Source organism: Persephonella marina EX-H1 (assembly GCF_000021565.1).
GTDB classification, from domain to species: domain Bacteria; phylum Aquificota; class Aquificia; order Aquificales; family Hydrogenothermaceae; genus Persephonella; species Persephonella marina.
Genome location: NC_012440.1, coordinates 686,261 through 1,147,633 on the forward strand (window position 1 = coordinate 686,261; position 461,373 = coordinate 1,147,633).

At 37.5% G+C, this 461,373-nt stretch carries 459 protein-coding genes, 12 tRNA genes, 3 rRNA genes and 1 other RNA gene (2 of these 475 only partly in view); 260 read left to right on the forward strand and 215 right to left on the reverse strand.

Annotated elements, in window-relative coordinates; translation table 11 throughout:
* The 14 genes in view from PERMA_RS03645 to PERMA_RS03710 are tightly spaced (at most 53 nt apart) and all read right to left on the reverse strand, a layout consistent with a single transcriptional unit that may run on beyond the window.
* Window positions 1-557 carry the 5' portion of a flagellar hook-basal body protein gene (locus PERMA_RS03645; RefSeq protein WP_012675693.1) on the reverse strand. It extends 160 nt beyond the left edge of the window, so only the first 557 of its 717 coding nucleotides appear in the window; the start codon lies at window positions 555-557; the stop codon falls past the left edge of the window.
* 53 nt (window positions 558-610) lie between these two features.
* The gene (gene fliN, locus PERMA_RS03650; protein ID WP_012676509.1) at window positions 611-1,183 is read right to left on the reverse strand and encodes a flagellar motor switch protein FliN; all 573 of its coding nucleotides are present in this window, start codon (window positions 1,181-1,183) and stop codon (window positions 611-613) included.
* Complete coding sequence (gene fliM / locus PERMA_RS03655) at window positions 1,176-2,147, reverse strand: flagellar motor switch protein FliM (RefSeq protein WP_012676557.1); 972 nt, start codon at window positions 2,145-2,147, stop codon at window positions 1,176-1,178. The genes fliN and fliM overlap by 8 nt, the downstream gene beginning before the upstream one ends.
* Before the next feature lie 11 nt (window positions 2,148-2,158).
* Entirely contained in the window at window positions 2,159-3,184 is a 1,026-nt protein-coding gene (gene fliG / locus PERMA_RS03660) for a flagellar motor switch protein FliG (protein WP_012676879.1), read from the reverse strand.
* Window position 3,185: 1 nt separating this feature from the next.
* Window positions 3,186-3,836, reverse strand: a complete 651-nt coding sequence (locus tag PERMA_RS03665; RefSeq protein WP_012675791.1) for a hypothetical protein — start codon at window positions 3,834-3,836, stop codon at window positions 3,186-3,188.
* Window positions 3,829-5,625 carry a methyl-accepting chemotaxis protein gene (locus PERMA_RS03670; RefSeq protein ID WP_015898953.1) on the reverse strand — a complete coding sequence of 599 codons (1,797 nt, stop codon included), beginning with the start codon at window positions 5,623-5,625 and terminating at the stop codon, window positions 3,829-3,831. The genes PERMA_RS03665 and PERMA_RS03670 overlap by 8 nt, the downstream gene beginning before the upstream one ends.
* A gap of 2 nt (window positions 5,626-5,627) precedes the next feature.
* Window positions 5,628-7,532, reverse strand: a complete 1,905-nt coding sequence (locus PERMA_RS10480) for a methyl-accepting chemotaxis protein (protein WP_012676720.1) — start codon at window positions 7,530-7,532, stop codon at window positions 5,628-5,630.
* 31 nt (window positions 7,533-7,563) lie between these two features.
* Window positions 7,564-7,959: a chemotaxis response regulator CheY gene (locus PERMA_RS03680; RefSeq protein ID WP_012676174.1), complete on the reverse strand. Its 396-nt coding sequence runs from the start codon at window positions 7,957-7,959 to the stop codon at window positions 7,564-7,566.
* Window positions 7,960-7,969: 10 nt separating this feature from the next.
* Window positions 7,970-8,932 carry a chemotaxis protein gene (locus PERMA_RS03685; protein WP_012676046.1) on the reverse strand — a complete coding sequence of 321 codons (963 nt, stop codon included), beginning with the start codon at window positions 8,930-8,932 and terminating at the stop codon, window positions 7,970-7,972.
* A 21-nt stretch (window positions 8,933-8,953) separates the two neighbouring features.
* Window positions 8,954-9,448 (reverse strand): chemotaxis protein CheW, encoded by a 495-nt coding sequence (locus tag PERMA_RS03690; protein ID WP_012676227.1) that lies wholly within the window; start codon window positions 9,446-9,448, stop codon window positions 8,954-8,956.
* Window positions 9,448-11,427, reverse strand: coding sequence for a chemotaxis protein CheA (locus tag PERMA_RS03695; RefSeq protein WP_012676027.1), 1,980 nt, complete (start codon window positions 11,425-11,427; stop codon window positions 9,448-9,450). Before PERMA_RS03695 ends, PERMA_RS03690 begins: the two co-directional genes overlap by 1 nt.
* A 21-nt stretch (window positions 11,428-11,448) precedes the next feature.
* A complete protein-coding gene (locus PERMA_RS03700) occupies window positions 11,449-11,973 on the reverse strand; it encodes a protein phosphatase CheZ (RefSeq protein WP_012676476.1) in 525 nt (174 codons plus the stop codon).
* Complete coding sequence (gene cheB, locus PERMA_RS03705; RefSeq protein WP_012675282.1) at window positions 11,954-12,985, reverse strand: chemotaxis-specific protein-glutamate methyltransferase CheB; 1,032 nt, start codon at window positions 12,983-12,985, stop codon at window positions 11,954-11,956. The genes PERMA_RS03700 and cheB overlap by 20 nt, the downstream gene beginning before the upstream one ends.
* Window positions 12,982-13,749 carry a CheR family methyltransferase gene (locus tag PERMA_RS03710; protein WP_012675811.1) on the reverse strand — a complete coding sequence of 256 codons (768 nt, stop codon included), beginning with the start codon at window positions 13,747-13,749 and terminating at the stop codon, window positions 12,982-12,984. The genes cheB and PERMA_RS03710 overlap by 4 nt, the downstream gene beginning before the upstream one ends.
* A 63-nt stretch (window positions 13,750-13,812) precedes the next feature.
* Between PERMA_RS03710 and PERMA_RS03715 the strand changes: the two genes are divergently transcribed.
* Window positions 13,813-14,166 (forward strand): hypothetical protein, encoded by a 354-nt coding sequence (locus PERMA_RS03715; RefSeq protein WP_012676864.1) that lies wholly within the window; start codon window positions 13,813-13,815, stop codon window positions 14,164-14,166.
* 16 nt (window positions 14,167-14,182) lie between these two features.
* On the opposite strand, the gene PERMA_RS03720 is transcribed toward PERMA_RS03715, so the two are convergent.
* From PERMA_RS03720 to htpX, 3 genes are all read right to left on the reverse strand, one after another.
* Window positions 14,183-15,517 (reverse strand): ArsB/NhaD family transporter, encoded by a 1,335-nt coding sequence (locus tag PERMA_RS03720; RefSeq protein WP_148206440.1) that lies wholly within the window; start codon window positions 15,515-15,517, stop codon window positions 14,183-14,185.
* Between the two features lie 13 nt (window positions 15,518-15,530).
* The gene (locus tag PERMA_RS03725) at window positions 15,531-16,265 is read right to left on the reverse strand and encodes a hypothetical protein (protein ID WP_015899006.1); all 735 of its coding nucleotides are present in this window, start codon (window positions 16,263-16,265) and stop codon (window positions 15,531-15,533) included.
* A gap of 145 nt (window positions 16,266-16,410) precedes the next feature.
* Complete coding sequence (gene htpX, locus PERMA_RS03730) at window positions 16,411-17,277, reverse strand: zinc metalloprotease HtpX (RefSeq protein ID WP_012675976.1); 867 nt, start codon at window positions 17,275-17,277, stop codon at window positions 16,411-16,413.
* A gap of 114 nt (window positions 17,278-17,391) precedes the next feature.
* On the opposite strand from htpX, the gene PERMA_RS03735 reads away from it, so the two are divergent.
* Window positions 17,392-19,077: a sensor domain-containing diguanylate cyclase gene (locus PERMA_RS03735; RefSeq protein ID WP_012675655.1), complete on the forward strand. Its 1,686-nt coding sequence runs from the start codon at window positions 17,392-17,394 to the stop codon at window positions 19,075-19,077.
* Between the two features lie 20 nt (window positions 19,078-19,097).
* Here the strand turns inward: PERMA_RS03735 and dnaK are convergent, their stop codons facing one another.
* Entirely contained in the window at window positions 19,098-20,966 is a 1,869-nt protein-coding gene (gene dnaK, locus PERMA_RS03740) for a molecular chaperone DnaK (RefSeq protein WP_012676519.1), read from the reverse strand.
* A gap of 142 nt (window positions 20,967-21,108) precedes the next feature.
* On the opposite strand from dnaK, the gene PERMA_RS03745 reads away from it, so the two are divergent.
* The 6 genes from PERMA_RS03745 to PERMA_RS03770 all read left to right on the forward strand — a co-directional run bounded on the left by PERMA_RS03745 (window position 21,109) and on the right by PERMA_RS03770 (window position 29,088).
* The gene (locus tag PERMA_RS03745; RefSeq protein ID WP_012675439.1) at window positions 21,109-21,618 is read left to right on the forward strand and encodes a hypothetical protein; all 510 of its coding nucleotides are present in this window, start codon (window positions 21,109-21,111) and stop codon (window positions 21,616-21,618) included.
* Window positions 21,618-23,306 carry a DEAD/DEAH box helicase gene (locus tag PERMA_RS03750; RefSeq protein ID WP_012676659.1) on the forward strand — a complete coding sequence of 563 codons (1,689 nt, stop codon included), beginning with the start codon at window positions 21,618-21,620 and terminating at the stop codon, window positions 23,304-23,306. Before PERMA_RS03745 ends, PERMA_RS03750 begins: the two co-directional genes overlap by 1 nt.
* Before the next feature lie 10 nt (window positions 23,307-23,316).
* Complete coding sequence (locus tag PERMA_RS10630) at window positions 23,317-24,705, forward strand: PAS domain-containing protein (RefSeq protein ID WP_012675327.1); 1,389 nt, start codon at window positions 23,317-23,319, stop codon at window positions 24,703-24,705.
* A 10-nt stretch (window positions 24,706-24,715) separates the two neighbouring features.
* On the forward strand, window positions 24,716-25,039 hold the full coding sequence (gene cutA / locus PERMA_RS03760) for a divalent-cation tolerance protein CutA (protein WP_012676405.1): 324 nt from the start codon (window positions 24,716-24,718) through the stop codon (window positions 25,037-25,039).
* A 156-nt stretch (window positions 25,040-25,195) separates the two neighbouring features.
* Window positions 25,196-25,948 carry a slipin family protein gene (locus tag PERMA_RS03765; RefSeq protein WP_238527229.1) on the forward strand — a complete coding sequence of 251 codons (753 nt, stop codon included), beginning with the start codon at window positions 25,196-25,198 and terminating at the stop codon, window positions 25,946-25,948.
* A 152-nt stretch (window positions 25,949-26,100) separates the two neighbouring features.
* The gene (locus PERMA_RS03770) at window positions 26,101-29,088 is read left to right on the forward strand and encodes an AAA family ATPase (protein WP_012676151.1); all 2,988 of its coding nucleotides are present in this window, start codon (window positions 26,101-26,103) and stop codon (window positions 29,086-29,088) included.
* A gap of 21 nt (window positions 29,089-29,109) precedes the next feature.
* On the opposite strand, the gene mutS is transcribed toward PERMA_RS03770, so the two are convergent.
* Together mutS and PERMA_RS03780 are read right to left on the reverse strand one after the other, a co-directional pair.
* Window positions 29,110-31,722 carry a DNA mismatch repair protein MutS gene (gene mutS, locus PERMA_RS03775; protein ID WP_012676827.1) on the reverse strand — a complete coding sequence of 871 codons (2,613 nt, stop codon included), beginning with the start codon at window positions 31,720-31,722 and terminating at the stop codon, window positions 29,110-29,112.
* 31 nt (window positions 31,723-31,753) lie between these two features.
* Window positions 31,754-32,581, reverse strand: a complete 828-nt coding sequence (locus PERMA_RS03780; RefSeq protein ID WP_012675490.1) for a M23 family metallopeptidase — start codon at window positions 32,579-32,581, stop codon at window positions 31,754-31,756.
* Between the two features lie 82 nt (window positions 32,582-32,663).
* On the opposite strand from PERMA_RS03780, the gene miaB reads away from it, so the two are divergent.
* Window positions 32,664-33,980, forward strand: a complete 1,317-nt coding sequence (gene miaB, locus PERMA_RS03785; RefSeq protein ID WP_015898927.1) for a tRNA (N6-isopentenyl adenosine(37)-C2)-methylthiotransferase MiaB — start codon at window positions 32,664-32,666, stop codon at window positions 33,978-33,980.
* A gap of 16 nt (window positions 33,981-33,996) precedes the next feature.
* Window positions 33,997-34,476, forward strand: a complete 480-nt coding sequence (locus PERMA_RS03790; protein ID WP_012676971.1) for a bifunctional nuclease family protein — start codon at window positions 33,997-33,999, stop codon at window positions 34,474-34,476.
* Here the strand turns inward: PERMA_RS03790 and PERMA_RS03795 are convergent.
* The 3 genes from PERMA_RS03795 to rpmF are packed head-to-tail and all read right to left on the reverse strand — an operon-like array spanning window position 34,473 to window position 36,619.
* Window positions 34,473-35,414 (reverse strand): beta-ketoacyl-ACP synthase III, encoded by a 942-nt coding sequence (locus PERMA_RS03795; protein WP_012675934.1) that lies wholly within the window; start codon window positions 35,412-35,414, stop codon window positions 34,473-34,475. The genes PERMA_RS03790 and PERMA_RS03795 overlap by 4 nt on opposite strands.
* Before the next feature lie 5 nt (window positions 35,415-35,419).
* Window positions 35,420-36,436, reverse strand: a complete 1,017-nt coding sequence (gene plsX / locus PERMA_RS03800; RefSeq protein ID WP_012676062.1) for a phosphate acyltransferase PlsX — start codon at window positions 36,434-36,436, stop codon at window positions 35,420-35,422.
* Window positions 36,437-36,619 carry a 50S ribosomal protein L32 gene (rpmF, locus tag PERMA_RS03805; RefSeq protein ID WP_012676188.1) on the reverse strand — a complete coding sequence of 61 codons (183 nt, stop codon included), beginning with the start codon at window positions 36,617-36,619 and terminating at the stop codon, window positions 36,437-36,439.
* Between the two features lie 161 nt (window positions 36,620-36,780).
* Between rpmF and PERMA_RS03810 the strand changes: the two genes are divergently transcribed.
* Window positions 36,781-36,856 (forward strand) — tRNA-Ile (locus PERMA_RS03810).
* 2 nt (window positions 36,857-36,858) lie between these two features.
* Here the strand turns inward: PERMA_RS03810 and dapC are convergent.
* Window positions 36,859-38,034, reverse strand: a complete 1,176-nt coding sequence (dapC, locus tag PERMA_RS03815; protein WP_012675382.1) for a succinyldiaminopimelate transaminase — start codon at window positions 38,032-38,034, stop codon at window positions 36,859-36,861.
* Between the two features lie 74 nt (window positions 38,035-38,108).
* Between dapC and PERMA_RS03820 the strand changes: the two genes are divergently transcribed.
* On the forward strand, window positions 38,109-38,675 hold the full coding sequence (locus PERMA_RS03820) for an AAA family ATPase (protein WP_012676671.1): 567 nt from the start codon (window positions 38,109-38,111) through the stop codon (window positions 38,673-38,675).
* A complete protein-coding gene (locus tag PERMA_RS03825) occupies window positions 38,641-39,369 on the forward strand; it encodes an SDR family NAD(P)-dependent oxidoreductase (protein WP_049756063.1) in 729 nt (242 codons plus the stop codon). The genes PERMA_RS03820 and PERMA_RS03825 overlap by 35 nt, the downstream gene beginning before the upstream one ends.
* On the opposite strand, the gene PERMA_RS10485 is transcribed toward PERMA_RS03825, so the two are convergent.
* From PERMA_RS10485 to PERMA_RS03855, 6 genes are read right to left on the reverse strand one after another with little or no spacing between them, the layout of a single operon-like run.
* A complete protein-coding gene (locus PERMA_RS10485) occupies window positions 39,366-40,277 on the reverse strand; it encodes a YihY/virulence factor BrkB family protein (RefSeq protein WP_012676719.1) in 912 nt (303 codons plus the stop codon). The two genes, PERMA_RS03825 and PERMA_RS10485, sit on opposite strands and share 4 nt — an antisense overlap.
* Window positions 40,274-40,567 (reverse strand): hypothetical protein, encoded by a 294-nt coding sequence (locus PERMA_RS03835; protein ID WP_012676722.1) that lies wholly within the window; start codon window positions 40,565-40,567, stop codon window positions 40,274-40,276. Before PERMA_RS03835 ends, PERMA_RS10485 begins: the two co-directional genes overlap by 4 nt.
* Window positions 40,568-40,576: 9 nt before the next feature.
* Complete coding sequence (locus PERMA_RS03840) at window positions 40,577-40,861, reverse strand: hypothetical protein (RefSeq protein ID WP_012676521.1); 285 nt, start codon at window positions 40,859-40,861, stop codon at window positions 40,577-40,579.
* Window positions 40,862-40,871: 10 nt separating this feature from the next.
* Window positions 40,872-41,111 carry a hypothetical protein gene (locus tag PERMA_RS03845; RefSeq protein ID WP_012675952.1) on the reverse strand — a complete coding sequence of 80 codons (240 nt, stop codon included), beginning with the start codon at window positions 41,109-41,111 and terminating at the stop codon, window positions 40,872-40,874.
* Between the two features lie 13 nt (window positions 41,112-41,124).
* Entirely contained in the window at window positions 41,125-41,511 is a 387-nt protein-coding gene (locus PERMA_RS03850) for an OsmC family protein (RefSeq protein WP_012676322.1), read from the reverse strand.
* A 9-nt stretch (window positions 41,512-41,520) separates the two neighbouring features.
* On the reverse strand, window positions 41,521-42,378 hold the full coding sequence (locus PERMA_RS03855) for a prohibitin family protein (protein WP_012675765.1): 858 nt from the start codon (window positions 42,376-42,378) through the stop codon (window positions 41,521-41,523).
* A 107-nt stretch (window positions 42,379-42,485) separates the two neighbouring features.
* Between PERMA_RS03855 and PERMA_RS03860 the strand changes: the two genes are divergently transcribed.
* Window positions 42,486-42,665 (forward strand): hypothetical protein, encoded by a 180-nt coding sequence (locus PERMA_RS03860; RefSeq protein WP_012676587.1) that lies wholly within the window; start codon window positions 42,486-42,488, stop codon window positions 42,663-42,665.
* Here the strand turns inward: PERMA_RS03860 and PERMA_RS10755 are convergent.
* Together PERMA_RS10755 and uvrB are read right to left on the reverse strand one after the other, a co-directional pair.
* Window positions 42,662-42,817: a hypothetical protein gene (locus tag PERMA_RS10755; protein WP_015899016.1), complete on the reverse strand. Its 156-nt coding sequence runs from the start codon at window positions 42,815-42,817 to the stop codon at window positions 42,662-42,664. The two genes, PERMA_RS03860 and PERMA_RS10755, sit on opposite strands and share 4 nt — an antisense overlap.
* A 57-nt stretch (window positions 42,818-42,874) precedes the next feature.
* A complete protein-coding gene (uvrB, locus tag PERMA_RS03865) occupies window positions 42,875-44,863 on the reverse strand; it encodes an excinuclease ABC subunit UvrB (RefSeq protein ID WP_012676913.1) in 1,989 nt (662 codons plus the stop codon).
* Window positions 44,864-44,936: 73 nt separating this feature from the next.
* Here uvrB and PERMA_RS03870 point away from each other — a divergent pair, with 73 nt between their 5' ends.
* Entirely contained in the window at window positions 44,937-45,548 is a 612-nt protein-coding gene (locus PERMA_RS03870) for an O-methyltransferase (RefSeq protein ID WP_012676529.1), read from the forward strand.
* A gap of 160 nt (window positions 45,549-45,708) precedes the next feature.
* On the opposite strand, the gene PERMA_RS03875 is transcribed toward PERMA_RS03870, so the two are convergent.
* The 5 genes from PERMA_RS03875 to PERMA_RS03895 form a co-directional block, all read right to left on the reverse strand.
* A complete protein-coding gene (locus PERMA_RS03875) occupies window positions 45,709-46,599 on the reverse strand; it encodes a glycosyltransferase family 2 protein (RefSeq protein ID WP_012675255.1) in 891 nt (296 codons plus the stop codon).
* A gap of 1 nt (window position 46,600) precedes the next feature.
* Window positions 46,601-47,359, reverse strand: a complete 759-nt coding sequence (locus PERMA_RS03880; RefSeq protein WP_012676717.1) for a glycosyltransferase family 2 protein — start codon at window positions 47,357-47,359, stop codon at window positions 46,601-46,603.
* A 65-nt stretch (window positions 47,360-47,424) separates the two neighbouring features.
* A complete protein-coding gene (gene moaA, locus PERMA_RS03885) occupies window positions 47,425-48,390 on the reverse strand; it encodes a GTP 3',8-cyclase MoaA (protein WP_012676019.1) in 966 nt (321 codons plus the stop codon).
* A gap of 141 nt (window positions 48,391-48,531) precedes the next feature.
* A complete protein-coding gene (gene rsmI / locus PERMA_RS03890) occupies window positions 48,532-49,365 on the reverse strand; it encodes a 16S rRNA (cytidine(1402)-2'-O)-methyltransferase (RefSeq protein ID WP_012676209.1) in 834 nt (277 codons plus the stop codon).
* Window positions 49,365-50,174 carry a hypothetical protein gene (locus PERMA_RS03895; RefSeq protein WP_015898986.1) on the reverse strand — a complete coding sequence of 270 codons (810 nt, stop codon included), beginning with the start codon at window positions 50,172-50,174 and terminating at the stop codon, window positions 49,365-49,367. The genes rsmI and PERMA_RS03895 overlap by 1 nt, the downstream gene beginning before the upstream one ends.
* A gap of 106 nt (window positions 50,175-50,280) precedes the next feature.
* Between PERMA_RS03895 and leuS the strand changes: the two genes are divergently transcribed.
* Both leuS and PERMA_RS03905 read left to right on the forward strand, forming a co-directional pair.
* On the forward strand, window positions 50,281-52,107 hold the full coding sequence (leuS, locus tag PERMA_RS03900) for a leucine--tRNA ligase (protein ID WP_012676450.1): 1,827 nt from the start codon (window positions 50,281-50,283) through the stop codon (window positions 52,105-52,107).
* A gap of 69 nt (window positions 52,108-52,176) precedes the next feature.
* Window positions 52,177-53,301 (forward strand): AAA family ATPase, encoded by a 1,125-nt coding sequence (locus tag PERMA_RS03905; protein ID WP_012675378.1) that lies wholly within the window; start codon window positions 52,177-52,179, stop codon window positions 53,299-53,301.
* Between the two features lie 12 nt (window positions 53,302-53,313).
* Here the strand turns inward: PERMA_RS03905 and PERMA_RS10955 are convergent, their stop codons facing one another.
* Window positions 53,314-53,526 (reverse strand): HigA family addiction module antitoxin, encoded by a 213-nt coding sequence (locus tag PERMA_RS10955; protein ID WP_202944149.1) that lies wholly within the window; start codon window positions 53,524-53,526, stop codon window positions 53,314-53,316.
* Window positions 53,527-53,702: 176 nt separating this feature from the next.
* Here PERMA_RS10955 and PERMA_RS03910 point away from each other — a divergent pair, with 176 nt between their 5' ends.
* Together PERMA_RS03910 and PERMA_RS03915 are read left to right on the forward strand one after the other, a co-directional pair.
* Window positions 53,703-54,566 (forward strand): class I tRNA ligase family protein, encoded by an 864-nt coding sequence (locus PERMA_RS03910; RefSeq protein WP_012676078.1) that lies wholly within the window; start codon window positions 53,703-53,705, stop codon window positions 54,564-54,566.
* A 10-nt stretch (window positions 54,567-54,576) separates the two neighbouring features.
* Complete coding sequence (locus PERMA_RS03915) at window positions 54,577-55,011, forward strand: universal stress protein (protein ID WP_012675571.1); 435 nt, start codon at window positions 54,577-54,579, stop codon at window positions 55,009-55,011.
* Here the strand turns inward: PERMA_RS03915 and PERMA_RS03920 are convergent.
* The 3 genes from PERMA_RS03920 to mnmG are packed head-to-tail and all read right to left on the reverse strand — an operon-like array spanning window position 54,997 to window position 57,974.
* Complete coding sequence (locus PERMA_RS03920) at window positions 54,997-55,566, reverse strand: DedA family protein (protein WP_012676966.1); 570 nt, start codon at window positions 55,564-55,566, stop codon at window positions 54,997-54,999. The two genes, PERMA_RS03915 and PERMA_RS03920, sit on opposite strands and share 15 nt — an antisense overlap.
* A 30-nt stretch (window positions 55,567-55,596) precedes the next feature.
* A complete protein-coding gene (locus tag PERMA_RS10975) occupies window positions 55,597-56,103 on the reverse strand; it encodes a JDVT-CTERM system glutamic-type intramembrane protease (protein WP_012676930.1) in 507 nt (168 codons plus the stop codon).
* On the reverse strand, window positions 56,103-57,974 hold the full coding sequence (gene mnmG, locus PERMA_RS03930) for a tRNA uridine-5-carboxymethylaminomethyl(34) synthesis enzyme MnmG (RefSeq protein ID WP_012675243.1): 1,872 nt from the start codon (window positions 57,972-57,974) through the stop codon (window positions 56,103-56,105). Before mnmG ends, PERMA_RS10975 begins: the two co-directional genes overlap by 1 nt.
* A gap of 133 nt (window positions 57,975-58,107) precedes the next feature.
* On the opposite strand from mnmG, the gene PERMA_RS03935 reads away from it, so the two are divergent.
* Window positions 58,108-59,379: an outer membrane beta-barrel protein gene (locus PERMA_RS03935; protein WP_012676967.1), complete on the forward strand. Its 1,272-nt coding sequence runs from the start codon at window positions 58,108-58,110 to the stop codon at window positions 59,377-59,379.
* Here the strand turns inward: PERMA_RS03935 and PERMA_RS03940 are convergent.
* Together PERMA_RS03940 and PERMA_RS10845 are read right to left on the reverse strand one after the other, a co-directional pair.
* Window positions 59,376-59,840: a DUF501 domain-containing protein gene (locus PERMA_RS03940; protein WP_238527230.1), complete on the reverse strand. Its 465-nt coding sequence runs from the start codon at window positions 59,838-59,840 to the stop codon at window positions 59,376-59,378. The two genes, PERMA_RS03935 and PERMA_RS03940, sit on opposite strands and share 4 nt — an antisense overlap.
* Entirely contained in the window at window positions 59,797-61,644 is a 1,848-nt protein-coding gene (locus PERMA_RS10845) for a sensor domain-containing diguanylate cyclase (RefSeq protein WP_012676104.1), read from the reverse strand. Before PERMA_RS10845 ends, PERMA_RS03940 begins: the two co-directional genes overlap by 44 nt.
* 63 nt (window positions 61,645-61,707) lie before the next feature.
* Here PERMA_RS10845 and thpR point away from each other — a divergent pair, with 63 nt between their 5' ends.
* The 7 genes from thpR to PERMA_RS03980 all read left to right on the forward strand — a co-directional run bounded on the left by thpR (window position 61,708) and on the right by PERMA_RS03980 (window position 69,292).
* On the forward strand, window positions 61,708-62,256 hold the full coding sequence (thpR, locus tag PERMA_RS03950) for an RNA 2',3'-cyclic phosphodiesterase (protein WP_012676017.1): 549 nt from the start codon (window positions 61,708-61,710) through the stop codon (window positions 62,254-62,256).
* 104 nt (window positions 62,257-62,360) lie between these two features.
* On the forward strand, window positions 62,361-63,728 hold the full coding sequence (gene thiC, locus PERMA_RS03955; protein WP_015898989.1) for a phosphomethylpyrimidine synthase ThiC: 1,368 nt from the start codon (window positions 62,361-62,363) through the stop codon (window positions 63,726-63,728).
* 39 nt (window positions 63,729-63,767) lie between these two features.
* Window positions 63,768-64,739: a two-component system sensor histidine kinase NtrB gene (locus PERMA_RS03960; protein ID WP_012675328.1), complete on the forward strand. Its 972-nt coding sequence runs from the start codon at window positions 63,768-63,770 to the stop codon at window positions 64,737-64,739.
* A gap of 2 nt (window positions 64,740-64,741) precedes the next feature.
* Window positions 64,742-66,121, forward strand: a complete 1,380-nt coding sequence (locus tag PERMA_RS03965) for a sigma-54-dependent transcriptional regulator (protein WP_012676371.1) — start codon at window positions 64,742-64,744, stop codon at window positions 66,119-66,121.
* Window positions 66,122-66,158: 37 nt separating this feature from the next.
* A complete protein-coding gene (locus PERMA_RS03970) occupies window positions 66,159-67,457 on the forward strand; it encodes a tetratricopeptide repeat protein (protein ID WP_012676673.1) in 1,299 nt (432 codons plus the stop codon).
* 7 nt (window positions 67,458-67,464) lie between these two features.
* On the forward strand, window positions 67,465-68,427 hold the full coding sequence (locus PERMA_RS03975) for a glycosyltransferase family 2 protein (protein WP_012675289.1): 963 nt from the start codon (window positions 67,465-67,467) through the stop codon (window positions 68,425-68,427).
* 1 nt (window position 68,428) lies between these two features.
* Window positions 68,429-69,292 (forward strand): lysylphosphatidylglycerol synthase transmembrane domain-containing protein, encoded by an 864-nt coding sequence (locus PERMA_RS03980; RefSeq protein ID WP_012675735.1) that lies wholly within the window; start codon window positions 68,429-68,431, stop codon window positions 69,290-69,292.
* Here PERMA_RS03980 and PERMA_RS03985 read toward each other — a convergent pair whose 3' ends face one another.
* The gene (locus tag PERMA_RS03985) at window positions 69,293-70,258 is read right to left on the reverse strand and encodes a ring-infected erythrocyte surface antigen domain-containing protein (protein ID WP_012676292.1); all 966 of its coding nucleotides are present in this window, start codon (window positions 70,256-70,258) and stop codon (window positions 69,293-69,295) included.
* A 110-nt stretch (window positions 70,259-70,368) separates the two neighbouring features.
* On the opposite strand from PERMA_RS03985, the gene PERMA_RS10490 reads away from it, so the two are divergent.
* The 24 genes from PERMA_RS10490 to PERMA_RS04105 all read left to right on the forward strand — a co-directional run bounded on the left by PERMA_RS10490 (window position 70,369) and on the right by PERMA_RS04105 (window position 94,947).
* Window positions 70,369-70,923 carry a TetR/AcrR family transcriptional regulator gene (locus PERMA_RS10490; protein WP_012676222.1) on the forward strand — a complete coding sequence of 185 codons (555 nt, stop codon included), beginning with the start codon at window positions 70,369-70,371 and terminating at the stop codon, window positions 70,921-70,923.
* Complete coding sequence (locus tag PERMA_RS03995; protein WP_012676112.1) at window positions 70,920-72,203, forward strand: TolC family protein; 1,284 nt, start codon at window positions 70,920-70,922, stop codon at window positions 72,201-72,203. Before PERMA_RS10490 ends, PERMA_RS03995 begins: the two co-directional genes overlap by 4 nt.
* On the forward strand, window positions 72,193-73,320 hold the full coding sequence (locus tag PERMA_RS04000) for an HlyD family secretion protein (protein ID WP_012676803.1): 1,128 nt from the start codon (window positions 72,193-72,195) through the stop codon (window positions 73,318-73,320). The genes PERMA_RS03995 and PERMA_RS04000 overlap by 11 nt, the downstream gene beginning before the upstream one ends.
* 7 nt (window positions 73,321-73,327) lie before the next feature.
* Window positions 73,328-74,896 carry a DHA2 family efflux MFS transporter permease subunit gene (locus PERMA_RS04005; RefSeq protein WP_012675931.1) on the forward strand — a complete coding sequence of 523 codons (1,569 nt, stop codon included), beginning with the start codon at window positions 73,328-73,330 and terminating at the stop codon, window positions 74,894-74,896.
* On the forward strand, window positions 74,883-76,040 hold the full coding sequence (locus PERMA_RS04010; protein WP_012675879.1) for an HlyD family secretion protein: 1,158 nt from the start codon (window positions 74,883-74,885) through the stop codon (window positions 76,038-76,040). The genes PERMA_RS04005 and PERMA_RS04010 overlap by 14 nt, the downstream gene beginning before the upstream one ends.
* Window position 76,041: 1 nt before the next feature.
* Complete coding sequence (locus PERMA_RS04015; protein ID WP_012675537.1) at window positions 76,042-77,130, forward strand: mechanosensitive ion channel family protein; 1,089 nt, start codon at window positions 76,042-76,044, stop codon at window positions 77,128-77,130.
* 2 nt (window positions 77,131-77,132) lie between these two features.
* Window positions 77,133-78,746: an ATP-binding cassette domain-containing protein gene (locus PERMA_RS04020; RefSeq protein WP_012676648.1), complete on the forward strand. Its 1,614-nt coding sequence runs from the start codon at window positions 77,133-77,135 to the stop codon at window positions 78,744-78,746.
* A gap of 8 nt (window positions 78,747-78,754) precedes the next feature.
* A complete protein-coding gene (locus PERMA_RS04025) occupies window positions 78,755-79,177 on the forward strand; it encodes an arsenate reductase ArsC (RefSeq protein WP_012675380.1) in 423 nt (140 codons plus the stop codon).
* Window positions 79,178-79,186: 9 nt separating this feature from the next.
* Complete coding sequence (locus tag PERMA_RS04030) at window positions 79,187-80,296, forward strand: ABC transporter permease (RefSeq protein ID WP_012675387.1); 1,110 nt, start codon at window positions 79,187-79,189, stop codon at window positions 80,294-80,296.
* Window positions 80,293-81,369, forward strand: coding sequence for an ABC transporter permease (locus PERMA_RS04035; RefSeq protein WP_015898876.1), 1,077 nt, complete (start codon window positions 80,293-80,295; stop codon window positions 81,367-81,369). The genes PERMA_RS04030 and PERMA_RS04035 overlap by 4 nt, the downstream gene beginning before the upstream one ends.
* Before the next feature lie 81 nt (window positions 81,370-81,450).
* Entirely contained in the window at window positions 81,451-82,308 is an 858-nt protein-coding gene (locus PERMA_RS04040) for a ParA family protein (protein ID WP_012676143.1), read from the forward strand.
* A gap of 3 nt (window positions 82,309-82,311) precedes the next feature.
* On the forward strand, window positions 82,312-83,265 hold the full coding sequence (locus PERMA_RS04045; protein WP_012676067.1) for a ParB/RepB/Spo0J family partition protein: 954 nt from the start codon (window positions 82,312-82,314) through the stop codon (window positions 83,263-83,265).
* Between the two features lie 34 nt (window positions 83,266-83,299).
* Window positions 83,300-83,707, forward strand: coding sequence for a type II secretion system major pseudopilin GspG (gene gspG, locus PERMA_RS04050; RefSeq protein WP_012676705.1), 408 nt, complete (start codon window positions 83,300-83,302; stop codon window positions 83,705-83,707).
* A complete protein-coding gene (locus tag PERMA_RS04055) occupies window positions 83,682-84,014 on the forward strand; it encodes a type II secretion system protein (RefSeq protein ID WP_012675820.1) in 333 nt (110 codons plus the stop codon). The genes gspG and PERMA_RS04055 overlap by 26 nt, the downstream gene beginning before the upstream one ends.
* Entirely contained in the window at window positions 84,004-84,531 is a 528-nt protein-coding gene (locus tag PERMA_RS04060; protein WP_012675471.1) for a prepilin-type N-terminal cleavage/methylation domain-containing protein, read from the forward strand. Before PERMA_RS04055 ends, PERMA_RS04060 begins: the two co-directional genes overlap by 11 nt.
* Window position 84,532: 1 nt before the next feature.
* Complete coding sequence (locus tag PERMA_RS04065) at window positions 84,533-85,423, forward strand: type II secretion system minor pseudopilin (protein ID WP_012675547.1); 891 nt, start codon at window positions 84,533-84,535, stop codon at window positions 85,421-85,423.
* A gap of 9 nt (window positions 85,424-85,432) precedes the next feature.
* Window positions 85,433-86,557 carry a hypothetical protein gene (locus tag PERMA_RS04070; RefSeq protein WP_012676655.1) on the forward strand — a complete coding sequence of 375 codons (1,125 nt, stop codon included), beginning with the start codon at window positions 85,433-85,435 and terminating at the stop codon, window positions 86,555-86,557.
* Window positions 86,554-87,036, forward strand: a complete 483-nt coding sequence (gene gspM / locus PERMA_RS04075) for a type II secretion system protein GspM (protein WP_012675264.1) — start codon at window positions 86,554-86,556, stop codon at window positions 87,034-87,036. The genes PERMA_RS04070 and gspM overlap by 4 nt, the downstream gene beginning before the upstream one ends.
* The gene (locus PERMA_RS04080) at window positions 87,033-87,686 is read left to right on the forward strand and encodes a hypothetical protein (protein ID WP_041530878.1); all 654 of its coding nucleotides are present in this window, start codon (window positions 87,033-87,035) and stop codon (window positions 87,684-87,686) included. Before gspM ends, PERMA_RS04080 begins: the two co-directional genes overlap by 4 nt.
* Window positions 87,687-87,696: 10 nt before the next feature.
* Window positions 87,697-89,460, forward strand: a complete 1,764-nt coding sequence (locus PERMA_RS04085; RefSeq protein ID WP_012676406.1) for a S8 family serine peptidase — start codon at window positions 87,697-87,699, stop codon at window positions 89,458-89,460.
* Window positions 89,453-90,313 (forward strand): PDZ domain-containing protein, encoded by an 861-nt coding sequence (locus tag PERMA_RS04090; RefSeq protein WP_012675320.1) that lies wholly within the window; start codon window positions 89,453-89,455, stop codon window positions 90,311-90,313. The genes PERMA_RS04085 and PERMA_RS04090 overlap by 8 nt, the downstream gene beginning before the upstream one ends.
* A complete protein-coding gene (gene gspD, locus PERMA_RS10495; protein ID WP_012675755.1) occupies window positions 90,300-92,309 on the forward strand; it encodes a type II secretion system secretin GspD in 2,010 nt (669 codons plus the stop codon). Before PERMA_RS04090 ends, gspD begins: the two co-directional genes overlap by 14 nt.
* A gap of 2 nt (window positions 92,310-92,311) precedes the next feature.
* Complete coding sequence (gene gspE, locus PERMA_RS04100; protein WP_012675633.1) at window positions 92,312-93,742, forward strand: type II secretion system ATPase GspE; 1,431 nt, start codon at window positions 92,312-92,314, stop codon at window positions 93,740-93,742.
* Between the two features lie 2 nt (window positions 93,743-93,744).
* Entirely contained in the window at window positions 93,745-94,947 is a 1,203-nt protein-coding gene (locus PERMA_RS04105) for a type II secretion system F family protein (RefSeq protein WP_012676904.1), read from the forward strand.
* Here the strand turns inward: PERMA_RS04105 and PERMA_RS04110 are convergent.
* Together PERMA_RS04110 and PERMA_RS04115 are read right to left on the reverse strand one after the other, a co-directional pair.
* The gene (locus PERMA_RS04110) at window positions 94,940-95,566 is read right to left on the reverse strand and encodes a class I SAM-dependent methyltransferase (protein WP_012676047.1); all 627 of its coding nucleotides are present in this window, start codon (window positions 95,564-95,566) and stop codon (window positions 94,940-94,942) included. The two genes, PERMA_RS04105 and PERMA_RS04110, sit on opposite strands and share 8 nt — an antisense overlap.
* Window positions 95,566-95,757: a rubredoxin gene (locus tag PERMA_RS04115; protein WP_012675254.1), complete on the reverse strand. Its 192-nt coding sequence runs from the start codon at window positions 95,755-95,757 to the stop codon at window positions 95,566-95,568. The genes PERMA_RS04110 and PERMA_RS04115 overlap by 1 nt, the downstream gene beginning before the upstream one ends.
* A gap of 89 nt (window positions 95,758-95,846) precedes the next feature.
* On the opposite strand from PERMA_RS04115, the gene mtnC reads away from it, so the two are divergent.
* Window positions 95,847-96,530 (forward strand): acireductone synthase, encoded by a 684-nt coding sequence (mtnC, locus tag PERMA_RS04120; RefSeq protein ID WP_012675704.1) that lies wholly within the window; start codon window positions 95,847-95,849, stop codon window positions 96,528-96,530.
* Here mtnC and PERMA_RS04125 read toward each other — a convergent pair.
* Genes PERMA_RS04125 through PERMA_RS04145 form a run of 5 tightly spaced genes read right to left on the reverse strand, consistent with a single transcriptional unit; the run spans window position 96,517 to window position 99,798 of the window.
* Window positions 96,517-97,071 carry a hypothetical protein gene (locus tag PERMA_RS04125; RefSeq protein WP_015898974.1) on the reverse strand — a complete coding sequence of 185 codons (555 nt, stop codon included), beginning with the start codon at window positions 97,069-97,071 and terminating at the stop codon, window positions 96,517-96,519. The genes mtnC and PERMA_RS04125 overlap by 14 nt on opposite strands.
* Window positions 97,061-97,702, reverse strand: coding sequence for an energy-coupling factor ABC transporter permease (locus tag PERMA_RS04130; RefSeq protein WP_012675787.1), 642 nt, complete (start codon window positions 97,700-97,702; stop codon window positions 97,061-97,063). The genes PERMA_RS04125 and PERMA_RS04130 overlap by 11 nt, the downstream gene beginning before the upstream one ends.
* Window positions 97,703-97,711: 9 nt before the next feature.
* A complete protein-coding gene (locus tag PERMA_RS04135; protein ID WP_012676881.1) occupies window positions 97,712-98,698 on the reverse strand; it encodes a transporter in 987 nt (328 codons plus the stop codon).
* Window positions 98,682-99,110, reverse strand: coding sequence for a hypothetical protein (locus PERMA_RS04140; protein ID WP_012676119.1), 429 nt, complete (start codon window positions 99,108-99,110; stop codon window positions 98,682-98,684). The genes PERMA_RS04135 and PERMA_RS04140 overlap by 17 nt, the downstream gene beginning before the upstream one ends.
* A 1-nt stretch (window position 99,111) precedes the next feature.
* Window positions 99,112-99,798, reverse strand: coding sequence for a DUF4198 domain-containing protein (locus tag PERMA_RS04145; protein ID WP_015899032.1), 687 nt, complete (start codon window positions 99,796-99,798; stop codon window positions 99,112-99,114).
* A 151-nt stretch (window positions 99,799-99,949) separates the two neighbouring features.
* Here PERMA_RS04145 and PERMA_RS04150 point away from each other — a divergent pair, with 151 nt between their 5' ends.
* The 13 genes from PERMA_RS04150 (at window position 99,950) to PERMA_RS04210 (ending at window position 114,108) form a co-directional block, all read left to right on the forward strand.
* Window positions 99,950-100,609, forward strand: a complete 660-nt coding sequence (locus tag PERMA_RS04150; RefSeq protein WP_041530879.1) for an IclR family transcriptional regulator — start codon at window positions 99,950-99,952, stop codon at window positions 100,607-100,609.
* Between the two features lie 255 nt (window positions 100,610-100,864).
* Window positions 100,865-102,043: a phosphate porin gene (locus tag PERMA_RS04155; protein WP_012676210.1), complete on the forward strand. Its 1,179-nt coding sequence runs from the start codon at window positions 100,865-100,867 to the stop codon at window positions 102,041-102,043.
* Window positions 102,044-102,054: 11 nt separating this feature from the next.
* Complete coding sequence (gene acs, locus PERMA_RS04160) at window positions 102,055-103,956, forward strand: acetate--CoA ligase (protein ID WP_012675616.1); 1,902 nt, start codon at window positions 102,055-102,057, stop codon at window positions 103,954-103,956.
* An 11-nt stretch (window positions 103,957-103,967) separates the two neighbouring features.
* Complete coding sequence (locus PERMA_RS04165) at window positions 103,968-104,279, forward strand: DUF485 domain-containing protein (protein WP_012676545.1); 312 nt, start codon at window positions 103,968-103,970, stop codon at window positions 104,277-104,279.
* A gap of 4 nt (window positions 104,280-104,283) precedes the next feature.
* Entirely contained in the window at window positions 104,284-105,882 is a 1,599-nt protein-coding gene (actP, locus tag PERMA_RS04170; RefSeq protein ID WP_012675674.1) for a cation/acetate symporter ActP, read from the forward strand.
* A gap of 31 nt (window positions 105,883-105,913) precedes the next feature.
* Entirely contained in the window at window positions 105,914-107,719 is a 1,806-nt protein-coding gene (locus PERMA_RS04175; protein WP_012675797.1) for a putative nucleotidyltransferase substrate binding domain-containing protein, read from the forward strand.
* Between the two features lies 1 nt (window position 107,720).
* Entirely contained in the window at window positions 107,721-108,341 is a 621-nt protein-coding gene (locus PERMA_RS04180; RefSeq protein ID WP_012676908.1) for an exonuclease domain-containing protein, read from the forward strand.
* Between the two features lie 72 nt (window positions 108,342-108,413).
* Entirely contained in the window at window positions 108,414-109,529 is a 1,116-nt protein-coding gene (locus PERMA_RS04185; protein ID WP_015899014.1) for an AAA family ATPase, read from the forward strand.
* A gap of 87 nt (window positions 109,530-109,616) precedes the next feature.
* Window positions 109,617-110,168: a DUF6036 family nucleotidyltransferase gene (locus PERMA_RS04190; protein ID WP_012676732.1), complete on the forward strand. Its 552-nt coding sequence runs from the start codon at window positions 109,617-109,619 to the stop codon at window positions 110,166-110,168.
* Window positions 110,158-110,373, forward strand: coding sequence for a hypothetical protein (locus PERMA_RS04195; protein WP_012676588.1), 216 nt, complete (start codon window positions 110,158-110,160; stop codon window positions 110,371-110,373). The genes PERMA_RS04190 and PERMA_RS04195 overlap by 11 nt, the downstream gene beginning before the upstream one ends.
* A gap of 33 nt (window positions 110,374-110,406) precedes the next feature.
* Complete coding sequence (locus tag PERMA_RS04200) at window positions 110,407-110,628, forward strand: type II toxin-antitoxin system Phd/YefM family antitoxin (RefSeq protein ID WP_012675470.1); 222 nt, start codon at window positions 110,407-110,409, stop codon at window positions 110,626-110,628.
* 253 nt (window positions 110,629-110,881) lie between these two features.
* Complete coding sequence (locus PERMA_RS04205; protein WP_012676379.1) at window positions 110,882-113,011, forward strand: Kae1-like domain-containing protein; 2,130 nt, start codon at window positions 110,882-110,884, stop codon at window positions 113,009-113,011.
* The gene (locus PERMA_RS04210; RefSeq protein WP_012676149.1) at window positions 113,008-114,108 is read left to right on the forward strand and encodes an RtcB family protein; all 1,101 of its coding nucleotides are present in this window, start codon (window positions 113,008-113,010) and stop codon (window positions 114,106-114,108) included. Before PERMA_RS04205 ends, PERMA_RS04210 begins: the two co-directional genes overlap by 4 nt.
* Here the strand turns inward: PERMA_RS04210 and PERMA_RS04215 are convergent.
* Window positions 114,105-115,223, reverse strand: a complete 1,119-nt coding sequence (locus PERMA_RS04215) for a mechanosensitive ion channel family protein (RefSeq protein WP_012676339.1) — start codon at window positions 115,221-115,223, stop codon at window positions 114,105-114,107. The two genes, PERMA_RS04210 and PERMA_RS04215, sit on opposite strands and share 4 nt — an antisense overlap.
* A 38-nt stretch (window positions 115,224-115,261) precedes the next feature.
* Entirely contained in the window at window positions 115,262-116,203 is a 942-nt protein-coding gene (locus PERMA_RS04220) for a hypothetical protein (RefSeq protein ID WP_015898893.1), read from the reverse strand.
* Between the two features lie 159 nt (window positions 116,204-116,362).
* Between PERMA_RS04220 and PERMA_RS04225 the strand changes: the two genes are divergently transcribed.
* Genes PERMA_RS04225 through PERMA_RS04255 form a run of 7 tightly spaced genes read left to right on the forward strand, consistent with a single transcriptional unit; the run spans window position 116,363 to window position 123,815 of the window.
* On the forward strand, window positions 116,363-116,758 hold the full coding sequence (locus PERMA_RS04225; RefSeq protein WP_012675948.1) for a FixH family protein: 396 nt from the start codon (window positions 116,363-116,365) through the stop codon (window positions 116,756-116,758).
* 16 nt (window positions 116,759-116,774) lie between these two features.
* Complete coding sequence (locus PERMA_RS04230) at window positions 116,775-117,206, forward strand: BlaI/MecI/CopY family transcriptional regulator (RefSeq protein ID WP_083761594.1); 432 nt, start codon at window positions 116,775-116,777, stop codon at window positions 117,204-117,206.
* Window positions 117,193-117,999: a M48 family metalloprotease gene (locus tag PERMA_RS04235; RefSeq protein WP_012676813.1), complete on the forward strand. Its 807-nt coding sequence runs from the start codon at window positions 117,193-117,195 to the stop codon at window positions 117,997-117,999. Before PERMA_RS04230 ends, PERMA_RS04235 begins: the two co-directional genes overlap by 14 nt.
* 30 nt (window positions 118,000-118,029) lie before the next feature.
* Complete coding sequence (locus PERMA_RS04240; protein ID WP_187146672.1) at window positions 118,030-119,244, forward strand: TolC family protein; 1,215 nt, start codon at window positions 118,030-118,032, stop codon at window positions 119,242-119,244.
* The gene (locus PERMA_RS04245) at window positions 119,241-120,431 is read left to right on the forward strand and encodes an efflux RND transporter periplasmic adaptor subunit (RefSeq protein WP_012675756.1); all 1,191 of its coding nucleotides are present in this window, start codon (window positions 119,241-119,243) and stop codon (window positions 120,429-120,431) included. The genes PERMA_RS04240 and PERMA_RS04245 overlap by 4 nt, the downstream gene beginning before the upstream one ends.
* 12 nt (window positions 120,432-120,443) lie before the next feature.
* On the forward strand, window positions 120,444-123,581 hold the full coding sequence (locus PERMA_RS04250) for an efflux RND transporter permease subunit (RefSeq protein WP_012676416.1): 3,138 nt from the start codon (window positions 120,444-120,446) through the stop codon (window positions 123,579-123,581).
* Window positions 123,582-123,605: 24 nt separating this feature from the next.
* A complete protein-coding gene (locus tag PERMA_RS04255) occupies window positions 123,606-123,815 on the forward strand; it encodes a hypothetical protein (protein ID WP_012676005.1) in 210 nt (69 codons plus the stop codon).
* 129 nt (window positions 123,816-123,944) lie between these two features.
* On the opposite strand, the gene amrS is transcribed toward PERMA_RS04255, so the two are convergent.
* On the reverse strand, window positions 123,945-124,967 hold the full coding sequence (gene amrS, locus PERMA_RS04260; protein WP_012675438.1) for an AmmeMemoRadiSam system radical SAM enzyme: 1,023 nt from the start codon (window positions 124,965-124,967) through the stop codon (window positions 123,945-123,947).
* Window positions 124,968-125,033: 66 nt separating this feature from the next.
* On the reverse strand, window positions 125,034-128,165 hold the full coding sequence (locus tag PERMA_RS04265; RefSeq protein ID WP_012676312.1) for an Ig-like domain-containing protein: 3,132 nt from the start codon (window positions 128,163-128,165) through the stop codon (window positions 125,034-125,036).
* A 220-nt stretch (window positions 128,166-128,385) separates the two neighbouring features.
* On the opposite strand from PERMA_RS04265, the gene carB (PERMA_RS04270) reads away from it, so the two are divergent.
* The 3 genes from carB (PERMA_RS04270) to PERMA_RS04280 all read left to right on the forward strand — a co-directional run bounded on the left by carB (PERMA_RS04270) (window position 128,386) and on the right by PERMA_RS04280 (window position 133,220).
* On the forward strand, window positions 128,386-130,071 hold the full coding sequence (gene carB, locus PERMA_RS04270; protein WP_012675529.1) for a carbamoyl-phosphate synthase large subunit: 1,686 nt from the start codon (window positions 128,386-128,388) through the stop codon (window positions 130,069-130,071).
* Window positions 130,072-130,134: 63 nt separating this feature from the next.
* Entirely contained in the window at window positions 130,135-132,678 is a 2,544-nt protein-coding gene (locus PERMA_RS04275) for an adenosylcobalamin-dependent ribonucleoside-diphosphate reductase (RefSeq protein ID WP_012676631.1), read from the forward strand.
* The gene (locus tag PERMA_RS04280; protein WP_012676111.1) at window positions 132,675-133,220 is read left to right on the forward strand and encodes a cob(I)yrinic acid a,c-diamide adenosyltransferase; all 546 of its coding nucleotides are present in this window, start codon (window positions 132,675-132,677) and stop codon (window positions 133,218-133,220) included. Before PERMA_RS04275 ends, PERMA_RS04280 begins: the two co-directional genes overlap by 4 nt.
* Here the strand turns inward: PERMA_RS04280 and PERMA_RS04285 are convergent.
* Window positions 133,217-133,807: a TetR/AcrR family transcriptional regulator gene (locus PERMA_RS04285; protein WP_012675962.1), complete on the reverse strand. Its 591-nt coding sequence runs from the start codon at window positions 133,805-133,807 to the stop codon at window positions 133,217-133,219. The two genes, PERMA_RS04280 and PERMA_RS04285, sit on opposite strands and share 4 nt — an antisense overlap.
* A gap of 99 nt (window positions 133,808-133,906) precedes the next feature.
* Window positions 133,907-134,623: a cytochrome c3 family protein gene (locus tag PERMA_RS04290; protein ID WP_015898955.1), complete on the reverse strand. Its 717-nt coding sequence runs from the start codon at window positions 134,621-134,623 to the stop codon at window positions 133,907-133,909.
* 132 nt (window positions 134,624-134,755) lie between these two features.
* Here PERMA_RS04290 and PERMA_RS04295 point away from each other — a divergent pair, with 132 nt between their 5' ends.
* On the forward strand, window positions 134,756-135,337 hold the full coding sequence (locus PERMA_RS04295; protein ID WP_012675764.1) for a UbiX family flavin prenyltransferase: 582 nt from the start codon (window positions 134,756-134,758) through the stop codon (window positions 135,335-135,337).
* Complete coding sequence (locus tag PERMA_RS04300; protein ID WP_012676054.1) at window positions 135,324-136,202, forward strand: tyrosine-type recombinase/integrase; 879 nt, start codon at window positions 135,324-135,326, stop codon at window positions 136,200-136,202. Before PERMA_RS04295 ends, PERMA_RS04300 begins: the two co-directional genes overlap by 14 nt.
* On the opposite strand, the gene hisF is transcribed toward PERMA_RS04300, so the two are convergent.
* The 6 genes from hisF to PERMA_RS04330 are packed head-to-tail and all read right to left on the reverse strand — an operon-like array spanning window position 136,197 to window position 140,292.
* The gene (gene hisF, locus PERMA_RS04305) at window positions 136,197-136,955 is read right to left on the reverse strand and encodes an imidazole glycerol phosphate synthase subunit HisF (RefSeq protein WP_012676316.1); all 759 of its coding nucleotides are present in this window, start codon (window positions 136,953-136,955) and stop codon (window positions 136,197-136,199) included. The genes PERMA_RS04300 and hisF overlap by 6 nt on opposite strands.
* Entirely contained in the window at window positions 136,945-137,331 is a 387-nt protein-coding gene (locus PERMA_RS04310; protein ID WP_012676596.1) for a toprim domain-containing protein, read from the reverse strand. Before PERMA_RS04310 ends, hisF begins: the two co-directional genes overlap by 11 nt.
* On the reverse strand, window positions 137,331-137,813 hold the full coding sequence (locus PERMA_RS04315) for a response regulator (RefSeq protein ID WP_012675620.1): 483 nt from the start codon (window positions 137,811-137,813) through the stop codon (window positions 137,331-137,333). Before PERMA_RS04315 ends, PERMA_RS04310 begins: the two co-directional genes overlap by 1 nt.
* Before the next feature lie 11 nt (window positions 137,814-137,824).
* Entirely contained in the window at window positions 137,825-138,658 is an 834-nt protein-coding gene (locus PERMA_RS04320; protein WP_041531038.1) for a menaquinone biosynthesis family protein, read from the reverse strand.
* A gap of 51 nt (window positions 138,659-138,709) precedes the next feature.
* Entirely contained in the window at window positions 138,710-139,528 is an 819-nt protein-coding gene (locus tag PERMA_RS04325; RefSeq protein ID WP_012676857.1) for an RluA family pseudouridine synthase, read from the reverse strand.
* Entirely contained in the window at window positions 139,525-140,292 is a 768-nt protein-coding gene (locus tag PERMA_RS04330; protein ID WP_012675713.1) for an alpha/beta hydrolase family protein, read from the reverse strand. The genes PERMA_RS04325 and PERMA_RS04330 overlap by 4 nt, the downstream gene beginning before the upstream one ends.
* A 65-nt stretch (window positions 140,293-140,357) precedes the next feature.
* Here PERMA_RS04330 and mqnE point away from each other — a divergent pair, with 65 nt between their 5' ends.
* Both mqnE and PERMA_RS04340 read left to right on the forward strand, forming a co-directional pair.
* The gene (mqnE, locus tag PERMA_RS04335) at window positions 140,358-141,482 is read left to right on the forward strand and encodes an aminofutalosine synthase MqnE (protein WP_041530881.1); all 1,125 of its coding nucleotides are present in this window, start codon (window positions 140,358-140,360) and stop codon (window positions 141,480-141,482) included.
* A gap of 1 nt (window position 141,483) precedes the next feature.
* The gene (locus PERMA_RS04340) at window positions 141,484-141,708 is read left to right on the forward strand and encodes a hypothetical protein (RefSeq protein WP_012676956.1); all 225 of its coding nucleotides are present in this window, start codon (window positions 141,484-141,486) and stop codon (window positions 141,706-141,708) included.
* Here PERMA_RS04340 and PERMA_RS04345 read toward each other — a convergent pair.
* A complete protein-coding gene (locus PERMA_RS04345; RefSeq protein ID WP_012676065.1) occupies window positions 141,695-142,585 on the reverse strand; it encodes a cation diffusion facilitator family transporter in 891 nt (296 codons plus the stop codon). The two genes, PERMA_RS04340 and PERMA_RS04345, sit on opposite strands and share 14 nt — an antisense overlap.
* Before the next feature lie 74 nt (window positions 142,586-142,659).
* On the opposite strand from PERMA_RS04345, the gene PERMA_RS04350 reads away from it, so the two are divergent.
* Complete coding sequence (locus PERMA_RS04350) at window positions 142,660-143,619, forward strand: RluA family pseudouridine synthase (protein ID WP_012676238.1); 960 nt, start codon at window positions 142,660-142,662, stop codon at window positions 143,617-143,619.
* On the opposite strand, the gene recN is transcribed toward PERMA_RS04350, so the two are convergent.
* A complete protein-coding gene (gene recN, locus PERMA_RS04355; RefSeq protein ID WP_012675575.1) occupies window positions 143,612-145,243 on the reverse strand; it encodes a DNA repair protein RecN in 1,632 nt (543 codons plus the stop codon). The genes PERMA_RS04350 and recN overlap by 8 nt on opposite strands.
* Window positions 145,244-145,295: 52 nt before the next feature.
* Between recN and PERMA_RS04360 the strand changes: the two genes are divergently transcribed.
* The 13 genes from PERMA_RS04360 to PERMA_RS04420 all read left to right on the forward strand — a co-directional run bounded on the left by PERMA_RS04360 (window position 145,296) and on the right by PERMA_RS04420 (window position 158,654).
* Window positions 145,296-145,586 carry a hypothetical protein gene (locus tag PERMA_RS04360; RefSeq protein ID WP_041530882.1) on the forward strand — a complete coding sequence of 97 codons (291 nt, stop codon included), beginning with the start codon at window positions 145,296-145,298 and terminating at the stop codon, window positions 145,584-145,586.
* 60 nt (window positions 145,587-145,646) lie between these two features.
* Window positions 145,647-146,831, forward strand: coding sequence for a TolC family protein (locus tag PERMA_RS04365; protein WP_012676029.1), 1,185 nt, complete (start codon window positions 145,647-145,649; stop codon window positions 146,829-146,831).
* Window positions 146,828-147,919, forward strand: a complete 1,092-nt coding sequence (locus PERMA_RS04370; RefSeq protein WP_012676771.1) for an efflux RND transporter periplasmic adaptor subunit — start codon at window positions 146,828-146,830, stop codon at window positions 147,917-147,919. The genes PERMA_RS04365 and PERMA_RS04370 overlap by 4 nt, the downstream gene beginning before the upstream one ends.
* An 11-nt stretch (window positions 147,920-147,930) precedes the next feature.
* Entirely contained in the window at window positions 147,931-151,002 is a 3,072-nt protein-coding gene (locus PERMA_RS04375) for an efflux RND transporter permease subunit (RefSeq protein ID WP_012675763.1), read from the forward strand.
* A 67-nt stretch (window positions 151,003-151,069) separates the two neighbouring features.
* A complete protein-coding gene (locus PERMA_RS04380; protein ID WP_015898845.1) occupies window positions 151,070-151,558 on the forward strand; it encodes a DUF2231 domain-containing protein in 489 nt (162 codons plus the stop codon).
* Window positions 151,558-152,031: a membrane protein gene (locus PERMA_RS04385; protein WP_012675568.1), complete on the forward strand. Its 474-nt coding sequence runs from the start codon at window positions 151,558-151,560 to the stop codon at window positions 152,029-152,031. Before PERMA_RS04380 ends, PERMA_RS04385 begins: the two co-directional genes overlap by 1 nt.
* 64 nt (window positions 152,032-152,095) lie before the next feature.
* Complete coding sequence (locus PERMA_RS04390) at window positions 152,096-152,332, forward strand: HPr-rel-A system PqqD family peptide chaperone (protein WP_012676323.1); 237 nt, start codon at window positions 152,096-152,098, stop codon at window positions 152,330-152,332.
* A gap of 8 nt (window positions 152,333-152,340) precedes the next feature.
* Window positions 152,341-153,381: an ATP-grasp domain-containing protein gene (locus PERMA_RS04395; RefSeq protein WP_012675252.1), complete on the forward strand. Its 1,041-nt coding sequence runs from the start codon at window positions 152,341-152,343 to the stop codon at window positions 153,379-153,381.
* A complete protein-coding gene (locus tag PERMA_RS04400) occupies window positions 153,381-154,736 on the forward strand; it encodes an alanine racemase (protein ID WP_012676517.1) in 1,356 nt (451 codons plus the stop codon). The genes PERMA_RS04395 and PERMA_RS04400 overlap by 1 nt, the downstream gene beginning before the upstream one ends.
* 7 nt (window positions 154,737-154,743) lie before the next feature.
* Entirely contained in the window at window positions 154,744-156,828 is a 2,085-nt protein-coding gene (locus PERMA_RS04405) for an urea transporter (protein WP_012675477.1), read from the forward strand.
* A gap of 9 nt (window positions 156,829-156,837) precedes the next feature.
* A complete protein-coding gene (locus PERMA_RS04410) occupies window positions 156,838-157,692 on the forward strand; it encodes a hypothetical protein (protein ID WP_015898847.1) in 855 nt (284 codons plus the stop codon).
* A 9-nt stretch (window positions 157,693-157,701) separates the two neighbouring features.
* Window positions 157,702-158,313 carry a tetratricopeptide repeat protein gene (locus PERMA_RS04415; protein WP_012675881.1) on the forward strand — a complete coding sequence of 204 codons (612 nt, stop codon included), beginning with the start codon at window positions 157,702-157,704 and terminating at the stop codon, window positions 158,311-158,313.
* Window positions 158,310-158,654 carry a gamma-glutamylcyclotransferase family protein gene (locus tag PERMA_RS04420; protein ID WP_012676140.1) on the forward strand — a complete coding sequence of 115 codons (345 nt, stop codon included), beginning with the start codon at window positions 158,310-158,312 and terminating at the stop codon, window positions 158,652-158,654. The genes PERMA_RS04415 and PERMA_RS04420 overlap by 4 nt, the downstream gene beginning before the upstream one ends.
* On the opposite strand, the gene PERMA_RS04425 is transcribed toward PERMA_RS04420, so the two are convergent.
* From PERMA_RS04425 to PERMA_RS04435, 3 genes are read right to left on the reverse strand one after another with little or no spacing between them, the layout of a single operon-like run.
* Window positions 158,651-161,122, reverse strand: coding sequence for a nitrate reductase (locus PERMA_RS04425; RefSeq protein WP_012675233.1), 2,472 nt, complete (start codon window positions 161,120-161,122; stop codon window positions 158,651-158,653). The genes PERMA_RS04420 and PERMA_RS04425 overlap by 4 nt on opposite strands.
* 1 nt (window position 161,123) lies before the next feature.
* The gene (locus PERMA_RS04430; protein ID WP_012675460.1) at window positions 161,124-162,443 is read right to left on the reverse strand and encodes an MFS transporter; all 1,320 of its coding nucleotides are present in this window, start codon (window positions 162,441-162,443) and stop codon (window positions 161,124-161,126) included.
* Window positions 162,433-164,349: a nitrite/sulfite reductase gene (locus tag PERMA_RS04435; RefSeq protein WP_012675845.1), complete on the reverse strand. Its 1,917-nt coding sequence runs from the start codon at window positions 164,347-164,349 to the stop codon at window positions 162,433-162,435. Before PERMA_RS04435 ends, PERMA_RS04430 begins: the two co-directional genes overlap by 11 nt.
* A 180-nt stretch (window positions 164,350-164,529) precedes the next feature.
* Here PERMA_RS04435 and PERMA_RS04440 point away from each other — a divergent pair, with 180 nt between their 5' ends.
* Complete coding sequence (locus PERMA_RS04440) at window positions 164,530-165,222, forward strand: type 1 glutamine amidotransferase (protein WP_012675658.1); 693 nt, start codon at window positions 164,530-164,532, stop codon at window positions 165,220-165,222.
* Between the two features lie 2 nt (window positions 165,223-165,224).
* Window positions 165,225-165,779, forward strand: coding sequence for a precorrin-2 dehydrogenase/sirohydrochlorin ferrochelatase family protein (locus PERMA_RS04445; RefSeq protein ID WP_012676308.1), 555 nt, complete (start codon window positions 165,225-165,227; stop codon window positions 165,777-165,779).
* Here PERMA_RS04445 and PERMA_RS04450 read toward each other — a convergent pair whose 3' ends face one another.
* From PERMA_RS04450 to PERMA_RS04460, 3 genes are read right to left on the reverse strand one after another with little or no spacing between them, the layout of a single operon-like run.
* Entirely contained in the window at window positions 165,780-166,325 is a 546-nt protein-coding gene (locus PERMA_RS04450; RefSeq protein WP_012676727.1) for a YbhB/YbcL family Raf kinase inhibitor-like protein, read from the reverse strand.
* Window positions 166,326-166,328: 3 nt separating this feature from the next.
* Entirely contained in the window at window positions 166,329-166,793 is a 465-nt protein-coding gene (locus PERMA_RS04455; protein ID WP_012676520.1) for a YbhB/YbcL family Raf kinase inhibitor-like protein, read from the reverse strand.
* A gap of 56 nt (window positions 166,794-166,849) precedes the next feature.
* Window positions 166,850-167,416 (reverse strand): class II aldolase/adducin family protein, encoded by a 567-nt coding sequence (locus PERMA_RS04460; RefSeq protein ID WP_012676158.1) that lies wholly within the window; start codon window positions 167,414-167,416, stop codon window positions 166,850-166,852.
* Window positions 167,417-167,554: 138 nt separating this feature from the next.
* On the opposite strand from PERMA_RS04460, the gene tpx reads away from it, so the two are divergent.
* Complete coding sequence (gene tpx, locus PERMA_RS04465) at window positions 167,555-168,058, forward strand: thiol peroxidase (protein ID WP_012675428.1); 504 nt, start codon at window positions 167,555-167,557, stop codon at window positions 168,056-168,058.
* Here the strand turns inward: tpx and PERMA_RS04470 are convergent.
* Both PERMA_RS04470 and PERMA_RS04475 read right to left on the reverse strand, forming a co-directional pair.
* On the reverse strand, window positions 168,022-169,293 hold the full coding sequence (locus tag PERMA_RS04470) for a hypothetical protein (RefSeq protein WP_012676709.1): 1,272 nt from the start codon (window positions 169,291-169,293) through the stop codon (window positions 168,022-168,024). The two genes, tpx and PERMA_RS04470, sit on opposite strands and share 37 nt — an antisense overlap.
* Before the next feature lie 77 nt (window positions 169,294-169,370).
* Window positions 169,371-170,012: a hypothetical protein gene (locus PERMA_RS04475; protein WP_012676944.1), complete on the reverse strand. Its 642-nt coding sequence runs from the start codon at window positions 170,010-170,012 to the stop codon at window positions 169,371-169,373.
* A gap of 61 nt (window positions 170,013-170,073) precedes the next feature.
* Between PERMA_RS04475 and PERMA_RS04480 the strand changes: the two genes are divergently transcribed.
* Window positions 170,074-170,895: a CheR family methyltransferase gene (locus PERMA_RS04480; RefSeq protein WP_012676690.1), complete on the forward strand. Its 822-nt coding sequence runs from the start codon at window positions 170,074-170,076 to the stop codon at window positions 170,893-170,895.
* A complete protein-coding gene (bioA, locus tag PERMA_RS04485; protein ID WP_041530883.1) occupies window positions 170,885-172,249 on the forward strand; it encodes an adenosylmethionine--8-amino-7-oxononanoate transaminase in 1,365 nt (454 codons plus the stop codon). Before PERMA_RS04480 ends, bioA begins: the two co-directional genes overlap by 11 nt.
* On the opposite strand, the gene PERMA_RS04490 is transcribed toward bioA, so the two are convergent.
* The gene (locus tag PERMA_RS04490; protein WP_012676828.1) at window positions 172,250-172,687 is read right to left on the reverse strand and encodes a DUF2267 domain-containing protein; all 438 of its coding nucleotides are present in this window, start codon (window positions 172,685-172,687) and stop codon (window positions 172,250-172,252) included.
* A gap of 182 nt (window positions 172,688-172,869) precedes the next feature.
* Here PERMA_RS04490 and dnaE point away from each other — a divergent pair, with 182 nt between their 5' ends.
* Window positions 172,870-177,594 (forward strand): DNA polymerase III subunit alpha, encoded by a 4,725-nt coding sequence (gene dnaE, locus PERMA_RS10760; protein WP_012675738.1) that lies wholly within the window; start codon window positions 172,870-172,872, stop codon window positions 177,592-177,594.
* A gap of 4 nt (window positions 177,595-177,598) precedes the next feature.
* On the opposite strand, the gene folE is transcribed toward dnaE, so the two are convergent.
* Window positions 177,599-178,156 (reverse strand): GTP cyclohydrolase I FolE, encoded by a 558-nt coding sequence (gene folE, locus PERMA_RS04500; RefSeq protein WP_012676837.1) that lies wholly within the window; start codon window positions 178,154-178,156, stop codon window positions 177,599-177,601.
* Window positions 178,157-178,160: 4 nt separating this feature from the next.
* The gene (locus PERMA_RS04505) at window positions 178,161-178,583 is read right to left on the reverse strand and encodes a CoA-binding protein (RefSeq protein WP_012676147.1); all 423 of its coding nucleotides are present in this window, start codon (window positions 178,581-178,583) and stop codon (window positions 178,161-178,163) included.
* A 93-nt stretch (window positions 178,584-178,676) separates the two neighbouring features.
* On the opposite strand from PERMA_RS04505, the gene lipA reads away from it, so the two are divergent.
* Window positions 178,677-179,519, forward strand: a complete 843-nt coding sequence (lipA, locus tag PERMA_RS04510; protein ID WP_012676246.1) for a lipoyl synthase — start codon at window positions 178,677-178,679, stop codon at window positions 179,517-179,519.
* Here lipA and PERMA_RS04515 read toward each other — a convergent pair.
* On the reverse strand, window positions 179,512-179,874 hold the full coding sequence (locus PERMA_RS04515; protein ID WP_012676164.1) for a hypothetical protein: 363 nt from the start codon (window positions 179,872-179,874) through the stop codon (window positions 179,512-179,514). The genes lipA and PERMA_RS04515 overlap by 8 nt on opposite strands.
* A 144-nt stretch (window positions 179,875-180,018) precedes the next feature.
* Between PERMA_RS04515 and PERMA_RS04520 the strand changes: the two genes are divergently transcribed.
* Window positions 180,019-181,230, forward strand: a complete 1,212-nt coding sequence (locus PERMA_RS04520; RefSeq protein ID WP_012675385.1) for a DEAD/DEAH box helicase — start codon at window positions 180,019-180,021, stop codon at window positions 181,228-181,230.
* A gap of 20 nt (window positions 181,231-181,250) precedes the next feature.
* Here the strand turns inward: PERMA_RS04520 and dnaA are convergent, their stop codons facing one another.
* The 13 genes from dnaA to PERMA_RS04585 form a co-directional block, all read right to left on the reverse strand.
* Window positions 181,251-182,564, reverse strand: coding sequence for a chromosomal replication initiator protein DnaA (gene dnaA / locus PERMA_RS04525; RefSeq protein ID WP_012676457.1), 1,314 nt, complete (start codon window positions 182,562-182,564; stop codon window positions 181,251-181,253).
* A 180-nt stretch (window positions 182,565-182,744) separates the two neighbouring features.
* Complete coding sequence (locus PERMA_RS04530; RefSeq protein ID WP_012676468.1) at window positions 182,745-183,032, reverse strand: DUF2103 domain-containing protein; 288 nt, start codon at window positions 183,030-183,032, stop codon at window positions 182,745-182,747.
* A 27-nt stretch (window positions 183,033-183,059) separates the two neighbouring features.
* On the reverse strand, window positions 183,060-183,716 hold the full coding sequence (gene fsa / locus PERMA_RS04535; protein WP_012675488.1) for a fructose-6-phosphate aldolase: 657 nt from the start codon (window positions 183,714-183,716) through the stop codon (window positions 183,060-183,062).
* On the reverse strand, window positions 183,717-185,048 hold the full coding sequence (locus PERMA_RS04540; RefSeq protein ID WP_015898903.1) for a M23 family metallopeptidase: 1,332 nt from the start codon (window positions 185,046-185,048) through the stop codon (window positions 183,717-183,719).
* A gap of 11 nt (window positions 185,049-185,059) precedes the next feature.
* On the reverse strand, window positions 185,060-186,604 hold the full coding sequence (locus PERMA_RS04545) for a 2-isopropylmalate synthase (protein ID WP_012675437.1): 1,545 nt from the start codon (window positions 186,602-186,604) through the stop codon (window positions 185,060-185,062).
* A gap of 101 nt (window positions 186,605-186,705) precedes the next feature.
* Window positions 186,706-188,079 carry a nickel-dependent hydrogenase large subunit gene (locus PERMA_RS04550; protein ID WP_012676217.1) on the reverse strand — a complete coding sequence of 458 codons (1,374 nt, stop codon included), beginning with the start codon at window positions 188,077-188,079 and terminating at the stop codon, window positions 186,706-186,708.
* The gene (locus tag PERMA_RS04555; RefSeq protein WP_012675681.1) at window positions 188,080-189,000 is read right to left on the reverse strand and encodes an NADH-quinone oxidoreductase subunit B family protein; all 921 of its coding nucleotides are present in this window, start codon (window positions 188,998-189,000) and stop codon (window positions 188,080-188,082) included. It abuts the gene before it with no gap.
* Window position 189,001: 1 nt separating this feature from the next.
* Complete coding sequence (locus PERMA_RS04560) at window positions 189,002-189,601, reverse strand: TetR/AcrR family transcriptional regulator (protein ID WP_012675661.1); 600 nt, start codon at window positions 189,599-189,601, stop codon at window positions 189,002-189,004.
* A gap of 45 nt (window positions 189,602-189,646) precedes the next feature.
* Window positions 189,647-190,096, reverse strand: coding sequence for a VOC family protein (locus PERMA_RS04565; protein ID WP_012676491.1), 450 nt, complete (start codon window positions 190,094-190,096; stop codon window positions 189,647-189,649).
* Complete coding sequence (hypB, locus tag PERMA_RS04570; protein ID WP_015898870.1) at window positions 190,051-190,773, reverse strand: hydrogenase nickel incorporation protein HypB; 723 nt, start codon at window positions 190,771-190,773, stop codon at window positions 190,051-190,053. The genes PERMA_RS04565 and hypB overlap by 46 nt, the downstream gene beginning before the upstream one ends.
* Before the next feature lie 50 nt (window positions 190,774-190,823).
* Window positions 190,824-191,240 carry a nickel-responsive transcriptional regulator NikR gene (gene nikR / locus PERMA_RS04575; RefSeq protein WP_012676126.1) on the reverse strand — a complete coding sequence of 139 codons (417 nt, stop codon included), beginning with the start codon at window positions 191,238-191,240 and terminating at the stop codon, window positions 190,824-190,826.
* 8 nt (window positions 191,241-191,248) lie between these two features.
* Entirely contained in the window at window positions 191,249-192,019 is a 771-nt protein-coding gene (locus PERMA_RS04580; RefSeq protein WP_012676108.1) for an energy-coupling factor ABC transporter ATP-binding protein, read from the reverse strand.
* Entirely contained in the window at window positions 192,006-193,244 is a 1,239-nt protein-coding gene (locus PERMA_RS04585) for a (Fe-S)-binding protein (RefSeq protein WP_015898937.1), read from the reverse strand. The genes PERMA_RS04580 and PERMA_RS04585 overlap by 14 nt, the downstream gene beginning before the upstream one ends.
* Before the next feature lie 251 nt (window positions 193,245-193,495).
* Here PERMA_RS04585 and PERMA_RS04590 point away from each other — a divergent pair, with 251 nt between their 5' ends.
* Complete coding sequence (locus PERMA_RS04590; RefSeq protein ID WP_041530884.1) at window positions 193,496-193,714, forward strand: hypothetical protein; 219 nt, start codon at window positions 193,496-193,498, stop codon at window positions 193,712-193,714.
* Here PERMA_RS04590 and PERMA_RS04595 read toward each other — a convergent pair whose 3' ends face one another.
* The 3 genes from PERMA_RS04595 to typA form a co-directional block, all read right to left on the reverse strand.
* The gene (locus PERMA_RS04595) at window positions 193,715-195,046 is read right to left on the reverse strand and encodes a sigma-54 interaction domain-containing protein (RefSeq protein WP_012676829.1); all 1,332 of its coding nucleotides are present in this window, start codon (window positions 195,044-195,046) and stop codon (window positions 193,715-193,717) included.
* A 187-nt stretch (window positions 195,047-195,233) separates the two neighbouring features.
* Complete coding sequence (locus tag PERMA_RS04600) at window positions 195,234-195,917, reverse strand: DUF445 domain-containing protein (protein WP_012675746.1); 684 nt, start codon at window positions 195,915-195,917, stop codon at window positions 195,234-195,236.
* A gap of 1 nt (window position 195,918) precedes the next feature.
* Window positions 195,919-197,727 carry a translational GTPase TypA gene (gene typA, locus PERMA_RS04605; RefSeq protein ID WP_015898904.1) on the reverse strand — a complete coding sequence of 603 codons (1,809 nt, stop codon included), beginning with the start codon at window positions 197,725-197,727 and terminating at the stop codon, window positions 195,919-195,921.
* Window positions 197,728-197,841: 114 nt separating this feature from the next.
* On the opposite strand from typA, the gene PERMA_RS04610 reads away from it, so the two are divergent.
* Genes PERMA_RS04610 through PERMA_RS04630 form a run of 5 tightly spaced genes read left to right on the forward strand, consistent with a single transcriptional unit; the run spans window position 197,842 to window position 202,337 of the window.
* On the forward strand, window positions 197,842-198,195 hold the full coding sequence (locus PERMA_RS04610; RefSeq protein ID WP_012676937.1) for a hypothetical protein: 354 nt from the start codon (window positions 197,842-197,844) through the stop codon (window positions 198,193-198,195).
* Window positions 198,173-199,915, forward strand: a complete 1,743-nt coding sequence (gene uvrC / locus PERMA_RS04615) for an excinuclease ABC subunit UvrC (RefSeq protein WP_012675360.1) — start codon at window positions 198,173-198,175, stop codon at window positions 199,913-199,915. The genes PERMA_RS04610 and uvrC overlap by 23 nt, the downstream gene beginning before the upstream one ends.
* A gap of 55 nt (window positions 199,916-199,970) precedes the next feature.
* Window positions 199,971-201,359: a methyl-accepting chemotaxis protein gene (locus PERMA_RS10645; RefSeq protein WP_012676309.1), complete on the forward strand. Its 1,389-nt coding sequence runs from the start codon at window positions 199,971-199,973 to the stop codon at window positions 201,357-201,359.
* Between the two features lie 9 nt (window positions 201,360-201,368).
* A complete protein-coding gene (locus tag PERMA_RS04625; RefSeq protein ID WP_012675632.1) occupies window positions 201,369-202,124 on the forward strand; it encodes a TIGR01458 family HAD-type hydrolase in 756 nt (251 codons plus the stop codon).
* A 3-nt stretch (window positions 202,125-202,127) separates the two neighbouring features.
* The gene (locus tag PERMA_RS04630) at window positions 202,128-202,337 is read left to right on the forward strand and encodes a hypothetical protein (protein WP_012676014.1); all 210 of its coding nucleotides are present in this window, start codon (window positions 202,128-202,130) and stop codon (window positions 202,335-202,337) included.
* Here PERMA_RS04630 and PERMA_RS04635 read toward each other — a convergent pair.
* Entirely contained in the window at window positions 202,334-202,681 is a 348-nt protein-coding gene (locus tag PERMA_RS04635; RefSeq protein ID WP_012676814.1) for a hypothetical protein, read from the reverse strand. The two genes, PERMA_RS04630 and PERMA_RS04635, sit on opposite strands and share 4 nt — an antisense overlap.
* Before the next feature lie 97 nt (window positions 202,682-202,778).
* Between PERMA_RS04635 and mtnP the strand changes: the two genes are divergently transcribed.
* Window positions 202,779-203,621 (forward strand): S-methyl-5'-thioadenosine phosphorylase, encoded by an 843-nt coding sequence (gene mtnP, locus PERMA_RS04640; protein ID WP_012676161.1) that lies wholly within the window; start codon window positions 202,779-202,781, stop codon window positions 203,619-203,621.
* Here mtnP and PERMA_RS04645 read toward each other — a convergent pair.
* Together PERMA_RS04645 and PERMA_RS04650 are read right to left on the reverse strand one after the other, a co-directional pair.
* Window positions 203,618-204,691, reverse strand: coding sequence for a GGDEF domain-containing protein (locus PERMA_RS04645; protein ID WP_041530885.1), 1,074 nt, complete (start codon window positions 204,689-204,691; stop codon window positions 203,618-203,620). The genes mtnP and PERMA_RS04645 overlap by 4 nt on opposite strands.
* Window positions 204,691-205,950 carry a peptidase U32 family protein gene (locus tag PERMA_RS04650; protein ID WP_012676593.1) on the reverse strand — a complete coding sequence of 420 codons (1,260 nt, stop codon included), beginning with the start codon at window positions 205,948-205,950 and terminating at the stop codon, window positions 204,691-204,693. The genes PERMA_RS04645 and PERMA_RS04650 overlap by 1 nt, the downstream gene beginning before the upstream one ends.
* Window positions 205,951-206,065: 115 nt before the next feature.
* Here PERMA_RS04650 and trpC point away from each other — a divergent pair, with 115 nt between their 5' ends.
* Window positions 206,066-206,857: an indole-3-glycerol phosphate synthase TrpC gene (trpC, locus tag PERMA_RS04655; protein ID WP_012676943.1), complete on the forward strand. Its 792-nt coding sequence runs from the start codon at window positions 206,066-206,068 to the stop codon at window positions 206,855-206,857.
* On the opposite strand, the gene PERMA_RS04660 is transcribed toward trpC, so the two are convergent.
* Both PERMA_RS04660 and PERMA_RS04665 read right to left on the reverse strand, forming a co-directional pair.
* Window positions 206,850-207,587, reverse strand: coding sequence for a metallophosphoesterase (locus PERMA_RS04660; RefSeq protein WP_012675482.1), 738 nt, complete (start codon window positions 207,585-207,587; stop codon window positions 206,850-206,852). The genes trpC and PERMA_RS04660 overlap by 8 nt on opposite strands.
* Entirely contained in the window at window positions 207,572-210,319 is a 2,748-nt protein-coding gene (locus tag PERMA_RS04665) for a PKD domain-containing protein (RefSeq protein ID WP_012676066.1), read from the reverse strand. The genes PERMA_RS04660 and PERMA_RS04665 overlap by 16 nt, the downstream gene beginning before the upstream one ends.
* A gap of 58 nt (window positions 210,320-210,377) precedes the next feature.
* On the opposite strand from PERMA_RS04665, the gene rsgA reads away from it, so the two are divergent.
* Window positions 210,378-211,241, forward strand: coding sequence for a ribosome small subunit-dependent GTPase A (gene rsgA / locus PERMA_RS04670; RefSeq protein WP_012676277.1), 864 nt, complete (start codon window positions 210,378-210,380; stop codon window positions 211,239-211,241).
* On the opposite strand, the gene PERMA_RS04675 is transcribed toward rsgA, so the two are convergent.
* The 3 genes from PERMA_RS04675 to murC are packed head-to-tail and all read right to left on the reverse strand — an operon-like array spanning window position 211,230 to window position 214,815.
* Window positions 211,230-212,090, reverse strand: a complete 861-nt coding sequence (locus tag PERMA_RS04675) for a metal ABC transporter substrate-binding protein (protein ID WP_012675259.1) — start codon at window positions 212,088-212,090, stop codon at window positions 211,230-211,232. The two genes, rsgA and PERMA_RS04675, sit on opposite strands and share 12 nt — an antisense overlap.
* Window positions 212,087-213,439, reverse strand: coding sequence for a nicotinate phosphoribosyltransferase (locus PERMA_RS04680; protein WP_012675966.1), 1,353 nt, complete (start codon window positions 213,437-213,439; stop codon window positions 212,087-212,089). Before PERMA_RS04680 ends, PERMA_RS04675 begins: the two co-directional genes overlap by 4 nt.
* The gene (gene murC, locus PERMA_RS04685; protein WP_012675727.1) at window positions 213,436-214,815 is read right to left on the reverse strand and encodes a UDP-N-acetylmuramate--L-alanine ligase; all 1,380 of its coding nucleotides are present in this window, start codon (window positions 214,813-214,815) and stop codon (window positions 213,436-213,438) included. The genes PERMA_RS04680 and murC overlap by 4 nt, the downstream gene beginning before the upstream one ends.
* A gap of 71 nt (window positions 214,816-214,886) precedes the next feature.
* Between murC and PERMA_RS04690 the strand changes: the two genes are divergently transcribed.
* A complete protein-coding gene (locus PERMA_RS04690) occupies window positions 214,887-215,792 on the forward strand; it encodes a glucosaminidase domain-containing protein (protein ID WP_012675481.1) in 906 nt (301 codons plus the stop codon).
* Window positions 215,692-216,759 carry a polysaccharide deacetylase family protein gene (locus PERMA_RS04695; RefSeq protein WP_148206406.1) on the forward strand — a complete coding sequence of 356 codons (1,068 nt, stop codon included), beginning with the start codon at window positions 215,692-215,694 and terminating at the stop codon, window positions 216,757-216,759. The genes PERMA_RS04690 and PERMA_RS04695 overlap by 101 nt, the downstream gene beginning before the upstream one ends.
* Here PERMA_RS04695 and PERMA_RS04700 read toward each other — a convergent pair.
* Genes PERMA_RS04700 through hemE form a run of 3 tightly spaced genes read right to left on the reverse strand, consistent with a single transcriptional unit; the run spans window position 216,752 to window position 219,103 of the window.
* Entirely contained in the window at window positions 216,752-217,381 is a 630-nt protein-coding gene (locus PERMA_RS04700) for a trimeric intracellular cation channel family protein (protein WP_202944142.1), read from the reverse strand. The genes PERMA_RS04695 and PERMA_RS04700 overlap by 8 nt on opposite strands.
* Window positions 217,369-218,073: a DNA/RNA nuclease SfsA gene (gene sfsA / locus PERMA_RS04705; protein ID WP_238527231.1), complete on the reverse strand. Its 705-nt coding sequence runs from the start codon at window positions 218,071-218,073 to the stop codon at window positions 217,369-217,371. The genes PERMA_RS04700 and sfsA overlap by 13 nt, the downstream gene beginning before the upstream one ends.
* A complete protein-coding gene (hemE, locus tag PERMA_RS04710) occupies window positions 218,063-219,103 on the reverse strand; it encodes a uroporphyrinogen decarboxylase (protein ID WP_012676528.1) in 1,041 nt (346 codons plus the stop codon). The genes sfsA and hemE overlap by 11 nt, the downstream gene beginning before the upstream one ends.
* Before the next feature lie 140 nt (window positions 219,104-219,243).
* On the opposite strand from hemE, the gene PERMA_RS04715 reads away from it, so the two are divergent.
* Together PERMA_RS04715 and PERMA_RS04720 are read left to right on the forward strand one after the other, a co-directional pair.
* Window positions 219,244-219,567 (forward strand): c-type cytochrome, encoded by a 324-nt coding sequence (locus PERMA_RS04715; protein ID WP_012675600.1) that lies wholly within the window; start codon window positions 219,244-219,246, stop codon window positions 219,565-219,567.
* A gap of 30 nt (window positions 219,568-219,597) precedes the next feature.
* Window positions 219,598-219,984 carry a c-type cytochrome gene (locus PERMA_RS04720; protein WP_012675381.1) on the forward strand — a complete coding sequence of 129 codons (387 nt, stop codon included), beginning with the start codon at window positions 219,598-219,600 and terminating at the stop codon, window positions 219,982-219,984.
* Here PERMA_RS04720 and PERMA_RS04725 read toward each other — a convergent pair.
* Window positions 219,978-220,214 (reverse strand): hypothetical protein, encoded by a 237-nt coding sequence (locus tag PERMA_RS04725; protein WP_012676252.1) that lies wholly within the window; start codon window positions 220,212-220,214, stop codon window positions 219,978-219,980. The genes PERMA_RS04720 and PERMA_RS04725 overlap by 7 nt on opposite strands.
* Before the next feature lie 57 nt (window positions 220,215-220,271).
* Between PERMA_RS04725 and PERMA_RS04730 the strand changes: the two genes are divergently transcribed.
* Complete coding sequence (locus PERMA_RS04730) at window positions 220,272-220,694, forward strand: hypothetical protein (protein ID WP_012675969.1); 423 nt, start codon at window positions 220,272-220,274, stop codon at window positions 220,692-220,694.
* 3 nt (window positions 220,695-220,697) lie between these two features.
* Here PERMA_RS04730 and PERMA_RS10500 read toward each other — a convergent pair whose 3' ends face one another.
* Genes PERMA_RS10500 through PERMA_RS10650 form a run of 4 tightly spaced genes read right to left on the reverse strand, consistent with a single transcriptional unit; the run spans window position 220,698 to window position 225,463 of the window.
* Complete coding sequence (locus PERMA_RS10500) at window positions 220,698-221,858, reverse strand: sensor histidine kinase (RefSeq protein ID WP_012676483.1); 1,161 nt, start codon at window positions 221,856-221,858, stop codon at window positions 220,698-220,700.
* Window positions 221,855-222,511, reverse strand: a complete 657-nt coding sequence (locus PERMA_RS04740; RefSeq protein ID WP_012675848.1) for a response regulator transcription factor — start codon at window positions 222,509-222,511, stop codon at window positions 221,855-221,857. The genes PERMA_RS10500 and PERMA_RS04740 overlap by 4 nt, the downstream gene beginning before the upstream one ends.
* 40 nt (window positions 222,512-222,551) lie before the next feature.
* Window positions 222,552-222,869 carry a hypothetical protein gene (locus PERMA_RS04745; protein WP_041530887.1) on the reverse strand — a complete coding sequence of 106 codons (318 nt, stop codon included), beginning with the start codon at window positions 222,867-222,869 and terminating at the stop codon, window positions 222,552-222,554.
* Window positions 222,866-225,463: a CBS domain-containing protein gene (locus PERMA_RS10650; RefSeq protein ID WP_012676141.1), complete on the reverse strand. Its 2,598-nt coding sequence runs from the start codon at window positions 225,461-225,463 to the stop codon at window positions 222,866-222,868. The genes PERMA_RS04745 and PERMA_RS10650 overlap by 4 nt, the downstream gene beginning before the upstream one ends.
* Before the next feature lie 43 nt (window positions 225,464-225,506).
* Here PERMA_RS10650 and PERMA_RS04755 point away from each other — a divergent pair.
* Window positions 225,507-225,593 (forward strand) — tRNA-Leu (locus tag PERMA_RS04755).
* On the opposite strand, the gene PERMA_RS04760 is transcribed toward PERMA_RS04755, so the two are convergent.
* From PERMA_RS04760 to PERMA_RS04770, 3 genes are read right to left on the reverse strand one after another with little or no spacing between them, the layout of a single operon-like run.
* A complete protein-coding gene (locus PERMA_RS04760) occupies window positions 225,594-225,986 on the reverse strand; it encodes an acyl-CoA thioesterase (protein ID WP_015898916.1) in 393 nt (130 codons plus the stop codon).
* A 2-nt stretch (window positions 225,987-225,988) separates the two neighbouring features.
* Window positions 225,989-226,411, reverse strand: a complete 423-nt coding sequence (locus tag PERMA_RS04765) for a hypothetical protein (RefSeq protein ID WP_012676343.1) — start codon at window positions 226,409-226,411, stop codon at window positions 225,989-225,991.
* Between the two features lie 2 nt (window positions 226,412-226,413).
* On the reverse strand, window positions 226,414-227,793 hold the full coding sequence (locus tag PERMA_RS04770) for a phosphoglucomutase/phosphomannomutase family protein (RefSeq protein ID WP_012675249.1): 1,380 nt from the start codon (window positions 227,791-227,793) through the stop codon (window positions 226,414-226,416).
* Between the two features lie 139 nt (window positions 227,794-227,932).
* Between PERMA_RS04770 and metG the strand changes: the two genes are divergently transcribed.
* The 3 genes from metG to PERMA_RS04785 are packed head-to-tail and all read left to right on the forward strand — an operon-like array spanning window position 227,933 to window position 231,603.
* On the forward strand, window positions 227,933-229,807 hold the full coding sequence (metG, locus tag PERMA_RS04775; protein ID WP_012676819.1) for a methionine--tRNA ligase: 1,875 nt from the start codon (window positions 227,933-227,935) through the stop codon (window positions 229,805-229,807).
* 9 nt (window positions 229,808-229,816) lie between these two features.
* Window positions 229,817-230,305 carry an NADH-quinone oxidoreductase subunit NuoE family protein gene (locus tag PERMA_RS04780; protein ID WP_012675696.1) on the forward strand — a complete coding sequence of 163 codons (489 nt, stop codon included), beginning with the start codon at window positions 229,817-229,819 and terminating at the stop codon, window positions 230,303-230,305.
* On the forward strand, window positions 230,305-231,603 hold the full coding sequence (locus PERMA_RS04785) for a complex I 51 kDa subunit family protein (protein ID WP_015898982.1): 1,299 nt from the start codon (window positions 230,305-230,307) through the stop codon (window positions 231,601-231,603). Before PERMA_RS04780 ends, PERMA_RS04785 begins: the two co-directional genes overlap by 1 nt.
* Here the strand turns inward: PERMA_RS04785 and katG are convergent, their stop codons facing one another.
* The 5 genes from katG to PERMA_RS04810 form a co-directional block, all read right to left on the reverse strand.
* Window positions 231,604-233,787 (reverse strand): catalase/peroxidase HPI, encoded by a 2,184-nt coding sequence (gene katG, locus PERMA_RS04790; RefSeq protein WP_012675369.1) that lies wholly within the window; start codon window positions 233,785-233,787, stop codon window positions 231,604-231,606. It lies immediately after the preceding gene.
* Between the two features lie 76 nt (window positions 233,788-233,863).
* The gene (locus tag PERMA_RS04795) at window positions 233,864-234,979 is read right to left on the reverse strand and encodes a pyridoxal phosphate-dependent aminotransferase (protein WP_012676071.1); all 1,116 of its coding nucleotides are present in this window, start codon (window positions 234,977-234,979) and stop codon (window positions 233,864-233,866) included.
* Window positions 234,980-234,982: 3 nt separating this feature from the next.
* On the reverse strand, window positions 234,983-236,071 hold the full coding sequence (gene thiO, locus PERMA_RS04800; RefSeq protein ID WP_012675242.1) for a glycine oxidase ThiO: 1,089 nt from the start codon (window positions 236,069-236,071) through the stop codon (window positions 234,983-234,985).
* Between the two features lie 8 nt (window positions 236,072-236,079).
* A complete protein-coding gene (locus PERMA_RS04805) occupies window positions 236,080-236,847 on the reverse strand; it encodes an MBL fold metallo-hydrolase (RefSeq protein ID WP_012676011.1) in 768 nt (255 codons plus the stop codon).
* A complete protein-coding gene (locus PERMA_RS04810) occupies window positions 236,841-237,566 on the reverse strand; it encodes an SDR family NAD(P)-dependent oxidoreductase (protein ID WP_012676847.1) in 726 nt (241 codons plus the stop codon). Before PERMA_RS04810 ends, PERMA_RS04805 begins: the two co-directional genes overlap by 7 nt.
* 62 nt (window positions 237,567-237,628) lie before the next feature.
* Here PERMA_RS04810 and PERMA_RS04815 point away from each other — a divergent pair, with 62 nt between their 5' ends.
* The 3 genes from PERMA_RS04815 (at window position 237,629) to PERMA_RS10505 (ending at window position 241,116) form a co-directional block, all read left to right on the forward strand.
* A complete protein-coding gene (locus PERMA_RS04815) occupies window positions 237,629-238,633 on the forward strand; it encodes an SPOR domain-containing protein (protein ID WP_012676685.1) in 1,005 nt (334 codons plus the stop codon).
* Window positions 238,630-239,805 (forward strand): AAA family ATPase, encoded by a 1,176-nt coding sequence (locus PERMA_RS04820; protein ID WP_012675838.1) that lies wholly within the window; start codon window positions 238,630-238,632, stop codon window positions 239,803-239,805. The genes PERMA_RS04815 and PERMA_RS04820 overlap by 4 nt, the downstream gene beginning before the upstream one ends.
* A gap of 63 nt (window positions 239,806-239,868) precedes the next feature.
* Window positions 239,869-241,116, forward strand: coding sequence for a GGDEF domain-containing protein (locus PERMA_RS10505; RefSeq protein ID WP_012676948.1), 1,248 nt, complete (start codon window positions 239,869-239,871; stop codon window positions 241,114-241,116).
* 3 nt (window positions 241,117-241,119) lie between these two features.
* Here the strand turns inward: PERMA_RS10505 and PERMA_RS04830 are convergent, their stop codons facing one another.
* Genes PERMA_RS04830 through PERMA_RS04855 form a run of 6 tightly spaced genes read right to left on the reverse strand, consistent with a single transcriptional unit; the run spans window position 241,120 to window position 248,062 of the window.
* Entirely contained in the window at window positions 241,120-243,207 is a 2,088-nt protein-coding gene (locus tag PERMA_RS04830) for a putative Ig domain-containing protein (protein ID WP_012676106.1), read from the reverse strand.
* Window positions 243,207-244,217: a tetratricopeptide repeat protein gene (locus PERMA_RS04835; RefSeq protein ID WP_012675258.1), complete on the reverse strand. Its 1,011-nt coding sequence runs from the start codon at window positions 244,215-244,217 to the stop codon at window positions 243,207-243,209. The genes PERMA_RS04830 and PERMA_RS04835 overlap by 1 nt, the downstream gene beginning before the upstream one ends.
* Entirely contained in the window at window positions 244,214-245,788 is a 1,575-nt protein-coding gene (locus PERMA_RS04840) for a pilus (protein WP_012675778.1), read from the reverse strand. Before PERMA_RS04840 ends, PERMA_RS04835 begins: the two co-directional genes overlap by 4 nt.
* On the reverse strand, window positions 245,767-246,231 hold the full coding sequence (locus PERMA_RS04845) for a hypothetical protein (protein ID WP_012676922.1): 465 nt from the start codon (window positions 246,229-246,231) through the stop codon (window positions 245,767-245,769). Before PERMA_RS04845 ends, PERMA_RS04840 begins: the two co-directional genes overlap by 22 nt.
* Before the next feature lies 1 nt (window position 246,232).
* Window positions 246,233-246,730 carry a hypothetical protein gene (locus PERMA_RS04850; RefSeq protein ID WP_012675951.1) on the reverse strand — a complete coding sequence of 166 codons (498 nt, stop codon included), beginning with the start codon at window positions 246,728-246,730 and terminating at the stop codon, window positions 246,233-246,235.
* Complete coding sequence (locus PERMA_RS04855; RefSeq protein ID WP_015898988.1) at window positions 246,731-248,062, reverse strand: type IV pilus biogenesis protein PilM; 1,332 nt, start codon at window positions 248,060-248,062, stop codon at window positions 246,731-246,733.
* Between the two features lie 123 nt (window positions 248,063-248,185).
* Here PERMA_RS04855 and PERMA_RS04860 point away from each other — a divergent pair, with 123 nt between their 5' ends.
* From PERMA_RS04860 to PERMA_RS04875, 4 genes are all read left to right on the forward strand, one after another.
* The gene (locus PERMA_RS04860) at window positions 248,186-248,770 is read left to right on the forward strand and encodes a type II secretion system protein (protein ID WP_012675248.1); all 585 of its coding nucleotides are present in this window, start codon (window positions 248,186-248,188) and stop codon (window positions 248,768-248,770) included.
* Between the two features lie 78 nt (window positions 248,771-248,848).
* Window positions 248,849-250,525 (forward strand): GspE/PulE family protein, encoded by a 1,677-nt coding sequence (locus PERMA_RS04865; RefSeq protein WP_012676513.1) that lies wholly within the window; start codon window positions 248,849-248,851, stop codon window positions 250,523-250,525.
* Between the two features lies 1 nt (window position 250,526).
* The gene (locus tag PERMA_RS04870; RefSeq protein ID WP_012675701.1) at window positions 250,527-251,747 is read left to right on the forward strand and encodes a type II secretion system F family protein; all 1,221 of its coding nucleotides are present in this window, start codon (window positions 250,527-250,529) and stop codon (window positions 251,745-251,747) included.
* The gene (locus PERMA_RS04875; RefSeq protein ID WP_012675796.1) at window positions 251,747-252,502 is read left to right on the forward strand and encodes a patatin-like phospholipase family protein; all 756 of its coding nucleotides are present in this window, start codon (window positions 251,747-251,749) and stop codon (window positions 252,500-252,502) included. The genes PERMA_RS04870 and PERMA_RS04875 overlap by 1 nt, the downstream gene beginning before the upstream one ends.
* On the opposite strand, the gene PERMA_RS04880 is transcribed toward PERMA_RS04875, so the two are convergent.
* The 3 genes from PERMA_RS04880 to PERMA_RS04890 all read right to left on the reverse strand — a co-directional run bounded on the left by PERMA_RS04880 (window position 252,476) and on the right by PERMA_RS04890 (window position 254,558).
* On the reverse strand, window positions 252,476-253,387 hold the full coding sequence (locus PERMA_RS04880) for a DnaJ C-terminal domain-containing protein (RefSeq protein ID WP_012676444.1): 912 nt from the start codon (window positions 253,385-253,387) through the stop codon (window positions 252,476-252,478). The two genes, PERMA_RS04875 and PERMA_RS04880, sit on opposite strands and share 27 nt — an antisense overlap.
* Window positions 253,388-253,954, reverse strand: a complete 567-nt coding sequence (locus PERMA_RS04885) for a nucleotide exchange factor GrpE (protein WP_015899004.1) — start codon at window positions 253,952-253,954, stop codon at window positions 253,388-253,390.
* 64 nt (window positions 253,955-254,018) lie between these two features.
* Complete coding sequence (locus tag PERMA_RS04890; protein WP_012676235.1) at window positions 254,019-254,558, reverse strand: LabA-like NYN domain-containing protein; 540 nt, start codon at window positions 254,556-254,558, stop codon at window positions 254,019-254,021.
* A gap of 97 nt (window positions 254,559-254,655) precedes the next feature.
* On the opposite strand from PERMA_RS04890, the gene PERMA_RS04895 reads away from it, so the two are divergent.
* The 7 genes from PERMA_RS04895 to PERMA_RS04925 are packed head-to-tail and all read left to right on the forward strand — an operon-like array spanning window position 254,656 to window position 261,635.
* On the forward strand, window positions 254,656-254,859 hold the full coding sequence (locus tag PERMA_RS04895) for a YgaP-like transmembrane domain (RefSeq protein WP_148206407.1): 204 nt from the start codon (window positions 254,656-254,658) through the stop codon (window positions 254,857-254,859).
* Window positions 254,859-256,010: a metallophosphoesterase family protein gene (locus tag PERMA_RS04900; protein WP_012675593.1), complete on the forward strand. Its 1,152-nt coding sequence runs from the start codon at window positions 254,859-254,861 to the stop codon at window positions 256,008-256,010. Before PERMA_RS04895 ends, PERMA_RS04900 begins: the two co-directional genes overlap by 1 nt.
* Before the next feature lies 1 nt (window position 256,011).
* Window positions 256,012-257,019, forward strand: coding sequence for an aldo/keto reductase (locus tag PERMA_RS04905; protein WP_015898997.1), 1,008 nt, complete (start codon window positions 256,012-256,014; stop codon window positions 257,017-257,019).
* Between the two features lie 34 nt (window positions 257,020-257,053).
* Window positions 257,054-258,145: an HD-GYP domain-containing protein gene (locus tag PERMA_RS04910; protein ID WP_012675790.1), complete on the forward strand. Its 1,092-nt coding sequence runs from the start codon at window positions 257,054-257,056 to the stop codon at window positions 258,143-258,145.
* The gene (locus PERMA_RS04915; RefSeq protein WP_012676109.1) at window positions 258,135-258,824 is read left to right on the forward strand and encodes a FecR domain-containing protein; all 690 of its coding nucleotides are present in this window, start codon (window positions 258,135-258,137) and stop codon (window positions 258,822-258,824) included. The genes PERMA_RS04910 and PERMA_RS04915 overlap by 11 nt, the downstream gene beginning before the upstream one ends.
* Window positions 258,825-258,826: 2 nt before the next feature.
* Window positions 258,827-260,890 (forward strand): CHASE2 domain-containing protein, encoded by a 2,064-nt coding sequence (locus PERMA_RS04920; RefSeq protein ID WP_015898934.1) that lies wholly within the window; start codon window positions 258,827-258,829, stop codon window positions 260,888-260,890.
* Window positions 260,871-261,635, forward strand: a complete 765-nt coding sequence (locus PERMA_RS04925) for an MBL fold metallo-hydrolase (RefSeq protein WP_012675411.1) — start codon at window positions 260,871-260,873, stop codon at window positions 261,633-261,635. Before PERMA_RS04920 ends, PERMA_RS04925 begins: the two co-directional genes overlap by 20 nt.
* Here PERMA_RS04925 and PERMA_RS04930 read toward each other — a convergent pair.
* Entirely contained in the window at window positions 261,623-264,166 is a 2,544-nt protein-coding gene (locus PERMA_RS04930) for a putative bifunctional diguanylate cyclase/phosphodiesterase (RefSeq protein ID WP_012676255.1), read from the reverse strand. The genes PERMA_RS04925 and PERMA_RS04930 overlap by 13 nt on opposite strands.
* Window positions 264,167-264,370: 204 nt before the next feature.
* Here PERMA_RS04930 and PERMA_RS04935 point away from each other — a divergent pair, with 204 nt between their 5' ends.
* Both PERMA_RS04935 and PERMA_RS04940 read left to right on the forward strand, forming a co-directional pair.
* Complete coding sequence (locus tag PERMA_RS04935) at window positions 264,371-266,143, forward strand: ABC transporter ATP-binding protein (RefSeq protein ID WP_012675414.1); 1,773 nt, start codon at window positions 264,371-264,373, stop codon at window positions 266,141-266,143.
* Window positions 266,144-266,145: 2 nt separating this feature from the next.
* Window positions 266,146-268,236 (forward strand): ATP-dependent helicase, encoded by a 2,091-nt coding sequence (locus PERMA_RS04940; RefSeq protein WP_012675809.1) that lies wholly within the window; start codon window positions 266,146-266,148, stop codon window positions 268,234-268,236.
* 10 nt (window positions 268,237-268,246) lie between these two features.
* On the opposite strand, the gene traF is transcribed toward PERMA_RS04940, so the two are convergent.
* The 7 genes from traF to PERMA_RS04975 form a co-directional block, all read right to left on the reverse strand.
* Window positions 268,247-269,410, reverse strand: coding sequence for a conjugal transfer protein TraF (gene traF, locus PERMA_RS04945; protein ID WP_012675241.1), 1,164 nt, complete (start codon window positions 269,408-269,410; stop codon window positions 268,247-268,249).
* Window positions 269,411-269,427: 17 nt separating this feature from the next.
* Window positions 269,428-270,528, reverse strand: a complete 1,101-nt coding sequence (locus PERMA_RS04950) for a hypothetical protein (protein ID WP_012676345.1) — start codon at window positions 270,526-270,528, stop codon at window positions 269,428-269,430.
* Between the two features lie 10 nt (window positions 270,529-270,538).
* Window positions 270,539-271,318 (reverse strand): glutamate racemase, encoded by a 780-nt coding sequence (gene murI, locus PERMA_RS04955; protein WP_012676972.1) that lies wholly within the window; start codon window positions 271,316-271,318, stop codon window positions 270,539-270,541.
* 1 nt (window position 271,319) lies between these two features.
* On the reverse strand, window positions 271,320-271,670 hold the full coding sequence (gene rsfS / locus PERMA_RS04960; protein WP_041530888.1) for a ribosome silencing factor: 351 nt from the start codon (window positions 271,668-271,670) through the stop codon (window positions 271,320-271,322).
* Window positions 271,666-272,568 (reverse strand): outer membrane protein assembly factor BamD, encoded by a 903-nt coding sequence (locus PERMA_RS04965; RefSeq protein ID WP_012676799.1) that lies wholly within the window; start codon window positions 272,566-272,568, stop codon window positions 271,666-271,668. Before PERMA_RS04965 ends, rsfS begins: the two co-directional genes overlap by 5 nt.
* Entirely contained in the window at window positions 272,565-273,968 is a 1,404-nt protein-coding gene (locus PERMA_RS04970; RefSeq protein ID WP_012676006.1) for an Rne/Rng family ribonuclease, read from the reverse strand. The genes PERMA_RS04965 and PERMA_RS04970 overlap by 4 nt, the downstream gene beginning before the upstream one ends.
* Before the next feature lie 87 nt (window positions 273,969-274,055).
* Window positions 274,056-274,934, reverse strand: a complete 879-nt coding sequence (locus PERMA_RS04975) for a 4Fe-4S binding protein (RefSeq protein ID WP_012675261.1) — start codon at window positions 274,932-274,934, stop codon at window positions 274,056-274,058.
* A 102-nt stretch (window positions 274,935-275,036) separates the two neighbouring features.
* Between PERMA_RS04975 and PERMA_RS04980 the strand changes: the two genes are divergently transcribed.
* The 3 genes from PERMA_RS04980 (at window position 275,037) to PERMA_RS04990 (ending at window position 279,182) form a co-directional block, all read left to right on the forward strand.
* The gene (locus tag PERMA_RS04980; protein WP_015898851.1) at window positions 275,037-276,635 is read left to right on the forward strand and encodes a PEGA domain-containing protein; all 1,599 of its coding nucleotides are present in this window, start codon (window positions 275,037-275,039) and stop codon (window positions 276,633-276,635) included.
* 80 nt (window positions 276,636-276,715) lie between these two features.
* The gene (purF, locus tag PERMA_RS04985) at window positions 276,716-278,095 is read left to right on the forward strand and encodes an amidophosphoribosyltransferase (RefSeq protein ID WP_012675506.1); all 1,380 of its coding nucleotides are present in this window, start codon (window positions 276,716-276,718) and stop codon (window positions 278,093-278,095) included.
* Between the two features lie 7 nt (window positions 278,096-278,102).
* On the forward strand, window positions 278,103-279,182 hold the full coding sequence (locus PERMA_RS04990) for a M24 family metallopeptidase (RefSeq protein ID WP_012676870.1): 1,080 nt from the start codon (window positions 278,103-278,105) through the stop codon (window positions 279,180-279,182).
* Here PERMA_RS04990 and PERMA_RS04995 read toward each other — a convergent pair.
* Window positions 279,168-279,401 (reverse strand): hypothetical protein, encoded by a 234-nt coding sequence (locus tag PERMA_RS04995; RefSeq protein WP_012676032.1) that lies wholly within the window; start codon window positions 279,399-279,401, stop codon window positions 279,168-279,170. The genes PERMA_RS04990 and PERMA_RS04995 overlap by 15 nt on opposite strands.
* A gap of 112 nt (window positions 279,402-279,513) precedes the next feature.
* On the opposite strand from PERMA_RS04995, the gene PERMA_RS05000 reads away from it, so the two are divergent.
* The 3 genes from PERMA_RS05000 to PERMA_RS05010 all read left to right on the forward strand — a co-directional run bounded on the left by PERMA_RS05000 (window position 279,514) and on the right by PERMA_RS05010 (window position 283,944).
* Entirely contained in the window at window positions 279,514-281,508 is a 1,995-nt protein-coding gene (locus PERMA_RS05000; protein WP_012676624.1) for an EAL domain-containing protein, read from the forward strand.
* Window positions 281,508-282,596 carry a PilZ domain-containing protein gene (locus PERMA_RS05005; RefSeq protein WP_012675458.1) on the forward strand — a complete coding sequence of 363 codons (1,089 nt, stop codon included), beginning with the start codon at window positions 281,508-281,510 and terminating at the stop codon, window positions 282,594-282,596. Before PERMA_RS05000 ends, PERMA_RS05005 begins: the two co-directional genes overlap by 1 nt.
* Before the next feature lie 61 nt (window positions 282,597-282,657).
* On the forward strand, window positions 282,658-283,944 hold the full coding sequence (locus tag PERMA_RS05010; protein ID WP_012676573.1) for a hypothetical protein: 1,287 nt from the start codon (window positions 282,658-282,660) through the stop codon (window positions 283,942-283,944).
* Here PERMA_RS05010 and PERMA_RS05015 read toward each other — a convergent pair.
* A complete protein-coding gene (locus PERMA_RS05015; protein WP_012675487.1) occupies window positions 283,941-284,540 on the reverse strand; it encodes a SagB/ThcOx family dehydrogenase in 600 nt (199 codons plus the stop codon). The two genes, PERMA_RS05010 and PERMA_RS05015, sit on opposite strands and share 4 nt — an antisense overlap.
* On the reverse strand, window positions 284,527-285,222 hold the full coding sequence (locus tag PERMA_RS05020) for a ubiquinone/menaquinone biosynthesis methyltransferase (protein ID WP_012676150.1): 696 nt from the start codon (window positions 285,220-285,222) through the stop codon (window positions 284,527-284,529). Before PERMA_RS05020 ends, PERMA_RS05015 begins: the two co-directional genes overlap by 14 nt.
* A gap of 85 nt (window positions 285,223-285,307) precedes the next feature.
* Here PERMA_RS05020 and PERMA_RS05025 point away from each other — a divergent pair, with 85 nt between their 5' ends.
* From PERMA_RS05025 to PERMA_RS05070, 10 genes are all read left to right on the forward strand, one after another.
* Window positions 285,308-286,138, forward strand: a complete 831-nt coding sequence (locus PERMA_RS05025; RefSeq protein WP_015898958.1) for a 3'-5' exonuclease family protein — start codon at window positions 285,308-285,310, stop codon at window positions 286,136-286,138.
* 62 nt (window positions 286,139-286,200) lie between these two features.
* Window positions 286,201-286,446: a HypC/HybG/HupF family hydrogenase formation chaperone gene (locus tag PERMA_RS05030; RefSeq protein ID WP_012675640.1), complete on the forward strand. Its 246-nt coding sequence runs from the start codon at window positions 286,201-286,203 to the stop codon at window positions 286,444-286,446.
* Between the two features lie 27 nt (window positions 286,447-286,473).
* Window positions 286,474-286,683: a hypothetical protein gene (locus tag PERMA_RS05035; protein WP_012675732.1), complete on the forward strand. Its 210-nt coding sequence runs from the start codon at window positions 286,474-286,476 to the stop codon at window positions 286,681-286,683.
* Window positions 286,646-287,122 carry a PIN domain-containing protein gene (locus PERMA_RS05040; protein ID WP_083761602.1) on the forward strand — a complete coding sequence of 159 codons (477 nt, stop codon included), beginning with the start codon at window positions 286,646-286,648 and terminating at the stop codon, window positions 287,120-287,122. The genes PERMA_RS05035 and PERMA_RS05040 overlap by 38 nt, the downstream gene beginning before the upstream one ends.
* A gap of 1 nt (window position 287,123) precedes the next feature.
* Window positions 287,124-288,236 carry a hydrogenase formation protein HypD gene (gene hypD / locus PERMA_RS05045; RefSeq protein WP_015899026.1) on the forward strand — a complete coding sequence of 371 codons (1,113 nt, stop codon included), beginning with the start codon at window positions 287,124-287,126 and terminating at the stop codon, window positions 288,234-288,236.
* A gap of 57 nt (window positions 288,237-288,293) precedes the next feature.
* On the forward strand, window positions 288,294-290,810 hold the full coding sequence (locus PERMA_RS05050; protein ID WP_012676025.1) for a cation-translocating P-type ATPase: 2,517 nt from the start codon (window positions 288,294-288,296) through the stop codon (window positions 290,808-290,810).
* Window positions 290,810-291,802 (forward strand): sodium:calcium antiporter, encoded by a 993-nt coding sequence (locus PERMA_RS05055; protein WP_012675370.1) that lies wholly within the window; start codon window positions 290,810-290,812, stop codon window positions 291,800-291,802. The genes PERMA_RS05050 and PERMA_RS05055 overlap by 1 nt, the downstream gene beginning before the upstream one ends.
* 61 nt (window positions 291,803-291,863) lie before the next feature.
* Complete coding sequence (hypE, locus tag PERMA_RS05060; protein WP_012676377.1) at window positions 291,864-292,862, forward strand: hydrogenase expression/formation protein HypE; 999 nt, start codon at window positions 291,864-291,866, stop codon at window positions 292,860-292,862.
* Between the two features lie 11 nt (window positions 292,863-292,873).
* Window positions 292,874-293,446, forward strand: coding sequence for a HyaD/HybD family hydrogenase maturation endopeptidase (locus PERMA_RS05065; protein WP_041531060.1), 573 nt, complete (start codon window positions 292,874-292,876; stop codon window positions 293,444-293,446).
* 58 nt (window positions 293,447-293,504) lie between these two features.
* Window positions 293,505-294,212 (forward strand): zinc ribbon domain-containing protein, encoded by a 708-nt coding sequence (locus PERMA_RS05070; RefSeq protein WP_012676831.1) that lies wholly within the window; start codon window positions 293,505-293,507, stop codon window positions 294,210-294,212.
* On the opposite strand, the gene dapF is transcribed toward PERMA_RS05070, so the two are convergent.
* Complete coding sequence (dapF, locus tag PERMA_RS05075; RefSeq protein ID WP_012675716.1) at window positions 294,209-295,078, reverse strand: diaminopimelate epimerase; 870 nt, start codon at window positions 295,076-295,078, stop codon at window positions 294,209-294,211. The genes PERMA_RS05070 and dapF overlap by 4 nt on opposite strands.
* A 322-nt stretch (window positions 295,079-295,400) precedes the next feature.
* Here dapF and PERMA_RS05080 point away from each other — a divergent pair, with 322 nt between their 5' ends.
* Complete coding sequence (locus PERMA_RS05080; protein ID WP_012676349.1) at window positions 295,401-295,820, forward strand: Fur family transcriptional regulator; 420 nt, start codon at window positions 295,401-295,403, stop codon at window positions 295,818-295,820.
* On the opposite strand, the gene lipB is transcribed toward PERMA_RS05080, so the two are convergent.
* Complete coding sequence (lipB, locus tag PERMA_RS05085) at window positions 295,817-296,428, reverse strand: lipoyl(octanoyl) transferase LipB (RefSeq protein ID WP_012675516.1); 612 nt, start codon at window positions 296,426-296,428, stop codon at window positions 295,817-295,819. The genes PERMA_RS05080 and lipB overlap by 4 nt on opposite strands.
* Window positions 296,429-296,454: 26 nt before the next feature.
* Between lipB and PERMA_RS05090 the strand changes: the two genes are divergently transcribed.
* On the forward strand, window positions 296,455-296,877 hold the full coding sequence (locus PERMA_RS05090; RefSeq protein ID WP_012675860.1) for a M67 family metallopeptidase: 423 nt from the start codon (window positions 296,455-296,457) through the stop codon (window positions 296,875-296,877).
* Here the strand turns inward: PERMA_RS05090 and PERMA_RS05095 are convergent.
* Entirely contained in the window at window positions 296,861-297,373 is a 513-nt protein-coding gene (locus tag PERMA_RS05095) for a hypothetical protein (protein WP_012675474.1), read from the reverse strand. The genes PERMA_RS05090 and PERMA_RS05095 overlap by 17 nt on opposite strands.
* Before the next feature lie 60 nt (window positions 297,374-297,433).
* A complete protein-coding gene (locus PERMA_RS05100; RefSeq protein WP_012675212.1) occupies window positions 297,434-297,640 on the reverse strand; it encodes a cold-shock protein in 207 nt (68 codons plus the stop codon).
* Window positions 297,641-297,874: 234 nt separating this feature from the next.
* Here PERMA_RS05100 and PERMA_RS05105 point away from each other — a divergent pair, with 234 nt between their 5' ends.
* Complete coding sequence (locus tag PERMA_RS05105; RefSeq protein ID WP_012676293.1) at window positions 297,875-298,600, forward strand: pseudouridine synthase; 726 nt, start codon at window positions 297,875-297,877, stop codon at window positions 298,598-298,600.
* Between the two features lie 46 nt (window positions 298,601-298,646).
* Entirely contained in the window at window positions 298,647-298,952 is a 306-nt protein-coding gene (locus PERMA_RS05110; protein ID WP_012675579.1) for a hypothetical protein, read from the forward strand.
* A gap of 224 nt (window positions 298,953-299,176) precedes the next feature.
* Here PERMA_RS05110 and PERMA_RS05115 read toward each other — a convergent pair whose 3' ends face one another.
* The 12 genes from PERMA_RS05115 to PERMA_RS05170 all read right to left on the reverse strand — a co-directional run bounded on the left by PERMA_RS05115 (window position 299,177) and on the right by PERMA_RS05170 (window position 315,557).
* Entirely contained in the window at window positions 299,177-300,211 is a 1,035-nt protein-coding gene (locus tag PERMA_RS05115) for a transporter (protein ID WP_012676299.1), read from the reverse strand.
* Between the two features lie 59 nt (window positions 300,212-300,270).
* Window positions 300,271-301,014, reverse strand: coding sequence for a C39 family peptidase (locus PERMA_RS10510; protein ID WP_012675347.1), 744 nt, complete (start codon window positions 301,012-301,014; stop codon window positions 300,271-300,273).
* Window positions 301,015-301,016: 2 nt separating this feature from the next.
* On the reverse strand, window positions 301,017-301,427 hold the full coding sequence (locus tag PERMA_RS05125; RefSeq protein WP_012676960.1) for a hypothetical protein: 411 nt from the start codon (window positions 301,425-301,427) through the stop codon (window positions 301,017-301,019).
* 2 nt (window positions 301,428-301,429) lie between these two features.
* Window positions 301,430-301,774 (reverse strand): hypothetical protein, encoded by a 345-nt coding sequence (locus PERMA_RS05130; RefSeq protein WP_012676103.1) that lies wholly within the window; start codon window positions 301,772-301,774, stop codon window positions 301,430-301,432.
* A gap of 59 nt (window positions 301,775-301,833) precedes the next feature.
* Complete coding sequence (locus tag PERMA_RS05135; RefSeq protein WP_012676706.1) at window positions 301,834-305,109, reverse strand: hypothetical protein; 3,276 nt, start codon at window positions 305,107-305,109, stop codon at window positions 301,834-301,836.
* A gap of 295 nt (window positions 305,110-305,404) precedes the next feature.
* On the reverse strand, window positions 305,405-305,815 hold the full coding sequence (locus PERMA_RS05140) for a hypothetical protein (protein ID WP_012676838.1): 411 nt from the start codon (window positions 305,813-305,815) through the stop codon (window positions 305,405-305,407).
* A 57-nt stretch (window positions 305,816-305,872) separates the two neighbouring features.
* Window positions 305,873-309,124: a hypothetical protein gene (locus tag PERMA_RS05145; RefSeq protein WP_012675900.1), complete on the reverse strand. Its 3,252-nt coding sequence runs from the start codon at window positions 309,122-309,124 to the stop codon at window positions 305,873-305,875.
* Between the two features lie 267 nt (window positions 309,125-309,391).
* The gene (locus PERMA_RS05150; protein WP_012676541.1) at window positions 309,392-309,802 is read right to left on the reverse strand and encodes a hypothetical protein; all 411 of its coding nucleotides are present in this window, start codon (window positions 309,800-309,802) and stop codon (window positions 309,392-309,394) included.
* Between the two features lie 2 nt (window positions 309,803-309,804).
* Window positions 309,805-309,942: a hypothetical protein gene (locus tag PERMA_RS05155; RefSeq protein ID WP_012675567.1), complete on the reverse strand. Its 138-nt coding sequence runs from the start codon at window positions 309,940-309,942 to the stop codon at window positions 309,805-309,807.
* A gap of 90 nt (window positions 309,943-310,032) precedes the next feature.
* A complete protein-coding gene (locus PERMA_RS05160) occupies window positions 310,033-313,305 on the reverse strand; it encodes a hypothetical protein (protein WP_012676926.1) in 3,273 nt (1,090 codons plus the stop codon).
* Between the two features lie 202 nt (window positions 313,306-313,507).
* Complete coding sequence (locus PERMA_RS05165; RefSeq protein WP_012675230.1) at window positions 313,508-314,569, reverse strand: ABC transporter permease; 1,062 nt, start codon at window positions 314,567-314,569, stop codon at window positions 313,508-313,510.
* Window position 314,570: 1 nt separating this feature from the next.
* Window positions 314,571-315,557 carry an ABC transporter permease gene (locus PERMA_RS05170; protein ID WP_012676599.1) on the reverse strand — a complete coding sequence of 329 codons (987 nt, stop codon included), beginning with the start codon at window positions 315,555-315,557 and terminating at the stop codon, window positions 314,571-314,573.
* Between the two features lie 94 nt (window positions 315,558-315,651).
* Between PERMA_RS05170 and PERMA_RS05175 the strand changes: the two genes are divergently transcribed.
* Both PERMA_RS05175 and PERMA_RS05180 read left to right on the forward strand, forming a co-directional pair.
* Entirely contained in the window at window positions 315,652-316,428 is a 777-nt protein-coding gene (locus tag PERMA_RS05175) for a citryl-CoA lyase (protein WP_012676936.1), read from the forward strand.
* A 9-nt stretch (window positions 316,429-316,437) separates the two neighbouring features.
* Complete coding sequence (locus PERMA_RS05180; RefSeq protein ID WP_012676640.1) at window positions 316,438-318,453, forward strand: sensor histidine kinase; 2,016 nt, start codon at window positions 316,438-316,440, stop codon at window positions 318,451-318,453.
* On the opposite strand, the gene mraY is transcribed toward PERMA_RS05180, so the two are convergent.
* From mraY to atpC, 9 genes are read right to left on the reverse strand one after another with little or no spacing between them, the layout of a single operon-like run.
* Window positions 318,446-319,513, reverse strand: coding sequence for a phospho-N-acetylmuramoyl-pentapeptide-transferase (mraY, locus tag PERMA_RS05185; RefSeq protein ID WP_012676353.1), 1,068 nt, complete (start codon window positions 319,511-319,513; stop codon window positions 318,446-318,448). The genes PERMA_RS05180 and mraY overlap by 8 nt on opposite strands.
* The gene (locus PERMA_RS05190; RefSeq protein WP_012675608.1) at window positions 319,514-320,098 is read right to left on the reverse strand and encodes an RNA methyltransferase; all 585 of its coding nucleotides are present in this window, start codon (window positions 320,096-320,098) and stop codon (window positions 319,514-319,516) included.
* Window positions 320,099-320,106: 8 nt separating this feature from the next.
* A complete protein-coding gene (locus tag PERMA_RS05195; RefSeq protein ID WP_148206408.1) occupies window positions 320,107-320,664 on the reverse strand; it encodes a hypothetical protein in 558 nt (185 codons plus the stop codon).
* Window positions 320,665-320,672: 8 nt separating this feature from the next.
* On the reverse strand, window positions 320,673-320,984 hold the full coding sequence (secG, locus tag PERMA_RS05200; protein ID WP_012675528.1) for a preprotein translocase subunit SecG: 312 nt from the start codon (window positions 320,982-320,984) through the stop codon (window positions 320,673-320,675).
* Between the two features lie 33 nt (window positions 320,985-321,017).
* Window positions 321,018-321,788, reverse strand: coding sequence for a triose-phosphate isomerase (gene tpiA, locus PERMA_RS05205; RefSeq protein WP_012676854.1), 771 nt, complete (start codon window positions 321,786-321,788; stop codon window positions 321,018-321,020).
* Window positions 321,789-321,797: 9 nt separating this feature from the next.
* Window positions 321,798-322,412 carry a 2,3-bisphosphoglycerate-dependent phosphoglycerate mutase gene (locus PERMA_RS05210; protein WP_012676132.1) on the reverse strand — a complete coding sequence of 205 codons (615 nt, stop codon included), beginning with the start codon at window positions 322,410-322,412 and terminating at the stop codon, window positions 321,798-321,800.
* Between the two features lie 41 nt (window positions 322,413-322,453).
* Window positions 322,454-322,741, reverse strand: coding sequence for a DUF3817 domain-containing protein (locus PERMA_RS05215; RefSeq protein ID WP_012676754.1), 288 nt, complete (start codon window positions 322,739-322,741; stop codon window positions 322,454-322,456).
* Between the two features lie 11 nt (window positions 322,742-322,752).
* Window positions 322,753-323,493, reverse strand: coding sequence for a tRNA1(Val) (adenine(37)-N6)-methyltransferase (locus PERMA_RS05220; RefSeq protein ID WP_012676668.1), 741 nt, complete (start codon window positions 323,491-323,493; stop codon window positions 322,753-322,755).
* A gap of 1 nt (window position 323,494) precedes the next feature.
* Window positions 323,495-323,905 (reverse strand): ATP synthase F1 subunit epsilon, encoded by a 411-nt coding sequence (gene atpC / locus PERMA_RS05225; protein WP_012675554.1) that lies wholly within the window; start codon window positions 323,903-323,905, stop codon window positions 323,495-323,497.
* Window positions 323,906-323,986: 81 nt separating this feature from the next.
* Between atpC and elbB the strand changes: the two genes are divergently transcribed.
* The 9 genes from elbB (at window position 323,987) to nrdR (ending at window position 331,633) form a co-directional block, all read left to right on the forward strand.
* The gene (elbB, locus tag PERMA_RS05230; RefSeq protein WP_012676660.1) at window positions 323,987-324,643 is read left to right on the forward strand and encodes an isoprenoid biosynthesis glyoxalase ElbB; all 657 of its coding nucleotides are present in this window, start codon (window positions 323,987-323,989) and stop codon (window positions 324,641-324,643) included.
* Window positions 324,644-324,762: 119 nt separating this feature from the next.
* Window positions 324,763-325,236, forward strand: coding sequence for a dCTP deaminase (dcd, locus tag PERMA_RS05235; RefSeq protein WP_012676715.1), 474 nt, complete (start codon window positions 324,763-324,765; stop codon window positions 325,234-325,236).
* A 63-nt stretch (window positions 325,237-325,299) separates the two neighbouring features.
* Complete coding sequence (locus PERMA_RS05240) at window positions 325,300-326,625, forward strand: homoserine dehydrogenase (protein ID WP_012676079.1); 1,326 nt, start codon at window positions 325,300-325,302, stop codon at window positions 326,623-326,625.
* 3 nt (window positions 326,626-326,628) lie between these two features.
* Window positions 326,629-328,077, forward strand: coding sequence for an SLC13 family permease (locus PERMA_RS05245; protein ID WP_012676929.1), 1,449 nt, complete (start codon window positions 326,629-326,631; stop codon window positions 328,075-328,077).
* Between the two features lie 9 nt (window positions 328,078-328,086).
* Window positions 328,087-328,521: an NUDIX hydrolase gene (locus PERMA_RS05250; protein WP_012676628.1), complete on the forward strand. Its 435-nt coding sequence runs from the start codon at window positions 328,087-328,089 to the stop codon at window positions 328,519-328,521.
* The gene (locus PERMA_RS05255; RefSeq protein WP_012675607.1) at window positions 328,514-329,392 is read left to right on the forward strand and encodes a lysophospholipid acyltransferase family protein; all 879 of its coding nucleotides are present in this window, start codon (window positions 328,514-328,516) and stop codon (window positions 329,390-329,392) included. The genes PERMA_RS05250 and PERMA_RS05255 overlap by 8 nt, the downstream gene beginning before the upstream one ends.
* 83 nt (window positions 329,393-329,475) lie before the next feature.
* A complete protein-coding gene (gene hemL / locus PERMA_RS05260; protein ID WP_012676480.1) occupies window positions 329,476-330,762 on the forward strand; it encodes a glutamate-1-semialdehyde 2,1-aminomutase in 1,287 nt (428 codons plus the stop codon).
* An 11-nt stretch (window positions 330,763-330,773) separates the two neighbouring features.
* Window positions 330,774-331,175 (forward strand): nuclear transport factor 2 family protein, encoded by a 402-nt coding sequence (locus PERMA_RS05265; protein WP_012675859.1) that lies wholly within the window; start codon window positions 330,774-330,776, stop codon window positions 331,173-331,175.
* Window positions 331,175-331,633: a transcriptional regulator NrdR gene (gene nrdR / locus PERMA_RS05270; protein ID WP_012676928.1), complete on the forward strand. Its 459-nt coding sequence runs from the start codon at window positions 331,175-331,177 to the stop codon at window positions 331,631-331,633. The genes PERMA_RS05265 and nrdR overlap by 1 nt, the downstream gene beginning before the upstream one ends.
* Before the next feature lie 14 nt (window positions 331,634-331,647).
* Here nrdR and PERMA_RS05275 read toward each other — a convergent pair whose 3' ends face one another.
* Window positions 331,648-332,838, reverse strand: coding sequence for a hypothetical protein (locus tag PERMA_RS05275; protein WP_012675847.1), 1,191 nt, complete (start codon window positions 332,836-332,838; stop codon window positions 331,648-331,650).
* Between the two features lie 144 nt (window positions 332,839-332,982).
* Between PERMA_RS05275 and PERMA_RS05280 the strand changes: the two genes are divergently transcribed.
* Window positions 332,983-333,432: a DUF1931 family protein gene (locus tag PERMA_RS05280; RefSeq protein WP_012676300.1), complete on the forward strand. Its 450-nt coding sequence runs from the start codon at window positions 332,983-332,985 to the stop codon at window positions 333,430-333,432.
* A gap of 1 nt (window position 333,433) precedes the next feature.
* On the opposite strand, the gene PERMA_RS05285 is transcribed toward PERMA_RS05280, so the two are convergent.
* Window positions 333,434-333,682: a hypothetical protein gene (locus PERMA_RS05285; protein WP_012675596.1), complete on the reverse strand. Its 249-nt coding sequence runs from the start codon at window positions 333,680-333,682 to the stop codon at window positions 333,434-333,436.
* Between the two features lie 141 nt (window positions 333,683-333,823).
* Between PERMA_RS05285 and PERMA_RS05290 the strand changes: the two genes are divergently transcribed.
* Window positions 333,824-334,894 (forward strand): Mrp/NBP35 family ATP-binding protein, encoded by a 1,071-nt coding sequence (locus tag PERMA_RS05290; RefSeq protein WP_012676445.1) that lies wholly within the window; start codon window positions 333,824-333,826, stop codon window positions 334,892-334,894.
* 17 nt (window positions 334,895-334,911) lie between these two features.
* Window positions 334,912-336,147 (forward strand): cysteine desulfurase family protein, encoded by a 1,236-nt coding sequence (locus tag PERMA_RS05295; protein WP_012676842.1) that lies wholly within the window; start codon window positions 334,912-334,914, stop codon window positions 336,145-336,147.
* Between the two features lie 20 nt (window positions 336,148-336,167).
* Here PERMA_RS05295 and PERMA_RS05300 read toward each other — a convergent pair whose 3' ends face one another.
* Window positions 336,168-336,347 (reverse strand): winged helix-turn-helix transcriptional regulator, encoded by a 180-nt coding sequence (locus tag PERMA_RS05300; protein ID WP_012675708.1) that lies wholly within the window; start codon window positions 336,345-336,347, stop codon window positions 336,168-336,170.
* Window positions 336,348-336,476: 129 nt separating this feature from the next.
* On the opposite strand from PERMA_RS05300, the gene PERMA_RS05305 reads away from it, so the two are divergent.
* The 6 genes from PERMA_RS05305 to aroE are packed head-to-tail and all read left to right on the forward strand — an operon-like array spanning window position 336,477 to window position 339,616.
* Entirely contained in the window at window positions 336,477-336,935 is a 459-nt protein-coding gene (locus PERMA_RS05305) for an iron-sulfur cluster assembly scaffold protein (protein ID WP_015898971.1), read from the forward strand.
* A 1-nt stretch (window position 336,936) separates the two neighbouring features.
* Window positions 336,937-337,983: a hypothetical protein gene (locus PERMA_RS05310; RefSeq protein WP_041531068.1), complete on the forward strand. Its 1,047-nt coding sequence runs from the start codon at window positions 336,937-336,939 to the stop codon at window positions 337,981-337,983.
* A complete protein-coding gene (locus PERMA_RS05315; RefSeq protein WP_012676230.1) occupies window positions 337,983-338,234 on the forward strand; it encodes a sulfurtransferase TusA family protein in 252 nt (83 codons plus the stop codon). The genes PERMA_RS05310 and PERMA_RS05315 overlap by 1 nt, the downstream gene beginning before the upstream one ends.
* A gap of 8 nt (window positions 338,235-338,242) precedes the next feature.
* Window positions 338,243-338,488: a hypothetical protein gene (locus PERMA_RS05320; RefSeq protein WP_148206409.1), complete on the forward strand. Its 246-nt coding sequence runs from the start codon at window positions 338,243-338,245 to the stop codon at window positions 338,486-338,488.
* 11 nt (window positions 338,489-338,499) lie between these two features.
* On the forward strand, window positions 338,500-338,769 hold the full coding sequence (locus tag PERMA_RS05325; protein WP_012676611.1) for a NifU family protein: 270 nt from the start codon (window positions 338,500-338,502) through the stop codon (window positions 338,767-338,769).
* Between the two features lies 1 nt (window position 338,770).
* Window positions 338,771-339,616 (forward strand): shikimate dehydrogenase, encoded by an 846-nt coding sequence (aroE, locus tag PERMA_RS05330; RefSeq protein WP_012676742.1) that lies wholly within the window; start codon window positions 338,771-338,773, stop codon window positions 339,614-339,616.
* Between the two features lie 120 nt (window positions 339,617-339,736).
* Here the strand turns inward: aroE and PERMA_RS05335 are convergent, their stop codons facing one another.
* The 7 genes from PERMA_RS05335 to cimA are packed head-to-tail and all read right to left on the reverse strand — an operon-like array spanning window position 339,737 to window position 345,830.
* Complete coding sequence (locus PERMA_RS05335) at window positions 339,737-340,168, reverse strand: secondary thiamine-phosphate synthase enzyme YjbQ (protein ID WP_012675846.1); 432 nt, start codon at window positions 340,166-340,168, stop codon at window positions 339,737-339,739.
* Window positions 340,161-340,856, reverse strand: coding sequence for an endonuclease V (locus PERMA_RS05340; RefSeq protein ID WP_012676564.1), 696 nt, complete (start codon window positions 340,854-340,856; stop codon window positions 340,161-340,163). The genes PERMA_RS05335 and PERMA_RS05340 overlap by 8 nt, the downstream gene beginning before the upstream one ends.
* Window positions 340,853-341,959, reverse strand: coding sequence for a glutamate 5-kinase (gene proB / locus PERMA_RS05345; RefSeq protein WP_012675603.1), 1,107 nt, complete (start codon window positions 341,957-341,959; stop codon window positions 340,853-340,855). Before proB ends, PERMA_RS05340 begins: the two co-directional genes overlap by 4 nt.
* A gap of 1 nt (window position 341,960) precedes the next feature.
* Window positions 341,961-342,719, reverse strand: a complete 759-nt coding sequence (locus PERMA_RS05350; RefSeq protein WP_012676202.1) for a tRNA (adenine-N1)-methyltransferase — start codon at window positions 342,717-342,719, stop codon at window positions 341,961-341,963.
* Window positions 342,716-343,363, reverse strand: coding sequence for a hypothetical protein (locus tag PERMA_RS05355; protein ID WP_012675353.1), 648 nt, complete (start codon window positions 343,361-343,363; stop codon window positions 342,716-342,718). The genes PERMA_RS05350 and PERMA_RS05355 overlap by 4 nt, the downstream gene beginning before the upstream one ends.
* A gap of 10 nt (window positions 343,364-343,373) precedes the next feature.
* Window positions 343,374-344,246: an NAD(P)-dependent oxidoreductase gene (locus PERMA_RS05360; protein ID WP_012676675.1), complete on the reverse strand. Its 873-nt coding sequence runs from the start codon at window positions 344,244-344,246 to the stop codon at window positions 343,374-343,376.
* A 9-nt stretch (window positions 344,247-344,255) separates the two neighbouring features.
* Window positions 344,256-345,830 carry a citramalate synthase gene (cimA, locus tag PERMA_RS05365; protein ID WP_012675635.1) on the reverse strand — a complete coding sequence of 525 codons (1,575 nt, stop codon included), beginning with the start codon at window positions 345,828-345,830 and terminating at the stop codon, window positions 344,256-344,258.
* 104 nt (window positions 345,831-345,934) lie between these two features.
* Here cimA and PERMA_RS05370 point away from each other — a divergent pair, with 104 nt between their 5' ends.
* A complete protein-coding gene (locus PERMA_RS05370) occupies window positions 345,935-346,693 on the forward strand; it encodes an alpha/beta fold hydrolase (protein ID WP_012675413.1) in 759 nt (252 codons plus the stop codon).
* On the opposite strand, the gene thiL is transcribed toward PERMA_RS05370, so the two are convergent.
* On the reverse strand, window positions 346,688-347,641 hold the full coding sequence (gene thiL / locus PERMA_RS05375; protein ID WP_012676262.1) for a thiamine-phosphate kinase: 954 nt from the start codon (window positions 347,639-347,641) through the stop codon (window positions 346,688-346,690). The genes PERMA_RS05370 and thiL overlap by 6 nt on opposite strands.
* A gap of 73 nt (window positions 347,642-347,714) precedes the next feature.
* Here thiL and efp point away from each other — a divergent pair, with 73 nt between their 5' ends.
* The 5 genes from efp to PERMA_RS05400 all read left to right on the forward strand — a co-directional run bounded on the left by efp (window position 347,715) and on the right by PERMA_RS05400 (window position 351,247).
* Window positions 347,715-348,287 carry an elongation factor P gene (efp, locus tag PERMA_RS05380; RefSeq protein WP_012676426.1) on the forward strand — a complete coding sequence of 191 codons (573 nt, stop codon included), beginning with the start codon at window positions 347,715-347,717 and terminating at the stop codon, window positions 348,285-348,287.
* Window positions 348,288-348,298: 11 nt separating this feature from the next.
* On the forward strand, window positions 348,299-348,757 hold the full coding sequence (gene accB, locus PERMA_RS05385; protein WP_012675335.1) for an acetyl-CoA carboxylase biotin carboxyl carrier protein: 459 nt from the start codon (window positions 348,299-348,301) through the stop codon (window positions 348,755-348,757).
* Between the two features lie 12 nt (window positions 348,758-348,769).
* Complete coding sequence (gene rfaD, locus PERMA_RS05390; RefSeq protein ID WP_015898941.1) at window positions 348,770-349,711, forward strand: ADP-glyceromanno-heptose 6-epimerase; 942 nt, start codon at window positions 348,770-348,772, stop codon at window positions 349,709-349,711.
* Complete coding sequence (thrB, locus tag PERMA_RS05395; RefSeq protein ID WP_012676051.1) at window positions 349,712-350,614, forward strand: homoserine kinase; 903 nt, start codon at window positions 349,712-349,714, stop codon at window positions 350,612-350,614.
* 99 nt (window positions 350,615-350,713) lie between these two features.
* Window positions 350,714-351,247: a flavodoxin family protein gene (locus PERMA_RS05400; protein WP_012676610.1), complete on the forward strand. Its 534-nt coding sequence runs from the start codon at window positions 350,714-350,716 to the stop codon at window positions 351,245-351,247.
* On the opposite strand, the gene mfd is transcribed toward PERMA_RS05400, so the two are convergent.
* The 3 genes from mfd to PERMA_RS05415 are packed head-to-tail and all read right to left on the reverse strand — an operon-like array spanning window position 351,242 to window position 356,154.
* The gene (gene mfd, locus PERMA_RS05405) at window positions 351,242-354,085 is read right to left on the reverse strand and encodes a transcription-repair coupling factor (RefSeq protein ID WP_012675440.1); all 2,844 of its coding nucleotides are present in this window, start codon (window positions 354,083-354,085) and stop codon (window positions 351,242-351,244) included. The genes PERMA_RS05400 and mfd overlap by 6 nt on opposite strands.
* 4 nt (window positions 354,086-354,089) lie before the next feature.
* The gene (locus PERMA_RS05410; protein ID WP_012675257.1) at window positions 354,090-354,590 is read right to left on the reverse strand and encodes a phosphate-starvation-inducible PsiE family protein; all 501 of its coding nucleotides are present in this window, start codon (window positions 354,588-354,590) and stop codon (window positions 354,090-354,092) included.
* Window position 354,591: 1 nt separating this feature from the next.
* On the reverse strand, window positions 354,592-356,154 hold the full coding sequence (locus PERMA_RS05415; protein WP_012676364.1) for a lytic transglycosylase: 1,563 nt from the start codon (window positions 356,152-356,154) through the stop codon (window positions 354,592-354,594).
* 34 nt (window positions 356,155-356,188) lie between these two features.
* Here PERMA_RS05415 and PERMA_RS05420 point away from each other — a divergent pair, with 34 nt between their 5' ends.
* A complete protein-coding gene (locus PERMA_RS05420; RefSeq protein WP_012675240.1) occupies window positions 356,189-357,130 on the forward strand; it encodes a radical SAM protein in 942 nt (313 codons plus the stop codon).
* On the opposite strand, the gene cas6 is transcribed toward PERMA_RS05420, so the two are convergent.
* Window positions 357,127-357,930 (reverse strand): CRISPR-associated endoribonuclease Cas6, encoded by an 804-nt coding sequence (cas6, locus tag PERMA_RS05425; protein ID WP_012676582.1) that lies wholly within the window; start codon window positions 357,928-357,930, stop codon window positions 357,127-357,129. The two genes, PERMA_RS05420 and cas6, sit on opposite strands and share 4 nt — an antisense overlap.
* 285 nt (window positions 357,931-358,215) lie before the next feature.
* Between cas6 and coaBC the strand changes: the two genes are divergently transcribed.
* From coaBC to PERMA_RS05455, 6 genes are read left to right on the forward strand one after another with little or no spacing between them, the layout of a single operon-like run.
* Window positions 358,216-359,394 carry a bifunctional phosphopantothenoylcysteine decarboxylase/phosphopantothenate--cysteine ligase CoaBC gene (gene coaBC, locus PERMA_RS05430; RefSeq protein WP_012675644.1) on the forward strand — a complete coding sequence of 393 codons (1,179 nt, stop codon included), beginning with the start codon at window positions 358,216-358,218 and terminating at the stop codon, window positions 359,392-359,394.
* Between the two features lie 21 nt (window positions 359,395-359,415).
* Entirely contained in the window at window positions 359,416-359,913 is a 498-nt protein-coding gene (locus PERMA_RS05435) for a cation:proton antiporter regulatory subunit (RefSeq protein ID WP_012676667.1), read from the forward strand.
* Window positions 359,903-361,093 carry a cation:proton antiporter gene (locus tag PERMA_RS05440; RefSeq protein WP_012675372.1) on the forward strand — a complete coding sequence of 397 codons (1,191 nt, stop codon included), beginning with the start codon at window positions 359,903-359,905 and terminating at the stop codon, window positions 361,091-361,093. The genes PERMA_RS05435 and PERMA_RS05440 overlap by 11 nt, the downstream gene beginning before the upstream one ends.
* 1 nt (window position 361,094) lies before the next feature.
* On the forward strand, window positions 361,095-362,024 hold the full coding sequence (gene epmA / locus PERMA_RS05445) for an elongation factor P--(R)-beta-lysine ligase (RefSeq protein ID WP_015899002.1): 930 nt from the start codon (window positions 361,095-361,097) through the stop codon (window positions 362,022-362,024).
* 9 nt (window positions 362,025-362,033) lie between these two features.
* The gene (locus PERMA_RS05450; RefSeq protein WP_012675639.1) at window positions 362,034-363,587 is read left to right on the forward strand and encodes an ion transporter; all 1,554 of its coding nucleotides are present in this window, start codon (window positions 362,034-362,036) and stop codon (window positions 363,585-363,587) included.
* Entirely contained in the window at window positions 363,584-364,285 is a 702-nt protein-coding gene (locus PERMA_RS05455; RefSeq protein ID WP_012676688.1) for a uroporphyrinogen-III synthase, read from the forward strand. Before PERMA_RS05450 ends, PERMA_RS05455 begins: the two co-directional genes overlap by 4 nt.
* Here the strand turns inward: PERMA_RS05455 and lpxC are convergent.
* Window positions 364,277-365,170, reverse strand: a complete 894-nt coding sequence (gene lpxC, locus PERMA_RS05460) for a UDP-3-O-acyl-N-acetylglucosamine deacetylase (protein ID WP_012676679.1) — start codon at window positions 365,168-365,170, stop codon at window positions 364,277-364,279. The genes PERMA_RS05455 and lpxC overlap by 9 nt on opposite strands.
* A 154-nt stretch (window positions 365,171-365,324) precedes the next feature.
* Between lpxC and PERMA_RS05465 the strand changes: the two genes are divergently transcribed.
* The gene (locus PERMA_RS05465; protein WP_012676760.1) at window positions 365,325-366,557 is read left to right on the forward strand and encodes a hypothetical protein; all 1,233 of its coding nucleotides are present in this window, start codon (window positions 365,325-365,327) and stop codon (window positions 366,555-366,557) included.
* Window positions 366,558-367,436, forward strand: coding sequence for a DUF86 domain-containing protein (locus tag PERMA_RS05470; protein WP_015898969.1), 879 nt, complete (start codon window positions 366,558-366,560; stop codon window positions 367,434-367,436).
* Here the strand turns inward: PERMA_RS05470 and PERMA_RS05475 are convergent.
* Both PERMA_RS05475 and PERMA_RS05480 read right to left on the reverse strand, forming a co-directional pair.
* Window positions 367,410-368,228: an ABC transporter ATP-binding protein gene (locus PERMA_RS05475; RefSeq protein WP_012675909.1), complete on the reverse strand. Its 819-nt coding sequence runs from the start codon at window positions 368,226-368,228 to the stop codon at window positions 367,410-367,412. The genes PERMA_RS05470 and PERMA_RS05475 overlap by 27 nt on opposite strands.
* A gap of 20 nt (window positions 368,229-368,248) precedes the next feature.
* Window positions 368,249-369,145, reverse strand: coding sequence for a DsbC family protein (locus PERMA_RS05480; protein WP_012676385.1), 897 nt, complete (start codon window positions 369,143-369,145; stop codon window positions 368,249-368,251).
* A gap of 91 nt (window positions 369,146-369,236) precedes the next feature.
* Between PERMA_RS05480 and rpiB the strand changes: the two genes are divergently transcribed.
* The 6 genes from rpiB to recG are packed head-to-tail and all read left to right on the forward strand — an operon-like array spanning window position 369,237 to window position 374,922.
* On the forward strand, window positions 369,237-369,683 hold the full coding sequence (rpiB, locus tag PERMA_RS05485; RefSeq protein WP_015898864.1) for a ribose 5-phosphate isomerase B: 447 nt from the start codon (window positions 369,237-369,239) through the stop codon (window positions 369,681-369,683).
* A 13-nt stretch (window positions 369,684-369,696) separates the two neighbouring features.
* On the forward strand, window positions 369,697-370,959 hold the full coding sequence (glyA, locus tag PERMA_RS05490; RefSeq protein WP_012676094.1) for a serine hydroxymethyltransferase: 1,263 nt from the start codon (window positions 369,697-369,699) through the stop codon (window positions 370,957-370,959).
* A gap of 24 nt (window positions 370,960-370,983) precedes the next feature.
* Window positions 370,984-371,826, forward strand: coding sequence for an NAD(+)/NADH kinase (locus PERMA_RS05495; RefSeq protein ID WP_012676775.1), 843 nt, complete (start codon window positions 370,984-370,986; stop codon window positions 371,824-371,826).
* Window positions 371,813-372,334, forward strand: coding sequence for a 2-C-methyl-D-erythritol 2,4-cyclodiphosphate synthase (gene ispF / locus PERMA_RS05500; RefSeq protein ID WP_238527217.1), 522 nt, complete (start codon window positions 371,813-371,815; stop codon window positions 372,332-372,334). Before PERMA_RS05495 ends, ispF begins: the two co-directional genes overlap by 14 nt.
* Window positions 372,315-372,527, forward strand: a complete 213-nt coding sequence (locus PERMA_RS05505) for a DUF1858 domain-containing protein (protein ID WP_015899035.1) — start codon at window positions 372,315-372,317, stop codon at window positions 372,525-372,527. Before ispF ends, PERMA_RS05505 begins: the two co-directional genes overlap by 20 nt.
* Window positions 372,514-374,922, forward strand: a complete 2,409-nt coding sequence (gene recG / locus PERMA_RS05510) for an ATP-dependent DNA helicase RecG (RefSeq protein ID WP_012675376.1) — start codon at window positions 372,514-372,516, stop codon at window positions 374,920-374,922. Before PERMA_RS05505 ends, recG begins: the two co-directional genes overlap by 14 nt.
* On the opposite strand, the gene PERMA_RS05515 is transcribed toward recG, so the two are convergent.
* The gene (locus PERMA_RS05515; protein ID WP_012675955.1) at window positions 374,919-375,557 is read right to left on the reverse strand and encodes a ZIP family metal transporter; all 639 of its coding nucleotides are present in this window, start codon (window positions 375,555-375,557) and stop codon (window positions 374,919-374,921) included. The genes recG and PERMA_RS05515 overlap by 4 nt on opposite strands.
* A 1-nt stretch (window position 375,558) precedes the next feature.
* Between PERMA_RS05515 and PERMA_RS10850 the strand changes: the two genes are divergently transcribed.
* Window positions 375,559-375,717 carry a hypothetical protein gene (locus tag PERMA_RS10850; protein WP_238527218.1) on the forward strand — a complete coding sequence of 53 codons (159 nt, stop codon included), beginning with the start codon at window positions 375,559-375,561 and terminating at the stop codon, window positions 375,715-375,717.
* A 25-nt stretch (window positions 375,718-375,742) separates the two neighbouring features.
* Here the strand turns inward: PERMA_RS10850 and PERMA_RS05520 are convergent, their stop codons facing one another.
* Window positions 375,743-377,617 (reverse strand): sensor domain-containing protein, encoded by a 1,875-nt coding sequence (locus PERMA_RS05520; protein WP_012675938.1) that lies wholly within the window; start codon window positions 377,615-377,617, stop codon window positions 375,743-375,745.
* A 140-nt stretch (window positions 377,618-377,757) separates the two neighbouring features.
* On the opposite strand from PERMA_RS05520, the gene PERMA_RS10515 reads away from it, so the two are divergent.
* Window positions 377,758-380,100, forward strand: coding sequence for a PAS domain S-box protein (locus PERMA_RS10515; RefSeq protein ID WP_187146663.1), 2,343 nt, complete (start codon window positions 377,758-377,760; stop codon window positions 380,098-380,100).
* Here PERMA_RS10515 and PERMA_RS05530 read toward each other — a convergent pair.
* The 4 genes from PERMA_RS05530 to panC form a co-directional block, all read right to left on the reverse strand.
* Window positions 380,092-381,966, reverse strand: a complete 1,875-nt coding sequence (locus PERMA_RS05530) for a transglutaminase TgpA family protein (protein ID WP_012676791.1) — start codon at window positions 381,964-381,966, stop codon at window positions 380,092-380,094. The genes PERMA_RS10515 and PERMA_RS05530 overlap by 9 nt on opposite strands.
* Entirely contained in the window at window positions 381,953-382,729 is a 777-nt protein-coding gene (locus PERMA_RS05535) for a DUF58 domain-containing protein (RefSeq protein WP_012676701.1), read from the reverse strand. The genes PERMA_RS05530 and PERMA_RS05535 overlap by 14 nt, the downstream gene beginning before the upstream one ends.
* 89 nt (window positions 382,730-382,818) lie before the next feature.
* Window positions 382,819-383,748 carry an AAA family ATPase gene (locus PERMA_RS05540; protein WP_012676738.1) on the reverse strand — a complete coding sequence of 310 codons (930 nt, stop codon included), beginning with the start codon at window positions 383,746-383,748 and terminating at the stop codon, window positions 382,819-382,821.
* 8 nt (window positions 383,749-383,756) lie between these two features.
* Window positions 383,757-384,596, reverse strand: coding sequence for a pantoate--beta-alanine ligase (gene panC, locus PERMA_RS05545; protein ID WP_041530893.1), 840 nt, complete (start codon window positions 384,594-384,596; stop codon window positions 383,757-383,759).
* Window positions 384,597-384,678: 82 nt separating this feature from the next.
* On the opposite strand from panC, the gene PERMA_RS05550 reads away from it, so the two are divergent.
* From PERMA_RS05550 to PERMA_RS10520, 3 genes are read left to right on the forward strand one after another with little or no spacing between them, the layout of a single operon-like run.
* On the forward strand, window positions 384,679-384,909 hold the full coding sequence (locus PERMA_RS05550) for a hypothetical protein (RefSeq protein ID WP_012676359.1): 231 nt from the start codon (window positions 384,679-384,681) through the stop codon (window positions 384,907-384,909).
* The gene (locus tag PERMA_RS05555) at window positions 384,909-385,127 is read left to right on the forward strand and encodes a hypothetical protein (RefSeq protein ID WP_012675513.1); all 219 of its coding nucleotides are present in this window, start codon (window positions 384,909-384,911) and stop codon (window positions 385,125-385,127) included. Before PERMA_RS05550 ends, PERMA_RS05555 begins: the two co-directional genes overlap by 1 nt.
* Window positions 385,128-385,130: 3 nt before the next feature.
* Window positions 385,131-387,101: an EAL domain-containing protein gene (locus PERMA_RS10520; protein WP_012675705.1), complete on the forward strand. Its 1,971-nt coding sequence runs from the start codon at window positions 385,131-385,133 to the stop codon at window positions 387,099-387,101.
* Here PERMA_RS10520 and hisC read toward each other — a convergent pair.
* From hisC to carB (PERMA_RS05575), 3 genes are read right to left on the reverse strand one after another with little or no spacing between them, the layout of a single operon-like run.
* The gene (hisC, locus tag PERMA_RS05565) at window positions 387,085-388,188 is read right to left on the reverse strand and encodes a histidinol-phosphate transaminase (protein WP_015898863.1); all 1,104 of its coding nucleotides are present in this window, start codon (window positions 388,186-388,188) and stop codon (window positions 387,085-387,087) included. The two genes, PERMA_RS10520 and hisC, sit on opposite strands and share 17 nt — an antisense overlap.
* Entirely contained in the window at window positions 388,185-389,426 is a 1,242-nt protein-coding gene (locus tag PERMA_RS05570; RefSeq protein ID WP_015899010.1) for a molybdopterin molybdotransferase MoeA, read from the reverse strand. The genes hisC and PERMA_RS05570 overlap by 4 nt, the downstream gene beginning before the upstream one ends.
* Before the next feature lie 4 nt (window positions 389,427-389,430).
* Window positions 389,431-391,023, reverse strand: coding sequence for a carbamoyl-phosphate synthase large subunit (gene carB / locus PERMA_RS05575; RefSeq protein WP_012676003.1), 1,593 nt, complete (start codon window positions 391,021-391,023; stop codon window positions 389,431-389,433).
* An 83-nt stretch (window positions 391,024-391,106) separates the two neighbouring features.
* Here carB (PERMA_RS05575) and PERMA_RS05580 point away from each other — a divergent pair, with 83 nt between their 5' ends.
* The gene (locus tag PERMA_RS05580) at window positions 391,107-391,754 is read left to right on the forward strand and encodes a hypothetical protein (RefSeq protein ID WP_012675366.1); all 648 of its coding nucleotides are present in this window, start codon (window positions 391,107-391,109) and stop codon (window positions 391,752-391,754) included.
* On the opposite strand, the gene PERMA_RS05585 is transcribed toward PERMA_RS05580, so the two are convergent.
* The gene (locus tag PERMA_RS05585; RefSeq protein ID WP_012676484.1) at window positions 391,755-392,315 is read right to left on the reverse strand and encodes a thiamine phosphate synthase; all 561 of its coding nucleotides are present in this window, start codon (window positions 392,313-392,315) and stop codon (window positions 391,755-391,757) included.
* A gap of 159 nt (window positions 392,316-392,474) precedes the next feature.
* Here PERMA_RS05585 and PERMA_RS05590 point away from each other — a divergent pair, with 159 nt between their 5' ends.
* Entirely contained in the window at window positions 392,475-392,672 is a 198-nt protein-coding gene (locus PERMA_RS05590; RefSeq protein WP_012675531.1) for a Trm112 family protein, read from the forward strand.
* Window positions 392,669-394,414 carry an ABC transporter substrate-binding protein gene (locus tag PERMA_RS05595; RefSeq protein ID WP_012676389.1) on the forward strand — a complete coding sequence of 582 codons (1,746 nt, stop codon included), beginning with the start codon at window positions 392,669-392,671 and terminating at the stop codon, window positions 394,412-394,414. The genes PERMA_RS05590 and PERMA_RS05595 overlap by 4 nt, the downstream gene beginning before the upstream one ends.
* Here PERMA_RS05595 and PERMA_RS05600 read toward each other — a convergent pair whose 3' ends face one another.
* The 4 genes from PERMA_RS05600 to PERMA_RS05615 form a co-directional block, all read right to left on the reverse strand.
* Window positions 394,415-395,707 (reverse strand): sensor domain-containing diguanylate cyclase, encoded by a 1,293-nt coding sequence (locus tag PERMA_RS05600; RefSeq protein WP_012675987.1) that lies wholly within the window; start codon window positions 395,705-395,707, stop codon window positions 394,415-394,417.
* An 83-nt stretch (window positions 395,708-395,790) separates the two neighbouring features.
* On the reverse strand, window positions 395,791-396,255 hold the full coding sequence (locus PERMA_RS05605) for a MotE family protein (RefSeq protein WP_012676833.1): 465 nt from the start codon (window positions 396,253-396,255) through the stop codon (window positions 395,791-395,793).
* On the reverse strand, window positions 396,224-396,625 hold the full coding sequence (locus PERMA_RS05610) for a hypothetical protein (RefSeq protein ID WP_012675436.1): 402 nt from the start codon (window positions 396,623-396,625) through the stop codon (window positions 396,224-396,226). The genes PERMA_RS05605 and PERMA_RS05610 overlap by 32 nt, the downstream gene beginning before the upstream one ends.
* An 11-nt stretch (window positions 396,626-396,636) precedes the next feature.
* Window positions 396,637-397,167 carry a carboxymuconolactone decarboxylase family protein gene (locus tag PERMA_RS05615; protein ID WP_012676280.1) on the reverse strand — a complete coding sequence of 177 codons (531 nt, stop codon included), beginning with the start codon at window positions 397,165-397,167 and terminating at the stop codon, window positions 396,637-396,639.
* Between the two features lie 147 nt (window positions 397,168-397,314).
* Between PERMA_RS05615 and PERMA_RS05620 the strand changes: the two genes are divergently transcribed.
* The 12 genes from PERMA_RS05620 to rrf all read left to right on the forward strand — a co-directional run bounded on the left by PERMA_RS05620 (window position 397,315) and on the right by rrf (window position 409,911).
* Window positions 397,315-398,313 carry a malate dehydrogenase gene (locus tag PERMA_RS05620; protein ID WP_012675688.1) on the forward strand — a complete coding sequence of 333 codons (999 nt, stop codon included), beginning with the start codon at window positions 397,315-397,317 and terminating at the stop codon, window positions 398,311-398,313.
* Between the two features lie 10 nt (window positions 398,314-398,323).
* A complete protein-coding gene (locus PERMA_RS05625) occupies window positions 398,324-399,169 on the forward strand; it encodes a fumarate hydratase (RefSeq protein ID WP_012676447.1) in 846 nt (281 codons plus the stop codon).
* 10 nt (window positions 399,170-399,179) lie between these two features.
* A complete protein-coding gene (locus PERMA_RS05630) occupies window positions 399,180-399,743 on the forward strand; it encodes a Fe-S-containing hydro-lyase (RefSeq protein ID WP_012676891.1) in 564 nt (187 codons plus the stop codon).
* A gap of 32 nt (window positions 399,744-399,775) precedes the next feature.
* The gene (gene sucC, locus PERMA_RS05635; protein WP_012675856.1) at window positions 399,776-400,942 is read left to right on the forward strand and encodes an ADP-forming succinate--CoA ligase subunit beta; all 1,167 of its coding nucleotides are present in this window, start codon (window positions 399,776-399,778) and stop codon (window positions 400,940-400,942) included.
* Window positions 400,943-400,965: 23 nt separating this feature from the next.
* The gene (gene sucD / locus PERMA_RS05640) at window positions 400,966-401,844 is read left to right on the forward strand and encodes a succinate--CoA ligase subunit alpha (RefSeq protein ID WP_015898919.1); all 879 of its coding nucleotides are present in this window, start codon (window positions 400,966-400,968) and stop codon (window positions 401,842-401,844) included.
* A gap of 98 nt (window positions 401,845-401,942) precedes the next feature.
* The gene (locus PERMA_RS05645; RefSeq protein ID WP_012675448.1) at window positions 401,943-403,745 is read left to right on the forward strand and encodes a 2-oxoacid:acceptor oxidoreductase subunit alpha; all 1,803 of its coding nucleotides are present in this window, start codon (window positions 401,943-401,945) and stop codon (window positions 403,743-403,745) included.
* Window positions 403,746-403,777: 32 nt separating this feature from the next.
* Window positions 403,778-404,704 (forward strand): 2-oxoacid:ferredoxin oxidoreductase subunit beta, encoded by a 927-nt coding sequence (locus tag PERMA_RS05650; RefSeq protein ID WP_012676275.1) that lies wholly within the window; start codon window positions 403,778-403,780, stop codon window positions 404,702-404,704.
* A 208-nt stretch (window positions 404,705-404,912) separates the two neighbouring features.
* A 16S ribosomal RNA gene (locus PERMA_RS05655) occupies window positions 404,913-406,453 on the forward strand.
* A gap of 78 nt (window positions 406,454-406,531) precedes the next feature.
* A tRNA-Ile gene (locus tag PERMA_RS05660) sits at window positions 406,532-406,605 on the forward strand.
* Between the two features lie 14 nt (window positions 406,606-406,619).
* Window positions 406,620-406,692 (forward strand) — tRNA-Ala (locus PERMA_RS05665).
* 81 nt (window positions 406,693-406,773) lie between these two features.
* Window positions 406,774-409,749, forward strand: a 23S ribosomal RNA gene (locus PERMA_RS05670).
* Between the two features lie 45 nt (window positions 409,750-409,794).
* A 5S ribosomal RNA gene (rrf, locus tag PERMA_RS05675) occupies window positions 409,795-409,911 on the forward strand.
* Together the 16S, 23S and 5S rRNA genes with 2 tRNA genes alongside form the textbook arrangement of a ribosomal RNA operon.
* 1 nt (window position 409,912) lies before the next feature.
* Here the strand turns inward: rrf and PERMA_RS05680 are convergent.
* Window positions 409,913-411,217, reverse strand: coding sequence for an MATE family efflux transporter (locus tag PERMA_RS05680; RefSeq protein WP_012676129.1), 1,305 nt, complete (start codon window positions 411,215-411,217; stop codon window positions 409,913-409,915).
* A gap of 139 nt (window positions 411,218-411,356) precedes the next feature.
* Here PERMA_RS05680 and PERMA_RS05685 point away from each other — a divergent pair, with 139 nt between their 5' ends.
* The gene (locus PERMA_RS05685; protein WP_012676931.1) at window positions 411,357-413,483 is read left to right on the forward strand and encodes a heavy metal translocating P-type ATPase; all 2,127 of its coding nucleotides are present in this window, start codon (window positions 411,357-411,359) and stop codon (window positions 413,481-413,483) included.
* Here PERMA_RS05685 and PERMA_RS05690 read toward each other — a convergent pair whose 3' ends face one another.
* On the reverse strand, window positions 413,484-413,891 hold the full coding sequence (locus PERMA_RS05690; protein ID WP_012675435.1) for a rhodanese-like domain-containing protein: 408 nt from the start codon (window positions 413,889-413,891) through the stop codon (window positions 413,484-413,486).
* Window positions 413,892-413,965: 74 nt separating this feature from the next.
* Window positions 413,966-414,598 (reverse strand): pentapeptide repeat-containing protein, encoded by a 633-nt coding sequence (locus PERMA_RS05695; protein WP_012676590.1) that lies wholly within the window; start codon window positions 414,596-414,598, stop codon window positions 413,966-413,968.
* Window positions 414,599-414,863: 265 nt separating this feature from the next.
* Between PERMA_RS05695 and PERMA_RS10900 the strand changes: the two genes are divergently transcribed.
* Both PERMA_RS10900 and PERMA_RS05705 read left to right on the forward strand, forming a co-directional pair.
* Window positions 414,864-415,286 carry a prepilin-type N-terminal cleavage/methylation domain-containing protein gene (locus tag PERMA_RS10900; protein ID WP_012676698.1) on the forward strand — a complete coding sequence of 141 codons (423 nt, stop codon included), beginning with the start codon at window positions 414,864-414,866 and terminating at the stop codon, window positions 415,284-415,286.
* A 216-nt stretch (window positions 415,287-415,502) separates the two neighbouring features.
* Window positions 415,503-415,922: a pilin gene (locus tag PERMA_RS05705; RefSeq protein ID WP_012675834.1), complete on the forward strand. Its 420-nt coding sequence runs from the start codon at window positions 415,503-415,505 to the stop codon at window positions 415,920-415,922.
* 2 nt (window positions 415,923-415,924) lie between these two features.
* On the opposite strand, the gene PERMA_RS05710 is transcribed toward PERMA_RS05705, so the two are convergent.
* The 8 genes from PERMA_RS05710 to PERMA_RS05745 form a co-directional block, all read right to left on the reverse strand.
* Entirely contained in the window at window positions 415,925-416,434 is a 510-nt protein-coding gene (locus PERMA_RS05710; RefSeq protein WP_015898896.1) for a hypothetical protein, read from the reverse strand.
* A 9-nt stretch (window positions 416,435-416,443) separates the two neighbouring features.
* Window positions 416,444-417,394, reverse strand: a complete 951-nt coding sequence (locus tag PERMA_RS05715; RefSeq protein ID WP_012676178.1) for a pilus assembly FimT family protein — start codon at window positions 417,392-417,394, stop codon at window positions 416,444-416,446.
* Window positions 417,394-417,876: a type IV pilus modification PilV family protein gene (locus tag PERMA_RS05720; RefSeq protein ID WP_012676576.1), complete on the reverse strand. Its 483-nt coding sequence runs from the start codon at window positions 417,874-417,876 to the stop codon at window positions 417,394-417,396. The genes PERMA_RS05715 and PERMA_RS05720 overlap by 1 nt, the downstream gene beginning before the upstream one ends.
* Window positions 417,851-418,300 carry a pilus assembly FimT family protein gene (locus tag PERMA_RS05725; protein ID WP_012675235.1) on the reverse strand — a complete coding sequence of 150 codons (450 nt, stop codon included), beginning with the start codon at window positions 418,298-418,300 and terminating at the stop codon, window positions 417,851-417,853. The genes PERMA_RS05720 and PERMA_RS05725 overlap by 26 nt, the downstream gene beginning before the upstream one ends.
* The gene (locus tag PERMA_RS05730; RefSeq protein ID WP_041530894.1) at window positions 418,285-421,989 is read right to left on the reverse strand and encodes a pilus assembly protein; all 3,705 of its coding nucleotides are present in this window, start codon (window positions 421,987-421,989) and stop codon (window positions 418,285-418,287) included. The genes PERMA_RS05725 and PERMA_RS05730 overlap by 16 nt, the downstream gene beginning before the upstream one ends.
* A complete protein-coding gene (locus PERMA_RS05735) occupies window positions 421,955-422,293 on the reverse strand; it encodes a hypothetical protein (protein WP_012675375.1) in 339 nt (112 codons plus the stop codon). Before PERMA_RS05735 ends, PERMA_RS05730 begins: the two co-directional genes overlap by 35 nt.
* Window positions 422,294-422,365: 72 nt before the next feature.
* The gene (locus tag PERMA_RS05740) at window positions 422,366-423,328 is read right to left on the reverse strand and encodes a histidine kinase (RefSeq protein WP_012676724.1); all 963 of its coding nucleotides are present in this window, start codon (window positions 423,326-423,328) and stop codon (window positions 422,366-422,368) included.
* Entirely contained in the window at window positions 423,325-423,969 is a 645-nt protein-coding gene (locus tag PERMA_RS05745; RefSeq protein ID WP_012676024.1) for a response regulator transcription factor, read from the reverse strand. Before PERMA_RS05745 ends, PERMA_RS05740 begins: the two co-directional genes overlap by 4 nt.
* Before the next feature lie 73 nt (window positions 423,970-424,042).
* Here PERMA_RS05745 and ispD point away from each other — a divergent pair, with 73 nt between their 5' ends.
* A complete protein-coding gene (gene ispD / locus PERMA_RS05750; protein WP_012676251.1) occupies window positions 424,043-424,711 on the forward strand; it encodes a 2-C-methyl-D-erythritol 4-phosphate cytidylyltransferase in 669 nt (222 codons plus the stop codon).
* On the opposite strand, the gene PERMA_RS05755 is transcribed toward ispD, so the two are convergent.
* The 6 genes from PERMA_RS05755 to rnpB form a co-directional block, all read right to left on the reverse strand.
* Window positions 424,708-425,340: a histidine phosphatase family protein gene (locus PERMA_RS05755; protein WP_012675420.1), complete on the reverse strand. Its 633-nt coding sequence runs from the start codon at window positions 425,338-425,340 to the stop codon at window positions 424,708-424,710. The genes ispD and PERMA_RS05755 overlap by 4 nt on opposite strands.
* Window positions 425,337-425,804 carry an N-acetyltransferase gene (locus tag PERMA_RS05760; protein ID WP_012675637.1) on the reverse strand — a complete coding sequence of 156 codons (468 nt, stop codon included), beginning with the start codon at window positions 425,802-425,804 and terminating at the stop codon, window positions 425,337-425,339. Before PERMA_RS05760 ends, PERMA_RS05755 begins: the two co-directional genes overlap by 4 nt.
* Window positions 425,801-428,206, reverse strand: a complete 2,406-nt coding sequence (lon, locus tag PERMA_RS05765) for an endopeptidase La (protein ID WP_012676472.1) — start codon at window positions 428,204-428,206, stop codon at window positions 425,801-425,803. Before lon ends, PERMA_RS05760 begins: the two co-directional genes overlap by 4 nt.
* A gap of 2 nt (window positions 428,207-428,208) precedes the next feature.
* On the reverse strand, window positions 428,209-428,547 hold the full coding sequence (locus PERMA_RS05770; protein ID WP_012675858.1) for an Hsp20/alpha crystallin family protein: 339 nt from the start codon (window positions 428,545-428,547) through the stop codon (window positions 428,209-428,211).
* Between the two features lie 29 nt (window positions 428,548-428,576).
* Window positions 428,577-429,341 carry a tRNA (guanosine(37)-N1)-methyltransferase TrmD gene (gene trmD, locus PERMA_RS05775; protein WP_015898843.1) on the reverse strand — a complete coding sequence of 255 codons (765 nt, stop codon included), beginning with the start codon at window positions 429,339-429,341 and terminating at the stop codon, window positions 428,577-428,579.
* A 24-nt stretch (window positions 429,342-429,365) separates the two neighbouring features.
* Window positions 429,366-429,743, reverse strand: an RNA gene (rnpB, locus tag PERMA_RS10615) — RNase P RNA component class A.
* A 91-nt stretch (window positions 429,744-429,834) separates the two neighbouring features.
* On the opposite strand from rnpB, the gene PERMA_RS05780 reads away from it, so the two are divergent.
* Genes PERMA_RS05780 through PERMA_RS05790 form a run of 3 tightly spaced genes read left to right on the forward strand, consistent with a single transcriptional unit; the run spans window position 429,835 to window position 431,253 of the window.
* Window positions 429,835-430,275 (forward strand): OmpH/Skp family outer membrane protein, encoded by a 441-nt coding sequence (locus tag PERMA_RS05780; protein ID WP_012676281.1) that lies wholly within the window; start codon window positions 429,835-429,837, stop codon window positions 430,273-430,275.
* Window positions 430,275-431,042, forward strand: a complete 768-nt coding sequence (locus PERMA_RS05785; protein WP_015899040.1) for an SAM hydrolase/SAM-dependent halogenase family protein — start codon at window positions 430,275-430,277, stop codon at window positions 431,040-431,042. The genes PERMA_RS05780 and PERMA_RS05785 overlap by 1 nt, the downstream gene beginning before the upstream one ends.
* Before the next feature lie 4 nt (window positions 431,043-431,046).
* Window positions 431,047-431,253, forward strand: coding sequence for a hypothetical protein (locus PERMA_RS05790; protein ID WP_012676015.1), 207 nt, complete (start codon window positions 431,047-431,049; stop codon window positions 431,251-431,253).
* Here the strand turns inward: PERMA_RS05790 and PERMA_RS05795 are convergent.
* Complete coding sequence (locus tag PERMA_RS05795) at window positions 431,250-433,691, reverse strand: AMP-binding protein (protein ID WP_015899037.1); 2,442 nt, start codon at window positions 433,689-433,691, stop codon at window positions 431,250-431,252. The two genes, PERMA_RS05790 and PERMA_RS05795, sit on opposite strands and share 4 nt — an antisense overlap.
* Window positions 433,692-433,772: 81 nt before the next feature.
* Here PERMA_RS05795 and PERMA_RS05800 point away from each other — a divergent pair.
* The 4 genes from PERMA_RS05800 (at window position 433,773) to PERMA_RS05815 (ending at window position 434,520) form a co-directional block, all read left to right on the forward strand.
* A tRNA-Lys gene (locus PERMA_RS05800) sits at window positions 433,773-433,845 on the forward strand.
* Window positions 433,846-433,870: 25 nt separating this feature from the next.
* Window positions 433,871-433,945 (forward strand) — tRNA-Glu (locus tag PERMA_RS05805).
* A gap of 12 nt (window positions 433,946-433,957) precedes the next feature.
* Window positions 433,958-434,031: transfer RNA gene (locus PERMA_RS05810), tRNA-Val, on the forward strand.
* A gap of 102 nt (window positions 434,032-434,133) precedes the next feature.
* Entirely contained in the window at window positions 434,134-434,520 is a 387-nt protein-coding gene (locus PERMA_RS05815; protein WP_015899001.1) for a hypothetical protein, read from the forward strand.
* Between the two features lie 22 nt (window positions 434,521-434,542).
* On the opposite strand, the gene PERMA_RS05820 is transcribed toward PERMA_RS05815, so the two are convergent.
* From PERMA_RS05820 to PERMA_RS05830, 3 genes are read right to left on the reverse strand one after another with little or no spacing between them, the layout of a single operon-like run.
* On the reverse strand, window positions 434,543-434,788 hold the full coding sequence (locus PERMA_RS05820) for a Sec-independent protein translocase subunit TatA/TatB (RefSeq protein ID WP_012675977.1): 246 nt from the start codon (window positions 434,786-434,788) through the stop codon (window positions 434,543-434,545).
* A 10-nt stretch (window positions 434,789-434,798) separates the two neighbouring features.
* Window positions 434,799-435,290 carry a peroxiredoxin family protein gene (locus tag PERMA_RS05825; RefSeq protein ID WP_012675430.1) on the reverse strand — a complete coding sequence of 164 codons (492 nt, stop codon included), beginning with the start codon at window positions 435,288-435,290 and terminating at the stop codon, window positions 434,799-434,801.
* Window positions 435,283-435,864 (reverse strand): YqiA/YcfP family alpha/beta fold hydrolase, encoded by a 582-nt coding sequence (locus PERMA_RS05830; protein ID WP_012676241.1) that lies wholly within the window; start codon window positions 435,862-435,864, stop codon window positions 435,283-435,285. The genes PERMA_RS05825 and PERMA_RS05830 overlap by 8 nt, the downstream gene beginning before the upstream one ends.
* 121 nt (window positions 435,865-435,985) lie before the next feature.
* Here PERMA_RS05830 and PERMA_RS05835 point away from each other — a divergent pair.
* The 33 genes from PERMA_RS05835 to rplE all read left to right on the forward strand — a co-directional run.
* Window positions 435,986-436,058 (forward strand) — tRNA-Thr (locus tag PERMA_RS05835).
* 11 nt (window positions 436,059-436,069) lie between these two features.
* Window positions 436,070-436,157, forward strand: a tRNA-Tyr gene (locus tag PERMA_RS05840).
* A gap of 9 nt (window positions 436,158-436,166) precedes the next feature.
* Window positions 436,167-436,242 (forward strand) — tRNA-Gly (locus PERMA_RS05845).
* A 103-nt stretch (window positions 436,243-436,345) separates the two neighbouring features.
* A tRNA-Thr gene (locus PERMA_RS05850) sits at window positions 436,346-436,418 on the forward strand.
* Between the two features lie 40 nt (window positions 436,419-436,458).
* Window positions 436,459-437,649 carry an elongation factor Tu gene (gene tuf / locus PERMA_RS05855; RefSeq protein ID WP_012675691.1) on the forward strand — a complete coding sequence of 397 codons (1,191 nt, stop codon included), beginning with the start codon at window positions 436,459-436,461 and terminating at the stop codon, window positions 437,647-437,649.
* 20 nt (window positions 437,650-437,669) lie between these two features.
* Window positions 437,670-437,822, forward strand: a complete 153-nt coding sequence (rpmG, locus tag PERMA_RS05860) for a 50S ribosomal protein L33 (RefSeq protein WP_012676766.1) — start codon at window positions 437,670-437,672, stop codon at window positions 437,820-437,822.
* Between the two features lie 8 nt (window positions 437,823-437,830).
* Window positions 437,831-437,904 (forward strand) — tRNA-Trp (locus PERMA_RS05865).
* A gap of 26 nt (window positions 437,905-437,930) precedes the next feature.
* Window positions 437,931-438,119 carry a preprotein translocase subunit SecE gene (gene secE, locus PERMA_RS05870; protein ID WP_012675921.1) on the forward strand — a complete coding sequence of 63 codons (189 nt, stop codon included), beginning with the start codon at window positions 437,931-437,933 and terminating at the stop codon, window positions 438,117-438,119.
* 16 nt (window positions 438,120-438,135) lie between these two features.
* Entirely contained in the window at window positions 438,136-438,930 is a 795-nt protein-coding gene (gene nusG / locus PERMA_RS05875; RefSeq protein WP_015898867.1) for a transcription termination/antitermination protein NusG, read from the forward strand.
* 24 nt (window positions 438,931-438,954) lie between these two features.
* Complete coding sequence (rplK, locus tag PERMA_RS05880; protein ID WP_012676465.1) at window positions 438,955-439,392, forward strand: 50S ribosomal protein L11; 438 nt, start codon at window positions 438,955-438,957, stop codon at window positions 439,390-439,392.
* A gap of 2 nt (window positions 439,393-439,394) precedes the next feature.
* Window positions 439,395-440,123, forward strand: coding sequence for a 50S ribosomal protein L1 (gene rplA / locus PERMA_RS05885; RefSeq protein ID WP_012675317.1), 729 nt, complete (start codon window positions 439,395-439,397; stop codon window positions 440,121-440,123).
* Between the two features lie 16 nt (window positions 440,124-440,139).
* The gene (gene rplJ, locus PERMA_RS05890; RefSeq protein ID WP_012675829.1) at window positions 440,140-440,685 is read left to right on the forward strand and encodes a 50S ribosomal protein L10; all 546 of its coding nucleotides are present in this window, start codon (window positions 440,140-440,142) and stop codon (window positions 440,683-440,685) included.
* 38 nt (window positions 440,686-440,723) lie between these two features.
* Window positions 440,724-441,107, forward strand: coding sequence for a 50S ribosomal protein L7/L12 (rplL, locus tag PERMA_RS05895; protein WP_012676785.1), 384 nt, complete (start codon window positions 440,724-440,726; stop codon window positions 441,105-441,107).
* 124 nt (window positions 441,108-441,231) lie between these two features.
* Window positions 441,232-445,707: a DNA-directed RNA polymerase subunit beta gene (rpoB, locus tag PERMA_RS05900; RefSeq protein ID WP_012676100.1), complete on the forward strand. Its 4,476-nt coding sequence runs from the start codon at window positions 441,232-441,234 to the stop codon at window positions 445,705-445,707.
* 80 nt (window positions 445,708-445,787) lie between these two features.
* Window positions 445,788-450,518, forward strand: a complete 4,731-nt coding sequence (gene rpoC / locus PERMA_RS05905; RefSeq protein WP_041531084.1) for a DNA-directed RNA polymerase subunit beta' — start codon at window positions 445,788-445,790, stop codon at window positions 450,516-450,518.
* Window positions 450,519-450,725: 207 nt separating this feature from the next.
* Window positions 450,726-451,103 (forward strand): 30S ribosomal protein S12, encoded by a 378-nt coding sequence (gene rpsL / locus PERMA_RS05910; RefSeq protein WP_012675359.1) that lies wholly within the window; start codon window positions 450,726-450,728, stop codon window positions 451,101-451,103.
* A 19-nt stretch (window positions 451,104-451,122) separates the two neighbouring features.
* The gene (gene rpsG / locus PERMA_RS05915) at window positions 451,123-451,602 is read left to right on the forward strand and encodes a 30S ribosomal protein S7 (RefSeq protein ID WP_012676446.1); all 480 of its coding nucleotides are present in this window, start codon (window positions 451,123-451,125) and stop codon (window positions 451,600-451,602) included.
* Window positions 451,603-451,669: 67 nt separating this feature from the next.
* Window positions 451,670-453,754, forward strand: a complete 2,085-nt coding sequence (gene fusA / locus PERMA_RS05920; protein ID WP_015898979.1) for an elongation factor G — start codon at window positions 451,670-451,672, stop codon at window positions 453,752-453,754.
* Between the two features lie 32 nt (window positions 453,755-453,786).
* Window positions 453,787-454,977: an elongation factor Tu gene (gene tuf, locus PERMA_RS05925; RefSeq protein WP_012675691.1), complete on the forward strand. Its 1,191-nt coding sequence runs from the start codon at window positions 453,787-453,789 to the stop codon at window positions 454,975-454,977.
* Between the two features lie 15 nt (window positions 454,978-454,992).
* Entirely contained in the window at window positions 454,993-455,304 is a 312-nt protein-coding gene (gene rpsJ / locus PERMA_RS05930) for a 30S ribosomal protein S10 (protein ID WP_012676650.1), read from the forward strand.
* An 18-nt stretch (window positions 455,305-455,322) separates the two neighbouring features.
* A complete protein-coding gene (rplC, locus tag PERMA_RS05935) occupies window positions 455,323-456,006 on the forward strand; it encodes a 50S ribosomal protein L3 (protein ID WP_012675480.1) in 684 nt (227 codons plus the stop codon).
* A 26-nt stretch (window positions 456,007-456,032) separates the two neighbouring features.
* A complete protein-coding gene (gene rplD / locus PERMA_RS05940) occupies window positions 456,033-456,656 on the forward strand; it encodes a 50S ribosomal protein L4 (protein WP_012675473.1) in 624 nt (207 codons plus the stop codon).
* The gene (gene rplW, locus PERMA_RS05945) at window positions 456,656-456,955 is read left to right on the forward strand and encodes a 50S ribosomal protein L23 (RefSeq protein ID WP_012676306.1); all 300 of its coding nucleotides are present in this window, start codon (window positions 456,656-456,658) and stop codon (window positions 456,953-456,955) included. The genes rplD and rplW overlap by 1 nt, the downstream gene beginning before the upstream one ends.
* Window positions 456,956-456,968: 13 nt before the next feature.
* A complete protein-coding gene (gene rplB / locus PERMA_RS05950) occupies window positions 456,969-457,793 on the forward strand; it encodes a 50S ribosomal protein L2 (RefSeq protein ID WP_015898992.1) in 825 nt (274 codons plus the stop codon).
* 2 nt (window positions 457,794-457,795) lie between these two features.
* A complete protein-coding gene (gene rpsS / locus PERMA_RS05955) occupies window positions 457,796-458,095 on the forward strand; it encodes a 30S ribosomal protein S19 (RefSeq protein WP_012676261.1) in 300 nt (99 codons plus the stop codon).
* A 12-nt stretch (window positions 458,096-458,107) separates the two neighbouring features.
* A complete protein-coding gene (gene rplV, locus PERMA_RS05960; RefSeq protein WP_012675788.1) occupies window positions 458,108-458,458 on the forward strand; it encodes a 50S ribosomal protein L22 in 351 nt (116 codons plus the stop codon).
* Window positions 458,459-458,470: 12 nt separating this feature from the next.
* Window positions 458,471-459,154, forward strand: a complete 684-nt coding sequence (rpsC, locus tag PERMA_RS05965; RefSeq protein ID WP_012676873.1) for a 30S ribosomal protein S3 — start codon at window positions 458,471-458,473, stop codon at window positions 459,152-459,154.
* 22 nt (window positions 459,155-459,176) lie between these two features.
* Window positions 459,177-459,599, forward strand: a complete 423-nt coding sequence (gene rplP, locus PERMA_RS05970; protein WP_012675351.1) for a 50S ribosomal protein L16 — start codon at window positions 459,177-459,179, stop codon at window positions 459,597-459,599.
* Between the two features lie 4 nt (window positions 459,600-459,603).
* A complete protein-coding gene (gene rpmC / locus PERMA_RS05975; RefSeq protein ID WP_012676438.1) occupies window positions 459,604-459,810 on the forward strand; it encodes a 50S ribosomal protein L29 in 207 nt (68 codons plus the stop codon).
* Window positions 459,810-460,070 (forward strand): 30S ribosomal protein S17, encoded by a 261-nt coding sequence (gene rpsQ / locus PERMA_RS05980; RefSeq protein WP_012675982.1) that lies wholly within the window; start codon window positions 459,810-459,812, stop codon window positions 460,068-460,070. The genes rpmC and rpsQ overlap by 1 nt, the downstream gene beginning before the upstream one ends.
* 89 nt (window positions 460,071-460,159) lie before the next feature.
* On the forward strand, window positions 460,160-460,540 hold the full coding sequence (rplN, locus tag PERMA_RS05985; RefSeq protein WP_012676327.1) for a 50S ribosomal protein L14: 381 nt from the start codon (window positions 460,160-460,162) through the stop codon (window positions 460,538-460,540).
* 3 nt (window positions 460,541-460,543) lie between these two features.
* Complete coding sequence (rplX, locus tag PERMA_RS05990; RefSeq protein WP_012676362.1) at window positions 460,544-460,909, forward strand: 50S ribosomal protein L24; 366 nt, start codon at window positions 460,544-460,546, stop codon at window positions 460,907-460,909.
* 13 nt (window positions 460,910-460,922) lie between these two features.
* A protein-coding gene (gene rplE / locus PERMA_RS05995) for a 50S ribosomal protein L5 (RefSeq protein ID WP_012675271.1) crosses the window boundary here: on the forward strand, window positions 460,923-461,373 show its 5' portion. It continues 113 nt past the right edge of the window; 451 of the gene's 564 nt are visible here — the first part of the coding sequence; its start codon is at window positions 460,923-460,925; the stop codon falls past the right edge of the window.

The following is a 461,373-nucleotide window of genomic DNA, read 5'->3' on the forward strand; positions in this document are numbered from 1 at the left end:
TCGGCAGGTACCTCCTGACCTTCACCCTGATAGTAAGAATGTCCTATATGTCTTATATTCTCGTAATTAACGATATTTATCCGGGCTACCTTTTTACCTTTCTGGAATATCTCACCATTCTGGTTTACTGTTATACCTGAGCTTTCCTCCAGTTTTATCCTTTTCCCTTCTCTGTCTAAAAGGTAGTTCCCGTTAGGATCAACTATATACCCATCACTGTTTAAAAGAAAATGTCCGCTTCTCGTTAGAAAAACGCCCTGTCCTGTTTCAATGGTGAAAAATCCAGATCCAAATATGGCTATATCAAGTGGGTTGTCAGTCTTTTTTAAGGCACCCTGTGACAGTATAACAGGTGTGTCCTGAAATCTTGGAAATACAAAGAGATGCTTTTTGTTTCCTTTATTTTCAGGGATTGTCTGGCTCATCTCCCTCATTAAAAGTTTTTTAAATCCCGGGGTGTTAACATTCGCAAGATTGTTTGATGTTGTATCAAGCTGTTCTATAGCCCTTGCCCCGCCTGATGCTAAGATGTATATAGGTTGGAAGTTTATAGCCATTTTTACTACCGTTCAGAGATTTTAGATACTTTTCGGTCTGTGTTTTTTTTACTTTATTCCTGCTCTTCTGTGAGAAGTTTCATCCTTTCCTGAACTGTTATTATACTTGTTATTTTTATACCGAAATGATCCTCAACTGTGTAAAGCTCGCCTTTTGCTATAAGCTTTCCGTTAACCTTAAGATCAACAGGCTGGTTTATAAATTTGTCAAGCTCAACAATATTGTTCGGGTTTAGCTTAAGTATCTCCTCAAGTGGAAGGTGTGTACTTCCTATCTCAACAGATACCTCAAGGGGTATATCCATTAAGAGATCTAACTTTTCCTGCTCAAGTCCTGCAGGCTTTTCAAACCTTTCAACCGGTTTTTCTTCTGGCTTCTCCTCTTTTTTCTCTGCCATCTGTTCCCATTCTTTTGCAAGGGCCTCCTGGTCTACCTCTTCCTCTTTTTCCTCCTCAGACTCCTCAGCCATCTTGGCCCACTCTTCAGCAAGCTTTTCCTGATCTACCTCTTCTTCCTCTTCTTCCTTCTTCTCAGACTCTGCCATCTTAGCCCATTCTTCGGCGAGGGCTTCCTGATCTATCTCTTCCTCTTTTTCTTCCTGCTCTTTCTTTTCTTCTTCACTCATTTTCTGACTCCTTTTCCTCCTCGTAAACTGGTTCTACGATCATTGCAGCATATTTATTGTTTACCTTACCAAGTTTTACATTAAATTTGTGTCTGTCCTCAACATATAACCTGAATATATCATCCTTTGTTACACCAAGATCTAACTCCGATCCTTCCTTCCAGCTGAGTATATCCCTTATCTTAAACTGTAACTTTGCTATCTCCATAGTAAGCTTAAGGTTCAGCTTTCTTATCTTCTCATCCAGATTCTTTTTCCATATAGGATCTTCAGACACAGAAACCTGTGTGTAAATGATCTCTTTTATAGGCAGGAACATACTTTGAGGGAAACAGAAGTAAAATGGTGCCTCATAACCATCTATATCCATTCTACACTCAACAACAACAACCTTCTCATTTGGGGAGACTATCTTTGCAAGGTTTGGGTTTAACTCAATTGATCTCAGCTCAATAACAACAGGGTATATACTGTTCCAGACAGACTCAAAAGATTTAAGAGCTGAGTTTACAAGATCCTCAACGATCTTTGTCTCTAACTTTGTGAACTCCCTTCCCTCTACCTTGAATGGTTTTGCCGGTCCTCCAAAGAGGACACTTATTATTGTAAAAACAAGTCTTGAGTCTATTATTAAAAGGGCGTTTTCCTTTAGAGGTCTTATTGTGAATATGTTGTAACTTGATGGGAGAGGGATTTTCAGCATAAATGTGTTAAATCTTGTTATGTATATATTCTCCCTCCATACCATATTTATCCTTGGAGTTATCTTACGTACATCATCCCTGTATATCTTTATCCATCTTTCAAATATCATCTCAAGACCGGGAAGACCGCCTTTTTTAATATGTTCAACCTCAGAAAAATCAAAAGGGGCTATGTCAGACTTTACCTCTTCCTTTTTCTCCTCTTCACCACCACCTAATAAAGCATCTATCTCTTCCTGGGAGAGAAACTCGTCCGACAAGATAAAGCCTCCTAGATAAGTTCTTCACCGGCCCCGTACTCAATAACCCCTTTCTCTATAAGACCTTTTATGGTTGCTATTATCTTCTTCCTTGCCTTCTCAACTTCTGATTTCTTAATAGGTCCTAAAACTTCCATATCTTCCATAAACATCTGTGCAGCTCTTTTTGACATATTTGAAAGGAATTTGTCCATTATCTCCTGAGGTGCTCCTTTCAGTGCAACAAGCAGATCGTTCTTATCAACAACTTTAAGTATCTCTATTATCGCCCTGTTGTCCAGTTTAACAATGTCCTCAAACTTGAACATCTTCTCTTCTATAGTTTCGGCAAGTGTTGGATTTTCTTTTCTTATTTCGTCTAATATCTCCTGACCGAGCTCCTTAGGAAGAACGTTAACTATCTCAGCTGCAATATCAACACCACTCAGTGTCTCCTCCTTTCCTGCGCCTACCGTTAAAAGCTCTTCCTCTATTGTGTCTGCAACAACCTTTATCATATCGCTTGATATCTTCTCAATGGCAGCTATCCTTTTTATAACCTCTTCCTGTATGTTTGTTACACCAACCCTTTTTGGAAGGTACTGTATAATATCTGCAGCTTTTACAGGGTTTAACTGGGAGAGTATAAGGGCTATTACCTGTGGATGCTCATTCTGTATTATACTTGCAACAAATTTAGGGTCCATCTTCTCAAGTTCCCTGAATATAGCCTTCCCTTCCTCAACGGTAAGTGTTTCTGCGAGTAGTTTTTCAAGTTTATCAGGGGGTAAGGCCCTTTCAAGTATCTTCTTGAGGTTATCGGGTGCTATCTTTAGGGGAGTTGCCTCCCTTAAAAGCTCATAGGCTTCTTCAAGGATGGATTTTGCGACCTCTTTTGATGGTGTCTCTATGCTGAGTATCTGTTTGACTATCTTTTCTATCTCGTGTTCTTTCAGGTGTTTGAATATATTTACCGTTGCTTCTTCAGGTAGAAGAGAGAGAAGAATTGCTGCCTTTTCCGTACCTTTAAGATCTTTTTCCTTTTTATCCTGTGGCAATTTATTGTCCTTCTAAAATTAATTTTTCAGCAACCTTAATATAACCGTTCATAACAAAGTTTATAAGATTAATATTTGTTTTTGTTATCTCAGCTCTAATAATATGGTAACCGTATTCCTCTTTTATATCCACAACATTTATATCAAATTTAACATCTTCCTCCAAACTTTCAACTGTACATATCTCACATCTTTTTAATGTGCTGTGTAACTTGGTCAGAATTTTTAATCCAAGTCTGCTTATCTCTATGATACAGGCATCCTCGGTTATATGTTTTCCATCCTTTTTTATCAAATACTTACCCAGATCCTCGCAACAGAAGCTAAATCTGTGAAATCTTCTTTTTTCCTTATACAGGGATTCTCCATCCAGTTTTATCACATAACTGTCATCTTTGCTATCCACTATTGATCCTTTTATTACAAAAACAGAACTTACTTTCTTAATGTATATTTTAATTTCTTTAATGTAGGGTAAAATCCTGTTTATCTGGTAAGGATTCAGATTTTTTACTGTTATTGTATCATTCTCTATCCTTTCAACCTCAAAACTGAATAGGCTTTTGAAATCTATCTTTATCCTTCTTTTCTCACACTTCCTGACGATCTCAAACTCTCCAAGGTATCTTTTACCTTCAATAAAATCAAACATTTTTACCACCTTGAAGATTTTTTTCCAGTTCTGTTAGATCCTGCATAAATCTGTTTATGAGCTCTTTTGTTACTTTCAGGCTTTCATCGTTCTTATCACCTTCTACAAACTCTTTTACCGTTATTTCTATCTGATTTACCGTGTCAGTGATATTTTTATACAGAACCAGCAGCTGGGGATTTTTGTTTACTATCTTTTTAAGATCTTCATTTAGCCATTTATAGAATGTGCTTTCTTTTATAGGATAAAACTTTTTATCCTCAAACATAAAAGGTATCTTTGATATCCACTCAGAGATAAGGAATCTTCCCCTTTCAACTACAGCGATATCACCAATATTAAATCTTGATATCTCATTCTCCACATTATTGATAACATTTTTTGTGTTGTAAATACTTTTTTCAAGTTCTCTGAACACTGAGCTGAAGCTTTCAATACTTTTGTTCATCTCAAGTACGTGTTTCTTCACTATATTAACCGCCTCTTCCTGCTCTCCTATAAGTGTGGATATCTCTTCAGACAGGCCTGCTACAGTTCTTATCTGATTCTTTATTGTGTTTATACTTTCACTTGATTCTGACATGGATTTCCTCACCCTGAGAGCCTCATCTGACTTTTCTTCCAGGAAGTAGGCCAGAGAGACCATGGATTTAGATATACTTTTTATTATTCCCTCTATCTCCTCAGTTGACTGCATGGCTCTGATCGCTAAAGATCTCACCTCATCAGCAACAACGGCAAAACCTTTTCCATGTTCACCTGCTCTTGCTGCTTCTATAGCGGCGTTTAAAGCTAACAGGTCTATCTGGTCTGCTATATACTTTATTGTTTCAACAACATCCTGAATTTTTGATGACTGTTCTCTGAGTGTATCTATATTTTCACGTAGGGATATAACCTCATCGGCAAGTTTCTGAACTTCTTCAATAGAGGAAACTATCCTATCTGATCCTGTAACAGCTTTCTCCTCAACATCCTTAACCGTATTGTAAACATTTTTTATATGGTTGCTTACATTGTCAATTGAGACGGAAAGTATCTCTAACGACATCCCTAGATCAAGTGATCTTCTGTACATCTTGTTATTTTTATCTTTTGTTTCAGTAAGATCAGTTATAAGAAGTGATGTATCTTTTGATATGTTCCCTGAAAGTACGATAATGTCCTTGAATGTATCTCTTATCCAGGTTATAAATTTATCAAACTTCTCCCCTAACTTCCCAAGTTCGTCCTTACTGTGTAATGATAGTTTTTTATTCAGGTCACCTTTCTGTATCTGATCCATAATAGTGATCATCTTGTTTATGGGACGAACCACAGCTCTGTATGTTGTAAATGATCCTATACCGATCACAATTAGACTGAAAAGGGGAATCAGGACGACAACGGTTGAGGCTGTTGACAGCAGGTTATCCTTTTCGTCTTCAAGTCTTTTTATCTCAGTTTTCAGTGAGCCTTCAATCCTTTTCAGAATTTTTCTGATCTTTTCTGTACTGTAACTGCTGTCTATCCTGTTAAGTTCAGAGTCTACCAGTTTTCTGATCCTTCTGCTGTCAAGTGTTCTTAAGCTGTTTTTAAGGTCAGATAAAAACTTTTTTCTATCTATATCTATACGAAACTCTGTTATTCTCTCAAATGTATTTATACTGTTCAGGTAACTTTTTGCTATATCAAGCTCTGTCTGTATCTTTCTGTACTCATTAATCTTTTTATGTACATATTCTGTCAGAAAAAATATTATTAAAACTTCTAAAACAAGAGAAACGATAAGTTTTGATTTTATACTCATCTTCAGATCTCACCACTGTAGCTTTTCTCTTTTGTTTTTACTGAAATGATCTTGTAAATCTTGATAAGGTAGTCTACGAGTTCTTTAGAAAGTCTTATCATCTCACTGACCTTTCTGTCAGCTTCTTCTATTTTTCCTTCGTTGAACAGTTTTACTGCTTCATTTCCTGCTGCGTGGAACTCTATATGGGCTTTCTCCATGTTTTTGAAAAGGTTTATCGCTTCGTCCCCGTACGTACTTATATCTTTAATACCTTCAGAGTAATACCATCTGCCGAGATCGCACTGTGTATGATCTACAAATGTGTATCCAACCTTGCCTTCTATAGCTCTAAATACATTCTGCATAAACTTACCGTGGTCAATAACTTTTGTGAGAATATTTACAGCATCTCCTTCTTTCAGTTTTGAGAGAAGATTCCACGCTTCCTCTCCGTTGTGGAACGTTCTTTCTGCAATCTCATCGATCTCTTCAGATATTGATACTATCTCATTAACAACATCCAGGAATGCGTTTGCATGTTCTGAAACCGTTTTTATAACCTGAGACTGTTCTTCCGTTGCAGCTGTCTGTCTTGCTATCATATCTGTTATCTTTTCCCCTTCCTCTTTTATCTTCTGGAATATGGATGTTATCTCTGTTGAGAACTCAACACCTTCTTTTACTATGTTTGTTGCTTTACTTACCTCTCTTTCTGTTTTTTCCATCTCATTAACGATACCCGATATTACATTTCTTATCTCGTTTGCACTCTTTGATGTTTTTTCTGCTAACTTTCTAACCTCATCAGCAACAACTGCAAACCCTCTTCCTACCTCACCAGCTCTTGCAGCCTCTATAGCAGCATTCAGAGCTAAAAGGTTTGTCTGTTCTGTGATCTCAAGGATAACATCAAGTATATGTTCAATACCGCTTATTCTCTTCTTAAGCTCCATTGTTGAATCTGAGAGCTGGTTCATAACCTGAACGGACTGTTTTATATTTGAGACGGATTTCTCTATAGACTGTGAACCTTTTTCAACAAGGTGATTTATCGTTTCCTGTGTATTCTGGACTTCCATTATTGAGCTTGCAAGATCAGAGACAGCCATACTTATCTGCTCAACCGAATTTACCATATCCTCAAGCTCTTCTTTGAAGGCTTTTATCTTTGATCTGAGTTTGAATGAACCACCGTTTGTCAGTGATGTCTCAAATATAACAGATGCTACTTCCGGAGATGCTTCAAAGAAAACTTTATCTATGTATCTGTCCGCTGTAACATCTCTCCATGAAGATGCGTAACCGGTAATATTACCTTCAGAATCTGTTACAACAAATCTGTTAGATTCTATAACAAAGTTTCCTATGTTTATGTCGGCGTTTTTCTTTACCTCACCCGGTTTCAGATTCTTTAAAAGCTGTTTTATCCTTTCCGGATTTTTGTGAAACTTGTGTATGGATATGCCTAAAGGGTTGTTCCAGTCTATGTTATAACCGAATGTTCTGTTAATCTCATCACCAAGCCTCTTTAATATCTCTCTTCCTTTCCTGTTTATATAAATAAGCTCGTTACCTTCATTCCCTTCTTTAAAATCAGTTGATGCTATGAATATCCCTTCTTCCTGAAGGTTGTCAAGTATCTCCCATCCCTCATGTGCTTTATCTTTCAGCTGTTTAAGCTGCTGCTGTATGCTGCTGACTTCCTGCTGCATCTTTCTGGCTATTTCGTCCTTTTTATTCAACTCCTCCTTCAGTTTTTCTATAGCTGATGTTTTATTTCTTAATTCCTCATCAAGCTGATCGATCTCGCTGTTTTTCATCTGTAAAGCTTCCTCAAGCTGTGCTATGTACTCATTCTTCTTTTCCAGCTCCTCTTTCAACTGATCCACTATTTTATAGACCTCTTTACAGCCAAATAGACCCATCCTTATAACCTCCTGCACTGATAAGTAAAAGTTATTTTTTTAATGCTGAGAATATCTTTTCAATCTTCTCTTTTAACACTTCTGCTGTGAAAGGTTTTACTATGTAGTTGTTTACACCTGCTTTTATGGCTAATAGAACATTTTCTTTTTTTGCCTCGGCTGTGACCATCAGAACAGGTAGATGTTTCAGATTTTCGTCTTTTCTGATCTCCTGGACAAGTTCAAGTCCTGTCATATTGGGCATATTCCAGTCTGTTATAACAAAATCATAATTCCCTGATCTTAATTTTTGCAGTGCAACCTTTCCATCTTCAGCCTCGTCTATATTTTTAAATCCCAGCTGGTCTAAAAGACCTTTTATTATCTTTCTCATTGTTGCCATATCATCAACAACAAGTATCTTTATATTTCTGTCAGGTAAAGCCATCTGTTTCCTCCTACTTTTTTATTGCGTATTTATGGACAAGCTTTAAAAGATCCGGTGCATCAAACTTGACAAGATGAGCATCGGCATTTACATACTTGGCTTTATCAACTGTTGCTTTATCACTTAAAGATGTGTTTATTATTACAGGAATTTTACTGAATTCTGGATGTTCTTTTATCTTCCTTGTAAAGGTGAGACCGTCCATTCCGGGCATCTCTATGTCTGAAACTATTAACTGGATATAATCTGTTATATCTTTACCTTCAGCTGATGCCTGTTCCAGATATTTGTTCAGTATATCAAGACCTTCCAGACCACTTTTTGCCTCAATAACTGTATGTCCATCTTTTTCAAGAATACCCCTTATTATCTTTCTGGCTACAGGACTGTCATCAAGTATAAGTATGTTGAAATGGCCGGTTCTCTCCACTTCCTCTTCAGATATATGCTCATCTATTCCGAATATTTTTATCATCCCAAGTTCATCAAGTATTCCTTCAAAATCAAGCAGTAAGAGAAGATTTCCATCCTCTATCTCTATCACTCCAACAATCTTTCCACCAAGTCTCTCTTCTATACTTGGGGGAGGCTTTCTTATGTCTGCCCACCTTATTCTTCTTATCCTTTTTGCCTCGTGTACTATAACACCAACTATCTCTCTCAGGAATTCCATAACGATAACGTACTTTCCTGCATTCTCAGGTTCTTTAATCTTCATCCATTTGGCGAGGTTGACTATAGGAACAACCTCCCCTCTTATCTTTGCTATACCTTCAACCTCAGGCGGTGATCCCGGGGATTTTACGATAGGATTTGGTTTTCTTATAACCTCTCTAACTTTAGCCACGTTAACCCCAAGTATCCATTCGTATATCTCACCGTTGTCTAACTCTTCAAACATTCTGAAATCAATGATTTCCAGTTCATTTGCACCTGTTTCCAGTATTTTTGGTAAAAAATCCTTTTTACTCATAAAATTCCTCCAGGGTGCTTATCATAGATTTTCCTTTTTAAATATCTTTTTTATGTTTAAAAGTGTTAAAAGCTCTTTCTCTTTCTCACCTGAGATCATTATCACACCGTCTATAAATTCAGGGTCTATACCTATTGCGTTCATGGGAGCAGGTTGTATTTCATCCGGATTTATATTTATCGCCCCTTCTACCTTGTCAACAAGAATTCCTATATGTCCAAGTTCAGTTTCAACAACAACAATAGTTTTTTTGCTGTCTTCTTCACTTTTCTCAGGAAGATTGAACTTCTTTTTAAGTGTTACAACCGGGATTATATTTCCTCTAAGGTTCATCACACCTAAGATATAATCTTTTGTTTTTGGAACTGGCGTTATTTCTATATCCTTTGTTATCTTAATAACATCCTGAATGTTGACCCCTATAAGTTCCTGATTGAGTCTGAAGGTTATCAATCTTTCTTCATAAGATGCACTCTTCTCTATCTCTTTAACACCTAAAACTTCAAGGTCTTTCATCATAGTACTCCTACAAGCTGTGATTTTTTATCATTTATAAGGGAGTTTGTATCCACTATAAGTACAACCTTTCCATCCCCCGTTATTGTAGCACCTGCAATTCCCTGAACATTTTCAAGCAGTTTTCCAAGAGGTTTTATAACGATCTCTTCCTCACCGTAAAGCTCCTCAACAGATATAGCTATATTCTTTTCCCCAACCCTGACAATAACGATAAACTCTTTCTCCCCTTTATCTTCCATGTCAAAAAGCTCGTTCAGACTGAAAAGTAAAAATACCTCATCCCTGAGCATGAACGATTTAAACTGTCCTATATTTTTTACATTCTCAGGCTCATACTTGACTATCTCAACAACTGAGTAAAGGGGTATCGCAAAGATCCTGTTGTTTGCACCTACCATAAGTGTTCTTATAATTGCCACTGTTAGAGGTAGTTTCATTATGAATTTAGAGCCTTTCCCTCTTTCACTTTCTACCTCTATGCTTCCTCTAAGTGAGTGAATTGTAGATGCAACAACGTCCATTCCAACGCCTCTTCCTGAAACCTCACTCACCTGGTCTGCTGTGGAAAATCCAGGCATAAACAGAAGCTCAAAAGCCTCTTTATCAGACATATTCTGTGCCTGTTCAGGTGTTATAAGACCTTTTTCAACAGCTTTATTTTTGACTTTTTCAACATCTATTCCTCTTCCATCATCTTCTATAGAAATTATTATTCTGTCTCCTTCCTGGTAAGCTGAAAGTTTTATAATTCCTGTTTCAGGTTTTCCTGCCTTTAACCTTTCTTCAACAGGTTCTATACCATGATCTATAGCGTTTCTTACAAGATGTATTAATGGATCTTCAAGTTTATCAAGTATGGATCTGTCTATCTCTGTATCTTCTCCTTCCAGTATAAGATTTACCTTTCTGTTAAGTTTTTTCGCCAGATCCCTTACTATCCTTGGGAACTTGCTGAATATCTTTCTTACAGGCTGCATTCTCAGTTTCATTACAGCATCCTGAAGGTCACTTACAGTTCTGCTCATTCCCGTTATTGAATCCAGCAGTTCCTCAATCAGATCTGTACTCTCACAGGAAGTTTCAAGATTTGAGGCCAGCTTTACTATTCTGTTCCTGTCTAAAACAAGCTCCCCTACAAGGTTCATTAATGTCTCAACCCTTTCAACATCAACCCTTATAACCTCTTCCTTCTTTTCAGATTTTTTCTTTGTTTTTGTTACCTGTTTTGTTTCCTCTTTTGGTTGTGGTTTTTCATCTGTTTTTACAGGGGCATCCTCTTTTTCTTTAACCTCTTCCTGTTTTTCCCCCTCAGGTCTGGATTCCTCCCTGGGTTTTATCAGATCTTTTACATCCTTTCCCTCAGTAATAAGTTTTTCAAGTTTTTCAATAACCTCAAGTGAAGGTCTTTCGTCTGGTGGAAGTAGGATCAGTTCTTCCAGTATCTCCCCAAGATCCTTCCCTTTGTACTTTAATATCAGTTCCTTTATGTCAGGATCAACATCAGGTACAAACTCAAAATCTTCATCGTTATCAGATTTTTCATCTGCTACATGCTGTATCTCAGGTATTATCTCACCTTCTAATATAGTGTCAAGTTTATCGAGAAGTGGTTTTACTTCTTCTTCATCTGGTATCTCACTGTTTTCTTTAAGCATCTCAATGGATTCTTTAAGTTTATCGACACCTTCAAATATAACATCCATCATATCAGATGTAAGTTTTAACTCATCGTTCCTTAACTTGTTAAATATGTCTTCTATCTTATGTGCGATCTCTACGATAGAATTAAGGCCTAAAAATCCTGCACCACCTTTTAATGTATGCATACTGCGGAATATTCTGTTTAACAGATCCTTATCTTCTGGTGATGTCTCAAGCTCTATAAGATCCTGATCAAGATTTGACAGTATTTCATCTGCTTCTATAAGAAACTCTTCAAGGATCTCTTTCATATCATCAGTGAATTCGAGTTTCATTTTTATTACCTCAAAATTTTTTTAAAGTCCGAACTGTTTTAATATGTCGTCCACATCTTCCTGTGAAACGTCTCTCTTCCATTCAAGCTCTTCAAGTTTCTCTTTAAGTTCTTCCTTTTTCTTTTCGGAAGTTTCTCTCCCAATTCCAAACAGAATAAGTATTTTCAGTATCTCTTTTTCCACATCTGATATGAAGTTTGATATCTTTTGAAGTCTCTGTGATATGATGTCCTGAAACTCCAGTAATGTTAATGTTTCTGTCAGCTTACCTACTGCTTTTTTCAGGTTTTCTTCCAGAGATTCCTTGATCTCTGTATTGTCTATCTTTAGAACGGTCTGTAAACTGTTGTTAATCAAAGATGTTATCTCCATTATATTGTCCAGTATTTTCTGAGTAGCCTCTTCACTTTCCTGTATTGCAAGCTCTATATGTTCATTCACACTTCTAAATCCTTCTTTTTTACTTCCAAGGCTTTCTATATCCTTTTTGTATTGTTCTATTAAAGACAGTACCCTTTTCAGCTCATCAAATAGATTTTCGTTCATATCTTACCTCCTGAATATTATTTAGAAATTCGGTAATCTGTTCCGGATCTAGAATAAGATCGACCTTACCTGTTTTTATAGCGTTTTCGGGCATTGATGGAAGAACGCAGCTTTCCGGATTCTGGGCTATATTTAACCCACCGTATTTTTTTATTTCTTTTACACCTTCACTACCGTCATTTCCCATACCTGATAGGATAATCCCCACACTATTTTTTTTCGTAGTATGTGCTATGGAGCTTAAGAGTAGGTCTATGGATGGTACAAATCTGCTTTTTTTATTAATCGTTTTAAACATTCTCTTTCCGTTGAAATTTTCAATGATCATATTTTTTCCGCCTTTTACTATATACGCAACACTGTCTTTTAGTATCTCTCCATTTTCTGCTTCTTTAACCGTTATTCTGGAGCTCTGGTTTAATCTTTTTGCAAAAGTCTGGGTAAACCCTTCAGGCATATGGATAGCTACGACAACATGAGCTTTAAGATTTTCTTTGATACCAGAAAGTATTTCAGACACGACCTGAGGACCACCTGTTGAAGCCCCGATTCCGATAAGAGGAGTATCATCAAATTCTGGATTTATCTCAGTTTTCTGTCTGTGGAATGATGGCTTTACCTTTGATTGTGATAGAGATCTGATCTTATTTATAAGATCTTCTTTAAGTTTAAAAAGATCCATGAATGATGAAGGTTTTGTTATAAAATCGTCAGCCCCTTTTTTTAAAGCTTCAAATGTGATTTCTGCACCTTCCTCTGTTAAGGAGCTCAGTATGATTATCTTTGTTGAAGGTGAGACCTTTTTTATCTTCTCAAGGGCCTCAAGTCCATTCATAACGGGCATCTCAATATCAAGTGTGACCACATCGGGCCTTAGTTTTTCAACAAGTTCAACAGCTTCAAGACCGTTTGTGGCGATTCCTGAGATATTTATATCTTTTGCATCACCAAGTATCTTTTTTAAAGCTGCTCTTACTGTTGAGGAGTCATCAACTATAACTGTATTGATCAATTTACTCTCCTGTAAAATGTGTATTTACCTTTCTTTTCCGGAATGAAAAGATCAGAAAACTCCCTGTCTATCTTTTCAGTAGGTGCAAGGACCAATATACCTGATTTTGTCAAAGATGAATGAAAATTTTTTAACGCTTTTCTCAGCTTCTCTTTTGTGAAGTATATTATTACATTCCTGCAGAATATAGCTGAATAGTTTCTGAAGAAGAAGTAGTCTTCACTGACAATATTCCCCTGTTTGAATTCGGTTATATTTTTAACGTCCTCTTTTATATACAGCTTACCATCCTTCAAAGTGACAAACTTCCTGTAAGGAACCGGAATCTGATTGATCTTTTCAGCTTCGTATATACCTTCCCTTGCTACAGAGAGAACAGAACTGCTCAGATCAACGCCTGTTACCCTTTTGTTTTTTTCATCAGGTTTCAGATCAAGTATCATCATAGCGATAGAATAAACCTCTTTACCTGTTGAACATCCGGCGCTCATTATTTTGTAGAAAGGTTTATTTATTAGTTCTTTAAGATATAGATCTTTGAACTCAAACATCTGTTCTTTATGTCTAAAAAAAGATGTCTCATTTACAAGTATACTGTCTATAAAGAGATCAAAAAGCTCATTATTGCGGAATACCTCGTCAATTGAAACACCGTACTTTCTGATAAAGCTTCTTACTTTGACCTCAAGGAGTTTAAGTCTGTCTTCATCATAAAGGTTACCTGTAAATTGGTGAATCTTTTCCCTTAACTTCTCTAAATTCAAATTATTCCTCAACCGAAAATAGTATTATAATTAAATCCGCTTATAAATAAATATCGGTGAAAAATGGAAAATGTTAATAACCTGCTGGACAAACTAATAGGAAAACTAAAAGAAGAGAAGGATTTACTGATTAAAAGTATACAGGACGCCAGGTATGTTGAAGAGCTTGTTAAGGTGATTGAAGAAAAAAGGGATATACTTTCACAGTTATCAAAGTATAACAGGGAGGATTTTAAAGGTTTTGAGGATAAATTAAGAGAGATAGAAACACTCGGAAGATCAAATCTCACTCTTGCAGCAAATAACGCCCAGTTTATAGATGAGATATTTTCAGTACTTTTTGAGGAACCCCAGAAGTACGATCAGTCTGGTAATATATCACAGGAGCAGAAAGGTCTTTTCAACAAAAAGATATAAAGGGGATACCTCCCCTTTATACACCAAGGATATAGTATTTAAGCCACAGCAGTCCCAGTGCAACTATGACTGTGATTACGGTTACCGGTGTTCCTGCTTTAACAAAGTCGAAGAACTTTATGGGATAGCCTTCCCTTTCTGCAAGACCGGCAGCCACAACGTTAGCTGAAGCTCCGATTATAGTCAGGTTTCCTCCAAGGCATGCACCTAGTGCTAATGCCCACCATAATGGTTCAACATCAAATGCTGCTGTTTTCGCAAAATCTAAAAGAACATAAGACATAGCCATGGTGAAAGGTATGTTATCAACAATTCCTGATATGATAGCTGCAAAGGGTCCAAGGATGAGAATACCAAGTATGGGATCTTTTATAATACCTGCTATCATATGGGCTACATCCTCAAAAACACCAGAATGTTCAAGACCACCTATAACAATGAATAATCCCAGGAAAAACATAAGTGTTGTCCACTCAACCCTTTCAAGTATTCTTTCAGGATTCTCCTTTGCCCACAGCATCAGAACCGAGGCCATAAAGAGGGCTATAGTACCGGCTTCTAAATGAAGAATATGATGGAGGAAAAACAGGATTATCGTTATACCAAAAATGATAAGACCTTTTCTCATAAGAACAATATCAAATTCTACCCTCTGGGCTTCGACTATCTTTTTCAGCTCTTCCTCATCTTTTATCTTTGGTTCCAGATCTCCTTTTATTTTCATCATAAACGTGAATACAGCGGTACCTATTATCAGTGTAACAACTATTATTGGTGCAAGGTTAACGATGAAATCCATAAATGTAAATCCACCTATTGATCCTATAATAATGTTTGGAGGATCACCTATCAGGGTTGCCGTCCCGCCAATATTTGATGCTAATACGACAGCTATTATATATGGAACCGGTTTTAACTTTAGTCTTGCTGTCATCGTAATAAGTATTGGAACCATAAATAAAACTGTTGTAACGTTGTCCAGAAAAGCTGACAGGACAGCTGTCAGTGTTGTAAATGTCAACAGTATTTTAAGTGGGTCTCCTTTCGTAAGCTTTAAAGCTGTAGCTGAAAGTATCGAAAAGAAGCCTGATTCTATAAGGACAGATACGATTATCATCATCCCTATTAGAAGGAACATTGTATTGTGATCTATCGATTCCCACGCAGCCTCAGGGGTTACAACTCCTAAAAAAACCGCCAGAAGACCACCAAACAGAGCAGCGGGAACTCTGTGGAAAAACTTCTCAAGGATTATCATAGTGTAAGTTCCAACAAAAAGAACTATTGATACCCAGTAGATTATCTCTTTACTTCCAAGGCCCAGCATACTTAAAATTGAATGATGTTCCACCATCCTACTCCTTTCATTTTGTCTGATCTAAAAATATTCCTATTGATGTTTCAGAGTTTTCAATAAATGAGTTTATATCCTCAACACCTCTGTTGAATATCAGGAGATCATAGTTGTTTTTTCTTGCATAGTATGGGATTTCCTTTTTAGGATCTCCTTTTATAACGAGAAGTTCCGTTTTCTCTTCACCTACAGCTTTAGCTATCAGTGATCTGACAGTATCAACATGCTCCCTGAACATCTCAGCTATTATCTGCTTTGCTTCACCTTCAGTGTGGGTCTTTACAAGTCTTTTTTCATAGAAGTCCTCGTAAAATGAATATATGAATTTATAATTCTCTAATACTCTGTCTGCGAAATATTTTGAGCTCTTTATGAAATCAACGGTTGAATGGTCTTTACTTACATATATCAGACCATTTTTTAAAGTATCTGTATCTTCCTGTAAAGCCAGTATGTTTGTACTTTCAAACTCCTCCAGTATTTTTTCGCAGTATGTATGGTGGAATATATGTTCTAAAGGATCTATCTTTTCTTTTGTTAAAACAAGCAGGTCAGGTGAGTAGCTTTTTACAAACTCTATTCCTTCATCAAGACTTGATTTGACCTCTATCTTATAATTGATCCCTTCATTTATGAGATCCCTTTCTATACTGTCTTTTGGGATATTATCAAGGTCAGAAACCAGTATTACTACTTCTTCGTCAAGTTTCTTTGCCAGATCTTTTAAAATTGAAAAGTTATTCATATTGAACTTTTTATATTGAAAATAGACGATCCGCTTAAATAGCATAACTTGCTCCTTTTATTTTTATCTGTTATTTAATAGGGTTATCGGAGAATAAAAGAGGAAACTTTAAGGGAAAGATGCCGCTTATAAGCGGCACTGTATATTAGACACTCCCCATTCTTCTTGCCATCTCATAGAGTCTTCTAATTCTTTCCTCTGTAGGTGGATGTGTTGAGAATAGTGAGGCTATAGAACTTCCTTTTAAAGGATTAACTATCATCATATGTGCAGTTCCGGGATTAACCTCCCTTGCTGCTACAGGTGCAAGTTGATGAGCGGCCATCTCTAACTTTTCCAGAGCTTTTGCAAGTGATAGAGGACATCTGCATATCTCAGCACCTGTAGCGTCAGCAGCGTACTCCCTTGATCTTGATATTGCCATCTGTATTATCATCGCTGCTATAGGTGCAAGAATAAATAACAGCAGTGAGCCGATAAGTCCTCCTATACCGTTGTCCTCATCATTTCCTCCAAAAATATTTGACCAGAAGGCCATCTCAGCAAGCATTGAGATAGCGCCACCAATAGTTGCTGCAATTGATGAGATAAGTATATCCCTGTTTTTTATATGGGCTATCTCATGTGCAAGAACCCCTCTTAACTCTTCAGGAGAGAGGATATTCAGTATTCCTGATGTAACAGCCACAACAGCATTTTTAGGGTTTCTACCTGTTGCAAATGCATTTGGTATTTCCGTTGGGGCAAGGTATATTCTTGGTTTTGGAATACCTGCATTCCTTGCAAGTTCAGCCACCATATCGTGTAGCCATGGGGCTTCTTCATAAGGAATCTCCTGAGCCCTGTACATTTTTAATGCCATTTTATCTGAGAACCAGTATGCAAAGAAGTTCATAGCCATTGCAAAGAAGAAGGCTATTATCATACCGGTCTGACCACCTATTATCTTCCCTGCAAGTAAAAACAGTCCAGTTAAAACACCAAGTAGCAGGACTGTTTTGATAGTATGCATCTTTTAGCTACCTCCTTGGTTTTTCTTTTTTATAGTATTCTAAAAGTGTGAAATTTCAGTGAAGAATATCATATAATAAAAGTTATTCATAAATAATGATTTTTGGGAGGGATGATGGGCGACAAAACAGCAGAAGTAGAAAAGTTAAGGTCAGAAATAGAAAGATTAAAGAAGCAGATAGAGGAGAAAAATAGATATAAAACTATTGTTGAAAATGCAGGGGAGGCTATAGTTATACTTCAGGGCGGGTATATGAAATATCTGAACCCGAAAGCGGCCTCTCTTGTGGGAATACCTAGGGAAAAACTGCTGAACTCAACATTTGAACAGTTCATACATCCTGAAGACAAACAGATGGTCCTTAATAACTATATAAACAGACTTCAGGGGAAGCCAGCACCTGAAAGCTATACTTTCAGAATCAGGGATATAAACTTACAGACAAAATGGCTCCAGATAAGACCTGTTAAGATAACCTATGAGGGCAAACCTGCTATACTCAATTTCTTCATTGATATAACAAAGCAGAAAGAGTTAGAAAAGATACTTGAAAAAACTAACTCTATACTGAGATGGACTATAGAATCCCTTTCAGACGGTATTGTTGTTGTTGATCTTAATTTCAACATAATTCTTTACAACCAGAACTTCCTGAATATATGGGGAGTTAAGGATGAGGATCTGGAAGATACAACGAGATTTTTATACATCGCTTCAAAAAAAGTGGTATATGAGAAGATGTTTTTAAAAAGGATCGATGAGCTCAGAAAGGATATTTATGCATCCGGTAAAGGCAGATTAACACTTCTCAATGGAAGGATATACGAATGGTATTCAATCCCTTTTAAGGTTCAGAACAGGGTTTCTGGAAGGATATGGCATCTAAAGGATATAACAGAAAAGATACAGGCTGAAGCAGCTTTAAGGGAAAGGGAAAAGAACTACAGGGAGCTTGTTGAGAACGTGAACAGTATAGTTCTAAGATGGAAGCCTGATGGAACCATAACATTCATAAACAGGTTTGGTGAAAAGTTCTTCGGTTATAAAAGAAAGGAGCTTATAGGAAAGAATGTCTGCGATACTATTGTACCGCAGTGTGATTCTGAAGGTAACAACCTTCACCAGATGATAGAGGATATAACCAGAAATCCAAACAGGTATGTTAACAATGAGAACGAAAATATGACAAAAGATGGAAAAAGGGTTTGGATACTATGGAAGAACAGACCAGTATACGACTCAGATAATAATCTTATAGAGATATTTTCCATAGGACACGATATCACAGAGAAAAAGATACTGGAGAAAAAGCTTGAGAAACTCGCAACAACAGATGGTCTTACAGGTATTTATAACAGGGTAAAATTTGAGGAGATACTCGAGGAAAAACTGAGAGATTTCTCTTTAAACGGATCAAAATTCTGTCTTTTCCTTTTTGATATAGACAACTTTAAGAAGATAAACGACAGCTATGGCCATCATAGGGGAGACCATGTTTTAAAAGAGGTGGTAAACGTTGTTAGAAGAAGTTTGAGAAATGACAGTCTTTTTGCAAGGTGGGGTGGTGAGGAGTTTATAATTCTTTTCCCTAATACTGATCTGAAAAGCTGTTTTCACGTTGTTGATGGTATCAGGAAGATGATATCCAGACATGTGTTTGATGTTGTCGGAAGAATAACGATAAGCGGCGGTATTACAGAGGTTTTAGAAGGTGATGATTCAGTTTCTATAGTGAGAAGGGCTGATAATCTGCTTTATAAGGCAAAAGGTAGTGGAAAGAATATTGTTATGGCAGGGTAGCCACAGGGCTACCCTCATTTTTAGTTCACCTCAGGTTCAATAACGTCGTCGTCACCTTTCTTTCCTTCAGACTGCTGAGCTCCAGACTGGTAAAGTTTCTGAGCTATCTTGTTTGCAACGGATGTTACCTTATCTATAGCTGACTGTATCTTTCCTCTGTCATTTGAAGCTATGGCATCTTTTCCTTCCTTGATCACACTTTCAGCCTCTTTTACATCCTCATCTGACAGTTTACCCTTGTTCTCATTGATGGTTTTCTCAAGACTGTAGACGAGGGCATCAAGCTGGTTTCTCAGCTCAACGGTCTCCTGGAACTTTTTATCTTCCTCTTCATGTTTTTTAGCTTCCTCTATTATTCTGTTTATCTCATCTTCAGTTAATCCTGAAGACTGCTGAACAGTTATAGACTGTGATTTTCCTGTTGCTTTATCTGTTGCTGTAACATGCAGGATACCATCAGCATCTATATCAAAGCACACCTCAATCTGTGGAACTCCCCTTGGTGCAGGTGGTATGTCTGTCAGGAAGAACTTTCCAAGTGATTTATTCTCCTTGGCCATTTTTCTCTCACCCTGTAGAACATGTATCTCAACCTGTGTCTGGTTGTCAGCTGCTGTTGTGAATATCTCACATTTCTTTGTTGGTATAGGAGTGTTTCTTGGTATAAGAACAGTCATAACACCACCAAGTGTTTCTATACCGAGTGAGAGAGGTGTAACATCTATAAGAAGAACATCTTTAACCTCACCTGCCAGAACACCACCCTGTATAGCAGCACCTATAGCAACAACCTCATCAGGGTTAACACCTTTGTGAGGTTCTTTTCCGAAGAACTCTTTTATCTTCTGCTGTACAAGTGGTATTCTTGTTGATCCACCAACGAGAACAACATCATCTATATCGGCTGGTGTGAGTTTCGCTTCCTCAAGGGCTCTTTTGACAATATCCATAGTTCTGTCAACAAGATCTTTTATCATCTCTTCAAGTCTCGCCCTTGTCAGCTTTTTCTCAAGGTGTAAAGGCTGATTTGTGTTAGGATCTATTGTTATGAAAGGAAGGTTTATCTCCGTTTCCATCTTGAATGACAGCTCTTTCTTTGCCTGTTCTGCTGCTTCTTTTAATCTCTGGAATGCTGTCTTGTCCTGTTTAAGATCTATACCGTGATCCTTCTTAAACTCCTCTAAAAGCCAGTTTATTATTCTCGCATCTATATCAGAACCACCAAGATGTGTATCACCATCTGATACCTTAACTTCTATTACGCCATCTCCACCTTCAAGAATTGATACATCAAAAGTACCACCACCAAAGTCGTAAACAAGTATCTTAACGTCGGATTTTTTGTCTAATCCATAAGCTAGAGCTGCCGCTGTTGGTTCGTTGATTATTCTCTTAACTTCAAGTCCAGCTATCTTACCTGCATCTTTTGTAGCCTGTCTCTGTCTCTCATTAAAGTATGCTGGAACTGTAATAACAGCTTCTGTAACTTTCTCACCAAGGTAGTTCTCAGCTGCCTCTTTAAGTTTCTTTAATACCTGTGCTCCAACCTCTTCAGGTCTTACAATCTTTCCTGCATTTGGAACATCAAATGCAGCGTCTCCTTTATCGTCTGATACAACTTTATAAGGAACATGTTTTATCTCTTCCTGAACCTCGTCATACTTTCTTCCTATAAATCTTTTTGATTCGTATATAGTATTTTCAGGATCAAGGACAGCTCTTCTTTTTGCAGGATCACCTACAAGTATCTCCCCTTCCTTTGTCCATGAGACTATTGATGGTGTTGTTCTGAATCCTTCCTGGTTTGCTATTACAACAGGCTCTCCTCCCTGTATAACTGAAACAACTGAGTTAGTAGTTCCAAGGTCTATTCCTATTACCTTTCCCATTAATCGGTACCTCCTTTTTTATTCTCTCATAAAAAATATAATATTTTAGTTAATCATTGTCAAGATTTTTTATATTATTACACATATATTTTTCAGTTTGATCTAAATGCCGAAAAGTTAAAAAAATACTCAGGGAGCTAAGATGAGGATAGCTTACATAAATTTTTTAATAGAAGGTGATAATTACAGGGCAGGAGTTCTTCTTACAGATGAAACTACAAAACCTGTAGAGTTCAGAATTACTACAAATCTTAATATTGATCAGCTCCAGGAGATACTCTATGGGGAATCTCTTAAAGAGGTTCTATATAAAGAAAGATTTACAGTCCAGCTTTTAGATTCTCTTCAGGAAGATTACGATATAGTTCTTGTTAAGGAAAAATCTCTCCTTTCTATAAGGAAGGAGATCAAGAAACCTGTTGTACATATCCAGAAGTACGAGTACTTCATGCCTTTGAACAGACAGAGTCATAAGATAATAAATCTACAGGAGAAGTATGAACCTTTATACATAACTATATCCTCTCAGGATGAAAACAGACTCGTTTCTATATCACAACAGCTTAACGAGATATATAAAAACTTTAACATTATGGAACCTTTTGACCGAATAGAAAAAGCGATAAAATACCTTTCAGAGAAGGGTCAGTGATGATTGATATATCTGGAAATCTGGTTAAAGATATTGAGGTGAATACAGTATCTCTCTTTAACGATTCTATATGTGGGGTTTCTGAGAATCTTGTAAAGCCGATCCCAACAGTTAAAAATATAGGAAAGATATTTATTAAAAAAGATAAAGATATTAATAAAATATTAAATGGCGACTTTAAATCAGTTAAACTGACGAAGAGGGAGTATAAAAATCTATCCATCTTTGATCTTATAAAACCTGTTCTGATGCCATCCATAGATTTTGATATACCTCAGGATCTAACATTCCCACACAGACTTTTCAACTACCAGATACAGGGGATAAAGTTCCTTATAAGCAACAGATCAGCACTTCTTGCTGACCAGATGGGAACAGGAAAAACTGTTATGTCAACGACAGCTCTCAGAATCTTATTTATGAAGGGAGATGTAAAGAAAGCTATCATAATAGTTCCGTCAAACCTTATCTCAGTATGGGAAGAACATCTGAATCTATGGGCTCCGGAGATACAGTTTGTAACTATAAGGGATAGTAAAGAAGGCAGAAAAGTTCTGTGGAACATAGACTCCCATGTTTACCTTATAAGCTATGACAGCTTAAAAAACGATTACAAACATTATAAAGATTATCTTGGAAAGTTCAGAATCACTCTGGATCTTGTAATAATAGATGAAGCCCACAATATAAAAAATCCTTCTGCTTTAAAAACAAAGGCCGTTAAGTTTATATCAAGACTTTCCAGATATAAGTGGGCTTTAAGTGGAACACCTCTCCAGAACAACCTGAAAGAACTTCTCTCACTTTACGAGTTTCTCTTCCCTGATAAACAGAGAAAGGAGAGTATATCTGAGGAGGAGGCAAGGGAGCTTATCAGACCTGTTATGCTCAGAAGACTTAAAAAGGATGTTCTTAAAGAGCTTCCTGAAAAATTACCTCCAGAGATAGAGAAATTTGATCTATCACCTTCACAGCAATTAGAGTACGATTCGATTCTTGGAAGGGAGATAGAGAAAATAGAGGACATTATAGATAAATACAGAGATGAGAAGAACTTCAAATTTATACTTAAACAGAATATCATACACTCTATCCAGAAACTTAGACAGGTATGTAATTTCCCCTCTAAAGGTTTTGACAGTCCAAAGATGGCGAGACTGAGGGAGATAATAATAGAACTTATAAAAAATGATGAAAAGGTTATAGTTTTCACAAACTTTGTTAAATACGGGATAGAAAGGATAGTTAACAATCTTTCCTATTACATCAATCCAGATTATATAGTCCAGTACCACGGTGGGATGAGACCTGAGGAAAAGATAAAAGCTGTAAAGGATTTTAAGGAAAAGAAGAATAAGTATGTATTTATTGGTACTATTACTTCTGCGGGAGAAGGTCTGACATTAACAGAATCAAGTTATGCTATATTTTTTGATCTCCACTGGAATCCTGCAAAGATATGGCAGGCTGAGGACAGGATTCACAGAATAGGTCAGAAGAACAAGATTAATATATATAACTTTGTGATGAGAAATACAGTTGAGGAGAGGATACTCCAGAAGTTAGAGGAGAAAAGGGCTATGATACAGAATGTTATAGATGGAATAGAAAAACCTGTTGATGAGATGGTAACAGTTGATGATCTTATGGAGTTTATTGGAATAAATCTGAAATCCGTTCCAGCTTAAGGAGGGAGGTATGCACAGACCTAAGGTAGAACCTAAAAATATAGAATCTGTATTTTTACCTGATGAGATGTTCTTTTCCACTACGGATCTTAAAGGTATAATTCTGTCAGGTAATGATGTTTTTATCAGAGTAAGTAAGTTCTCTAAGGAAGAACTTATAGGAAAACCCCACAACATTATCAGACATCCAGATATGCCCAGAATAGTCTTTAAGCTTCTGTGGGATTATATACAGTCTGGAAAGCCGATAGTTGCCTATGTAAAAAATATAGCAAAAGACGGCAGTTACTACTGGGTTCTTGCCACGGTTGTTCCTATCTTTGATAATGAGGGAAATATAGAAAAGTATCTTTCTATAAGGATAAAACCGACAACACAGTTTTTTGATCATATACCAAAGGTTTACGCTGAACTTCTCAATGCTGAAAAGTCCGGAGGTATGGAAGCATCATTAAAAAAACTTGAAGAGATAGTAAGATCTTTAGGTTATAAAAGCTATGACAGCTTTATGACAGACATTTTAAGCAAAGAGATAGAGGATAAAAAAGATGTTCTTAAGGTAGAAGATATTCCACCAGATATGATCTTTGAAAACAGTTTTACAGAGAATGTGGCAACAATATTCAGGTATGCGAAAAAGATTGATGAGCTGTATGACAGCATATACAGGAAGATCACTCATTTTGAGAACCTCGGAAAGCTTCTTGATGAAAAATCAGACAGAATATTCAGTCTTACAGATGATATAAGACTTATATCACTGAACTCCTCAGTTGAGTCTTTCAAACTTGGAAGTCAGGGAGCATCCTTTTCTGTTCTCTCTGCTGAGATGAGGAAGAACTCAGAGGTAGGGAATAAAATAATAGACGAGATGAGAAAGATAACAGAGATAATTATGGAAGATATAGACAGGATAATCCTTCTGATAAACATATCAAAGCTTGAAGTTATAGCTATAACAAAATTTTTACACTCTATACTTGAGGAGGATGAAACCAGAGAAGATAATGATATAGAAGAGCTTGAGCAGAATATTATTGATCTTGTCAGATCATTAAAGATATCTTCAGAAAAAACATATTCTTACTCTGAAAAGATGGGACATCATCTATTGAACATCTCCGAGTATCTTAAAAAGCTGAAGATCCTTATAAAAAGGCTTGAGTTTCTTTACCTTAATGGTATGGTAGAATCAGCTCACCAGACAGAAACAAGCTTTTCTATAATATTTACAGAGGTAAACAAACTCGTTGAGAGTACAAAAGATATACTTAACGATATATCAGTTCCCCTATCTGAGGTCAAAGATGAAAACAGAAATCTAAAGTACGAGCTTGAAGAGGTTGAGTATAATATTAATAAGATTACAGATACCATATCAAATATATCAAATGTTTAGGGGAGATTGGATGAAAGTTGAGTATATAGTCGTTTTTATAACAGTTCCAGACAGTAAAACAGCAAATAATATAGCTAAAAAACTTGTTGAAGAAAAATTAGCAGCCTGTGTAAATATAGTCAAGGATATAAACTCCATTTACTACTGGAAAGGTAATATAGAAAATGATGATGAGCTTCTTCTTATTGTAAAAACAAGGCTGGAGATCTTTGAGAAGCTCACTGATTTTGTTAAAAAGATACATCCTTACACAGTTCCTGAGGTAATAGCACTTCCTATTATAGCCGGTTCAGATTCCTATCTTAAATGGATAGATGATACTCTTTACAGGTAAGTATTTGCTACACCTGATTTTATGCTGTAATATAATCCCATAATGAGACTTATAAAAGAGCTTTTAACAGTTTTAGTATACCTCGTAGTTTTTACAATCGCTGTCGGGGGATTTGATCTTTTACCAGAAATACTGAGTTTTTTAAAGGGGTTGGGCATGGCACCATCAATAATAGTTTTGGTAATACTGATAATCATATTTTTAGCGGCAGCAATAAGAATACTTCCTGAATACGAGAGAGGTGTTGTTTTCCGTCTTGGTAGGGTTATTGGTGCAAAAGGACCTGGACTTATAATCCTTATCCCTTTCATAGATAAGATGGTGAGGGTTTCTCTAAGGGTTGTAACACTTGATGTTCCAACTCAGGATATTATAACGAAGGATAACGTTTCTGTTAAGGTTGATGCTGTTGTTTACTTCAGGGTTATAGACCCTGTTAAGGCTATAGTTAATGTTGAGGACTATGTTTATGCGATATCCCAGCTTTCACAGACAACACTTAGAAGCGTTTGTGGTCAGGCTGAGCTTGATGAGCTTCTATCACAGAGGGACAAACTGAACCTGAAGCTTCAGGAAATAATAGACAGGGAGACGGATATATGGGGTGTGAAGGTTGTTTCCGTTGAACTTAAGAGAATAGATCTTCCTGAAGAGCTTGTTAAGGCTATGGCAAGACAGGCTGAAGCTGAAAGGGAGAGAAGGGCTAAGATAATAGGTGCAGAGGCTGAGTATCAGGCCGCTCAGAAACTTGTTGAGGCTGCAGAACTTCTATCAAAACAGCCTATAGCTATGCAGCTGAGATATCTTGAAACACTAACAACAATAGGACAGAAAAACGCAAAAACTATAGTCTTCCCATTCCCAACAGAGATGCTTGAGTTTTTAGATAAATTCAAGAAAACCGACTAAAAACTGGATTTTAAAGATCCTCTCGCTTTTTTTGATCTTATAATCTGATCAGTTCTTCAATTGGTATTGCATAATTTTCTATCAGGTATTATATTTATAACCAAACACTAAAGAAATTTTATAACACTAAGCTAATATTTAAGGAGGAAAGGATGTTCAGTGAGAATCTACTGGATAAGAAATCAAGGGAGCTTATAGATCTATCAAAAAGTATCGCACAGAAGCAGGGGGATAAGCTTGTTGATACAGACCATCTGCTCCTTGCACTCATATCTAAGAAAGACTCCCCTTTAATTAAGATACTTGAAAAAAGAGGTATAGATACAGAGGATCTTGTAAATAAGATTGACAGTTATCTGAAGGATCTTTATTCACAGATAAACAGATCTGTTACAGAGTATATAAACTACATAAAAGATCTTCAGAGACAGCTTACAAAGGTTAGAAACGATCTTATAAATATACAGGAAGAGTTAAAAAGGGTTTCAGCTGAGAAAAGGGAGCTTGAGAATGAGTTGAGATACGAGGAAAGCTCCTTCTGGGGTGGTTTTGGAAGCTCTGTAAGGATTGAGTACGAAAGGCTGAAAAGGTATGAAGATCAGCTGAGAAGCCAGATAGACCAGATTAAAAGATCACTGCTACAGGTAATGGATGAGAAAACTGCAGAGGCTTTTATTTCAGGCAATATAACGCTCTCAGCTGTTTTATACAGAGTTATAGAGAACTCAGATCTGGTAAAACAGATTGATGATCTGGGATTTTCGCCTGACAGGGTTGTTGTAAAAATATCTCAGGAAGCTCTCGGAACTGAGACAGGTAAGATCTACAGTAATAAATTTATAAAAGTACTTGAAACCGCAGAGAAAAAGGCTTTATCCTCAGGTGAGACTCAGGTAAAGCCTTACCATATAGCATCTGCACTTATAGAAGATGAGACAACTATCGCAGGAAAAATATTAAAACAAATACTGTCAGGAGGAAAAGAGAAGATGAATGGAGAAAATATCCAGAAAGAGATGGCTGAAGAAGAAAAATCACCACTGGAAAAATTTACAGTGGATCTTACAGCTTTAGCAAGGGAGGGAAAGCTTGATCCGGTTATAGGAAGAGAAAAAGAGATTCAGCAGGTTATAGAGGTTCTTCTAAGAAGAACAAAAAACAACCCTGTCCTCGTAGGTGAGGCTGGTGTTGGTAAGACAGCTATAGTTGAAGGTCTTGCCCAGAAGATAGTAAATAAAGAAGTTCCAGAGGAGCTTTATGACAAGAAGATACTTGCACTTGATATGGGAGCATTACTCGCTGGAACAAAGTATAGGGGTGAGTTTGAGGAAAGACTTAAAGGGATTATAGATGAGATAAAGAATGATGGAAATGTCATTCTCTTTATAGATGAGCTTCATACAATCGTTGGAGCCGGTGCTGCTGAAGGAGCTACAGATGCAGGTAATCTTCTGAAGCCTTCACTTGCAAGAGGTGAGATAAGGGTTATTGGTGCCACAACTATAGATGAGTACAGAAAACATATAGAAAAAGATCCTGCACTTGAGAGAAGATTCCAGCCTGTTTATGTGGAAGAGCCTGATGTTGAGACAACCATTGAGATACTGAACGCTCTCAAGCCAAGACTTGAGAAACACCATGGGGTAAAGATAGATCCTTCAGCTATAGAAGCTGCTGCAAAGCTCACACACAGGTATGTTACAGACAGAAAGCTTCCTGATAAAGCTATAGATGCACTGGATCAGGCATGTGCAAGGAAAAAGCTCAAGCTCGTTTACGCTCCACCTGAGGTGATAGAGATAGAGAGAAAGATAAAGATGCTTGATGAACAGATAGTTCAGGCTTCTCTGGAAGGTGATTATGAGAAGGAAGCCCAGCTTAAGATAGAAAAAGCAAAGCTTGAGAAAGAGCTTAAAGAGGTTATGTCAAAATCGGACAGTGAGCATCTGAAACTTGATCAGCTTAAGAAACAGCTTGAGGAGCTTGAGAGAAGAATAATAGAGACAGCTGAAAAAGGAGACTACGAGAAAGAGACAGAGCTTAAGATAGAGAAGGCAAAACTTGAGAAACAGATAAAAGAGCTTGAGCTTAAGATAGCTGAGAAAACTGTTGTTTCTGAGGATGATGTTGCTGAGGTCATATCAGACTGGACAGGTATTCCAATATCAAGACTGAAAGAAGAGGAGATGCAGAGACTTTTAAGACTTGAGGAAGAACTGCATAAGAGGGTTGTTGATCAGGAGCATGTTATAAAAACTGTTGCAGAGGCTATAAGAAGAGCAAGGGCTGGACTTTCTGACCCAAGAAAACCTTTAGCATCATTTATGTTCCTTGGTCCAACAGGTGTAGGTAAAACAGAGACGGCAAAAGCACTTGCGGAGGTTCTTTTTGGAGATGAGGATGCACTTATAAGACTTGATATGTCAGAGTTTAAAGAGGAACACTCTGTCGCCAAACTTATTGGAGCACCTCCAGGATATGTAGGTTATGAGGAAGGTGGTAAACTTACAGAGGCTGTAAGAAGAAAGCCTTACTCAGTCATACTCCTTGATGAGATAGAAAAGGCACATCCAAGGGTTTTTGATGTGTTCCTCCAGGTTCTTGATGATGGAAGACTTACAGACTCAAAAGGAAGAACTGTTAACTTCAGGAATACGATCATCATAATGACATCAAATATAGGAAGTCAGTACCTCACATTGATACCTTTTGATGCTCCAGATGATGTTGTGGAAAAGGAGTTTGAGTCAGCGAAACAGAAGGTTTTAGATGAGGTTAAAAATTACTTCAGACCTGAGTTCTTAAACAGGCTTGACGATATACTTGTATTCAAACCACTTCTGAAGAATGAGCTACTCCAGATCGTGGATATGATGCTAAAGCTCCTGAACGCAAGACTTAGAGACAGGGATATTCATCTTGAGGCTACAGATAAAGCGAGGGAGCTTATATCAAAACTTGGATACGATCCTGTTTACGGAGCAAGACCTCTCAGAAGGGCTATACAGAAGTATGTTGAAACACCACTTTCTGAAAAGATACTCTCAGGTGAGGTAAAACCTGGGGATACAGTTGTTCTTGATGAGGAGAACGGTCAGCTTGTTTTCAGAGTAAAACAGGAAGCAGAAGCCAGGTCATAAAAAGGGGGCTTTAAGCCCCTTTTAACTCTCTTTCAGTCTTTTTATCTTCTTCTTTAGATCATTCAGGAAAACAAGAGCTTCTACCGGTGTTATACTTCCTATGTCTATACTCTCTATCTCTTCCAGTATCTGTCTGTACTCATCTTTCTCAATATCTTCTATCTCTTTAAAAAGTGGAAGCTCATTTATCTCATTAAGGTAACTGTTTTCCTTCTGTTTAAGTGAGTATATATCTTCCTCAAGTTTTTTATCCCTCTGCTCCTCAAAGTAGTAAAGTATCTCGTATGCTCTTTTTATTATCTGTTCTTTAATCCCTGCAAGTTTTGCAACATGGACACCGTAACTTTTATTGCTGAAACCTTCCTTAACCCTGTATAAGAATTTTATATTTTCTCCATCCTCAAATATGTCCATATGGAAGTTCTTAACACCTTTTATCTCCCTCTCAAGCTGTGTAAGCTCGTGGTAATGCGTAGCAAATAATGTTTTCACCTTTACCTTTTCAGCGAGATACTCAGATATAGCCCATCCTATAGACAGTCCGTCATACGTACTTGTTCCCCTTCCTACCTCATCTAATACGATAAAACTTCTCTCAGTAGCATTGTTTACTATATTCGCCATCTCAAGCATCTCAACCATAAATGTTGATAGACCTTTGGCAAGGGCATCACCTGATCCTATCCTTGTGAAGATAGCATCAACAACACCTATCTTTCCTTTTTTCGCAGGTATGTAAGATCCTGTCTGTGCAAGGAGAATGATTATCGCTGACTGTCTTATAAATGTGCTTTTACCTGCCATATTTGGTCCTGTGATTATATGAAAGTATGAGTTTCTGTTCATCTTAAGGTTATTTGGAACGAAATCAGGCATAAACTCTTTTATAACAGGATGGTATCCCTCTTTTATCTCTATCTCGTAACCGTCGTGTATATCAGGTTTCGTCCATCCCTTCTCAACAGCTATCTGTGCAAGTGACTGGATAGCATCTATCATCCCAACCTGCTGGGCTGTTTTTCCTATTCTGTCTGACAGGAATGCAACCTCTTCCCTTATTCTCATGAATATCTCATACTCTAATGCTTTTATCTTCTCATCTGCAGAGAGTATCTTTTCTTCAAAACTTTGAAGTTCATCAGTTATAAATCTCTCAGCATTTGATAATGTCTGTCTTCTTCTGAAATGATCTGGAACAAGCTTGAGGTTTGGCTTCGTTACCTCTATGTAGTATCCCATAACTTTGTTAAATCCTATCTTTAGACTCTGTATCCCTGTCTCTTTTCTCAGTTTTTCCTGGTAGCTTTTTAGCCATTCATTACCTTTTTCTTTTATCTCCTTCAGCTCATCAAGATCTTTATCAACACCTTTCTTTATAAGACCTCCTTCCTTAAGATGTATAGGTGGATCATCCTCAAGGTATCTATCAAGTTTCTCAATAAGCCAGCTGTAATCCTCTATCCTTTCAAATGACTCTTTCAGCAGATCTGATTTTATCTCTTTTGATATCTCCTTCAGTTTTGATACCTTCTTTAATGACTCCCTCAGCCCAACAAGGTCCCTCGGTGTTGATGTGTTTGAGGATATCTTTGAGATAAGCCTTTCTATATCAAATATCTGATCAAGTATATCCCTTATCTTTTCCCTTAACTCAGTATTCTCAACAAGCTCTGTTACAGCGTTCTGTCTTTTTATTATCTCCTTACTGTTTTTAAGGGGATGTAGGAGGAAAAATCTTAACTTTCTCCTTCCCATTCCTGTTAATGTTCTGTCCATAACCCTCAGAAGAGGTATATTCCCCTCATTTGGGCTTACTATCTCAAGATGTTTCTGTGCAGAGTAGTCAAGTCTTACATAGCTGTCTTCCCTGTAGGGCTTTGGTGTTGATATAAATGGGAGAAATGATTTCTGTGTTACCTTCGCATACTTCCATACAGCTGATAGGGGATATATAACATTCTGTTCTTCTGTGTCAAAACCAAAAGCAGATATATGTCCTGTTTTGAAAAATCCCAGAAACTCAGAGTGTGTATCCTCACTGAAGTAATCTTCAGGGAGCTGAGAGAAAAATATACTTTTAAACTGTGATCTTAGATCTGAAAAATCATACCCTTCCTGAACAACGATCTCTTTTGGCTGGAATTTTCCTATAAAGGATATAAGCTCATCCCTGTTTAGACTGCCTCCAGTGAACTCTCCTGTAGAAAGATCAAGGTAGGCTATATAAAACCTTCCCCTCTCCTGATATATCCCAAGGAGAGCGCTTTTCAGCTTTTCGTTCTCAAAATATGTTCCAGGTGTGAGAACCCTGATAACATCCCTCTTTACAATACCTTTAGCCTTTGAAGCATCTTCAAGCTGTTCACAGATAGCAACCTTGTAGCCTTTTGATACAAGTCTTGTTATATAGCTGTCAGCGGAATGGAAGGGGATACCACACATAGGTATGTATCTGTCCTTTCCTACCTTTTTCTTTGTCAGAACTATGTTCAGTTCCCTTGCTCCCGTATGGGCGTCCTCATAGAACATCTCATAAAAATCACCAAGTCTATAAAGAACAAGGGCATCAGGATACTGATCTTTTATTTTGTGGTACTGGGCTAACATAGGTGTTATATTCTTTTCTTCCTTCAACCTGTACCTCTGATCTTTTTTTAATATTATCCTACTCTAAAAAGATAATATCCAGAGCAAGCTCAGGATCAACCCTCTGATCGTTTATATAAATACCAAAATGAAGGTGAGGTGCTGTTGATCTTCCTGTTGATCCTACCTTTCCTATTATCTGTCCAGCTTTTACAAAGCTTCCTTCCTTTACACTGATCTCAGAAAGATGGGCATAAAGTGTAAAAAGTCCAAGCCCGTGATTTATTATGACTGTGTTTCCTGTAAAAAACAGATCCCTTGCTATCTCAACCTTTCCTGAAAGGGAGGCGTAAACAGGCGTTCCTTCAGCTGCCCTAAAGTCTGTTCCCCAGTGTATTGATCTTTTCTTCCCGTTTATAATTCTTTTTGCTCCAAAAGGCGTGGTTACATAAAGTTTATCAAGAGGTGGATAAAATGAGCTTTCATCAAAAAGCTTCTGTGAGTACTTTCTGAATATCTTTCTAAGCAAAAAGTACTCTTTTTCTATTCTCTTTAATACTTCTTTTGTTCTCTTTCTCTCCTTTACCCTTATCTTTGAGACGGGGTAAGATTTTCTGCTCACAGATATAAACTTCCTGTATATGACTCTGCCGTCTTTCAGCAGATTTACCGTTATAACAGATGAGCTTTTATAAGGGACAGCGAAGAAAGCTATACTGTCCTTTACTGGAAATCTGTAAGTTTTACTGCCGGACTCAATCTCTATCGTATACTCTGAATTTCTTTCAAAGCTGTTTATCTTTATATAGTTTAATGATCCCGGATATACAGACTCAGAGTATATACTTATATCTGAAGCGTAGGATGTCAGGGATAAAATAAGGAGAAAAACAGCTACAGCTAACATAACCCACCTTTTAACGTTTGAATAAAAATAGTTTATAGTATAAATTGTTAGTTTGAAATAAAAAATAAAAGAGGTGTAGCAGTTGAAAAAGTATTATATAAGAACTTTTGGCTGTCAGATGAATATAAACGACTCACAGAAGATGGCAGGAATGCTTAAAACACTTGGTTATGAACCTGCAAGGGACTGGGAAGATGCTGATATAATCCTTGTAAATACATGTTCTGTAAGGGAAAAGCCTGATCAGAAGGTTCTTTCTGCTCTTGGTGAGTTTAAGAAGATAAAAAATAAAAAGCCTGATGCTGTTATAGGTGTCTGCGGATGTCTCGCACAGAGGGCAGGTTATGAGATACTCCAGAAAGCTCCTTTTGTTGATATGGTATTTGGGACAACAAATATACACCATCTTCCAAAACTTCTTGAAGAGGCACTTCAGGGTAATAAAGCTGTTGAGATATTAGAGGATATAGACCAGAATGAGACAGAGCTTGATAAATACCCTACTGTCAGAGAGAACAGATATACGGCTTACGTAACAGTTATGAGAGGATGTGACAAGAAATGTACATACTGTATAGTTCCCTACACACGTGGTAAAGAGAGAAGCAGACGTATAGGGGAGATACTTCAAGAAGTCCAGTGGCTTATTGATGATGGTGTAAAGGAGATACATCTGATAGGTCAGAATGTTACAGCTTACGGTAAGGATCTTGGAGATGTGAGATTTGTTGATCTTCTCTACGCTGTTGCAGATGTTGAAGGTGTTGAGAGGATAAGATTTACAACAGGACATCCAAGGGATCTTGATGAGGAAACAATAAAGGCTATGGCTGAGATACCACAGATATGTGAACATCTACATCTACCTATTCAGGCTGGATCAGACAGGATACTTAAAGCTATGGAAAGGGGATACACACAGAAGGAGTATCTTGAGAAGATAGAGCTTTTAAAGAAGTATATACCTGATATATCTCTCTCAACAGATATTATTGTAGGATTTCCAGGTGAGACATACGAGGATTATATGGAAACTATAAAAGTCTTAAAAGAGGTGGAATACGATCAGGTATTTGCCTTTAAGTACTCTCCACGTCCCGGAACACCTGCTGCACAGATGCCCATGACTGAAGATCCAAAAACCTTGAGTAAGTGGCTTAACGACCTTATATTAATGCAAAAGGAGATAACATTTAAGAAGAATCTACAGTACGAAGGTAAAACAGTTGAGGTTCTTGTTGAGGAAGAGAAGGAAGGAAGGTTTGTTGGAAGAACAAGGACAAATAAGCTTGTTCATATTGAAGGAAGGAATAATTTGTTAGGAGAGATAGTTGATGTGAAGGTTACAAAGGTAAACAGGTTCAGTCTTGAAGGGGAAGCGATAGAACAATTAGTATAAATTTAGGAGGCCTGTTATGATTGAGATGAGTGTTCAGGGGATTACGCTTGATCCTGTTACGAATATGCCGATAGTCGTGTTAAAAGGTAAGGAAAGTGAGGATATACTCCCGATCTGGATAGGGATATTTGAGGCTAACGCAATAGCGATGCAGCTTGAGGGGGTGGAGAGACCAAGACCTATGACACACGATCTTATAAAGAATCTGATAAACTCTCTCTCAGCATCTGTTGAGTACATTCATATACATGATCTTAAAGCCAACACCTATTACGCAGAGATATCACTTATACTTAACGGAGAGAGGATAGTTATAGACTCAAGACCAAGTGATGCTATCAATATTGCTCTGAGATGCAACGCACCTATCTATGTTTCAGAGGCTGTTTTAAAACAGTCAAGGATAGAAAATGAGATTGAAACGGAAGAGGAAGAGATACAGGACTGGCTTGAGTCAATAAAACCTGAGGATTTTGGTAAAAACCCTTCAGTCTAAAATTTTAGAACGATAGCACCCCAGGTTAGACCTCCTCCAAATGCTGTGAGGAGGATATGATCTCCTTTATCTATCTTTCCCTCTTTCCATGCCTCATAAAATGCTATGGGTATTGATGCTGCACTTGTGTTTCCGTATCTGTGAATATTGCTGTAAACCCTTTCCTCAGGAAGTTCCATCCTTTCAGCAAGGGCATTTATTATTCTTATATTAGCCTGATGGGGTATAACAAGCTTTATATCTTCCAGTGTAAGACCTGCCTTTTGAAGAGCTTTCTTTGATGCTGTTTCCATAGATTTTATCGCAAGCTTAAATGTCTCCCTTCCTCTCATTCTGAGTTTCTCACCTACAGGACAGTAAAGAGATCCCCAGTGTGACCCGTCAGATTTCATAACAGCTGAGAGGATATCACTCTCACCGTCAGATTTTGAGACAACAACAGCACCTGCACCATCACCGAAGATAACAGCTGTTGATCTGTCGTTCCAGTCTATTATCTGGGAGAAAACCTCTGCTCCTACAACTAAGATGTTTTCAAACTGACCTGATTTTATAAAGGAGTTAGCCAGGGTAAGACCGTAAATAAATCCACTACAGGCAGCTGATATATCAAAAGCCATAGGTTTTGAGGATCCAAGCTTGTCAGCAAGAAAACAGGCGGTTGATGGAAATGTCATATCAGGTGTTGATGTTGCAACGATAACAGCATCTATATCCTTTGGGGTGAGACCTGCATTTTCTATAGCTTCCTTAGCAGCTGGAAGGGCTATATCACTTGCCTTTTCCCACTCCTCAGCTATTCTTCTCTCTTTTATACCTGTTCTTGTTGTTATCCATTCATCAGATGTGTCTAAGAACTTCTCAAGATCAAAATTTGTAAGGATTCTTTCAGGTATGTTTATCCCTATACCTTTTATCTCAGCCTTGATATCACCCATCTATCCTAACCTTTCAGTTCTTCAGGTAGAAGGTTGTCTATATTTTCTTTTAATCTGTCGTTGAAATGTGTCTTTTCAAAGTCTGAAGCTGCTTTTAGTGCGTTTTTGATAGCTCTGCTGTCAGCCCTTCCGTGTGTTATTATACATGTTCCCTTTGTTCCAAGAAGTGGAGCTCCACCGTACTCGGCAAAGTCCGCCTTCCTTTTAAATCTTTTAAGTGCAGGTATCATAAGTGCAGCCCCTATTTTTGAGACGAGGCTTTTCTTTACCTCATTTTTTATCATCTCAACTATTATACTGCCGAGGCTCTCACTTGTTTTTAAAACGATATTACCAACAAATCCATCACACACAATAACATCAAAATCACCTGTAAATATATCCCTTCCTTCAGCGTTTCCTATAAAGTTCAGTTTTGTCATCTTTAATAGAGGATATGTATCCTTAACAAGATCGTTACCTTTACCTTCCTCTTCACCTATACTTAGAATTCCAACCTTGGGATTGTCACTTACTCTCAGTATCTCCTTGGCGTAGGTATGCCCCATTACAGCAAAATAGATAAGATGTCTTGGACGGCAGTCAACGTTAGCCCCAACATCTATGAGAACTGTTGGTTTTTCTTTTTTTGTTGGGAATGCAACAGCTATTCCCGGTCTTTCTATACCTTCAGCAGCTCCAACAACGAACTTTGATATTGCCATAGCTGCCCCGGTGTTACCTGCAGAGACAAAACCGCTTGCTTTCCCTTCTCTGACCAGTTTAGCAGCTATATGCATTGATGATTTTCTTTTTTTTCTGACTGCGATAGAAGGGGGTTCATCCATATCTATAACTTCTTCTGCGTGGACGATCTCTACAGGGAGATCCTTTGTGTCATACTTCTTAAGTTCCTTCTCTAAAAGATCCTTATTACCTACAAGGTAAACGCCTATATTGAACTCTCTGGCAAATAAAACAGCCCCTTCAACGTTACTCTGAGGGGCGTAATCACCCCCCATAGCATCTAAAGCTATATACAATTATACGACCTCTACTACCTCTTTATCTTTGTAGTATCCGCAGTGTGGACATACTCTGTGAGGAGTTTTTGGCTGTCCACATTCAGGGCATAAAGATAATCCAGGTACAGTTAATTTTCTCATCCATTGAGCTTTTCTCATTGCTGTTTTTGCTTTTGATTTTTTTCTTTTAGGTGCTGCCATATTTTAAATACCTCCTTCTTATCTTGCAAAAGTCAGAATTACGAAAAAAGAATTATACCAAAAATGAGTACTTTTTTAAAGTTTAAGTTCATCAGGTAGTTATACAGGATAAAAATATATTGACATTTTATCACCAACGTTATATATTATTAATCCGCTTTGGGCTCGTAGCTCAGTTGGCAGAGCAGACGGCTCATAACCGTCCGGTCGGAGGTTCGAGTCCTCCCGGGCCCACCATACTAAAGTTCTCTGTGGGCTTTCTCCCATACAGAAACAGCTTCCCTACATTCCTCAACAGTTGGAACAAGGGCTATCCTGAAATACTCTGAACTGCATCTGTTCTCAAGTATCTCTATGCCAGAGCAGAAGTTGACACCAGGTGATACAACTATCCCATACTTTAAAAGATGTTTTGCGTACTCCTCACCTGTCATCCCATCTGGAGCTTTTATCCAGAAATAAAATGTTGCCTCAGGGTATAGATACTTAAGCCCTATACGGTCAAAGAACTCAATGAATATCTTTCTCTTCTCATTAAATATCTTTCTTCTTTCCTCTACATGCTCTTCATCAGACCATGCAACTTCCGCTGCCTTCTGGATAAAATCAGGTGTTGCAACGCCAAATGAGGCTCTTCCTTTTCTGTACTCTTTTATAAGATTGGGATCTCCGGCTATAAATCCTGTTCTGTATCCTGTCAGACCGCTTCTCTTTGATAGTGAGTGAAAAACAACAACACCTTCAATACCTGTCTGAAGTGCAGAAAGGGGCTTTTCCCCGTAGTATATCTCCGTGTAACACTCATCAGAGCATAGAATTATCCCGTAATCCCTGCATATACCGTAAACTTCCTCAAAATAGCTTCTTGGAGCTGTAGCACCTGTCGGGTTGTGGGGATAGTTTATCCAGACTATCTTTGTTTCCTCAAGTAATGACTTATCAAGCTTATCAAGTCTGAGTAAAAAACCGTCCTCTTCCCTAAGAGGGACAGGGACTGGAACTCCACCTGCATAAAGTGTTCCCCTCTCATAAACAGGATATGCAGGAGTTCCAAAGATCACCTTATTTTTTTCAGGGATATCTGTATCAATAAAAACGAGTGGAAAGTGGAATATAGCCTCTTTTGATCCGTTTGAAGGTATTATCTGGCTGTCAGGATCAAGCTTAACACCAAATCTGTTTAAAAACCATCTTGAGACAGCCTCTCTCAACTCCTTTCTTCCTGCAACTGAAGGATACTGGCTGACTTCAGGAACTGCATCAATAAGAGCCTGCCTGATTTTAGGGTCTGTAGGCTCCTTAGGGTCTCCTGTACCAAAATCGTATATCTTTATCCCTTTATCTTTTAGTTCAGCTTTAATTCTGTTTAACTCTTCCATAGGATAGGGTTTCAGACTTCTTATCGTTCTGTTCATCCTTAACTCCTTAGATTGTTATGGGAAATCTATTATATTGAAAAATCTTTTTAAAATCATAAATTCTTCCCGGTATGAAAGTTCTGAAAGATATCTTAAAAGCAAATGAAGACAGGAAGATAATAATAATGCCTGTTGGCATATCTGGAAGTGGTAAGACCACTCTTTTTAAAGATCTGAAGGAAGATTTTGATATAGAGTATATTTCCTTTGATAAGATAAGGGTTGATATATACAGAAAGAATTTTCCTGAAAAAGAGGATATAAAATACTCTGAGGTTTTCAGATATATAACGGACAATAAGATAAAGATTCTTCCATTAGCCAAAAAACAGCTCTTAGATTCTGACAGGAGATTATTCTATATTGACAACACAAATCTGACTAAAAAGGCAAGGAGAAAGTTTCTTTTACTGTGTGACGACTGTCTGAAAATAGCTGTCTATTTCAAGCCTGATCTTAAGGAGTGTATCAAGAGACAGTTCAATAAAGACAGGGATAAAAGATTAAAACCTTCAGTGATCTTAAACCAGTACTCAGCGGTTGAAAAGCCTGACTTCTCTGAATTTGATATTATAATAACTAAAAAGATAAACGGAAAGATTGATGAAAAAGGTCGCTCTGATAACAGGTGTTTCTAAAGGTCTGGGAAAATCCCTCGCAGAGAAGTTCAGATCTGAAGGATTTTATATCTCAGGTGTCTCAAGATCACAGCCTGATACAGATATTGATCTTTTTATAAAGGCAGACATCACAGACCAGACTGAAAGGGATAAAGTTATCCGCCAGACAGCAGAAAGATTTGGGAGAATAGACATTCTTATAAATAACGCAGGTATAGGTCTTTACGAGAGATGGGAAGGCTCAGATATGGATGATATAAGAAAACTTTTTGATCTAAATCTTTTCTCTGTTATAGACCTTACAAAAAAGGCAGTTCCTTATCTAAAGGAGACTAAGGGGACTGTAATAAACGTTTCATCTGTGGCAGGAAAGCTTTATATGCCTTATATGGGAGCTTACTGCTCCTCAAAGTATGCGATAAATGCCTTTTCAGACAGCTTAAGGGCTGAATTGAAACCTTATGGTATACACGTTTTAAATCTGATAGTTGGAAGGATAAAAACAGGTTTCTCTAAAAGGGCTATGGGAAGTAAAAAACCACCTGAAACCCCTTACGGTGGATCTCCTGAAAGATTTGCAGAGGTTACGTATAAAGCATATCTGAAAAAGAAAAGAGAGATCTGGTATCCTCACTGGTACAGATATCTTATTATTTTGGCAAAGATCTTTCCTGATACATTTGACAGGATAAGTTTAAAGAAATGGGGTTAACTGTCTTCTATCTTCTCAAGGTAGTAAAGCATTCTTGCACCTATAAGAATCGCACCAAAGCTCATATAAAGCCATGCTAAAAATGCGAATATACCGCTTAATGTTCCGTATATAGGGTTTGTTTTTGAGGCTAATATTATATAGCTGTTAAAACCTGTCTTTAGAAGAAAAAGTATAAGCGATATAAAGATAGTTGACCAGAGAACATTTCTCATATTTACCTTTATAAGCGGTGTAAGATACCTGTATATAAGGAATATTATTATGAAAAATGTGATATAGTGGACCACATTTGTTATATTTGTTGCTGTATCAAGTAAAAACTTAAGGTGGACAACATCAAAGATCTCTTCAAGATACTTCCATAGGGCAAAACTTTTTACAGTCTCAAGAACTGATGATATCACAAGACCTATTATGTAAATTATTATGAGTGCAACTGTAAAAACAGGGATACCAAATATATAAACAAAGGCTGTTTTTTTTATACTTACCTCTCTTCCGTCAAAAACATATACGAGAGCTTCATGAAGTGATGTAAATATACCTGTCGCAAAATAGAAGGCTATAACAGTCCCGATTATACCGAAAAAGGCTCTTTTTGATGATAATGTAACAAGAAGATCAAGAAACTCCTGAGTTACAGAAGGAAAAAATCTCTGTAATACCTCAAGAATAATCTGTATGTTTATATCAGCGAGGAATGATATCAGAACTGTTAGAACAACAAGTAAAGGGAAGAACGACATCAGTGTAAAGTATGATATGGCAGCGCTGTGGTATCCAAAACCTACCTTAAAGTAATCAAGGAAAGCCCTGTAGAAACTGCTGAAAAAATTTTTTAAAAAGGGCTTTCCTTTTCTGATCTTAAAGAATCTGTAAGGATTTATCCTGTGAAGATATCTCAAGTTTCAGACTTAACTACCTCTTCTAATTTTTTTATCTTCTCCTCAACCTCACCTAACGCTTTTCTCTTCTCTTCCTCTGAAAGCTCTTCCTCCCTTTTTACAAGTGTTGTGAGTTTATCAACAACTTCTGAGAGGAGATTTTTAGCCTTATCTGTCAGCTCTGCCTCTTTCAGCATAGCCTGTATCTCGTCAAGTTTCTGGAGTATCTCTTCCTTTCTTTTTGCTGCAACATAAGCACCTACAGCTCCAAGTGCTGTTCCAAGAACCATAAGTATAGTCCCTTTTTTCATAACTCCCTCCTATTTTATGAGTTTTTCTAATCTTTTTATCTTCTCTTCAACCTTGTGTATTATAGCTTCCTTCTCGTCAATGGCAGCTTTCTCAGCTTTCTTTGTCAGGAACTTTATACTGTCAACGGTATCCTCTATCATATCCCTTACGTTATTTTTAATATCTAACCTTTCCACCTTTTTTTCAATATCATTCAGCTTCTTGTATATCTTTTTCTTGTTTCTTATTGTCAGGTATGTTGCTATTGAACCCATAACAGTTCCTATTAAAAATATTATGATGTTCTTCCTCATATCCTTTCCCCTAAGATTTTTTTCTTCTAAAAAATGATAACAGACCTAAGATTGATGTTGTATACTCAAGATTCTCAACAATCTTATGAACTTTAGGAGAAAGTGTTTTGTAGTCAACATTCAGCCTTACAAGGATCTGGGACAGTGTTTTAAGTATTGCAAATAGAACAACAGACACAACAAGCATCCCTACAGTGATAATAACCATACATAAGGCGATAATACCTAAGAAAAATGTGCTTGCTTCCATCACTCTTACCTCCCTAAGAATTTACGTTTTCCAGATATACGGTTTTTATATCTGGTGTTTTAAGCATTGTGTTGCTTACAGTACATCCTCTTTTTCCTATAGTTAAAACTCTTTCTATCTGTTCAGGTGTCAGGTCTGATCTGAAAGATACCTCAATCGTTATACTGTCGTACCTGTTTTCCTTTTCATGTTTCTTTCCTTTTACTGTGATCTGGAGATCCTCTATTTTGTAACCTTTGTGGTTCACATAAGCCTCAACTGTCAGTCCGAAACAGTAACCTATGGAGATTAGCATCAGATCAACAGCTCTCATTCCTGTCTCTGTGAGATTTATACTCTTTCCGTTTATCTCACCTGTAAAAGTGCTGTCCTGAAGTCTGACAACGGCCTTCTTTTCCATTTAAACCTCCTATTTTCTTGTATTTGGCAGATTAATTATAGGTGTCATCTCTGTGTCATAAGGTATAAGAATGACAGTGTTATTATCACCTTCAGCGTAAGATTTTATATTCTCTATGAACTTCCACTGGAGATACTCCTTGGTTAAAGATCCTGCTATTATCTTGTTCGCATCAGCTATACCTTTTGCCTCAACCCTCTTTCTTTCAGCCTCAAGCTTCTCCTTCTCAACGAGGAATTTCATCTTCTCAGCCTCTTCGTAGGCTCTTCTCTTCTGTTCAATAGCCTCAACAACCCTTTTTGGAAGTTTTATATCCCTTATCAGTATCTCATCTAACAGTATGTATCTTTTCTCAAGCTCCTTTGATACCTTTTCCATAAGCTTTTTCTGTATGACATCCCTCTCCTGATAAACCTGTGAACTGTCAAGTTTTGCTATAACATCCCTAACAGCAGATCTTATAACAGGTTTTATTATCTTGTCCTCATACTCAAGACCGTACTCAATGTATATCTCAGCAGCCTTATCAGACATGATCTTGTAAAGAACTGTAAGCTCCGTGTTTATCGTCAGACCGTCTTTGGAAAGTGAGTTTATGGAGTTTGCACCTCTAAGATCGTAAGAGTGTGTTCTTACAGACATCTTAACAACCTTCTGGACTATCGGTATAACGATATTAAGGCCGGGATGTAGTTCTTCCTTATCTGCTTTACCAAGTGTAAGTTTTACCCCAACATATCCACTGGGTATGATAACGAAAGGATTTGCTAAAAGGAAAAGGAGTATCAAAAACACAAAGATCACTGGAAATATCTTGAAAAAATTTGAGACTTTCTCTTTCTGGGGCATCTGTGGGATTTTATCCATGGCTATCTCCTATATAAAAATTTTAGCATATTTTATTCTTGTAATATTATTGATATACTATATTCATAGAAATATATTTATTATATAAATCATACCGGAGATCTGTTATGGCGTGGTACAGCCTGTCTGAGGTATTAAAAATAAAGCCTCCTACAGATGAGAAAAGTCTTAAAAGATTGTGGATGAGACCAAGGCCTTCAAAAAAGATAACAAAACCTAAATCTTCAGAAAAAAAGGCTGAGGTTTCTGTTGAGATAAAGAAGGGGAGAATAGATATATACGTTTAAGGAAGGTTTATCACTATACTCTCTGAAACTGATACAGCCTCAGCTGAACTGCTTAACTCCCCCATCAGAAACATACCAAATACAACAAGGAATATCAGGAAAAGGAAAACCATCTCTATCTTCTTTGATTCATCTGTAATTATGTTAAACATCTTACTGACCTTCCCTTATATTCTGTTAATATATTTATCGGCAGAAAAATAAAAACTTTAAAATGCTCCTATAAGGGATCGTAGTTTCTCAATTTTATCCCTTATCTCTGCAGCCTTCTCAAACTCCCATTTTTCAGCATATTCCCACATCTGTTTTTCAAGGCTTTCTATCTGTTTTAAAAGATCCTCTTCACTTTCTATATCTTCAGGCAGGTTTTCATACATCTCATATATTCCTATCTCCTCAAGTGATATAAGATCTTTTACCTCTTTTGATACAGTTTTAGGTTCAATACCGTACCTTTCATTGTACTCCTTCTGTAATTTCCTTCTTCTCTCCGTCTCATTTATAGCCTTTTCCATAGCAGGTGTTATTGTATCTGCATAAAGAATAGCCTTTCCGTTTACATTCCTTGCTGCTCTTCCTATGATCTGGATAAGAGCTGTTGCCGATCTTAAAAATCCCTGTTTATCTGCATCAAGAACTGCAACAAGTGAAACCTCAGGCATGTCAATACCTTCCCTGAGGAGATTAACGCCAACTATAACATCGTACTTTCCTTCTCTAAGCTCTTTTATTATCTTTACCCTTTCTATGGTATCTATCTCTGAATGGAGGTATATAGCCTTTATATCCCTTTCCTCAAGGTAGTCTGCAAGGTTCTCAGCCATCTTTTTTGTGAGTGTTATAACTATGGCTCTCTCATTTCTCTCTTTTATATTCCAGATCTCTGATATAAGATCATCAATCTGTCCTTCTGTTGGTTTTACGACCACCTCAGGATCTAAAAGTCCTGTAGGTCTTATTATCTGCTCCACAATAACACCTTTTGATCTCTCTATCTCCCATTCTGCCGGTGTTGCAGATACGTATATAGCTCTCTGTATCTTTTCAACAAACTCCTCAAATTTTAAAGGTCTGTTGTCATAGGCTGATTTTAACCTCCATCCGTATTTAACGAGGTTGTCCTTCCTTCTTCTATCTCCGTTGTACATGGCTCTAACCTGTGGGATTGTTACGTGAGACTCATCAACTATCAGTAAAAAGTCATCAGGAAAGTAGTCCATAAGTGTGTAAGGCGGCTCTCCTGGTTTTCTCCCATCAAAGTATCTTGAGTAGTTCTCAATACCTTTACATGTTCCAAGTTCAAGCATCATCTCTATATCGTAGTTAGTTCTCTGCCACAGCCTGTTTGCCTCAATCTCCTTCCCCTGCTTTCTGAACTCCTCAACCTCCCTCTCAAGATCAGCCTTTATCTGTTTTATAGCCTCTATCATATCAGGTCTCGGTATAACATAATGACTTGCAGGAAATACAACTGTAGTGTTCAGCTTTCTTTTTATATCCCTGTTGAATATATCAAGCTCTGTTATGCTCTCTATCTCATCACCGAAAAACTCAACCCTTAGAATAATATCCTCTGAGTGAGATGGGAGTATCTCTACAGTGTCTCCCTTTACCCTGAATGTTCCTCTTTTAAACGAAAAATCATCCCTTACGTACTGAAGTTCAACAAGTCTTTTTAGAAGATCCTGCCTTTCAATCTGCTGTCCAACAAAAAGATGGAGTCTTAATTTTTCGTAAAACTCTGGTGTTCCAAGACCGTATATACATGATACAGAGGCAACAACGATCGTATCAGGTCTCTCTATAAGACTTTTTGTTGCTGAGTGTCTCAGTCTGTCTATAGCATCATTTATTGAACTGTCCTTTTCAATATAAAGATCCTTTTCAGGAACATAAGCCTCAGGCTGGTAGTAATCGTAGTATGAGACAAAGTACTCAACAGCATTATCTGGGAAAAGCTCTTTAAGTTCTCTGTAAAGCTGTGCGGCGAGAGTTTTGTTATGGGTCAAAACTAAAGTAGGTTTTCCATATTTTTCAATAACATTGCCGATAGTGAAAGTCTTTCCTGTTCCAGTGGCTCCCAATAGAACCTGCTCTTTTACTCCCTGTTTTAGGTTTTCATAAAGCTGATTTATGGCTTTTGGCTGATCTCCTGCTGGAGGAAATGGCATATCTATCTTGAAAGGCGTTCTTCCCATCTTTCTCCCTTTTCAGTGAGTAGTAGATAAAATAATATATACTGAAGATTGTATATTACAAAGAGGAGGACTGATGTCAGCTATTTTTGGTAAGGAGATCCTGGATTATATTTACAATCTTTTCAGCCTTGAGGATGAAGTATTAAAGGAAATGGAAAGGTTTGGGAAGGAGAATGATTTTCCGATTATAGATAGATACTCCGGAAGTTTTCTCAATCTGATAACAAAAATAAAAAAGCCTGAACTTGTTGTTGAACTTGGATCAGGCTTTGGATATTCCGCATATTACTTTGCGAAGGCTTTAGAGAATGGAAAGGTAGTTCTTATAGATTACCAGGAGAGGAATATAGAAAGGGCAAGATACTTTTTTGAAAAAGGAGGTCTTACTGATAAGGCTGAGTTCAGAGTTGGAGATGCTGTTGAGATAGCAAAAGAGTATAAAGATATAGATATTCTTTTCCTTGATTTAGAGAAGTTGAGATATCTGGAAGCTGTTAAAACCCTTGAAGAAAACCTTTCTGAAGATGCGATAATTATAGCTGACAATGTTCTGTGGCACGGAAATATACTTTCTGAAACAGACAGAAAAGCTGAAAGATTAAGGGAGTTTAACAGTTATATGTCTGAAAGATACAGATCTATCATAATTCCTGTCGGTGATGGTCTCCTTTTATCTGTTAAATGAATGTTCCAAATAGAACAGTTTTCTGTCCTGAATGGAACAGCTTGAAATCTTGTTTATCTGTAATTTGTTCTTAATAAATAACTTTTCTTGATCTAAATCATTGGCATTTTAATTGCCTAGTAGGAATATAAAATGTAGATCCTGCTGCTGCTAACCCATCTTATTGGGAGGGGCTACCTCCCTTTTTTAAAATCCTATCAATCCTGAAACCTCTCTTTAAGACGGATAACAGTCTTCTTTTATCAGCCAAGAGTGAAGGCTCCTTCTTTAAAGATTCTATAATCAGCTTCCAGCCTGTTTTTAAATCGCCAAACCTGAGGCAGACCTCGCCGATGGAGAATAAAAAAAGATGATGATACTCATCAGGTATCTGGTTTATATAATCCTGATAAACCTTTAAAGTTGATCTCCAGAAAACAGGATTTCTGCTTGTTCTTCCTCCATGTTCTCTCATAAAAACCTTATCATTATCTAATATTTTTATCTTCAGACCCTCTTTGAAAGATCTTAGGAAGAACTCCCAGTCTTCTCTTGGGATATATTTATCTTTGTAACCTGAGAATTTTTCTTTCCTTAAAGCTGTAGCTGTAGGGTATCCTATCATTGATGAATAAAGGATCTCTTCTATAGTTTTCGGTATTTTTTTAGTTGATCTTCTTATCACCTTCCCTTTTTCATCAATAAACGTTCTTGGAAATGAATAGACGATATCGTACTCCTGAAGATACTTTACACTCTCACTTACATACCCTTTCTCCCAGATATCGTCGTAATCAAGGAAGAAGATAAAAGAGCCTTTAGCTTTTGATACTCCAAAATTTCTGCTGTAAGCTCTCTCCATATTTTTCTCGTTTCTGTAGTAATGTATCTTTTTGCCTATCAGATCATTAAAGCTGCCAAATATAATCTCTTCTGTTCTATCTTTAGATGCGTCATCAACAATAACTATCTCAATGTCTGAATAGGTCTGGTTTATAGCTGAATTTACGGCATCTTTTATAAATCTCTCACCGTTGTAAACGGGGATAACTACGCTAACAAGACCTTCCAATCTACCTCTCCCTGATATTTTTTTCCCAGAGAAATATATATTTCAAAAATGTATAAAATGTTGTACTTAATGCAACGATAAAACCTCTTATTCCATCTAAAAAACCTTTTCTTATAAAAAACTCTTTAATAAAAGCTGATACAGGATTGATTATAATATTACGGAGTCTGAACTTTTTACCTTTTGTGTACATATCCTCAGCTGAGATCTTTGAGTATCTCAAAACCTTTGAGAAATGATCATAAATATCCCTGTATGAGTAGTGTAAAAGATCTCCATTTATCTTTGATGTTTTACCGTCAATGACGAGATACTCGTGTACATTTCCACCTTCCCATCTTGGGTTAGATGATCTTTTTACAAGCCTAAGCTTCCAGTCAGGCTGAAAGGCGTAATTTAAGATCTTCCCAAGATAGACAGTTTTTCTGTTTATAAAGTATCCATCAGCTTTGGGATTTCTTACTGCCTGAATGATTGATCTTTTCAGCTCTTTGGATGGGATCTCATCACAATCAAGAAAAAGTATCCATTCCTGTGAACATTTTTTTATTAATGAGTTTTTCTGCTCCCTGTATCCTTTCCAGTTTTCTATATAAACCTTAGCTCCGTATTCTTTAGCTATCTCAACGGTTCTGTCTGTTGATCCTGAATCAAGGACGATAATCTCAGAGGCTATATCTTTGACCGCCTTTAATACACCTTCAATACGGTCTTCCTCATTGTAAGAAATTAGAGCTACAGTCAGGGGTAATCTTTCCATCAAACCTGTTTCGGCTTTTTATTAAAACTTTTCTATTATAACACCGAAACAGGACTCTTAAAAAACTACCCTCCTATGCTTGTCATTATTCTTCTGCAGTCTGAGAATGCATACCCCGATCTCATTATCTTCTGGTTTGATATATCTTTCTCAATGAGAACCTTCTTTATAAATCTGTCTAACTCCTCATCAGTTCCGTATCTGACAACCTCTTTTGCGTCCAGTTCGTCATCTGTTCTGAGACACAGCTTGATATGTCCTTCCGCTGTAAGTCTAAGTTTTGAACAGCCATCACAGAATGGGTTTGATATAGGTGTTATAAAACCTATCTTTGTTCCAAGTTTTGGTATTTTGTAAACCCTTGCTGCACCGCTTCCAACGGATATGGCAGGTATGAGTTTACCGTACTTTTTTTCTATCTTATCCTTTATCTCTTTAAGAGGCTGTACCTTATCCTCCGACCACTGGATCTGTTCACCACCTATAGGCATCATCTCAATAAATCTGACCTCAACACCGTACTCTTTACCAAACTCAACAAAATCAAGGGCTTCATCCTCATTTAAACCTTTTACTATAACAGCATTTACCTTTATAGGATCGTATCCAAGCTCCTTTGAAACCCTTATCCCTTCAAGAACATCCTCAAGTCTTCCCTTTGTTATCTGGTAGAAAAGTTCAGGCTTTAGGCTGTCAATTGATATATTAAGTCTGTCTAAACCTGCCTTTCTCAGTTTCTCAGCATGTTTTGACAGTGTTATAGCATTTGTTGTAAGTGATATATCATTTATCTGGGGGATATCTTTTAACATTTTTACAAGCTCTTCAAGCTGGGGTCTGACTAACGGCTCGCCGCCTGTTATCCTCACCTTCCTCAGTCCGTACTTCGTCATAGCCTTAACGAGTCTTGCTATCTCCTCATATCTCAGTATCTCGTCATGGGGAACAAACTCTGAGTTATCCGGACGGCAGTAAAAACATTTCAGGTTGCACTTGTCTGTAACGGAGACTCTTAAATATGAGATGTTCATTTTTATCCTCCAGATATTAGCATTTTCTAATAAATCTTATTAAACCTTATTCATAAGGTTATATCATTTTTGTCCATATGACAAGTTTGAAATATCGGTATTAAAGATATTAATTGATTTTCAGTATGACATTGATTTTGATCAAGTATTGAATTTTTTTAATAGAAGTTTGTAAATCCTGTTTTTTGGAAATCCTGTTTCCTCGGATATTATTTTTGATATCTCCTTTATCCTTTTACCTTTTTTGTAAAGCTCTTCCGCCATTTCAATTATATAATCCTCGTTAAATTCCTCACTTTGAACAGGATTACAGATGATCACAAACTCTCCCTTAATAATATCCTTATTCTGATCCAGATACCGGTAAACATCCTTTATATTTCCTCTTATAAATCTTTCATGGATTTTCGTTATCTCCTTCCCAACAACAACCTCACTGTCAGGAATGATCTCCTCAATTATTTTTAATGTTTTCAAAACTCTCAGAGGGCTTTCATAAAGGATAAATGTGTACCCTATCTGTTTTAATCTCTCTATCTCTTCCTTTTTTTTCTTTTCCTTCTGAGGAAGAAATCCTACAAAAATAAATCTGTCTGAGGGAAGTCCTGATGCTGATAATGCTGCTGCTCCAGCAAAAGGACCGGGGATGGGAACAACATTTATACTGTTTTCCCATGCTTTTTTAACAACCCTGTATCCAGGATCTGAGATACACGGTGTTCCGGCGTCTGAGACAAGTGCGATATCCATTCCTTCTTTTAAAAGGGATATAATCTTATCAGAAGCCTTTTCCTCTATATGCTCATGGTATGAAACAAGTTTTTTCCCTGTTATCCCGTAATGGCTGAGAAGTTTTCTTGTTACCCTCGTATCCTCACAGGCTATGATATCTACATTTTTTAATATCTCAACAGCTCTGTAAGTGATATCTTTCAGGTTACCTATCGGTGTTGCAACGATATAGAGTGTTCCCATTAATGTAATGTACCGTTTTTTATGTATCTGTAACCTATAAATATTCCATCTTTAAATACGGACACCTTTCCATCAGGGATATCAAGTATCTCTTTTTCTGTTATCTTTTTATAGAAAAATCTTAACTTTTTCTCGCCGAAACTGTTTATATGTATCTCTCCCATATCCTTTCTGTATCTTCCATCAATGAGTATCACATTGAGATTTTTAAACTCAACAGGTGTTGTATTTTTTATATTTATAAATCCTGTCAGATACTTACCGTTGCTCTTCTCAACAAGTATATACTCCGCATCCCAGTTTAGACCTTCTACAGGGTACTTTACCCTGAATATCTGGCTCTGGGCAAGCTCAGACTTTACTTTAACTGTTATCTGGGGAGAGAAAAGCTCATTCCATTTAAGTGGTGATTTTATTCTTGATGGAAAATCTGGAACAGTTGTTATTACAAAACCTTTTCTTGTGTTTATCTTTATATATTCATCATTGATATCTATAACTGTTCCTTTTATAACCCTTCCTTCACCTTCAACAGATACAAACTTCCCTATAAGATTTTTTTTCCAGTCTTTACTTACATTCTCAAGAAAGTAGCCTTCTATCTCTATACCATCAGCTTCTATAAGAATGCTGTCAGTTATTGCTATAGGTTTTAAAAAGATAGGTCCTATAACATTCTCACCGTCAGCAACCATAAACTCCTCTTCCTGAATGTATGTTGAATGTCCTGTTCTGCTTAAAAATAATGTGTCTGCAAATGAAAAACTGAGATCAAAAAATAGGATAAAGAGGATAACTTTTTTAAGCATTTTCCCTCCAGTTGTATGAGTTTAAAACTAATTATATCATCTCCCATTGAATACAGATTAATGTTTTATAATATTCTTAAACTGAAAATATTTGTGGAGGAAAGATTTGAACAGAGAGTACAACTTCAAAGAGATAGAGGAGAAGCTTTTAAAAGAGTGGGAAGAAAATGATCTTTTTAAAACAGAGGAAAAACCTGATAAGGATAAATTTTACGTTCTTGAGATGTTCCCTTACCCTTCAGGAAGAATACATATGGGGCATGTAAGGAATTACGCTATAGGTGATGTTGTTAACAGATACCTCAGGATGAAAGGTAAAAACACACTTCACCCTATGGGATGGGATGCATTTGGTATGCCTGCTGAAAATGCTGCAATAAAAAGTGGTGTTCACCCAGCAAAATGGACTTATGAGAATATTGATTATATGAAAAAAGAGCTTAAAAGGCTTGGATTTTCATACGACTGGAACAGAGAGGTAACAACCTGCTCGCCTGAGTATTACAGATGGAACCAGTGGATATTCCTTAAGATGTACGAGAAGGGAATCGCTTACAGAAAGTCTGCTGTAGTTAACTGGTGTCCACACGATATGACTGTTCTTGCAAATGAGCAGGTTATTGAAGGAAGATGCTGGAGATGTGATACACCTGTTGTTCAGAAAGAGATACCTTCATGGTTTTTAAGGATAACAGATTATGCTGAGGTTTTACTTGATGATCTTGAGACACTAAAAGGGAAATGGCCTGAAGCTGTCCTTACAATGCAGAAAAACTGGATAGGAAAGTCTGTTGGTGCAACGATAAGATTTCCTGTGGAGAACTCTTCACAGTATATTGAGGTTTTCACAACGAGACCTGATACAGTTTTTGGTGTTACTTTTATGGCTTTAGCTCCCGAACATCCTGTTGTTTTAGAGCTTTCAAAAGGAACAGATCAGGAAGAGGATGTTAAAGCTTTTGTTCAGAAATATCTAACAATGTCAACAAAGGAAAGAGGCATAGTTGAGGAGAAAGAAGGGGTTTTCACAGGAAGGTATGCGATAAACCCTCTAACAGGAGAGAAAATACCTGTATGGGTTGCTAACTACATTCTCTGGGGATATGGGACAGGTGCGATTATGGCTGTTCCAGCTCACGATGAGAGGGATCACGAGTTTGCAAAAAAATACGGAATTCCAATAAAGCCTGTTATAAAGCCTTTGGAAGGTGAGTGGGACTACCAGGAGAAAGCATTTGAAGAGGAAGGGATTCTTATAAATTCTGATGGCTTTGATGGGCTTAAATCATCTGAGGCAAAGGAAAAGATAACAGAGGAGATTGAAAAGAGAGGTATTGGAGAAAAAACAATAAACTTCAGACTCAGAGACTGGAATATATCAAGACAGAGATACTGGGGTACGCCTATACCTATAATTTACTGTAATGACTGTGGAACTGTTCCTGTTCCTGAAGAAGATCTGCCTGTTTTACTTCCTGAGAATGTTGAGTTTACAGGCATGGGAAATCCCCTTGAACAGGTTGAAGAGTTTGTTAAAACAACCTGTCCAAGATGTGGAAAGCCTGCGAGAAGAGAAACTGATACTATGGACACATTTATAGACAGCTCATGGTATTTCCTGAGATACTGTGATCCTCACAATGAAGAACTACCTTTTGATAAAGAAAAGGCTGACTACTGGATGCCTGTTGATCTGTATATCGGTGGGATAGAGCATGCTGTACTACATCTGCTTTACTCAAGGTTTTTCACGAAGTTTTTAATGGAAATAGGTCTTGTTGATGTTGAAGAGCCGTTCTCCCAGCTTCTCACACAGGGAATGGTTCTGAAAAAGTGGATAAAGATAGAAAAACTCCTTGAGATACTTGGGGTTGATGAAAACATAACGCTGGATGAACTGAAACTGAAGGTGGAAGAACTAAAGAGTAAGTAATACTTGTAACCGGAAAAATTAATTATACATTTATGTATTATACAACGATGTATAATACGGATTTGTATAATGGAACATAAAGAAAGAAATCCTTTTTATTTTGGTGGAACTGTTAGTAACGAAGATTTTTGCAACAGGGAAAGGGAGCTTGAAGAGCTGAAGAGGGATATTTTTTCTGGCATCAACATACTTCTGTATTCTCCACGGAGATTTGGAAAATCATCACTCCTTCTAAGGCTAAAAGAACAGCTGGAAAATGAAGGAATAAAAGTTATTTTACTTGATCTGTTTCCTGTTGTAGATGAGAAAGATTTTATAAACCGGTACTTTGATGAAACTATAAAAACACTGCTCTCCAGAAAAGAGAAGGTTATTCAGACTCTAAAGGAACTGACAAACCTTAACTTTAGTGTTAGCTCTACCCTTAAACCTGACGGCAGTGTAACCTTTTCTGTTTCTTTTTCTTCAAAAGAGAAAAAAACAGTTTTAAAAGAGATACTGGAAATTCCATTTTTATACGCTACCAAAAACAACGCAAATGTCGCAGTAATATTTGATGAATTTCAGGAAGTTGAGAATTTAGGATTAGAAAAAGAGATCAGAACAGTTATCCAGAACCACGGCAGGAATGTTTCTTATGTATTTTCAGGAAGTAAAAAGAGTGTCCTTACCCAGATTTTTTCTAATAAAAGCAGACCTTTTTATAAGTCGGTTAAAAAATTTCCATTAAAGGAAATTCCACTTGAAGAGTGGATACCGTTTATCCAGAATAAATTTGAAAAAACAGGAAAAAAGATAGATGAAGAAATAATAAAAGAGGTTTTTTGTATCTGCCGAGGATTTCCATATTATATCCAGCATATATGTTATGTTCTGTGGGAAGTTTCTAAAGAAAAAGTAAAAAAAGAAGATCTAGATTATGCAATAAATCTTGTTCTGGAAAGGGAAGAGGACTCTTTCTGGGAAGAGTGGTCAAATTTACCGCCAACTCAGAAGAAAGCTTTAAAAATAATAACCTACACAAATGGTAAAAATATTTATTCAAAAAACACTCTTTCTGAATTTGAGATCACTGCTTCACATCTTAAAAGAGCAATAGAACAACTTCAAAAAAAGGATATCATCACTAAGGAAAGAAATACTTATCAAATTATAGACCCTATTATGGAACTGTGGATTAAAAAGAATTTTTAAATCCTGCTTTAGCTATGAATCTTTGTTTACTATTTCATTAATAGCTCTCACACTAACTCCAAGTTCTCTGGCAAGTCTTGACTGCGAAAGTCCTAAAGGTTTTATAAATTCCTCTTCAAGAATCTCCCCCGGATGTGTAGGTTCTCTTTCAAGCTGTATAACAGAGAGAGCCTCTATTCTTTTATCTGTTTTTAAAGCTTTCTTAAACTCTTTTACTAAAATAATAACATCGTAGGCTTAGCCATTTTCAAATCTAAATATAATTCTATACTGGAAAACCTTTCTGATATCCCCATTTGTAAGATATCGCTGTTGAAAAACTCTTTTCCTGACCTCCCATGATATCTATACTCCTCCAGATGTTATAATAAGTTTTATAAAACTTTAATCAAGGAGCGGGAATGAAAACCCTGAAAGAGTTTCTTGAAGAGAACCATCTGACACTTAATGATAACGCGAAACTTCTTTTTGAAAAGTTAGATCTTGATATGGAAGTTTTGAAACAGCTTGAGGAAAAATACGGAAAATCTGACAAGATGTCAAAATCTAAACACAACACAGTTGATCCTGATGAGATGATAGAAAAGTACGGGGCGGATACTGTCAGGCTTTACATACTTTTTGCAGCTCCACCACAGAACAGCTTTGACTGGATAGACAGCGGTATTGAAGGGGCACACAGATTTTTAAAAAGGGTCTGGAACTTTGTTGTTGAAAGGGCAGACCAGCTAAAAGATGTCTCATACTCAAAGGAAGATTTTAAAAACCTTCCTAATGAAGACCAGAAACTGAGAAGAAAACTTCACCAGACAATAAAAAAGGTAAACGAAGACATAACAAGGGAGTACCAGTTTAATACAGCAATAGCTGCCATTATGGAGCTTATGAATGAGCTTACATCCTATAAGGGAAGTAATCTTAAAGTTTTAAAGGAAGCTGTTGAAAATCTTATACTTATGCTTTCCCCATTTACCCCTTTCATAGCAGACCAGCTGTGGAGAACTATAGGAAAAGAAGGATACACAATACAGCAGCCTTTCCCTGAACCTGATGAGGAGGCTCTTGTTGAAAAAACAAAAGAGATACCTGTCCAGATAAACGGAAAGGTGAGGGCAAGAATTACCGTCCCTGCAGATGCTGATGAGGAGACGGTCAAAAATATAGCTTTTGAGAATGAAAGTGTTAAAAAATGGACAGAAGGTAAGGAGATAGTTAAAGTTATATTTATAAAGGGTAAAATACTTAACATAGTAGTTAAAGGTTAAGAGGTAGGAGATGAGTTATAAAAATATCCTTGTAGGTTATGATGGATCTGATCCAAGTAAGAAGGCTTTAAAAAAGGCTGTAGAACTCTCAAAAATAATGAAAAGCGATCTACATATAGTAGGTGTTGTCAGACCTTTCCAGTTTGCTGCTGTTGATTTTATACTTCCTGAAGAGATAGAGGCTTATGAGAAAGAGGAGATATCAAAAGAGGAGAGATTTTTAAAAGAGGCTCTTGAGATAGCGAAAGAATCGGGCATTGAGGCAAAAACAAAGGTTCTTGAAGGTGAGCCCGCTGAAGAGCTTATGAGTTATGCTGATGCTAACGGATGTGATCTTATAGTTGTTGGTCATAGAGGAGCAGGTGGATTTAAAAGGCTGATACTTGGAACAACAGCTGGTAATCTTGTTAAGTATGCAAACCAGTCTGTATTAGTTGTTAAGTAGCTTTTCTTTAATTTTTGGGTATATAAGGAATAGAGTTATAAGGACAAAAAGTACACCTACAGCCATAAAGTAGTACTCTTTTACTTCGCCAAATATATGTTCTGCAGCTTTTCCAAAGAAAAAGCCTATGGAAAGGTATATAACAGCCCAGAAGAAAAGGGATATAAGATTAAAAAATATAAACTTAAACATACCAAATCCTGTTGCACCCATAAGAACCATAGGGACTACTCTCATCCCGTAAAGAAATCTGATAATGAATATTGACAGTATTCCGTATTTATCAACAAGCTGTTTTGCCTTCCTGTATTTTTTTCTTGTGTAAACATTTCCAAGTAAAAACTCCCTTCCCTTCCATCTACCGAGGAGAAAGTATATTATCTCGTGGAGAAATGCTCCTGACATTGCAGATACAAGGGATACAAAAGGGTTGAGCATCTTAAGTTTTATAAAAAAGCCAACTATAAGGAGAAATATCTCACCTTCAAGGAAAGTTCCTATAAAAACTGCTATATACCCGTAATGCTGAAGAAAATTCTCTAAACTCTCTATCAAAATTCTCCCTCTGTAAAATAAACAAAGATATTATAACTTATGAATAAGGTACTGTTGAAAGAAAATGTTTGAAAAAAGATGAAATATAAATGGAGCTATAACCGAACCAGATCTGATATAAAGATATCCAAATATCAGAGAGGGGAAGAAGGTGAGAACACTCAGTATATCTGGATTTATGATAACGTGAGGTAAGGAAAAAAGGACGGAGACTGTGATATTCCGGAGATGAATATTCTTTACCGGTACTGTGGATAAAAGATAACCTCTAAAAAATATCTCCTCTGCAAAAACCTGTCCTGACTGATAGAAATTTTGTATTGAGATACTATTCCATATAAAAGGGAGATATACAGAAGACAACAACGACCCATACAATATTCCGGATCTGTAGTTTTTTAAGCCTAACTCTTTTAGATCCTTAAAGATAAGAGGGGAGATAAGAACAAAGAAGGAGGCATAGAAAAATAGGCTGTTAAAATATGTAAGTGATAGCAGTAATACCAGCAGTATATAAAGCGTAAAAGCTGAATACATCAGGCTTTCAACCTTTTTAACTTCTGGAGATGTATCATTATAGCTGTTATAGCCGCTGGAGTTATCCCTTCAAGTCTTGCAGCATGACCGAGGGTTAGAGGTTTTGCAGCTGTCAATTTCTGGACTACCTCTTTTGTAAGTCCGGCTATCTGTGAGTAGTCTATATCTTCAGGTATCTTTATGTTCTCCAGATATCTCATCTTTTCATTCATCTTTCTTTCCCTTTCAAAGTATCCTGAGTACTTAACATTGATATCTATCTCTTCAGCCACATAATCACTCTCAGGTGTTTCAAAGCCGTACTCTTTAAGTTTATTAACATCTATATCAGGTCTTTTTAAAAGATCATAAGCTGAAACGGATCTTGTCTCGCCTTTTGATACTATCTTCCTTCTCTCATTTCTGTAAATATCAAGCCATCTGCCTATCTCTTTCTCTATCTCTTCTACAGCTTTAAACTGCTCGTAGCTCAGCATACCGAGATTGTAAGCCTTTCTGTAAAGTCTTAAAACAGGATTGTCCTGTCTGAGATGAAGTCTGTACTCTGATCTTGATGTAAAAAGTCTGTAAGGCTCTATAACACCTTTTGTTGTGAGATCATCAATCATAACACCTATATAAGCCTCGTCTCTTCTTATATAAAACGGTTCTTTACCAAGTGCCCTCAGTGCAGCATTTATACCTGCGACAAGACCCTGTCCCGCTGCTTCTTCATATCCTGTTGTTCCATTAAAGTTTCCTGCGTGGTACAGACCTTTTACTCTCTTTGTCTCAAGTGTTGGGTAAAGTTCAGTTGGTGGGACTATATCATACTCAATTGCGTATGCAGGCTTTAGTAATACAACATTCTCAAGTCCCGGGATTGATCTGTACATCTCCCACTGGACTTCTTCAGGTAGAGATGTTGAAAGGCCGTTTGGATATATACTTATGCCGTTCTTTGTTTCAGGCTCAAGCCATACTGTATGTCTCTCTTTGTTCTCAAACTTTACTATCTTGTCTTCTATTGAAGGACAGTAACGGGGACCTATACCTTTTATAGCTCCGCCATAAAGTGCTGTTCTGTGTAAATTCTCCCTTATTATTCTGTGTGTTTCTGGAGTTGTATATGTTATGTAGCAAGGTATCTGCTCTTTCTGGTTTTTTCTGAACCAGTATGAGTGCTCTGGATCGGTCCAGAATGAGAACTTTGGTGCAGGTTCATCTCCTGGAGCTTCCTCAAGACCTGAAAAATCAATCGTTCTTTTATCAAGTCTCGCAGGTGTTCCTGTTTTGAACCTCTGGAGGGGAAATCCAAGCTTTCTGTAAAAATCAGGGAGTTTTGTTGATGGTTTTTCGTCCATTCTTCCTGCAGGTATCCTTTTATCTCCTATATGAATAACACCATCGAGGAATGTTCCTGTTGTAACAACAACAGACTTGGCTCTGATCTTTAATCTTCTATCTACCTCAACACCTTCAACTTCGTAACTGCTCTCTTTCAGATAAATATCTGTAGCCTCACCTTCAATAACTGTGAGATTCTCTGTGTTTAGAACCTTATTAACCATATACTTTCTGTACTCTTCCTTGTCAGCCTGTGCCCTCGGTGATCTTACAGCTGGACCTTTTCTTGTGTTTAAGGTTTTAAACTGGATACCTGTAGCATCAATCGCCTTTCCCATCTCACCGCCGAAAGCATCAATCTCCCTTACAACAATACCTTTTGCAATACCACCTATAGCTGGATTACAAGGCATAAGACCTACTTTTTCTTTATCTAATGTGATAAGGGCAGTCTTCACCCCGAGCTTTGCAGAGGCAAGGGCAGCCTCAATACCAGCATGACCACCACCTATAACAACAACATCATACTCAAGGTCATATACCATAAGATCACCTCTTTTCTGTTATATGAAACTAAAATAATATATGAAAATCATACCTTTATACAACACAGCTTGAATATATTTTTTCAAAACAGTAAATATAAAAGTATATATTCCGTTACAGGGAGGAGGTGTTATGTTTCCCTTTATTATCATCTTTATTATGGGACTTTTTTTGATTTTGCCCCAGCAGGTTTTTGCTATACCTGCATTTGCGAGACAGTACAAGGTTAGCTGTAACACATGTCATGCAGCATTTCCAAGGCTGAATAGCTATGGTGAACAGTTTGCAGATGAAAACTACAGAATGCCTAACTGGAGGGACACTGTTCTAGATACAGGCGACAGTATGCTCGCTCTACCTAAGTATGTTCCACTTTCAATAAGGGCTATGGCTTACGCTCAGGTAAGGGAAGGAAAGTATATAGATCCGGTCAGTGGTGAGACTGAAAAAGCTGACACAGACTTTCAGGCTCCGTATATGATAAAGATTCTTTCAAGTGCTCCACTTTCAGACAGAATATCCTTTTACTTTTACGGTATCTTAGCTGAGAAAGGAGAGAACGGAACTGTTATCGTTGAGGATGCGTGGTTCAGCTACTCAAGCATTTTCAATACAGGGATAGACCTTATGATAGGTCAGTTCCAGATATCAGATCTGATGTTCCCAAGGGAGCTCAGACTTACATTCCAGGATTATATGATATACAGAATGGCTGGAATAACCTATGATAGAGGAGTTATATTCAGTAAAGGCTTTGATCCAGTTTCCATAGATTTAGGTCTTGTGAACGGAAATGGGATTGAGGAAAACCTTAAGATAAACAGCCCGGGTTATAAAAGACCTGATCATATGTTTGATAATGACAGGAAGAAGACAGCATTCGGCAGGATCGGTGTAGATATAGCAGGTGTCTCAGCAGGTCTGTTCGGACTTTACGGTAAGCAAAAAACAAAGCTCACAACAAGTGCAGGAACAAAAAGTGGAAGCAGGTATGCGGATAAAAAGATATACGGGCTTGATATATCTGGAAATGTAAATGATAAGGTCTACTATTTCTTCCAGTATCTTTACAATGACTGGGGAAAGTACTTTGATGATACACCAAACAAAAAATACCAGTGGTGGGGTGTCTTCGCAGGAGTTGATTATGTCTACAGTGATAAAGTTGTTCTGTCTGTTCTGTATAACTATGCTGATGCTGGAGACTTTGACGGAACATCAACAGTTTATGAAGGTATAAATATAAACACATTAACACTCACATACTCATACTACTTTATGAGAAATGTTAAAGGTATTATTGAGGCAACATACGACTTCCAGTCAAAGGATAATGATCCTGATTTTGTAGGACATGAGACAAAGGAAGGATATATTCTGATAGGATTTGATGCTGCATTCTAAATATTCTTCAGAACGAACTCACCAATAGGATTTTCAAACCTTTTGTCTCCACTGTGGTAAGCTGTCCACAGGTGGAGGCATTTTACTTTAAAAGGTTTTTCCTTGAAATCTCTTATACCACCGATACCGACATTTTTATCAAGTAAGACTGAAAATCTTGGATCGTCTAGAAACTGAGGATACTTTTCTTTAAAAATCTTTATCCTTTCCTCGATCTCCCTTTCATGTAAGGTTATAAAAAAGCTGAAAAGTGACTCATCAGTGCTTATCTTTTCAGAAAAGCAGGCTATATAGCCTTTCTCCTCAAGTCTTGATATTTTTGCCCTTATATCCCTATCAAGTATCCAGAATCTTGTAGGCTGGGGTACATAGATCTTCCTTTTTTTATCCCATACAACTATATCCTGTCTGAAAACATCAATACTCTTCACGCTCCCACATACTCTTTTCAAATCTAACAACCTTATTTCTTCCTGTTTCTTTGGCTCTGTAAAGTGCGATATCTGCAAATTTAATACACTGCCAGAATCTATCACTATCATGAGGAAACTCAGAAACACCTATACTCACCGTTTTCTTTAATGTAACCCCATCTGTGTGTATTACCATATTTTCAACCTTCTTTCTAATCTTCTCTGCTATCTCAACAGATTTTCCTTTTTCCACATCAACAAGTAAAACTATAAACTCTTCGCCACCGTACCTGACAACAATATCAGCTTCTCTTACACTTTTATTCAGAATATCAGCAACCCTTTTTAGTACCGTATCTCCAACATCATGTCCGTACTGGTCATTAACCTGTTTGAAGAAATCAACATCAACCATAAGTATGCCTATTGTTGATTTTCTTCTTATTGTCTGCTGTGAAAGTTTTGGTATGAGCTCCTCAAGGAATCTTCTATTGTACAGTCCTGTAAGCTGATCAACAAGTGACTGTTTTCTAAGTTTTTCCATATAAGATTTTGCCTCAATAACAGGTGCAACCTCTCTGAGGTAAGCCTCAATGAATGGAAGCTTGTTCTTTATATTAACCCTGCTTTCCTTATCGTAAATCAGCTGGAGTATAATTCCAACTCTACCACCAACATAGATAGGAATACATGTGAAAAACTCCTCAGCCTCTCCATTCTCACATTTAATAAAGTTAGGACATACACATGCATACTCCTCAGAAACAACCTCAGATCCTGTTCTTTTCACCCTACACTGATCAGCGTCAAGGAACACAACATCCTTACACCATTTTGTCTCTTCGTCTATATCTATCAGTTTATTGTTCTCTGTATCTACCTCATAGATAGAGTACTGCTGTATATTCATATCTTTCATTAACTTTCTAAGTCTCAGATAGATATCCTCTTTTGATGCGTCTTTTTCCACAATCTTTTTAAAGTTGTAAATCTTAACAAGCTCTTCAACTATCATATAGGTATCTTTCAGTGCATTACTGCTTTTGTTAATATTTCCACCGATAAGATATGAAACCCTGTTCTCTATGGCTGTGAGTGTGTTGCATAGTTTATCCATTGTTTCATTATATGTATCAGCAACTTCCTTAGCCTCGTCGTTTGTGTTTATAAACACTCTCTCTGAGAAATCTCCATCCTTAGCTTTGCTCAGTCCTCTTTTCAGTCTTGAGAAAAACTCTGTGTAAGGCTGGAAGAATCTAAGGATAACAAATGTTGTCATAAGGAATATAAACATTGACATGAATGTTGTCTGTATAAGATTTGCAAAGGTGAAGGATCTTACAGGGGTAAGATCTGTTTTTATGTATATAGCACCTAAGACGGCACCAGCTTCTACATTATGACATTTAAGACAGTTTATCCTGTTTATAGGCTCTGCCTTGTAAGGAAGTATGAGAACATAGCTGACTTTATCAAAGGTCTCTTCAAGTTTTTCGTAGGGTATTCCTGTCTGTAAAACCTTCAGTTCAGCTTCCGTTTTTGGCTTTTCATTTTCAGAACCTTCTCCATACTGCTGAACAACTTTATCTCCCCTTATAACCCTTATCTCCTCTATATTTCTATGTTCAAGCTTTATATTACTTAAAAATAGATCCCTTTTATCTATCTTCCCGATCTCCATAAGTGTTGTGAGGGAGTCTCTGACTATCTCTGCTATAACCGATGACTGATTCTTAACGTGGTTGATATTAACCTCTCTGAAGCTTTTGTACTCAAGTATCTGATTGACAAGGAACAGTATAAAAAGTAGTACAGCTACTCTTAACAGTAATTTAGATCGTATTGATTTCATCTAAAAACTCCAGATATTATATACAGGTATTTATTATTATTACTATTCGGAACGGAAAAGTAAATGTTTAAAAAAAGAATATTTATAGGTAGTTTTATCAAACTAAGTAATACTAAATTCTATACGAGAATAAAGAAGGATTTTGGCGGAATAACAACGGGAAGATGGGTTCCGGTACAGAACTTTCACATAACATACAGATTTATCGGAGATGTTACCAGTAAGGAGCTTGAAGATATATACTCTCTCCTGAAAAATGAGATAAACTATCCACGGACTGTCAGTCTTAATCTTAAAGGGGTTGGAGCTTTCCCAAATATTAGTAATCCAAGGGTCTTTTTTATAAAAGTTGAGGACAGTAATGGAGATCTTGTTGAGATAAACAACTTTATACAGGACAGACTTTCAGTTCTAGGTTACAAAAAAGAGATCAAACCGTTTGTTCCACATATTACACTCAAAAGGCTTAAGGGTGTAAAAAGGGAAGATTTTGTTGAAAAAGTGAAGAAGTATGAGGATATTCTTTTTGATACTCAGGAAAGTCTTGAGGTAAATATTATTGAAAGTATACTCACACCTCAGGGGGCTGTTTATAAGAAAATACTGCTGTGAAATGTTAATATATATTGCAAAATTTATGATTGATTTCATTTTTTATCTAATTAGATATATGTTATCAGATACCGTAGGAAATTATAAATGGAGGTAAATATATAATGGGTAAATATAAAGTCCCAAGGAGCACCACATACGGAAAAACCCAGATGGATTATGCCAGGGAAGGTATAATCACACCTGAGATGGAGTATGTTGCAAAAAGGGAAGATCTTCCTGTTGAGCTTGTCAGATCGGAGGTTGCCAGAGGGAGAATGATAATCCCGGCTAACATACATCACTACTCACTTGAACCTATGGCTATCGGTATTGAGGCAAAATGTAAAGTTAATGCTAATATAGGAAACTCTGCTGTTGTTTCCGATGTTGAAGGTGAGCTTGAGAAGTTAAGAGTAGCTCTTAAATATGGAGCAGATACAGTTATGGATCTTTCAACAGGTGGAAATGTAAACGAGATAAGGGAGGCTATAATAAGGGAATCTCCTGTTCCTGTAGGAACAGTTCCTATATATCAGGCTCTTCAGGAGGTCAGAACTATAGAACAGCTTACAGAACAGGATATCCTTGATATTATTGAGCTTCAGGCACAGCAGGGTGTTGATTATATGACAATTCACGCAGGTGTCTTAAAGGAGTTTTTACCGCTGGTTAATCACAGATTGATGGGTATCGTTTCACGTGGCGGATCAATAATGGCTGAATGGATGACAGTTCATGGAAAACAGAATCCTCTATACACACATTTTGATAAGATATGTGAGATATTCAAAAAGTACGATGTAACATTCTCACTTGGAGATGGTCTCAGACCTGGCTGTATAAATGATGCTTCAGATGAGGCTCAGTTCGCAGAGCTTAAGGTTTTAGGTGAACTTACAAAGAAAGCTTGGGAACACGGTGTTCAGGTTATGATAGAAGGTCCAGGTCACGTTCCAATGGATCAGATCGAGCTTAATATAAAGAAAGAGATGGAGTTATGTCATGAAGCTCCATTTTATGTTCTTGGACCTCTCGTTACAGATATAGCACCCGGTTATGACCATATAGCATCAGCTATAGGAGCTGCGATGGCAGGATGGTATGGGGCATCAATGCTCTGTTATGTAACACCTAAGGAACATTTAGGACTTCCAAATGCAGAGGATGTTAAGCAGGGGCTGATAGCTTATAAGATAGCAGCTCACGCAGCTGATCTTGCCAGACACAGGAAAGGTGCAAAAGAGTGGGATGATGCTATGTCAAAGGCAAGATACGAGTTTGACTGGGAGAAACAGTTTGAGCTTGCTATAGATCCTGAAACAGCAAGAAAGTACCATGATGAAACACTGCCACAGGAAGGATACAAATCAGCCAAATTCTGTTCAATGTGTGGACCTTCATTCTGTGCATACAGAATATCCCAGAATGTTCAGGAGGCTGTAAGCCAGAGTCCTGATTTTGCACAGATAGATACTAAAGAAGAAAATTAAATGCTGGGGGCTTTCAGCCCCTTTCTATCAAGGTAATAGATGGAGAAGATAGAAAACATACTTGAAAGTATTGAAGACCCAATCGTTGTAACTGATTTCAAAGGGGAGATAATTTATCTTAACCAGTCAGCTCAACAGCTAAAAGCCCAGATAGGAAAAAGACATTTTTATGAGCTTATAAATTATCCATTAACGCTTAAACATGTTAAAAACAGGATATCTGTTAAAAGTATATTCAAGGAGATAGAAAAGAGTAAGTTTTTGATAGATGCCTTTCCTTATGGAGACGATGGAGTAACCCTTCTTATAAGGGATATAACCAGATTTATTGAGCTTGAGGAGAAAAATAAGAAGGAGGGATGGATAGTAACGATCTCAAGGCTGATATCAAACATATTTCACGATATGAAAGGACCTATAGGTGGTATAAAAGGTTCTGCACAGCTTTTAAAAGAAGACCCATCAGATCAGGAGCTTATAGAGGATATACTCTACGAGGTTAAAAGACTTGAAAGTATGATAAATGATGTAACATTAATAACAAAAACTATTAAACTACAGAAGGAAAAAACTAATATTCATATGCTTATAGACAGAGCCATAAAATCTCTTAAGTCCCAGTATCCGGAGATTGAGTTTGAAAGGATATACGACCCGAGCTTACCTGATATTGAACTTGACAGGGAGTATATGCTGAGAGTTCTGATAAATATAATCAGAAATGGTATAGAGGCTGTTGAAGGAAAAGGAAAAATAACAGTTTACACAGGTATCTCTTGGGACAAGGTTTACTCACCAAAGGGAAACAAGATATTTATAAGAATAAAGGACAGCGGGAAGGGAGTTCCTGAAGAGATCATTGATAAGCTTTTTGTTCCTTTTACATCTACAAAAAAAGGAGGAATGGGTATAGGACTTTCCTCTTCATACAAGATAGTTAAAGAGCATGGAGGTGTTCTCAGATACATAGGGGATGCTACATTTGAAATACTACTTCCCTACAAGGAGTAAAGATGAAGGCACTTGTTTTTGATGATGAGAGAACGATAAGAAATGTTCTTAAAAAGGTTCTTATGAAAGAAGACCTTACAGTAAAAACATACGAAAGTGGGAAAGATGCTGTCCAGATCATTCAGGAAGAGCTACCTGATATAGTCTTCCTTGATATATCACTTGGAGATGCTGACGGGCTTGAGATACTTAAACAGGTTATAGGCTTTGAGAACAAACCTTATGTTGTTATGATATCAGGTCATAACGAGTACAACTATCTTATAGAAGCCATGAAGCTTGGTGCTTATGACTACATACCAAAGCCCTTTGATATAGAAAGAATAAGAAAGGTTGTGAATGATATAAAAAAGATAGCAGGAGCACAGACAGTCTCTGAAACCCTTGATATAGATATAGTAGGTAAAAGCCCATCTATGGGTGAGATATTCAAGATGGTAGGTAGAGCTGGAGCAAGTGATGAGCCTGTTCTTATAACAGGTGAAAGCGGAACAGGTAAAGAGGTGATAGCGAAGCTTATACACAGATACAGCAACAGATCAGACAGACCTTTTATCGCTATAAACTGTGCAGCTATTCCCTCAGGACTTATAGAGTCAGAGCTTTTCGGTTACGAGAAAGGTGCGTTTACAGGAGCTGACAAACCAAAGAAAGGAAAGTTTTTACTTGCAGACGGTGGAACGATATTCCTTGATGAGATAAGCGAGATGTCTCTTGAAGCCCAGAGTAAGCTTCTTAGAGTTCTTCAGGAAATGGAGGTAACACCTGTAGGTTCATCAAAAACATACAGCATTGATGTTAGAGTTATATCGGCAACAAACAGGGATCTTATAAAGCTTGTTGCAGAAGGTAAGTTCAGGGAGGATCTTTTCTACAGACTTTCAGTTATAGAGATACATATACCTCCTCTCAGGGAAAGGAAAGAGGACATACCTGATCTTATAGAGCTTTTCTCAAAACAGGCTATGAAAAAGTACGGTCTGAAAAGGGGTGGTTTTACGAAAGAAGCTGTGGAAGTTATGATGAACTATGACTATCCTGGAAATGTGAGGGAGCTTAAAAATATAGTAAACAAGCTTATAGCACTTCACAGGGAAAGGCCTATAACACCAGATCTTATACCTCCAAAGATAACAGGTTCAGAAGATTTTGGTGGAACAGACTGGAGGAGTGGTTTTGTAAAGGAGGCAAGAAGTCTGATACTTCAGAACAAGAAAAATATCTACGTAAAAATGATAGAAGAGGCAGAGAAACTGGTTATACAGGAAGTTTTAAAGCATACAAACGGGAATATATCGGAAGCAGCTAAATATCTTGGGATTCATAGAAATACTATCCACAGGAAAATAGAAGATTTAAATATATCTGTAAATAAGTTATGATTATATATATAAAGTCCTACAGGAAATAAAAACAGTTATGAAAAAAATTTTTAAATTTGCACTGCTGTTTGTCTTCTTATCATTTGTTTTTAGCTGTGCACCTAAACCTGCAGAGTATGAGGAGAAAAGAATCCAGAACAGCCAGTATTACTACAAGATAGGTCTTTCATATCTCAACAGCGGTAATATAGCACAGGCTATTTACTATCTTAATAAGGCATACGAGATTGATCCTGAAGATCCTGACATCCTTAATGCCCTGGGTATCGCATATACGAATGTTAAAGAGTATTCAAGGGCCAAAGAGTTTTTCCTTAAATCTATAGAGATCCTCCCTGATAAACCTGAGACATACACAAATCTCGGTGTTTTACTGGCACAGGAAGGAAATTACGAACAGGCACTGTGGTATTTAGAAAAGGCTATAGAAAACCCGAATTACAGAAATAAAGAAAAAGCCCTTTATAACATTGCTGTTGTTTACAGAAAGATGGGTAATCTTCCCAAATTTGAGGAGGCTTTAAAAAGGACAATATCATATAATCCTTACTTTATGAATGCATATATAACACTTGGAAATTACTACATACTCCAGAAGAGATATACAGATGCATACGATATATTTACGAGGGCTGTAAATGCAGGTCTTGTAAATCCATATATATATCTTGGTCTTGGAAAGGCTTACTACTATCTAGGTGAGTATGAAAAATCAAGATATTTCTTCCAGAAGGCTAAGAAGGTAGCTGGGGATGATATGTTCGTAAAGCAGGAAGCTGTAAAATTTATAGATATAGTTGATAGAAAGATAGTTGAGAAAAAAGAAAGGGAGATAAAAGAACAGAGTGTAAAAAAGAAGGTTAGTGTTAAGCGGGTTGTTAAAAAAGAGATAAGAAAAGAAGATAAAGTTGTAGAAACATTGGACACAGGTAAAGATCTATCTGAACCAGAAAAGAAGGAAGAATCCCCTGTTATGGAAGAAAAGAAACCGGAAAAAGAAAAGAGCGAAAATGAAAGGGTTAAGATTGGAGGAGAAAGGGATACAAAAGTAGCAAAGAGATCTGTTCCGGAGACGCCTAAGAAGGTTATTAAACCAAAAATAAGATTTTATGTTCAGGTAGGTGTTTTCTCGGATGAAAAATCTGCCATGGATATTTATGAAAAACTTAAAGAAAAGGGTTTTGAACCTCAGATCAAGAGAAGAAATATAGATGGTACAGAGTATTATTTTGTTATAATAGGATATTTCAAAAGTTACCTTGAGGCTTCAAGGTTTTATAGAAAAAATCTTAAGCCGGACGGCTTTAAAGGAATAGTAAAATTTGTTAGAAAGTAGGAGTGAGATGGAAGGAAAAAAGATAGATATCTCAGTGGTTATACCGATCTTTGATGAGGAAGAAAATCTACCCCTTCTTTACGAAAAACTTAAAAAAGTTCTTGATAGTCTTGGAAAGGAGTATGAGATCATCTTTGTTAATGACGGAAGTAGAGATAGATCATGGGAGATCATAAAGGAGTTTGCTGAGAAAGACAGCCATGTTGTTGGTGTTAATTTCAGAAAAAACTTTGGTCAGACAGCTGCGATGTCAGCCGGGTTTGAAACAGCCAGAGGTGAAGTGATAATAACTATGGATGGTGATCTCCAGAATGACCCTGAGGATATTCCTAAACTTCTTGAGCTTATAGATCAGGGTTACGATATAGTTAGTGGATGGAGAAAAGATAGAAAGGATGCCTTTTTAAGCAGAACTCTACCTTCAAGAATTGCAAACTGGCTTATATCTAAAGTTACAGGTGTTCATCTCCATGATTACGGCTGTTCCCTGAAAGCATACAGGGCTGATGTGGCAAAACAGCTTGATTTTTACGGTGAGATGCACAGATTCCTGCCAGCCTTATCAAAATCTATAGGGGCAAAAATCACTGAGATTCCTGTAAAACACCATCCGAGGATATATGGAAAATCAAAATACGGTATATCAAGAACATTCAAAGTACTACTTGACCTTATGCTTGTTAAATTTTTACTTGATTACAGAACAAAGCCTTTGAGGGTTTTTGGAGGAACAGGGGCTGTTTTATTTCTGTTTGGATCTATAACACTTTCTTATCTGGTTCTGATAAAGGTTCTGTTTGGTCAGGACATTGGGAACAGGCCTCTTTTGATATTTGGAACTCTTTTTGTTCTCTCAGGTATACAGCTTGTATCCACAGGGATTGTAGCTGAGCTTATAACAAGGACATACTATGAGTCCCAGGGCAAGAGACCGTATATTATCAAGGAAATAGTTAAGAAAGAAAGCTAAATTGAAAAAGTATATAAAGATATTTGAATTAATCGTCTCATTAGCTGTAACTGGAGGATTTATATACCTTTTTTATGTTGTAATAGGTTTTGAGAAGCTGATATACTTTTTGAAAAAAGTTTCCCCTACAGATCTTTTTATAGCTTTCATACTTTACCTTTTTTCATATATAACAAGAACATACAGATGGAAGATAACCCTTGAGATAAAAGATTTTAAAAAGCTCTTCAAGATCACATCATTCAACACTGTGTTTAATATATTTCTCCCTTTCAGAACAGGAGAGCTCTCCTTTTTCTATATGTTAAAAAAAGAGAATGTACCTTTCAAAGAAAGTGCAATAAGCTTTTTTACAGTGAGATTTTTTGATGCTGTATCACTTTTTACAGTTTTCCTCTCCTCATATCTGGTATATAAGGGTTTTACACTTTTTTCATTACTGCTTGTTTTAGTGATGCCTTTCAGTTTTTATATAATCAAGTTTATGGCAGGTTACATAAAGATAGAAAAGTTACAGAACTTTAACAGAAATGTCCTTACTGTAAAGAATATCCTTGTTCTGTATATACTCTCAGTACTTACTTTTGTTTTCAAATTCTCAGGTTTTTACTTTGTTATCCCCCACGGTATTGATCTAACATTTATTGAAAACTTTTTTGCAGCGGCAGCCGGGGATTTTACAACAATCCTTCCAATACACGGCGTTGCAGGGATAGGAACGTATGAGGGAGGTTATGCTGGAATACTTTACCTTTCAGGACTTGATAAGGATACAGCTCTCCTGTCCTCAGTTTTTGTCCACATTTTCATACTTATAGGGGCAGCTTTTATAGCAGGTTTCAGCTATATATTTTTAAGAAAATAATTATTTTTTACCAAAAAGCTGTTCTAACTTTTCTTTAACAATCTCAGATGTGATCTTTGTTACATCCTCCTTTATACTGTCTTTTATTGTTTCCTTGAGATCCTTCTCTATCTTGGAAACGAGATTCTCCTTAATCTCTTTTTTCAGAGACTCTTTAAGATCCTCAAGCTCCTTCTCTGTTCTATCAATAAAATCTTTCTGTAGGTCAGATATCAGCTTCTGTATCGCATCATCATTTTTAAGGTCATTTACAAGCTTCTCAACAGTCAGCTCTATTATCATCCTTTTAAGCTCTTCAGGAGAGATCTCAATCTCAAGCTTTATATTATTCGAGGGCTGGCTCTTAGGGATAACCTCATTTTTTTCAGGTATATTTACAGTTTCCTCAAATATTCCTGAATCCGGTATTACCTCTTCAATGCTTGCAGGTATGTTCTCATCAAGATTTATCTCCTCAATATTTTCCTCTACCTGAGGTATTTCCTGAATAATTGATTCTATATCGCTGCCCTTATCTTCAGATGAGACTTCGTTCCCACCAAAATCACCAAGTAATGCCTCTATATCCTCAGGGGGTTGATACACCTCTTCTGAAAAACTTTCCTCTTTTTTCAGTTCGGAGGAAGCCCGTTTTACAGACTCTATAAGTTTTTCATCCTCTTCATTTTTTATAAAGAACTGTATTGATACATTTTCAGGAAGTTCCTTTCTGTCAATAGGGTTTTCCTTTGATACAAGTATCTCAAACTTTTTGTCTTCAAGTTTATCCCTTGTTAAGAGAAATTTAAGATCATCCACAGCAAAGTCACCTGCTGATGCATCGTATATGATAATATCAGGATTAAAACTGCTTATATCTTTCAGCATACTTAAACTGTCTATATACAGCTGTACATTCAGATCTGAAAGTCTGGATTTGATTTTGTTTGATAGCTCCTGATCAAAAGAGATAACAGCGATATTCATTTTAAGATCCCTCCATTTTTATTAAGAATATTTCGTAATTTTATCAGTGAAAAATTAATTTTTAAAGTTTGTCTTGACATAAGGATCTTCACTTAATAAAATTATGACTGATGAGTCAGTCAGATACGAAAGAGAGGCTTATAAATTCTGCTGTAAAGATCTTTTCAGAGAAAGGGTATTTCAATACAAAGGTGTCTGATATCGTAAAAGATGCCGGTGTAGCTCAGGGAACTTTTTATCTTTACTTTAAAAGTAAGGAGGAGATATTTCTTTCTATTGTTGAGTATATAGTTGATCAGATAAACGGGACTATAGAAAAGTTTATATCTTCTGATCACAATGCTGAAACAAAGGTGATAAATTTTGGGAGAGAGATATTTACTGTTCTCTACAGTTACAGGGAGATCGCTTATATATACCTTTTTCAGCTTTTCAGCATAGATGAGAAGTTCAAAAGTATATACGTATCAACAAATAACAGGATAAGAGACTTTTATATGGAAACTCTGAAAGGTTATCCACAAAAGGAGGTAGCGGCAGATATTCTTATGGGTTTCGGTAAAAGGCTTTTAGAGTTTAATATCCTTATACAGAAACAGGATATAAATCAGGTGATTGGTGAGTTTGAGAAAGGGGTGAAAATAATCTTCAGGGGAATGAGATGAGAAAAGGTTTAATACTTGTTTTGCTGCCATTAACAGCTTTTGGTTTAACAATGGACGAAGCTGTAAATATAGCTCTTCAGAATAACCTGAGAATAAAACAGAAAGAGATGGATATCCATATCTCTAAACTCCAGCTAAAAGAGGATAAAAATCTATGGTATCCACAGTTTTTTATTAACTACTCATTTACATTTCTTAAGGACACACCTTATACAAACCTTCCCCCTTCAGCCTTGTTTCCCGTTCCCTTTTCATTCAAACAGATGAGCAGAGATTTTTATAACTTTGAGATAGGTTTTAACTACCCTATTTTTACGGGATTCTCAAGAACAGGAAAGATAAAGATATCAAAGGCTGAGATAAACTTCAATCAAAAGATCTATGATGAGGAGAGGATAAACACAGTAGCAGAGGTTAAGAAGGCGTATATAGACGTTTTAATGGCGGAGGCTGTTCTTGATATATACAGGAAACAGTACAGTGCAGTTAAATCTCATCTTGAGAGGGCTGAGGAGTTTTATAAGGAAGGTCTGATAGCAAAGGTTGAGGTGTTACAGTCAAAGGTCAGACTTTCACAGATAGAGATGAAAATAAAGAAAGCTGAAGGTGATCTGAATGTGGCGAAATCAAGACTTAATGTACTTCTGGATCAAAAGATGGATAAGGATTTTGATGTAGAGCCTGTTTATATAGAGATTCCCGATAGTCTGGATCTGAACGGGCTTATAAGATCAGCCCTTGAGAACAGAAATGTGATAAAAGCTATGAGAATAAAGGAAAGTGAGCTTGACTATCTTGAGAAGATAGAAAAATCAGATTTTTACCCAAAAGTTTTTGCACAGGGAAAGTACTTTTACTCGGATCAGTATCCCTACCTTGATCCTAAGGGAAATCTATCATTTACAGTTGCCCTTAATCTCCAGTTTCAGGGTATAAAGCCTTACTACGCCTCACTTAAGGTTAAAGAGGAGAAGAGAAAGCTAAAACTGAAGATAAGAGATCTACAGAACAGTATAAAGCTTCAGGTGAAAGCAGCATACGAGAACTTCTCTGTTGCACTGAAAAATCTTAAGGTAGCACAGAGCAGTCTTAAGGAGGCTAAAGAGTACTACAGAATGGTTAAGGAGCAGTACATAAATCAATTAGCCTCAACAACAGATGTTCTTGATGCGGAGAGTTATCTTACATCTGCCAGAAAAGGTGTAACTATATCCCGTTACCAGCTTTTAAAGGCTTACATAGATCTTGAAAAAGCGGTAGGAGGCAAAATTGAAGAATAAGATAGGTCTGACGGTTGTTTTACTTCTTATAATTGTTTTTTCAGTTATCTCTTTCAGATGGATAAAACACAGGATGGAGTATGCGATAACAGATGCTGTTTTTGTTGAGTCAGAAAAGCTTGCAAATCTTTCCTTTAAGAGGGTTTCAGGAAAGATAATAAAAATGCACAAAGATGAAGGTGATGATGTTAAAAAAGGAGATATTCTGGCAGAGATAGACCCATCTGACTATAAAGTTCAGCTGGAGAGGATAGTATCTGAGATAAAAAGCCTTTACTACAGGAAGAAAGCCCTTGAAGAAAAACTTAAAAGGATAGATGATCAGCTGAACAAGAAGTTAGAGATATCAAAACTCTCATTAAAACAGGTGGAAGAGGGTATAAAGGGTTTGTCCCTGAGATTAAAACAGATAGATCTCAGGATAGGCCAGCTGAAAAGGGATATAAATAGATTCAGAAATCTTGTTAAGAAGGATCTTGCACCTGCAAGGAAGCTTGAAAAGATGGAAACTGAGCTAAAGATACTTAAAGTTGAAAGGGAGTCTGTAGTATCAAAGCTTGAACAGATGAAGATAAGCAGGGATATAACAGAAAAAAAAGTAAAACAGGCAGAATCTGATATCCTGAAGGTAAGAGAGCTTAAAAAGGAGATTTCCTCAATTGAGGAAAAGATGAACGCTCTGAAAAAACAGAAGGAGGATATACAGAATCTGATTAAGGAAACAAAACTTTTAGCACCTTTTGATGGAAAGATAGCGAAAAAGTATAAGACTGAAGGTGAGGTTGTATCACCTGGAATTCCTGTTTATGCCCTTGTCTCTGATAAAGATATATATATAAACGTTCTTCTTGAGGAAACAAAGCTAAAAGGTATAAGGAAAGGGAGTAAGGCTTACATAAAGATAGATGCATACCCTGATGAGGTGTATGAAGGTGTTGTTGAGGAGATAAATCCTGCTTCTGCGGCAAAGTTTGCTTTAGTTCCAAGGGATGTAACAGCAGGTGAGTTTACAAAGGTAGCCCAGAGAATACCTGTAAAGATAAGGATAGTAAAGGGAGATAAAACCCTTTTAAGGGTCGGTATGAGCGGTGAGGTTGAGATAAAGAAGGAGAGATAAGGGAGTTATGGAACAGCCTCCTATTTATGAGAGGATATCTAACTTTGAGAGAGGGCTTATAACATTTATTGTTATGTCCGGTGCATTTATGGCTATTCTTGACACAACAATAGTTGATATTATAGTCCCAAAGATAACAGCACCTCTCCAGACGGATCTTTACGGTGTCCAGTGGGTTATCACTGCGTATATGATCGCTTCTGCAACAATGCTCATTCTCTCAGGATGGCTTGATAAGAATTTTGAACTGAGGAATGTTTATATAGCAGGTATCACTCTTTTCACTCTCTCATCATTTGCCTGTGGTATATCCACATCACTTGAGGAGATGATAATAGCAAGGGTTTTTCAGGGGGCAGGAGAGGCTTTCATAATGGCTACAGCACAGACAATACTTTTTGCTGTTTACCCACCTGAGAAAAAAGGTATCGCTATGGGTATATTTGGACTTGGTGTAAGCTTTGCACCATCAATAGGTCCAACACTTGGTGGTTACATAACGGAACATTTAGACTGGAGATGGGTTTTTTTCATAAATATACCTTTTGGTATAATTACAGTTCTGCTTGCTCTTTTTTATCTTCCTGAGACTTCTTACTTCAGGGAAAAGGCAAAGCTCAACTTTATCTCATTCTTTTTCCTCTCTTCATTTACCATATCTACGCTTATTGTCCTATCAAAAGGTCAACAGCTTGGATGGTTTATGTCTGACACTATAGTTTATCTGACTGTTATATCTGTATTTTCACTTCTTTTATATATCCTATCCGAGATTGTCTCAAAGGAACCTTTAATTGATTTTTCAATATTCAGGATAAAAGAGTACTTTGTTGGTATATCCGTTTTCTTCCTTGTTCTTGGATTTTCTATGTACCAGATCTTTTATCTTCTTCCACTGTATTTTGAGAGATTAAAAGGACTGTCAACACTTGATGCAGGTATCCATATACTCGGTTTTGCACTTTTTATAGCCCTTTTCTCACCTATAGCAGGTATTCTTTCTGACAAGATCGGTGAAAGGTATGTCCTTTATATGGCTGTTACACTTTACCTTTTCAGCGCACTTTTTATACTGCCATCACTTGAGTATTTCACACCTAATCTTCAGGCAGCTTTACTTCTGATCCCACTTGGGATATCTATGGGGATGTTTTTTGCCCCTGTTACAACACTTGCCCTCAGAAATCTTGGTGAGAAAACATCTTTGGGAACAGGACTTCTCCACTACTCAAGTTTTATAGGTGGTTCGTTTGGGACAGCTATAGCAACAAATGATCTTTACAGGTTTGGATATCAGCATTATGAAGGTATAAACAATATGCAGGATACATCTTATGTTTTTGTATTCTTTGAAAAGTTTAAAGCCCTTTTTTCACAGATATTTGATATTGAAAAGGCTGAGAAATTATCACAGGCAATAATTTACAAAACGCAGTATCTTTATAGTATGAACTGGTCATTTCAGGACACATTTTTTGTTGCTGGATTATGGGGACTTTTAGGTGCTTTACCTGTTCTGATATTGGTCTATACTGATATTTTTAGAAAAAAGAGGATGAGTTATGAAAATACTTAGGCAGTACTGGATTGGCTTTCTGGTTATTCTACTACTTCTAACGTCAATCTATCTTATATACAGAAAGCTTTCCCAGAAGGAGATACCGCCTCATCTTATTGTTGGTGTAGGAAGGATTGATGGTGATCTGATAAGTCTGAATACAAAGTATGCAGGAAGGGTAAAGGAGATATTCGTTGAGGAAGGTAAAGAGGTTAAGAAAGGAGAGATAATCGCCGTCCTATCGGGAAAGGAGTATGAAGCTGAGCTTGAGGCTGTGAGGTACAACATAAAAGCTAAGGAAAAAGAGATAGAAGCTAAAGAGATAGAGCTTGAGATACTTAAAAAAACATTACCCGAGAATGTTAAGAAGGCAAGATCATCATTGAAGATAAACCTTTCCCTTCTAAAAGAGCTTGAGAAACAGATAGAGACAGTTAAGAGTATCGTTGAAAAGGATGAGAAAGATTATGAAAGATTTAAAAATCTTTATGAGAAGAAACTTATCCCTGAGGACAGACTTGAAAAGATAAAACTGAAGCTTGAGTCAGACAGAAATAGATTAAAGGGTTTTCTTGAAAAGAAAAAACAGATAATACAGCAGATTGATGCAGCAAAGAGCAGTCTAAAACAGGCTGAGGCTACAGTTAAAAAGATAGAGATACTTGAGAAAGGTATATCTGCACTTAAAATCGGTATCAATGCTTTAAAATCAAGGGAAAAACAGCTGATGGTTATACTTGATGAGCTTAAGATAAGATCTCCCGTAGATGGTTATATCGTTGATAAAATTGCTGATAAAGGTGAGGTTCTGGGAGAAGGGATGGTTGTTGCAACAGTTATTGATCCAGAGACACTGTATCTCAAGATATTTGTTGATACGATTAACAACGGGAAGATAAAAATAGGGGACAGGGCTTTGATATTTTTAGATGCCTATCCTGACAGACCTATTGAGGCAAGGGTTGTGAGAATATCTCAGAGAGCTGAGTTTACCCCTAAAGAGGTTGCTGTAAAAGAGGACAGGATACAGAGAGTTTATGCTGTTCATATAAAGCCTTTAAAGGTAGAGCCTGTTCTTAAGCTCGGTCTTCCTGCTGTTGGTGTTATATCCATAACCGGAAAAGGACTTCCAAAAAGTTTGAAAGAACTGCCGGAGATATAAGGTGAGCTGGAAGGATTTTTTATTTCCTGTTACAGAGCTTGTATTTGTAGTTTTGATCTATTTCCTTCTCAGAAGATACACACCTGTTTTCACAGGTAAGATTAAAGAGATCTTTTCAGTTCATGAGGAGAGGATTATATCCTTAAGGGAGTCTATAATAAAACTTCTTGATATATCTGTTTTTGTTCTTTTATTTAATATTCTTCTTGATTTTCCTGTAATTGGAGAGTTTTTGAGGAATTATATACTTCCAATACTACACTCAAACATAATTGATACAGAGGCTATCAAACTAAGTTTTTACTCAATACTTAAAGGTTTTATAACATTTTACATACTTCTTCTTATAACAAGGATAATAAGAAAGATAATTGAGATATACATAACATACAGGGCAAAAGGTGAGGATGTTGCATCAACCGTTGATATACTTGTTTACCACTTTGCACTTGTCCTTATATTTCTTATAACACTTTCAACTATGGGTATAACATGGAAGCTTCTTATACCGATAGCAGGTGCACTTGGAATAGGGATAGGTTTTGGTATTCAGGATGTTGTGAACAACTTTATAAGCGGTTTTATCATACTTATAAGCAAAACTGTAAAAAGGGGTGACTGGATAACACTTGGTGATAACTTTGGTAAGGTTGTTGATATAGGAATAAGGACATCAACACTCAGAACACTTGATAATATTGATATAATCATACCAAACTCACAGCTTGTATCAAATCAGCTTATTAACTGGTCTTATGTTGATCCCGTTGTGAGGGTTCATATACCTGTTGGTGTTTCTTACAGGTCTGATGTTAACCTTGTTAAAGAGACACTCCTTGAGATCGCATTAGATACGCCATTTGTACTGGAGTCTCCCTCTCCGGAGGCGAGATTTATAGAGTTTGGAAGCAGCTCTCTAAACTTTGAACTTCTTGTCTGGATAAATGTTAAAAAGATACCTATACCCCTTGCAAAAAGCGAGCTGAACTACAGAATATGGTCTGCTTTTAAAGAAAAAGGCATAGAGATACCATTCCCACAGAGGGATGTATGGTTCAAAAATGAGCTTGTTATAAAAAAGAGTGAATAAAAATGGCAGACCTTGAAGTGATTAATGTTACAGTCAGATACAGAAAAAAGATAGGTATAAAGGATGCAACATTCTCAGCAAATGATGGGGAGATAATAGGACTTATAGGTGCTGATGGTTCTGGAAAAAGCTCTCTCTTACACTCAATTGCAGGTGTTATAAGGTTTGAAGGAAAGATAGTTTATAAGGGGATTGTATACACATCTCCTAAGGAAGCTGAACCTATTAAGAAATTTACAGGTCTTATGCCCCAGGGGATAGGTCTTGTGCTCTATCCTTTACTCACTGTAAAGGAGCATCTTGAGTTTTTTACAGCTATAAGGAATATAAAGAAGGATGAGGAGTACTACAGGTACAGGGAAAGACTCCTTAAGATGGCTGGTCTTTACCAGTTCCAGAACAGAGAAGCAGGAAAGCTTAGTGGCGGAATGCAGCAAAAGCTCTCTCTAATATGTACGCTCATACACAGACCCAAGCTCCTTATACTTGATGAGCCTACAACAGGTGTTGATCCTTTAAGCAGGAGGGAGCTGTGGGAGATTATAGACCAGATAAGAAAGAAGGAACATATCATAGCTGTGATAAGTACAGGGTATATGCAGGAAGCTGAAAAGATGGACAGGGTTCTTCTTTTTGAGGATGGAAAGATAATAGCTGAAGGAACCGCCGATCAGCTTAAGGAGTCTGTTAAGGAGTACACATATGTTGAGACTTCCTGTGAGGATGAGTGCTTCAGCTTTAACAGAAAGACATACTCACTCAAGCCTTTACCTGTTCCACATGAAAAACCTGATCTTGAGGCTGTTTTCTTTGTTAACACACTGAAGAAGGTAAAGAGAATACCTGAGATACATATAGAGGAAAGGGAAACAGAGCTTGATATACCGGATATCGTTATGGAGGCGAAAGGTCTGACAAAGAGGTTTGGAAAGTTTACAGCTGTTGATAAGGTCAGTATGATTCTTAAAAAAGGTGAGATACTTGGACTTCTTGGTCCAAATGGAGCTGGAAAGACAACATTTATAAAGATGCTTTTAGGTCTTTACCCCATTGATGAAGGGGAGCTTGAACTTCTTGGAAAGAAGATAAAAAGTCCACAGGACAGAATACAGCTTAAAAGTATGATAGGTTATGTCAGTCAGAGATTTTCACTTTATAAGGATATGACGGTCAGGGAGAATCTACTTTACTTTGCAAATCTCCACAAAATACCCCCATCAAAATCCTTAAACAGGATAAAAAGACTTTCCGAGAGTTTAGGTTTTTCACAGTATCTTGATTATCTACCTACAGAACTTCCCATAGGTATAAACCAGAGATTTTCCGTAGCAGCAGCTATACTTCATGAACCTGTTGTTCTTTTTTTAGACGAGCCTACAAGTGGGGTTGATGCTGTGGCAAGGGCACAGTTCTGGAAGCTTGTACACCAGCTCAGGGACAAATGGGGTATATCAATACTTGTTACAACACACTATATGAGTGAGGCTGAATACTGTGACAGGGTTGTTCTTTTAAGACAGGGTAAGAAGGTCGTTGATGATACCGTTGAAAATCTTCATAGAAAATTCCCTGAAGCAGAAAGTTTTGAGGATATATTTGTCAGATTTTACAGATAGGAGGTTTTATGGAGACAAAGATAGCGTTTATATGCACAGGAAACTCAGCAAGAAGCCAGATGGCTGAAGGTTTCTGCAAGTATTACGCAGAAATCTCAGGTAAAGATATAGCTGTTTACTCGGCAGGCTCCAGCCCATCAGGTTATATACATCCATTATCTGTAAAGGTGATGCTTGAGAAAGGTATAGATATATCCGGACAGAGATCAAAATCCCTTGATGATATACCTTTAAATAAGATTGATTATCTGATCACCTTATGCTCAGATGCTGAGAAAAACTGTCCTGTGGTCAGCTGTAAAAACGTTTTTCACTGGAATCTGCCCGATCCGGCAGAGGCTTCAGGAACGGAAGAGGAAAGACTGGTTATATTCAGGAATGTAAGGGATATTATAGAGAATAAGATACTGGATCTATTAAAAATTATTTAAGGGTGAAGATTGAACAGAGGTGTTATTAAAGCTTATATAATAAAGGAGCTTTCAGAGCTTTTTAGATCAAAGATAATAATAATGGTCTATCTTATGCCCTCAATGGTTATGTTCCTTTTTGGTAATGGGATAAAGATGGAGGTAAAAAATGCAGACACGGTTATATTAGACCACGACAGATCAAAACTGTCTTTACAGATGATCTCAAAATTTGAACACTCAAAATACTTCAATACAAAAGTTCTCAATATCACAGAGAAAGAAGCGATTGATAGAATGAAAAGAGGGGAGATAAGCATACTTATAATAATCCCTGAGGGTTTTGAGAGGAAGGTTCTTAAAAACCAGAAAACGGAGATAGGCGTTTTTGTTGATGCCGCTTTCCCTATGAGAGGGATGACTATGGAGAGTTATGTTGAGGGTGTTCTGTACCAGATAATGGAGGAAACGGCAAGGGAGAAGATCAGCCTTGTAAAGATAAACCAGAGAAATCTTTTCAATCAGGCTATGAGAGATGAGGATGCTATAGTTCCAGGATTGTTCGGGATAATACTTCTTGTTGCCCCTGCCATACTTTCAGCACTTCTAATTGTAAAAGAGAAGGAAACTGGAACAATTTTTAACTTTTATTCCTCACCTGTAAAAAAGATAGATTTTCTTGTAGCAAAACTTACCCCTGTTTTTTTCCTACACTCAATAAATATCTTTATACTCTTCCTCTGGGCTACTTATGTTTTTAATGTTCCATTTAGAGGAAACTTCTTAATATTCTGGCTTGTTTCTGAGATATATATAATAATAAGTCTTTCAATAGGTCTTCTGGTTTCTATTGTTACAAGGACACAGATAGTGGCACTTCTGGCTGTTATTATTATAACGATCATCCCCGGCTTTCTTTACTCTGGAATTATGATGCCTATATCTTCAATGAAAGGTGAGGCTTACATTGAGGCACATCTTTTCCCTGTTATGTACTACAACCATATTATCTATGACACATTTCTGATAGGACAGGGATTCTCCTCACCTAAGAATGTTCTTTATCTGATTATTCTTATATTTTACGGCCTGACACTTCTTATAGTAGGAAGTCTTCTGATGAAGAAGGAAATGAGATGAGAGTTTTTACAGCTATTTTTTTAAAGGAGATAGTTACATTCCTGAGGAACTGGGGTCTTGTAATTGTCCTGATATACTCCTTTACACTTGATGTTTATATAGCAGGTCAGGGTTTTGAGGTTAAACCGAGGAATGTTTCTGTAGGCTATGTTGATTACAGCTCAGGTGTGATATCAAAAAAGATACTGTCACATCTTCATTCACCGGAGTTTAAAGAGCCTGTAAGGTTTAACTCCCAGGAAGAGCTCAGCAGAGCTATATTTAACAGGGAGATAATTGTTGGTCTTGTATTTGAACCTGATTTTGAGAAAAATTTTTATGAGGGAAAGGCAACACTCAACATCCTTTTAGACTCAACAGCAGCAGCACAGGCGTATATAACACTGTCATATCTGAGAAATATTATTCTGAGATTTTACAAGTATGAGATTCATGTTGAGATAAAAACACATAAGCTTTTTAACCAGAATGCAGACACAAGGAAATTTATCTCATTCTCAGAGTTCCTCTCAATAGTGACACTTATAGGTGTTATTCTTTCAGCTGTTGTCTTTGTGAGGGAAAAGGAGAACGGGACATGGGATATAATGCTTTTAACACCTGTTGATCCAAAGCTTATAATACTTGCAAAAACATTCTCTCAGATGGTCATTGTTATGGCTGGAACTGTTGTATCTGTCGGGACGGTTCTGTTTGGTGTTTTTGATGTTCCTATAAATGGAAGCTTTACAGTTTTTATACTCTTCACATTTGCATTTCTTTTTGCGGTAACAGGTATAGGTCTTTTTATAGCATCTGTAGCAAGAAGTATGCTTCAGGTTGCCCAGCTTTCTGTTGTTATCATGATGCCTATGATCTTTTTAAGTGGTGCATGGACTCCTATACATTCAATGCATCCATTTATCCAGTACCTGTCTTATATATCCCCCCTCAGATACTATATAGAGGGTAGTTTAAGTATATTTTTTAGAGGAATCCACTCTTCAGATCTAATCCCTTACTTTGTTGCATTGACAGTTCTTAGTGTAGCCCTTTACATATTTGGGTTCAGAAAGATAGGAAAGCTTTTTTAAGACATCCTTCTGTCTTAGATTTAATATTTTTTTTAAAAAAGCCGAACTGTATTTAAGACAATCAATTTTAAGGAGAGTGATATGGGAAAGATTGTAGGTCTTGTAAACCAGAAGGGAGGTGCTGGAAAGAGCAGTATTACAAATGCTCTTTCAAATGAGTTTGCAAGAAGGGGTTACAGGGTTCTTGTTGTTGATTACGACCCACAGGGAACCCAGACAATGCTATTCGGTTACAACAGACTTTCACAGTTTATAGGCACAGAGCATGATATGACAAATATCTTTAACGGAAAGGATCTAAACCCCATATCTGTTAAGGAAAATCTTGATCTTTTACCTGCAAACCCAAATCTGAGAGAGGAAGCTGAAAGCGGAAAGATGGGAAAAGAGCTTGTTCTTTCAAACTTTCTGAGAGGTGGATTTGGTAAAAAAGGTATAGCGGAGGATTACGATATCGTTTTTATAGACTCACCTGCTGATTCTGGTGCTTTAACTGTAGGAACGATAGCTGCAAGCGATTATGTTCTTATACCTACAAGGCTGACTTTTGTTGACTCAACAGGACTTGTTGGGACTCTCCAGACAATCATACAGGCTGTTATCACATTCAGACTTGATCTCTCAATTCTTGGATTTATACCTGTAGCTTACAAATCAAGACTGAGAGAGCATAACGATGTTCTTGCCTCACTGAAAACGACGATACCCCAGATACTATCAAAGCATGATTTTATAAAAACAGCTTCTGAGGAGCTTTTCCTTGAGCCTTTAAAAGACCGTATAGCATGGGCTGAGGCAGCAGGGAAAAGGGTCTCAATCAGGGAGTATATAGAGAAGGAGAAAAAAGGTCAGAGGGATATACTTCTCTCACTTGAGAACATAACTGATGAGATTATAAGAAGGGTTATGATCCATTCAGAGATTGGTGTGGAGGTGTAAGTTATGGATTTAGGAATTTTTGATGATATTCTTGAAACACCAAAGGCAAAGAAGATAAAAGAGATAAAACAGACTATAGAAGAGGTCAAACCTGAAGAGATACCTATATCCAGGATAAAGAGTCCAAGATTCCACGACAGAAGTTATGTCTCACAGGAAAGGATAGCATCCCTTGCTGAGAATATTAAGGAGTTTGGACTTGCCCAGCCTATAGTTGTAAGGAAGCTTGAAGATGGAAGTTATGAGAGGGTGATAGGTTATATAAGACTGAAGGCATTTGAGTATCTTGGAAGGGATAAAATCCCGGCGATAGTTCTTGATATAGATGAGGAAACAGCACTTGCACTTATGATATCTGAGAACGCCCAGAGGGAAGACCTTAACGATTACGACAAGCTTATGTCACATCTTGAGTATCTCTCCTTCATACTTGGAACTGATAAAGATGAGGTTATAAGGGTTGCAAGAAAGATATTTAACTACATATCAGGAAATATTAAGGAGCTTCCAGATGAGGACAGGAGAAGGGGTCAGGTGATAGAAAAGACACTCCAGAAACTTAGCGGAACAAACCTCAGAACCTTTATAGAGAGACTTAAGATCTTAAATGTTGCTGAGGAGATAAAGGATGCTATAAAAAAATACGGCTGGTCTTACAGCCTCGCCATAGAGGTAAACAAACTGAGAAGCTACCCTGATAAGATGAGACAGCTTATTGATGAGATCATCATGAATGATCTTACAAAAAAGGAGGTTGAGATAAGGGTCAGAGAGATACTTGGTGAGGAAGCGGCAAAAAGGGTTAAAAATCCGTTTAAGGAGTCCTTCAGGGAGATAAACAAAAAGGTTTCCAGAATTTACAGTAAACTACCTGAGAAGGAGAGAAGTAAGGTTGAGAGAATTATACAGAAAAAGCTCTCAGAGATAGAACAGTTACTTGAAAGGTATGAGATTTAAGTATAATTTTATAAAAACTGTTTAAGGAGAGGATATGAAAAGGGAAAAGGGTTTTACTTTACTTGAGCTTCTTGTTGTTATCGTTATTCTTTCTCTTATAGCAGCCCTCGTTATCCCGAAGATAACAGGAAGGGTGGATGAGGCAAAGATAGATACTACAAAGATACAGTTAAAGGAGCTTAAAAGAACACTTGAGATGTACAAGCTTGATAACGGTATGTATCCTACAACAGAGCAAGGTCTTAAAGCTCTTGTTGAGAAACCAAAAATACCACCCGAACCAAGAAAATGGAAACAGTACCTTGACTCCCTTCCAAAAGATGCTTGGGGTAACGATTTTATCTATATATCACCTGCTGAAAAACACCCATTTGAACTGAAATCAAAAGGTCCTGATGGAGAGCTTGGAACGGAAGATGATATATCAGTCTGGGAAGATTGATCAGGAGGGTTTCACCCTCCTTGAGATTCTTGTTGCAATAACAATATTTGCTGTCGCCTTCACGATCCTCGTAAAGATACAGACTGATAACATCTCAAAGGTTGAGGAGAACTTCAAAAAGATTAATGCACTGAAATTTTTTAAGGAGGAGGTTTACACAATACCTGAGAGGGAAACCTCAAAGGAAGATTTCGGATACAGAGTTGAAAAGAAGAAGATACAGTTTGGGATAAATGAGATCATATACAGGATAACAGACAGAAAAACAGGAGAAAAAATCTTAGAAATAAAAACCTATGAGAGATAAAAGAGGATTTACACTTCTTGAGGTTCTATTAGTTTTAACACTGATACTCCTTGTTTTTGGTGTTGTCGGTTTTTCATACATCTCAAATGTTAGAGACAGTATGGATCTGACATCAAGGATAAGTAAGTACACACAGTATCTCTCAGTTACAAACCAGCTTTCAAAACAGATATTTGCCAGATTTGAAAAGAAAGAACAGAATTTCCTGCTTGACAGGGACAGAATCTCCTTTTACACACTTTATCCTCTTTTCTACTCAGGAGCTGTTAGAGCCGAATACAGGATTAAAAAAACGGAGGAAGGCAGGTATATCCTGGTATATGAGGAGTTTCCCTATATAGATGGAAAACTTGGCTGGGACGGGATAAAAAAGATAACGATAGGAAATTTTAAAAAGATCTCATTTTTTGCTGTGGATAAGGGGAAGATATATGAGAACTTTAGAGGAAAAAGCTTTCCAGATATTATAAAGATAATTATTGACGATCAGACATTCTATATAACAGCAGGTAGATGATATGATACTTATTGTTGTTTTTATGTTGATCTCCTCTCTTGGTGCTGTAGTTCTAAATCTCTCTCATGAGAGATACCTTTTTGAAAGTTATATACAGAACAGTGTTGAAACAGAGGAGATATTTTTAGTCTCAAAATCCGCATCTGAGGCTGTGATAAAGCTTCTTGATATGGATGATAAAAAGATTGATTATTTAGGAGAGTTCTGGTCCCAGAACATACCTTTAGTTCTGGATGAGGGAAAGATAAACATACAGATAGCAGATCAGGAAAGGTATCTAAATCCAAACTTATTAATAAAAAGAAAAAAGATTGATCAGAAGATGTTCAGCATTTTTGAGAGACTTTTTGAGATCTTAGATGTGAACCAGCAGATACTTTTCAATATTGTTGACTGGATAGACAGGGACAGCTTCAGCAGTGGAGGAGAGGAGGATTACGATCTTTATAAGGCAAAAAATGCCCCATTGGACACTGTTGAGGAGCTCAGACTTATAAAAGGTGTTGATGACAGGATATACAACGGGAGGATTGTGAACGGACAGTTTCATCCAGGTCTTAGATCTGTTATATCACCTTACTCTAATGGGAAGGTGAATATAAATACAGCATCTAAATGGGTTTTAATGGCTCTGGACAGGGATATTGATGAGACTGTTGCGAATGCGATAATCTCTTACAGAAAGGGGAAACCTTTTAAAAGGGTTGATGATCTGATCAATGTTGATGGTATGAACTCTGATATCTTATACAGGATAAAACCTTATATTGATGTGAAAAGTGAGAACTTTCTGGCTACTATAGATATACAGCTTGGAGACAGGAAATATAAACTTGTTATACTATTAAACAGAAAAGGAAAAACAAGAGAGATATGGAAAAAGCTTTACTGAGGTGTATCTGTGATCATTAAGGCTGTTGATTTAGGCTTAAAAAGGGAGCTTATAGGGGAGGTCAATCCTTTAAAAAAAAATATAAAGATCATCAAAAAGGAGCCTAAGATCTGTAAGAAGGTTTACGGTTTTCCTTCTTCAAAATCAACATTTAGAAAGTACTCATTCCCTTTTAAAGACAGATCAAAGATTGAAAAGGCTGTAAGAACACAGCTTCAGATGGATCTCCCATTTCCTGTAGACCAGATAGAGTACTCATACTTTGAAAGGTATGAGAAAAACAGAACTGAGATCTTCTGTGTGATTGTAAGAAAGGAAGACTTACAGAAGATAAAGGATGGGGATATTATAGATAGTGAGATATTTGCCCTTCTAAGGCTTGCAAAATATAACGGTTTAAACAACTGTGAGATCTTACACTTCTCAGAAGGATACTCTGTTTATCTGAAGATAAAAGATCAGTTTATAGATCAGGTCAGGGTTTTCTCCCAGAAACCTGAGATAGATGATAACTTTTACCTCTCAGGTAACATACCGGAAGATATAAGTAGTAACAGAATACTGAAAAATCCAACAGATGATCCTTCTCTTAATGTTGCGTTTGGACTTTTACTCAGAGGTGTTGATGATACAGGTATTGATCTTCTTCACAGATCAGAGGAGCTTTACACTGAGAAGATATTAAAAGGTGCGGTTTACCTTACCTTGGCTGTTGTTCTGTTTAATCTTGCTCTTATCTTTAGGCTTGAACTGCTTGAGAGACAGTTGAGATCAATAAAGGAGAAGGAAAAAGAGCTTTTTGTGAAAGGTTTTAACTACACAGGAGAGGTTTTTGATCCTTTAGAACAGGCGAAGGGTAAGATAGCTTCATTAAAAGCATCCTCTGTTAAAAAGGAAGATGCTGTTGATATACTTGATTTTATAGGGAGATCAAAAAGGTCTGCAGGTATAAGCAGGATATACAGGATAAGTATAACGTCTGAGAGATTTGTTATTCAGGGGATAGCCTACAGCATCAAGGATGTTGAAAGATTCAAAAACGGTCTGAACTCAAAGTATGAGGCTAATATTGATGAAACAGTATCAACACCTGAAGGGATGGTAAGGTTCAGCATATCTGGGGTGATCAGATGAAAAGATTGATACTTTTTATTAACTCACTTGAACAGAGGGAAAGGGTTGTTCTGTTTATAGGTATTTATGCCTTTATACTTATTGGTGGTGTTCTCCTTGCAGGTTCATACAATCTTGAAAGATTGGAGAAGGTTGAGAAAAAGATAAAAAAGGAGATAGAGAGTTATGTTGAGCTCCAGAAGATAATAAACCAGTACAGAAGTTACAGCCCTTCTGTAAAAGGGGATAGACTTTCACTATCAAAAGTGGAAGAGCTTGCAGAGAAGGCAGGTATAAAATCAAATATACTATCCTTAAAACCTTACCAGCAGAATTTTAACAGTATAGAGGTATCATTTGAGAAGATATCAGGTGAGCAGCTTGTTTCATTTTTAAAAAGTGTTAAGGAAAAAGGTTTTTACATTTTATCTCTAAGTATAAGCGATCCTAAAGGTAACGGAAGGCTAAATGTTAGAACGGTAATAGGGGAAAGGATGTGAGAAGGTTTCTATTATACACTTTACTGTTTCTGGTTTCGTTTATCCTGACTGCTCTGTACACATTTCCAGTGGACAGGTTTGCCGGTTACATTCTTTCAAAAAATGGTGTAAGTTACAGATCCATTGAGGGTGATATCTTCCATCTTAAGATAAAAGGTCTTTCAGCTGGGAAGTTTGAAGTTAAAAGTCTGGAGATTTTAAACGGATTTACAGAGCTGGATATAAAAATCAATGGTGAAAAAGCTGGGAGTATTGATATACCTGGGAAAAAGATACATCTTACTTTGAAGGATTTTGATATCTCTTCTGTTCAGAAGAAAAAAGATATTACTGGAAGGATAACAGCAGACCTGACCATAAAAACAGGGAAAAATATACTGATAGATGGTGAAGGTAAGATTTTTATCTCAAAAGTGACAGGTATCCCTATCTCTAATGTTACCGTTAACTACACTATAAAAGGTGACGATGATAAAAATAAAGTGTCTGCACAGATAACAGGGGATGTTGTAAAGGGATTTTTTGAAGGTGAACTTTACCTTCCGGCAGATATAAAAAAAGGTTATATAAAAGGAAGGTTTGATGGAGATATCTTCAACGGGAAGGTAAAAAGGGAGATCTTTTTAAATTTTTCACAGCTGAATATATAAGGAGAGAGAGATGAGACCTTTGATAATTGTGTTCTTATCCTTTTTTTATCTTACTTATGGTGGTGCTTTCAAGAATGAAGTTATAGTGATGTTTAAAAATGGTGATATATCTTCAGCGTCTTCAGAATTAAAGCTCTCAAAACTTTCAGTCCCTGAAGGAAAGGATATTCAGCAGTTTATCCAGGAACTGAAAAAAAGAGATGATATCCTCTATGCAGAACCTAACTACATACTCAGAGCTTTAGCTTTACCTGACGATCCAGATTTTTACAACACAGATGGCAGTCCAAAATGGTGGTGGTCGGTTATAAATGCACCTGATGCATGGGATGTATCTACAGGATCAGGGACAGTTTATATAGCTGTTGTGGATACAGGTGTTGATTACAACCATCCTGATCTGAAAGGAAATCTGTGGGTAAATGCTGGTGAGCTTCTTAATACTGATAATGACGGCAATGGTATAGATGACGGCTGTGAAAACGGAGATGATGGGGATGGAAACGGCTATATAGATGACTGTTACGGGATAAATGCCCTTTGCTACCAGTACCAGAATGGAAATCTTGTTTACAACAATACTTTACCTGGATGCAGCACACCCGACGCATACGATGATGACGGACATGGGACACATGTAGCCGGAATTATAGGAGCTGTTACAAATAACGGTATCGGTGTTGCTGGGGTTAACTGGAATGTGAAGATAGTTCCCTGCAAATTTTTGGATGCAAGTGGAAACGGATCCTTAGATGGTGAGATGATCTGTCTTGATTACATCAAAAAGTTAAAGACAGACAAGGGACTGAACATTATCGCTTTAAATGCAAGTTATGGTGGTGAGTATCCATCTTCAGATATTGAGAGAACAAAGATAAACTCACTGACTGATATACTTTTTGTTTCAGCAGCTGGAAATGAAGGTAAGGATAATGAGTCCATAAATTTCCATCCATGTAACTACGATCTTGATAACCAGATCTGTATAGGTGCGTCAGACCAGACAAATAATAAAGCGAGTTTTACAGCATCTTTATCCTCAAACTACGGCATATTTAAGGTAAAGTTGTTTGCACCTGGAAAGGAGATACTGAGCACATATAAAAACAATCAGTACGTTCTTATCTCAGGAACTTCACAGGCTGCACCTTTTGTTGCAGGAGCTGCAGGACTTCTATATTCCACAGATACAGCTCTCACAGTATCACAGATAAAGGATAAGCTTATGTTCTCAGGAAAAAATCATCCTGACAAGCTCTCAGGTTACTCATACACCTGTAATGTTCTAAATCTATACAACCTTTTTATAAATGATAATGAGGAAAAGATCTGTCTTGATAGGATAGCTCATAACTTTGGAGATACCGTTGTTAATACAACAAAAACGGAGAGTATTACAGTGAGGAATACAGGAGAGGTTGATCTTAATGTGAGCTCTGTTTATACAAACAGCGGTAATTTCACTGTATCTGAGACATGCTCAGGAACACCTGTTAAAAGTAACAGTATCTGCACGATAAATGTGAGTTTCACCCCAACATCCGTTAATTATTATATAGGGACACTTTTCATAAATTACGGTAACGGAAAAACCCTTACTGTCAAACTTGAAGGTAATGGTGTATCTCAGGCAGAGACAGGAGTTGTATTTCCTGAGGTCAAAGGTAGTGAAGGATGCAGATTGTCCTCAGGAAGTGATTTTGGGATGCTGACAGCATATATTTTACTGGTTATATCTATGATCTTAAGGAGAAAAATAAGAAGAGATGGTTAAGATCCTGACAAAGTTAGATATAGAGAAGATATTTTTTATATTACTTGTAGTATCTTTCGGTACTTCTTTAGCTCTTATAATAAACAGCTACATTGAGATGAGATTTTTTACACTTCCTGAGGTTTCTAAACATGAAAGCAGCAGTATAAAAAAGGTTGAAAAGGAGAACAGATCGTACACAGGTATGGTGTATGTTTTTGAAACTGAAGAGAAAGCTGAGCCTGAAGAGTTTGAAGTTAAAGGTCAGGAAAGGAAAGAATCAGAAAAGGTTGTTGAAACAGCAAAAGATATAAAGCTTATAGGAGTTATAAACTTTAATGGAAAAAAGGTTGCACTGCTGAAAACAAAAAAAGGAACAGCTCTTGTTAAAAAGGACGATCTTGTAGATGGCTACAGGATAATAAGTATAGAAGATTTCTCCCTTATGATGAAAAAGAATGGGAAGATTTATAGACTGACAGTAAATATTGGATCAGGATCAGTTAAAAGCTCAAGGATTTACAAAAAAACTGAAAAGGTCTCAAAAGCGGACAGCGAGGTTATAAAAATAGACAGAAGATTTGTTGAGGAAAAAACAGCAGATATTGGGACGCTTTTAAAGGATGTTCTCATTGTTCCTGAGATAAAAAACAATGAGACTATCGGATTCAGGTTCAGGTATGTAAAACCTCAGAGCCTTCTTTATAAATTCGGTCTGAGATCAGGAGACCTGATAATCAGTATAAACGATATGCCCGTTAGAACAGCAGAAGAGGCATTTAAAATATATAATATGTTAAGAAATGAGCAGTTTATTAAGCTTGTAATAGAAAGAAATGGAAAAAGGAAGGTTATAACCTATGAGATCAGGTAGATATTTAGTTTTACTGCTTTTATTAATATCCTTTTTTATAATGCCTGCAAGATCTGAAGATGACAGCTTACAGAGGATAATACAGCAGGCAAAGGAGTTTAAAGAGACAGGTCAGGTTTACTTCAATTTTGAGAAGATAGATCTTAAACTTCTCACATACTTCATCTCGGGACTTACAGGTAAAAATATAGTTTTAAGTGCGGATATAAAAGGTCAGATATCACTTATCTTTCCTGAGCCTGTATCAATTGATGATGCCTGGAATATATACACATCAATACTTAAATCAAGAAATTATATTCTTGTAGATAAAGGCTCTTTTTATGAGGTTATACCTTCAGGTTTCTCAAGGAATGTGACACCACCTGTAAAGCCCGAACTTGAAGAATCGGAAGATATGGTAACTTACGTTTACAAATTCAAAAATGCCGATGTAACACAGGCTGTAAACGTCCTTAGAGGTCTTAAATCACCAAAAGGTCTAATATTCTCATACAATCCAGCAAATATAATAATAATCACAGATTCACAATCAAATATTAAAAATCTAAAACAGGTAATCTCCCTTATAGATACACCATCAGAAGGTATGGAGATAAAAGTTTATAAACTTAAATACTCAAGCTCAGGGGAGATCGCAGCTGCTCTAACATCACTTTTCTCAGATCTTGCAAAGAAAGGTGTCCAGCTTAAGGCTTACAACTTAAAATCTCAGAATGCTGTTGTTGTCAAAGCACCTTCCTATGTATTTAAGGAGATACAGGACATAATATCAATACTTGATCAGCCTACCCCTCACCCAACTTACAGAAGATTCTGGACCATCTACCTGAAAAACTCAAAGGCTGAGGATATAGCAAATGTTCTGAACAAACTTCTTGAGAATATAAGGCTTGTTTCACTGAAGGAGGGAGCAAAAAAGGGGAAGACACAGATAAAAAATCTGAAAACATACACAAAACCTGTATCAACCCAGAAGACAGACAGACCAAAGGTTGTTGCTGATAAGGCTTCTAACTCGATAATAATCTATGCAAATAAAACGGAGTACGAGGCTATAAAGGAGCTTGTCCAGAATCTTGACAAACAGAAGAAACAGGTTCTTGTAACGGCACTTATAACTGAGGTGTCAGAGCAGGCTTTAAAAGAGATAGGTGTAAGATGGCAGGTATTCGGTTCACAGGGTGGAGCCGCTTTCAGAGGTGGTATATCAAAGGAAGGATTTTACAACATTATAGGTTCTACTAACTTTGTAGCAGGTGTTCTATCAACATCAGGAGAAAATGTTGAGATAGGTGGAAATGTTCTGTTCTTCCCTGATCTTTTATTCCTGTTCTCACTGCTTGAGAGGGGAACAGGTTTCAATATAGTATCATCACCAAAAATTCTTACAATGGACAATATTGAGGCATCAATAAATGTTTCACAGGTTACACCTTTTGCACAGAGTGTCAAGTTTGATATTAACGGAAATCCGATAATTAACTACGACTATAAAGAGGTTGGTCTTATTCTTAAAGTAACACCCCATATATCAGGTGATAACATAGTTATGGAGATACATCAGGAGGTGAATGAAGTTATAGGTTATGAAAAGCCTCAGATAGGAGAGATAAGTTATGTTGTCCCGATAACATCAAAAAGGGAGCTTAACACAACAATAACTGTAACAAACGGAAAAACCATCGTTTTAGGGGGTCTTGTTTCAAAGAAAACCATAAAAACTATGGAAGGAGTACCATTCTTCTCATCAATTCCTATAATAGGAAATCTCTTCAAGTACAGGTCTGAGGATCTGAATAAAACTAACCTTTTTGTTTTCCTCACACCTTTTATTATTGAAAAGCCTGAGGATCTTGCAAGGATAACTGAAGAGCACCAGAAGTTAAGTGAGGCTCTACTGAAAGGTAAGAAAAAAGAAGAAAAAGCTAAGGAAGTTGAAAAGAAGGAAAATAAAGATATCTTTGAAAATTACAGAGGTTACTTTGGGGGTTGATATTGGGTGTTGATAATCTCCCTGTTGAGTTTTTAAAGGAGAATCAGATCGTTCCTTCTGAAGACGGAAAGGTTTTTATAACTAAAAAAACACCTTTTTACGCAGTTGAGGATATAAGATTTCTTACAGGAAAAACACCTGAGACCGTTCTTATATCTGAAGAGGAGTTCAACGAAAAACTTGAGGAGTATATCTCAAATATACAGAACAGCCTTGAGGAAGAGACAGAGATAAAGGAGACATTCTTTGAGGATCTTCTTGTCGGTTCAGACGCACCTGTAATCCAGATGTTAAACTCCCTCTTCCTTAAAGCTGTAAGATCAGACGCAAGTGATATACATTTTGAGCCTTTCTCAGACAGGGTTGTTGTAAGGTTCAGACTTGATGGTGTTCTACATGAGGTTTCTACAATACCGTTAAATGCATATCCTCAGGTTGTATCAAGGATAAAGATAATATCAAAACTTAATGTGGCTGAAAAAAGGCTTCCTCAGGATGGAAGAATAAAGGTCAAGATCGGTGAAAAAAAGCTTGATATGAGGGTGTCCACACTTCCTACAGTTTTTGGTGAGAGGGTTGTTATAAGACTTTTAGACAGATCGGACACTCTTTTAACACTTGAGGAGCTTGGTTTTGAGCCTGACGATCTTGAGAAGTACGAAAGGATTATAAGAAAACCACACGGTCTTGTTCTTGTTACAGGACCAACAGGCTCTGGTAAATCAACAACACTTTACGCATCACTACTAAAACTTAAAACACCGAGAAAGAACATAATAACTATAGAAGATCCTGTTGAGTACCAGATAGATGGAATAAGCCAGATACAGGTCAATCCAAAGATAGATCTTACTTTTGCAAACGGACTTAGGAGCATACTTAGACAGGATCCTGACATTGTGATGGTAGGTGAGATAAGGGATCTTGAGACAGCAGAGATAGCGATACACGCATCAATGACAGGTCACCTTGTTCTTTCAACACTTCACACAAATGATGCTCCTTCAGCTGTTGCAAGACTTGTTGATATGGGTGTTGAGCCTTTCCTTGTAGCATCATCACTTGAGGGTGTTATAGCACAGAGACTTGTCAGAAAGATATGTGAAAGCTGTAAGAAAGAGTATATACCGAGGGATGACGAGGTTGAGGAGATAAACAGGTATATGGGAAGGGAGCTAAAGATCGGTAAGCTTTATAAGGGGGAAGGCTGTGATAACTGTCTCGGAACAGGATTTAAAGGAAGAATAGCTATATACGAAATTATGGAGATAGACGAGGAGATGAGAGCTGTTATATCTAAACAGCCTGAAAGTATGGCTGTTAAAGAAAAAGCGCTGGAAAAGGGTATGAGAACTCTGATACAGGACGGACTTTTAAAAGTGGTAAAAGGTGTAACAACAGTTGAGGAAGTTCTCCAGGTGGCACAGGTGTAAGGATGCCTTTTTACAGATACAGAGCATTCTCAAAGGATGGAAAAGAGGTTACAGCTGTTGAGGAGGCTGTCTCAGTTTCACATCTGAAAAGTATCCTGAGTTCAAAGGATCTTGTTCCCTACGAGATAGAGGAAGTTACAGCTGAACAGAAGAGAAGATCTGTATTCCAGCTTGAGATATTCAGAAGAAAAAAGATATCAAATGAGGATCTATCACTTTTACTTTACGAGATAGGGATACTACTTGAGAGAAATGTCCATATAACACAGATATTTGATATCCTGTCAAAGCAGATGGAAAATCAGGAGATAAAAAAGGCTGTTTTATCTGCAAAAACATACCTTCAGGAAGGGAGCTCCGTATCTGAGGCGCTTGGAAAAACAAAGATATTTCCCCGGTTTCTTGTTGAGATGATAAGAGCAGGTGAGACATCAGGTGCACTTGATAAGATATTTTTATCCGCCTCAGAGTTCATAGAGAAACAGGAGGAGTTCAAAAGGAAGATTATAAACTCCCTTATATACCCCTCAATAGTAATAGGCGTTGGGTTTTTGGCTATGATAGTTATAATGAATTTTGTCGTTCCAACGATAACAAACATATATCAGCAGTTTGGGAAGGAACTTCCAACATCAACAAAGATCGTAGTGGCATTCTCAAATATAAGCTCCACTTTTTTAAAGTTTCTCCCCGTTCTTGTGATCCCTCTATTTTTTATGAGAAAAAGATTTTTAAACAGAAAGGTTTTGGACAGGATCAGACTGAAGATACCTTTTTTTAATAAGGTTCACAGGTACTCAATATACTCAACATGGAGTAACACACTCGGTATTCTCCTTAAAGGGGGTCTAACACTTGACAGGGCTGTTGAGATATCAAATGAGACCATAAATAATATCTATATAAGAGAAGGATTTAATACTGTAGCTGAAGAGATAAAGAAGGGTAAATCCCTTTCTGATCTACTGAAAAGGGAAAAACTCTTACCTGAAAACAGCATACAGCTTTTAAAGATAGGGGAAGAGACAGGACAGCTTGATAAGATGCTTTTACTCGTTTCACAGATATATAAGAAGCAGACAGAAAGGCTTATATCACTGTTCTTAAGCTATCTTGAACCTGCTGTTCTGATAATACTTTCAGTTCTTATAGGATTTTTCGTTTTCGCAACACTTCTGCCGATATTCAACCTGAGTATTAAATAGATTTTCTCCCGTAAGCCATAAAAACAGGATATTTTCTTATCTTCCCTTCTCTTTCCTTATCTATCGTGAAGACAGTCTGGACATTTATATCCTGAAGACCTGCTGATCTGAACATACTTTCTATCTCTTCCCTATCAAATCCAAAATGTTTAACATCTGTATTGTCAGAATGGAAAGTTCCGTCTTCCTTTTCAAGATCCACAACCACAAGATAACCACCGACCTTTAAAAAGTCTGACAGCTTTTTAACAGCCTTATATGTATCCTCAATATGGTGTAATGTCATGGATGTAATAACAAGATCAAAATCAGTGTGATCCCCATCCTTATTCAGGATATCTTCTCTGAATATCTTTATATTTTTGATACCTTCCCTTCTGATCTTCTCACTGAAAACTGAAAGCATGCCTTCGGAAAGATCATAAGCGTGTATCTCTTTAACATAAGGAGATAAAAGAATGTCAACAGTTCCTGTTCCTGCTCCAACATCAAGGACTTTAAAATCATTTTTTACAGGTATCTGTGAGAGTATATTTTCAACAAATATCTTTGATCTTTCAAACTTGTCAGGTGTGTCGTATCTGTTTGCAACCTGATCAAACCTTTTTCCTATATCCATCATTCCATCCAGCTTTTAATTGTGAAAAAATGTGATTTTGTGTACTTACATACAGGACATCTGTAACTGTCAGGAAGATCCTCAAATCTAATACCAGGAGGTATATTTCTTAATGGATCTCCCTTCTGAGGGTCGTATACAAATCCGCATATTCTACATCTTCTTTTGCTGCCGCTGTCTTTTTTATGCATAGATAAAAATATAACATAAAGGGTATAAAGAAAAAAATCTCCCACCGTGTTAAAATGTTTCACAGCCAATCTGAAAAAGGAGGTAGATCTTGATAAAGGCTGTTCTTATTGATATTGAAGGGACTGTATCTCCTATATCATTTGTTAAGGAGGTTCTTTTTCCATACTCTAAGGAGAGAATTGAGGAGTTTATAAAGAAAAACCTTGATAATCCAGATATAAAAAGGATCATACAGGATATTAAAAATATAGAAGGAAGGGATCTGACCTTAGAAGAGGTGGTAAATACCCTTATAAGATGGATAGATCAGGATAAAAAGATAACCCCTCTAAAAGAGATACAGGGGTACATATGGGAGGAAGGTTTCAGATCAGGAAGATTGAAAGCACCTGTTTATGAAGATGCGTACAGGAAGTTAAAAGAATGGAAGGAGAAGAATATCCCCATGTACATATACTCTTCAGGATCTGTAAAGGCACAGAAGCTTTTTTTCTCCCATACAGAGTATGGAGATCTGACAGGATTTTTCTCAGGATTTTTTGACACAAAAACAGGAAACAAAAAAGATCCACAGTCCTACTTAAAGATAGCTGAAGCTGTAGGTCTTAAGCCTGAGAATATACTTTTCCTCTCTGACAATCCTGATGAGATAAGGGCAGCAGCGGAGGCAGGAATGAAGGTTATAAAAATATCAAGACCTGAAGACAGCCCTTATATTGATAACTTCCCATACAGGCAGGTTGACAGTTTTGACCAGATCACCGATCTATAAAGAATCCCCTTGATTTCATAGCCTGTGTTATCTCCTTTGAGCTGTTAACAGATCTGTTTGCAAAGAACATAAGAACTGAAGATATAAAGTTATACATATCCCTCTTTGAAGGTGAGACTATCATCCTGCTTTTAAATGCAAGTTTGAACTCGTAAAAGTATCTTCTGAATGTATTTATCTGGCTGTAGGAAAGAACAAGTAGGAATGTTAAAGATCTGGAAAAATCAAAGACCTTGAAGATATTAAACCTGCTGAAAAATAAAAATGTTAAAAATGTTATGCTAAAAACCCTGAGATTTATAAGAAGAAGATAATCGTAATGAAACTGGTCTTTTAATGTTGAGATAACAGCATAAGACAGGGAGACAACAAGGTTAAAGGGGAGAACAGATATAAATGTTTTTTTGATTAACCTGAATGGGTCTTTGAATGATAGAAGAATTAGTAAAGGTATTATAAACAGGAAAAATCTGTAATCATGTATGGAAGACAGAGTTACAACAGCCAGAAGGTAAAGTATAAGAGCGATTCTATATATCATTTCTTATCTTCCTCAGTATCCTGTAGCCTAAAACTGTTATAATCCCATCAGCTATACCTATAAAAAAGTGGGGGATCATTACTGCAGGAACTGTTATACCAATACCGAAAGGGAAAAAAAGAGGCTTTCCATCTGGTGTATGGGCTATCAAAGGCTGAACTCCAAGTATTAAAGCTATAAAAAAAGCTGATATATTGACAGATACCCATCCGGAGAGAAAGAGTGCAAGATTTTTATTAAGGTTTTTCAGAGATCTGTAAGTAAAATAGGCTGATAAACTGCCTAAGAATCCTATTATTACAGCATTAATCGGGAATGTTGTTATCCCGCCTTCACCAAGTATGACAGCCTGTATGAAAAAGACTATAGAAAGGGCGATAAAAGATATATGATACCCGAATATAACTGAGAGCAGAGCTATACCAGATGGATGGGCTGAGCTTCCCCCGGGGAGAGGTATCATTATAAGCATAAGTATAAAAGAGAAGGCTGTTAAAACAGAAAGTAAAGGTACTGTTTTCTCATCAAGATATGATTTTATCCTGTTAAAACTGTATACCCATAAACCTGATGCAATTATATAAGCCGGAATATAAACCTTTGGAGATATAAACCCATCAGGAATATGCATATTTACACCTTAAAATAAAGCTGAAAATGTGAATATAATTCTGTAGTTTTCCTTTCCTTCTGCTCCCTGCTGAATGCTCTGTTCGTTAAGATCCTTCCAGACAGGTTTTTTTATACCAAGTCCAACACTGATAGTCCTGTAGTAAAGGCGGAATCCTAAAACGGAGTAAACTATATCCCCGCCTGTCCCTTTAAGTTTTACACCGTTCTGGGAGTCTCTCCCCAGATACAGATAGTTAAGTTCAAAATTTCCATCAAGTCTGAATTTACTTTTCGGGTCTGTGATTAATCTGTAAGTAAATGCTGTGTTAAATCTGAACTCATCCCCAAATCTGTATTTATTTCCATCATTATACCTGTACTCAAAGAACTTCAGATAGTTACTGTCAAGTATAAATGTGAGATCTTCATTTATCTGCTTGGTTCCTGTAAAACCGACTGTAACAGTTGGTTTGCCGAAACCAAGTGACATTCCAGGATCAATATTTCCATCTCTGTCCCTTATATTTGGATCGCCTGTAGGAAGTGAAATACCTGTGTAAACTGTAAAATGCCAGTCCATAAGGTCATCAAGGCTTTCTTTTTCCGGAACAGGCATAAAACCTTCATCATACTTGAAGCCGTAAACAGCCATTACAGATATATCAGCAAATCCAGAGCTGTTAAAAGAGTTGTCCTCAAGTTTTTTTGTGTAGTATGGAACAAAAAGATAAAGGGAAAGGTATGACTTTAAACCGTATCCAATACCGTATATCCAGAATGTATAACTCTCAGTCTCATCATCAATTTCAGGTGTGTATTTATAAAATGAGGCATAATCAAGCTTCATATAGGCGAGAAACTTTCCCTCAGGGAGTGTGGCTGAGGATGATGTTTCAAGGGGAGCTCCTGGACCTTCAATACCTGCTGTTCCAAGTGAGGCTACGCCGTGATGGGCTAAAGCCGGAAGATAAAAAATAAAGAGAATAAAGATCAGAGATTTAATCTTCCTTACCAACCTTTCTCCTCCTTACAGTAAGATAGAAAACCGAGTATATAAGGAATATGAGTATGATCCCTGATAGAACCTTTATCAGAAATCCTGTTTTATCTTCATCTATCCCCTCTTTTTTTACTTTTTCAACATTTATCTCCTTAACAATACCGTGACCATCTTCAGAAAAGGCTTTTATCTTCCATTTACCTGGAGTATCAGGTATAAAGATGATCCTTCCTTCTCTATCTGTTCTTCCAACCTGATAAGGAATAACCTCATCTTCCGGAGAGTATATCTCGTATTTTTCATATGAAAATGGTGTTCCGTCAGAGTAGTTTATCTTAACAACAACAGCCTCTGAGTATTCAACAGCTGTTGTCAGTGAGTGACCGTATGATATAGAGAAGACGATTAAAAATAACAGTACTACCATCTTACCTTAACTCAAAATTAAGTATTAATGTGTGAAGGATCTCATCAACCTCTTCAGAATCAAGCTTAATCCTGTATGTTGCCTCTACAGACTGAAGTCCCTTATGTTTTATCCTGATATTTATTCTTCCGTTCCTGTCTGTCATTCCTCTGAATCTACCATCATAAGCAACAGCAACATTCTCAACAGGTTTCCCATTGAATGTAATAAGGAGTCTGAGTTTATCCCCCACATCAAGACTGAAAGGATCATTTACAGGGATTATATCTATACCATCTTTAAATGATCTCTGAAGATCCCTGTTCCATCTATCAATTCTCTTAACCCCTTCGTGGGATACCCAGCTGTTTATAGGCATTTTTACAACGCTTTTTTTCTTGTTAACAGTTCCGTAAGGTGTCTTCGTCCAGTACTGTGGCTTTAATATCACATACAGCAATGAACATTCAGATCTTATCTTTAAAGGGTAAACCCTGAGTATATTTAGCTTTTTTTTATCTCCTGAACTGTCAACACATACGACAGATTCAATATTTTCCGGGTTATACCTTATAATATTTTTTCCTTTATGTGATGAGTATCTGTGTCCATAGTAAAGTGTGTAGCTTTTACCCTCTTTTTCAATCCACAGATCATGTGCGTATACAGAAGATATAAGAAAAATAATTGCTAAAATAAATCTTCTCATCTCAATCCGTATTACTTTTTTTCAATTAGTAATACTATATTAATGAATATCCATTCATCAGTCAACAGTTTTTCTGTTGATGTATAATCTATTATTGCTTTTTGTGTTTAAAAAACTTAGATTAAAGCTAAATATTCTAACGGGAAGGAATATGGCTAATCAGGCATTAGAGGATGCACTTAACATTATAGAGATACTTGGTAAAGAGTATTCCATGGGTGTTTCTGAGCTCAGTAAGATCCTTAAACTTAACAAGAACAAAGTTTTCAGAATTATAGCAACTTTAGAGCTGAAGGGTCTTGTTGAGCTTGATCAGGAAACAGGAAAATACAAGCTTGGAACTAACTTTATCAAACTTGAGTACGCATACATAAAAAGTCTTCCATTTATAGAGATAGCAAAACCTGTACTGAGAGCTTTAAGACAGGAGCTGGATGAAACAGTTTATCTATCCATACCACACAAAAAAGATGTTATCTATATATACGAGGAGCAGACGAGAAAACCTGTTATTATAAAATCAAGACTGGCTAAAAGGTTTAAAGCCTCAAAAACCGCAGCGGGAAAGGTTCTGAAAAGGGCCAAAAAGGAAGTAGGTTTTATATACGAGTACGAGATACATCCTGAGGAGGAGATATCTGAGATTGCAACAATAGTAAGAGATGAGTTCTATCATCCTTTAGCTGCTGTATCTATTATCGCACCTATGTACAGAACCCCTCCTGAAAAGATGGAAGGGGAGATAAAAGATAAGATCATATCTGCTGCCGAGGAGATAACTGAACTGTTAGCTCCAACATTCTCAATTTAAGTAATATCAGCTAAATTTTAAAAAATTTTCTGTTCTTATTTAAATCAAACAGCGTTTGAAAATTTTTAAGTGAAAAAAATTGATAGTTAGTTTCAACTTCAGTGACTATTTAAATTAAAACGTCGTTTGATCCGTAAGTAATTGAAATTGCAGTGTATTTTCTTATAGGGAATTATGTAGATTTGCTTGACAATGGTATTTTAAACCTGTATGTTTTTTCAAACTTCGTTTGAAAAGAATAAAAGGAGGTTAAAAATGAGGAAAAAAGCGTGGAAAATCGTTGTCCCATCACTACTTACAGCTTCTCTACTTTTAAATTCTCCATCTGAGGCAGCAGCAAAGTTTAAGATCAATGATGAGAGCAACGTATGGATCAGCTTTCTATTACAGCTTAGAGGTGAGTGGCTTGAGGATGGACAGATTGATGGTTCAGGATGGAAGAGTGATTTTTACATCAGAAGGGCAAGGATACTTTTTGGTGGAAAGATAAACAGGTATGTTGATTTCTTTGTTGAGACTGATAACCCTAATATGGGGAAGGATACAGCTATTAAAGATAACGCTGGAAATACTATAGGTTACAAAAGCAGTACTGAATCAAGAACATTTATACAGGATGCATGGGTAAGACTTACATTTTCAAAAGCATTCAAGGTAGTTTTTGGACAGATACTCCTTCCTTTCTCACACAACAACGCTACAGGGGCTACATCACTCCTTGGTCTTGATTACAATCTCAGTGTAGTCAAGTTTCCTCAGACAGGTCATTTCGTTTGGAGGGATTACGGTGCTGAGGTTATGGGACTAGTATCACTTCCAGCAGGAAGCCTTGACTACAGAGTTGGAATATTTGATGGTGTAGAAACATTAAAGGGAACAGGTGTTACTATCAACGGTGATGATAACTACAGACTAACTGGAAGAATCCAGTACAACCTTTTTGACAGTGAAGGCTTTTACTACAAGGGAACGTACCTTGGTAAGAAGAAGATTGTATCAATAGGTGCAGGTTTTGATTACCAGAAGGATGCTGCAGCTGACAGTTATGACTCACCTACTAAGGTAGATGATTATAAAGCATGGACTGTAGATCTTTTTGTAGATTATCCACTTGAGAATAGTGATGTTGTTACATTTGAGGCAGGTTACATAAACTACGATTACGGAAATCTTAACTCAAGTGATGGAAAGGCTGTATATGCCCAGTTTGGTTATCTGTTTAACAAAAATATAGGTATAGGTAAAGTAGAACCAGTTTTAAGATACCAGAACTTTGATTCATCAATCTCTGGGAATGATACTACAGAGTACTACATAGGATTTGCTTACTGGATAGACGGATTCAGGGCAAATATAAAAGCTGAGTACAAGATAAATGAGAGTGATGCATCAAAACAGGACGCTGTGTATCTCCAGACCCAAATACTCTTTTAAGGAGGTAGGTTATGTCAGCAAATAAAGATGAGGTTCTCCTTAAGGTAAACAAGATATACAATCCACCTGAGAGGGTCCTTGAGAAGGTTTTAATCACTGCTGAAGAGTTTGACAGAATGTATGAGGAGTCCATTAAGGATCCTGAAGGCTTCTGGTCAAGGCTTGCTGAAAATGAGCTCCACTGGTTCAAAAAATGGGAAAAAATCAGGGAGTGGGAATTTCCAAATTACAGATGGTTTATAGGCGGTAAGCTGAATATCACCTACAACTGCCTGGACAGACATGTAAAAAATGGGAAAAGAAACAAAGTGGCTTACATATACACAAATGAGGACAATGAAGAGATAAAGATCACTTACGGTGAGCTTCTTGAGCTTGTTAATAAGATAGCAAATGGACTTAAATCCTTAGGTGTTGAAAAGGGGGACAGGGTTGTTATTTATATGCCCCTTGTTATTGAACAGCTCGCTACAATGCTTGCGTGTGCAAGGATAGGAGCTATACACTCTGTGGTTTATGCAGGGTTCAGTGCAAATGCTCTTAAAATGAGGATTGAGGATGCTAAAGCTAAAGTTGTTGTAACATCAACATGGACAAAAAGAAGGGGCAAAAAAATAGATCTTAAATCTGTTGTAGATGAGGCTGTAGATGGTGTTGAGACAGTTGAATCAATAGTTGTTCTCCAGAGAGATGGAGATCAGTTTGAGCTTGTTGAGAGGGAGATAGATTTTTACGAGCTGATAGAGAAACAGTCTCCTGAGTGTGAACCTGAAGTTATGGATGCTGAAGATCCTCTTTTCATACTTTACACCTCAGGTTCAACAGGAAAGCCAAAAGGTGTTTTACACACAGTTGCAGGTTACAACCTTTATACACACCTGACAACAAAGTATATATTTGACATTCATGAGGATGATATCTACTGGTGTACAGCAGATCCAGGCTGGATAACAGGACACAGCTATATGGTTTATGGGCCTTTATCAGTTGGTGCAACATCAGTTATAGCTGAAGGTGCTCCAGACTATCCTGATCCAGGAAGATGGTGGTCAATAGTTGAGAAATACAGGGTAAACATATTCTACACGGCCCCTACAGCTATTAGACTTTTTATGAAGTACGGAGACGAATGGCCCAAGAAATACGATCTTTCTTCACTGAGAATATTAGGCTCTGTTGGTGAGCCTATAAACCCTGAAGCATGGCTCTGGTATTACGAGGTTATAGGAAACAGCAGATGTTCAATCGTTGATACATGGTGGCAGACCGAAACAGGAGGTCATATGATCACAACAGTTCCAGCCTATCCGCAGAAACCTGGTAAGGCAGGTAAGCCTTTCTGGGGTGTTGAGGTTGATGTTGTTGACAGGGAAGGTTATCCGGAGGAGAACAACAAGGTTGGTTATCTTGTGATAAAACAACCCTGGCCTTCTGCACTCAGAGCATGCTGGGGAGAACCGGAAAGATTTGAAAAGTACTGGACGGAGATAGATCATTACTATTTCTCAGGTGATCTTGCTACAAAAGATGAAGACGGTTACATAATGATACTCGGTAGGGCTGATGATGTTATAAATGTCTCAGGTCACAGAATAGGAACAGCTGAGGTTGAAAGTGCCCTTGTGTCACATCCTGCAGTTGCTGAGGCGGCTGTGATTGGAAAGCCTCACGATGTGAAAGGGGAATCCATTAAGGCATTTGTGATTCTTAAGGAAGGTCATGAACCTTCAGAAACTCTTATCAAGGATCTGAAGCTCCACGTAAGAAGGGAGCTTGGTTCTCTTGCCGTTCCGGATGAGATAGAAATTATGGACAAGCTTCCAAAAACAAGATCAGGAAAGATTATGAGAAGGGTTCTTAAGGCAAGAGAACTTGGTATGCCACTTGGAGATATATCAACACTTGAGGATTAACGGAGGAAGAGATGACTAAAGAAGAGTTAAAAAAGATACTTAATGACCCAGAGTTTCAAAATCTTATGAAGAAGGTAAGCTTTGTCTCAACTGTGTTTTTTGTTCTGATTCTTATCGTTTACTACTCTTTTATATTCCTGCTTGCTTACGGTAAAGATTTTCTTGGGAAGCCTCTATCTGATTCGTCTGCAACAACCGTTGGGATTCCTGTAGGAATTGGTGTGATTATCGCTTCATGGATACTTACAGGTCTTTACGTTTACTGGGCAAATAAGAATTACGATCCGATGGTCAAGAAACTCAGGGATAGGTTCAGGAGGTAGTGTGATGATAAGAGTTTTAGGTATATATCTTACAGTTCTGGCTGTTTCTTTTTCCTCTTTCGCTTCTAACGAGGCTATAGTTGGTATGAACCCTGTCGCTATCGCATTTTTCCTGTTTTTTATATCAGCAACACTTGGTATAACCTACTGGGCGGCAAAAAGATCAAGAACAGCTACGGAGTTTTATGCTGCTGGTAGATCCGTATCAGGATTTCAGAACGGGCTAGCCCTCGCAGGTGATTATATGAGTGCTGCCTCTTTTTTAGGTATCGCCGGTATGGTTGCAACAAAAGGTTATGACGGTCTTATATACTCAATAGGCTTTCTTGTTGGATGGCCTGTTATAATGTTTCTTATAGCTGAACCTTTAAGAAATCTCGGTAAGTACACATTTGCAGATGTTGTTGCTTACAGGCTTCAGCTAAGACCTATAAAGATACTTGCAGCTTTGGGATCAATAGCTGTAGTTATCCTCTATCTTATAGCCCAGATGGTTGGATCAGGTAAACTTATCCAGCTCGTTTTTGGGATACCATATGAGCTTGCTGTTGTTATAATCGGTGGTCTTATGATCACTTACGTTCTCTTTGGTGGAATGCTTGCAACAACATGGGTTCAGATAATAAAGGCTGTTCTTCTTTTAGGTGGTGCAACAATAATGACAGTCTGGACACTTGCTAAGTTCGGTTTTTCTCCTGAAAATCTCTTCCAGAATGTTAAAGATGTGGCAGGAGAAAAATGGCTTCAGCCTGGTGGACTTGTTTCAGACCCGATAGATGCTGTTTCTCTGGGACTTGCTCTAATGTTTGGTACAGCAGGACTTCCACATATTCTTATGAGATTTTACACAGTTCCTGATGCTAAGGAGGCAAGGAAGTCTGTTTTCTACGCAACAGGGTTTATTGGATATTTCTACATACTAACATTTGTTATAGGTTTTGGTGCTGTTGTTCTTGTAGGTCTTGATAAAATACTCTCAGTTGGTAAAGGTGGAAATATGGCCGCTCCACTTCTTGCCCAGGCTTTAGGTGGTGATGCATTTTTAGGATTTATAGCTGCTGTTGCCTTTGCAACAATACTCGCTGTTGTTGCAGGACTGACTCTCGCTGGAGCAAGTGCGTTATCACACGATCTCTATGTAGGTGTTATAAGGAAAGGTGAATCATCTGAGGAGCAGGAGGTTAAGATAACAAGAATAGCTGTTTTTATACTGGGAATTATAGCCATAATCCTTGGAATTGCATTTGAAAATCAGAATATCGCCTTTATGGTTGGTCTTGCTTTTGCTATAGCAGCGTCAACAAACTTCCCGGCTCTATTCCTGTCTATAGTCTGGAAAAAGTTTACCACAGCAGGAGCTGTTGCAAGTATGGCAACAGGACTTGTTCTCTCAGTTGTTCTTATTATTCTAAGTAAAACTGTATGGGTTGCTATCCTCGGAAATCCAGAACCTGTATTCCCGTACAAAAATCCTGCTATTATCTCTATGACAGCGGCTTTCGCAGTTGGGATAATAGTCTCTCTGATGACAAAGGAAAGGGAAGCTGAAGAGAAGTTTGAAGAGATGAAGGTAAGGAAGTATCTTGGTATTGGTGCTGAATAAAACAGGGGCTTTTCGCCCCTGAGGTTAAAATATGTCCATTGATCTGCCAGAGCTACTTAAAAATACTGAGCCTTTTTCACTTCTTTCAGAGGAGGAGATAGACTACATAATATCAAACTCTCTCCTTGATTATATACCTAAAAACAGTATTATCCTTGATGAAAAAAAGAGATCAGATTATTTATATCTGGTAATAAAAGGTGTTCTTTCCCTACTTAAGGACAACACCGTTATAGAGCTGTTAGAATCTGGGGAGATCTTAAAGGATCCATCTGGTTTTAAAGTAAAAGCTGAAGATGACAGTATTCTTCTGTTAATACCATCTAAGGTTATTCAGGCTATTTTAAAGGAGCATCCTGAATTTAAGGATCATTTTGAGAAAAGTATAACGAAGAAGATCTCTGAAGGATCAAAAAAGTTAAGATCTGTATCATATGATGATATATCATTACTCACCTTAAAAAGTATTGATCTCAGACCTGCTGTTTTCTGTGATGAAGAAGATTCTGTAACACAGGTGGCTAAAAAGATGTCGTCAGCTGATACGTCATGCTGTCTTGTTGGAAGGGAGGATAGTATAAAGGGGATAATTACAGATAAGGATCTTAAAGATAGAGTTCTTGCAAAAGGACACGACCCTTCAAAGATAAAAGCTTCAGATATAAAAACCTATCCTGTTGAGTTTATAGAATCGGACAGGTTTCTTTTTGAAGCTGTATTGAAAATGATAAGGAAGAACATTAAAAGGTTACCTGTTTTAGAGGAAGGTAAAGTTATAGGTGTAGTTGAGGACAGAGATATACTGGTAAGACAGTCAAGGAATATTCTATATCTTATTGGTCAGATAGAAGATGAGTACGACATAAAAAATCTTTCACAGATATACAAAAGCTTAAAACTTTCAGTTGAGGAGATATTTAACACAGGAAAGGATATAGAGATCATACAGAAATACATCTCGGAGATAAACGACAGATTTGTCAGAAAAGCTGTTGAGATCTCCCTTGAAAAACTTGATATAAAAGGAAGATTTTCATTTGTTCTGTTTGGAAGTGAGGGAAGAAGGGAAGTAACCATATCCACTGATATTGATAACGGGATAATATTTTCAGACAGAGATGAGAGGGAAAAATTTTTGAGATTAGGCAGAGAGGTTGTTGGTATTCTTCTCAGGATAGGTTTTCCAAGATGTGAAGGTAACGTAATGGCATCAAATGAGAGATGGGTTAAAAGTCTTGATGACTGGAAAAATGTCGTTGAGGAATGGATCTCAAAACCTGATGCGGAAAATATACTTATGACAGGTATATTCTTTGATTTCAGAAATGCTTACGGAGATGAGACCCTCACAGATCAGCTTCAGGACTTTATATTCAGCCTTATAGAGAAAAATCAGAACTTTCTCTTATCAATGGCATTAAAAACACTTGAGCTTGAACCACCTGTGGGATTTTTTGGCAGGTTTACAGTTGAGAAATCAGGTGAACACAAAAATGAGCTTGATCTTAAAAAGGGAGGAATACTTCCTATAGTTTCTGGTGTAAGGGTTCTTTCTCTGGAAAATAAGATCCGTTCAACAAACACTATAGACAGGATCAGAAAGCTGAGAAAAAAATTAGGAGAGAACCTATCTGATGAGCTTATAGAGAGCTTTAAATTTTTACAGACATTAAGGCTAAAAAACCAGATTGAGAAGATAAAAGAAGGAAAAAGTCCTGATAACTATATAAATCCAGAAAAACTGACAAGATTTGAAAAGGACATTCTGAAAGAATCTTTCAGGATTATAAAAAAGTTTCAGGAGATGTTAGGTGTCCATTTCAGACTGAGAGTGTAGTATGGATATTATCAGGAAATTAAAAATACTGAGGTATAGAAATAACTCTTATTTTAAAAAGTTCTTTAGAGATGTAAATGAGAAGGATATTAATAAAATAACTTTCTGTTCTTTTGATCTTGAAACTACAGGTCTTGATGTGGAAAAAGATGAGATTATATCCATAGGTGCTGTTAAGATAAAAGAGATGAAGATAGATCTATCAACATCTTTTTACAGGATTGTAAAACCAGAGAGGATACCGGAAAAAGAAAATATACTTATTCACAGTATTACGGCATCAGAGATGAAGAAAGGAGAGGATATAAGAGATGTTCTCCCGAAGTTTCTTGAGTACATAAAAGGAACCGTTCTGATAGGATATTTTGTCAGTTTTGATATAAGTATGCTCTCAAAATACACACAGAAATTTTACGGCTTTCCCATTCTAAATCCATACATAGACGTTTCACAGCTTTATATAAAGAAAAAAGTAAAATCATACACACCATACGAGAAAATAAAAGAGAAGAGCCTTGATCAGATCGCTGAGGAACTGAATATCCCAGTAAGGAAGAGACACAACGCCCTTTATGACAGCATAACAACAGCACTTATTTTTTTATCTCTGATGAAGAGATAAAGGCAGGTTGCTGTATTATACTTCTGGTATTATACTAAAAGTATAAAATTTACTATACCAAAGGTATAATAAATGAGAAATCCTTTTTATTACGGTGGGATTGTTTCTGAAAAGTATTTCTGTAATAGGGAGAATGAAATAAAAGAGCTTAAGAAGGATATACTCAATGGTCTTAATATTCTTATCTATGCACCACGAAGATTTGGAAAAAGTTCACTTGTAATTCATACTTTAGAAAAGCTGAAAAAAGAAAAAAAACTAAAGTATATATTTGTTGACCTGATGGGGATTTCCTCAAAAGAGGAGTTTATAAATGAGTACTTCAATGCAGTAGCCCAGTCTCTTGAAGAACCTCTGGACAAGGTTATAAACTTTTTCAAAAATGTTATCAAGTTTAGACCTGTAATCAGAGTAACAGTTGATGAGTATGGAAGGACAAAGTTTCATCTTGAGTTTTCTCCTGAGAAAACCTTAGAAACCCTTGAAGAGGTACTGGATTTACCTCTTTTTTATGCTAAAAAAGGCAGAAATATCTGTATAGTTTTTGATGAGTTTCAGGAGATTGAAGTTTTAGGAATAGAGAACAGATTAAGATCAAAACTACAGCACCACTCAAACAGAATTTCTTATATTTTTATGGGTTCTAAAAAGAGTATTCTGCAGAAGATATTTCAGGACAAAAAGAGAGCATTTTATAGATCTGTAAAACATTTCCAGATAAAGGAAATATCAGAAAAAGACTGGATAAAGTTCATTCAGGATAGATTTAAGAAAACAGGAAAAGATATAGATAAGAGTTTTATAAAAGAGATAGTAACAATAACAAGAGGATTTCCCTACTACACACAGCAGTTTGCTTATGAACTGTGGGAAAATACGGAAAAAGAGGTAGATGAACAGGTATTTAAAGAAACACTTAAACTTATAATGGAGAGGGAAGAAGACCTTTTTGCAACAGAGTGGGACAATCTTACATCCAATCAAAAAAAGGTTCTAAAGCTGATAGTGGAAAAAAACGGCCAAAATCTTTATGATGAACACATACTCGCAAAATACGAGATAAAAGTAGGATCTCTGAGGAAGATCATCCAGATCTTAATGGAGAAGGACATAATAGACAGAAGGGAAAACAGGTATTATCTTCAAGATCCGTTATTTGAATACTGGTTAAAGCAGAAGATTTATTAAAAAATCACAGATTTATACAGTAATGCAATAATTTATGTTATGTCTTATTTTTAATTTAAAGTAACTGGAGAAATATGGAGTTATGTGATGAATTTACTGGAAAAAGTTAAAGCAGAAAAGGATATCTTAAAAAAACATCTTCTTTTTTCAGCATGGCTTTCTCAAAAACTTAAAGAAAAAAATATTCCCTTACCTGTTATTGTTGGTGGTTCAGCGTTAGAAATCTATACAGGAGGTTTTTATCTAACAGGAGATATTGATCTTGTATCACCGTATAGGGATGAAATAGAGAAAGTTATACTTGATACAGGTTATTTTAGAAAATCAGGAAAAAATTTAATATCTGAGAAGCTTGGACTGTTTGTGGAAATTGTAGATGAAAAACTCGCAGGGAGTATGGAAAAAACGAACATTATAAAGATAGATGAGAATCTGGATATAAGAGTGATAGGATTGGAAGATCTGATTATTGACAGACTTAATGCATGTGTCCACTGGAAATCTTACTCTGACTGTGAATGGGCTGAAGTTTTGATAGAGGAGTTCAAAGATAAAATAGATCTTAAATATTTAAAAGAAAGGGCAAAAGAAGAAAAAGTTGATGAAAAGCTGGAGGAATTAATCAAAGATGAAAATTGAGATAGATTTAGAAAATCTCCCTAAATACAGATTAGAGAAGGAGTTAAAAAGAAGAAAAGAGAACAAAAAGATAAGATACAAAAGAACCAGACCAAGAGATCCTGAGAAATGGAAAGAACTTAAAAAATTTATCCTGTCTCAGCTTCCACCACCGGAAGAGATATTATCAGGCAGATATTTTAGAGATCTGTTAAGGGGTAGTTGAATATACTTATGTATTAAATCTGGAGATATAATTATGAAGGTTTTAAATATCAGTCAGGCTCAAAAAGAATTTACGAAGATATTAAACGAAAGAGTGCTAATAGTTGATAACAAAAGGAAAGAAAAAAAGGCGGTTATCCTGCCTTACGAAGAATATCTAAAACTTATCTCAAAATGTAAAGATAAAGAATATTTACTTGGTCTGTTAACGACGGGAAGATTCTCAAAATTTAAAGGAGTTTTGAATAAAAGTTAAAACAGACTATGGGTAACATGTCAGAAAAATAAATAAAAGGCGTTTATATTTTAAAGAGAGATTTAATCTAAGGGGGAGGTAGTGAAATGGAGTATTTTATAATCTTTTTTATTGTATTTTTACTACACCTCTATGATTATTGGGCAGGAAGATAAGCTTATAATCTGTATCTAAGGTAGTATACTTAACCCCCACCTATACTTCCTCTTTATGGTATCATGTTATAAACCAAAAACTGAAAGGGTATTCACTAATGGAAAGGATAACATTAAAAACGGAAATAAAGTACTTATCTGAGAACGATACCGTTCTCAGATTTATTAAACAGGTAGCAGAAAGAAACGGTATAAAAGGTTATGTCAGCAGAGAGGATGACCGTATACTGATAATCTCTCAGGGAAGTGAGGAACAGCTTACCAGTTTTATGGAAGAGTTAGGCTCAAAAATGCCTTTCTCAATTTTTATGAGATCTTCATCAACAGAAGTTATAGATCATCCGGAAGAAAAAGGTTTCCATATTAAAAATGAGGATCTAAATATAATCCCATTAAATAGATCAGTATGTATAAACTGTCTTGAGGAAAGTCTAAACCCTACGGACAGAAGATTTTTTTACCCATTTATATCCTGTAACTACTGTGGGTCACAGTATGCATTTTTATTTGAGTATCCATTTGAGAGGGAGAAAACAGTATTTAAATTCTTCCATCCCTGTGAAAACTGTAAAAAAGAGTATGAAAACAGTAGTAGCTTCAGATACAGGTATGAGCTTATATCCTGTCCTGACTGTTTTGCACCTGTATTTTACAGATCAAAAAGTAAAGAAAGGATAGCCTTTACACCTGAAGAAAGAGAAAAGCTTTTTAACGCCATAGCAGGACTTGTATCTGAAGGAAAACCTGTAAAAGTTAAGACAGCTAACGGCTATAAAGTTATAGGAACCATACATGAGGAAAACATAAAGAAGATAAGAGAGATAGAAAAAACAGGAAGAAAACCTGTAACAGTTCTTATTACGGATATATCAAAACTTGATGATATAGCTTATGTAAATGATACACAGATAAAAGCCCTCTCATCTCAGGAAAGACCTGTTGTTAAACTTCAGGCAAAAGATGCTTTCTTGGAGAGAGATCTTGTTTCACAGACAGGTTTTGTAAACTTTAAGCTTGTAGATGATCCTGTTCTCAGCTTTATAGCATTTTTCCTGAAAGAGAGAGGAATTCCCTACATCTTTATTCACGATATCTCAGAAGACAATCTGGATAAGATAAATGACGGCTTAGATCATGATGTCCCAATTGTTAATATCCAGAAAGACACGGAAGTTTTTACAGTTGGAGACAGAATTTTAATAAAGGAAGGAGAAAAGGGGATACTGCCTGCTGTACTGAAAGGAAAACCTGTCTACAACATATCAGTTGCAGGAGATTACGTTGCTGTTCCTGTTGAGGATGGGGAGTACCTGATAGACAGAAAAGATAAAGTTCTGCCTATTATTGATGGATTTTTATCAAAAGCAGATGAGGTAAGACTTTTAGATGGAAGATATGAGGTTATAAACATACCATACAACAACATTAGAGATTTTAAAGACTATGAAGGAGCTTTATACTCAGTTGTTGCCGAGCATAATCTTCTGGATCAGCCTTTTGTAGGTATATATCTATCTACAAAGAGCGATAATAACTGCTTTGCGGTAAGATCCCATACAAAACCTTTAAAACAGCTTATTAAAATAAAACCAGTTCTGTTATTTGAAGATTTTCTAAAAACGGTTAAATGGGCTTTAGAAGAGATAAAGAGTATGTCACCTGAAGGCGAGAGGCTGATAAGTAATTATGCAAAAAAGTTTCCTGATATATTTAAAAAGATAGAGAAGATACAGCTGGATGATAATGGAAGAGAGTCAGAGAGTATAACAGCTGTTATAAATCTTATATCGGTAATATTGGGAGCGTTTGAGCAAAATGATTTAAGCTATTTTGAAGAACCTGCTGAAATTTTTGAAAATAAAGCGTTAGATTATCCAAAAAGAAAAGCCTTAAAAGTTGATTTCTTCCTTTATGAAGAGGAAGGAGTATTCTATCTCGACTGGAGAACAACACTGAGAAGCCTTATGTCTTATAAAATAGCAGGAACTGATATACCTATGCTTTCTTACTCATTCTTTGAAGGTCTTGGGGAATGGATAGTTAACCAGTCACAGACAGCCCTCACAAAACTAAAGATAAACAATCTTGTTTTAGCAGGAGATCTTTTCTCAAATCCTGTATTAACAGGTAGGATACTGAAACATCTTCCGGACAGGAATATATTGTTAAATGAAAGACTGCCTATTGATGTTCAGAATATTGCGTTCGGAGGGCTGTTTGTGGAATGAAGGACAAGATAAAAAGCCTTATAGATCTTTCACAGATAGAGCCTGAGGCTTTAAAACAGATATATGATGTTGCATCACTTGATATAGTAAAAAAGCTTGCCATTATGCCTGATGTCCATACAGGCTATGATCTGTGTATAGGTGGTGTGGCACTTGTTGAGGATCATATATCACCATCTTTTGTCGGATATGATATAGGCTGTGGGATGTGTTTTGTTAATACAGGTGTTAAAAAAGAGGAGATCTTCAGATCAAGAAAGGAGAGAGAAAAGATAGCCCAGCAGATATATAAAGCCATTCCTGTAGGGAATAATATAAGGAAAAAGCCTCTTGATTATAAACCTTTTAAGTCTGCATCAGGGGACAAAAATCTGACGAAAAAGGTTAATGATAAACTTTACCACTCACTTGGAACACTTGGAAGCGGAAATCATTTTATAGAGATAGGTGAAAATCTTGAAGGGTATGTATGCATAACGATACACTCAGGATCAAGGAATATAGGTCATTCTATTGCTTCGTACTACATGAAAAAGGGAAGATTTCTCCCTTTAAAATCAGATATTGGACAGGCTTATATTCAGGATATGAACTTTGCACTTGAGTATGCACTTGAAAACAGACTGACAATGATGAAAGAGATACTTAAGATCTTAGGATTTACTGAAAAGGAAGCTAAGAAGATAATTAAGAAAACATTGATAAATGAGAACCACAACCACGCAGTTATAACTGAAGAGGGAGTGCTACACAGGAAAGGGGCAACACCTGCAGATGAAGGACAGTTAGGTATAATTCCTGCAAATATGAGGGATGGTGTGTATGTTACTGTAGGTCTTGGAAATAAAGAGTTTCTATCATCTGCTTCACACGGAGCTGGTAGGGTTTTATCAAGGAGAAAGGCAAAAGAGCTTATAGATCTTGAAGAGTTTAAAAAGGTAATGGATAGTGCAGATATAGTTGCGAAAGTATCACCATCTACACTGGATGAGGCACCTTTCGCATACAAGGATATAAATCAGGTGATAGAAGCCCAGAGAGGTGTAGTGGTAGAGATCATAGATCAGGTAAAACCTGTTATAAATATAAAAGGTTAATCTTTTTTGTCTGGGTCGTAAAAAATAAGCTTCTCAGGAACTTTTTCTATATAGATAGACTGGCTTGGATAAGCAAATGATGAGCCATTCCTTTCAACAATCTCCATTATTTTTAGGTTAATATCTTCTTTTATAGCCATGTACTTTTCCCAGTTTGATGTGTCTGTAAATGTGTATATAAAAATATCAAGTGAGCTGTCTCCAAACTTATCAAAGAACACAAGTGTTATAAGATCTTTTGATATCCTTGGGTGTTCTTTCAGCATACTTCTTATATCATCCACTATCTTTTTAACAGTCTCACCGGGCGTATCATAAACGAGACCTATTGTCATCTTTATTCTTCTGTTATCCCTTCTTGAGTAGTTCTCAATGGGATTATTGGCTATATAGCTGTTTGGGACAGTTATAAGGGATTTCTCAAAAGTTCTTATCTTTGTTGTTCTGATACCAAGATCCTCAACGATACCTTCAACAGATCCAACCTTAACCCAATCACCTATCTTTAAGGATTTATCTGCAAGTATCGTAAGACCACCAAATAGGTTTGCAACAGTGTCCTTAGCAGCAAGGGCAAATGCAAGACCACCAAGACCGAGAGAGGCTATAAATGCTGTTACATCAATTCCCCACTCCTGAAGAACAGCGACAAATCCAAGAACAAATATAAATATCTTTGCAGATTTTATGAAGAAACTGCCAAGCTCCCTTGAAAGATCCTTCCCAAACCTTTCAGCAAACTTATAGAATCCTTCCTGAAATATGATCACAGCGTTGTATAAAATCCAGAAAACTGTGATTATAAAAAGACTCTTAATGAGATGATTTACTATCTCCTGTTCAACATTCAATATACTGAATGCAAACCAGACCCCAAAAACTATAAAGAGAAATTTAAAGGGACTTTCTATTACCTTCAGAAGCTTGTCATCAATTGTTGTTTTCGTTCTAGAGGTAAGTTTTCTGATGATACCTATGATTATATGTGTAAAAAGTTTTCTAAAAAATAGAAAAAGAAGAAAAACCAGAAGGGCTAACGCCCATTTATAAATGGGCGTCCCTAAAAAAAGCTGTTTCAAAAGATAGTCTATCTGCTGTACTATGCCGTTCTCCATACAGAAATTATAGCATTAATGTAAATCATCTTTTTACATTAAAAATTTATAGTCGGTAGTGTATTACCATTACAATCTGTTATTTCTAACGTTCCTGTCTTGCAACCTGTCAAGGTTACAGTCAATCTAAATGTTCCCCCAGTATCACATGTTCCGCTGTATGTTATACTTCCTCCGTCTGCACCGTCACAGGTATCTGAAATGTGTAAATCAGTGGCGGTAATATTTATAGATGCTGTGCTTGTTCCATCGGACCCTGTTGCTGTTATTGTTCCGTTCCACGTACCACTGTCCCAAGGGTCATTATCCCCATCAGCATCTGGAGTATAGCTCAGATCTGTGGATTCTAATATCCCGTAAATGGTAGACGCTGTCGGATCAGAAGGTTTGAAAGTCCATTTATGGTAGAAAGGTGTGAATACATATGTAGAGTCTACCTTGTCTATGTTTACATCCGTAATCTTCTCAACGGTTCCTAAAGATGATGTCATTGTTGTTGGCTCTCTTGAGCAGCCGTTGCTGAACACACCTGTACATATATCATAACCGCTTAGTCTGTCATTATCGTTGTCGTCCTTCGCACTTATCTTTCCTTTCCATGTGACATAGGTTCCGTATTTACATTCAAAAGTGTAAGTTCCGTTTACAGGAATACCATCATCATCTATGTCAGTTAGATCTCCTGATGCGCTTCCTGTACAGTTTGTAACCTGCTGAGCAGATATTGTTGCTGATACTGGACCAAAACCTTGAGGCATTGATGGTAAAACAATGGGAACACCTAAGTTTGGATTTGATACACTACTTGCCAGACTGTTGTACAGCACATCACCTATCTCAACACCACTACTGGATAATACGTCCTCAGTTGTTGCCTGATTTGTGGTCTGTGTTGTCTCACCTCCACCACCACCTCCACCACATGAGATAAGAGCAATACTTAAAGGAATAGTTACAGAAATGACTTTTAAAGCTTTCATTTCCGCTACCTCCCTTCAGTACTTCTCTCAGTACTACTATTAAATATAGTTTTTTAAATTTTAAAGAAAAAGTGAAAAATACCTGTATAATCCCCCTTGAAAAATTGAATATTTTTGTTTATATTATTACTACATTAAATAGTAAAAAGGAGATTCAGCATGAGGAGAATATCTTTTACAGCCATTCTACTACTCTTGGTAGGATTTACAGTTTTTTCCTGTACAAAAAAAGAGGCGTACAAGAAAGAACTAATCTCGGACAGTTATAAAGTGGTTATAGTTTCAGACCAGCCGCCCCATGTGGGAGTAAACAAATGGAAGGTGTATGTTTATACAAAGGATGGTTCAGCTGTTACTGATGCTTCCGTTAAAATTAATGGTTACATGCCTCCAATGCCGGGAATGCCTGAGATGAGTTTTGATTATCCTGTTAAAAATACTGGACAATTTTATGAAAGTGATGTAAATCTATCTATGAGTGGAACATGGCAGATAACCATAGTTGTTGAAAAAGGTGGCAAGAAGGAAAGTATAAAGTTTGGATTTAATTTATAACCGAAAGGAGCAGGAAATGGTATTGGAATTTTTCAAGAAAGGGTTTAAAAGCCTGAAATTTAAAAAAGACAGGCCCACCCCTCTTGGTGATCTTGAAGAGAAAGTTATGAACGTTCTTTGGAAAATAGGAAATGGGACGGTAAGAGAAGTTAGAGAGCAGTTAAATGAGAATTTGGCACATACTACAGTTATGACAATACTGGACAGACTTTACAAGAAGGGTCTTTTAAAAAGGATTAAAGAAGGTAAGAGCTACAGATATTTTCCTTTAATATCAAAAGAGGAATTTGAGAAGAAGGTTGCTGAAAAGGTTATTACAGATATTATCAGATCTCATCCGGAGACAGCTATAGCTGCATTTGAAGGTGCAATTGAAAAACTTTCCGAGGAAGAGATATACCATCTCAAAAAAATGATTGAAGAGAAAATGAGAGATGAAAAAAAGTGATCTAATATTTGTGATCTTTCTATCTGTGGTAGGTTTATACTTTTATTATTACTACTTCCTTATTACGACAGCACCTACCTGGATTATTGATCTGAAAAACTGTTTTATTGAGATGGACTTTTTACCGTTTCTGGAAAACCATCTGAACATATTTCTATACCTATCTCTGCTTGTGATCTCCAGTTTTCTTATAGTTAAAACTATCTTTTCTCTTTTCAGATCCATTTTTGGTTACTTTAAGCTTAACAGTTATATAAATAGAAATCTTTATAAAAGATTTAAGAATCTTTATATCATCAACTCAGATCAGATCGTCGCTTTTAATACGGGATTTTTTAAAAGGAAGATAGTTATATCAAAGCAGATACTTGACATCTTTTCAAAGGATGAGAAAAAAACCGTTTTCCTCCATGAAAAAGGACATCTGAAAAATGGCGACAGCTATAAACTTTTTATATTCTCTGTTCTTGTTAATCTTTTTCCAAAAAAGCTCGCAGATAAACTTCTTAAAGATTTTTCCCTCCTTAAAGAGATTGAAGCTGATATGTTCTGCGTATCCGACAGAAAAAAAGTTGAGCTTGCAAACACAGTATTGAGATTTTATACATACAGGACAGGTGTTTCCGTTCCTATGATGAACAGTTATTTAAGCCAGAGAATTCAGTTTTTACTCGGTCATCTTTCATATGAGGATTTCAAGGTAGAAAGGGTTTATCTCAGTTTTTCTCTCCTTCTTACTGTCTTTATACTGTTTTCTTACGTCTTTAATTACTGCCTGTGTAGTATGCATTAGGAGTTTTAGATGAATATGAGAGGATACTTATTGGTAATAATTACTACATTGTTTAGTATAGCAATGGTATCTTACGGAGTAGATCTGAAGAGTATTATTGATGAAGGGAGAAAATCCAATCCAGAACTGATAAAGATAAAAGAAAGACTGAAAGTTTATCAGTATAAAAAGGAGTTTGAAGGTAGTCTTGAAGATCCTGTTGTGTCCTTCAGTATTACGGATATTCAGCTTTTCTATAGACCTTTTTCAAGGCAGATAGAGCCAATGCAGGCTGTTGTTATAGGTATCTCCCAGAAGATACCTTACTTTGGAAAGCTTGATCTGAAAGAGCAGATCGTCCAAAAAAAGTACGACAGTGAGTATTACAGACTGAAAGCATCGGAGCAGAAGGTTTTAAAGAATATTTATATCTCTGCTTATAAACTGTGGAAGATTGATGAGAAACTGAAAATAATAAAGAAGTATCAGGATGTTGCGTCACAGATCATAAAGCTCTCAAACACCCTTTATGCTGTAGGTAAATCATCACAGAGTGATGTTATAAATGCACAGATATACTACACGCAGCTTAAGGAGATGGAGATAAACCTTAAGAACCTAAAAGAGAGGGTAAAGGCAAAACTTTCATCACTTGTAAACAGAGATATAGAAAGCGTGAGTCTTGATCTCCCTGAACCTGATGGAAAGCCTGATCTGTCACAGTTTATTGAAAGAATGAAAAATAACAGTCCTTATCTTGCCTACATAAAGGAGAAGATAAAGGAAAAGGACTACCAGATAAAGCTTTCTAAGAAGGATTACAGACCTGATTTCAGATTTTTTGCAAACTATGCCTACAGACAGGGATTTAATGATTATCTTACAGTTGGAGTAAGTTTTAATATCCCAGTATGGCAGAAAAGCCGTCAGGATATGAAGGTTTTAGAGAAAACCCAGGAAAAAACTGTAGTACAGAAGGAGTATCAGGAAAAGTTAACCGATCTTACATATCAGCTTGAGGATAGATACTACAAACTTAACGATGCTCTTCAGACTTATAGGCTTTTAAAGGATATATACATAAAACAGACTGAAAAGGGTTTTGAGAGCATAATAGCTGAGTATAAAGTGGGAAAGAAAAATATGATTGATCTTCTATACTCACTGAAACAGATACTCTCTGTAAAACTGAAAATCATAGATGAGATATACAGCTACAACGAGGCATTAATTGAAATAAAAGAACTTTCAGGAGATTTAAAATGAGCTGGAAAGGTTTGTTTATAGCTGTCACTCTTTTTGTTTTTGGGCTTGCTGTTGGCGTATTTACCCAGATAGGCTCTCAGATAATTCCTGTTATCCAGTCTTTTGTTGAAACTCAGCCGGCAGAGATACAGTCTGCAAAGCTTCCTGAAAGTAAGAACAAAAAGGGTATTCTGACGGTGGAACAGCTTTTTAATATAGATACTACTGTAGTTTCCCATGTAGATCTGACAAAGAGGATAGAGACTTACGGTGAGCTTGTTCACCCTGAAACAGATGTGAGGGATATAACATTTAAGATAAACGGTTATGTTGAAAAGCTTTACGCTGATTACACCGGTAAATACATAAAAAAAGGTCAGCCTCTCCTGACAGTTTACAGTCCTGAGCTTGTGTCAGCACAGGAGGAGTTTATAAGAGCTTACGAGTACCTGTCACAGATAGAAAATGCTGATAATGGGATACTGAAAAAGACAGCTCAGGATATGTATGAGGCGGCTTACAAAAGACTTTTATACTGGGATATAACACCCCAGCAGATAGAAAATCTGAAAAAAAGTAAAAAGGTTATGAAAACGCTCACTCTCTACTCCCCATATGACGGTTGGATAATGGAAAAGTTTGTTAATCTTGGATCAAAGGTTGAGGCAGGAAAGCCCGTTCTGAGAATAGCAAAACATGAAAATCTATGGCTTATAGCCAAGGTTTACGAACAGGATATCCCTTTTATAAAGAAAGGTCAGAAGGTTATGATACATTTTGAGTCCTACCCTGATCAGATCTATCACGGTGTTGTTGATTATATATATCCTATGATGGATATAAGGAACAGAACTGTTGATGTGAGGATTGTTATTCCAAACCCTGAGTATAAGCTCATTCCCGGAATGTACTCAAACATACATATAGATATCCCATTAGGAAAACTTATGGTTCTTCCTGAGACAGCTGTTATTAACACAGGTAAGAAACAGGTTGTTTTTGTCCAGAAGGAGAAAGGGGTTTTTGAGCCTGTTTTTGTTAAGCTCGGAAGGTATATAGACGGATACTACGAGATACTGTCCGGTGTTGGTCACGGAACTGTTGTTGCAAACTCTGCACTGTTCCTTTTAGATGCTGATGCACAGTTGAAAGGAAAGTATCAGAAAGAAGGTGAGCAAAAACCTATGAAAATGATGCATCACCACTGATGGAGTCTGGATATGATTGAGAAGATAATAGAATGGTCTGTTAGAAATAAACTTATCGTTGTTTCCCTTTCTCTTATAGTACTTGGAGCATCAATATGGGCTTTAAAGAACACACCCCTTGACGCGATACCTGATCTATCACCGCCTCAGGTTATCGTTTACACAAAATGGCAGGGTCAGTCCCCTTCCGTTGTTGAGGATCAGATAACCTATCCTGTAGTCTCTACACTGCTGTCAGCTCCTGAGATAGAAACAGTTAGAGGGATATCCTCATTTGAGACTTCTGCTGTTTATGTGATCTTCAAAGAGGGAACTGATATATACTGGGCGAGGAGCAGGGTTCTTGAGTATCTTTCCCAGATAAAAGATAAACTCCCAAAAACTGCAGAGGTTACACTTGGACCTGACGCTACAGGTGTTGGATGGGTTTACCAGTACGCCCTTTATTCAGACAAGAGAAATCTGTGGCAGCTAAGAACACTTCAGGACTGGTATCTAAAATATACACTTCTTGGTGTTGACGGAGTCTCAGAGGTTGCATCTATAGGTGGTTTTGTTAAAGGCTACCAGATAACTTTAAATCCGCAGAAACTGAGAGCTTACGATATCTCACTTAAACAGGTAATCAGTTCATTAAAAATGAATAACAATGACACAGGTGGGAGAATAATAGAGAGCAACGGATTTGAGTTTATAATTCAGGGTATCGGCTACATAAAAACACTGGATGATATAAAGGATATAACCGTTAAGATCACTCCAAACGGTATTCCTGTCAGGATAAAGGATATTGCAAGGGTTGAGCTTGTTCCTATGAACAGAAGGGGTATGGCTGATCTGAACGGTCTTGGTGAGGTTGTTGGCGGAATAGTTGTGATGCGTTTTGGAGAGAACGCATACCAGGTTATACAGAGAGTTAAAGAGAAGATAAAAGAGATAAAGGAAAACCTCCCTGAAGATATAAAGATAATCACTACCTACGACAGATCACAGCTTATAGAGAAGGCTGTTAACACACTTAAAAGAACATTGATTGAGGAGAGTATAATAGTTCTGATAGTTATAGGTATATTCCTTTTCCATTTCAGAAGTTCACTTGTGATCATTATCACTCTCCCACTTGCTGTGATAACAGGATTTCTGTTTATGAAGTTCTTCAACATAACATCAAATATTATGTCACTTGGTGGAATCGCGATAGCGATCGGAGCTATGGTGGATGCTGCCATTGTTATGGTTGAAAATGCCCATAAACATCTTGAAAAGCTGAGAAAAGAAAAAGGTGAATACACAGACAGAGAGAGAATAGAAGCTATAGTAAAGGCAGCAAAACAGGTTGGAAGACCTATATTCTTTGCACTTCTCCTAATTGTTGTCTCATTTCTTCCCGTCTTTGCCCTCTCAGGTCAGGAAGGTATGCTATTCAAACCCCTCGCCTTCACAAAGACATTTACAATGCTCGCAGCTTCAGTTTTTGCTGTAACACTTGTTCCTATACTTATGGTATGGCTTATTAAAGGAAGAATAGTATCTGAGGAAAAAAACCCGGTTAACTGGATACTTATAAAGATATACTCACCTATTATAAAACTGACATTGAAGGTGAGATATCTGGTCATAATACTTGCTGTTGTTGCTATAGGAATGGTCTACCCGATATACAAAAAGCTGAGCTGGGAATTTATGCCTATGTTAAACGAACAGACATTTATGTATATGCCTGTTACACCTTACGGCATATCTATAACACAGGCAAGGGAACTGACACAGCTTACGGATAAAATACTCGCATCTTTCCCTGAGGTTGATACAGTCTTCGGGAAAGCAGGAAGGGCTGAAACAGCTACAGATCCAGCACCCCTTTCTATGATTGAGACGATAATCACATTTAAACCGAAGGAGTACTGGAGAGAAGGTGTAACATTCCAGTCATTAATGCAGGAGATGGAAGAAAAACTCCAGGTTCCCGGGCTCACAAACAGCTGGACATATCCTATAAGGGGAAGGATAGATATGCTCCTTACAGGTATAAGAACCCCACTTGGTATAAAGCTTTACGGTGATGATCTTGATAAGCTTCAGGAGTATGCTGGAAAGATAGAGAAGGCTCTCCAGAAACTTCCCGAAAGTATGTCTGTGTTCGCTGACAGAGTTGCTCAGGGATATTTCCTTAACATAAAGATAGACAGGAAAAAGATAGCAAGATACGGTCTTTCCATTGAGGATGTTGAGAGTATTATTCAGATGGGAATAGGTGGAATGCCTGTTTCAACGATATACCACGGTCTTGAGAGGTATCCCTTACTTGTCAGGTATGAAAAGGATTACAGGGAGAATATTGAGGCATTAAAAAATCTTATAATTCCAACACCTGACGGCAGAGGTATACCGCTAAAGGCTGTTGCGGATGTATACTACGACGAAGCCCCATCTGTGATAAAGTCTGAAAAAGGTATGAAGGTGGTTTTTGTATACATAACACCTCACCAGAATGTAACACCTGAAGAGTATGTGGAAAAAGCAAAAAAAGTTCTATCACAGATAAAACTTCCTCAGGGGTTCTTTATTGAGTGGGCGGGGCAGAGCCAATATTTAGAGCATGCAAAGGAAAGACTTATGTATATCATACCTCTAACAGTGGCGATAATATTTTTACTCGTTTATTTCACATTCAGAAGTATAAAGAACACCCTTATTATTCTTCTGTCTATACCTTTTGCCCTTCTTGGTGGGCTGTGGTATATAGACTACCTGAACTTTAATATGAGTATAGCTGTTGTTGTTGGGTTTTTAGCCCTTTTAGGTGTTGCTGCTGAGACAGCTATAGTAATGATAATATATCTTGAAGAGGCTGTAAAAAGCAGACTTAAACAGTTTAAAACGATAACGGAAAAACAGTTCTACGATGCGATATATGAAGGAGCTGTTCTCAGAATACGTCCAAAGATGATGACAGTTTCAGCCATACTTGCTGGTCTATTACCGATAATGTACATAACAGGTGTAGGGTCAGAGGTTATGCAGAGGATCGCAGCACCTATGATAGGTGGTGTTGTAAGCTCTGCTATCCTTACACTTGTGATAATACCTGCTATATACACGGTCACAAAAAAGTATGAACTTAAAAGGAATAAACTGTTAAAATCTTAGTTAAAACTTCTGGAGGAAGTAAAAATGAAAAGGATATTCTCTTCTCTGTTAACATTATTAATATTAATAACTTTTTCTGTAGCATCTGATACTGACAGAGGTAAGGATATAAAACAGCTCAATATAGGTAAGCCATGCTGTTCAAATTGTGATGAAAAAAAGGTGGAGAAGCCTAATAAACCTTCATGTCCTAACTGTGCCGAATCTAAAAAGCCCTGCTGTAAAGATGGTTAATATCTTGACATAATAGTTAATAAGTCTTATATTGATTAATAACCTTTATCTGAAATTTTATCTGAGTTTATCTGACTGAAGAGAAGTGCTACTAACTTCTTCATCTGAAGGGGCATTTAGCCCCATTTTTTATTTCCAAACCCCTTTAATCTCAGTATTGCATTTAGGACATCTTCCATCTTTAAGATTGTTCTTTACGAACTGGCCTATATGTCCTGATCTTTCTATAACTTTAAAGTTACACTCTGGGCAGTATGTTGATTCTCTGTCTTTATCATCGAGATTTCCAACATAAACGTAGTTCAGCCCGGCTTCCTTACCTATCTCGTAAGCTTTTCTTAGAGTCTCAACAGGAGTTGGTGGAACATCTGTCATCTTGTATGCAGGGAAGAATCTTGATATATGCCATGGTATATCTTTATCTAAGGATGCTATCCATTTTGCAGCCTCTTTTAATTCCTTTTCATCATCGTTATAACCGGGGATTATCAGTGTTGTAAGCTCAACCCATATCCCAAGCTCCTTGGCATGTTCTATCGTTTTTAATACAGGTTTTAGTCTTGCACAGGATATATTTCTGTAAAAATCATCATTAAACGCTTTAAGATCAATATTCATAGCATCAAGATATGGAGAAAGAGTGTCTAAAGCTTCTTTTGTTTCGTATCCGCTTGATACAAAAACATTTCTTATCCCATTTTCCTTTGCTAACTTCATTGTGTCGTAGGCATACTCAAAGAAAACAACAGGTTCATTGTATGTGTATGCAATAGATGGGATGTTGTTTGTTTTACAGATATTTACTATCGTTTCAGGCATGAGCTGGATCCCGAAAACCTCTCCGTTATGCGTCTGTGGATGCTGTGATATCTCCCAGTTCTGACAGAACTTACAGCAGAAGTTACAGCCGACAGTTCCCAATGAAAATATCTGTGTTGCAGGCAGGAAATGGAATAGAGGTTTTTTCTCAACAGGATCTATATTGTATGAGGCGGCAAGTCCGTAAACTGTGAGATAAAGATTTCCATCCTCTCCAACCTTCCTTATCCCACATTTACCATACTCACCTTTAGATAAAACACATCTTTGGCTACATGCTGTACACAGAACCTTTCCGTCCTTCTTTTTTGACATCCACGCGAGAGCTTCCATACCGTCCCCTCCATTTTAATGATGGAACGGTCTTAAATATATCTTTTAGATAAAAATTATCAACCTTTAGATAAGGTTGCACCCCACCCTTTTCTTTAATAACACCGAATCTTCGCTGAAATTTCCTGCAGAGTCAAAAACTGAGGCTTTAAGATAGGCATCTACACAGGCTGGAACCCTTTCAAATATTACCTGTTTTAGTATGCCGTATCTGTTGCAGCCTAAAGGTGTAGGCTCTAAACATATCTCGTACTCGCTATATGTGCCAACTATTGTATAGTCAATATCTGGTATGTACAGCATCCAGGTTATATCAGAGCTGTTTATAACACCGTCTTCAGGGTCTGAAGCTGTGTAATCTACAGATATAGTTATATCCTCAGTTCCATCAGAATAACTGTTCGAAGGATCTGGTATATATGATCCATTTGCTGGAGAGTTTATTGTTATACTTGGGGGATAATCTGTGCAGTTTTCTATATTAACAGTTATCTGATCTTCTCCTATTTTTCCACCCTGATCAGCATATCTAACAGTTACAATATACGATCCCGGATTTAAGAATTTTCCTGTAACAGTTCTTCCGTACTTTTCACCTATATCTCCAAAAATCCACTGTATCCTTGAGTCTATGATATCTTCTCCATTACTGTCCGTCACGTCAGCTCTAAAGGTGATATCCTGTCCTGTGCAGAATGTAGAGCCGCCAGGGGGAGAAGTAATATTAACAGACGGTGGAAAATTAACAATTTTTATAAAGATATTACTGTAGGTATCATCAAATGTATCACACTGGTTTTCCTTAGTTAGACAGGCAATTATCTCAATATAGCCGTCTGTATAAGGAAGAGTTACATCAATAACAGAACCTTCACCTATTACGTCATATCCATTCCTTACAGTCCATAAAATCCTGTAATCAGACGATAGTCCATAGTACTTAGCATTTAAAACCTGAGCCTCAAATCTGATATTTCCTGAGTAAAGCTCACCATAAAAGCCGTATGTCAGATCTGGCTTATTAATAATAACCTTCAAAGGTGGAGGTTTTATCCTTTCAGCATAAAAAGGATACTTTATCCCGTCCTTTACGTAATATCCTGCCATTCTGTAGGGGTTATTTTTAAAAAGATACCCCTTGTATATTTCCACCGTTTCTTCATAACCTGCACCGGGATTTAATTTTCTGTAAGTATGGATTATCTCTACCTCTGAAGGATTGGAGCTGTTTACTTTTAGCTGATAATTATGAATTGTGTGATATCTGATTGTACCATCTGGTTCTAAATCATAATACTCATCTATTCCAGTGTAAGTCTTTAAATCACCATCAGTAGTAAAACTGTCAAAATTAACACCTTTAATTTCGTCAAAGCCGTCAATTATTGTCCACTGACCTTTGTAAGTTTCATCTGTTATTTCTGTTGGATGTTCTCTAAAGTCGTATTTAAAGCAGTAATTACCACCGTATGGACATTCAAGGAAGTCTTTAAACGCTAAAAAGCCGTATTTACTTCCGTCTATATCGTCTGTATAGTAGCCAGCCATCCATTTTTTGTTTTCACTGAAAAAGCTATTAAAAATTTTCCCCTGCTGATTTTCATCAGGTTTCATATCTGGATTGTTTCTGTTGAAATAGAATGTGAAGCTTCTGGTTTTATCAAGATATACATTACCGGTGTAGTTTCCGTTTACTCTAAACCCGTTGTTATTATTATCAAAGAATGTACCCACTCTATTATCTCTAAATTTAAAACTCATTGAACCGGGAATATGGTAAATATCTAATCTACCAGCAGGTTTTTTAGTGGGTTCTCCTGTTTCAGATCCAGATCCAAAGTGTATCTCCCACCTTCCTAAAATAGTAACCGTAGGTATATATCTTTGATTAAAGATTGAAGGATCTATTACACTGTTTATAACAACAGCAGAGTGAACAACCCCTTCCGTTGCCCATTTATAATCCATCAGTATGAATCCGTCGGAGTCTTCATCTGCCTCAACAGGTCTTCCCTTGAATATCTCATTCCCGTCAGAATCAAGAACAGGGTTTCCATCTTCATCCACAACTTTCTGTAAGCCCCATGAGTTTTTTACTATAAAGGCATTTTTACTGTCGTCATATCCAACGATCAACATCGCATGACCACCGCTTCTGTCCGAAGGATCATAAGGACTTTTTGGAACCCAGACTCCATTTTTGAACTCTGCCGGACTTAATGTTGTTCCAAAAACTATGACCCTTCCATCGGCCAGATTTCTTTTGTACCAGTTCAGGTCTGTAAGTTCTGAGCTGCGTGCTGTTCTTTTTTCAGCTATACCAAACATTGCATTAGCACTGTTTAAAAAAATAAAATGGTTTGAAATATCCTTTTCTACACACAGGAATCCGTATTTCTGGGGAAATTTAAACCTGTTTTTGTAATCAGATAGCTCCTTTACACCAAAAAGTTCAAAGCTGTTTGAAAAAACGCCTGACTGATAAAGATTAAAATCATTAAAGGCTTTCTGTGTATAGGAAGGATTTTTATTTCTGTAACCATTCCAGCTGTATTTTGGGTTGTCATTTTCTGATGAATCCTCTGTTGGTGATTCTGCTGTCCTTTCAAAACAGCTGTCAGAGATATAGTCATCTGTTACAGATCTGTAGTTTGGGACAACTATGTAGTATCTCAGGAGATTCGCCAAATAAGGAACCTGTGAACCTCCCCAGCTTCCCAGCATAGTCTCTGTTACTGGCAGGTCTGTATTTTTTCTGAGATGGAGCATCTTCTGAAGATGGTTTATATACTGTTCTGAGAGGTTCAGATTTAAACCGAACTGACTTTTATACATCGCCTCAACACCTGCAGCTACAGCAAAGCTCACGCAAGTTCCCCTACTACCCTGATTTTTTATACCTGTCTGTATATCTTTTAAAAAGACCTTCTCTGGAAGTTCACCTGCTATAAAGATCCCCTCTTTTTTTGAAAGTTCTTCTTCAAACTTTGATATCAGCTCGTTATATTCTATATCTTTTTTTATCTCTTCCTCTGTTAAAAGCTTAAACTCTTTACCATCAGAGGTTTTGTAAACAGGTCTTTCTGAGTCAGAAGTTTCTATATTACTATCAATTTGGGTCTGATTACCGCCACCGCCGCCACAGGAGTATATATAAACAGATATAAAAAGTATAAAAATTCTGATAACATTCTTCATGACATCCTCCGGAAGGAAGAAGAGAAAGAATCAGAGATTACAGGAGGTTATCTCTGGACTTTCTCATTAATAGCTTATTAATAATGAAATTTATATTAAGTATATTTATCTAATATTTCAATGTGATTAAAAATTTGATGAAAAAATCAATCTTTATATAAAGATTCAGCCTATCATGTTAAAATATTTAACCAAATCACTGAAAAACTGAGGTATATGTATGCCTAAAAGAACAGATATAAACAGAATACTTCTGATAGGATCAGGGCCTATCATAATAGGTCAGGCTGCTGAGTTTGATTATTCAGGAACTCAGGGAGCAAAAGCATTAAAAGAGGAAGGTTATGAGGTAATACTTGTTAACTCTAATCCTGCAACAATAATGACAGATCCCGAAGTTGCTGACAAAACATATATTGAGCCTCTTATAACACCTGTTATAGAAAAAATAATAGAAAGGGAGAGACCTGATGCACTTCTCCCAACACTTGGAGGACAGACAGCCTTAAATCTCGCTGTTGATCTTTACGAGAAAGGGATACTTGATAAATACAATGTGAAGATGATTGGAGCTAACTACGAGGCTATAAAGAAGGCTGAGGACAGGGAGCTTTTTAAAGAGGCTATGGAAAAGATCGGTCTTGAGATGCCTAAAAGTGCTGTTGTTAAATCACTTGCTGAAGCGGAAGAGATAATAGACTGGATAGGATTTCCTGTGATAATCAGGCCTTCATTTACACTTGGTGGAACCGGTGGATCTATAGCTTACAACAGGGATGAGTTTTACTACAAGGTGAAAGCAGGACTCGATGCATCCCCTGTTCACGAGGTTCTTCTTGAGGAGAGCGTTTTGGGCTGGAAAGAGTTTGAGATGGAGGTTATGAGGGATAAGAATGATAACTGTGTTATTATCTGTTCAATAGAGAATCTTGATCCAATGGGAATCCATACAGGGGACAGTATAACAATTGCTCCTGCTATGACACTTACAGATAAAGAGTACCAGATGCTGAGGGATTACTCTATAGCTGTTATAAGGGAGATAGGTGTTGAGACCGGAGGATCAAATGTTCAGTTCTCCCAAAACCCTGAAACGGGACAGTTTTATGTTATTGAGATGAATCCAAGGGTCTCAAGATCTTCAGCTTTAGCATCAAAGGCTACAGGTTTCCCGATAGCAAAGATAGCGGCGAAACTTGCTGTGGGGTATACACTTGACGAGCTTCCTAACGATATAACGAAGGAAACTCCTGCATCTTTTGAGCCTACGATAGATTATGTTGTTACAAAGATACCTAGATTTGATTTTGCAAAATTTCCTGAAGCTGATCCAACACTCACAACAATGATGAAATCTGTTGGAGAGGTTATGGCTATAGGCAGAACATTTAAAGAAAGTCTTCATAAAGCTATAAGAAGTCTTGAACTTGGAAGATACGGTTTTTATATAGGTCTTGAAAAAGAAGATGAAGAGGAGATAAGAAAGAAAGTTATAACGCCGAATGCTGACAGGCTCTGGTATATAGCTGAAGCTTTCAGAAGGGGGTACACAGTTGATGAGATCCACCAGCTCTCACATATAGACAGATGGTTCTTACACCAGATAAAAGAGATCATTGATTATGAGATATACCTGTCTGAGAAAAACCTCTCAACAGTTACGGATGAAGAACTTGAAAAGGCAAAACAGTGGGGTTTTTCAGATAAAGAACTTGCAAGACTCTTAAAGACAACAGAAGATAAGATAAGAGAGAGAAGAATGAATGTTTCTTACAAGGTTGTAGATACATGTGCAGCAGAGTTTAAAGCTTACACACCTTACTACTACTCATCCTATGAGAGACCGTTTGGTAGAGTTACAGAAGACGGGGATGTACAGATAGTCTTTGACAGTGAAAATCTTTAAAACACTTTCTCTGCCCTCCTCTTTTCCGTATATTTAAAAAATAAACCCCCAGTGGAGGGCGGTATGATCAAAAAAATCAGAAAAAGGGACGGGCGTATAGTTCCATTTAATCCTGAAAAGATAACAAATGCCATCTGGAAGGCCATGCAGGCTGTTGGTGAAAAAGATTTCTCAACAGCTGAAAAGATCTCAAAAGAGGTTGTCAGAGAACTTGAAAGAACATTGAAACCTGGTGAGATACCTGATGTTGAACAGATACAGGATATAGTTGAGAGAAAACTTATAGAAGCCGGTCTTGCAAGGGTTGCTAAAGCTTACATCCTTTACAGGCAGAAAAGGGCTGAGATAAGGAAAGAAAAACAGCAGATACTGAATAAAAAAGAGATAGATGAGGTTGATAAGAGGTTTGATATAAACGCTTTAAGGGTTCTTGCAGCAAGATATCTTAACAAAGATAGAGCAGGAAAGATAATTGAAAGTCCAAAACAGCTCTTCCAGAGGGTTGCTGTAAATACTGCGCTCCCTTCTTTACTTTATGATGAGAGGGTTTACTCAAAGAAAGAGCTTAAAAAACAGCCTGTGGAAGATTTTGATCCTGAAAGGTATGAGGGAAAATTAAAGATAGGGGATTACACGCTAAACAGATACCATCTTGAAGGTCTTAAAAGGGTTTACGACAGACTTAACAATGAGAGAAGAATGAAGATCCCTTTTTCTAAATTACTGAAGATGATTGAAAAGGGGGATTTTGAAAGCTACGGCAGAGAGATAGATCAGTACTACAGCATAATGGTTGAAAAAAAGTTTATGCCTAACACACCTGTTCTTGTAAACTTTGGAAACCCTCTCGGTATGGGGATGGCATGTTTTGTTCTTGATATGGAAGACTCTATTGAGTCTATTATGGAAACATTAAAGAGAGCAGCACTCATATTTAAAGCAGGTGGTGGTTGTGGATATAACTTCTCAAAGCTCAGACCAAAGGGAGATTTTATCAGCACAACACACGGTAAAAGCTCAGGACCTATAGCGTTTATGACACTTTATGACAAGATGACAGATGTTATAAAGCAGGGAGGGGTAAGAAGGGGAGCAAATATGGGGATTTTAAACTCAGATCATCCTGATATTGAGGAGTTTATAGTTGCAAAGAAAGGGAATGTTCAGCTTACAAACTTTAATATATCAGTTTTTTTAAAGGAAGATTTCTGGGATTACTACAGAGAAAACAAACCGTATCCCCTTATAAATCCAAGGGATGGTAAGGTATGGAAGTATGTAAACCCAAGAAACCTTTTTGATACTATAGTTTATGAAGGTTGGGAATCTGCAGAACCGGGACTCTTATTTGATGACAATATAAACAGGTACAACCCTTTCCTTGAAACCTTTGGAAGAATACAGGCAACAAACCCATGTGGAGAGGTTCTTCTTTATCCAAATGAGTCCTGTGATCTTGGGTCAATAAATCTATGGGCATTTATAAAGGAGTACTATGACGGAAATGGAAGAAAGGTTGAGGTTGACTGGGATGGTCTTGAAAAAACTGTGAGAATAGCAACAAGATTTTTAGATAACGTCCTTGATATTAACAAATACCCGTTTAAAGAGATAGAAAAGGAGACTTTGAAAAACAGGAAGATAGGACTCGGAATAATGGGGCTTGCAGACTTCCTATTTGAGCTTGAGATCCCTTATAACTCCGAAGATGGAAGAAGATGGATGGAAAGGGTGATGGAGTTTGTAAATTACTACTCAAAGGAGGAATCTATACAGCTTGCGAAGGAGAGAGGAAAGTTTCCAAGTTACAACAAAAGCTTTTACAGGAAAGGAAAACTTCCTATAAGAGGGTTTGAAGAGAAGGAAAGCTGGAATTTGGACTGGGATAAACTTATAGATAAGATAAAGAAACACGGTCTTAGAAATGCTTTCACAACAGTTATTGCTCCAACAGGCTCAATAAGTATGATAGCAGGAACTACATCAGGAATAGAGCCGATATTTGCACTTGTTTATGAGAAGAAGGTCACAGTTGGAACATTTTACTATGTTGATCCGGTTTTTGAGAAAACTATGGAAAGGGAAGGGATATTTGATGATACGCTTATAAAGGATGTATCAAAGAATGAAGGATCAATACAGGATATAAAGTATATACCTGAAAAATGGAAGAAGGTTTTTGTAACAGCTATGGATATATCAGCAGAGGATCACGTTAAGGCTCTTGCTTCTGTCCAGAAATGGACTGACTCCTCAGTATCAAAAACTATAAACTTCCCGGAGGATGCCACTGTTGAGGATATGAAAAGGGCTTACCTTCTTGCCCATTACCTTGGATGTAAGGGACTGACAGTTTACAGGTATAAATCTATAAAGGGTGTCTATGTTGCCGGAGAGGAGAAGAAGGAAGAGGCAAAGCTTACACCTATAAGGGATGTTAAGGCTAAAGGTGTTTCTATATACAAAGAGTCTGTAGTCCATGAGGAAGCAGAGATTGAGCGAGGAACAAAGGGGAAAGATATCTGTCCTGTATGTGAGACGCCACTGATAAATATAGAGGGATGTAAGAAATGTCCAGTATGTGGATGGAGTGTGTGTGAGATATGATAATCATTTTTACAGGAAATGGAAAGGGGAAAACAACAGCGGCTGTAGGAACAGGTATAAGAGCTTTGGGAGCAGGGAAAAAAGTTCTGATGGTTCAGTTTATGAAGGTTAAGGAAAGATCATCTGAGTACAATGTGATTAAGGATCTTAAAGGATTTGATATATACAGTTTCGGGAGGGAGGGTTTTTATCTCCCTGAAGAGGAGCTTAAAAAAAATCCAGATCTTTTGAAGGCAGGTGTAAAACCTTTTTCAGATATTGATTTTAAACTTGCTGAGGAAGGTATCAGTTTTGTCAGACAGAGGGCATCGGAATACGATCTGATTATACTGGATGAGATCTGTGTTGCTGTTTACTACAGATTACTGGATACCAGAAAGATTACTGATCTTTTAAAAGAGTTCAGGGATAAACATTTTATACTTACAGGAAGATACTGTCCTGGAGAGATTATTGATATGGCAGATCTTGTTACAGAGATGAAGGAAGTTAAACATTACTATAGAAAAGGAGTAAAGGCTGTTAAGGGAATTGATTTTTAGTTCAGGATTTTATTTAAAAAATCAGATAGTTTGTCCGACTCTTCTGATAATGAGTATTTCATACCGGAAAGCATCCAGTAAAGTGATGATGAGATTATAGATCCAAGAAAAAATCTTGTGGCTATCTCAGGATCAACACTTTTTTTAACCTCTCCCTTTTCAATCCCCTCTTTTATTATCTTCTGTATACTGTCCCTGTAAAAAAATATAGCATCCTTCAGTTTTTCCCTTTTATCTTCACCGAGGTGTATCTCATCTGCAAAAACTATCCTGGGAAGAACTTTAGTCCTTTCAATAAGATTCAGATGTTCTCTGTACAGTATTTTTAATTTTTCCTCTGTTGTCTTACCTTTCTCTGCAGATCTGACTATCTTTTTAAGATTTTCCTTAACCTGTTCTAAAAAGTATTTAATAAGTTCGTCCTTATTTTTGAAGTATTTGTATATTGCTGGCTGTGAAACACCAAGTCTTCTCGCAATCTCTGTTGTTGAAACCGCTGAAAAGCCACTCTCAGATATTATCTGGGATATTATGAAAAAGATCTCCTCTTTCCTTTTTTCAACAGGTTTTCTTTTGTTTTTCCCCATTTTGGCCTCTCAAATAAATAACTCTCAATTAAAAAATAAAACGATAACGGTGGAAAGGCAAGTTAAAAAGAAAAGACCCCTGAAAGGGGTCTGAAATGATTATTTATTTAGAAGTGATTTTAATTCAGGAGGTAGTTTCGCAGGGTCTGGACTGTAAATCCATGCCTCATTTGGAACAGTCATGTATGCAGGACCTATATCGTTTGGATAATCACCTAAAGGCTTTATATAGTTTGGTGTTGGATTGAATATAACAAGGTTAGGATCATCAAGACTGAACTGTCCAGGACCTGTTTCTTCGTTCATAGATGTGAATATCTTTATCTGGGTCACACCGTAAAATTTAGTATCAACTTTTGCAGGATGGCATGTCATACAGAAAACACCAACCTGACTTCCGTTTTTTGTATCAACTCTGAGGTACTTCCAGTTTGGGTTTGATGGATGAGGATCATGACAGCTTACACACTGGAGAACACCGTCCCTTAAAAGCTGTTCGGGGACCTTTGCTATCTTGGGATTTGGCTTTATACCTACAGGGTGTGTCATATGGAGGAATATTGGTCTTACGCCTGCTCCACCAAACTCAGTAAGGTTATGACATCCAAGACAGAGAGCATTTATACCCTGTGTTTTCTTTCCAGTTCTTGGATTTATGTATTTATCGTTTTTCACTTTAAATATCTTCTGGGCTTTTGCGTAGTGAGGATCATGACATCCAAGACAGTCTAGACCTTCGTGAGGTCCTGCCGAGAAAACCTTGGAAGAAGCTAAAAGAAAAAAGACAAACATCAATAATGCTGAAATTTTCCTCATAGAATCCCTCCTGTGTGATTATAATTATTATGATTATCGTAATTATTATTGTTTCTGTTTAATTATATCTGATCATATTATCACAGGCAATATTTTGTGATTTTGAGTTTTATTCTCTATAATTAGGTTACTATGGAGAGTTTTATCGTATGTATTACAGGTGCAAGTGGTTCATTATACGGTATAAGGACTGTTCAGGAACTGTCATTAAGGTATAAAGTATTTCTTGTTGTTTCCAATGGTGCCTACACTGTTATGGAAAAGGAGCTTGGTATCTCAAGAGATGCTTTCATCAAAAATTTACCTGAAAATGTTGAGATCTACTCTGAGGAACAGATAGATGCTCCTGTGGCAAGTGGATCAAGATTTTCCAGTGTGAAAGGGGTTATAGTAGCTCCATGTTCAATGGGAACACTTGGCGCTGTTGCCAATGGAATTTCCAGCAATCTGATACACAGGGTTGTTGATGTTGCTCTAAAGGAAAGGAAAAAGGTATGTCTTCTTGTAAGGGAGATGCCTTACTCCCTTGTTCATATAGAGAACATGAGGAAGTTTACCCTTGCAGGTGGTATAATAGCTCCTGCATCACCAGGTTTTTACCACAGACCTGAGAGTGTTGATGATATTGTAAATTTTGTTGTAGGTAAACTGCTGGATATATTCGGTGTTGAACACTCACTTTACAGAAGATGGAGGGAGGATGAGGATAAGTGAGTGTGTTGAGCTTTATCTTTCATATATATCGGACAGATCAGCTTATACTGTAAGAAATTACAGGACTGATCTCAAACAGTTTGTCCAGTCTGTTGGGGATAAAGATATAACAGAGATTACAAAAGCGGATATAGCAAAGTTCAGGATGTTCCTTCAGGCAAACAGGAGAAAGTCATCAACAATAGCGAGAAAGCTTGCATCTGTTAACTCGTTTTTTGAGTATCTTATTGATCTTGAACTGATAAGCTCATCTCCTGTTTCTAAATCTCACAGACCTAAGGTTTCTCAGAAAATTCCTTCATCTTTATCTAACGAGGAGATCCAGAAAGTTCTCAAGTCATGTGAAAATCTCCTTGAAAAAACTGTTATTGTTCTGATGTTAACGACGGGTATAAGGTCATCTGAACTATTAAGCATCAGAAGATCGGATATACTGATAGAAAAAGACGGGAGAACTTTTGCTCCGGATACTATCCTTGAAAATTATACAGATGGAAGCGAAGTGGCTTATATAAAGATAAAAGGAAAAGGTGGAAAGGAGAGGGTTGTTCCGGTTTCAGGAAAACCTCTTAATATTCTTCTTCAGTATCTTGATAAAAACAGGGATGAAAGACTCTTTCCTTTTTCATACCATACACTCAGAAGACTGATAAGCAACATAGGCAGTAGATCAGGAATACCTCTTCATCCACATAAACTTAGGCATACAGCTGCAACAATAGCTTTAAAGTCTGGGGCAGAGCTCAGAGTTATTCAGGAGTTGCTGGGTCACGCATCTCCACTGACAACAGCAAGATATGCAAAAGTAGGTCATGAACAGCTTGTTAAGGCAACAAGGACATTGTCTGAAAGTATAGATCTATAACCTTACCGGAATCCCTTTTTCCTTTAAAAACTCTTTAAGCTCCCCTATTGTAAGCTCTTTGAAATGGAAAAGTGAGGCAGCAAGTGCAGCATCAGCCTTCCCCTCTGTGAATGCATCATAAAAATCTTCCTTTTTTCCTGCTCCACCTGAAGCTATAACAGGTATTGAAACGGCCTCACTTATGGCTCTTGTTAGAGCTATATCGTAACCATTTTTGGTTCCATCCCTGTCCATTGATGTTAGAAGTATCTCCCCTGCACCTAAATCCTCAACAGCTTTAGCCCATTCAACAGCATCTATACCTGTAGCTGTTCTTCCTCCGTTTATATAAACCTCCCATCTATCCTTGCCTGTTCTTTTTGCATCTATCGCTACCACTATTGTTGACGAACCAAATCTTACAGCAGCTGATTCTACAAGGGATGGATTTTTTACTGCGGCTGTATTTATAGATACCTTGTCAGCACCACTCTCAAGGAGTTTCCTCACATCCTCAAGTGATCTGACACCTCCCCCAACCGTTAGAGGCATAAAGACTGTCTCAGCTGTCTGTTTAACAACATCAAGTATTATATCCCTTTCTTCTGCAGATGCTGTTATATCAAGGAAAACAAGTTCGTCAGCCCCTGCCTCGTCATAGGCTTTAGCAGCCTCTACAGGGTCTCCCGCATCAACAAGATTAACAAAGTTAACACCTTTTACAACCCTTCCTTTATTAACGTCAAGACATGGGATTATTCTTTTAGCAAGCATCTCTCACCTCGTTTTTTTTAAGTTCAGGTTCTCCTTCAAGAGGTATATTTTCTATCTCTTTTATATTGAATTTTTTTAAGAAATCTCTGAAATCTCTGTTAACAGGTATTCCTTCCCTCTGAAGTATCTGAAAGAACTTACAGAATATCTTTTCTCCGTGTTTATCCAGATCAAATAAAAGTATAACCTCACTGCAGTTTTCAACTTTTTCCAGAATATCATAAAATTTCTTTCCCTTGAGAGGTATTATATTTTTAATACCTAATTTTTTTAATCTATCCTCATCTTTTTTTCCTTCTACAAGAACAACAACATTTTCTCTGCTTCCTTCTTCTTTAAGCTTTTCTTTCCAGTCTTCAAAGGAGCTGAATTCCATTATTTCTTTTTGAAAATATTCTTTAAGGCGTTTATGATCTTTTGGATTATGGATTTCAGGAGAGATCTGTCCACCTCTTCCTCTTCTAATCTCTCCCTTATGTACTCCTCACCTTTTACTTTTTTAAGGTGCTCAAGTATCTCTGTAAAAACCTCCAGAGGGTTGAATGGTTTTTCAAGAATGGCTGTCACTTTCATATGTTCAAAAAACTCCTTTTCCTCATCGGAGAGGGGACTGCTGAGGACAATAAAAGGCAGTTCTTTTATATCCTCATTTTTTCTCATAAAGGAAAGTATCTCCCAGGTTGGCTGACCGTTAAGCCTTATCTCAGCTACTATTCCGTCAATATCCCTTTCAGATGAAAGTATCTCCTTTGCCTCCTGAATTGACCTTACCTGTATCACCTTTGAGTTACTGAACTGAGCTACATCCTGTAGTACTCTGTAGGTCTCAACATCATCATCAAGCAGGAGTATCTTCATCTATCCTTCCCTTATACAAATTTTATTTCTGGCAAGGTATCTATAAATCCTTTTTCGTAAGCTTCTTTTAAGAAAAGCTCAATGGCCTTTCTTCCCCTTTCTCCGTAATCGACTGTAAGCTCATTTACATACATACCTATAAATCTGTCAGCCTTTTCCTTTGTCATTCCTCTTGCGTACTTCAATGCATACTCAACGGCCTCATCCCTGTGTTCAAGTGAGTATTTTATACTTTCCCTCAGTATTTCAGATACCTCTTTCATAACCTCTTCACCTAAATCTTTCCTGATTACATTTCCACCAAGGGGAAGTGGAAGACCTCCTGTCTTTTCGTACCACCACTTTCCTAAATCAACAATACATACAAGACCTTCATCCTGGTATGTTAACTGTCCCTCATGTATTATAAGACCTGCATCAACCTTTCCTTCCTTCACTGCAGGAATGATCTCATCAAAATCTATAACTTCGTAATCAAAATCAGAGGTTTCAAGGAAGAGTTCAAGGGCGAGAAATGCTGATGTCAGTTTACCAGGAACAGCTATCTTTTTATTCTTCAGTTCAGAAACATCAAAACTTTCCCTTGCAACAATCATTGGACCGTAATTATCGCCCATACTTGCCCCACTTGATAGAAGGGCGTACTTGTCTGCAACATACGGAAATGCATGGATTGAGATCGCACTTACCTCATAAACACCTTTTAAAGCTTTCTGGTTTAATGTCTCTATATCAGATAAAACATCAATAAATCTGTAACCCTTTGTATCAATCTTGTTCTGATTGATAGCATAAAACATAAAAGCATCATCAGAGTCAGGGCTGTGAGCCACATGGATTACCATTTTTTCTTCTTTTATAGCCATCTTACTCTCCAACAGTTATTTTTATTAATTTTATAACAATTTTACTAACTTTCCAAAGTTATAAAAGTCGTGATAAACAGGTGCTTTTATATCAACAACCTTTCCTGTAAATGGGTGTAAAAATCTAAGTCTGTATCCGTGAAGCATCTGTCTTTTTACATTCTTTGTGAGGGGATCCTCGACCTTTTTTAATCCATAAATCTTATCTCCGACTATAGGGTGTCTTATCTTTGAGGAATGGATTCTTATCTGGTGTTTCCTTCCTGTTTTTATCTCAACTTCAAAAAGAGTGAAACCCTTTGAGATCTTTTTTGTAAAAAATATTGATTTTGCGTACTTTTTATCAACAGGCATATTAACAACCTTTTTTTTGAATTTTGCCTCCCCATATGATATGGAAAGGTAAACTTTTACTACCTCTTTCCTGTGCCACAGATCCTTAAACCTGTGAAAGATCTTTTCATTTTTTGCAAATAGAAGGACTCCTGAGGTTTCCCTGTCAAGTCTGTGAATTGCCTTTAATCTTCTGTCTAAAACCTTTCTCAACTGATATTCAACTGATCCTTTTCTGCCTTCGGATTCTAAAAAAGGTGGTTTTTGAACGGCTAATATAAACTGATCTTCGTATATTACGCTTTTTTCAGGTTTCCAGCTGAAAGAGTTATCTATGTCTGCTATCTCAACGATATCACCTTTTTTTAATGTATGTGAGGCTATCCAGACCCTTTTACTGTTAACAAAAACATTTTTGCTGTCTATAATCTCTTTTGCCTTATTCTTTGTCAGGCCTAACACTTCTGAGATGAAACTCTTAAGATCTGTCTCTTTATTTACAGGAAACTTCTTCATAACTCTCCATCACATTTTTTAAGGAACTGTAATATATACCCTTTTACCTTAGGTATCAATGGTTTCCCGTGGTATTTACCTGATATAAGGATCAGGGTCCCGTTATTCAGTCTTTCCATAAGATAAAGACTTACTTTTGAAGAACCTAAAGGATCGTTTAATGAGGATACGATCATTACAGGATTTTCGTAATAGCTGAGAGAAAGATCTATCCTTTCTTTACCTACAGATACAGGTGATCCTGGAGATATTGAAACTAAACATTTTATATCCTGCTGTAATACTACAGGGAATATTGAGATTCCTCCAAGTGATGACCCTACAAGTATAACTCTTTCAGGATCAATATTCTCACTTTCAATAAGATGGTCTATCCATAGGGATATGTCATCAGGGATTAGAGAGAAATTTACATTCTGATTACTCTTTTTAAAAAAGTTGATAATATCAGCAGGTGATCTGAAATTCTCCTTGAAGAATATTTTTGTTTCTTTTCCGTTTTTCAAAATTGATTTTCCGTGCCCTCTAAGGTCTATCAGTAAAACAGCGTAACCGGACTCAATTAACGATGGGTAAAAATCCTCCCACATTTTGAGAGAACTTCCAAACTGGTGGACGAGGACAGCAACTGGAGGTTTCTTTTTACCTTCAGGTTTATAGAGCTGTCCTTTTAAAACAAAGCCGTCATCTGAAAATATCTGAACATCTTTTCCCATTGATATTCCTGTAAGTAAAATCAGATAGATAATAAAAAAGTAAAACATAGTATGTTCACCTTTCTTAATTTTGTATATATTATTTTATCAGTGATTAATTAATGGAGGCTGTTATGTTTTCTATTGATATTGAAAGAGCTGTTTCACTCGCATCTGATAAGGATCTTTTCCCGGTTATAGATAAGGTTCTTTCAGGAAAGAGGCTCTCATCTGAAGATGGTCTTAAGCTTTTTGAAACAGGCGATCTTCTGACAGTTGGGATACTCGCTAACTATGTAACGGAGAAGAAAAACGGTAAGTATGCTTACTTTGTTATAAACAGGCAGATAAACCCTACAAATATATGTGCCCTTGACTGTAAGTTCTGTGCTTTTGCAACTATGGACAGGAATGATCCAAAGGCATACGAGATGAGTTATGAGGATATTATTTCTAAAGCTGATTATGCTGTTAAACAGGGTGCATCTGAGGTTCATATAGTTGGCGGTCTTCATCCAGACTGGGATTTTCAGGTTTATCTTAATATGATCTCTATTCTGAGGAAGAACTTTCCTGATCTTCATATAAAAGCATTTACAGCTGTTGAGATAGATTACTTCTCAAGGATATCAGGACTTTCATATGAGGAGGTTCTTGTAAGTCTTAAAGAGGCAGGACTTAACAGTCTCCCAGGTGGTGGTGCAGAGATATTCTCACCAAGGGTTAGAAGAATTATCGCTCCTACAAAGATAGGCTGGAAGAAGTATCTTGAGATACACAAAACGGCTCACAGACTTGGATTAAACTCTACTGTAACAATGCTTTACGGACATGTTGAGACATATGAGGAGAGGGTTGATCATATACTTAAGATCAGAGATGCTCAGGATGAGACAGGTGGTTTTACATGCTTTATACCCCTCGCATACCAGCCTGAGAACAATGATCTGAATATAACAGAGCATACATCTGGTGTTGATGACCTGAAAACTATAGCTGTAGCAAGGCTTCTTCTTGACAATCTTCCCCATATTAAAGCCTACTGGGTTATGATAGGGGAGAAGATAGCCCAGACAGCTTTAAACTTTGGTGCTGATGATATGGATGGGACTGTTATGGAGGAGAAGATAGCACATTTTGCAGGTGCTAAATCACCAACTCAACAGCAGAAGGAGAAACTTATCAGACTTATAAAGGAAGCAGGAAAGATACCTGTTGAGAGGGATACACTTTACAACCACATACATGTTTACCAGTGATATGGATAGAAGAGATATAAAGGATTATCTTTTAGCCTTTTCTGTTTTGGCTGTTGTTCTTATAGTTTTTGTTGTGATCCTGATATCTGTTCCTTATCTTTTTTACCTGTTTTTTAAGATATTCTTTCTTACACTACAGTTTGGGATACTGTTTATAATCGTTTTCTGGCTTGTTATCGTTCTTATTGCATGGACTGTGAAAATAATATCTATCAGTAGATATTAGGACATTTGAAATCTTCAGTCTCAGGCTGTATTGTTACATGGTTTATCCCCTTTTCCCCCATTATCTGGGATATCCTCTGAACCTTTCTGTCAAACTCCTCAACAGTTACAGACGGTTTAAGGACAACATGGGCGGTAAGGTATATATCCTTTGAGGATAAAGCCCAGACATGGAGATCATGTAGTTCAAGGATATCCTTACACTCTTTTAATATAATCTCCTGTATCTCCTTTGTATTGATATCCGGTGGGACAGACTCCATAAGTATCATGTATGTTTTTTTTAAGACAGGGTATGTTTCCTTAAATATGTAGAGACTGAAAAGTATTGATATTAATGGGTCTACCCAGTAAATCTTATAGAAGTATATAAGAATACCACCGATAACCACTCCTACAGATATACCAGCATCACTGAGGAGATGCAGATATGCAGCCTTTATATTAAGGTCCTCGTGTCCATGTTTGTCCTGGTCATGTTTGTGTAATCCAAGAAAATATGCAGATAGAGCGTTTACAACAAATGCTATAAATCCCACAATGATTACATATATACTGTCAACCTCCTGTGGAAAGAAGAGCCTTTCAATACTGCTTATTATAATGAGAACGATAGCACCAACCAGGAATGCAGAGTTTATAAACCCTGCCATCGCCTCGGATCTGAGATAACCAAAAGTCATCTTTTCAGTTGGTTTTTTAGTCATAAATACAGCAGCTATAAAGGCTATAACAAGTGATATAACATCCTGAAAGTTATGGACGGCATCTGTGATAAGAGCAAGAGAGTGGGCGTATATACCAAAGCCTATCTGTGATACAACAATAATAAGGTTTAAGATTATTACAGTTATGAGTATCTTCTTTTTCTTCTCCATCCTGCCACCTTGAAAGAATAAGACTTAATATTATAATGTGTTTCCTGCGGAAAATTTAAAGGAGGTTTTTTTATTTGAATCATAAAGATGAGATTCTCAGCTTTATGGTTGATGAAGAGTATGATAGGAAGAGACTGGATCAGTTTCTGTCTTCAGTTTACCCGGAGTACTCAAGATCTTACTTCCAGAAACTTATAAAGGATGGTTATGTTTTTGAGGATGGTAAAGATATTAAAAAACCTTCTTATAAAGTCAGAAAAGGACAGGAGATAACATTGGTTATTCCACCTCCAGAAACGCTGGAGATAAAACCTGAAAATATACCTGTTGATATCCTGTTTGAGGATGAAGATATAGCTGTTGTTTACAAGCCTGCAGGTATGGTTGTTCATCCTTCTCCAGGACATACATCAGGTACTCTTGTTAACGCACTTCTTTACCATTTCAGGAATATCTCAGAGTACGGTGGAAAGGAAAGGGCTGGTATAGTTCACAGGCTTGATAAGGATACAGCAGGACTTATGATAATAGCAAAGTCAGAGTTTGCACATAAAGAGCTACAGAAACAGTTTCAGGAGAGAACCGTTGATAAAAGGTATATTGCCGTTGTAACAGGTATCGTTCAGAATGATCACGGTTTTATAGACCTTCCTATAGGAAGATCAATATACAACAGGAAGAAGATGGGAACAGAGGCAACAAATCTCAGAGATGCCCTTACAGAGTACTGGGTGAAAAATAGATCAGAAAAGGAGAATCTAACAGTTGTAGATATAAAACTTCATACAGGAAGAACACACCAGATAAGGGTACATTTCTCAGCTATTGGTCATCCATTATTCAACGATAAGGTTTATGGTTTTAAAAAGAGCCAGCTTAGATCAGAAAAGATGAGAAGTATATCAGATCAGACTTTATACCATGCACTTTTAGCTTACAGGATAGCTTTTGATCATCCAAGAACTGGAGAAAAGATAGATATAACCCTTCAGAAGTTACCTGAGCATATAAGTAAGGTTATAGAGGCTATCTGACAACATCTGCCAGAAGTTCATCTGCAAGCTGAAGACTCTTACTGTTTATCACACCTGAGAGCATTCTGGCTATCTCCATTTTCCTCTCTTCTCCAGACACCTCTTTTACTACAGCACGGGTCTTTCCATTCTCTGAAAACTTGTCTATGTAGAAATGTTTATCAGCTCTGACAGCGACCTGTGGAAGATGTGTTACAAGAACTACCTGATAGTTCTCAGAAAGCTTCTTTAGTTTATCTGCCATCAGTATGGCAGTTTTTCCTCCAATACCTGTATCTATCTCATCAAATATCATACAGTCAGTATCGCTTCCTGCAACAACCTTTAATGCAAGGGATACCCTTGAGATCTCACCACCTGAGGCTGCCTCTCCAAGAGGAGATGGTGGAATATCCTTATTACCTGAGAAAAGAAAAGAGATATCATCCTTTCCAGTCCTGTCTAACTCCTTCTCCTTTATATCAACAATAAAAGTTGCATCTTTCAGGGCAAGATCAGTTAGATGCTTTCTTACCTTTTCCTCAAGCTCTCTCCCTTTTTTCTTTCTGATAGCTGATATCTCTTCAGCCAGTTCTTTTAACTCTTTGTATGCTTTTTCTTTTTCTTTAGTTACCTCTGGTATCTCAAACTCCAAATTTTCAAGATATTCTATCCTTTTTTTAAGTTTTTCTTTGAGGATGATAAGACCCTTCTCATCTGTGTTGTATTTCATCTCAAGTCTGTTAATTAGATCCAATCTTTCCTGTATCCTGACCATTTCAGATCTATCAATATCAAGATCAAAATCAAGAAGGCTGTATGAGCTTTCTTTCAGCAGTATTCTTGCCTCTTCCAGGTTTTCCAGAATGTTTTTCAGTTCTCTATGTGTATCCGATATCTTCCCAATATCCTTTATAACCTGATCTAACTTATCAAGTATTGAGTTTTCCTCTTCTGATATATTCATAAGAGATCTTGATATGTTCTGATGTATCTCCTGAATTCTGCTTATATAGGAGTACTTTTCCTCTAAATCCTTTTTCTCCCCTTCTTTAATATCTGCCTCTTCAAGTTCCTGAAGCTGATACCTGAGTATGTCTAACTCTTTAATCCTGTTTGACTGTTCCTCCAGGAGTTTCTCTTCTTTTTTTCTAAGCTCTGTATATCTTCTGTAAACCTTCTGGTATTTTTCTAACACATCCAGAATGCCAGCGTATCTGTCCAGTATGTATCTGTGGTATTCCTTATGTAGAAGTTTTTGCTGCTGGTGCTGACCGTGTATCTCAACAACGCCTTCTGAAGCCTCTTTAACTGTTGAGAGTGTAGATCTCCTTCCATTTATATAGTAAGCACTTCTGCCTCCTTTTATCTCCCTTGATATTATCAGTGTTCCATCTTCCGAGTATTGATTATCAACATTTTCAAAGACAAGCTCAACATAGCTTCCATCTGAGAAATTTCCTTTTTTCCCAAGAACGAACTCAACAGCATCAATAATTAGAGATTTTCCGACACCTGTTTCTCCTGTGAAAACATTAAGGCCTTCGTCAAGATCTATACTTATATCTTCCATATAAAGAAATTTTTTGATATTTATCTGGGTGAGCATCTTATAGAATTTATTACATTTTTTTATCTCAGGCAATATGATCTATATTATTTGTTTTCGTAAAATACAGATGTTATATTTAATAGTAATGAAAATCAGAAAGGTTATATTTAGCTTTTTATTAATAGGTTTGCTGTTTAACACATTTCATGATTACCTGTTTTACAATGTAGACCCCTGTATGGAGTATGCAAACACAGCCTTCCAGATTGATGACGGCTACTGTCAGATACATGAAAATCTACATATGCCTTATATAAAGCCTTTTTTTATCATTCCCATATCAGACAGGTTTGAGGAGAAATACAGCTTTTACTATAAAAAGCCTGAGTTAGACCCTCTCGCCTCAGAGATATTCAAACCACCTAAACATATCTGATCAATCTTTTCACACCCTTATTCTGTCTTTTTACCACACTTAAATTTTCAGGAGGAAAGTATGATTAGAAGGTATATGTTCCTGTTTGTGTTGTTCTTAGCAGGTCTTTCCTATGGTGAGACCGTTGAACAGCTTATTGATTATGCAGTAAAAAACAGTCCGCAGATAAAGGCTTACAGGTATGAGGTTGAGTCTGTTAAGGGGGATATAAAGTCTGCAGAGGCTCTGCCTAACCCTGAGGCTTACGTACAGTTTGGGAGGTTGTATTCCCAGTCTGAAAGCGGTTTTAACCTGACTGAGATCTCCATACACCAGCAGTTGAGACTGTGGGGAACAAGGAAAAATGCTGTAGAGGAAGCTTTACTTAAAAAATCTGCCTTTGAGTATATGTTTGATTTTTACAGAAATCAGATAGCTGGTGAGGTTTACAAAAAGTTTTATGAAGCCCTTTACTACAGGGAGCTTTTAAAAATAAAAGAGGAGAACCTGAATATAGTAAAGTCCTTTTACGATTTTGTTAGGAAGAATTATGAGCTTGGGGAGGAGACAAAGTTAAACCTTTTCAGGGCTGAGAAGGATCTTAAGATAGCCCAGCTTGAACTTGATCAGGTTAAAACAGAGTTCCAGATAAGACTAAAAGAGCTTTCAGGTACAGTTGGAAGAGAGGTCAGAAGTGTAGAAGGAGATCTAAAGGTTATAAAAGATATAAAGGATCTTCAGATAGATCAGCTTCCTGAGATAAAGTATCTGGAAAAACTTAAGGAATCTGTAGAAAAAGCTGTTTTAGTTCAGAAAGGTCTTGCAAAACCGCAGATAGGCGTTGAGCTGATAGCAGGTGAGGATGCAGCAGAACTTGGGAAGTATGAGTTTGGTATAGGTATATCAACAACCCTCCCTGTGTTTTACAGAAATGAAGGTGAGATTATAAAGCTTGTCGGTACAAAAAACAGTATCTTACAGAAGATAAAACAGAGGAAGCTCATATACAGATCAAAGATTGAAGGTCTGAAACAGAAGTATGCGATCCTCAGATCACAGCTTAAAGATATTGACAGTAAGATAATCCCTTCACTTTCAGATGCTCTAAACCTTGGGAAGAAAAGCTTTAAGCTCAAGGTAATAACACTTTTTGAGCTTTCTGATTTAAGAAAGCAGTATATAGAGGCTTTAGTTTACAGAGCTCAACTTCTAAATGAGATACACCAGGCTTACGGAGAATACATAAAAATAGGAGGAATAAGATGAGATCAATACTTTACTTTCTGATATCTTTCCTTGGTTTATCTTTTATCGCCTTTGCAGGTGGAGGACATGGACATGGAGACCTTGGAGAAGGGGAGTTTGAACTGAGTAAGGAGATAGTTGAAAAACTGAATATAAAATGGGATCTGGTTAAAGAGAGGGAGATTTCCTTAAAAAGGAAGTATCCTGCTGTTGTAAAGGATGATCTTACACTATCAGAAGCTGTTTACTCACCTGTTGAAGGTATCGTTAAAAAGCTATTTGTAAAGGAAGGAGATCCTGTTAAAAAAGGTCAGAAACTTGCACTTATATACTCACCTGAGATAAGGAAGCTCATAGCTGATATAAAACTTGCACAGGTAAAAGTCAGAAATCTTAAGGCTGTTTATGAGAGGGAGAAGAAGCTATATGAAGCTGAAGTGATACCATACGGTAGATTTTTTACAGCAAAGATAAATTATGAGAACGCTTTAGGTGAGCTTAACGCACTCAAGGAATCTCTCAGAGCTTACGGGGAGATAGAAGGAACATACCTTGTTCTCAAATCTCATATGGACGGGTATGTTGCCGTTCAGAATGTTGTTCTTGGAGATAGTGTTGATCTTTCAAAACAGCTTTTCAAGATACACTCCCATGAAAAACTGTGGGTTGTTGCACTGGTTCCCGTTGGGGAGACAGGAATTTTCAAGGAAGGAATGAATGTTGATATCCTTTCTCCACTTGGGAAAACAAAAGGTTTCGTAGATTTCATAAGTCATAAGGTAGACCCTGAAACCAAGAGAAATGAGGTGAGAATCATAGGTGATAACTCAAATGACACATTAAAACCAAATATGTTTGTTGATGTTCTGGTGAAAAAGAAGAAGGTAAAAGGGATTTTTATACCTGAAAAGGCTGTTGTCCTTAAGGATGGAAAGTTCTATGTTTTCCAGAAGGAAAACAGTCATGTCTCACCTGTGGAGGTTGTGTTAGGTGAAAAGATAGATGGCTTTTACAGACTTATAGATGGTTTACATGAAGGTGATCAGATAATAGTTGAAGGTGTCTCTTTTCTGAAAAGCAGATTTTTAGCTGAAGTTGAAGGACATTAAGGGAGGAAAAGATGATTAGATGGATACTTCAGTATAGATTACTTGTTATTTTTGCCCTTATAGGTGTTATCTCTTACGGTTATTACTCATTTAAAACTATCCCTGTTGATACATTTCCTGATCCAACACCATTACAGGTAAATATATACACGGAAGCACCCGGTTACTCTGCAGAGGAGGTTGAGGCTCTCATAACAAAAAAGATAGAAACTGTTATGTCCGGGATAAAGGATGTTGAGAAGGTAAGGAGTACATCTATACCTGGTCTTTCCTATGTTGCGATATTCTTCAAAGACGGAACGGATATCTACTTTGATAGAAGACTTGTTATGGAAAAACTCCCTGAGGCCCAGAGTCAGCTTCCCCCAGGTATCGTTCCTATTATGGGGCCTAACACTTCAGGACTTGGAAATGTTCTTATATACGCGCTTATCACTGAGAACAATAAGTACTCTCTAACAGATCTAAGGGCGATCCAGGAATGGCTTATAAAACCTATACTTAAATCTATAGACGGTGTTGAGGATATATCACAGTGGGGTCCTGAAAAGGCATACCTTATTAAGCCAGATCCTGAAAAACTTATACAGTACGATCTCACACTTGGAGATATATTTGAGGCTGTTGAGAGAAACGGCGGTCTTGCAGGTGGTGGATACACAAAGACACCTGAGGGAGATCTTGTTGTAAGAGCCGTTGCAAGTATAACAGAAATAGATCAGATAAAGGAGATCCCTGTAAAGGTAGATCACGGAACTGTTATAAGAGTAAAGGATCTGGCTGTTGTTGAGGAAGGTGAAGTTCCCCAGAGAAGAGGTGCATTCACACTCAATGGAGAGGAAGTTCAGGGTAATATCGTTCTTAAAAGGGTTCACACAAACACAAAAGAGCTTATAAAAAAACTTAAAGCTGAGATAGAAAAGATAAACAGTGAGGTTCTACCGGAGGATGTAAAGATAGTCATACTTTACGATCAGTCTTATCTCACAGACAAAGCACTTTCAACGATAGAAAAGGCATTACTTGAAGGTATAATTCTTGTTTCAATAGCTATGATGATATTCCTCTGGAATGTAAGGGCTGCTGTTTTAGTTATTCTATCAATCCCTTTTACACTTCTGATAGCATTTGCCGTTATGAAAAATCTCGGACTTACCGCTGATCTTATGTCACTTGGAGGTCTTGCTATAGGACTTGGTCTTTTTGCTGATGCTACAGTTGTTGTTATAGAGAATATATTCAGACATTTAAGTCATGCTAAAAACAGGGTGAATAATAAAGAGGTAAAACTTGAAATTATTAAGTTATCAGTTCAGGAGATAACAAGACCTGTATTCTTTGCGATAATCATAATAATGGTTGTTTTCCTTCCTATCTTCAGTTTTGAGTCTGTTGAAGGTAAATACTTCAAGCCCCTTGCCTTAACCATAATAGTTGCCCTTGCTGCATCTCTCCTTGTTGCATATGTCTCAATGCCTGTTCTCGCTTACTTTGGTCTGAAACCAGGATCAGAAAAGAATGTTGTTATGGATTTTATAGAGAAGATCTATATAACAGTCCTGAAAGGGGCGATGAAAATAGGTCTTCCACTGTTTGTTGCAACGGTTATTCTTTTTGGTTTTTCTGTATATCTTCTCACGAAAGTGGGAACAGAGTTCACACCTGAGCTTGATGAGGGAGCTGTATTACTTGAGGTTTTTCTGGATACTAACATATCGAGGGAGGAAGCTAAGAAGATAGCAAATGTTATTGAGGAAAGGGCAAAATCCTTTGATGTTGTTACAAATGCGTTCACAACGGTAGGAAGGGCTGAGAAAGGTGAGGTTACAGATGTTTCATACTTTGAGGTATGGATACTTCTAAAGCCGTACAGGGAATGGAAAAGTATGAAAACGAGAAAGGAGTTTGAGGAGGCTTTAAGGGAGAAGTTACATGATCTGCCTGTAGCAGGACTTGTTTTCACACAGCCGATTGCTATGAGGATAGAGGAGCTTCTATCCGGAGTCAGGGCTATGATAGCTGTTAAGGTTTTTGGTGAGGATCTTAATGAGATAAATAGGATAGCCATGAAGGTTGAGGAGGTAGCAACAAAGATACCAGGTGCTGTTGATGTTGAAACGGAGATACAGTCTGGAAGGCTCCAGCTCCAGATTATACCGAAGTACGATCAGCTTTACAAATACGGATATGATGTCCAGAGATTGTTAGACCTTGTAGGCGAGTATATGGCTGGTGTTGAGGTGAATGAGTTCAGAAAAGAGCTTATCAGCTTCCCCGTTATGATAAAACTTCCTGAGGACACGCTTGATAATATTGAAAAGATAAAAAATATTCCTCTTTTCAGGAAGGATGATGGAACACTGCTCAGGCTTCAGGATGTGGCAGATGTTAGAATAGTCCCTGGATTTTCAAAGATCAGACATGAGAACGGGCTCAGGTATGCTCTTGTTCAGATGAATCTTGAAGGAAGAGATCTTGGAGGTTTTATAAGGGAGCTTGAGGCAAAGATAAAGGAGGAGATAAAGCTTCCTGAAGGATATTTCATAAAGTTTGCAGGACAGTTTGAGAATCAGGAAAGGGCTATGAAGAGACTCTCTATAGTCGTTCCTATAGCTATCCTTCTGATATTTGTTCTCCTTTATATAAATTACAACTCTGTAAGGGATTCTCTCCTGATAATGTTAAATGTTCCGTTTGCGACAATTGGAGGTATATTAGCCCTATATATATCAGGTTTTCATCTTTCAGTTCCGGCAGCGATAGGTTTTATAGCCGTATTTGGTATAGCAACGCTTAACGGTGTTGTTCTAGTTTCATACATAAGGCAGATGCTTGATGAGGGCTTTGATATTGAGGAATCAATAAACAGAGCCACAAAGCTAAGATTAAGACCTATACTTATAACGGCAACAGCTGCATCCCTTGGTCTTCTCCCTATACTCTTTACACAGGATATAGGTTCAGAGATACAGAAACCTATAGCTGTTGTTGTGATAGGAGGTATATTCACATCAACATTCTTAACATTAATACTTCTGCCTATAGTTTATAAGATCGTTTACAGACTGACACAGAAGGCCTAAAAAGACTCCCTTCCTTCCGGAGGGAAGGGAGTCTAAATTTAAAAATATCAATAATAAGGAGGATACGATGGAGTTACTATCACAGTTACACCCACCGATGGTTCATTTTGCTATAGCACTTGTGATGATAGGTGTGTTTTTTGATATAGCAGGTTTTGTTCTAAAGAAGGATCATCTTAAACATGCAGGTTTCTGGACTATAGTTTTTGGTATGCTTGCAGTATGGGGAGCAGCATTTACAGGTCATCAGGCAGAGGAGCTCGTTGAGGAAGCCATAAAAGGAACAGCAGCTTACGAACTTCTTGAGAAACATGAGGAGATAGGGGAGATACTGCCCTGGGCTGTAACTGTATTGGGTCTTTTAAGGATATATCTGTTTTTCAAAAGTAAGGATCTATTATTTATCGTTTACCTGATCGCAGGTATTGTTGTAGCAGGTGTTATAGGTCTTCAGGGAAGAATAGGTGGAAAACTTGTTTATGAACATGGCGTTGGGGTGAAAGGAAAAGGTGTCCAGATACAGGAAAAGTACCACAACCATGAAGATGAAGAGTAATGATAAGTTATATTAAGAAAGGTATAGGATTTGGTCTGACTTCAGGTGTGATCACAACCTTAGGTATGCTGATCGGACTTTCTGCTATATCTGAATCAAAAGCTATCATCGTTGGTGGTATAATCTCCATCGCTATAGCTGATGCTGCTTCTGACGCACTTGGGATACATATAGCCGAGGAATCTCACGAGAAATCAGAGGCAAGACATATATGGACAGCTACTATCTCAACATTCATCTCAAAGTTTGTTATAGCCTCTTCATTTCTTGTCCCTCTTCTTTTTCTTGATATGAGGCTTGCCGTTCCTGTCTGTGTTCTGTGGGGGTTTTTCCTTCTTACAGTTTTCAGTTATAAGATAGCCAAGGATAGAGATGAGAATCCTTTAATTACTATACTTGAGCATATCAGTATAGCCTCTGTTGTTCTTATAATCATACATTTAACAGGTGAACTGATAAGAAGATTACAGTAGGGTAAAATTACCTTGATTTATAAGTTATAACCATATAATTTAATCTAAAAAAAGAGGTTTTAAGATGGACAGGATTTCACAGCTTGCTATAAATGAAGAAGGTTTTGTTTTTGATCCTTTAACAGGTGAGAGTTTTACCGTAAACCAGACAGGGCTTTTGATACTGAAAGGGTTAAAAGAGGGGAAAACAGAAGAGGAGATCGTTGAGGAAATCGTTGAGAACTTTGAGGTCTCAAAGGATGAGGCTGAAAGGGATCTGACAGATTTTATAGAGAAGCTGAGAAGCTATAGACTCATTTAGGAGGAGGTATGGATATTAAGATAGGTGTTTCAGGGGTAAATGCTGTTGACAATCCGGGTCCCGGCATCGGTGTTGCAAAAAGCCTGAAGGAAGCCGAAGATTTTAAAGCTGAGATCATCGGTCTTGCATATGATGCTATGGAACCTGGGATATACATGGACTGGATAGTTGATAGGTCTTTCATAATGCCTTACCCATCGGGAGGACATGATGCCTTCATAAACAGACTTTACTACATAAAGGAAAATAACGGTCTTGATTTTTTTATGTCAGTTTTAGACTCTGAGCTTCCTGTCCTTATAAAGTATGCCGATGAGCTTGAGAGAAATGGGATAAAAACATTTCTCCCAACACTTGAGCAGTTTAAACTGAGAGGGAAAGACAGACTTGAGGAGATAGCAGTTAGTATAGGTATAGATATTCCAGAATCTGAGGTTGTCTCATCTGTTGACGAGCTTTTAAAAGCTGTTGATAGGATAGGACTTCCTGTTATGGTAAAAGGGGCATTTTACAAGGCTTACAGAGCTTACACAAAACAGGAGGCTGTAAATTACTTTAATAAGATCGTTGCACAGTGGGGTTATCCTGTGATTGTTCAGCAGGTTGTTACAGGTGAGGAGATGAATGTTGTTGGTGCAGGTGATGGAGAGGGGGGATCACTTGGAATGGTAGGTATAAAAAAGATCTGGATTACAGAGCTTGGCAAGATATGGACAGGTGTGACCATAAAGAATGAAAAGATGCTCTCAGCAGCTGAAAGGTTTATAAAAAAGTTTGGGTGGAGGGGGGCCTTTGAGCTTGAGTGTATTGTTGATCTGAAAAATGATAAGGTTTACCTGATAGAGATAAACCCAAGATTTCCGGCATGGTCTTACTTCGCAACAGGTGTTGGTGTGAACATACCTGCAAATATCATAAGAAAAGCGTTTGGAATGCCTGTTGTTCAGTATAAGGATTATCCCGCCGGGAAGCTTTATGTAAGGTACACAGATGATCTTGTTACAGATATGGAAAGATTCCAGAGAATAATAACAAGAGGTGAGAGCTGATGAAAAAGGTTTATGAGAAGCCTGTTATAACAAAGCTTGAGACAGGTTTTATGAATAAATTTGGGGGTTCTCCCCTTTATGCAAGAAAGATAAGAAAGGATATAGACGGCGTTCCCGTTTCTGAACTTGTTGAAAGGTACGGCTCCCCTCTATTTGTGATATCTGAAAGAAAACTGAGGGAAAGATACAGAAAGATATACAACGCCTTCTCATCAAGATACCCTAACGTCCAGTTTGGCTGGTCTTACAAAACAAACTATCTAAAGGCTGTCTGCTCAGTACTCCATCAGGAGGGGGCTATAGCTGAGGTTGTCTCAGCCTTTGAGTATGAGAAAGCGAGAAATCTCGGTATAGATGGTAAGAATATAATATTCAACGGTCCTCACAAAACCCTGGATATTCTTGAAAAGGCTGCATCTGAAGGGGCAATGATACATATAGATCATTTTGATGAGATAATTGATCTTGAGAAGATTGCAGACAGACTGGGAAAAAAGATAAAGGTAGCCATAAGGGTGAATATGGACACCGGTATACACCCACAGTGGGACAGATTTGGGTTTAATCTTGAAACGGGACAGGCTTTAGATGCTGTAAAAAGGATAGCAACAGGTGGAAAGCTTGTTCTGAATGGGCTTCACTCACATATAGGAACATTCATACTTGAGCCAGAAGCTTACGGAAAGGAAGTTGAGAAGCTTGTTAAACTTGCATATGAGATAGAGGATAACTTCGGTTTCAAGATAGAGTATCTTGATATAGGTGGTGGATTCCCTTCTAAAAACAAACTGAAGGGAACTTATCTTCCACCGGATGTTCTCGTTCCTTCAGTTGAGGAGTATGCTGAAAAGATAACTGAGGCTCTGTACTCAAATTTGAGACCTGGAGACTTTCCAAAGCTTATACTTGAGACGGGAAGAGCAATTATAGATGAGGCTGAGTATCTTATAACCACCATATTCGCATCAAAAAGACTTCCAGACGGAAGGAAGGCTTACATAGCTGATGCTGGAGTGAACATCCTTTTTACAGCTTTCTGGTATAAGTTCAATATAGAGATTGACAGAGAAGTTCAGGGGACGAACGAGCCTTCCGTTATATACGGACCTTTATGTATGAATATAGATGTTATAGACGATGGAACGATGCTCCCACCTCTTGAGAGGGGAACAAGACTGATCATATCACCTGTAGGAGCATACAACAACACACAGTGGATGCAGTTCATTGAGTACAGACCTAATGTTGTTATGATCATGGAGGATGGATCTGTTGAGATAGTCAGAGAAAGGGAAGATATCTCCGATATTGAAAGAAGGGAGAGATTACCTGAAAAACTTAGAATAAATCAGTAATGGATCTATGAGAGTAAAGATAAAAGAGGATATAAAAGCTATCTTTAACAGTTACTCTGAGATATTTTTCTTTGAGAACTATTTAGCCGGATCAGTTCTGTTTTTTCTCACATTTTTGAACCCAAATATCGGTGTAGCAGGTATAATAGCACTTTTCTCAGCTTACATATTTGCAAGATTTCTTAAGATGGAAAAGGAGTTTTTATCATCAGGATTTTATACCTATAATCCTCTCCTTGTTGGACTGTCCATCGGGTATCTTTTCAAGATAACACCTCTTACAGTGTTCTTTATAGCTGCTTCAGGGATCTTGACTTTCGTTTTTTCTGTTATGCTTTTCAGCCTTTTCTCATACTATCTCAGGCTACCAATACTCAGTATACCTTTTGTTGTTATAAGCTCAACAATATACCTTGCTGTTTCAAACTACTCAAACCTATTTGTAAGCTCCCTTTATCCACACATAAATTTTTCCTTTCTTGAAAACTATATTCCTGTATGGGTGTCAGGTTATTTTAAATCCCTTGGGACGATACTTTTCTTACCTGACATACTTGCAGGTTTTATCTTCTCCCTTGTGATCTTCTATATCTCAAGGATACTCTTTTTCCTGTCAGTTATCGGTTACTACAGCGGAACTTTTGCCTCAGGTATCTTGACAGGCTCTCTCTACCAGGCGTTTTCAGATATAAGCCATTTTAATTTTATACTGATATCAATGGCACTTGGAGGTATATTTCTTATACCATCTATAAGGTCCTACTTTGTTGCTTTAACAGGTGTTATAACCTCAACCATTGTTCTTTCAGCTATAAAAACCTTCTGGGCATTGTACGGCATACCGGCATTTACACTTCCTTTTAATATTATCACCTTAACATTCATATATGTTTTAGGTATCGTTGGGTTCCCTTTTGTTGCAAGGATAATAAGGAAAACACCTGAAGAGACACTTGATTTTTACCTTACCAACCTTAAGAGATATAAAGGGTCTGAAAGAACTCTACACCTGCCTTTCTCAGGCAGATGGACTGTGTATCAGGGTTTTAATGGAAGATGGACGCATAAAGGTGGATGGAGGTATGCTTACGATTTTGTTATAACAGATGAGGAAGGGAAGACCTACAGGAATGAAGGTCTTGAACTTGAGGATTACTATGCATTCAGAAAACCTGTTTTATCCCCTGTTAGAGGAAGGGTTGTAAAGGTCATAAATGATCTTCCTGATAATCCTATAGGTCAGGTGGACAGGGAGAACAGCTGGGGAAATCTTGTTATTATCCACGATCCGAGAGGTTTTTATGTTGAGATATCCCATCTCTCATACAGATCAGTAAAGGTAAAGGAGGGGGACTGGGTTGAGGTTGGAAGTTATATAGGACTGTGTGGAAATTCAGGTTACTCCCCACAGCCACATATTCATATTCAGGTACAGCTGTCTGACAGTGTGGGAGGATATACAGTTCCCTTCAGTTTTGTTAATTTCATATCTGATGGAAGATTTTACTCAAACGATCTTCCTGATGAGGGAAGCGTTGTGGAGCCTGTATTCCCAGATAAAACTCTTGAACTTAAGTTCTCATTCGTCCTTGATAACTCCTTTGAGTATAAGGTTTTAAAAAAGGGAAAAGAGGAAGAAAGGCTTAAGATCACTGTAAAGATGTCCCCTGACGGAACTTTTTATTTTGATTCAGGTAAGGGAAAGCTTTACTTTGGAAAGTATGAGGGAACATTTTACTTTTTCAGGCTTGATGGTGATGATGAATACCTTAAACTGCTCTTTGAAGCTTTACCTAAGATACCTCTGTTCTACAGGCAGGGTATCAGATGGGAAGACCATATACCTTTAAAGATAGTAACAGGAAAGCTTAAAAATTCAGTCATACTTTTTATAAGCTCTTTTAAACATGATTTTGCAGATGTAAAATATACAGGGGAGTTTCTTGATATTAGAAAGATAAAAGGGTCTGTAAGATCAAGCATACTTAATATGAGGAAAGATTTTTATGTTGAGTTAGACGAATTTTTGGGTATAAAAAGTGTCAGAACGGATGATATAGAGTTAGAACTTGTAAAAACAGAGTACAAGTAGAGGTTCGTTATGGTAAGAAGGGTTATAGCTGTTTTTCTTTCATTATTTACACTTTCAACAGCAGGAACAGCTTACAGATTTGATACAGTTTTTTATACAGGTGCTATACAGTATGACAGCTCAATAAGAGATTCAGGTATGACAGCAGGTGTTTACTGGTATCTTGGAGTAGGGCTTGAACACTCCTTAGAAGGGGAGATAGATTACACATACATAAAGTATCTGACTCAGCCTGATCTGAACCAGTTTGATCTTACTCTTCTTTATACAAACTACTCCTTTATGAACAGAAAGATAAGATTTGGATACCACCGTATATTCTCAGATGATAAAAATACAGATATGGGAAGTATATTCACATTAGGCTATGAGTATTACATACCTTACAGGTACAGTGCAGGTTTTGATATTAACTACTCATTTTATCCTGATTACTCAACTGGTAAAAAGGGATTATCAGTTTTCCAGATAACACCTGGTATAAGCTACAGTTTTGGTGACTACTACAGTTATGGAAGTTTTACAGCGGGACTTAAAGCTTATCTGATACAGCTGTCTGATAATACAGGGTTCGGTAAGAGCTTTTACTCAACAGAGGGAAGTTTAGATTATTACTACGGCAGTCTTACAGCAGGTTTTTCTTTATGGGCTGGGGAGCAGTCATTCGCCGTTAAGAACCACGGCTTTATCGTTTACAATCTTTCAGAAAAATACACAGGAGGATACTCTTTATACCTTAGGTATATCTTAAGTAAAAATATGAGCTTTACAGGAAAGTACAGCAGAACAGAGTTTAAAGAAGCAGGGAGTCCTTTAAAGAGTAAGGCGAGTATATTTGTGATCACGGTGGGAACAACATTTTAGAGGAATGTGATGAGAGGAATCATATCTATCTTACTTATACTTTCTGTTTTTTCTTACGCTTTAGATTATGAAAAGATAAAAGATGCCTACTACAGATCCTACCAGTATGAAAAGGTTGGGGATTTTGAGAATGCTGTAAAATCAATCATGATCGTGTATAAAGAGTATCCTGAAGGTTACACTGTAAATCTCAGACTTGGATGGCTTTATTACCTTAATAAGAATTACGCAAACTCCATATACCATTATGAGAAGGCTTTAAAGGTCATCCCGTCATCTGTTGAAGCGAAACTGGGGTACACGCTCCCCCTTTTAGCCCAGGGGAAGTATACAGATGTTGAGAAGATATGCTACCAGATACTTAACACAGATTTTTATAACTATTATGGAAATCTAAGACTGTCCTTTGTCTTAAGGATGCAGAAAAAGTATGATATGGCTGTAAAGGTTATAAATAAGATGCTCTCTTTATATCCTACAGATATTAATTTTCTAACTGAGCTTGCTCTTGTAAGGTTTTATCAGGGGGATAAAAAACAGGCTGAGTATCTTTTTAAGGATATACTCATACTTGATCCTGAAAATGTAACAGCAAAGGAGTACCTGAAAAAATTAAGATGACAGACCACCTTTTCGTTTATGGAACGTTAAAAAGGGGCTACAGACTTCATCACTATCTAAAGAATTCCAGATTCGTATCTGAAGGTTTTGTAAAAGGATACAGGATGTATCTCGTTTCATGGTATCCGGCTGTTGTGAAAGGTGATGGTATCGTTTATGGTGAGGTTTATAAGATAGATGAAAGAACTCTTAAGATTATAGACAGGGTTGAGGATGAAGGGAGTCTATATGTAAGGGAGATTGAAAATGTTGAGACAGAAAAAGGGATAATACCGTGTTATATCTATATTTACAGGGGAAAAGTGGAAGGGCTAAAAGAGATAAAGTCAGGCAGATTTTAATCCTGCTTTCTTAGCTCCCTATCCTCGTAGTATCTCTTAACTATCTCAAATATACCGTGGAATAAAAACTCGTAGGTGTATTCCCATGCTATAAGCTCATCTTTATCAAGATCAAATATCCTTTCCATACTTTTTGAAAAGCTTTCAGTCAGGGATCTCTGGTATTCAGGCTGGAAGTTTAGTGAGATATAAATAGATGCTATCTCTTCATTTAAAACCATAGCTTTTTCCCAGTCTGTAGGATTGAGTATGAAAAGTCTTATTAGCTCTCCTGTTTTCATTGTTAAAAGTTTAACACTTTCGCTGTCCATACCAAGTTTATCTTTTATACTGTGAAATCCTGTTTCTAAAGCATCATCCAGGAATCTTTCAACGGCTTTAAAGCTGTTCTTTACCTTCTGGTATGTATCATCTGAAAGTCTGTATATCCTTTTCTTCCTTGCCTTCATATAAACGGAGCTGAACTTAAGTTCAGGTTCCTTTGAGATAGGGTCTACAGCATCTGAAACAAGGATGTTTGTAGGGAAATGGTAGATCTTTCCGTATCCAAAGGGTGCAAAAAGAACACCCCTTCTGATACTTCCAACCTTTGTTTTTATATAGATCTGTCCCCTCTTTGATCTTACATTTATGTAGTCATTGTCTACAATACCAAGTTCAAAAGCATCCTTCTCATTTATCAGTATGTAAGGCTCGGCCTCGTCTCTGAGCAGTTCAAGGGATTTTCCTGTTCTGGTCATTGTGTGCCACTGCTTTTTTGTTCTTCCTGTAGTCAGGATAAAAGAGTATGGATACTTTACCCTGTCTTCAGGTTCTTTAAAAACAGCTCTGTTGAACTTTGCCTTTCCGGATGGGGTTGGAAACTTTTTGTCCCTGTATAGCCATCTTTCACCCCATCTCTTTGGAAGGTCTTCATAACTGAAATCAGAGATATCACACAGCCTGCCTTTTGTTGTCTTTTTATACTCGTCAAATATTTCCTTTGAGCTTTTATAACTGAAATGTTCTTCCCAGCCTAATCTTTTTGCTACCTCACAGAATATCTCCCAGTCGTGCTTACACTGTGGTGGAGGATCTCTGAATATGCCGTTGTATGTTATGGTTCTGTCAGAACCTGTCATCACACCTTCTTTCTCACCCCACTGTGTTGCAGGAAGGACTAAATTTGCATAATCAACAGAGTCAGTCAGATAGGCATCCTGAACTATCACAAATGTATTTCTTAAAGCTTTCCAGAATTTATTAAGGTTAGGCATGGTAACGGCAGGATTTGTACAGACAATCCAGAAGAGCTTTATATCACCATCTATCATTCTTTCAACAGCTTCAACAGCGGTTACTCCAGGTTTTTCTTTTATAGATCCTTCATGAATCTTCCAGAATCTCTCCATAAAATCCCTGTCCTCTTTATTTCTCACATCCCTGTATCCTGGAAGTCCGTTAACAAGATAGCCAACCTCCCTTCCACCCATGGCGTTTGGCTGACCTGTAAGTGAGAACGGACAGCCTTTCTCATTAATTCTGCCTGTGGCAAGATGAAGGTTTATCAGGGAGATATTTTTCATCGTTCCATTTGAAGACTGGTTCAACCCCATAGTCCAGAAAGAGATCAGTTTCTTACTGAAAGCATAGATCTCTGCCAGTTTATATATATGACTCTCTTTTATACCACATATCTGAGCTGCTATATCAGGAGGGTATCTCTCTGCTTCATCTATAGCATCTTCAAAGTTTTCAGTATGTTCTTTTATAAATCCGTAATCAAGCCATCCTTTTTTGTTAAGTAAGTACAGAACACTGTTAAAAAGTACCGTATCTGTTCCAGGTTTTATATCAATCCATATATCAGCTTTATCTGCTGTTGCTGTTTTAACAGGGTCTATAACTATTATTCTGGTTTCAGGATACTCTTTCTTTCTCTTCAGAACCCTTTTAAAGAGTACAGGATGTGTCCATGCTGCGTTAGATCCTGCGAATACAAAGGCATCTGAATCATCAATATCCTCATAACTTCCAGGTACACCATCAGAGCCAAAAGAGAGTTTGTATCCCATAACAGCTGATGCCATACACAGCCTTGAGTTTGCATCTATATTGTTTGTTCTTATAAACCCTTTAACAAATTTGTTTATAACGTAGCTGTCCTCTGTTGTTAGCTGGCCTGATATATAGAAGTAGTTTTCATCTGGTTTATTATGGGTCAGTTTTTCAGAGATTATATCAAATGCCTCCTCCCAGCTTATCTCTCTGAACTGTTCTTTTTTATTCTCCCTGTAAAGTGGGGATGGAACACGTCCAATATCCATAACCTTGGGATATGGTACAGGCTTTAGACAGAGGTCACCTGATGTTGCAGGATGTTTTTTATCACCTCTTATCTTTGTTCTTCCTTTTCTGTCTTTAAAGATCTCCAGACCACATCCTACCCCACAGTAAGGGCACTGGGCTTTTGCGAGAATCTCACTCATCTTAAAGCTCCTCAATCGGCTTGTTTATCTCTTTTCCGTAGGCTTTCCATAGTAGTCCTGATATGATAATTGCCATAACAGATAGAAGAACGTAAACTATAAAACCTTTTGAGTAACCTGAGATACCAAAGTTCTGGACAAAAATGCCCAGTATAGGTGGAACAACAAATCCCCCAAATGCTCCCAGACCACCAACCCATCCTGCAGCACCACCTGTAGCATGTGGAACATACTTGGGGACAAGTTTGAAAACAGCACCGTTTGCAATACCCATACCTGCTCCCATTAAGATCTCACCTGCCAGAGAGACTGAGAAGTTTGTATTTCCACCTGATATAACGATAAGAGCGCCTATCAGTATCATTCCAAAAGCAACTATTGAGACGAGTTCACCACCGATCTTATCAGACATCCATCCGCCGAAAATCCTTATAACAGAGGCGAGTAAGGAAAAACCAAAGGCCATCAGAAGTCCTGCATGTCTCACTTCCATATCATAGCTCTCAACCCAGAAAACGATAAACCAGCCTGTCAGAGCGAGGAAACCACCAAAAGAGGTGAAATATAATGCTACTAAAGCCCATGTTTCAATATGTCTTGCTGAGTTTTTGAGGGATTCAATAAGACTGCCTGTTGGTATAAGTTCCTGTCCTTTTTCCTTTGCTCTGATTATAGCCTCATCCCTTGGGATACCAGATTTGATTAGCTGGAAGTAAGGGGCATCTTTTGCAAAAAGGATATAAATAACAGTTCCAACAAGTAAAAAACCAAACCAGAGTATATATGATGTTGTTAGTCCGATCTCTTTTAAAGCAAAGGGGAGAACAAGTCCAAAGAGACCAGGAGCAAGATTTCCCACACCTGCGTAAATCCCAAGTGCAAAACCCTGTTTATTTTCAGGAAACCAGTAAGCTGTCTGGGCGATTCCCACTGAAAAAGTGGCTATACCACATCCACTTAAAAAACCGAAAAATAGTATAAGCCAGTACATCCATGGTTCAAGGTTAGGGTAGTAGAAGTATAGGAGCGTAGATAAACCTCCCATACCTATAACAGACAGTACGAGCAGTGTTGTTAATGGTATCTTTCCACCAGCCTTATCCACCCATGCTGCAAAAGGTATTCTTAAAAGAGAACCTGTGAGATTAGGTGCTGCAACGAGAAGTCCAAGTAAAAAACCAGAAAGCCCTAAGATCTCTTTCAGATTTTTTGCAACAGGTCCGTACAGTGAGACAGCTGCAAACCCTATAAAAAATCCAAATGTTGCCATTATAAGTCCTGTCATAGGACTACCTTTGATCCTGAAACTGTTACTTTCCATAAAAAACCTCCTTCAGGTCTTCTTCTATCTCTGTAAAAACCCTGTATCTTTTTTTGTTGTCCTTTGTGATCATTCTCAGAATCACTGATTCTAATTTTTTTGGGATGTAAGGATTCAGTTTTGAGGGGCGTTCAGGTTCCGGCTGATCGTATATCTCAAGTATGTTATTCCTTGAATAAGGGTTTTTTCCTGTGGCTCTCCTGTAAAGCTGAAATCCCAATGTAAATATCTCTTCCTCTTCAGATGATCTGTTTAAAACTGAACTGTTGACCGTTAAAGATAGTTGTGGATAATCATTCTTTATCAGATTGTTAAATATGATTATAAATCTTAAAGCCTCTTTAGATATTCTTGATAAAACCCTTTTGTAGAACTTCTCAAAACTTTCCTTCTCTTTCTTCAGCTCTATATAGATCTTTACAATCTGCTCGATGTAGGAGCTTATCTGATCTAATGGGATGGATCTGAGAAGGAGCTTTCCTTCTGTGCTCTCACCTATAACCGTTCCACCGTAATAAATATCAACCCCTGTAACAACCTTTCCGTCCTTTTTGAACTTTACACCTACGAAACCCAGATCTCCCATTCCGTGAATACCGCATCCTTTCTGGCAGGCGGACCAGTACATTCTTATCTTTCCTTCACTGCTGTCCAGTGGGTATTTTTCAGAAAGGTAGTCTGCCAGTTTTATAGCATCTGGCTTGTTTGGGATGATGCCAAACGGGCAGTGCTCTGTTCCTGCACAGGCAGTAAGGTTTGTAAAGTAGGCTGTTGATCTGTTTCTGTATTTTTTAAACAGTGGGTAATCTTTTATGCTTTCAGGATCTTTTATCCCTGTAATGTAAAAGTTCTGTTCAACGGTAAATCTTATCTCTCCATTTCCGTTTTCCTCAATGATACGTACCGCTTCTAAAAGATCAGAACCGGAAAATATACCGGCAGGAACAACAACATGAACAGCAAAACTTCCATCTTTTAGCTGGATTTTTTCTGGGTGATCTCCTCCATCTAACTCTGTTAAGGTTCTTCCTGATTTTTGAAACTCAATACCGATCTCATTCTCAACAGCATTGATAAACTCTTTCATACCTACAGCATCTATCAGATACTTTATTCTGTTTCTGTTTCTGCTGTCCCTAAAACCGTATTTTCTATATATCTTCCCGACACCTTCAAAAAAAGTGGGGACAAGGTCCCCAGTTAAAAATAGATCTGCTGGTTTTGCTACTTCTCCCACCTTCCCCCCGAGGTACACGTTAAAACCAAAAATCCCATTCTTCTCAGCCAATACAAAACAGAGATCATGACCAAAAGCGTTACATCTGTTTGAGAAACTTCCATTTATTGAGATATTGAACTTCCTTGGTAGTTTACAAAGCCATTCTGGATTCTTTAAGAAGATAGACTGGATTTTCTGGAGAATATCCCATGTAGTTATAACATTATCAAATGAAAGTCCATCTAAAGGATCCTGAACAATATTTCTGAAGTTATCAACACCTGTCTGGTATGTTGTTATTCCTACAGATTCAAGTCTCTCTAATATAACCGGAATATCCTCTATCCTTATATACCTGAGTTCAACCTGCATACGTGTTGTTATATCTATATAATCTCTTCCAAACTCCCTGGCTATTCTGCCTATCTCTATTGCCTGTTCTTTTTTTAATCTTCCACCGGGAACTCTTACCCTTATCATGAATCTTTCAGGTGTTGAAGGTCTGTAAAAGATACCGAAATTTTTTAAAAAGAAGTTAAGATCATGCTCAGGTATTGATGAAAATCCTTTCTGTGCATAAATTTTAATTCTCTCAAAAGCTTCTTCTGCTGAATACCGCTCTTTAAGCTGTTCTATCTTATTTAATCTTTTATTCTTCTCCTCGCTTATTTTAATTAACCTTTCCATCCAACTTCAGTCCTCATATTTTTTTTCTTTAAAAGCTATTTAGCAATAAGCGTGCCAAAAGAAAAGAATCCTCTCTAAATATTGAAATTCCTGAAAAAAAAGGAAATAAGATGTATAATTGTGATTAACACTCTGGACTAATTAAGTGCAGATGCACTAATTTTGTGCAGTGAGGGAAGGATGAGGATACACTACATACAGCATGTCCATTTTGAGACGCCGGCAAATATTTACAGATGGGCAGATTATAAAAAGCACCAGATAGAGGGAACAAAACTTTTCTTAAATGATCCTTTTCCTGATATAGGCTCATTTGATCTTCTTGTTATTTTAGGAGGACCCATGGGTGTTTATGATGAGGATGAATACCCATGGTTAAAAGATGAGAAAAAATTTATAGAAAGATCTATAAAATCGGGAAAGAAGATACTTGGCATATGTCTTGGAGCTCAGCTTATCGCTGATGTTCTTGGAGGAAAGGTTTACAAAAACAGATACAAGGAGATAGGCTGGTTTGATGTTCAGCTTACATCTGAAGGGAAAAAATCAAAATTTTTCTCAGATCTTCCTGAAAGATTTACAGCTTTCCACTGGCATGGTGATACTTTTGAGATACCTGATGGAGCTGTCCATACGGCAAGATCTGAGGCCTGTGAAAATCAGGCTTTTGTTTATGAAGACCGTGTTGTAGGTTTACAGTTTCATTTGGAGACAGATTTACAGACTGCAAAGGGACTTATTGAAAACTCAGAAGAGGAGCTAAAGGAAAAGGGCATATATATACAGTCTCCTGAGTATATTCTTTCTAGAGAGGATAATTTCAACACAATAGAGAAATTACTTTACAGATTTATGGACAGATTTGAGGATTAGAGATGGCTTTATTTCCTATGTTTGTTGATCTTAAAGACAAGGAGGTTCTTGTAGTTGGTGCGGGGAATGTTGCACTGAGAAAGATAGAGAAACTGATACCATTTTCCCCAAATATCACTGTTGTGGCAGAAAAGGTATCGGAAGATGTTAGAAAAATATGTACAGAAAACGGTATAAAAGTAATAGAGAGATCATTTAAAAAAGAGGATCTGATAGATAAAGAAATGGTGATAGTAGCGGTTGATAATATTGATCTTCAGAAGGAGATATTTAAGTACTGCAGAGATCTTAAGATTCCCGTGAACTCTGTTGACAGTCCTGAGTACTGTGATTTTATTTTTCCAGCTTACGTAAAGATAGGTGATATAGTTATAGGGATAACAACCTCAGGAAAGGCTCCAGGTTTATCTGCAAAGATAAGGGAGATCATTGAAAACTGCCTTCCTGAGAACTTGGAAGATATACTTGAGGAGCTTTCCAATATAAGACAGACTAAAGAGAAAGGAAAGGAGAGACAGGAGCTTATAAAAAAGATAATACAGGAAAAGCTCGGCTGATTATCTTCCGTAAAGTCCCACTATATGTGTCTGTGCAAGAACGTGACCTTCCATTTTGTACATAACATCCTGTTTAACAGCTCCTGGAGGAAGACCCAATACAGGAATATCAAGGGCATAAATTCTTATGTAGTATCTGTGAGGCATACCTTTTGGAGGACACGGCCCAAAATAACCGATCCTTCCAAAATCGTTAATTCCCTGCTTCATGTAACCATTGACCACAGGTGTTTTTGGAATGTTCTCATTTAATGCAGTAACTGTATAAGGGATATCATAAATTATCCAGTGTGTGAAGACACCCATAGGAGCATCCGGATCTTCCATTATTATTACAAAGCTTTTCGTATCAGGAGGAAAATCTCCCCAGAAAAGATCAGGAGAAACATTCATACCATCACAGGTATACTTACGGGGTATAAATCCGTTTTCCATGAAAGCTGAAGTCCTTATAAAAAATGAAGGTTTACCAAAGTTGTTCTCGTCAGCTTTCACAGAGTATAGAGAAGTGATAAGTATAATAAATAAGCCTATGATCCTTAACATCTGCTACCTCCCGTATATTCCTGTTAATTTTCCTTTTGATAGTATTTTACCTTCCATCCTTTCTTCAACTATCTTTTTTGTTGCACCTGTAGGAAGTTCGAGGGAAACAACGGAAATGGCGTAAACGTTAAAAACATACCTGTGGGTACTTCCCCTGGGAGGACAGGGTCCACCATAACCTATTCTTCCAAAATCATTAATCCCCTGTTTTATTCCGTCTATCTGCGGAACTTTTGGAAAGTTTTCAGGGAGAAGTCTTAAAGAGGATGGGATGTCGTAAACTACCCAGTGTGTGAAGACACCCATAGGAGCATCCGGATCTTCCATAATGAGAACGAAGCTTTTTGTTTCTTCAGGAACATTGTCCCAGACTATCTCAGGGGAAATGTCCATACCATCACATGTATAATCAACAGGGATAGGCTCTCCCTCATCAAAGGACATGCTTTTTACAATTATAGGTTCCATTTTTATCTCCTGTGTTACGGATATAATACTAAATCTATAGTTTTTTTTGCAATTTTCTATCTTTTTTTCAGGAGATAAAATACTTTACTGCAGAACTCAAGGTCAGATGTGAGTTTTAGAGCCTGATTAAGATTATTTCCTATAACAAAACTCCCATGTTTCTTAACTATCACGATTTTTTTATTCTGATTTTTGAAGGTTTCTGAAAGTTTTTCAGCAAGTTCTTTAGAACCACTTGGTTTTTCAACGTCGAGAATAGGGACCTCCCCTACAAAAAGCTTTCCTTCATTGTCTACAGGTACAAAAATATTTTCTGTTAAAAAACTTATCACAACTGCATGAACAGGATGTGCATGGATTACAGCTTTAGCCTCTGTATTTTTGTATATCTCCCTGTGAACTATAAGCTCGCTTGATGCTATCCTGTCCTTTACAGTTTCGTAAAATATAGGAAGTTTTACTATATCATCTTCTTTAAGGTAGCCAAGCATACTCCCTGTCTTTGTTATATAAAGGTGGTCACCTTCTCTGACTGATATATTCCCTGCATGACTGTTTACCAGTCCCTCCCTGTAAAGAACTTCCCCTGTAAATATTATCTCTTTAATGATCTCTCCATTCATATCTATTTCCCTTCAATGTGCTGTGATATTTCTATTTTATGACATTTCTCATTTGATAAAAATCATAAAATAGAGCTGATTTTTCAGGTATCTTTTTCACAGATTTTAAAACAAAAATAAAAAACAGGAGGAAAATACATGGCTACAACAGTAACATTAAAAGGAAACGCAGTTGCACTGGCAGGTCCAGAAATTAATGTTGGAGACAGAGCTCCTGAAGCTGTGGTGGTAGCTTCAGACCTTTCAGAAAAAACAATAGGTGGAGCTACAGGAAAGACTCAGGTTATCATTACAGTCCCTTCACTTGACACACCTGTCTGTGAGGCTGAAACTAAAAAGTTCAACGACATTCTGGCAGGACTTGATGTTGATGTAACAGTTGTCTCAATGGATCTTCCATTTGCTGAGAAAAGATTCTGTGAGTCTTTTAACATAGGAAATATCACTGTAGCATCTGATTTCAGATACAGAGATATGGAAAAGTACGGTGTTCTTATAGCTGAAGGTGCTTTAAAGGGAATTTTAGCAAGAGCTGTATTTGTTGTTAACGGTGAAGGAAAGGTTGTTTACAAACAGATCGTTCCTGAGATAACAGAAGAACCAAACTACGATGATGTTTTAGCCTGCTTAAAATCTTTATAAAATCTGTAGGGGCTCTCAAGCCCCTTCTCACTTATAATCATAGACAGAATGTAAATAAAAAATAAAAACCCTGCTAGATAAACCACAGAGTAAAAAAGGAACTCTACTTTATTAATGTTTCCAGTAATCAGTATGAATAGATCCTTCTGGCTCAAAATCAGATATACAGATCTCAGATATATTAAAAGTTGAACAATAAAAATCAAAATCAGGTAATACCTGTTAAATATGAAACTGTCTGTTAGATAATATATTTTGTAAAGCCTGTCTTCTGAATCGGATAGTGATATTAAAATCTGCTTCAAGCTTATAATCTTCCTGAAATTCAGGTATACAATCAGTGTTATAAGACTTACTATAACCGGAAATGTTTTTATAAAATCTGTAAGATTTACCGGAAGTTTACCTATTGGTGAATCTATTGTACTTAACTTTCTTTTCAGACTCTCTTCATGTAGATTAACCTCATTGATCTTTTCTTTGAGTTTATCGGCTTTTATCCTTTCTCTATCGAGATATCCTCTGAACCGATCAAGGTAATCTTTAATTTCTTCCAGGAATATCCTGACGGTCTGTTTGAAACTGGATGAGATTTTCTCAGCTATCACACTCCTATCTTCAATTATGAGATCATAATCTTTCCAGAAATTTTCATCAAGGGATCTGTAGTAACTCTCAAAAGATCTGAATGTGGAGTTATAAATTTTTAAAAGATTTTTCGAGTCTATACCGATTTCCATAGAGGTTCTGTTTAGAGGTCTTATTATCTCCTCATCCGCCATCTTGAACATATTTCTGTACCATTTATCAACATACCATAGAACAGCCTCTTTAACCCCTGAAAGATGTTTGAAATACTCGTAGTCTTCTTCTGTGATACCGGGATCAGGTGGTTCCCTATTCTCCGATCCAAAGTATTCCTTGAAATCAATGATGGCACCTGCAAGTTCGTAAGGAAATATATCAATTCTGTTTTCAAGATCCTCGTAGGAAATAACAGATCTTGATATGGTTTTCTGAAGTTTTTTTATCTTTTTTTCAAGTTTCTCAACCTCAGTAAGCTGAATCTTAAGGGTTATTTCAAGTGATCTTTTCTGGGACTGGTATGAGAAGTAAGGTTCAAGTATGTATACATATCCAAAAACGGCAAAGAAAAGCCCTCCAATAAGAATTTTATTGTATCTTCTTCTTGATTCAATAAACTCTTTAAAAAAGAAGCTGAAGAGATCTGACATAACAATACCTTAAAATTTGACACGGGAGGCAGATAGAGTGCTGTATTTTTAATTAATATAAATCCTGGTGTATTTTTTTAAACCTTCTTTTTTATCTCACTTTCAAGATCCTCATTATTCTTTAATATCTGGATCAGCCTATCTTCATCAAAATTGTCTGATACTTTTTTCTTTGTTTTAAGATCGTAGATAAAAAAGATCTCATTTCCGTAACTTCCGATTACATAATCTGACTTTCCTATTACGGCTCCTGCAATAACTGATGACTTGAAATCATCTGTCAGTTTTTCACCAGTATTGATGTTGTAAAGGGCATAATAACCATCTCTTTTCCCCCAGAAATAACAGCTTTCTCCCGTTAAGGCTCCCCTGTCTCTTATCTTATCAAACCACTCAGTTTTCCTGCCTTCAAGGGTGAATAACGCCTCTTTCCCTTCTTCTGTTACCCTGAAAAATCCTGACTGTCCCTTAACAAGTCCAAGGGGAGAGATCCAGTCGTGGTATTCTGTAACCTGTTCACCTGTAATTCCATTGAAGATAGCCCATTTAACCCTGTTTAGATATCTTAATGGATCTTTTTTATCCTTTATTTTTTCTTTCGTTCCTATAAGGAACTCAGACTCTCCTTTCAGATACCCTGAATTAAGTATCCATCCAAGCTTTAAAGTTTTTGTTGCCGTTTCTATATATATGAAACAGTCCTTTTCTATTACTCTCATTTATATCTCCCTGTTGTATAATTTTTGAACTAAATTCAAACATCTAATTAAAGGAAGTTGTATGACAAATTTAATAGACAGAGTTTCATTTAATGATTGTTTTGATAGGATTCTTGATCTGTTTTATATGGAAACAGGTATTGTATTTAAAACTAAAAGGGATATAGCAAAGAGAAAGATTGATACTTTTCTTAGAAAACAGGGATTCAGAGACTGCAGTTCTTTTTTAAAAGCCCTTGAGGATAGCGATAATCTGATGCAGAAACTCATAGATTTTCTCACTGTTAATGAGACATACTTTTTTAGAGAGAAACATCATTTTGAGATCATCTATGATCTTTTGAAAGATAAAAAGAAACCTGTAAGAATACTTTCAATTCCTTCTTCATCTGGTGAGGAGGTTTACTCACTTTTAATATTCTTACTTGAGAAAGGGGTTGATCCATCAAATTTTGAGATAGTAGGGGCTGATATTAACAGAGAAGCTGTTGAGAAGGCGAAAAAGGGTGTTTTTTCATTTAGAAGCATGATGAATGTTGATGAAAGTGTGCTGGACAGGTATTTTGAGCGTGTTGACGGTAATGTATACAGGATAAAGGATATTTATAAGAGATATGTCAGTTTTTTAAATATAAATCTTTTTTCTGATAGAATCTTTACACTTGGTAAGTTTGATTTTATTCTTTGTAGAAATCTGTTTATATATTTCAGTGAGGAGTACAAACAGAAGGCTATGGATATTTTTTATAAACTTTTAAAGGATGATGGAGTCCTTATTCTGGGGCACGCTGATACGGTGAGAGAGTTTAAAAATTTTAAAAGGGAGTTTAATAAGGGAAGTTACATATACAAAAAACTAGAGAGGGAAGAAGATGTTGGATAAAAGTTACCTTGAAAAATGGGATAAGGAGTACTTCTGGCATCCTTTTACACAGATGAAGATTTATAGAGAAGAGGAAAATGTTATCGTTGAGCGTGGAGAGGGCGTTTATGTATATGATATACATGGAAATAGATATCTTGATGGCGTATCTTCCCTTTGGTGTAATGTTCACGGACATAACCACCCGAAACTAAATCAGGCATTGATAGATCAGGTTAACAGGATAGCCCACTTTACAACACTGGGAGCATCAAATGTTCCTGCTGTTGTCTTTGCCAAAAACCTTATTGATATAGCCCCACCAAAGTTGAGAAAGGTTTTTTACAGTGAGGATGGTGCTGAGGCTATGGAGATAGCGATAAAGATAGCATACCATTACTGGCATAATAAGGGAGAGTTTCAGAGAAATAAGTTTGTAACCCTTTCTGAGGCATACCATGGTGATACTATCGGGAGTGTAAGTGTTGGGGGTATAAATATATTTCATGAGAAGTACAGACCTCTTCTTTTTGATGTTTACAAGATGCCGTCACCTTACCTTGAGGCTGTTAAGAAAGCTGGAAGGGAAAAGGCCCTTGAGTATGACACAACAAAACTGCTTATTGAGGAGGTTGAGGAGTTTATATTCAAAAATCATCAGGAGATAGCAGGATTTGTTCTGGAAGGTGGTGTTCAGGGAGCTGCTGGAATACTGCCGTTTCCTAAAGGTTATCTTAAGGAGATAAGAAGGATATGTGATGAGTATAACATACTTATGATTGTGGATGAGGTTGCTACCGGATTTGGAAGATCAGGCTATATGTTTGCCTGTGAGAAGGAAGGTATTGAGCCTGATATTATGGCTTTAGGAAAAGGTATAACGGGTGGCTATCTCCCACTTGCTGCAACACTGGTCACAGATGAGATATTCAACGAGTTTTTAGGTGAGTTTGGAGAGGCTAAACATTTTTACCACGGACATACTTATACAGGAAATCCTCTTGCCTGCAGTGTTGCTATAGCAAATCTTGAGGTTTTTGAAGAGGAACAGACACTGAAAAAACTACAGCCAAAGATAAAACTTCTTGAAGAGAGATTAAAAGAGTTCTGGGACCTGAAACATGTTGGTGATGTAAGACAGTACGGATTTATGGCTGGTATAGAGCTTGTCAGGGATAGAAAAAGTATGGAGCCTTTCCCCTATGGAGAGAGAACAGGCTTCAAGGTGGCAGGAGAGATGTTAAAAAGGGGAATATGGGTAAGACCCCTTGGCGATGTAATGGTTATAATGCCACCCCTTGTTATAACGGAAGACCAGCTCAACTACTTTTTAGACAGTCTTAAAGAAAGTATTAAGGCTGTTACAGAGGTATAATTAAGCTTCTTCTATAAACTCCCTTAACTGTTTTGGGAGTTCAGCTTCCACATCTTTTATTTCACCATCTGAAACATGTCTTTTTATAACCCTTATAACAGCCTTTATAGCCTCTTTTGCATGCTGCTCATTTCCAAGATCTCTTGCTGCTGTTCTTCTATCCTCTTCCATTACTGCGTGGATAAGATCTTCCACATGCTTGATAGACTTATCAGGGCTTTCTGTAATTCTCCAGCCATCAACAGCTATAGCCTTTATACACATCGGTAGCTGTGCAAGAAGGTCCAGAAACTCCTCAGGAGTTAATCTTCTTCTTAAGGCGTGTAAGACAGCTCTTAGAATTCTTCCTGCTCTGTCTTTATCTCCGGGAACTCCAAGTTCCTCAGCAAGCTCTTTTAAAAACAGATTTCCGTTTGCAACGTATTTCTCAAAGTTCATCTCTGAACCCTCCTTGTTATATTATTTTTTCTAATTTTAAATATATGAATGGAATGTACTTAATTCAATAACGAAATATGTTTTATATCTCCGTTAATCTTATGTTAATTTTCCAGATTGATTTAAACGAAAAAATTTTATAGATTGTATATTCCCTTCCAAAAAATTTTTGAGGTAACGGAATGTCAGGAGATTTTGTCCATTTACATCTACACACCCATTACTCACTGTTAGACGGTGCAATCAAGATTCCCGAGCTTGCACAGAAAGCTGTTGAGTACGGATATAAAGCTGTTGGGATGACAGATCACGGAAATATATTCGGGGCTGTCCAGTTCTACCAGGAGATGAAGAAGGTAGGGATAAAGCCTATCATAGGTATGGAGGCATACTTCACATCTAACAGGTTTGAGAAAAAAGGGAAGGGATCAGAGGATATACTTTCTGATAAAAACTACCATCTTATACTACACGCAAAGGACAAAACAGGATTTAAAAACCTTATGAAGCTTTCATCACTGGCTTATACAGAAGGTTTCTATTACAAACCGAGAATAGACTGGGAACTGCTTGAAAGATACCATGAGGGACTTATATGCCAGACTGCATGTCTGAAAGGTTTTATCCCCCATCTACTATCACAGGGAAAGTTTGATGAGGCATACCAGCAGGCAAAAAGGTTAAAGGATATATTTGGTGATGATCTTTACTTTGAGATCCAGATAAACGGTCTTCCAGAACAGGAAGTTGCAAATAAAGGGATAATTGAGCTTGCCAGAAAGTTAGGTGTCAAGATAGTTGCGACAAATGATTCACACTACCTCAATCCTGAAGATCAGAAAGCCCATGATGTTATTAAAGCTCTCCAGATGAAAAAAACTGTAGCAGAGCTTAAAAAGGAAGGAAAGGTATTTCAGGTAACAGGTCTTCATTTCACAAAACCTGAAGAGATGTACAGAAAGTTCAAAGGGTATGAGGAAGCATTAAGAAATACAGTTGAGATAGCTGAGAAATGTAATGTTGAGATTGAAACAGCTGACACAAGAGGCTATCTTTTCCCAAAGTACCAGATACCTGGACTTGACAGGGAGGCAACTGAAGAAGAGAAGGTTGAGTACTTTGAGAAATTATCATGGGAAGGTCTTGAGAGAAGATTATCAGAAAAGAAAGATCTTCCAAAATCAAAAATTGAGGAGTACAGGGAGAGATTAAGGTATGAGATAGATGTTATAAAACAGATGGGTTTCCCTGAATACTTCCTTATTGTTCAGGATTTTATCAACTATGCTAAGAAAAATGGCATCCCTGTTGGCCCCGCAAGGGGAAGTGCGGCAGGTTCTTTGGTCGCATACACACTTGGGATAACAGATGTTGATCCATTACAGCACGGCCTTATCTTTGAAAGATTTCTCAATCCTGACAGGATATCAATGCCAGATATTGATGTTGATTTCTGTATGGAGAACAGAGGAAAGGTTATTGAGTATGTTAAAGAGAAGTACGGTGAGCAGTCTGTTGCACAGATTATCACTTACAACTTTATGAAATCCAAGATGGTTATAAGGGATGTTGCCCGTGCCCTTGGATTTTCATATTCAGAGGCTGACAGAATAGCAAAGATGATACTTCCAGGTCCCGTTCAGGGCTCAACACTGACTATAGATGAGAATCTTGAGGCTAATCCTGAGTTCAGAAAGCTTTATGAGACAGATGAGAAGGTTAGGGAGCTTATTGATCTTGCAAGGAAGTTAGAGGGCCTGGCAAGACATACAGGTATTCATGCTGCAGGTGTCGTTATTGCTCCAGGTCCACTTGATGAGTTTGTTCCTGTATATGTTGATAAGGATGGAACTAAAGCAACACAGTTTGATATGAACACACTTGAGACACTTGGTCTTGTCAAGATGGACTTTTTAGGTCTGAAAACGTTAACAGAACTGAACTATATGAAAAATCTTATCAAAGAAAGACATGGTATAGATATAAACTTCCATAAGCTTCCTATAGATGACCAGAATGTTTACAGACTACTACAGTCAGGAAAAACAACAGGTGTTTTCCAGCTTGAATCAAAGGGTATGCAGGATCTTTTAGTAAGACTTAAGCCTGATAAGTTTGATGAGATCATAGCTATACTTGCGTTATTCAGACCTGGACCTTTAATGTCAGGAATGGTTGATGATTTTATAGACAGAAAGCACGGTAGAAAGCCTGTTGAGTATCCTTTTGAAGAGGTTAAGGAGATACTTGAAGAGACCTACGGGCTTTGTCTGACTGGGGATACGCTGATAACGATGGCAGATGGAAGCAGAAAAACTATAAAAGAGATCGTTGAAAACGATCTTATTGATGAAGAGATCCTTACCCTAGACCTTTCAGACAACGGACTCAAAAAGGGAAAGATAACCCACTGCTTTGACAACGGTATAAAAGACGTTTATAAGATAACCCTCCAGAATGGCCTTGAAATAAAGGCAACAGCAGACCATAAATTTCTTACACCTTTTGGCTGGAAAACGGTGAGAGAGTTACAGGCGGAAAAGGACCTGCTTGCAGTTCCTGTTAATGTGGATGTAGAAGGAGAAGAATCTGATGAGGACAAGTTAAGAGTTTTAGCCTATTTACTTGCAGATGGCTATTTAGCAAAAAGCTCCATAAGTTTTGTAAACAAAGATAAAACACTGATAGAAGCTTTTAAAGTATCTGTAGAAAGGGCCTTTGATAATGTAAGTTTCAAAGAGTTTTTAAGGGCAAGGGATGTATGGAATATATATATTGTGAGTAAAGAAAGAAACAGATACCACAGCAATCCATTAATAAACTGGTTTAAAGAACTTGGTCTATTCCACAAAAAATCAGAGGAGAAGTTTATACCCGAGTTTGTATTTAAACTGAATAAAGAAAGTATAAGTAAGTTTTTAGCCTACTACTGGGACTGTGATGGCTATATAGGAGAAAAACTGGCCCACATCAAAACGATATCAAAGGACCTGGCTTATGGACTTTATTACCTTCTTTTAAGACTTGGTATCAAGGCTAATATTTATAAATCCTACTACGACGACAAAACCTCATACCAGGTAACGGTTTATGACCTTAAAAACTTTAAAAAGTATATCCTTCCACATATGATTTCACAAAAAGCCAGAAATTTAACCAGAGAGGTATCAGATAACTCTTTCTATCTAAAAGATATTGCATTAGAAAAAGTAAAAGCATTCTGCGAAGAAAATGGAATTTCCCAGAGAGAGTTTTCCAGACTTACAGGAATTCAAAGAAACAACTTCTTTAACGGAAAACAGCAGTTTATCAAGAGCAGTGTAATAGAGAAAATCGCACCTGTTATTGAAGATGAAGAGCTTTTAAAACTTATGGATGGGGATATAGGATTTGTTCCTATAAGAGAAATAGAGTATGCGGGAAAAGAGCATGTTTATGACATAGAAGTAGAAGGAACCCACAACTTTATAGCAAACAACATTATTTCCCACAACTGTATTTACCAGGAACAGATAATGTTCATGGCCAATATCCTCTCAGGATTTACAATGGCAGAAGCTGACACACTCAGAAAGGCTATAGGTAAGAAAAAAGCTGATGTTATGGCAAAGATGAAGGACAGATTTATATCAGGAGCTGTTGAAAGGGGATTTGATAAAGTTAAGATAGAGAAACTGTGGGATGATATAGAGAAGTTTGCATCTTACTCATTTAATAAATCGCACTCAACAGCATATGCGTATCTTACTTACTGGACTGCATACATAAAAACGTACTATCCTGAAGAGTTTTTCGCCGTTAAACTCTCCATAGAGAATAACGACAACAAGTTTTTAAACCTTCTACTTGATATGGAAGATTTTGGTATAAAGCTACTTCCACCGGATATTAACAGAAGCAGGTCAAACTTCAGTATAGAGGATAAAGGTAAGATAAGGTTTGGTCTTTCAAGGATAAAAAATGTTGGTGAACAGTCTGCAAAACTCATAGTTGAGGAAAGGGAAAGGAATGGGGATTACAAGGATATCTTTGATATTGCTGAGAGGATGGATTCAAAAGCTTTAAATAAAAGAGTTCTTGAGGCACTTATAAAGGCAGGTGCCTTTGATTTTTCAGGTGTTGACAGAGGTGTAATGCTTGCATCTGTTGACAGAGCCTTATCGGCAGGACAGAAAGCAAGAGAGAAAAAAGCATCAGGTCAGAACTCCCTTTTCGGACTTATGCCCCAGATTGAAGACGGTAACGGGTTTGCTTATGAGAATGCAGAACCGATATCAGAGAAGGAAAAACTTAACTTTGAAAAAGAGGTGTTAGGTTTCTATATCTCAGGGCATCCATTAAACGCATACAAAAAAGAGCTTCAGGGGTATGTTATCAAGATTAACTCCCTTGCTGAAAGGAAAACAGGAGATAAGGTGAGAATAGCAGGTGTTATATCCGATATAAAGAAGAAAAAGACAAGATCTGGAAGTACAATGGCTATTCTCACCGTTCAGGATGAGACAGGGATTTTAGATGTGAGGGTATTTACCGAAAAGATGGAAGACACATCATTCTTGGAAGAAGACAGGATTGTAATAATTGAAGGAACTGTAGAAATAAGTGAGGAACAGGAGAGGATATCAATGAACGCGTTATCTGTTGAACCTATAGAAAATATAAATAAACAGGTGAGAACTGTTAAGTTCAGACTCCCAAAAGAAAAAGCTCTGAATGGGGTTGCATTAAAGATAAGGGAGATATGTGAAAAGTACAGAGGCGACAAAGAAGTTATTATTGAGGTTTTTGAGGAAGGAAAGTTTTTCTGTGAGATAGCTGTTCACTCAGACTACTACGTTGATATAAATGACAGTTTTAAACAGGAGATATCAAATGTTCTGTCTCCTGATGAGTACTTTTTTGAGTGATCGGCTATCTTCCGTTATGTATGAGATTTAGGAACTCGTTTCTTGTTTTTTCATCTTCCATAAACGCACCTGTTAGCTTGCTCGTTATGGTGTATGAAGTTGGGTTTTTAACACCTCTCATTGACATACACAGGTGCTCGGCCTCAAGAACCACAGCAACACCTTTTGGACTTAACTCTTTCTCAAGAAATTCTGCTATCTGTGCCGTCAGTCTTTCCTGAACCTGAGGTCTGTACGCAAACTTGTTAACAACCCTTACGAGCTTTGAAAGTCCACACACCTTCTTTTCAGGTATGTAAGCTATGTGGGCTTTTCCGAAAAAAGGAAGGAGATGGTGTTCGCAGAATGAGTAGAACTGTATGTCTCTCACAACAACCATCTCATTATAATCACCTATATCTTCAAAAACTGTCATATTAAAGTTTTCGTAGGATTTAAACTCTTCCCACAGTCTCACTATTCTGTCAGGGGTTTCCTTTAAACCTTCCCTGTCCGGATCCTCTCCGATAGCTTCAAGAAAAAGTCTGATAGATCTTTTTAATTTTTCCCTGTCAATACTCAACTTATCACTCCTCTAAAAGTCTCATACATTCAACTTTCATACATCTGTCAACCACAACATTATATCCTTCACTGCTAAGCTCTTCCACAACCTGATTGTTAACAGTTCCTGGCTGAAACCAGAATGTTTTAAACCCTTTTTCTTTAGCCTCTCTGGCCACATCTGGAACATCAGCAGGTCTTCTGAAGATATCAACAATATCTATATCTTCCGGAATTTCCTTAATAGAACTGTAAACTTTCTCTCCAAGTATCTCCTGCCCTGCATACTTGGGATTAACAAGGAAAAGCTTAAAGCCGTACCTTTGTACAACTTCAGAGACAAAATAGCTTGGCTTTGAAGGGTTTGGGGATATTCCTACAACAGCAACATTTTTACTCTCTTTAAGTATTTCTTTAATCTCTTTATCACTATTTATCACAGGCATAACTTAAACCTCCTTCTTTGTAAGAGATGATTAATTTAATAGATACAGGTGTATTCATGTTATGATTTATTTCATAACAGAGCGGAGGTTTATATGAGACCGAAAGTTATATCTCCCCTTATACCTGAAGTTACAGAGATGAAAAAGATGCTGAGAAGGTTAAGTTTGAATACTGTATGTGAAGAGGCATCATGTCCAAATATAGGCGAGTGTTTCAAGAAAAAAACAGCTACATTTATGATTTTAGGTAATATATGTACAAGGGCCTGTCCTTACTGTGATGTTGATTATGGAAAGCCTGAGCCTCCTGATCCTGAGGAACCGCAGAATATAGCTACAGCTGTTAAAAGACTTAAACTGAGGCATGTTGTTATAACATCCGTAACAAGAGATGATCTTCCTGACGGTGGTGCATCCCATTTTGCTGAGGTAGTTAAAGCTGTTAGAAGAACAGCTCCTGAGTGTAGGATAGAAGTTCTTATTCCTGATTTTTCTGGGGATAGAAAATCCCTTGAAAAAGTTGTGGAAGTTAAGCCTGATATAATAAATCATAATATAGAGACTGTTCCACAGCTTTACAAAAAAATAAGACATAAGGGGGATTATAAGAGATCACTTGAGATACTCAGATGGGTTAAGGAGATGGACAGTTCTGTTATAACAAAATCAGGTATCATGGTTGGGCTTGGTGAGAGTGTTGAACAGGTTCTTTCTGTTATGAGAGATCTGGTATCGGTAGGTTGCGATATATTCACTGTGGGACAGTATCTTCAACCTTCTATCCATAACTACCCTGTGAAAAAGTATTATACGGAAGATGAGTTCAGGATGTTTGAGACTGAAGGATACAGGATAGGATTTAAAGAGGTTTACAGCGGTATCCTTGTCAGGAGTTCTTACAACGCATCTGAGGTTTTTGAGAGGCTTATCAGCTGATCCTTTCCTTTATCTCGTTTAGTATTTTCTCAAATCTTATCTCAAGGTTGTCTTTCTCCCTGGTATCTGAAACTATGACGACTGTCTTGAGTGGATCAATTCTCATAAAATAGGCAAGGACAAGCTTTTTACCTATATAAACAGGAACCTCATGCATCTTGTTCATCTCAAAGTTTATTATATTTTCCATTATCTCCCTTAAACCCTGTGAAACCTCAAAGAATAGGGTTTTTGTGTCAGCGTAGGGAGGGTGTACAAAAACAGATGGAAGCTCATTTTCATATATCAGGACAGCTGTTATATGCTTGAAATCGTTCTTTAAAACATCATTTACTACCGCTTTATAATCGGTCATTATTTTCTCCTTATGTTTGCTTTTAAGTTTTTTTGGTATATACTTATATGAGTATTAAAATAAAACAAAAAAGGCAAGAAAGGAAGAAGGATTTTCAAAAATCAGAGGTCAATCGTTCTTTCTTTTTAAATCCAAGGAGGAAATATGTCAGAAGTTATGTTGTCAAAAGAAAATCTCAGTTTCAATGATTTTCAGATCTCAAAGGAAACATTAAATTCCATCAGGAAGATGGGGTTTAAAAAACCTACAGAGGTTCAGGAAAAAACAATCCCTTTAATCTTAGAAGGGAAAGATATTATCGCTCAGGCGCAGACAGGAACAGGAAAAACAGCTGCTTTCGGAATTCCTATAGTTGAAACTGTTAACACAAAGAGCAGAAAAATTCAGGCTCTTGTACTTGTACCAACAAGAGAGCTGGCTATTCAGGTTACAAAGGAGATCAAGGATATAGGAAGAGAAAAAAGGATCTTTGCCCTTGCGGTCTATGGTGGAAAGTCTATAAGACACCAGATAGATTTCTTAAAAAAAGGAAAGGATGTTGTTATAGTTGGAACACCCGGTAGAATAAAGGATCTTATAGAAAGAAAGGTTTTAAATCTGAATGATGTGAAGATATTTGTTCTTGATGAAGCTGACAGAATGCTTGATATGGGTTTTATAGAGGATATAGAGTTCATATTTGAACAGACCCCGCCTGTTAAACAGACACTTCTATTTTCTGCAACAATGCCAAAAGCTATTATGAGGCTTGCTGAGAGATTTTTAAATGATGATTACGAGATTGTAAAGATAAAGCCTGAAGAGGTTACCGTTGATAGAATTAAACAGAAAGCTTACAGGGTTGATACAGGTAAGGAGTTTGAGACATTAACAAAGATACTCAATGAGAACGAAGGTAAAAAGAGTATTGTGTTTACAGAGACAAAAAGAGGAGCTGATGAGCTTTCAAAGAAGTTAAGAAGAGAAGGTTTTAATGCTGATGCTATCCATGGAGATTACTCACAGGCTAAAAGGGAAAGGGTATTAAGGGATTTCAGAAGAAACAGAATAGATATACTGGTTGCTACAGATGTTGCTGCTAGAGGCCTTGATATTAAAGGTGTTGATGTTGTGTATAACTACTCTCTACCAAGAGATGTTGAGAGCTATATTCACAGGATAGGAAGAACAGGCAGAGCAGGAAAAGATGGTCTTGCTATCTCCATAATTTCAACTCTTGAAGACAGACTTTTTGAGATAGTTAAGAAGAAAACAAGATCTGATATTCAGCTTATAAATCTTTCAGATAAACCTATAGAGAAGCTTGAAAGAAGAGATTTTACATCAAACAGAAGAAGAAGATTTTTAAGAAGATAAAAGGAGGGGATCTTCCCCTTCTATAGACTCATAATTTTTTCTTTAAGAAACTCAACAGTTAATCTGAACTTTCTGTCCTTTTCCATATTTTTCTCAACCTTTTCTACCGCGTTTATAACAGTTGAATGATCTTTCTTTTTGAAAGCCTTTGATATCTCACTTAATGATCTATCGGTAAGATATCTTGATAGATACATGGCGATCTGTCTTGCTGTAGCAACCTTTTTCTTCCTTGAGTTACCTAAAAGCTCGTTTATGTTCACGCCAAAGTAATTTGATACCTCCCTCTGTATCTTTTCTATGGAGAGTTCTTCTACCTCTTTTATCTCAAGGATATCCTTGAGAACTTCCCTCGCCATATCAAAGGTGACAGGTCTTCCAAGTATCTCACTGTAAGCTTTCAGCTTGCTGAGAGATCCTTCTAACTCCCTTATATTTGTATTGATCGTTTTTGCTATAAGAAGTATAACGTCATTAGGTAGTTTTATGTTCATATCCCTGGATTTCTTATTTATTATGGATATCTTTGTCTGGAGATCAGGAGCTTTTACCTCAACAACAAGCCCGCTTACAAATCTGCTTTTCAGTCTTTCCTGAAGACCTTTAAGATTTTTTGGAGGTGTATCAGAGGAGAGTATAACCTGTTTACCTATAAGGTGAAGTGCGTTAAATATATGGTAAAGCTCTATCTGCGTTCTCTCCTTTCCTTCAAGGAACTGAACATCATCAATCAGAAGAAGATCAACATCCCTGTATCTTCTTCTGAACTCAAGAACGGAGCCATTCTGCATATAGTAGATAAGCTCGGACATAAATGTGTCAGCTGTGGTGTAAATTATGTTTGCGTCAGGATTTTTTGATAAAACATAATGGGCTGTAGCGTGTAAAAGATGTGTTTTCCCTAATCCTATACCACCGTATATAAATAAAGGGTTATAAATCTTTCCAAGATTTTCTGCAACGGACATACACGCACTGTACGCGATCTTATTACAGTTTCCGACAATGAAGTTTGAGAATACAAACTTTGGATTGAGATTTGTCAGTCTGTACGGTTTTGATTCAACCTTCTGAACAGGCTCATCTATATAAATATCCTCTTCGTCTTCTGATAAAACGAATATCTTTAGATTTTCACCAAAAAGTGAAGATGCTGATATTTTTATTTCGTCAAGGAGGTTGTTTTCAAGCCAGTCTTTATAAACTGGATCTGGGGCTGATATATAAAGCTCTCCATTCCTGTACTCGGCCTTTTCCACACCTTTAAGAAGTTTTAGTGTGGAAGGGTCTAACTTTGATGACATTGAGGACAGGATATTACCCCAGACGTCCAATAATCAACCCCTCCGTATTTCTTTGGTGGATATCCATTATGCTACTGTTGGGGAAAAAAGAAAAGAAAAATTTTCTTTTGATTTGGGAATTTTTTATGGTAAAATTTCAAAGTTTATATTGAGGAATTAAGGCGTTGTATAAGACCCTATAACTACATTTCGTCAAAATCTCTCGGTACTTTAACTTTTAAATCTCTCCTCAATAAATTTCCTTAGAGACTCTCTATCATCAGTTATAACGAAGACCTCCTGAACAGTAGATCCTTTCTTAAGAAGAAGCTTTGCTCCAGATTTTGTATCGTACTGGTATGTAAGTCTCGGATTTCCCGGTTTTCCCTTTGGTGTTGTTTTTATTCTCCCGGGGATCACAGATTTAACAAGCCTGTTCTTTACGAGCTCATTTAAAAGCTGTTCACCCTCTTCAATAATATGATGCTCTTTTTTTATACCCTTCTTTCTGTACTTCATCTTTTAATGGAAAGGGGAGAACTCCCCTTAGAAAGGTTTTTCCGGTACAGATTCCCAGTCTTTTAAGAATCTTTCAATTCCTAAATCTGTTAAAGGATGTTTTACAAGCTGTGCTATCACCTTATAAGGTATAGTTGATATATGGGCTCCTATTAAAGCAGCCTCTAAAACATGCATAGGGTTTCTTATACTTGCAACAATTATCTGTGAGCTGAAACCGTAGTTATCAATGATAGTCTTAATCTGTGATATAAGCTCCATACCTGTATGGCTTATATCGTCAAGTCTTCCTACAAATGGTGATATATAGCTTGCCCCTGCTTTCATGGCAAGTAACGCCTGTGCAGGTGAGAATATTAATGTAACATTTGTTTTAATCCCGTTATACTCAAAGTACTTAACAGCTTTAAGGCCATCAATCGTCATAGGTATCTTTATAACAACATTCTTTCCAAGCTGTGCTAGCATCTCCCCTTCTCTTATCATTCCCTCGTAATCTGTTGATGCAACCTCTAATGAGACAGGTTTGTCAGGAACCTCAGCCAGTATCTCCTTAACAACATCCATAAAAGGTTTTCCTGTTTTTGCAATCAGTGTCGGGTTTGTAGTAACACCGTCAAGGATCTTAAGCTCATTCGCCGCTCTGATCTCTTCTATGTCTGCCGTATCAATGAAAAACTTCATCTACCTACCTCCGTAAAGTCTGTTTATTCTCTTTATCTCATTCAGAAATCTTGATCTTAACCATCTTTTATCAAGCCATTCAATCGGATGAACCTCAAGTCCCTGAACAAGAACTCCAAAATGTAGATGATCACCTACAGCAAGACCTGTAGTATCAGTTATCCCTATATCCATTCCTCTACTAACCTTGTCCCCTTCCTTTACCTTTATCTCAGCAAGGTGGGAGTAAAGTGTGAAAACACCCATTCCATGTTCTATTATTATACTGTTTCCGTATAAACCTAAAAATCCTGTAAACACAACTATTCCATCTTCAGCAGCCTGAACTGTTGCATTTTTTATTGATGCAAAATCCATCCCTTTGTGGTATGCATCTGCTCCTTTTATAAGTTTACCCTTGTACCTGTATTTTCTGTAATCTGCAAATCCACCGAGCATCTTTGAGTTTTTAAGCTGGAGGAAAGGTCTGTGGAATAAGGGTTTTACCTGTGTGACATTTCTTGTTATCTCGTGTATCTGGTCTTCATTCATCTTTCTCACTTCAACATTAACATATCTGAACAGTTCGACAGGATCGGATATCTCCCTGTCTGAAAGTGGTTTTACCTTTGTCTGTATAAACTCATCAGTTATATTTATAACGGATCTTCTGTATTTTACCCTTTTAAAGTAGTATGTAAGTGAGTTTGATGTTCTGTTTCCTGCCCTGTCTTCAGCAAAAACGATTATCGGTTTTTTAACATTCCAGTAATAAGGATAGGGGAATGCACACCCGTATATATTCTCATTTTTAAATATCCCTTTAAAACAGTTAAACTCAAGATCACCTACAGCAACACCTGTTTTGACAACATCAGACGATGCCCTGTAGAATACGAAACCTGTTCCACCGTTCATTATGGTTGCAGGGGAAGAAAGGATAGTAACTGTAGGCGGTGTAAGGTCAATCTGGACCTCAAATGATAGATTTTTTGTGTTTGAAAGGAGAGAACCATCAATCGCAACAACCGATAGCTTTGCCTTGCCCTGTCTTAGGCCGAGCTTTCTTGCGTTTATCTCTATTGAGTAATCTTTTTCTTTAAGCTTAGGTGGGAAATCTGTATCATGGAGTATTTTGATATTCTTATTCTGGATTATATAGACCTGGACCTCCTTTATGCCGGGATTGTTATCCTTGACTTTGAACTTTAGCTTTGATCTCGCACCAAGGTACTCTGGCTTTTTTTCAAAGATAATATCAGGTTCGGTAAAATCAATTATTCCCTGCCAGTAGCTGTAGCCTGCACCTGCTATTGCTACCAGCAGGAGAAAGATTATAAATTTACCCTTCAATTAAACCTCCTTTATACTCCTTCTGATATTCTTTTCTCAATAAAGGTCTTTCTTGCTATATACCTGTTGTAAGCATCAAGGTATGCTTTTACGCTTGCCTCTATAATATCCGTTGATGTTCCCTTTCCTGAGACTGTTGTTCCCTCAAAATCAACTACAGTTCTCACCTCACCCATAGCATCCTTACCTGCACTTAATGATCTTATGGAGTAGTCCTTAAGTCTTCCTGTCATACCAAGGGCTTTTTCTATAGCCTTAAGTGCACTGTCAATAGGTCCGTCTCCACAGGCTGTAGCTGTTATCTCCTTTCCGTCCTTCTCTATCTTTACTGTAGATGAAGGTATAGCACTGTTCCCGCTTAATACATGGAAGTATACAAGTTTTACCTCTTCATATGTTCTGAATAGTTCATCAAATATCAGAGCCTCTATATCCTCATCAAAAACTTCCTTTTTCTTGTCAGCTAGAGCTTTAAACTTTCTGAAAAGTTTATCAACCTCTTCCTCTGAGAGATTTCTGTATCCTAACTCCTCTAACCTTGTTTTAAATGCGTGTCTTCCAGAGTGTTTTCCAAGAACTATCTTGGAAGCTGGTACACCAACATCCTCAGCTCTCATGATCTCGTAGGTCTCCCTGTGGGCAAGGACACCATGCTGGTGTATTCCCGCTTCATGGGCAAAGGCGTTATCTCCAACAATAGCCTTATTTGGCTGGACAAAACTACCCGTTATTCTGCAGAGAAGTCTGCTTGTTTTGTATATCTCCTTTGTGTTTATCTCAGTGTATACATCCTTGAAGTAGTCATGTCTTACCTTTATTGACATCACCACCTCTTCAAGTGCAGCATTCCCTGCCCTTTCTCCAATACCGTTTATGGTTACATGTGCCTGTCTTGCACCTTTCTTAATGGCTGAAAGTGAGTTCGCAACAGCGAGACCCAGATCATTATGACAGTGAACTGAGATTACAGCTTTGTCTATGTTCGGGACGTTGTTTATTATATCTTCTATAAGCTGTCCAAACTCCTCAGGCATAGCATAACCAACGGTGTCAGGTACATTTATCGTTTTTGCTCCTGCATCAATAACAGCCTCAAAGACCTTAAAAAGAAAATCCCTTTCTGATCTGAAAGCATCTTCCGCGGAGAACTCAACATCATCTGTGAAATTCCTTGCAAACTTCACAGCATCAACGGCTCTTTCAAGTACCTGCTCTGGGGTCATCTTAAGTTTGTACTGCATATGTATTGGAGATGTTGCAATAAATGTGTGTATCCTTTTTCTCTCAGCAGGTGCAAGAGCTTCTCCTGCCTTCTCTATATCAGAATGTAGTGATCTTGCAAGTGAGCAAACTGTAGAATCTTTTATCGTTTCTGCGATTGCATTAACAGCCTGAAAATCACCTTCAGATGCCGCCGCAAACCCTGCCTCTATAACATCAACACCTAACTTCTCAAGCTGTTTTGCCATTGTAACCTTTTCTTCAACAGTCATAGAAAATCCTGGTGCCTGTTCACCATCCCTTAAAGTTGTATCAAATATGATCAATCTATTCATAATATCCTCCGTTATCAGTAATAATTCCTGATAAGATAAAGTTAAACATTTATAAAAATTAAGCAATACAAATATTTTAACCTATTTTGAACCTGTTATCTTCAGTGTGTTGTACATACAGAGCATACATCAAAGCTTCTGAGGATCATCTCTGCTTTTAGAGAGCTTTCCAGACCTATAATGGCTTTTTCAGCAGGTGAGTGGTATCTTTCACATCTAGGACCTAAATTCCATGTTGTAGGTGTGATGATCGTGTACTTTTTTATCTTTCCTTTCTCAAGTTCTAACCTGTGTAAGAGTGAACCCCTTGCAGCCTCTATAAGACCTGTTCCCTCACCTTCAAGATTTTCTATCTTTACAGGTGGCTTTATATAAGAGGGCTCTTTAGTATTTATACTCAGAAGATAGCTTTTTAATGTGAGTGCCATCCTTCCTATCTCATCAATCCTTGCCCATATCCTCACAAGATAGCTGTCACCAAATCTTGAGATAAGATCCTGAAAAAGACTGTTTTTTGAAACAGCCTTTCTTGCAAGAGGTCCTGTTTCCATAGGAAGTCCGTCATACCTTACAGCTTTTGCCCATGAGTATCTCTTCCTTGAGAAATCTGTACCATCCTTTGTAAGAAAAGAGTGGCTGTCTACCTCTTTTATTCTTGATGGATCAAACTTACAGCTTCTCTTCTTCTTAACACCTTCCCTGACACAGGGGAGTATAGCATCAACAGTTATAAATCTGTCATAGGCCCTTCCTGTCTTCTCCATACCATTTTTAAATGTAAGTTCAATAAACCTTCTCAGATCTCCTTTATTGATCTTATCCATAAACTGATCAAAACTTTCCACAGAAAGGTAGGTATTTATATCCGTTCCTATGATCTCTTCCTCAAAAAATCTTATAACACTGTCTGTGATTGATATAGCCTCAACAATATCTGTGTTTATAGGGTCTGACATAACACCTCCGGGAACTGCATAAGAGGTGTGGGGCCACTGTCCGGAAAGTATGGATATTATCTTTAAGATCTCATTGCTTATACCGAGGGCTTTTTTCCATTTATCTCCCTTTAAAGGTGTAAAATCTTCAAGAATGTCTTTGTCTTTCTCAAGCTTAAGAAAGTCAGGCATAACAAAAAGGTAAAACCATCTTATATGGTTCTGTATTATCTCAACTGTGTGTGTCACATTTCTTATAAGAGATGCTTTGTAGGAGATATCTATACTGTATCCATTTTTTCTGTAAATATCCTCAAGGGCCTTTACTGTTGCTATAAGATGGGAATGTCCGCATATACCACATATTCTTGGGGTTATAACGAGGGCGTCTAACGGTGGTCTGTTTTCAAGTATAAACTCAAACCCTCTGAAGTTCAGGTTCTGTATAAATGCATCTTTTATTCTTCTGTTTTCCCATATCAGTTTTAACTGGATCTCACCTTCAACCCTGTGAAGAACCTTTCTCTCAATCTTCGGCATCTAATCTGTCTCTTCAAGTTTTTTTGTCAGTCTCTCATTTTTAAATGTTTTTGCAACACCTGTTATCATTATGTACGCTCTTTTTGTTACTCCAAGGGGTATATCCTGTGGAATACCCATATACTTTTTCGTTTCAAGGTAGTTTTCCCTGTAAGGGAAATCAAACTCTGTACATCCAATACAGGGCATACCCGCCCTTGTTTTTGATGATCTTCCATTCCAGAGTATCCTGTTACATGGGGCATGAGTTACAGGACCTCTACAGCCAAGCTCATAGAATAGACAGCCCTCTTTTGTTCCAAACTCTTCAGCCTCAACCTTCCACTCAAAATACTCATTTCTTGTACATCCATCGTGGGAAAGGTACATGTACAGCTCCTTTGGTCTGTTCTGACTGTCAAGTTTAAGATCAAGTCCGTATGATAATGTCAGAACAGTCTTTGTTATCCATTCTGGATGGACAGGACATCCTGTTATATTTATCACAGGATAACCTGATTTAGTTCTGAATTTCTGTGGTAAGAGACCTTTTTTACCGTTCAGTCCAAACTGGATGCCAGTTATCTGGTCAGGATTGTATAAAGCCGGATAGTTACCGTGAACTGCACAGTTTCCAACAGCGATGATATAATCGGCTTTACTTTTAAGTTTATTTATTATGTACTTTATTGAGTACTTTCCTATTCTGTGAAATCTTTTGTTACTTGTTACAGCACCTTCAATAATTAAAAAATCAAGCTTTATCTCATCCCTGTATATACCGTTGAGTATATCCATTATATCTTCAGAATAGCTTATCTCAGGATGCCATAAAAGATTTATCTCACTGAAAAAGTCTGAGACCGTTGGATTTTCACCGCACAGAAAAGACTGGGAGTTTCCACTACATGTTAAACCCTGTATCCATAGGAGATTTTTCATCTTATGTCTTTAAAGCTCTCCATATATTTTCTGCAAGCTCGTCTGAGTACTCAATAGGTTTTTTAGGGAGTATATCCTCACCTTTAAGAAAAACCATACCTCCAAGTGGTCCCATAAGAGTTACAAATGCAGGGAAGAAGTCCTGCTGTCTCAGGTCTCCTTTTTTTGCTCCCTCTTCAAGGAATATCATAAGTTCAGTAACAACCTCACTTACACAGAGAAAACCTTCACACCCTTCCTGAAATACCTCCCTGTTTGCGAGAAAAACCCTCAAAAAGTACTCTATAAGCTCAGGTCTCTCCTCAGATATCTCAAAAAACTTCCTGACTATCCTGTAAACCTTTTCCTTTGTAGTTATATCCTGCTCATTTATCTTTTTTATCTCCTCACCAAGAAGTCTTGATGAGTACTGCATTATGAATTTTGCAAGCTCCTCTTTTGATTTAAAGTAGTTGTAAAGATTACCAACACTCATTCCCATAGCTTCTGCAATATCAGGAATTGTTGTGTTGTAGTATCCCTTTTCAGCAAAGAGCTTGCATGCTACCTTTATTATCTCTTCCTTTCTTTTTTCCCTGATATCCTTCTTTGCCTTAGGCAACTTAAACCCTCTCTGTTAATTTTTTAATATTTTATATTAAAATTTTTATATATTCCTATCGTCCTGAACTATCTCAACGAATATACCGTCAGGATCCCTTATAAAGAAGTATAGTATCCCTGTTCTCCCTTTATTTATTCTGGTATTCTCAGGTACTATCCCGATCTCTGAAAGGAACTTTTTAGCTTTTTGTATATCTTTTACTCTTAAGGCAAAATGCTTCACACCTATAATCTTAAGCTCTTCTTCCAAGCTTTCCCTCTGGTCTGATGAGCTTTCAGTCTCTTTAAATGAGAATATCTCAAGTATGAGATCGTTCAGTTTCATATGGATCACTGTTGTACTGCTATCTGACCATCTGAAAACCTCTTTGAAACCAAAAAGTTTGTAGAAATTTCTGCTTTTTTCAGGATCTTTGACCGTTATTGATACATGGTGTGGTCTGAAAATTACACCTTTCTCAATGCTGTTTTCATCTTCAGGTAGTTTATCCATCTTTCCATTCCTTCACCTGTTTTAGTTGAGATCTGTATAACATCCATCTTGGGATTCAATCTTCTCGCCTCTCCAATAGCCTTTTCAGTATCAAAATCAAAGTAAGGTAAGAGATCTATCTTTGTTATGAGAAGTAGATCTGCTGATCTGAACATCACAGGATACTTTGCAGGTTTGTCATCACCTTCTGGAACTGAAAGAAGAACAACATTTATATGTGTTCCTATATCGTAAGATGCTGGACATACAAGGTTCCCAACATTCTCAACAAAGATGATATCAAGATCTTTTAACGGAAGGTGGTGTATACCTTCATGAACCATAAATGCATCAAGATGGCATGCCTGACCTGTTGTTATCTGGTAAGCAGGTGCACCTTTCTCTTTTATCCTTTCCGCATCTCTATTTGTCTCAAGATCACCTTCTATAACGCCTATCTTTATCTGATCAGAAAGGGTCTCAATAGTCTTTTCAAGTAGTGTTGTTTTTCCCGCACCTGGTGAGCTCATAAGGTTAACAGCCAGAATACCATACCTGTCAAAATGTTCCCTGTTACTCTCAGCCTGTCTGTCGTTCTGATCAAGTATTTTAGTGAGAACCTCTACAGTCTTTTTATCGTGTGTATGATGGTTGTTTTCGTGAGAGTCTGTTATAGAGCATCCGCAGTCTTTACACATATTAATCCTCCGGTGAATGATTGTTCAGTTTAAATATAATACCAGATCTTTTAAAGTTCCACCTTTGAGCTTTTAGTCAGTTTTGAGAACTTAACCCCTTTAAGACCGCCTATCTCTATTGATAATTTTTCTATCTCAGAGGGCTTACCTTTTATTATTATCGTCTCAAGGCAGTTGTTGTGATCAAGATGTACATGTGTACTGCAAAGTATATTAACGTATTTACTGTGCTGTATATCTATCATCTTCCTTGTAAGATCCCTCTGGTGGTGGTCGTAAATGATAGTAAGAACGCCGAATACCTCTTCTGTCTCACTATCCCATTTCTCTTCAATTATGAGCTCCCTTATAAGATCCCTTATAAGCTCAGATCTTGATGAGTATCCTTTCTTTATCACCCTGCTGTCAAGCTCTTTAAGAAGATCCTCAGGAAGTGAAACTGAAAATCTTATAGTTTTCTCACCCATCTTCCCACCTAAAAATCATGAGTGTGGTAATGTTTATGTTTTAGTTTACCATGTCTGTGGTAATGGGTATGAACAAGGTTCGCCTTCTTTAGAAGATCAATATTATCAATGAAGCTGTTAATATCACCGTCGTATATTACCGTATGATCCTCAGAAAGTACTATCCCTCTCTCACCAAGTTCTGGTGCAAGACTGAGATTGTGTGTTGTTGTTATAACTGTTGTATCAAGCTCAGACAGAAAATCAATAAACCATCCTGTTGTTCTTGGATCAAGATTTGCTGTAGGCTCGTCAAGAAGAAGTAGCTCAGGTTCCAGTACAAGTATTGATGCGAGGCATACCTTCTGTTTTTCACCACCGCTAAGCTCAAATGGGGATCTATCAAGATATCTGTAAATACCGAGTTTATCAGCCCAGAATCTAACCTTCTCATCAATACCATCCTGTGAAAGCTGTCTCAGTCCAAATGCTATCTCGTCATAAACTGTAGGATTAAATATCATACTGTCCGGACTCTGGAAAAGTAAGACATTGCTCTTCCTGAATTTTCTGGCAAACTCTTTATCTTTAAGTCTTTTCTCTGTTATAAGCTCATCTTTAAAGTAGTAACTTCCCCTGTCCGGAAAAATTAAACCGTTAAGTATCTTTAAAAGTGTTGATTTTCCACTGCCGTTTATCCCGAGTAAAACAACCTTCTCCTTCTCTTTTATACTGAAGTTTATATCCTTAAGAACCTGTTTATCTTCGTAACTGAAAGATAAGTTCTCAATCCTTATCATCTTCTAACCTTTCATAAAGATAGTCGGCAAGATGTTTAACATTAATATTCTTATAATCTCCATGTTTGTACATCCCATCGGCTAAATTAAAAACACATCCTGGACAGTCAGAAAGAACAAACTGTGATCCTGTGTTCTGTATATCATTTATCTTTCTTTTCTGGAGCTCAGTTGCAACTTCATAGTTTGATACTGAGAAGTAACCTGCAAAACCACAGCACATCATCGCCTCATTTCCTTCTCTGTATTCTGCGTTCTTTATATTTTTCAACAGATCCCTGTAAATATCAGGGTTCATTTTCATCGCTGTGTACGAATGACATGGGAAATGGAATGTGACCCTCTCTCCATTTCCACGGAATGTTATATAACCTTCCTCTCTCAGTATCTCAGCAAAATCCTTAACAGGATACCCGTACTCTTCTTTCAGGGCACCTCCACATGTTGGACATGCAACAACTATATAATCAAAGTTGTACCTGTCTATCTCTTTCTTATTGTGTTCGTAAAGCTTCTCAAAAAGATCAACATATCCACCGTAAAGCTGAGGAGCTCCACAGCATCTTATATTTTCAGGAACTATTACCTCGTAACCTGCCTTTTCCATAAGTTTTATAACACTCTCACCTGTCTTTCCGTAAAAAGCATCTATCATACATCCTGTAAAGAAAAGTAGCGTTCCTTTTTTGTTTTCAGGCGTTACCTTTTTACCTCTCAGTCCAAATGGTTTTCCTGTCGGCTTTGGTATAAGTTTTGTGAACTTTGGGATTCCTGTGTTCAGGAAGACTGCGTTATACTCTGGAACTTCCTTTTTAAAAAGAGATCCGTAAGCTTTCATAAGAGATGGGGCAAACTTCATACTGATCTTTGAGATCGCTGTTCCAAACGATGCAAGACCTTTATAAACAGCTGTTTTTACAGGCTCCTTTATCTTTTTGTCCGCCTTATATCTTGCCCTGAACATTATCTCCTTGTACTCAACCTCATTTGGACAGATCCATTCGCATCTTCTGCACATGGCACACTCATTCCACTGTCTCGCTATATCATCAGTTAAGGGGAGAATCCCATCTATCACAGCTTCTGCAAGGGCAAGTCTTCCCCTCGGTGATGATCTCTCCTCTTTAACAACGCTGTAAGTTGGACATACTGATCTACATGCAGAACATTTTACACACTGGTGTGCAAGCTCAACGGAAAGCTGTACATCTATCTTATCTGTCATAAAAACCTCCTGTATAAATTGGAAAGGTATAAAATAATAAATCTTTAAGCCGGTAAAATACAATAAGATAAATCATATCTTAGTTCTTTCTGTAAAAAAAATTTACAGTGTAAAAAAGATTTACAGATTCTCTTAATAAATCTTCATAAGTTTTCTAAAGGATATGGAAAAATTTTTTACATTTTTTTCTGTTTTACAGTGAAAATTATGATGATTTTTAAAGGCATGATTTTTGCATGTAAAAGGGTATGATGCGAAAATTAATTCTTATTCTGGCTTTAAGTATAGGGTTGGTTTATATTCCTTCTGATAAAGGAGGGACAGGATACAGGGAAGTATCTGATCAGGAACTTGACAGTATATCCGGAAGAGGTTTTATTACAGGTGGAAAGATTATTATTGATTTTGGCAGTAAAAAGGTAATTCTGTGGGATGAGATTGAACTTGGTACTAAAGGTGGAAATAAATAATTACTCTGGTATTTCACCTATTCCGTGTTTTTCCATCAGTTTATAAACTTTTGGTCTGCTAATTCCAAGCATCTTTGCAACTTTTGATATATTCCCTTTTGCGAGTATGAATGCTTCTTTAAGCAGTCTTCTCTCCAGATCCTCAATGTTTCTCTTCAGGTTAAGTATGTCCTCTCCGTTGCCTGATCCTTGCGGATTGCATTTTACCTTCAGATCCAAATCCTCAACATCTATAAACTCTTTATCAGTTAAAACAACAGCCTTTCTTATTGTGTTAATAAGCTCCCTCACATTCCCCGGCCATGGATGATCTCTTATAACTTCCAACGCATCAGCTGTAAGGCCTTTTATATTTTTACCAAGTTCCTTAGAGTATCTCTCAACAAAGTATTTGGCCATAATGACAGGGTCTTCACCTCTGTCCCTTAAAGGTGGTAGTTTTATTGTCAGAACACTCAGTCTATAGTACAGATCCCTCCTGAACTTACCTTCCTTTACAGCCTGATCCAGATCAACATTTGTAGCTGCTATTATTCTCACATCAGCAGTTTTTGTCTCATTACTACCTATTCTTTCAAATGTGTATTCCTGTAGAAATCTTAAGATCTTAGACTGTAGATCGTAAGGCATATCACCTATCTCATCTAAAAATAGAGTTCCACCGTTAGCATACTCAATTTTCCCTATTCTTTTCTTGTCTGCCCCTGTGAATGCACCTTTCTCGTAACCGAAAAGTTCAGCCTCTAACAGATCGTGTGGTATGGCAGCACAGTTCACAACAACAAAAGGTTTGTCAGCTCTGTTGCTTCTTTCATGTATGGCTCTTGCTGTTAGTTCTTTACCTGTACCTGTCTCACCAATAATAAGAACAGGGTAGTCTGTAGGTGCAAACTTTCTGATGAGCTGGAAGACCTTTTTCATAGCCTCGCTTGTTCCTATCATCTCCTTGTTTTCTTCCAGCCCTCTCTCTATCTTTTCTTTCTCTGTTCCTGTAAGTCTCTCTATAACTTTTCCTATCTTAAAATCTTTCAGTATTTTGATGATATCAGGGGATGTAAAATCGAGGTACATATTGCATTTTGGACAGGATTTCTCCTCATCAAAAAGCCTTTCCTTACAGTAAGGGCATCTTTTCCCTTCGTATATCTTTTTTGTTATGTATCTCCCAATTGTTGAGGCAAGTGTTTCTGGTGACTCTTTGAATAGAACTACAGAATGTCCGGGACGATAATTTAACATCCGACCCCTTAAAGAGACAACACTGTCTGTCTCAAAGGTTATCTCAACATTATCATTGTCACATGTATCAAGAGGATGATTTTTTATTTTCATTCCATAGAGGGAGAGGTCTATTGACTGGGCTGGGATTATTTGATGGTCGCATTTAATTATGACGCTTTTGTTAAAATTGATTCTTGGAGATATTCTCATGCCAGATTCCTCACCCTCCATTAATATTATACTGGTATGTCATATAGTTGTAATAATAAATATAAAATATTGATGAAATTTTACAAGTTTAATTAATAATCAGTAAATAAGTTGTCTGGATAAGACCTATCAGAAATCCAAGAACCGCACCTGTATAGGTAATATGTTTGAGCTGTTTTTCTGAAAAACCCATAACAACTTTTTCCATCGTCTCAATATCAATTTCCATAAATGTCTCAACAACCATATCTTTTATCCTTAACTGGGATAGCATAATCGGAAGTTCTTCTTCTATATGCTTCTCTATTGTACCTGAGACCTTTTCTATAAGCTTTTCCTTCAGTTTCAGCCTTAGCTTTTCAATGGCTTTATCTAAAAGTTTATCTACAGCTGTAACAACAACAGCACCTTTTATTGTTATCTTCCCTAAGGAGATTCCCTCTTTTATATTCTTTCTTAGATCATCAAGTATGTTTGATATCAGTTCATCAATAACAAGTTCAACCCTCTGGTGAAGTCTTTCTTTGTAATTGCTGTCCTCAAAGAGCTTCTGGAGTTTTTCAAGGGGAAGTATATGTTCTTCAACAGTTTCTGCTATAGAGTTTGCTATTTCCTTTCTTCTTCTTGGTATCAGTCCTGGGGTAAATGGTACTTTGAAGCCAAAGATATACTTCTCCTCAAAAGGTCTGAAAAGCATCTTTATAGCTATATAGTTTGTTACGTAACCTATAAAAGCTCCAAGTAATGGAGGTATTAAGTATTCAATCCACATCTTAAGGTTTTTTCAGTATTTTTTTCCTGATTCTTATTGAATCAGGGGTTACTTCTATCAGTTCGTCATCTGATATCCATTCTAAAGCCTTCTCAAAATCCATCTTTTTTGGAGGTATCAGCTTTATATTCTCATCATTGGCTGCAGCTCTTACATTTGTAAGTTTCTTTTCCCGCGTTATATTTACCCACAGATCTTTATCCCTGTTGTGTTCGCCTAAAACCATACCTTCGTAAACCTCAGTTCCGGCCTCAATAAAGAACACTCCTCTGTCCTGAAGACCATTTATAGCGTAGGCTGTTGATACTCCCTTTCTGTCGGATACAATAGCCCCGTTTATTCTTGTTTTAATGTCTCCCTGCCATTCTGTCCATCCTTCAAATATTGTGTTCAAAACTCCTTCACCTTTAGTGTCCGTCTTAAATTCTGATCTGTAACCTATAAGTCCCCTTGATGGGATTAGAAACTCAAGTCTTACTCTCCCTGAACCAAGATTTGTCATTCCTACCATCTGTCCTTTTCTTGAGCCTAACTTCTGTGTAACACTGCCTACAAACTGTTCAGGAATGTCTATCACAACCCTTTCTAAAGGTTCGTACAGTTTACCATCTATACTTCTTTTTATAACCTCAGGTTTTGATACCTGAAACTCATATCCTTCTCTTCTCATCATCTCTGCCAGTATTGAAAGTTGCAGTTCTCCTCTTCCTTTTACAAGAAAAGCTTCAGGGTTTTCAGTGTCCTCAATTACTATTGCAACATTCGTTAACGTCTCCCTGTAAAGTCTTTCCCTTATATCCCTTGATGTTAGAAATCTTCCAGATCTTCCTGAAAATGGTGAATCGTTAACTGAAAATATCATTGATATTGTCGGCTCTTCTACCTTTAAGGATGGAAGGGCTTCAGGATTTTCAAAGTCTGAGATGGTATCTCCTATATTTATATCTTCAATACCAGCTATAGCGATAATATCTCCAGCTTTTGCTTCTTTTGTTTCAACCTTTTTCAGTCCTTCATATGTGTATAAAACTTTTACAACACCTTTTATGATTTCTCCATTATCTTTTATAATTGATACCTGCTGATTTACCTTTATACTACCGTTGAATATTCTTCCAACAGCAAGTCTTCCAACATAACTGTCATAATCAAGGGATGTGATGAGAAACTGGAAGGGTTTTTCCGGATCATAAGATGGAGGAGGAATATAGTTTACTATCTTCTCAAATAGAGGCTTCATATCTTTACTTTCTTCATCTGGATCCTCTTTTGCTATCCCATCCTTTCCTACTGTGTAAAGTATGGGAAAATCAAGCTGATCTTCAGTAGCATCAAGATCTATAAAAAGATCGTATACCTCATCTATAACCTGGCTTATTCTTGCGTCAGGTCTGTCAATCTTATTTATAACAACAAGAGGCGTTAAACCTTCCTGTAAGGCTTTATGTAAAACGAATCTTGTCTGTGGCATAGGTCCTTCTGCAGCATCAACTAACAGAACTACACCGTCAACCATCTTCAGTGTTCTCTCAACCTCACCACCAAAGTCAGCGTGTCCGGGAGTATCAATTATATTTATCTTTACATCCTTATATCTTATTGCTGTGTTCTTTGCTACGATAGTTATTCCCCTTTCCCTCTCAAGATCTATACTGTCAAGAACTCTTTCCTGAATATCCTCATTATCTCTGAAAGTTCCGCTCTGTTTAAGCAGTGCATCTATAAGTGTTGTTTTACCGTGATCAACATGTGCTATTATCGCTATATTTCTGATCTCTTTCCTTAATATCTTTTTTTCTGTTGCTTCCAAAAATTCTCTCCTTGTTTTTTTAAATCCTATAATTCTAACACAATTGTTTGATAATTGATTGAAAACAATATATATTTATATGGTTTTTATTCAAACGATTGAAGGGGGAATTTTATGACTGTAAGAATAGGTGAACAGGCACCTTACTTTGAGTTTCTTGATGGTATAAAGGGAAAAAGCCTTTATGATCTAAAACAAAAATACCATATCGTTATATATAAAGCAAAGGATGATCAGCTTGAGGATAAAGAGGAGGAGTTTGAGAGGGCAAATATAAAGCTTATTGATTATGTTCAGCTTCTGACTGAAGATTTCTGTGAGCAGTTTGGCTGTGATCCAGATGGGGATTTTATAGTGATTATTGATAAGTATGGAACTGTTCAGTATGTAAGCAGTTCTGTACCGTCCTTTCAGGATATAATGAGTATAATATCTTTCTCTGAAGATGAAGGATGCTGTTCACTCTGACGAGATGGAAGATCTAAAAAATTTAATAGATGAAGCTCCCCAGTCTCCAGGTGTTTATCTTTTCAAAGGAAAGAAAGGTGAGTATATCTATATAGGAAAGGCAAAAAATATAAAAAACAGGCTTAAAGGCCATCTGAACCAGTACAGGATAGACCCTAAAGAGAAAAAGATATTTGATGAGAGCTCAAAGATTGAATGGATAATAACAAAATCAGATTATGAGGCATTTGTTCTTGAGAATGAGCTTATAAAACAGTATAAACCGAAGTATAACGTCAGATTAAAGTCAGGCTCAGGTTATCCGATGCTCGTTATAACGGATGATGAATATCCCACGGTTGTTATAAGCAGAAAGTTTGGAGAGATTGAGGGTGAGTATTTCGGTCCTTTTTTACCAGCAAGAACTGCAAGAGCTATGAAAGACCTTATCCATAAACTGTTCAGGCTGAGAACATGTGATCCGTTGCCTAAAAGGGATATCGTATGTTTTGATTACCATCTTGGGCTTTGTTCCGCCCCGTGTGTAAACAAGATATCTAAAAAGGATTATAACTTTGATGTAAAGGCTGCAAAAGCTTTCCTCTCAGGTGATGTTAAAAAGTTTATATACAGGCTTTATGACAGATTAGAGGAGTACAAAAATAAACTCAACTTTGAGAAGGCATCTGTAGTCAGAGACCAGATACTTGCTATGGAAAATCTGATATCAAAACAGGAAGTCCTCGGTCTTCCTGTTAATGAGGCTGATATATTCTATTTTTCCGGAAAGGATGTTTATCTGATTGTAGTTAGAGGAAGCAGAATAGTGGGAAAGGAGTTTATACAGATAAAACAGGAAGGTATACAGGATTTTGAGATTTCTGTGATTTCAAACTATTACATCAGGGGAAACTTTATCCCTGAGGTTGTGATCTCAAACAGAAAGTTTTCAGACCATAAAAACCTAAAGAGATGGCTCTCTGAAAAAAAGGGAAGTGATGTTAGACTTCTGTTTGATATACCTGATGAGATAAAAGGATTTATAGACAGAAATATAGGGAGTGTTGATCTCTCCGATCTAAAGGAGATATTCAAGAGAACTTTTGGTTTTGATCTTCCGGAAAGAATAGAAGGTTTTGATATTTCAACACTTTTTGGTGATTTTACCGTTGGATCCGCTGTTGTATGGGAAAATGGAAAGATGAACAAAAGGGAGTACAGAAGATTTAAGATAAAAACTGTTGATGGGATTGATGATTACGCATCATTAAGGGAGTTGCTTTTCAGAAGGTTCAGAAAGTACAAAGAGATGGATAATCCCCCCAGACTTGTTCTGATAGACGGTGGCAAAGGTCATCTTAAACAGGGTGAGATAGTCAGGGATGCATTAGGAATAAAAAATCTCAGGATCTTCTCACTGGCTAAAAAGGAAGAGATCTTATACACAGATGATGGTAAATCTGTTTATCTTTATAATTACCAGCCTCTTTTGAAGCTTTTCACAACAATCAGAGATGAGGCACACAGGTTCGCATTATCGTATAATAGAAAGCTGAGGGAGAGGGATACCTTAAAAGAACTCCTTGATAAGATTGAGGGTGTTGGGAAAAAGAGAAAGGAGATCCTCTACAGAACGTACAAAACTGTTGATAGAATAGCACAGGCTTCTGTAGAGGAGTTGAAAAAGCTGGGTATTCCTGAGAAAGTCGCTCAGAATATTAAAAAGTATTTATCAGTATAAATATTTTGCTGTTAAAACCGAACTTGATATAAATCAATAAAATAGGGATATAAAGATGGGAAGAATCAGACCTAAACCTATTAATAAGGAATCTGAATTTAAACCTGATGAGATCTTTTTTTCAAGTACAGATCTGAAAGGCATTATCCTCTCCGGAAATGATGTTTTTCAGAGAATAAGCAAGTACTCAATGGATGAGCTTATAGGAAGTCCACATAACATTATAAGACATCCAGATATGCCAAAAATAGTTTTTAAACTTCTTTGGGACTATATACAGTCTGGAAAGCCTATTGTAGCCTATGTGAAAAATATGGCAAAGGATGGAAGTTATTACTGGGTTCTTGCTACTGTTATGCCTGTAAAGGATGAGTCTGGAAATATTAGAGAGTATATATCCATAAGAATAAAACCGACCACAGATTACTTTAAGATAATCCCTCAGGTATATCAGGAACTTCTTGAGATAGAAAGAGAAGGAGGAATGGATGCTTCATATAAAGCTCTCACAGATACATTGAAAAAACTGGGTTATGATAGTTATGATGATTTTATGAAGGATATACTGGTTGCAGAGCTGAAAGATAAATCCTCACTTCTTAAAATTGAGATACCATCAATCTCCAAACAGCTTTCAAAGGAGAATGTATCGTATTTCAATGATATTATCTCAAAATCAAAAAGTCTTGATAAACTTATAGAAGAGCTTTTTAACTCTATCTCAAACTTTGAGAAACTAAGAATGCTTTTTTCAGAAAAGTCAGAGAGTATTTACAAGGTAACAGATGAGATAAGGCTTACAGCTTTAAACTCCTCTGTTGAATCTTTAAGGCTGGGAAGTAAAGGTGCTGTTTTTTCCGTGATCTCAGCTGAGATGAGAAAGAACTCTGAAGAGGAAAGTAAGATAATAAAGCAGATGAAGGTTCTTATAGATAAAAACACAGAAGAGATAAAAGATATCGTTTTTACACTCAGCCTCTCAAAACTTGAGATTATTATGTTTGGAAAGTTTTTAAGTTCACTTGTTAAAACAGGATCCGAGGATGAGATATTCAGTGCATTAAAAAGAGATGTGGCTAACTTCTTTTATCTTATATCATCGTCTCATGAGTACTTCCACAAACTTTCAGATCTGGTCTCTAAAAGTATTGGCTCACTTGAGGAGCTCAATAAAAGACTAAGGAAACTTAAGCTTTTGATAGAAGAGCTTGAGGCGATGTATTTTAGAGGACTTATAGAGTCCGGTCATATGGAAGGAACTAACTTCTCAATCATATTTACATACGTTAGGAAGCTTGTAAATCAGACAAAGGAAAATATATCAGCACTTGAGGAGCCTTTAAGAAATATCTTTGATGATGAGCTGAAAATTAAACATAATATTAGAAAGATAAACTTTAATCTGGAAGATATAAGGGTAGATCTTGAGAGAATACTGAACTGAGGACAGGTTATGTTAGAGAATATTAAGGGCCTTCTTCTTGATCTTGATGGTGTTTTATACATAGTGGACAGACCCATAGAAGGTGCTCAGGAAACATTAAAAAAACTGAGGGAAAGATTCAAGGTTGTCTTTATAACAAATACAACAACAAAACCTAAAAAGGTTGTTTACCAGAAACTTATAGAGATGGGTTTTGATCTTAATGAGGATGAGATATTTTCAGCACTTGAGGCAACAAAGCAGTTTATCAAGGAGAAAGGTGGTGGAGCATACCTTCTTCTTACAGATCTTGCCAAGAAGGATTTTGAGGATATCCCGTCGGAACCTGTAAATTATGTGGTAATTGGTGATGCGAGGGAAAACTTCAGTTATGAGAATATGAATAAAGCTTTCAGATATATAATGGACGGTGCACAGATCATAGCTGCAGCAAAAAATAAATACTTTATGGACAGGGATGGGAAGCTTTCACTTGACTGTGGAGCATTCGTTGTAGGCCTTGAGTTTGCAACAGGTAAAGAAGCTTTAATCATCGGAAAGCCTTCCAAGGACTTTTTCTTACTTGCTGTTAGGAAGATGGGACTGAAACCTGAAGAGGTTGCTGTTATAGGTGATGATATTGAGGCTGATGTTAAAGGTGGGATGGATGCTGGTCTTAAAGGTATCCTTGTAAAAACAGGTAAGTTTACACAGGATGATCTTAAGAAAGGCATAAAACCTGATCTTATACTGGATAGCATAAACCAGATTTTAGAGTATATTTAAGTTATGGATAAAATAATTACGAAAATTTGGCTTTTTATACTTATACTGACGGTTCTCTCATTCTCTTTCTTTATATCTTTCTTCCTTTTTATAGCTGTAGCTGTTCTTATTCTAATAACATTACCGTACTACTTTTATATGAAATACAGAATAAAAAAGGAGATGGAAAGAAGAGGTGTGTACAGGTATAGATTACCTGAGGATATAGATTAAAAAAGTTCTTTAATCTTTTCCAGTATGCTTTTTTCTCTGGTTCTGTCCTCTTCCTGTATCTCCTCAATAGCCTCTTTAACTATTAGATTTACAAACTCCTCAGCCTCTTTCTCAGGGTCTTTAATGTGTCTGTGAACCTTTGGAGGAATTTTTTTCTCTATCTCAAGTGAAGATAACTTTTTCTCAATTTCTTTGAGAGTTTCCTCTTCATCTATCATCTGAACTTTTTCTGATCTTTCTTTCCTCTCTACTACCGGATTTATAATAATGTATCCTATCAGGTATACCATTATCATTGAAAATATAACCGGTACTATAAGCAGGATATATCTCAATTTTTTCATATAGATCCCCCACATAACAAATATAGCCCTTAATTTTATGCAAGGCAAAAAGATAGCTGGTAAAATATACATCCTACAAAGTTTTAAGGGGTTTAGCATGCTGGGTGTTATTGGTGGTAGTGGTCTTTATCAGGTTGATGATATAAACATTCTGGATGAGGTAAACATTTCAACCCCCTATGGGGAGCCTTCAGACAGATATATTATTGCCGAGTACAGGGGAAAGAAAGCTGTCTTCCTCCCAAGACATGGTAAAGGGCATAAATATCCACCCCACCTTATAAATTACAGAGCCAATATATGGGGATTCAGGAAGTTAGGTGTTGACAGAATTCTATCTGTTAGTGCTGTTGGAGGGATAAATCCTCTTTTGAAACCGGGAGATTTCGTTCTTTCCGATCAGTTTATAGATTTTACAAAGGTCAGACCTGTAACATTCTATGAGGGAGTATATACCATTTATGATGAGACAGATGGAAAAGATGATCTTGTTTCCGAGTATTTAAAAAACAACAGGGTTGTCCATATTGATGTTACGGATCCTTTTTGCAGTAGTATGAGGAAAACACTCTCAGATATCCTTGATGAGAAAGGATACAGATACCATAAAAAAGGGACCTATATAGCAACTGAAGGTCCAAGACTTGAAACATCTGCTGAGATAAAGGCTTTCTCTATACTTGGTGCCGATATTGTTGGTATGACGCTTGTTCCAGAGATTGTACTCGCGAGAGAGCTTTCAATGCATTTTGCATCAATAAATGTTGTAACAAATCTTGCAGCAGGGATTTCAGGTGAGAGGCTTACATCAGATGAAGTTATTCAGATGATGAAAGAGAAAAATGATCAGATAAAAGAGATAATTCTCTCATTTATTGAGAAAGTTCCTGAAAAGCCTGACTGTAACTGTGAAGATGTTTTAGATGGAGCTGCCATTTAAAGCTCCACCTCAACCTTATTTTTTCCAGTTTTCTTTGCTCTGTACATTGCGGTATCGGCTCTGTGCAGTATTGAGTTAACAGTATCACCTTTCTTAACCTGTGTTACTCCAAAACTTGCTGTAACTCTTAGTATCTCATCCCTGTCCGGACCTATTCTTATCTCTCTGTTCTGGATTATATTTCTCAGTCTCTCTGCTATCTTTACAGCATCCTCTATCTCAACACCTGGAAGAAGTATGGCGAACTCCTCTCCGCCTATCCTTCCAATGATCGTATTTGCCCTGAGATAGAACTTAAATATAGTCGCTATCTCTTTCAAAACTATATCACCAACACTGTGACCGTAGTTATCGTTGATATCCTTAAAGTTATCAACATCAACATATATAAGTGAGAACGGATAGTTTCTCTTTTCAAAATCCTTTATGGCATCCTCAAGGGCTCTTTCAAATCTCCTTCTGTTAACAAGTCCGGTAAGAAAGTCCATAGAGGCTTCTGTTTTAGCGTGAGAAAGTTCCTGCCTGAGCTGGTGAATCTCCGAATGGTATTTCTTAATCTGATTTTTTAGAAACTCATTCTGAGATTTAAGTTCTTTAAGTTCATCAAGTATTAAATGGACTGTGGCACTTATATCAGATATCTGCATCTCGCTTGTCTTCTCAGCAAGTGAGCTGGCATGACTGTCTATATTTGCCTGATAGTTATCAATATTTTGTATTAGCTCTTTCAGGGTTATATCTATCTTGTCGGCTATATCTCTAAGTTTTCCTGATACCTTTTCGGCTTCTTTCTCCTTGCTACCATTAATATCAACAATCTGGTAGTCCTCTTCATATATCTCTTTGTAAAGTCCTATTATCTCAAGATCGGAAAGATCTTTATTTTCTTCAACAAGAGAACAAAAAATATAAAACCATTTTTCATAGTTATTAGGAACAGGTGGAATATTGTGCTTGATAAGAAAACTCAGCTCTTTACGAACAATATTCATCAAGACCTTGATCTCGTCATGGGAAAGCCTCTTTTTGTTGCTAAGTTTTTCGTAAAATTTACACGTTATTTTCCCCATTAATCTATCCCGGTATGCTCCTTTAAAAGTTCATTTTTTCGTGGATTTATATTACTATCGGCAGAATCCGTCTCTTTCATTAGGTAAACTTTATCCCCAGGTCTTACCCTTTCTACAGTTTTCAATCCTACGACCGTTCCTCTTTCTGCAGTCTGTATATCTCTTCTGTCTATCTGCATTGAACTCACTTTCTGTCTTACAACACCTGTTTTCTTTCCTATTATATGTATTGTGTCACCAATGGAGATCGGATGATCCACAACTCTAAGCTCAGCTACGCTGATTTTAGGGTAAAACTTAACAACCTCTCCAACGTATAGTTTCTGTTCTTTTGCTATTGATTTATTTATACCGAAAAGACCCTCACCAAAGTAAAAACCGCTGTCCCACTCTCTATGGTACACCCTTTCAAGCATATCCCACAGATCCTTCCATCCTTTCTTTTCCCATTCGCCGTTCAGTATTCTATCCCTTGCCTCCCTGTAAGCTTTAGTTACCATATAAGCGTAATCCGCATTTTTATTTCTACCCTCTATCTTCCAGCTGTCAGCCCATATAAGCCTGTCAACAAAGTTTATCGTTACAAGATCCCTTGCAGAAAGGACATAGTCTGATCCTAAGAAAAACTCAGTTCCTGTGTTTTTAGACACTATCTTTACATCATACTCATGTCTGCAGACCTGATAGCATTCTCCCCTGTTCCCAGATTTTTCAAATACGTCATGTGAAAGGAAGCATCTTCCTGATACAGCCATGCACATAGCACCGTGTATAAATATCTCAATCTCAAGGTTTGTTTTATTTTTAATATCAAGAAGTCCCTGCAGTTTGACCTCCCTTGCTGGAACTATCCTTTTTACACCGAGTCTTTCGTAAAACTTTGCCGCTTCTGAGTTGGAGACTGAGGCCATAGTTGAAAGATGTGTCTCTAAACCTCTGGAAATAGACATTGATATTACAGACATATCCCATCCTATGACAGCATCAACACCTATCTCCTTCAACTGATCAAGTGTCTCCTCTATATAAGGAAGATCTTCTTCAAAAACGATCGAGTTTAATACAATGTACTGTCTTACCCCTGCATCCTGTGTTATCTTTCTTATCTCTTTAACATCCTCCATTGTGAAATGTGTTTTTAACGCTCTCTGGTTTATCTTACCAACACCCATGTATATAGCATCTGCTCCTGCCTTTATAACAGCAGAAAGCCCCTCATAATGTCCTACAGGTGCAAGTATTTCAGGTTTTTTTCTCATCTATACCTCCATGTTTTGATCATAATAAAAGTAATATAAGTTTATTCAAATTGCTATCCACAAAAAATGATCAATATTAGCTTGTGATAAAATAAAAATAAAAAGAGGTGTTATATTGGACATACTTGACAGGATAATTCTTACAAAGAAAAGAGAACTGGAGAATTATTCAAAGGAGTATCTGGATCTTATTGATATTAAAATCTCAAAAAGAAAACACCCTGTTATAGATTTCAGATCCGCCTTTAAAAAAGGAAGAATAAATATAATAGCTGAGGTAAAAAAGGCATCACCATCAAAAGGTGTTATAAGAGAAGATTTTGATCCTGTTAAGATAGCGAAGATATATGAGGAAAATGGGGCAGCTGCCATATCGGTTCTCACAGATAAAGAGTACTTTAAAGGTGATATACAGTATATAGAGCAGATAAAAGAGTCTGGGATTAATATTCCTGTCCTGAGGAAAGATTTTATTATAGATAAAAGGCAGATAGATGAGGCTTTCGCCTTTGGGAGTGATACATTTCTCCTTATAGCAAGGGTTCTTGAGAATGAAGAACTTGAAGATCTCATAAATTACGGAAGATCTTTTGGTATGGAGCCTTTGATCGAGGTACACACAAAAGAGGAGTGTGAGAAAGCTGTATCGTCTGGTGGAAAGATCATTGGGATAAATAACAGGGATCTGAAAACATTTAAGGTTGATATCAACCTTTCAAAGGAACTCGCACCTTACCTAAAAGAACTTGGTGCAGATATAGTTATTGCTGAAAGTGGGATAAGCACCCATGATCAAATTGTGGAGCTTTTAGGGTATGGGGTTGATGGATTCCTGATAGGTGAGTCCCTGATGAGGGAAGAAGATATAGGAAAAAAGCTGAGGAAACTCTTAGGAGATACTACTTAAAGCTGAAGTATACCTTTTCAGCTTTCTGGAATATAAATCTCTCCTCATCTGGTATGTAAGCTGTCAGCTTATTCCCAAGAACACAGCCTGTATCTATGCCGTAACAAAGGTTGTTTATGTAAGGCTCTTCAAAAACCACATGACCGTAAACTATCTTTGGTGAGTCTGGCTTCAGTATCCTGTTTTTAGTCCAGTCTATCCTCTCAGGAAAACCCTCTTCCGTTACTCTTCCAGTTGTCTCACCGTAAAGGACAAAACTCTTTATTTTTTTACCTGTTTTACCTATCATCTCATCTTTAATTCCTGCATGTGCAACAACGGTGTTGTCATTTATGATCAGATAGAGTGGACACTCAGAGTAGTAACTTATATATCTTTCCTTAAGCTCTTCTTTTTTACTTTCCGGTAGCTTATCAAACTGTTCAACAGTTTTCTGCATACCGTAACTTATCTTTACATATTCGCCTTTCAGCCATCTGACAAATTTATGATTGTGATTGCTCTGAACTTCTAAAAAGTTACCTTCCTCATACATAGACATACACAGCTCTATCGTTTCAATATTGTAATCTCCCCTATCAACTGTATCTCCCGCTGATATTATAAGACAGTCCTCTCCGTACTCTTTTCTTATGATGCTGACCAGCTTCTCAAACTCCTTTACACAGCCGTGTATATCACCGATTACTGCATATGGGCTGTCTATCTTTATTCTCAAAAAACTTCCCATCTTTCCTCCCTGTATATTTTTAAGATCCTTATAAGAATTACAGAAATTATCAAGAAGAATGTATAAAAATGATCATTATCTGAGAAAGAACATCCAGAGCCACCCTTACCTCCATCTATTACAGGATTTACTGTGACAGTGATCTTCTGGGATATATCATTTCCATTTGTATCCTTTACAGTCAGTGTGATTACGTATTCCCCAGGTTCTTTATAATACTTTTCTACCTTCTGGTTAGAACATCCGTAATCGGAGATATAGGTCCCATCTCCAAAATCTATCAGACATTCTATACTGTCTCCGTCAGGATCGTGGGCTTTATATCTGACGGTTATTTTATCCCCTTCTAACAGCTTAAAAGGATCAACAGAAAATAGATCAACAACAGGATCATTATTCGATGAATAGACCTTTATAACCAGGCTTTTCTTAACTGTATCTTTCCCATCTGATACTTCCAGAACCGCTGTGTATTCTCCTGGCTGAGTGTATGTAAAGTTGACTGTTTCTTCACCGCAATTATCTGATGTAAACTCAAAGCTGTTGTCACCGTCTGAATCAAAATTGCAAACTAAAGGATCACCATCTTTATCCCCAGCTTTAAATCTGAATGTTACCGTCAGAGGCAGATAACCTTCAGTTATGTCTGACTCAAATATCAGTATATCAGGAGGACTGTTCACAGTGGATGAAAGAACAATATCTGTATAAAAACAGTCTGACCAGTTGGAGAGATTATCAAGATCATCCTTTGCCTGTGCTCTTACACAGTACCTCCTTGGAGTATCCCACTGATAACCTCTCCTTCCAGAACCCCAGTCTGATACATTTCCATCTCCCCAATCAAATCTGTAGTATATACTGTCACCATCTGGGTCTTTTGAGCTTGCCGTGAAGGGGTAAACGATATCTGTATAACCGGAGGTTACTCCCGATATTGAAGGTGTCTCAGGGGGACTGTTTTTCTGTTTTACCTGAATATTTATCTTATAACTTACAGTGTCATATCCATCATCAATCACAAGCTCTGCTATGTATGTACCTGGAATATTATAAACTCTGTTTACAGGACTACTATTACAACCGTTATCTCTGATCTCATAATTTCCGTTACCGTCAAGGTCAATTAAGCATATTAAGTTATCACCATCTGGATCAGATGCACTGTAGGAGAATTTTACAGTGTCCCCCTCATATATAACTGTTCTGTCTGCAGAAAAGCTCCCTGAAGGAGGTCTGTTTTGATTGACAGTTATACTTAATGTTTTTGTGGTTATGTAAATGCCATCAGACACAGAAAGCTTAGGTGTGTAGCTCCCACCAGATGTATACTCATAACTGTATGTATATGTAGAACAGTCTGTTACCGTTATATCGTCTGTTCCATCACCATCAGCATCAAAGTTACATCTGAGGCTGTCTCCGTCAGGATCTGAAACATTCCAGTTAAAGGATACTGTTAGTGGAACTTTTCCTGATATTGGGTCTGCAGTGAAACTGTTTATCACAGGAGGATTTGAGGAAGGTACAGAGATATAGTTTGCCACTATCAGTCTTGTCCTGTTTATAGTTTTGGAGTTGTCTGCCGAATCAGGCTGACCTTCAGGAACACCTATGCTGTATCCTTTGTAAGTTATATTGGGGTTTGAGAAATACCTGATTGTAGGTCTGTCATAACTCATTACAGTTGCAAAAACTCCCTGAACATCATACCCGTAAGAGTATGAAAATGCTCCAGAACCTGTTGAGTGATCTCTATCGTGGCTGCACCCAAAGTTATGTCCCACCTCGTGTGCAAATGTTTCATCTGGACAGTAGTAAGATCCATAATTTCCTACTTCAACAACAGAAAAACCTGAACTGTAGTAACTTGAGGTATAGTATGAAAGATTCTGATCAAAGTTATCAGGTAGATTAACAATAATATACCCCAGACCACAGGTATTTCCTCCCTGGTATTTTCTGAGAAGTACAACGATATCAGCTTTTTTTAGTTTTCTCAGACTGTCTATATTCTGATCTGAGCTTAAGGTATTTAAAGCTGAATCCAGAGAAACTGTTTCATCTACAGATGTTATCTCTGAGATTCCTGCAAGATTTAAGGATGTATTGATATTACTGTTTATAAAAGACTGGTTTGCTATATCAATAAGAGATCGGATAAAGGCTTCAAGTCCTGTTCCATACTCATTTTTTACAGCTGTAGTATATAGAACAAGAATATCTACCCTGCTTCCATCCTCAGGGTTTGATCCAAGAGCTTTTATATCTTCAATTTTTTTTTCAGGATAAAAAGGGACTGTATCTTCCTTTAATGGGACTATCTTTTTACCTGAAAGATCCTCAATCAGATACAGATTCTCTTCAGGTTTTAAAGGTTTTATCCTGTATCTTTTACCGTTGAAAATTACTGTTCCGTAAGCAACCCCTTTTTCTACCGTTATAATTACTGAACTGTTCTTCTTATCTATTACCTTTCCAAACCAGGAAAAACCTTCCTCTCTTGTTTCTGTTCTTGATCTTTCAACTGTAACTGAGCTTCCATCAGGAAGTTCCAATATAAGCTGTCTCGTTTCCTGTTTTGATATCCCGGGACTGAGATAATCAATGTTTAACTTTATAACAGAACTGCTATTCTTTATATCAACATTTTCCGTTAACTTTTTGGAGCTATCACCACAGGAAAAAAAGAATACAATTAAAAGCAAAAGGATATATCTTGTATATCTCAAACCTTTCTCCAGATGATCGTTGTAGAATATTATAAATTAATTTAAAGGGTTTGAACTGATGAAAAAAGGTCTTGTAATTGATAGAGAAGCTCAGATGATAGGGGTTTACCTTTTTGAGGATAAGAAGGTTTACAGGGGAATTCCGAGGAAAAAAATAATTAAAAAAACGAAGATATACGCAGGTGATTACGTTTTAGGAAATGTTATAGACAGTGAAACATTTGCGATCGAAAGTGTTGAGGAGAGGAAAAACTTCCTTGTCAGACCTCCTGTTGCAAATGTTGATAAGGTTATTATTGTTTTCACACTGAAAAAGCCTGATTTTGATAGTTTTCTCCTTGATAATCTTCTTGTTGTTTATGAGTATTTAGGTGCTGAGCCTGTTATTGTATTCAACAAGATAGATCTTCTTAACGATGATGAGAGGAAAGAGCTAAAAAGATGGAAGGATATTTATATCAACGCTGGGTATGATTTTATACCTGTAAGTGCAATTACAGGAGAAGGGATTGACACACTTAAAGAGCATATAAAGGGAAATATATCAGTTTTTGCAGGTCCTTCAGGTGTCGGGAAAAGTTCAATACTTTCAGCTCTAACAGGTATTGAGCTTAAGGTAAGCCAGATAAGTGAGAAAACTGAGAGGGGAAGGCACACAACTACAGGAGTCAGGCTTTACCGGTTTAATGAGAACTCCTTTATAGGTGATACACCGGGATTCTCAAGTGTTGATGCCCTTTACTTCATGGAAAAAAGAGAGGTGAAAAACTACTTCAGGGAGTTTTTAAGGTATAGATGCAGGTTTTCAAACTGCACACACACAGATGAACCTGGCTGTCTTGTTAAGGAAGCTGTAAAGAAAGGGGAAATATCAAAGGAAAGATACGAGAACTACCTCAAAATAATAGGCTCATCTAAGTGATCTGTAAACATTCTGTATATTGTATCTGAGCATCTGGATATAATCTTTTCCTGATCCAAAAGGATCAAGAAGTATTATGTTTACACCTGTCTGATCCTTTATTAAACGTCCGTACTTACTGTTGTAAAACTGTTTTGCGGCAAATATACTTTTTATCCTGTACTTTTTTATCTTTTTTATAACTCCCAGTAGATGTTTTGGTGTAGGTTCCCTTCCATGTCCAAGCTCTATAACATCAAGATAGACGAGATCAAAAGCCTGAGTAAAGTAAGGCCATGTGTAGTGGTACGATATAAAATATCTTTTTTTCAGATCTTTAAACCTGTCTTTCCATTCTGTATAAAGGGTTTCAATGGCCCTTTTGAATCTCTCAAAGTTTTTTCTGTAGTATTCTTTATTTTTACTGTCAATTTGTGAGAGTTTCTTATAAACAAACTCAGCTATTTTTATACCATTCATTGGATGAAGCCATAATGCTGGATGGATCTCTGAATGGTGATCGTGATCCTCACCAAACTCAAAATGATCTATTGTGTATATCCCTTTTATCCTTGATACTTTTACAGCCTCACCTCTTACATTTCTCAATATACCCTTTATATTTGGCTCTCCGGAACCTATGTAGAGAAACAGATCAGCTTTAAAAACAGCCTTTATATCTGAGCTTTTGTACTCATAAAAATGTAAAGACACGTCAGGTGGGATCAGATATCTTACATCAACCTTATCGCCACCTACTGATCTCACAATATCTGAGAGAGGCTTAACCGTTGTTACAACAAGAGGCTTCCCGTAAGAGATAAGGACAGATATAAGTAAAATAAAAAATACACCTGATACCCTTGTCATATCTCACCTTTTATCTTTTTAATGATTCTCTCAACAGTCTCCTTTATTTTACTGCTGACATGGGGCAGATGGTGTACGGTACTGTTTATATCTTTCATCTCATCAGGTAATGTCTCAAAGTTCTGTATGGCTTTCTCCCTTATCTTACTTAAAGATGGAAGATCGGCAACAAGCTCACCATTCTCAATATACTTTTTGAGTAAAGGTCTTCCACCTTTAACTTCCTCATCATATGCTGTTATAAGATCGTACTTTATCTTCCCATCCTCATAAAATCTGTATATCTGCTTTTTGTAGGGTAATGTAACCTTCTTTTTACTCAGTTTCATAACAGGTCTTCCATCATACTCAACAAGCTTGTAGGCGCAATCAAGATATGGAAGGTCTGCAGATACAACAAGCTCAGTTCCAACACCCCATCCATCTATAGGAGCTCCTCTATCAAGGAGATCTTTTATCTTGTACTCGTTTATACCTCCACTTGCTATAATGATCGCATCTTTGTATCCATTACTATCAAGTATCTTCCTTGCCTCTACTGACAGTTTCAGAAGATCTCCGCTGTCAAGCCTTACCCCTTTAAATCTCTCCATTCCCATCTCTTTCATAGCTTTTACAGCATTCTCAACACCTTTAACTGTGTCAAATGTATCAACAAGAAGAACAGCATTTTCAGGGTATACTTTTGCGAAAGCTTGGAATGCCTTTTTCTCATCACCGTAGGCTAGTATAAACGAGTGAGCCATAGTCCCAAATATAGGTATGCCGTACTCCTTTCCGGCGAGAACATTTGATGTCCCTGCAAAACCACCTATGTATGAAGCTCTTGCAGCTTTCATACCTGCGTCTGTTCCGTGAGATCTTCTAAGACCAAAATCAACAAGAATAGTTCCCCTTGCAACTGAGTAAGATCTCATAGCTTTTGTTGCCACAAGTATTGGAAGCTGGAGAGTGTTGATAAGAAATGTCTCAACTATCTGTGCTTCAATAAGTGGAGCCTCAACCTGAACAACAGGCTCATTTGGGAATATTATCTCACCTTCATCTATAGCATAAAGATTACCTGTAAATCTGAAATTTTTAAGGTAACTGAGAAAGTCCTCATCAAACTTTCCGGTTGATCTGAGATAATCTATATCTTCATCTGTAAATCTTATATTCAGAAGGTAGTAGATAAGCTGTTCAAGACCTGCATTTAAAAGGTAAGATCTGTTTTCAACAGGTCTTGTATAGAAATCAAATATGGCTGTTTTATTCATACCATCCTTAAAATAGACCTGAGCCATTGTAAGTTCGTAAAGATCTGTCAGTATAGACATATTATCTTCATTTACAAAGCCAAACCTCATCTTAAAGCTCCTTCCTTATTTTTCAAGAACTGTGATATCTGGTCTGAAAGCCTTGTTACATTTCCTGCTCCAAGGATAAGGAGAACATCATCTTTCTTTAGTATATTCTTCAGTATATTAAATGTCTTCTGTAGATCCTCACCGTATAGAACGGTCTTCCCCGTTTCCTTTTTAATATCTGAAGATAGCTTCTCTCCGTTTACACTGTCAATAGGGCTCTCACCTGCCGGGAATATCTCTGTTATAACTGTGATATCAGGAATGTTAAACGATCTTACAAAATGGTCATAAAGGGAGAAAGTCCTTGAGTATCTGTGGGGCTGAAATACAGCAATGATCCTTCTTCCATCGAACATCTCCCTCGTCGCTGAAAGAGTGGCTTTTATCTCAGTAGGATGGTGGGCGTAATCATCTATAACTGTTACAGAACCGTCATACTTTATCTCAAATCTTCTGTTTGCATTTTTAAAGTTTTCAAGAGCTTCCTTTATAACACAGAATGGTACTCCAAGCTCAACAGATATTGATATAGCAGCGAGTGCGTTGTAAACATTATGTTTTCCAGGGATAGAAAGGTATATCTCACCAAAATCATTTACCTTAAATCTGTATCTTCCATTCTCAAGCCTCAGGTCATAACCTCTTATGTCTGAATCCTCTGAAATTCCAAACCTTATTATCTTTTTTTCTATCTCCGGGATTATATCTTTTATATTTTGATCATCTATATTTACGGCAACAGCACCATAAAAGGGAACTTTGTTTGCAAAATCTATAAATGCTCTTTTTATATCATTGAGATTTTTATAAAAACCTATATGTTCAAGGTCTATATTGTTAATAGAGACTATAGTTGGTGTTAATTTTAAAAATGATCCATCACTCTCATCAGCCTCAGTCACTATAAAATCACCACTTCCTAACTTTGCATTGCTCCCGTACGCTTCAAGCTTCCCACCTATAACGACAGTAGGATCATATCCCGTTTTCCCAAGAATAGTCCCAACCATAGAGGTTGTTGTCGTTTTTCCGTGACTTCCTGCAATAGCAATACCGTATTTAAATCTCATAAGCTCAGCTAACATCTCTCCCCTTGGGATAGTAGGTATCCCTAACTGTTTTGCCCTCAAAAGCTCAGGGTTGTCCTGTTTTACAGCAGATGAGTAAACAACAACATCAGCACCATCAACATTTTTAGGATCATGACCTATATAGATCTTTGCACCCATATTTTTCAGGTTTATTACAGTCTGGCTCTCTTTAAGATCAGAGCCTGTTACGGTAAACCCCTGGTTTAAAAGAACCTGGGCTATACCGTTCATCCCTGATCCGCCTATACCTATAAAATGTATATGTCTTACCTTCCCTCTAAACATCACTTTCTCCGTAATGATTGATTTCTATCATAAAACAGTTATTCAGAATATAGGTATTATATATCACAGATATGAAACCAAAAATATTTGATAGGTTTAAAAGCTTAAAGATATGGGAGATTTTTGTTGTTTCCACCCTGATAGCTGTTTACTCAGGATATCTTTACTGGAAGGTTTTTATCTCCCAGAAGGAAGAGGAAGCCCTTAAAAAAGAGGCTGTTGTTTTTATAAAAAAGGTAAAACCTATATATATCTCGTTAACATCTCCTTACGGTATCCCCCCTGTTGAGAACTGTGACAGTGTAAATCCCTATATCTATACAAAGGTTGTATCCCTTGAATCACTCCCTGTACCAGAGAGAAAAAAGAGGTTTATATCACTAATGCTTCCTTCCATACTTATAGAAAATTTTGAGATAGAACAGAAAAGGGATCTTGTTCTGAAAATAAAGGAGAAGTTTGAGAACAATCAGGAGCTATTACCGGTTGAGGAAAAGTTTTTGTCTGATATGTTTGAAAAATACAGGGTTGAGAATATAAATGATCTTTTAAAAAGGCTGAATATATCCCCTGTAAGTATAATACTTGCACAGGCTGCTATAGAAAGCGGATGGGGAACATCAAGATTTTTTGTTGAGGCTAACAACGTTTTTGGTGTGTGGACATTTAACAAAAATGATGCTTACAAGATAAAGGCAAAAAAGAGTAATGCCTACCTTAAAAAGTACGATAATATTCTTCAGGCTGTTGATGATTACTACTACAGTATAAATGTGGGATGGGCTTACGAGAACTTCAGACTTGTAAGACTCCAGACTGATGACCCGTTACTTTTAACGAACCATTTAGAGAAATACTCTATACTGAGGAAGGTTTATGTTCAGAGACTTAAGAGCATTATCGTTTCAAACGATCTTCAGAAATACGATAACTGCAGGATTAATCCTGATTTTATCTATACTGATATACTCAGGTAGTGTTAGGGCTGATTACGCAACTATTCTTATATACCATAAGTTTGATGAGGAAAAATCTCCATCAACATCCATTCCTATAGAGGATTTTGATAATCAGATGAGATATCTGAAGGAGAATAACTACAATGTTATATCCCTTGAAAAACTTGTCTGGCATATAAATAACCGAGTGCCTTTCCCTGAAAAAACCGTTGTTATAACGATTGATGACGGATACAGATCAACAATGAAAGCCTTTGATGTCTTAAAAAAATACAACTTTCCCTTTACAGTCTTTCTCTATATGGAAGGTGTAGGTAGATACCCTGATTTTCTTACTAAGCAGCAGCTTGAAGAACTTAAAAAGTATCCAAAGATAACATTTGGTAACCACTCATACGCACATAAAAGGTTTGGAAGGCTTATAAAAAAGATGGATAGAGACAAGTTCAGAGATCTGATCATTAAAGACACAAAAAAGGCTGAGAAGAGGTTTAAAGAACTGTTAGGTTACAGACCTGTTTATTACGCATTTCCTTATGGTGAGTACAACAGAGATTATATAGAGATACTTAAAAGTCTTGGTTACAAAGCCCTATTTACACAGGATCCTGCAAATGTTTCACACAACATATCACCTTTTCTTATACACAGACAGCCTATAGTTGGAAACTGGGGGAGTCTTGATCATTTTATCAAGGTTTTAAAAACTGAGGCCCTTGATGTTGAATACCATTATCCAGATGTAGGTTTTCTACCACAGAACCCTCTGCCCTATATAAAATTCAAACTGAAAGATCCTGAGAAATACCACAGATGTGAGATATATGTATCAGAACTTGGATGGAAATGGGCTGAAAGAGAAGGTGAATATCTTGTATGGAAAAATCCTCCTGAGTTTAAAAGGGATAAAAACAGGATAGGTATAAAATGCAGGGATAAAAAAACCGGAAAGGTAGGAACTTACTTTTATCTTACATTTAACTGAACCTTGGAAGACGCCAGTTGTAAAGTATAGCGAGTATTCTTATCATTAGAACAACAACACTGCATATAAATGCTGAACTTCCAACTGATACGCCGGACTGGACAGAAAGATAGAAAGCTACAGCTCCAATAATAGAACAGCTCGCATAAAAATCATCCCTTAAAACAGTGGGGATCTTTCCAAGAAGAACATCACTTATAACGCCTCCCCCTATACCTGTTAATGTTGCAAGTATAACTATCCCGAAAAATGAGACATCGGCATTATAGGCTATTATAGCTCCAGTGGTTGTAAATGCTGACAGTCCGATTGCATCAGGTATAAGGATGAAATACCTGTTTTTGAAATCTCCTTTAAATATCCTGTAAAGAACTATAGCAAGCCATACACCTACAAGTGCTACAGACATATCTGTGACCGATCTTAGAGCGTTCGGAATTGTGTTAACAAGAAGATCCCTTGTTATCCCACCTCCCAGAGCTGTCATCGTTCCAAGAACTGTTATACCAAAAAGATCAAGACCTTCCCTGATAGCTTTAAATGATCCAACAACAGCAAAGGCAAGGAGACCTATAACATTCATAAATGTCCATATATCAATACTCATCATCAGCTCTGACATAAAGGCATCTTACCGCTGAGTATTATCTTACCATCTTCCATAATCTTTATTTTAAATCCTGAGTACTTAACGCCTGATCTTAAAGCCTCAAAAAATGCCCTGCTGAAATCCGGATCAAGTTGTATGTTTGGTGAGAAACAGCTGCAGTCCCTTAGCCCCATTATAAGTATATAAGCTTTATATCCTTCCTTCACAGCCCTGACAAGCTCATTAATATGTTTTACACCTCTAACTGTAGGTGCGTCAGGGAATAAGCATCTGCCATCTAAAAGCAGATTACTTCCCTTCAGCTCAACAAATGTATCATCATCAATGAGATAGTCTATCCTGCTCTCTCCAAACTTTACCTCTGATTTTATTCTCTCAGGATAAAATCCAAGTATCCCTTTCTTTATAGCTTCCAGACCGATTCTGGAATGTATAGATGTGTTCACAAGAACCCATCCATCTTCCATCCTTGCTGAAACAAGTCTGTAATCTGTTTTAAGTTCAGGTCTGTTCTTTACTAAAATTATCTCCCTCCCTTCAGTCAGTATCTCCTTCAGTCTACCTGTGTCAGCTATATGACAGGTGTATATATTACTCCCAATCCTGCACAGACCTGTAAATCTGTTAACCCTCTCTACAAATAAACCTTTTTCTAACTTTCCCAGTCTGTTCAGATCAAAAAGTTCCATAAAACTATCTGACACTCTCCTTTTTTACAACATCAACAAGATACTTAACCTTCTCCACTTCCATATCAGGCATGAGACCATGTCCCAGATTGAATATATGACCTGTATCCTTTCCCCATTTGTTCAGGATACTTACAGCCTTTTCCCTTATAACATCCTTTGATGCATAAAGAACTATAGGATCAAGATTTCCCTGTGCTGCAGCTTTTCCATTTAGCTTTTCTTTTACCTCTGAAAGATCTATCATCCAGTCAACACTGTAAACATCAGCACCTGAGGTTATCATATCATCAAAAAATCCAGCAACACCTTTTGTGAAATGTATAACAGGCTGGTAATCTCTCTTTATTCCCTTTATTATCTTTTTAACAGGTGGAAGTGCAAACTCCCTGTAATCATCAGGTGACAGATAACCTCCCCAGCTGTCAAATATCTGGACAGCATCAGCTCCAGACTCAATCTGGAAGTTGAGATACTCAATAAGCATATCAGCTAATCTGTCCAGAAGATCCTTAAATGCGTCCGGATAGTTGTACATAAAGGCTTTTGCCTTTTTAAAATCCCTTGATGTTCTCCCCTCTATCATATAAGCGGCAAGTGTGAAAGGTGCTCCGCAGAAACCTATCGTTGGTATCTCACGGTTTAAAGCTCTGTTTACACCTTTTATGATCTCACCTACATAGTAAACATCATTTTTATCAAAAGGCTTGAGTTTTAAGATATCGTCAGGTGTTTCTATTGGATTAAGGAATACAGGACCTTCACCTTCCCTGAACTCAAATTTAACACCTATACTCTCAAGTGGTGTAAGTATATCTGAAAATATTATAGAAGCATCAACACCAAGAAGTTTTCTTGGAAGTACCGTTGCTTTAACAGAAAGATCTATATCCTTATAGAATGTTACAAAATTTCCTGCTTTCTCCCTGAGCTCTCTGTACTCAGGCATATACCTTCCTGCCTGACGCATAAGCCATATAGGTGTTCTCTCAACAGGCTCCCTTAAACAGGCTCTTAAGAAAAGATCATTTTTCAAATCCTTCATTCTGCTCTCCTTTAAAAATTATTCTTAATTTGAAGATGAAAATCATAATCATTATAAATTAAGTAGTTGTTAACTGAAAAATTTTTGTGTAATATATAAACTTAGTTAATTATTTTATATCATTATGGGAGGTTAGACTAATGAAGAAAGCTATCGTATCTGCAGTGGTAGGACTGGCTGTTGTAGCAGGAAGTGCTATGGCAGCTGACGGAGCAGGAATATTCAAATCAAAAGGATGTGGTGCTTGCCACAAACCAGCTGCTAAAAGTGTTGGACCATCTCTCAAGGATATTGCTGCTGCTTACAAAGGTAAGGAAGGAGATCTTATCAAGTTCCTCAAAGGTGAGGCTCCAGCTATCGTTGATCCTGCAAAATTCGGAATCATGAAATCTCAGCTCGCTAAAACAAAGGCTCTCTCTGACGGAGACCTCAAAGCTTTAGCTGACTTTATAATGAACCATTAATCAAAAGCCCCTTCGGGGGCATTTTCATAAATGGGATACACCATATATCTGATACTTCTTGTACTGTTAACATTAACAGAAACGGCGATCTCACTGGACGGTAAAGATCTGTTTATTCGTTATAACTGTGGATCATGTCATGCACCGGATAGAAAGGTTGTAGGTCCTTCCTTCCTTGAGATCTCAAAAAGGTATGGTAAAAGCGAAAAGGCTATAGAAAAGGTTGCGTATCTCATAATAAATCCAAAACCTTCAAACTGGCCCGGTTATGCCTATATGCCCCCTTTCAAGATACCGTTAGAGCATGCAAAAGCTCTTGCAAGGTATGTACTTATTGATTCTTTAAAAGAGATAGAGAAAAGAGAGAATGAAAAAAACCTTGACGATATTCTGGATGATGAGTTCCAGTTTCACTGATTGTACTTTCTGTATCTCTCTTTATGTTTATCAGCGTTTACTTCCTGATTTTTCTTGACAAAGTAAAGTGATCCTGCAACAAGACCGACAACACCGATTATGATAAGTATCCCTTCTATAAAGCTGTTTGCGTTACAGAAAACACCAAATGAAGAGTATGGATCACACTGATCAACTGTATTGTTAAATGGGTTTTCCTGGGATATTATTCTGTAAATAAACTTTTCCATTTTACAACCCTGATTGAATATTTTTATATTCTAAATATAGCATAAATGGAGATAATTATGCTCAGGATTTTCTTTATTTTTACTCTTATCTTTTCTGTCAGTTATGCCTTTCAGATTCCCTTTAAATGGGGAAGTGGCAGTTCAGATATCAAGGGTATAGAGATTTACAAAAGGTGTGACGGTCTTGAGGTATATATAAAGGATAGAATAAAGGGATACTCTGCAGATAGAGTTTTGCTTTATTTTTACAATGGGAAACTTTATAAGGTAAGTATCAGATACAGCTCTTTTTATGACTTTCTCGGTGATATAAAGAGTATAACAGGAAGGGCAGAAGTATATTTTTTCAGTATCCAGAGGTATGAGGTGGATGGCACTGTTGTAAAGATCATCCATACACCTTTCTCAAACAGGATAGATTTTATAAACAGTATCTATGAAAAAAGAGCAGGCTTAATAGAAAGATGTCTTACAAAATAAAGATTAAAATCTGATGATGAACTCATTGTACTTATCATCAACCTTAACCTTGATCTTAAATCTGTAGTAATCTGCTATCTCTTTAACAATGGATAAACCGAGACCTGATCCTTCAGTTGTCCTTGATTTTTCTTCTCTGTAGAACCTGTCAAATATCTTTTTAATATTCTCCTTCTCTATTATCTTCCCTGTATTCTTTATTGATACCTGTTTGTTTTTTATTGTTATTATGATCTCTCCCCTCTCATAGTTATACTTAACAGCGTTCTCAAGAAGATTTGAGAAGAGCATCTCCATATCCCTCTCATTTGCTGTTATGCTTATCTCACTCTCCTCGTCTATTATCAGCTTTATCTTTTTCTGTTCTATCTTAGGTCTTATTATCTCAATCTGTTTTCTCAGAAGTCTGTTTATATCTATCTTCTTTTTGTCCTTCTTTCCTATCTGTGTCATGTATAAAAGATCCGAGATAAGGTTTTTCATATAATCAACATTTATCTGTATGTTCTCAATATGATTTTCTATATTCTGGAAGTTCTTCTGTTTTATAAGATAAAGGTTTGTTGCTATAACAGTCAGAGGTGTTCTAAGATCGTGGGACACATTCTGTGTAAATCTTTCCTGCTTCTCAACAGTTTCCTGAATGGGACGGAGTATTCTCTTTGATATAAGAAATGAAAGAACAAGGATTATGGTAGATATGGCAAATGTTGAGTAAAAAAGTATGAATTTAAGTTTTTCAAGATTTACAAGAACCTTTATCAGATTTTTACCTACATAAACATGGTAGTAATCAAAGCTCTTCTGTATCTTGACCCCGTAAACAACCTCACTGCCTATAAGCCTGAATCCTGTAAAATGCTTGTTTATCTCGCAAAGCTTCCCTTTGTAAAATATCATCGCTGCATTGTGGTTGAAAACACAGAGATACGTATCTGGTGGTATCCTTATCTGTTCAACAGCTGAAAAATCAGTTACAGGATCATCAAGTTTTTTTGATATCTCAAAAGCTATGCTTTTAAGCTCATCTGTTATCCCGTAAACGATCTGCTCTTTGTAAAAGTAGTAGATTGTTCCTGAGAACGCAGCTATGATAAATGTTGATATAAGTGATATAAGAACTGTTATTTTAATTCTGGCTTTTAAAAACTGGTCAAATTTCATTCTATTTTGTATCCCACTCCTGACACGTTATGGATGATATCCCTGTCCTGGAGTATCTTTCTCAGTAGCTTTATGTTTGCCCTTACTGTCTCCCTTGTTGGGTAATCATTAATATCCCAGCATTTGTTCATTAGGGTCTCGTATGTAACAACCTTTCCTCTGTTTCTCAGTAACTGTTCAAGTATACAGAAAAGTTTTGGAGTTATCATAAGTTTTGTACCGTTTTTTTTGACCTCCCTTCTGTTCAGGTCTATAACGAACTCTCCTATTTTTATGATATTACTTTTCTCAGCAGAAGCTCTTCTTATTAACGCCCTTACCCTTGCTATAAGCTCATCTATCTCAAAAGGTTTTACAAGATAGTCGTCAGCTCCTATATCAAGACCTTTAACCTTGTCCTCAAGTCTGTCCTTTGCTGTAAGCATAAGAATAGGTGTGTTTATTCCTTTGTCCCTTGCAAGCTGACATACCTGATAGCCATCTATCTTCGGCAGCATGATATCAAGTATTATAAGATCGTACTCTGTTGCGTTAAGGTAGTCCAGTGCCTCTTCACCATCAAAAGCTGTATCTACAAGATATCCGTTTATCTCAAGAACCTCTTTAAGCGTATCGTTCAGCTGTACATTATCCTCAACTATCAGTATCTTCATGTTTTTAATATTAATTTTTTAGATGTGAAATATCGGTGAACTACCATCCCTCTCTTAATGCTTCAAGCTTGTTTTTGTCAGACCTTTCCTCTTTTTCACTTGGTTTAACACCTTTTGGCCTGTAGTAGTTTGGGCTTTCTGAGATCTTCCCTTTATAGTATTTAGGTACTTTTTTCATATCACCTTTGTAATACCCCGGTGTATTTCTTATATCCCCTTTGTAGTAATTAGGAATCTTTCTGTGATCGGGTTTGTAGTATCTCGGCTTTGACGCCTCATAGAATTTATACAGACCATAACCTATAACAATAGCGAACATAACACTTATCGCAAAGAAAGTTAAGTTACTGATTTTCATATCTCATTTAATTTATATTTATTTTTCAGATACTCAAGGGCTTCTCTTCTGTTTTTTATCTCGCCGTCAAGATATTTAAGGAAGATCTCATCAAGTATCTCTTTAAATAATGGAGATGGTTTAAGCCCGAGTTCCTTCAGATCGTTTCCTGTAATGAGGAGCTTTCTCTCTTCCTCTTTTTTAAGAATGTAGATTATTCTTTCAGATATCTCAGCAGGAAGGTATGAGCATAGAAAAACGAGAACATCCTTTTTTATATTTTTAATGATCATGTAAAGCTCACTGTTCTTTTCAGGTATCTTTCGGAATCTTCCCTTCACAGAAAAGAAAAGCTTAAAGAGCTGTTTTCCATTTGAAAAATGGTATCTTTCCAAAAACTGGTAAGAAATATCAAGAGGAAGGTGATACATAAGTGCAAGAAGGTAGTTTGCAACCCTGTCAACTTTATGTCCGAAGAATATCTCAAATGTTACTATCATATCCCTTAACCTGTTTATAACCTCCTCCCTCTTATCATCAAAGACAAACTCAGGTATAAGCTGGTGAAGTATTTTGTATCTGTTCATAAGGTAGATGATCTCCGTTGCCTTCTCCTCATTAAATGAGTATGAAAGCTCTGTATTCACCCTTCCTGTTGGTGCAACAAGTAAAAGATTCTCATCAACAGCAAGCTTTAAAAGTCTTTCAGTCATCTTACCTATCTTGAATCCAAACCTACCTGCAAACCTTACTGCTCTCAGTATTCTGACCGGATCTTCAATAAAGCTGAGCTGGTGAAGTATCCTTATAACCTTATCTTTTATATCCCTAAGTCCATTAAAGAAATCTATAAGCGTCCCGAAGTTATCCTCTGTGATCTCAATAGCAAGTGTATTTATAGTAAAATCTCTCCTGTATAGATCCTCTTTAATACTTGCCTTTCTGACTTTGGGGTATGCTCCCGGATACTCGTATATTTCCTTTCTTGCCGTTGCAAAATCTATCTTGAGACCTGAAGGAAGTGTGACCTGAGCTGTCATAAACTCCTCAAAGTAGTAATACCTGTAGTTGTTCTCCTTAGCATACTTTTTAACAAGTTCTATGGCATCACCTTCAACGATTATATCTATATCAAGATTCTTCCTTTTCATAACGATATCCCTTACTATCCCCCCGACAAGATAAGCCCTGAAGCCTGATCTTTTTGCTATAACTCCTATCTTTTTTAGCTCCTGTATAACATCATCAGGAAGATGCTGTTGCAGTTTCTCTCTGTAGTTCAGATACTTTGGTTTTATCCTTTCCCTTGTTATGAAAATATCCTTCTCAAAATCAAAGACCTGTCCGTGGAGAACCTTTAAAAGATAGTTCCTTGATACTATCCCTACAGGATAACCTTTTCTTAAAACAGGAAAATAGTCCTGTGATGAGTTAATAAGATATTTCTCAGCTTCTGCAACGGGCATACTCTCTTCAAATGTGACCACATTGTCTATAACAAAGTTTTCAACGGAGATATCATCAATACCATGTCTTATACTCTCTTTTAAAACTTTTGATAATGCTATACCTTCAAACTTTCCTTCTCTGTTTACAACAAATATGACAGGTACTTTCTGGATTATATCTTTCAGCTCTTTTATAATCCTGCTTTTCTCAACCTTTATAACATTCCTGTACATTATGTTTGATATCTTCTGATCCCTGTAAAACTCTCCTATAAGTATGTTCTCAAGGTATGTTTTTATCTCCTGTGTTGTCATACCTTTTATCATCGCACTTCCTGCAGCGTAATGCCCTCCACCCCCTAAGAATGAAAGTATCTTCCCAACATTTATATCTTTTGTTTTTGATCTCCCTATTATGCTTATCTTTCCAGATGCGTTTATTATCGCAAAGAAAGCATCTACCTCCTGAAACGGTTTTATTAGATGGAGATGTGCTGATATATCAGGTATGTACTCTTTACTGTAAGCAACGGATATTATTATCTTTTTATCCTTTACAGGGAAGTACTGTATATTTTCGATAAGCTGCTGGACTATATTTATCTGCTTCTCATCAATCCTCCTTTCAAGGATTGTCCTTACAGTCTCTAAATCAGCACCTCTTTCCAGAAGAAATGCTGCAGCTTTTAGATCATCAGATGTTGTTATATTGTAAGTAAAAGAGCCTGTGTCTTCATATATGCCTAAAAGAAGAAGGGTTGAATCTTCAGGCTTCAGCTCTACCCCTTTTTCTCTAATTTTTTCTACTATAATGGTAGTAGCACTTCCTGTTTTCTTTATGTACAGATTGAGATTTTCTGATTTTCTCAGTTTTGTAGGATGGTGGTCGTAAATATCTATTGCCGTTTTTTCTGTTAAATAGTTTTTAAGGTACTGTCTGGCTTTTTTAATGTTCGATGTATCTACAAGGAAAAGCCTATCTATCTTTGATAGATCCTTTTTCCTGATAGTCTTCTTATCAAGAAGATCCTTAAACCTGTTAATAGTGAGTCTTACAGAAGGTGATAAAGCATGTGGAAGAAGTATTTTTGCTTCAGGATATAAAAGTGTTATGCCGTAAGCTGAAGAGAAGGCATCAAGGTCTGCTCCTTCCTCTATATAAACCACTTGCAAAATTGTCTCCTTTTTCATATAATATATTTCCTCACTCGCCCAGGTGGCGGAATTGGCAGACGCGCTATCTTGAGGGGGTAGTGCCCGAAAGGGCGTGCGGGTTCGACTCCCGCCCTGGGCACCATTATTTTAATCTTAATTTAATCTCTTCCGGAACTGGTATCATCCTTCTTGTATCTCTGTCTATACAGCAGTGTCTTGTTTCTCCTGTTGAGACTGTATCATTCCCCTTTCTGATGGTGTAGAAAAATCTGAAGAAATACCTGTTTTCCATCTTCAGCTGTGTGAGTATCTCAAATCTGTCCCCGTAGTAAAGGGGATGTCTGTACTTAACATGAAGTTCAAGAAGGACTATATCAGTGTTGAGCTTTTCCCTGACATCAGGGTATGGAAATCCTATACTTTCCAGGAAAAATCCCCTTGCCTCCTCAAAGTATCTCGGGTAGTTAGAGTGATGGACAACACCCTGTGCATCTGTCTCATAAAAGTTCACCTTTCTTGGGTAAATCACTTCCATATCTATTCCTCATGTTCCCCTTCCACTTCCTCACTTACAGCCTCCCACATTCTTTCAGCACCTGCTATATAACCTTTTAAGAATGGATCAAGCTCAATTGAAATTGTTATAGCATCATGAACGTTTCCGTGGTCAAGGTCAAACTGTGTAAGAAGTGCAACTGTTATCACACCTTTCTCAGAGAGTGCGTCCCATGCTTCTCCGTAAGGGAAAGCCATAAATATCTGGCCGTTATCCTTTAAAAGTGTAACCATAAGGTATGGTTCGTGTTCCTCCTCATCATAGTCAACATCAACATCAACTTCCCAGCATGTTTTATCGTTTTCTATCATCTCCTGTATGTAGCTGTCAGGTTCAACGATAGCGATAATCTCTTCATCCTCGGTCATCCTTACATCAAAAGGATGGTAAATGTGCTGTTCCATCTTTATCCTCCAATCAATGTTTTTGCTTCTTCTAATATCCGGTCAACCTGAGATCTCTCAGGCATCTCAACATAAATTCTTAAAACAGGCTCTGTCCCTGATGCTCTGAAAAGAACCCATCCGTCATTCTCAAATATGAACTTCACACCATCTGTAAGATCTGTTTCCTTTATCTTCAGACCGGCAAGCTCTTTAAGTGGCTCTTTTTTCAGTCTTTCAACAAGAATTCTGCCCTCATCACCATTTACTTTAAGGTCTTCCCTTCTGTAGTATGCTGTTCCAAACTCAGAGAATAGATCCTCAATAATCTTTGATAGAGGTTTTCCGTGTAAGAGTATCATCTCTATGATCATTAGACCTGATAAAAGCCCATCTCTCTCAGGTATGTGGAATCCAAAACCGTATCCACCTGACTCCTCCCCACCAAATGCTATCTTCTCTTTCAGAAATATATCAGCTATATACTTGAAGCCTACAGGTGTTTTGTAAAGCTTCCTGTTCTCTTTCTCACATATCCTGTCAACCAGATATGATGTTGATACAGTTTTTGCTACAGCACCTTCAACCTTCTTATTTCTTAATGTGTGAAGAAGAAGAAGAGCATAACCTATCTGTGTGCTGACAAACTCACCTGCCTCATCAACTATTCCTACCCTGTCTCCATCACCATCATTTGCTATTCCAACTAACGCTTCCTCTGCAACGACCTTACCTTTCAGTAATGATAGATTTTTGTCTATAGGTTCAGGATGGTGTCCACCAAAGTAAGGATCTCTGTAGTGGTTTATCTGTGAAACATCTATGAAGGTATCTTCAAGTAGCTGTGATAAAAGCCCCATCGCTGATCCGTGCATTGGATCGTGAACGACCTTTTCCATCTTCTGTCTGAAAAGCTCAGGCATGATGTATCTTTTTAATCTTTCTATATAAAGGCTGTTCAGATCAATCTCTTCCCATCTTGTTTTACCCTTTTTTACCTGTGATAATCCTATTTTCTCTTCAATATCCTTTATTATCTCAGGCGTTGCAGGTCCACCGTAACTTCCCTTTATCTTGTATCCGTTATACCTGTATGTATTATGTGATGCGGTTATCATAACACCTTCATCGGCGTTTAGCTCTTTAGTTGCAAGTGCAAGTGCAGGTGTTGTACAGACTGAAGAGGAAAGGATGACCTCAAAATCGTTACTTGATAAAACCTCAGCAACTATATATGCAAAATCCTCAGACATAAATCTTGGATCGTAGCCTATAACAACCCTTTTCCCATTTTTTTCCTTTAAATGATCAGCATGAGCCTGTGCAACTTTTGCGACAGCGTCAAATGTGAACTGGTCTGCTATTACAGCTCTCCATCCGTCAGTTCCGAACTTGATAGACATGATTCCCTCCTGACTTGTGTTAAACACAATTTTAACATTAATGATAAGATTGATAAATCTTGAAATCAAAGTGATCTTTAAAAATGGCTTTCAAGCTGATATACTAAGGATTAGCTTTTATCACTGAAAGAGGTAATTAATGGGAAGGAAAAAGTTTTATGTAACGACGCCTATATACTATGTGAACGATCTTCCTCACCTTGGCCATGCCTACACAACGGTTGCAGCTGATGTTCTTGCAAGATACTTCAGACAGAAAGGGGTAAAAACTTTTTTCCTTACAGGAACCGATGAACATGGTCTTAAGATACAGAAATCAGCTGAAGAGAAAGGTATATCACCAAAAGAGCTTGCAGATATAACCCATAAAAAATTTAAAGAGCTGTGGGAAGTCCTAAACATTTCTTATGATAGATTCATAAGGACAACAGATCCTGATCATATAAAGGCTGTCCAGTACATATTCCAGAAATGTTATGATAACGGGGATATATACCTCTCAGAGTATGAGAGCTGGTACTGTGTAGGCTGTGAGGAGTTTAAGACTGAAACTGAGATAAAGGATTACGATTATAAATGTCCAGTACATCTAAAGCCCTGTGAGAAGGTAAAGGAAGAGAGTTACTTTTTCAGACTTTCAAAATACCAGGATAAACTTTTAAAGCTCTATCAGGAAAAACCTGATTTTATAATGCCCGAGTACAGAAAGAATGAGGTTGTCTCATTTGTTAAACAGGGACTTAAGGATCTTTCTGTTTCAAGAAAAAGAGAGAGGGTAAAATGGGGGATACCTGTTCCTTTTGATCCTGATCACACGATATATGTATGGTTTGATGCACTTACAAACTACCTTACAGCTGTAGGTTATCCACCTTCTCCAAATGAGTTCTGGCCAGCTGATGTACATATTGTTGGTAAGGATATTCTCAGATTTCATGCTGTTTACTGGCCTGCCTTTCTTATGAGTGCAGGTATTGAAGTTCCTGAGATGGTCTTTGCACACGGATGGTGGACTGTTGAAGGACATAAGATGTCAAAATCTCTTGGAAATGTTGTTGATCCATTTGAGGCTTCACAGAAATATGGTGTTGATCAGCTCAGATACTTTTTAATGAGAGAAGTTCCTTTTGGTCTTGATGGTGATTTTTCTAAAAAGGCTGTAATAGGCAGGATAAACTCAGATCTTGCGAATGATCTTGGCAATCTTTTCTCAAGATCACTCTCAATGATAAATAAGTTCAACAAAGGCTTTGTTCCTGGAGCTGGAGATATTTCACAGCTTGAGGAAGAGTACAAGGAACTTTACAGATACACCGTTGAGAATTTTGATAAACATATATCAAAGCTTGAATTTAATAAAGCACTTGAGATTGTCTGGGAGTTTATAGATTTTCTCAACAAGTATATAGTGAAAACTGAACCTTGGAAGCTCAAAAAGGAAGGTAATAGTTATCTGAATACTGCACTTTATACAGTAGCTGATGGTCTGCTCCTTATAACTTACCTTTTAAAACCATTTATGCCTGGTAAGATGGAGACAGCTTTAGAGTATCTCGGTGTTGATAATCTACCTTCAGAGATGGAGCCTTATTCGTTCCCTGAAGGTGTAAAGGTGAAGAAGAAGATAAAACCTCTATTCCCGAGGGTTGAGATTGAGGAGGAAGAGAAGTTGGAAGAGGTAAAAGAGGAAGGTGTTGTAACCATTGAGGATTTTGCAAAGCTCAAGTTCAGGGTAGGTAAGGTTTTAGAGGCTGAGAAAGTTCCTAAGGCTGATAAGCTTTTAAAGCTTACAGTTGACCTTGGTGATGAGAAAAGGACGATAGTTTCAGGTATTGCACAGTTTTACACACCTGAGGAGCTTGTAGGCAAAAAGATTATCGTTTTTACAAATCTAAAGCCAAGAAAGATATTCGGTATAGAGTCAAAAGGTATGGTTCTTGCTGCCAAGGATGATAAAACATTAAGGCTTTTAACCGTTGATGGAGATGTAGAAACAGGAGCCTACGTTTCTTAAGGGGAGATAATGGGAGAGTATATATATCTTACACCTGACATTTTAGAGAGGATAGACAGGCATCTTAATAAATTTCCCTTTCCACAGCAGGCGATAATACCATCCCTTCACGATATACTTGACAAATACAGGGATATACCTGATCAGGCTGTATTTGAGCTCGCTGATTATCTTAAAGTTCCACCATCTGATATTGAGGGTATAGTCTCATTTTATGATATGTTCAGGCATAAGAAGAATGCCAGAAACCATATAAGGATATGCAGAAATCTCCCATGCCATCTTGGTAAATATCAGCTACTACTTGAGAAGATAAAAAATCTTACAGGTGCTGATATTGGCAAGAACAGCCCTGATGGAAAGTGGTATATAGAGCTTGTTGAGTGTATAGGAAGCTGTGCTATAGCTCCAGCATTCCTTATAAATGATGACCTTTACGACGGCAGTAAGATAGTGTCCGAAGAAGATCTAAAAAAAATACTGAGCAGGTATGAGTGATGAGTATCAGGGATAAAATTCCTCATCTACCTGAGATACATGTTGAGAGTAATCTAAATCTTCTTCTTAGAAGGGCGAAGGAGAACAGAACTGTCGATATTGAGGAGTACGTTACTACAGGTGGTTACTCTGCCTTAAGGAAAGCTCTGGAAAGACTGAAACCTGAAGATATAGTTGTTCTTGTTGAGGAGAGTACGCTAAGGGGAAGAGGTGGAGCAGGATTCCCAACGGCGAGAAAGTGGAGATTTGCACTTATGAACCCTGAACCAAGATATCTGATATGTAACTGTGATGAGTCTGAGCCGGGGACATTCAAGGACAGGATAATTGTTGAGAGAGATCCACACCTTTTACTTGAAGGGATGATAATAGCAGGATATGCACTTGGTGCGAAGGAAGGTTATATATACATAAGGGGTGAGTATCCTGCAGGATATCTTATTCTTGAGAACGCTATTGAGGAGGCTAAATCTTACGGGTTTTTAGGTGAGAACATACTTGGAACGAATTTCTCTTTTGATATAAAGGTTTACAGAGGTGCTGGAGCGTACATATGCGGTGAGGAGACAGCACTTATTGAAAGCCTTGAAGGAAAAAGGGGACATCCAAGACTGAGACCACCATATCCTGCTCAGGTAGGAATATACGGAAAGCCTACAGTAGTTAACAATGTAGAAACCCTCTCTAATATCCCAATTATAGTTACGTACGAACAGTACTTTATGAATATAGGTCCTTCAGGCTTTTATGGACCGAAACTTTTCCCTATCAGTGGAAAGGTAGAAAAGCCGGGTGTTTATGAAGCTACAATGGATATCACTCTAAGAGAGCTTATCGATATGGCCGGTGGTATTAAGAATGGAAAAAGATTTAAGGCTGTATTTTCAGGGGCTCTCGGTGTTTACTCGGAGAAGGATCTTGATATGCCCATGGATTACTCACCAAAAGGATTTGGTGGAACAGGAACAACGATAGTACTTGATGAGGACGACTGTATAATAGATTCACTTCTTGTGGTCGCAAACTTCTTTCATCATGAGAGCTGTGGTAAATGTACCCCCTGCCGTGTTGGAACTTACGAACAGATGAACATACTAAAAAAGATAAAGGAAGGAAGGGGAACAGAAAAAGATCTCGAGTATTTAAAGCATCTTTCAGAAAATATACCTGCAGGATCAATATGTGGACTTGGTTTTTCAGCTCCCCAGGCTGTATCAGACGCGTTACGAAAATTCCCAGAGGAGTTTGAAGCCCATCTTAACAGAAGCTGTAAAGTCTGTTTCCCTGATAGTGGATGATCAGGTTATATCAAGATTCATAACCTTATCCCACGCCTCAACAAAATCCCTTATAAATTTTTCTCTGTTGTCATCCTGTGCGTAAAACTCAGCCTGAGCCCTCAGTTCTGAGTTTGAACCGAAGATAAGATCAACCCTTGTTCCTCTGTAAACAAGATCTCCTGTTTTTCTGTCGTATCCTTCAAAAATATCACGATTATTTACCCTTACAGGTTTCCATACTATACTCATATCAAGAAGATTCACAAAGAAATCGTTGGATAAAGTTCCTACATTATCTGTGAAAACACCGTAATCTGTTGAGTCATAATTTGCACCGAGAACCCTCAAACCTCCCACAAGAACACACATCTGTGGAACTGTCAGGTTTAACTGATCAGCTTTATCAATAAGAAGATACTCTTCAGGTATATCACACTCTGGCTTTATATAGTTTCTGAATCCATCTGCTACTGGTTCTAAAAAGCTGAAAGATTTTATATCAGTCAGCTCCTGTGTTGTGTCATTCCTGCCAGGTCTGAAAGGAACCTGTATATCAAAACCTGCTCTTTTTATAGCCTCCTCAACTGCAGCACATCCAGCTAAAACTATAAGATCAGCAAGTGAAACCTTTTTGTCTGAGGACTGCTTGTTAAAATCTTCCTTTATCTCATTCAGTATCTTCAAAACCTTTGGTACGTGTGTTTTATTAACCTCCCAGCTTATCTGGGGCTCTAAAGCTATCCTTCCACCATTTACTCCTCCTCTTCTGTCTGACTTTCTGAATGTTGATGCTGCTGACCATGCTGTATATACAAGCTCTGTTACTGTTGCATCCGATTTTAATATCTTTTCTTTTAGATTTTTTATATCATCCTGATCTATAAGCTGGTAGTTTATCTCAGGTATAGGATCCTGCCATATGAAATCCTCTTCCGGAACTTCAGGTCCAAGATACCTCCATTTTGGTCCAAGATCTCTATGTGTAAGCTTAAACCAGGCTTTTGCAAAGGCATCTCTGAAATATTCCGGATCTTCTAAAAATCTTTTTGAGACCTCTGAAAGCTCAGGATCAAGTTTTAAAGCAAGATCTGTGGTGAGCATTATCGGTGGATGGTATTTCCCAGGTATGTGAGCATCAGGAACAAGATCCTCCCTGTCAGGATTTACAGCTACCCACTGCCATGCTCCCGCTGGGCTTTTCTGCAGATTCCATTCGTACTTAAAAAGTATCCTTAAAAAGCTGTTATCCCATTTTATAGGTGTGGGTGTCCATGCCCCTTCAAGACCGCTTGTTATAGTGTCTTTCCCTTTACCCGTTCCATAACTGTTTTTCCATCCTAAACCCTGCTGTTCTATCGGTGCTGCTTCAGGCTCTGGACCTAAATATTTTGAAGGATCTGCCGCCCCGTGGCATTTCCCAAACGTATGTCCACCTGCGATGAGAGCTACAGTTTCCTCTATACTCATCCCCATCTTTCCAAAACTTTCTTTTATATCCTTTGCTGCTCCAAGTACATCAGGCTCTCCATTTGGACCTTCAGGGTTTACATATATCAGCCCCATCTGGACAGCCGCTAAAGGTCCTTTAATTTTTCCCTCTTCTGAATGTCTCATATCAGCGAGCCATTCAGTTTCAGGACCCCAGTATGTATCAATCTCAGGCTCCCATATATCTTCCCTTCCACCGCCAAAACCTATCGTTTTAAAACCCATATCCTCAAGGGCGACATTACCTGCCAGTATCATCAGATCAGCCCAGGATATCTTATTACCGTACTTTTTCTTAACAGGCCATAAAAGCCTCCTCGCCCTGTCAAGATTTACGTTATCAGGCCAGCTGTTTACAGGTGCGAACCTCTGATTTCCGCCGTTTGCTCCTCCCTTGCCGTCTATAATTCTGTAAGTTCCAGCACTGTGCCAGGCCATCCTTATAAAAAGAGGTCCATAATGACCGTAATCTGCTGGCCACCATTCCTGAGATTCTCTCATTATCCTTCTTATGTCTTCTTTAAGCTCAAAGTAGTCCAGTTTTGAAAATTCTTCCCTGTAGTTGAAGTTTTTATCAAAAGGAACAAGGTCTGGATTGTTCTGCTGAAGTATTTTCAGGTTTAATCTGTGAGGCCACCATTTACTTATCGTATTTCCACCTTCAACGGCGTATAAAAAATCATCAATACTGAAACCGCATTCTTTCTTATCCATATTATTTCTCCAGTTTTTAGATTAAGGTGGTAGTAAATAGATACAAAGTCAATACGGAAGCTGGAACTACTGAGTATCAAAGGAGATAATCTTTCAGTCTCCTGACCCCTTCTTCCATATGTTGTATATCCCTTGTGTATGCAAATCTTATATACCTGTCTGTTCTGTAACTTCCAAAATCCACACCTGGAGTAACCGCTACATGTATCTTTTCAAGAAGCTCTTTAGCGAACTCAAAAGAGTTGTCAGAGTACTTCTCTATATTTGCCCAGATGTAAAAAGCCCCTTCAGGCTCAACATCTATTGTGAAGATCTCCTTAAGCTCTCTAAAAAGAAAGTCTCTCCTTTTCCTGAATATCTCTTTATTCTTCTCTAAATGTTTATGATCAAATGCTCCAAGTGCTGCATACTGGCTTATAGTCGGCGGTGAGATAAATACGTTCTGTATTATTATCTCCGCCTTTCTTACAAGCTTTTCAGGGAGTATTATCCATCCAAGCCTGAATCCCGGCATACAGAAGTATTTAGAGAACCCGTTTATAACTATAGCATTATCTGAAAACTCAACTGCTGTATGCTCTTTTCCTTCATAAACAAGTCCGTGGTATATCTCATCGGATATAAAGTATATCCCTTTTTCATCACAGTACTCTACAAGCTCCTTTAGATTTTCTTTTTTATAAATATTTCCTACAGGGTTTGATGGTGATGATATATGAACAGCTTTTATATCACTGTACTCTCTCAGATGTTCTGCAGTAAGCTGGTATGAACTCTCTCTCCCTACAGGTATAAAAACAGGCTGTATATCAAGAAGATAAGCGAAATTTTTATAACATGGGTATGAAGGATCTGGAAGAGCTATCTTATCTCCTCTATTGAGAAGCATTGAGTATGCAACAAGGAAGGCACCTGATGTTCCTACTGTAAGAGCTATTCTTTCAGGTGCTATATCTACACCGTATCTCTCGTAATAAAATGAGGAGATCTTTTCCCTCAATAGAGGGAGTCCAAGACTTTCAGTGTAGTAATTAACCCTGTCCTTTACAGCCTTCTCAGCAAGCTCCCACACCAGAGGGGAAGGCTGAAGATCAGGCTCACCTATCTCAAAATGGACAGCATCTTTTATTTTTGATGCTTTTCTGACAATATCCATAACTATAAACGGTCTGATCTTTTCAGTTCTTTCCATAACTCACCTTTCAAATCTTTTATAGCTGAAAGTCTGGGTGTATACACTTTCCTTCCTTTCAACAATAAGGTCTGATATTATCTTCGCTGTGACAGGTGCAAGGAGTATCCCATTTCTGTGGTGACCTGTGGCGATATAAAGATCTTCTATCTTGGTTTTACCCAGTACAGGAAGAAGATCAGGTGTTGAAGGTCTGTACCCGTACCATATCTCAATAAGATCTCTATATTCCATATCAGGTAAACTACTTACAAGCCCTTCAAGTAGCTTTTTTATTCCCCTGACTGTATTCCCCTCCTTAAACCCCACATTCTCTTCCGTTGCCCCAACAACTATTCTGCTTCTGTCTTTTCTCGGTATGATATAAGCCTTTGAGCTGTAAAATATTTTATCAAGAGGTCTGCCCTCTGTACTGACAGCTAACATCTCCCCTTTAATAGGGTAAACAGGTATATCAACTATCTGGCCGGACCATGCACCTGCACAGACAACACAGAGATCTCCTTCTATATAACCTTTTTCCGTTTTTATCCCAGAGAAGATACCGTCTCTTTCTTCTACTTCTAAAACCCTGCAGTTATTGATGATCTCAGCATTTAAATTTTTTACAGAGGTTACAAGGGCTTTAAGAATAGCTCTGCTGTCAACCTGACCATCCCTATCGTAAAGAACTCCTCCTAAGATACTGCTTCCAAGCGGTGAGTAAATCTCTTCCAGCTCTTTTCTATCAAGCCATTTTCCTGTAAGTCCTTCAGATCTGTATATCTCCAGCCTTCTCTTAAGCAGATCTGCCTCATCCTCAGAGAAAGCAGGACAGACTATACCTGACTCCCAGTAACCTGTTTCTACACCGGTCTCATCTTCAATCTCCTCTATAAAACCCCTGTACATATCTCTGCTTTCTATACACAGATCAAGAAATACACCTTTATCAAGTCCTTCAGACTGGGGAGCAAGCATACCTCCAGAGGTCCATGAGGCACCTCTGCCTATCTCATCTTTATCTATTATTGTTACTGAGTATCCCTTCTTCAGAAATGATCTTCCAATGGAAAGGCCAATAATCCCACCGCCTATGATGATGACTTTCATACTTTCCCCTAAAACTGTATTCTCATTCCGTCTTTAGCTGCCACAACTGGAATATCAGTTGTTTTGTTTATCTTCTTTGCAAGTTTTATCGGGTCTGCTTTCAGCATCGGTATACTGAAATGTGTGAGAACCGCCTTTTTCGGTTTTAATCTTTTTATCATCTTTTCAACATCTACTATGGATAAATGGGAGTACCCATCTACAGGTCTTGGGAATGTTGTGTTGAAAACCATAAGATCAGCATTCTCAGGATATCCTGTCAGCATTTTGTCGTAAAACTTTCCACAGGGAACATAAACGAATGTCTTATTTCCGGTACTGAACTGAAGTCCGAATGTTTTTGCCCCTTCATGTATATGCTTAACAGGTGCTTTTATTTTAAGATTTCCAAACTCTATCTCCTTTCCCTCTTCTGTATGCTCTATTCTCTCAATCCCATCTTTTATATACTTCAGGAGAACAGGATCATCACCTCCCGTTACATCATCAGGGGCAACAAGAAGTTTTAAAGGCCTTTTCTTACTGTCTGTTGCCGACTCAATAACAGCGTTTATATCTGAGCAGTGATCAAGATGCCTGTGTGAAACAGCGATAATATCAATATCCCTTGGATCAAACCCGAACTCAAATATTCTGATAAGAGATCCAGGACCGGGATCAATCAGTATGTTTATACCTTCAATATTCACCCAGAGCCCACCTGAATATCTTATCTGTCTGAAAACAACAACCCTGCCGCCGCCTGTCCCTAAAAATGTTATACTGTTTTTCAGCAAATCAGTCTTCCTCCTTCAACAGGAATAAAGCTTCCTGTTGTAAATTCTGTTTTTATAAGATACTCAACAGCTTTACATATCTCTTTCTCACCGCCCCATTTTTTTAGAACGGTTTTTTCTAGAGGAACTTCTATATCTTCAGTACCTTCAGCAGGGATTATCGGACCTGGTAGAATACCATTAACAAGAACGTGAGGTGCAAGCTCTTTTGCCAGAACCTTTGTCATTGTGTAAAGTCCACCTTTTGTTACTATATAAGCTGAGTAATCCCTGTATGGTCTTAAAGGGGCATAATCAATAATATTTATAATTCTTCCGTATCCATTTTCAAACATGATCTTTCCAAGACTTTTTGAGATAAATAAAGGTGCTTTTATATGAACAGAGTAAAATCTATCAAGGGATTCCATACTTAGATCATCAAGTGGCGTTTTATAGTATACAGACGCATTATTTACAAGTATGTCTATCTTCCTGAACATCAGGAGACTCTCTTTTATGATAAAGTTTATATCCTCTTCTTTCTCAAGATCAGCCCTTATCTTAATTGCTTTAACGCCGTAATCCTCAGCGAGAGCCCTTACCTTCTCAGCCTCATCTTCAGATCTGTTGTAATGTATTATTATGTTTGCACCTTTTTCTGCTAAAAAAAGTGCTATCTCCTTTCCTATTCTTTTTGAAGCTCCTGTAATAAGAGCATTTTTACCCTGTAGTTCCATCTCGTCTCCACCATCATGATTTTCTTATTTTATAATAATATGAAATATACAGCGAGGATTATATGAGGCATCTCAATAAAGAAAATCAGGAGATCTTTCTCATACTGAAGATTCTCCTTAAAGATGGTGGACAGATAGGATTTCTGTACGGTAAGGACGGCAGATCTGCATCTCTTTTTATCATGGATCTGTTAAACAGCCTTGATATACAGAAAAGGGTTTTGTTTGTATCCCCAAAATCTGGAGATATTTACAGACAGATACTCCAGAAGTTAGGGAGAGATATTGATAATCTGACTGTTGAGCAGTTTCTGATTGAGTTTTACAACCAGAAAGAGAAGCTTGACAAAAGGGTATTTATTGTTATTGAGGATTCTGATTCCATGGATCAGACTGATATTATTAATCTCATCAAGATCTTCGGTGGGGATAAGGATATATCAGTTATATTTACAGGAAGTGATAAGCTGGATAGGATCGTTGAAGAGATAAAACCAAAGAAGATCTTTTCTTACGTTAATTTTGTGTTTCAGCTAAAAGGAAAAGGCTTTCCTTTCCTAAAATTACTTATAGCCCTTTTGATAATTTCAGGTCTTTCAGCAGGTTATTTTTACCTCAAAGATAATGGAAAAGAGATTAAAGAAGATAAGGTTAAGATAGTAAAGAAGGATAAGGAGATACTTAAGAGTCTGAAAGATAACAGGGTTGTTAAAAAAGAACCACCAGAGAGAAAAAAGGTAAGAGAGGAGATCTGTGATTTTGTATGTCTGTTTGATAAAACTGTGTATCCTGTAGTGATTAATAATCAGATACCGGATAAAAAACATAAAAAACCTGTTCTGAAAGAGAGATACAGAATTTATGCAGGTGCTTTCAGAAATTTAAAAAATGCCAGGTTTCTCTCTGACAGGATCTTTAAAAAAACAGGTCTAAAGGCTGAGATAGAAGACCTTGGAAGTATAAAAAATGTTTATATAAAAGCCTATAGAAGAGAAGAAGCTCTTGAGATAAGAGACAGATTGAACGAAATAGGAATAAAACCTTACATAAAAAGGTTAGAAAAATGAGAGACTTTGTTGAGTTTTTTGGTCTGAATGAGGATCCTTTCAGGATAACACCCGATATAGACTATTTCTATATGTCATCAGTTCATCAGGAGGCTTTAGGCTCTCTTGAGTATCTTTTAGAATCAGAGGAAGGATTTGCCGTTATTATAGGAGAACCTGGAACAGGAAAGACTATAACTATAAGAAAGTTTATACACCAGCTTGGTGATGATGTTGAGTACGCATACATACTTTTCCCCAATCTTTCCCCCGAGGAACTTCTAAAGGCTATACTTGAGGATTTTGGTATAGATGTTCCTTCAGACAGCTCTAAAAATAAGGTTTTTTCATTGCTTAGAGACTTCCTTATCCAGAAGAAAAGTGAAGGAAAGAAGATCGTTATAATTGTTGACGAGGCTCAGAACCTTCCGGTTGAGACACTTGAGGAGCTGAGAATTCTCTCAAACATGGAGACGGACAAGGAGAAACTTTTACAGATAATTCTCCTTGGCCAGCCTGAGCTTGAGGAGAAGCTTGAATCAAACCAGTTGAGACAGTTAAGACAGAGAATAACCATAATAACCCATCTCAGGAATCTGTCCTTTGATGAGACTGTCAAATATATTAACTACAGATTTGCCAAAGCAGGTAATCCTGCCGTTAACATCTCAGATGGGGTTTACAGACTCGTTTACAGTTATACCGAAGGTAATCTCAGAAAAGTCAACCTTCTTATGGAAAGAGCTTTAATGTCAGCATTTGTTGAAAATAATCAGTTTATAGATAACAGGCATATAAAAGCTGCAGCTGAAAGCTTAAAATTAAGAAAAAAAAGATCATCAGTTAAAACCGCTGTTCCGGCAGTCTTTTCCGTTCTTCTCATTTTACTTTTCACAGCAGGTTACTATATCTACAGTATCTCAGATGATTCTGTCAGAAAATCTGTTAAGGAAGCAGAAAAAAAAGAGGTTGTGCAGGATAAGGTTTCAAATAGAATCAATGATAGTAAACAAATGAAGGTCAAGGCATACATGTTAAATATGAGAGAAAAACCTACAAAAGAGTCTGAAATCGTCTATCTTTTAAAGGAAGGTGATACTGTTGAGGTAGTTGGTAGAGATGGAGAATGGGTAAAAGTTAAAAAAGATGATATTATAGGGTGGGTCAAGGAAAAGTACTTATCACTGAAATGATTTCTTGATTTTCCCGAAATTGTTATTAATTTAAAAGATAGATTAATAAAATAGGTTAAAAAGATGGATGAAAAGATCCAAAAAGTAATTTTTTCTAATACGATAAAATATCTTGAAGGTCTGTCTGGATGTAAGGGTGTTGGATTATACTTCAAAGATAAAAATATGGTAGAGGAGATATCAAACACCATATCCCGATCTTTTAACCTCTCATCTCAGGAAATCAAGAGAAAGTTTTTCTTAATAGGCGGTGAGTATTACGATATGTCCGTTCCTTACTATATTTTTGTAGATATGTTTGATCATATAGAAAAGGATGTTATCAGAGAGCTGACCTTTGAAGGAGATATAAATGAGGGTCTGTTAAACAGGATAAACGATTATTTCAATACTGTGAAAGATGCTGTTTCATTCGGTTACCTACAGAGGATGATAAAATCGGATAAGGACATAATAAGAAAAGAGCTCAGAAGTGTTAAGGACAGGAACTCAGAGCTGAGACCATTTTTAAGAGACTATCTGATATGGGTGAACAAGCTGACTGAGGATATTAAAAAGCTCAGAAGCTGTGATACCCAGTCCAACGTCCAGTGGAAGAATATTGATGAAAAGGAGTATATTTCCTCACTTCTGAATAAGGATGAGATAGAGGCTATAAGAGATGTCCATAATAAACTTATAAATCTGTCTTCAAGTATCTATTACGCAATAGATAAAAGAAAGTTCACACTTTTAACCTCAAACTATATAGAACTTATAAAGCTTGTCGGAAAGCTTATATCCCTTGCTACTGTGAATATAGCCGCAAGAAGTCTTGAAGGTATAAATATAGATCATCTTACAGGGCTGCTGAACAGAAAAGCTATGGATTTCATACTTAACAGCCAGTATCAGATAGCAAAACTAACAGGAAAACCTCTATCAATAGTTATGCTTGATCTTGATGATTTTAAAAATATAAATGATAGATATGGCCATCTTGTAGGTGATTGCGTTCTCCAGAACTTTGCCAAAGAGCTTCAGGAACATCTAAGAAAATCAGATTTTATTTTCAGGTATGGTGGTGAGGAGTTTTTAATACTGATGCCCTTTACAGAGAAGAGAGATGCCTGTATCGTTATCAGAAATTTACTTGAAAAGATATCTGACAGCTATATATGCTGTGGTGAGGACCTATATATTAATGTAACGTTCAGTGCCGGAATTGAAGATATAACAAGTAAACATGAATCGGTAATTGATATCATAAAACAGGCTGATCAGAAGATGTATAAAGCGAAAAGTTCAGGCAAAAGTAAGGTTATCTGCTGATTTTCATCTGTCGGACACACTTCCATTATTGAGGTAGTTTACTCTGCAGTCGCCATTCCCACCATTACTCTGGATATCAGCATTCATAGCGTCAGAGTAGGATATCTTGTCAATTAAATCTGAGTTGTTATAACGACAGACACACCAGCGCCAGAAACATATAGGGTAGTATCTCTCAATAAATTGACCATTTGTTAGTTTTAAAGTGGAAGTTGTTATCTCCTCTCCATCAAATATTAAACCTACCTGAGTTCCATTTACAGTAAAACAGTAATATCCACCTGTGCTGTTCCATACTCTGTAACCCTGACATCCAACATAAACATCTGTAGAACATGTACCTGTAAGAACACCGTTAGTGACATTAAGAGTGAATGTGTTAACTCCTTCTGTATTTAAGTTTCCTGTAGTACATACCCCAGAGGGATCAACTACATTTGTACAGCTGCCGGAAACAGGACTGAAATAACCTGATGTGAAATATCCGGAGATATTCCAGGTAAGATCTGTTGTACCACCATATGGAATGACATTAGGTGTGGCAGATAGAGTACAGGATGGCGGTGTAGGAGGTACAGAGGTATTAACAGTATAAACCCCTGTTATGCTTTGTTGTGGCGTACAGGAATCCGTGTAACTGACAGAGAATGTACATGATGACGTTGTTAATGGTGTTCCGGAAATTACAGCACCTGTTGTACTGCAGCTAAAGGTAAGCCCATTACAGCTTGCAGGCGAACAGGAGGTTAGATTTATAGGAGGATTCCCCCCGGAAAGAGATATTGATTGTGTAAAGGGAACTCCGACAGTTGCTGTAAAAACCGTCCCACTTGGTGGGTTTAAGAAAAAAGGGGTACAGGAACTACCTCCTGATCCTGCAGTCGAACAGTCAGGATCTATAACAGTAAGAGCAAATGCTTTGTAAGCTGTGTATGAACCTGAGCAGGATGATACCTGAACAGTAAATGTGTAAGGTGAAGGGTTGGAACATCCTGTATCTGAATTTATTGTTCCTGTAATTGTTCCATCAGGATTTAATGTTAATCCCGGTGGTAATGAGCCGTCAACTAATAACCACGTATAAGTAGTTCCACCTCCAAATGCAGACAGGGTTACGCTGTAACTGCTTCCTTCATAACCTGTTGGAAGAGTCTCTGTTACAATTCTAAGCTGCTGAGGATATACATTAATACTAAAGTTCTGATTAAAAGTGTTACCTGCAGAATCTCTTACACAGAGATTATTAAGGTTAATTGTACTACTACATGTGGACAGAGATCCCGGGGGAGATGAAGGTTCTATATTTATAGTACCGTAAATACTTCCATCGCTTTTCATTTTTAGACCGTTGCCGAGATCTATCTCGGTTGCCGGTATATTACAGGTCGTTCCATCATAAGATCCCCACTGGTACGGAGGTCTACCACCGGAAGCCTCTAACTTGTAGTTGTAAGGAGAGTCTTCAGTACCGTTAGGTAGAAGTGATGGGGTTTTTATCGTTAGAGACTCACATCCTTCTTTAGTCTGTAGCTCATGAAGTGTAACCCATTTTACAATATCATCATAAGGTTCAGATCTATTCAGATCGGCAGGATAGTTGTCAACTACAATGCCATACTGGAAAACCCTTATCGTTGTAGGTGTTGTTATCTCCTGAGAACCTGTGGTCTGATTGTTGTAGTTACCATCACCACTCAGGATTAAAAATGCAACGTTACTAATTGTTGTGGATGTTGCACAGGAAGGGTCATCACATATCTCAACTGTTATATTTGTTGAGTTTAATCCGCAATGTCCATAAGGAGAAGATACTGTAAGATCTCTGTCATAAACATAGACGAGAGGTTTGCCGTATGAGTCTTCAAGTGTCCTTACGACCGTATTCAGTTCAGAAGCTGTTGGGATTCTCCCTGAGGATGACGCATATCCTGTTATAGCCTCAACAGCTGCGTTTACAATCTCTTTACTCTCTGCATATTTTGCTCTCTTTATAAGAATGCTGAAAGTTGTTGCTCCTATTCCGATAAGAACACCTATAATAACGAGGATCATTGCAAGTTCAATGAGTGTGAACCCTTTTTTATTTTCCATTACCTTTCTCCAAGAGCCTCTAATAATTTCAACCTTTCATTAACAATATTGATAAGAAATTCATCATCACAACTTAAATTTAATATTTTTTTATAGATTTTGTAAGCCTCATCTGTAATTCCTTTGATCTCAAGCATTCTTGCGAAGGCATATGCTATGTATGGATCAGAAGGATTTTTTGTAAATGCCCTTTCATAATAGAAAAGAGCTCTGGATATATCTCCGTTTGCCTCGTACAGATATCCGTACGCATAACTGATATAACCTTTTTTCTCTTTTTCTGAGTATCTGTCAAGAATATCTTTTGCACGGTAGAAATCTTCATTATCAATGAGTTTAACTGCTATAGACGATACTGTTTCCTCATTTTTAAGATCAGACAGATATTTTTTCATCTCATCAAAATTTCCCGTTTCCACAGCGAGGACAAGTAAGTTATTCAGTATATCTTCTGTTTTTTTCAGACTGTAAACCTTTTTGTAGTATCTGTAAGCTTCTGTAAGATTTCCCTCTTTTATATTTTTTTCTGCAAGAGATATGTAGGCTGATATCTCAGCTGGATCCGGTTCTTTTTTTATTATGGCAATATTAACAGGTTCTTTTTCTGACTTATTTATACTAATATCCTGAAGATCTGTTTTCTTAACTTTTTGTTCTATCTCATTTAGAACAAGATCAAGAGGTGGAAGAGGTTCATTACCAGAACTCTCTTTTTTTATCTCCTTTTTAATCTCCCGGGGAGATGTCACCTGATTTTTTACTCTTTCTGTCTGATGTTTATTTACAGGTTTTTCTCTGACAATCTTTTCTGTACTGACAAGAATATTCTGTTGAGGGATAGCAGTTAGATAGTAATAGATGCCCATGCCTGAACCGATAAGTATTAATGTAATAACAGAAAGTATAAGAACCCTTTTGTTTACACTCTTTTTCACTTCAAGTCCCGGTGGTACGGGCTTTGCCCCCTTCTTATTTTTTATTTTCCTTAACATCTGGATCATCAGACTCATTCTTCTAACCTGCTGTCAAATTTTATTATTCTTGGTTTCAAAAATATGATCAGCTCTTTTTTCTCCCTGTACACCTTTTTATTTTTAAAGAGATTTCCAAATACCGGTATGTTGCTGAGCAGAGGGATTTTATTTTCCTCAACCCTTTTTTCTGTATTTATCATCCCACCTATGATTATCAGATCTCCATCCTTCACCTTTATGATGGTTCCTGCTTCTTTTATATTGAGAACTGGTGCTTCAGCAACAACCTCATTGTTTTCCACAAGCTGTTTTGTCCCTTCTATTTTTGTTGATACTGGAACGATATTTATCATAATGTGATCACCTTCAATGTAAGGTGTAACCCCAAGCAAAACACCACTCAGAACACTTCTTCTTATATACATTACGCTCTGGGTTACAGTTGTTGTTCCAAGTGTTGTTATCTGCTTTTCCCAGTATGGAACTACAACTCCTGATGAGATAAGAGCTGTCTGTCCATTTAAGACTCTTATTCTGGGATTTGAGAGAGTCTCTATCCTGCCAACTGAAGAAAGTGCATTTATAACAGCGTTAAAATCAAGGCCTGCAACTACAACCTCACCATAACTTGAGGGAAGTGCAAGGGTCTGTCTTAACGATATGGAAGCACCTGCCACATTTCTCAGTAATGCTGACCAGTTTATACCGTACTGCATTCCATCAGAAAGGGTTACCTCTACTATTTTTGACTCAATTAGAACCTGTTTTTTAACCTCTGAGAGAATCTTTTTTAAAAATTTCTCAACTTTTCTCATCTTATATTTAGGTGCTGTTACGACAAGGGTTCCCGTAAACTTGTTCAGTGTAAAACTGCTTTTTGCAAGTGAAGCAGAGAACTTTTCACCTTCTGTATCCTCTTTCAAAATATTTTTTAGCCCATTTTCTATCTGACCGTAAAAATCGTTAATCTCCTCTGGATTTTCGTATTTCAGGGAAAAATCACCTGAAATGCTTCTAGCGGTAGAACCTGAAGTTCCACCACCTATTGTACCACCTCCATATCCTCCTCCTATACCACCTCCACCTGTCTGCATGGCTCCGCCGAGAACATCACCTCCAAGTTTTGAACTGAAAGATGAGTTTGTGTGGACATAAGGGATGTGGAATGTTTTTGTCGTTGATCCTTTTATATAGATGATATTCCCCTTTATCTGGTAATAAACGCCTGCAAGGTCTGTTACAACCTTCAACGCATCCTCTACAGGGGTTTTGTTAAAATTCGCTGTTATAAGTATGTTTGGATTTACATCGGGGGATATTATAAGGTTCATTCCTGTGTCATTGGCAATAGCGTAAAGAACAGCCTTCAGTGGAACCTGATCAGCTGAAAATGTAAAGAACTTATCCTTAAAAGGTGATATTTTTTTTATTACAGGTTTGACGATCTTTGGTGGAGGTTTTATGACAGGTTTGTAAACAACTTCTTCCTCCTTTTTTATCTCCTTTTTAAGCTCTTTTTTATCCTCTATCTTTTTTGTTGAAGTGGATCCACAGGAGACAAAAAATGTCAGAATAAAAATAAAGATCACCTTGAAAAATCTATCCATCTTTCACCCCATTTTCCTTTGAGTAATATCCTGTCTTTCTCAATTTTTATAATCCTTTCATCCTTTGAAATTCTATCATTCTCCCTAAAAAGTTTTCCGTTAATCATTACGAACTTCTTGTTAATTCCTATATAAATAAAATTAACCTTATATTCTGGAGGTGGTTCTTTTATCTTTTTATCGGAAGTTATCTCTTCTTTATAAGGATGTACATCCAGGCTGTTTTTGATAAAGGCAGTATTTATTCTCATTTTATCTTTATAACTCAGGTTTATTTCAGGGTAATTGATCTCAAGTTTAAAATGCGGTTCTACATATCTGTTTATGAGATCTCCTACAGTTCTGTCAATATAATCTTTAAAAAAAAGCGGTAGTACAGGGATTATAATCGGAATTAATAGCAGAAGTATGTATCTGGGAGGAATACTTTTTAACATGATCATCTTACGTTCCACCATAATACGGTTGTGTCAGATTTATCATCATATTGACCGTTGTTCCATTTTTATCGTTATTTAAGAAAAATTTTTCTATCTCCGCTACAGGATACATTGACTGTTCAAATAATAAAATAGTATCAATAAGCTCTTTACTACTTTTTGGTTTTAAAGACAGGGAAAGTTTTACGTATACCGATCCCTCTTTAACTTCTGGTCCTTCAATAATTTTCACAGGATATATCCTTTTAATACTATCAAGTTTGTTGAGTATTATCTCTTCTGCTTCCTCTTTTTTAACATATTTTAAGTTTAGAATATTCTTAAGTTCAATAATCTCATTTATATTTTCCTTTATCAGTCTTACCTTATCTGACATATGTCTGAGTTCCCTTTCTTTCTCTCTGAGATATCCATCAAAACGCTGAAAGGAGAGCATAAGGATAAGGTTTATACCTATCAGAATTGAGATCGTTATGTATACTGCATAACTTTTCTCTTTCATTTATCTCTCCTTAACAATCTCAAGAAAGATCTTTCCGGTAAGATTATCTATGTTGTAGACAGATCTATCACGAATTTTAAAATCATTTAACTTATCAAGCTCATTTTTTAATTTTCTCTTAAAATCCTCTATCTCTTTTACACTTTTGAATTTTTGATCTGATCTGATAGTTATGTACCTTTTTCCTTCTGAATATGTAATGTTAATATTTTCATCTCTTATAACGGAAAGTATCCCAGATAGTCTGTTCAGAATATAGATCGTCTTTCTCTCTGGTGAGAGAAGGTTTATATACCTGACAAGATAAACGATCTGATCATAGGTGAGTTCTTTTGAAAGCACTTCTCTCTGGAATGTCTGTTTAAGCGAGTAGTAGGAGTTTTTCAGTCTAAAAAATCTCTCTTTAAGATCCATAAATTTATTAAGGTTCAAAAATGAAAATATAAGCAGTACAAGAACAAGAAGATAGCTCAGTTTTTTACTTGCTCCTGAGAATATCTTTTTGTGCTTAACATCAACAGGCAAGAAATTGTAGGTATCCTTGATGTTTAAAGATCCGATCTGGATAACATAGCTGTTAAACTGCTCAAAGCTTCCCTTTTTTACAAATAACTCAGGAAGAACAGTGTAGACAGGCTTGTTGGAAAATGTGTGTATAAGCTCAACGAACTGTTCATTTTTAGATATCTCACCTACAAGGCCTATAACGTCTATATCTATTCCCTGATTCTGGGCAACATATATATATGTCAGGTTAAAGTTTTCATAATAGAAATTTATAAGCTGTTGTTCATCATTTACAAACTCTGGGATTTTAGTTGATCTGGTATACAGGATCTTCCCATTCTGACTGACTGTAACGATAAATTTTTCCTCATCTGTATAGGTCATAAAAACGGTCTCATCACCTGATATTTTAGACGTTATACCTGAAAGAGCAAACTGGGAAAGAGTGAAGACCTCTATACTTGTCAGATCCTTTATATTTAATCTTTCTACAGCTTCAAAAAACAGTTTTTCCGGTACAGCATACACATCATACTCAACCTGATTTTCCGAGACCTCTCTGTTCTTTACAGGTAGAAAGATATAATTTACGCCGGACTCAAGTTTGTCAGACAACTTATTTTTTATCAGAAAAGAAAGGGTATTTTCATCCCTTACAGGTGGGATCACAATCTTTGAGTGTATAAAATCCTGATAAAAAACTGAGATGTAGTACCTGCCGGTTCTGTTTATATTGTAATCAACAATCTCAACAAAGCTGTTGTATCTTTTAAGGACAGCTCCTTTAACTTTACCATCTGAGATCTCTACAGTTATTAAACTCATAGCTATTAATACATCCCTTATTTTATTAAAATATATTAAAATTTAAACTTAAAAGCCGATAATTTAATATATATATCGGTAATGGAAATAATATAGTTAAAGTGAAAATACAGGAGGTGGATGATGAGAAATCAAAAAGGTTTCACACTTGTTGAGCTTGCGATAGTCCTTGTGATTATTGGACTGATACTTGGAGCTGTTATGAAGGGACAGGAGCTTATCCAGAACGCAAAGTACAAAAGGTTAGTAAATGACCTTAGAGGGTTAACAGCTGCAGCTTACACCTACTATGACAGGTACAGAGCAATGCCAGGTGATGATCCAAAAGCTGGAGACAGATGGAGTGCAACATACCCTAACATACTAAATGGAAACGGAAACGGACTTATAGATGGTGCAGCTAATTCAACAAATAATACCGATGAGTCTGTTCAGGCATGGAGACATTTAAGAGCCTCAGGAATAATAGCCGGTGACCCTAATGAAGCGACACTCACAAGACCTTCAAACCCATACGGAGGAAGATACGGTTTCTCTAATAGAAACTTCGGTACAGGAACATACAATTTTGTTTTTGTGGATAACGTCCCTGCAGATATTGGAAGGAGATTAGATGAAGAATTTGATGATGGTATCTGGAATACAGGATCTATACAGGCCAACGCTGATTACACTACAGGGGTAAGAGACATATTCTATAGATTTTAAATAGTAAGGTGGGATCAGATCCCACCTCATTTCTTTTTAACTTTTTACGAAAAGTTCTTAAAACAACAGGTGAACTAAATGTCCCGCAAACCTATAGGTCAGTTATTAAAAGAGTTTGGTTATGTCACAGAAGAACAGATACAGGTAGCCCTTGAGGTTCAGAAAATAAAGGGGGGTCTCCTTGGAGAAATCCTACAGGAACTCTCCTTTGTATCACCCAGAGAAGTTGCAGAAGCTATAGCAAGACAGTCAGGAAGACCCTATATAGACCTTTCTCAGTACCCTCCAACAAGGGAGTCTCTAAGAATCCTTGATAAAAACATAGCAAAGCAGCTTGAGGTCCTTCCATTTGAGATAGATAAAGATGAACTTCATATCGCGATGACAAACCCTTACGATATAAATGCTATAGATGTTGTTAGCAGGAGAACAAATCTTAAAGTTAAAGTTTACGTGGCAGATAAGGAAACATTACTGAAAAGTATTGAGATACATTACTTTCTTTTAGAACAACCGATAGATCAGACAGTTAAGAGTTATATAGAAAAGGCAAAAACCGGAACTCTCGGAACTGAACTACCAAAATTTATAGATACCGTTTTAAATCACGCTATTATTGACAGGGCAACAGATATTCATATCTCACCTGAAAGTGCAGCATCCCACATATTTTTCAGAATTGACGGTATAATGAGGCATTACTATGCCTTTCCAAAATCAACACATAACGCTGTAGTATCAAGAATTAAAGTTCTAGCAAATCTTGATATTGCGGAACAGAGACTTCCTCAGGACGGGGCATTTACACATACTTTTTTTAATGAAAGTTTTGATATGAGGGTATCAACAATACCTACAGCGTACGGTGAGAATGTTGTTATAAGAGTTCTTTCAAAAAATCTGTCTCTTTTCAATCTAAAGAGTCTCGGATTTGAAGATGATATGCTTTCACAGCTTGAGGAGGAGTTTTTAAAACCACAGGGGATAGTCCTTGTTACAGGTCCTACAGGTTCAGGTAAAACAACAACACTTTATGCTGCTTTAAGAAGGATAAACGCACTTGAAAGGAATATTCTCACAGCTGAAGATCCTGTTGAGTACAGATTTCCTTTTATAAAACAGACTCAGGTTAATGAGAAGGCTGGATACACATTTGCAAGGGCTATAAGACATTTCTTAAGACAGGATCCTGATGTTATTCTTGTTGGTGAGATAAGAGATGAAGAGACTGCAGAGATGGCTATGAGAGCATCAATAACAGGACACCTTGTTTTATCAACACTTCATACAAATGACGCTGTCAGTGCGATACCAAGGCTAATAGATATGAAGATAAAGGATTATATGGTTGCCTCAGGTGTCTCAGCCATAACCGCACAGAGACTTGTAAGAAAAACATGTCCTTTCTGTATGGAGGAGGAGATTATAGATATTGAAGATCTTAAAAGTTATGGTTTTAGTGAAGACTCTATAAAAAGATACGGATCTGATTATATAGATGATGGAAAGGTAAAGATTTACAGAGGAAAAGGTTGTGAACACTGCAAAGGAACAGGTTATCTTGGAAGGACTGTAATAGCTGAACTTTTAAAGATTGATGAGGATATAGCAGACCTGATAGTAAAAGGCAGTACTCCTCTTGGTATCGTTCAGAAAGCAAGGGAAAAAGGAATGAGAACATTAAAAGAGGACGGTCTTATAAAAGTTTTCAAAGGCGTCACAACCCCTGAAGAGATAAAGAGAGTAACAGGATAAGATGAGATTTTATCTAATTGAGGCTATTGATCAGGAAGGGAAGAAACAGAAGAAGGTTTTAAGCGTAACAGACGAGTCTGAGATATTTCCCCTTCTTGAGTTCTCTGGTCTTATACCTTTAAAGATTAAAAAGCTTCCAGATTACTACAGATACCTCAATATAAGAAAGTATATATACAGAATTAAAAGACAGGAAATAATTGAAGTTTTAGAGAATCTACATCTAATTGTAAAATCTGGACTTCCTATAAATACAGGACTTATGGATCTTGCAGAAGATGCAGAGAACCCATCATTAAAAGAGATGCTTTTTGATATGGCATTTAAAATACAGGCAGGTGAGACATTATCTCAGGCAGCAGAAAGCTACAGGGATATTTTCTCAGATGTTGTTATATCCCTTTTCAAGATTGGTGAGGAGACCGGAAGTCTTGATAAAACATTAAAGGATGCAGCTGAGCATCTAAAAAAGATTGAAGATCTGAAAGCAAAAACGAAACAGGCATTGATATATCCTGCATTTGCATTTTTCAGTGTTTTAGGTGCAATGATATTCTGGCTTGTTTATGTTCTCCCAAAGATAATCGATGCTTTCAAGGATTTTAATATAGAGCTTCCTGCAACAACTGTATTCATTATGAAAACATCAGATTTTTTAAGATCTTACGGTATATTTCTTGTTGTGGTTATTTTCATATTATTTATTCTTCTTCAGATGTTAAGAAAGAAGAATGAAAAGATAAGAATTGAGACAGACCGTCTAATTTTAAAGATACCTGTCATTGGCATAATCATTGAGAACTTTAATTATGCTTTTTTTGCTGAGTATGTAAGGCTTATGATACAGGCTGGACTTCCACTTTATCAGGCATTAAATATTATGGAAAATGCTATAAGAAATTATGTTTTTAAGACAGCCATAAGAAACTCAAGAAATGAGATTGAGCTTGGAAGATCATTTTCTGATTCCTTAAAAAAGGAGAATGTGTTTTCACCTCTGATCATAAGGATGATATCTATAGGAGAGCAGACAGGAGCTTTAGATGAGCAGCTTGACTATATATCAAATTACTATTACAACAAGGTTGAGTACATATCACAGAATATAGCCAAGATGATTGAGCCTATAATAATAGGTGTGGTGGGAGGATTTATGCTCATAGTTATGCTTGGATTTATAGGTCCTATATACGATCTGATATCACAGATCGGAAGAATGTGATGAAAATAGGTATTGCTCTTTCAGGTGGTGCTGTAAGGGGGGCAGCACATATAGGCGTTCTTAAAGCTCTTGAGGAAAGAGGGATAAAACCTGATTTTATATCAGGATCAAGTGCAGGTTCTATAGTTGGTGCCTTTTATGCAGCAGGTTACTCTCCTCTCGAGATGGAAAAGATAGCATTAAACACAAAATTTCTCTCTTACTTAAAGCCTGAGCTTTCCTTTAGCGCACTTTTTTCCCTGGAGAAGCTGGAAAAATTTCTTGAAAGGTACATAGGCAAAAAAGATATATCTGAGCTTGAGAAGAAACTATTTGTTTGTGTCACAAATCTGAATAAGGGTATTCCAGAGTATAAATCAAAGGGGGATCTTTTTTTATGGATATCAGCATCTTCCTCACTTCCGTTTATATTCAAACCTGTTGAGTACGAGGGAAATCTCTATATAGACGGGGGGATTATGGATAACCTCCCTGTAGAGCCTTTAAAAATTCATTCAGACTATATAATCGGTGTGGATGTAAACCCTCTTGGAACAGAAGAGAGGCTCAACAACGCTTTTTCCATACTTATAAGGAGTTTTTATCTTGCTTTCAGATCAAATGTTGAACTGAGGAAAAGGGTGTGCGATCTTTTTATACAGCCTGAAGATCTTGTTGATATAGGTCTTTTTTCTGCCTGGAGAATAAAGGATGCTATAGATATAGGCTACAGATACACAAAGAATATTTTAAACAGGAATGATCTTAAGATATAGATCTCCCCTATTTCCCTCTAGATCTCTGTAACCTTCATTTTTAATCTTCAGGACAACAGGAGAGGATGTCCTTTCCGGTATTTTGATCTTCAGCTTTTTACCTTCAAAACCCTGAAAAGATATATAATCACCTCTTAAGGCTTTATCTTTCTGTATGTATATATCTTTATGTATATCAATCCCTTTAATCTTTATATTTTTTCCCTTTATAAATCTGATTTTAAGGTAAAGATCTCCGTAATCTCCTCCATAAACACCGCTGTCCCCACCACCTTCCAGTTTTAAAACGGTATTCTCAGATACTCCAGCAGGTATCTCTATTCTTTTTTCAGCCTGAACCTTAACCCTTCCTTCCCCGTTGCATATCTCACAGGGGTTTAGCACTAAAAAACCTCTTCCTTCACACTCCATACAGGGTATCTTAAGGAAAAGTTTTTTTATACTCCCCTTTCCTTCGCACCTTTTACATCTTTTTATTATTGAGTTCTCAGTAATACCTGATCCATCACAGTAGGAGCATTTCTCGTATCTTAGGTAGGATATACTTTTTATACAGCCTGAGAAACCCTCTTCAATTTTTATGTATATCTTTTTGTGTAGATCCCTTCCTCTCTTTGGTTTAGAGTGGTAACCTAAGATATCTGATATAACCTCATTGATTCTGTCTCCAAGCTTTCTCTTTCTTTCTGTTGATATGTAGATATCGTAGGATTTTCTCTTTTCAGGATCAATTAATGTCTCATAAGCCTGAACAATCTTTTTGAAGATCTCCTCATTCTCTCTGTTGAGATCGGGATGGTACTTTTTAGCCTTCTCTCTGAACGCTTTTTTTATCTCTTCAGGGGTGGCATCTCTTCCCACCCCAAGTATTCTGTAAAAATCCATTTATGTTATCTCTTCCCTTTCCTCAGGTGGGATTGCAACAACAACCTTGGCAGGTCTTAAAACCCTTCCCCTGTATCTGTAGCCTGTCTGGATAACCTTCACTATCTCGTTAGGTTTATACTCCTTTGATACAACAGTTTCAACAGCCTCATGTTCAAGGGGATTAAACTCCCCTGTTGTTTCTATCTTTTCTATACCGTGATCTTTCAGAAATTTAACAAGCTGGTAATGGATCATCTGGACGCCTTTTATAAGTGCATTTATATCAGTTGCTGTTTTCGCACTCTCAAGAGCCTTCTCAAAGTTATCAACTATCTCCATAAATCCTTTTGCTATCTTTACAATTCCTTCCTCTTTTGCCTCTTCCTTTTCCTTTCTTACCCTTATTTTGTAGTCCTCAAACTCTTTCTGGAGATTCTGGTAAAGCATGCTAAGTTTTTTTGCAGCCTCTTCAGTTTTCTCAAGTTTTTTTCTCAGATTTTCAATCTCTTCCTCAAGTTTTTTTATCTTTTCCTCTTTCTCTTCCTCTTTTACCTGAACTTCCTGTTCCTTTTTCTCTTCGCTCATATATATGGAAACCTCCTCATACTTATTTTTCTAAAAATATATTCTTGATCATCCAGTTTTTCAATCAGAGGAAAACCTCTTCACCAAATGCTGTAAGGTCTATAAACTCATCTGCAACCTCAATAAGCTCTTTTGCTGCTGTCTGTTTAAAAGCTGCTATCTCAACCTTAACACCTTTTGTATGGAGATATCTGACAAGATCAGCAAAATCACCATCACCACTTGCGAGAACGGCAACATCTATCTTTTCTGCAAGGGATATAGCATCCATAGCAATTCCCATATCCCAGTCAGCCTTTATTGTTGTCCATAAATTTCCATACTCATCAAGTCTTTTAAATATCTTTGGTTCTTTCACCCTTACCTGATAGCCAATATGTTTGAGAGTGTTAATAAAACCTTTCTGGTCAACACCCTGAAGTTTAACAAGGTATGCTATTGCCCTTACAAGAACTCTACCATTCAAAACTTTATCAAGAACGCTCTCAAAATTTACCTTTCTGTTAAATGAGTCTCTTGCCGAGTAGTAAAGGTTCTGTATATCAAGGAAGACAGCTACCCTCTGATTTTTATAAAGATTTCTGAGTTTTTCATCTGAGTACATAAGATCTCCTGTTTCTATTTAATATAAAGTTGTTGTAGATATAATTATATATTAAACTAAAAGTCTGAATAATTTAAAATCTTACAGGAGGTGATTTATGATGTCCAAAACAGCTATAAGAGCACAGAGATTTATGATGGGTACTCTTCTCATTATAGCTATGCTTCTCGTTAATACAGGTTATGACTGGGGAAAGTATATAGTTTACTTTATAATATTTATGCTTTATCTATCAGCATTTACAGGTTTCTGTCCATCTGATGCTGTTTTTGAGAAACTTTTTGGTAAAAGAAGGGATTAATGAGATTTTTACATCTAAGTGATACACATCTTGGATATAACCAGTACGGACTTTTTGAGAGGGGGAAGGACTTTTTTGATGCTTTCAATGAGGCTGTAGAGATAGCCATTGAAAGGGATGTTGATTTTGTTATCCATACAGGTGATTTCTTCCATTCATCAAGACCCTCAAACAGGGTTATAGTAGAGGCTATAAATATACTTTCACGTCTGAAGGACAGAAATATACCATTCTTTACCATATCTGGAAATCATGATAGGGGGAGTAATGTAAAGGATATATCCCCTTTAAATATACTCCAGACATCTGGTCTTACAGTTGTTGATCAGAGAGTTGTTGAACATGAAGGTGTTTTTATATCAGGAATAAAGTATGTCTCTAAAGCAGGATTGAGACATCTTGGAGGTCTGAAGGAGAGTATAAACAGGCTTCTGGATCAGACAGGGAATGGTTTTAAGATTCTTATGCTCCATCAGGAGTTTTACCCATTTTTTCCTGAATCTGAGCTGTATCTCTCTGAGGAGATACCTGAAGGCTTTGATTATGTTGGTATAGGCCACTACCATATAGCTCAGGAACCTACCGAGATCAATAAAGCTGTTATTGTTCAGTCAGGCTCAACGGAGTTTACAGCGTATCATGAGTCTGAGGAAAAAAAAGAGAAAGGTGTTTATCTTGTTGAGGTTGATAGAGAGATAAAGGCTGAGTTTATAAAATTAAGGAGTTTAAGACCTTTTATCTCGGTCAGATTAGATGAGGACTCTCTTGATGATCTCATAAGGGATTTAAAGGAGAAGGTTGAGAAGATAGCTTCCTCAAGTGATAAAAATGCTGTCGTCATATTCAAAGGCATATTAAGAAAATCAGGTGTTAAGGATATACTCAAAATACTTGAAGATTACGGATTAAAGGCGGGTTCAGATCAGATCTTACATTTTAACTTTAATATAACAAGGGAGATCCAGTTACAGGATGAGAGCTTTATACTGGAAAATGAGGAGAAGCTTATCTCTGAAGAGCTTAAAAAGATTATAGGAGATAAGGATCTTTACAGCAGTGTAAAGGAGGTTATAGATCATCTCAGATCCTTTGAAAGTATAGATGATGCAAAAAAATATCTGAAGGAAAATCCGGATTTACTGGAGCTTTGAGATGGAGTATAGAAATTTAGGAAGGTCTGGTTTAAAGGTTTCTGTAATCTCCATTGGAGCTATGACTTTTACAGAAAAAGGATGGCGTTCTGCTGGAACAATGAGCTTTTCAGAGATACAGAGGGTTGTTGATTATGCCATTGATCATGGTGTAAATCTTTTTGACACAGCTGATATATACGCTTTTGGAGAGTCTGAAACCTTACTTGGAAAAGCACTTGGAAACAGGAAGAATGATGTTATTATAGCCACTAAAGTAAGGGGTGTTATGGATGAAAACGATCCAAACAGAAGAGGACTGTCAAGGTACCATATAATCAGATCCTTAGATGAGAGCCTTAAAAGACTTGGAAGGGATTATATAGATATATACCAGTTACACTGGTGGGACAATCACACACCTATTGAAGAGACACTTGAAACACTCAACGATCTTGTTAGAGAAGGGAAGGTAAGATATATAGGGTTATCAGATTTTGCTGGATGGCAGATAGCAAGATCTGTATCAATACAGGAGATGAGAGGCTGGTCAAGGTTTATCTCTGCCCAGATGTACTACTCACTACTTGGAAGGGATATTGAGTTTGAGGTTGTTCCTGCATGTCAGGAATCAGGCCTTGGTCTTATGATATGGAGTGCCTTAGCTGGAGGTTTTCTGACAGGTAAGTACAGCAGAGATAGTGGTATTCCATCTGATGGAAGATATGCAAGGATGGAAAGGCCTTTTTTAAGATTTGATATGGAAAAAGGTTATTTTGTTGTAGATGAGCTCAGAAAGATAGCTGAGAAGTACAACGCAACAGTTTCACAGGTTGCACTTAACTGGGTAAAATCAAAACCTTTTGTCAGTTCAATAATAATCGGTGTTCGTTCATTAGATCAGCTTAAGGACAATCTGGGATCTGTAGAGTGGGATCTTTCTGAAGAGGATATAGAATACCTTGATCAGATAACACAGCCTGTTAGACCATACCCACAGTGGTTTCTTGATATGTTTGCAGATCTTTAAATAGGATTTTAAATTAAATTAAAAACGGACTGTTATGGAAAGAAAACTAAAGATTCTGCTTGATTACTCCTCTAAGATCGCTAATGAGAAAGATCTGAGAAATGTTCTCCTTTTCTTAACAGATCTCGCAAAGGAGATAATGGAAGCTGATAGATGCAGTATATTTCTTTACGATGATCAGAAAAAAACTTTATGGACTATTGTTGCCCACGGTGTTGACAGGATTGAGATAGATGCTGATAAAGGGATTGCAGGGTATGTTTTCAGAACAGGCGAGATCTTAAATATACCGGACGCTTACAAAGATCCAAGGTTTGACAGAGATATTGATAAAAGAACAGGTTACAGAACAAGGACGATTCTTGCAGTTCCTCTTTTTGACAGAAAACAGAATATAATAGGTGTTTTTCAGGTAATAAATAAGCTAACAAACAGTGTATTTACAGAAGAGGATATTGAGCTTTTAAGACATATTTCCCTGTATGCATCATCAACTATTGAAAATGCCATCCTTTATGAAAAACTTAAAAAAGCCCATGAGGATGTTATATACAGGCTTTCCCATGCAACAAAATTTAAGGATCCTGAAACACAGAACCATATTATCAGGGTTGGACTTTACTGTGAGATACTTGCAAGAGAAGCTGGACTTGATGAAGAAGATGTTGAGCTTGTAAAGCTTGCAGCCCCCATGCACGATATAGGGAAGGTAGGTATACCTGACAGGGTGCTTCTCAAACCGGGAAAGCTAAACGATGAAGAATGGGAGATAATGAAGAAACATACGATATACGGCTATGAGATACTGAAAGGTGGAGACAGCAGACTTCTCCAGATAGCGGCTGATATAGCTATTGAGCATCATGAGAGATGGGATGGAACTGGATATCCTTTTGGAAAGAAGGGAGAGGAGATATCAATTTACGGGAGAATGACATCAATATCTGATGTGTTTGACGCTCTTACATCTGACAGGCCGTATAAAAAAGCATGGGATATGGACAGAACTGTAAGATTTTTTAAGGAACAGAAGGGGAAACATTTTGACCCATTTCTTACAGATATATTTTTAAAAAATATAGATCAGATGTTCAGTATAAAGAGGGAGCTTAGAGATGAGGATTAAAGCTGTTTTTGTTTTCATGATCTTTGCGATCACTTCTCTTTACGCTCAGGAGGCCGGTAAGATCGTTCAGTATGAAGGTGTTGTTAAGGTTCACAGGGAAGATAAAGTAAGACCTGTGAAGGTAGATCATCCTGATTTTCCTATTTTTGTCAGAGATATCGTAAGAACTAAAAGCAGGTCTCTTGCCTTTATCAGATTTATAGATGGTTCAAAGGTAGTGCTTACAGAAAAGTCATCCCTTATTGTTCAGGATCTTGATATGGTATCTGCTAATGAAGGGAGAGTTCTTTTTAAGATAGAGAAAAGGGGTAAGCTTAAAGGACTGAAAGTTAAGGCGAGATCTGTTGTTATTGGCGTTAAAGGAACAAAGTTCATCATAGATATGACAGATGACAGTATGAATATCTTTCTAAAAGAAGGTGTTATATCAGTCAGATCTTTAGTTGGAGAGTTTATAAGATACAGACAGAGAGAGATCTCCGAATTTGAGAGATTTAAAGAGGAGCAGATAGGTGGGTATGAAAAATACAAGAAGGAGATGGAAGAGGAGTTCAAAGAGTTTGTTAAAGAGTTTGAGATGAGAGGGGGGACGGCGGTCAGTATAAAAGATGGTGAGGTCAGGGATATAAAGATACCACCGTATATAGAAAAAGAGTTTGAGCTTTTAGACAGATTTTGATCATGTTTAAGATAAGATTTCTGATCTTATTTTTTGTATCAGTTTTATTTCTTTTTGTTTATTTCTCAAAACCTTCTTCTATTACAAAGTTTGTTTACAATCTGGAAGATATAAAGTTCTATATCAAAAGCGTTCTTGGTGCTGACCATAAACCTTTTGATGATCTCGTAGTTGTTGCGATTGATGAGAAAAGTATAAACAGGTTTGGGAGATGGCCATGGGACAGAAAGGTAACAGCTGATCTTATTAACAGATTAAAAGAGGCTAAGGTTGTTGGTCTGGATATAGTTTTTTCAGAAAAAAGTAATCCAGAAAGCGATAGAGCTCTATTTGACTCAATAGGAAAGAATGGAAATGTTATATCAGGTTTTTTCTTCAGGGATTACGCAACACAGACAGTAACTGAAGAGGTTATAGATTTTCTTGAGGACTGCTCTCTACCAAGGTACAGGGTACTTTCTGAGAGTGTTGGTATACCGGAATTCTCATACATAGAGAGTAATATTCCACAGATACTAGAAAACTCACTTTCATGTGCATTTTTCAATATTAAACCTGATGTGGATGGTATATACAGACATTACCCTACAGTCTATCTTTTTGAGGGGATGATCTTTCCATCTCTGGCATTACAGCTTGTAAGATTCTATCTCGACAGGGAGATATACCTTGAGATAGATCAGCTTGGTGTAAAAAAGCTTAATATAGGAGATATTACGTTAAGCGAAAACTACATAAGACTTAACTTTTATAAGGATATAAAAACGGTCTCAGCTGTTGATATACTTGAAGGGGGTATAGACCCATCATTTTTCAAAGACAGGATTGTTATAGTTGGTATTACTGAGATGGGAGTTTACGATATAAGACCAACGCCCGTTGATCCATTAATGCCAGGTGTTTTCCTGCATTATGTTGCTGTATCAAACCTTCTAAAGGGAGATTTTCTGAGGGAGTCTGCGATTTACGACATAACATTCACAGTGGTACTTCTTCTCTCAGTTTTCACAGTTGGATATATCAAAAAGCTAAAATACAGAATGCCTCTTTATGCATCTGTACTATTTATCCCTTTTCTTGTCCCTTCTCTCCTTTTCATTTATAAAAATGTATGGATAGTAACCGTTTATCCTTTTATATTTTCTTTTCTTTATATTATCGCACTTGAGATATACCAGTTTTTCAGAGTTGATCTCCAGACAAGGGAGCTTAAAAGAGCCTTCTCAAAATATCTCTCACCTGATGTTGTTGAGCAGATAGTAAAAGATCCTGAAAGTCTTGGATTAGGTGGTGAAGAGAAGGAGATCACAGTACTTTTTGCAGATATAAGGGATTTTACAGTTATTACAGAAAAGCTGAGTCCACATCAGGTTGCTAAACTCCTCAATATATACTTTGACAGTATGACAAAGATCATTCTGGAGAATAAGGGACTTTTAGATAAATATATAGGTGATGCTATAATGGCTGTTTTTAATGCACCTTTAACTGTTCCGGATCATTCAGATAAAGCATGTAAGACAGCCCTTGATATGGTTAAAAGGCTTGATCAGGTAAACAGAAATTTAGAGAAGCAGAACCTCCCACATTTAAAAATAGGTATCGGGATCAATACAGGGAGAGCGATTATAGGAAATCTTGGATCATCTTTAAGATTTGAGTATACAGCTATTGGAGATACTGTAAACCTTGCATCAAGGCTTGAAGGACTTAACAGGATCTACGGAACTGATATTATAGTCTCCCAGTTTACAGTAAGTAAGGTAAAATCAGACTTTCTATTCAGAAAGCTTGACAGGGTTAGAGTAAAAGGAAAAGAGGAAGCCGTTGAGATCTACCAGTTAATGGAAAAGAGTGAAAGGAATAAAAATATTAAGATCCTTTACGAGAAGGCTCTTGAACATTATTTTAATACTGAGTTCAGTACGGCACAGGAGATTTTTAAAAAGTTGTGGGTAGAGTATGAAGACTATCCTTCAAAGATCCTTTTAGAAAGATCTGAGTATTATATTAAAAATCCACCTGAAGAGGGCTGGGAAGGTATCTATGAGTTCAAAGAAAAATAAAATCAGGGTTTTAGGTGCTTACGGCAGCAAATACAGGGACATGAATCCCTCCACATTTCTTATTAATGATACTGTATGTATAGACGCAGGTAATATAATTGAACCTCTAAAAGAAGATATATTTAAGATCTCACACATATTTCTCACACATTCTCATTTTGATCATATAAGTGATATACCATTCCTTCTGGATCTAACATACTCTAAAAGGGAGAAACCTCTTTATCTGTACGCTCTGAAAGATACGATAAACACATTGAAGGAAGATCTTTTTAATCAGAGTATTTGGCCAGATTTTTCAAAGATAAAGCTTCCACAAACTGGAGAACCTGCCCTCCAGTTTATAGAGATATCATATTATGAGGAGTATACAGTTGATGGTATAAGGGTAAAAACTTTTCCTTCAGAACATACAGTGCCAACTTCAGGTTTTATTATAAACGATCAGATACTTATATCAGGAGATACAGTATCAACAGATGTTATAATCAATCAGCTTAAAGAGAACCCTGATATTAAAAAGGTTTTCATAGATATCTCCTTCCCTGAAAGACTGGAAGATATCGCATACAAAAGTAAACACCACTCAACAAAAACTGTGAGGGATCTCATAAGAAAGTTAAATGGTCATATCAGTATATACGGATACCATCTGAAACCTCTGTATGCCGAGGAGATAAAGAAAGAGCTAAAAGATGAGAGAGTTTCTTTTCTGGAAGAGGAGGACAGATTTTACTTTTTATAAAAATGGGGTGATGGTCTTCCTATATAATAACCCTGTGCATAATCAATACCGACAGATTTTACAGCCTCAAGAATAACCTCATTTTCAACATACTCTGCAACAGTTTTTATTCCTAAATTCTTTGTTAATGTTGTTATACTGAGAACAAAGGCTCTGTCTTTAGGATTTTTTACCATACTTCTTATAAAATCACCCTCAATTTTCACTATATCTATCGGGAATCTCTTTATATAATGGAAAGATGAAAATCCAGAACCAAAGTCATCTATCGCAAACTTAAATCCTTCATCTTTAAGTTTCATAACAAAATCTTCAAGTATGCTTATATTACTTACAGTCTCCCTCTCTGTTATCTCAAATACTATATTGGAAGGATTTAGATGGTAATCTGAAACAAGGGATTTTATACTCTCTAAAAACTCCTTTGACATGATAGCTTTTGGAGATAGGTTCATAAATAAAACACCCTCATAGTTTTCCTCTTTAACCTTTTTGAATGTGTTTTCCATAAGAACCAGATCAAGTTTATGTATCACTCCCATCTTTTCAGCTACTCTTATGAACTCATCCGCCTTCAATGTTTTGACCTCATTCTCGATTCTACACAGAACCTCATGTATATAAACCTGATCCTCTTTAATATCAAGAATAGGCTGGAAGTACGGTATAACTTTTTTGTTCTCAATGGCATTCAGTATGGTAATGTTTAACTTTCCTATCTTTTTATAAATCTGTTCAACATCATCTTCAGTTGGGAGGTAGACAGAACCTTTGTTTTCCATCTTTACTTTATGAAGGATGTTGTCTGCAAACAGGAAAAGATCCTTTGCATCCTTACCATGATCCGGATAAACAGCCATACCTATTGACGCTGAAACCTTAACCTTTGATCCATCAGTTGCTATGAGGAAAAATCTATTTATGCTGTCAATGATATCTTTAGCTATACTGTAGCCCTTTTCAGCATCGGTTAAAGGAAGTATAACAGCAAACTCATCACCACCGTATCTTGCAACAATATCTCCTCTTCTAATAGTATCCCTTATTATCTGTGCTATCTTCTGAAGGATAATATCACCGAAACCGTATCCGTATGTATCATTTATAGCCTTAAAGTTATCTATATCTATAGTCAATAGTGTAAACTTGTAGCCGTGTCTGTCAGCCCTGGCTATCTCGTAATTTAAAAGCTCCCAGAAGACCTTCTGATTGTAAAGACCTGTTATAGAATCCCTCGTTGAGTAGTACTCTATCTCCTTTGAATATTTATTGATAGCCTTAACTGAGATTATAAGATTCAGGAATGTTGAGAGTATACTGTCAATAATAAGAACCTTCGTTTTGTCAGTCTGAACCTCAGGTAAAATCCCTATTCCAACAACCCCACCAATTCCTGGCTCATCAAGAAGCAGACATCTCTTTCTGTATTTTATCTTCTTTCCTATAAATCTTGGGATACATCTCTTCCTGTCAATGATGTTATGTCTTATATTTATTCTGGAACCTTCTGATGTGGTAAAACATTCTCCCATTCTTGACAGTGCGAGATTTTCAAAATCTTTTTTCATCTGAGGGTGAGGTTCAAACACCCAGAACATCTCAATATCGTAACTGTTTTCACCTGACTGGAATATTGAAAACATAGAATAAACTGGAAGAATCTTACTGACCTCCAGTAACATCTGATTTATGTAATCTCTCCAGTCCTTTATAACAGCAGAAGTCAAGACAAACTTCTCAAGAAGTTTTATCTCAAACTCAAGCATATCCTTATCAACAGCTATGGTTTTCAACTTATCTATAAGATGCTGAAAACCAGTATAAACAAGGTGAAACTCTTTTAATTCAAACTCATCAGGATGAAACTCAATTTTTGAAAGATCTGAGATAGATTCAACCTCGTTTATTTTTTCATTCAGTTTATCTATATACTGTTTTATCTTTCTGTTTATTAAAAATGCTATACCTACAGCTATAGCAATAGGCAGAGGGAAGATAGCTATAAGTGAAAGAGCAAAATCACCTTTTGCCGAGGCTACAAACTGTCTTATATTCTGTTTAACCTCAATAACTCCAAGAACATCTCCTATATCTGCATTATAATGGCATGTCTGGCAGATCTTTTCAGCTTTTAACGGATGTATGAGCCTCAGAACACCTTCCCTCTCAACGGTAACATCCTCCCCTTCGTTAAAAGCTTTCAGTATATATCTGTCTACCTCGTTCTGTTCTATCTTACCGAACAGTTCCTCTACAATCTTTCCTCTGTATATGTTAACAGTGTATAGGCTTTTCTCAAATGCTTTCTGGTTCGCTTCCAGAAACTCCTCAAGATCCTCCCTTGACCATCCCCTTTTCATTATTTGGAACATAGAATTAAAGGTCTGTTTTGCAAGAGTATGTGATTCCTCATAGGCTCTTTTCTTGAGATGTTCTGTGTATATATTACTTACAGCAAAATAAAAATAGCTGTAAACCACTGCAGCTCCAACCAGAATAAAGGTTAGTATTATTCCCTTCAGACTTTTCATACTGCACCTTACTGTTCAGAAAGAAACATATACTGAACGCCTGATGTCATATATTAATACTCCTGAGTAAGTAGTAAAAACTATTAATTTTATTAAATAATATAAATAATTATTCGTAACAAGTCTATCTTTTGTTTAGTAATGGTGATGGGAGTTTAAAAATGGTACTATAGAATACTGTTGAAAATCTGCCAGGGTTAAGATATGTACAGCTGGAAAAGTATATTTGATGAGATAAAAAAGTACAGAAGAGAGTTAATAGCGGGACATATACTTGCAGTTCTTGCTATCTGTGTAAGTGTTCCCACACCTCTTTTTCTTCCTTTACTTGTTGATGAGGTGTTATTGAACAAACCCGGTATTTTTATAAGAACATTTGAGAGATTCTTTGGAGAAGGTAATGCTGTTATATATACGGCTACAGCCCTTATTATTGTACTTGTTATGAGATTTCTGTTTTTTGTATTCAATGCTGTTCAGGCAAAGATATTCACAACCATATCTAAAAATGTAACTTACAAAATCAGGGAAGATCTGATAAAGCACCTCCAGAAGGTATCAATGGCAGAGTTTGAGACGGTTGGATCAGGAGGTATAGCTTCAAAACTTGTTACAGATATAAACACACTTGATGATTTTATTGGAAAGACTGTGAGCAGGTTCATAATATCTGTTCTGACAATAATAGGCGTTGCCGTTGTCCTGATACTGATAAACTGGAAGCTTGGACTTCTTATAGTCTTTCTCAATCCTGTTGTTATTTATTTCACAACTGTTGTAGGAAGGAAGATTGGAAAGCTTAAAGGGAAGGAGAACAAAGCTGTTGAAAAATTCCAGGAAAAACTTACTGAAACTCTTGATCTTTTCTGGCAGATAAGGGCAAGTAACAGGGAAAAAACATTTTTCAGATACGTTATAGACACAGCAAGGGAAGTTAGAGATACAGCTGTAGAGTTTGGATGGAAAAGTGATGCTGCTACAAGACTTTCAATGCTCGTTTTCCTGGCAGGTTATGAGGTTTTCAGAGCAACAAGTATACTTTTTGTTGCCTATTCTGATCTTACCATAGGGCTGATGCTTGCAATATTTGGTTATCTGTGGGTTATGATGACGCCTGTTCAGGAACTGCTGAACATCCAGTATGCTTACCATTCAGCTACTGCGGCACTTGACAGGATTAATTCAATATTCAGTATGAAAAAAGAACCTGAATACCCACACATTCTTAATCCCTTTAAAAATAAAGAGACCTGTTCTATACAGCTTAAGGAAGTTTATTTCTCTTATGATGGGAAGAATATGATCCTTGAAGGTATAAATCTGAAAGCTGATAAAGGCAAAAAGATAGCTATTGTAGGTGCAAGCGGAAGTGGAAAAACAACACTGGCTCATATTATGGTCGGTTTTTACCCTGTTGATAGGGGAGATATCCTTTACGATGGTATATCTGTTAAGGAGATAGGCCTTGATGTTGTAAGAGATAACGTTTCACTTGTTCTGCAGAGTCCTATGATGTTTAACGATACTGTGAGATTTAATCTGACCCTTGGAAAAGATATTCCTGAGGAGAAGATCTGGGAGGCTTTAGAGATTGCCCAGATGAAAGATTTTGTTATAAATCTTCCAGACAGACTTGAGACAGTTGTTGGTAAAAATGGAGTAAGACTGTCAGGTGGACAGAGACAGAGGCTTGCTATAGCAAGAATGATACTCCAGAATCCGAAAATTGTTATACTTGATGAGTCAACATCAGCTCTTGATACACAGACAGAGTACAGGCTTTTCAAGGCACTACAGAGATACCTTAAAAACAAAACAACAATTATAATAGCCCACAGACTTAGCACAGTTCAGCAGGCGGACTATATTTATGTTCTTGACAGAGGAAAAATTGTTGAAGAAGGAACACATGAACAGCTTATGAAAGAGGAAGGACTTTACAACGAATATATGAAAAAACATTATATGGCAGGTTAAAGATGGAAGTTATTGAAGGACTTAATGAGAAACAGGCAGAGGCTGTATTATACTTTGGATCTCCCCTTCTTGTTCTTGCAGGTGCAGGATCAGGTAAAACAAAGGTAATAACACACAAGATAATATTTCTTATTAAAGAGTTGGAGATACCTTTAGACAGAATATTGGCTATTACCTTCACCAATAAAGCTGCCTCTGAGATGAAAGAGAGGGTTAAAAACTATCTCGGTTTAGAGGAAGAGCCCCAGTGGATATCAACATTTCACAGTTTCTGTGTAAAGGTTTTAAGATCAGAGGCAGAAAGTATCGGTTACTCAAGGGATTTTATCATTTACGATGAAGAGGACAGTAAGAAGGCTATAAAGGATGTTGTAAAGGAGCTGAACCTGAACTCAGATCTATATAAACCTGAGAGGGTAAAACATATATTCTCAAATATAAAACAGTCCCTTGATGACACAGTTTTAGAGTTTTACTCTTTCACTATGCCCCATCTTCCAGAGATCTATAAAAAGTATGAAGAGCATTTAGCTTTCAGTAATGCTATGGATTTTGATGATCTTCTGATAAATGTTGTAAAACTCTTCAACCAAAACCCAGATATTCTAAAAAGGTGGCAGAACAGATTTGATTACATACTTGTAGATGAGTATCAGGATACAAATAAGGTCCAGCACCAGATATTGAAGCTTTTAGTTGGAGATAGGGATTGCATAACTGTTGTTGGAGATCCGCAGCAGTGTATATACACATGGAGAGGGGCAAACCCTGAAAATATACTTGAGTTTGAGAAGGATTTTCCAGGAACAAAAATAATAAAGCTTGAGAGAAACTACAGATCAACAGAAAAGATACTCTCAATCGCAAACAAAGTTATATCAGGATCAAAGGGAAGATGGAAAGAGAAGATACTTAAACTCTGGACTGACAGGAAAGGTGGAGAAGATATTTACCTTATCAGACTGGATACAGACAAGCATGAAAGCGGTTTCATAGGTAAGATGATTAAAAAGATAATCTCAGATGAAGGCTACAGCTACAGAGATTTTGCTGTTTTAATAAGAATGTCATATGTATCAAGGAATATTGAAGAGGCATTTATCAACCTTAAGATACCTTACCAGATAGTTGGTGGTGTTAAGTTCTTTGAGAGGGCCGAGGTAAAGGATATCCTCGCATATCTTAGATTTGCGTTGCTGCCGAAAGACACACAGGCATTTAAAAGGATAATAAACCTCCCTTCAAGGGGAATAGGTGATAAAACGATTGAAAAGATAAGATCTTTCTATGAGAGAGACTGGCTTCAGGCTCTTGAAGACTCATACAATCATCTCTCCCCAAAAATCAGGATGAGAGTTCAGGAGTTTCTTGAGATTATAGAGACTGTCAGAAAGTACGGGAATGAAAAGCCCTCACAGATGGCAAAATATGTATTTGATGCTATAAATTACGAAGAGTACCTCGTATCAAAGTATCCTAAGGATTATGAAGACAGGATAGCAAACGTTAATGAGCTTTTTAACGCACTGAAAGAGGTTGAGAGATCAGGGAAAAGCCTGCTGGAGTTTCTTGAAGAAAGCTCTCTTTCCCAGGCTCAGGACAGCATACAGGAGGAGAACAGTGTTAAGATTATGACAGTTCATGCCTCTAAAGGTCTTGAGTTTCCGGTCGTTTTTATAGCAGGACTTGAAGAGGGCATATTCCCAAGTGGAAGATCTTTTGAGGATATTGAACAGATGGAAGAGGAGAGAAGGCTTTTTTATGTAGCTATAACAAGGGCAAAAGAGAAGCTTTTCCTTACATACTCAAAATACAGAGCCGGTTATGGCTCGCATTATAACGAAACAAAACCTTCGAGATTCTTACAGGATATAAAAGATGACCTGAAGATAATATCAACCCAGAGAGCTGTAAGGAAAAGATCGGATAAAGTTAATACTACAGTATCTTCAGATGATTTAAAGGTAGGTCAGGCTGTTAAACATGATATTTTTGGAAAGGGTGTTATTACAAAGATAGATGGTAATAAAGCTGTTGTTATATTTGAGAAAGTTGGAGAGAAGACTATAAGAAAGGACTTTCTAAAGATATAAAAGGGTGGGATTACCACCCTATGTAAAGTCCAAGTAGATATCTTCTGTCTTCATCCTGACCGGAGTATGCTCCAACTTCTTCAGCGTATGTGGTAAAGTTAAGAGTCAGCAGAGCAAGTCTGAGATCTACTCCCGCTGTAGCGTACCCCTGATAAGACCCTACCCTTATGGCAAATGTGGAAAGAGATGTGTCCCAGAGTTTTACCTCAGCACCTAATCTTATTCTCTTACCTATATCACTGTCTTCCTCATAGTTATTCAGTATATCAACATAATCAGCTGCAAGTATCCATTCCTTGAATATACCTATTTTAGGTCTTAATGCTATACCGATATTTGCCGTCATTGGTATCTTTCCGGCATCTCCAAAATCAAGATCCCCTATATTAAGAACTGAGAAACCAACAGAAGGCCTCAGGAAAGAGTCCTGTGAAAAACTGTAAATAACCCCTGCATCAAAACCAACAGCAGTACCTGATTTTTTAAGTTCATCTGTTATGTAATCATCAAGATTATCCTCATGTTCAACAAGCTCTCTTGATGTAAATGTATGTTTCAGAGATTCCCTGTGCAGATACTTTGCTGAAAATCCGGCAGATAATTTATTATTACCAAGATTAAGATCATAAGAAAGTCCAGCTACACCTCCGTAAGTAACGTTACTGTCTGTTTCAAGAACACCATCAGAACCAAAACCCTGGTGTGTTCTGTTGTCAGATTTTAATGATGCGAGAAAACCGACTGCAAAACCAATCCTGTCACCCTTTTTTGATATTGAGCTGTAATCTGTTATATCAAGATGAAGGTTTTTTCCCTGGTATGCTTTTAAAACCTCATTTACAGCGTATAGTTGATCATCAGAATCATCACCATCTGGAGGAAGATAATCTCCATCTTTAGCATCAAGAGCATCAGACAGATCATTTATAAAATCAAGTGTGTTTTTTGATACACCAACAGATGCCTTTACAAGATTAACCTCAAATCCAGCTTCTTTCTTGATAAAACTTAAGCCAGCAGGGTTATAAAAAACGGATGATGCTGTTCCACCTACAGCAATGTAAGCACCTCCCATTCCCATAGCCCTTGGGTCTTTATAAAGATATGGATATTCGTATGTTACGGCCAGAGCTGGAAATGATATCAGTCCAAGAGATAAAACTATCTTCTTCATATTGTATCCCCCCTTGTTTACTGAATTGTTGTTAGATATTTAGCAAGATCCTGTGATGTACAGGTTGTTGGATCGTTATCATCAGCTGTACACACCTCATTTCTAAAATCATCAACAGCCTGCTGTACATCAGCGTTAACATTTCCAACCGTTTCAGTTATTAGATTTGCAGCACTTTCTATAGCATCAAGAATTGTTCCTTCAATTGTGTATGGGTTACCGTTTGCATCTAACACGGGACAGGGTAGGCAGTTTGTTCCGTCAGGGGCAGAACAGCTGTTATAGTTTGTATCACAGTATCCTTCTGTCAGAACAACGGTTTTTACAGCACCTGATCTGTATATAAGTTTATAAGTTTCATTATCTGAACAGTTAGGATCTGTTGATTTAACAGTAAATCTGACCGATTCATAGGTGATTCCATCATTAAATGTAACATTCCCAAAGGATGTATAATTTACACCAGATATTGTACAGCTGTTATTCACAGCATATTCAATAGAGCATGCCTCAATATCTCCATTATCACCTATAAGATTTCCATTAAGATCTTCACACTGTCCGGGATTTAGCCATGAATTAACATTATCAAGTGTGAAGGCAAGTGATATTGACGATCTTGCAGCCTCAACAAGACCTCTGTAAAAACAGGCATCTCTCTCTATATCCGTCAGGTTTACTGCAGTACAGTTATCTGCAACAGATCTGTATGTCTGGGCTGCTTTCTCTAGCAGGGTTATATTTGAAGGTTTAGCCCTCGTTGATAAAACATCAAGGAACTGATCAAACTGGTAGTTCTGTAGATTGTTGAAGTTTGTATCAATCTGGGATTGAAGAATATCATTTACTATATCTGGAATGGTAAAACCGGCACTACCAACATATGCTGCAGCAAGATTTAATCTCCCTTCTTCCTCTGTCATCCCACCATTACAGGTTATATCAGAGCTAAGTTTCTGGATAACATAATCATAATTTCCAGCATCAAGGGCTGTGGCTATATCGTATCTGCAGGCCTCACCGGTTCCATCATCACTTAATCCAATCCCATCATATCCCCCACAGGAGGCTATAAACATCCCTGTAAGAAAAATAGTTATCTTTTTTTTCATTCTCATGATAACCTCCTTATAAAGTACAGATTTTGGAAAGCTCCAGTTTTTCTAAATGTATATCAGACCCAACAACAAGATCTTTAAGTTTTTCAAAGGAAGGTGATTCATCTGTTATGAATATCTTTCTTTCACCGGTTCCATTAAGATCAAGATTTTTCTTTTTCAGGTAAAGAGCTGTTGCCTTTGATGAATCAATAATATTCAGGTGTGGATATATCTTTTTTATAACATCTTTAAGAAGAGGGTAATGGGTACATCCAAGTATAAGTGTATCTATACCTTTACTTACTATATCATCAAGATACTCTTTTACTGTAAGTTCCGTTATCTTGTGATCAATAAGTCCCTCTTCAACAAGAGGAACAAATAGCGGACAGGGTTTCTGGTAAACGGTAAAATCTCCTTTTTTCTCAATCTCAGTTCTGTAGGAGCCACTTTTTATGGTCGCCTGAGTTCCTATAACACCAATTCTGCCGTTTTTTGTTGTTTTCACAGCAAGTTCAACCCCGGGTTTTATAACACCTATAACAGGTATATCAAAGCTCTCTCTAAGAGCCTCAATCGCATAAGAAGAGGCTGTATTACATGCAACAATCAAAGCATCTATTCCAAAGCTGTAAAGGTAATTTGCACATTCAAGGCTGTATCTGATTATTGTTTCTTTAGATTTGTTTCCATATGGAACCCTTGCTGTATCACCAAGATAATAGATATCAGCAAAAGGAAACTCTCTATCTATCTCTCTGAAAACTGTTAAACCACCAACACCTGAATCAAATATGCCTATTGACATATCAGCTACCTGTTTTTATATCTACTTTTGGTGCATCTGACCAGAGCCATTCAAGGTTATAATACTCCCTGACCTCTGGTATAAATATATTTACCATCACATCTCCATAATCTATCGCTATCCATCTTCCTTCGTTATATCCTTCAACGTGGGCAGGTATCTCACCCTCTTTTTTCAGGTTCTGTGTTATCTCATCACAGATGGCTTTTGTATGAGTTGGAACATCTCCCGTTATAATTATCATATAGTCAGCTATCGGGGATACTTTTCCGATATTAAGAACCACAATATCTTTCCCTTTTTTCTCTTCGGCAGATTGAACAATTTTTTTTACAATATCTTCTGTTTTAATGGTTCTCTACCTCCGTAAATTTTTTTAAGAGATTTAATGCCTTTTTCTCATATTCGGAATTTTTATAGTTTTTTACAATAAACTGAAGTATTTTCTTACCTCTCTCCTTACTACTCTTAATTCTTTCATGGAGAAGATTTAGATGTTTCTCCAAAACTTTTTTTCTGTTAATAAGAACATTTTTCTTTTCCAGGTCTTTCTCTTTCTTTATCTTCTCCTGTATATCAGAGATCATCTCTTTGTACTCATCCATTTCATCTTTATACTGATTTTCCGTCTTCATCAGATTATATGCAAGTTTAAACTCTACAAAAGGTTTGTCTATGAAATCCTCATACTGATCATAAGCCAGCTGATAATACCTTGAAGCTGAGTAGTACTTACCGAGCTTTTCGTAAAGCTGGGCTATCTCAAGTATATGATCAGCTTTCATCTTATTTACTGTATGTATGATCTTTTTTGCTTTTGCAGCATACTTACTGTCCGGATAGTTTTCAATCAGTTCTTCAGCTTTCTCAAGAGCTTTTTCAGGATAGCTCATATCTCTATCCACACCGGGAGATATCTTGAGATAGGAATCGGCAAGTTTGTACAGTGCTTCATCCATAAATGGAGCTGTTGGGAAAAGTGTTATCAGTTCTTCAAACTCAACAATAGCATCAACATACTGCTCTTCCCTGTAATAGCTGTCGGCAAGATAAAATCTTGCTTTCATAAGCTCATCCGCTGTTAAACCTTTGACTTTGTATATACTTTTCTTTAAAAGATCCTTAGCCTCTTCATAATCTCCTTTTTTGTAAAGCTGTATTCCTTTATGAAGAACGTCCTTTTCAACAAACTCCTTCTGTGCACATGAAAAGACAAAAACTGTAAGCAGCAGTAATATTAAATTTCTCATTCCACTCTCTCAATATAGTATTTATCCATAGGTAGATTTATATCATACTCTATATCTATCTGCTCTTCCATATTGATGGCCTTGATAAATCTGTTTATGCTTTCTGACAGTCTCGGGTTTATTCTGATCTTTATCTTTACAAAAGGTTTGAGTTCTTCCAGTTTATTTTCTATCTCAAAAATAACAAGACTGACATTTTTTATGTACCCCTTGCCTTTACAGTACTCACACATATCACTGAGCTGATTTATAAGGCTTTCTTCCATCTTTTTCCTTGTCAGCTCAAGTAATCCAAGTGATGTAAACTCTTTTATCTTTATAGGTCTTTTATCTTTTTTGACCTCAGATCTGAAGAAGTCTATAAGTGCCTTTTTCCTCTCTTCACTTTTCATATCTATAAAGTCGATAACAATAATTCCTCCAAGATCCCTCAGTCTGAGCTGCCTCGCAATCTCTCTTGCTGCCTCAACATTCGTATGATAGGCTGTCTCCTCAAGGGACTTATGCTTACAGTGGCTTCCGCTGTTAACATCAATGGCTACAAGAGCCTCAGTTTCCTCAATAACAATGTAACCTCCATTCCTCAGCCATACGTAAGGACTTAGTATCTTGTTTATAAGTTTATCAACCTGATAGTACGTGTATGGGGATACCTTTCTGTTCTTATAGATCTCAAGCTTTATATTTTTATCTGGAAAATGTTTAGATATGTAATCCTTTATCTCTTTCAGAATATGAAGGTTATCTGTGGTTATTTTTGAAAAATCTCCTGCATAATCCCTCAATATTGAGAATATTTTGTGATTTTCTTCAAATAGAAGTGATGGTGTTCTTTTTGATTTTGATCTCTCAATTATGTTTTCCCAGAGATGTTTCAGGTTTAAAAAATCTTCAATTATAGCTTCTTCTGAGGCTGTTGCTGCCACAGTTCTTATTATAAAACCGTAATCTTCCTCATTGAAAGGTTTTAAGATATCCTTTATCTTCTCCCTCAGTCTGTCCCTCAACTCTGGGTCTTCTATTTTTGAGGATATGGATACTGTGTTTACAGTCGGCATAAGAACAAGATACTTACCTGGCAGTGTTATTTTACAGGTAAGTTTTGCTCCTTTTGTATTTATAGGTGCCCTTTTTACCTGAACAACAACAGGTGAACCGACCTTAAGATTTTTACATTCCTCAATATCTTTTATAGGAAGGAATGCTTCCCTGTCCTCTCCTATGTCAACAAAAGCTGCGTTCATTGCAGGTATTAATCTTTTAATCTTACCCTTGTATATATTTCCTGATTGTTTGATTATATCCTTATACTCTACCCTTACTTCTACAGGTTCATTATCCTCATATATAACGTATAGATAAAGATGCCTTGATGAAATTACAAGCAGTTCTCTACTCAAAATAAAAGACCTTCAGGTATTAAATACATTTCTATAATAAAGTATAGGGATTGATTATATCAATATGAAGGGGCAAAAAGCCCCTTTTTAATGAACTTTTCCTGATATGAAGGAAGGATCCCTTGGAGGTAAATCCTGAACCCAGGTCATTAAAGGTTCTTTACATTTTGGAAGTCTTACCTGTCTGCATGTATCTATACAGTTTCCACATATAATACATGCCTGAAGTCCTTTATAAAAATCATTTATATAAGCCATTCTTCTTGGATCAAGGGCCATAGGACAGTTCTTTATACATTCCTTGCAGCTTCCGCAGTCAGAAAGGTTAAATTTTGGATCCATTGTAGGTTTTATTTTATGGTGGTATGGTGTTATCTTCTGGTAGATACCTGTTGGGCAGAATGTTCTACACCATCTCTTTCCTATGAAAAGCTCAAAATACACTATCCCAAAGGTTGCCAAAAATGTGAACCACATACCTGCAAATGTTGGATTTGTTGTATAGAAGAAAACTCTCAGATCGGTAACCCAGTTGAAAAACAGGATAGTAAAAAGAACGGATATTACTGCGGTTACAAGGTAATAAGCTATTTTCCCCCCTGTTTCAGATCTTGGATTGTAAAGTTTTCTTCTTAGTTTCTCCTGAAGTTCAGCAACAAAACCCCCAGGACATACCCATCCACAGAAAACCCTTCCATTTACAAGGTTCATCACTATAACAAGTATTGAAAAAAACCCAAGTGCAAGGATAACAGGAGCAAGTCCATCCTCAACAGATACCCTCTCCCCTAAAATCCATGCCTCATTGTGGGCAAGATCAATCTTTGCTATCTTGAAAACAGGAATAACTATAAGTGCGAGGATTACGACGATATAGGCTATATTTCGCCAGATAGTGAATTTATGGGTTTCCCAGTAGGAAGGCTGTGGACAGGATTGGGTAACCTCCGCCTGTGCTGTTGACATTTTTATACCTCCTGATAAAAAAAGATTTAAAATATTATAATATATTATATAATATCTTGTTAGTAACTACTAACTTATAAATTTACAGAGAGGTAATGCAAAATGAAAGATCTCCTGAGGGTGACCTTATTCTTTTTAGCAGTTCTTATTTTAGCCTCATGTGAAGGAAAAGGAAAGCTTGTGATCAAAGAGCCCCCAAACGCTGATGTTTACATTAACGGTGAGCATGTTGGAAAAACACCTATTGAGCTTGAACTGAAGGAGGCAAAATACAACATCACTGTAGCAACCTCACCTTTTGATCTTGAAACAAAAAAAGGCGTTCAGATCTATTTTGACCATGTTACAGAACTGAAATTCAATCCAACTCCAAAGGGAATACTTGTTGCTGACTCAAAACCTCAGGGAGCTCAGGTTTTAGAAAATAAAGAGCTTATAGGAGTTACTCCACTTGAAGAGAAGATAGATGTTGGAGAACACCATATAATATTCAAACTTGGTGCTGTTGGAACATCAAGGGTTGTGAATATAGAGTATGGAAAACCAACTAAAATTTTTGTTAATCTTGAGAAAGCTGTAATACATTTCAATGGGATTCCCCAGGACGCTGTTTTTTATATAGATGGGAAAAAGATTGGAAGCTTCCCAAAAACTGTTGAGCTTGATGAAGGCCTTCACAGGATAACTATTGAAAAAGGTGTTTACAGAGACTCTTTCACCTTAAAAGTCAAGAAAGGTGATGAGTTCAATGTCAGATATGTTCTTGAGGATGTTCAGCTTCCACCAATTCAGGCTTATGGTCCTATATCTTTCACTCCTGACAGAAAGTATCTTGTAACAATGGGTAAAGCGGGTATCTACTTCTGGGATATAAAGAAATTCAAGCCCCAGATATCCCTTTATGATCCTAAGGATGTAAGAAACTTTGATAAGTTTATAAATTTCGGAATATCTGAGAATGGAGAGTTTGTCGCAGGTATAAAACCTATAAGAAAGCTCGCCTATGCTTTAAAGGATAAAACTAAAAAATATGACAAGATACTTGTCTGGGATATGAAAACAACATTTCCCGTTTTATCAAAACTTTATCCGATGGAAAGTATAGCTGTATTTATAGGAAATGATAAACTCTACTTTATAACCAAAGATGGATATATAAAGATAGCTGATTTCAAAACTGGAGAGATAAAAGAAGAGATCAGCATCGGTGATAAACCAACTGTAGCAAAGTATGATAAAGGGATAATATTTATAGGAACAGAATCAGGAAAGATTGTTCAGTTTGATACGGCACAGAGATCCAAAACTGAGAAAAGGATACATCAGGGTAAGGTAAACAGCCTTGAGATTTCCTTTGACAGAAAGTTTATAGTAACAGCATCATCAGATGGAAAAGTTGCTATTCTTGATAAGGATCTAAACAACCAGAAGATATTTGAGTTTGGCTCTGAGATCTTATCCGCAAACATATCTCCTGAGAACAAAAAAATCGCCGTTGGGAAACCTGACAGAACTGTTGATGTTATTGATATAAACAGCGGAGAAACTCTATACAGTATAGATGGATTAAAAGCTCCTGTTATATCTCTCGCTTTCTCAAATGAAGATATACTTATAACAGCTTCGTCTATAAAAACTCCCCGTGTAAATATCTGGAAAAACGGACACCTTCTGAGAAAATGGATACAGACTGTTGAATAAAAGGGCTCTCGCCCTTCTTTTTTATTTCCCGGATTTAGGATATATTAATTTGTCTGAAAATTTTTTTAGGAGCTGATTTTATGTGCGGAGTTTTTGGCGTTTTTAATAACTCACTTGCGTCACATATGACATTTTTAGGACTTCACGCCCTTCAACACAGAGGTCAGGAGTCTGCAGGTATAGCCGTTTCAGATGGTTATGATATAAACCTTAGAACTGGTGAAGGACTTGTTACAAAAGCCCTTAAGGAAAAGGATCTTCAGGAGCTGAAGGGAGATATAGCTATAGGTCATGTAAGATACTCAACAGCTGGTGGTTCAAATCCAAAAAATATTCAGCCTTTCTTTGCCCATTTCTACGGCGGTTCTTTTGCGATCGCACACAACGGTAACCTTGTTAATGCAGAACAGATAAGGGAAGATCTTGAGAAAAACGGCGCTATTTTCAGATCAACGTCAGATACAGAGGTTTTTATACACCTGATAGCAAAGGCTAAAGAACCACCACCTTCACATATAATGCTCCATGAGAATGACAGGGATTTCCTTCCACTCATATTCTCCGCTATGAATAAGGTCAAAGGTGCTTACTCACTTCTTATACTCAGGGAAAAACAGCTTATAGCTGTAAGGGATCCTTACGGTTTCAGACCTCTTGTTCTTGGTAAAAACAGATCAGGCAGTTATTTTATAGCATCTGAAACATGTGCCCTTGATATTGTTGATGCTGAATACCTGAGGGATATAAAACCCGGTGAGGTTTTTGTTATAGATGATTCAGGGATGAGATCCTACTTTCCACTTGATCATGCCGACAATCCGAGAAAATGCATATTTGAGTTTGTATACTTTGCAAGGCCTGACAGTATGATATTTCAGGACTGGGTTTATGAGATAAGAAAGGAGATGGGAAGAACCCTTGCAAGGGAGTTTAAGGTTGATGCCGATTATGTTGTTCCTGTCCTTGATTCAGGCCTTTTAGCAGCGAAAGGGTACTCTGAGGAGAGCGGTATTCCCCTTGAGATAGGACTTATAAGAAACCATTATGTTGGTAGAAGTTTTATACAGCCAAAACAGGAGATAAGAGATCTTAGCGTTAAATTAAAATTGAACCCTGTCAGACAGGTTGTTGAGGGAAAAAGGCTGGTTGTTATTGATGACTCTCTTGTAAGGGGAACAACAAGTAAAAAGATAGTGAATATGCTGAGAAAGGCGGGGGCTAAGGAGATACATTTCTTATTAAGCTCACCACCTGTTATAAGCCCGTGCTATTACGGTATAGACACACCAACAAAAGAGGAGCTTATAGCTGCTAATATGAGTATAGAACAGATAAGGGATTATATCGGTGTTGACAGCCTGTACTATCTATCCCTTGAAGGTATGATAGGAGCTGCAAATAAGTTCAGGCAGAAAGGTTTTTGCACAGCATGTTTTACAGGAAACTACCCTGTGTTCTGAGGCTGATATGCCAAATTTAGATAAGATCCATAACAAAATAAGAAAAGAGGGTCTGGATTCCTTTTTCTTTACAGGATCTGCTGATATTTTTTATATGACATACTTCAGTTCAACAAACGCTTTTGTTTTACTAACAGATAGAGACAGATTCTTTATCACAGACGGAAGATACTACGAAGCCGCAAAAGAAAAGCTAAAAGACTGGAATGTTATTCTTCTAGGGGAGAATGATAAAAAACATATAGATCACCTGAAAGAGATACTTAAAGATTTAGGTGGAAAAAAGATAGGATTTCAGGAGGATAAGGTAACAGTATCATTCTTCAAAAAACTTACAGAGGATAGGGATTTCAGATCAGCATTTGTTGGATATGAAGGCTTTTTGAACGATATCAGAATGGTAAAGACGGAAAAAGAGATTGAAATTATAAAGGAGGCTGTTAAAAAAACGGACATAATTTTCTCAAAGATCGTTCAGGAGATAAAGGATCTCAAAACTGAACTTGATGTAAGGAGAAGGATAATAGACCTGATATTCCAGATGAAAGGAACAGGTGAGAGCTTCCCCTCAATAGTTGCTTCCGGAGAACATTCTGCCATTCCCCATTACGAAACCTCTGATCACAGGGTAAAGTGGAACTCTCCTCTACTTATAGATATGGGAATGAGATATAAAGGTTACTGTTCAGATTTTACAAGAACTTTATTTCTTGGGAATGTAGATCCCGAACTTAAAAAAGTGTACGAGATAGTAAAAGAAGCACATCTCTCAGCAGTGGAAAAAGTAAAAGCCGGTCTCCCTGTTAAGGAGATAGATCTGGCTGCAAGAGATGTTATACAGAAATCTGGCTACGGTGATTACTTTATCCATTCTACAGGGCATGGCGTTGGTATTGAGATACACGAAGCCCCGAGAATCTCAAAAAACTCGGAAGAGATAATCCGGGAAAACACTGTGTTTACCATTGAACCCGGTATATACCTACCTGGTAAAGGTGGTGTCAGACTTGAGAATATTGTTGTATGCAGAAAAGATAAGGCAGAGGTACTAACAACAACAGCTCTTGATATCTTACTTGTCCAGTAACTTTTCCAGAAGGATTTCCAGTCTATCAACCACTCTTACAAGCTTATCAGTTATGTCCTTAATACTGTCAAGACCTTCTTTATCATCGTTGATTAAATTAAGATAAAGATCAATCGCGTCTTTGAGTATCTGGGTTTCTGACTTACCTGTAAGTTCTTTGATCTGTTCAAGTTTTTTAAGTGTGTCTTTTTCAAACACGTAGGTTTTCTTTTTCTTCAAAATATTTCTCCTTTCATCTCAAAATATAGATAAAAGATTCACAAAATTATGACATCCCTCATATTTATTAATAGATACATTCTGTATTTTTACAGAAAAATGGAGAGAAAAGATGATATCCCTTTCGTATCTTACACACTACATAGAGCCTATAATAGATAAATACAAAGAGGACATCTTAAAGGATAAAAACCTTTCAGAATTCTTTGAATCAGACCAGGAAATTGAAGATGTTGCCGATAAAATAAAACACTTTTTAGAAGAGGCTTTTAAAAAAGAGGATGAGGATGAGATAAAGGAGCTATTCTTTGCCCTCGGCTACAGTCATGCATCAAAAGATGTTCCCTTTGTAAATGTTGTTTCAGGACTGAATTATATAAAAAATGAGATATACAAAAAGATATTTGAGGATGATCAGTACAAACTCCTTGTTCCTTTTTTAAATACATTTTTTGATATCGGGATAAATTACTTTTCAAAAGGTTATCTCCACTACAATGTAGAGTCATTTATTAATGAGTATGAGATATTTGATATTTGGAGGTACAAGGATTACAAAAGATACCTTATTGAATGGGCGATAAATATTTCAAAGTATATAGATGGGAAATCAGCGAAGCTGCCTGAGCTAGATCCCGAAAAATGTGATCTGTACAAAGTGTTGAGCAGTTTTGACTTTCAGGTTAAATGTCCGGATAAAGATACCTACGAGCAGATACTGAGAGTTCATAAAGCTGTTCATAATATAGGTAGAAGTGTTGTTTACTACGTAAACTCTAAAAGATATATGGAGGCTTATTTCCTTTATAAGACCTTTCTTGCAGAAGTTTACAGGCTCCTAAACGATATAGACACGGTCAATTTTATGTTTGAGATGAACAAGGAAGATATATTCTTTAAAACAATACTTGAAAAAACCAAAAAGGAAACGCCATATATAACAATAATAAATGTCAGAAATCTAAAGATCATAAATAAATTTTATGGGACAGAAACAGGTGATAAGGTACTTCACTCAGTAACGAGAATTTTACATGAGATGCTTGATTTCTCCCAGAACATCTTTATAAAAGGTTACTCAGGTGATTTTTATATACTGCACAGGTACAGGCTTCAACATCCGTACAACTTTGGAAGATTTCTAAAGAAAAGTCTTGAAAGCATAGTCATAAAAAACAGCATAGATATAAAGTTTAAAGTATCAATAGCTATACTTGAGATAGGAGATATCCTGGACAAGAAAGAGCTCAGAAAGATACTGAACCATGCTATCCAGAAGGCAAAAGAGATACCTGACGAGGTGATATTTTTCAGTAAAAAACAGATCGAAGAACAGTTTTTCTCCGAGATACATACTGTATTTAAGAATGTAACGGTAATTGAAAAGGCTTTCAAAGAGAACAGAATTGATGTTTTCTTCCAACCTATAGTATCCCTCTCAACAGGAAAAGTAAATCACCTTGAAGCATTAGCCAGAATAAACCAGGGCGACAGATTTATACCAGCAGGTGCTTTCATAGACCTTATATACGATATGAATCTTATTCAGGAACTTGATCTTTCAGTTTTAAGAAAGGTTTACGATTACAGAAAATATATACAAAAAATAACTGACACTATCTTCATAAACGTGAGTGCAGCTTCCATATCTTCACCTGAGTTTGTGAAAGAGCTTGTTCAGAAGATAAGCAGAATGAAAAAAGAGGGTATAGAAACCATCATTGAACTCACTGAACAGTCTTTTCTTGAAAATATAGATCTTATTAAATTCCTCAGGAAAGAGCAGAACTTCATTTTTGCTGTTGATGATTTTGGAACAGGTTACTCTTCTGTAAGAACAGTATATGATCTTTCAGAGATAGATGCTATAAGATATCTAAAGATAGACGGTTCACTGATAAAGAATATTGATAAATCTGATAAAGATATAAAACCGGTTGAGACCATTGTTTCATTCGCTAAAACGCTGGGTCTTGAAACAATAGCAGAATTTGTTGAAAATAAAGTTATTGCAGATAAGCTTAAGGATATAAAGGTAGAGTACGGCCAGGGATATTACTTCTATAAACCATCTGAGATCAAAAATTTAATAACGGATCTAACTTAATGGAAAAAAAAGTTAAAGATCTTTGGGAAAAGCTTTCTGATGAGAATGATTTTTTCGCAGCATATCAGGGTGTATTTGCAGACAACTTCGCAAGTCTTATGAAAAGTAACATAAAACTCAAAATACCTGAGACTGCCCTGAAAAAACTGGGTAACGATATTTACAAGACCTTATTTATCGTAAAAAAACAGCCTGAAAAAGAACTTTACCATCTCTCACTGAAAATGTATCAGACAAAGACAGAGATAAAATCTGTCCTTTCTAAGCTTTTTATGATTATGATAAAAGATTTTATTGACCATCTTGTTGAAAAAAGCGATGATATAAATCCTGTTAAAACACTTATATCTCTTATTGATCTGTACATACAGAGTATTGAAAGGGCAAATATGGATTATATCAACTCTCTTGAAAATACAATTGAAAAAATAAAAAAGGAAAAACAGGAGGTTGAGGAGAACGAAATTATTCTATTATTAGAGACCTCACCGGATAGAGTGTCTATAATAGATTACTTTTATGAGGTTCCTGTTATATGCAAAAGTAAGTTAAAATCCATCCACAAAAATGAGGCTGTTTTTAATGTAAAACACTGTATATTTAAGATATTTGAACCTGGACATTACGTTTTTATAAGGATAGGGGATCTATCAAAACCTATAAAAGCCCTCATAAAAGATATAAACTACCAGCATGGGATTCTAACACTTACTGAGTTTTCCTTCTCTGAGATCCCACAGGAAAAAAGAAAATTTGTCAGAGTAAGGGTCAAGGACAAAATACTTATAACATTACAGAAAGGCAGTAAAACGATAGAAGGTTTTATTGATGATATATCCGTTGGTGGGATAGGCGTTTTTACCGTTATGATAGATGATCTTCAGGTAGGAGATAAGCTTCATATATCTTTCATACTGAACAATAAAGATTTTGATGTTATGGGGGAGATAAAATATATAACACAGTTAGAAGATATGTACAGGATAGGAATACAGTTTCTTGACCTTTCTGTAAAACATGAGGATATAATCGGTGAGTTTGTTATGAAAAGACAGTTTGAGATCCTGAAAAAATTAAGAGAATTATGATCTCCTTCAGTTAAGTTTAACCCTGACTGGTATAAAATACCTCAAAAACTAAGGAAATAAAATGGATTTTTATATATCAGGTTTTGAAGCTGATCTTACACTTGAAATAGAAAATGTCAAAAGATTTATGGATGAGTACAGAAGTGTAAATTCGGTGTTAGATCTGAATGAGAACCTGTATGACAGTATACTGCTTGATTTTGGAACAGAGAGATTGAAACTTGCGACCTCTCTTTTAACAACATTACTTACAGATATTGAGAGAAGGGGAGTTAAGGCTGTAAGTGCGGTATTTGATATACTCCAAAGAGAGAAAGAGTTTGATCTGGCTGTTTTTCTTTCAAATAGAATCTTTGAAAAGTACAGAAACAACTCGCTGGAAGAAATTTTAATCAGGACAAAAATATACACAAAAGTACTGAATATTCTCCTGAACAAGAAAGATGTTTACTTTTTCACATATTACCTGTCAGGATATTTAGACGATCTGAATCTACTGCTTAAATATCACAGAGATCTGATTGAGGAGATTTTTATATCGGCAACGTACTTTAACCAGTTTATGTATTCCTACTATGTAACGGTTATCAATGATAATGAGAGAGCTTTAGGTTATTTAATAAAGGATATAGAACTCAGGGATCATCTTTTCAGGAAAGGAATCCTCAGATTTCCAGAAAATAACAACATCTTTCATATTATCAATCTTACAGGACTATTTTTTCAGCTTGAAGACTCTCTGATAAAGCTGATGATAGATCTTGATTTTTATATAAGAAAGATAAGAGACGAGCTTCTGGAACTGAATAAATTCCTGAAGAAAAATCCGGACAAAAGATCTCTATTTTTAAACTACGATATGAAAAGGTATATAAATGAATTTCTCACAAATATTTATATAGCCGGTTATGAGAACTACTATATGGAAATATCAGATATATTCCCAGAACTAACGACAGGTGATAACAGGATTATTATAAAGATGCTTGATCTGTATAAAAAAGATGATCTTTCAGAGGAGAAGATTAAAAGTTTAAAAAAGGAGATGGAGATACTTTTCAATAATATCTCAAAAGATAAAAAGGAAAGGGTTCTATACACCTACTACAACATACTGGCAGATCTTTACTCAGACAACGTTAAGGAGTTAATGTCTCTTAAAAGAGAGATAGAAAAAGAGATCTCAAAACTCCCTATTTTGAAAATTCCTCTTTTCAGGATTTTAAACTTTTCAGGTTACACAGAAGAGGCCTACAACATAGCACAGGAAGTGAAGAGAGAGCTTATTATATCCGGTAGAGAAAACCTTTTGAAGACTGTAGAAAGGTTTATTGAAGAGGAATTCTAAATACGCATTATTCTACCAACAGGCATTATATAGATAGGTTCATAAGCTGTGTTCAGTACTTTTTTAACAACCTCATCATAAAAAGCTCCAATGGATACTGTTCCCAAACCTAATGATGTTGCCTGAAGGTAAATATTCTGTGAAACATGTCCGGCTTCCATATAAACATATCTTACACCTCTACTTCCGTATTTAACTGTAGTTCTCTCAAATTCAGCGGTTATAACAATACTGATTGGTGCATTCAGAATATACTCCTGATAGAGAGCCGATTCGTACAGAAGGTTTCTAACATCTTTTTCCAGAATCGAAATTATGCTGTGTGAGTATGGATCATATCTGTAAACTCCGGAGTTAATTTCTTCAACATCCCCAGCAACAAGGTAAAGTTCAATGGGGTATAAAGCACCTGCAGAGGGAGAAGTTCTAAAACCATCATTTCCTGTAATTCCCTGACCAGCCCAGAGAAGTTGTGAAACATCCTGAAAAGATAGAGGAGACCTTCTGAAAGATCTGTGTGATCTTCTTTTCAGTAATGCCTTTTCTAAAGGCATCCTTCCCGATATTGAAACCTCTGGTAACTTAATCTTTTTCATTTCTTCCTATAATAATACTTACTGTCGGGAATAGGTTTTCTATATACTCAATCTTAAATCCAAAACCTTCAATCTCTTCCTTTAACATACCAGCTGTAATAAAATGGTCTATAGAGTCCGCGAGATATCTGTAAGCTTTAAAATCACCTGTTATCATCCCACCTATGTAGGGAAGAATTTTCTGTATATAAAAATGTGAAAGTCTGTAAAGAAATCCTCCATCTTCCCTGTGTATAAACTCCAGGATAACAAGATACTTCCCATCTTTCAGAACCCTGTGGAACTCAGAAAATGCCTTTTTTCTGTCTTCCATATTCCTTACACCGAAGGCAACGAAAATTATATCTGTACTGTTATCTTTAAGCGGTATTTCCTCTGCTGCTGCATTTATAAAAAATGCATTTTTTGTTGTATTTTTTGCAAACTCAAGCATTCTTATTGCAGGATCAAGACCTACAAATCTTTCTGTTAAAGAGTTCCTGCAGTGTTTTATGATCTCACCTGTTCCGGTGGCAACATCTAAGAATATATTTACTTTCTCATTTCCATTGAGTTCATAAACCTTTTTACAGGCCTTTCTCCTCCACAGTATATCAAGGCCAAAACTGAGGATATGATTAACGATCTCGTATCTGTCCGATATTCTGTTAAAAAGCTGAGATATCTCTTTTCTATCCCCCATAATATTAATAGTTACAGGATTTTATATTTATGACAACTGGATGATCTTCAATTATTATTAAAAGAAAAAACAGAGAGGTTAGGAGATGTTCATCAACTGGAACTGGGATATGATAAGGAAGAAGAGGAAAGACAGTTTTGAGAAGTTCAGAAATTTTTTTATTTTTGATATTGAAACTGTGAAAGATGAGGGGATGTTTGAAAAGGTAGCTGATGAGAAAGAGAGAAAGATTGATCAGGAAGGTGATTTTCTTCCTGTTCCATTTCACAGGATAGTCTCAATCGGAACTATGATAATAAAAGATAAAAGGATAATTAGCTTTGAGACGATATCAACAACTGATGAGATGGAAGCCTTAAGATTTTTCTGGATAAAGTACAGAGAATCTTTTGATTTTATACAGGATAGAGATCCAAACGATGGAAAGGTAAAAAATCATATATCAGTTTTCCCTGTTCTTATATCAATCAATGGGAAAGGTTTTGATATTCCAACAATTATGGTAAGGACATTAAGGTATATTCCTGATTTTGAAGAGGGTCTCAGAAAGTTTGTAAGCATCCATCTTGACAGGTTTGATACATGGGAAAAGGAGTTTCCAAAATATACACACAGATACACAAAGTTTCATATAGATATCCCAGAGGATATATTTGGGAAAAAGATATCATTGAAAAATCTTTGCTATCTCTGTGGTATCCCTGTTAAACAGGAAGGCGACGGTAAAGAAGTTTCCCAGATGTTTAATAACGGTGACCTGAAAAAGATAGGTGCATACTGTTCAGAAGATGTGCTTGCCACAGCAAAACTTTTTTCCTACGTAAACCAGCATCTACTTTACGGTACATACCTCTTTCCAGAGTTTGAGAACTTTGATGGGATTCAGCCTGTTATACATATTGGAAGTTATGATTGACCTTTACGGATATTTTTATTATCTTTATATAACTGAATAACTGTTCACTTATGGAGGAAGATGTGTGTCTCTCAATACCTTCTAAGATAGTTGAGATACTGCCTGATAACTATGCTGTTGTGGATACAATGGGTGTAAAAAGAAAGGTCTCACTTGATCTTATGCCTGAACCCGTTGAGGTGGGAGATTATGTTCTTATCCATGTTGGATACGCGATGACAAAGATGAGTGAAGAGGATGCCCTTGAAAGTCTGAAAGTTTACGAGGAGATAATACAGAAACTTGAGGAGGAAGAGAGCCAGCCATAAATTTAAAGAAAAAACAAGGAGATTACGATGGGAAAAATAATTATTGAAATTCCAGGAAATATAGAAGAGACCATTAAAATCAAAAATGAAAGAGATATTGAGGAAACCTTAGAAAGACTTAAAATGCGAATTAAACGCGTAAAAGCCAAAGAAACCTTAGACAAACTGATCGGCTCATTTGAGATTGAAGAAGATATAGATGAGGAAGATATCTACTCAAGAGGAAGATATGAATAAAAGGTTCTTTATAGATAGTAATATCTTCATAGAAGCTTTGAAGAAAAATCCAGATTATCAGGCAAAAGAATTAATAAGCTATATATACACGGACATATTTAACGATTATTATATAAATGACATTGTTTTCAGTGAAGTTTATTATCATCTGATAATTAAAGGCAAGCTAACAGCAAGGAAAAAAGAGAACGACTTGTGGAAACTCATTAGCAGTATATTATTTTTAAACTCAAATTTTCAAATTATTGAAGAGGCAAGAAATTTAATAAAGAACAAAAAGTTAAAAACAAACGATGCACTAATACTGTCCACTGTAAAAAATTACCAAATTCCCTATTTAATATCTCTAGATAATGATTTTTCAGACTGTATAAAAAATGAAAACATAAAGATTATAAGTAAGCCAGAAGAACTAAAAACGTTAGTAAAGGAAATGTAAGATGCAAAAAGTGGACTACCTGAAGGACTTTAGAGATCCAAAGAGAATAAAAGCTCTTGCAAAACTGATACAAAAAGAGGTAAGAAGACCAGTTAATGTTATGGAAGTGTGTGGTGGACATACCCACACAATAATGAAATACGGACTAAACCAGATACTTCCCCCAGAGATACAGTTTGTCCACGGTCCTGGCTGTCCTGTATGTATAATGCCAAAGGAAAGGATTGATCATGCTGTTGCACTTGTTCAGGATGAGAAAAATATAGTTGCAACACTTGGTGATATGATAAGAGTTCCGGGGTCTAAAAGTTCACTCCAGAAAGAAAGGGCTAAAGGGAAAAAAGTGAGAATGCTTTACGCTCCATTTGATATTCTTAAGATATCGAAGGAGAACCCTGATAAAAATGTTATATACTTTGCGATAGGTTTTGAGACAACAACACCCATGACAGCTGCCTTAATAGAGAGGGTTCTCCAGGAGAAGATAAAAAATATATACTTCCATATAAACCATGTACTTGTTCCACCACCTATAAAGGCGATTATGGATAGTGGTGAGGCAAAAATAGACGCATTTATAGGTCCCGCCCATGTTTCTGTTATAACAGGGGCAAAGATATACCAGGAGATAGTTGATCTTTACAGAACACCTGTTGTTATTGCAGGTTTTGAGCCTGTTGATATTATGGAAAGTGTTCTCTGGATCGTAAGACAGTTTAATGATGGCAGGGTTCAGGTTGAAAATCAGTACAGAAGAGCTGTTACATGGGAGGGAAATATTAAAGCTCAGGAGATGATATACAGATATATGGAACCAAGAGAGACATTCAGATGGAGAGGAATAGGAGATATACCGTATTCGGCACTTAAACTTAAGGATAAGTACTCATTTCTGGATGCCGAAAAGGTATTTGGGGATATTTTACCTGATCAGCCCATAGACGATCACAAACTGTGTATATGCGGTGATATCTTAAAGGGGATTGCAAAACCTTACGACTGCAGGGTTTTTGGAAAATCCTGTACACCACAAAACCCTCTCGGTTCATGTATGGTATCTTCTGAGGGAGCCTGTTCCGCATATTACAGATACGGTAAACTCCAGCTTAAGTAGTAGAAACTCCATCTTTTCCCAATTATATTAAAGATAAATGATACATACGGAGAAAAGATGGATGATCACAGGTTTTACTCCACACCTGTAAAGGATCTTTTAGATTTTTTCAACACAGGACTAAACGGCCTTTCAGATGAAGAAGTAAAGAGAAGAATTGAAAAATACGGACTTAATGAGTTAGAGGAAAAAAAAGAGAGCTCTTTACTGATCTTCTTCAGACAGTTTAACAACCCACTCGTTTATATACTTATAGTTGCTATTACCATCACTTTCTTTATGGGTGATTATATAGATGCAGGGATTATAGCTGGAATAGTTTTTGTTAACGGACTTCTCGGTTTCTTCCAGGAGATAAAAGCAAGATCATCTATAGAAGCATTAAAGAAACTTACAGAAACAAAAACAAGAGTTCTTAGAGATGGAAAGGAAAAAACTGTCTCCGTTTCCCATATCGTACCAGGAGATATAGTTATCCTTGAGGAAGGGGACGTTGTTCCTGCCGATATAAGACTTATAGATTCAGTTGGTCTTATGGTTGATGAAGCTATACTTACAGGTGAGTCCATACCTGTTGAGAAGGATGCTTCCATACTCTTAAAAGAGGAAACACCTATTTACAACAGGAAAAATATGATATTTAAGGGGACCATCGTTGTTAGAGGTAAGGCGAAAGGTCTTGTTGTTGCAACAGGGAGAAGAACTGAGATAGGAAAGATAGCTGAGAGGATAAAGGAGAAATCACCTGAAACACCTTTAAACAGAGCCTTAAAAAGATTTTCAATGAAATGGATGATCATACTTTTCTTTATTCTGATATTTATATTTGTTTTAGGTCTTATCCAGGGTAGAGATCTTTACAAACTATTTATGCTTATAATCTCTGAGCTTGTTTCAGCTGTACCGGAAGGCCTTCCACTTGTTGTAACATTCGTTCTTGTTATAGGGGCTTTAGCTTTAGCAAAGAGAAAAACACTTGTTAAATACCTTCCTTCAGTTGAGACCTTAGGAAGTGCAACATTTATAGTCTCTGACAAAACAGGAACAATAACAGAGGGGAAACTGAAAGTCGAAGAGTATACGGCAGAAGATGAAGAATTCCTTTTTCTGACAGCCTCTCTCTGTAATGATGCAACACTGGAAAAAGGAGATCCTCTTGAGATAGCACTTTTAAGATGGCTTGATGAAATGGGGATAGACTGGATTGATATGAGGGAGAGATACACAAGACTCTGGGAACAGCCATTTGATACAAAGCTCAGATTTATGGCCACCGTAAATGAGATTGATGGGAAAAAATACCTGCTGATAAAGGGAGCTTTTGAATCACTTATTGAACTTGCAGAAAACAGGGATGAAAAACTTTTTAAAGAACACGACAGAATGGCAGAAAAGGGGTTGAGGGTTTTAGCATTTGGGTATACTGAGGTGGATAGAAAACCAGAAAGTCTAACAGACATAAAAATTAAGATATCCGGGCTTGTAGGCTTTATTGATCCACCTAAGGAAGGGGTAAAGGAGGCTGTGGAGATAGCAAAAAGAGCCGGAATAAGGGTGATAATGGTAACAGGTGATAACTTAAAAACGGCAAAGGCTGTTGCTGAGAAGGTATCTATCTTCGGAAAAGGGGATATAGCCCTTTTAGGATCGGATATAAAAAAATACAGTGATGATGAGCTTTACCAGATACTTAAAAGAACATCAGTTATCGCAAGGGCAACTCCTGAGGATAAGTACAGAATAGTGAAGGTTCTCCAGAAAAATAAAGAGATAGTTGCTGTAACAGGGGACGGAGTAAATGATGTTCCGGCTTTAAAGGTTGCAGATTTAGGTATAGCTATGGGTTCGGGAACAGAGGCGGCTAAAGATGTTGCAAAGATGATAATAACTGACAACAATCTTGCGGTCATTGTTGATGCTGTCAAACAGGGAAGGATAATAGCACACAACATAAGAAAGGTTATTTACTACCTTCTCTCCTGTAGCTTTGGAGAGATAATGCTATTAACATCAGCATTTTTACTCAAACTCCCTCTCCCTTTATATCCCCTGCAGATTTTATGGATAAATGTTGTTACAGAGGGTGTTCAGGACAAAACATTCCCTTTCAGCAGAGAAGAGAAGGATGTTATGTCAGAAAAACCAAAAAAGCCTGAAAAAACATTTTTTGATAAAAAACAGCTTTTTGATATATCTTTTACGGCCTTTTTCATGGGAGGTGTTAATCTTATTCTTTTTATATACCTTCTTGAGGTTACAACATATGAAAGGGCCGTTGGTATAACATTTACATCACTTATAGCTAACCAGTGGTTCAACGGATTTCAGGCTATAAGAGAAGAACCTTTCTTTAAAAATATAATAAAAAGTTTTACAGTAAATCCTTATATGTATCTTGGCGTTGGGATAGGTGTTGCTTTACAGCTTTCAGCAACTTATCTCTTTCCTCAATGGCTTCACACTGTTCCACTTACTTTAAATGACTGGCTTTTAATACTTTTAACATGTACATCACTGTTTCTGATTATTGAGATAAAAAAATGGGTTGAGTATATGATGGAAAGGAAGATCTAATGCTCTGGCTGGTATTTTTAGCTTTAATGCTTGTTATATTTTTTACAGGAAAGAGGCTCGTAAAGTACGGGGATATGATCGCTGAAAAGCTTAACATCGGAAGAACAACTGTAGGTGTTATATTTGTTGCATCTATTACATCTCTCCCTGAGCTGATAACAGGTATAAGCTCTGTAACATATGCAGACACACCTGATATAGCAGCTGGAGATATATTCGGAAGCTGTATGTTTAACTTGCTGATTCTGGCTTTTCTTGATGCATTTTTCAGGGATAAGCCAATCACAACAAAAGTCCATCATGGTCTTACACTATCCACAGCCTTTGGTATTATCATGATAACCGTAGCAGGAATGGGAATATTTCTTGGTGATTTTATACCATCAGTTGGATGGATAAGTTACACATCAATCCTGATTATTGTTATATACCTTATAGCTGTAAAGATTGTGACAGATTATGAAAGAAGACTTATAGCAAGGTCTGTAAAAAAGGCTGCACAGGAACTCCTGTATGAGGGAATAACAACCAGAGAGATATTTATAAGGTACTTAATCAACGCATCAATCCTTGTTTTTGCTGCTGTTTTTTTACCAAAAGTTGGTAAGATTATCTCTCATCAGTACGGACTAACTGAAACGTTTTTTGGAACACTTTTTGTCGCACTTACAACATCACTTCCCGAATTTGCAGTTTCTATAGCAGCTATAAAAATGAATATGATAACAATATCTGTGGCTAACATCTTAGGGAGCAATATCTTTAATATCTTTATACTTGCTATAGATGATATCTTTTATATGAAAGGATCTCTTTTCGCAGACATGAGCGATCTGAATATGACAGGAGCCTTCTCCGCAGTACTTATGAGCAGTGTTGTTATAATAGGCCTGATATACAGAGCAGAGAAGAAGCCTATAAGACTTGCCTTTGAGTCTATAGCACTGATAGTTATATATATCGTTACAATGTCTATACTTTATCTTGAATAGCTGTAGAATAATTAATGAATATTCATTTATAATAATAAAAATCCTTTTTGAGGTTAAGGATATGAAACAGATACTACTTTCTCACGGTGGTGGAGGAGAAGAAACACAGAGACTTATTAAGGATCTATTTTTCAGGTATTTTTCAAACCCCATCCTTGAAAAGATGGAAGATGCAGCTGTACTGGAGATTAACTCAAAACTTGCCTTTACGACAGACAGCTTTACAGTATCACCAATATTTTTCAAAGGGGGAAATATAGGGAAGCTTGCTGTTGCAGGAACTGTTAATGATCTTGCCATGATGGGAGCTCAGCCTCTGTATATGAGCTGCTCGTTCATAATTGAAGAAGGTTTCCCCTTTGATCATCTTGAAGAGATAGTAAGATCCATGTATGAAGAGATGAAAAAATCTGGAGTAAAGATCGTTACAGGGGATACGAAAGTAGTTCCAAGAGGCTCAGCTGATAAGATCTTTATCAATACAACAGGAATAGGAAGGATTGTTTACGATGGGATATCAGCCTCAAATATACAGGAGGGAGATATTATTCTGGTTTCTGGAACTGTAGGTGACCACGGAGCATGTATAATGGCTCAGAGGGAAGGAATTGAGATGGAAGGAGATCTCAAATCCGACTGTGCTACATTATGGCCTGTTGTAAAGGATCTGATAGATTCAGGTATCCCTATAAAAGCTATGAGAGATCCTACAAGAGGCGGTCTTTCAGCTGTTTTAAATGAGTGGGCAGAGAGTTCAGACATAGGAATAGAGATTGAGGAAGATATGATCCCTGTGAAAGATGAGGTTCAGGGTATGTGCGAACTTCTCGGTCTTGATCCATTAACACTTGCAAACGAAGGTAAACTTATAATCGCTGTTCCTGAAGATCAGGCTGAGAAAACCCTTGAAGTTTTAAGGGATAATCCACTTGGAAGAGAGGCCCAGATAATAGGTAGGGCTATCTCAGATTATAAAGGAAAGGTCATTCTAAAATCCTCTTACGGCTCTAAAAGAATTTTAGAACCACCGGCAGGTGAGCTGCTACCAAGAATATGTTAAAGGATATCGGTATGAAAAAGATAGGTGTTGCAGGAGTAGGAAATGTTCTTTTTAAGGATGAGGGAATAGGCGTGTATGTTGTAAAGTATCTGGAAGCCAATTACAGTTTTGATCCTGATATTGATCTAATAGATGCAGGAACACTTGGATTTGGTCTTATGAACTATCTACATGAGTACGATCATCTTATTATAGTTGATACAATATCTGTGAACGACAGTCCAGGTTCTGTATACAGACTTACACCGGATGACCTATCAGGTATAGCATCCTATCACCAGACAGCACATGAGGTTGAGGTTTTACAGATGTTGGAGCTCACACCATTAACAGGTAAGATGGCGGACACTGTAATAATAGGAATAATCCCGGAAGACATTTCAAAATCAGAGATAGGTCTTACGGAAAGACTTGAAGATAAACCGTTTAAAACAGCTGTTTTTCAGGTGTTAAAGGAGTTAGAAAGATTAGGTGTCAGGTACAAAAAGATAAATAACAGAACATTACAGGAAGTTGTTATAGATTTTCTTGGAACATACAACGGAATAACCGGAAAAAGCATCTGGGATAAAGATAAAAACTGATTGCTATTTAATCAAATACAGATTATATTATTTACAAAATAATTTTGATGAGGATAAGATGGATAGCGATATAGATACGCTGTTAAAACTACAGCAGCTGGATCTGGAGATAGACAATCTAAAAAAACTGATTGAAAGATTACCTGAGGAGATAAAATCACTTGAAAAAAAGAAATCTGATCTGATCCTTAAGTTTGACAAGATCAAAAACGATATCAACCATCTTGAAGCCTTAAAAAGGGAAAAAGAGTTAGATATCCAGACTTACGAAGACAAAATTGTAAAGATCCAGTCCTCTCTTGAAAAGGTAAAAACAAACGAGGAGTATAAGGCTCTTCTGAGAGAAAAGGCACATGCAGAAGAAGCTATAATGGAACTTGAGGACGAGATCCTGAATATCATGGAAGAGATAGAAAATCTAAGAGAGGAAGAGGCAAAACTTAAAGGTATCGTTGATAAAGAGAAGGTGGAGATAGAAAAGGAGATACAGGAAAAAGAAAAGGAGCTTGAAGAAGCTAAGGAAAAACTTGAGAAACTACTGAAGGAAAGGGAGGAGTTTTCAAAAACGGTCAGACCACCATTATTATCTAAATATGAGATGATAAGGAAGAAAAGAAACGGAAAGGCCGTTGTAATTGTTGACAGCGATACATGTACAGGCTGTTTTATGATAATCCCGCCTAAAGTATACAGTGAGCTTGTAAAGAGTAAAAAATTACTTACATGTCCCCACTGCGGAAGATTTTTGATATACAGGGAAAGTTAGTAAGACAGAAACTGCTCAATGATCTCATCACTTAAAACACCTCTGCATATCTCCTGAACTTCCCCTGTCATCCTTATATTCCATTCCTCATCAACTGAGATTCTCAGTATTCCTCCAGGCATAACAACGTTAACATCTCTATCAGTAATTCCCCTTTTCACCATAACAGCTGCAACAGCTGATGAAGATGTTCCTGATGCAAGTGTATATCCTGCTCCCCTTTCCCATATCCTTATCTCAACCTGATCCCTTGAAACAGGCTTTACAAACTGGACATTTGTTCTGTTAGGGAATATACGATGATTCTCAATAAGTCTTCCATACTTCTTAACTATCTCATCATCAAGTTTATCAACAATGATCACACAGTGGGGGTTGCCGACAGAAACACAGTTAATCTCAAACTCCCTGTCATCAACAACTATTTTTTCACCTATACACTCATCCTTTTCTATACTGACAGGTATATCCTCTGTTTTAAATGTAGCCTTTCCTATATCAACGGTTATCAGTCTTGCTTTTCCGTTTATAACCTCTTCAACTCTTGCCCTAACAACTCCCCCCTTTGTCTCAACAGTAAACTCCCTTTTATCTGTAAATCCAAGATCAAAAAGATACTTACAGAATATTCTCAATCCATTCCCACTTTTTTCAGCCTCAGAGCCATCAGGGTTAAATATCCTTAAACCAAAATCGGCTTTTTCAGAATGAACCTTCAGCAGCACTCCATCGGAACCTATCCCGAAATGCACATCACATATAGTTTTTATACTCTCACTGGTCAAAGAAAAATCTATATTCTCATCATCCAGAACTATATACTCATTTCCAAGACCGTGAGACTTAACAAAAAAGTTTTTTTCCATACCGGAACCTCTTATTAAGAATTACGGCATTTATGAGGTTATTATTATACGACAGAATTGTTATTAATATCCTGTTGACAATTTTTTATAATGTCATTAAGATATACTTATATGTATAGAGAGGTAACCCGTTAAAGATAAAAGATATAGGTTGACTTTTAATGAATATTCATTCATAATAAGGATGAACTGAATACAGGAAATATATTATTATAATTTATATAGAATTAATAATTAGTATTAATTTTATGATATTTTTCATAAAAACAGGATATTTTTGTGATTATAGTAAATAAAAACTATTTACTAAGAGAGGTAGGAAATGATTAAAAAAGGAGAGATAGGTGTAGCAACCAAGAAATTAAGAAGATCATTCCACAGAGAGATAATATACGATATCATTAGCTCAACAGACATCCATCCTACAGCTGAATGGATTTATGAGAGGGCTAAGAAAGTGATACCGACTATCAGTCTCGGTACTGTTTACAGAAACCTGAACATACTTAAAGAAGAAGGAAGAATCATAGAGATAGTTGATGAGAAAGAAGGAAGGTTCGATGCGAAAACATACAAACATTACCACTTCAAATGTAAGGTGTGCAACAACATCTACGATGTAGAGAACCTGGACATAATAAAGGTTGACAAAAGTTATTTTGATAAAAGGGGATTCTCAATAGACGGCTGTGACATCATTTTTAATGGTATCTGTAACCACTGCCTGAGGGAAGGAAATTAAACCAGCTTCCTTCCTTCTTTAATTATATGTTTTATCAGCTTCAGTTTTATTTTATCAATATCTGCCTCAACAAAGTCTGTTATATTGCAGACAGGTATATCCCAAATTCCACAGGGAATTATCCTTCTGAAATACCTCTTTTCAATATTAACATTTAAAGAAATTCCATGTTTTGTTACACCTTTAGAAACCTTTACACCAACGGATGCTATCTTACCTTTATCTGTAAAAACCCCCCTTAATCTATCCTTTCTGTAAGCATTTATCCCTATTTCTTTTACCGTTTTTATAACTATCTCCTCAAGTGTGAAAACATACCTTTTTACAGAGATCCTATTTTTTAAGCTTAAAACAGGATATACAACGATCTGCCCTTCCCCATGAAAAGTTACACTTCCCCCTCTATCAATATAATAAACCGGTATATCTTCTGTATTAAGGATATGCTCAGGTTTTGTTGTCTTACCCGCCGTATAAACAGGGTGATGTTCTGTTATAAAAAAATAGTTATCCTGATCCTCTCCGGTCAATTTTCTTTCAAAAATCCGGTTCTGGATTTCAAGAGCTTCTTGATATTCAGTTTTCCCAAGGTCTATAATCTTTAACATAAATCTATAATATCAGAGGTTCTTGGATGTTAAAAATAAAAAGAGAGCTTATAAACCAGATAGCCGATCAGGGAGAGAAAGGATATCCCTATGAGATATGTGGTTTTATACTTGGGAAGATAGATTATGAAAACAATATAAGAGAAGCTCTGGAAGTATACCAGGTAGAAAATCAGAATAAGGAAAGGGCTAATGACAGATTTGAGATAGACCCTAAGGACTATCTAAAGGTTGAGGAGTACGCAGACAGTAAAGGCCTTCAGATAATAGGTATATACCACACTCATCCGGATCATCCAGACAGACCTTCTCAGACCGATCTTATGTTTGCTCAGCCAGATATGTCATACATAATAATGTCCATAAATAAAGGAAAAGCTGGAGACTGGAGAAGCTGGGAGCTTGTAGGAGAAAAGTTTGAACAGGAAGAGGTCAATCAGATAGATTGACATTAGATCTCTCTAAAACTATATGATACCTTCCGTCTATATCTATCTTCAGTGGAAATCTTGATTTATCTATATACATAACGATCTTCTTTACCCTTTTGCTTTTCAAAGGGTATATAACGTAAATGCTGCCTTTTTTCTCTACCTTTATCGGGTAAAGATCTGAGTTTGAGTTTTTGCCGTACATTATGTACTCAACTATCAGTGGAAGCCACGGCTTTTTTTCGTATATTTTTTTTCTGTCAAACTTTTTTTCCTTTTCATTTTCTCTTTCATACAGATAAAAGTCTGCGCCATCCATCACAAACTTAAAGTTATAGCTGTAAAGCCATGATATATAAGGGTAGGTGCTTCCTTCTGCTGTAACCTTTTTTTCAGATAGAGAGATCTTTATCTCTCCTACGGGAATACTTCCAAGATATGTTTTGTATATCGTTTCTTCGCTGTAGACCGTACATGAGATCAAGAGTATTAAAGATAAGATTTTTTTAATCATACATTAGAATTTAAGATATGAAAAAGGGTGTGGCAACCACACCCTGTATAGAAGTTCAATTTAGATCTTTACTACGTTCTGTGCTTTCTGTCCTTTGTCTTCCTGAACAACATCAAACTCTACTTTCTGTCCTTCTTCGAGTGTTTTGAACCCATTTTCCGCGATAGCTGAGAAATGTACGAAAACATCACCCTGACCATCATCTCTGGTTATGAAACCATAACCTTTCTTAGAATTGAACCATTTTACTGTACCTGTGAGACGCATTACTTAAAAAACCTCCAAAAATTAAATTTAACTTTGAAGTGCTTAAAGATCCGTTAGAGCGCTCTTGTGGAAGGGATCCCTCCCCAGATCTCTAAACAACTTCAGCTATAAGTATGTGCCTTTTTTACTATTATGTCAATACCAAAATGCACAAACTTAGTTCAAAAATCTTTATTGATATTAAATACACAGTTCATATAATATGGTATTTCACCAAAATATCAGGACAAAGAAATGAAAATGAGATTAAACAGGTTTATAGCACGATCAGGTTACTGCTCAAGGAGAAAAGCAGACCAGCTTATTGAGATGGGAAAGGTCAAGGTTAACGGAAAGGTTGTAAAAGATTTTGGATACAGAGTTGATACAGAAAAAGATAGAGTTGAGATAGATGGAAAATTAATAAAGTTAGAACTTAAAAAAGTTTATATAAAACTTTACAAACCAAGAGGTTATCTGACTCAGCTTGGAAAGGATAAATTTGGGAGAAAAACATTAACAGATCTGTTTAAAGAGGTTGGGATTAAGGATAATGTTTTCCCTGCTGGAAGGCTTGATTATGAAAGCGAGGGACTACTCCTTCTCACAAATGATGGTGATTTCGCAAATATGATCATGCATCCAAAAAGTAAGATAAAAAAAACCTATGTTGTTAAAGTTAAAGGAAGAGTAAATCTGGAAAGTTTTAACAGAATGAGGAAAGGAGCTTTACTTGAGGATGGTTTTATAAAACCTGACGAAATAAAAATACTAAAAAAAGGTAAGAATTATACATGGTTGGAGATAACCATACACAGCGGAAAAAAAAGAATTATAAGGAGATTCACAAAATATTTTGGTTACCCTGTTGAAAGATTGATAAGAACAAGGATCGGCAGTATAGAGCTTGGAAGTTTAAAAGAGAAAGAATGGAAGTATATAGATGAAAAAATCATAAACAGAATGTCAAAATCAAAATAAACCTGTATATTAATTATTAATAATAAAGCAGTAAAGGATAATAACTATGGAAAATATCAAAATAGAAAGTCCACAGGATATTTTACCTATTGTAGAAAAATACAATATTGATGATGGTTATGCTCTTTTTAAATATGTGAAGGGTTACACACTACTGTCTGTTGTTGAGCCAAAACAGATAAGAAATCAGATATTCTTTCTTGTTAAAAAAGATGGAGATAAGCCAACATTTAGAATCCTCAGGTATTTTAGGGGTTTTGGAGATGTTGGTATTGACGCAGAATTCACCCCTGAGACTATAGAGGAAGGGGTGATCATCACCTTTGAAACACTATCACAGCATTTTCTTTAAATATCAATAACATCAACACTTTAAGAAGGATTGAAATTTTTATTTTTTTGCATATATTACCTTCGCTCGGTTAGACCGACTGTTTGTAGTTGGAGGTTTAAGAAGCCTCATTTATGCTGCTGCAGTCCCGGCTGTGTTTCCTCTCATGGCCCTCCTAACCTCCTATTGCTGGCGGTATCTTCGGATACCGTCCTTTTTTATAATTACATGTTTTTTCTTGTCTGTCAAAATCTATATGGATATCTGAACTCTATCACATAGTTTGGGGCATCATTTGTAAGACCTATAGAAAGTGAAAAATTGAATGATGATCTGTCCGAAAGTGCCCATCCTGTTCCTATTCTCAGTATAGCTGAATTCAACGTGGAATTTGGAACTGTTGATTTCACACCATTAACAGTACTCTCTGTAGAGAAAGTATAATCCTGTGCGTACTGGAAGTTTAAAGAAAAGTTATATGACAGAGCATAGGCAAATCCAAAACTAAGACTTAACGTATCACCTGGATTTATCTTATCAAGTCGTGATACATCACCTGTAGTAGGACTTTTGTAGTACTTTTTAACATCCTCTTCCATATTATAGGAGTAGGATATTCCTCCAAATACAACCACCGGATCTATAGTTTTTGTTAGATTTATGCCACCTCTTATCGCATAGTATCCACTTCCAGTAGGTAACTCTTTTTCAGGATCATCAAGATCAAAAGGACTTCTACCAGTTTTTGTTTTAAACGCTAAAAATGTTATAAGAGCAGGTCTTGTACCTGTTTCTCTTATTGGCTGGTATGAAAAAGAAAATGATACATCTCCAAACCCTCTTTCTTCTAAAACATTCTCCTTTTCACCGGTTGTTGATGTACCGATAACAGAGGTTCTTTCATTTCTATATACATAAGGGATTGAAACTTCAAACTGAAGGTTTCTGAGAATTCCGTAACGGATAGAGATATTGTACTGAAATATATGTCTTCTGGCATTTTTTATACCAAACTCTCCAAGTGTTAGGAAAACAGGATCAAGAATTGCAAAACTACTTAAATATATCTGGTTTGCAGAGTAGTAAACATAAGAAAAGCTACTTTCCACCTCAAGTTTATTTTTCTGAAGTAAAACGTAATCTCTTTCAAACTGGATAAGTACTTCCTCTGGCTGTGCTTCTTTCTGAAGGGCTTTCTTCGCCTTTTCTATATCTTTATCACTGGCATAGGATATTAAAAACAGACTTACCGTCAGAAAGATGATAACAGATTTTTTCATACAAACCCTCCCTATTTTCAGATAAATATACAGAATTCCAAAGTTTAAGGCAAATGTATTTAAAACTCATTGAAGTTCCTGAAAGACTGAACTAGACGATTATACATTGATTGTCTTAGGGTATGTGTATCCACCCATATCTTTTCTTCTTTTGTTATCTCAAACTTTTTATTTGTATCCTCAGAGTAGATAACAAGAGCTATGTTTTTATACCACATCTTTTTAAATTCTTCTGCAGAGAGAATGGTATTTCCTAAAGACGGATCAGCAATAAAAACCCTTCCTTTATAAACTCCTTTGAATACTACAAAATGCTTATACTTACCAATAACCAGTGTCACGATTGCAGGTCTGTTAAGGGATACAAGCCCTTCCAGGGATGTTCTATAACCAGCTGCTTTATAACCCATAGCCTGTGCAAACTTTTTTATATCAAGAAGAGAGAACCCTTTTCTTTTTATTATCTTCTGTACGTTTCCAACTGCAAAAAGTCCATTTATAACCTGTTCTTCAGTAACTTTTTCTCCAAGATAGAAATTAAAAATCGTTGCAACTGCTGCAGAACCACAACTGAAATCTAATTTTTGCTTTATGAGATTTTTTCTTTTAATTTCTGATACAGGTTTTACCACTGGTCTGATAGATATCCTACCGAAAGATGTTCCAATCTGAAGATTTATCTTGGCTTTACTCTTTTCTTTTATATCGGGAGTATCCAGACTATTGGAGGGATTACCATAAACCGGGAGAATAAAGAAGGTCAGTAAGACGAAGATTCTTTTAAAAAAGTTTCCCCCGGTCATGATTAAATCCCTCCTGTTATATTAGCTTTGTTAATACTGTTAAGTACATTATTGATATCTACAGTACCGTTATTATCACCCATAATAACAACGATGTTTATAGGTATGTTAACTGCAGAATCTACAACATTTATAGGTATAAAAGCGTTCTGCTGTGCATTTCCTGAAAGCATTAATGAACTGTCAAGGTTCATCTGTAAACCACCTTCTATCTGTATATCTCCTATACTCATGTTGTAAAGGTTTCCCCCTATCGTCCCTGTGAATATTGGGTTGCTGAACATCTGTCCATTCAGCACAAAACCCTGAGCGTATATATCTTCCAGTTCTGTGTCATCAACTTTTTTAAGTTCGTAAGCTGAGGCTGAACCTAAGATCAATCCTGCCATTACAAGTGTTAGTAACTTTCTCATCTCTATTTCCTCCTGACGATGTCGCCACAGACCTGATATATAATCCTCTTTGTTCCGATAAACTGCCACATCACCTTAATATTTATGTATCCGTCAGCTTTTTTCTCATATGCATCTTTAGCCTGCTTTAGACTTCTCATAAGAGCCTCATTCAGTATATTAGGAAGTGTTTTATCTGTCTTTGGATAGCCCATAACATATCCAAAACAGGTATTATCAACAATCTCATATTTTCCAAATCCACCATCTCCAAATGAGATGATAAATTTTTCCTTTGCAAAGCTATCTGTTCCTATTCCTAAGACAAGTATTAAACTCACTGCAGTCATTAATTTTCTGTATATCATCTCATAGCCCTCATATTCTTTTTTTATTTAAAAAGGGGGAACTGATCCCCCCATTTAGATTACCAAGGTAAATATTCTGGCATTCCTAACTTCTCACCATTTATAGCATTTGCTCCAAGACCACCTGTCGCAGTATTGCTGAAGTTAACAGCTGTGGCTGTGTTCTTCTGAACTATAGAACTTCCTGATACTGTTCCTGCATGGAGAACGTTTACTCCTACGTTAGCTGCAGAGTTGGCAGAGTTTAGAAGTACAAGTGTCTGTAGATTTGCCTGTGCAGCATCGTTAAGCTGTACAGAGTTCATGTTGTTGTTCTGTTCTCCATCAACCGCTGTACAGTTACAGTTGTATATGTACTGTTTCTGCTTGTTAAGATTTCCTGCAAACGCATACATATCTCCTGTAGCTGTGTTCATGTGGTTGTATGCTTCCTGTTTGTTTTCCTGAGTTATATCTGTATTTGTTATATCACCTGTTGTCATCATGTTTACTGCTATGTTTGTCGCAGAGTTTGCTATGTTGCTAACTATGATGCTTGCAGCATCTCTCTGAGCATTATCATTTAGCTGTACAGAGTTGTTATTGTTGTTCTGTTCAGAACCAGCTGGTATGTTTCCGTGTATATTCTCTATCATCTGTCCTGCTTCTGGTTCTCCTGTTCTGTAAAATTCTCCATCAGTGAATTCACCATTTCCTGCTAAAGCAACTCTACCAGTAGCTTCATTAGTAAAGTTACTTGCAGTCTGTTTATTATACTGTGTGATAGAGCTTAATGTTACATTTCCATACTTTTCAGGGTTTGGTTCTTTTATTGGAACATTTACATCACCTGTAGAAAGAAGGTTTAACGCTGTATTAGATGCTGAAAGTGAGACATTTTCCATTATTCCTGTGACTGTTTCTCTCTGTGCATTGTTGTTAAGCTGAACTGAGTTGTTGTTGTTATTCTGATCTTCTATGTATGCAAGACTTCTTGGATCGTCAACTGTAAAGTTTCTTATAACCTGTGTCTCTTTATTTTCATTTCCGGCTTCAGCTAATCCACCGTTTGCAATATTAAGATGATTTTCTGCGGTTTGAACATTAGCCTGATTTATTACGGTTATAATATTCTCACCATCCTCAACTTCTGTACCGGTTATAGCTCCTGTTTTCATGCCGTTAATAGCAGTGTTTTTAGCTGAGTTTGCAACATTTTCTATAACGAAAGCATTGGCATATCTCTGAGCGTTATTGTTGAGCTGTACAGAGTTGTTATTGTTGTCCTGAGATATTATGTCTGTAAACTCGTTGTTGTTATTTATATCCTGTGTAGCACCATCTTCATAATTTGATGCCATTGATTCTGTACCACTTGTAGCTTCATTCTTAAAGTTGATAGCTGTCTGGTCATTAGATTGATCTACTGAAGAGTTTTCTATATCTCCAACAGCCATGATGTTTACACCGCTGTTAGCTCCTGACATGGATGTGTTTGACATAACAACAGCTTTTGCTTTATATTGAGCCTGGTTATTCAGCTGAACTGAGTTATTGTTGTTGTCCTGATCAGCTATTGTAAGTGTAATCAGGTTTTCATCTTCATCATATATCTTATTTCTGTTGCTGGTATCTATAACCTGTCTTTCTTTGTTGACATTTTCAGCATAAGCTCCTGTAATTTCATATCCAAAATCTTCTGTGGTTGAGGTAGCCTGGTTGTGATGGTTGTCACCAGTTTGTACATTTTTCTGAGTTAAAGATCCTTTAAAGTTTCCTGATTCTACTCTCTCAAAATTAAGAACATCTCCTCCAGACAATACATTAACAGCTACGTTTTCAGCTGAGTTAGCAACATTGTTTATTGTTACCCCCAATGCCTCTCTTTGGGCAGTATCATTAATCTGGACTGAATTATTGTTATTATCCTGTTTTTCTATATTTGCAACTTCGTTTATTACAAGCTGAGCAGAATCCTCTTCATAGTTTCCTGCTTCAGCAAAAATAACACCAGAAGCTGTGTTATTAAAGTTAGAAGCTGACTGCTCGTTATATTGATTTATAGTTGAATCTGTAACACTTCCTGTACCCAGCAGGTTTATTCCTTTATTAACAGCAGATGTTGCTGCATTTTCAATTATTACAGCTTTTGCTTCTCTTTGTGCATTGTTGTTAAGCTGTACTGAGTTATTGTTGTTGTCCTGGTCTTCTATTGCCGCTATTCCTTCAAAATCTTCAGCAATAGAGGCGTTATCTATAAGCTGACTTTGTTTGTTTTCATTATATGCGTAAGCATCTCCACTTATGGATTTCTCATCTATTTTAGCGATATTAACATGATTTTCCGCCTTTTGTGAGTTTGTTTGTTCAAGTTTTGAGAGATTAAATCCGTCAGGAACATAAACTGAGTTTAGACCGTTATTGACAGCTGATTTAGCTATATTTTTGATCGTAACGTAATTTGCACCACTTTGGGCATTATCATTAAGCTGAACTGAGTTGTTGTTATTATCCTGATCTACAATTGCAACATTTTTATTTAATTGAGTTTCTGGATGAGATAATGTAATTCCCCCATTACTTACGATCTGTGTCTTGTTTCCTTTTTCCTTTTCAACATTATACGCAGATGCTTTACCATTAGCTGCAATAGCTTCATTTTTAAAATTAAATGCAGACTGATCGTTCATTTGTTTTCCTGATGTCTCGCTTACAGTTCCAGCATAGAAGAAGTTTTCACCAGCATTAACAGCTGATGCGGCTGCGTTGATTAGGACCATTCCTGATGCTTCTCTTTGAGCACTCTCATTAAGCTGAACTGAGTTGTTATTATTATCCTGATCTACAATTTTAAGTTCATAACCTTCCTGAACCCCTGTTCCAATACGCTGGCTTTCTTTGTTGATATTTGCTGCCTCAGCAGATTTCCATACAGTATCATCTGGATATCCTTGCGGATCAGCATAATTTACATGGTTCTTAGCTGTCTGGTCATTTGTCTGTTCGAAGTAGTTACTGAAGCTTTTTCCTTTAGGAACTTCCTCTGGTGGTGTTAATGTGTCGTAAAGATAGTTAGCTGTTGAGTTAACAGCTGAGTTAGCTAAAACAGCTCCGTATCCTGTTATAGCCCCTGACATAGCTCCATCATTCACCTGTACTGAATCCAGGTTGTTGTTCTGTGAATTGATAGGACCGTGATTATCAAATGTGGCGTTGTGATTTTCAACGATCTGCAGTCCCTGAGCTGAAACCTCTTCCAGCTCGTCTTCCGATAGTGCCTCTGGCTGTGCGAATCCCTGTGTTGAGACCGCAACAGCTAATAGCGCTGCCATCAGTAATCTTTTCTTCTGCCTCATGACATGTAACCTCCTTGATGATATTTTTAGTGCATCTGCACTCTTTTATAAGCAAACGGCGTGCCAAAGAATAAGGTATTGATAATTAATGAAATTTTTCATTGATACCATTAAGAGTTGTAACAGCTTTTTACAGATTTTTTGGAAATGATCTGAAAATAAAGTTAAATATAGCCTCTGTTGACCTTTGTCAAAAAATTTTACAGTGTAAAAATTTTTTACAGTTTTTAAAATTTAAACTGGTTAGATTAAATGGATGGTAAATCAGAAATTAAAGAGAGGAAGTAAAGTCTTATTAAAATCCTCCGGTGATGTTTGCTTTACTGATACTTTTAAGAATATTATTGATATCAACGGTACCGTTATTATCACCCATAATAACAACGATGTTTATAGGTATATTAACAGCAGAATCTACAACATTTATAGGTATAAAAGCGTTCTGCTGTGCATTTCCTGAAAGCATTAATGAACTGTCAAGGTTCATCTGTAAACCACCTTCTATCTGTATGTCTCCTATACTCATGCTGTAAAGGTTTCCCCCTATCGTCCCTGTGAATATTGGGTTGCTGAACAACTGGCTGTTTAGTACAAGACCCTGGGCATATATACTGTCAAGTTCCGCGTCACTAACTTTTTTAAGTTCGTAAGCTGAGGCTGAACCTAAGATCAATCCTGCCATTACAAGTGTTAGTAACTTTCTCATCTCTATTTCCTCCTTTATTCAGATAGAAAAAGGAGGGAAAAATCCCTCCTCATCCTTTTACCACATAAGGGGTGGGTATGTGTAATTCTCAGCATTGATAGCTGTAGCTTCAACTCCACCTGTTGCAGTATTGCTAAAGTTAACAGCTGTGGCTGTGTTCTTCTGAACTATAGAACTTCCTGATACTGTTCCTGCATGGAGAACGTTCACTCCTATATTAGCAGCAGAGTTCGCTGAGTTTAGAAGTACAAGTGTCTGTAGATTTGCCTGTGCGTTTCCATTAAGCTGTACAGAGTTCATGTTGTTGTTCTGCTCTCCATCAATAGCTGTACAGTTACAGTTGTATATGTACTGTTTCTGCTTGTTAAGATTTCCTGCAAATGCATACATATCTCCTGTAGCTGTGTTCATATGGTTGTATGCTTCCTGTTTGTTTTCCTGAGTTATATCTGTACCTGTTATATCACCTGTTGTCATCATGTTTACTGCTATGTTTGTTGCAGAGTTTGCTATGTTGCTGATTATAATGCCCGCTGCCTCACTTTGCGCACCGTCATTGAGTTGTACGGAGTTGTTGTTATTATTCTGTACACCATCTTCAGCTATATTTCCGTGTATGTTCTCTATCATCTGTCCTGCTTCTGGCTCTTCTGTTCTGTAAAACTCATCGTCAGTAAATTCACCGTTAAGTGCTAATGCATATTCACCTGTTGCTTCGTTGTTGAAGTTTTTAGCTACCTGATTGTTGAACTGTTCTATTAAGGATCCTGTTATATTTCCATAGAGAGCTGGATCTGGTTCTCCAATAGGAACGTTAACATCTCCAGTTGATAGTAGATTTAAAGCTGTATTTGATGCAGATAGTGAGATATTTTCCATAATAGCTGTTTTCGTATTTGACTGGGCATTTCCAGTAAGCTGAACTGAGTTGTTATTGTTGTTCTGGTTTTCTATGTAAGCAAGACTTTCTGGATCGTCAACTGTGAAGTTTCTTATAACCTGTGTTTCCTTGTTTGTATTCTCAGATATAGCTTCAAAACCATCAGTTGTATTAATGTGATTTAGAGCCTCCTGCTCATTAGTCTGGAATACGCTGTCGTAACTATCTGTTATATTTCCGGTTTTAAGTCCATTAATCGCTGAGTTTGTAGCTGAATTAGCTATATTTGATATCAACAGAGCTTTTGCATATCTTTCGGCTTCATCGTTAAGCTGAACTGAGTTGTTGTTGTTATTCATATTAATGATATCTGTAAACTCATTCATATTGTTTATATCCTGAGTAGCACCATCTTCATGATTTCCTGCGTATGGAGAATAGGCATTATCTGCTGTGTTGTTGAAGTTTTTGGCTACCTGATGGTTTTTCTGAGTAATCTCGGAATTGACTATATCTCCTACTCCCATAATATTCAGACCTATGTTATTAGCTGAGAGAGAAGAATCTGATATAACTCCTGCTTTGGCTTTATACTGAGAATTGCCGTTTAACTGTACTGAGTTGTTATTATTATTCTGGTTGTTAATCTTAAGGTGTTGGCTCGCCCTTCTGTTATATGTTTCAACAACCTGTCTTTCTTTATTGTAGTTCTCAGCTATTGCGGTTTCACCTTTTGTACTAAGTGTGGCTGTGTTATTGTGGTTTGAAGCCATCTGATCATTGTACTGTTCTATATAACCTGTAAAACCACCAGAATCTGATGGAGGTATTTTAACAGTCAACAGATCACTTCCAGAAAGAACATTCACTCCTGTATTTTGTGCAGAGTTTGCTAAATTTTCTACAATAAGGCCCTTCACTCTTCTCTGAGCATTGTTGTTAAGCTGAACTGAGTTGTTGTTGTTGTTCTGTTTTCCTATTTTTACGGCCATATTTATAACTTTCTGAGCCTCATCTGTTTCTGTATTTCCTGCATAGGCGTATATAGGGCTTTCTGCAATATTATCAAAGTTGAACGCTTTCTGGTTATTTGACTGCTTTATTTTAGAATCGACAACTTCAGTTATACCTAACAGATTGACACCTTTGTTAACAGCAGATGCAGCCGCATTCTCTATTATCACACCTTTTGCACTTCTTTGAGCTCTGTTGTTAAGCTGAACTGAGTTGTTGTTGTTGTTCTGTTTTCTGATTTTAGCAAAACCATTGTAGTTACCTTTATGAGATGCGTTGTCAACAAGCTGTCCCTGCTTGTTTTCGTTCTCAGCTATTGCATCAGCAACATATAACTTAAGATCTTCTACACCTCTAACTTTTGCTACATTTAGATGGTTCTCAGCTTTCTGTTCGTTCGTCTGTGAAAGGGAAGAGTTTTTCATTCCATCAGGAAGATATACCGCATTCACTCCATTATTAGCAGCTGATTTAGCTATATTTTTGAGCGTGACATAACTTGCTTTTTTCTCAGCCTGATTACTAAGCTGTACAGAGTTGTTGTTGTTATTCTGTTTTACTATTTTTACTTTTTTGTTTAATCTTGTTTCAGGATGGGAAAGTGCGAGTCCAGCATTGCTTACAATCTGTGTTTTTGATCCTTTTTCAATTTCTGAATTATGAGCCAAGGCTGTACCCATATCAACTTCTGCTGTATTTTTAAAGTTGTAAGCCTCCTGTTTGTTATACTGTAATCCTTCTGTGTCGCTCACACTACCAGCATAGAATAAGTTTTCACCTGCATTAACAGCTGATGCCGCTGCATTGATCAATACCTTTCCTGATGCCTCAGACTGACCAGCTCCAGTTATCTGTACTGAGTTGTTGTTATTATTCTGGCTTTTTATTTTTAATTTATAACTAACTTCAACTCCTGTTCCTACACGCTGACTTTCTTTATTAATATTTGCTGCCTCAGCGCTTTTGTGAATTCCGTCTCTTGATGGGTCTGCAAAGTTAACATGATTTTTAGCTGTCTGCTCATTTGTCTGTTCGAAATAGTTAGAAAAGGTCTTAACCTGCTCTTCTCCATTATCCTGATTTCCATTGTCCTGATTTCCGTTACCTCCGTTCAATGAATCATAAAGATAGTTAGCTGTTGAGTTAACAGCTGAGTTAGCTAAAACAGCTCCGTATCCTGTTATAGCCCCTGACATAGCTCCATCATTCACCTGTACTGAATCCAGGTTGTTGTTCTGTGAATTGATAGGACCGTGATTATCAAATGTAGCGTTGTGGTTTTCAACGATCTGCAGTCCCTGAGCTGAAACCTCTTCCAGCTCGTCTTCCGATAGTGCCTCTGGCTGTGCGAACCCCTGTGTTGAGACCGCAACAGCTAGTAACGCTGCCATCAGTAATTTTTTCTTCTGTCTCATGGCTAAATCCTCCTTCAAACTTTAAAATCTTGTTAACCTGATGAAAAGCAAAACAAATGCCAATTGTAAGGTTTTGAAAAAATTAGAAAAATTTTTTGAGGTTTTGTAGATGTGTAATATTTTTTTACATTTTGATTGGTGATATCCTTTCAAACATAGAAAAAATCTAATCTTGAGTTTTTGTAAAAAGTTTTTACAACTGTAAACAGTTTTTACACTAATTTTTTAATGCCTGAATATCATGTAGAAAAGGAACAGAGAGCTTTGTTAAAACTCTCCGTTTATATTAGATCTGTTTATACTTTTAAGAATATTATTGATATCTACAGTACCGTTATTATCACCCATAATAACAACGATGTTTATAGGTATGTTAACTGCAGAATCTACAACATTTATAGGTATAAAAGCGTTCTGCTGTGCATTTCCTGAAAGCATTAATGAACTGTCAAGGTTCATCTGTAAACCACCTTCTATCTGTATATCTCCTATACTCATGTTGTAAAGGTTTCCCCCTATCGTCCCTGTGAATATTGGGTTGCTGAACATCTGTCCATTCAGCACAAAACCCTGAGCGTATATATCTTCCAGTTCTGTGTCATCAACTTTTTTAAGTTCGTAAGCTGAGGCTGAACCTAAGATCAATCCTGCCATTACAAGTGTTAGTAACTTTCTCATCTCTATTTCCTCCTGACGATGTCGCCACAGACCTGATATATAATCCTCTTTGTTCCGATAAACTGCCACATCACCTTAATATTTATGTATCCGTCAGCTTTTTTCTCATATGCATCTTTAGCCTGCTTCAGACTCCTCATAAGAACCTCATTCAGTATGTTAGGAAGTGTTTTATCTGTCTTTGGAATCTTTTTTAAATATTTAAAAGGGGGAACGGATCCCCCTCTAGATTACCAAGGTAGATATCTTATTAGTCCGTAGTTTTCAGCATTTATTGCTCTTGCTTCTACTTTAGAGTTGGCAGTATTGCTGAAGTTAACAGCTGTTGCTGTGTTCTGCTGAACTATAGAACTTCCTGATACTGTTCCTGCATGGAGAACATTTACCCCAACGTTAGCAGCAGAGTTCGCTGAGTTTAGAAGTACAAGTGTCTGTAGATTTGCCTGTGCTGCATCATTAAGCTGTACTGAGTTCATGTTGTTGTTCTGCTCTCCATCAACCGCTGTACAGTTACAGTTGTATATGTACTGTTTCTGTTTGTTAAGATTTCCTGCAAACGCATACATATCTCCTGTAGCCATATTCATATGGTTGTATGCTTCCTGTGTATTTTCCTGAGTTATATATGTGTCTGTTATATCACCTGTTGTCATCATGTTTACTGCTATGTTTGTTGCAGAGTTTGCTATATTGCTGACTATTATACTTGCAGCATCTCTCTGTGCATTGTCATTTAGCTGTACTGAGTTGTTGTTATTGTTCTGTTCAGCACCAACTGGTATATTTCCATGTATATTCTCTATCATCTGTCCCGCTTCAGGCTCTTCAGTTCTGTAAAACACACCATCAGTAGATTCCCTATTAACTGCTAATGCATTGTCGTCTCCTGTTGCAGAATTAGTAAAGTTGATTGCCATCTGTTTATTGGACTGTAAGATAGAGCTTAATGTTACATTTCCATACTTTTCAGGGTTTGGTTCTTTTATTGGAACATTTACATCACCTGTAGAAAGGAGATTTAAAGCTGTGTTAGAAGCTGAAAGTGAGACATTTTCCATTATTCCTGTGACTGTTTCTCTCTGTGCATTGTTGTTAAGCTGGACTGAGTTGTTGTTGTTGTCCTGATCTTCTATGTATGCAAGACTTCTTGGATCATCAACTGTGAAGTTCCTGATAACCTGTGTCTCTTTGTTCCAGTTTTCAGCTCTAGCCCCTTTACCTGATGCAGAATTCATATGATTTACTGCTGTTTGAGTATTTACTTGATGCACTGTTGTTATAATATTCTCACCATCCTCAACTTCTGTACCGGTTATAGCTCCTGTTTGCATGCCGTTAATAGCAGTGTTTTTAGCTGAGTTTGCAACATTTTCTATAACGAAAGCATTGGCATATCTCTGAGCATTATTGTTGAGCTGTACAGAGTTGTTATTGTTGTCCTGAGATATTATGTCTGTAAACTCGTTGTTGTTGTCTATATCCTGTGTTGCTCCTTCTTCCATGTTTACTGCAGAGCCTACTATACCACCATCTGCAGTGTTATTAAAGTTTTCTGCATACTGTATATTAAATTGGTTTACATTTGAATCTACTATGTCTCCAACGGCCATAATATTCATACCTATGTTTGATCCTGACATGGAAGTATTTGATAAGACTCCAGCTTTTGCTTTATACTGAGCCTGGTTATTAAGCTGAACTGAGTTATTGTTGTTGTCCTGATCAGCTATTGTAAGAAGGACAGGTTCCTTATCTTCATCTATATATCTATTATTGTTTTCAATAACCTGTCTTTCTTTATTGACATTTTCAGCATAAGCTCCGATAAACATTCCTTCATCTGTAGTTGAATAAGCCTTATTACGATGGTTAACTGCAGTCTGTGAGTTCAGCTGATGCAGACCGCCATTAAAGTTTCCTGATCTTTTCAGATCATAGGTAATAATATCACCACCAGAAAGTACATTAATGCCTACATTTTCAGCTGAGTTAGCCACATTGTTTATCATCAGACCTGTAGCTTCTCTCTGGGCTGTATCATTGATCTGAACAGAGTTATTGTTGTTTTCCTGTTTTTCTACATCGGCGAGTTCGTTGATTATGTACTGAGCTTCATCTGTTTCATAATTACCTGCTGCAGCAGTATCAACTCCATCAGCATAATTATTAAAGTTTGCAGCATTCTGTATATTTGACTGATCAATACTGGAGCTTGAAACTTCTGCTGTACCTACCAGGTTTATACCTTTGTTAACAGCAGATGTTGCTGCGTTTTCAATTATCATAGCCTTTGCTTCTCTCTGAGCCTGATTGTTAAGCTGGACGGAGTTGTTATTGTTGTCCTGATCTAATATTACTGCAGTTCCTGCAAAACCATCTTCAACAGTAGAAGCATTATCTATTAGCTGGCTTTGTTTATTATCATTAAATGCAAAAGCATCTCCGTATAAGGATTCTTCTGTGAGTGTAGCAGTGTTGTTATGATTGCCTGCGGTCTGATTGTTCATCTGTGAAATATATGAGTTGCTCAGACCATCAGCAATGTAAACCGCATTCAGACCGTTATTAGCGGCTGATTTGGCGATATTTTTAATAGTAACGTAACTTGCTTTTCTCTGGGCGTTCTCATTAAGCTGGACTGAGTTATTGTTGTTATCCTGATCAGCTATTGTTATTTTTTTATTTATAAGTGTTTCTGGATGGGAAAGTGCGAGTCCTGCATTACTTACAATCTGAGTTTTTGGTCCTTTTTCATACTCACCGTTATAAGCACGTGCTTCTCCATTGGTTCCTATAGCTTCATTTTTAAAGTTATAGGCCCATTGTGAATTTATCTGTGATCCCTCTGTGTCGCTCACACTACCAGCGTAGAAGAAGTTTTCACCTGCATTAACAGCTGATGCCGCTGCGTTGATTAGGACCATTCCTGATGCTTCTCTCTGAGCACTCTCATTAAGCTGAACTGAGTTGTTGTTATTGTCCTGATTTCTAATTAAAAGATCGTAACCTTCCTCAACTCCTGTCCCTATACGCTGACTTTCCTTGTTTATATTCGCCGCTTCAGCGTATTTCTCTTTCACCTCGTCATCAGGGGTTCCCTGTGGATCAGCTTTGTTTACATGGTTTTTAGCTGTCTGGTCATTTGTCTGTTCAAAGTAGTTGCTGAAGCTTTTATCTTCTGGAACTTCCTCTGGTGGTGTTAATGTGTCGTAAAGATAGTTAGCTGTTGAGTTAACAGCTGAGTTAGCTAAAACAGCTCCGTATCCTGTTATAGCCCCTGACATAGCTCCATCATTCACCTGTACTGAATCCAGTTTGTTGTTCTGTGAATTGATAGGACCGTGTTCTTCGAATGTAGCATTGTGGTTTTCAACGATCTGCAGCCCCTGAGCTGAAACTTCTTCCAGCTCATCCTCCGATAGTGCCTCTGGCTGTGCAAACCCCTGTGTTGAGACCGCAACAGCCAGTAATGCTGCCATCAGTAATTTTTTCTTCTGTCTCATGACTATACCCTCCTGTTTTAGAATATTACTTGGTAAAGCAAGAATGATGCCTAATGTGAAAGTCATTGAAAAATAAGAGAAAAAACTAAAAAGAGGGGTTCCTTCTTATAATAAAAATATAAATTTTTGAATACTGATCTCTCTACTGCCTATTATTACTATTTCAAACCAATGTAAATCTTTTTTACAGTGTAATTTTTTTTTACAGATTCTTTCTCAGTTTTGGATCAAGAGCATCTCTGAGTGCGTCACCAAGGAGATTGAAAGCAAGGATGGTTATAAAGATAGCGATTCCCGGAGCAAGAATCCATGGATACGATGATATGGCTGATATACTCCTTGCTGAGGAAAGCATATTTCCCCAGCTTGCGTAAGGTTCCTGGATACCAAGACCAAGAAGTGATAAAGCACTTTCACCAAGTATATATCCGGGAATAGATAATGTTGCGGCTATCAGTAGATATGAGAATGTATTTGGGATTATATGTCTGAGTATTATTCTAAGCGAAGATGCACCATAGGACTTAGCAGCTAAAACAAACTCCTGCTCCCTTATTGATAGGACCATACCTCTTATAACCCTTGCAAGACCTGCCCATCCAATGAACGAGAGTATAACTACTATAAGGAAGTAAACCTGAACAGATGAGAGTGTTATGGGAAATACAGCTCTTAAGGCGAGCATAAGATAAAATCCGGGGAATGACATAACTATCTCAGATATTCTCATCAGGATGTTATCTATTCTTCCACCAAAATACCCTGATATACCTCCTACAACCGCCCCGATTGTAAATGAGAGCAAAACACCCACAAGACCTATTGAAAGTGAGACCCTTCCCCCATAGAGCAGCCTTGAAAATATATCCCTACCAAGATGATCAGCTCCAAGTAAGAATATCTTTCCACCTTCTTCCACACCAAAAAGATGTTTTTTCGTCGGTATAAAACCTAAAAGATAATGTTTTTCACCATCAACAAAAAATCTTATATGGTATTTTTTTTCATAATTTATCCTGTATTTTTTGAAAACTGGATCAACAAGATCATAACCATAAACAAATGGCCTGAGATGAAAATTTCCTTCCTTATCAAAAAAATGTATCTGTGTAGGAGGGTGGTAAGGTGTATCTCTATGCTGTATATCGTAAGGATAGGGAGCTATGAAATCTGCGAAAATGGCTAAAAAATAAAGTATCCCAAGTATGTATAAAGACAGATAGGCAAGCCTGTTTTTCTTTATATAATATAAAAGCTCTCCCATCTTACTTTAGAACCCCTTCTATCTCTCTCTGTCTTACCCTTGGATCAACCTTTGCAAGAAGTATGTCAGCTATAAGGTTTCCAATAATAAGCATAATCGCCCCTATGTAAAGTCCACCCATAACAAGATAAAGATCCTGTGAAAGAACAGCATCCAGCATCAGCATTCCCATTCCAGGCCAGTTGACTATTATCTCAACAAGTGCAGCACCTGAGAGAAGTGATGCTATCTCAAAGCCTAAAAGGGTTATAAAAGGGTTTAGCGCATTTCTCAATGCATGTTTAAAGATAACATCCCTTTCAGGCAGTCCCTTTGCCCTTGCAAACATGACATATTCCGACTGCATTGCCTCGATCATAGCACTTCTGACAAGTCTTACAAGTCCGGCAAGAGACCCTATTCCAAGAACAAAAGCTGGGAGTGATACATGCCACAATCTATCCAGGATCTTTCCCCATAAACTCATCTGATCGTAGTCAGGTGATGTTGCCCCTCCAGTTGGAAATATTCCTGTTTTAACAGCAACAAACAGCATCAAAAAGGCGAGAAAAAAGTTTGGGATTGACATAAAAGTAAAGGAGAAAAGCTGTATAAACTTATCTATCCATCTATTTGGGTTAAGTGCAGCCCATATTCCAAGTGGAACTGCAAGAATCCACGCAAGGAGTCCTGAGGTTATTGAGAGGAAAAGAGTATTCCCGATCCTTTCCTTAATAAGCTCAAGAACAGGTACGTGATAGCTAAAAGAGTAACCTAAATCAAACTTCAGAGCATTTATTAACCATTTAAAGTACTGGACAAGTAAAGGTTGATCAAGTCCATAAGCTCTCTCAAGCTCCTTTAATGTTTCCTTTGATATCTGGGGATTCATCTTTAGCTGATCAAGATAACTGCCGGGAGCCATCTGGATTATAAGAAATGATATAAACGTAATACCTATAACAAGAGGGATCATCTGGATCAGTCTTTTAATGATATATTGAAACATTAAATCAATATCCTCAAAGTGTGTATCTTTATTTTCTAAGATTTTATACTATATAAAGGTGATAATAAAGGGTTTAATCTAAACGGAGGTTTAAATGGAAAAGAAATGGAGAACAGCTATAAGCTGGCATTTTGACCATGAGGCTTATGTGAGAGGTTATAAGCTTGCTGATCTGATCGGGACATTATCTTTTACTGAAGCTATATTTCTCGTTCTGAAGGGAGAGCTTCCCTCAGAAAGGGAAAAAAGGGTTCTGGATTCTATATTTGTATCACTTGTTGAGCATTCAATAGCTCCACCATCTGTTATAGCTGCGAGGGCTGTTGCAAGTGGTGGGAACTCCTTACATGTTGGTGTAGGTGCTGGAATTCTTGCATTTGGTGAGGCACACGGAGGAGCTCTTGAAGGGGCTATGAGATTTCTTCAGGAGAATGCTGAGAAAGATCCCGAAACTGTCGTAAATGAGTTTTTCAAAGAGGGAAAAAGAATACCGGGATACGGTCACAGGTATTACAAAAAGTACGATCCAAGATCATTAAAAATTATGGAGATAGCAGAAAGAGAAGGTTTTTACGGGAAGTACTGTGAGTTTGCAGGTAAAGTTGAGAAGATTATAGAGAAGATAAAGGGCAAAAAACTTGTTTTGAATGTTGATGGTGCTATAGCCGCTGTTGTTTCTGAGATGGGTTTTGACTGGAGGTTAGGAAAAGGATTTTTCATAATCGGGAGAACTGCAGGACTTGTTGCCCACGTTTATGAGGAATTAACAATGGAAAAACCTTTTTCAAAAAGGCTTGATGAGGAGAAGGAAGTTGAATATCTTGGATTAAGTCCAAGGGAGCTTCCTGAAAGGTTTAGAAAGAGGGATTAAAGATTCCAGATGAGAAAGGATTTTAAAGAGAAATACAGAGACTTCCAGAAAAGAAGAAGAAATATTGTAATAATATCAATCGTTCTGACGGTATTTATAGTCGGAAATCTTTACATATTTCACGAGATCTCAAAGGTAAAAGATATATTCAATCCATACGTATTCCTTCTTATCATAAATATAAATGTTGTATTCTTCCTTGGTATTCTTGCTATATCCTTAAGACATCTTATAAAACTCTTCTTTGAGAAGGAACAGCCTGCGGGAAAGCTGAGGAAAAAACTGTCATTCATACTTATATCAATGGTTATAATCCCAGCTATGATCCTTTCTGTTGCATCAATATCTCTGATATCAAACGCAACAAACCTCTGGTTCAGCGGTAAGGTTGAGAGAGCATTAAACAGTCTTGAGAAGATCACAGATGAAAATCTAAAAGAGTACAGCCAGTTTCTGAAAGAGGTTGTTTATCTCTTAGAGAACAAAAAGATAACACCTTACGAGGCTTTTAAAAAGTTTAATATAAGATCAATGGTGATCCTTGATAATAACAGAAAGCCGTTAATAGTTTATGGAAAACCAATAAAAAAGCTTTCAGATAAAGACTTTAAAAGGAAAAGATACATATTTGAGTATAGGGGAAATCATTATCTGAAGTTTATCAGCAGGTATGAAAAAAATAAGTATATAGTTATTGAGTACAGACTCCCTCCATTTCTTTCCAAATATAAAAAGGATCTTGAGCATATATCGGATGTATATTCCAAATTCAGGTATTACAAAAATCCGATAAGGGTCAGCTATATTGTAACAATGCTTACGATAACGATGTTCGTTATATTTGCCGCACTCTGGTTCTCACAGTATGTGGTCAGAAATCTAACATTTCCCCTTGAGAAATTAGTTGAGGCTTCAAAAAAACTTGCTTCAGGAGATCTGAATATAAAAGTTGGTATAAAAGCACCTGATGAGATAGGTATTCTTATAGAAGAGTTTAATAAGATGGTTGATGAGCTCAAGGAGCTTTATATAAAACTTGAAAGAAGTAATAAGGATCTGAAGGCAAACAAGGAGTATCTTGAAGCTATACTTGAGAATGCAAGAACTGGAGTTATCTATTCAAACAGATTCGGGAAGATAGAGAATATAAACAAAGCAGCATCTGACATACTTGGAGTAAATCCAGAAAATCTTAAAAACAGGGATATAACAGAGTTTATGAACAGTATAGGCATTGATATCTACAATCTGGACAGGGAACAGACATTAAACCTGAATGGAAAGATCATAATAGCAAAACTCACCAAACTATCTCCAAGGGGTTATATACTTGTATTTGACGATATTACTGATATAGTTGCGGCAGAAAAGGTTTTAGCATGGAAAGAGATAGCTAAAAGGATAGCCCACGAGATAAAAAATCCTTTAACACCTATAAGACTATCTGCAGAGAGGATAAAAAGACAGTACGAGAATAAAAATCCAAAATTCCCAGAGATACTTGATAAAGCTGTTAATGTCATACATACGGAGGTTGACTACCTTTCAAAGCTTGTTAAGGATTTCAGTCAGTTTGCATCTTCAGGTATAAATACAGAGCTTGAGGAGATCAATCTAAAAAGACTCTTTGATGAGCTGAAAAACAGCTACCAGACTGACGGCTTTGAGATCAATCTGGATATAGATGATGATCTTAGAATAAAAGCTGATAAAAAGCAGATAAGACAGGCTTTCTTAAATATAATCCAGAACAGTTTTGAGAGTGTAGAAGATGGCAGAGGAAAACTCAATATAAAAGCTGAAAAGAAGGATGGTAAGGTCAGAATAATCTTTAAAGATAACGGTAAAGGTATTGATATAGCAGAGCTGGATAAGGTGTTCATCCCCTACTACTCTAAAAAATCAAAGGGAAGCGGTCTTGGTCTTGCCATAACAAAGGAGATAATTGAGAACCACAAGGGAAGTATAAAGGCTCTTCCTTCAGAGAGAGGTGCTGTTTTTGAGGTTATACTTCCTGTTACCTGATCTTGAGTGTTGAAAGGGCTATTATCGCAAGTATTATAGAGATTATCCACACCCTGACCACTATTTTAGGCTCCGGAATTCCCAGAAGTTCAAAATGATGATGTATAGGAGCCCTCTTAAACAATCTTTTCCCACCTGTCGCTTTAAAGTATGCAACCTGAGCAATAACGGATAGTGTTTCAGCTACAAAAACACCACCTACTATTGCAAGGACAAACTCCTGCTTAGTTATTATTGATACTGTTCCAAGAACGGCGCCTATGGATAGAGCACCGGCGTCTCCCATGAACATCTCAGCGGGGAACGAGTTAAACCATAAAAATCCAAGTCCTGCACCAAGTAAGGCCATCATAAAAACTGTCAGCTCACCGCTACCTGATATATGTGGAAGATGCAGATAACTTGCTATCTTTGAGTGCCCTGCAACATAGGCAAAAAATGCGAAAGCAGCTATAGACATAAGTGACGGTCCTATAGCAAGACCGTCAAGGCCGTCAGTAAGGTTTACAGCATTTGATGCACCAACAATTATAAATATCATAAAGGGAATATAAAATAATCCCAGATCTATATAAACATCCTTCAAAAATGGGAAGTAAAGAACTGTATCATACTTTGGGTACAGGTAAAGTGATACGGATGCAACAAGAGCTATAATAAACTGCCAGACAAACTTAGTTTTAGTTGATAAACCTTTTTTCTTTGTTATCTTCTTATAATCATCAAGTCCACCTAAGAATGCAAAGGATACAAGAACAAATATAACAAGCCATACAAAAAAGTTATCAAGTCTGCACCATAAGAGAGAAGAAACGATAACGGAAAGTATGATAAGTATCCCACCCATAGTCGGAGTATGCTTTTTTGCTATATGTGTATCAGGTGTGTACTCCCTTATATAACCACCTTCCTTATACTGAAAAACTTTAAGTCTTCTTATGATGTAAGGACCTAAAATCAGTGAGATACCGAATGATGTTATAAGAGCATAAAAACCTCTGAATGTTATATATTTGAAAAGATTAATATCAAAAAGCTCATAAAGAAGATGATAAAGCATTTATAAACTCTCTAACTCCCTGTTAACTGAAAAAAGTCTGTCAAGTATTATAGCTGTTGCATTTCTTACTGAAAGATGATTGTATGTTCCAGGTCCAAGTATAGGCTCAAGTATGTAATCACAGCTTTTAACAAGCTCTTCAGGCATACCCCAGCCTGTTCCCATAAGTATCAGATAAACATCTTCTTTCTTCTCCATCTTTTTCCTCAGATCACTGTATGATAAAGTCTGTGGGTACTTTTTTGCTGATGTTGCCACAAGCTTCGGCTTTTTTCCTGTATTTTTCTCAATATCTTCTATAGCCTCAGTTATTGATGAAACAAGTCTCACCAGTTTCGCAGCTTCAGCTCTTCTTGGATTAAATCTACTCCCAAAACCTTCAAGCCAGTATTTTATCTGCTGGGATATTACAAACTGCTGTGCCTCAAGGGGCTGTACTATGTAATAACCGCCAAGTTCATAAGTTCTGGCAGGTCTTGCTATATCATGAAAATCAAGTGTTGTAAAAGATGTTACAACCCACTTTTTGTCTTTATTTACAGCAGGATAATGAACTACAGAAATAAAAACATGACTGTTTTCCATTTCCACCTCTATCTGAAATTTATTACAGTTCCATCTGAAAATTCAACCTCTAAGGGTTTAAAGAGCACCTTAAGATCTTCAATACTGCTTTCCTTTACATACCTGTGTTCAGGTTTTCTGTTATCGTACAGGAATGAAACCTTCATCTCTACAGTCTCATCAGGTTTTATATCCATTCCTGTTATGAAATTCAGAGCTTTATTTATGTTCACTTCCGTTTCCATAAGTTTCCTTCCTGAGATATCCTCTATCTGAACGATACCTTTTATATTTCTAACAGCTTTCCCTGTTATGTTTTTAAATTTCATATAAAGTACTATCTTATCTCCCTTTTCCCATAACCTTTCCCGCAGGTTTACAGGTTTGAATTTTTTTGATAGGACGGTGAACTCAACGGGAGTTCTATAATCTTTTTCCTGATCTTTCTGTTTTTTCTCCCCTTCTAAAGCCTGAATCCTCCTCTCTAACTGGATTATCTTTTTTTCAAGTTTTTCAAGTCTCTCTTCAACAGTTTCGGCTAAAAGGTATGGTGATAAAAAAAGTAGAAAGATTAATATATACCTCATAACCTGCATCATTTATTATTTTGTTCTGCTGGTGCTTTTTCAGTCTGTGCAGGGATGTCCTGAATAACAGTCGGTGCCTTAAGTGTTTTATGATGTATAAATGAGAGTGCAAAAACTATAAAAAGAAATATCCCACCTAACCAGTAAGTGATCTTTGTAAGTATATTGGACGCACCGGCTCCTAAAACAGCTGCAGCTGCCCCTGATCCGAATATAGCCCCTATCTCTGCCCCTTTTGTTTTCTGCATCAGAATTATTATTATCAGTAATACAGCAACAATGAAAAGCAGTATTGAGAGAACCGTGTATAGTATCTCCAATTTATTCCTCCAAAATATCTTTATATATCAATATTATACCTCTAAAACCTCTGTTATTATCTTATAAAATCTTTCAGGATCAAGACTTGCTGTCCCAACGAGAAATCCATCAACATTCGGTTCCTTTATGAGATCCCTTGCATTCTTTTCATTAACACTTCCACCGTAAAGTATTCTTGTGTTTGAGTCATTTCCCTTAGAGATCTCATTTATAAGTGATCTTATAAATCTGTGAACTTCCTGAGCCTGTTCAGGTGTTGCATTAACACCTGTCCCTATAGCCCAGACAGGTTCATAAGCAATATCTATAAAGGCCATGTCCTTTTCTACACCAGCAAGACCGTTTCTTATCTGTCTCTCAACAACCGATAATGTTTTTCCCTGCTCCCTCTCTTCAAGTGTCTCACCTACACATAGTATAGGCCTTATACCCGTCTCAACAGCTGTTATAACCTTCTTATTTATAAGATCATCTTTTTCACCAAATATATGTCTTCTCTCAGAATGACCGAGTATAACATACTCAACATCAAGCTCATTTAACATAACAGGCGAGATCTCACCTGTGAAAGCTCCCTTTTCAACATAGTACATATTCTGGGCACCAAGCTTTACGTTATACTCACCTTCCTTCTTTGCAGCGTCAAGTCTTATTGATGCTGATGATAAAGCTGTAAAAGGAGGTGCTATCATAATATCAACAGATAAAAGATCCTTTACAGAAGGTAAAAATCTGTCAAGATACTCAAGTGTTTCTCCAACCGTTTTGTTCATCTTCCAGTTTGCTGCTACAAGATATCTCATCTATTTCTCCTATTCTGTAAGGTTTCTTATCTCTTTGCTTACAACATTACATTTCTCATCTAACTCATAAACGATAGGTGTTCCTGTCGGTATCTCCACCTTTATTATCTCTTCAGGTGAAAGCTTTTCCAGATACATAACTATTGATCTCAAAGAGTTTCCGTGTGCAACAACAAGAACATCATGACCATCTATAATATCTCCAAGTATCGCCCTTTCAAGGAAAGGTATAGTTCTTGCCGCTGTATCCTTCAGAGATTCCCCTTCAGGTGGTGGTATATCGTAACTTCTCCTCCAGAGATGGACTATCTCAGCACCCCATTTCTCCCTTGCTCTGTCTTTATTCAGACCCTGTAATGCACCGTAATGCCTTTCATTGAGAGCCTGATCCTTAATAACAGGTATATAAAGACCAATTGTCTCAAGTATTATCTTTAATGTTTCCTGAGCCCTTGTTAATGCTGATGTATAAGCCACTGTAAATCTTATATCCTTTAAAAGTTCTCCAGCTTTATACGCTTCCTCTTTACCTTTTTCAGTTAGAGGAACATCAACCCATCCTGTAAATCTGTTCTGTAAATTCCAGACAGACTGTCCATGTCTAACAAGAACCAGTTTTGGCATTTACCGTCTCCTCACTTTTTTATTTTTATTATATCAGGGAATCACCTGCCTGAGATACTTTTTTTCATAGGAATAAAACCGAAAGGAACAACGGAAAGAATAAAAAATTTTATTATCTCAGTTCTATCTAAAAGATTTTTTATCCTTGCCTCATTTAAAACATATAAAAATGCAAGCCAGAGAAGTCCGTGAGCTGAACCTACAATAAGAGTTGCTACTTTATACCCACCTAAATACTTTAGGGGCATAGCTATAAATAGAAGAACTATCAGTGAGATACCTTCGAGAACCGATATTACAGTCAGCTTTTTCAGTGTGCTTTTCTGCATTTAAACCTCCTTTAAACAAACTTTTCTAAGAGAAATTGTAGCTCCTGTGAGTACTTTTTAATATTAGGATTATCATAAATGATCATAGGTTTTTCTATAATCTCCCCTCCTTCCTTTCCAGATCTCATCCCTTCTATAAGAAAATGGGTTGACCTCTCATCTTTTGAAGGATGAACAAACCTGTATCTCTTAGGCTGTACCCTGTTTTCAACCATCACTCTGGTTATGTATGAAAGCCTCTCAGATGGATAGATCATATAGAATCTTCCCTTATCTTTCAGTAGATAAGATCCGGCCTTTATAAAATCCTCAACTGTTGCTGTTATCTCGTACCTTGCTATTTTTTCCTCCTGAGAGGCCTTCTGTGTGAACTCCTTTTTGAAGTATGGGGGATTCGTTATCACATAATCAAAATACTGTGGTTGATATAACTTTTTAATATCCTTGATATCACCTTTAATGAGATTGACATTTACACGATTTAGCTCAAAATTCCTTTTTGCCATATCAAAAAGATCTTCCTGTATCTCAATGGCATGAAACTCAAGATCTGGATACTTCAGGGAGAGAAGTATAAGAATGATTCCTGAGCCTGTTCCAAGATCTATAATCTTTCCTTTTTTCTTCGTGATCTCTGGAAAAGATGAGAGTATTACGCTGTCTATATTGAATCTGTAACCTTCTTTCTTCTGGATAATAGATATCTTTCCCCGTATAAACGGGGAAAGGGTTTCATCAGGTTTTAATTCCAATTTATCTGACTTTTACACCTGCAAGTTCTAATAATATCTCAGCTCTTTCCTTCATTCTTTCGTAATTCTCTATCTCTTCAAGTGATAATGTCTCTCTTTCCTCAAGCTTCGCTTTAGCCTCTTCAAGAAGTCTCTTCTCTCTCTCAACATCTATCTCAGATATACCAAAGGCTTCCTCAACAAGAACGATAACCTTATCTCCTCTAACATCTATAACACCGTGTGTTACAGCATACTCCTTAGGCTCCTCTTCAGGAATCTCAATTCTCAGCTTTCCAGGAACAACATTTGTGAGCAGAAGCATATGGTTCTCAAGTATACCTATCTCACCGTCAGCTGTGTTTATAACCGTCTGTTCTACCTCACCTTTAAAAACTATTCCTTCAGGTGTGACAACCTCTAATGGATACATTATTTACCTTGCCTCCTGATGATTGTATATCTATATTAGTTTACAATAAATTAGATAAAGATGTCTAACAGGAGGGAAGAAATGAGAGTAGGTGTTTTACTTGCAGGGTGTGGTGTATTTGATGGAGCAGAAATACATGAGGCAACATTAACACTTTACTTTCTTGATAGGGAAGGTGTTGAGATCGTCTGCATGGCACCAAACATCCCACAGAAGGAGGTTATAAACCATCTGACAGGAGAAAAATCGGATGAGAAAAGAAATGTTCTTGTTGAGGCTGCAAGGATAGCAAGGGGTGAGATAAAGGATATCAATGATGTAACAGCTGATGATATTGATGCGCTGATAATGCCAGGAGGATACGGTGTTGCAAAGAACTTCTCAAACTTCCTTGAGAAAGGGGCTGATGCTGATGTTATCCCTGAGGTGAAAAGACTCCTCGTTGAGATGTTTGAGAAAGGAAAACCTATAGGAGCTGTATGTATATCTCCTGTTATTGTTGCTGCAGCACTCAGAGAGGCAAAAGTTAAACTTACAATAGGAAGTGATGAACAGGTTTCTAAGGCTATAGAGGCTATGGGACAGCAGCATCTTGTTTGTCCTGTATCTGAAGCTTTAGTTGACGAGGAGCACAAGATAGTTTCAACACCTGCATATATGGAAGGTAAAACGATAAAGGATGTTGCAGAAGGAATTGAGAAGCTTGTAAAAGAGGTTTTAAGACTTGCAGGTAAGTAAGATCTTAATTTTTTTAGGGCTCATTGGAGCCCTTTTTCTTACATCAGGATGTTCAATCCATGTAAGTGGATCTGTAGGAAAAAATTTTTATTTTCGTATAAACAACTGAGAGGAAAAGCATGTTAATATCTTCAAGAGTTCTTAAAGATCTGATAAAAAAGGAAGAGATCCAGATAGATCCATTTGATCCAGATTTCCAGATGAAAGGAAACTCTGTTGATATAAGGACTTCAGACAGGTATTTCAGTTATCCGGAATACCTTGAACCTGAAATCACAATGTTAGATCCTAAAAACCCGTATCTCAATCTATTGGAAAGAGATTATATATCACCTGAAGGGATAGTTTTAGAACCAAACAGATTTCTGATCGTTGAATCCCTTGAGTATATTAAAATTCCAGATAATATCTCAATTTTTTTAGAATCTAAACTGAGAATTTCACAGATGGGGATAGGGATAATAAATACAGGCTGGATAGATGGCGGTTTTGAGGGAAATATTATACTTACCATTAAAAACTTCAATAACATACCTGTCAGAATTTATCCTGAGATGTTTATAGCCCATATATTCTTTTCACAGATAAAATGATTTAAATAATCTCCTAAAAAATTTATAATTGATTAATGTTCTAATAAATAAAGGGGGTATTTGTTGAAAAGAATAGATATTGGACTGGTAGGTTACGGCGTTGTAGGTAATGGTGTTGCAAGGATACTTGAAGAGAAAAAGGAACTGCTCAGTAAAAAAAGTGGTGTTGAGATAAATCTGAAAAAGGTTTTCACAAGAAACTGGAATAAAAGCTTTCCATACCCATTACCTGAGAGTAAAAAAGCTTACTCCCTTGATGAGATCTTACAGGATGATGATATATCAATCGTTGTTGAGCTTACAGGGGGTATTGATTTTCCCTACAAACTAATCTCAGAAGCTGTAGAAAAGGGAAAACATGTTGTTACAGCTAACAAAGCGCTTCTCGCTGAAAGGGGGAAGGAGATATTCCTGAAGGCTGAACAGAAAGATATAAGAATAGGATATGAGGCTGCTGTTGCAGGGGGAATACCTATAATAAGAGCCCTCAGAGAAGGACTGATAGCCAACGATATAATTAAAATCTACGGGATCTTAAACGGGACTACAAACTACATTCTGACAAGTATGTACAAACAGGGTAAGGATTTTAAAACAGCGTTGAGGGAAGCCCAGGAGCTCGGATATGCTGAGGCTGATCCAACACTTGATATAAACGGAACAGATGCAGCACATAAGATAACTATACTCGCATCTCTTTCTTACGGTGGTTTCCTTGATTTTTCTCAGGTTTATGTTGAAGGTATAGAGAGTATACACCCCCTTGATATAGAGCTTGGGAAGGATCTTGGTTATGTCTTAAAACTTCTTGCTATAGCTAAGGGACATAACGGTGAGGTTGAGGTAAGGGTTCATCCTACATTCATACCTGAGGATAACCCACTTGCAAAGGTTGATGGTGTTTTCAATGCTGTTATGGTGGAAGGTGATGCTGTAGGAGAGAGTATGTTTTACGGTAAAGGTGCAGGTAGCCTGCCTACAGCAAGTGCTGTCATAAGTGATATAGTTGATATATCAAAGAGTATAGCTGAAGGTGTGGGAAGGGGTATTGAGATAACATCAATGAACTGGGAACATAAAGATCTGACACTAACAAGGGTTCCTGACTTTTACACAAGATACTATCTCAGGTTTACAGTCCCTGATGTTACAGGCATACTTGCAAAGGTTGCCGCAGTATTTGCGAGATTCAATATAAGCATAGCTGCTGTTATACAGAAGGAAAAGGTTGTAAGTATGTATGAAAGTAAAGAAAAGGTCGTTCCCCTTGTAATTCTCACACACACAGCCTCTGAAAACAATATACAGAAAGCTATAAAAGAGATAGAACAGCAGGGAATTACGGTAGAAAAGACGGTCATAATAAGGGTGGAAGACGAAGAAAAGTAAAAAATGAAAATAAGCAGTTATGAAAAAAATAGAAAAAAGATAGGGATATTTCTTGCTCCGTTACTTTCTGTTATTGTTTACATAATCCCTATGGATATCTCAAATGATGCACATCTTGTTTTCTCAATAATGACTTTCTGTCTTGTGTTCTGGCTTACAGAAGTTATACCCCTTTCTATGACGGCACTGTTAGGTGTCTCTGTTGCTGTTATTTTAGGAATAGTAAGTGTAAAGGAGGCATTTTTAAGTCTTGGACATCCTGTTGTACTTCTCTTTATAGGGAGTTTTCTTATTGCCCAATCAATGACAAAACACGGTCTTGATAAAAGGTTTGCACTGAACCTTCTCTCAAAAGAGTTTTTTATAAAAAGCCCTATAAGGCTTATTATAGGCTTCTCAGTTATCTCATTCCTTCTTTCTATGTGGATAAGTAACACAGCAACAACAGCCATGCTTTTACCACTTGCCCTCGGGATAATCTATATGTTTAAAAGCAAACATATAAAGGATATTGGAAGTTTCGCATTCTTTATACTTCTTTCAATCGCTTACTCAGCCTCTATAGGTGGTGCAACAACACTTGTTGGAACACCAACAAACCTGATAGGTGCAGGATTTTTGAAGGAGGAAGGTTACGATATAGACTTTCTCCAGTGGATACTTTATGCCGCTCCTATTACAGTTCTTTCATATATAGCTCTGATAGTTTATATAAAGTTCCATATAAGAAATTTCAGGTATGATCTTAAAACGGTAAAATCCATTATTCTGAAGGAAAAGGAAAAACTTCCAAGAATGAACAGAGGTGAGAGAAACACACTTTTCGTTTTCTCACTTGCTGTTTTTATGTGGATACTTCCCGGTATCGCAAACATACTTGGAAATCAGGAGATGTATAAATTCTTAAAAGCCCACATACCTGAGGCTATCGTTGCACTTCTTGCAGGTATACTTCTCTTTCTCCTTCCAGTTAATAAAAAAGAAAGTACACTCTCAGTTGATGATCTTAGAAAGCTTGACTGGGACACAATACTTCTGTTTGGCGGTGGTATAGCCCTCGGAAAACTTATAATAAAAACAGGTCTTGCTTCATATATAGGAAAGAAGATAGCATCAGTAGTTTCACCTGAGATGGTGGTTTTACTTATATTTGTTCTTGTATTTTCAATGATATTCTTAACAGAGGTAAGCTCAAATACAGCTACAGTTATCACATTTGCCCCTATTCTGATAGGTCTTCTTAATGAGATGAAAATAGATTTATTTTTCCCTGTGTTTGGTGTTATAATATCTGCCAGTTTTGCTTTTATGCTTCCAATTGCAACGCCACCAAATGCTATTATTTACGGCAGTAAGATGATTCCTATCCAGAGAATGGCTAAAGTTGGATTTTTTATGAACATTATCGGCGCATTTATTATAGCAGTGATAATACTAATATATATGAAGTGAGGTGAGTGAATGGAAACAAAATGGGAGTTTTCCGCCGGAGGAGTCGTTTTCAGAAAGGACGAGAATAACAATCTTGAGATCTTACTGATAAGGGTTAAAAACAGATGGAGCTTTCCAAAGGGAAATATAGAAAGGGGTGAGCCTAAGGATCAGGCAGCCTTAAGGGAGGTTAAAGAAGAGACAGGTGTTGATGCTGAGATCGTAGATTATTTAGGTGAGGTTGATTACTGGTACAGTATGGGACTGACAAGAATACATAAGTTTGTTTATTACTACCTGATGAGGTATGCAGGAGGAGATATCGTTCCCCAGAAAGAGGAGATAGATGAGGCTAAGTTCATACCTTTTGATAAAGTAGAGGAAACATTATCATATGAAACTGATAAAGAGATATTCAGTAGAGCTGTAAAATCTTTAAAAAAGATAGGCGAAATTAATGGATGAGGTTTTAATAAGATTAATCTTTGGTTACCTTAAAAAGCTAAACAGAGATAAAGCATTAAAAAGGGGAGAGGAGATTGGCACTCTTCTATACAGACTTGGCTACAGAAAGGATGTAATTAAAAAAAATCTTGATATAGCATTTCCCCAGAAAGATGATGAATGGAAAAGATATATAGCTTTAGAATCTTTAAAAAATTTGGGAAGGGTTCTTGCAGAACTTCCAAAACTTCCCGAGTACCTGAAAACAGGCGAGATAAAAAGTATATTCAGGATCAGATCAGGAGACGAACTACTTGAAAAATACAGAGATGAAGGTTTTATACTTCTCACAGGACATCTTGGAAACTGGGAGATTATAAATATAGGTCTTTCATATCACGGGTATAGGATGTCAGCCCTTGCCTACAGACAGAGAAACAGAAAGATAAACAGGATCATTGAGGAGATCAGAACGTCCGCAGGATCTCAGATAATATACCATGACCAGCCTATGAGAAAGTTCATCAATGCTTTAAACTCAAAAAGGATCATATCATTTCTTGTTGATCAGAACACATTAAGACACAGGGGTGTTTTTGTTGATTTCTTTGGAGAGAAAGCCTCAACAGTTTTCTTCCCAGCAAAGGTGGCTCTAAAGTATAAAAAGCCTGTCCTCTTCTGTTATTCCGTTTTTGATAAAGAAACAAAAAATTACCAGTTTTTCGTAAAAGAGGTAAAAACTGATGATCTTACTGAGAAGGATGTACCTGTTCTCGTCCAGAGATACACATATGAGGTTGAGAATGCTGTAAGGGAATACCCAGAACAGTATATGTGGACACACAAAAGATGGAAAACAAGACCTGAAGGTGAACCTGAAAATATCTATTAATTCTTTTAAATCTATGTATCTCCGGAAATCACAGATATATAAATGGTATAATTTTTTAAATATTCTAATTAAGAGGTTAGAAGATGAAAATGGAAAGATCATTAAACCTTTTTGAGGAAGCACAGAGATATCTTGTAGGTGGGGTTAACTCACCTGTAAGGGCTTTTAAATCTGTTGGTATGGAGCCACTTTTCATACAGAAGGGAAAGGGAAGCAGAGTATGGGATGTTGATGGAAATGAGTATATAGATTATGTCCTTTCATGGGGACCTTTAATACTCGGTCATGCAAATGACCAGATAGTTAATGCTATAAAGCAGGTTGCAAACTACGGAACAAGCTTTGGTGCACCAACAGAGCTTGAGATTGAGATGGCAAAAGCTGTTGTTGATGCAGTTCCATCAATAGAGATGGTAAGGTTCGTAAACTCAGGAACAGAAGCAACAATGTCTGCTATAAGACTTGCAAGGGGATACACAGGAAAGAAAAAGATAGTAAAGTTTGAGGGATGTTACCACGGTCATGTTGATTCTCTCCTTGTTTCAGCTGGATCCGGTGTTGCAACACTATCAATACCGGGAACACCCGGTATTCCTGAGGAGTTTGCAAATCTCACAATAGTACTTCCCTACAACAATATAGATGCTGTTGAGGAAACTTTTAAGAAACACGGTGATGATATAGCATGTGTGATAATTGAGCCTGTTGCCGGGAATATGGGTGTTGTTGCTCCTTCAAAGGAGTACCACCAGAGACTGAGGGAGATAACAAAGGAGTACGGAGCATTACTTATATGGGATGAGGTTATGACAGGTTTCAGACTGGCATACGGTGGAGCTCAGGAGCTTTATGGGATAGAGCCAGATCTCACAACACTTGGAAAGGTTATAGGTGGCGGTCTTCCTGTTGGAGCATACGGTGGAAAGAGGGAGATAATGGAGTATGTTGCACCTGTTGGACCTGTCTATCAGGCAGGAACCCTCTCAGGTAACCCCCTTGCCATGGCAGGAGGTCTCAGACAGCTCCAGATATTAAAGGAGAAAAATCCATACCCTGATCTGGACAGAAAAGGTAAAAAACTTGAGGAAGGTCTGAGATACCTCTCAGAGAAATACGGGATACCAGCTACAGTTAACAGGGTTGGATCAATGATAACAGCTTTCTTTACAGATAAAGAGGTTGTGGATTTTGAGACAGCAAAAAGTTCTGATCTTGATAGATTTGCAAAATTCTTCAGACTTATGTTAGAGAAAGGTGTTTATCTTGCACCATCACAGTTTGAGGCTGCATTCCTGAGTACAGCACACAGTGATGAGGATATTGATGAGACATTAAATAAAGCTGAAGACTGCTTTAAACAGCTTTTATAAAGGAGATAGTCTTGGAAGGAAAATCACCTGTTCAGACAACGATAGATAACTGGATAGAAGGTTGGAATGAGAAAAATCTTGATAAGATTTTAGAAAATTACGCCGAGACAGCTGAGCTTTTTGATCCTAAAACAAAAGAGGTGATCCCCGAGAAGTTTACACTTGAGGGGATAGACGAACTGAGGAAGTATTTCTCAGTTATACTGAATGTTTTTCCAGAACTTAAGATAAAGCCTCTCGGTCTGTGGATTAAGGGACACACCGCTCTCCTTGAGTATTACATATACACATCAGAGGAAACAAAGATAGATGTTATCTCAAAATTTTACCTTAACAGGGACTACAAAATTCAGGGACATTTTATATATTATGGTTTAAGTTACAAAGAGTTGAAGGAGGATAAACCTAATTAATGAAATGTCCAAAATGTGGATCGCTTAATGATAAGGTTGTTGATACAAGACAGTCAAAAGATGGAACTGTTATAAGAAGAAGAAGGGAATGTCTTGACTGTGGTTACAGATTTACAACATATGAGAGATTTGAGGAAGAGAAGATAGTTGTTAAAAAGAAAAATGGAACAACAGAACCTTTTAATAAGGATAAGATAATAAGAGGAATAAGGCTCGCCTCAAAAAACAGACCTGTATCTGAAAAGCAGATGGTAGAGATAGCTGATGAGATAGAAAAGTATTTACTGGAGGAAGGAAAGCTTGTTGTTGAGAGTACAGAAATAGGGGATCTCGTTCAGGAAAAGCTGAAGAAGATAGATCCTGTATCATACTTAAGGTTCAAGTCTGTTTACAATGAGTTTCAGGATATAAAGGATTTTGAGAAGGCATTAAAGGAGATAGAGGAAAAAGGGGAGTAAACTCCCCTTTAAGTTTAAATTGAACATACACCTTCAAGCTCATCAAGACTCTTGATTTCAGACTGTCCATCTATAGTTATTTCCACTTTGGTTATGCCATTTTCAGTGAAAAATCTGTATCTGGCTCCGTTTATCTCTATAATTCCGCCTCTAAACTCATCTGTCCAGTAATCATAAGTGATAGGGTAAATAGTGCTGAACTGATAGGTTCCCTCAAAACATACATCAGGTGTGTAATTTATATACACCTTCCCACTGACTGATAGACTCTCAGTATGATTAATATAGTCTATAGTTGAGCTTCTTTTAAAGCTGTAAAACTTGTACTCAAGGCTGAGGCTATCTGTTCCATCTGTCTCACTGTAAGATATACTTCCGTCTGTTGTCATTGTGATAGATTCCTTATCTTCGGTCTGTGTCTTTATCTCTTTCCAGCTTATACTGTTTTTAAAGTTACTGATTGTTGACTCATAAGTAATATTGGGAGTAACAGATTTATCTACAGCTCTTATCTTTCCATTTATTGAAGTTGTTGCTGTTCCTTCAGTCCCTGCAGTGTTTTCACTGTACTTTCCGTAAACTGTTAATGTCTGGAGAACCTCTACTTCTGCTGATGTATCGGAAAGTTTGAATCCTTTGTTCACTTTAAATGTGTACCCATCATTCCTGTTTCCTTTTAAGCTACCTGTTCCGTGAATTGTTATATCTGTCTCTTGACAGCTATTAAACTCAAAGTTTATATCGTAAATCTCATTTGTCTCGTCTATAGTTCCGCTACATTTCCAGTTTCCTCCAATTGTACAGTTTCGAACCGTTCCATCACAGATACTCTGTGATTGTTGTGAGCTAAGCTGACCGGATTTAAGGATAGAGTCTTTAACCCTCTCTGAAAGATAAACAGTAAGACCAGCAGGTATGAATATCTTTTTTGATGAAGATATCTCAGCCTTTGATGTTGGATTTAATATCTGGACTGACAGGACTGACTGAACAGACTGAGTGTTTCCATTAAACATATTCCCAATACTGTTTTGGGGTGCTATGAGAAGTGTAGAGCCTGAGATCGCCTGTTCAGCCTGTTCTGTGCTGGTAATCTGTGATGCAGGTGGAACTGTTTCCCCTCCTCCACCACCTCCGCCACATGATGTATAAATAACTGAGCCGGTTATAACTATGAAACCTGTTGTGATAAAAAATTTTTTCATTACATTCCCCTCCATTTTAAGTCTGTTTATATTAAAAGCTGTCATTAAAAAATTATTAATTCAATACTGGTTATTATTAAAGCTTGAAAAAGACAAAAATATTCAGAGATTAAATATTAAATATATTTAAAAGGAGGGTGTGATATGGCTGTTGTTGGTGCATCAAAGATAGAGGCACTCATGAGAAAAGCTGCTGGACTTGATATTGAGAAAAGTAAGGTGAAGGAGATAACGGATATTGTTGAGAAAAAACTTTACGATCTCCTTCTTATTGGTGAAAGAAATGCAAATTACAATAACAGAGAGGTTATATGGGAGTCAGACATTCCTTTAACAAAAGGATTTTTAGAAAGTATGAAAAAGTTTGTAAAACTTGAGGAAGAGATAGCTATAGAGGATGTTCTGAACTTTTTAGCAACAATGCCACCATTAAAATATCCTTTAGAGGCAGAACTTGAGAAAAGGCTTCCTGAGATAGTAGGAACACTTATTTACATACTTGCATTACTTATTAAAGAGATAGCCCCGGGAGAGAGAAAACCTTCGGTTGAAGATATACAGAAGGCAGGAAAGATCCTTGATCTGACCATGTAGGTCAGGTCTCCTTTTTATTCTCTTCCTGTTTTACATACTTTTTGTATCTCTCATCTTCCTGTGCGTGTTTCTTCATATATCTGAAGATAAAAACAAAAATACCTATAACTATGGTCCACCCAATAAAATGTATAATCCCCTGCATAGCTGTGTAATGGCCTTCATCCATACTTATACTGCCCTGATAAGGCTCCATAACCTTAAAGCCATCAATAAGTAAACCTGTTAATAGATCTATTAAAATATCCATAACCTCACCTGCTTCTTATTTAATTAAAGAATTTTAGCAGATATCAATGTTTTATGTGAAATTTAAGGTTATGATTGGTATCATAGCTTAATATGATATATGATTTATTCTATTCTAAAATAGTTTTAGCAGGAGGTTTTTATGGCACTTCAGGGTGTAATTGACAGACTAAAAAAAACATCTCTTGAGGAGATAGGTGTAAGCTTTTCTCTTGCTGACATACTGAGGGATATGAAGATAGAAGGTAACAGTATCTATATAAAACTATTTTCTCCTTCAGATAAGTATCACGATTTTCTAAAGAAAAAAGCGGAACAGGTTTTAAGAGAGATAGGTGCAGAAAATGTAGATATTGAGTTTACAAATGAGCCACCAAAGGCAACAGCTCCACAGACACCACCTCCACAGGCACAGCAGAATCCTTTTGAGAACAAGAGAAGAATCCCTAAGGTTAAAAAGGTTATAGCGGTTGCCTCAGGTAAAGGGGGCGTTGGAAAATCAACTGTTGCTGTTAACCTGGCTGCTGCCTTAAAAAGAATGGGTTACGATGTAGGTTATCTTGATGCTGATATGTATGGACCTTCAGGCCCTACAATGCTTGGAGCTAAAGATAAACAGGTCTTAGCAAGGGAAGACGGTAAACTTATACCACCTGTTGCCCACGGAATAAAGATGATGTCCATAGGACTTTTACTCCCATCTGAAGATACACCTGTAATATGGAGAGGACCTGTACTATTTAAGGCTTTATCACAGTTCCTTTTTGATATAGACTGGGCTGAAGATCAGCTTGATTTCCTTATAATAGACCTTCCACCAGGAACAGGTGATGTTCAGATAACACTGGGACAGACAGCTGAGATAGATGGTGCGGTTATCGTCACAACACCTCAGGATGTAGCTCTTATAGACGTTAAAAAGGGTATCCAGATGTTTAACGAGGTTATGATACCTGTGATAGGAATTGTTGAGAATATGAGTTACTTTGTGTGCCCAGACTCGGGAAAAAGATACGAGATCTTCGGAAAGAGCAGAACTGAAGAGGTTGCCAAACAGTACAATACAGAGATCCTTGGAAAAGTACCTATAGAACCTAAGGTTGCTGAGTTTGGTGATCTTGGAATACCCGTTGTTTTAGCAAAAGAGGATTCAGAATCTTCAAAGGCGTTTATGAGTATAGCAGAGAGAATAATAAAAAAGTTAACCGTTTAAATGAGGAGGTTTAGATAATGTTAAAGAAAAGAGGTTATGTTTATGCAGACCATCTGGCAACAACACCTGTTGCAGATGAAGTTTTAGAGGCAATGCTTCCATACTATAAAGATAAATTTGGAAATCCAACCTCCCTTCATCAGTTTGGTGTGGATGCAAAAAAAGCGATAAACAGAGCAAGGGAGCAGATAGCCCAGCTCTTAAATATAAGCAGACCTGAGGATATAGTTTACACCTCAGGAGCTATAGAGGCTAATAACCTTGCTATAAAAGGATATGCTAAGGCTCCAGGTATAACAAGAAGAGGTAAGCATATCGTTGTCTCAGCTATAGAACACCACTCAATCCTCCACTCATGTAAATCACTTGAGAAGGAAGGATTTGAGATAACATATGTCCAGCCTGATCAGTACGGGATAATTCATCCTGATAAGCTTGCAGAAGCTGTAAGAGAGGATACCATACTTGTTTCTGTAGGTTATGCAAACAGAGAGATAGGAACACTTCAGGATATGCCTGCTCTTGTTAAGGCTGTAAAGGAGAAAAATCCCAGAACTGTTTTCCATTCAGACATAGCTGCTGCTGTAGGTCATACACCTGTTGACCTTGAAGGCTGGGGAGTTGATATGGCATCATTCACAGGTCATTACTTCTATGCTCCTAAAGGTGTAGGAGGACTGTATGTTAAAAAAGGTGTAAGGCTCAAGCCTTTAATTGAAGGTGGAATACAGGAAGGTGGTAGAAGAGCCGGAACAGAACCTGTGCCGGAGATTGTTGGTATGGGAGCAGCTGCTGAACTTGCAATAAAAGAGATGGATGACAGGGTTAACAGACTTAAAAAGCTGAGAGACAAACTTAAAAAGGGAATAGAAGAGAAGATAGATTATATACAGTTTACAGGTCATCCTGAGAAAAGACTTCCAAATCATCTTTCACTTATTGTTATGTACATTGAAGGTGAGGCTATGCTCCTAATGCTGAACTACAAAAAGATATACACAGCATCAGGATCAGCATGTGTATCTTTTGCATTAAAACAGTCTCACGTTCTGGCTGCTATAGGTATTGATAAGGAAGCATCTAACGGATCTATAGTTTTCTCACTTGGAAGGGAAAACAGTGAGGAAGACATAGATTATATAATTGAGGAGTATCCAAAGGTTATACAGAGATTGAGAGAGATATCTCCTTTTGGTCCTGAAAACTGGGATCAGTTTGCCAAAAAGGCTGACAAGTATAAACATGTGAGATAAGGGGGACACTCCCCCTTTTATTACCCTGAAGGTGCGTAGTAGCATCTTTTAGGTGACTCAATCTTTCCTTCCTTCTTAAGTTTTTTAATTGCCTTCTCAACCTCTTTTTTATCAAGTCCTGTAAGCTCGGCTATCTCGCCTGATCTTAAAGGCTTTCCTGCTTTCTGCATAGCTTCCAGAACCTGCTGTTCAATACTCATAGAAACCCTCCTGAATTAGTTTTATAATTTATATTTCGTTAACAGGTTAATATGATTTAACTCATTGAGTAATATAACCGCAGGTTATAAATTGAGAACAAGAATTAGCTAACCGGAGGAGGTTTAGAGATGTTTGAGTACACAGAGAAAGTGATGGATCATTTCATGAATCCGAGAAACCTTGGAGAGATACCAAACCCAGATGGATATGGACAGTGTGGTAATCCTTCATGTGGTGACGCAATGCTTTTTACTATAAAAGTAAATAAAGAGACAGATGTTATAGAGGATGTTAAGTTCAAAACATTCGGTTGTGGATCAGCTATTGCTGTTTCATCTGTTTTAACTGAGATGGTTAAAGGAAAACCTATAGATTATGCATTAAACCTTACATACAAAGAGATATTTGAGGAACTTGGAGGTCTTCCACCTCAGAAGATACACTGTACAAACCTTGGACTTGAGACATTACATGTTGCTATAAAAGATTACCTTTTAAAACAGGGAAGAGTTGAGGAGGCTGCAAAAATACCAGACTGTATAGAAGAAGAGGAAGAAGAAGGTATTGATTTAGAACATGTTGGGTAAGATGAAAGGTAAAAAAGCTGTAGCTTTATACTCTGGAGGTCTTGATAGTACGCTTGCGATAAAGCTTATCCAGAATCAGGGTATAGATGTTACAGCAGTCCATTTTTATACAGGGTTCTGTATAACTGAGACAAAAAGAAGACGTGGTGAGAAAAAGGAAGACGGATCTCACTACATGAATCCAGCACTGAAGTACGCTGCAAAATACGGTTTCAAACTTGAGATAGTTGATATATCTGATGAGTACTTCAATATAGTCACAAATCCTAAATACGGTTACGGCTCAAATATAAATCCATGTATTGACTGCAGGGCTTTCATGTATAAGAAAGCCAGAGAGATTATGGAAGATATTGGGGCAGACTTCCTTGTCTCAGGTGAGGTTTTAAACCAGAGACCTATGAGCCAGCACCTTAAAGCTATGAAGATTATAGAAAGGGAAGCCGGTGTCGAAGGTCTTGTTGTAAAACCATTATCCGCAAAAGTTTTACCTCCAACAATTCCTGAGATAAGGGGATGGGTGGACAGGAATAAGCTAGAAGGTATAGTCGGAAGAAGCAGAAAGAGACAGCTTGAGCTTGCAAAACAGTTCGGGATAGATGAGTACGAACAGCCTGCAGGAGGATGCTGTTACCTCACAGATGAGAATTTTGCAAGGAAGTACAATGAGGTTATATCATTCCAGGGAAGCATAAGCAGGGATGATCTTTACCTGCTGACTATAGGAAGACATTTCAGACTTCCTTCCGGAACAAAGGTTATAGTAACAAGAAATGAAGGTGAGGGAAGATTTATCAGAGGACTGAGTAAAAATTACTGGTTCTTTGAGCCTGTTGGAAAAGGTGCCGTAGCTATAGCAAAGCCTGTTGAGGATAGAGATCTTACAGATGATGAGATAAAAGCTGTTGCCGATCTTGTGGCAAGGTACTGTAAAACGGATGAAAACGGAAGAATTAATATTAAATACTCTTCACCACACGGTGAAAAAGAAGGTATAATTTTAGGAGAAAGACTGAAGGAAGAAAGACTTGAAAGCTGGAGGATATAATGGCTGAATTAGAAAACATAAAACCTGATATAACACATGATGCTACAGGAACATACTGCCCTATACCGATAACAGAGCTTGCAAAGGTGATGAGACAGGCAAAAAAAGGTCAGATTGTTGAGCTCTTGGCTGATGACGAAGGGGCAATTCAGGATGTACCGGCATGGTGTGAGACAACAGGTAATGAGTTTCTTGGATACAAAGAAGAAGATGGTGTATATATATTTTATGTAAAGAAAACACAGGACTGATGGTAAAGATGAGAATAACAGAGGACATTAAGGTTTTTCATCTTCTTGAGGAGTATCCTGAAAGTGAAGAGGTTGTTAGAAAGTACTTTGCATACTTCTACCAGAACAGGCTTGTTGATATCGCCCTTAAAAGGCTGAGTATAAAGGGAGCTTTTAATGTCCTTGATATACCTCAGGAAAAAAGAGAACAGTTTTTCAGGGAACTTTACGAAAAACTAAATTTAGAGATGCCGAGAAATAACAATATAGAATAGAGGTATTAAAGATGGTTGAAGATTTAAAAACAAAAGAGCAGGAAGTTGAGGAGGTTTTAAATAAGATCCGTCCTGCTTTAGCTTTAGATCAGGGAAATATTAAACTGATTAAGGTAGAAAATAACGATGTTTATCTTGAGCTTCTTGGTGCATGCAGTACATGTCCTGTTCCTGACATAACAATGAATGATGTGATAATAACAACGATAAAACATCTTCTTCCATGGGTTGAGACCGTTCATATAGGACAGAATAAGTTTGAGCTGAACAACTCAATATAAGATGGATACAGTTATAAACGGAGAAACGGAAGTTTACGGTATTTTTGGTTATCCTGTAAAACACTCTAAATCTCCCCTCTTCCAGAATGCCGCCTTTTCCTATCTTGGTATAAACGCTGTATATCTTCCTTTCAGTGTGAAACCTGAAGATCTAAAAAATGCTGTTGAAGGTATAAGAGCTTTATCTATCAAAGGTGTGAATATTACAGTTCCACACAAAGAAGAAGTTCTAAAGCTTGTTAATGAGATCTCTGAAGAAGTCAAATACATAGGTGCCTCAAACACAATAAAAAATATAGATGGATATCTGATAGCATACAACACAGATGCGTACGGATTTATACAGGGTTTAAAGGAGCTTGTGGAAAATATATCAGGGAAAAAGGTTCTTGTTATCGGTGCAGGTGGAGCTTCAAGGGCTGTTGTTTACGGACTCATAAAAGAAGGGGCTGAAAAGATATATATATCAAACAGAACACTTAAAAGGGCTGAGGATATAATTAGAGACTTTTCAAAACTGAGCAGATTTACAGAAAAGATTTTAGAACCTTTACCATTATCACAGATAGAAGAGCTCCTGTGTAATGTTGATATTATCGTGAACACAACATCAGTTGGACTCAGGGATGAGGACAGACCTCTATTTGATTATTCTAAGATTGAGAAGAGACATATCGTCGTGGATATTATCTACAGAAAAACACCTCTACTAAAAGCTGCTGAAGAAAAAGGCTGTTTATGGCAGGACGGACTTCCAATGCTTCTTTATCAGGGAGCCAGATCATTTGAGATATGGACAGGAAAAAAAGCACCTATTAATATTATGAAAAAGGCTCTTTCTGATTAAAAAAATCCCCCTAAGTGGGGGATGGAGAGGGGAGGAGGTTTAGGAGAAAACATCATCGGCGCTTCATCTGATTATAAATATAAAACATATGATGTGAAAAAATTGTGAAGAAAAGTGGAATCAGATACCCAGTATTTTTATAACCACCCTTTTTGGTCTCTGACCATCATACTCAGCGTAAAATATCTCCTGCCATGGTCCAAGATCAAGTCTTCCTTCAGTAACAGGTAGTACAACCTGAAGATGTGTTAAAAGATTTTTTAGATGTGCATCACCGTTATCCTCACCTGTTAGATGGTGTCTGTAATCAGATCTGAATGGTGCCAGTTTTTCAAGCCAGTCCCATATATCCTGATGGAGACCTTCCTCATCATCCTGTATGAAAACAGAAGCTGTCAGATGCATTGCAGAAACAAGACAGAGACCTTCCTGAATACCAGATTTTCTTACAGCTTCCTGAACTCTTTCTGTGATTCTTACCAGTTCCCTTCTGTTTTTTGTATTGAATGTTAAATACTCAGTGTAAACCTTTGTTTTACCTTCCTTAAGCATACTTTTTCCTCCTGTACTCCTGAAGTCTGTTGTGTGCTTTTCTTGTAGGCTCTGGAAGTTTATAACCGTTCAGACATTTTATTACAAGTTCTAAAGATGAATCTACAGAGATATTATTACCTGGAGATACAAAGATAGGTTTTGTGTTCTTTTTTGTTCTAAGTATGTAACCTCTTTTCTCACCATCTATATAAACAGGCCTGTAACTCAAGTTTTTATTTTCAGGCTCTTCAAACTGACCAACAAGCTTGGATTTTCCACAGCCTACAGATATCTCTCCTGTTATAACACCAAAATGTGATGCTATTCCCATCTTCCTTGGATGAAGTATTCCCATACCGTCTATTATAAAAGCGTCAACCTCTGATCTTATCTTTTCGTAGGCGTCCAGTACAGGTGGAAGTTCTCTGTAAGCTAAAAATGTTGGTATATACGGAAAGTCTATCTCCCTCTCAGAGAAGACAGTTTCAACCTCTTTAAAGTTATCCTTTATATCAATAACTGTGATACAGGCTATAGCCACTGTCTCTTTTTTCCATATATCTGTAAATGTTACATCAACCCCTGCAACATATCTTATATCCTGAACAGGTCTTATATCTTTCAGCTGGAGTTTTTTTGAGAGTTCTATCTGTTCTCTTTTAAGCCTTTCTATTGTTTCTGGATCTACACCGCCAGGTATTATCATCCGAAAACCACCATATTATCCCGGTGTATAACCTCTGTGAACTTCTTCTTCAAAACCTTCTCAACATCCTTTGATTTAAGTCCCTTAATCTTTTTAATCTCCCTGTAGCTGTAATTGACTATACCTTTCCCGATTATCTTCCCATCCTCATTCTGTATAGCAACAACATCATTTTTTGAGAAAATTCCCTCAATATCCTTTATCCCCGCTGGAAGTAGACTTTTACCTTCCCTAATAGCCTTTTCAGCTCCCCTATCAACAGTTATTATCCCCTTTGCTACAGATAATGTCTGAAGCCAGCTTTTCTTTCTTGATCTTTTTCTCTTTTTTTCAGGATGTATAAATGTCCCTATCCTCTCACCTGATAATATTCTGGCTACTACACCTTTCTCCTTAGGGGCTATAACAACAGGGATTGAGTGTGAGACAGCTACCTTTGCCGCCTCAAGTTTGCTTCTCATCCCACCTGTACCAAATTTTGATTTTGAGGATCCTGCAAACTTTAAAGCCTTATCTATATCTGAAAGTTCCTGTATAAGCTGTGCGTCCTTCTCAGAAGGATCCTTCGTGTACAGCCCACCTGCTGTTGAAAGTATTACAAGAAGATCAGCATTGACAAGTACCGAAACATGGGCTGCTAAAAAATCATTATCACCAAAAACTATCTCCTCAACAGCTACAGTATCATTCTCATTTATTACAGGAACAACATCCATCTCCAGCAGCTTATTAAGTGTGTTCTGGGCAAGGATATACCTTCTCCTCTCCTGTAATCCTTCAATTGTTAGAAGTACCTGCCCTATTATAAGGGAGTTTTTTGAGAATATCTTATCGTATATCTGCATTAGATAGGCCTGTCCTACAGATGCAACAGCCTGCTTTTCAGTAACTGTTTTTGGTTTTGATTTAAGTCCTAACTTCTTTATACCTGCAAGGACAGCTCCTGAAGAAACTATCAGAACTTCTATATCATTTTTCTGTAAACTCTTTATCTGATCTGAGAGATCCTTTATAAAATCCAGATCTACATCACTGTTCTTTTCAAGAAGATGTGATCCTATCTTTACAACAACCCTTTTTATACTCCTCAGTTCTTCTCTCATATCAGCCTTTCCTTGCAAAGATCAGATATCCTGTATGAGCTACCATTCTGTCCTCAGGTCTTAGCCTGTCCGGAACTGGTTTGTAATTTCTTAGCAGTATCTCTTTAACTTCAGGCTGTATAAACCCGTGGTATGAAAGTGATTCAAGTATCCTGCTTACCTGATTTGTTGTGGGAAGTAGAAAACCTATAGGTGATCCTCTTTTTAATGCTGACTTAACATTTTCCATATAAAGCCAGGGCTCTCTAACATCAATAAATGCAGCATCAAAGTAGTCTTCAGGCAGTTTTTCAGAAAGATCATGGTGGAACAATGAGACATAATCTTCCATACCTGCAAGTCTCAGATTTTCTTTTACTGTATCTATATACTTCTCTTCCTTTTCATAACCGTAAATCTTCCCTGAAGGCTTGACAGCATTCGCCATAACAATAGTTAATGCTCCACTTCCTATACCTGACTCTAAAACCCTCATGCCGTCTGTTATACCGAGTTTCAGTGTTATGTACGCTGAATCTTTTGGGTATATGATCTGTGTCTGCCTCTTTATACCAAACATTATTATCTCGTAAAGTGTCGGCTTTAAAATGAGAAACTCATTTCCTTTGTGGGTTTTTACAGTATCCCCAAACTCCTTTCCTATTATCTGATCGTGGTATATATTCCCCTTATGGGTTCCGAATATCTCCCCTTTTTTAAGCTTTATAAAAAAGGAGTTCTTCCTGTCTTTAAGCTGGACTGTGTCACCTTCCTTTATCATCCTGTCAGTATGTAAAGGCTGAGCTCCTTGTTGTTATACAGGTCTATAGAGTAGTTATCCCAGAAAACACACGTTCCACCTGCTATAAACTTACCTCCAGACTCAGGGTGTACATACTCTGCGAATAGAAGAAGATCAAGCCCAAGTTTTGATTTTGCAGTATCAGATCCGTATATAAGAGGTCTTACCTCTTTTTTTGTTGTGGTAAGTGTGTCTGTACAGGCGAGCATAACTTTTTTGATATTTTCAGGCAGATTTGTGCAGTCAGATGCGACTATCAGCAGATCATCATTTTCGTAATTACTGAATGGGTCTGTAACTATATCTCCGTTAAACTTTATACCAAATCTCTCTGAAAGTGTGTTGCATGTATCAGCTATCCTGTCCTCATTCTTGTAATACCCGAAAATACCTACAGTTTTACCCTTCCTAACAAGCTCCTCTATAAAATCAACCTCCTCTTCCTTAAAAGGTATCTCAGGGTAGTTAAATATCACTGTATCGTAATCTGAGAACCTCTCAACATCATCAACCTCATCAATCTTTATGTCGTTTTCCCTGGCATACCTTTCAAGCTTTGAGAAGTAATAATGGTCAGAAATAATAAACTCCTGGTGTGCCAGACTCCAAGCTACCTTTCTCATGTAACCTCCTTTAATCAGTGTAGTTTGATAATTTTTTAAATATCTCTAATACAGAGCAGAAATCTTCATCTTCAAGGCCGTATGCCTTAGCACTGTTAAAAAGCTCTCTTGTAACGGATGTTAAAAATAAAGGGTATCTGTTTTTATGTGCTATATCTATGGCGTACGTCAGATCTTTGTGTATAAGTCCTACTGAGAAATGGGTTGAGTAGTCCTCTTTCAAGAGTTTCTCCTTTTTGGCTTCAAGAACGAGGGATCTGCCTGCTCCATTCTCAAGTACTGAGAGTGCAAGCTCAGGATCTATACCAACCTTTTTAGCAAAAGCAAAAGCTTCAGAAAGAACAGCCATAAAAGATCCAAGAACCGTGTTGTTTATAAGCTTCATTGTTGACGCTATACCGTAATCTCCCATATAGAAGATCTCTTTTCCAAGAACCTCAAAGATGTCTCTGTTCTGATCAAACTTATCCTGATCTCCACTGACAACTATCGTGAGTATCCCTTTCTTTGCCGGGATAACACTACCCAAAACAGGAGCCTCTAAGAAATCAGCCCCTTTTTTTATAAGATCCTCAGCAACCTTTCTCGCTGTTTCTGGATGGACCGTTGTCATGTCTATAAAAAGTTTTCCTTTCAGATCAACACCTGATTTAAGTATTCTGGTGTAAAGATCGTTCACAGACTCTGATCCAAAGAGCATTGTTATGATTATATCCTTTTCCTTTACAAGCTCGTTTAGATCTCTTTTATAAGGAAGTCCTGACTCCTTAGCCTTATCTAATGTTCTGTTCCATACATGGATATCATAACCTGCGTTAAACAGATTTGTTGCCATAGGAAGTCCCATGTGTCCAAGTCCGATCCATCCAATCTTCTTTGACATGGCAACCTCCTATACGCCATCCTTCATAAGTTTGTATATAAAACTGTCAACAACAGCCTGCCATGATGCTTCAATGATGTTGTCTGAGACACCTACAGTTCCCCATTTTTTCTCCCTGTCCTTACTCTCAACGAGAACCCTTATCTTTGCAGCCGTTCCGGCTGTCTCATTGACTATTCTCACCTTATAATCAATAAGCTCAACCTCTGCAAGTGATGGATATATCCCAACAAGAGCCTTTTTCAAAGCCCTATCAAGTGCGTTAACGGGACCGTAACCGAGTGATGCTGTATGCTCGTAATGATTATCTATCTTTATCCTTACTGTAGCCTCAGAAACAGGCTCTTTATCTGTGTATCTTCTTGCTATAAGAACCCTGTACGCATCAAGATCAAAGTACTTTTTAAGCATTCCAAGATGTTTTCTGATTAATAGTTCAAGGGATGCTTCAGCAGCCTCAAAATGGTAGCCGTAGTTCTCAAGCTGTTTTATCTCCCTTACAAGTTCTGCAATTCTTGGATCTTTCTCATCAAGCTGTATACCAAGCTCTCTTGCCTTGTAGATAATGTTACTCTTTCCTGCAAGATCTGAAACAAGTATCTTCCTTCTGTTTCCAACCTGCTCAGGATCTATATGTTCGTAAAGTCTGCTGTTTTTAATTACAGCTGAAGCGTGAACACCTCCTTTGTGGGCAAACGCACTGTCCCCGACATAGGGCATATTCTTTGGAACGGGTAGATTCACAAGATCTGCAACAAAGTTTGAGATCTCTTTAAGTCTTTTAATGTTTTCCCTTGGGATAGTCTCATAACCGAGTTTTAATGTCAGATCAGGAATTATTGAGCACAGATTCGCATTTCCACATCTCTCACCAAAACCGTTTATAGTTCCGTGAACCTGAACAGCACCATTTAAAACAGCAACTATTGAGTTCCAGACAGCTGTGTCAGAATCATTATGGGCATGTATTCCAAGTCTGTTGTTTATTCCTCTCTCTTTTACCTCCTTTATTATTCTTTCAATCTCGTTAGGAAGTGTCCCGCCGTTTGTATCAGCAAGGACAAGGAAGTCAGCCCCTCCTTCAGATGCTGCATTCAGAACCTTAACAGCATACTCAGGATTCGATTTATAACCATCAAAGAAATGCTCACCTATAAATACAACCTCATCTGTATGCTTTTTCAGAAACTGGACCGTATCAAAAACCATCTCAAGATTTTTCTCAAGATCCGTCTTTAAGGCCTGTGTAACATGTATGTCCCACGACTTTCCAAATATCGTTATTACAGGTGTTTCAGCCTTTACAAGATTCTGGACTAAAGGATCATCCTCAACCTTAAGATAAGCCCTTCTTGTTGATCCAAAGGCTGCGATCTTTGAGTTTTTAAGATTTAACTTCTTGACCTCCTTAAAGTACTGATCATCCTTAGGATTTGATCCAGGCCATCCACCCTCTATGTAATGTATACCGAAATCATCAAGTTTTTCCGTTATTCTAAGTTTATCCTCTACAGATACATTAACCCCTTCAGCCTGTGTTCCATCCCTTAAAGTTGTATCATAGATAAGAACCTTTTTTTCCATGAATATCTCCAGTTACAGAATTTTTCTTAAAAATCTATTAAAAATTCTATCATAAGCAAGATATAATTTGTCTGTAATACAAGTATTTAAAAGGGAGGTATGAGATGAAGGTATTTACCCCTTATGCTGTTTTATTCTTACATGCTTTTCCTCTTAATAAAGAGATGTACAGATCACAGTTTGAGTTTCTTGAGAAAGAAGGAGTTCCCTATGTTGCTGTTGATTACTTTGGTTTCGGTGAAGAGAGGAACATCCCTTCAGACTACTCAATATCACAGCTTACAGACTATATAGTTTACAGACTCTCCAGTCTGGGTATAAAGAAGGTTATACCTGTAGGAGACAGTATGGGTGGATATATAATGTTTGATCTCTGGAGAAGATACAGGGATATTCTATCCGGTCTTGTTTTTGTATCAACAAGGGCTGAAGCTGACACCGAGGAAGGGAAGAAAGGAAGATACGCAACGATAGAGAGGATAAAAAAGGAAGGTAAGGAATTTCTGATTGAGTTTATGCTGGATGCCCAGACATCACCATCAACAAAAAATGACAGAAATAAGATGAGAAAGCTTGAGTGTATTATGAGGCAGGCTACAGAAGAGGGAATAATAAAAGCACTTAAAGCTCTTGCAGAAAGACCTGATAATACAGATATCCTTCAGAGCATTGATATTCCTACACTTGTAATTGCAGGTAGAGATGATGAGAAGGTAACACCTCCTTCGGTTGTAAAGAAGATAGCAGATGGCATAAAAGGTTCCCGGTTTGTAGAGATAGATAACGCCGCCCATCTGCCACCTTTTGAAAATCCTGAGGCGTTTAACAGTATTTTAGGCGATTTTTTAAAAAAGGTTTTATAGATGCTCAAATCCTCTCTCTTTAAGGGGTTTCAGCCCCTTTTCATCTTTTATAAAGATCCCTGATCCTTTCTCCGTGTAACCTATCTTAAAGCAGTCTTTAAATTTTTCAGTATCCTGTTTATTTACGGTAAAAACAAGCTGGTAATCCTCACCACCGTAAAGTATGTAATCGTATATATCCTTACCATACTTTTTACAGAATCTTTCAAGATCAGGATCAACTGGAAGTTTATCCTTTTCTATAACTAACTTAACACCACTCATCTTCTGTATATGTGAAAGATCACCAACAAGACCGTCACTTATATCTATACATGATCTTGCATATCTCTGTATTAAATTCTGGAGGTCATATCTCGCTTCAGGTCTTGTATGTTTCTCTATAAGTCTCATCTCAAAATCCTCATAACTTTCTCTGTCCATCAAAAGAAGCTCAAGCCCAGCCCTTGAACAGCCCGTAAATCCGGACAGTAAGATAACCTCACCTTCCTCAGCACCACCTCTTGGAACAAACCTTTCAGTCTCCCCTACAAGAAAAAGATCAAGAATGATCTCTTCCGATGAGGTCGTGTTTCCACCTATAACTGAAAATCCGTATCTATCAAGGGCATCATTCATGCCTTTATATACACCTTCAATAAATGAGTACTCTGTACTTTCAGGTATACCAATTGAAATAAAACCCCATCTCGGCTTTCCACCACAGGCCACTATATCGCTAACATTAATTGATACAAGTTTCCATCCTAAATCCTCAGGTTTTATCTTTCCCTTTATAAAATGGTGGTTTTCAAGCTGTATATCCCCTGTAAAGAGCATGAGCTTTCCATCAAGATTTACACATGCACAGTCATCACCAAAACCTACAACAACATCAGGATCATCTATTCTTAATATCTTTGTAAGTCTATCTATCAGACCAAACTCACCTAAACTTTTAACCTTCATAATCCCACCTTTTATAAAAATTAACAATCTATGCTAAAATTATAAAAGTTTTATTATCAATCTGGAGGATTAAATGGGAGTAAAAATTGGTATAAACCAGATCAAAAAGGATATGTTTATCGTTCATGATGGACAGCCTTATAGAGTTCTGGATTATGATCATGTAAAACCTGGAAAGGGTCAGGCTTTTGTAAGGGTAAAGGCAAAGAATATGAAAACAGGAAATGTTATAGAGATAACCTACAAATCATCTGAAAGTATAGAGCTTGCAGATTTTGAGCAGAGACAGATGTCTTACTCATACTTTGATGGCGATTCCTACTGGTTTATAGATATGAATACAGGTGATATGATAGCTGTCCCCGCCTCCGTTCTCGGAGATGAGGCACAGTTCTTAAAGGAAGGAATGGAGGTGTTTATATTCCTCGATAAAGGACAGCCGATCGGTGTAGAACTTCCAAAGTCTGCTGTTTATGAGGTTATTGAGACAGAACCCGGTTTTAAAGGTGATACCGCCACATCCACACTGAAACCTGCAAAGATTGATACAGGAGCCACTGTTCAGGTACCTCTTTTTATAAATGAGGGTGACAAGATAAAGATAGACACAAGAACAGGTAAGTATATTGAAAGAGTTAATGAGTAAAGGGGAGTATTATGGATAAGGATCTAATCTTTGAGATCATTGAAAAGATAAAAGGTACAAAGATTGAAGAGGTTGAGTTTGAAACGGAAGAGGGGAAGATAAAGATAAAGCAGTATGTAGGCCCTAAGGAGGTTGTATCACATACACCATCCCCTGTAATTGAGGTAAAGGAGGAGATCAAAGGAGTTCAGCCTCAGGTTGAGATAGAGGCAAAAACAGAAGCTCAGAAATATCATGTTATAAAATCTCCACTTGTTGGAACATTTTACAGAGCACCTTCACCAGGGGCACCTCCATTTGTTGAAGAAGGGGATATGGTATCTAAGGGACAGGTTCTCTGTATAATAGAGGCTCTCAAAGTTATGAACGAGATAGAAAGTGATATTAATGGAAGGGTTGTTAAGATACTTGTTGAAAATGGACAGCCTGTTGAATACGGACAGGAATTATTTTATATAGAACCAGCGTGATGAGGTAAATAAATGGTAAAACAACCGAATAATATTCTGATAACAGGTGGAGCCGGATTTATAGGCTCCAATCTTGCTCTCACTCTTCAGGAGATATATCCTGAAAGTAAGATTCTTATACTTGATGATTTTTCAAGTGCTAACTTTAAAAACCTTAAAAAGTTCAAAGGTGAGGTTCTAGCCTGTGATGTCTCATCTGATGAGATATTCTTTAAGGCAGATGAGTTTCAGCCTGATCTGATATTCCATCTTGCATCTATAACTGACACAACCGTTACAGATCAGGAACTTATGATGAGGAAGAATGTTGATGGTTTTAAAAATGTACTTGAGATAGCATACGATAACGAAGCAACCGTTGTTTATGCTTCATCAGCATCTGTTTATGGAAATGTGAAGGAGCATATCCCATTAAAGGAAGACAGGGAAAAATCACCTGAGAATGTTTATGCATTCTCAAAGTATATAATGGACAATATTGCGGAGGATTTTTCCGAAAAAACAGGTCTGAAAGTTGTTGGAGTCAGATACTTCAATGTTTATGGTTATGGAGAGGCTCATAAAGGAAAGTTTGCGAGTATGATATACCAGCTTTACAGACAGATGAAAGCAGGGAAGAGACCTAGACTTTTCAAATGGGGAGAACAGAAGAGGGATTTTGTTTATATAAAGGATGCTGTTGAGGCAACAATCCTTGCCAAGGAAGCACCTCATTCCACCGTTTATAATGTTGGAAGTGGTGAGGCAAGATCATTTAATGATATTGTTTCCCTTTTGAACAAATACCTTGGTCTTGATCTTCAGCCTGATTATTTTGACTGTCCTTATGATTTTTACCAGGAGTATACACAGGCTGATATGTCGAAGATAAAGGAAGAGCTTGGCTTTGTTCCGAAGTACAACCTTGAGAAAGGTATAAAAGAGTACGTTGATATACTTGAAGGTAGGATCTAGATGAAAGTTCTAAAGGTTAAAGTTCCTGCCACTACAGCAAATCTTGGAGCAGGCTTTGACACACTCGGACTTGCTCTTACTCTGTACAACGAGTTTATCGTTGAGGAACATGATGGCGTAGTTATAGAGACGGAGCCTAAAAATGAGTTCCTTGAAATTCCTGAAAATAACCTTTTTATACAGGTCATAAAGTACGCCTGTGAAAGAAGAGGAAAAACATTTCACGGTGCCAAGCTGAAGCAGATAAACAGAGTTCCTGTTGCAAGGGGGCTTGGCAGCAGTGCAACGGCTATAGTTGGAGCTATTGTTGTATCATCAGCTGTAAGTAAAACAGAGCTTACCGATGATATATTCTTTGATATAGCCTACAGATTTGAACCTCATCCTGATAATCTCATCCCTGCATGGAAAGGTGGATTTATAACAGCACTCAAAGATAGGGAAAAAACATACTACAACAGTATAGATTTTCCAGAGGATATAAAAGCTGTAGTTGTAATACCTGAGTTTGAGCTTTCCACTGAAAAGGCAAGATCTGTTCTTCCTGAAAGGATACCACTGAGAGATGGTATATTCAATGTCCAGAGGGTATCACTGTTTTTATCAGCTTTACAGAACAGAAGGTATGATCTTCTCAGAGTTGCTATGGAAGATAGATTTCACCAGCCTTACAGAAAAAAGCTTATACCGAACTTTGACAGGGTTGTCCAGAATGGTTACGACGCAGGGGCTTTAGGTGTTTCTCTAAGTGGTGCTGGAAGTGCTATACTGGCACTTGCGGATAGGAACTTTGAAGAGATAGGAAAGGCCATGACTGAAGGCTTTTCAGAAGCAGGTATAAGATCAGAGTATAAAATCCTTGATATTGACAGGGAAGGGGCGAATTTAGAAATCTTAGAGTAACCTTTTTGACATAAAGTTCTCAGATCAGTAAATTTATCCTTAAAGATTAATAAAAACTTATCTGTACAGAAATTTACAATCTAACAGGAGGGCTGTACGATGGGGAAGATCCTTGTTCTTTATGACTCAGAGACAGGGCATACAGCAAAGATGGCCGAGTATGTTGCAAAGGGAGCCAAGAAATTTCCTGTTGAGGTGAGGGTTAAATCTGTTGATGAGGCTTCAAAGGAAGATATCCTGTGGTGTGATGGTGTTGCCGTTGGAAGTCCAACCCATCTTGGTGTTATGTCCTGGAAGATGAAAAAGTTCTGGGATGATATTGTAGATCTCTGGGGAACTATTGATGGGAAGATTGGATGTGCATTTTCCTCATCAGGTGGATGGGGTGGTGGTAACGAGGTTGCCTGTATGTCCATACTAACAATGCTTATGAATTATGGATTTCTTGTTTTTGGTGTAACAGATTACACAGGTGAGAAGTTCACACTTCATTACGGTGCCGTTTCCGCAGGTGAACCGAGAAAAGATGAGGAGATCAAAGCATGTGAGAGACTTGGTGAGAGACTTGCCCAGTGGGTGCTTATATATGTTGACGGCAATAAAGAATACCTGAAAAGCCTTAAAGGATCATAGAACTGTCCCTGCTGATTCCTTTTTTGCTGACAGTATATCTGTCAGCTTATTTATCTCACTTTTATTCAGGAATATCTCTATCCTGTCTGTACCTATACCTCTTGTTTCAAAATTTCTTGCTATCTCCATAATCAGATCAGGATCAAAGTCTGAATCAAAGTAGATTGTAGATACAGGTTCCTTAAGCTCTATCTTTGTTATTCCGCTGTTCTTTGCAGCTTTTTTAAGTTTTGAGATCTCAAGGTAAAGACTGAAAGCTGAAGGGATAAAATCATAGAAGTTTTTAAGATACTCCTTTAGTCTATCAATCTCTTCAATATCCGTTGTTTTTGCTATAGCCATATATATATTCATCCTTTCCTGAGGATCAGGTATAAAATCCTCAGGTATGTAACTCTCAAAATCAACCTGAATAACAGGTTCTCTCTCCCTCCTGTCCATCTCCTCATTAATAGCTTCCTGTAGAAGCTTCAGATACATCTCATATCCCACAGCCTTTATATGTCCAGACTGCTCAACGCCAAGAATATTTCCAACCCCTCTTATCTGCATATCCTCTATGGAAACTTTTAGTCCAGATCCAGGTCTCGTCAGTCTCAATATCACATCTATCCTTTTTTCTGCATTCTCTGTAATCTGTGGAGGGAGCAGTAGATAACAGTAAGCCTGTATATTCCCCCTTCCAACTCTCCCCCTCAGGTGGTATAGCTGGGCAAGACCAAAAAGATCAGCCCTCTCAATTATAAGTGTGTTTGCTGTTGGTATATCTATTCCTGTCTCTATGATAGATGTTGATACAAGTATATCTATCTTTCTCTCTATAAACTCAAGTATGATCTTCTCTATCTCCTTAGGTCTCATCTTTCCGTGTGCAATTCCTATCCTTGCTCCCCTGAATAATGAACTTAAATGATCTGCTCTCTCTTTTATACTCTCTATCCTGTTGTGAAGATAAAAGACCTGTCCTCCCCTTTCCAGTTCAAAATTAACAGCCTTTTTTATAAGGTCTTCACTGAAAATGGAAACAAAGGTTTTTGTCTCAACTCTCCCTTCAGGAGGTGTGCTGATAACGGACATATCCTTCAGTCCAGACAATGCCATATTCAGTGTTCTCGGTATAGGTGTTGCCGTCATATAAAGTGTATCTACATCCTTTTTTAAAGCTTTTATCTTTTCCTTCGCTCTTACACCAAACCTGTGTTCCTCATCAATAACGAGAAGTCCGAGATTTTTGAATTTCAGATTTTCATTTAACGCTTTATGTGTTCCTATTATCACATCTATCTTTCCTTCTTTTACTCTTTTAAAAATATCCTCCGTTTCCTTTTTAGACTTTAATCTTGAAAGATTTTCAACAACAACACCAAAAGGCTCAAGCCTCTCCTTAAAATTCCTGTAATGCTGATAAGAAAGAACGGTGGTTGGGACGAGAACAAGTGACTGTTTACCGTTAACAGCATTTATAAAAACAGCTCTTATTGCCACCTCCGTTTTTCCAAAACCTACATCTCCACATATAACCCTCTCCATAGGTCTGTCCGAAGAAAGATCCCTCTTTATATCCTTTATGGCTTTAAGCTGATCTGGTGTCTCAATGTAAGGAAATGATCTTTCAAAAGCCTCAATCAGATCATTTTCCACAACCAACGGATCCCTTCTTATCTGCTTTCTCTCTGTATATAACTTCACAAGCTGAAATGCTATCTTTTTAAGTGAGTTTTTAACCTTTCTCTTCAGATTTCTCCAAGATGTTCCACCTATCCTGTCTAATGTTATCACACCTGATGCTTTATACCTGTGTATCTTATCAAAATGGAGGTATGATACATAAACCTTCTCATTATTTGCATACTCAAGTATCATAAAGTCATACTTCTTTCCCCTGATCTCTCTTGTTTCTATACCCCTGAATATTCCAATACCAAAATCCTCATGTATTATGTAGTCACCTTCCTTTATAGGCTGTATCTCAAGGTCTACCTTTTTTGAGTCCTCAGGTATAAATGCTGTTTTTTCATCTTTTAATACAACAGGCTGTCTTAAAGGTAACCTGTTTATTTTAAAGCTGTTATCTATATCTTCCTTTTTAAGCAGTTTTTCATTTGAACCATTTGAGTATATAGCTATTTTCTGGTTATCAGAGATCTGTCTGTATATATCCACAGTTATAAGATCAATTTTATCTATCAGATCAAAAAGCCTAACAGTCTCAATATCTCTGAACTGTAAATCTATTCCATCCCTGCTAATTAAAGGTTTATCATAAAGGGGAAATATAGTAACTGAGTTTATACTTTTCCTTGTCTCAAGTTTTGATTTTAAGAATACCGACTCAACCTGATCGCCAAAAAGGTCTATCTGAACTACCCCGTAAAATGGTATATAAACAGAGATAAAACCACCTTTTACGGAAAACTCACCTTCATTTTCTATATACTCTTCCCTTATGTAACCTGACTCAATAAGTTTATGTATTAAGAGATCCCTGTTTATCTCAGATCCTGTTTTAATATCAATCAGTCTCTCAGAAAAATTTTTATCAACCTTTATATCAAGACTTTTTTCAGTTGCGACACCTATAAAATCTTTACCTTTTAAAAGGTACATCAAAAAAAGATTTCTCTTTATCTGTGACTCTATATCTGATGGATCGTCACTTTCAGGTAGTTCAATAACCTTTATATCTCTTTTAAAAAAATCCAGATAGGCATTAAGATCATTCAAGAAAAGTTTCTGCCTTTTCCTGTCAGGAAGGATAACAACCGTTCTTTCTTTTGCTGTACTTGCTGTTATATATTCTGGATAAGATCCAGTAGCACCAAAAATCTTTTCAGTCATAAGATTATTTCTTCTTAGCCTTTACTACCCTTTTTGTTTTAATCTTTTCAGGTTTTGGTTTATGTTTAAGCTCAAAATGTTCTTCAGATATGAATATATATTTAGGAACATAATAGATTAATGCAAGTATGAGGGTCAGAACACCTATACCAACAAAATCAAGAGGTTTAAAATGAGGCGCTTTTATTATTATCTCCCTTAAAACAGCTATAAGGGTTGTTTTTATCATAAGTGAAGTGTCTATCCTTCTCTCTTTCAGATATACTATGGTCAGTCTGAAAAGCTCAATCAGTATAAAAAGATAAATAAATTTTGGTATGAGATCGTATACCTTTATCTTCTCCTTCATAAGAGCAACAGCGATATCATAAAGAGCATATACACTGAGTATAAAGAGGAGAATTATGAGGAAGAAAACTATAATATCCTCAATAAACTCAAGGGCATCACCGAGCTTTCTGTGTATCTTGTGTGGTTCTATAAGAGCGAGAAGTTTCTTTTTCATATCAGCTTCCAGCTCCAACTCTTTTTATTATCGTTATCTTCTGACCTACAACAATGATGTTTGATGAAAGTCTGTTCCACTTCTTTATGTCTGATACCCTGACACCATATTTCCTGGCTATCTTTATAAGAGTATCCCCAGGTCTGACCTTATGGAATATATACTTTATGGTTGGTTTTCTTTTTTTAACCTTCTTTTTCAGATACATCACATTTCTTGGAACTATATGGGGATCTCTCACATTCATATTTCTGACCTTTTTGTATATAACGATCCTCTGATTCGGGTATATAAATTTATCAATCCTGTTCCATCTTTTGATAGCTTTAACAGAAACCCTGAATTTTTTAGCTATCTTACCGAGAGTATCCCCTTTCTTTACCTTGTATATTATCCCCTTTGGGGTGTATATAATATCTTCAGAAAGATCCAGGATTCTGTCTGTATAATCAGGATACGCCTCAATATAAGAAGGAACTTTTAGAACTGTCCCTCTCACTATTATGCTGTTCTCAAGATCATTTATCTTCCTTAGATAAGAAACCGTAGTCCCAAACTTTTTAGCTATCTTGTAGAGACTGTCCCCTTTTTTTACTGTGTATTCCTTTAATGCTCTGTATTTAACAATAGGTGATTTCTCCAGAGCCACCTCAACCGTCTCTTTATAACCTTCAGGTATGTAAATGTTGTACTCTCCGTCATCAGGAGGTGTAACGCCTTTTTTCAGATGTGGGTTCATCTTTTTTAAAGTAGACAGTGAGATCCCTGTAAGCTCTGAGATATAAAGAAGAGAGACAGGTTTTCTAACTTTTATAATATCAAAATGTACCGTTTCGTAATCAAAATGTTCCTCTTTAAGTATATCCTTCACAACAGATACAGCTGCGAGGAAGTTTGGTATATAATTCCTTGTCTCCCTTGAGAGATACTCATCAATATCCCAGAAGTTTATCCCTCCATACTTGTTTATCTTTCTAATTATTATCCCCTCACCTGTGTTATAACTTGCGAGGGCGAGCATCCAGTCATCAAATATATGGTAAAGGTCTTTAAGATAAAAAGCAGCAGCAATAGTTGATTTCTCAATATCGTATCTCTCATCAATCCATTTATTTATTCTCAGACCGTACATCCTACCTGTCTGGGGCATAAACTGCCACAGACCTGCAGCTCCAGCTGGAGATCTTGCTTTTATATTGAATCTGCTTTCTATAATAGGAAGAAATATAAGCTCATCAGGGATGCCGTATCTATCAAATATCTTTTTAATTAATGGTATGTACGGTTTCCCCCTCTCAACATACTTTTTTAGCTGTAAGAAGCCTTTTGTTTTGAAAAAATGTATTCTCTCATTAACATCAGCCTTTTCCGTGAAATCCATCTTAAGGCTTAGATTTACCTTCCCCCTTGACTTCTCAAATAGATCTGTAGCATCTGAGGCATCTATTGCGATTGCAATGATAACGCCTATATCATCAGGATTTAGATAATCATCCTCAGACCAGCTGTGGGCAAACCCGAATAACAAAAAAAGACCCAGTACTATCCTTACTGGAAAACCCATTAATAACACCTATAATATTTTAATAGAGTTCTTAATGATTATAATACATAAAAGGGTTGAGATTTTGAAGTACATTTTTGGTCCTGTAAAATCAAGGAGATTTGGTTTATCCCTGGGAATAGATCTTTCCCCTGATTTTAAGAGCTGTAATTTTGACTGTTTGTACTGTGAGCTTAACAGGGGAGAGCCTGTTAACAGGATTGTGAATGAACCTCCTGTAGATCAGATCGTAAAAGAGGTAAAGGAGTACCTTGAAAAGAATGATCACCCAGATGTTATAACCGTAACATCAAATGGAGAGCCAACACTTTATTCACAGCTAGATAGTCTTATAGATATACTGAACAGTATTAAAGGAAGAAGCAAAACATTGATACTTTCAAACGGCTCTACGATTTACAGAAGGGATACACAGAACATCTTAAAAAAATTTGATATAGTCAAGATCTCCCTTGACACTGTTGATGAAAAGACTTTCAGAAAGATAGACAGACCTTCAGATGATATATCCCTGTCACAGATCATAAAAGGGTTAAAGACATTCAGAGATATATACAGAGGTGAGCTTGTTATTGAGATAATGGTTGTGAAGGGTATAAATGACTCAACTTTAGAGATGGAAAAGATAGCAGAGGTTCTGAAGAATATAAAACCTGACAGGATTGATATCGGAACTGTTGACAGACCACCTGCATACAGGGTCAGACCGGTTTCTGACGAGGAGCTTTTCAAACTTTCAGAGATATTTGAAGGATTCAATATAAATGTTGTTACAAGAGGAAATGACGGTATAGTAGAGAAAAGAAAGCTCAGTGAAGATCAGATATTAAAAACATTAAAAAGAAGACCTTTCACCTACTCAGATATTGAGAGTATTTTTGACAGAGAAACGGCACAGAGAACATACAGATTACTGAAAGAAGGTATCCTTAAAACGAAAAAGGTCGGATCTGTAACGTTTATCTATTCAGATTAAAGCTGTTCCTTTAACTCAATCATACCAAAACCCTGACAGGTTCTGATCCCTATACCTGTTTTATATATGATCTCAAGGTCTTCCTTACTTCCCGATAATCGGAAAACACCTGTACTTCCTGTAAGATACATAACGGGCTTTCCAGTATTCTCCCTGAAATCTTTTAATGTATGTTTCACAACCTGTTTTTTCATATCTACAGGCTCAAACTTAAGAGGTCTATCAAGTCCCCTTCCTTTCAGATAAGGAGATGACAGTATTCTGTCCATAATCTGATTTAAATAATGATTAAATGTTTCATCTGAAAATAAAACAGGTCTGTTCTCATCATTTTCTATAAGAATAGGTGAGTTTGTTTTAAAAACAGCGGTCTCACTTTCTATCGGTTTTTCATTTATAAAGATTATTCTCTCTATCTGCCATACAAGTCTTCTGTTCTGGACAACCATATTGCAGTTAGAACTGAAGTTGAACCTTTTTATCTTTTTAAGTCCTTTGTAAATTGCGTTTATAAGTTCCTTGTCCAGCGAACCTACATAAAGGGCTATAGGCCTTTTATTTGTGTAGAAAACTATATCCTCAACTGTAAAATTCTCGTCTATCTGAATTTTGCCAACTTTCTGAGTTTTTTTTGTTGGAAGTGCCAGGTTAAAACAGTAAGGTCTTACAACTCTTTTGTCTTCAAAAAATTTTTCACTTCCGTTAGATCCAAGTTTTATCGCATTTTTAATAAGGGAAACAACCCTATGTCTGTAAAGTATTGGCACCATATCAGATCTTATCAACACTTTAAGTCTCATCTTACTCCCTCCCGTTAATTTAAAATATAATACATTCTCATTAATTTTTAAAGTCTTTATTAGTAATATATTAATAATTTCGTTTTCAAATGAAAAAAATTTTAAAAATTTTAAAAACTTACGGAATTTCCTCAGGATTTTTTCTGTTTTACCTGATTTACCGACACGGATTTATCTCCTGGATATTGAAATAAAATGTTCAATTTATAGATTTATAATTCGTAGTGTTACCGGTATGAAAACAGCTGTTATAATTTTTTCTAATAATCAAAAAAGGAAGGAAAGATGATTTTAAAAGACAGAAATATTCTCGTAGGTGTTTCCGGTTCAATAGCAGCATATAAAGCATGTGAACTTGTAAGAACACTCCGTAAAAAAGGTGCTTCGGTAAGAGTATGTATGACACCTTCAGCAAAAGAGTTTGTTGGTGAGCTTACATTCAGAGCACTTACTGAAAATGATGTTCTCTCTGACTGGAAGGATGGCGAAACAGGACTTGAGCATATATTCTGGGCAAGATGGGCTGACAGCTTTGTTATAGCTCCTGCATCAGCAAACACTATAGCAAAAATCAGGTTTGGACTTGCTGATAATTTCTTAACATCTGTAGCACTTGCCTATGACAGGCCTATAGTTATCGCTCCAGCGATGAACACAAAGATGTATGAAAATCCCTCAACAGTGGAAAATATAGGTATTCTTAAAGAGAGAGGGCATATACTCGTTGACCCTTCAGAAGGGGAACTTGCATGTGGTGAGGAAGGTTCTGGAAGACTGGCAGATGTAGAGGATATAGAAACAGCAATACTTTACTCTATCCTTCCAAAACCTTTAAAAGGGAAAAAGGTTCTTGTAACAGCAGGTGGAACAAGGGAGTTTCTTGATCCTATAAGGTATATATCAAACGCCTCATCAGGTAAGATGGGTTATGCTCTTGCTAAGATCTCCTATGCTCTTGGAGGTGATGTACTACTCATATCAGCACCAACCTGTCTGAAAAAACCTTACGGCGTTAAAACTGTAGATGTTGTATCAGCTGAGGATATGTACAGGGAGGTTATGAATCACCTGGATGATATGGATATAGTGATAATGAATGCTGCTGTTGCAGATTTCAAACCTGAAAGTTACAGCAGAAAAAAATTAAAGAAAGCCGAAGAAAAACCTGTAATCAATCTTGAACCAAACCCTGATATTCTTCTGGAGATAGGGAAAAGAAAGAGAGATGATCAGATCGTTATTGGCTTTGCAGCTGAAAGTGAAAAACTTATAGAAAATGCAAAGGACAAGCTGAAAAGAAAAAATCTTGATATTATCGTCGCAAATCTCCTTGAGGTTTTCAGTAAGGAGAAACACAAAGGTGTGATAATATTCAGTGACGGAAGAATTACCGAGATACCTCCGATGGATAAGGAGGAAAGTGCATACTTTATACTGAATAAACTTTTTACGAAAGACAGTTAAATAACCATAGAGGTTAAAAAGATGGAGTTTAAGGAGAGTGATTTACCAGGGATAGGAAAAAAGTTTTCAATTATAACCTCAGAAAAATTCAAGATATCTGTTGTTGTTCACGTTACAGGAAAGAGAGAGATGTTTGTCTTTGAACCGGATGATTACGATGAACCGGTATGTGACGTTGTTTTAACAGAAGAAGAGGCAAACCAGCTCGGATCGGTTCTTATGGGTGCTTACTACAGACCTGAGCAGGAGAAGGAGAAAAAACTGCTTATAGAAAATCTTGCCATTGAGTGGATAAAGGTTCCTTCTAACTCTCCCATAGCAGGTAAAAAAATAGGTGAGAGCCAGATAAGGCAGAGAACAGGTGTAACAGTAATAGCTATTATGAAAGAGAAAGAAGGAGAAACGATAGTAAATCCGCTGCCTGATAATCTTATAGAAGGCGGTGATACCATTGTGATAATCGGCACCAGAGATCAGATTGAAAGATTCTTAAGGGAGTTTAATATAGATGGAAGATAATCATCTGCCATTTCTACTGATTTTTGGGTTTTTAAATCTCGCCCTTTTTGTAGCAGGTTATTTAGGAAAACTATTAAGATTCCCTGCAATACTTTTTTATATTCTCTTTGGTATTTTTTTAGGCCCTTTTATTCACGGCGAAGAAGCCATAGAGGTATTCAGTGAGATCGGGATTGTTCTCCTTTTCTTTTATCTTGGGCTTGAGTTTAACCTGAAAAGGGCTTTCTCAACAGCTAAAAAAATATGGATAGTAGGTCTTTTTGATTTTCTTTTTGGGTTTGTTGCTGTTACGGCAGCCATGTATCTTATGGGATTTGATCCTTTTATATCAATACTCACAGGTGCCGTAGCTTACGCCTCATCTTCAGCAATAACAACAAAGATAATCGTAGATGATCACAGAATAGCAAACCCTGAGACAGAACTAATATTGGGTCTTATGGTTTTTGAGGATATTATAGCCCCAATTCTTCTGGCTGTCCTATCTGCCATAGCCATAGGAAATGCATTCAATATGCTTTCCTTAGGTGGGATTCTCTTAAAGGTTATTCTCATATTTGCCTTTGCTATTGCTGTGGCATTCTTTTTGAAAAACACTATCGCAAGCTTTATTGAGAGATTTATAGGTGAAGAGATATTCACACTTTTCTCTATAGGGGGTCTTATACTTTTCTCAGGGTTTACGCAGTATATAGGACTTTCTGAGGCTTTAGGAGCATTCCTTATGGGTATGATCGTATCAGAGTCAGGAAAGTCACACGATATTGAAAAAGTTATGTTCTCAATAAGAGATCTCGCAGTTGCGATATTCTTCTTCCTATTTGGTGCAGGTATACAGTTTACAGGAAATTTTGATGGAAAGATACTGACAGCCCTCATTGTCGTTGTTATCATATCAATAATAGGAAAATTTATGACAGGATTTCTCGGTGGTCTTATATACGGCCTTTCAAAGAGAAAGGCGATAGAAACAGGACTCAGTATAATTAACAGAGGTGAGTTCTCAGTTGTTATGTCAAAGTTTGCACCTACACAGTTCATACCATTTATAGGTATATACGTATTTATAATGGCTTTTTTAGGTATCATATTTGCACAGTACGCTCCCAAGATAGCCAATCTTATAGTTCCAAAGAAAAAGAAGAAAAAGAAAAGGATTTTAAAGGAAGAACCTGCCTGATATGTTTTATTTAGAAAAATCAAAGATTTTAAAAGGGATAAGGGATTATTTTGAAAGAACAGGTGCAATAGAGGTTTTTACAGATATCTTAAGACTCTATCCAAATCTTGATGCCCATATTTTACCTGTTGAGCTGTTCTTCAATGATAATGAAGGGAGAAAAAGAGGATTTCTCCACACATCTCCAGAGTATGAGATGAAAAGAATACTCTCTGAGATAAAAAGGGATATATACCAGATAACAAAGGTGTTCAGGAATTTTGAAAGTTCAAAAAAACATAAAATTGAGTTTACAATGCTTGAGTGGTACAGGGTAGGCTACAACCTTGATGATATTATGGATGACACACAGAATATATTTATTGAGTCTGCGATATCCCTGTATAAAAAACCTGTTGTAACATATATGGGGAAAAGATACGACCTGAGAGAATCTGAAAAGATAACTGTTGATGAGGCATTTTACAGGTTTACATCGGTTTATCCAGACAGATATGAGGATATGATCAGATTCCTGAAGGAAAAAGAGGATATAAAAGAAGAGATAGATTATGAAGAGGCATTTTTCAGAATATACGCATTTTATGTAGAACCAAATCTTGGAAAAGAGAAGCTCACTTTCATATACAACTATCCAACTGCTTTTGCTTCACTTTCAAAGATTGAGAACAACAGGGGAAAAAGATTTGAGGCTTATATTAATGGCCTTGAACTTGTTAACGGCTACCATGAACTTACCGACCCTGAAAAAGTAAAGAATATTCTTGAAAGGGAAGCTTTGAGAAAAAAGGAAGAAACAGGAAAGGACTATCCTGTTGATTACAGGTTCATAGAAATAACTGAAGATCTCCCAGACTGCTCAGGTGCATCACTCGGTATTGACAGACTTTTTATGGTTCTGTTAAATAAATCTAACATTAAGGATATATAAGGTTTTATCTTGAGAAAGATCATTGAGGAAAGGGAAAAACTTAAACTCCAGGGAAGGGTCAGGGTTTTCAAGATCTGGCTTTACAACATTCTTGAGAATGAAAACAGTCCTTACAACCAGATATACAATGTATTCGCACTTTTTATTGTAATAACATCTTCAATTGGGGTTCTTATAGAGCTCACGCCACTTGAGGCAAAACTCCCACCTGATCTTGATATATTCCTGAGAGATTACGAAGAGGTGGTTCTTATATTTTTTGTTGTTGAGTATTTAACAAGACTCTGGGTTGTATCTAACTTTACAGACGACTTTAAGAGAACCTATTTCTCTTACGAAAGTCCAAATAAATTATCAAAACTGTTCTTTGCACTGAAAGAGGCGTTCAGACCTAAAGTTCAGTGGATGAAAACACCTTATGCGATTATTGACCTTCTATCCATACTCCCTATTATAAGACCTTTAAGGGCTTTCAGAATACTGAGGGTTCTCAGGCTTCTTAAGATCATAAGATACGGGGGTGCTATTAAAAGCTTCATATTCGCTATAAAAGAGCAGGCATACCTTTTTTTATTCATATTCTTCACAATAATAACATGGATAGTGATACTGTCCCTTCTTGTATATATATTTGAGTATAACGCAGGAAATGAACTTTTCGTTTCCATGTGGCACGCAATTTACTGGGGAATTGTAACAATATCAACTGTAGGTTTTGGAGATATACATCCCGTTACAGATCCAGGTAGAATAATAACATCAATAATGATAGGTGGAGGGATAGTTCTTGTTGCTGCATTAACAGGTACATTCTCTGCAGCACTTGTAAGCAGATTAATGACTTTAAAGGAAGGTGGACTGAAGATGGAAAATCTTGAAAACCATATAGTTATATGCGGATGGAATGAGACAGCAGAGGAGATTATGGAACAGATCCTCAGCATGAAGATAGAGAAGGAGAAACCTGTTGTTATAGTTACTAACCTTCCAAAATCAGCTATAGGTATAGAGCTTCCAAGGGATGTATTTTACAAAAGGGGTGATTTTATACAGGAGAACATACTTACAGAGGTTGGTATTGAGAAAGCGGAACATGTTGTTATAGTAGCGGAAAGGGAGGAAGGTTTATCGGAGAGGAATATTGATGCGAGAACGGCACTTGCCTCAATGCTTATAAAAACATTAAACCCAAATGCCCATCTTTATGTTGAGGTTCTTCTTGATGAGGATGCTGATATATTCCAGAAAAGGATGAGGGTGAGGGAGGTTATAATACACGGCCAGATACTTGGTAAGATAATGTTTACAAGCATACTGAACCCTGGAGCAACATCACTGATAAAAACACTTGTTGATAAAGAAAGAGGAATAAAAAAGGTAAAGATAACAGGTCTTGGAAAGTTTGAGAATTTTGGACAGCTATTAATGTACACAAGGAAGTATGGATATCTTCCTGTTGCTGTGGAGAGAAGAGGAAAGATACATCTAAATCCAAAGGATACTTTCATACTTGAAAAGGAAGATTTTGTATTCCTTATCCCGGCAGGTGGTGGAGAGGATTGATAAACATACTGATAACCAAGTCTGAGAAAGAGCTTAAAAAAATTGAGGCTGTAAAAAACATAAGGATCGATATCATACCATTTCCTGCAATAAAAACGATCCCTTTAGATTTTGATATAAAAACTGAAGATTTTGATATCTTTGTATTTACAAGTGTAAACGCTGTTAAATATTTTTTTGAAAAGATTGAACCTGAGAGACTGGAAGGTAAGCAAATCATTGCTGTTGGTGATAAAACAAAAGCAGAACTTGAGAAAATAGGTTTTAAAAATATAAAAACACCTCAGATTCAGAGTTCTGAAGGACTCTTAGAACTCCTGTCAAACAGGAACTACAAAGATAAAAAAATCGCCCTACCAAGGGCAAAAAAAGGGATAGACCTTCTCATTAAAAATCTTGATAATGTAACACTGATACCTGTTTATGAGACCGTTTTAAACATACCTGAGAATGTTGATAAAGTTAAAGAGATGTTTGAGAAAAAGCTTGTAGATTTTGCTGTGTTCACAAGCCCTTCAAATGTTGAGAACTTTTTAAAGATATTCGAAAAAGGTCTTGATTATCTAAAACAGACAAAAGTAGTACCGATAGGCAAAACGACGGGAAAAAAACTCAAAAGCTTGGGGATTGAGCCTTTCTTTGTCCCTGAAAAGCCTTCCATTGAAAATATAATAAAAGAGATAATATCCTCAGCCTGATACTCCAGCCTTTAGGTCTGAGATACTATCAATTACCTCAGAGGCATACTTCACATCAAACTTTGAGCTGCCTATCATCTCTCTAACAAAAGAGGCGTTAAGCCTGTGTCCGCCTTTAAATGAGTAAATCTCACCAATAAGAGGCATTCCCAGAAGATAAAGATCACCTATAAGATCAAGAACCTTATGTTTTACAGGCTCATCCTCAAATCTGAGGCCTTCAGGATTTAAAACCGTATCACCTTTAAAAACAACAGCATTATCAAGAGATCCACCTTTAGCCAGACCTTTCTCCCTGAGAAACTCTATCTCCTCAAGGAAGCAGTAAGTTCTCGCCTTTGCAACATTAAGAAAATCATCCTTAACAGTTGAATCATACCTGTACTTTCTGTTCCCTATTATTCTGTTTTTGTAAGAAGCCTGATATGTTGCCACAAAGCCGTTATACGGCCTTCCCTTTATAAACTTATCTCCTTCAGAAACTGTGATCTCATCATTTATAACCGCGTATATCTTCTCTTCTTTAAGGGAGATTATTCCAGCATCTTTGATCCTTTCTATGAACATAATAGAACTTCCATCAAGAATAGGAAGCTCCTCGGAATCAATACTTATAAAAATGTTGTCTATACCTGTAAAATAAAGAGCTGCCATAAGATGTTCAACAGTCCTTACAGTCTGACCATCCTTATTAAGTGATGTTGAAAACTCAAAACTGTTTGCATACTCAACTCTGGCAGGTATTAAAACGTTATCTCTTATGAAGTTAATCCCATCATAGCTTTCTGCTGGTATTAACTTTATAGTTACAGGCTCTCCTGAATGGAGACCTATCCCTTTTATACTTATCTCCTTCTTTATAGTTCTCTGAAATTTACAGATCATAATAGCTCTCCTCATAAAAGGTATGCTAAAATCATAGAAAGCAAAAAGTATACCAATCTTACAGAGTAGTTAAATAAATGATTCCTGTTGTAAAAAAGTGATATTTTTGCAAAAATAAGATTGTAATTTTGCAAATAACTGTTATAGTTTATATATGGATCAGACCTCAAAAGAAAGACAACTTAAGATATACGAGTTAAAAACTGAAATTCTGCATCTCCTGCAGGATCTAAAAAAAGATCTTAAACTGATAATAGAAGACAGATTTCTTGATGAAAACACACAGAAAAACGAACTTGAGAAGTTTTTTAAAGATAAAGAGTATGTTGATCTGAACATGTTTTTAAGCAAGTATCTGTCAATCCTTGAAAAACCAGCATCATCAATGGAATCTTCAGAACTAACCGTACTGAAAGAAAAAGAGAACCTGTTAAACACAATCGATTCAATAATGAGAAGACTTGAGTTTACCGTGCACAAACTTGATAAGTTGGGAGAGAAGGCTCAGTGGGTACTGGATCAACTGTCATTTAAGGATTATATGGAACAGGTAAAAAAAGAGCTTGAACAGAATCTCGAGAAGGCGATAAGCAGAACGCTTAATAAAGATGTTTCAAAGTTGAAACAGAAGTTGAAAAAGATAGACGATATAAACAGTTATGAAGAACTTAAAGTATTCCAGAAGCAGATAGAAGGAGAGATAAACCTTTATATATCCCACGATATCTTCCCAAAAATAGAACATATATTTAACAATTACAAAAAAGATCTTGCCAAAAAGATAGATCAGTATGTTCAAAAACTTCATATAGATCCTGAACTGAAAGAGAGAATAAATGAAGAGCTCTCAGAGATGGTTGACAGCTTTGGTATAAAGGCATCACAGTTTTACTATATAGCACCTGATTTTCCTCCTGACATATTCAACTACAGCAGAAATTTCTCAGAACTGGAGATTCTCAAAGAGAATCTTCCAAGTACCAGATTTATAGCTATCTTTTCCTCAGGACTTCTTCTACTGGCTATTGGATTTATGATACCTGACAGAACTTATGAGCTTCTCGTATCAGGTCTGGGTATTGTTATCCTTATCTACTCTGTTCTGGACAGTATATACATGAATGACTACTTTTACAGGAAATACACAGCTATGATCAAAAACATGATTAGAAAGGAGTTTGAGAGATCAATAGAAAATATAAAGGATGATATAAAAGAGAAGCTTATGAAGATATCAGAAAAATTTGAAAAAAACATATCCCACATTGTTGAAAAGGAAACAAAGGATATTCAGAACTACCTTTTAGATATAAACAGCATTAGAAAAGTTTATGTAAGATACATTGAAGAACTTGAAAATTTTTCAAAGTCAGTTGAAGAGGTTTAAATGTTAGACACACAGTTTCTAAATGAAAAAGCCACCAAACTAAGATCTGCCTTAAAAAAAGTGAAACAGATTATAGACAGAGGCCCCGACGAGTTTATAAACACACCTATGTATCCGGATAGAGTCCAGTACTATATGATAATGGCTTACGATGAACTTGATCAGATAGCCTGCCATCTTCTTAAAGAGATTTCAGGGATAAGGAAGAAGGAGAACTGTATAACAGAACTAACATCTCAGGGGATCTTCTCCGGTAAGATATCACGGGCTATGACTGATTTTCAGAATTTCAGAGATGATATATTCAAAACTGGATTCAGCTATTCTCCTCAGCAGATGTATGTTTCTGTTAAGAATATACTGGACAATCTTTACGATAATTTCATACCTGAACTTGCATCTATTGTAAAAGAGATAAAATCAAAAGAACCTGAGCTGAAGATACCTGTAAATCTAAAAAAAGTAAATGAGCAGGCAAAAGCTGTAAAATCATCAATAAAAAAAATTAAGATTTTCTTAGATTATCCCTTTGAAGAGTTCAGGAATAACCCTATGTTTATTGACAGAACGAGATATTTTCTTGTAGTTGCTGTTGACAGCAGTCTGTGGATATGCAGGCATATACTGAGAAAGATAAAATCAAAACATAAAAACTGTTTTGATGGACTTTCTAAGGAGGGAATTTTATCTGAAGAAACAGCCGACCGGCTGAATTACCTTCTCTCCCTCAGGGATGATCTTGCAAATCCTGAAAAGGAGATAGAGGCTGAAAGACTGTTTGAGATTGCAAAGGAAAGTGTAGAGGTTTTCAGTAACTATATAAAGCAGATATCTGCAGCTATTGTAGGGAAATCAGAAAGTGGGAAGAACAGGCCTTGATGTTAACAACTTCCTTGTATAAGGATGGTCCGGACTGTCAAATATCTTAAAAACATCACCTCTTTCCACTATCTCACCTTTGTAAATCACAAGAACCCTGTCAGCTATCTCAGCAACAACACCTAAATCATGTGTTATGAGAAGTATCCCTATGCCCATCTCATCTTTAAGTATCCTGAATAGCTTCAATATCTGAGCGGAGACTGTAACATCAAGAGCTGTTGTAGGTTCATCGGCAAGAATAACCTCAGGGTTATTGGCAACAGCTATAGCTATAGCCACTCTCTGTTTTAAACCACCTGAAAGCTCATGGGGATACTGGTAAAACCTCTTTTCAGGATCAGGTATATGAGCCTTCTTCATAGCATCAATAGCTATATCTTTAGCCTGTTCATAACTCACATCTCTGTGTGCCAGAATAGCCTCAACAATCTGGTTTCCAACTGTGAAAAGTGGGTTTAAAACGGCTGAAGGTTCCTGAAATATCATTGATATAAAGTCGCCTCTTATCTTTCTCTTTTCATTTTTTGAAAGTCCCAGGATGTTAACCTTTTTTCCATCTCTGTGCAGAAGTATCTCACCCTTTACCTCTGCATAATTAGGAAGAAGATCAAGTATAGAGTAGCATGTAACACTCTTCCCTGAACCTGACTCTCCAACAAGGGCTACAATCTCACCTCTGTTTATCTCAAATGATATCCCTTTTAATGCCTCAACCGTTTCCTTTTCTATATGGAAACTTACAGACAGATTATTAACTGTTAGAACGGGGGATAGCGTTTTTCCATTCATCATTCTATCCCCCATCCATATTATTTTAAAGCGTCAAGTACCTGACTTATCTTATCAGCTTTCATATAACCTGAGATAACAACACCTTCAGGGAATATCAATGTTGGTGTTCCTCCTATACCGTAGGCCTGGGCAAACTCAAAATGTTTTTCTATGATCTTCTTACCTTTCTCACACTTTTTACCCAATCTGCTGAGTTTTGATTGATCCTTACTCTTGACAGCATTAAAGCTCTCTTCAAGAATTTCCCTCTTTTTCTTAAGGCTTTTTTCACACAGTATTCTCTGGGCTATCGTCTGGGCGTGTTTGTGGAAAGGCAGTGGGAACAGTATTATCTCAAACTTCACATCGTTCCTCTTGTCCAGAACCTTCAGCATCTCATCGTGGAACTTCGCACAGAAAGGACATTCTGGATCATCAATAACATAAATTGTGTATTTTGCTCTGCTGTTACCAAAAGTTACTGTCGTCTTAGGTATTTTTGAGATATCAACAAGGTTTACACCTGCAATTCTCTCACCAAGAACATTTTTAAGTTTTTCAACCTTTTTCTTTCCAAGTCTTTTCTCTAACTCTTTAGCTTTTTTCTCTTCCATAGCCTTTGCAAGTTCCATAGCCCTTTCTCTGGTAAGGCTCCTTCTCTCCTTCAGATCAATAATCTCTCCCGAGATAAGGTATCTCATAGAACAGTCAACATAAACAGGTATTCTTTTGTTTCTTATCTCAATAACAACCTCGTAAAGATCCTCAACAGGTGCCCTTGAAACGGAGATAACTTTTCCATTTCCCAGCACGCTCCTCAGCTTACTCTCCATCTTCTCAGGTGAAACATCTTTTATCTTACATTCATCAGAGAAAGATGGTAGTGATACAAAAAGAATTAAAAGAAAGACTGAAAAGATACTTTTAATATTCATAAAATCCTCCCTTTAGGATATTTAGATATCTTGTATATAGTATAATATTTCTGTGAAAATTTTGTGATTTTTTGACTGTATGGAGGTATTAATGAAAATCTCTATAGGAAGTGATCACGCAGGTTTTGAACTTAAAGAGATTATTAAGGATCATCTTCAGAAGAAAGGATATGAGGTTGTAGATAAAGGAACTTACTCAAAGGAGAGCGTTGATTACCCTTTATTTGGTGAAGCTGTAGGAAGATCCGTTTCTGAAGGTGAGACAGACAGGGGGATCGTTATATGTGGAACGGGAATAGGTATATCAATCTCGGCAAACAAGATAAAAGGTGTCAGGGCTGCGCTCTGTACAAATGAGTATATGGCGAGAATGTCAAGGAAGCATAATGATGCAAATGTGCTTGCATTAGGATCAAGGGTTCTGGGAATAGATCTCGCATTAAGTATAGTTGATACCTTCCTTTCAACAGATTTTGAAGGCGGAAGACATGAAAGAAGAGTTCATCTCATCCAGAATATAGAAAAAATTAATCTTTAAGGAGGTTAAGTAGTTGTTAAAACATCTTAAACAGGTTGATCAGGAAGTTTTTGAGGCTGTCTCAAAGGAGTTTAAAAGACAGCAGGAACATTTAGAGATGATCGCTTCTGAAAATTACACCTCTTATGCTGTTATGGAAGCACAGGGTTCTGTTCTTACAAACAAATACGCTGAGGGACTTCCACACAAAAGATACTACGGTGGATGTGAGTATGTTGATATAGTTGAAGATCTTGCAATAGAAAGATTAAAGAAGATATACGGTGCTGAACATGCAAATGTTCAGCCACACTCAGGATCACAGGCAAATCAGGCTGTTTATTTCTCACAGCTTCAGGCTGGCGACACAATAATGGGAATGAGCCTCGCCCACGGTGGACATTTAACTCATGGAGCAAAGGTAAACCTTTCAGGGATAGTTTTTAATGCTGTTCAGTACGGCGTAAACCCTGAAACAGAACTTATAGATTACGATCAGGTTTATAAGCTTGCCAAAGAGCATAAACCAAAGATGATCGTTGCAGGAGCATCCGCTTACTCAAGGATTATAGACTGGGCTAAATTCAGGGAGATAGCTGATGAGGTTGGAGCCCTCCTTATGGTTGATATGGCACATTACGCTGGCTTAATAGCCGGAGGAGCATATCCATCCCCTGTTCCTTATGCAGATTTTGTCACATCAACAACACATAAAACATTAAGAGGACCAAGGGGTGGATTTATACTTTCAAAGGCACAGTACGGAAAAGATATAGATAAATGGGTCTTCCCAAGACTTCAAGGTGGACCTTTAATGCATGTTATTGCAGCTAAAGCTGTAGCTTTTAAAGAGGCAATGACGGAAGAGTTTAGAGAGTATGCCCACCAGACTGTAAAAAATGCCAAGGTTCTTGCTGAGGAGCTAAAGGCAGAAGGTCTGAGGATTGTATCAGGGGGAACAGACTCGCATATCGTCCTTGTTGATCTCAGACCTCTAAATGTTAAAGGTAATCAGGCTGAAGAGGCACTTGGAAGGGCAAATATAACTGTAAATAAAAATGCGATACCTTTTGATCCTGAAAAGCCAATGGTTACATCAGGTATAAGACTTGGAACGGCTGCCCTTACAACAAGAGGTATGAAAGAGAACGATATGAGAAGGATAGCTAAAAATATTGTGAAGGTTCTGAAGAATCTTGACAATGAGAAGATCATACAGGAAGTTAAGGATGATGTTCTTTCTTTATGTTCATCATACCCACTTTACCCAGAATGGACTGAGTATTATTTAGATTAATAATAAAAAGGATTTGAGAGGTAGATGAAGCCGTTACCTTTTTATAAAAAAGTGAATATCTTTACAAAGGCAAGTGAAGAGGCAAGGAATTTCTCAAGAAGGTTAAAAAACTGGCTTAACAGCTATGCTATAGAGAGCAATATATTTGAGAACCTTGCAGAGCTTGAAAATGAGAAGAATCTTAAGGGGACAGATCTCCTCCTTGTCGTTGGAGGAGACGGTTCTCTCCTTATAGCAACAAGAAGGGTGGCGAGATTTAACATACCTGTTTTAGGGATAAACTTAGGAAGGTTAGGTTTTCTGACAGAGCTTAACGAGTACGACGCATTTGAAAAGTTAGAGGATATACTCTCTAAACCTCTCTGTTTGTCAAGGAGAATGATGCTCAGGGCTATACTCTACAGAAATGGTAAAAAGATACTTGAGGCAGATGTTCTCAATGATGTTGTTGTGAATAAAGCTATACTTGCAAGGATAGTTGATGTTGCTGTCTACGTTGGGGATACCTATATAACAACATACAACGGTGATGGGATAATAATATCAACACCAAACGGCTCAACAGGGTACGCCCTTTCAGCAGGTGGACCTATAGTCTACCCGATGATGGAGATATTCCTTGTTGTTCCTATATGTCCACACACACTTACAGACAGACCTCTTATACTTCCAACACTCGAACCTATTAAGATAAAGCTTGTAGCAGAGGAGAAGGATGCATGGCTTACACTTGACGGACAGGAAGGTACACAGCTCCAGTACGGTGATGAGATAATAGTAAAACAGTCTCCATATTTTGCCCATCTTGTTAGAGTTCCTTACAAAAACTACTTTGATATCCTGAGGGACAAGCTTGACTGGAAGTGACATGGAGTACAGGATAGGTACAGGGTTTGATATACACAGACTTGAGGAAGGCAGGAAGCTCATCATTGGTGGTGTTCAGATACCTTTTGAAAAAGGATTTAAGGCACATTCCGATGGGGATATATTTTTTCACGCTCTTACAGATGCACTTTTAGGAGCTATCGGTTACGGTGATATCGGACAGCTTTTTCCAGACTCTGACAAAAAATGGGAAGGGGCGGACAGCTCAATATTCTTAAAAGAGGCATCAAGAATAGTAAAAGAAAAAGGTTATGAGATAGTAAATATCGACTGTTACATACTTCTTGAAAGACCAAAACTTCTCCCTTTCAGGGAAAAGATCATTGAAAATACAGCTAATATTTTGCAAATTGATAAAAATAGAATATTTATAAAAGGTAAATCTTACGAAAAGTTAGGTGAGATAGGAAGATCCGAAGCTGGATCAGCACATGTTGTTGTTTTACTAAGGAAAAAAAGGAGTGAAGATGAAGGGAATAGAGCTTAAAACAACAATACAGCAGGTTTTAAGAAAGTATCCTTTCACACAGAGATTTTTCAGCTCAAAGAGTATGTACTGTAATATATGCTCCTGTAAAAAGCATGAGACTATATTTCAGGCTGCAATAAACTACGGACATGATCCTGAAACCTTTTTAAAGGAGCTTAAAGAGTTTATAAAAAATAATGAGAAATCTTAATACAGCAAAGCAGATAATTGACAAAGCTTTAAGCAGTGATGATATTCTGTTAGAAAGGATCACAGGCCTGTCAGAAACTCTTAACACACTGCTTGAAGGCTACATACCTGAAGGTTTCATACAGGACCTAAAGGATCTTGATAAACTTCCTGTCAGGAAAAAAAGAGCATTTTTAGACTACCTTTCTAAAGCTGTTGAGGAGGCTCTAAACACATACAGGGAAAGATCTGAAGAGAAAAAAGAGGATACCTATATAACATTTGAGGAGCTTAAAAATATAACAGTCTCAGATCTTAAAATTTTAAAACCTATTGAAAAGAGAGCATTTAAAAAGGTGGGCATAGGAACAGTATACAACACATTTTTCTTTCCACCTAAGAAGTATGAGGACAGAAGACTTAAAAAGTTAGGAAAAATAAAGGATGGGGAGTATGGACTTTTTGAGGTTGAGGTGGTTGATATAAAGAAGATAAAAAGAGGTAAACTGAAAACAGAACTGACTGTGAAACAGGAAAGATACTTTATGAAGGTTTACTTTGTCCATGATAAACCATTTCTCTTCTCATTCTTCAGGAAGGGAAAAAAGGTTCTTCTCTACGGGAAAGTATCTGTTTTTAAAAAAGATATATCCATGGTTCAGCCTGAGATATTCACAGATTTTGATCCTGTTATACATGACAGGATAGTTCCAGTTTACTCACTTAAAGGTGATTCAACAGTAAAAATAACATCCCAGACTATAAACCATCTCAGGAGAGGAATCTTTAAAATACTAAAAAGCTTCCTCAGATTTCACCCTGAGTATATACCTGCTGACATCCTCAAAAGACATAACTTTCCTGACATTAAAAGCTGTATAAAAAATCTACATTTTCCTGAAAAGGATCAGGATATTGAGAGTTTAAACAGTTTCAGAACAGTATACCAGAGGAGGCTCATTTTTGACGATCTTTTTATACTTCAGCTTGCACAGATGTACAGGAAGAATCTTTTAAAGTCCGATCCGGCTGAAAGGATAACTGTAAGTGAAGGATTTATAGATGAGTTTGAAAGCAAGCTCCCATTTGAGCTTACAGAAGATCAGAGAAAAGCTATAAAAGAGATACTATCAGATATATCAAAAACAGTTCCAATGAACAGACTTGTTCAGGGAGATGTTGGTAGCGGAAAAACCGTTGTTGCAGCAGCATCTGTTATCGCTGTAGCTCTTGATAACAAGCAGACCGCTGTTATGGCTCCTACAGAAATACTCGCAGCACAGCATTACAGAACATTTAAAGATATACTTAAAAATTTCGGTATAACACCTTACCTTCTCACAGGAAGTATCCCACAGAAAGATAAAAAAAAGATATACAGACTTATACAGTCAGGTGAGGCAAAAGTTGTTATAGGGACACACGCACTTATTCAGGATGAGCTAAAATTCAAAAATCTCTCACTTGTTGTTGTTGATGAACAGCACAGATTCGGTGTGATACAGAGAAAGGCTCTGATTGAAAAATCACATAAAGTTCCACACACACTAATAATGACAGCAACACCTATACCAAGGACAATGCAGATAGCAAGCTTTGGGGATCTTGATATATCAACAATAAAACAGCTTCCAAAGGGAAGAAAACCTGTAGAGACCGTTCTTATATACGATGATGAGAAAAAGATACTTTACAGAAAAGTATCACAGGAGATAGAAAAGGGCAGACAGGTATTTGTCGTTTATCCACTGATTGAGGAGTCCGAAAAGATAGATCTCAAATCGGCTGAAGAAGGATACGAGCAGTGGAAAAAAGCCTTCCCTGATAAAAAAATCCTTCTTCTCCATGGAAAGATGCCTCAGGAGGAGAAGGACAGAATAATGGAGAGTTTCAGAAAAGGAGAGGCAGATATACTTGTATCAACGACTGTCATAGAGGTTGGAGTTGATATACCAAATGCTTCTGTTATGGTTATAGAAGAGGCACACAGGTTTGGACTTTCACAGATACACCAGTTAAGGGGAAGAATAGGTAGAGGTCAGTATGAGGGATACTGTTACCTTGTTCTTCCTTCAAGATTTAAAAGAAAACTTGAGAACAGAGATGAGGAAAAAAGAAGGGTACAGACTGTTGAAAGGTTAAAGATACTTGTGAAAACAAATGATGGATTCAGGATAGCAGAAGAGGATCTGAAGATAAGGGGAGGCGGAGATATAGCAGGAACAGCCCAGTCAGGTAGACTGAACATTGGGATTGCAGATCTTTCAAGAGATTTAGACAGAAAGATACTCCAGATAGCAAAAGATGAGGCCCAAAAACTTATTGAGAAGGATCCTTATCTAAGACACCACACTGTCTTAAAAGAGATCGTTTTTGAGAGATACGCAGACAGGTTTGATCTTGTTAATGTTGGTTAGCCAAATGTAAGATCAAGGAACATCATAAGTATAAAACCAACGATTAAGCCTGTTGTTGCCTCTATCTCAAATCCCCTTCTGTGTGTTTCAGGTATTATCTCTTTACTAATAACAAAAACCATGGCTCCTGCTGCAAATGCAAGACCAACAGGAAGTATAATATCAGAAAGACCAAAAACAACAAGTCCGGTAAGACCACCAACAGGTTCAACAAGGCCTGATATCAATGCTATAAGGACTGCCTTCCTTTTTGAAAAACCTTTTGCAATAAGAGCAACAGCAACAGCTAGACCTTCAGGCATGTTCTGTATACCTATTCCTGATGCAAGGGCTATACCCTTTCCTATATCACCTGTCATAAATCCAAGTGCCGAAGACATACCTTCAGGAAAGTTGTGAACTGTTATCGCAAGAACAAATATCCATATCTTCTTTGAGTCTTTTCTGTCAAGTATCTCCGGAGAAAAACGCATAAAGTAATCTTCAGGAACAGTTTTATCAACAAACCAGAAAAGTACCGCTCCCAGTAAAAATCCACCGGATGTAATTAATGCAACGAGATAGCTCTCCGAGATATTCTTTTCAAGTATCTCAATTGATGGATTTAAAAGTGAGAAAAAGGAGGCTGCAAGCATAATGCCTGCACTGAAGCCAAGTAAGATATCTTCAGTTTTCTTGGATATATCCTTTTTTAAAAATACAAAAGAACCACCGACAGCGGTTGACAGCCCTGCAAGGAAACTTGCGATCAGCCCGTATAAAAAAAGAATCTCAAGCCCACCTCCGCCATTTTAGAGTGTATTATTTAAGCAGAGGCAGGTCACTTTTTCAACACTCTTTCGTAATGCTCAGGCTGTGAAAGATAATTACCCTGTCCACAGTCTATACCTATATCAAGGACAGCCTCGTATATCTTTTCATTCTCTATATTTTCAGCTACAGTCTTTATACCAAGCTGTTTACATGCAGCGACTATACTTCTGACTATATTCTTTTTCTCTTCAGAGTTTCCAAGCTCCTTCATAAGGGAACCGTCTATCTTAAGATACGAAATTATCTTTTCCTCAGATATTCTTATAAGCGTTCTGAATGATGTATTTCCCGTTCCAAAATCATCAATAGAGAAGGATATGTTATAACTTCTTTTAATATCAGTTATATTGCTTATATTTCTCAGGAATTCCTGTTCATTTATATCAAAAACAGATCTGTCTTTAATAAAGATTATCTCTTTAGCCATAGGATCAGCTATATTTTCCAGCTTATTAAGTGAAAATGAGCTGAGATTTATAAACAGCTTTTTATCATCCTCAATAAGAGGCATTATCTCATTTTTAACTATCTCCAGAATCTCGTGATCAATAGGAACTATAAAATCCTTTCTGTAGGCTACAGTTATGAAATCCTTTGCTTCTATGTAGTTTCCTTCATCCTCAATTCTTGCAAAGACCTCATATCCTATAATCTCATCATTTTTAAAATCATAAACAGGCTGTAAAAATGGAACTATCTTCTTGTTTTCAAGAGCTTTAACCAGCTTCTCCTCAAGCTCAACAGATGATATATTCTCCTTAAGATCTATTATTGAAAAGTCAGTATCCTTACTTTCTCTGAGATCAAAAATTGCAACCTCCATATGTGTAACTATCTCTTCAGCTGAAAGTGTGATATCAGGTTCTACCTTTACAGCACAGTACACAGCTTTTGGTGAGTATATGGAATGGTACTTAGGTGTGTTTAGCTTTATCTGGGATAGTATCTCCTTGAATCTCTTTACAATCTCATTCAGATCTATATCTCTTTTAAAAAGAACCGCAAACTCGTCACCACTTAGCTTTCCGAGTAAAGCTGTATTATCTATATTTTCAACAAAGTTCTTAAGCTGATTTGATATCTCCCTTAAAAGCCTGTCTCCAAACTCAAATCCGTATATCTCGTTTATATATTTAAAGTTATTTATATCAATCATAACCACTGTAAGCGTACTTCTATCCTTGCTTTTAAGCAGATTATCAAACTCTTCTATAAACTTGTTTCTTTTCATAAAGCCTGTAACATTGTCATACTCGTGGAGCTCCTTTAACTTCTGGTACGCATCAAGCAACTCCCTGTTTTTTCTTTCAAGCTCTTCCTTTGTCTCAACAAGATTTGTTATATCCCTTGATATTCCAAGGATAGCTACGATCTTTCCCGATTTATTAAATAGAGGCGTTTTAATAACATCAAAATATCTAACCTTTCCATCCTTTTCTATCTTTTCAACAGTGTGTGTTGACTGTTTCTTCTCAAGGGCCTGCATATCAGAAAATATAGACTCTTTGGCTATCTCTGAAGGGAGATACTCTATATCACTTTTACCTATTATCTCCTCTTTTTTAAGACCAAAGAGATCTGCAAAAGCCTGATTTACATAAATTATTCTTAAGTTAAGATCCTTAATCCAGATCGGATCAGGTGTTGTGTCAAGAACCTTTGTGAAAAGAAACTGTAACTTATCCTTCCATTCCTGACTGAGCCAGTCTATATTTTTGTAAATCTCATCCTTAAAAACATTCTCCTCAAGATAGAGAGCTTCCTCAACAAGTCTTGATACAAGCCTTGAAACTGAGATATGTTTTTCCCTTGAAAGCTCCTTCAGTTTGTCCTGTAATGATTTGTCAATAGCGATTGATAAGATGTTCTTTTTCTTAGTCATTTTATCAATTTACCCCTTTTTCGTTAATAATCGTTTAATAAAATTATAAACTAATAACGATTACTATTCAACTTTATCTACTTGACTTTAGTTCGTCTTTTAACTTAACTTTATCATTGAAGATATTGATGGGGTTTGTTTTGAACAGTTTTTATATTATCTTACTTTCTATATGTGCTTTTATATTCCAGAAGTATATATTTCCCGTAAAGATAACAATAGATCTTTCCTTTTTTAGCGAGGTCATTATATACTCTCTCATAGTTGTTGGACTGATTTTTACAGAAAAGCTAAAATCGGAAAGTAAAATATACATACCTCTTTTTATTGGACTGTCTACACTTCTCATAGCACAGACTGAGGTGATATCACATTATATTTACCAGCAGCCTTACTATCTGTACATTGCAGGGGAGATAGGTCTCAGGCTTATAGGGATAATATTTGTTCTATCAGGCTTTATAACAGGTGTTAAATTTAAAGAGGAAACGGAGAAAAAACTAAAAGAACAGGCTGAGAGATATCTCTCTGTTCTTGAAAAAGGTAATGATATTATCGTTATTATCCAGAACGGAATAATAAAGTACGTAAACAAGAAGATAAAAGATATCCTCGGCTACGACCCTGAAGAAGTTATTGGCATGCATTATATGAACTTTGTTCCATCAGAATACCACGAGAAACTAACATCATCAGATCTGACAAGAAAGTTTGAGATAGAACTGATCACAAAAAATAAAAACAGGATAGCTGTAGAGGTAAGCGCTTCTGAAGCTGAGTTTGACAATCGCAGCTCAAACATATGGATAATAAGGGATATCACGGAGAGAAAGGAAAAGGAGAATCTGCTGAAAGAGACTATGGAGATGCTCGCTGTATCCCAGAAACTGGCGAGACTCGGGAACTGGCAGTGGTTTGTTGATTCTAATAGATTCTGGCTTTCAAAGGAAGCCTGCGAGATTATATGTGGTGAGAATAAAGAGTTCAATGGGTTTATAAAAGAGTTTTATAATTTTGTACATCCTGAGGACAAACCTCTCCTTATCACAAAGAGAAAAGAGATACTGGAAAAGGGGAAACCTTATGAGTTTGTTTATAGAGTAAGACCAGGAGAGAACAGACCTGAGATCGTTATAAGGGAGATAACAAAAGTTCTGAGGGATGAAAACGGAAATATTACAAGGGTTATAGGCATAATTCAGGATGTTACAAACCAGACAAAGACATACCAGAAGATCATTGAAAATGAGGAGAAGTACAGAAACCTTTTTGACAACTCAAATGATGCGATAATAATACATGATCTTAGCGGAACGATCATTGACAGTAACAGAAAGTCTGTAGAAATATTCGGATACAACAGAATAGATCTTGCACTTATAAATGTACAGGATCTCTATCTTGAGGATGAGCTTTTAAAGTACAAATGGGCCGTTAACAAGCTTTTAGATGATAGGTTTGTCAAGTATGAGACGGTCCTCAGATCAAAACTGGGAAGAACATTTCCAGCTGAGATATCATCAAGTCTTTTTGAGATTAGAGGTAAAAAATACATACAGGACATTATAAGGGATATAACAGACAGAAAAAGATCTGAACATGAGCTTAAACTTGCATCCATGGTATTTGAGTACACACTTGAAGGAATACTGATCTTAGACAGAGAGGGCAATGTTCTAAGGGTAAATAAAACCTTCGCTGATATAACAGATTACACAGAAGATGAGGTACTGAATCATAATGTACTTAACCTCCCACCATTCAAAACAAACGAGAACTTTATGAAACAGATATGGAAAGAGGTGAAGATAAAAGGAGAGTGGCAGGGTGAGTTCTGGGGCAAAAGGAAAAACGGCGAGAGCTTCCCAATGTGGTTTACATTTATCTCTGCAAGGGGAAACAGAGGACAGGTCATAAACTATATCCTGATAATAACAGATATAACTAACAGAAAGATTGAAGAGAAAAAGCTGAAAAAACTTGCCTTCTATGATGGTCTTACAGGACTTCCAAACAGACTGCTTTTCTACAACAGACTCCAGCATACACTTTTAAGAGCAAGAAGAAACAGGGAGTATGTGGCTGTTATGTTTCTTGATCTTGATGGCTTTAAACAGGTAAATGACACATACGGACATGATATAGGTGATGAGCTTCTGAAAGAGGTAGGGAAAAGATTACAGCATACTGTAAGGAAGATAGATACAGTTGCAAGACTTGCAGGTGATGAGTTCACAGTGATAATAGAAAATCTAAACAGTCCTGAAAATGTTAATGTTATAGCCAAAAAGATCTTAAACTCATTTAAAGAACCTTTTGTTATAAATGGAAATAAGATAAATGTTGGAACAAGTATAGGAATAGCTGTCTTTCCTTTAGATGGAACAGATGCTGACACACTTATTAAGAATGCTGATATGGCCATGTATCTTGCTAAAAAATCAGGAAAGAATAGATATGTTGTTTACACAAAATCAGATTGATGAGAGAGCATCTTTAAGTTTTTTCAGATCGGGCTTTTTATCTCTGTAGTAGTAGCTCTCAAAAGTGGTAACAAATCTGTAAGCCTTTTCCTTCAGAACAGGGTCATCAATCCTCTCTACAAACTCTTCAAGACCTTCATGATCTTTTTTTATATACCCTTTCCTCTCCATCCTCCTTAAAAAATCCTTAAGCAGTCTCTCCTCCACACTTATTAAAAGATGCCTTTTTATGAAAAATGAGATAAAAACAACAGCAAGAACAGAGAGAGGTATAATTATGTAATAAAAATTGATATCAGGAAGATCAGGCTTTTTAAAGCCTTCCCTGATTTTGTTAACAATGCTGATCTGCTTTTGGAGATCAAAATTTACGATAAGATTTATCCATACAAACTGGAGTGTTTCTATAAATCTGTAAAGACCCCCTTTAGAAAACTGATCTGAAAAGCCCTCCCTATAAACCCCTGAAGGTGTAGGGTCTATCCTTACCCATTTCCCGTCTATATAAGCCTCCACCCATGTGTGTGCAAATCTCTGGGGAACTATGTAGTATCCTGCCATATCATTGTAGTATCCGCCTCTATAACCAACAACAAGCCTTGATGGGATACGATTTATTCTCAGTAAAACGGCAACAGATGAGGCAAAGTACTCACAGTTACCATACTTCTTATCAAAAAGAAATTCCCACAGGGGGTCTTCAGATTCTGGCAGATCTTTAAGTGAGTATCTGTAATTTTCTTCAATAAAGTTCAGAACATTCTTTACCGTTTCAGCTTCATTATCCCCCTTGAGATCATGAGCAAGTTTTACAATATCTTCAGAGATATTCTTAGGAAGTTTAAGGTATATCTGCCTGTCAACTCTCTCCGTATCTATATAATCAGTGATAACAGAGCTCACCCTGTACTTTATCCTGTTAAAATTTATACTTCTTGTGGTGAAGGATATATCAGGATCCATCTTACCTGAAACACCGTAAAATCTTACAGGTTTATCAAGACCGAAAAGGTATCTGTTCTCCTGAGGCTCTAAAATGATCTCCTGAAATACAGTCTTTCCCCTTAAGTAAGATCTTCCGTCATCAGCAGGTATCCTCAGCCATGTCAATCCATCAAAGTAGTTAAGTGTCATTCCCCTCCAGTAAAGCTTTCTGTCATCAATCTTATCCATGATAACCCTGAAAGCTACAGTATCATCCTCCTGAATTGAGGAGACATCACCAAGCTGAACAACATCGGAAAAACCGGATCTACCCGAGGACTGTTTGTTCAGGAAATTAAAGATAGGATACTCAGTTCTTGGAAGTATAAGAAATATAAGAACCGTAACAGGTATCGCTAACAGAGGGATAAATGTGGATCTGAAAATTATCTTCAGAAAATCCTTAAAAGGAAAGGATATCTCCTCATCCTGTGTAACAAATGTAAGTAGTATCATGGATATAACAGTAAGAAAGTATAGAATCAGGAAAAAAAGCAGGAAGATCATATCTATACTCATAAATGCAGATCCTGAAAGTAGAAAAACGGATATTGTGTATATCTGCATAAAATCCCTGAATTTTTTATCCTCAAGAATCTTTATCCCGAGTAAAATCAGCAATGTCTGGACAACCGGAGTAACAGGATCATCAAGATTAACGGTAAAAAACATAAGACCTACAACAAAAAGAGAGATAATGTTGAGCAGATATCTCGGTAAAGGATGCCTCTTTTTAAAATCAAAAAAGAGTCCAAATAACATCATAATCAAAAAAGAGAGGGAAAACAGAGGATCAACAAATCTGAAAACAGAGAGAAGCCCTGTTAATGAGATTATATAGGCAAGAACCAAAACAGCATTTTTTACTTTAATTCTTTCCATAAACAGCAAGTTCCCTCAGTATTTTAATCTTATGTTTATAAGAAAATTCAGGTCTGTATATTCTGTTTTCTATCTTCAGTCCAAAAGGGATGGATCTTTTGTACAGATCAAGTACAAGATATGTTGCACATGATACCTTCCTTTCTATATCTCCTTCTATCCTGTCAATATCAACTATAACAGGTCTGTTAATACTGTCGCCAAGCTCCTTTGTTTTAAGCTTGCCTGTTTTTGCTGAAGCTTTCCAGTGAATGTACTTTAGAGGATCACCTGAACGGTACTCTCTTATTGAGATAATATCTCCCTCATAACCTTTTTTGTCAGATGTTATCTCACCTTTCTTCTTTAAATTCCTTGAATGATCTGTAATACCTGAAGGTCTTTCAGGCTTTGGAAACACATAAAATTCTGTGTTAGATCTGACAGATGTACATCTCTTAAAGAAATTAAAAGGAAATACTGAGCATATATAAACCCTTTCTATCCTGTAAACACCCCTATCAGGAAATGAAACCTTAAGATAAGCTGTAAACTCACCTTTACTTTCTACAAAAGGGACAAAAATCTTCTTACCAAACAGTTCTACACTGAGTATAAAAGAAGGTAAAAACCTTTTATTATTCTTCAGTTTTATCTTCAAAACACCCTCATTTTTAGCGTATATCTCATTTAAAACCTGTATCTCCAGATCAAGTGAGCTTATGTTTCTCTTACCTGCAAAACCTGAAACACCCATAAATGCGAGCATAGCAGAAACTATCATATAAAGAAGGTTGTTACCTGTATTTACAGCTGAAACGCCAAGAAAAATGGTAAGTCCGATAAAAAGCCAGCCAGCCTTTGTTATCTTTATTATGCTGGGAGTTTTATCTCTTCCAGTACTGATCTTATAATCTCCTCCCTTTCCATACTTTCATACTCTTCCTTAAATAAAACCCTGTGAGGGATTGTGTAAACTGCAAGCTCTTTAATATCTTCAGGTATAACAAAATCCCTTCCCTTAAAATAAGCGTTTGTTTTTGCTGTCTTTACCAGAGCGAGCGTTCCCCTTATTGAAAGCCCAGCAGAGAAGAACTTTCCACTTCTCGTTACTTCTGCTATATCAAGTATGTAATCTATCACCCTGTCAGATATATAAACCTGATCTATCTCATTCTGTATCTTAATAACCTCATCAGGATCCATAACAGGCTGTATTCTGTAAAGCTCTTCCCTCCTGCTTCCACCTTTAAGTATCTCCTTCTCAGCCTCCCTTGTTGGATAACCTATACTTATCTTCATCATAAATCTGTCCATCTGTGACTCAGGTAAAGGGAATGTCCCAAACTGTTCAACAGGGTTCTGTGTTGCTATAACAAAGAAAGGTTTTGGGAGCTTGTATGTTTCTCCTTCAAGTGTTACCTGTTTTTCAGCCATAGCCTCAAGTAATGCACTCTGGGTTTTCGGTGTTGCCCTGTTTATCTCATCAACAAGAACGATATTGTTGAATATCGGTCCCGGATGGAACTCAAACTTTTCAAGATTCTTGTTGTATATTGAGAGACCTGTTATATCTGTAGGAAGAAGATCACTTGTACACTGTATCCTCCCAAACTGAAGACCAAGTGTTTTTGCTATCCCTATCGCCAGTGTTGTTTTCCCCAGACCGGGGAGATCCTCAACAAGAAGATGCCCTTTAGAAAAAAATGTTATCAGGGAAAGTCTTAAAGGAAGCTCTTTCCCCTGAAGATACTCAGAAAGAATATCTATTATCCTGTTTATCTTTTCATTTTTTATATTCATATCAACCTCTAAAGCTGGATATTATCTATAAGCCTTGTATCACCAACAAATACTGCGATAGCTATTATATCGCCTTTTTCAGCTTTTTCTTTACTCTCAAGTGTTTCAGGATCAACGATCTCCACATACTGTATCTCCCTCACCTCAGGATGAGCCAGAACTATTCTTTTAATCTCTTCTTTAAGCCTGTTCACATCATCAACACCCTGATCAAAAAGCCTTTTAGCCTCAAAGAGTGATCTGCTTATAGAGAGAGCCGCTTTCCTCTCATTCTCCGAGAGATATTTATTCCTTGAAGACATGGCAAGACCGTCCTTTTCCCTCACTATAGGACATCCTATAACCTGAACATCCATATTCAGATCCCTCACCATCTTCTGTATCACCTTAAACTGCTGGTAGTCCTTCTTCCCAAAGTAAGCCCTATCAGGCTTTACAATATTAAAAAGTTTTGTGACAACAGTTGTAACACCTTTAAAATGTCCAGGTCTGAAAGCACCACAGAGCTTCTCCGTTATACCCTCAACAACAACGTATGTTGAAAATCCTTCAGGATACATATCCTCATAAGATGGATAAAAAAGATAATCAACACCTTCCCTTCTGCATATCTCCATATCCCTCTCTAAATCCCTTGGATACCTATCAAGATCCTCATTTTTACCAAACTGGAGAGGATTAACAAATATACTTACAACGGTTATATCATTCTCCTTCTTTGAAGCTCTTATTAGAGATATATGACCTTCATGAAGGTATCCCATTGTTGGAACAAAACCTATAGATCTTCCTTCCTTCTTCAGTTCTCTAATAATACTTTTCATCTCAGATATATCCTTTACAAGCATACTTTTCCTCTCCTTTACTTTTTTTATCATTTATAATTATTATATAGATTAATAAATTTTAAATAATTTATGGAGAAACTGGATGATTACAAAGATACTGTGGGAAACATTCTCAGTAGCTCTCTTACTTTACGGACTTTATCTTGTTTATGTTTTCATCTGGTTTTCAACCTTCAGAATAACAGAAACAGACATACAGACATCAAAACTGATCGCAGGCTCTGTTATAGGGATCATTCTCATAGTCTCATCTTACAGATGGTTTAAGAAGAAAAGGGAAGAGTTGAAAGCATTAAAAGAAGAGGAAGGGTGATGTTCGTCCAGATAGATGAAGGGGTTTACATAAATTCTGATATGGTGACAGCTGTAGAGCTGTCTGTTGTTAGCTCTGAGCCTTACGGTGAGATATTCAGATGGGCTTTTTACACGAACGCAGGTGAGAAATCTGTATTTTTCAGTAAGGATTTTGACAGCAGGGAAGAGGCTGAGAACTGGTTTGAAAATATAAGGTTTATGATAAATAAAGGTTAAGAAGTGGACAACAGAGATAGAGATGACCTGATAGAAAAGACGATTGTTATATCACCGCAAAGGGTTATAGAGCTAAAGGATCTTCTTTTTGTTTGCGATAGAAATGAAAGCTGTGTTCTTTACTCTGAGGACAGGTATATAACGGACAGAGATATAGAAGAGATATACATATTAGACAGCTCAGGAAATAAATTTAAACTTATTGATCTTGTCAATGAACTTATAGAAAGGGAAGAAGATCTTTACAGCTATGACTTTTCTCTCGTTTCCGGAGATGAGAGCATACCTGTTTACCTCTCAGTATCAACAGTTCATCTCAAAGATGGGTATAAAGGTGCTGTTGTTACTGTAAGGGATATAACATCTTTGAGGAAAACTGAAGAGAAGCTTAACCTTTATGAAAAGATATTCCATGAAGCCCAGGATGGGATTGCCGTTATAGACAGTAAAGGAAGGTATGTTATACAGAATGTATCCCACAGGAATCTTACAGGATATTCTGATGAAGAGATAATAGGAAAAACTCCTGCGATCTCCATCGGTGAGAAAAAGTTAAAACAGATCATAAGGAAGGTGAATGAACAGGGAAAGTTCAGAGGGATAGTGGATCTGAAAAGAAAAGATGGGACAGTTTTAAATATTGATCTCTCCGTCTTTCCTGTAAAAGACAGGAAAGGGAAAACTATATACTACGTTGGTATAAAAAGGGATATAACAGAGATAATAAAAAGAGAAAAGGAGCTTGAGAATCTGAATAGAAAACTTGAAAAACAGCTTTTTACAGACTCATTAACATCGCTACCAAACAGACTTAAGCTGATTGAGGATATAAAGGGATCATCAGATCCAAAACTTGCCATATTCAATATCAACAGCTTCAAAGAGATAAATGATTTTTACGGTCAGGAGATAGGGGATGAGCTTCTAAAAAAGGTTGGCAGAAAGATAAACTCCTACGTTGATAAAGACAGGTACACAGTTTACAAACTTTCAGGTGATGAGTTTGCCATCCTTTCAGATAGAGATATTACTATGGATCAGTTCTCTAACACTATTCAGAGGATAATAGAAAACATCCATGAAGAGATATTTATATGCGGTGAGACAGAGATACATATATATATGACAGCAGGCTATGCCTCAGGGAAGGAAAGACTTATCAGCAGAGCAGATATGGCACTGAAATACGCAAAACAGCATAAAAAAAGTATTCAGCTTTACTCTAAAAACCTTGGTATAGAAAAGCAGTACATCCACAACATAACAGTTATGAAAAAGATAAAAGAGGCATTAAGAAAGAATATGGTTACCGTTCATTTCCAGCCTGTTTATAACAACAGAACAGGACTTGTTGAAAGTTACGAAACACTTGTAAGACTTAAAGATACCGATGGGTCTGAGATACTCCCTGAAACATTCTTTGATATCGCTAAAAAAAGTCCCGTCTATCCAGAGATAACAGCAAAAATAATTGAGACGATATTCAAAAAGATAAAGGATATCCCCCATAAATTCAGTTTAAATCTATCTGTGAGGGATATAGAGAACAGGGAGCTTACAGAAAGGATATTTGAGTTTCTGAAAAGTTATAGAAATGATATTATCTTTGAAATTCTTGAGTCTGAGAGTATAAGAAATTACAGAACTGTATCCCAGTTCATAAAAGAGGTTAAAAAACTTGGAGCCCAGATAGCCATAGATGATTTTGGAAGTGGATACTCAAATTTTGAGTTTATACTAAAGCTTGATGTTGATTATATAAAGTTAGACTCCTCACTTATAAAAGATATAGACAGAAATATAAACTCACAGATCATAGTTGAGACTATAGTTGGATTTGCAAAAAGATTGGGTAAGAAAACCGTTGCTGAGCATGTCCATTCTGAAGAGGTGTTTGAGGTTGTAAAAGAGCTTGATGTTGATTTCTCTCAGGGTTTTTACTTCGGAAAACCATCTCCTAACATTTTGATATGATCTCTCCAAGTTTTTCTAAAAATATTTTATTCTGATCCTCCCTTCCTATTGATACCCTCAGATAGTTATCAAAACCAAATGCAGGTCTCACAATAACACCTTTTTTCATAAGTTCCTTATAAACCCTTTCCCCATCATCAACTTTAAACATAACAAAATTACCATAAGAAGGGATAAAATGAACATCTAATCTCTCAAGTCCTTCATATATCTGGAGTTTACCCTTCTCATTCATCTCAACGGAAAATCTGACAAAATCCTGATCCTTAAGAGCCTCTAAAGCGGCTACCTGTGCAAGATGGTTTGTGTTAAAAGGCTGTCTTACCTTTTCTAAAACCTCTATAATCTCCCTGTTAGATATCCCATAACCTATTCTAAGACCTGCAAGCCCATAAACCTTTGAGAATGTTCTCAGAACAATTATATTTTTTTCAGGTATGTCAGGATTAATCCTTCTTATATAGTTTATCCCGTCAGGAACGCCGTGTTCCTTCGCATACTCAAAGTACGCCTCATCTAAAACAAGGAGTATATTATCAGGCAGATCCTTTAAAAAGCTTTCAAACTCCTCTTTTTTATTTGCAAAACCTGTAGGGTTACAGGGATTATCAATAAAAATAACCTTCGTTCTCTCTGTTATATAATCAAAAATCTTATTCAGATCCCTTGAAAGATCACACTCTAAAGGTATCTCTCTGAATATCCCACCTGATATTTCTGTAACAAGTTTATAAACAACAAAACTCCCTTCAAATGCTAAAGCCTCAGAACCATCAGAAAGAAATACCCTGCCTATCATATCTATTATCTCGTTTGATCCGTTACCGAATATGATCTGATCAGGTTCAACAGAATGGAAATCTGATAAAGCCTCTCTCAGATAGTAAGCCCCACCATCAGGGTAGAAATTTATATTTACAGCCTCCCTCTCAACAGCTCTTTTTACAGAAAGGGAACAACCAAAAGGATTCTCATTTGATGCTAACTTTATTACCTCTTTAAGACCAAGTTCCCTTTTTACCTCTTCTACAGGCTTTCCGGGTTTGTAAGTCTGGATATTCTTCAAAAAATCCGGATAATTTATCATCTCTTCCTCATAAAATCAGTATCAAAAACAATAACATCTATCATCTCCCCATCCTTTATCTCCTTAACACCAATATCAACAAGACCAAAACCATCTGCATAGAGCATACTTGTCAGTATGTTTGAGCCCTGCTTTTTGTATGCCCTCGCCACGAAACCTTCATCTGTAAGCTCAAGTGATACCTTTATGAACTCAAGCCTCTCGGCCTTTTTTCTTTTATATCCTCCTGAAAGTTTCGCTTTTACAACAGGATCAAATATATAGCTCTCACCTCTCATCTTCCTTACAGCAGGCTTAACCATAGTCTCAACTACAGTCATTGCAGCAACAGGATTACCAGGTATACCAAAGAACAGCTTCTCTTTTTTATCACCCCAGACACCAAAAGCAACAGGTTTTCCTGGCTTCTGTGCAACCTTCCAGAAAAGAATCTCAACACCTAAAACATCAGTCACAAAATCCTTAACAAGATCATACTCACCTACAGATATTCCACCTGTTGTGAGGAGAATATCACAGCTCTCAGCATAGGAGAGCTTTTCTTTAATATCCTCAGGATCATCCTTTGCAAAGCCAAGTATTACAGGTTTTGCACCCATACTTTTTATCTGTCCGTAAAGAGAGTATGTGTTTGATGTTCTTATCTGTGAAAGCTTTGTAACAGGCTCTCCAAGATCCAGTATCTCATCTCCGGTTGTAAGTATTCCAACAACAGGCTCTCTATAGACATAAACAGTAGGCTTATTAACGGAAGAAAGTATCCCAAGCTCAGCAGATCTTATCTTTTTACCTGACTTTATGAGAAGATCACCTTTCCTGTAGTCACCGCCCTGAGGTCTTATATTTGATCCTTCAGGTAACTCCTGGAATATAAAGACCTTATCATCCTCAACCTTTGTCAATTCCTTCTGAACAACAGTATCTGCACCTTCAGGTATAAGACCTCCTGTGTATATATATGCTGCTGTTCCTTTTTCAACCTTAACAAGCTCTCCACCTGCCTTTGATTCTGCAACGATCTTTAAAACAGCCGGGCTGTCCTCAGAGGCACCTTTTATATCCTCGTATCTTACCGCAAAACCGTCCATACCACTGTTGTCTGCAGGTGGGTTATCCCTGTCCGCATATATATCCTCAGCAAGAACCCTTCCCAGAGCATCAGGTAAGAACACCTTCTCCTTTTGAAGGATCTTTGTATTCTCAATGATAATATCCATAGCCTCATCAAATCTGATCATAGCATCACTCCTGAAACATCTCCTGTAATGGTTTTACACTTAATTCTTTATCTCTAAAAGATCTTATAGCCTCTAAGGAAGCGTAAGCTGCCCTGACTGTGGTGAAGTAAGGTATCTTATGCTCAACAGCCGCCCTTCTTATATAGTAAGCGTCAGATCTCTCCCTCTTCCCTGAAGGTGTATTTATTATCATCTTTATCTCACCATTTCTTATTCTATCAACGATATTAGGTCTTTCCTCTGATAGCTTATTTACAAGGAATGAATCAATACCATGCTCTTTAAGAAAGCTGTGTGTTCCTTTTGTTGCGAATATATTAAAACCGAGATCTATAAGACCTCTTGCAAGCTCCACGATCTGAGGTTTATCCCTGTCTGCAACAGATATAAAGATATTCCCTTCTGTAGGAAGAACAGAACCTGTAGCTGCCTGAGCTTTGTAATATGCAAGTCCAAAATCCTCATCTATCCCCATAACCTCACCTGTGGATTTCATCTCAGGTCCCAGTAAAGGATCAACCTCAGGAAATCTGTTCCAAGGGAAAACAACTTCTTTTATTGAGTACCTTTTAAACTCCTTAGGTTGAAAATCCGTAGCAGGGTGAGTCTCTTTTATATCAAAAACATCAGGAAGTATATCCTTAAGTTTTCTCCCTACAATAACCTTAGAAGCGATCTTTGCCAGAGGATAACCTATAGCTTTACTTACAAATGGGACAGTTCTTGAGGCCCTTGGATTCACCTCTATTATGTACACCTCATCATCCTTAACGGCGAACTGAACGTTCATAAGACCTTTAACATTGAGAGCCTTTGCCAGCATCCTTGTCTGTCTTTTCACCTCGTACATTATCTGATCTGAGAGGGTGTATGGAGGTATGCATGTTGCACTGTCACCGGAATGTATGCCTGCTTCCTCTATATGCTCCATAATAGCACCAACAAGGACATCATCACCATCGGAAACAGCATCAACATCAAGCTCGATAGCATCCTCAAGAAATCTATCTATAAGAAGGGGTTTGTCCTCAGTTACATACACAGCCTCTTCTATATAGTTAAGCAGTTCAGGTGTGTCATAAACAAGCCTCATAGCCCTTCCACCGAGTACATAGGAAGGTCTCACAAGGACAGGATATCCTATCTTCTCAGATATTATTATTGCCTCTTCCTTTGATCTTGCTATACCGCTTTCAGGCTGTTTAAGTCCCAGTTTTATAACAAGATTTCTGAACCTTTCCCTGTCTTCAGCTATATCTATACTATCTGGAGATGTTCCAAGTATGTTAACACCTGCATTCTGGAGAGGAACAGCGAGTTTTAAAGGTGTCTGACCTCCAAACTGAACTACAACACCGACAGGTTTTTCACTTTCTATTATATTTATAACATCCTCATAAACTATAGGTTCAAAGAAAAGCTTATCTGATGTGTCATAATCGGTTGAGACAGTTTCTGGGTTACAGTTTACCATAATTGCCTCATAACCCTCTTCTTTTAAGGCCCATACACAGTGAACACAGGCATAATCAAACTCTATCCCCTGTCCTATCCTGTTTGGACCACTACCAAGAATTATAATTTTCCCTTTTTTCACACTGAACCTCCTGATGTTGACTATACATATTTTAACTGTTAATTTATAAAAATAACAGATATACACCTCGGGGAGAAAACATTATGTCTGAAGATTCCTGTTTTACACCCTCTTTAACCCATTATGCTTCCATTGAGATAGAAACTGATCAGGGATCCTTACCTGTCTATTTCAGCTTTAAGGTAGATAGGGTAAAGGATAATCAGGTAGAGATAGGAAGAATCTCTCCTCCAGAGATTGAAGAACTACTTCTATCAAAAAAAAGTACAAAGCTTTTACTTAAGAAGAATAAAAAAGTACTAATATGTGAACTTAAAGAAATAAGAAGATCAAAAAGACTGCTGAAAGCTGAGTTCAGATACCATGGTCTGGACAAAAGAGCCTACTTCAGACTGAATATTCACAGGTCTTCTAAAAATAAGTTCGTGCTGAGTAGAAAAGCACAGCTAATATCTTCCAAAATCCACATTAAAGATATATCCCTTGATCCGCCATCATACCGTCTTATTACAGGTATAGGAATCGTCGTTCCTGATTACGTAGAGTTTGCTGTCAGCACAGGGGATATACTTACCGTGTCCGGACATAAGCTTAAAATTAAGTTTGAGGTCAGGTGGATAAGAGGAAACGAGATTGGTGGTAGGGTTCTATCAGCAGATAGAGACTCTTACAAAGTTCTATCTGCACTTTACCACGACACTGTGGACAACTTTTTAAAGAGATTCAGGTAGCTAACTTATAAATAGTCTTATACCTGCTATACCGTAAACTCCTGTTTTCAGAACATCAGGAATTCTGTCCTCGGTTATTCCTCCGAGAGCGTAAACCGGTATGTTAACGTTCTCAACAACCTTTTTCAGTTCTTCCAGACCTACAGGTTTTCCTTTTCCGGGAGTTTCAAAAATAGGTGAGAAAAAAATATAATCCGCTCCATCTTCTTCAGCCTTTAATGCTGACTCTAATGAATGACAGGACTTCCCAACTATAAGATCAGGAAACTTATGTTTAACAACATCTAAAGGAATACTATTTTCAGGAAGGTGAACACCAGCAGCACCTGTTAAAACAGCTATATCAACCCTTTCATTTACAGTAAAAAAGGCATCATATCCTTTTAATAGATCCTCCATGATCTTTGCATATCTGAAAAGTTCACTGGATGGAAGATCTTTCTCCCTGAGCTGGAAAAAACGGATCCCGGCATCAAGCATCCTTTTTATCTGGGTCTCAAAATCATACTTAAACTGCTTTCTGTCTGTTATAGCGTAGAACTTCTTCAGAATCTGGTGCATATCACCCCTTATCCAGATAAAGTATTATTCCAAATACAACAACAGCAAGAACTACCATACCTATTATGATAGCTGGAAACAAAGTTGAAGGATCCATTAACTGACCTCCTTTAAGTTTATATTATAGAATTATATAACTAATATTAACTGGAGGAAATTATGATACCTGAAGATATACTGCAGATATTAGCCTGTCCTGTATGTAAAAAGGATCTCATATATACGGAGAACTCTTTTGTATGTACAGAATGTAAACTTGAGTATCCTATTATAGACGATATTCCTGTTTTCCTTATAGAAGAGGCGAAAAAGTTAACCGATGAAGATATTAAAAAGATGATAGAAAAGGAAAGATGAAAGATTATATACTCACATTTATAAAAGCTTTTTTATCCATAACTGTTCTTTTCCTCCCAATATATCTGATCCAGACTTCAGGTGAGGAGTACAGTTACACGATAAAAAAGGTTAACCCCGATGAATTCCGTTTAGAGATAGGGAGAGAAGGCGGAACTTTAAAGAGGGCTCTTTCAGGAGATGCAAAGACATTCAATCCTGTTATGGCTCAGGAAACATCATCAACAGCTGTAATAGGAGTTCTTTTCAACGGCCTTACAAAAACAGACCTTAAGACCCTACTGCCTGAGCCTGATCTTGCAGAGAGATGGGAAAGGGATAAATCCGGAAAGGTGTGGAGATTCTACCTTAGAAAAGATGCAAGATGGTTTGACGGAAAGCCTGTAACTGCTGATGATGTTGTTTTCACGTACAACGAGATATACTACAATCCTGATATTCCTTCATCTGCAAAGGACATGCTCATAATTGAGGGGAAGAAATTCAAGGTTAGAAAGATAGATGATCACACTGTAGAGTTTGTTATACCAAAACCTTTCGCACCATTTCTTCAGGCTGTAGGACAGCCTATCCTGCCCAAACATATACTTAAAAAGTATGTGGATAATGGAACATTCACATCAACATGGGGGATTAACACACCTCCCGAAGAGCTTATAGGAACGGGTCCTTACAGACTTGTGGAGTACGTTGTTGGTCAGTATGCTGTTTATGAGAGAAATCCTTATTACTATGAAAAAGACAGTAAAGGTCAGAAAATACCTTATATTACTAAGGTAAAAGCCCAGATTATAGGTGATCCGGATGTAAGGCTTATTAAATTCCTTTCAGGAGAGATCGATTACTATGGTGTCAGACCTGCTGATCTTCCTGAAATTCTTCCAAAGGCAGAAGAGAAAGATTTTACAGTTTACAATCTTGGAGCAACTCCATCAACTCTGTTTGTCGTTTTTAACCAGAACCCAAAAGCTCCCATCCCTGAATACAAGCTTAAATGGTTTAAAAACAAACTTTTCAGACAGGCTATATCTTATGCAGTTGACAGACAGGGGATTATAAATATAGCTTACAACGGGCTTGCATACCCTATATACACTGCCGTAACTCCTGCAAACAGAAGGCTGTTTGATGAAAATTTCTACCCTAAATACCCTTTTAATCTAAAAAAAGCAAAAGAGATTCTACTTTCAATTGGTTTTAAAGAGGGAAAAGATGGTTACCTTTACGATCAGGAAGGTCACAAACTTGAGTTCACGCTAATCACGAACTCTGGAAATAAAGAGAGGGAGATTATAGGAAATATTCTGAAAGATGACCTTAGAAGAATAGGTATTGAGGTTAACTTTCAGGCTATAGATTTTAACAACCTTGTAACAAGACTTATGTCCAACTACGACTGGGAGGCCGTTATAATAGGTCTTACAGGAAGTATGGATCCTTACTTTGGTCAGAATGTCTGGCTCTCATCAGGACATCTACATATGTGGTATCCAAACCAGAAGAAACCAGCAACAGAATGGGAGGAGGAGATAGACAGACTCTTCAACAGGGCAGCTGTTGAGCTTGATCCTGAAAAGAGAGATAGACTGTACATGGAAGCCTTCAAAATAATAGGTGAACAACAGCCAATGATATTTATCGCCGCTCCTGAAGAGCTACTTGCAGTTAAGAACAAACTTAAAAATGTATTTCCTACAGTGTGGGGATGGTACAAAAGTGAGTATGTCTATATAGAGGAATGATCATATAACAACCTTGTTCTTACCTGTTCTTTTGGCCCTTAACATCTTTTTATCAGCCCTTTCTATAATATCATTAACAGTCTCATTAGGGTGAAGTGTTGCACCTTCAACCCCTACACTTACAGTAACCTTTATGGTATTTTTCCCACAGATAATATCTTTCTCCTCTATCTTCTTTCTCAGCTTTTCCATAACCTTAAAGGCATCCCTTTTTTCTGTAAAAGGCATAAAAATGAGAAACTCCTCCCCACCAAACCTGAATATCAGATCAGACTTTCTAAGACTTTTCTGTAGTATAGAGGAAACCTGTTTTATAACACAGTCTCCAACAAGATGTCCATAGCTATCGTTTATCTTTTTAAAATCATCTATATCAAGTAAGGCAATCGAGACAGGCCTGTTTGATATCTTTGATATCTGGTACTGATTGTTAAGTATAAACTCCATCGGTCTTCTGTTTAGAACACCTGTAAGAGGATCAACATTGGCATCTTCAACACTTCTAACAGCGATCTTTACTGTTAAAAGTGATAAAAACTGGGCTGAAAGTTTCTGAAGGTTTATATAATCAAACAGAAGATTTATAAAATTTCTCTCCTCAATGCTGTAATAAATATCAATAGCCGTTTTATGTATCTTCTCATGAATATCTTTAAGTATGTTAAATTTCTTTTTACTTATATTAAGTACAGTCTCATCCTCTAATAAACGAGAGAACTTACATTTGTTTACATCAAGCTCAACACTGCTTTCCTTTCTCAGCTTCTTAATATCCTCAATTATCTTGTTCAACCAAACAAGATGTTCCTTAACGTAAAATCTCAGTTCTTCTTCTGAGTACTTTACAGTCCTTAATTTTTCCCTGATTACAACCTTATCAATCTGGAGAAATGAAAAAAGATAACCGTAAGCAACAGAATTTCTCAAAATATGGTATATACCGTCAATCTTTTTTAAGGCATCCTCAGGATTAAAGTTCAGTTCCATAAATCTGGTTTTTATAAATCCGGATAAAACATACTCCATCTTTTCAAGGTTTGTAAGTGTAGCACTGAAAGGTATTGACATTGAGAAATGGATTTTCCCGAGTATAAATCCCTTTCTTTTAACATTGTTCAGATCCCCCTCTATCCCTGATAGAAAAGCCTCCATATGGATCTTTTTCAACTTTTCAACATCTGATCTGTCAAAGTATTTCTGCTGATAAGGATTTCTGAGGATTATTGAACATAGATAATCAAATCCCTCTGTAAAGATACTTTTTGCAAGTTTTATCTCTAAATTTTCACCCATTATTACAAAAAAGCTCCAAATAAATAACAGTTATTAGTTTCAAATACTTATTATGGGTTCTTATAAAATAATTTTCAATATCATTATTTACTTTTTTTTATCTTTTTCAGATCTGTTAATATTTTTGTTATTTTATCCACCATTTCCGGATCTACATAGTTCATAACCTCCCCCGCAAGCCTATCTTTCATGTTGTATATGATGTAAGCAGCCTTTACAGGATCTGTCATTTTAGATATCTTCTCTCCTGCCATCTCAGGATCCATCTTCTCAAAAACTTTTGCAAGTTTTTTATATCTGTCTTCCTCAGCTTTTTTCAAAATTTTCTTTATATTTTCCTCCCTTTTTATAAGGGCTTTCTCCCTTTCCTCAATCTGTTTCAGAATCTTCTTTTTTTCTTCAAGAAGTTTCCTTATCTCTTCCCTCAACTTTGAGAGTCTTTCTATCTCTTTCTGTATTTCTATCTTTTCAGCCTGTTGATTATCAACAGAATACGCCGTTAAGAAAAGAGAAAAACTAACGCCTGTTATTATAAGAAGTCTCAGCAATCTGTATCTCCTTCTTAAGTTCCTTCTTAAGAGCATCTCTGTTGATATTCTTAATATACTTCTCTACGCTTTTTTTCTCGGCATTTTTCAGTTTAATCTGAAGTTTAACAGCTTCCTTTTTCATCTCAAGTACTTTTATCTTTTCATCTATTGATAATATCTCCTTCTCAAGTTTTTTCAGGTACTCAATCTTATAATGAAGTGTGTTGACATCACTGAAACTCTCATTTTTTGTTCTTTCATACCGCTCATAGAGCATGTTTCTTCCAGAGATAAGATCAGCAAGCTCCCTATCAATCTGATCAATCTTTGTTCTGTAAACCCTGATATCAAACTTTAACTTCTTTTTAAAAAGCTCTAATATTTTCATTAAAAACCTTTTTACTTTCCAAGACCGAAAACATTGGAAAGTGTATTTATATAATTAAAGTATGCAGTTATCGTTATCGCCTCAACTAACTGTGTTACCGTATAACCAAGTGAAAGAATCCTGTCTATATCCTCCTTTGTCATCTTGTAGTTATCCTTCCTCGAGGCCCTTATACAGAACCTTAAAAGCTCCTTTTCTTCTTCTGTAGTATTGATATGATCAACACCCTTTAATGTTTCCTCAATCTGCTCCTCAGACATACCCAGCATCTTTGCTATATTCTTATGTACATCAACGCACATAGGACAGTTATTTTCTTTTGAGATTAAAAGGGCTATCCTTTCTTTTGTTGAGTACGGAAGTTCTGTCTCCTTTAAAAGGAGGGTCTTTACACAGTTATCCGTCATAAAGTATATATCCTTTCTGATAGCAAGCAGCTGGAATATCTCCCCTAACTTTCCTGTTTTTTTAAGTATCTCTTTTGCAAGCTCCTGAATTTCAGGATCCATCTCTTCAAGTTCAGGTAATTTGATGTAAGCCATTTTTTTACCTCCGTCAGATTTTAACTGTTAATAATTATAAGACTCAATTAATACTCAATCTACCCTGAAAAACAAATCAAACGCTGTTTGACAAAACTTTTTATAAAGTTTAGACTAATTTAAACTATCAAAATATGGAGGCCGCCAATGGGAGAGTACAAAAGACCAGTAGTATCAGTGGTCGGAGCCGGGAACGTTGGTGAACACGTCGCAAATCTAATAGCCATCAAAGAGATCGCAAATGTAAGAATGTTTGATCTTGCAAGACAGACAGAAGATAAAGTTTACGAAATAGTAAAAGGTAAAGCCCTTGATATAAAACAGATGGCGGCAGCTATTGGATGTGATGTTGAAGTCGAAGGATATACAGTAACAGCTGATGGTGAAGGTTACGAAGCTCTTGCAGGATCTGATATCGTTGTTGTTACGGCAGGTTTCCCGAGAAGACCAGGTATGAGCAGAGATGATCTCCTCTCAAAAAATGTAGGTATTATAAGAACGATATCAGAAAGGATAGCCCAGTTTGCACCTGAGGCTATAGTTATTGTTGTCTCAAACCCTGTTGATGTTCTGACTTATGCGGCGTTCAGACTTACCGGTTTCCCTGCAAACAGAGTTATGGGAATGGCAGGTGTTCTTGATACAGCAAGATTTAAAGCATTTTTATCAATGGAACTTAAGGTGTCAGTTAAAAATATAAACGCCTATGTTTTAGGAAGTCATGGTGATGACATGGTGCCTCTCCTGTCTGTTTCAAATGTAGGAGGAGAACCTTTAACAAAACTTATACCTGAAGAAAGATTAAAGGAGATAGTTGAAAGAACAAAGTTTGGTGGAGGCGAGATAGTCAGTCTGATGGGAACTTCCGCATACCATGCACCAGGCGCATCTGTTGTGGAGATGGTTGAGGCGATAATAAACGATAAAAAAGAGATACTTCCATGCTCGGTATACTTAGACGGCGATGTCGCAGAGTTTTATGATGCAGAAGATGTATGTATAGGTATTCCTGTTAAACTTGGAGCTCACGGTGTTGAGGAGATACTAAAACTTGACTTCACACCGGAAGAAAAAGATCTGTGGAAATCATCTGTAAACTCAGTAAAATCAGGAATTGAAAGAATAAAAGAACTTGGATTGATTTAAGAGGTAGGTAATGAGAGAGATACAGGCTTCTTTGATTACAGAGATAGTTAAAGATCTTGTAATGGACGCAGAGTACAATCTACCTGAGGATTTTATACATGCAATAGAAAAATCCGTTGACAAAGAAGAATCTCCTATAGGAAAAGAGATACTTAATGAGATACTGAAAAATGCCCAGGTCGCATCTAAAGAGAAGGTAGCTTACTGTCAGGATACAGGTTATCCTGTATTTTTTGTGGAGATAGGTCAGGATGTCCATATAGTAGGTGGAAGTATAAGAGATGCTATAAATGAGGGCGTAAGAAAAGCTACCAAGGAAGGTTATCTAAGAGCATCTTTAGCGTTTGATCCTGTTTTTGAGAGGAAAAATACAGGGGATAACACACCTGCACTTATATACTTTGATATCGTTCCGGGAGATAAGATAAGGATAAAGTTTGCAGCTAAAGGTGGAGGATCTGAAAATCAGAGTAAGCAGATCATGCTGAGACCTGCTGACGGCCTGGAAGGTGTTAAAAAGTTTGTTCTCAAATGTATTGCAAATGCAGGTCCAAACGCATGCCCACCATTTACAGTTGGTGTAGGTATAGGAGGAACGTTTGATTACTCAGCTGTTCTCGCAAAGAAAGCCCTTTTCAGACATATAGGTGAGAGACATCCTGACCCTAAAATAGCAGCTCTGGAAGAGGAACTTCTTGTTCTTGCAAACCAGCTCGGTGTGGGACCTTTAGGGTTTGGAGGAACAACAACAGCTGTTGATGTAAAGATAGAGATAGCTCCTGTTCATATAGCCTCTTTACCTGTTGCTGTAAACATACAGTGCCATGCCTCAAGACATAAAGAGATTGAGATATAAGGGGTAAGCTATGTCTGAGATAAAAAGGATAACAACACCACTAACAGAAGAGATAATAGAGAACCTGAGAGCAGGCGACAGGGTTTTAATCTCAGGATACGTCTATACTGCGAGAGATGCAGCACATAAAAGAATGTTAGAGGAGTACGAGAAAACAGGAAAGCTCCCATTTGATATAAGGGGGCAGATAATTTACTACGTTGGACCCACACCACCAAGACCTGGACAGGTTATAGGTTCAGCAGGTCCAACTACAGCCTACAGAATGGACAAATACACACCTAAACTTCTTGAACTGGGTTTAAAAGGAACAATAGGAAAAGGATGGAGAGGAGAGGAGGTTAAGGAAGCATTAAAGAGATTCAAGGCTGTTTACTTTGCAGCCTATGGAGGAACAGCGGCGCTTTTATCAAAACATATAAAAAGTGTTGAGATCATAGCCTATGAAGATTTAGGACCAGAGGCTATCAGAAAACTGTACTTTGAAAACTTCCCTGTTATTGTTGCAAATGATATCTACGGAGGAGATGTATTTGAGGAGGGACAGAAAAAGTTCAGAAAGTTAGTGATATAAAAAGAATAAGAAAATAAATAGGAGGCATTCAGATGAAAGTACATGAGCATCAGGCCAAAGAGATATTTGCAAGATACGGGCTTCCTGTTCCAAAAGGATATCCTGCATTCACAGTCGAGGAAGCAGTTGAAGCTGCCCAGCAGCTGGGAAAATTCCCTGTCGTTGTTAAAGCCCAGATTCATGCTGGTGGAAGAGGAAAAGCAGGCGGTGTAAAACTGGCAAACAACCTTGATGAGGTTCAGAAGTATGCAGCTGAACTTCTTGGAAAAACACTTGTCACTTTCCAGACAGGACCTGAAGGACTTCCAGTTAGCAGAATCTACATAGAAGAAGGAACAAACATTGATAAAGAGTTTTACGTAGCGATCACACTTGATAGAAGTAAATCAAAACTGATAATAATGGCATCCTCAGAAGGTGGAATGGAGATAGAAGAGGTTGCAGCGAAAAACCCAGAGGCGATTATCACAGAGGTTATAGATCCTTTCTTAGGCCTCAGACCGTACCAGGCAAGAGAGATAGCGTTAAAGCTTGGACTTCCTAAAAATCTCTTAAACAAAGCAGCAGGTCTATTTGTAAAACTCTACGAGCTTTACATGAAAGAAGATGCATCTATGGTTGAGATAAACCCTCTCGTTCTCACAAAAGAGGGAAATATCGTAATACTTGACGCAAAAGTTGATTTTGATGACAACGCTCTTTTCAGACATCCTGATATTATGGAGATGGAAGATCCTACTCAGGAATCTGAACTTGAGGTTAAGGCAAAACAGTACAACCTTAACTACATCAAGTTAGATGGAAATATAGCATGTATGGTTAACGGTGCAGGACTTGCTATGGCTACAATGGACACAATAAAGCTTGCAGGTGGTGAACCGGCAAACTTCCTTGATGTTGGAGGATCAGCCAATGCTGAACAGATAGCAAACGCATTCAAGATAATCCTTTCAGATCCCAATGTAAAAGCTATATTCATTAATATATTTGGTGGAATTCTCAGATGTGACAGACTTGCTGAAGGTATAATACAGGCATCAAAAGAGGTAAACCCTCATGTACCAATAATAGTTAGAATGGAAGGAACAAACGTTGAGCTTGGGAAGAAAATGCTTGCAGAATCAGGATTAGACCTTATTCCCGCAGACACAATGTGGGAAGGTGCAAAAAAAGCTGTTGAGCTTGCAAGCAAAGCATAATACAAAAAATAAGGAGGAAGAAAATGAGCGTACTTGTAGATAAAAATACAAAGGTTATAGTTCAGGGAATAACAGGAAGGGAAGGATCCTTCCATGCAACACAGTGTAAAGCCTACGGAACACAGGTTGTTGGTGGAGTTACCCCAGGAAAAGGAGGACAGGAGGTAGAAGGGATACCTGTTTTTGATTCTGTAAAAGAGGCTGTAGACAACACAGGTGCTGACTGCTCCCTGATATTTGTTCCACCTCCATTTGCAGCAGATGCTATTCTTGAAGCTGTTGACGCCGGAATAAAAACAGTAATATGTATAACAGAGGGAATTCCCGTAAATGATATGATACCTGTTAAAAACTACATAAAAACATACTATCCAGATACTGTTCTTATAGGTCCTAACTGTCCTGGAGTTATAACACCTGAAGAGGCAAAAATAGGAATTATGCCAGGACATATATTTAAGAGAGGAAATGTAGGGATAGTTTCCAGATCAGGAACTCTCACATATGAGGCAGCATTCCAGCTATCAAACAAAGGGATAGGTCAGTCAACAGTTATAGGAATAGGAGGAGACCCTGTTCCAGGAACTGTGTTCTCTGATGTTTTAAAATGGTTCCAGGATGATCCAGAAACAGAAGCTATCGTTATGATCGGTGAGATAGGTGGAACAGCTGAAGAGGAAGCTGCTGAGTTTATAAAAGAGTATGTTACAAAACCTGTAGTGGCTTATATTGCAGGTGTTACAGCACCTCCGGGAAAAAGAATGGGACATGCTGGTGCGATAATAGCAGGAGGAAAAGGAACAGCTGATGAAAAGTACAGAGCTCTTGAGGCAGCTGGTGCAACGACTGTTAAAAATATATCAACTATTGGAGATGTTGTTGCTGAGGTGCTTGGAAAATAAAAATCAAACAGCGTTATAAAAACTTGATTTTACAAATCAAACAGTGTTATATTTTAGAGAAGTAAATAAGACTCAAAACAAATAAGGAGGATTCCGCTATGGCATTCGATTTAACAATCAAGTATGCCGGTGAAGGTGGTGAAGGGGTCATTTCTGCAGGTGACTTCACCATGAGAGCCGCATCCAATTTAGGTTACGAAGTTGTGACATTCAAATCATTCCCTGCTGAAATAAAAGGAGGATACGCTCTTTCTCAGGTTAGAATGTCTGATGAAAAGATACTTTCTCAGGGGGATGGTTTTAACATCCTTGTCGCATTCAATGGTGAAGCTTATGAAGTAAACAAACCTTTACTTAAAAAAGGAACTGTTCTTATATGGGACGGACCTGAAGGTGGAGATTTTGAACCTGACATAGAAGAACTAGAAGCAAAAGGTGTTTTTGTATATGCGGTTCCAATGTCAAAGATAGCAAAAGAGGATGTTGGTGCGTACATAACAAAAAACGTTGTTGCAATGGCTGCAACATTTGAACTTTTTGGATTTCCTATAGAAGTTCTCAAACAGGAGATAACAAAGAAATTCTCTAAAAAAGGTGAAGATGTTGTTAACCTAAACTTCAAAGCTGTTGAAGCAGGTGTTAACTACGTAAGAGAGAATATCAAAAAAATAGATCCTTACAAAGTACCAGGACCATTACCAAAGAAGGATGTTATCATTCTTGAAGGTAACGAGGCTATCGCTTTGGGTGCTGCAGCTGCTGGAGTTAAAGTTTTTGCAGCATATCCGATCACACCGGCTACTACAGTTGGTAACTACCTTTCACCAATAATACTAAAAACAGGTGGATTTGTTTACCAGTCTGAGGATGAGATTTCCTCAATGGCTGCTATAATCGGTGCTTCATTCGCAGGTGTTAAAGCGATGACAGCAACATCAGGTCCAGGTATATCTCTTATGCAGGAGCTTATAGACCTTGCATCAATGACTGAGCTTCCAGTTGTAGTTGTTGATGTTCAGAGAGCTGGTCCATCAACAGGTATGCCAACAAAACACGAACAGGCAGACCTATTTGCTGCTGCATTAGGTGGACACGGTGATGACCAGAGGGTTGTCATAGCACCTAAAAACGTTGAAGAGAACTTCTACCTGACAATAGAAGCATTCAACTTATCAGAAAAGTATCAGCTTCCTGTTATAATGCTTACGGATGGTTCTCTATCCCTCAGAGCAGAAGCTATACCAACACCTGATATAAAGAAAATAAAAGAAAACCTTATAGAAAGACCAGTTGTAAGAAAAGAAGATGTAAAACCTGAAGAACTGGATAATCTTTTCAGATATGCCATAACTGAAAGTGGAATATCTCCTGTGTTTGTTCCAACAGTATCACCTAAACCTTACACAGCTACAGGTCTTGAACACGCTGAGAACTCACGTCCAAGAACAACACCTAAAGAAAGAACTGTAATGATGGACAAGAGATTCAGAAAGATAGCAAATATAGAACAGGAAAATCCACATCTGGTAGAGTGGGATCTTGGAGACCTTCAGGAAGGTGATAAGGCTGATATAGCTGTTGTTGCATGGGGATTAACAGCATCAATAACACAGGAAGCTGTTAAGAGACTTAGAGAAAAAGGATACAAGATAGCAGCTTTATATCCAAAACTCCTCTATCCAGTTCCTAAGAACGCACTTGAAAAACTTGCATCTATGGCAGATCAGATACTTGTTCCTGAAGCTTCTTATCTTGGACATTTCGCAAGATTTATGAAGATGTTCACAAACATCCCTCAGGAGAAAATAGTACAGTTCAACATATACAGAGGTGAACCATTCATACCAGCTGAGATTGAAGAAAAGATATTAGAACTAGTTGGACAGAAAGCAAGTGCTTAATATAAATAACTCAGAAAAAGGAGGATTTAATTATGGAATATATTAAGTTAGAAGAAAAACTCCCACCTAAGGAGTACAGGAGTGATATAGAACCAACATGGTGTCCAGGGTGTGGAGACTTTGGTGTTGTTACAGCTTTAACTAAAGCATTCTCAGAAGAGAGATTTGATCCAACAGCGATTACAATGACATCCGGTATAGGATGTTCTTCAAGACTTCCTCTCTGGATGAACGCTTTCGGAATACACACAGCTCACGGTAGAGCACTTCCTGCAGCTGTTGGTGTAAGACTTGCAAGACCTGAAACACCTACTATAGTAACAGCAGGTGATGGTGATATATTCTCAATAGGTATGGAGCACTTCCCACACACTGCAAGAAAGAACTTTGATATAACACTTATAGTTATGGATAACAGAATGTATGCTTTAACAAAGAACCAGACATCTCCAACATCAAGACATGGGTATAAAGGATCTTTAAACCCTTACGGAAATATTGAAGATCCGTTCAACGTTATCAAGTTCGCTATAGCTTCAGGTGCAACTTTTGTTGCCCAGTCTTACTCAGGTAATCCAAAACATCTTGCTGAAACAATACAGGCAGCTGTAGAACATAAAGGATTTTCTTTCGTTAACGTTCTCTCTCCATGTCCAACTTTCAACAAGATAGATACTTTCAAATACTACAAGGGAAGACTGATAGATATAAACAAGGAGCTAGGACACGATCCTTCAGATATGAAGGCAGCTCTTGAGCTTGCTTCCCATGTACTTGATGCTGATTATCCTGAGCTTGAGGATGCTGAGCCGTTCAAAGGAAAAAGACCTATCGGAATATTCTATAAAGTGGAAAAAGAGACATTTGAGGAAAGAATAGCAAAGCTGAAAGAGAAGTTCGCTCCTAAGGAAGGAGAAGAACCTGACTGGGACGAGATACTTGCAAAATACAGACCTTAATTTGAAGGCCGCTTTAAGCGGCCTTTTTTTATTCAAACCCTTGACAATCATCAGTTTAGAACTATAATTAATATTCCCTGTTTGAAGAACAAAAAACTTGACATTGATTAAAATCTAAAATATACTGTGTATCTGCTTTAAGCGGCTGAGGTAAAGGCGCTTAGGCTACATGGCAGATGAATAGGGGAGCCAGATGTGCGTAAGGAATTGAGTGGAGAGTTTGATCCTGGCTCAGCGCGAACGTTGGCGGCGCGCCTAACACATGCAAGTCGTGGGGCAGCAGGCCACTTCTTCGGGAGTGGTGCTGGCGACCGGCGAACGGGTGAGTAACACGTAGCTGACCTACCCCAGGGATGGGGATAACCCTCCGAAAGGGGGGCTAATACCCAATAACGAGCCCTGTATAATGATGGGGTTCCAAAGGCCTACGGGCGCCCTGGGATGGGGCTGCGTCCCATCAGCTAGTTGGTGAGGTAACGGCTCACCAAGGCTACGACGGGTAGCCGGCCTGAGAGGGTGGCCGGCCACAGTGGGACTGAGACACGGCCCGCACCCCTACGGGGGGCAGCAGTGGGGAATATTGGGCAATGGCCGAAAGGCTGACCCAGCGACGCCGCGTGGTGGAAGAAGCCCTTCGGGGTGTAAACACCTGTCAGGGGGGAAGATGATGACGGTACCCCCAGAGGAAGGGACGGCTAACTACGTGCCAGCAGCCGCGGTAATACGTAGGTCCCGAACGTTGCGCGAAATTACTGGGCGTAAAGGGTCCGTAGGCGGTCTGGTAAGTGGAAGGTGAAAGCCCACGGCTCAACCGTGGAATTGCCTTCCAAACTGCTGGACTTGAGGGCGGAAGAGGTCGGCGGAATTCCCGGTGTAGCGGTGAAATGCGTAGATATCGGGAGGAACACCGGTGGCGAAGGCGGCCGACTGGGACGCACCTGACGCTGAGGGACGAAAGCCAGGGGAGCGAACCGGATTAGATACCCGGGTAGTCCTGGCCGTAAACGATGGGTGCTAGATGTGGGCGGGGATATCCCGTCCGTGTCGTAAGCTAACGCGTTAAGCACCCCGCCTGGGGAGTACGGGCGCAAGCCTGAAACTCAAAGGAATTGACGGGGACCCGCACAACCGGTGGAGCGTCTGGTTTAATTCGATGCTAACCGAAAAACCTCACCAGGGCTTGACATGCGGTGTGTCGTGCCCGAAAGGGTGCTAGGTTACTCTTCGGAGTAACCGCGCCGCACAGGTGGTGCATGGCCGTCGTCAGCTCGTGTCGTGAGATGTTGGGTTAAGTCCCGCAACGAGCGCAACCCTTGCCCTGTGTTACCAGCGGGTGAAGCCGGGTACTCACAGGGGACTGCCGGCGATAAGTCGGAGGAAGGAGGGGATGACGTCAGGTCAGTATGCCCTTTATGCCCTGGGCTACACAGGCGCTACAGTGGCAGGGACAAAGGGAAGCGAAGCCGCAAGGTGGAGCAAATCCCAAAAACCCTGTCGTGGTGCGGATTGGGGGTTGCAACTCACCCCCATGAAGGCGGAATCGGTAGTAATGGCGAATCAGCAATGTCGCCGTGAATACGTTCCCGGGTCTTGTACACACCGCCCGTCACGCCACGGGAGTTGGGTCCATCGGAAGTCCCCGGGCTAACCGTCTTCGGACGGAGGCAGGGGCCGATGATGGGCCTGGCGACTGGGGCGAAGTCGTAACAAGGTAGCCGTAGGGGAACCTGCGGCTGGATCACCTCCTTTATAAGGGAAAAAAGTTAGGGAAGATGATATATAGCACATCTGGCTCTCCTGTTGAGCTGCCATGTAGCGGCGACCTAGGGGCCTTTAGCTCAGACGGTTAGAGCGTACCCCTGATAAGGGTAAGGTCGGTGGTTCGATTCCACCAAGGCCCACTTGCCTTTATGATGGGGACGTAGCTCAGCTGGGAGAGCATCTGCTTTGCACGCAGAAGGTCAGGGGTTCGAATCCCCTCGTCTCCACTAAGAGAAGCTACATGGCGAAGAAGGTTACATGGCAATAGAATAAGGGGTAAGAAAGAGGTCAATTAAGAAGTAAGAAAAGGCCAAGCTGCTAAGGGTCCATGGTGGATGCCTCGGCAGCCAGAAGGGATGAAGGGCGTGGCAAGCTGCGAAAAGCCACGGGGAGCCGCAAGCAGGCGATGATCCGTGGATTCCCGAATGGGGAAACCCGGCGGGAGAAATCCCGTCACACCCGAAAGGGTGACCGAACCGGGCGAAGTAAAACCTTTTAGTAGCCCGAGGAAAAGAAACCGAAAGGGATTCCCTGAGTAGCGGCGAGCGAAAGGGGAGGAGCCTAAACCGGTGTGGTGCCATGGCGGCAGCCTTAGCCACACCGGGGTAGCGGGACATACCCGGAGGGGACTGCCGGCCCCTCGGGGAGTTACAAAATCAGGTGGTAGCAGAAGCAGTTGGGAAACTGCGCCACAGAGGGTGAGAGCCCCGTATGCGAAACCACCTGATCTCCCTGGGGTATGATCCCAAGTACCACCGCCCCCGTGAAAGGTGGTGGGAATCAGCCCGGACCACCGGGTAAGGCTAAATATTCCTGGCTGACCGATAGCGCATAGTACCGCGAGGGAACGGTGAAAAGAACCCCGGGAGGGGAGTGAAATAGAACCTGAAACCATGGACCTACAAGCCAGTGGGAGGGCTATGACCTTCGGGTCAAGCCTGACTGCGTGCCTCTTGGAAAATGAGCCAGGGAGTTGTGGCATGCGGCGAGGTTAAGCCGTGGAGGCGAAGCCGTAGGGAAACCGAGTCCGAATAGGGCGATAAAGTCGCATGCTGCAGACGCGAAGCGGAACGATCTATCCATGCCCAGGGTGAAGGACGGGTAACACCGTCTGGAGGCCCGAACCAATCGGTGCTGCAAAACCGTTGGATGAGGTGTGGATAGGGGTGAAAAGCCAATCGCGTTCTGTGATAGCTCGTTCTCCCCGAAATGCATCGACGTGCAGCGTCGCTCGTTCCTTCCCGGAGGTAGAGATACTGATTGGGCTAGGGCCCCGAAAGGGGTACCGAACCCAACCAAACTCCGAATGCCGGGAAAGGTAGAGCGGCAGTGAGTCCACGAGGGATCAGCTCCGTGGACGAGAGGGAAACAACCCAGATCGCCAGCTAAGGTCCCCAAGTGCACGCTAAGTGGGGAAGGAGGTAGAGCTCCTAAGACAGCGAGGAGGTTGGCTTAGAGGCAGCCATCCTTTAAAGAGTGCGTAACAGCTTACTCGTCGAGGGGCTCTGCGCCGAAAATTTAACGGGGCTTAAGCGTGCCACCGAAGCTGCGGGCTTACCCAATAGGGTAAGCGGTAGGGGAGCGTACCCAGCGGGGAGAAGTCCTACCGTAAGGAGGGATGGACTGCTGGGTAGTGAGAATCCTGGCATGAGTAGCAGCGAAGACAGGTTAGAAACCTGTCCGCCGGAAGCCCAAGGTTTCCGATCCAATGTAAATCAGGGTCGGGTTAGCCGGTACCCTAAGGTGAGGGCGAAAGCCGTAGCCGATGGGAAGCAGGTTAATATTCCTGCGCCAGCTGTGTGGAGGCCGGGGCGTGACGCAGAAGGATAGCCTCCGGGAAGCTATGGATTGCTTCCTCTAAGCGCTTAGGGTGAGGGATAGGCAAATCCGTCCCTCGTAAAGCCTGAGGCGTGATGGGGAGGGGAGGCTTAGACCTCCCCAACGGGGGTGACTCCAGGCTGCCAAGAAATAACGTCACGGTCGATGAAGCACAGCTGACCGTACCGTAAACCGACACAGGTGGGCTGGGTTAGTAGCCTAAGGCGGTCGGGGTAACTCTCCTCAAGGAACTCGGCAAATTGACCCCGTAACTTCGGGATAAGGGGTGCCCGCACGCCGTGCCGTTTAGGTGCGGAAGCGGGTCGCAGAAACCAGGTGGGGGCGACTGTTTACCAAAAACACAGCACTGCGCAAACTCGAAAGAGGACGTATGCGGTGTGAAACCTGCCCAGTGCCCGTAGGTTAAGGGGAGCGGTGCAAGCCGCGAACCGAAGCCCGGGTAAACGGCGGCCGTAACTATAACGGTCCTATGGTAGCGAAATTCCTTGTCGGGTAAGTTCCGACCTGCATGAATGGTCCAACGATCCCCACGCTGTCTCGAGGAGAGTCCCGGCGAAATTGTAGTGTCGGTCAAGATGCCGACTACCCGCGGCAGGACGGAAAGACCCCGTGAAGCTTTACTGTACCCTGGCATTGATTGCTTGCGTGTCATGCGCAGGATAGGTGGGAGGCTGGGAAGGGCACCTTTCGGGGTGCCTGGAGCCGCCGGTGAGATACCACCCTTGACACGTGGGTAATCTAACCGAGCTGTGTTATCCACAGCCGGGACAGTGTCAGGCGGGCAGTTTGACTGGGGCGGTCGCCTCCTAAAGGGTAACGGAGGCGCCCAAAGGTACCCTCAGGTGGGTCGGAAATCCACCGTTAGAGTGCAAAGGCATAAGGGTGCCTGACTGTGAGACCGACAGGTCGAGCAGGCGCGAAAGCGGGGCTTAGTGACCCACACGTTCCGCGTGGAAGGGCGTGTGATCAGCGGATAAAAGCTACTCCGGGGATAACAGGCTAATCCCGCCCGAGAGCCCACATCGACGGCGGGGTTTGGCACCTCGATGTCGGCTCGCCGCATCCTGGGGCTGTAGCCGGTCCCAAGGGTTGGGCTGTTCGCCCATTAAAGCGGCACGCGAGCTGGGTTCAGAACGTCGTGAGACAGTTCGGTCCCTATCCGCCGCGGGCGCAGGAGTCTTGAGAGGGGCCACTCCTAGTACGAGAGGACCGGAGTGGGGCAGGCTCTGGTGTACCGGTTGTTCTCCAAGAGCAGCGCCGGGTAGCCACCCTGCTACGGGATAAGCGCTGAAAGCATCTAAGCGTGAAGCCCACCTCAAGATAAGGACTCCCGCACCGAAAGGTGCCTGAAGGGCCCTGGGAGACTACCAGGTTGATAGGCTGCAGGTGGAAGCTCAGCGATGGGTGGAGCCGAGCAGTACTAATCGCCCGTGAGGCTTGGCCTCTTACTTCTTAATACCTCTACTTGCCCCTTATTCTATTGCCATTTCCCTGGTGCCCATAGCGGGGAGGTTACACCCGGTCCCATTCCGAACCCGGCAGTTAAGCTCCCCTGCGCCTATGATACTGGCCGGGAGACCGGTCGGGAAAGTTGGTCGGTGCCAGGGCTTATATCTTTATTTTTTTCCAGAAACCACTCTTAAAAACAGTCCAGAGAATAAAACCCTTTATAAAAGTCTCAATCGTCATAACTATATAAACGATCAATATATCATTGAATATCTTTGCTGATATGTAGGCAGGTATAATTCTGAATATCCAGAAAGAAAGGCTGTTTATAATCAGTGTAACCTTTGTAGCTCCCGCACCTTTTAATGCTCCATTCAGAACAAAGTCAACTGCGAGAGGAATCTGTGATACACCTACTATTCTTAAATATAAAGATCCTTCTCTGATGGTTTTTATATTATCTGTGAATAAAGATACAAAAAACTCCGGAAAAACAATAAAGAAAACACCAACTATTCCCATAAATAAACCAGCTAATTTTACAGTCTGTATAACGCTTTTTTCAGCCTTCTCAGGTTCCTTGGCTCCCATATACTGTCCAACAAGAACCATAGCTGCTGTAGCAAACCCAAAACCCGGCATAAAAGCCAGTCCTTCTATTCTTAAACCGATCTGGTAACCTGCCAGAACGTACGTCCCAAATCCAGTCACTATTTTTACGAATATGAGAAATGACCCAAATGATACGAACTTTTCTATCCCAGCAGGAATCCCCACTTTTAAGGCTTTTAATACATAATGGAAAGATAGGCTGAGTTCAGGTTTTATCCCTGTCTTTCCTGAAAGAAATATGAAAAAGTATATGAGAACTTCCAGTATATAGCTTATCGTTGTTGCGATCGCCGCTCCTTCTACTTCCAATCTGGGAAAACCAAAATTTCCAAAGATCAAACAGTAATTAAGGAATGTGTTTAACAAATTTGTAAACAGGCTGATTATAAGAGGTGTTTTTGTATCACCTGAAGCTACTATGCTGCTATATAAAACAGCTCCGATAAAAAGAAAAGGGATAGAGAGAGAAAGTATAGAGGTATAATCAGTTCCCAGATTTATAACCGATCTTTCTGCTCCCATTAATGAAAAATAAGATCCAGAAAATTCATATGTGTATATGAAAAACGGTAAAGAGAATAAAACTGAGATAATCAGAAGACCTGATACAGCTTTGCCTGCTTCTTCTGGTTTTTTCTCACCGTAAAACCTTGATACAAGAACGTTTGTCCCTATATAAAAAATTGAGATAAAGCTGTAGATCAGAATTATTAACTGTCCGCTAAGACCTACAGCACCGACAGCCTCTGGCGATATCCTGCCTACCATTAATATATCAATAAGAAGCTGCAGTGTATCAAGTAGGTTTGTTAATGCTGCAGGGATAGCCAGATGTAAAATCTTTTTATTCATTTCTATTTTTATCCTTGTGATCTCAAGTTTTATTTTACGATTTTTAGTGAAGTATGGAAATTTTAAGATATATATTTATATTATTCTTCCTGTGAAACTCTGATATAATTGGATTTCAAAAAGCAGCAGGATTGGATTTATGGAAAGAGAGGGTTTATCTATAAAACCTACAATTGAGTGTGAATGTACAAAGCCTGTTCATGAGGCTGTTGAATGTTTTCAGTGTGGTATCCCTATAACAGGTAAACCTGTCAGATATAATATTGATGGGAAAGATGAAAACTTCTGCTGTTTCGGATGTTATCTGATATATAAGACCACAGGGCTTAAAGGTGATGAAGGAACTGCTGTTGCTTTCTTAGGTAAGTTTGGTTTTGGGTATTTCCTTGCAATGCTCGTTTTTATGCTCAGTACATATCTTTATGGAGCCCATCTTACACCTGATGATCCTCAGGCACAGATGTTTACAGGCTTTATTAAATATATCATCCTTATACTTGCCACTCCTGTTATGATCCTTCTTGGTTATCCTATACTGAAAAATGCGTTCTCAGGTGGAAGGATAAATCTTAACACGGACACATTAATAGCTATTGGAGCTTTCTCAGCTTATTTCCTTTCTGTTTACTCTGTTTTCACGAACAAACCTTCCATATACTTTGAGACCGCAACTATGATACTTGTTCTTGTCACATTTGGAAGGTATCTGGAGACTTCTTCAAGGGCTAAAGCTTCAAATTTTATGAAAAAACTTATGGAACTTTCACCTGAGAAAGCTACTATCATAAAGGATGGGAAAGAGGTTGAGGTATCACGGGATGATATAAAGGTTGGTGATATAGTAAAGATAATTCCTGGAGAGAAGATACCTGCTGATGGGATTGTTATTGAAGGTCAGGGACATGTTGATGAATCTCTTTTAACAGGAGAGGTAAAGCCTGTTCTTAAGAATGTTGGTGATGAGATATTCACAGGAACTGTTAATATAGATGGTCTTTTTAAGATTAAAGTTAACAAACCTTCAGAGGACTGGACATTAAACAGATTTATAAATCTGATGAAAGAGATAAGAGCTTCTAAAGCTCCTATTAACAGAATCTCTGATAGAATAGCCGCTTTTTTCCTTCCTCTTGTTATAATCCTTGTCTCTGGTTCATTTGTTTACTGGTTTTATCAGGAGGGATTTGAGAGAGCTCTTATAGTATCAATGTCAGTTCTTCTTATATCCTGTCCCTGTGCTTTCAGTATAGGTGCTCCTCTTGCCTTATGGATTGGTCTTGGGGAGGCTATGAGAGAAGGGATTATTATAAGAGGTGCGGATGTTCTTGAGAAGCTCTCTACAGTTAAGTATGTATTCTTTGATAAAACAGGAACGATAACAGAGAAAGATATGGTTGTCAGTTATGTTAAAGCATTGGATGAACAGACTGTCAGAAAAGCCTGTGCCCTTGAAAGAAACTCAGAACATCCCCTGGGTAAAAGCTTTGTTAACTACTGTGTTAATAGAGGTTTTGATTGTGACTGTAAAGTTGAGGATTTTAAGGTTCATTTTGGTTATGGAATAGAAGGATTGGTTGATGGAGAAAGGATTTATATAGGTAGCGAAAAATTTATGAAAAAATTAGGTCTTGAGATACTTGAGGATCTTAAAAAGATTGAGAATAAAGCAGAGAGGGAAGGAAATGTTCCTGTTTTTATAGCTGACGATCAAAAGGTTGCAGGCATTGTTCTCTTCTCACAGAAGATAAAGGAAGAAGCTCCTGTGGTATTCAGGGTTTTACAGAAACTGAAGATAAAATTTGCAATACTTACTGGGGATACTCCGTATTTTGCAAAAATAGTTAAGGAAAAGTTAGGTATAGATCAGGTTAAAGCCGGTCTGCTTCCTGAGGATAAGCTCAGGATAATATCTGAAGCAAAGAAAAAGGGTAAAACTGTTGCTATGGTAGGAGATGGGATAAATGATGCTCCAGCTCTTGCATCAGCTGATATAGGAATTGCCATGGGTTGTGGAACGGATCTGACAAGGGAAAGTGCTAATGTAAGTCTTCTTGGAGATGACCTCAGAAAAGTTCCATTAATGATACTTCTTGCAAAGAAGGTAAGAAAGGTTATATACACAAATATGTTCTGGGCTTTTATATACAATATTATCGGTCTTGGTCTTGCTCTGATGGGTAAGCTGAATCCTATCTTTGCAGCCCTTGCTATGGTTCTAAGCAGTGCCTTTGTTATTGCAAACTCTGTAAGGGTTAAGAACTGGTAATTATCTCTCTACAGGTAGTCCTTCATCTCTCCAGGATTTGATCCCACCTGCGATATTATAGACATCATATCCCAATGATGATAAAAGTCTTGAGGCTGAGGCACTTCTCATTCCTGATCGGCAGTAAACAATAACCTTTTTATCCCGGGGAATTTTATCTATCTGGTTTGGCAGAGAATCCAAAGGGATAAGAGTTGAGTCTGGAATATGACCTTCTTTATACTCCTGAGGGGTTCTGACATCAAGTATAAATACATTATCTTTTTCCTTTTCTATAAGGCTGTAAGCTGATTTAGGATCTAAATTTTGAAAGTCTGAGAATATATATCCTTTCAGATAAAGATAGTAGGTAACTCCCAGTCCTATTATCAGAAGAAAAATCAGATTTGATGATGAGAACTTTCTCATTTTTACCTCTAATTTTTTATTATTTGAGATATTATAACTGTAAATGGTGGGAAGGGAGAAACCCTTCCCTGACTTTAGTCATCCCAGTTTGGAGCTTTTATCTGATCAAGATCTAATTTTGCTTTGCTACCTTCTATCCATGGAGCCTTTCCGTAGAGTAAAACCTCTTCAGCTTTTATATTCTCAAACCATGCTCTTTGAAGCTGTGCTTTCCTGAGGTCACTGAAACTAATATTTGTTCCAATAAAGGATGCTTCCTGAAAATCTGTTGCTCTGAGATTTGAGTGGGTTATTATCGCTTTGTCCATTATCGCCCTTCTGAATCTTGTTTTCTCAAGTCTTGACTGTCTCATATCGGCACCTTTAAAGTTAGCACCTGAGGCATCACATACCATAAGCTGAACTTTAAACATATTTGCGTTCTCAAAATTTGCGTTTCTCAGGTGAACTCTCTGGAGAACAGCCCTTGATAGATTTGCATTTCTGAAGTTACATCCGGACAGATCAGCATCAGCAATAAATGCTCCTTCAAGATTTGCTCCTTCAAAGTTTGCATTTCTTATCTCCGCTCCTGTCAATGAAGCTCCGGAAAGGTCAACACCTGAAAAATCGATTCCATCAAGCTCAGCAAATGTAAGATCTATATCCTTAAGAGATACTCCTTCCTTTATCATCCTTTCTACATCTTCCTTCCTTAAGATATCCATAAAAAACCTCCTGATTTTTTTGAAACAATATAATACAGTTTATCAGATATTTTCATGTCCTAACTCATATTAAGCTTCTGACAATTTCTGACACCTTAACTGACAAAATTTGTCACATCTTATTTCTGCAGTAAATTTAAAATCTTTCTCTTGATTAAAGCTGACAACGTTTTGGTTTGTTAATGTCATCAAATTTTTAAAGTTTAAAAAAAATGGCACAGGACTTGCAATAAAAAAAACAAAATATTAATCGGAGGTAACAGTCATGAAAGACTTAAGGGAAAGACGTAAAAAAGAAGGCGGTTTTACACTGATTGAGCTGCTGATCGTTATCGCTATCATCGCTATTCTGGCATCTATAGCAATTCCTCAGTATTTAAAATACCAGCAAAAAGCTAAAGTTTCTTCATATGCTGAGCCAATAGCAAGAGGTTGTGTTATGGATATGGTTACTGCGTGTATAGAAGATCCAACAAACTATCCTCCAACAAATCTGCCAAACTGTGTAGCAACTGCAGCAACACCCGGAGGAACTGTAAATCAGCAGACTCTTAACAATGGAACATGTACTAATGGAACTCTAACAGGTGCATCTGCTGTTTATAGATTAGATGGTGTTGCTGATTATGAAGCCAATTGTCAGACTGATGCAAGTGGAAACATAAAGTGTTCTGTACAGCCAATATAATAGTATAGTGTAAATATAATACAAAAGAGGTGGGCTCTAAAAAGGGCTCACCTTTTTATTTTTGTTCAGACTTATTCATACTACTTCAGAACTCTTTAGATATCTCCTTTAACTCATTACCATCTTTTATTCTTATAAAGATTCTTAATTAATTCAATGTAATATTGGCATAATATTTTCTTAATTTTGTTAATAAATCCTAATAGGGGGGATGTGATGGTTCATAACAAGAATGGATTTACAATTGTTGAACTTTTAATAGTTGTAGCAATACTCGCTATTCTTTCCTCAATGTCTCTGGTTATGTATCAGAAATACAGAAATAAATCTTTCGTTGCATCCCATCTTTTACCTATAGCTGATGGCTGTTCTAAGGAAATAGTAGCATACTGTATAGGGTTAAATGTTGAAACACCTACAGTTATAAATGTTTCTTCTTTATCTCTGAGTAATTGTAAAAATGTAACCCTTCCAGATTACAATCTTACAGTTAATGTTACAGGTAGCTTTGTATGTAATCCAGGTGGCAATGTCTCAGGTGGGACTGTAGATGCTGAATCCGATAAAATACCGGAGTACAAAGCTGAATGTAATCTTTTAGCTGAAGGAATTAAATGTTCTGTTGTTGAAAAATAAAGCTAAGGTGTTGTTGGAGGGGATGTTCTGTATATAAAATCTATCTCAGCCCTTTCTGGTCTGTCAATTCTTGAAGAAACAACCCTTATAGCATAAATATCATATCCACCTGATGTTGTATCTTTATGAATAATAAAAGCTTCAATCTGATAATCACCTATGTTTGAATAACTTCCCAGATCAAATCTGTCAACAGGCTTACCATCAGGACATTCAAGTCTGTTAAGGTCAGGATTCCATGTCACCCTGTAGCATGGACATAACGTAGTCTCACCAACGCATATCATTCTTTCCGCATCGCTTTCCATATACTGATCTGTGGATAGTCTGTTCATAATATAGTTTGCTGCACCTTTAGCCGCCTCAAGTGCGGATGTGTATCTTTCTTCTATGACTGAGGTTTTTTTTCCGTATATCATAAATGTCATCAATGCCGCAACGATAGCCATTGCTACAAATCCGAGAAGCATCGTTGTTATCAGAGCCATTCCCTTTTCATTTCCTGCCTTCATCACGAACCTCTACTTGATTATTGACATCGGTTTTACAGATATCTTTATAACCTTCCATCTGTAATGTATAAAATCTGAGGAGCCAGGAAGGTAAAGTTTCATCCCGTTTACCTGTATGTAATTTCCGTTGGAGTCAGTGCTGTAATTTTTAAACTCATAGTCTGGATTAAATCCACCTTCCTGTATGAGTAGATAAACATTTATCCTCTTAAGCTGGAGTCTCAGATCATTCGCTGGAATAGAATTATCAACTATCTGGTCTGTAAGATCAACGATATTATCATCATCTATATCCAGATCTATAGTGAATTTAAAGTCTGCAACACAGGATAAAAGGGGGTTTCCTCCTGTAGCGTTATTGACTTTTCTAAGTAGGTTGTATGTTTGGGGATGACAGTGAGAGGGAAGGTTGGTATTACTAAGATAATAAACTATTTCAGAGCATGTACCACCGCATCCTGTAGACGCTGGATCAAAAGGAAATCCTACAAGTATCCCATCGGATGGGCATAATCCGTCGTTTACAACTCCCGCCACAAAGCCTTCATTATCAACAAATACCAGATTATCATTTGGAGCTTCTAATTCTGCATGAACTGGATCATTTCCTGCATTGTTGTTACATAAAACCCATCCTATAGTTGTGTTATTCGTATTATTCATTGTGGATCTTATCAAAAGATCCTTACCATCATTTACAGATTCTAAAATAAGGTAGTCGGATCCAAGTGTAAGAGGTTTCCCTATTCCATAGCCGACATGCTCAAGATCAAGTCTCAGAAGCTCAAGGCCTACAATCTTTTCCATCTGAAGCTCAACAGATTCAGACTCCCCTTTCATACTTTTAAATATGCTCACGTAGGTAAAATAGGCTGCACTCAGTATCAGAGATACTATAAATAGTGTTATTAGAACCTCTATTATTGAGTAACCTTTATCTCTGTCAGTTATAAATCTCATCACTCTTCCCTTGCTATCACAGTAGATATTGTATGTGTTATCTTGTTTCCTGTATGGAAATCTTTATAATCTGTGCATATTGTAACTGTTACACGGAATATATCTGCTGTTGGATCAGGCTGGTTTACAATCACCTGTTTGCCAAACTTTATATTCACATTCCTTACCTGTCTTGTTATTACACATTCAGGAACTGTTGGCTCTGTTGAGCATACAGGACAGTCAGTTCTGTTTACAACATCTTCAAAGCTACCATCGTTATTTATATCGTATATTCTGTTCGGATCCATATTTCTTATAAACTCAATCTCATCCTGCGCGATCTTAACTGTTTCATCTTTAATAAGCTTCTGAAAATTTATCTTGTATGCCACTGTGAATCCCTGGAGCATAAAGATAAGAACAAGTGCAAAGATAAAAAGAGAGACAAGAGCCTCTACAAGCGTATATCCTTTCTTATTTAACAACACAGTCTGTACCATTCCATTCTCCCATCTTGACCCTTATATAACTTATGGAGATACAGTCAAAGACCGCACCCTTTTTATCTCCTGTGAAGTATATACTTCCATTTGTGAATGTCCCTCTTTTATCAATGGTAATTGTTACTGGATTGTAACTGCTTTTATTCAGATTTACACATTTTATAACTGAGGATGTGGCCTCATCTATAAGACAGGCTGATTTATCAGCTGGATTAAGACTGAAGATAAGCCTTCTTTTCTCTCCAAAAGCGGTCATCCTTCCTTCCTGAAGCAGTCCATACATCCTCCTTATATCCGTTTCAATCTTGTTTGCTTCTATCTTATTCTTAAAAGGAACAACGGCAATTGCAGCCAGTATTGCAAACAGTACTATCACCAGAAGCAGTTCAACTATTGTAAAACCTTTTATCTTTCTAACCATAAAAGTATCTCTCCTCCAGGTGTGTAAGCCGTTTGTGGACTCTGACCCCCGACAACAAGATGTTTTTTCCAGCCTGTATTTCCTGAGGTTGAAAAATCACCTGTTGTAGATTCTGGTTTATTTTCCTGATTTATTCTACCACCGGTATCAGAGTAAAGTAATGTATAACTTGCTGTTATGTAGTATCCAGCATCACAGTTGTAAGTTACTGGAGCTCCTGTAGCACAGTTGAGATGCCATATTCTGTGTCTTCCTCCAACACTACATATATCAGCGTTAGGTTGTGATGTTGCGAAAAATACAGCTCCAAAGTTTGTAACTGAAGGGCTTGCGAGATTTTTCTCTTTCATATAGCTACCAGAGCCCAGATCCAGTTCTCTGTACCATCCAACCCTTGAGGATGTAATGTAGTTACAAACACCTGTTGCTGATCCTGAAACATTATAGACAGAACCTATAACCGAACAGCCTGAAGTATCACAGTTTAAAGGAATTCCATATATTCTGTTTGGTTTTGTAGTTTGAGGGTTATCATCTTTATAAAACCATTTTCCGGTTCCAAAAAAGATATAGGGAACATTGAAACAGTCCATAAAAGAGACTGACGTTACTACAGGAAGCATTCCTCCAGAGGATATTGATGAGGTTATATCTGTCCATGAATATCCACCACTGGTTTTGATAACAAGGATTCCTCCTGTTTGTGTAGAGATAGAACTGCCTTTTGTATATCCCAGGAACAGGTAATCAGTATTTCCATCTTCATCAAGATCCAGGCCTTCGTACTGTAATCTTCCTCCAAATGCTTCTGTGATGCCTGTGTCTATCACAGTATCAATACTTCCTGTTTCCGCGTCAAGTATAAACAACTTAAGGCTTTGATTTGATATACCTTTGTAGTCTGTAGGTCCTGATGCAAAAAGAACTTTTGCTTTCTGGGCGTTTCCGTTGAGAACTCTTATTACACCTGGTCCAGAAAAGCTAAATCCAAGATCTTTATCAGAAAACTCCCATAGGAGTTTTGGATTTAATGGATCTGTAATATCAAGTGCAAAATAAGAGGATCTACCAACGCAGGATGAGGATGCAGGATCGGGACAGGTGTCAGAAGGAGGATTTACACAGTTTGTTCCGCTACAACCACATGCTCCTCCCAGTCTCATTCCTCCGATCAGTATTATCCTGTCAGGTTTTTCATTTAGATCTGTAATATCTTTATCAAGGTATATGATGTAAGGTGATTGATCTATGTAATAAATGTGACAGTAATCAGGATCAGCCAGATATCTCAAGTATGGAAGAGCATTTTTAGGTATGAAAGCCCACAGCTCTTTCCCAAGACCTTTTGTAGTATAGTCTGTTATGAGTTCTGCAACCTGATATTTTGTAAGTAATCTTTTAATCTTTCCAGCCTCAAAAGCATGTAGCATACCATCATTGGCTCCCACAAAAACTATACTTCCTCTGTATAAGCTTGATTCATACTGAACGATCGCTGGAGATGAATGCATTATATCTCCCAGCTTCCATATCCTGTCAGCTGTTCCGTCAAAAAATGTTCTGTTGCGACATTTAAAGTCAGATTCTCCCCTTATATACCTTATAAGGTTATCTATCTTTTCGTTATCATTATTGCCTGGAATACACGATGGGATTAAAGATGCATTTCCCAGTAAATTTGCAAACGAGGATTTGTTTGCAGGTTCAAAACTTACGATACTGTTTGAGGAAACAGCTGCGAATATGTTTCTCTGCAATCCATCTGTTAAAGCAAGTTCTTCACCGGCTTCCCAGAGGTAATGGGTTTCTTCTATTGAAGGAATAGGATTGGGGTCGTATTCTGCAGGTATAGGATCACCAGCAATATCGGTTCTCAGTTCACCTTTAAGCTCGCTCTCATAGAGATTTGCAATAATGTTTCCATCAGGATCTGTATCAAACATCAGTATAAAATCGTAGTAATCATTAACAGTAATCGGTTCACCACTTGCTTTTTTCTGATCGTAAGATGGGTTATAAACATCAAGAATGATTCTTCCGCTGTTATCTACCGTATTGTCTCTAACATTCTGTGCGTATTTTGTGTTTAAAAACCAGTATGTATATAAAGATCCTATCCATGTAAGGTCTATATCTCCAAATGTTTTTTTCGGATAGCTTGCGGCATGGTTGATTATAGAACCTTTACCTTTACCAGTTGTTTGGGCAGCTATAACGGTTCCTGAGGTTGCTCCTTTCTTGATCTCTCCAAATATCTCTCTCAGTGCGGCTTCTATCTCTGCACCACTGTTTGCCTGATAAAATGTGTCTGGCACACCATCATTATCCTTATCCCATTCTTCACAGCATGGAAAATATGTTCCGTTAGGATCACAGTGAGGTCTCGGAAATTCTACATATCTACTATTTGTTCCAAGTCCTGGAAGATCATAGGGGTAGTTATCATTACTGCAGGTATCGTCAAAACTGCCGTGAGCAGCAACAGTTTTCATTGAGTAAATTCCTTCCACATCCGTATTGAATATGTATAGTGAGAAGACTTTTGCTTTTTGATCTCCTGAGAGATCAGATCTCAGATCTGTGGTGTGTATAGTGTTCGCTGGGCTATCTGGATCTAAATCACCATTCCATAAACCATCAGATATAAGCAGAACATAGTTATTTCTACAACTTGCCGGAACAACATCACCACTTTCAAGAACTTCGTAGTATGGATCTTTTTCTGTTCCAAGACCTATAAATCCGGTATTACTTTCAAACCAGTGATCGTTACTCTGCTTCAGATAATCATAGGCCTCCCATACTGCTTCACCGGTTGGTGTCCCGTAATATGGAATCTCATTTTGTAAAGCAGTTATTAACGCATTTAGATCATTCTGGTAAAAAGCGTATCTTATTTCACCTTCTCTTATGTTGTTTCCCCCGTATACCATAAATGTTATTCTTACATCATCAAAACTTTCCTGAATTACGCCTGTATAATCATCTTTAGGTATCTTAACGTTAACAGCCCTTCCATCTGTAATCTGTCCCAGGGCACATGATCTATTTCCATCAAATATGTACAGGTAGTCATTTTTATCCTGGTATGAAGGTGTTGTTCTGCTGTAATTTTCAGGTTCTATATATATAATGCAGTCAAGATTTGAATCATAAACGCCTCTTCTTGAACCCTGTGATCTTAAGATACAGTCTGTGTCTGTACATGTGGCTTTTCCACCTATTAATGCTTTAAGTGCAGCATCAATTCTTGTTGTTGTTGCCCAGTTTAAGAAGTTTCCACTCAGACATCCTATATTTCCGGCACCATTATTTCCAGAACAATCGCAGGAGCTTTTTATCCAGTATCCGTCTGCTGTGCTGTACTCGTAACATGCATTACTATCAAAAAGGCCGTAATACACTGTTGTATTATCATAGTTACTTATGACCACGGTGTTTCGTGAGACACACTCAGCCACATAACTATCGTAGTAGTATGGATACCCCCAATTACATGGATAATATGCTGGGAACTGCATACTTCCTGAATAATCCATAACCATGACAACATTAGGTTTTACTTCAGTTTTGAGGAATGGGGGAATTGTACAGTAATTGGTCATATTACCGTAGGATAGTGATACGAAACTTAGAAATATTACTAAAAGAGCACTAATTTTCTTTATATATATCATGATCTTCTTCATTCTCTTCCTCCACAGGAATAATAATGAATCTGCCTGATTCTTTCTGGATGAGATAGATCTTTTCACCCTGTTTAAGTTCCTTTTTTCCTACTATTTCAGCGTCATTTAGGTTTATGATCACTCTGTTTGGAAATATGAAGCAGACAATATAGTTGTCTCTTTTTTTTAGGATCTTTATTGGTCCTATCGCTTTATCTCCTTTTTCTATATGTGAGGCTACATAAGGAGGGATGGAAACTATTTTTCCCTGTGAATAACTGTAAAACAGGAATAGGACTGAAAGTACAATATGCAGATATTTCATCTGTTACATCCCCTTGTAATATATTTATCCATATATTTTAATTAATTCCTTTAGTATAAAAAAATCGTGAGTTTATCTTTTCAGCTTTATTACAGTTAAAAACTCTTTTTTCGCTTTTGTTTTTATCTCTCCTCCATATCTGGATAATAAAAACTCAGAGATTTTCAGACCAACTCCAGAACCTTTCTGTATCTCCTGTATATCATTTTTTATAAACAGATAACAGATCTTTCTATCTGTACACATCCTTATATGTATCTTACTTTTTGAGTATTTGATACTGTTTTCAATTATTGTGTGAAATATATTTTCCGCATCTACAGGATCAATTTTTATATAGAAATCTTTAAGATGAAGGATTACTTTCCTGTCCAAAAGATGATCTGAGAAAAGATCAAGTGTGTTTAGTATTACATCCTTTATGTTTATTATTCTTAGACTTCTTTTCCTTTCTGATATCTTTTTTAATATCTGAAGACTGCTTTTAAAGTCTGTCTCAATAAGCTGGTAAGCTTTTTCAAGCCTCTCTACAGGCTTTATATTACATTTTGATTTTATAAGTTCTATATTCAGTTTCTGTGAGGACAGAAAGTTTCCAAGTTTATGTGTTATCGTAAGTAAAAATATCTCAAGAAGTTTCCTGTTCTCTTCCTTTTCCTGTATATGTCTTATTATTGTTATGTACATAACAAAAAGAAGTGTAACTGTTAAAACAGCTTCCCACACAAGAAGGTTAAGACCGAATGTTTTTATCTTTTCTATCTTGTAGTTTTTGTCAAGAAGTATGTAGTTTCCACCTAAGAATGTTACAATCTCGTATCTTTCTGGATCAAAGCTGCTGTCGATGGTGAAATATCTGGGAAGTTTTAAGAAAGGTTTTTCAGTCAGTATAGCCTTATAAAGATGAGCCTCTTTGTAAAGCTGATACTCAAGGTTTTTTTTGAAAAAGATGATACTGATTCCGTTTATTACTGAAAAACCAATTGTAAGCACAATACTGAAAATGATAAGTATCTTCTTCTCAAATGATATCAATTTAGTTTATAACCTCTTCCTTTGTAGGTAACGATAGCATCCTTAGGCAGGATTTTTCTCAGTTCCTTAATGTAAGTTCTGACTATCTCATCTCCAACAGGTTTGTCTCCCCATACATAGGCGAGTATTCTCTCAGTAGGAACGATGGATCCTCTGTTTTTTACTAAAAGGTAAAGAAGTTCCCATGCTGTTCTTGATAGTTTTACCTCTTCTCCTTTTTTGTAAACCATCTGGTTGTCTATATCTATAGTTATATCCCCTATCTTTACACAGTACTCCCTGTGTTTTCTTTTTGACAGGGCTTTAAGTCTGAGTAAAAGCTCTTTAGGATCAAAAGGTTTTGTTAAGTAGTCATCAGCACCAAGGTTAAAGCAGACCTCTTTATCCCTTATATCTGATTTTGCGGTAAGTATAAGAACTGGTACATCAACACCTCTATTTCTTATATCCCTTAATATCTCCTCCCCTTTTCTGTACTTCAGCATAAGATCAAGAACTATAACATCAAACTGGTTTAGATCAAATATATCATCAATCTCCCTGTCATCCTGTATCCATTTAACAGTTATGTTATTCTCCTTCAGATACTCTTCTATAGTCTCCCCTAATAATGGATCGTCTTCCACCAGAAGTACATGCATATTATTTTCCTAAATTTAATTTTTTATTTATCATATATTCGGATCTTTTTAATTTTAATTCAAGGAGTTTGCAATGAAGGTAACGGCTGTTTTACTGGCTGCAGGGAAAGGAAGAAGAATGGGTGAGAAAAAGCAGTTTATAAAACTGAAGGGAGAGCCTGTATTCCAGTATTCCCTTAATACTATAAATAAGGTTGATCTTATATCTGAGATAGTTCTTGTACTTCCTGAAGAGGATATAGATAGAGTAAAGATATTTTCGTTTAAAAATGTTATAAAGGTTCCCGGTGGTAGGGAAAGACAGGAATCTGTTTATAATGCGTTAAGATCAATAGAAGATGCAGATATTGTTGTTATTCATGATTCTGCAAGACCTTTTGCTACCGAAAGGATGTTTATAGATGGTATAAAAAATGTTAAATCTGGATGGGACGGCAGTATTACAGCTTTAAAAGCGAGGGATACTGTAAAAAGGGTCAGGGATAAAAAGGTGGTTCAGACATTAAACAGGGAAGAGCTATATATAGTTCAGACACCACAGACGTTTGATTATAAAAAAGTTCTTGATGCCCATGAAAAAGCTGTTAGAGATAAGATTTTTGGGACGGATGATGCTTTTCTTATGGAAAAGTACGGTTACAGTGTAACTGTAAATGAAGGATCTGTTCTTAACTTTAAGATAACAACAAAGGAAGATATGATACTTGCAAACTGTCTTGCAAAAGAGAAGACACCTTTTTAGAGTATAACCGTTTCTGTTCTCTTTTCTGTCTCAAGATGTTTTGAGTAGTTGAGAAGTTTTATCTCTGTTTTTCTGCCGTCAGTTTCTAAAACCGAGATTCCGGTGTTTGTATGTTTTAAAGCCCAGAGATTTTCAAGCCCTAAACCTGTCATAATACAGATTATACCCTGGATAGATCCACCGTGGGCTACGATAAGTATGTTATCCTCTGGAAGTTTCAGTATGTCCTTTATAAATGATTCAAGTCTTGATCTGAAATTCTCAATATCTTCCTGGTATGGAAGGGGGCACGCTACAGGATTTTTAAGCCAGTTCTGGAAAGTCTGGTAATCCGTCTCAAATATATGATCGTATGTTCTTCCTTCCCATTCACCAAAGCTCATCTCCCTTATTCTTTTATCCTTTGTGATATCCATATCCAGAACATCAGCTATTATCTGTGCAGTTCTGAATGCTCTCTTTAGATCTGAGCTGAAAACTCTCTGGATATTAAATTTTTTAAGCTCTTCCCCTGCGAGTCTTGCCTGGACAACACCTGCAGGTGTAAGATCTGTGTCTATATGGCCCTGAATTATTCTTTTTGCGTTGTACTCACTCTCTCCATGTCTGCAAAGTATAAGCCTTTTCATGACTGATCCTCTAAATTTAAGAGAACGGGAACTTCGCTGCACTCATTGAACTTCACACAGTGGATGCACTCTGTCCATACCTTCTGTGGAAACTCTGATTTTTCAACAGTTCTAAAGCCAAGTTTTTCAAAAAACTGTGGAACGTAGGTCAAAGCAAAAACCTTTTTTACACCAAGTGATCTTGCATCCTCTATACATCTTTCTACAAGTTTCTTACCTATACCCCTTCCCTGATATTCAGGGAGAACTGCAAGGGATTTTATCTCAGCAAGATCTTCCCAGAAGATATGAAGTGAGCAAACACCTGCTATCTTCCCATCTATCTCATAGACGAAAAAATCCCTTATATGCTCGTATATGCTGTTCAGACTTCTTGGAAGAAGGATGCCCTTTATGGCGTAACTCTGGAGTATTTTGAATATCTGGTGGGCATCCTTTACATTCGCCTTTCTTATACCTGTCAACTCTCTTTATTACCCTTTTTGTTTATCTTTTTCTCAAAATCCTTTATAGCTATCTTGAAAACCTGATCAATATGATCAACGAATATAAGGTTTATATTCTTTCTTGCAAATGGTGGCAGATCTTCCATAACCTCATCTTTATTGTCCTTTGGAAGGATCACATCCTTTATCTCAGCTCTCTTAGCAGCGAGTATCTTTTCTTTCAATCCACCAACAGGAAGTACTTTTCCCCTTAATGTTATCTCACCGGTCATTGCAACATCAGCCCTTACAGGAAGATTCATAAACAGTGAACATATAGCTGTTGCTATTGAAATACCTGCAGAAGGACCATCCTTTGGTATAGCTCCGGCAGGTACGTGTACATGTGTATCATACTTCTGGAAGTCTTCAGGGTCTATTCCATACTCCTCAGACTTTGATTTTACGTATGATAGTGCTGTCATCGCTGACTCTTTCATAACATCACCAAGTGATCCTGTCAGTATCAGCTGTCCCTTTCCAGGCATTCTTGTTGCTTCAATCTTCAGTATCTCACCTCCAACCTCTGTCCATGCAAGGCCAGTAACAACACCGATCTCATCTGATTTTTCCTTTTCTGGCATGTATAATGGAGCACCAAGGAATTTCTTAACAAGTGATTTTGTTATTCTGTACTTTTTCTTTTTACCTTTAAGGGCTATCTCCTTTGCTATCTTTCTCAATACAGCATTTATCTGTCTCTCAAGACTTCTAACACCGGCTTCCCTTGTGTAATGCCTTATTAAAAATCTCAGTCCTGAGTCTGTGAACTCAACATATTTTTGGCTCAGACCGTTCTCTTTAAGCTGTCTTGGGATAAGATAGTTCTTTGCTATATAAAGCTTTTCCTCTTCAGAGTAACCGGGTATTCTTATAACCTCCATTCTGTCAAGTAAAGGTCTTGGTATTGTGTCTATCCTGTTTGCTGTGCATATAAACATAACCTCAGATAGATCAAAAGGAACGCCAAGGTAATGATCCGTAAACTCTCTGTTCTGTTCAGGATCTAAAACCTCAAGTAACGCTGAGGCAGGATCCCCTCTAAAGTCTGATGCAAGTTTATCAACCTCATCAAGCATTATCACAGGATTCTTAGTACCTGCCTGTTTTATAGCCTGTATGATCCTTCCTGGTAAAGCACCAACATATGTTCTTCTGTGTCCCCTTATCTCAGCCTCATCTCTAACGCCACCAAGGGACTGTCTTACAAACTTTCTCCCAAGAGATCTTGCTATGGATTTCCCGAGAGAGGTTTTACCAACTCCAGGTGGTCCAACAAAGCATAGTATAGGACCTTTCATAGATTTTTCTTTTTTAAGTTTCTGGACGGCAAGATACTCAAGTATTCTCTCTTTTACCTTCTCAAGATCGTAATGATCCTCGTCCAGTATTCTTTTTGCCCTCTTGAGATCAAGTTTATCCTTTGTTCTCTTACTCCAGGGAAGTTCAACAAGCCAGTCAAGGTATGTTCTTATTACACCTGCCTCTGCAGAGTCAGGGTGCATCTTCTCAAGTCTTTTAAGCTGTTTCTCAGCCTCCTCTCTCACATCCTCAGGCATGCCTGCTTCTTCAATCTTTTTCCTGTACTGTTCTACCTCTTCCTGTCTCTCATCTTTCTCTCCAAGCTCTTCCTGGATAGCCTTTATCTGCTGTCTCAGGAAGTACTCCCTCTGATCTTTCTCCATAGATTCTCTTGCTGCTGTTCTTATCTTGTGCTGTATCTCAAGGAGCCCAACCTCTTTTATAAATAGGTCATGAACGTATCTTAATCTCTCAACAGGATCAACGATCTCAAGTATCTTCTGGGCATCAGGTGATTTTAGATCAAGTATTGATGCCACAAGATCAGAAAGCTTTCCTGGCTCTTCAAGAGTTCTTATTATCTCAACAAGATCTGGAAGTACCTGTTTACCAAGGGCTATAGATTTATCTAAAAGATCCTTGATTGAGTGTATGAGAGCTTCAACCTCAATATTCTCTTCAGGCGGTTTAGGTTCTTCTAAAACCTCAAGCTTTACCTTATACAGGTTGTCTTCTTTTATGAACTCTTTTATTTTCCCCCTTGCTACACCCTGAACGAGTATTTTTATCCTGTCATCCTCCAGTTTCATCATACGGAGGATTGTTGCAACGGTTCCTATCTCATAAAGATCATCCTTTGTAGGCTCTTCTATATCTTTGTCTTTTTGTAGAGCCAGAAATATATATCTGTCGTGACTTTCTATGGCTTCTTCAATAGCTTTTATTGAAAAAGGTCTTCCAACAAAGATAGGGAAAACCATGTAAGGGAATATAACAAGGTCTCTTATAGGAAGAAGTGGAAGTTCTTCAGGTATAGGAGCTTCCATGTTTGTTTCTTCATCAAATAGGGACAGAGCCATTCTTACCTCCTGATCAGTATCTTGATTTTGGTATTAATGATTAGTTTGTCCATAGCTTTTGGAACCTTTATAAATAAAATACCATTTTCCATTTTTGCGTAAGCATTTTCAATATTTATATGATCCTTAAATACAACCTTTCTTTTAAATCTTCCTGTTGATCTCTCCATAATCACATACTTACCTGCGATCAGAGGTCTTTTTATTCCCTGAATAGTTATACTGTTCTCATCACCTTTTATCTCAATATCCTCAGGTAAAACACCTGGAAGATCCATAATTATGATGAAACTGTCATTCTCCTCAACAATATCTACAGGTGGTTTTTCTTTAGAAACCATCTGAACTACCTCATCAGTTTGTAAATGAATTATACCTTATATTTCTTTAAAAAATCTTCAAAGGATAAACCTTTTTTTATAGCATCAATGATCTTTTTGTCACTGTCTGAAAGATCTGCTTTTTTCAGAAGCTCTGGTTTTCTGACAGCTGTTTTTTCAATCTGCTTCCATCTTCTCCATAACTTGATCAGTTTATGGTTCCCTGATCTCAGAACTTCAGGAACTTTCATTCCTCTGTACTCTGCAGGTCTTGTGTAGTTAGGATATCCAAGTAAACCGTCATTACTGAACGAGTCAGCATTTAAGCTCTCACTGTCACCTACAACACCGGGAATAAGCCTTATAACAGCATCCATTATAACAAGGGCTGCTGGTTCTCCACCTGAGAGTATAAAATCTCCTATAGATACCTCCTCATCAACAATGCTTTTTACTCTCTCATCAACACCTTCATATCTTCCACAGATTATCATTATCTCTTCTTTCTTTGATAACTCCTCAGCAAATTTCTGGTCAAACTTTCTACCCCAAGGTTCTGTGATAAGGACGTAAGGTTTATGACCTTTTTCAGTTATGCTGTCGTATGCTTTAAAAATAGGTTCAGGTTTTAAAAGCATACCTGGACCGCCGCCGTAGACTACATCATCAACAGTTCTGTGCTTATCCTCAGTAAAATCTCTCAGATCTACGCTTTTTATATCAACGATACCTTTTTTTACAGCCCTTGATACAATACCCGTATTTATAAAGCCTTCAAAGAACTGGGGAAATATTGTTAAGACAAAGAACTTCATTTTCATCACACATCTATTTATTTTTACCGGTGGCCTCCAGTAAGCCGGATTCTGTTGACGCAGCCATTTATCTCAGCTCCCTACCCGGGAACGTAGCCTTTTCAGGCATTCGGGCGGGCCACCCTCAAACGTTCCCCTATTTGGGATTGCTCCGGAAGGGGGTTGCCGAGCCTGTCAGCTCACGCTGACAGCTGGTGGGCTCTTACCCCACCGTTTCACCCTTACCTGTCCGGATAAACCTTTCGGTGCTAACACCTACTTTAAGTTTATCGGGACAGGCGGTCTACTCTCTGTTGCCCTTTCCGCAGGGTTACCCCTGCCTGCCTTTCGGCAGCTTCCTGCCCTGTGGAGTCCGGACTTTCCTCCCCTGCGAAAGCAGGAGCGGCTGCACCGGAAACCACCGGCAGAGATATTATAATAACATTGTAAGATTTTTCAAGAAAACCTTATGCTGAAATGTAGTATAATTGAGAAAAATCTTAATGGAGGCATCATGTTTAGAAAAGTTCTATCGCTGGTAATATTTTTTGCGTTTTTTGGGGTTTCTCTGGCAGAAGATGGGATAGTTTATATTGATATCCAGAAGGTAGTCTCACAATCAGCTGCAGGAAAGGAAGCACAGTCCGTTCTTGAGAGAGAAGCTCAGAAATTTCAGGAAGAGATACAGAAAAAACAGCAGGCAGGTGAAACACAGTCACAGCTTCAGGCTTATGCTGCAGAAAAACAGCAGGAGCTGATGAAAAAAAGGCAGGAGCTTGCTGAGAAGTTTATGAGATTACTCCAGGAGAATATCCAGAAGTTTTCAAAGGAGAAAGGTTACACACTTGTTGTTGATAAGCAGTCCCTTTTGTACGCAAACCCTAAATATGACAGAACAGACGAGTTTTTAAAGTATTTTGACAAAAACTATAAAAAGGGAAGTCTTAAAAATTAATGAGAGTTATAGCCCTTTTAACAGACTTCGGAACTGAGGACGGTTTCGTTGGTGCTGTTAAAGGGGTTATAAAGAGTATAAATCCTGCTGTAAGTATTGTTGATATTACACATGGTATAGAATCTTTTGATATCCTTGAGGGAGCTTTAATCCTTTCCTCTACTTACAGGTACTTTCCAGAAGGAACAGTTTTTGTCTCTGTTGTTGATCCAGGTGTTGGAACAGAAAGGAGACCGATTGTAGTAAAAACTGAGAAATACTTTTTTGTAGCTCCTGATAATGGTGTTGTATCACTTGCAGTTAAAGATCAAAAGATTGAGAAGATAATAGAGATAAAGAATGAAGATTTTATGCTGAAAAGGGATACTGAGACATTCCACGGAAGGGATATATTTGCTCCAGTGTCTGCCTATATATCAAGGGGTATTCCTTTAGATATGTTAGGAAAAGAGTTAAAAGATATTAAAAGAATAAACCTGCCTGAGCCAGAAATAAAAGATAATACTATGACAGGACAGATAATAAAGTTTGATAAGTTTGGTAACTGTATAACGAATATTAAAGAGCTTCCAGATTTTTACGAAATTGAGATTAATGGGATCACTATTAAAAAAGTTGTAAAGAGTTTCCTGGAAGGGGAAAGAGAAAGTTTAAATCTGATCAAAGGAAGTTTTGGTTTTTATGAGATTTTTGTCCCTGAAGGAAGCTGTAAGGATATTTTTAAACTAAAAAAAGGGGACAGGATATTAATAAAATTAAAAAGGTGAGAGGATGTTGATTATCAAATGCTCAAACTGTGGTTTTGAGATAACAGACTGGAAAAAAGCCCAGCTTTATGGCGGGACAGAAAAGGTTATGGCTATAATAGTCGGCTCAGGATCATCAATAGAGAAAAGAAGAAAGCTTGCGGCTCTTTTTAACCAGCAGGGAACAGCATGTCCTAAATGTAGAGAAACTGATATCTGGACATGGATCTAAATATTTTTTGATATCTCTGTGTAAGTCTCATTTACAATCTGATCTTCCGTTTTACCCTCCGGATACACAGGCTTTAAGAAAGTGATTGTAACCTTACCAGGTTTTGGAAATCTTGAGCCGATAGGGAAAACATTATAAGCACCTTTTATAGCAACAGGAACAACAGGTATGTTTAATTCTTTACTGAGGATCGCAAAACTCTTTTTGAAAGGCAGAAGTTTCCCATCCCTTGTTCTTGCCCCTTCAGGGAATATCACAACATTTTTCCCTTTCTTCAAAAGTGTTGCCGTTTTCTGGAGCGATAGCTTCAGATCTCTGTTTATGTTTACTGTGAGTATATGGAAGTATTTTGCCAGGAGTTTTCTTAAAGGAGATCTAAAGTATATCTCCTCAGCAAGGAAGTATGTATCTACAAGATTTTTATCTGGAAGTGAGGCTATAAGGAAAAAACCGTCAAGTAAAGACTGGTGATTTGGTGCAAGTATAAAGTTTTCTGAAGGTATATTTTCCAGTCCCTTCACCTCTAATGAGAAGTAGGCTTTAAATACAGGCTTTGTAACTTTTTTCAGAATTAATACAGGTAGTTCTGTCTCTTTTATATCAATCTTCACCTCTTTTTCAAATAACTTTTTCCAGTTTATTTCCTCAAACTCTATCTTCTTTTTCTTCTCCGATATGTATCTGGAAAGCTCTTCTACAGTCTGGAGATTTGATAACTGCTGATCCGTTATCTCAATACCAAATGTTTTCTCAATAAAGGCCTGAAGTTCAACCTTCTCAAGTGAATCAAGTCCAAGATCAAGCTCAATATGGCTGTCAGGATAGATATCCTTTTTACTGACCTTTTTCAGATATTCCTTTAAGATTCTGTACTCCTCAAGATCAGGCTCTTTTACCTCTCTTTTTATTACTTTTTCTTCTTCAAGAAATCTGTCTAAAAGGAATCTCCTTATCTTTCCAAGCCTTGTTTTTGGAAGTTCCCTCTTTACTATCTTGAATCTGTATATCCTTTTATAATCTGGGACTGTAAGATTGTATTTGTCTATAACATTCCATTTTATAGTTTCCTCTATATTCAGAACTCCTGACTGTGATATCTTCTGGAAGTCCGGATAAACGAGCGCAAAAAGCTGCCCATCCTTCATCATAACAGCAACTTCCTTTACAAGATCTGATACCTTTAAGATCTTTGATTCTATCTCCTCAGGATTTATATTTTTTCCTGTTGGAAGCACAATAATATCTTTCTTTCTTCCTGTAACATAAAGATATCCTTCATCGTCCAGATAACCTAAATCACCTGTGTAAAGCCATCCATCCTTTATAACCTCCGCTGTTTTTTCAGGTTTTTTGTAGTAACCTTTCATAACATTGTCGCCTTTTACAATTATCTCACCATCTTTTATCTTTACATGAACACCTTTTATAGGCTTTCCAACGGATCCAAGTTTTATCTTTTCTGGTGGGTTAAATGAAACGATAGGAGATGTTTCTGTAAGTCCGTAACCTTCAACGATCTTAAATCCAAGAGCCCAAAGATCCTTTGCTATATCCTCATCAAGCTTTGCTCCACCGCTTACAAAATATTTGATATTACCTCCAAATGTTTTATGAACTTTACTGAAAATAACTCTACTTAAACTCTGGTTGTTTATCGTTTTGGTTATATTAAAAAGTGTTCTGGTTATCAAGTTGCTGTTTATCTTCTCAAATATCTTTCTGTGAAAAAGTGTGTAAAGACGGGGAACACCTATAAGTATTGATACTTTATGTTTTTTCATAAGGTTGAGTATCTCTTCGGAGGATAGCTTCTCAAGAAATATTATCGTTGCACCAAGTGTTAATGGGACAAGCATTGATACCATTAAAGGGTAGGAATGATGAAAAGGAAGGATGGCTATCGTTTTGTCAGAGCTGTCAGCTATCTCCGTTTCATGGATACTTTTTATGTTTGAAAGTAGATTTTTATACGAGAGCATAACACCTTTTGGAGGACCTGTTGTCCCCGATGTGTACAGTATCACAGCTGTATCTTCTTCTGAGACGGTTATCTCTCTGATACTTTCCTTTATGCCTTCTGTTTTAAGATCTTCAAAGATGATAACCGGTATATCCTTTTTTAGAATATTCAGGGCCTTTTCAACGGTTGGATACCTCTCTTTTGAACAGAATATATAGGAAGGTTCGCTATCTCCCAATATGTACGAGACTTCTTCCTCAACGGACATAAAATCTATCGGGACAGGGATTCCCCCTTTTTTCCATATGCCGAAAAAGCTGTATATCCACTCAGGTCTGTTCTCTGAGAAAATACATACCCGATCGTCTTTTTTTATAACTAATTTTGATGAGAAAATATCTATGTTCTTTTCAATCTGAGGATGGTTGATAATCTTATTACCTGCTATAAGCTGTGAGTCCTTATGGATATATATCATAGATATGAATTTAATATATTGTGATCGTCTTGACAATTTTTATAATTTAAATTAAATTATTTAGTCCTTGTTGAATATGTTGAGCCGCTAGCTCAGTTGGTAGAGCACCGGTCTTTTAAACCGGTGGTCCTGGGTTCGACCCCCAGGCGGCTCACTTTTATGGTATAATCTTACGCTATGCCCCCGTCGTCTAGCCAGGCCTAGGACACCGGCCTTTCACGCCGGCGACACGGGTTCGAATCCCGTCGGGGGCATTTTTAATTTGTGGTCGGTTAGCTCAGATGGCTAGAGCGCCTGCCCGACACGCAGGAGGTCGGAGGTTCGAATCCTCCACCGACCATTCATCTTCCTCCCTTTTCTCAATCCTCCCGACAATCTACATTAGCCAAAATTAAAAAAGTGTTTAAATTAAATACTGTAAAAGAAAAAAAGGAGGGTTGAGATGAAAGTATTCATAAGAGAAAAAGATGGGAGGTACCAGCTTGTAAACCCATACACTCAGGAGGTTATCTCAGAGTTTTCAGATGTATCTGATGCTGTTAGAGAGGCACTTGACAACGATCTTCAGCTCCCATTAAGGGCTGTTGATGGTGAGTTTGTTATTGATAAGGAAGGAAATCCTGTTTATATAAATGAAAAGGGAATACTTGAGCTTGCAGATGGAACATTACTTGAGGAATGCAGAATCTGTCCGAAATGTGGATGGATAGCATACTGGGAAGAGGTTATGGATGAGGATAAAGAGCCAAGAGAATGTTATGTCTGCCCACACTGCGGTAATGTTTTTGGATGTACCCCTGAGCCTGAAGATATAGGTGAAGGAGATTAAAAGGGGGGCTCAAGCCCCTTTTTTATGCTGTAGATTTTTCTTTTTCTTTAGCTTCTACCTTTTCTTCTTTTGTAACTTCAGCTTCTATCTCTTTAGTAGGTATTACCTTCTCTTCTTTTTTTTCTGTTTCGCCACTTAATGAGTCTTTAAAACTTCTTATACCTTCACCTAAACCTTTACCTATTTCAGGCAGTTTTTTTGCCCCGAAAAGAAGGACAAGAATACCAAATATTATTAAAAGTTCCCAGATTCCAATACCACCAATCATAAAAATCCTCCTATATTCCGCGAAGTTTTTTAACAGTTTTAATTATATCATCAATGTTATCTTCAATGACTTTAGGTTCCCAGACCTGTACAATTCTTCCCTGTGGATCAAGTAGAAAAACAGTGCTGACGATCTTCTCCTTCTCTATACCATGTACATCAACCTTTTCATAAACACCATAACCTTTTATAGCTGTCATATCAGGATCACTTAACATAAGAAATTTTATATCATGATCATGTTTAAATCTTTTGTGTTCCTCAACAGGATCAGGATCAATAACAACTACTGTTACGCCAAGGTTCATAACCTTTTCAAGATTTTCTTTCAAAGGACATTCTGATCTGTCACATCTTCTTTTTTCTTCTGTCTGTGAAAAATATATAAGAACATGCCTGTTTTCACTTAAAAGATCTCTGAGGCATACCTCCTTACCTTCAGCTTCTATCAGACAAAACTCAGGAGCTATTTCCCCAACTTTTTTTCTTTTGTCTTTAGCCATTTTTACCCTCCATTTTTATTATTCTCTTTATATCCTCAATAAGCTCAGGCATATGTTTAAATCTATGATCTCCACCTGGAAAAAGCTTCACATAAAAATCTTTAAAATACTCAGCTGTTTTCCTGCTATCTAAAACCTCATCACCTTCGTCAAGATAAACATATATCCTATCTCTTATATTTTCCAGTTTTTCTAAAGGAACAAAAAATCTCTCCAGGGATCTAAAATGTTTCTCTGTAAACTCATACTCCTCATCTGTCTTGTAATTCTTGTGGTGTCCTATTTCTGATCTCAGTATGATATGTGCATCAACTGCCGGATTTATAAGAACGGATCTATTCCCATATTTATAGGAGAGGTATAGAGCATAAAATCCTCCCAGAGATGTTCCTACAAGTATTAAAGGCTCTTCTCTCAGATTTCTTACAAGATACTCAAGAAGTTCAACAGCCTTCTCAGGGTCATAGGGAAGGTTTATAGATATTACATTTTCACTGCCAAAGGCTTCTCTTAGATGATTTACTTTATCTCCATAACCGGCTGAGTTAAAGCCGTGAATATAAAGAAATTTCATATCAAACCCCTTGAAATTTAAAGTCACTATATTATATTAGTGAAATTGTAAAATTCAAACAATGATTGTTGACAATAGATAACTTTTGTGCTTAAATATTTAGCCTCGTGGGAATAGGTAAGCTGGCGTAGCTCAGTCGGCAGAGCAGGTGATTTGTAATCACCAGGCCGTGGGTTCGAGTCCCACCGCCAGCTCTTTAGAATAAGGAGGAGTCGCCTAGCCTGGCCAATGGCGGGAGACTGTAAATCTCCTGGCGAAAGCCTGCGCAGGTTCGAATCCTGCCTCCTCCACCATATGAATATGCGGGAGTAGCTCAGCTGGTAGAGCATCTGCCTTCCAAGCAGATGGTCGCGGGTTCGAGTCCCGTCTCCCGCTCCATTAACAAACTTATGGTTCTCCATTTATCATAAAAGTTAATCTTTACAAAAAATGTCTATCTCTGTTATAATATTTTTTTGCTTGAATAAAATAGCTGTATTATGCCCACGTAGCTCAGTCGGCAGAGCACACCCTTGGTAAGGGTGAGGTCGGCGGTTCAAGTCCGCTCGTGGGCTTAGGCAGGCAGACTAAAGATCACAGGAGGTAAAAAAGAGAATGGCAAGAGAGAAGTTTGAGAGGAAGAAAGAGCACGTAAACGTGGGGACGATAGGACACGTAGACCACGGAAAGACGACATTAACAGCTGCTATAACATACGTACTATCAAAGAAAGGGTTAGCGGAGTTCATAGGGTACGGAGAGATTGATAAGGCACCGGAAGAGAGAGACAGAGGAATTACGATCAACATCACACACGTAGAGTACGAGACAGAGAAGAGACACTACGCACACGTTGACTGTCCAGGTCACGCAGACTACATCAAGAACATGATAACAGGTGCTGCACAGATGGACGGAGCGATACTTGTGGTATCAGCAGCGGACGGACCAATGCCACAGACAAGGGAGCACGTGTTATTAGCAAGACAGGTTAACGTTCCATACATAGTAGTATTTTTAAACAAATGTGACATGGTAGATGACGAGGAGCTATTAGAGCTTGTAGAGCTAGAGGTAAGAGAGCTACTGAACAAGTACGAGTTTCCAGGTGATGATGTACCAGTGATCAGAGGTTCAGCGTTAGGGGCACTGAACGACGAAGAGAAATGGGTTAAATCAATAGAAGAGCTATTAGATGCTATGGACAACTACATACCGACACCAGAGAGAGCGACAGACAAACCATTCTTAATGGCGATAGAGGACGTATTTACGATATCAGGAAGGGGGACAGTTGTTACAGGAAGAGTAGAGAGAGGAACATTAAAAGTAGGAGATGAGGTAGAGATAGTAGGGTTATCAGACGAGATCAGGAAGACAGTAGTGACAGGTATAGAGATGTTCAGGAAGACACTTGACGAGGCAGTAGCAGGGGACAACGTAGGAGTGTTATTAAGAGGAATAGGAAAGGATGAGGTAGAGAGAGGGCAGGTATTAGCTGCACCGGGATCAATCACACCACACAAGAAGTTCAAAGCACAGGTATACATACTTTCAAAAGAGGAAGGAGGAAGACACACACCATTCTTCCTTGGATACAGACCACAGTTTTACATCAGGACAGCAGATATAACAGGTACGGTAGTAGAGTTACCGGAAGGGCAGGAGATGGTAATGCCAGGGGACAACGTAGAGTTAACAGTAGAGTTAATGGAGCCAGTAGCTATAGAGGAGCAGATGAGATTTGCCATCAGGGAAGGTGGTAGAACTGTTGGTGCTGGTGTTGTTACTCAAATAATTGAATAACAAAAATAGAGGAAAGTGTAATGCCTAGAGAGATAATAACTTTAGCTTGTACGGAATGTAAGAGAAAGAATTACACAACAACTAAAAATAAAAGAAAGCATACAGACAGACTTGAGCTCAGAAAGTATTGCAAGTTCTGTAGAAAACATACATTACATAGGGAGATAAAGTAGCTTTAGAAGGGGCAATAGCTCAATTTGGCAGAGCAGCGGACTCCAAATCCGCAGGTTGGGGGTTCGAGTCCTCCTTGCCCCGCTGTATCTATAAAATGGAGAGATATGTTGAGTATAGGTGAAGCGATAAAGTTTCTTAAAGAAGTTAGGGAAGAGCTTAAAAAGGTAACATGGCCTTCTAAACAGCTTGTAAGGACAGCAACTATAGCTGTGATCGTTTTTACACTGATCGTTTCTGTTTATTTATGGGGATTGGATATCCTCTTTGACAGGATATTTAACTTCCTTTACAAATAAAAGAGGTAAAAGCTGAATGTCTGAAGAGATGAAACAGAATGAAAATCTTGAAAATACGGAAGTAAATAAAGAAGAGAAAGATAAAAAGAAGAAATGGTATGCCCTGTACACACAATCAAACCTTGAGATAAGGGCTAAAGAGAACCTTATAAAGATGCTTGAGATGAACAATATGAAGCATCTTGTTGATGAGGTTCTCGTACCAGCTGAAGAAAAGGTTGTTATAAAAGCCCTCGGAAAAGAGAAATACAAGCTCTCCCTTAAAGGTGCAAACAGAGAGATAGATGTTATGGGAAAGAAGGGAATCACAAAATTCCTTATAGAGGATGGAAAGGTAAGGGTTTTAGAGAGCGTTGAAGGTGATGAACAGTGTGTTGCACACAGCCCTATATCCAAACCTGGACAGAAGATCCAGTGTAAGGAAAACAAAACCGAAGCCCGTATTGTTCTTGAAAACAAAGTATTCCCGGGATATCTCCTTATTAAAGCAGAGCTTAACGATGATCTTATAGATCTTATAAAGAAAACCCCATTTATAATCGGTTTTGTGAGTGCCGGCGGAATGCCTGTTCCACTGAAGGATGAAGATATAGAGAAAGTTCTGAGCCAGATCCAGAAAGGAGCTCCAAAAGTTAAAAAGCTTCTCTTCCAGAGAGGTGATCAGGTAAGAATTATTGAAGGTCCATTTATGAACTTTACAGGTGTTGTAGAGGAAGTTATACCTGAAAAAGAGAAATTGGTTGTTGCAATATCAATATTTGGAAGATCAACACCGGTTGAACTTGAGTTCTCCCAGGTGGAAAAGATCTAAAAGACTCAAGGAGGTGTATTTTTTATGGCTAAAAAGGTTGTAGGAACGATTGAGCTGATGATACCGGCTCAACAGGCTTCTCCATCTCCACCTGTTGGTCCTGCGTTAGGTCAGCATGGTGTGAATATAATGGAGTTTGTTAAAAGCTTTAATGCAGCTACAGCTGAGATGAAACCTGGAACAGTAGTTCCGGTTGTGATCACAGTTTATGCTGACAGATCATTTACTTTCATTCTCAAGACACCACCTGCTTCATACCTGCTTAAAGAGGCTGCAGGTATTAAAAAAGGTGCTTCAGATCCAAAAAGGGAAAAGGTTGGGAAGGTAACGAAGGAGCAGATAAGAGAGATAGCTGAGATCAAGATGAAGGATCTTAATACTGAGGATATTGAGGCTGCTATGAGAATTATAGCCGGAACAGCCCGTTCAATGGGTATTGAAGTAGAAGGATTGGAGGCGTAGCCATGGCAAAAAGAGGAAAGAAATACCTGAAAGCTCTTGAGCTTGTTGATAAAGATAAACTTTACTCTATTGAAGAGGCTGTTGAGACATTAAAGAAGATGGAAGAGGTTCTCCAGAGAAAGTTTGATGAGACGGTAGAGCTTATATTCAGACTTGGGGTAGATCCTAAGTATGCTGATCAGATGGTCAGAGGTTCTGTAGTTCTCCCACACGGATTAGGTAAAGAGCTTAAGGTTCTCGTCATAACTCAGGGTGAGAAAGTTAAGGAAGCTGAGGAGGCTGGTGCTGACTATGTTGGTGGCGAGGATATGATAAACAAAATACTGAATGAGAACTGGCTTGATTTTGATGTTGTTATAGCAACACCTGATATGATGCCTAAGGTTGCAAAGTTAGGTAGAGTTTTAGGTCCAAGAGGACTTATGCCTAACCCTAAAGTGGGAACTGTAACACAGGATGTTAAAAAGGCCGTTACAGAAGCTAAAAAAGGTAGAGTAGAGTTTAAGGTTGATAAAACTGGAAACCTTCATGTTCCTATAGGTAAGATATCATTCGATAATAACAAGCTCGTTGAAAACGCCCTTGAGGTTATAGAGACAGTTCAGAAGTTAAGACCTTCCGGTTTAAAAGGACAGTATATAAAGAATATGGTTATGAAAACAACGATGAGCCCATCTGTTAAACTTGATGTGCTTTCTATACTAAGAAGCTTAGAAGCTAAAGCAGCATAGTTTGGAGGAATAGAAAATGTCAGAAGCAGTTATGAGAAGATCGGTATTAAAGAAACAACAGCTTGTTGAGGAGATAAAGGAAAAAATAGATAAAGCAAAACTTATGGTCATATTTGATTTTACAGGTATTGATGCAAATGCGATGGCAGATTTCAGGAAAGAGATAAAGAAGAACAACGCAGAGATAAAGGTTATAAAGAACACAATCCTTTACAGGGCTTGCAACGGAACAGAGCTTTATGATAAAATTGATATTTTCAAAGGGCCATCTGCTGTTGTGTTTGCATACGAGGATGTTGTTGCAGCTGCAAAAGCCTTAAAAGAGTTTTTAAAGGAAAATGAGGCAGCTAAGGTTAAAGCAGGTCTTGTTGAGGGAAGCTTTGTTTCTGCTGAAGGAATTGATGCTCTTGCTTCGCTACCAAGCAGAGAGGAGCTTCTTGCACAGCTGTTCGCTACTATGATGGCACCTGTAACAAACTTTGTACGTGTGCTTAACGCTGTACCACAGAAAGCTGTTATGGTACTTAACGCAATTAAAGAAGAGAAAGAAAAACAGGGATAATCTAATAAACTGAAAAATTTTAAGGAGGTTTAAATACTATGGCAACAATCTCAAAGGAAGAGATCAAAGAAGCTATTAAAAACATGACTGTTTTAGAGCTTGCTGAGCTCGTTAAAGAATTAGAGGAAGAGTTTGGAGTTTCTGCTGCTGCTATGGTAGCTGCTGCTCCAGCTGCAGGTGGTGCTGCTGCAGGTGCTGCTGCAGAGGAAAAAACTGAGTTTGATGTTATCCTCCAGAGCCCAGGAGATAAAAAGATCAACGTTATCAAAGTTGTTAGAGAGATCACAGGTCTTGGGCTTAAAGAAGCTAAAGAACTCGTTGATTCTGCTCCAAAAGCTATCAAAGAAGGTGTATCTAAGGAAGAAGCTGAACAGTTCAAAGCTAAACTTGAAGAGGCAGGTGCTACTGTCGAAGTTAAGTAATTTGCTATTCTGGAAAAAGATACCGGCAATTTAGCTAAAGAAGGCAGACCTTTTATGGTATGGTCTGCCTTTATTCATTTTAATACAGTTTTAAAATAAACAATATCATAGAAGGTGGTGCAATATGAGAAATATCAAACATTTACCCTTCAATCCATTAAGAAAAAATCTCTCAAGAAGAAAAGAGGTAATATCTCCACCTGATCTTTTACACGTTCAGAAGAAATCTTTTGAGGATTTTGTACAGTTCAATAAAAACCCTTATAAGAGGGAGAATAAAGGCCTTGAAAACATATTCAGAACTTCCTTTCCTTTTGAAGATCCAAACGGACAGATAGAGATCAGGTATATTGCATACGAGATAGGAGACTGGGAGTGTGGTAAATGTAGAAAACCTCTTCCAGAGGATGTTGTAGGTGGGCCTGAGATACCGTGTCCTAACTGTGGTGGAGTTCTGATATACAAGGAGAAAAACAGTATAGAGGAATGTAAATACAAAGGGCTTACATACAGTGCACCCCTCAGAGTTCTTCTTGAGCTTATAGTTAACCATGTTGATCCTTCAACAGGCGAGATAACTCCAAAAACGATTAAAAGGCATAAGGTTTACTTTGGTGATATACCTTTACTTACAGATAAAGCTTATTTCATCATAAATGGTAGTGAAAGGGTTGTAGTATCACAGCTTATCAGATCTTCAGGAATATTCTTTGAGGCAAAAGAGGACAAAACTAAGGATATCCTTACAAGAATTATATACAAGGGAAGCATCATTCCTGAGAAAGGTTCAAGACTTGAGTTTGAACATGCCACAAATGTTGAGATATTCAATGCGAGAATAGACAGAAGAAAACTACTCGGAACAACTATCTTAAGGGCTTTCGGTCTTGATTCTGCTTATAAAATACTTAAAGCTTTCTACTCAGATGTTAAAAGGTATGTTAAAAAGGATAATGAGTATATTGATGAGAAAACAGGCGTTGTTTATAACATAGATGAGCTTGTTAAAGAGCTTGAGAATGATGAGATATTTATAACATACACAGTAGAAGAGCAGGATGAAAAGGGTAATGCTGTCACAATAAGACATGAAAAGGCTGTTGAGCCTCAGAACTTAGAAAAGTATCTTTTAGATGACAGGTTAACTATAGAGGAGATCGTTGCGATATCACCTCTTGTATTCAGAAAATCACCTTATGGAAATATCATAATTGAAACACTTAAGAAGGATGAGCCACAGATAAACGCTATGTTCACATTCCAGGACGCAGCAAGGGTTGATATTTACAGAAAGATGCGTCCAACAGACACAGCTGTTATGGATCCTAAAGCTTTCCTTAAGAGAGCGAATGAGCTTTTCAACAGCGTTTTCTACGATCACCAGAGATATGATCTGTCTAAGGTTGGTAGAGTTAAGATAAATGCCAAGGTTCATGATATTCCTAAAACTATAAAGCCCCTTGATCTTGACACACTTCTTGAGAAGTATCCACCTCTTGCACTTGGTGAGGATGTTGAGATTGAAGGTGAAACATTAAAAGCCGGAACAAAGATAGATCAGTCTGTTATAGAGAAACTTAAGACGTTAAAGTTTGAGGAGATAAAGGTAGAGCAGTACCTTGATGATGAGGCCAGATTTATCCTCCTCCCTGATGTTATAGCTATAGTCAAGTATCTACTTGAGATAAGACTTGGTAAGAAAGAGCTTGATGATATAGCACATCTTGGAAATAGAAGGGTAAGACCTGTAGGTGAGCTTCTTGAAAATCAGGCAAGACTCGGTCTTGTCAGAATGAACAAGGCTTTCAGAGACAGAGTTGCCACAGTTGATATAGAAGATCCAAACCTGAAAGCGGCTGATATTGTAAATCCAAGATATGTGACAGGATCTATACTTGAGTTCCTTAAAGGTGGACAGCTTTCACAGTTTATGGATCAGGCAAACCCACTTGCTGAACTCACACATAAAAGAAGACTCTCCGCACTTGGTCCAGGTGGTTTAACAAGGGATAGCGCAAAGTTTGAGATCAGGGACGTTCATCCAACACATTACGGAAGGGTCTGTCCAATTGAAACACCTGAAGGTCAGAATATCGGTCTTATATCATCTATGACTGTTTACTCAACAATAAATGAGTTTGGATTTCTTGTTTCTCCATACAGAAAGGTGAAAAATGGAAAAGTGACAAATGAGATAGAGTATCTGGCAGCTTATGATGAAGAGAAGTATGTTATAGCACAGGCTAACGCTCCTGTTGATGATGAAGGAAACTTCCTCGCAGAGAGGGTTCTTGCAAGGGCAAAAGGTGATATACGTCTTGTTGATCCTAAGGAAGTTGATTATATGGACGTATCACCGAAACAGGTTGTTTCTGTTTCAGCATCACTGATCCCATTCCTTGAGCATGACGATGCTAACAGGGCTTTGATGGGATCAAACATGCAGCGTCAGGCCGTTCCACTTCTAAAAACAGAGTATCCTCTTGTTGGAACGGGAATGGAAAAGATCGTTGCTAAAAACAGTGGTGCTGCTGTCGTTGCAAAGAGAGGTGGTGTTGTTGAGTCCGTTTCAGGAAACAGAATAGTGATAAAGGTTAACCCTGAAGAGATAAATCAGGATGATCCACTTGATATAGGTCTTGATGTTTACGAGCTTATGAAGTTTAAAGGCTCAAACCAGGCAACATGTATGAACCAGAGACCACTTGTAAGAAGGGGTGATAAGGTTGAGGCAGGTGCTATTATAGCTGATGGAACTTCAACATACAGAGGAGAGCTTGCACTCGGAAAGAACGTTCTTGTTGCGTTTATGCCATGGAGAGGATACAACTTTGAGGATGCTATCGTAATATCTGAGAGACTTGTTAAAGATGATGTTTTCACATCCATTCATATAGAAGAGTTTGAGTGTGAGGCAAGGGAGACAAAACTTGGGTCTGAAGAGATAACAAGAAATATAGTTGGTGTTTCTGAAAAAGCTCTTGCAAACCTTGATGAACATGGAATTGTAAGGGTTGGTGCTTACGTAAAACCTGGAGATATACTTGTTGGAAAGGTTACACCAAAAGGTGAGACACAGCCTACACCTGAAGAGAAGCTTCTCCTTGCAATATTCGGTGAGAAAGCTTCTGAGGTAAAAGACTCTTCTCTAAGGGTTCCAGCAGGTGTTGAGGGTATCGTTATAGATGTCCAGGTTTTCGCTAGAAAGAAAACAGGCAAAAAAGAGGACAGATACCTAAAACAGCTTGCAGAGGAAGAGATAAACAGACTTGAGAAGGAGCTTGAGGAGAAGAAAAGATTTATTCAGGCTAGAAGGGATGAGCTTGTAAAAGAGCTTATAATAGGTCAGAAGGTTCCAAGGGATATTAAGGTTGCAGGTAAGGTTGTTGTTAAGAAAGGTGAGGAGATAACAGAAAAAACTGTAGATGCTATACTCAGATTTATCGTTGTAAACCCATCAGGATTCCTTTCAGATAAAAAGGTTGCTGAGGACGTTGAGAAGATCGTATCAAAGGCAAAACTTCAGATAGAGCTCTGGGAGAATATCTACGAGAAGCAGAAGGCTGCTGTCCAGAAAGGATCAGACCTGAAACCTGGTGTAAACGAGCTTGTTAAGGTCTATATAGCGCAGAAGAGAAAGATACAGGTCGGTGATAAGATGGCCGGAAGACACGGAAACAAAGGTGTTATATCCGTTGTTCTTCCAGAGGAAGATATGCCGTTTATGGAAGATGGAACTCCTGTTGATATAGTACTCAACCCACTTGGTGTTCCATCACGTATGAACGTTGGTCAGATACTTGAAACACACCTTGGACTCGCTGCTAAAAAGTTAGGACAGAAGCTTTACGAGGAGCTGAAAAAGCTAAACTCTAAAGAAGCTTTAATAGACAAGATAATAGAGTACTACGAGATAGCGAATGATACAGCTGGTGAGCTTGCACAGAAATACAGAGAGGAAGATATAAGGGAACTTAGAAGGTATCTTGAATCCCTTGATGATGAAACATTGAAGGCTATCATTAAGGATCTCGGTGAGATAGGTATCCCTGTTAGAACACCTGTTTTCGAGGGAGCTACAGAGGAAGATATAAAAACAATGCTCAGGAAAGCAGGCTTCAAAGAGACAGGTAAGATGAAGCTTATAGATGGTAGAACAGGTGAACCTTTTGATCTTGAGGTTACAGCCGGTTATATGTACATGCTCAAGCTTATTCATATGGTTGATGACAAGATACACGCAAGATCAACAGGACCTTACTCACTTATCACACAGCAGCCACTTGGTGGTAGAGCCCAGTTTGGTGGACAGAGATTCGGAGAGATGGAAGTCTGGGCACTTGAGGCTCACGGTGCGGCATACACACTACAGGAGATGCTCACAGTTAAGTCTGATGATATAGAAGGTAGAAAGAGGGTTTATGAGTCTATAGTAAAAGGTAGATATTACTACGATATAGGTGTTCCAGAATCATTTAAGGTTCTCGTTAGGGAGCTAAAAGCTCTTGCACTTGATGTCCAGTGTAATATGGAAGGTGGCGAAAAACAGGCCTGTGATCAGGTTGATATCGTTTCTAAAAGCAAGAAGAAAGAGCTTTAACTGAGGGAGAGCTATCTCCCTTTTAAACTTTTTTAAGGAGGTTTACAACCTTGATAGAAGAAAACAAAGCAAAAGGCTTGATGCCATTTGAAAGTATAAGACTTACTCTCGCCTCTCCAGAAAGGATAAGAGAGTGGTCTCATGGAGAGGTTAAAAAACCTGAAACATTAAACTACAGAACATTAAAGCCTGAAAAAGATGGTCTTTTCTGTGCAAAGATATTCGGTCCTGTTAAAGATTATGAATGTCTCTGTGGAAAGTACAAGAAGAAGAAATACGAAGGAACTATATGTGATAGATGTGGTGTTGAGGTAACAAGATCGGATGTTAGAAGGGAGAGGTTTGGGCATATTGAGCTTGCATCCCCGGTTGCTCATATCTGGTATCTTAAATCAACACCTTCAAAGATAGGAAATCTGCTTGGACTTACATCAAGGGATATAGAGAGGGTTATATACTTTGAGTCTTACCTTATTGTTGAGCATCCTGATGAGGAGGAAGAGGAAGCATTTGAGAATGATCCAAACACAATCCCCCTCATGGACGGAGCTTTAACAAAGTACGTAAAACTTTTTGTTAAATCTGAAGAGGAGTTCAGAGAGGCTTACGAGTATGAGCACTCAGAGAAGTATGAGTACGGAATGGGTGCTGAGAAGGTAAAGGATATCCTCTCAAGACTTGATCTTGAGGCTTATGCCCACAAGCTCAGAAAGGAGATGAAATCCTATGCCGTAGGTTATGATGAGCTTGGGCCTGAGTTTAAAAATACACAGGAAAGACTGTATAAAAAGGTTATCTCCGAGATAGCAAGAAGACTTGCCGAGGTAGGTTTCAGATTTGGTGAGGTTGTTCCTACAGATAAAGAGATAGATGCTATATTCACAAAAGAGTATTTTGTTGTTATAGATCCTAAAGATACTGAACTTCTGAAGGGACAGTTAATACACAGAGAAGAGGTTGAAAGACTCAGAGAGGAGCTTGGTGAGGAGGCTTTTGAGGTTGACAGCGGTCCAGGTGCTTTAGAGAAACTTTACAGAGATTACAGGGATAAAAATCCTGACATACCTGTTTTTGATATTATAAAGGAAAGTGTAAGACAGACAATACTTAAAGAAGTTGCTGAACAGAAACTTAAAAAGCTTGTAAGAAGGCTCAGACTTATAGAAGGGTTTATAAAGTCAGGAAACAGACCTGAATGGATGATACTTGATGTTATACCTGTAATTCCACCTGATCTAAGACCTTTAATACCTCTTGATGGTGGAAGGTTCGCAACATCCGACCTTAACGATCTTTACAGAAGAGTTATAAACAGAAATAACAGGCTTAAAAGACTTATAGAACTTGATGCACCAGAGATCATTATCAGAAACGAAAAGAGAATGCTCCAGGAAGCTGTTGATACCCTTATTGATAACGGAAGAAGGGGAAGAATAGTAACACAGAACAACAGACCTTTAAAATCACTTTCAGACTCTTTAAGAGGAAAACAGGGAAGATTCAGACAGAACCTTCTCGGAAAAAGGGTTGATTACTCAGGACGTTCAGTTATCGTTGTTGGTCCAGATCTACAGATGCATGAGTGTGGTCTTCCAAAGATAATGGCTTTAGAGCTTTTCAAACCTTTCATATACAGAAGACTTGAGGAGAAAGGTTACGCAACATCTATAAAGAATGCCAAGAAAATGGTTGAAGAAAAGGCTCCAGAGGTATGGGAGTGTCTTGAAGAGGTTGTTAAGCAGCATCCGGTTCTTCTTAACAGAGCACCGACACTTCACAGAATGTCAGTTCAGGCGTTTGAGCCAAAACTTGTTGAAGGAAAAGCTATAAAACTCCATCCACTTGTCTGTCCTCCATTTAATGCAGACTTTGATGGAGACCAGATGGCTGTTCACGTTCCACTTTCTGTGGAAGCACAGATAGAGTCTTACATACTCATGCTTTCAACACAGAACATTCTCTCTCCAGCTCACGGAAAACCTATAACAATGCCTTCTCAGGATATTATCCTCGGTGCTCACTATATGACACAGGCAATTGAAGGTGCTAAGGGAGAAGGAAAGTACTTTGCAGATGAGGATGAGGCAATACTTGCATATGAGCTTGGGAAGGTAGATCTTCTTGCTAAGATAAAGGTTAAGAAGGATGGAAAGGTTGTAGAAACAACAGTTGGAAGACTTATATTCAACAAAGTATTCCCTGAAGGTTACAGATTTATAAATGAGACTGTTGATAAGAAAAAGATCTCAAAGATAATCTCAGAGATATACGATCAGTTTGGAAATGAGATAGCCGTTGACACTCTTGATAGGCTGAAAGCACTCGGTTTTGAGTATGCTGCAAGAGCTGGAATATCAATAGCTATAGATGATCTTGTTGTTCCGTCTAAGAAATGGGAGATAGTGAGAAAGGCTGAAAAAGAAGCAGAAAGGGTATGGCAGCAGTATGTTGATGGAATCATCACAAAAGGGGAGAGACATAACAAGGTTATTGATATATGGTCACAGACAACAAATGAAGTTACTAAGATGATGTTTGATGAGATAGAGAACTCAAAAAGAGTAGAGAATGGTAAGGAGTACCCCGGAACATTCAATCCTATATATATGATGGCACTATCAGGTGCGAGAGGTAACAGGGATCAGATAAGACAGCTTGCAGGTATGCGTGGTCTTATGGCAAAACACTCAGGTGAGTTTATTGAGACACCTATCAGATCAAACTTCAGAGAAGGTCTGACTGTAGTTGAGTACTTTATTTCAACTTACGGTGCAAGAAAAGGTCTTGCAGATACAGCTCTAAAAACAGCTGTTGCCGGATACCTTACAAGAAGACTTGTTGATGTTGCCCAGGATGTTGTTATAACGAATGAGGACTGTGGAACACTTAACGGTCTTGTTGTTTCTGCTGTTATAGAAGGTGGTGAGATAGTAGTTCCTCTTAAAGAAAGAATACTTGGAAGATACGCAGCTGAGGATATTTACGATCCATACACAGAGGAGCTTATAGTCTCAGCAGGTGAGGAGATAGACGAGGAGAAGGCACAGGAGATAGAGAATGCAGGTATTGAGGAGGTCAAGATAAGATCAGTTCTCACATGTGAACAGAAGAGAGGAGTATGTGCTAAATGTTACGGAAGGGATCTTTCACAGAAAAAGCTTGTTGATATAGGTGAGGCTGTTGGTATTATAGCTGCCCAGTCTATCGGTGAGCCTGGAACTCAGCTTACAATGAGAACATTCCATATAGGTGGTGCAGCAACTGCTAAAGCTGTTCAGACAAAACATGAAGCATCTGTTGAAGGAAAGGTTAAGTTACTTAATGTGAAAACCGTTACAGACAAAGAAGGTAAGGTTCTCGTTATTAACAGGGATGGAGCTATAAAGATAGTTGATGAGGAAGGAAAGATAAAAGAGAGATTCCCTGTTCCTTACGGTGGTGTTCTCAAAGTTAAGGATGGACAGGATGTTAAGCCTGGAGATACACTTGTTGAGTGGGATCCTTTCTCAATTCCTATAATTGCAGAAAAATCAGGAACTCTTGAGCTAAGAGATATCATACTTGATGTTACATTAAGGGAAGAAAGGGACAATATCACAGGAAAAACAATTATGGATATCAGCTTTATGAGACCTAAGGATGCTGTACTGCACACACCAAGGATGATAATTAAGGGAGATGACGGTAAGGAGTACGCTTACGACCTGCCTGTAAACACTATACTTATGCTCTCAAGGGATCAGCTTGAGACAAAATGGGATAAATGTCCTGCATGTTCAGAAGCTGAAAAAGCAGATGTTTACCACAACTACCTTGAGGTGAAAGCAGGATTCAAGGTGAATGAAGGTGATATTATAGCCAAGATACCTAAGGAGACAGCTAAGGTTAGGGATATTGTTGGTGGTCTTCCAAGGGTTGAGGAGCTTCTTGAGGCAAGAGAACCTAAGAACAGAGCTATTGTTTCTGAGATAGATGGCATCGTTAGAATATACGAGGATGCTGACGATATTATCGTTTACAACCCTATAACAGGACAGTCTGAAACTTACGATGTTCCTAAGGATGCCCTTGTTATAGTTAAGAACGGTCAGCATGTTCAGGAAGGACAGCATCTAACTGATGATGGATCTGTAAAGGCTGAGTTTGAAGGAATTGTAAGACTGAAATCAAAAGGTGTTAAGGTTATCGTGTTCAACAAAGAGACAGGTCTCCAGAGGGAGTACTCAATAGCAAAAGGTAAGTTCATAATCGTTAAGGATGGAGAGACTGTTAAGGCCGGTGATCCTCTTACAGACGGAACACCTAACCCTCACGACATACTGAAGATCATGGGACCTGAGGAGCTTGCTAAATTCCTTGTTAAAGAAGTCCAGATGGTTTACAGACTCCAGGGTGTTGATATTAACGACAAACATTTTGAGGTGATAATAAGACAGATACTGAGAAAGGTTAAGATAGTAGATCCGGGAGACAGCAGATTCCTGTTAAATGAGATCGTTGACAGAATAGATCTTGAGGAAGAGATACAGAGAATAGCTGAGGAAGGTGGAAAACCACCTAAGGCCGAACCTGTTTTAGTTGGTATAACAAAGGCTTCTCTATCAACAAGAAGCTGGATCTCTGCAGCCTCATTCCAGGAAACAACAAGGGTTCTTGCTGATGCTGCCGTTGAAGGAAAAGAGGATAAGCTTGAAGGGCTGAAAGAGAACGTTATTATTGGAAATATCGTTCCAGCAGGTACAGGTATAAAACAGTATGCTGAGGTTGAGGCTATACTTCCAAGGGAAGAGATAGAAAGGTTATCAGAATGATCTAAAGGGGCTTTAAGCCCCTTTTTCAAATATGGAAAAATTTTTTAGATTGGATATATTTCTTTATCCGATTTCCTGATTCTGTGATAAAATATTCATTCTTTGGGTAAAAACCCAGCTTAAAAATAGGAAGAAACGGTATTTGACTTAAAAACCAATATTTATTATAATTTTAGCTTGTCTTTATATTTTAGAGGAGGTATTAGTGTGCCAACGATAAACCAGCTTGTAAGAAAGGGAAGAGAGAAGGTTAAGAAGAAATCTAAAGCACCTGCTTTAGAGGGAAACCCTCAGAAGAGAGGTGTCTGTGTAAGGGTTTATACAACAACACCTAAGAAGCCAAACTCTGCTCTTAGAAAGGTTGCCAGGGTTAGACTCTCTAACGGATACGAGGTTACATGCTACATTCCAGGTATAGGACACAACCTTCAGGAGCACTCAATTGTTCTTGTTAGAGGTGGAAGGGTTAAGGATCTACCTGGTGTTAGATACAAGATCATAAGAGGTGCCCTTGATGCTGCAGGTGTTAAGGATAGAAAACAGTCACGTTCAAAATATGGAACAAAAAGACCTAAGGAAAAATAAAGGATAAGAGGTAAGAAGTATGCCAAGGAAAGGACCTGTACAACCAAGAGAGATAAGCCCAGATCCAGTTTATAAGGATGTTCTGGTTCATAAGCTTATAAATAAAGTGATGAAAGATGGGAAAAAATCAAAAGCTGAGAAGATAGTTTATACAGCAATGAAAAATTTAGCTGAAAAAACGGGAGATGATCCTTTAACAGCTCTTCATAAAGCTATAGAGAATATAAAACCTGTTCTTGAGGTTAGACCAAGAAGGGTTGGTGGATCAACTTACCAGGTTCCTATGGAAGTTCCACCAAGAAGACAGATATCACTTGCACTCAGATGGCTTGTTGAGGCTGCAAGAAACAGAAGTGGTAAAGGAAACTACACAATGATTGAAAAGCTTACAAATGAGCTTTTTGATGCTTACAACAACAGAGGAGCAGCTGTTAAGAAGAAAGAGGATACACACAGAATGGCTGAGGCAAATAAAGCGTTTGCCCACTACAGATGGTAATTAAATAAAAAGTTTTTTAATAAAAATCCGGTAATAAAATCAAAAGAATTTTGGAGGAAAAAAGAGAATGGCAAGGCCAGTGCCAATTGAAAAGTTAAGAAACATAGGTATTGTTGCCCATATTGATGCGGGTAAGACTACAACAACAGAAAGAATCCTGTTCTATACAGGTAAAACATATAAGATAGGTGAGGTGCACGAAGGTGCAGCCACTATGGACTGGATGGAACAGGAGAAAGAGAGAGGTATCACTATAACATCCGCTACAACAGCGGCATACTGGAAGGGATACCAGCTTAACATCATTGACACACCAGGGCACGTTGACTTTGGTGTTGAAGTTGTAAGATCTATGAAAGCTCTTGACGGTATCGTTTTTGTTTTCTCTTCTGTTGAGGCTGTTCAGCCACAGTCTGAGGCAAACTGGAGATGGGCTGACAAGTTTGGTGTTCCAAGAATAGCATTTGTAAACAAGATGGACAGAACAGGAGCAGACTTTTTCAAGGTTTATGATGACATTATTGAAAAATTAGGTGCAAAGCCTGTTCCTATACAGGTTCCTATAGGTTCTGAGGAGAACTTTGAAGGTATTGTTGATCTCTTTGAGATGAAGGCATACATCTGGAGAGGAGATGAGCTCGGAGCTAAATACGATGTGACTGATGATATACCATCTGATGTTCTCCCGGTTGCTGAAGAGTGGCGTGAGAAGATGATAGAGGCTATCGTTGAGACAGATGAAGAGCTTATGGAAAAGTATCTTGAAGGTGAGGAACTTTCAGTTGAGGATCTTAAAAAGGCTTTAAGAAAGGCTACTATAAGTAGAGAGCTCGTTCCAATGCTCTGTGGATCAGCATTTAAAAACAAAGGTGTTCAGCCTTTACTTGATGCTGTTATAGATTTCCTTCCATCACCTGTTGATGTTCCACCTGTAAAAGGTGTTAACCCTGACACAGGTGAGGAAGAGGAGAGACACGCATCTGATAATGAGCCATTCTGTGCCCTTGCATTTAAGGTTATGGCAGATCCTTATGCAGGACAGCTCACATACTTCAGAGTTTACTCAGGTGTTATAAAGGCAGGGGACACAATTTTAATAGCGAATAAAAATAAGAAGGTCAGAGTTGGTAGAATACTGAGAATGCACGCTAACCAGAGGGAAGAGATCACAGAGGTTCACGCAGGTGATATTGCAGCTGCTGTAGGACTTGATACTGTAACAGGTGATACACTTTCTGATCCAAACCATCCTATAGTTCTTGAGTCTATGGAATTCCCAGAACCTGTTATAGCTATGGCTATTGAGCCAAAGACAAAATCAGACCAGGAAAAACTATCACAGGTTTTAAATAAATTTATGAAAGAAGACCCAACATTTAAGGTTACAGTTGATCCTGAAACGAACCAGACTCTCATACACGGAATGGGTGAGCTTCACCTTGAGATCATGGTTGACAGAATGAAAAGGGAGTACGGAATTGAGGTTAATGTAGGTAAGCCACAGGTTGCTTATAAAGAGACTATCAAGAAGAAGGCTGTTGGTGAAGGTAAGTTTATCAGACAGTCTGGTGGTAGAGGTCAGTACGGTCATGCGATTATTGAGATAGAACCTTTAGCAGAAAAGGATTACGAGTTTGTTGATAAGATCGTAGGTGGTGTTATTCCTAAGGAGTTTATACCTGCTGTTGATGCTGGTATACAGGAAGCAATGCAGAGCGGTGTTGTTGCAGGATATCCTATGATAGGTGTTAAAGCTACACTTTTTGATGGATCTTTCCACGAGGTTGACTCTTCTGAGATAGCATTTAAGATCGCTGGATCTATGGCATTCAGAGAGGCTGCCAAAAAGGCAAACCCTGTTCTCCTTGAGCCAATAATGCTTGTTGAGGTTGACACACCTGAGGAGTACATGGGAGATGTTATGGGTGACCTTTCTAAAAGAAGAGGAAAGATACTTGGCTCTGAGAAGAAAGGAACAACAATGACAATAAAGGCTGAAGTTCCACTTGCTGAGATGTTTGGATATGCTACAGATCTGAGATCTTTAACACAGGGAAGAGCTACATTCTCAATGGTATTTGAAAAGTACGAAGAGGTTCCAAAAAATATCGCCGATGAGATAGCTGGCGCTAAAGCCAAAGCTGAAAGCTAAATTTTAAGAAATCTAAGGAGGTAGATTAAAGAATGGCAAGAGAGAAGTTTGAGAGGAAGAAAGAGCACGTAAACGTGGGAACGATAGGACACGTAGACCACGGAAAGACGACATTAACAGCTGCTATAACATACGTACTATCAAAGAAAGGGTTGGCAGAGTTCATAGGGTACGGAGAGATTGATAAGGCACCGGAAGAGAGAGACAGAGGAATTACGATCAACATCACACACGTAGAGTACGAGACAGAGAAGAGACACTACGCACACGTTGACTGTCCAGGTCACGCAGACTACATCAAGAACATGATAACAGGTGCTGCACAGATGGACGGAGCGATACTTGTGGTATCAGCAGCGGACGGACCAATGCCACAGACAAGGGAGCACGTGTTATTAGCAAGACAGGTTAACGTTCCATACATAGTAGTATTTTTAAACAAATGTGACATGGTAGATGACGAGGAGCTATTAGAGCTTGTAGAGCTAGAGGTAAGAGAGCTACTGAACAAGTACGAGTTTCCAGGTGATGATGTACCAGTGATCAGAGGTTCAGCGTTAGGGGCACTGAACGACGAAGAGAAATGGGTTAAATCAATAGAAGAGCTATTAGATGCTATGGACAACTACATACCGACACCAGAGAGAGCGACAGACAAACCATTCTTAATGGCGATAGAGGACGTATTTACGATATCAGGAAGGGGGACAGTTGTTACAGGAAGAGTAGAGAGAGGAACATTAAAAGTAGGGGATGAGGTAGAGATAGTAGGGTTATCAGACGAGATCAGGAAGACAGTAGTGACAGGTATAGAGATGTTCAGGAAGACACTTGATGAGGCAGTAGCAGGGGACAACGTAGGAGTGTTATTAAGAGGAATAGGAAAGGATGAGGTAGAGAGAGGGCAGGTATTAGCTGCACCGGGATCAATCACACCACACAAGAAGTTCAAAGCACAGGTATACATACTTTCAAAAGAGGAAGGAGGAAGACACACACCATTCTTCCTTGGATACAGACCACAGTTTTACATCAGGACAGCAGATATAACAGGAACGGTAGTAGAGTTACCAGAAGGGCAGGAGATGGTAATGCCAGGGGACAACGTAGAGTTAACAGTAGAGTTAATGGAGCCAGTAGCTATAGAGGAGCAGATGAGATTTGCCATCAGGGAAGGTGGTAGAACTGTTGGTGCTGGTGTTGTTACTCAAATAATTGAATAATTGAGGTGGTAAGGAATGGTTCAGGAAAAGATAAGAATTAAACTGAAAGCTTTTGATCATAAAGTTTTAGACCAGTCTGTTAAGCAGATAATAGATACTGTTAAGAGAAGTGGTGGGGTCATAAAGGGCCCCATCCCACTTCCTACACAGAGAAAGGTGTGGTGTGTTCTCAGATCGCCACACAAGTTTGAGCAGTCAAGGGAACATTTTGAGATGAGAATACACAAGAGACTGATAGATATTGAGAATGCAACACCACAGACTATAGAAGCACTGATGGATATCAGCCTGCCAGCAGGTGTTGATGTAGAAATAAAACTAAGTTAATGAGAAGGAGTGAGAACCATGCCAAAGGGCATTATCGGTAAAAAGATAGGAATGACAAGGGTTTTCAAAGATGGAAAAGCAATACCTGTAACGGTTATACAGGTTGAGCCTAACTATGTTGTTAACATAAGAACTGAAGACAAGGATGGATACTCTGCTGTTGTTTTAGGAACAGGAGAGAAGAAAGAGAAGAGAACACCAAAACCTATGCTTGCCATATTTAAAAAGGCTGGACTTAAGCCTTTAAGACATCTTGCTGAGTTCCCACTTAAAGAGGGTGAACAGCCTGAGCCGGGACAGGAAGTTAAGGTTGAGGATGTTTTTGAGAAGGGAGATCTTGTTGATGTTACAGGAACCTCTAAGGGAAGAGGTTTTGCATCAGCGATGAAAAGATGGGATTTCTCAGGATTTAAAAAGTCTCACGGTTCAAGATACCACAGAGCTGTAGGTTCTATAGGTGCATGTTCAGATCCAGGTAGAGTATGGAAAACAAAGAGAATGGCAGGACATTACGGAAATGAAACAATAACAGTTCAGGGACTTGAGGTTGTTGATATAATCCCTGAGAAAAATATCATACTTGTTAAGGGCTCAGTTCCAGGAGCTCCAAAATCAGTAGTTAAATTAAAAGAGTCTGTGATCATTCACAGAAGAAAAGGAAAAAGAAAATTAGAAAGAGCTAAAGCTGTTTATGCTTCTTAAATCAAAATTCAAAGAGGTAAGAGTAAATGGAAGCCAATGTAGTTAATATAAAGAAGGAGAATGTAGGAACTGTTCAGCTGAGTGATGCTGTATTCAATACTGAGGTTAAAGAACACACAGTATGGGAAGTTATAAAGTGGCAGCTTGCCTCAAGAAGGGCAGGAACTGCAAGCACAAAAACAAGAGCCGAAGTTAGAGGTTCAAGAAGGAAGATACTTCCTCAGAAAGGAACTGGTAACGCAAGACATGGAGACAGGAAGGCTAACATATTTGTAGGTGGTGGTGTTGTTCACGGACCACACCCAAGGGATTACTACTACGCTCTTCCTAAAAAGGTAAGAAAGAAGGCTCTTAAAGGAGTCCTCTCAATGAAGCTCAGAGATGGTGAGCTTACAGTGATTGAGGACTTTACATTTGATGAGCCTAAAACAAAGAAAGCTATAGAGGTTCTTAAGAATTTTGATCTTGATAAGGCGAAGGTTCTTCTCGTTTTAGCTGAAAAGGATATGAATGTTATAAAATCTTTCAGAAATCTTCCAAAGGCAAAAGTACTTCTTGTTGAAGGTCTGAACACATACGATATTCTTAACGCTGATCATGTTCTCGTAACAAAATCGGCAGTTGAAAAAATCAATGAGAGGTTAGGATGATGAGCACAAGAACCCCATACGATATACTGATACGTCCTGTGCTTACTGAGAAGGCTGTTGCTCAGAATGAGAAGGAGAACAAGCTTGTTTTTGAGGTTCCACTTGATGCTAACAAGATAGAGATCAGAAAGGCTGTTGAAGAGGTTTTCGGCGTAAAGGTTAAAGAGGTAAGAACTGTTATAGTCAAGCCAAAACCAAAAAGGGTAGGTTTTGGTAAGCCAGGATTTACAAAAAAATGGAAGAAAGCTATCGTGAAGATAGAATCAGAAAAACCAATAAATATAGCAGAATTAATATAGAGGTGAAATAAAAATGGGTGTTAGAAAGTTAAAGCCTGTTACAAATGGAACAAGACATGCGATACTTTACGATTTTTCTGAGATAACAAAGAAAGAGCCTGAGAAATCACTTACAGAGCCTTTAAAGAAAAAGGCTGGAAGAAACAATCAGGGAAGAATAACTGTAAGACATAAAGGTGGCGGACACAAAAGACTCTACAGAATTATAGATTTCAAAAGGGACAAATGGGGTGTTCCTGCGAAGGTAGCGGCAATAGAATACGATCCTAACAGATCAGCAAGAATAGCATTACTCCATTATGCTGATGGTGAGAAAAGGTACATAATATGGCCTGAGGGTCTTAAGGTTGGCGACACTGTTGTTGCTGGACCTGATGCAGAGATAAAGGTAGGAAACGCACTTCCACTTGAAAACATACCTGTTGGTACATTTATACACAATATTGAGCTCACACCTGGAAAAGGTGGACAGCTTGTTAGAGCAGCTGGTATGTCTGCACAGATACTTGGTAGACAGGGAGATTACGTTCAGGTAAGACTTCCATCAGGTGAGATAAGGCTGATCCATAAAAAATGTATGGCAACAGTTGGAACTGTTGGTCTTGCAGAGCACGAGCTTATAAAACTCGGAAAGGCAGGTAGAGCAAGATGGCTCGGAATAAGACCAACGGTTAGAGGTACAGCTATGAACCCTGTTGATCACCCACACGGTGGTGGTGAAGGAAAAACATTTGGTAAACATCCAGTTTCACCATGGGGTCAGCCTACAAAAGGTTACAAAACAAGACGTGGTGCTAAATACTCTGATAAATTCATAATCAAACGTAGAGGTAAATAGTAATGGGATACAAAGGGAAGTGGAACGAAAGGTTTAAAAATCCTTACGTAAATGAGAAGCTTTTAAAGAAAATAAGAAAGATGAATGAAACAGGTGAAAGAAAGATTATAAAAACATGGGATAGAGCCTGCACAATAACGGAAGAGATGGTAGGACATACCATCGCTGTTTACAACGGTATGAAATTCATACCTGTTTATATCCAGCCTGAGATGGTTGGACATAAACTCGGTGAGTTTTCCCTCACAAGAACATTTAGAGGGCACCCTGACAAATCAGCAAAAGCAGTTAAGAAAAAATAAGAGGTGAAAAAGATGGCAGAAGCTACAAAGAAAGAGGCGAGAGCTGTTTTAAGATATGCAAGAACTTCCCCAACAAAAGCGAGACAGGTTATTAACCTGATCAGAGGAAAGGATGTTGGAGTTGCCCTTGCTTTACTACAGGGGCTTAATAAGAGAGCTGCAAGGATGGTTGAGAAGCTTCTCAAAAGTGCTATCTCAAATGCTGAGCAGAAGGATATGGATATTGATAACCTTTACATTAAAGAGATCAGAGCTGAAGACGGACCTATACTCAAAAGGTATATCCCCAGAGCTTACGGTAGGGCAACAATGATCAAAAGACGTTTTTCACACATTTATATAACCTTAGCTGAAAGGGAATAAGGAGGAATAAAAGTGGGTCAGAAAGTACATCCTATAGGATTTAGATTAGGTGTAACAAAAGACTGGAAATCAAAATGGTTTGCAGATAAGAAAAAATACGGTCAGCTTTTACATGAAGATGTAAAAATAAGAAAGTTTGTTGAAGAAAGGTACAAGCAGGCAGGGATAGCTGATGTAATAATAGAGAGACTTGGAGAGAAGGTAAGAATAAAGATATTGGCCTCAAAACCAGGTATTGTTATCGGAAGAAAAGGGGCTGAGGTTGAAGAGCTGAACAAGGTTCTCCAGGCTGTTACAAATGCAAAAGATGTTACAGTAAATGTTGATGAGGTTAAAAAGCCAGAACTTAATGCTAAGCTTGTTGCTGAAGATATAGCCCTTCAGCTTGAGAGAAGGGTTTCTCACAGAAGAGCGATGAAGAGAGCTATAGACAACGCTATGAAAGCCGGTGCAAAAGGTATAAAGGTTCAGGTCGGTGGAAGGATAGGTGGTGTTGATCTTGCCAGAAAGGAATGGTTTATGGCTGGAAGAATGCCACTTCAAACAATAAGAGCCGATATAGATTACGGAACAGCAAGAGCATCAACAAAATACGGGATATTAGGTGTTAAGGTCTGGATATACAAAGGTGACAAGCTTGCTGAGCAGAAAGAGGAAGTTCTCAAGAAGATAGAAGAGGAACTTCATACAGTCTAAAAAATTAAAGGAGGATAAATAGATGTCTCTCTTACAGCCAAAGAAGTTAAAATGGAGAAAACAGCAAAGGGGAAGAATGAAAGGTAAAGCTTCCCGTAGAAATTATGTTGCGTTTGGTGAGTACGGTCTTCAGGCACTTGAGCCGTGCTGGATGACATCAAGACAGATAGAGTCTGCCCGTATCGCTATAGTAAGGGAAGCTAAAAAAGGTGCGAAGGTATGGATAAGGGTTTTCCCTCATAAACCTGTTACAAGAAAACCTGCTGAAACAAGAATGGGTAAAGGGAAAGGTGATCTTGACCATTTTGTAGCTGTTGTAAAACCAGGACATATACTTTTTGAGCTTTCAGGTGTTCCTGAAGAGGTTGCAGCTGAAGCATTCAGAAAAGCAGGACACAAACTTCCAATAAAAACAAGACTTGTAAAAGCAAGGGAAGAGGTGTAAGCCGATGAAAGCAGAAGAACTTAGAAAGTTAACAGATGATGAGCTAAAGGATAAGCTTACAGAGCTAAAGAAAAAACTTATGAATCTAAGATTCCAGAATGCCGTTGGCGGACTTGAGAAGCCAAGTGAGATAAAGGCAACAAAAAGGGATATAGCAAGAATATTAACTATCCTTAGAGAAAGAGAACTGTCAAAGGCTGGAGGTGAGTAATGTCTCAGGAAGTAAAATCAAGAAGAAAAGAGTTTGTTGGAAAGGTTGTAAGCGATAAGATGGATAAAACCGTTGTTGTTGCTGTTGAGAGATACGTTCCACATCCACTTTACGGGAAAAGGGTTAAGAAAACTACAAAATTCTATGCCCATGATGAAGAGAACAGATGTAAGATAGGTGATATTGTAAGAATCAGAGAGTCAAGACCTTTATCTAAATTAAAAAGATGGGTTGTTATTGAAATACTGCCACAGAAGTAATATATTGATTTTCCTTTCTAAAAATTATAAAATATTGTTTTGTCCTCGCTTTCGGGGACAACCTATCCAATCAAAAAGAGGTGTAGGAAATGATACGTAGAGGAACATATTTAAATACAGCTGATAACTCAGGAGCGAAAAAGGTTCAGTGTATAGGTATACCAAAAAAGGTAAACTTTGGAAAACAGACTGACTTTGCAACACTTGGTGATGTTATCACTGTAACTGTTAAAGATGCTCTCCCAAATGGAGCTGCCAAAAAAGGAAAGGTTTACAAAGCTGTTGTTGTAAGAACAGCTAAGGAAGTAAGCAGAGAGGATGGAAGCTACATAAAGTTTGATGACAATGCTGTGGTTCTCTTAAATAACAACCTTGAGCCTATAGGAACCCGTATCTTAGGACCGGTTGCCCGTGAGATAAGGGCTAAAGGATTCTACAGAATAGTGTCTTTAGCACCGGAGGTAATATAAAAGATGGTTAAAACAAAGCTGAAAAAAGGTGACACTGTAATAGTTATCGCAGGTAAGGAAAAGGGAAAGATAGGAAAGATAAAGCAGATATTAAGGGATGAAAACCCTAATAAGATAAGGGTTATTGTTGAAGGTGTTAATGTTGGTAAGAAACATGTGAAGCATATTGAAGGTATAAGGGAAGGTGGAATCTTTGAGATAGAAAGACCTATCCATATATCTAATGTTGCTTACTACGATGAATCAAAAGGTGAAAAGGTAAAAATAGGAATAAGAATAAGAGAAGAAGGAAACAAAGTGATAAAAGAGAGATACAACAAAAAAACAGGTGAGACTATAGATATCATTTATGAGAAAGAAAAAAAGTAAGAGGTAAAAGGTAATGGCTGTTGCAGAAAGATATATACCAAGACTTAGAAAGAAGTACGAAGAAGAGGTTGCACCGAAACTGATGGAGAGATTTGGATATAAATCACCTATGCAGATACCAAGGATAAAAAAGATTGTTGTTAATATGGGTGTAGGTGAGGCTGTTCAGGATATAAAACAGCTTGACAGGGCTGTTGAAGATCTCACAGCTATAACAGGACAGAGACCTGAGATAAGAAGGGCTAAAAAGTCTGAAGCTGGTTTTAAGCTCAGAAAAGGACTCCCTGTTGGTGCAAGGGTGACACTCAGAAAGGAAAGGATGTGGGACTTTCTTGATAAACTCATATCAGTTGCTCTTCCAAGGGTTAGGGATTTTAGAGGACTTAACCCTAAATCATTTGACGGAAGAGGAAACTATGCTTTTGGACTTTCAGAACAGATAATATTCCCTGAGATAGATTACG

Excerpts from the sequence above, each read along its gene's own strand:
- dcd (WP_012676715.1), top strand. The coding sequence starts at position 324,763 with ATGTTAATATCTTCAAGAGTTCTTAAAGATCTGATAAAAAAGGAAGAG.
- rplK (WP_012676465.1), top strand. The coding sequence starts at position 438,955 with ATGGCTAAAAAGGTTGTAGGAACGATTGAGCTGATGATACCGGCTCAA.
- PERMA_RS10630 (WP_012675327.1), top strand. The coding sequence starts at position 23,317 with ATGCACAGACCTAAGGTAGAACCTAAAAATATAGAATCTGTATTTTTA.
- PERMA_RS04725 (WP_012676252.1), bottom strand. The coding sequence starts at position 220,214 with ATGGAAAAGTTTATTTACAGAATAATATCCCAGGAAAACCCATTTAAC.
- PERMA_RS04325 (WP_012676857.1), bottom strand. The coding sequence starts at position 139,528 with ATGAAGAAGTTTCCTGTAAATAAAGAGACAGATCTTAAGAGTTTCATC.
- PERMA_RS10755 (WP_015899016.1), bottom strand. The coding sequence starts at position 42,817 with ATGTTTAACATAATTACAGATGAATCAAAGAAGATAGAGATGGTTTTC.
- PERMA_RS05070 (WP_012676831.1), top strand. The coding sequence starts at position 293,505 with ATGGATAGCGATATAGATACGCTGTTAAAACTACAGCAGCTGGATCTG.
- PERMA_RS03855 (WP_012675765.1), bottom strand. The coding sequence starts at position 42,378 with ATGGATAAAATCCCACAGATGCCCCAGAAAGAGAAAGTCTCAAATTTT.
- murI (WP_012676972.1), bottom strand. The coding sequence starts at position 271,318 with ATGTCAATAGGCATATTTGATTCAGGTGTTGGTGGTTTAACAGTTTTC.
- rfaD (WP_015898941.1), top strand. The coding sequence starts at position 348,770 with ATGGTAAAACAACCGAATAATATTCTGATAACAGGTGGAGCCGGATTT.
- PERMA_RS05280 (WP_012676300.1), top strand. The coding sequence starts at position 332,983 with ATGGCTGTTGTTGGTGCATCAAAGATAGAGGCACTCATGAGAAAAGCT.
- PERMA_RS04765 (WP_012676343.1), bottom strand. The coding sequence starts at position 226,411 with ATGGAACAGCACATTTACCATCCTTTTGATGTAAGGATGACCGAGGAT.
- PERMA_RS05335 (WP_012675846.1), bottom strand. The coding sequence starts at position 340,168 with ATGCTTAAGGAAGGTAAAACAAAGGTTTACACTGAGTATTTAACATTC.
- PERMA_RS05470 (WP_015898969.1), top strand. The coding sequence starts at position 366,558 with ATGTTAGACACACAGTTTCTAAATGAAAAAGCCACCAAACTAAGATCT.
- carB (WP_012675529.1), top strand. The coding sequence starts at position 128,386 with ATGCCTAAAAGAACAGATATAAACAGAATACTTCTGATAGGATCAGGG.
- PERMA_RS04585 (WP_015898937.1), bottom strand. The coding sequence starts at position 193,244 with ATGACAGATAAGATAGATGTACAGCTTTCCGTTGAGCTTGCACACCAG.
- PERMA_RS04405 (WP_012675477.1), top strand. The coding sequence starts at position 154,744 with ATGAGAGTAAAGATAAAAGAGGATATAAAAGCTATCTTTAACAGTTAC.
- PERMA_RS04610 (WP_012676937.1), top strand. The coding sequence starts at position 197,842 with ATGACTGTAAGAATAGGTGAACAGGCACCTTACTTTGAGTTTCTTGAT.
- rpsQ (WP_012675982.1), top strand. The coding sequence starts at position 459,810 with ATGTCTCAGGAAGTAAAATCAAGAAGAAAAGAGTTTGTTGGAAAGGTT.
- PERMA_RS05745 (WP_012676024.1), bottom strand. The coding sequence starts at position 423,969 with ATGCATGTACTTCTGGTGGAAGACGATCCATTATTAGGGGAGACTATA.
- traF (WP_012675241.1), bottom strand. The coding sequence starts at position 269,410 with ATGAAGAAGATAGTTTTATCTCTTGGACTGATATCATTTCCAGCTCTG.
- PERMA_RS03735 (WP_012675655.1), top strand. The coding sequence starts at position 17,392 with ATGGGCGACAAAACAGCAGAAGTAGAAAAGTTAAGGTCAGAAATAGAA.
- PERMA_RS04035 (WP_015898876.1), top strand. The coding sequence starts at position 80,293 with ATGAGAGTTTTTACAGCTATTTTTTTAAAGGAGATAGTTACATTCCTG.
- PERMA_RS03790 (WP_012676971.1), top strand. The coding sequence starts at position 33,997 with ATGATTGAGATGAGTGTTCAGGGGATTACGCTTGATCCTGTTACGAAT.
- PERMA_RS04320 (WP_041531038.1), bottom strand. The coding sequence starts at position 138,658 with ATGGTAATCCATGTGGCTCACAGCCCTGACTCTGATGATGCTTTTATG.
- PERMA_RS04845 (WP_012676922.1), bottom strand. The coding sequence starts at position 246,231 with ATGATCATGTTAAAAAGTATTCCTCCCAGATACATACTTCTGCTATTA.
- PERMA_RS05090 (WP_012675860.1), top strand. The coding sequence starts at position 296,455 with ATGTTAAAAATAAAAAGAGAGCTTATAAACCAGATAGCCGATCAGGGA.
- PERMA_RS05555 (WP_012675513.1), top strand. The coding sequence starts at position 384,909 with ATGTTCGTCCAGATAGATGAAGGGGTTTACATAAATTCTGATATGGTG.
- PERMA_RS04275 (WP_012676631.1), top strand. The coding sequence starts at position 130,135 with ATGATCAAAAAAATCAGAAAAAGGGACGGGCGTATAGTTCCATTTAAT.
- PERMA_RS04785 (WP_015898982.1), top strand. The coding sequence starts at position 230,305 with ATGAGTATCAGGGATAAAATTCCTCATCTACCTGAGATACATGTTGAG.
- purF (WP_012675506.1), top strand. The coding sequence starts at position 276,716 with ATGTGCGGAGTTTTTGGCGTTTTTAATAACTCACTTGCGTCACATATG.
- rpsG (WP_012676446.1), top strand. The coding sequence starts at position 451,123 with ATGCCAAGGAAAGGACCTGTACAACCAAGAGAGATAAGCCCAGATCCA.
- PERMA_RS03665 (WP_012675791.1), bottom strand. The coding sequence starts at position 3,836 with ATGTTTGATTTTATTGAAGGTAAAAGATACCTTGGAGAGTTTGAGATC.
- thiC (WP_015898989.1), top strand. The coding sequence starts at position 62,361 with ATGGGTAAATATAAAGTCCCAAGGAGCACCACATACGGAAAAACCCAG.
- PERMA_RS04830 (WP_012676106.1), bottom strand. The coding sequence starts at position 243,207 with ATGGAAAATAAAAAAGGGTTCACACTCATTGAACTTGCAATGATCCTC.
- PERMA_RS03910 (WP_012676078.1), top strand. The coding sequence starts at position 53,703 with ATGAAAACCCTGAAAGAGTTTCTTGAAGAGAACCATCTGACACTTAAT.
- PERMA_RS05355 (WP_012675353.1), bottom strand. The coding sequence starts at position 343,363 with ATGAGAAAGGTAGCTTGGAGTCTGGCACACCAGGAGTTTATTATTTCT.
- tuf (WP_012675691.1), top strand. The coding sequence starts at position 436,459 with ATGGCAAGAGAGAAGTTTGAGAGGAAGAAAGAGCACGTAAACGTGGGG.
- PERMA_RS04415 (WP_012675881.1), top strand. The coding sequence starts at position 157,702 with ATGAGAGGAATCATATCTATCTTACTTATACTTTCTGTTTTTTCTTAC.
- gspM (WP_012675264.1), top strand. The coding sequence starts at position 86,554 with ATGAAAAGATTGATACTTTTTATTAACTCACTTGAACAGAGGGAAAGG.
- PERMA_RS04435 (WP_012675845.1), bottom strand. The coding sequence starts at position 164,349 with ATGGAAAGGTTAATTAAAATAAGCGAGGAGAAGAATAAAAGATTAAAT.
- PERMA_RS05105 (WP_012676293.1), top strand. The coding sequence starts at position 297,875 with ATGAAAATGAGATTAAACAGGTTTATAGCACGATCAGGTTACTGCTCA.
- PERMA_RS04650 (WP_012676593.1), bottom strand. The coding sequence starts at position 205,950 with ATGAGAAAAAAACCTGAAATACTTGCACCTGTAGGACATTATGAGGGG.
- PERMA_RS05515 (WP_012675955.1), bottom strand. The coding sequence starts at position 375,557 with ATGCTTGCAGCCTCCTTTTTCTCACTTTTAAATCCATCAATTGAGATA.
- PERMA_RS05520 (WP_012675938.1), bottom strand. The coding sequence starts at position 377,617 with ATGACTAAGAAAAAGAACATCTTATCAATCGCTATTGACAAATCATTA.
- cutA (WP_012676405.1), top strand. The coding sequence starts at position 24,716 with ATGAAAGTTGAGTATATAGTCGTTTTTATAACAGTTCCAGACAGTAAA.
- PERMA_RS04515 (WP_012676164.1), bottom strand. The coding sequence starts at position 179,874 with ATGACCGATTATAAAGCGGTAGTAAATGATGTTTTAAAGAACGATTTC.
- nikR (WP_012676126.1), bottom strand. The coding sequence starts at position 191,240 with ATGGGTGAGAAAACTATAAGATTTTCAGTTTCACTTCCTGAGGATCTT.
- PERMA_RS05465 (WP_012676760.1), top strand. The coding sequence starts at position 365,325 with ATGGATCAGACCTCAAAAGAAAGACAACTTAAGATATACGAGTTAAAA.
- PERMA_RS03750 (WP_012676659.1), top strand. The coding sequence starts at position 21,618 with ATGATTGATATATCTGGAAATCTGGTTAAAGATATTGAGGTGAATACA.
- recG (WP_012675376.1), top strand. The coding sequence starts at position 372,514 with ATGAGAAATCTTAATACAGCAAAGCAGATAATTGACAAAGCTTTAAGC.
- PERMA_RS04600 (WP_012675746.1), bottom strand. The coding sequence starts at position 195,917 with ATGTGGATTGAATACTTAATACCTCCATTACTTGGAGCTTTTATAGGT.
- nrdR (WP_012676928.1), top strand. The coding sequence starts at position 331,175 with ATGAAATGTCCAAAATGTGGATCGCTTAATGATAAGGTTGTTGATACA.
- PERMA_RS05530 (WP_012676791.1), bottom strand. The coding sequence starts at position 381,966 with ATGGAAAGAATTAAAGTAAAAAATGCTGTTTTGGTTCTTGCCTATATA.
- PERMA_RS05550 (WP_012676359.1), top strand. The coding sequence starts at position 384,679 with ATGATTACAAAGATACTGTGGGAAACATTCTCAGTAGCTCTCTTACTT.
- rplP (WP_012675351.1), top strand. The coding sequence starts at position 459,177 with ATGTCTCTCTTACAGCCAAAGAAGTTAAAATGGAGAAAACAGCAAAGG.
- PERMA_RS05725 (WP_012675235.1), bottom strand. The coding sequence starts at position 418,300 with ATGGTTAGAAAGATAAAAGGTTTTACAATAGTTGAACTGCTTCTGGTG.
- PERMA_RS04850 (WP_012675951.1), bottom strand. The coding sequence starts at position 246,730 with ATGAAAGAGAAAAGTTATGCAGTATACATAACGATCTCAATTCTGATA.
- PERMA_RS04190 (WP_012676732.1), top strand. The coding sequence starts at position 109,617 with ATGAATTTACTGGAAAAAGTTAAAGCAGAAAAGGATATCTTAAAAAAA.
- rpiB (WP_015898864.1), top strand. The coding sequence starts at position 369,237 with ATGAAAATCTCTATAGGAAGTGATCACGCAGGTTTTGAACTTAAAGAG.
- PERMA_RS03845 (WP_012675952.1), bottom strand. The coding sequence starts at position 41,111 with ATGGAAGCAAGCACATTTTTCTTAGGTATTATCGCCTTATGTATGGTT.
- PERMA_RS05290 (WP_012676445.1), top strand. The coding sequence starts at position 333,824 with ATGGCACTTCAGGGTGTAATTGACAGACTAAAAAAAACATCTCTTGAG.
- PERMA_RS03825 (WP_049756063.1), top strand. The coding sequence starts at position 38,641 with ATGAAAAAGGTCGCTCTGATAACAGGTGTTTCTAAAGGTCTGGGAAAA.
- PERMA_RS04145 (WP_015899032.1), bottom strand. The coding sequence starts at position 99,798 with ATGAGAAGATTTATTTTAGCAATTATTTTTCTTATATCTTCTGTATAC.
- PERMA_RS05730 (WP_041530894.1), bottom strand. The coding sequence starts at position 421,989 with ATGAAGAAGATCATGATATATATAAAGAAAATTAGTGCTCTTTTAGTA.
- PERMA_RS05325 (WP_012676611.1), top strand. The coding sequence starts at position 338,500 with ATGGTTGAAGATTTAAAAACAAAAGAGCAGGAAGTTGAGGAGGTTTTA.
- PERMA_RS04380 (WP_015898845.1), top strand. The coding sequence starts at position 151,070 with ATGGAGTTACTATCACAGTTACACCCACCGATGGTTCATTTTGCTATA.
- PERMA_RS04215 (WP_012676339.1), bottom strand. The coding sequence starts at position 115,223 with ATGGAGAACGGCATAGTACAGCAGATAGACTATCTTTTGAAACAGCTT.
- PERMA_RS05410 (WP_012675257.1), bottom strand. The coding sequence starts at position 354,590 with ATGAAAAAGAAACTTCTCGCTCTTATAGAACCACACAAGATACACAGA.
- PERMA_RS05215 (WP_012676754.1), bottom strand. The coding sequence starts at position 322,741 with ATGCAGAAAAGCACACTGAAAAAGCTGACTGTAATATCGGTTCTCGAA.
- trmD (WP_015898843.1), bottom strand. The coding sequence starts at position 429,341 with ATGAAGTTCTTTGTCTTAACAATATTTCCCCAGTTCTTTGAAGGCTTT.
- hypB (WP_015898870.1), bottom strand. The coding sequence starts at position 190,773 with ATGTGTAAAGACTGCGGATGCTCTATAACAGACTCTCACGAAAACAAC.
- htpX (WP_012675976.1), bottom strand. The coding sequence starts at position 17,277 with ATGCATACTATCAAAACAGTCCTGCTACTTGGTGTTTTAACTGGACTG.
- PERMA_RS05825 (WP_012675430.1), bottom strand. The coding sequence starts at position 435,290 with ATGGCTAAAGACAAAAGAAAAAAAGTTGGGGAAATAGCTCCTGAGTTT.
- PERMA_RS04920 (WP_015898934.1), top strand. The coding sequence starts at position 258,827 with ATGTTTAAGATAAGATTTCTGATCTTATTTTTTGTATCAGTTTTATTT.
- PERMA_RS04490 (WP_012676828.1), bottom strand. The coding sequence starts at position 172,687 with ATGAACTTTGAGAAATACGTTGCAAACGGAAATCTGTTTTTAAAAGAG.
- PERMA_RS03835 (WP_012676722.1), bottom strand. The coding sequence starts at position 40,567 with ATGAAAAAAGGGACTATACTTATGGTTCTTGGAACAGCACTTGGAGCT.
- PERMA_RS04630 (WP_012676014.1), top strand. The coding sequence starts at position 202,128 with ATGGATAAAATAATTACGAAAATTTGGCTTTTTATACTTATACTGACG.
- PERMA_RS05255 (WP_012675607.1), top strand. The coding sequence starts at position 328,514 with ATGGATGAGGTTTTAATAAGATTAATCTTTGGTTACCTTAAAAAGCTA.
- PERMA_RS03975 (WP_012675289.1), top strand. The coding sequence starts at position 67,465 with ATGGAAGGAAAAAAGATAGATATCTCAGTGGTTATACCGATCTTTGAT.
- PERMA_RS04265 (WP_012676312.1), bottom strand. The coding sequence starts at position 128,165 with ATGAAGAATGTTATCAGAATTTTTATACTTTTTATATCTGTTTATATA.
- PERMA_RS04625 (WP_012675632.1), top strand. The coding sequence starts at position 201,369 with ATGTTAGAGAATATTAAGGGCCTTCTTCTTGATCTTGATGGTGTTTTA.
- PERMA_RS04505 (WP_012676147.1), bottom strand. The coding sequence starts at position 178,583 with ATGCCTGTGATAAATAGTGATAAAGAGATTAAAGAAATACTTAAAGAG.
- PERMA_RS05720 (WP_012676576.1), bottom strand. The coding sequence starts at position 417,876 with ATGGTACAGACTGTGTTGTTAAATAAGAAAGGATATACGCTTGTAGAG.
- PERMA_RS05480 (WP_012676385.1), bottom strand. The coding sequence starts at position 369,145 with ATGAATATTAAAAGTATCTTTTCAGTCTTTCTTTTAATTCTTTTTGTA.
- epmA (WP_015899002.1), top strand. The coding sequence starts at position 361,095 with ATGTTTTATTTAGAAAAATCAAAGATTTTAAAAGGGATAAGGGATTAT.
- PERMA_RS05155 (WP_012675567.1), bottom strand. The coding sequence starts at position 309,942 with ATGAGGAGTCTGAAGCAGGCTAAAGATGCATATGAGAAAAAAGCTGAC.
- PERMA_RS04885 (WP_015899004.1), bottom strand. The coding sequence starts at position 253,954 with ATGAGCGAAGAGAAAAAGGAACAGGAAGTTCAGGTAAAAGAGGAAGAG.
- PERMA_RS04115 (WP_012675254.1), bottom strand. The coding sequence starts at position 95,757 with ATGCATAAAAAAGACAGCGGCAGCAAAAGAAGATGTAGAATATGCGGA.
- PERMA_RS04890 (WP_012676235.1), bottom strand. The coding sequence starts at position 254,558 with ATGTACTCAGATGAAAAACTCAGAAATCTTTATAAAAATCAGAGGGTA.
- PERMA_RS04675 (WP_012675259.1), bottom strand. The coding sequence starts at position 212,090 with ATGACAAGGGTATCAGGTGTATTTTTTATTTTACTTATATCTGTCCTT.
- katG (WP_012675369.1), bottom strand. The coding sequence starts at position 233,787 with ATGGATAAGAAAGAATGCGGTTTCAGTATTGATGATTTTTTATACGCC.
- PERMA_RS04565 (WP_012676491.1), bottom strand. The coding sequence starts at position 190,096 with ATGGATAAACTACCTGAAGATGAAAACAGCATTGAGAAAGGTGTAATT.
- proB (WP_012675603.1), bottom strand. The coding sequence starts at position 341,959 with ATGAGAGAAGAACTGAGGAGTATAAAAAGGGTTGTTGTAAAGATAGGA.
- PERMA_RS03690 (WP_012676227.1), bottom strand. The coding sequence starts at position 9,448 with ATGAAAGACCTTGAAGTTTTAGGTGTTAAAGAGATAGAGAAGAGTGCA.
- accB (WP_012675335.1), top strand. The coding sequence starts at position 348,299 with ATGGATAAGGATCTAATCTTTGAGATCATTGAAAAGATAAAAGGTACA.
- PERMA_RS04815 (WP_012676685.1), top strand. The coding sequence starts at position 237,629 with ATGAGGCATCTCAATAAAGAAAATCAGGAGATCTTTCTCATACTGAAG.
- PERMA_RS04205 (WP_012676379.1), top strand. The coding sequence starts at position 110,882 with ATGGAAAGGATAACATTAAAAACGGAAATAAAGTACTTATCTGAGAAC.
- PERMA_RS04105 (WP_012676904.1), top strand. The coding sequence starts at position 93,745 with ATGCCTTTTTACAGATACAGAGCATTCTCAAAGGATGGAAAAGAGGTT.
- PERMA_RS04230 (WP_083761594.1), top strand. The coding sequence starts at position 116,775 with ATGGTATTGGAATTTTTCAAGAAAGGGTTTAAAAGCCTGAAATTTAAA.
- PERMA_RS04855 (WP_015898988.1), bottom strand. The coding sequence starts at position 248,062 with ATGAGTTTAATAACTGTAGAGATCTCAGATGGTAAAGTTAAAGGAGCT.
- PERMA_RS05535 (WP_012676701.1), bottom strand. The coding sequence starts at position 382,729 with ATGATAGTTTCTGCTATGCTCGCATTTATGGGTGTTTCAGGTTTTGCA.
- PERMA_RS04965 (WP_012676799.1), bottom strand. The coding sequence starts at position 272,568 with ATGAGAAATTTAATATTACTGCTGCTTACAGTTTTTGTCTTTTCATGT.
- PERMA_RS05715 (WP_012676178.1), bottom strand. The coding sequence starts at position 417,394 with ATGAGATTTATAACTGACAGAGATAAAGGTTACTCAATAATAGAGGTT.
- PERMA_RS04520 (WP_012675385.1), top strand. The coding sequence starts at position 180,019 with ATGTCAGAAGTTATGTTGTCAAAAGAAAATCTCAGTTTCAATGATTTT.
- PERMA_RS05830 (WP_012676241.1), bottom strand. The coding sequence starts at position 435,864 with ATGAAATTTCTTTATATTCACGGCTTTAACTCAGCCGGTTATGGAGAT.
- PERMA_RS05620 (WP_012675688.1), top strand. The coding sequence starts at position 397,315 with ATGGGAGAGTACAAAAGACCAGTAGTATCAGTGGTCGGAGCCGGGAAC.
- PERMA_RS05650 (WP_012676275.1), top strand. The coding sequence starts at position 403,778 with ATGGAATATATTAAGTTAGAAGAAAAACTCCCACCTAAGGAGTACAGG.
- PERMA_RS04345 (WP_012676065.1), bottom strand. The coding sequence starts at position 142,585 with ATGGAGAAGAAAAAGAAGATACTCATAACTGTAATAATCTTAAACCTT.
- PERMA_RS04225 (WP_012675948.1), top strand. The coding sequence starts at position 116,363 with ATGAGGAGAATATCTTTTACAGCCATTCTACTACTCTTGGTAGGATTT.
- gspD (WP_012675755.1), top strand. The coding sequence starts at position 90,300 with ATGAGATCAGGTAGATATTTAGTTTTACTGCTTTTATTAATATCCTTT.
- PERMA_RS04245 (WP_012675756.1), top strand. The coding sequence starts at position 119,241 with ATGAGCTGGAAAGGTTTGTTTATAGCTGTCACTCTTTTTGTTTTTGGG.
- PERMA_RS03780 (WP_012675490.1), bottom strand. The coding sequence starts at position 32,581 with ATGTTAGCTGTAGCTGTTTTTCTCCTTATTTTATCCCTGACATCCTAC.
- PERMA_RS04395 (WP_012675252.1), top strand. The coding sequence starts at position 152,341 with ATGGATATTAAGATAGGTGTTTCAGGGGTAAATGCTGTTGACAATCCG.
- PERMA_RS03850 (WP_012676322.1), bottom strand. The coding sequence starts at position 41,511 with ATGGAAAAGAAGGCCGTTGTCAGACTTCAGGACAGCACTTTTACAGGT.
- PERMA_RS04310 (WP_012676596.1), bottom strand. The coding sequence starts at position 137,331 with ATGGAATTCAGCTCCTTTGAAGACTGGAAAGAAAAGCTTAAAGAAGAA.
- PERMA_RS05350 (WP_012676202.1), bottom strand. The coding sequence starts at position 342,719 with ATGATAAAGGAAGGTGACACAGTCCAGCTTAAAGACAGGAAGAACTCC.
- PERMA_RS05495 (WP_012676775.1), top strand. The coding sequence starts at position 370,984 with ATGAAGCCGTTACCTTTTTATAAAAAAGTGAATATCTTTACAAAGGCA.
- PERMA_RS04660 (WP_012675482.1), bottom strand. The coding sequence starts at position 207,587 with ATGGGAAGTTTTTTGAGAATAAAGATAGACAGCCCATATGCAGTAATC.
- PERMA_RS04360 (WP_041530882.1), top strand. The coding sequence starts at position 145,296 with ATGAAAATCAGAAAGGTTATATTTAGCTTTTTATTAATAGGTTTGCTG.
- ispD (WP_012676251.1), top strand. The coding sequence starts at position 424,043 with ATGAAGGTAACGGCTGTTTTACTGGCTGCAGGGAAAGGAAGAAGAATG.
- PERMA_RS05790 (WP_012676015.1), top strand. The coding sequence starts at position 431,047 with ATGTTGATTATCAAATGCTCAAACTGTGGTTTTGAGATAACAGACTGG.
- rpoB (WP_012676100.1), top strand. The coding sequence starts at position 441,232 with ATGAGAAATATCAAACATTTACCCTTCAATCCATTAAGAAAAAATCTC.
- PERMA_RS04280 (WP_012676111.1), top strand. The coding sequence starts at position 132,675 with ATGATAATCATTTTTACAGGAAATGGAAAGGGGAAAACAACAGCGGCT.
- PERMA_RS05165 (WP_012675230.1), bottom strand. The coding sequence starts at position 314,569 with ATGGGAGAGCTTTTATATTATATAAAGAAAAACAGGCTTGCCTATCTG.
- PERMA_RS05115 (WP_012676299.1), bottom strand. The coding sequence starts at position 300,211 with ATGAAAAAATCTGTTATCATCTTTCTGACGGTAAGTCTGTTTTTAATA.
- PERMA_RS03915 (WP_012675571.1), top strand. The coding sequence starts at position 54,577 with ATGAGTTATAAAAATATCCTTGTAGGTTATGATGGATCTGATCCAAGT.
- PERMA_RS04040 (WP_012676143.1), top strand. The coding sequence starts at position 81,451 with ATGGGAAAGATTGTAGGTCTTGTAAACCAGAAGGGAGGTGCTGGAAAG.
- tpx (WP_012675428.1), top strand. The coding sequence starts at position 167,555 with ATGGCTACAACAGTAACATTAAAAGGAAACGCAGTTGCACTGGCAGGT.
- PERMA_RS05160 (WP_012676926.1), bottom strand. The coding sequence starts at position 313,305 with ATGAGACAGAAGAAAAAATTACTGATGGCAGCATTACTGGCTGTTGCG.
- panC (WP_041530893.1), bottom strand. The coding sequence starts at position 384,596 with ATGCTTGTAAAGGATATATCTGAGATGAAAAGTATTATTAGAGAACTG.
- PERMA_RS03960 (WP_012675328.1), top strand. The coding sequence starts at position 63,768 with ATGGAGAAGATAGAAAACATACTTGAAAGTATTGAAGACCCAATCGTT.
- PERMA_RS05135 (WP_012676706.1), bottom strand. The coding sequence starts at position 305,109 with ATGAGGCAGAAGAAAAGATTACTGATGGCAGCGCTATTAGCTGTTGCG.
- PERMA_RS05680 (WP_012676129.1), bottom strand. The coding sequence starts at position 411,217 with ATGAATAAAAAGATTTTACATCTGGCTATCCCTGCAGCATTAACAAAC.
- PERMA_RS04875 (WP_012675796.1), top strand. The coding sequence starts at position 251,747 with ATGAAAATAGGTATTGCTCTTTCAGGTGGTGCTGTAAGGGGGGCAGCA.
- PERMA_RS05010 (WP_012676573.1), top strand. The coding sequence starts at position 282,658 with ATGGATTTTTATATATCAGGTTTTGAAGCTGATCTTACACTTGAAATA.
- PERMA_RS05785 (WP_015899040.1), top strand. The coding sequence starts at position 430,275 with ATGAGAGTTATAGCCCTTTTAACAGACTTCGGAACTGAGGACGGTTTC.
- fsa (WP_012675488.1), bottom strand. The coding sequence starts at position 183,716 with ATGAAGTTTTTCATTGATACGGCAGACATAGAAGAGATCAGAGCGGCG.
- rplL (WP_012676785.1), top strand. The coding sequence starts at position 440,724 with ATGGCAACAATCTCAAAGGAAGAGATCAAAGAAGCTATTAAAAACATG.
- PERMA_RS05050 (WP_012676025.1), top strand. The coding sequence starts at position 288,294 with ATGGATGATCACAGGTTTTACTCCACACCTGTAAAGGATCTTTTAGAT.
- fliN (WP_012676509.1), bottom strand. The coding sequence starts at position 1,183 with ATGAGTGAAGAAGAAAAGAAAGAGCAGGAAGAAAAAGAGGAAGAGATA.
- PERMA_RS04470 (WP_012676709.1), bottom strand. The coding sequence starts at position 169,293 with ATGTCAGATCTCTTCAGCTTCTTTTTTAAAGAGTTTATTGAATCAAGA.
- PERMA_RS05590 (WP_012675531.1), top strand. The coding sequence starts at position 392,475 with ATGATACCTGAAGATATACTGCAGATATTAGCCTGTCCTGTATGTAAA.
- PERMA_RS04635 (WP_012676814.1), bottom strand. The coding sequence starts at position 202,681 with ATGAAAAAATTGAGATATATCCTGCTTATAGTACCGGTTATATTTTCA.
- PERMA_RS05300 (WP_012675708.1), bottom strand. The coding sequence starts at position 336,347 with ATGAGTATTGAACAGCAGGTTCTGGAAGCTATGCAGAAAGCAGGAAAG.
- PERMA_RS04425 (WP_012675233.1), bottom strand. The coding sequence starts at position 161,122 with ATGAGTGAGATTCTCGCAAAAGCCCAGTGCCCTTACTGTGGGGTAGGA.
- PERMA_RS05685 (WP_012676931.1), top strand. The coding sequence starts at position 411,357 with ATGGAAAGAGAGGGTTTATCTATAAAACCTACAATTGAGTGTGAATGT.
- PERMA_RS04910 (WP_012675790.1), top strand. The coding sequence starts at position 257,054 with ATGGAAAGAAAACTAAAGATTCTGCTTGATTACTCCTCTAAGATCGCT.
- PERMA_RS05065 (WP_041531060.1), top strand. The coding sequence starts at position 292,874 with ATGAAAAAGATAGGTGTTGCAGGAGTAGGAAATGTTCTTTTTAAGGAT.
- PERMA_RS05595 (WP_012676389.1), top strand. The coding sequence starts at position 392,669 with ATGAAAGATTATATACTCACATTTATAAAAGCTTTTTTATCCATAACT.
- PERMA_RS04480 (WP_012676690.1), top strand. The coding sequence starts at position 170,074 with ATGACAAATTTAATAGACAGAGTTTCATTTAATGATTGTTTTGATAGG.
- PERMA_RS04695 (WP_148206406.1), top strand. The coding sequence starts at position 215,692 with ATGTTCAGAGACTTAAGAGCATTATCGTTTCAAACGATCTTCAGAAAT.
- PERMA_RS04295 (WP_012675764.1), top strand. The coding sequence starts at position 134,756 with ATGGAGAGTTTTATCGTATGTATTACAGGTGCAAGTGGTTCATTATAC.
- PERMA_RS04340 (WP_012676956.1), top strand. The coding sequence starts at position 141,484 with ATGGATAGAAGAGATATAAAGGATTATCTTTTAGCCTTTTCTGTTTTG.
- PERMA_RS04835 (WP_012675258.1), bottom strand. The coding sequence starts at position 244,217 with ATGAGTCTGATGATCCAGATGTTAAGGAAAATAAAAAATAAGAAGGGG.
- PERMA_RS04715 (WP_012675600.1), top strand. The coding sequence starts at position 219,244 with ATGAAGAAAGCTATCGTATCTGCAGTGGTAGGACTGGCTGTTGTAGCA.
- PERMA_RS04315 (WP_012675620.1), bottom strand. The coding sequence starts at position 137,813 with ATGAAGATACTCCTGCTTGATGATGATGTTGAGACCTACAGAGTACTA.
- PERMA_RS10845 (WP_012676104.1), bottom strand. The coding sequence starts at position 61,644 with ATGAAATCAATACGATCTAAATTACTGTTAAGAGTAGCTGTACTACTT.
- lipA (WP_012676246.1), top strand. The coding sequence starts at position 178,677 with ATGAGACCGAAAGTTATATCTCCCCTTATACCTGAAGTTACAGAGATG.
- thiO (WP_012675242.1), bottom strand. The coding sequence starts at position 236,071 with ATGAAAGTCATCATCATAGGCGGTGGGATTATTGGCCTTTCCATTGGA.
- PERMA_RS04740 (WP_012675848.1), bottom strand. The coding sequence starts at position 222,511 with ATGAAGATACTGATAGTTGAGGATAATGTACAGCTGAACGATACGCTT.
- PERMA_RS04780 (WP_012675696.1), top strand. The coding sequence starts at position 229,817 with ATGGGAGAGTATATATATCTTACACCTGACATTTTAGAGAGGATAGAC.
- PERMA_RS04430 (WP_012675460.1), bottom strand. The coding sequence starts at position 162,443 with ATGGAAAGTAACAGTTTCAGGATCAAAGGTAGTCCTATGACAGGACTT.
- PERMA_RS04860 (WP_012675248.1), top strand. The coding sequence starts at position 248,186 with ATGAGAAATCAAAAAGGTTTCACACTTGTTGAGCTTGCGATAGTCCTT.
- mqnE (WP_041530881.1), top strand. The coding sequence starts at position 140,358 with ATGTTTTCTATTGATATTGAAAGAGCTGTTTCACTCGCATCTGATAAG.
- nusG (WP_015898867.1), top strand. The coding sequence starts at position 438,136 with ATGTCTGAAGAGATGAAACAGAATGAAAATCTTGAAAATACGGAAGTA.
- mtnP (WP_012676161.1), top strand. The coding sequence starts at position 202,779 with ATGCTGGGTGTTATTGGTGGTAGTGGTCTTTATCAGGTTGATGATATA.
- rplX (WP_012676362.1), top strand. The coding sequence starts at position 460,544 with ATGGTTAAAACAAAGCTGAAAAAAGGTGACACTGTAATAGTTATCGCA.
- PERMA_RS05695 (WP_012676590.1), bottom strand. The coding sequence starts at position 414,598 with ATGGATATCTTAAGGAAGGAAGATGTAGAAAGGATGATAAAGGAAGGA.
- PERMA_RS05710 (WP_015898896.1), bottom strand. The coding sequence starts at position 416,434 with ATGAAGGCAGGAAATGAAAAGGGAATGGCTCTGATAACAACGATGCTT.
- PERMA_RS05630 (WP_012676891.1), top strand. The coding sequence starts at position 399,180 with ATGTCTGAGATAAAAAGGATAACAACACCACTAACAGAAGAGATAATA.
- PERMA_RS04175 (WP_012675797.1), top strand. The coding sequence starts at position 105,914 with ATGTCCATTGATCTGCCAGAGCTACTTAAAAATACTGAGCCTTTTTCA.
- dapF (WP_012675716.1), bottom strand. The coding sequence starts at position 295,078 with ATGGAAAAAAACTTTTTTGTTAAGTCTCACGGTCTTGGAAATGAGTAT.
- PERMA_RS04745 (WP_041530887.1), bottom strand. The coding sequence starts at position 222,869 with ATGAAAATCAGTAACTTAACTTTCTTTGCGATAAGTGTTATGTTCGCT.
- PERMA_RS04645 (WP_041530885.1), bottom strand. The coding sequence starts at position 204,691 with ATGGGGAAAATAACGTGTAAATTTTACGAAAAACTTAGCAACAAAAAG.
- PERMA_RS04720 (WP_012675381.1), top strand. The coding sequence starts at position 219,598 with ATGGGATACACCATATATCTGATACTTCTTGTACTGTTAACATTAACA.
- PERMA_RS04150 (WP_041530879.1), top strand. The coding sequence starts at position 99,950 with ATGGCTAATCAGGCATTAGAGGATGCACTTAACATTATAGAGATACTT.
- PERMA_RS03745 (WP_012675439.1), top strand. The coding sequence starts at position 21,109 with ATGAGGATAGCTTACATAAATTTTTTAATAGAAGGTGATAATTACAGG.
- PERMA_RS10900 (WP_012676698.1), top strand. The coding sequence starts at position 414,864 with ATGAAAGACTTAAGGGAAAGACGTAAAAAAGAAGGCGGTTTTACACTG.
- PERMA_RS03685 (WP_012676046.1), bottom strand. The coding sequence starts at position 8,932 with ATGAGTAAAAAGGATTTTTTACCAAAAATACTGGAAACAGGTGCAAAT.
- coaBC (WP_012675644.1), top strand. The coding sequence starts at position 358,216 with ATGATTTTAAAAGACAGAAATATTCTCGTAGGTGTTTCCGGTTCAATA.
- PERMA_RS04730 (WP_012675969.1), top strand. The coding sequence starts at position 220,272 with ATGCTCAGGATTTTCTTTATTTTTACTCTTATCTTTTCTGTCAGTTAT.
- PERMA_RS03970 (WP_012676673.1), top strand. The coding sequence starts at position 66,159 with ATGAAAAAAATTTTTAAATTTGCACTGCTGTTTGTCTTCTTATCATTT.
- dapC (WP_012675382.1), bottom strand. The coding sequence starts at position 38,034 with ATGAACAGAACGATAAGAAGTCTGAAACCCTATCCTATGGAAGAGTTA.
- PERMA_RS04300 (WP_012676054.1), top strand. The coding sequence starts at position 135,324 with ATGAGGATAAGTGAGTGTGTTGAGCTTTATCTTTCATATATATCGGAC.
- PERMA_RS04290 (WP_015898955.1), bottom strand. The coding sequence starts at position 134,623 with ATGAGGAAAATTTCAGCATTATTGATGTTTGTCTTTTTTCTTTTAGCT.
- PERMA_RS04055 (WP_012675820.1), top strand. The coding sequence starts at position 83,682 with ATGATATATCAGTCTGGGAAGATTGATCAGGAGGGTTTCACCCTCCTT.
- PERMA_RS04255 (WP_012676005.1), top strand. The coding sequence starts at position 123,606 with ATGAAAAGGATATTCTCTTCTCTGTTAACATTATTAATATTAATAACT.
- hemE (WP_012676528.1), bottom strand. The coding sequence starts at position 219,103 with ATGAAGGATTTGAAAAATGATCTTTTCTTAAGAGCCTGTTTAAGGGAG.
- PERMA_RS05570 (WP_015899010.1), bottom strand. The coding sequence starts at position 389,426 with ATGATCAGATTTGATGAGGCTATGGATATTATCATTGAGAATACAAAG.
- PERMA_RS03985 (WP_012676292.1), bottom strand. The coding sequence starts at position 70,258 with ATGAATATCGCTGTTATCTCTTTTGATCAGGAGCTATCAAACAAAATC.
- PERMA_RS04980 (WP_015898851.1), top strand. The coding sequence starts at position 275,037 with ATGAAAGATCTCCTGAGGGTGACCTTATTCTTTTTAGCAGTTCTTATT.
- PERMA_RS04385 (WP_012675568.1), top strand. The coding sequence starts at position 151,558 with ATGATAAGTTATATTAAGAAAGGTATAGGATTTGGTCTGACTTCAGGT.
- mfd (WP_012675440.1), bottom strand. The coding sequence starts at position 354,085 with ATGACTGAAAAGATTTTTGGTGCTACTGGATCTTATCCAGAATATATA.
- PERMA_RS05820 (WP_012675977.1), bottom strand. The coding sequence starts at position 434,788 with ATGATTGGTGGTATTGGAATCTGGGAACTTTTAATAATATTTGGTATT.
- PERMA_RS04840 (WP_012675778.1), bottom strand. The coding sequence starts at position 245,788 with ATGGATAGATTTTTCAAGGTGATCTTTATTTTTATTCTGACATTTTTT.
- PERMA_RS05600 (WP_012675987.1), bottom strand. The coding sequence starts at position 395,707 with ATGGGTGAAAATTTAGAGATAAAACTTGCAAAAAGTATCTTTACAGAG.
- PERMA_RS05195 (WP_148206408.1), bottom strand. The coding sequence starts at position 320,664 with ATGAGGTATATATTAATCTTTCTACTTTTTTTATCACCATACCTTTTA.
- PERMA_RS05705 (WP_012675834.1), top strand. The coding sequence starts at position 415,503 with ATGGTTCATAACAAGAATGGATTTACAATTGTTGAACTTTTAATAGTT.
- lon (WP_012676472.1), bottom strand. The coding sequence starts at position 428,206 with ATGGCTCTGTCCCTATTTGATGAAGAAACAAACATGGAAGCTCCTATA.
- PERMA_RS04330 (WP_012675713.1), bottom strand. The coding sequence starts at position 140,292 with ATGTTTTACTTTTTTATTATCTATCTGATTTTACTTACAGGAATATCA.
- rplJ (WP_012675829.1), top strand. The coding sequence starts at position 440,140 with ATGTCAGAAGCAGTTATGAGAAGATCGGTATTAAAGAAACAACAGCTT.
- rplC (WP_012675480.1), top strand. The coding sequence starts at position 455,323 with ATGCCAAAGGGCATTATCGGTAAAAAGATAGGAATGACAAGGGTTTTC.
- PERMA_RS04870 (WP_012675701.1), top strand. The coding sequence starts at position 250,527 with ATGAGATTTTATCTAATTGAGGCTATTGATCAGGAAGGGAAGAAACAG.
- PERMA_RS03895 (WP_015898986.1), bottom strand. The coding sequence starts at position 50,174 with ATGCTTAAAAAAGTTATCCTCTTTATCCTATTTTTTGATCTCAGTTTT.
- rplV (WP_012675788.1), top strand. The coding sequence starts at position 458,108 with ATGGCAGAAGCTACAAAGAAAGAGGCGAGAGCTGTTTTAAGATATGCA.
- PERMA_RS04880 (WP_012676444.1), bottom strand. The coding sequence starts at position 253,387 with ATGGATTTTTACAGAATACTTGGGGTGGGAAGAGATGCCACCCCTGAA.
- PERMA_RS05250 (WP_012676628.1), top strand. The coding sequence starts at position 328,087 with ATGGAAACAAAATGGGAGTTTTCCGCCGGAGGAGTCGTTTTCAGAAAG.
- PERMA_RS04865 (WP_012676513.1), top strand. The coding sequence starts at position 248,849 with ATGTCCCGCAAACCTATAGGTCAGTTATTAAAAGAGTTTGGTTATGTC.
- PERMA_RS05320 (WP_148206409.1), top strand. The coding sequence starts at position 338,243 with ATGAGAATAACAGAGGACATTAAGGTTTTTCATCTTCTTGAGGAGTAT.
- lpxC (WP_012676679.1), bottom strand. The coding sequence starts at position 365,170 with ATGATCTGTAAATTTCAGAGAACTATAAAGAAGGAGATAAGTATAAAA.
- PERMA_RS04005 (WP_012675931.1), top strand. The coding sequence starts at position 73,328 with ATGGAACAGCCTCCTATTTATGAGAGGATATCTAACTTTGAGAGAGGG.
- elbB (WP_012676660.1), top strand. The coding sequence starts at position 323,987 with ATGAGAGTAGGTGTTTTACTTGCAGGGTGTGGTGTATTTGATGGAGCA.
- PERMA_RS03725 (WP_015899006.1), bottom strand. The coding sequence starts at position 16,265 with ATGAATAACTTTTCAATTTTAAAAGATCTGGCAAAGAAACTTGACGAA.
- hemL (WP_012676480.1), top strand. The coding sequence starts at position 329,476 with ATGAAAATGGAAAGATCATTAAACCTTTTTGAGGAAGCACAGAGATAT.
- PERMA_RS05015 (WP_012675487.1), bottom strand. The coding sequence starts at position 284,540 with ATGAAAAAGATTAAGTTACCAGAGGTTTCAATATCGGGAAGGATGCCT.
- efp (WP_012676426.1), top strand. The coding sequence starts at position 347,715 with ATGGGAGTAAAAATTGGTATAAACCAGATCAAAAAGGATATGTTTATC.
- PERMA_RS05315 (WP_012676230.1), top strand. The coding sequence starts at position 337,983 with ATGGCTGAATTAGAAAACATAAAACCTGATATAACACATGATGCTACA.
- PERMA_RS10645 (WP_012676309.1), top strand. The coding sequence starts at position 199,971 with ATGGGAAGAATCAGACCTAAACCTATTAATAAGGAATCTGAATTTAAA.
- PERMA_RS04065 (WP_012675547.1), top strand. The coding sequence starts at position 84,533 with ATGATACTTATTGTTGTTTTTATGTTGATCTCCTCTCTTGGTGCTGTA.
- actP (WP_012675674.1), top strand. The coding sequence starts at position 104,284 with ATGATAAGAGTTTTAGGTATATATCTTACAGTTCTGGCTGTTTCTTTT.
- PERMA_RS05795 (WP_015899037.1), bottom strand. The coding sequence starts at position 433,691 with ATGATATATATCCATAAGGACTCACAGCTTATAGCAGGTAATAAGATT.
- PERMA_RS04125 (WP_015898974.1), bottom strand. The coding sequence starts at position 97,071 with ATGATATATAGAATCGCTCTTATACTTTACCTTCTGGCTGTTGTAACT.
- PERMA_RS03700 (WP_012676476.1), bottom strand. The coding sequence starts at position 11,973 with ATGAACGAAAATCTATTTGATGAGCTGAAAAGGGTACTGTCTTTAATA.
- PERMA_RS05305 (WP_015898971.1), top strand. The coding sequence starts at position 336,477 with ATGTTTGAGTACACAGAGAAAGTGATGGATCATTTCATGAATCCGAGA.
- PERMA_RS03695 (WP_012676027.1), bottom strand. The coding sequence starts at position 11,427 with ATGAAACTCGAATTCACTGATGATATGAAAGAGATCCTTGAAGAGTTT.
- PERMA_RS04700 (WP_202944142.1), bottom strand. The coding sequence starts at position 217,381 with ATGTCAGAGCTGATGATGAGTATTGATATATGGACATTTATGAATGTT.
- PERMA_RS04085 (WP_012676406.1), top strand. The coding sequence starts at position 87,697 with ATGAGACCTTTGATAATTGTGTTCTTATCCTTTTTTTATCTTACTTAT.
- PERMA_RS05615 (WP_012676280.1), bottom strand. The coding sequence starts at position 397,167 with ATGGCTTACATCAAATTACCTGAACTTGAAGAGATGGATCCTGAAATT.
- PERMA_RS04375 (WP_012675763.1), top strand. The coding sequence starts at position 147,931 with ATGATTAGATGGATACTTCAGTATAGATTACTTGTTATTTTTGCCCTT.
- PERMA_RS05125 (WP_012676960.1), bottom strand. The coding sequence starts at position 301,427 with ATGAGAAAGTTACTAACACTTGTAATGGCAGGATTGATCTTAGGTTCA.
- PERMA_RS05420 (WP_012675240.1), top strand. The coding sequence starts at position 356,189 with ATGATTATAATACATAAAAGGGTTGAGATTTTGAAGTACATTTTTGGT.
- PERMA_RS04010 (WP_012675879.1), top strand. The coding sequence starts at position 74,883 with ATGAAAATACTTAGGCAGTACTGGATTGGCTTTCTGGTTATTCTACTA.
- PERMA_RS05140 (WP_012676838.1), bottom strand. The coding sequence starts at position 305,815 with ATGAGAAAGTTACTAACACTTGTAATGGCAGGATTGATCTTAGGTTCA.
- thiL (WP_012676262.1), bottom strand. The coding sequence starts at position 347,641 with ATGAAGGTTAAAAGTTTAGGTGAGTTTGGTCTGATAGATAGACTTACA.
- PERMA_RS04220 (WP_015898893.1), bottom strand. The coding sequence starts at position 116,203 with ATGAAAGCTTTAAAAGTCATTTCTGTAACTATTCCTTTAAGTATTGCT.
- PERMA_RS04235 (WP_012676813.1), top strand. The coding sequence starts at position 117,193 with ATGAAAAAAAGTGATCTAATATTTGTGATCTTTCTATCTGTGGTAGGT.
- PERMA_RS05025 (WP_015898958.1), top strand. The coding sequence starts at position 285,308 with ATGTTCATCAACTGGAACTGGGATATGATAAGGAAGAAGAGGAAAGAC.
- PERMA_RS03860 (WP_012676587.1), top strand. The coding sequence starts at position 42,486 with ATGGCGTGGTACAGCCTGTCTGAGGTATTAAAAATAAAGCCTCCTACA.
- PERMA_RS04045 (WP_012676067.1), top strand. The coding sequence starts at position 82,312 with ATGGATTTAGGAATTTTTGATGATATTCTTGAAACACCAAAGGCAAAG.
- PERMA_RS04165 (WP_012676545.1), top strand. The coding sequence starts at position 103,968 with ATGACTAAAGAAGAGTTAAAAAAGATACTTAATGACCCAGAGTTTCAA.
- PERMA_RS05690 (WP_012675435.1), bottom strand. The coding sequence starts at position 413,891 with ATGAGAAAGTTCTCATCATCAAATCTGATTTTTCTTCTGATAATAGGA.
- PERMA_RS05110 (WP_012675579.1), top strand. The coding sequence starts at position 298,647 with ATGGAAAATATCAAAATAGAAAGTCCACAGGATATTTTACCTATTGTA.
- dnaK (WP_012676519.1), bottom strand. The coding sequence starts at position 20,966 with ATGGGAAAGGTAATAGGAATAGACCTTGGAACTACTAACTCAGTTGTT.
- PERMA_RS03770 (WP_012676151.1), top strand. The coding sequence starts at position 26,101 with ATGTTCAGTGAGAATCTACTGGATAAGAAATCAAGGGAGCTTATAGAT.
- metG (WP_012676819.1), top strand. The coding sequence starts at position 227,933 with ATGGGAAGGAAAAAGTTTTATGTAACGACGCCTATATACTATGTGAAC.
- PERMA_RS03670 (WP_015898953.1), bottom strand. The coding sequence starts at position 5,625 with ATGAGTATAAAATCAAAACTTATCGTTTCTCTTGTTTTAGAAGTTTTA.
- PERMA_RS05000 (WP_012676624.1), top strand. The coding sequence starts at position 279,514 with ATGATATCCCTTTCGTATCTTACACACTACATAGAGCCTATAATAGAT.
- PERMA_RS04185 (WP_015899014.1), top strand. The coding sequence starts at position 108,414 with ATGAGAAATCCTTTTTATTACGGTGGGATTGTTTCTGAAAAGTATTTC.
- PERMA_RS04060 (WP_012675471.1), top strand. The coding sequence starts at position 84,004 with ATGAGAGATAAAAGAGGATTTACACTTCTTGAGGTTCTATTAGTTTTA.
- atpC (WP_012675554.1), bottom strand. The coding sequence starts at position 323,905 with ATGTATCCATTAGAGGTTGTCACACCTGAAGGAATAGTTTTTAAAGGT.
- rpsS (WP_012676261.1), top strand. The coding sequence starts at position 457,796 with ATGGGATACAAAGGGAAGTGGAACGAAAGGTTTAAAAATCCTTACGTA.
- PERMA_RS04420 (WP_012676140.1), top strand. The coding sequence starts at position 158,310 with ATGACAGACCACCTTTTCGTTTATGGAACGTTAAAAAGGGGCTACAGA.
- PERMA_RS04180 (WP_012676908.1), top strand. The coding sequence starts at position 107,721 with ATGGATATTATCAGGAAATTAAAAATACTGAGGTATAGAAATAACTCT.
- PERMA_RS04770 (WP_012675249.1), bottom strand. The coding sequence starts at position 227,793 with ATGTCTATCAAGTTCGGAACTGACGGATGGAGAGCTGTAATAGCAGAC.
- PERMA_RS05245 (WP_012676929.1), top strand. The coding sequence starts at position 326,629 with ATGAAAATAAGCAGTTATGAAAAAAATAGAAAAAAGATAGGGATATTT.
- PERMA_RS05585 (WP_012676484.1), bottom strand. The coding sequence starts at position 392,315 with ATGCACCAGATTCTGAAGAAGTTCTACGCTATAACAGACAGAAAGCAG.
- sucC (WP_012675856.1), top strand. The coding sequence starts at position 399,776 with ATGAAAGTACATGAGCATCAGGCCAAAGAGATATTTGCAAGATACGGG.
- PERMA_RS05095 (WP_012675474.1), bottom strand. The coding sequence starts at position 297,373 with ATGATTAAAAAAATCTTATCTTTAATACTCTTGATCTCATGTACGGTC.
- PERMA_RS05180 (WP_012676640.1), top strand. The coding sequence starts at position 316,438 with ATGAGAAAGGATTTTAAAGAGAAATACAGAGACTTCCAGAAAAGAAGA.
- PERMA_RS05020 (WP_012676150.1), bottom strand. The coding sequence starts at position 285,222 with ATGGGGGATAGAAAAGAGATATCTCAGCTTTTTAACAGAATATCGGAC.
- PERMA_RS10500 (WP_012676483.1), bottom strand. The coding sequence starts at position 221,858 with ATGAAATTTGACCAGTTTTTAAAAGCCAGAATTAAAATAACAGTTCTT.
- PERMA_RS05645 (WP_012675448.1), top strand. The coding sequence starts at position 401,943 with ATGGCATTCGATTTAACAATCAAGTATGCCGGTGAAGGTGGTGAAGGG.
- mraY (WP_012676353.1), bottom strand. The coding sequence starts at position 319,513 with ATGCTTTATCATCTTCTTTATGAGCTTTTTGATATTAATCTTTTCAAA.
- PERMA_RS04445 (WP_012676308.1), top strand. The coding sequence starts at position 165,225 with ATGGCTTTATTTCCTATGTTTGTTGATCTTAAAGACAAGGAGGTTCTT.
- PERMA_RS10975 (WP_012676930.1), bottom strand. The coding sequence starts at position 56,103 with ATGTATTCAGCTTTTACGCTTTATATACTGCTGGTATTACTGCTATCA.
- bioA (WP_041530883.1), top strand. The coding sequence starts at position 170,885 with ATGTTGGATAAAAGTTACCTTGAAAAATGGGATAAGGAGTACTTCTGG.
- PERMA_RS03935 (WP_012676967.1), top strand. The coding sequence starts at position 58,108 with ATGTTTCCCTTTATTATCATCTTTATTATGGGACTTTTTTTGATTTTG.
- rpoC (WP_041531084.1), top strand. The coding sequence starts at position 445,788 with ATGCCATTTGAAAGTATAAGACTTACTCTCGCCTCTCCAGAAAGGATA.
- rsmI (WP_012676209.1), bottom strand. The coding sequence starts at position 49,365 with ATGGGAACACTCTATATCGTTGCAACACCGATAGGTAACCTGAAAGAT.
- PERMA_RS05170 (WP_012676599.1), bottom strand. The coding sequence starts at position 315,557 with ATGTTTCAATATATCATTAAAAGACTGATCCAGATGATCCCTCTTGTT.
- PERMA_RS04440 (WP_012675658.1), top strand. The coding sequence starts at position 164,530 with ATGAGGATACACTACATACAGCATGTCCATTTTGAGACGCCGGCAAAT.
- PERMA_RS05735 (WP_012675375.1), bottom strand. The coding sequence starts at position 422,293 with ATGAAATATCTGCATATTGTACTTTCAGTCCTATTCCTGTTTTACAGT.
- PERMA_RS04950 (WP_012676345.1), bottom strand. The coding sequence starts at position 270,528 with ATGAGAATGAAAAAAAAGATAACTATTTTTCTTACAGGGATGTTTATA.
- PERMA_RS04690 (WP_012675481.1), top strand. The coding sequence starts at position 214,887 with ATGAAACCAAAAATATTTGATAGGTTTAAAAGCTTAAAGATATGGGAG.
- PERMA_RS04390 (WP_012676323.1), top strand. The coding sequence starts at position 152,096 with ATGGACAGGATTTCACAGCTTGCTATAAATGAAGAAGGTTTTGTTTTT.
- PERMA_RS05610 (WP_012675436.1), bottom strand. The coding sequence starts at position 396,625 with ATGAAAATATTAGAGCTTTTTAAAAAGAAGTTAAAGTTTGATATCAGG.
- PERMA_RS05580 (WP_012675366.1), top strand. The coding sequence starts at position 391,107 with ATGTCTGAAGATTCCTGTTTTACACCCTCTTTAACCCATTATGCTTCC.
- PERMA_RS05040 (WP_083761602.1), top strand. The coding sequence starts at position 286,646 with ATGAGGAAGATATCTACTCAAGAGGAAGATATGAATAAAAGGTTCTTT.
- PERMA_RS03765 (WP_238527229.1), top strand. The coding sequence starts at position 25,196 with ATGGCACCATCAATAATAGTTTTGGTAATACTGATAATCATATTTTTA.
- PERMA_RS04580 (WP_012676108.1), bottom strand. The coding sequence starts at position 192,019 with ATGATAAGGATTGAGAACTTATCTTTCAGTTACGAAGATAAACAGGTT.
- PERMA_RS05295 (WP_012676842.1), top strand. The coding sequence starts at position 334,912 with ATGTTAAAGAAAAGAGGTTATGTTTATGCAGACCATCTGGCAACAACA.
- PERMA_RS05150 (WP_012676541.1), bottom strand. The coding sequence starts at position 309,802 with ATGAGAAAGTTACTAACACTTGTAATGGCAGGATTGATCTTAGGTTCA.
- murC (WP_012675727.1), bottom strand. The coding sequence starts at position 214,815 with ATGTTTAGAGGGAAGGTAAGACATATACATTTTATAGGTATAGGCGGA.
- PERMA_RS04450 (WP_012676727.1), bottom strand. The coding sequence starts at position 166,325 with ATGTTAAGGATCATAGGCTTATTTATTATACTTATCACTTCTCTATAC.
- PERMA_RS05435 (WP_012676667.1), top strand. The coding sequence starts at position 359,416 with ATGGAGTTTAAGGAGAGTGATTTACCAGGGATAGGAAAAAAGTTTTCA.
- uvrB (WP_012676913.1), bottom strand. The coding sequence starts at position 44,863 with ATGGGAAGAACGCCTTTCAAGATAGATATGCCATTTCCTCCAGCAGGA.
- PERMA_RS05055 (WP_012675370.1), top strand. The coding sequence starts at position 290,810 with ATGCTCTGGCTGGTATTTTTAGCTTTAATGCTTGTTATATTTTTTACA.
- sucD (WP_015898919.1), top strand. The coding sequence starts at position 400,966 with ATGAGCGTACTTGTAGATAAAAATACAAAGGTTATAGTTCAGGGAATA.
- rpmG (WP_012676766.1), top strand. The coding sequence starts at position 437,670 with ATGCCTAGAGAGATAATAACTTTAGCTTGTACGGAATGTAAGAGAAAG.
- cas6 (WP_012676582.1), bottom strand. The coding sequence starts at position 357,930 with ATGAGACTTAAAGTGTTGATAAGATCTGATATGGTGCCAATACTTTAC.
- PERMA_RS04025 (WP_012675380.1), top strand. The coding sequence starts at position 78,755 with ATGGAGACAAAGATAGCGTTTATATGCACAGGAAACTCAGCAAGAAGC.
- PERMA_RS04595 (WP_012676829.1), bottom strand. The coding sequence starts at position 195,046 with ATGAAAATAAAAAATCATCCTCTTGATACATGTGACAATGATAATGTT.
- PERMA_RS04760 (WP_015898916.1), bottom strand. The coding sequence starts at position 225,986 with ATGGAAGTGATTTACCCAAGAAAGGTGAACTTTTATGAGACAGATGCA.
- PERMA_RS04210 (WP_012676149.1), top strand. The coding sequence starts at position 113,008 with ATGAAGGACAAGATAAAAAGCCTTATAGATCTTTCACAGATAGAGCCT.
- PERMA_RS03795 (WP_012675934.1), bottom strand. The coding sequence starts at position 35,414 with ATGGGTGATATCAAGGCTGAGATAAAAGGTATAGGGATAAACATACCT.
- PERMA_RS04590 (WP_041530884.1), top strand. The coding sequence starts at position 193,496 with ATGCGAAAATTAATTCTTATTCTGGCTTTAAGTATAGGGTTGGTTTAT.
- hisF (WP_012676316.1), bottom strand. The coding sequence starts at position 136,955 with ATGCTTGCTAAAAGAATAATCCCATGTCTTGACGTTAATAAAGGAAGG.
- PERMA_RS04975 (WP_012675261.1), bottom strand. The coding sequence starts at position 274,934 with ATGTCAACAGCACAGGCGGAGGTTACCCAATCCTGTCCACAGCCTTCC.
- PERMA_RS05770 (WP_012675858.1), bottom strand. The coding sequence starts at position 428,547 with ATGGTTTCTAAAGAAAAACCACCTGTAGATATTGTTGAGGAGAATGAC.
- PERMA_RS10505 (WP_012676948.1), top strand. The coding sequence starts at position 239,869 with ATGGATGAAAAGATCCAAAAAGTAATTTTTTCTAATACGATAAAATAT.
- PERMA_RS03820 (WP_012676671.1), top strand. The coding sequence starts at position 38,109 with ATGAAAGTTCTGAAAGATATCTTAAAAGCAAATGAAGACAGGAAGATA.
- PERMA_RS05035 (WP_012675732.1), top strand. The coding sequence starts at position 286,474 with ATGGGAAAAATAATTATTGAAATTCCAGGAAATATAGAAGAGACCATT.
- PERMA_RS04795 (WP_012676071.1), bottom strand. The coding sequence starts at position 234,979 with ATGGAAAGAACTGAAAAGATCAGACCGTTTATAGTTATGGATATTGTC.
- gspG (WP_012676705.1), top strand. The coding sequence starts at position 83,300 with ATGAAAAGGGAAAAGGGTTTTACTTTACTTGAGCTTCTTGTTGTTATC.
- PERMA_RS04140 (WP_012676119.1), bottom strand. The coding sequence starts at position 99,110 with ATGGTAGTACTGTTATTTTTAATCGTCTTCTCTATATCATACGGTCAC.
- rpmF (WP_012676188.1), bottom strand. The coding sequence starts at position 36,619 with ATGGCAGCACCTAAAAGAAAAAAATCAAAAGCAAAAACAGCAATGAGA.
- thpR (WP_012676017.1), top strand. The coding sequence starts at position 61,708 with ATGTTTAAAAAAAGAATATTTATAGGTAGTTTTATCAAACTAAGTAAT.
- PERMA_RS05340 (WP_012676564.1), bottom strand. The coding sequence starts at position 340,856 with ATGATAATACCTGGCGGTGTAGATCCAGAAACAATAGAAAGGCTTAAA.
- cimA (WP_012675635.1), bottom strand. The coding sequence starts at position 345,830 with ATGGAAAAAAAGGTTCTTATCTATGATACAACTTTAAGGGATGGAACA.
- PERMA_RS04820 (WP_012675838.1), top strand. The coding sequence starts at position 238,630 with ATGAGAGACTTTGTTGAGTTTTTTGGTCTGAATGAGGATCCTTTCAGG.
- PERMA_RS05505 (WP_015899035.1), top strand. The coding sequence starts at position 372,315 with ATGAAGGGAATAGAGCTTAAAACAACAATACAGCAGGTTTTAAGAAAG.
- PERMA_RS04810 (WP_012676847.1), bottom strand. The coding sequence starts at position 237,566 with ATGGAACTACAGGGTAAAAATGCTCTTATTACAGGAGCTTCAAAAAGA.
- PERMA_RS04155 (WP_012676210.1), top strand. The coding sequence starts at position 100,865 with ATGAGGAAAAAAGCGTGGAAAATCGTTGTCCCATCACTACTTACAGCT.
- PERMA_RS04900 (WP_012675593.1), top strand. The coding sequence starts at position 254,859 with ATGAGATTTTTACATCTAAGTGATACACATCTTGGATATAACCAGTAC.
- PERMA_RS04400 (WP_012676517.1), top strand. The coding sequence starts at position 153,381 with ATGAAAAAGGTTTATGAGAAGCCTGTTATAACAAAGCTTGAGACAGGT.
- rplB (WP_015898992.1), top strand. The coding sequence starts at position 456,969 with ATGGGTGTTAGAAAGTTAAAGCCTGTTACAAATGGAACAAGACATGCG.
- rplW (WP_012676306.1), top strand. The coding sequence starts at position 456,656 with ATGAGCACAAGAACCCCATACGATATACTGATACGTCCTGTGCTTACT.
- mnmG (WP_012675243.1), bottom strand. The coding sequence starts at position 57,974 with ATGGTATATGACCTTGAGTATGATGTTGTTGTTATAGGTGGTGGTCAT.
- PERMA_RS04935 (WP_012675414.1), top strand. The coding sequence starts at position 264,371 with ATGTACAGCTGGAAAAGTATATTTGATGAGATAAAAAAGTACAGAAGA.
- PERMA_RS05755 (WP_012675420.1), bottom strand. The coding sequence starts at position 425,340 with ATGAAAAGGCTTATACTTTGCAGACATGGAGAGAGTGAGTACAACGCA.
- PERMA_RS05100 (WP_012675212.1), bottom strand. The coding sequence starts at position 297,640 with ATGCGTCTCACAGGTACAGTAAAATGGTTCAATTCTAAGAAAGGTTAT.
- PERMA_RS05440 (WP_012675372.1), top strand. The coding sequence starts at position 359,903 with ATGGAAGATAATCATCTGCCATTTCTACTGATTTTTGGGTTTTTAAAT.
- PERMA_RS04530 (WP_012676468.1), bottom strand. The coding sequence starts at position 183,032 with ATGAAGTACAGAAAGAAGGGTATAAAAAAAGAGCATCATATTATTGAA.
- PERMA_RS05780 (WP_012676281.1), top strand. The coding sequence starts at position 429,835 with ATGTTTAGAAAAGTTCTATCGCTGGTAATATTTTTTGCGTTTTTTGGG.
- lipB (WP_012675516.1), bottom strand. The coding sequence starts at position 296,428 with ATGTTAAAGATTATAGACCTTGGGAAAACTGAATATCAAGAAGCTCTT.
- hypD (WP_015899026.1), top strand. The coding sequence starts at position 287,124 with ATGCAAAAAGTGGACTACCTGAAGGACTTTAGAGATCCAAAGAGAATA.
- PERMA_RS04895 (WP_148206407.1), top strand. The coding sequence starts at position 254,656 with ATGATGTCCAAAACAGCTATAAGAGCACAGAGATTTATGATGGGTACT.
- rsgA (WP_012676277.1), top strand. The coding sequence starts at position 210,378 with ATGAAAAAAGGTCTTGTAATTGATAGAGAAGCTCAGATGATAGGGGTT.
- PERMA_RS10480 (WP_012676720.1), bottom strand. The coding sequence starts at position 7,532 with ATGGGTCTATTTGGCTGTAAAGAGGTCTATAAAATAGTGGATCAGTTG.
- PERMA_RS03880 (WP_012676717.1), bottom strand. The coding sequence starts at position 47,359 with ATGGAAAGATTACCCCTGACTGTAGCTCTAATTTCTTACAATGAGGAA.
- PERMA_RS04550 (WP_012676217.1), bottom strand. The coding sequence starts at position 188,079 with ATGCCGAAGATTGAGAGAAAGGTTCTTCACAGGGTTGAAGGTGAGATC.
- PERMA_RS04460 (WP_012676158.1), bottom strand. The coding sequence starts at position 167,416 with ATGAATGGAGAGATCATTAAAGAGATAATATTTACAGGGGAAGTTCTT.
- PERMA_RS04090 (WP_012675320.1), top strand. The coding sequence starts at position 89,453 with ATGGTTAAGATCCTGACAAAGTTAGATATAGAGAAGATATTTTTTATA.
- PERMA_RS04410 (WP_015898847.1), top strand. The coding sequence starts at position 156,838 with ATGGTAAGAAGGGTTATAGCTGTTTTTCTTTCATTATTTACACTTTCA.
- PERMA_RS04200 (WP_012675470.1), top strand. The coding sequence starts at position 110,407 with ATGAAGGTTTTAAATATCAGTCAGGCTCAAAAAGAATTTACGAAGATA.
- PERMA_RS05540 (WP_012676738.1), bottom strand. The coding sequence starts at position 383,748 with ATGAATATAAAAAATGAAAAGATAAACAGGATAATAGATATTCTTTCT.
- PERMA_RS03715 (WP_012676864.1), top strand. The coding sequence starts at position 13,813 with ATGGAAAATGTTAATAACCTGCTGGACAAACTAATAGGAAAACTAAAA.
- hisC (WP_015898863.1), bottom strand. The coding sequence starts at position 388,188 with ATGATAAATTATCCGGATTTTTTGAAGAATATCCAGACTTACAAACCC.
- PERMA_RS04455 (WP_012676520.1), bottom strand. The coding sequence starts at position 166,793 with ATGGAACCTATAATTGTAAAAAGCATGTCCTTTGATGAGGGAGAGCCT.
- PERMA_RS04905 (WP_015898997.1), top strand. The coding sequence starts at position 256,012 with ATGGAGTATAGAAATTTAGGAAGGTCTGGTTTAAAGGTTTCTGTAATC.
- PERMA_RS04930 (WP_012676255.1), bottom strand. The coding sequence starts at position 264,166 with ATGAAAAGTCTGAAGGGAATAATACTAACCTTTATTCTGGTTGGAGCT.
- PERMA_RS05175 (WP_012676936.1), top strand. The coding sequence starts at position 315,652 with ATGGAAAAGAAATGGAGAACAGCTATAAGCTGGCATTTTGACCATGAG.
- PERMA_RS05415 (WP_012676364.1), bottom strand. The coding sequence starts at position 356,154 with ATGGGTTTTCCAGTAAGGATAGTACTGGGTCTTTTTTTGTTATTCGGG.
- PERMA_RS05285 (WP_012675596.1), bottom strand. The coding sequence starts at position 333,682 with ATGGATATTTTAATAGATCTATTAACAGGTTTACTTATTGATGGCTTT.
- rplN (WP_012676327.1), top strand. The coding sequence starts at position 460,160 with ATGATACGTAGAGGAACATATTTAAATACAGCTGATAACTCAGGAGCG.
- PERMA_RS04020 (WP_012676648.1), top strand. The coding sequence starts at position 77,133 with ATGGCAGACCTTGAAGTGATTAATGTTACAGTCAGATACAGAAAAAAG.
- moaA (WP_012676019.1), bottom strand. The coding sequence starts at position 48,390 with ATGAACATCTCATATTTAAGAGTCTCCGTTACAGACAAGTGCAACCTG.
- PERMA_RS03995 (WP_012676112.1), top strand. The coding sequence starts at position 70,920 with ATGAGAAAAGGTTTAATACTTGTTTTGCTGCCATTAACAGCTTTTGGT.
- PERMA_RS04925 (WP_012675411.1), top strand. The coding sequence starts at position 260,871 with ATGAGTTCAAAGAAAAATAAAATCAGGGTTTTAGGTGCTTACGGCAGC.
- aroE (WP_012676742.1), top strand. The coding sequence starts at position 338,771 with ATGGATACAGTTATAAACGGAGAAACGGAAGTTTACGGTATTTTTGGT.
- PERMA_RS04940 (WP_012675809.1), top strand. The coding sequence starts at position 266,146 with ATGGAAGTTATTGAAGGACTTAATGAGAAACAGGCAGAGGCTGTATTA.
- PERMA_RS04545 (WP_012675437.1), bottom strand. The coding sequence starts at position 186,604 with ATGAATAGATTGATCATATTTGATACAACTTTAAGGGATGGTGAACAG.
- PERMA_RS05310 (WP_041531068.1), top strand. The coding sequence starts at position 336,937 with ATGAAAGGTAAAAAAGCTGTAGCTTTATACTCTGGAGGTCTTGATAGT.
- PERMA_RS04365 (WP_012676029.1), top strand. The coding sequence starts at position 145,647 with ATGATTAGAAGGTATATGTTCCTGTTTGTGTTGTTCTTAGCAGGTCTT.
- PERMA_RS04370 (WP_012676771.1), top strand. The coding sequence starts at position 146,828 with ATGAGATCAATACTTTACTTTCTGATATCTTTCCTTGGTTTATCTTTT.
- PERMA_RS04475 (WP_012676944.1), bottom strand. The coding sequence starts at position 170,012 with ATGAGAGTAATAGAAAAGGACTGTTTCATATATATAGAAACGGCAACA.
- acs (WP_012675616.1), top strand. The coding sequence starts at position 102,055 with ATGTCAGCAAATAAAGATGAGGTTCTCCTTAAGGTAAACAAGATATAC.
- PERMA_RS04195 (WP_012676588.1), top strand. The coding sequence starts at position 110,158 with ATGAAAATTGAGATAGATTTAGAAAATCTCCCTAAATACAGATTAGAG.
- thrB (WP_012676051.1), top strand. The coding sequence starts at position 349,712 with ATGAAAGTTCTAAAGGTTAAAGTTCCTGCCACTACAGCAAATCTTGGA.
- PERMA_RS05005 (WP_012675458.1), top strand. The coding sequence starts at position 281,508 with ATGGAAAAAAAAGTTAAAGATCTTTGGGAAAAGCTTTCTGATGAGAAT.
- PERMA_RS03680 (WP_012676174.1), bottom strand. The coding sequence starts at position 7,959 with ATGGCTTTACCTGACAGAAATATAAAGATACTTGTTGTTGATGATATG.
- PERMA_RS04130 (WP_012675787.1), bottom strand. The coding sequence starts at position 97,702 with ATGCATATTCCTGATGGGTTTATATCTCCAAAGGTTTATATTCCGGCT.
- PERMA_RS04555 (WP_012675681.1), bottom strand. The coding sequence starts at position 189,000 with ATGAAAAATCTCCTATGGATACAGGGTTTAACATGTAGTGGAAACTCC.
- rpsJ (WP_012676650.1), top strand. The coding sequence starts at position 454,993 with ATGGTTCAGGAAAAGATAAGAATTAAACTGAAAGCTTTTGATCATAAA.
- PERMA_RS05275 (WP_012675847.1), bottom strand. The coding sequence starts at position 332,838 with ATGAAAAAATTTTTTATCACAACAGGTTTCATAGTTATAACCGGCTCA.
- PERMA_RS04680 (WP_012675966.1), bottom strand. The coding sequence starts at position 213,439 with ATGAGGTTTGGCTTTGTAAATGAAGATAATATGTCTATACTGACAGAT.
- PERMA_RS04915 (WP_012676109.1), top strand. The coding sequence starts at position 258,135 with ATGAGGATTAAAGCTGTTTTTGTTTTCATGATCTTTGCGATCACTTCT.
- PERMA_RS04990 (WP_012676870.1), top strand. The coding sequence starts at position 278,103 with ATGCCAAATTTAGATAAGATCCATAACAAAATAAGAAAAGAGGGTCTG.
- PERMA_RS05210 (WP_012676132.1), bottom strand. The coding sequence starts at position 322,412 with ATGCCAAAACTGGTTCTTGTTAGACATGGACAGTCTGTCTGGAATTTA.
- PERMA_RS05145 (WP_012675900.1), bottom strand. The coding sequence starts at position 309,124 with ATGAGACAGAAGAAAAAATTACTGATGGCAGCGTTACTAGCTGTTGCG.
- rplD (WP_012675473.1), top strand. The coding sequence starts at position 456,033 with ATGGAAGCCAATGTAGTTAATATAAAGAAGGAGAATGTAGGAACTGTT.
- PERMA_RS03905 (WP_012675378.1), top strand. The coding sequence starts at position 52,177 with ATGGAACATAAAGAAAGAAATCCTTTTTATTTTGGTGGAACTGTTAGT.
- PERMA_RS10850 (WP_238527218.1), top strand. The coding sequence starts at position 375,559 with ATGCCTGCACTGAAGCCAAGTAAGATATCTTCAGTTTTCTTGGATATA.
- PERMA_RS03870 (WP_012676529.1), top strand. The coding sequence starts at position 44,937 with ATGTCAGCTATTTTTGGTAAGGAGATCCTGGATTATATTTACAATCTT.
- PERMA_RS05360 (WP_012676675.1), bottom strand. The coding sequence starts at position 344,246 with ATGTCAAAGAAGATTGGATGGATCGGACTTGGACACATGGGACTTCCT.
- PERMA_RS05815 (WP_015899001.1), top strand. The coding sequence starts at position 434,134 with ATGAAAGTATTCATAAGAGAAAAAGATGGGAGGTACCAGCTTGTAAAC.
- PERMA_RS05130 (WP_012676103.1), bottom strand. The coding sequence starts at position 301,774 with ATGATATACAGAAAATTAATGACTGCAGTGAGTTTAATACTTGTCTTA.
- PERMA_RS05190 (WP_012675608.1), bottom strand. The coding sequence starts at position 320,098 with ATGGAAAACAGTCATGTTTTTATTTCTGTAGTTCATTATCCTGCTGTA.
- PERMA_RS05475 (WP_012675909.1), bottom strand. The coding sequence starts at position 368,228 with ATGAATGGAAAAACGCTATCCCCCGTTCTAACAGTTAATAATCTGTCT.
- rplA (WP_012675317.1), top strand. The coding sequence starts at position 439,395 with ATGGCAAAAAGAGGAAAGAAATACCTGAAAGCTCTTGAGCTTGTTGAT.
- dnaE (WP_012675738.1), top strand. The coding sequence starts at position 172,870 with ATGTCAGGAGATTTTGTCCATTTACATCTACACACCCATTACTCACTG.
- tpiA (WP_012676854.1), bottom strand. The coding sequence starts at position 321,788 with ATGAGATATCTTGTAGCAGCAAACTGGAAGATGAACAAAACGGTTGGA.
- rpmC (WP_012676438.1), top strand. The coding sequence starts at position 459,604 with ATGAAAGCAGAAGAACTTAGAAAGTTAACAGATGATGAGCTAAAGGAT.
- PERMA_RS04250 (WP_012676416.1), top strand. The coding sequence starts at position 120,444 with ATGATTGAGAAGATAATAGAATGGTCTGTTAGAAATAAACTTATCGTT.
- PERMA_RS04110 (WP_012676047.1), bottom strand. The coding sequence starts at position 95,566 with ATGGATATAGGAAAAAGGTTTGATCAGGTTGCAAACAGATACGACACA.
- PERMA_RS03840 (WP_012676521.1), bottom strand. The coding sequence starts at position 40,861 with ATGAGGAAGAACATCATAATATTTTTAATAGGAACTGTTATGGGTTCA.
- amrS (WP_012675438.1), bottom strand. The coding sequence starts at position 124,967 with ATGGAAGCTCTCGCGTGGATGTCAAAAAAGAAGGACGGAAAGGTTCTG.
- PERMA_RS04285 (WP_012675962.1), bottom strand. The coding sequence starts at position 133,807 with ATGGGGAAAAACAAAAGAAAACCTGTTGAAAAAAGGAAAGAGGAGATC.
- PERMA_RS10490 (WP_012676222.1), top strand. The coding sequence starts at position 70,369 with ATGAGTCAGTCAGATACGAAAGAGAGGCTTATAAATTCTGCTGTAAAG.
- uvrC (WP_012675360.1), top strand. The coding sequence starts at position 198,173 with ATGAAGGATGCTGTTCACTCTGACGAGATGGAAGATCTAAAAAATTTA.
- PERMA_RS03965 (WP_012676371.1), top strand. The coding sequence starts at position 64,742 with ATGAAGGCACTTGTTTTTGATGATGAGAGAACGATAAGAAATGTTCTT.
- fusA (WP_015898979.1), top strand. The coding sequence starts at position 451,670 with ATGGCAAGGCCAGTGCCAATTGAAAAGTTAAGAAACATAGGTATTGTT.
- PERMA_RS05370 (WP_012675413.1), top strand. The coding sequence starts at position 345,935 with ATGAAGGTATTTACCCCTTATGCTGTTTTATTCTTACATGCTTTTCCT.
- PERMA_RS05400 (WP_012676610.1), top strand. The coding sequence starts at position 350,714 with ATGGGGAAGATCCTTGTTCTTTATGACTCAGAGACAGGGCATACAGCA.
- PERMA_RS05080 (WP_012676349.1), top strand. The coding sequence starts at position 295,401 with ATGATTAAAAAAGGAGAGATAGGTGTAGCAACCAAGAAATTAAGAAGA.
- PERMA_RS05625 (WP_012676447.1), top strand. The coding sequence starts at position 398,324 with ATGAGAGAGATACAGGCTTCTTTGATTACAGAGATAGTTAAAGATCTT.
- tuf (WP_012675691.1), top strand. The coding sequence starts at position 453,787 with ATGGCAAGAGAGAAGTTTGAGAGGAAGAAAGAGCACGTAAACGTGGGA.
- hypE (WP_012676377.1), top strand. The coding sequence starts at position 291,864 with ATGAAACAGATACTACTTTCTCACGGTGGTGGAGGAGAAGAAACACAG.
- PERMA_RS10510 (WP_012675347.1), bottom strand. The coding sequence starts at position 301,014 with ATGACCGGGGGAAACTTTTTTAAAAGAATCTTCGTCTTACTGACCTTC.